The 461373-nt window shown below is 45.3% G+C and carries 398 protein-coding genes, 20 tRNA genes, 16 pseudogenes and 1 other annotated feature (2 of these 435 only partly in view); of the genes and pseudogenes, 136 read left to right on the forward strand and 298 right to left on the reverse strand.

From position 1 onward, the window contains the following. The 11 genes from pseB to AR383_RS04695 all read left to right on the forward strand — a co-directional run. Nucleotides 1–33, forward strand: the end of a protein-coding gene (gene pseB, locus AR383_RS04645; protein WP_055732081.1) for a UDP-N-acetylglucosamine 4,6-dehydratase (inverting). It extends 969 nt beyond the left edge of the window; the window shows 33 of its 1002 coding nt (coding positions 970–1002); the start codon falls outside the window, past its left edge; it ends in the stop codon at nt 31–33. Beyond that, nucleotides 30–1178: a UDP-4-amino-4,6-dideoxy-N-acetyl-beta-L-altrosamine transaminase gene (pseC, locus tag AR383_RS04650; protein ID WP_055732082.1), complete on the forward strand. Its 1149-nt coding sequence runs from the start codon at nt 30–32 to the stop codon at nt 1176–1178. The genes pseB and pseC overlap by 4 nt, the downstream gene beginning before the upstream one ends. Then, nucleotides 1171–1866: a pseudaminic acid cytidylyltransferase gene (pseF, locus tag AR383_RS04655; protein ID WP_055732083.1), complete on the forward strand. Its 696-nt coding sequence runs from the start codon at nt 1171–1173 to the stop codon at nt 1864–1866. Before pseC ends, pseF begins: the two co-directional genes overlap by 8 nt. 1 nt (nt 1867) lies before the next feature. Next, the gene (gene pseG, locus AR383_RS04660) at nt 1868–3406 is read left to right on the forward strand and encodes a UDP-2,4-diacetamido-2,4,6-trideoxy-beta-L-altropyranose hydrolase (RefSeq protein ID WP_083481495.1); all 1539 of its coding nucleotides are present in this window, start codon (nt 1868–1870) and stop codon (nt 3404–3406) included. Further along, on the forward strand, nt 3399–4460 hold the full coding sequence (gene pseI, locus AR383_RS04665) for a pseudaminic acid synthase (RefSeq protein ID WP_055732085.1): 1062 nt from the start codon (nt 3399–3401) through the stop codon (nt 4458–4460). Before pseG ends, pseI begins: the two co-directional genes overlap by 8 nt. Before the next feature lie 79 nt (nt 4461–4539). Next, complete coding sequence (locus AR383_RS04670) at nt 4540–4950, forward strand: hypothetical protein (RefSeq protein WP_055732086.1); 411 nt, start codon at nt 4540–4542, stop codon at nt 4948–4950. A gap of 40 nt (nt 4951–4990) precedes the next feature. Then, the gene (gene rfbA / locus AR383_RS04675) at nt 4991–5854 is read left to right on the forward strand and encodes a glucose-1-phosphate thymidylyltransferase RfbA (RefSeq protein ID WP_055732087.1); all 864 of its coding nucleotides are present in this window, start codon (nt 4991–4993) and stop codon (nt 5852–5854) included. 13 nt (nt 5855–5867) lie between these two features. After that, nucleotides 5868–6707, forward strand: a complete 840-nt coding sequence (locus AR383_RS04680; RefSeq protein WP_055732088.1) for a class I SAM-dependent methyltransferase — start codon at nt 5868–5870, stop codon at nt 6705–6707. A gap of 9 nt (nt 6708–6716) precedes the next feature. After that, nucleotides 6717–7469 (forward strand): phytanoyl-CoA dioxygenase family protein, encoded by a 753-nt coding sequence (locus AR383_RS04685; RefSeq protein ID WP_055732089.1) that lies wholly within the window; start codon nt 6717–6719, stop codon nt 7467–7469. A 1-nt stretch (nt 7470) separates the two neighbouring features. Beyond that, complete coding sequence (locus AR383_RS04690) at nt 7471–8124, forward strand: acetyltransferase (protein ID WP_055732090.1); 654 nt, start codon at nt 7471–7473, stop codon at nt 8122–8124. Then, nucleotides 8121–8798, forward strand: a complete 678-nt coding sequence (locus AR383_RS04695) for a WbqC family protein (protein WP_055732091.1) — start codon at nt 8121–8123, stop codon at nt 8796–8798. The genes AR383_RS04690 and AR383_RS04695 overlap by 4 nt, the downstream gene beginning before the upstream one ends. Here AR383_RS04695 and rffA read toward each other — a convergent pair. The 23 genes and pseudogenes from rffA to AR383_RS04810 form a co-directional block, all read right to left on the reverse strand. Continuing rightward, entirely contained in the window at nt 8777–9916 is a 1140-nt protein-coding gene (gene rffA, locus AR383_RS04700) for a dTDP-4-amino-4,6-dideoxygalactose transaminase (RefSeq protein ID WP_198150206.1), read from the reverse strand. The genes AR383_RS04695 and rffA overlap by 22 nt on opposite strands. Nucleotides 9917–9928: 12 nt before the next feature. Further along, a complete protein-coding gene (locus AR383_RS04705) occupies nt 9929–11575 on the reverse strand; it encodes a glycosyltransferase family protein (RefSeq protein ID WP_055732093.1) in 1647 nt (548 codons plus the stop codon). Between the two features lie 14 nt (nt 11576–11589). Continuing rightward, entirely contained in the window at nt 11590–14466 is a 2877-nt protein-coding gene (locus tag AR383_RS04710) for a motility associated factor glycosyltransferase family protein (RefSeq protein ID WP_055732094.1), read from the reverse strand. Between the two features lie 12 nt (nt 14467–14478). Continuing rightward, nucleotides 14479–14811 carry a hypothetical protein gene (locus tag AR383_RS04715; RefSeq protein ID WP_055732095.1) on the reverse strand — a complete coding sequence of 111 codons (333 nt, stop codon included), beginning with the start codon at nt 14809–14811 and terminating at the stop codon, nt 14479–14481. Beyond that, nucleotides 14808–15215: a flagellar export chaperone FliS gene (gene fliS / locus AR383_RS04720; RefSeq protein WP_055732096.1), complete on the reverse strand. Its 408-nt coding sequence runs from the start codon at nt 15213–15215 to the stop codon at nt 14808–14810. The genes AR383_RS04715 and fliS overlap by 4 nt, the downstream gene beginning before the upstream one ends. 22 nt (nt 15216–15237) lie before the next feature. Beyond that, entirely contained in the window at nt 15238–16701 is a 1464-nt protein-coding gene (gene fliD / locus AR383_RS04725) for a flagellar filament capping protein FliD (protein WP_055732097.1), read from the reverse strand. Between the two features lie 23 nt (nt 16702–16724). After that, a complete protein-coding gene (locus tag AR383_RS04730; protein ID WP_055732098.1) occupies nt 16725–17177 on the reverse strand; it encodes a flagellar protein FlaG in 453 nt (150 codons plus the stop codon). Between the two features lie 75 nt (nt 17178–17252). Then, entirely contained in the window at nt 17253–18068 is an 816-nt protein-coding gene (locus tag AR383_RS04735; RefSeq protein WP_055732099.1) for a flagellin N-terminal helical domain-containing protein, read from the reverse strand. A gap of 608 nt (nt 18069–18676) precedes the next feature. Further along, nucleotides 18677–19495 (reverse strand): flagellin N-terminal helical domain-containing protein, encoded by an 819-nt coding sequence (locus AR383_RS04740; protein ID WP_055732100.1) that lies wholly within the window; start codon nt 19493–19495, stop codon nt 18677–18679. A gap of 286 nt (nt 19496–19781) precedes the next feature. After that, a complete protein-coding gene (locus AR383_RS04745) occupies nt 19782–20195 on the reverse strand; it encodes a flagellin (RefSeq protein WP_055732101.1) in 414 nt (137 codons plus the stop codon). Nucleotides 20196–20236: 41 nt separating this feature from the next. After that, nucleotides 20237–20992 carry a flagellar hook-associated protein FlgL gene (flgL, locus tag AR383_RS04750; protein ID WP_055732102.1) on the reverse strand — a complete coding sequence of 252 codons (756 nt, stop codon included), beginning with the start codon at nt 20990–20992 and terminating at the stop codon, nt 20237–20239. A 7-nt stretch (nt 20993–20999) separates the two neighbouring features. Next, on the reverse strand, nt 21000–22976 hold the full coding sequence (flgK, locus tag AR383_RS04755; protein WP_055732103.1) for a flagellar hook-associated protein FlgK: 1977 nt from the start codon (nt 22974–22976) through the stop codon (nt 21000–21002). A 6-nt stretch (nt 22977–22982) separates the two neighbouring features. Beyond that, nucleotides 22983–23993 (reverse strand): flagellar assembly peptidoglycan hydrolase FlgJ, encoded by a 1011-nt coding sequence (flgJ, locus tag AR383_RS04760; RefSeq protein WP_055732104.1) that lies wholly within the window; start codon nt 23991–23993, stop codon nt 22983–22985. Nucleotide 23994: 1 nt separating this feature from the next. Beyond that, a complete protein-coding gene (locus AR383_RS04765) occupies nt 23995–25095 on the reverse strand; it encodes a flagellar basal body P-ring protein FlgI (RefSeq protein WP_055732105.1) in 1101 nt (366 codons plus the stop codon). 25 nt (nt 25096–25120) lie between these two features. Then, nucleotides 25121–25795, reverse strand: a complete 675-nt coding sequence (flgH, locus tag AR383_RS04770; RefSeq protein WP_055732106.1) for a flagellar basal body L-ring protein FlgH — start codon at nt 25793–25795, stop codon at nt 25121–25123. A gap of 24 nt (nt 25796–25819) precedes the next feature. Continuing rightward, on the reverse strand, nt 25820–26608 hold the full coding sequence (gene flgG, locus AR383_RS04775) for a flagellar basal-body rod protein FlgG (protein WP_055732107.1): 789 nt from the start codon (nt 26606–26608) through the stop codon (nt 25820–25822). A 16-nt stretch (nt 26609–26624) separates the two neighbouring features. Next, complete coding sequence (flgF, locus tag AR383_RS04780) at nt 26625–27371, reverse strand: flagellar basal-body rod protein FlgF (RefSeq protein WP_055732108.1); 747 nt, start codon at nt 27369–27371, stop codon at nt 26625–26627. Nucleotides 27372–27523: 152 nt separating this feature from the next. Next, the gene (gene flgE / locus AR383_RS04785) at nt 27524–28861 is read right to left on the reverse strand and encodes a flagellar hook protein FlgE (protein ID WP_055732109.1); all 1338 of its coding nucleotides are present in this window, start codon (nt 28859–28861) and stop codon (nt 27524–27526) included. Between the two features lie 32 nt (nt 28862–28893). Next, nucleotides 28894–29565 carry a flagellar hook assembly protein FlgD gene (locus AR383_RS04790; protein ID WP_055732110.1) on the reverse strand — a complete coding sequence of 224 codons (672 nt, stop codon included), beginning with the start codon at nt 29563–29565 and terminating at the stop codon, nt 28894–28896. A 10-nt stretch (nt 29566–29575) separates the two neighbouring features. After that, nucleotides 29576–29995, reverse strand: coding sequence for a flagellar basal body rod protein FlgC (flgC, locus tag AR383_RS04795; RefSeq protein ID WP_055732111.1), 420 nt, complete (start codon nt 29993–29995; stop codon nt 29576–29578). Next, the gene (flgB, locus tag AR383_RS04800) at nt 29995–30390 is read right to left on the reverse strand and encodes a flagellar basal body rod protein FlgB (protein WP_055732112.1); all 396 of its coding nucleotides are present in this window, start codon (nt 30388–30390) and stop codon (nt 29995–29997) included. Before flgB ends, flgC begins: the two co-directional genes overlap by 1 nt. Before the next feature lie 180 nt (nt 30391–30570). Beyond that, a complete protein-coding gene (locus tag AR383_RS04805) occupies nt 30571–31395 on the reverse strand; it encodes a CheR family methyltransferase (protein ID WP_055732113.1) in 825 nt (274 codons plus the stop codon). Between the two features lie 17 nt (nt 31396–31412). Next, a pseudogene (locus AR383_RS04810) lies at nt 31413–32323 on the reverse strand (chemotaxis protein CheV). A 157-nt stretch (nt 32324–32480) separates the two neighbouring features. On the opposite strand from AR383_RS04810, the gene flgA reads away from it, so the two are divergent. The 3 genes from flgA to flgN all read left to right on the forward strand — a co-directional run bounded on the left by flgA (nt 32481) and on the right by flgN (nt 33989). Then, a complete protein-coding gene (gene flgA, locus AR383_RS04815; protein WP_055732114.1) occupies nt 32481–33161 on the forward strand; it encodes a flagellar basal body P-ring formation chaperone FlgA in 681 nt (226 codons plus the stop codon). A gap of 77 nt (nt 33162–33238) precedes the next feature. Further along, nucleotides 33239–33562: a flagellar biosynthesis anti-sigma factor FlgM gene (flgM, locus tag AR383_RS04820; RefSeq protein ID WP_055732115.1), complete on the forward strand. Its 324-nt coding sequence runs from the start codon at nt 33239–33241 to the stop codon at nt 33560–33562. A gap of 7 nt (nt 33563–33569) precedes the next feature. Then, a complete protein-coding gene (flgN, locus tag AR383_RS04825) occupies nt 33570–33989 on the forward strand; it encodes a flagellar export chaperone FlgN (RefSeq protein ID WP_055732116.1) in 420 nt (139 codons plus the stop codon). A gap of 121 nt (nt 33990–34110) precedes the next feature. On the opposite strand, the gene AR383_RS04830 is transcribed toward flgN, so the two are convergent. The 3 genes from AR383_RS04830 to AR383_RS04840 are packed head-to-tail and all read right to left on the reverse strand — an operon-like array spanning nt 34111 to nt 35954. Continuing rightward, complete coding sequence (locus AR383_RS04830; RefSeq protein WP_055732117.1) at nt 34111–34854, reverse strand: FlgO family outer membrane protein; 744 nt, start codon at nt 34852–34854, stop codon at nt 34111–34113. 58 nt (nt 34855–34912) lie between these two features. Then, nucleotides 34913–35389, reverse strand: a complete 477-nt coding sequence (locus AR383_RS04835; RefSeq protein WP_055732118.1) for an LPP20 family lipoprotein — start codon at nt 35387–35389, stop codon at nt 34913–34915. Next, nucleotides 35370–35954: a FlgO family outer membrane protein gene (locus AR383_RS04840; RefSeq protein ID WP_055732119.1), complete on the reverse strand. Its 585-nt coding sequence runs from the start codon at nt 35952–35954 to the stop codon at nt 35370–35372. The genes AR383_RS04835 and AR383_RS04840 overlap by 20 nt, the downstream gene beginning before the upstream one ends. A gap of 106 nt (nt 35955–36060) precedes the next feature. Here AR383_RS04840 and AR383_RS04845 point away from each other — a divergent pair, with 106 nt between their 5' ends. Together AR383_RS04845 and AR383_RS04850 are read left to right on the forward strand one after the other, a co-directional pair. Continuing rightward, nucleotides 36061–37203, forward strand: a complete 1143-nt coding sequence (locus AR383_RS04845; protein WP_055732120.1) for a flagellar assembly protein T N-terminal domain-containing protein — start codon at nt 36061–36063, stop codon at nt 37201–37203. 448 nt (nt 37204–37651) lie between these two features. Then, a complete protein-coding gene (locus AR383_RS04850; protein ID WP_055732121.1) occupies nt 37652–39967 on the forward strand; it encodes a methyl-accepting chemotaxis protein in 2316 nt (771 codons plus the stop codon). Nucleotides 39968–40105: 138 nt separating this feature from the next. Here AR383_RS04850 and AR383_RS21470 read toward each other — a convergent pair whose 3' ends face one another. Continuing rightward, nucleotides 40106–40243: a UvrD-helicase domain-containing protein gene (locus AR383_RS21470; RefSeq protein WP_198150207.1), complete on the reverse strand. Its 138-nt coding sequence runs from the start codon at nt 40241–40243 to the stop codon at nt 40106–40108. A 509-nt stretch (nt 40244–40752) separates the two neighbouring features. Here AR383_RS21470 and AR383_RS04855 point away from each other — a divergent pair. The 6 genes and pseudogenes from AR383_RS04855 to AR383_RS21185 all read left to right on the forward strand — a co-directional run. Continuing rightward, nucleotides 40753–41052, forward strand: a complete 300-nt coding sequence (locus AR383_RS04855; RefSeq protein WP_055732122.1) for a hypothetical protein — start codon at nt 40753–40755, stop codon at nt 41050–41052. Between the two features lie 30 nt (nt 41053–41082). Further along, nucleotides 41083–42000 (forward strand): IS5 family transposase, encoded by a 918-nt coding sequence (locus tag AR383_RS04860; protein ID WP_055732123.1) that lies wholly within the window; start codon nt 41083–41085, stop codon nt 41998–42000. 133 nt (nt 42001–42133) lie between these two features. After that, complete coding sequence (locus tag AR383_RS04865) at nt 42134–42982, forward strand: hypothetical protein (protein ID WP_055732124.1); 849 nt, start codon at nt 42134–42136, stop codon at nt 42980–42982. Between the two features lie 82 nt (nt 42983–43064). Beyond that, a complete protein-coding gene (locus AR383_RS04870; RefSeq protein ID WP_055732125.1) occupies nt 43065–44270 on the forward strand; it encodes a hypothetical protein in 1206 nt (401 codons plus the stop codon). A gap of 1020 nt (nt 44271–45290) precedes the next feature. Beyond that, nucleotides 45291–45365, forward strand: a tRNA-Arg gene (locus AR383_RS04875). 108 nt (nt 45366–45473) lie between these two features. Beyond that, nucleotides 45474–45599 (forward strand): annotated as a pseudogene (locus AR383_RS21185) (transposase family protein); the annotation flags it as partial. Nucleotides 45600–45613: 14 nt separating this feature from the next. Here AR383_RS21185 and AR383_RS04880 read toward each other — a convergent pair. Continuing rightward, nucleotides 45614–46722, reverse strand: a protein-coding gene (locus AR383_RS04880; RefSeq protein WP_157051611.1) for an IS3 family transposase whose coding sequence is annotated in 2 segments (ribosomal slippage) — nt 45614–46473 and nt 46473–46722 — 1110 coding nt in all. Because the reading frame shifts where the segments join, the coding sequence is not laid out codon by codon here. Nucleotides 46723–46786: 64 nt separating this feature from the next. Here AR383_RS04880 and AR383_RS04890 point away from each other — a divergent pair. Continuing rightward, a pseudogene (locus tag AR383_RS04890) lies at nt 46787–47770 on the forward strand (ISAs1 family transposase); the annotation flags it as partial. Between the two features lie 306 nt (nt 47771–48076). On the opposite strand, the gene galK reads toward AR383_RS04890, so the two are convergent. Genes galK through galE form a run of 3 tightly spaced genes read right to left on the reverse strand, consistent with a single transcriptional unit; the run spans nt 48077 to nt 51387 of the window. Beyond that, the gene (gene galK, locus AR383_RS04895; protein ID WP_055732126.1) at nt 48077–49240 is read right to left on the reverse strand and encodes a galactokinase; all 1164 of its coding nucleotides are present in this window, start codon (nt 49238–49240) and stop codon (nt 48077–48079) included. Nucleotides 49241–49251: 11 nt separating this feature from the next. Further along, nucleotides 49252–50313 (reverse strand): UDP-glucose--hexose-1-phosphate uridylyltransferase, encoded by a 1062-nt coding sequence (locus tag AR383_RS04900; RefSeq protein ID WP_055732127.1) that lies wholly within the window; start codon nt 50311–50313, stop codon nt 49252–49254. A gap of 54 nt (nt 50314–50367) precedes the next feature. After that, complete coding sequence (gene galE, locus AR383_RS04905; RefSeq protein ID WP_055732128.1) at nt 50368–51387, reverse strand: UDP-glucose 4-epimerase GalE; 1020 nt, start codon at nt 51385–51387, stop codon at nt 50368–50370. Nucleotides 51388–51930: 543 nt separating this feature from the next. Between galE and AR383_RS04910 the strand changes: the two genes are divergently transcribed. After that, nucleotides 51931–53712, forward strand: a complete 1782-nt coding sequence (locus AR383_RS04910) for an AMP-dependent synthetase/ligase (RefSeq protein WP_055732129.1) — start codon at nt 51931–51933, stop codon at nt 53710–53712. A gap of 44 nt (nt 53713–53756) precedes the next feature. Here AR383_RS04910 and AR383_RS04915 read toward each other — a convergent pair whose 3' ends face one another. The 4 genes from AR383_RS04915 to AR383_RS04930 form a co-directional block, all read right to left on the reverse strand. Further along, the gene (locus tag AR383_RS04915) at nt 53757–54140 is read right to left on the reverse strand and encodes an AAA family ATPase (protein WP_055732130.1); all 384 of its coding nucleotides are present in this window, start codon (nt 54138–54140) and stop codon (nt 53757–53759) included. A gap of 51 nt (nt 54141–54191) precedes the next feature. Further along, nucleotides 54192–54719, reverse strand: a complete 528-nt coding sequence (locus AR383_RS04920; RefSeq protein WP_157051642.1) for a hypothetical protein — start codon at nt 54717–54719, stop codon at nt 54192–54194. A gap of 165 nt (nt 54720–54884) precedes the next feature. After that, nucleotides 54885–55901: a DUF2955 domain-containing protein gene (locus AR383_RS04925; RefSeq protein ID WP_055732132.1), complete on the reverse strand. Its 1017-nt coding sequence runs from the start codon at nt 55899–55901 to the stop codon at nt 54885–54887. Then, nucleotides 55891–56955, reverse strand: coding sequence for an HlyD family secretion protein (locus tag AR383_RS04930; RefSeq protein ID WP_055732133.1), 1065 nt, complete (start codon nt 56953–56955; stop codon nt 55891–55893). The genes AR383_RS04925 and AR383_RS04930 overlap by 11 nt, the downstream gene beginning before the upstream one ends. A 470-nt stretch (nt 56956–57425) precedes the next feature. On the opposite strand from AR383_RS04930, the gene AR383_RS04935 reads away from it, so the two are divergent. Further along, nucleotides 57426–59117, forward strand: coding sequence for a sensor domain-containing diguanylate cyclase (locus AR383_RS04935; RefSeq protein ID WP_055732134.1), 1692 nt, complete (start codon nt 57426–57428; stop codon nt 59115–59117). Between the two features lie 390 nt (nt 59118–59507). Here the strand turns inward: AR383_RS04935 and AR383_RS04945 are convergent, their stop codons facing one another. Continuing rightward, nucleotides 59508–59792, reverse strand: coding sequence for a hypothetical protein (locus AR383_RS04945; RefSeq protein WP_055732136.1), 285 nt, complete (start codon nt 59790–59792; stop codon nt 59508–59510). 401 nt (nt 59793–60193) lie between these two features. Continuing rightward, on the reverse strand, nt 60194–60472 hold the full coding sequence (ppiC, locus tag AR383_RS04950) for a peptidylprolyl isomerase PpiC (RefSeq protein ID WP_055732137.1): 279 nt from the start codon (nt 60470–60472) through the stop codon (nt 60194–60196). 288 nt (nt 60473–60760) lie between these two features. Here ppiC and AR383_RS04955 point away from each other — a divergent pair, with 288 nt between their 5' ends. Genes AR383_RS04955 through AR383_RS04965 form a run of 3 tightly spaced genes read left to right on the forward strand, consistent with a single transcriptional unit; the run spans nt 60761 to nt 64403 of the window. Beyond that, nucleotides 60761–61381, forward strand: coding sequence for a YjbF family lipoprotein (locus tag AR383_RS04955; protein WP_188407308.1), 621 nt, complete (start codon nt 60761–60763; stop codon nt 61379–61381). 33 nt (nt 61382–61414) lie between these two features. After that, nucleotides 61415–62269 carry a capsule biosynthesis GfcC family protein gene (locus AR383_RS04960; protein WP_055732139.1) on the forward strand — a complete coding sequence of 285 codons (855 nt, stop codon included), beginning with the start codon at nt 61415–61417 and terminating at the stop codon, nt 62267–62269. Then, a complete protein-coding gene (locus AR383_RS04965) occupies nt 62262–64403 on the forward strand; it encodes a YjbH domain-containing protein (RefSeq protein WP_055732140.1) in 2142 nt (713 codons plus the stop codon). Before AR383_RS04960 ends, AR383_RS04965 begins: the two co-directional genes overlap by 8 nt. Nucleotides 64404–64511: 108 nt before the next feature. Here the strand turns inward: AR383_RS04965 and AR383_RS04970 are convergent, their stop codons facing one another. The 80 genes and pseudogenes from AR383_RS04970 to gyrA form a co-directional block, all read right to left on the reverse strand. After that, on the reverse strand, nt 64512–65678 hold the full coding sequence (locus AR383_RS04970) for a nucleotide sugar dehydrogenase (RefSeq protein WP_055732141.1): 1167 nt from the start codon (nt 65676–65678) through the stop codon (nt 64512–64514). 304 nt (nt 65679–65982) lie between these two features. Continuing rightward, nucleotides 65983–67056, reverse strand: coding sequence for a dTDP-glucose 4,6-dehydratase (rfbB, locus tag AR383_RS04975; RefSeq protein WP_055732142.1), 1074 nt, complete (start codon nt 67054–67056; stop codon nt 65983–65985). A gap of 189 nt (nt 67057–67245) precedes the next feature. Next, nucleotides 67246–69162, reverse strand: coding sequence for an acyltransferase family protein (locus tag AR383_RS04980; protein WP_055732143.1), 1917 nt, complete (start codon nt 69160–69162; stop codon nt 67246–67248). Beyond that, nucleotides 69149–69883: a WecB/TagA/CpsF family glycosyltransferase gene (locus tag AR383_RS04985; RefSeq protein ID WP_188407307.1), complete on the reverse strand. Its 735-nt coding sequence runs from the start codon at nt 69881–69883 to the stop codon at nt 69149–69151. Before AR383_RS04985 ends, AR383_RS04980 begins: the two co-directional genes overlap by 14 nt. A gap of 1 nt (nt 69884) precedes the next feature. Continuing rightward, entirely contained in the window at nt 69885–70811 is a 927-nt protein-coding gene (locus AR383_RS04990; protein WP_055732145.1) for a glycosyltransferase family 2 protein, read from the reverse strand. Nucleotides 70812–70859: 48 nt separating this feature from the next. Beyond that, complete coding sequence (locus tag AR383_RS04995; RefSeq protein ID WP_198150208.1) at nt 70860–72101, reverse strand: O-antigen ligase family protein; 1242 nt, start codon at nt 72099–72101, stop codon at nt 70860–70862. Next, nucleotides 72031–73239 carry a glycosyltransferase family 4 protein gene (locus AR383_RS05000; RefSeq protein ID WP_055732147.1) on the reverse strand — a complete coding sequence of 403 codons (1209 nt, stop codon included), beginning with the start codon at nt 73237–73239 and terminating at the stop codon, nt 72031–72033. The genes AR383_RS04995 and AR383_RS05000 overlap by 71 nt, the downstream gene beginning before the upstream one ends. Next, the gene (locus tag AR383_RS05005; RefSeq protein WP_055732148.1) at nt 73236–74396 is read right to left on the reverse strand and encodes a polysaccharide pyruvyl transferase family protein; all 1161 of its coding nucleotides are present in this window, start codon (nt 74394–74396) and stop codon (nt 73236–73238) included. The genes AR383_RS05000 and AR383_RS05005 overlap by 4 nt, the downstream gene beginning before the upstream one ends. Further along, complete coding sequence (locus tag AR383_RS05010) at nt 74393–75196, reverse strand: nitroreductase family protein (protein ID WP_229711104.1); 804 nt, start codon at nt 75194–75196, stop codon at nt 74393–74395. The genes AR383_RS05005 and AR383_RS05010 overlap by 4 nt, the downstream gene beginning before the upstream one ends. A gap of 280 nt (nt 75197–75476) precedes the next feature. Next, nucleotides 75477–76772: a flippase gene (locus AR383_RS05015; RefSeq protein ID WP_055732150.1), complete on the reverse strand. Its 1296-nt coding sequence runs from the start codon at nt 76770–76772 to the stop codon at nt 75477–75479. 192 nt (nt 76773–76964) lie between these two features. Beyond that, on the reverse strand, nt 76965–78317 hold the full coding sequence (locus AR383_RS05020) for a hypothetical protein (protein WP_055732151.1): 1353 nt from the start codon (nt 78315–78317) through the stop codon (nt 76965–76967). Between the two features lie 666 nt (nt 78318–78983). Beyond that, nucleotides 78984–80855 (reverse strand): type II secretion system protein D, encoded by a 1872-nt coding sequence (locus AR383_RS05025; protein ID WP_198150209.1) that lies wholly within the window; start codon nt 80853–80855, stop codon nt 78984–78986. A 254-nt stretch (nt 80856–81109) separates the two neighbouring features. Next, a complete protein-coding gene (locus AR383_RS05030) occupies nt 81110–81658 on the reverse strand; it encodes a hypothetical protein (protein ID WP_157051643.1) in 549 nt (182 codons plus the stop codon). Next, on the reverse strand, nt 81648–82232 hold the full coding sequence (locus tag AR383_RS05035) for a GspMb/PilO family protein (RefSeq protein ID WP_055732154.1): 585 nt from the start codon (nt 82230–82232) through the stop codon (nt 81648–81650). Before AR383_RS05035 ends, AR383_RS05030 begins: the two co-directional genes overlap by 11 nt. Next, nucleotides 82219–83352, reverse strand: coding sequence for a hypothetical protein (locus AR383_RS05040; RefSeq protein WP_055732155.1), 1134 nt, complete (start codon nt 83350–83352; stop codon nt 82219–82221). Before AR383_RS05040 ends, AR383_RS05035 begins: the two co-directional genes overlap by 14 nt. Nucleotides 83353–83357: 5 nt before the next feature. After that, a complete protein-coding gene (locus AR383_RS05045; protein ID WP_055732156.1) occupies nt 83358–84266 on the reverse strand; it encodes a type II secretion system minor pseudopilin in 909 nt (302 codons plus the stop codon). Next, on the reverse strand, nt 84266–84934 hold the full coding sequence (locus tag AR383_RS05050) for a PulJ/GspJ family protein (protein WP_055732157.1): 669 nt from the start codon (nt 84932–84934) through the stop codon (nt 84266–84268). Before AR383_RS05050 ends, AR383_RS05045 begins: the two co-directional genes overlap by 1 nt. Then, on the reverse strand, nt 84931–85353 hold the full coding sequence (locus tag AR383_RS05055) for a prepilin-type N-terminal cleavage/methylation domain-containing protein (RefSeq protein ID WP_055732158.1): 423 nt from the start codon (nt 85351–85353) through the stop codon (nt 84931–84933). Before AR383_RS05055 ends, AR383_RS05050 begins: the two co-directional genes overlap by 4 nt. A gap of 25 nt (nt 85354–85378) precedes the next feature. Beyond that, nucleotides 85379–85774, reverse strand: a complete 396-nt coding sequence (locus tag AR383_RS05060; RefSeq protein ID WP_055732159.1) for a prepilin-type N-terminal cleavage/methylation domain-containing protein — start codon at nt 85772–85774, stop codon at nt 85379–85381. Between the two features lie 3 nt (nt 85775–85777). Then, nucleotides 85778–86971 carry a type II secretion system F family protein gene (locus AR383_RS05065; RefSeq protein ID WP_055732160.1) on the reverse strand — a complete coding sequence of 398 codons (1194 nt, stop codon included), beginning with the start codon at nt 86969–86971 and terminating at the stop codon, nt 85778–85780. Next, nucleotides 86972–88642 carry a GspE/PulE family protein gene (locus AR383_RS05070; protein ID WP_055732161.1) on the reverse strand — a complete coding sequence of 557 codons (1671 nt, stop codon included), beginning with the start codon at nt 88640–88642 and terminating at the stop codon, nt 86972–86974. Beyond that, nucleotides 88639–89043, reverse strand: a complete 405-nt coding sequence (gene gspG, locus AR383_RS05075; RefSeq protein WP_055732162.1) for a type II secretion system major pseudopilin GspG — start codon at nt 89041–89043, stop codon at nt 88639–88641. Before gspG ends, AR383_RS05070 begins: the two co-directional genes overlap by 4 nt. Continuing rightward, on the reverse strand, nt 89043–90137 hold the full coding sequence (wecA, locus tag AR383_RS05080; RefSeq protein WP_055732163.1) for a UDP-N-acetylglucosamine--undecaprenyl-phosphate N-acetylglucosaminephosphotransferase: 1095 nt from the start codon (nt 90135–90137) through the stop codon (nt 89043–89045). Before wecA ends, gspG begins: the two co-directional genes overlap by 1 nt. Then, a complete protein-coding gene (locus tag AR383_RS05085; protein ID WP_055732164.1) occupies nt 90137–91126 on the reverse strand; it encodes a Wzz/FepE/Etk N-terminal domain-containing protein in 990 nt (329 codons plus the stop codon). Before AR383_RS05085 ends, wecA begins: the two co-directional genes overlap by 1 nt. 20 nt (nt 91127–91146) lie before the next feature. After that, on the reverse strand, nt 91147–92004 hold the full coding sequence (locus AR383_RS05090; protein WP_157051644.1) for an SLBB domain-containing protein: 858 nt from the start codon (nt 92002–92004) through the stop codon (nt 91147–91149). A 44-nt stretch (nt 92005–92048) separates the two neighbouring features. Continuing rightward, a complete protein-coding gene (locus AR383_RS05095) occupies nt 92049–92969 on the reverse strand; it encodes an SLBB domain-containing protein (RefSeq protein ID WP_417858465.1) in 921 nt (306 codons plus the stop codon). Beyond that, nucleotides 92873–93835, reverse strand: coding sequence for a polysaccharide biosynthesis/export family protein (locus tag AR383_RS05100; RefSeq protein ID WP_055732167.1), 963 nt, complete (start codon nt 93833–93835; stop codon nt 92873–92875). Before AR383_RS05100 ends, AR383_RS05095 begins: the two co-directional genes overlap by 97 nt. A 71-nt stretch (nt 93836–93906) precedes the next feature. Continuing rightward, nucleotides 93907–94425, reverse strand: coding sequence for an outer membrane beta-barrel protein (locus tag AR383_RS05105; RefSeq protein WP_157051645.1), 519 nt, complete (start codon nt 94423–94425; stop codon nt 93907–93909). 239 nt (nt 94426–94664) lie between these two features. Then, complete coding sequence (locus AR383_RS05110; protein ID WP_335338389.1) at nt 94665–95561, reverse strand: DHH family phosphoesterase; 897 nt, start codon at nt 95559–95561, stop codon at nt 94665–94667. A gap of 29 nt (nt 95562–95590) precedes the next feature. Further along, nucleotides 95591–96205, reverse strand: coding sequence for an adenylyl-sulfate kinase (gene cysC / locus AR383_RS05115; protein ID WP_055732169.1), 615 nt, complete (start codon nt 96203–96205; stop codon nt 95591–95593). 49 nt (nt 96206–96254) lie between these two features. Continuing rightward, a complete protein-coding gene (locus AR383_RS05120) occupies nt 96255–97967 on the reverse strand; it encodes an SLC13 family permease (RefSeq protein WP_055732170.1) in 1713 nt (570 codons plus the stop codon). Further along, nucleotides 97967–99385, reverse strand: coding sequence for a sulfate adenylyltransferase subunit CysN (cysN, locus tag AR383_RS05125; RefSeq protein ID WP_055732171.1), 1419 nt, complete (start codon nt 99383–99385; stop codon nt 97967–97969). Before cysN ends, AR383_RS05120 begins: the two co-directional genes overlap by 1 nt. A gap of 104 nt (nt 99386–99489) precedes the next feature. Continuing rightward, nucleotides 99490–100395 (reverse strand): sulfate adenylyltransferase subunit CysD, encoded by a 906-nt coding sequence (gene cysD, locus AR383_RS05130; protein WP_055732172.1) that lies wholly within the window; start codon nt 100393–100395, stop codon nt 99490–99492. A 187-nt stretch (nt 100396–100582) separates the two neighbouring features. After that, a complete protein-coding gene (locus AR383_RS05135) occupies nt 100583–100954 on the reverse strand; it encodes a hypothetical protein (protein WP_055732173.1) in 372 nt (123 codons plus the stop codon). A gap of 31 nt (nt 100955–100985) precedes the next feature. Beyond that, complete coding sequence (locus AR383_RS05140) at nt 100986–101582, reverse strand: response regulator (protein WP_055732174.1); 597 nt, start codon at nt 101580–101582, stop codon at nt 100986–100988. A 220-nt stretch (nt 101583–101802) separates the two neighbouring features. Then, complete coding sequence (locus AR383_RS05145) at nt 101803–102576, reverse strand: MlaA family lipoprotein (RefSeq protein WP_157051646.1); 774 nt, start codon at nt 102574–102576, stop codon at nt 101803–101805. Between the two features lie 152 nt (nt 102577–102728). Next, nucleotides 102729–103976, reverse strand: coding sequence for a c-type cytochrome biogenesis protein CcmI (gene ccmI / locus AR383_RS05150; RefSeq protein WP_055732176.1), 1248 nt, complete (start codon nt 103974–103976; stop codon nt 102729–102731). Then, complete coding sequence (locus tag AR383_RS05155) at nt 103976–104446, reverse strand: cytochrome c-type biogenesis protein (protein WP_055732177.1); 471 nt, start codon at nt 104444–104446, stop codon at nt 103976–103978. Before AR383_RS05155 ends, ccmI begins: the two co-directional genes overlap by 1 nt. 2 nt (nt 104447–104448) lie before the next feature. Further along, nucleotides 104449–104982 (reverse strand): DsbE family thiol:disulfide interchange protein, encoded by a 534-nt coding sequence (locus tag AR383_RS05160; RefSeq protein WP_055732178.1) that lies wholly within the window; start codon nt 104980–104982, stop codon nt 104449–104451. Next, on the reverse strand, nt 104983–106974 hold the full coding sequence (locus AR383_RS05165) for a heme lyase CcmF/NrfE family subunit (protein ID WP_055732179.1): 1992 nt from the start codon (nt 106972–106974) through the stop codon (nt 104983–104985). Nucleotides 106975–106983: 9 nt separating this feature from the next. Next, nucleotides 106984–107478 carry a cytochrome c maturation protein CcmE gene (gene ccmE, locus AR383_RS05170; RefSeq protein ID WP_055732180.1) on the reverse strand — a complete coding sequence of 165 codons (495 nt, stop codon included), beginning with the start codon at nt 107476–107478 and terminating at the stop codon, nt 106984–106986. Next, entirely contained in the window at nt 107475–107681 is a 207-nt protein-coding gene (gene ccmD / locus AR383_RS05175; RefSeq protein WP_055732181.1) for a heme exporter protein CcmD, read from the reverse strand. The genes ccmE and ccmD overlap by 4 nt, the downstream gene beginning before the upstream one ends. Then, the gene (locus AR383_RS05180) at nt 107671–108438 is read right to left on the reverse strand and encodes a heme ABC transporter permease (protein WP_055732182.1); all 768 of its coding nucleotides are present in this window, start codon (nt 108436–108438) and stop codon (nt 107671–107673) included. The genes ccmD and AR383_RS05180 overlap by 11 nt, the downstream gene beginning before the upstream one ends. Before the next feature lie 32 nt (nt 108439–108470). Then, on the reverse strand, nt 108471–109136 hold the full coding sequence (ccmB, locus tag AR383_RS05185; RefSeq protein ID WP_157051647.1) for a heme exporter protein CcmB: 666 nt from the start codon (nt 109134–109136) through the stop codon (nt 108471–108473). Then, nucleotides 109136–109771: a cytochrome c biogenesis heme-transporting ATPase CcmA gene (ccmA, locus tag AR383_RS05190; protein ID WP_055732184.1), complete on the reverse strand. Its 636-nt coding sequence runs from the start codon at nt 109769–109771 to the stop codon at nt 109136–109138. The genes ccmB and ccmA overlap by 1 nt, the downstream gene beginning before the upstream one ends. 172 nt (nt 109772–109943) lie before the next feature. Then, a complete protein-coding gene (locus AR383_RS05195) occupies nt 109944–110369 on the reverse strand; it encodes a DUF2802 domain-containing protein (RefSeq protein WP_055732185.1) in 426 nt (141 codons plus the stop codon). After that, nucleotides 110370–110858, reverse strand: a complete 489-nt coding sequence (locus AR383_RS05200; protein WP_055732186.1) for a chemotaxis protein CheW — start codon at nt 110856–110858, stop codon at nt 110370–110372. Nucleotides 110859–110995: 137 nt separating this feature from the next. After that, nucleotides 110996–111655, reverse strand: coding sequence for a chemotaxis protein CheW (locus tag AR383_RS05205; protein WP_055732187.1), 660 nt, complete (start codon nt 111653–111655; stop codon nt 110996–110998). 142 nt (nt 111656–111797) lie between these two features. Continuing rightward, nucleotides 111798–112583 (reverse strand): ParA family protein, encoded by a 786-nt coding sequence (locus tag AR383_RS05210; RefSeq protein WP_055732188.1) that lies wholly within the window; start codon nt 112581–112583, stop codon nt 111798–111800. Further along, nucleotides 112583–113491 carry a flagellar motor protein MotB gene (locus AR383_RS05215; protein ID WP_055732189.1) on the reverse strand — a complete coding sequence of 303 codons (909 nt, stop codon included), beginning with the start codon at nt 113489–113491 and terminating at the stop codon, nt 112583–112585. Before AR383_RS05215 ends, AR383_RS05210 begins: the two co-directional genes overlap by 1 nt. A 1-nt stretch (nt 113492) precedes the next feature. After that, the gene (locus AR383_RS05220) at nt 113493–114239 is read right to left on the reverse strand and encodes a flagellar motor protein (protein ID WP_055732190.1); all 747 of its coding nucleotides are present in this window, start codon (nt 114237–114239) and stop codon (nt 113493–113495) included. Continuing rightward, nucleotides 114232–115374 (reverse strand): protein-glutamate methylesterase/protein-glutamine glutaminase, encoded by a 1143-nt coding sequence (locus tag AR383_RS05225; RefSeq protein ID WP_055732191.1) that lies wholly within the window; start codon nt 115372–115374, stop codon nt 114232–114234. The genes AR383_RS05220 and AR383_RS05225 overlap by 8 nt, the downstream gene beginning before the upstream one ends. 24 nt (nt 115375–115398) lie before the next feature. Beyond that, complete coding sequence (locus tag AR383_RS05230) at nt 115399–117516, reverse strand: chemotaxis protein CheA (RefSeq protein WP_055732192.1); 2118 nt, start codon at nt 117514–117516, stop codon at nt 115399–115401. Nucleotides 117517–117527: 11 nt separating this feature from the next. Then, entirely contained in the window at nt 117528–118268 is a 741-nt protein-coding gene (locus AR383_RS05235) for a protein phosphatase CheZ (RefSeq protein WP_055732193.1), read from the reverse strand. A gap of 13 nt (nt 118269–118281) precedes the next feature. Beyond that, the gene (gene cheY / locus AR383_RS05240; RefSeq protein WP_055734955.1) at nt 118282–118665 is read right to left on the reverse strand and encodes a chemotaxis response regulator CheY; all 384 of its coding nucleotides are present in this window, start codon (nt 118663–118665) and stop codon (nt 118282–118284) included. 127 nt (nt 118666–118792) lie between these two features. Continuing rightward, nucleotides 118793–119512: an RNA polymerase sigma factor FliA gene (locus tag AR383_RS05245; RefSeq protein WP_055732194.1), complete on the reverse strand. Its 720-nt coding sequence runs from the start codon at nt 119510–119512 to the stop codon at nt 118793–118795. Beyond that, nucleotides 119505–120398, reverse strand: a complete 894-nt coding sequence (locus AR383_RS05250) for a MinD/ParA family protein (RefSeq protein WP_055732195.1) — start codon at nt 120396–120398, stop codon at nt 119505–119507. Before AR383_RS05250 ends, AR383_RS05245 begins: the two co-directional genes overlap by 8 nt. Then, nucleotides 120388–121818, reverse strand: a complete 1431-nt coding sequence (gene flhF, locus AR383_RS05255; RefSeq protein ID WP_055732196.1) for a flagellar biosynthesis protein FlhF — start codon at nt 121816–121818, stop codon at nt 120388–120390. The genes AR383_RS05250 and flhF overlap by 11 nt, the downstream gene beginning before the upstream one ends. Nucleotides 121819–121846: 28 nt before the next feature. Next, nucleotides 121847–123958, reverse strand: coding sequence for a flagellar biosynthesis protein FlhA (gene flhA, locus AR383_RS05260; protein ID WP_055732197.1), 2112 nt, complete (start codon nt 123956–123958; stop codon nt 121847–121849). Between the two features lie 98 nt (nt 123959–124056). Continuing rightward, nucleotides 124057–125184, reverse strand: coding sequence for a flagellar biosynthesis protein FlhB (gene flhB / locus AR383_RS05265; RefSeq protein ID WP_055732198.1), 1128 nt, complete (start codon nt 125182–125184; stop codon nt 124057–124059). Between the two features lie 18 nt (nt 125185–125202). Further along, the gene (fliR, locus tag AR383_RS05270; RefSeq protein WP_055732199.1) at nt 125203–125982 is read right to left on the reverse strand and encodes a flagellar biosynthetic protein FliR; all 780 of its coding nucleotides are present in this window, start codon (nt 125980–125982) and stop codon (nt 125203–125205) included. Beyond that, the gene (fliQ, locus tag AR383_RS05275; protein WP_055732200.1) at nt 125982–126251 is read right to left on the reverse strand and encodes a flagellar biosynthesis protein FliQ; all 270 of its coding nucleotides are present in this window, start codon (nt 126249–126251) and stop codon (nt 125982–125984) included. The genes fliR and fliQ overlap by 1 nt, the downstream gene beginning before the upstream one ends. Nucleotides 126252–126269: 18 nt before the next feature. Then, nucleotides 126270–127013, reverse strand: a complete 744-nt coding sequence (gene fliP / locus AR383_RS05280) for a flagellar type III secretion system pore protein FliP (RefSeq protein WP_055732201.1) — start codon at nt 127011–127013, stop codon at nt 126270–126272. Beyond that, on the reverse strand, nt 127003–127407 hold the full coding sequence (gene fliO / locus AR383_RS05285; RefSeq protein WP_055732202.1) for a flagellar biosynthetic protein FliO: 405 nt from the start codon (nt 127405–127407) through the stop codon (nt 127003–127005). Before fliO ends, fliP begins: the two co-directional genes overlap by 11 nt. Continuing rightward, the gene (gene fliN / locus AR383_RS05290) at nt 127407–127778 is read right to left on the reverse strand and encodes a flagellar motor switch protein FliN (RefSeq protein ID WP_055732203.1); all 372 of its coding nucleotides are present in this window, start codon (nt 127776–127778) and stop codon (nt 127407–127409) included. The genes fliO and fliN overlap by 1 nt, the downstream gene beginning before the upstream one ends. Nucleotides 127779–127796: 18 nt before the next feature. After that, nucleotides 127797–128828, reverse strand: a complete 1032-nt coding sequence (gene fliM / locus AR383_RS05295) for a flagellar motor switch protein FliM (protein WP_055732204.1) — start codon at nt 128826–128828, stop codon at nt 127797–127799. 9 nt (nt 128829–128837) lie between these two features. Then, nucleotides 128838–129346 (reverse strand): annotated as a pseudogene (gene fliL / locus AR383_RS05300) (flagellar basal body-associated protein FliL). A gap of 82 nt (nt 129347–129428) precedes the next feature. Then, nucleotides 129429–131576 (reverse strand): flagellar hook-length control protein FliK, encoded by a 2148-nt coding sequence (locus AR383_RS05305; protein WP_055732205.1) that lies wholly within the window; start codon nt 131574–131576, stop codon nt 129429–129431. A gap of 93 nt (nt 131577–131669) precedes the next feature. Next, nucleotides 131670–132113 (reverse strand): flagellar export protein FliJ, encoded by a 444-nt coding sequence (fliJ, locus tag AR383_RS05310; RefSeq protein WP_055732206.1) that lies wholly within the window; start codon nt 132111–132113, stop codon nt 131670–131672. A 32-nt stretch (nt 132114–132145) separates the two neighbouring features. Next, nucleotides 132146–133492 carry a flagellar protein export ATPase FliI gene (gene fliI, locus AR383_RS05315; RefSeq protein ID WP_373869460.1) on the reverse strand — a complete coding sequence of 449 codons (1347 nt, stop codon included), beginning with the start codon at nt 133490–133492 and terminating at the stop codon, nt 132146–132148. Then, complete coding sequence (locus AR383_RS21690; protein WP_198150210.1) at nt 133470–133619, reverse strand: hypothetical protein; 150 nt, start codon at nt 133617–133619, stop codon at nt 133470–133472. The genes fliI and AR383_RS21690 overlap by 23 nt, the downstream gene beginning before the upstream one ends. Beyond that, a complete protein-coding gene (locus tag AR383_RS05320; protein WP_055732208.1) occupies nt 133601–134494 on the reverse strand; it encodes a flagellar assembly protein FliH in 894 nt (297 codons plus the stop codon). The genes AR383_RS21690 and AR383_RS05320 overlap by 19 nt, the downstream gene beginning before the upstream one ends. Nucleotides 134495–134496: 2 nt before the next feature. Next, nucleotides 134497–135531 carry a flagellar motor switch protein FliG gene (gene fliG / locus AR383_RS05325; protein ID WP_055732209.1) on the reverse strand — a complete coding sequence of 345 codons (1035 nt, stop codon included), beginning with the start codon at nt 135529–135531 and terminating at the stop codon, nt 134497–134499. Further along, nucleotides 135521–137215, reverse strand: a complete 1695-nt coding sequence (fliF, locus tag AR383_RS05330; protein ID WP_055732210.1) for a flagellar basal-body MS-ring/collar protein FliF — start codon at nt 137213–137215, stop codon at nt 135521–135523. Before fliF ends, fliG begins: the two co-directional genes overlap by 11 nt. Nucleotides 137216–137258: 43 nt before the next feature. Then, nucleotides 137259–137603: a flagellar hook-basal body complex protein FliE gene (gene fliE, locus AR383_RS05335; RefSeq protein ID WP_055732211.1), complete on the reverse strand. Its 345-nt coding sequence runs from the start codon at nt 137601–137603 to the stop codon at nt 137259–137261. A gap of 72 nt (nt 137604–137675) precedes the next feature. Then, complete coding sequence (locus AR383_RS05340) at nt 137676–139949, reverse strand: putative bifunctional diguanylate cyclase/phosphodiesterase (protein WP_055732212.1); 2274 nt, start codon at nt 139947–139949, stop codon at nt 137676–137678. A gap of 187 nt (nt 139950–140136) precedes the next feature. Further along, nucleotides 140137–141357 (reverse strand): EAL and HDOD domain-containing protein, encoded by a 1221-nt coding sequence (locus tag AR383_RS05345; RefSeq protein ID WP_055732213.1) that lies wholly within the window; start codon nt 141355–141357, stop codon nt 140137–140139. Between the two features lie 154 nt (nt 141358–141511). Further along, nucleotides 141512–142792, reverse strand: coding sequence for a 3-phosphoshikimate 1-carboxyvinyltransferase (gene aroA / locus AR383_RS05350; protein ID WP_055732214.1), 1281 nt, complete (start codon nt 142790–142792; stop codon nt 141512–141514). 121 nt (nt 142793–142913) lie between these two features. Further along, nucleotides 142914–144002: a 3-phosphoserine/phosphohydroxythreonine transaminase gene (gene serC / locus AR383_RS05355; protein WP_055732215.1), complete on the reverse strand. Its 1089-nt coding sequence runs from the start codon at nt 144000–144002 to the stop codon at nt 142914–142916. A 108-nt stretch (nt 144003–144110) separates the two neighbouring features. Next, nucleotides 144111–146801 carry a DNA topoisomerase (ATP-hydrolyzing) subunit A gene (gene gyrA, locus AR383_RS05360; protein WP_055732216.1) on the reverse strand — a complete coding sequence of 897 codons (2691 nt, stop codon included), beginning with the start codon at nt 146799–146801 and terminating at the stop codon, nt 144111–144113. A gap of 205 nt (nt 146802–147006) precedes the next feature. On the opposite strand from gyrA, the gene ubiG reads away from it, so the two are divergent. The 7 genes from ubiG to AR383_RS05395 all read left to right on the forward strand — a co-directional run bounded on the left by ubiG (nt 147007) and on the right by AR383_RS05395 (nt 153895). After that, on the forward strand, nt 147007–147729 hold the full coding sequence (ubiG, locus tag AR383_RS05365) for a bifunctional 2-polyprenyl-6-hydroxyphenol methylase/3-demethylubiquinol 3-O-methyltransferase UbiG (protein WP_055732217.1): 723 nt from the start codon (nt 147007–147009) through the stop codon (nt 147727–147729). Continuing rightward, the gene (locus tag AR383_RS05370) at nt 147729–148403 is read left to right on the forward strand and encodes an HAD family hydrolase (RefSeq protein WP_055732218.1); all 675 of its coding nucleotides are present in this window, start codon (nt 147729–147731) and stop codon (nt 148401–148403) included. The genes ubiG and AR383_RS05370 overlap by 1 nt, the downstream gene beginning before the upstream one ends. Nucleotides 148404–148693: 290 nt before the next feature. Then, entirely contained in the window at nt 148694–150988 is a 2295-nt protein-coding gene (nrdA, locus tag AR383_RS05375; protein ID WP_055732219.1) for a class 1a ribonucleoside-diphosphate reductase subunit alpha, read from the forward strand. Between the two features lie 49 nt (nt 150989–151037). Next, the gene (gene nrdB, locus AR383_RS05380) at nt 151038–152168 is read left to right on the forward strand and encodes a class Ia ribonucleoside-diphosphate reductase subunit beta (protein WP_055732220.1); all 1131 of its coding nucleotides are present in this window, start codon (nt 151038–151040) and stop codon (nt 152166–152168) included. Then, nucleotides 152168–152455, forward strand: a complete 288-nt coding sequence (gene yfaE / locus AR383_RS05385; RefSeq protein WP_055732221.1) for a class I ribonucleotide reductase maintenance protein YfaE — start codon at nt 152168–152170, stop codon at nt 152453–152455. The genes nrdB and yfaE overlap by 1 nt, the downstream gene beginning before the upstream one ends. Before the next feature lie 127 nt (nt 152456–152582). Beyond that, on the forward strand, nt 152583–153455 hold the full coding sequence (locus tag AR383_RS05390) for a hypothetical protein (RefSeq protein WP_055732222.1): 873 nt from the start codon (nt 152583–152585) through the stop codon (nt 153453–153455). Nucleotides 153456–153544: 89 nt separating this feature from the next. Next, complete coding sequence (locus AR383_RS05395; protein WP_055732223.1) at nt 153545–153895, forward strand: DUF3802 family protein; 351 nt, start codon at nt 153545–153547, stop codon at nt 153893–153895. Nucleotides 153896–153900: 5 nt separating this feature from the next. On the opposite strand, the gene AR383_RS05400 is transcribed toward AR383_RS05395, so the two are convergent. Then, nucleotides 153901–154821, reverse strand: coding sequence for a LysR substrate-binding domain-containing protein (locus tag AR383_RS05400; RefSeq protein ID WP_055732224.1), 921 nt, complete (start codon nt 154819–154821; stop codon nt 153901–153903). Nucleotides 154822–154988: 167 nt separating this feature from the next. On the opposite strand from AR383_RS05400, the gene AR383_RS05405 reads away from it, so the two are divergent. The 5 genes from AR383_RS05405 (at nt 154989) to AR383_RS05425 (ending at nt 160288) form a co-directional block, all read left to right on the forward strand. Beyond that, on the forward strand, nt 154989–156209 hold the full coding sequence (locus AR383_RS05405; RefSeq protein ID WP_055732225.1) for a pyridoxal phosphate-dependent aminotransferase: 1221 nt from the start codon (nt 154989–154991) through the stop codon (nt 156207–156209). 135 nt (nt 156210–156344) lie between these two features. Then, nucleotides 156345–157637, forward strand: a complete 1293-nt coding sequence (locus AR383_RS05410; protein WP_373869462.1) for an anti-phage deoxyguanosine triphosphatase — start codon at nt 156345–156347, stop codon at nt 157635–157637. Between the two features lie 217 nt (nt 157638–157854). Next, nucleotides 157855–158304 carry a CBS domain-containing protein gene (locus tag AR383_RS05415; RefSeq protein ID WP_083481501.1) on the forward strand — a complete coding sequence of 150 codons (450 nt, stop codon included), beginning with the start codon at nt 157855–157857 and terminating at the stop codon, nt 158302–158304. A 427-nt stretch (nt 158305–158731) separates the two neighbouring features. After that, nucleotides 158732–159658 carry a dienelactone hydrolase family protein gene (locus AR383_RS05420; RefSeq protein ID WP_229711100.1) on the forward strand — a complete coding sequence of 309 codons (927 nt, stop codon included), beginning with the start codon at nt 158732–158734 and terminating at the stop codon, nt 159656–159658. Between the two features lie 42 nt (nt 159659–159700). Further along, nucleotides 159701–160288: an acyl carrier protein phosphodiesterase gene (locus tag AR383_RS05425; RefSeq protein WP_055732228.1), complete on the forward strand. Its 588-nt coding sequence runs from the start codon at nt 159701–159703 to the stop codon at nt 160286–160288. 83 nt (nt 160289–160371) lie between these two features. On the opposite strand, the gene aceA is transcribed toward AR383_RS05425, so the two are convergent. The 5 genes from aceA to AR383_RS05450 form a co-directional block, all read right to left on the reverse strand. Further along, entirely contained in the window at nt 160372–161682 is a 1311-nt protein-coding gene (gene aceA / locus AR383_RS05430) for an isocitrate lyase (RefSeq protein ID WP_055732229.1), read from the reverse strand. 906 nt (nt 161683–162588) lie between these two features. Further along, nucleotides 162589–163293, reverse strand: a complete 705-nt coding sequence (gene phoU / locus AR383_RS05435) for a phosphate signaling complex protein PhoU (RefSeq protein ID WP_055732230.1) — start codon at nt 163291–163293, stop codon at nt 162589–162591. Between the two features lie 24 nt (nt 163294–163317). Further along, a complete protein-coding gene (gene pstB, locus AR383_RS05440) occupies nt 163318–164136 on the reverse strand; it encodes a phosphate ABC transporter ATP-binding protein PstB (protein WP_055732231.1) in 819 nt (272 codons plus the stop codon). A 27-nt stretch (nt 164137–164163) separates the two neighbouring features. Further along, nucleotides 164164–165819 (reverse strand): phosphate ABC transporter permease PstA, encoded by a 1656-nt coding sequence (pstA, locus tag AR383_RS05445; protein ID WP_055732232.1) that lies wholly within the window; start codon nt 165817–165819, stop codon nt 164164–164166. Nucleotides 165820–165839: 20 nt separating this feature from the next. Then, nucleotides 165840–168050 carry an ABC transporter permease subunit gene (locus AR383_RS05450; RefSeq protein ID WP_055732233.1) on the reverse strand — a complete coding sequence of 737 codons (2211 nt, stop codon included), beginning with the start codon at nt 168048–168050 and terminating at the stop codon, nt 165840–165842. Nucleotides 168051–168369: 319 nt separating this feature from the next. Here AR383_RS05450 and AR383_RS05455 point away from each other — a divergent pair, with 319 nt between their 5' ends. Then, on the forward strand, nt 168370–168873 hold the full coding sequence (locus AR383_RS05455; RefSeq protein ID WP_055732234.1) for a glycine cleavage system transcriptional repressor: 504 nt from the start codon (nt 168370–168372) through the stop codon (nt 168871–168873). 25 nt (nt 168874–168898) lie between these two features. Continuing rightward, nucleotides 168899–170989, forward strand: coding sequence for a polyphosphate kinase 1 (ppk1, locus tag AR383_RS05460; protein WP_157051648.1), 2091 nt, complete (start codon nt 168899–168901; stop codon nt 170987–170989). Nucleotides 170990–171017: 28 nt separating this feature from the next. On the opposite strand, the gene AR383_RS05465 is transcribed toward ppk1, so the two are convergent. Then, entirely contained in the window at nt 171018–171659 is a 642-nt protein-coding gene (locus tag AR383_RS05465) for an HD domain-containing protein (protein ID WP_055732236.1), read from the reverse strand. Nucleotides 171660–171828: 169 nt separating this feature from the next. Next, the gene (locus tag AR383_RS05470; RefSeq protein ID WP_055732237.1) at nt 171829–172746 is read right to left on the reverse strand and encodes a hypothetical protein; all 918 of its coding nucleotides are present in this window, start codon (nt 172744–172746) and stop codon (nt 171829–171831) included. A 266-nt stretch (nt 172747–173012) separates the two neighbouring features. Between AR383_RS05470 and AR383_RS05475 the strand changes: the two genes are divergently transcribed. After that, nucleotides 173013–173501, forward strand: a complete 489-nt coding sequence (locus tag AR383_RS05475) for a GNAT family N-acetyltransferase (RefSeq protein WP_055732238.1) — start codon at nt 173013–173015, stop codon at nt 173499–173501. Here AR383_RS05475 and AR383_RS05480 read toward each other — a convergent pair. From AR383_RS05480 to phoB, 5 genes are all read right to left on the reverse strand, one after another. Continuing rightward, entirely contained in the window at nt 173498–174373 is an 876-nt protein-coding gene (locus AR383_RS05480) for a Dyp-type peroxidase (RefSeq protein WP_055732239.1), read from the reverse strand. The genes AR383_RS05475 and AR383_RS05480 overlap by 4 nt on opposite strands. A gap of 1714 nt (nt 174374–176087) precedes the next feature. Beyond that, the gene (locus AR383_RS05485; protein ID WP_373869461.1) at nt 176088–177047 is read right to left on the reverse strand and encodes a PstS family phosphate ABC transporter substrate-binding protein; all 960 of its coding nucleotides are present in this window, start codon (nt 177045–177047) and stop codon (nt 176088–176090) included. 209 nt (nt 177048–177256) lie between these two features. Then, on the reverse strand, nt 177257–178705 hold the full coding sequence (locus tag AR383_RS05490; RefSeq protein ID WP_083481502.1) for an MltF family protein: 1449 nt from the start codon (nt 178703–178705) through the stop codon (nt 177257–177259). A gap of 104 nt (nt 178706–178809) precedes the next feature. Next, a complete protein-coding gene (gene phoR, locus AR383_RS05495; protein WP_055732241.1) occupies nt 178810–180123 on the reverse strand; it encodes a phosphate regulon sensor histidine kinase PhoR in 1314 nt (437 codons plus the stop codon). Between the two features lie 6 nt (nt 180124–180129). Further along, entirely contained in the window at nt 180130–180822 is a 693-nt protein-coding gene (phoB, locus tag AR383_RS05500) for a phosphate regulon transcriptional regulator PhoB (protein WP_055732242.1), read from the reverse strand. Nucleotides 180823–181137: 315 nt separating this feature from the next. On the opposite strand from phoB, the gene AR383_RS05505 reads away from it, so the two are divergent. The 3 genes from AR383_RS05505 to AR383_RS05520 all read left to right on the forward strand — a co-directional run bounded on the left by AR383_RS05505 (nt 181138) and on the right by AR383_RS05520 (nt 185627). Then, on the forward strand, nt 181138–182019 hold the full coding sequence (locus AR383_RS05505) for an HAD-IIB family hydrolase (protein WP_055732243.1): 882 nt from the start codon (nt 181138–181140) through the stop codon (nt 182017–182019). 2 nt (nt 182020–182021) lie between these two features. Continuing rightward, nucleotides 182022–183233: a glycosyltransferase family protein gene (locus tag AR383_RS05510; protein WP_055732244.1), complete on the forward strand. Its 1212-nt coding sequence runs from the start codon at nt 182022–182024 to the stop codon at nt 183231–183233. Between the two features lie 270 nt (nt 183234–183503). Further along, the gene (locus AR383_RS05520) at nt 183504–185627 is read left to right on the forward strand and encodes a methyl-accepting chemotaxis protein (protein WP_055732246.1); all 2124 of its coding nucleotides are present in this window, start codon (nt 183504–183506) and stop codon (nt 185625–185627) included. A gap of 153 nt (nt 185628–185780) precedes the next feature. Here the strand turns inward: AR383_RS05520 and AR383_RS22570 are convergent. Next, a pseudogene (locus AR383_RS22570) lies at nt 185781–186515 on the reverse strand (aldo/keto reductase family protein); the annotation flags it as partial. A 401-nt stretch (nt 186516–186916) separates the two neighbouring features. Further along, nucleotides 186917–187759, reverse strand: a complete 843-nt coding sequence (locus AR383_RS05535; RefSeq protein ID WP_055732249.1) for a hypothetical protein — start codon at nt 187757–187759, stop codon at nt 186917–186919. Between the two features lie 148 nt (nt 187760–187907). Here AR383_RS05535 and AR383_RS05540 point away from each other — a divergent pair, with 148 nt between their 5' ends. Next, nucleotides 187908–189032, forward strand: a complete 1125-nt coding sequence (locus AR383_RS05540; protein ID WP_055732250.1) for an IS110 family RNA-guided transposase — start codon at nt 187908–187910, stop codon at nt 189030–189032. A 331-nt stretch (nt 189033–189363) separates the two neighbouring features. Here AR383_RS05540 and AR383_RS05545 read toward each other — a convergent pair whose 3' ends face one another. Next, on the reverse strand, nt 189364–190227 hold the full coding sequence (locus AR383_RS05545) for a DUF2806 domain-containing protein (protein WP_055732251.1): 864 nt from the start codon (nt 190225–190227) through the stop codon (nt 189364–189366). A gap of 827 nt (nt 190228–191054) precedes the next feature. After that, complete coding sequence (locus tag AR383_RS05550; protein WP_055732252.1) at nt 191055–192782, reverse strand: sugar phosphorylase; 1728 nt, start codon at nt 192780–192782, stop codon at nt 191055–191057. A gap of 417 nt (nt 192783–193199) precedes the next feature. Between AR383_RS05550 and galU the strand changes: the two genes are divergently transcribed. Continuing rightward, nucleotides 193200–194024, forward strand: a complete 825-nt coding sequence (gene galU, locus AR383_RS05555; protein ID WP_055734958.1) for a UTP--glucose-1-phosphate uridylyltransferase GalU — start codon at nt 193200–193202, stop codon at nt 194022–194024. Between the two features lie 34 nt (nt 194025–194058). Here galU and AR383_RS05560 read toward each other — a convergent pair whose 3' ends face one another. After that, the gene (locus AR383_RS05560) at nt 194059–194568 is read right to left on the reverse strand and encodes a GNAT family N-acetyltransferase (protein WP_157051650.1); all 510 of its coding nucleotides are present in this window, start codon (nt 194566–194568) and stop codon (nt 194059–194061) included. Between the two features lie 266 nt (nt 194569–194834). On the opposite strand from AR383_RS05560, the gene rdgC reads away from it, so the two are divergent. The 4 genes from rdgC (at nt 194835) to AR383_RS05580 (ending at nt 198581) form a co-directional block, all read left to right on the forward strand. Next, nucleotides 194835–195743 (forward strand): recombination-associated protein RdgC, encoded by a 909-nt coding sequence (gene rdgC / locus AR383_RS05565; RefSeq protein WP_055732254.1) that lies wholly within the window; start codon nt 194835–194837, stop codon nt 195741–195743. Between the two features lie 177 nt (nt 195744–195920). Continuing rightward, on the forward strand, nt 195921–197288 hold the full coding sequence (trhP, locus tag AR383_RS05570; RefSeq protein WP_055734959.1) for a prephenate-dependent tRNA uridine(34) hydroxylase TrhP: 1368 nt from the start codon (nt 195921–195923) through the stop codon (nt 197286–197288). A 3-nt stretch (nt 197289–197291) separates the two neighbouring features. Next, the gene (locus tag AR383_RS05575; protein WP_055732255.1) at nt 197292–197564 is read left to right on the forward strand and encodes a YfhL family 4Fe-4S dicluster ferredoxin; all 273 of its coding nucleotides are present in this window, start codon (nt 197292–197294) and stop codon (nt 197562–197564) included. 144 nt (nt 197565–197708) lie between these two features. Further along, nucleotides 197709–198581 carry a mechanosensitive ion channel family protein gene (locus AR383_RS05580; protein ID WP_055732256.1) on the forward strand — a complete coding sequence of 291 codons (873 nt, stop codon included), beginning with the start codon at nt 197709–197711 and terminating at the stop codon, nt 198579–198581. On the opposite strand, the gene AR383_RS05585 is transcribed toward AR383_RS05580, so the two are convergent. Both AR383_RS05585 and AR383_RS05590 read right to left on the reverse strand, forming a co-directional pair. Then, complete coding sequence (locus AR383_RS05585; RefSeq protein ID WP_055732257.1) at nt 198578–199252, reverse strand: LrgB family protein; 675 nt, start codon at nt 199250–199252, stop codon at nt 198578–198580. The genes AR383_RS05580 and AR383_RS05585 overlap by 4 nt on opposite strands. Then, on the reverse strand, nt 199252–199665 hold the full coding sequence (locus AR383_RS05590) for a CidA/LrgA family protein (protein WP_055732258.1): 414 nt from the start codon (nt 199663–199665) through the stop codon (nt 199252–199254). The genes AR383_RS05585 and AR383_RS05590 overlap by 1 nt, the downstream gene beginning before the upstream one ends. Before the next feature lie 91 nt (nt 199666–199756). On the opposite strand from AR383_RS05590, the gene AR383_RS05595 reads away from it, so the two are divergent. Beyond that, nucleotides 199757–200767, forward strand: coding sequence for a 2-hydroxyacid dehydrogenase (locus AR383_RS05595; protein ID WP_055732259.1), 1011 nt, complete (start codon nt 199757–199759; stop codon nt 200765–200767). A 74-nt stretch (nt 200768–200841) separates the two neighbouring features. On the opposite strand, the gene ushA is transcribed toward AR383_RS05595, so the two are convergent. Beyond that, entirely contained in the window at nt 200842–202500 is a 1659-nt protein-coding gene (ushA, locus tag AR383_RS05600; RefSeq protein ID WP_055732260.1) for a bifunctional UDP-sugar hydrolase/5'-nucleotidase UshA, read from the reverse strand. A 143-nt stretch (nt 202501–202643) separates the two neighbouring features. On the opposite strand from ushA, the gene hutW reads away from it, so the two are divergent. Further along, nucleotides 202644–203990, forward strand: a complete 1347-nt coding sequence (hutW, locus tag AR383_RS05605) for a heme anaerobic degradation radical SAM methyltransferase ChuW/HutW (RefSeq protein WP_055734960.1) — start codon at nt 202644–202646, stop codon at nt 203988–203990. Between the two features lie 72 nt (nt 203991–204062). Here hutW and AR383_RS05610 read toward each other — a convergent pair. The 6 genes from AR383_RS05610 to AR383_RS05635 all read right to left on the reverse strand — a co-directional run bounded on the left by AR383_RS05610 (nt 204063) and on the right by AR383_RS05635 (nt 209650). Continuing rightward, a tRNA-Ser gene (locus AR383_RS05610) sits at nt 204063–204153 on the reverse strand. A 50-nt stretch (nt 204154–204203) separates the two neighbouring features. Next, nucleotides 204204–204294 (reverse strand) — tRNA-Ser (locus AR383_RS05615). A gap of 181 nt (nt 204295–204475) precedes the next feature. Next, nucleotides 204476–205468: a Gfo/Idh/MocA family protein gene (locus AR383_RS05620; RefSeq protein WP_055732261.1), complete on the reverse strand. Its 993-nt coding sequence runs from the start codon at nt 205466–205468 to the stop codon at nt 204476–204478. Nucleotides 205469–205634: 166 nt separating this feature from the next. Next, the gene (locus AR383_RS05625; protein ID WP_055732262.1) at nt 205635–207707 is read right to left on the reverse strand and encodes a TRAP transporter permease; all 2073 of its coding nucleotides are present in this window, start codon (nt 207705–207707) and stop codon (nt 205635–205637) included. A gap of 56 nt (nt 207708–207763) precedes the next feature. After that, nucleotides 207764–208768, reverse strand: coding sequence for a TAXI family TRAP transporter solute-binding subunit (locus AR383_RS05630; RefSeq protein WP_055732263.1), 1005 nt, complete (start codon nt 208766–208768; stop codon nt 207764–207766). 150 nt (nt 208769–208918) lie between these two features. Continuing rightward, on the reverse strand, nt 208919–209650 hold the full coding sequence (locus tag AR383_RS05635; protein WP_055732264.1) for a substrate-binding periplasmic protein: 732 nt from the start codon (nt 209648–209650) through the stop codon (nt 208919–208921). A 149-nt stretch (nt 209651–209799) separates the two neighbouring features. On the opposite strand from AR383_RS05635, the gene AR383_RS05640 reads away from it, so the two are divergent. After that, entirely contained in the window at nt 209800–210474 is a 675-nt protein-coding gene (locus tag AR383_RS05640; protein ID WP_229711098.1) for a L,D-transpeptidase family protein, read from the forward strand. Between the two features lie 44 nt (nt 210475–210518). Then, nucleotides 210519–210911 carry a hypothetical protein gene (locus AR383_RS05645; RefSeq protein WP_055732265.1) on the forward strand — a complete coding sequence of 131 codons (393 nt, stop codon included), beginning with the start codon at nt 210519–210521 and terminating at the stop codon, nt 210909–210911. Here AR383_RS05645 and AR383_RS05650 read toward each other — a convergent pair. The 3 genes from AR383_RS05650 to ubiT all read right to left on the reverse strand — a co-directional run bounded on the left by AR383_RS05650 (nt 210908) and on the right by ubiT (nt 214600). After that, entirely contained in the window at nt 210908–212821 is a 1914-nt protein-coding gene (locus tag AR383_RS05650) for an ATP-binding protein (RefSeq protein WP_055732266.1), read from the reverse strand. The genes AR383_RS05645 and AR383_RS05650 overlap by 4 nt on opposite strands. After that, entirely contained in the window at nt 212821–213987 is a 1167-nt protein-coding gene (locus AR383_RS05655) for a sugar ABC transporter substrate-binding protein (RefSeq protein WP_055732267.1), read from the reverse strand. Before AR383_RS05655 ends, AR383_RS05650 begins: the two co-directional genes overlap by 1 nt. A 124-nt stretch (nt 213988–214111) precedes the next feature. Then, nucleotides 214112–214600 carry a ubiquinone anaerobic biosynthesis accessory factor UbiT gene (ubiT, locus tag AR383_RS05660; RefSeq protein WP_055732268.1) on the reverse strand — a complete coding sequence of 163 codons (489 nt, stop codon included), beginning with the start codon at nt 214598–214600 and terminating at the stop codon, nt 214112–214114. A gap of 141 nt (nt 214601–214741) precedes the next feature. Between ubiT and ubiU the strand changes: the two genes are divergently transcribed. After that, a complete protein-coding gene (ubiU, locus tag AR383_RS05665) occupies nt 214742–215740 on the forward strand; it encodes a ubiquinone anaerobic biosynthesis protein UbiU (protein ID WP_055732269.1) in 999 nt (332 codons plus the stop codon). Between the two features lie 7 nt (nt 215741–215747). Next, complete coding sequence (locus AR383_RS05670; protein ID WP_055732270.1) at nt 215748–216620, forward strand: U32 family peptidase; 873 nt, start codon at nt 215748–215750, stop codon at nt 216618–216620. Between the two features lie 22 nt (nt 216621–216642). Here the strand turns inward: AR383_RS05670 and nlpI are convergent, their stop codons facing one another. From nlpI to hemA, 6 genes are all read right to left on the reverse strand, one after another. Then, nucleotides 216643–217509, reverse strand: coding sequence for a lipoprotein NlpI (gene nlpI / locus AR383_RS05675; protein ID WP_055732271.1), 867 nt, complete (start codon nt 217507–217509; stop codon nt 216643–216645). Between the two features lie 122 nt (nt 217510–217631). After that, nucleotides 217632–218483, reverse strand: coding sequence for a 3-deoxy-8-phosphooctulonate synthase (gene kdsA, locus AR383_RS05680; protein WP_055732272.1), 852 nt, complete (start codon nt 218481–218483; stop codon nt 217632–217634). Nucleotides 218484–218493: 10 nt separating this feature from the next. Further along, nucleotides 218494–219258, reverse strand: a complete 765-nt coding sequence (locus AR383_RS05685; protein ID WP_055732273.1) for a SirB1 family protein — start codon at nt 219256–219258, stop codon at nt 218494–218496. A gap of 25 nt (nt 219259–219283) precedes the next feature. Beyond that, on the reverse strand, nt 219284–220150 hold the full coding sequence (prmC, locus tag AR383_RS05690; protein WP_055732274.1) for a peptide chain release factor N(5)-glutamine methyltransferase: 867 nt from the start codon (nt 220148–220150) through the stop codon (nt 219284–219286). Beyond that, nucleotides 220140–221231 carry a peptide chain release factor 1 gene (gene prfA, locus AR383_RS05695; protein WP_055732275.1) on the reverse strand — a complete coding sequence of 364 codons (1092 nt, stop codon included), beginning with the start codon at nt 221229–221231 and terminating at the stop codon, nt 220140–220142. Before prfA ends, prmC begins: the two co-directional genes overlap by 11 nt. Nucleotides 221232–221301: 70 nt before the next feature. Further along, a complete protein-coding gene (gene hemA / locus AR383_RS05700) occupies nt 221302–222552 on the reverse strand; it encodes a glutamyl-tRNA reductase (RefSeq protein WP_055732276.1) in 1251 nt (416 codons plus the stop codon). Nucleotides 222553–222758: 206 nt separating this feature from the next. Between hemA and lolB the strand changes: the two genes are divergently transcribed. The 3 genes from lolB (at nt 222759) to AR383_RS05715 (ending at nt 225221) form a co-directional block, all read left to right on the forward strand. After that, nucleotides 222759–223352 (forward strand): lipoprotein insertase outer membrane protein LolB, encoded by a 594-nt coding sequence (lolB, locus tag AR383_RS05705; protein ID WP_055732277.1) that lies wholly within the window; start codon nt 222759–222761, stop codon nt 223350–223352. Then, a complete protein-coding gene (gene ispE / locus AR383_RS05710) occupies nt 223333–224196 on the forward strand; it encodes a 4-(cytidine 5'-diphospho)-2-C-methyl-D-erythritol kinase (protein ID WP_055732278.1) in 864 nt (287 codons plus the stop codon). Before lolB ends, ispE begins: the two co-directional genes overlap by 20 nt. Before the next feature lie 83 nt (nt 224197–224279). Beyond that, nucleotides 224280–225221, forward strand: coding sequence for a ribose-phosphate pyrophosphokinase (locus AR383_RS05715; protein ID WP_055732279.1), 942 nt, complete (start codon nt 224280–224282; stop codon nt 225219–225221). Nucleotides 225222–225958: 737 nt separating this feature from the next. Here the strand turns inward: AR383_RS05715 and AR383_RS05720 are convergent. Beyond that, nucleotides 225959–226915 carry an IS1595 family transposase gene (locus AR383_RS05720; RefSeq protein ID WP_157051651.1) on the reverse strand — a complete coding sequence of 319 codons (957 nt, stop codon included), beginning with the start codon at nt 226913–226915 and terminating at the stop codon, nt 225959–225961. Between the two features lie 532 nt (nt 226916–227447). Here AR383_RS05720 and AR383_RS05725 point away from each other — a divergent pair. The 11 genes from AR383_RS05725 to AR383_RS05775 all read left to right on the forward strand — a co-directional run bounded on the left by AR383_RS05725 (nt 227448) and on the right by AR383_RS05775 (nt 232790). Beyond that, nucleotides 227448–228737: a hypothetical protein gene (locus AR383_RS05725; RefSeq protein ID WP_055732280.1), complete on the forward strand. Its 1290-nt coding sequence runs from the start codon at nt 227448–227450 to the stop codon at nt 228735–228737. A gap of 433 nt (nt 228738–229170) precedes the next feature. Further along, the gene (locus tag AR383_RS05730) at nt 229171–229791 is read left to right on the forward strand and encodes a 50S ribosomal protein L25/general stress protein Ctc (RefSeq protein ID WP_055732281.1); all 621 of its coding nucleotides are present in this window, start codon (nt 229171–229173) and stop codon (nt 229789–229791) included. Beyond that, entirely contained in the window at nt 229791–230381 is a 591-nt protein-coding gene (gene pth, locus AR383_RS05735) for an aminoacyl-tRNA hydrolase (RefSeq protein WP_055732282.1), read from the forward strand. The genes AR383_RS05730 and pth overlap by 1 nt, the downstream gene beginning before the upstream one ends. A 29-nt stretch (nt 230382–230410) precedes the next feature. Beyond that, nucleotides 230411–231502: a redox-regulated ATPase YchF gene (ychF, locus tag AR383_RS05740; RefSeq protein ID WP_055732283.1), complete on the forward strand. Its 1092-nt coding sequence runs from the start codon at nt 230411–230413 to the stop codon at nt 231500–231502. Nucleotides 231503–231857: 355 nt separating this feature from the next. After that, nucleotides 231858–231934, forward strand: a tRNA-Met gene (locus tag AR383_RS05745). 35 nt (nt 231935–231969) lie between these two features. Continuing rightward, nucleotides 231970–232054 (forward strand) — tRNA-Leu (locus AR383_RS05750). Between the two features lie 37 nt (nt 232055–232091). After that, nucleotides 232092–232166 (forward strand) — tRNA-Gln (locus AR383_RS05755). A 114-nt stretch (nt 232167–232280) separates the two neighbouring features. Beyond that, nucleotides 232281–232355, forward strand: a tRNA-Gln gene (locus tag AR383_RS05760). A 140-nt stretch (nt 232356–232495) separates the two neighbouring features. Continuing rightward, a tRNA-Met gene (locus AR383_RS05765) sits at nt 232496–232572 on the forward strand. A 21-nt stretch (nt 232573–232593) separates the two neighbouring features. After that, nucleotides 232594–232678, forward strand: a tRNA-Leu gene (locus tag AR383_RS05770). A gap of 37 nt (nt 232679–232715) precedes the next feature. Beyond that, nucleotides 232716–232790: transfer RNA gene (locus AR383_RS05775), tRNA-Gln, on the forward strand. A gap of 227 nt (nt 232791–233017) precedes the next feature. On the opposite strand, the gene AR383_RS05780 is transcribed toward AR383_RS05775, so the two are convergent. After that, nucleotides 233018–234175, reverse strand: a complete 1158-nt coding sequence (locus AR383_RS05780) for an FAD-dependent oxidoreductase (RefSeq protein WP_055732284.1) — start codon at nt 234173–234175, stop codon at nt 233018–233020. Between the two features lie 206 nt (nt 234176–234381). Between AR383_RS05780 and miaB the strand changes: the two genes are divergently transcribed. The 5 genes and pseudogenes from miaB to lnt form a co-directional block, all read left to right on the forward strand. After that, nucleotides 234382–235809: a tRNA (N6-isopentenyl adenosine(37)-C2)-methylthiotransferase MiaB gene (gene miaB, locus AR383_RS05785; RefSeq protein WP_055732285.1), complete on the forward strand. Its 1428-nt coding sequence runs from the start codon at nt 234382–234384 to the stop codon at nt 235807–235809. Between the two features lie 61 nt (nt 235810–235870). Next, nucleotides 235871–236932, forward strand: a complete 1062-nt coding sequence (locus AR383_RS05790; RefSeq protein ID WP_055732286.1) for a PhoH family protein — start codon at nt 235871–235873, stop codon at nt 236930–236932. 2 nt (nt 236933–236934) lie between these two features. Further along, complete coding sequence (gene ybeY, locus AR383_RS05795; RefSeq protein WP_055732287.1) at nt 236935–237381, forward strand: rRNA maturation RNase YbeY; 447 nt, start codon at nt 236935–236937, stop codon at nt 237379–237381. A 35-nt stretch (nt 237382–237416) separates the two neighbouring features. Beyond that, the gene (gene corC / locus AR383_RS05800; RefSeq protein WP_055732288.1) at nt 237417–238301 is read left to right on the forward strand and encodes a CNNM family magnesium/cobalt transport protein CorC; all 885 of its coding nucleotides are present in this window, start codon (nt 237417–237419) and stop codon (nt 238299–238301) included. 79 nt (nt 238302–238380) lie between these two features. After that, a pseudogene (gene lnt, locus AR383_RS05805) lies at nt 238381–239850 on the forward strand (apolipoprotein N-acyltransferase); the annotation flags it as partial. On the opposite strand, the gene AR383_RS05810 reads toward lnt, so the two are convergent. Then, a complete protein-coding gene (locus AR383_RS05810; RefSeq protein ID WP_055732290.1) occupies nt 239831–240325 on the reverse strand; it encodes a zinc ribbon-containing protein in 495 nt (164 codons plus the stop codon). The pseudogene lnt and the gene AR383_RS05810 sit on opposite strands and share 20 nt — an antisense overlap. Nucleotides 240326–240497: 172 nt before the next feature. Between AR383_RS05810 and leuS the strand changes: the two are divergent. From leuS to lipA, 14 genes and pseudogenes are all read left to right on the forward strand, one after another. Beyond that, nucleotides 240498–243076: pseudogene (gene leuS, locus AR383_RS05815) on the forward strand (leucine--tRNA ligase). 44 nt (nt 243077–243120) lie between these two features. Then, nucleotides 243121–243615: an LPS-assembly lipoprotein LptE gene (locus AR383_RS05820; RefSeq protein WP_055732291.1), complete on the forward strand. Its 495-nt coding sequence runs from the start codon at nt 243121–243123 to the stop codon at nt 243613–243615. A 1-nt stretch (nt 243616) separates the two neighbouring features. Beyond that, nucleotides 243617–244615, forward strand: coding sequence for a DNA polymerase III subunit delta (holA, locus tag AR383_RS05825; RefSeq protein ID WP_055732292.1), 999 nt, complete (start codon nt 243617–243619; stop codon nt 244613–244615). Further along, a complete protein-coding gene (gene nadD, locus AR383_RS05830) occupies nt 244612–245259 on the forward strand; it encodes a nicotinate-nucleotide adenylyltransferase (protein ID WP_055732293.1) in 648 nt (215 codons plus the stop codon). The genes holA and nadD overlap by 4 nt, the downstream gene beginning before the upstream one ends. A gap of 57 nt (nt 245260–245316) precedes the next feature. Beyond that, on the forward strand, nt 245317–245661 hold the full coding sequence (gene rsfS, locus AR383_RS05835; protein ID WP_055734963.1) for a ribosome silencing factor: 345 nt from the start codon (nt 245317–245319) through the stop codon (nt 245659–245661). Next, nucleotides 245658–246128, forward strand: coding sequence for a 23S rRNA (pseudouridine(1915)-N(3))-methyltransferase RlmH (rlmH, locus tag AR383_RS05840; RefSeq protein ID WP_055732294.1), 471 nt, complete (start codon nt 245658–245660; stop codon nt 246126–246128). Before rsfS ends, rlmH begins: the two co-directional genes overlap by 4 nt. Nucleotides 246129–246137: 9 nt before the next feature. Then, a complete protein-coding gene (gene mrdA / locus AR383_RS05845) occupies nt 246138–248000 on the forward strand; it encodes a penicillin-binding protein 2 (protein ID WP_055732295.1) in 1863 nt (620 codons plus the stop codon). A 2-nt stretch (nt 248001–248002) separates the two neighbouring features. Beyond that, nucleotides 248003–249114, forward strand: a pseudogene (rodA, locus tag AR383_RS05850) (rod shape-determining protein RodA). A gap of 8 nt (nt 249115–249122) precedes the next feature. Beyond that, on the forward strand, nt 249123–250097 hold the full coding sequence (mltB, locus tag AR383_RS05855; RefSeq protein WP_055732296.1) for a lytic murein transglycosylase B: 975 nt from the start codon (nt 249123–249125) through the stop codon (nt 250095–250097). Beyond that, nucleotides 250087–250887: a septal ring lytic transglycosylase RlpA family protein gene (locus AR383_RS05860; RefSeq protein ID WP_055732297.1), complete on the forward strand. Its 801-nt coding sequence runs from the start codon at nt 250087–250089 to the stop codon at nt 250885–250887. Before mltB ends, AR383_RS05860 begins: the two co-directional genes overlap by 11 nt. A gap of 93 nt (nt 250888–250980) precedes the next feature. After that, nucleotides 250981–252162, forward strand: a complete 1182-nt coding sequence (locus AR383_RS05865) for a serine hydrolase (RefSeq protein WP_055732298.1) — start codon at nt 250981–250983, stop codon at nt 252160–252162. Nucleotides 252163–252286: 124 nt separating this feature from the next. Next, nucleotides 252287–252565 carry a DUF493 family protein YbeD gene (gene ybeD / locus AR383_RS05870; protein ID WP_055732299.1) on the forward strand — a complete coding sequence of 93 codons (279 nt, stop codon included), beginning with the start codon at nt 252287–252289 and terminating at the stop codon, nt 252563–252565. Beyond that, complete coding sequence (lipB, locus tag AR383_RS05875; RefSeq protein ID WP_055732300.1) at nt 252565–253221, forward strand: lipoyl(octanoyl) transferase LipB; 657 nt, start codon at nt 252565–252567, stop codon at nt 253219–253221. Before ybeD ends, lipB begins: the two co-directional genes overlap by 1 nt. Beyond that, on the forward strand, nt 253218–254186 hold the full coding sequence (gene lipA, locus AR383_RS05880; RefSeq protein ID WP_055732301.1) for a lipoyl synthase: 969 nt from the start codon (nt 253218–253220) through the stop codon (nt 254184–254186). Before lipB ends, lipA begins: the two co-directional genes overlap by 4 nt. A gap of 70 nt (nt 254187–254256) precedes the next feature. On the opposite strand, the gene AR383_RS05885 is transcribed toward lipA, so the two are convergent. Next, nucleotides 254257–256026, reverse strand: coding sequence for a sigma-54-dependent Fis family transcriptional regulator (locus AR383_RS05885; RefSeq protein ID WP_055732302.1), 1770 nt, complete (start codon nt 256024–256026; stop codon nt 254257–254259). Nucleotides 256027–256276: 250 nt separating this feature from the next. Between AR383_RS05885 and exaC the strand changes: the two genes are divergently transcribed. Beyond that, nucleotides 256277–257797: an acetaldehyde dehydrogenase ExaC gene (gene exaC / locus AR383_RS05890; RefSeq protein ID WP_055732303.1), complete on the forward strand. Its 1521-nt coding sequence runs from the start codon at nt 256277–256279 to the stop codon at nt 257795–257797. Between the two features lie 291 nt (nt 257798–258088). Next, nucleotides 258089–259429, forward strand: a complete 1341-nt coding sequence (locus tag AR383_RS05895; protein ID WP_055732304.1) for a family 8 glycosyl hydrolase — start codon at nt 258089–258091, stop codon at nt 259427–259429. A gap of 149 nt (nt 259430–259578) precedes the next feature. Here the strand turns inward: AR383_RS05895 and AR383_RS05900 are convergent, their stop codons facing one another. The 7 genes from AR383_RS05900 to AR383_RS05930 form a co-directional block, all read right to left on the reverse strand. Continuing rightward, on the reverse strand, nt 259579–261993 hold the full coding sequence (locus AR383_RS05900; RefSeq protein WP_055732305.1) for a beta-mannosidase: 2415 nt from the start codon (nt 261991–261993) through the stop codon (nt 259579–259581). A gap of 187 nt (nt 261994–262180) precedes the next feature. Beyond that, nucleotides 262181–262717, reverse strand: a complete 537-nt coding sequence (locus AR383_RS05905; RefSeq protein ID WP_055732306.1) for a SixA phosphatase family protein — start codon at nt 262715–262717, stop codon at nt 262181–262183. A gap of 64 nt (nt 262718–262781) precedes the next feature. Beyond that, on the reverse strand, nt 262782–264035 hold the full coding sequence (locus AR383_RS21480; protein ID WP_055732307.1) for a glutamate-5-semialdehyde dehydrogenase: 1254 nt from the start codon (nt 264033–264035) through the stop codon (nt 262782–262784). A gap of 9 nt (nt 264036–264044) precedes the next feature. After that, nucleotides 264045–265154, reverse strand: a complete 1110-nt coding sequence (gene proB, locus AR383_RS21485) for a glutamate 5-kinase (RefSeq protein ID WP_055732308.1) — start codon at nt 265152–265154, stop codon at nt 264045–264047. Between the two features lie 107 nt (nt 265155–265261). Next, a complete protein-coding gene (crl, locus tag AR383_RS05920; RefSeq protein ID WP_055732309.1) occupies nt 265262–265657 on the reverse strand; it encodes a sigma factor-binding protein Crl in 396 nt (131 codons plus the stop codon). A 74-nt stretch (nt 265658–265731) separates the two neighbouring features. After that, nucleotides 265732–266949 carry an alpha/beta hydrolase gene (locus AR383_RS05925; protein ID WP_055732310.1) on the reverse strand — a complete coding sequence of 406 codons (1218 nt, stop codon included), beginning with the start codon at nt 266947–266949 and terminating at the stop codon, nt 265732–265734. Between the two features lie 110 nt (nt 266950–267059). Next, entirely contained in the window at nt 267060–268349 is a 1290-nt protein-coding gene (locus tag AR383_RS05930) for an NCS2 family permease (protein ID WP_055732311.1), read from the reverse strand. A gap of 401 nt (nt 268350–268750) precedes the next feature. Between AR383_RS05930 and AR383_RS05935 the strand changes: the two genes are divergently transcribed. Then, the gene (locus AR383_RS05935) at nt 268751–270214 is read left to right on the forward strand and encodes an aminoacyl-histidine dipeptidase (protein WP_055732312.1); all 1464 of its coding nucleotides are present in this window, start codon (nt 268751–268753) and stop codon (nt 270212–270214) included. A gap of 7 nt (nt 270215–270221) precedes the next feature. Here AR383_RS05935 and dinB read toward each other — a convergent pair whose 3' ends face one another. After that, nucleotides 270222–271304, reverse strand: a complete 1083-nt coding sequence (gene dinB, locus AR383_RS05940; RefSeq protein ID WP_055732313.1) for a DNA polymerase IV — start codon at nt 271302–271304, stop codon at nt 270222–270224. A 177-nt stretch (nt 271305–271481) separates the two neighbouring features. Here dinB and AR383_RS05945 point away from each other — a divergent pair, with 177 nt between their 5' ends. From AR383_RS05945 to AR383_RS05960, 3 genes are all read left to right on the forward strand, one after another. Continuing rightward, on the forward strand, nt 271482–273356 hold the full coding sequence (locus AR383_RS05945; protein ID WP_055732314.1) for a hybrid-cluster NAD(P)-dependent oxidoreductase: 1875 nt from the start codon (nt 271482–271484) through the stop codon (nt 273354–273356). Nucleotides 273357–273402: 46 nt separating this feature from the next. Continuing rightward, nucleotides 273403–273858 (forward strand): lactoylglutathione lyase, encoded by a 456-nt coding sequence (gloA, locus tag AR383_RS05950; RefSeq protein ID WP_055732315.1) that lies wholly within the window; start codon nt 273403–273405, stop codon nt 273856–273858. A 178-nt stretch (nt 273859–274036) separates the two neighbouring features. Further along, nucleotides 274037–275145 (forward strand): IS3 family transposase gene (locus AR383_RS05960; RefSeq protein ID WP_157051611.1). Its coding sequence is split into 2 segments (ribosomal slippage): nt 274037–274286 and nt 274286–275145, totalling 1110 coding nucleotides; the frame shifts between segments, so codons are not numbered across the junction. 445 nt (nt 275146–275590) lie between these two features. Here AR383_RS05960 and AR383_RS05965 read toward each other — a convergent pair. The 8 genes and pseudogenes from AR383_RS05965 to AR383_RS06000 all read right to left on the reverse strand — a co-directional run bounded on the left by AR383_RS05965 (nt 275591) and on the right by AR383_RS06000 (nt 284799). Then, a complete protein-coding gene (locus tag AR383_RS05965) occupies nt 275591–276565 on the reverse strand; it encodes an alpha/beta hydrolase family protein (protein WP_055732316.1) in 975 nt (324 codons plus the stop codon). A 428-nt stretch (nt 276566–276993) separates the two neighbouring features. Next, nucleotides 276994–277854 carry a patatin-like phospholipase family protein gene (locus tag AR383_RS05970; protein ID WP_055732317.1) on the reverse strand — a complete coding sequence of 287 codons (861 nt, stop codon included), beginning with the start codon at nt 277852–277854 and terminating at the stop codon, nt 276994–276996. A 504-nt stretch (nt 277855–278358) separates the two neighbouring features. Beyond that, nucleotides 278359–278985, reverse strand: coding sequence for a protein-methionine-sulfoxide reductase heme-binding subunit MsrQ (locus AR383_RS05975; RefSeq protein ID WP_055732318.1), 627 nt, complete (start codon nt 278983–278985; stop codon nt 278359–278361). Between the two features lie 274 nt (nt 278986–279259). After that, a pseudogene (gene msrP / locus AR383_RS05980) lies at nt 279260–280266 on the reverse strand (protein-methionine-sulfoxide reductase catalytic subunit MsrP). Between the two features lie 91 nt (nt 280267–280357). Further along, nucleotides 280358–281629, reverse strand: coding sequence for a CinA family nicotinamide mononucleotide deamidase-related protein (locus AR383_RS05985; RefSeq protein ID WP_055732319.1), 1272 nt, complete (start codon nt 281627–281629; stop codon nt 280358–280360). Between the two features lie 9 nt (nt 281630–281638). Continuing rightward, nucleotides 281639–282652, reverse strand: coding sequence for a low-specificity L-threonine aldolase (ltaE, locus tag AR383_RS05990; protein ID WP_055732320.1), 1014 nt, complete (start codon nt 282650–282652; stop codon nt 281639–281641). Then, nucleotides 282652–283485, reverse strand: a complete 834-nt coding sequence (locus AR383_RS05995) for an SDR family oxidoreductase (protein ID WP_055732321.1) — start codon at nt 283483–283485, stop codon at nt 282652–282654. The genes ltaE and AR383_RS05995 overlap by 1 nt, the downstream gene beginning before the upstream one ends. A gap of 294 nt (nt 283486–283779) precedes the next feature. Then, nucleotides 283780–284799 (reverse strand): LacI family DNA-binding transcriptional regulator, encoded by a 1020-nt coding sequence (locus AR383_RS06000; RefSeq protein WP_055732322.1) that lies wholly within the window; start codon nt 284797–284799, stop codon nt 283780–283782. A gap of 197 nt (nt 284800–284996) precedes the next feature. Here AR383_RS06000 and pdxH point away from each other — a divergent pair. After that, nucleotides 284997–285649: pseudogene (gene pdxH / locus AR383_RS06005) on the forward strand (pyridoxamine 5'-phosphate oxidase). On the opposite strand, the gene AR383_RS06010 reads toward pdxH, so the two are convergent. The 7 genes from AR383_RS06010 to AR383_RS22515 form a co-directional block, all read right to left on the reverse strand. Further along, the gene (locus AR383_RS06010; RefSeq protein ID WP_083481511.1) at nt 285639–287582 is read right to left on the reverse strand and encodes a transglycosylase SLT domain-containing protein; all 1944 of its coding nucleotides are present in this window, start codon (nt 287580–287582) and stop codon (nt 285639–285641) included. The pseudogene pdxH and the gene AR383_RS06010 sit on opposite strands and share 11 nt — an antisense overlap. A 35-nt stretch (nt 287583–287617) precedes the next feature. Further along, the gene (locus AR383_RS06015; protein ID WP_055732324.1) at nt 287618–289189 is read right to left on the reverse strand and encodes an ABC transporter ATP-binding protein; all 1572 of its coding nucleotides are present in this window, start codon (nt 289187–289189) and stop codon (nt 287618–287620) included. Between the two features lie 11 nt (nt 289190–289200). Further along, nucleotides 289201–290253, reverse strand: a complete 1053-nt coding sequence (locus AR383_RS06020) for an ABC transporter permease (protein ID WP_055732325.1) — start codon at nt 290251–290253, stop codon at nt 289201–289203. Then, on the reverse strand, nt 290253–291347 hold the full coding sequence (locus AR383_RS06025) for a microcin C ABC transporter permease YejB (RefSeq protein WP_055732326.1): 1095 nt from the start codon (nt 291345–291347) through the stop codon (nt 290253–290255). Before AR383_RS06025 ends, AR383_RS06020 begins: the two co-directional genes overlap by 1 nt. Nucleotides 291348–291353: 6 nt before the next feature. Continuing rightward, nucleotides 291354–293126 carry an extracellular solute-binding protein gene (locus AR383_RS06030; RefSeq protein WP_229711114.1) on the reverse strand — a complete coding sequence of 591 codons (1773 nt, stop codon included), beginning with the start codon at nt 293124–293126 and terminating at the stop codon, nt 291354–291356. Nucleotides 293127–293216: 90 nt separating this feature from the next. After that, nucleotides 293217–294203: a putative bifunctional diguanylate cyclase/phosphodiesterase gene (locus AR383_RS21955; RefSeq protein WP_269465147.1), complete on the reverse strand. Its 987-nt coding sequence runs from the start codon at nt 294201–294203 to the stop codon at nt 293217–293219. Next, nucleotides 294092–295426, reverse strand: a complete 1335-nt coding sequence (locus AR383_RS22515; RefSeq protein ID WP_055732328.1) for a sensor domain-containing diguanylate cyclase — start codon at nt 295424–295426, stop codon at nt 294092–294094. Before AR383_RS22515 ends, AR383_RS21955 begins: the two co-directional genes overlap by 112 nt. 269 nt (nt 295427–295695) lie before the next feature. On the opposite strand from AR383_RS22515, the gene hpf reads away from it, so the two are divergent. Both hpf and aroF read left to right on the forward strand, forming a co-directional pair. Next, on the forward strand, nt 295696–296070 hold the full coding sequence (gene hpf, locus AR383_RS06045; protein ID WP_055732329.1) for a ribosome hibernation-promoting factor, HPF/YfiA family: 375 nt from the start codon (nt 295696–295698) through the stop codon (nt 296068–296070). An 86-nt stretch (nt 296071–296156) separates the two neighbouring features. Then, nucleotides 296157–296285, forward strand: a sequence feature (Phe leader region). Nucleotides 296286–296305: 20 nt separating this feature from the next. Beyond that, a complete protein-coding gene (gene aroF, locus AR383_RS06050; protein WP_055732330.1) occupies nt 296306–298309 on the forward strand; it encodes a 3-deoxy-7-phosphoheptulonate synthase in 2004 nt (667 codons plus the stop codon). A gap of 61 nt (nt 298310–298370) precedes the next feature. Here aroF and ffh read toward each other — a convergent pair whose 3' ends face one another. Then, nucleotides 298371–299759: a signal recognition particle protein gene (ffh, locus tag AR383_RS06055; protein ID WP_055732331.1), complete on the reverse strand. Its 1389-nt coding sequence runs from the start codon at nt 299757–299759 to the stop codon at nt 298371–298373. A gap of 137 nt (nt 299760–299896) precedes the next feature. On the opposite strand from ffh, the gene AR383_RS06060 reads away from it, so the two are divergent. Continuing rightward, nucleotides 299897–300691 carry a cytochrome C assembly family protein gene (locus AR383_RS06060; protein WP_157051654.1) on the forward strand — a complete coding sequence of 265 codons (795 nt, stop codon included), beginning with the start codon at nt 299897–299899 and terminating at the stop codon, nt 300689–300691. A gap of 71 nt (nt 300692–300762) precedes the next feature. Continuing rightward, a complete protein-coding gene (locus tag AR383_RS06065) occupies nt 300763–302049 on the forward strand; it encodes an HlyC/CorC family transporter (RefSeq protein WP_055732333.1) in 1287 nt (428 codons plus the stop codon). A 69-nt stretch (nt 302050–302118) separates the two neighbouring features. Here AR383_RS06065 and luxS read toward each other — a convergent pair whose 3' ends face one another. From luxS to recA, 22 genes and pseudogenes are all read right to left on the reverse strand, one after another. Beyond that, nucleotides 302119–302628 carry an S-ribosylhomocysteine lyase gene (gene luxS / locus AR383_RS06070; protein ID WP_055732334.1) on the reverse strand — a complete coding sequence of 170 codons (510 nt, stop codon included), beginning with the start codon at nt 302626–302628 and terminating at the stop codon, nt 302119–302121. A 54-nt stretch (nt 302629–302682) separates the two neighbouring features. Continuing rightward, complete coding sequence (locus tag AR383_RS06075) at nt 302683–303327, reverse strand: transglycosylase SLT domain-containing protein (protein ID WP_188407313.1); 645 nt, start codon at nt 303325–303327, stop codon at nt 302683–302685. Next, the gene (gshA, locus tag AR383_RS06080) at nt 303314–304891 is read right to left on the reverse strand and encodes a glutamate--cysteine ligase (protein ID WP_055732335.1); all 1578 of its coding nucleotides are present in this window, start codon (nt 304889–304891) and stop codon (nt 303314–303316) included. The genes AR383_RS06075 and gshA overlap by 14 nt, the downstream gene beginning before the upstream one ends. An 85-nt stretch (nt 304892–304976) precedes the next feature. After that, the gene (locus tag AR383_RS06085; RefSeq protein ID WP_083481742.1) at nt 304977–307826 is read right to left on the reverse strand and encodes a M16 family metallopeptidase; all 2850 of its coding nucleotides are present in this window, start codon (nt 307824–307826) and stop codon (nt 304977–304979) included. A gap of 17 nt (nt 307827–307843) precedes the next feature. Further along, nucleotides 307844–308260: a YqaA family protein gene (locus AR383_RS06090; protein ID WP_229711115.1), complete on the reverse strand. Its 417-nt coding sequence runs from the start codon at nt 308258–308260 to the stop codon at nt 307844–307846. 20 nt (nt 308261–308280) lie between these two features. Next, nucleotides 308281–308892: a beta-phosphoglucomutase family hydrolase gene (locus AR383_RS06095; RefSeq protein WP_055732337.1), complete on the reverse strand. Its 612-nt coding sequence runs from the start codon at nt 308890–308892 to the stop codon at nt 308281–308283. A 464-nt stretch (nt 308893–309356) separates the two neighbouring features. Continuing rightward, a pseudogene (locus AR383_RS06100) lies at nt 309357–310486 on the reverse strand (sodium ion-translocating decarboxylase subunit beta). An 11-nt stretch (nt 310487–310497) separates the two neighbouring features. Beyond that, nucleotides 310498–312285, reverse strand: coding sequence for a sodium-extruding oxaloacetate decarboxylase subunit alpha (oadA, locus tag AR383_RS06105; protein ID WP_055732338.1), 1788 nt, complete (start codon nt 312283–312285; stop codon nt 310498–310500). A 20-nt stretch (nt 312286–312305) separates the two neighbouring features. Next, the gene (locus AR383_RS06110; protein WP_055732339.1) at nt 312306–312548 is read right to left on the reverse strand and encodes an OadG family protein; all 243 of its coding nucleotides are present in this window, start codon (nt 312546–312548) and stop codon (nt 312306–312308) included. A 338-nt stretch (nt 312549–312886) separates the two neighbouring features. Continuing rightward, nucleotides 312887–312963, reverse strand: a tRNA-Arg gene (locus AR383_RS06115). A 54-nt stretch (nt 312964–313017) separates the two neighbouring features. Next, nucleotides 313018–313094, reverse strand: a tRNA-Arg gene (locus AR383_RS06120). Between the two features lie 11 nt (nt 313095–313105). Further along, nucleotides 313106–313198, reverse strand: a tRNA-Ser gene (locus AR383_RS06125). Between the two features lie 45 nt (nt 313199–313243). Then, a tRNA-Arg gene (locus tag AR383_RS06130) sits at nt 313244–313320 on the reverse strand. A 41-nt stretch (nt 313321–313361) separates the two neighbouring features. After that, nucleotides 313362–313438 (reverse strand) — tRNA-Arg (locus AR383_RS06135). Nucleotides 313439–313492: 54 nt separating this feature from the next. Then, nucleotides 313493–313569, reverse strand: a tRNA-Arg gene (locus AR383_RS06140). 40 nt (nt 313570–313609) lie between these two features. After that, nucleotides 313610–313686: transfer RNA gene (locus AR383_RS06145), tRNA-Arg, on the reverse strand. Between the two features lie 11 nt (nt 313687–313697). Beyond that, a tRNA-Ser gene (locus AR383_RS06150) sits at nt 313698–313790 on the reverse strand. A gap of 213 nt (nt 313791–314003) precedes the next feature. After that, on the reverse strand, nt 314004–314183 hold the full coding sequence (gene csrA / locus AR383_RS06155) for a carbon storage regulator CsrA (protein WP_016402827.1): 180 nt from the start codon (nt 314181–314183) through the stop codon (nt 314004–314006). A gap of 109 nt (nt 314184–314292) precedes the next feature. Continuing rightward, nucleotides 314293–315507, reverse strand: coding sequence for an aspartate kinase (locus AR383_RS06160; protein ID WP_055732340.1), 1215 nt, complete (start codon nt 315505–315507; stop codon nt 314293–314295). A 30-nt stretch (nt 315508–315537) separates the two neighbouring features. Beyond that, nucleotides 315538–318162, reverse strand: coding sequence for an alanine--tRNA ligase (alaS, locus tag AR383_RS06165; protein ID WP_055732341.1), 2625 nt, complete (start codon nt 318160–318162; stop codon nt 315538–315540). 142 nt (nt 318163–318304) lie between these two features. Continuing rightward, on the reverse strand, nt 318305–318754 hold the full coding sequence (locus tag AR383_RS06170; RefSeq protein WP_055732342.1) for a regulatory protein RecX: 450 nt from the start codon (nt 318752–318754) through the stop codon (nt 318305–318307). A gap of 38 nt (nt 318755–318792) precedes the next feature. Continuing rightward, nucleotides 318793–319839: a recombinase RecA gene (gene recA, locus AR383_RS06175; RefSeq protein ID WP_055732343.1), complete on the reverse strand. Its 1047-nt coding sequence runs from the start codon at nt 319837–319839 to the stop codon at nt 318793–318795. A gap of 168 nt (nt 319840–320007) precedes the next feature. On the opposite strand from recA, the gene mutS reads away from it, so the two are divergent. After that, entirely contained in the window at nt 320008–322569 is a 2562-nt protein-coding gene (gene mutS / locus AR383_RS06180) for a DNA mismatch repair protein MutS (RefSeq protein WP_055732344.1), read from the forward strand. Nucleotides 322570–322628: 59 nt separating this feature from the next. Here mutS and rpoS read toward each other — a convergent pair whose 3' ends face one another. From rpoS to rlmD, 14 genes and pseudogenes are all read right to left on the reverse strand, one after another. After that, complete coding sequence (gene rpoS / locus AR383_RS06185; RefSeq protein WP_055732345.1) at nt 322629–323579, reverse strand: RNA polymerase sigma factor RpoS; 951 nt, start codon at nt 323577–323579, stop codon at nt 322629–322631. A 55-nt stretch (nt 323580–323634) separates the two neighbouring features. Continuing rightward, complete coding sequence (locus tag AR383_RS21210) at nt 323635–324438, reverse strand: peptidoglycan DD-metalloendopeptidase family protein (protein WP_083481513.1); 804 nt, start codon at nt 324436–324438, stop codon at nt 323635–323637. A gap of 4 nt (nt 324439–324442) precedes the next feature. After that, nucleotides 324443–325020 (reverse strand): annotated as a pseudogene (locus tag AR383_RS06195) (YqaA family protein). Continuing rightward, nucleotides 325017–325657: pseudogene (locus AR383_RS06200) on the reverse strand (protein-L-isoaspartate(D-aspartate) O-methyltransferase). The pseudogenes AR383_RS06195 and AR383_RS06200 overlap by 4 nt, the downstream one beginning before the upstream one ends. Next, entirely contained in the window at nt 325657–326409 is a 753-nt protein-coding gene (surE, locus tag AR383_RS06205) for a 5'/3'-nucleotidase SurE (RefSeq protein WP_055734968.1), read from the reverse strand. The pseudogene AR383_RS06200 and the gene surE overlap by 1 nt, the downstream one beginning before the upstream one ends. Further along, a complete protein-coding gene (gene truD / locus AR383_RS06210; protein ID WP_055732346.1) occupies nt 326387–327442 on the reverse strand; it encodes a tRNA pseudouridine(13) synthase TruD in 1056 nt (351 codons plus the stop codon). Before truD ends, surE begins: the two co-directional genes overlap by 23 nt. Next, a complete protein-coding gene (gene ispF / locus AR383_RS06215; RefSeq protein ID WP_055732347.1) occupies nt 327443–327922 on the reverse strand; it encodes a 2-C-methyl-D-erythritol 2,4-cyclodiphosphate synthase in 480 nt (159 codons plus the stop codon). After that, a complete protein-coding gene (gene ispD / locus AR383_RS06220) occupies nt 327919–328626 on the reverse strand; it encodes a 2-C-methyl-D-erythritol 4-phosphate cytidylyltransferase (RefSeq protein WP_055732348.1) in 708 nt (235 codons plus the stop codon). Before ispD ends, ispF begins: the two co-directional genes overlap by 4 nt. Before the next feature lie 26 nt (nt 328627–328652). After that, complete coding sequence (gene ftsB / locus AR383_RS06225) at nt 328653–328937, reverse strand: cell division protein FtsB (protein ID WP_055732349.1); 285 nt, start codon at nt 328935–328937, stop codon at nt 328653–328655. Between the two features lie 320 nt (nt 328938–329257). Further along, the gene (eno, locus tag AR383_RS06230) at nt 329258–330559 is read right to left on the reverse strand and encodes a phosphopyruvate hydratase (protein ID WP_055732350.1); all 1302 of its coding nucleotides are present in this window, start codon (nt 330557–330559) and stop codon (nt 329258–329260) included. A 61-nt stretch (nt 330560–330620) separates the two neighbouring features. Beyond that, nucleotides 330621–332252, reverse strand: a complete 1632-nt coding sequence (locus tag AR383_RS06235; protein ID WP_055732351.1) for a CTP synthase — start codon at nt 332250–332252, stop codon at nt 330621–330623. A gap of 134 nt (nt 332253–332386) precedes the next feature. Beyond that, the gene (mazG, locus tag AR383_RS06240; protein WP_055732352.1) at nt 332387–333199 is read right to left on the reverse strand and encodes a nucleoside triphosphate pyrophosphohydrolase; all 813 of its coding nucleotides are present in this window, start codon (nt 333197–333199) and stop codon (nt 332387–332389) included. A gap of 17 nt (nt 333200–333216) precedes the next feature. Next, nucleotides 333217–335436, reverse strand: coding sequence for a GTP diphosphokinase (gene relA, locus AR383_RS06245; RefSeq protein ID WP_055732353.1), 2220 nt, complete (start codon nt 335434–335436; stop codon nt 333217–333219). A 49-nt stretch (nt 335437–335485) separates the two neighbouring features. Then, nucleotides 335486–336796 carry a 23S rRNA (uracil(1939)-C(5))-methyltransferase RlmD gene (gene rlmD / locus AR383_RS06250; RefSeq protein WP_055732354.1) on the reverse strand — a complete coding sequence of 437 codons (1311 nt, stop codon included), beginning with the start codon at nt 336794–336796 and terminating at the stop codon, nt 335486–335488. A gap of 94 nt (nt 336797–336890) precedes the next feature. On the opposite strand from rlmD, the gene barA reads away from it, so the two are divergent. After that, the gene (gene barA / locus AR383_RS06255) at nt 336891–339527 is read left to right on the forward strand and encodes a two-component sensor histidine kinase BarA (RefSeq protein WP_232304785.1); all 2637 of its coding nucleotides are present in this window, start codon (nt 336891–336893) and stop codon (nt 339525–339527) included. A gap of 203 nt (nt 339528–339730) precedes the next feature. Here barA and AR383_RS06260 read toward each other — a convergent pair whose 3' ends face one another. From AR383_RS06260 to lepA, 8 genes are read right to left on the reverse strand one after another with little or no spacing between them, the layout of a single operon-like run. Then, nucleotides 339731–340030 carry a hypothetical protein gene (locus AR383_RS06260; protein WP_055732355.1) on the reverse strand — a complete coding sequence of 100 codons (300 nt, stop codon included), beginning with the start codon at nt 340028–340030 and terminating at the stop codon, nt 339731–339733. A 14-nt stretch (nt 340031–340044) separates the two neighbouring features. Then, the gene (gene acpS / locus AR383_RS06265) at nt 340045–340419 is read right to left on the reverse strand and encodes a holo-ACP synthase (protein WP_055732356.1); all 375 of its coding nucleotides are present in this window, start codon (nt 340417–340419) and stop codon (nt 340045–340047) included. Between the two features lie 3 nt (nt 340420–340422). After that, a complete protein-coding gene (gene pdxJ / locus AR383_RS06270; protein ID WP_055732357.1) occupies nt 340423–341163 on the reverse strand; it encodes a pyridoxine 5'-phosphate synthase in 741 nt (246 codons plus the stop codon). 25 nt (nt 341164–341188) lie between these two features. Continuing rightward, nucleotides 341189–341893: a DNA repair protein RecO gene (recO, locus tag AR383_RS06275; protein WP_055732358.1), complete on the reverse strand. Its 705-nt coding sequence runs from the start codon at nt 341891–341893 to the stop codon at nt 341189–341191. A 2-nt stretch (nt 341894–341895) separates the two neighbouring features. After that, entirely contained in the window at nt 341896–342795 is a 900-nt protein-coding gene (gene era, locus AR383_RS06280; RefSeq protein WP_055732359.1) for a GTPase Era, read from the reverse strand. Beyond that, nucleotides 342792–343466, reverse strand: a complete 675-nt coding sequence (gene rnc, locus AR383_RS06285) for a ribonuclease III (RefSeq protein ID WP_055732360.1) — start codon at nt 343464–343466, stop codon at nt 342792–342794. Before rnc ends, era begins: the two co-directional genes overlap by 4 nt. Nucleotides 343467–343476: 10 nt before the next feature. Further along, nucleotides 343477–344391, reverse strand: coding sequence for a signal peptidase I (gene lepB / locus AR383_RS06290; protein ID WP_055732361.1), 915 nt, complete (start codon nt 344389–344391; stop codon nt 343477–343479). A 1-nt stretch (nt 344392) separates the two neighbouring features. Further along, nucleotides 344393–346192 (reverse strand): translation elongation factor 4, encoded by a 1800-nt coding sequence (lepA, locus tag AR383_RS06295; RefSeq protein ID WP_157051655.1) that lies wholly within the window; start codon nt 346190–346192, stop codon nt 344393–344395. A 447-nt stretch (nt 346193–346639) separates the two neighbouring features. Here lepA and AR383_RS06305 point away from each other — a divergent pair, with 447 nt between their 5' ends. From AR383_RS06305 to AR383_RS06325, 6 genes are read left to right on the forward strand one after another with little or no spacing between them, the layout of a single operon-like run. After that, nucleotides 346640–348193 carry a cytochrome ubiquinol oxidase subunit I gene (locus AR383_RS06305; protein ID WP_055732363.1) on the forward strand — a complete coding sequence of 518 codons (1554 nt, stop codon included), beginning with the start codon at nt 346640–346642 and terminating at the stop codon, nt 348191–348193. A gap of 4 nt (nt 348194–348197) precedes the next feature. Further along, nucleotides 348198–349334, forward strand: coding sequence for a cytochrome d ubiquinol oxidase subunit II (gene cydB, locus AR383_RS06310; RefSeq protein WP_055732364.1), 1137 nt, complete (start codon nt 348198–348200; stop codon nt 349332–349334). A 14-nt stretch (nt 349335–349348) separates the two neighbouring features. Then, the gene (gene cydX / locus AR383_RS21215; RefSeq protein WP_083481514.1) at nt 349349–349462 is read left to right on the forward strand and encodes a cytochrome bd-I oxidase subunit CydX; all 114 of its coding nucleotides are present in this window, start codon (nt 349349–349351) and stop codon (nt 349460–349462) included. Between the two features lie 25 nt (nt 349463–349487). Next, nucleotides 349488–351188, forward strand: coding sequence for a thiol reductant ABC exporter subunit CydD (cydD, locus tag AR383_RS06315; protein WP_055732365.1), 1701 nt, complete (start codon nt 349488–349490; stop codon nt 351186–351188). Further along, entirely contained in the window at nt 351185–352672 is a 1488-nt protein-coding gene (locus tag AR383_RS06320; protein WP_055732366.1) for an amino acid ABC transporter ATP-binding/permease protein, read from the forward strand. Before cydD ends, AR383_RS06320 begins: the two co-directional genes overlap by 4 nt. Further along, entirely contained in the window at nt 352669–352848 is a 180-nt protein-coding gene (locus AR383_RS06325; RefSeq protein WP_055732367.1) for a P-loop NTPase family protein, read from the forward strand. The genes AR383_RS06320 and AR383_RS06325 overlap by 4 nt, the downstream gene beginning before the upstream one ends. Here AR383_RS06325 and AR383_RS06330 read toward each other — a convergent pair. The 4 genes from AR383_RS06330 to rpoE are packed head-to-tail and all read right to left on the reverse strand — an operon-like array spanning nt 352845 to nt 355475. Next, nucleotides 352845–353315 (reverse strand): SoxR reducing system RseC family protein, encoded by a 471-nt coding sequence (locus tag AR383_RS06330; protein WP_055732368.1) that lies wholly within the window; start codon nt 353313–353315, stop codon nt 352845–352847. The two genes, AR383_RS06325 and AR383_RS06330, sit on opposite strands and share 4 nt — an antisense overlap. Next, nucleotides 353299–354297 carry a MucB/RseB C-terminal domain-containing protein gene (locus tag AR383_RS06335; RefSeq protein ID WP_055732369.1) on the reverse strand — a complete coding sequence of 333 codons (999 nt, stop codon included), beginning with the start codon at nt 354295–354297 and terminating at the stop codon, nt 353299–353301. Before AR383_RS06335 ends, AR383_RS06330 begins: the two co-directional genes overlap by 17 nt. A 41-nt stretch (nt 354298–354338) precedes the next feature. Then, nucleotides 354339–354875 (reverse strand): sigma-E factor negative regulatory protein, encoded by a 537-nt coding sequence (locus tag AR383_RS06340; protein ID WP_055734970.1) that lies wholly within the window; start codon nt 354873–354875, stop codon nt 354339–354341. A 21-nt stretch (nt 354876–354896) separates the two neighbouring features. Continuing rightward, nucleotides 354897–355475 carry an RNA polymerase sigma factor RpoE gene (gene rpoE / locus AR383_RS06345; protein WP_055732370.1) on the reverse strand — a complete coding sequence of 193 codons (579 nt, stop codon included), beginning with the start codon at nt 355473–355475 and terminating at the stop codon, nt 354897–354899. Between the two features lie 199 nt (nt 355476–355674). Between rpoE and nadB the strand changes: the two are divergent. After that, nucleotides 355675–357287: pseudogene (gene nadB / locus AR383_RS06350) on the forward strand (L-aspartate oxidase). A gap of 29 nt (nt 357288–357316) precedes the next feature. On the opposite strand, the gene AR383_RS06355 reads toward nadB, so the two are convergent. Together AR383_RS06355 and AR383_RS06360 are read right to left on the reverse strand one after the other, a co-directional pair. Next, complete coding sequence (locus tag AR383_RS06355; RefSeq protein WP_055732371.1) at nt 357317–357565, reverse strand: hypothetical protein; 249 nt, start codon at nt 357563–357565, stop codon at nt 357317–357319. A gap of 141 nt (nt 357566–357706) precedes the next feature. Continuing rightward, nucleotides 357707–357952, reverse strand: coding sequence for an FAD assembly factor SdhE (locus AR383_RS06360; RefSeq protein WP_083481517.1), 246 nt, complete (start codon nt 357950–357952; stop codon nt 357707–357709). A 154-nt stretch (nt 357953–358106) separates the two neighbouring features. Between AR383_RS06360 and ygfZ the strand changes: the two genes are divergently transcribed. Both ygfZ and AR383_RS06370 read left to right on the forward strand, forming a co-directional pair. Beyond that, nucleotides 358107–359051, forward strand: coding sequence for a tRNA-modifying protein YgfZ (ygfZ, locus tag AR383_RS06365; RefSeq protein WP_055732373.1), 945 nt, complete (start codon nt 358107–358109; stop codon nt 359049–359051). A 35-nt stretch (nt 359052–359086) separates the two neighbouring features. Beyond that, nucleotides 359087–359299, forward strand: coding sequence for a DUF1289 domain-containing protein (locus AR383_RS06370; protein WP_055732374.1), 213 nt, complete (start codon nt 359087–359089; stop codon nt 359297–359299). A gap of 233 nt (nt 359300–359532) precedes the next feature. Here the strand turns inward: AR383_RS06370 and AR383_RS06375 are convergent, their stop codons facing one another. From AR383_RS06375 to AR383_RS06395, 5 genes are all read right to left on the reverse strand, one after another. After that, entirely contained in the window at nt 359533–360072 is a 540-nt protein-coding gene (locus AR383_RS06375; RefSeq protein ID WP_232304786.1) for a peptidoglycan L,D-endopeptidase MepK, read from the reverse strand. Nucleotides 360073–360230: 158 nt separating this feature from the next. Next, the gene (locus tag AR383_RS06380) at nt 360231–361940 is read right to left on the reverse strand and encodes a L,D-transpeptidase family protein (protein ID WP_157051656.1); all 1710 of its coding nucleotides are present in this window, start codon (nt 361938–361940) and stop codon (nt 360231–360233) included. Between the two features lie 107 nt (nt 361941–362047). Next, on the reverse strand, nt 362048–362587 hold the full coding sequence (locus AR383_RS06385) for a DUF924 family protein (RefSeq protein ID WP_055732376.1): 540 nt from the start codon (nt 362585–362587) through the stop codon (nt 362048–362050). Between the two features lie 21 nt (nt 362588–362608). Next, nucleotides 362609–363046 (reverse strand): hypothetical protein, encoded by a 438-nt coding sequence (locus tag AR383_RS06390; RefSeq protein ID WP_055732377.1) that lies wholly within the window; start codon nt 363044–363046, stop codon nt 362609–362611. A gap of 2 nt (nt 363047–363048) precedes the next feature. Further along, nucleotides 363049–363672, reverse strand: a complete 624-nt coding sequence (locus AR383_RS06395) for a helix-turn-helix transcriptional regulator (protein WP_055732378.1) — start codon at nt 363670–363672, stop codon at nt 363049–363051. Nucleotides 363673–363923: 251 nt separating this feature from the next. On the opposite strand from AR383_RS06395, the gene AR383_RS06400 reads away from it, so the two are divergent. The 3 genes from AR383_RS06400 (at nt 363924) to AR383_RS06410 (ending at nt 367807) form a co-directional block, all read left to right on the forward strand. Beyond that, nucleotides 363924–365456 carry an alkaline phosphatase family protein gene (locus AR383_RS06400; RefSeq protein WP_055732379.1) on the forward strand — a complete coding sequence of 511 codons (1533 nt, stop codon included), beginning with the start codon at nt 363924–363926 and terminating at the stop codon, nt 365454–365456. A 4-nt stretch (nt 365457–365460) separates the two neighbouring features. Then, complete coding sequence (locus tag AR383_RS06405; RefSeq protein ID WP_055732380.1) at nt 365461–367029, forward strand: alkaline phosphatase; 1569 nt, start codon at nt 365461–365463, stop codon at nt 367027–367029. A 64-nt stretch (nt 367030–367093) separates the two neighbouring features. Next, complete coding sequence (locus AR383_RS06410; protein WP_055732381.1) at nt 367094–367807, forward strand: hypothetical protein; 714 nt, start codon at nt 367094–367096, stop codon at nt 367805–367807. 31 nt (nt 367808–367838) lie between these two features. Here the strand turns inward: AR383_RS06410 and AR383_RS06415 are convergent, their stop codons facing one another. Then, entirely contained in the window at nt 367839–368315 is a 477-nt protein-coding gene (locus tag AR383_RS06415; protein WP_055732382.1) for a hypothetical protein, read from the reverse strand. Nucleotides 368316–368546: 231 nt separating this feature from the next. Here AR383_RS06415 and AR383_RS06420 point away from each other — a divergent pair, with 231 nt between their 5' ends. From AR383_RS06420 to AR383_RS06430, 3 genes are all read left to right on the forward strand, one after another. Then, on the forward strand, nt 368547–370541 hold the full coding sequence (locus tag AR383_RS06420) for a methyl-accepting chemotaxis protein (protein ID WP_188407323.1): 1995 nt from the start codon (nt 368547–368549) through the stop codon (nt 370539–370541). 121 nt (nt 370542–370662) lie between these two features. Next, complete coding sequence (locus tag AR383_RS06425) at nt 370663–371319, forward strand: glutathione S-transferase (protein ID WP_055732384.1); 657 nt, start codon at nt 370663–370665, stop codon at nt 371317–371319. 118 nt (nt 371320–371437) lie between these two features. Further along, nucleotides 371438–372238, forward strand: coding sequence for a substrate-binding periplasmic protein (locus AR383_RS06430; RefSeq protein ID WP_188407324.1), 801 nt, complete (start codon nt 371438–371440; stop codon nt 372236–372238). A gap of 3 nt (nt 372239–372241) precedes the next feature. On the opposite strand, the gene AR383_RS06435 is transcribed toward AR383_RS06430, so the two are convergent. After that, on the reverse strand, nt 372242–374278 hold the full coding sequence (locus AR383_RS06435; RefSeq protein WP_055732386.1) for a methyl-accepting chemotaxis protein: 2037 nt from the start codon (nt 374276–374278) through the stop codon (nt 372242–372244). A 543-nt stretch (nt 374279–374821) separates the two neighbouring features. On the opposite strand from AR383_RS06435, the gene AR383_RS06440 reads away from it, so the two are divergent. Further along, complete coding sequence (locus AR383_RS06440; protein ID WP_055732387.1) at nt 374822–376366, forward strand: methyl-accepting chemotaxis protein; 1545 nt, start codon at nt 374822–374824, stop codon at nt 376364–376366. A 72-nt stretch (nt 376367–376438) separates the two neighbouring features. On the opposite strand, the gene AR383_RS06445 is transcribed toward AR383_RS06440, so the two are convergent. Next, nucleotides 376439–377434, reverse strand: a complete 996-nt coding sequence (locus AR383_RS06445) for a branched-chain amino acid aminotransferase (RefSeq protein WP_055732388.1) — start codon at nt 377432–377434, stop codon at nt 376439–376441. Between the two features lie 480 nt (nt 377435–377914). Here AR383_RS06445 and AR383_RS21705 point away from each other — a divergent pair, with 480 nt between their 5' ends. Then, a complete protein-coding gene (locus AR383_RS21705; RefSeq protein WP_198150211.1) occupies nt 377915–378136 on the forward strand; it encodes a putative periplasmic lipoprotein in 222 nt (73 codons plus the stop codon). A gap of 26 nt (nt 378137–378162) precedes the next feature. After that, nucleotides 378163–379101, forward strand: a complete 939-nt coding sequence (locus tag AR383_RS06450; RefSeq protein ID WP_198150212.1) for a patatin-like phospholipase family protein — start codon at nt 378163–378165, stop codon at nt 379099–379101. A gap of 12 nt (nt 379102–379113) precedes the next feature. Here the strand turns inward: AR383_RS06450 and AR383_RS06455 are convergent, their stop codons facing one another. Genes AR383_RS06455 through AR383_RS06465 form a run of 3 tightly spaced genes read right to left on the reverse strand, consistent with a single transcriptional unit; the run spans nt 379114 to nt 381166 of the window. Beyond that, nucleotides 379114–380046, reverse strand: a complete 933-nt coding sequence (locus tag AR383_RS06455) for a pyridoxamine 5'-phosphate oxidase family protein (protein ID WP_055732389.1) — start codon at nt 380044–380046, stop codon at nt 379114–379116. A gap of 19 nt (nt 380047–380065) precedes the next feature. Further along, nucleotides 380066–380533 carry a nuclear transport factor 2 family protein gene (locus AR383_RS06460; protein ID WP_055732390.1) on the reverse strand — a complete coding sequence of 156 codons (468 nt, stop codon included), beginning with the start codon at nt 380531–380533 and terminating at the stop codon, nt 380066–380068. A gap of 24 nt (nt 380534–380557) precedes the next feature. Continuing rightward, the gene (locus tag AR383_RS06465; RefSeq protein WP_229711117.1) at nt 380558–381166 is read right to left on the reverse strand and encodes a glutathione S-transferase family protein; all 609 of its coding nucleotides are present in this window, start codon (nt 381164–381166) and stop codon (nt 380558–380560) included. Between the two features lie 256 nt (nt 381167–381422). Here AR383_RS06465 and AR383_RS06470 point away from each other — a divergent pair, with 256 nt between their 5' ends. Then, nucleotides 381423–382001 (forward strand): TetR/AcrR family transcriptional regulator, encoded by a 579-nt coding sequence (locus AR383_RS06470; RefSeq protein WP_083481520.1) that lies wholly within the window; start codon nt 381423–381425, stop codon nt 381999–382001. Nucleotides 382002–382055: 54 nt separating this feature from the next. On the opposite strand, the gene AR383_RS06475 is transcribed toward AR383_RS06470, so the two are convergent. Further along, entirely contained in the window at nt 382056–383543 is a 1488-nt protein-coding gene (locus AR383_RS06475) for an L-fucose/L-arabinose isomerase family protein (RefSeq protein WP_055732393.1), read from the reverse strand. 276 nt (nt 383544–383819) lie between these two features. Next, complete coding sequence (locus AR383_RS06480) at nt 383820–384977, reverse strand: PQQ-dependent sugar dehydrogenase (RefSeq protein WP_055732394.1); 1158 nt, start codon at nt 384975–384977, stop codon at nt 383820–383822. A gap of 220 nt (nt 384978–385197) precedes the next feature. Between AR383_RS06480 and AR383_RS06485 the strand changes: the two genes are divergently transcribed. From AR383_RS06485 to AR383_RS06495, 3 genes are all read left to right on the forward strand, one after another. Beyond that, nucleotides 385198–385755, forward strand: a complete 558-nt coding sequence (locus AR383_RS06485; RefSeq protein ID WP_055732395.1) for a VC2662 family protein — start codon at nt 385198–385200, stop codon at nt 385753–385755. Nucleotides 385756–386138: 383 nt separating this feature from the next. Continuing rightward, the gene (locus AR383_RS06490) at nt 386139–386846 is read left to right on the forward strand and encodes a hypothetical protein (RefSeq protein WP_055732396.1); all 708 of its coding nucleotides are present in this window, start codon (nt 386139–386141) and stop codon (nt 386844–386846) included. 115 nt (nt 386847–386961) lie between these two features. Next, the gene (locus AR383_RS06495; protein WP_055732397.1) at nt 386962–387783 is read left to right on the forward strand and encodes an N-acetyl-ornithine deacetylase; all 822 of its coding nucleotides are present in this window, start codon (nt 386962–386964) and stop codon (nt 387781–387783) included. Between the two features lie 28 nt (nt 387784–387811). On the opposite strand, the gene AR383_RS06500 is transcribed toward AR383_RS06495, so the two are convergent. Next, complete coding sequence (locus AR383_RS06500; RefSeq protein WP_055732398.1) at nt 387812–390517, reverse strand: bifunctional acetate--CoA ligase family protein/GNAT family N-acetyltransferase; 2706 nt, start codon at nt 390515–390517, stop codon at nt 387812–387814. Nucleotides 390518–390818: 301 nt separating this feature from the next. On the opposite strand from AR383_RS06500, the gene AR383_RS06505 reads away from it, so the two are divergent. Further along, the gene (locus AR383_RS06505) at nt 390819–391223 is read left to right on the forward strand and encodes a CBS domain-containing protein (protein ID WP_055732399.1); all 405 of its coding nucleotides are present in this window, start codon (nt 390819–390821) and stop codon (nt 391221–391223) included. 52 nt (nt 391224–391275) lie between these two features. Here AR383_RS06505 and AR383_RS06510 read toward each other — a convergent pair whose 3' ends face one another. The 4 genes from AR383_RS06510 to pomA all read right to left on the reverse strand — a co-directional run bounded on the left by AR383_RS06510 (nt 391276) and on the right by pomA (nt 395265). Further along, nucleotides 391276–391776, reverse strand: coding sequence for a glycine cleavage system transcriptional repressor (locus AR383_RS06510; RefSeq protein WP_055732400.1), 501 nt, complete (start codon nt 391774–391776; stop codon nt 391276–391278). Nucleotides 391777–391974: 198 nt separating this feature from the next. Then, nucleotides 391975–393435 carry a tRNA uracil 4-sulfurtransferase ThiI gene (gene thiI, locus AR383_RS06515; protein ID WP_055732401.1) on the reverse strand — a complete coding sequence of 487 codons (1461 nt, stop codon included), beginning with the start codon at nt 393433–393435 and terminating at the stop codon, nt 391975–391977. A 136-nt stretch (nt 393436–393571) separates the two neighbouring features. After that, entirely contained in the window at nt 393572–394492 is a 921-nt protein-coding gene (locus AR383_RS06520; RefSeq protein WP_198150237.1) for a flagellar motor protein MotB, read from the reverse strand. 8 nt (nt 394493–394500) lie between these two features. Beyond that, a complete protein-coding gene (gene pomA / locus AR383_RS06525; RefSeq protein WP_055732403.1) occupies nt 394501–395265 on the reverse strand; it encodes a flagellar motor protein PomA in 765 nt (254 codons plus the stop codon). A gap of 222 nt (nt 395266–395487) precedes the next feature. Here pomA and AR383_RS06530 point away from each other — a divergent pair, with 222 nt between their 5' ends. The 3 genes and pseudogenes from AR383_RS06530 (at nt 395488) to dxs (ending at nt 398516) form a co-directional block, all read left to right on the forward strand. Beyond that, a complete protein-coding gene (locus tag AR383_RS06530) occupies nt 395488–395733 on the forward strand; it encodes an exodeoxyribonuclease VII small subunit (protein ID WP_055732404.1) in 246 nt (81 codons plus the stop codon). Beyond that, complete coding sequence (gene ispA, locus AR383_RS06535; RefSeq protein ID WP_055732405.1) at nt 395730–396614, forward strand: (2E,6E)-farnesyl diphosphate synthase; 885 nt, start codon at nt 395730–395732, stop codon at nt 396612–396614. The genes AR383_RS06530 and ispA overlap by 4 nt, the downstream gene beginning before the upstream one ends. A 34-nt stretch (nt 396615–396648) precedes the next feature. Beyond that, nucleotides 396649–398516 (forward strand): annotated as a pseudogene (dxs, locus tag AR383_RS06540) (1-deoxy-D-xylulose-5-phosphate synthase). Here dxs and AR383_RS06545 read toward each other — a convergent pair. From AR383_RS06545 to AR383_RS06620, 16 genes are all read right to left on the reverse strand, one after another. Continuing rightward, complete coding sequence (locus tag AR383_RS06545) at nt 398517–400160, reverse strand: ABC transporter substrate-binding protein (RefSeq protein ID WP_055732406.1); 1644 nt, start codon at nt 400158–400160, stop codon at nt 398517–398519. It abuts the pseudogene before it with no gap. Beyond that, nucleotides 400153–401181, reverse strand: a complete 1029-nt coding sequence (locus AR383_RS06550) for a peptide ABC transporter ATP-binding protein (RefSeq protein ID WP_055732407.1) — start codon at nt 401179–401181, stop codon at nt 400153–400155. Before AR383_RS06550 ends, AR383_RS06545 begins: the two co-directional genes overlap by 8 nt. Further along, nucleotides 401178–402158, reverse strand: a complete 981-nt coding sequence (gene dppD / locus AR383_RS06555) for a dipeptide ABC transporter ATP-binding protein (RefSeq protein ID WP_055732408.1) — start codon at nt 402156–402158, stop codon at nt 401178–401180. Before dppD ends, AR383_RS06550 begins: the two co-directional genes overlap by 4 nt. Nucleotides 402159–402168: 10 nt before the next feature. Beyond that, a complete protein-coding gene (gene dppC, locus AR383_RS06560) occupies nt 402169–403068 on the reverse strand; it encodes a dipeptide ABC transporter permease DppC (RefSeq protein ID WP_055732409.1) in 900 nt (299 codons plus the stop codon). A gap of 11 nt (nt 403069–403079) precedes the next feature. Further along, a complete protein-coding gene (locus AR383_RS06565; protein WP_055732410.1) occupies nt 403080–404090 on the reverse strand; it encodes an ABC transporter permease subunit in 1011 nt (336 codons plus the stop codon). 57 nt (nt 404091–404147) lie between these two features. Then, nucleotides 404148–405737, reverse strand: coding sequence for an ABC transporter substrate-binding protein (locus AR383_RS06570; protein ID WP_055732411.1), 1590 nt, complete (start codon nt 405735–405737; stop codon nt 404148–404150). A 389-nt stretch (nt 405738–406126) separates the two neighbouring features. Further along, nucleotides 406127–406606 carry a phosphatidylglycerophosphatase A family protein gene (locus AR383_RS06575; protein WP_055732412.1) on the reverse strand — a complete coding sequence of 160 codons (480 nt, stop codon included), beginning with the start codon at nt 406604–406606 and terminating at the stop codon, nt 406127–406129. Between the two features lie 21 nt (nt 406607–406627). Next, nucleotides 406628–407605 carry a thiamine-phosphate kinase gene (gene thiL / locus AR383_RS06580; protein WP_055732413.1) on the reverse strand — a complete coding sequence of 326 codons (978 nt, stop codon included), beginning with the start codon at nt 407603–407605 and terminating at the stop codon, nt 406628–406630. Nucleotides 407606–407608: 3 nt separating this feature from the next. Further along, nucleotides 407609–408025 (reverse strand): transcription antitermination factor NusB, encoded by a 417-nt coding sequence (gene nusB, locus AR383_RS06585; RefSeq protein WP_055732414.1) that lies wholly within the window; start codon nt 408023–408025, stop codon nt 407609–407611. 15 nt (nt 408026–408040) lie between these two features. Next, entirely contained in the window at nt 408041–408511 is a 471-nt protein-coding gene (gene ribH, locus AR383_RS06590; RefSeq protein WP_055732415.1) for a 6,7-dimethyl-8-ribityllumazine synthase, read from the reverse strand. A gap of 98 nt (nt 408512–408609) precedes the next feature. After that, nucleotides 408610–409722, reverse strand: a complete 1113-nt coding sequence (gene ribBA / locus AR383_RS06595) for a bifunctional 3,4-dihydroxy-2-butanone-4-phosphate synthase/GTP cyclohydrolase II (protein WP_055732416.1) — start codon at nt 409720–409722, stop codon at nt 408610–408612. Between the two features lie 56 nt (nt 409723–409778). After that, nucleotides 409779–410432, reverse strand: coding sequence for a riboflavin synthase (locus tag AR383_RS06600; RefSeq protein ID WP_055732417.1), 654 nt, complete (start codon nt 410430–410432; stop codon nt 409779–409781). A 14-nt stretch (nt 410433–410446) separates the two neighbouring features. Beyond that, the gene (gene ribD / locus AR383_RS06605; RefSeq protein WP_229711119.1) at nt 410447–411562 is read right to left on the reverse strand and encodes a bifunctional diaminohydroxyphosphoribosylaminopyrimidine deaminase/5-amino-6-(5-phosphoribosylamino)uracil reductase RibD; all 1116 of its coding nucleotides are present in this window, start codon (nt 411560–411562) and stop codon (nt 410447–410449) included. Further along, nucleotides 411559–412011, reverse strand: coding sequence for a transcriptional regulator NrdR (nrdR, locus tag AR383_RS06610; protein WP_055732418.1), 453 nt, complete (start codon nt 412009–412011; stop codon nt 411559–411561). The genes ribD and nrdR overlap by 4 nt, the downstream gene beginning before the upstream one ends. A 789-nt stretch (nt 412012–412800) precedes the next feature. Next, on the reverse strand, nt 412801–414054 hold the full coding sequence (gene glyA, locus AR383_RS06615; RefSeq protein ID WP_055732419.1) for a serine hydroxymethyltransferase: 1254 nt from the start codon (nt 414052–414054) through the stop codon (nt 412801–412803). After that, nucleotides 414041–414379 carry a hypothetical protein gene (locus AR383_RS06620; protein WP_157051657.1) on the reverse strand — a complete coding sequence of 113 codons (339 nt, stop codon included), beginning with the start codon at nt 414377–414379 and terminating at the stop codon, nt 414041–414043. Before AR383_RS06620 ends, glyA begins: the two co-directional genes overlap by 14 nt. An 88-nt stretch (nt 414380–414467) precedes the next feature. On the opposite strand from AR383_RS06620, the gene AR383_RS06625 reads away from it, so the two are divergent. After that, nucleotides 414468–415325 carry a ChaN family lipoprotein gene (locus AR383_RS06625; RefSeq protein ID WP_188407327.1) on the forward strand — a complete coding sequence of 286 codons (858 nt, stop codon included), beginning with the start codon at nt 414468–414470 and terminating at the stop codon, nt 415323–415325. A 251-nt stretch (nt 415326–415576) separates the two neighbouring features. Continuing rightward, nucleotides 415577–415840, forward strand: coding sequence for an Lpp/OprI family alanine-zipper lipoprotein (locus tag AR383_RS06630; protein WP_055732422.1), 264 nt, complete (start codon nt 415577–415579; stop codon nt 415838–415840). Between the two features lie 46 nt (nt 415841–415886). Here AR383_RS06630 and AR383_RS06635 read toward each other — a convergent pair whose 3' ends face one another. Continuing rightward, complete coding sequence (locus tag AR383_RS06635) at nt 415887–416798, reverse strand: L,D-transpeptidase family protein (RefSeq protein ID WP_198150213.1); 912 nt, start codon at nt 416796–416798, stop codon at nt 415887–415889. Nucleotides 416799–417066: 268 nt separating this feature from the next. Here AR383_RS06635 and ettA point away from each other — a divergent pair, with 268 nt between their 5' ends. Continuing rightward, the gene (ettA, locus tag AR383_RS06640) at nt 417067–418731 is read left to right on the forward strand and encodes an energy-dependent translational throttle protein EttA (RefSeq protein ID WP_055732424.1); all 1665 of its coding nucleotides are present in this window, start codon (nt 417067–417069) and stop codon (nt 418729–418731) included. A gap of 171 nt (nt 418732–418902) precedes the next feature. Here the strand turns inward: ettA and purL are convergent, their stop codons facing one another. Continuing rightward, nucleotides 418903–422796, reverse strand: coding sequence for a phosphoribosylformylglycinamidine synthase (purL, locus tag AR383_RS06645; RefSeq protein ID WP_055732425.1), 3894 nt, complete (start codon nt 422794–422796; stop codon nt 418903–418905). Nucleotides 422797–423158: 362 nt separating this feature from the next. Here purL and mltF point away from each other — a divergent pair, with 362 nt between their 5' ends. After that, nucleotides 423159–424445 carry a membrane-bound lytic murein transglycosylase MltF gene (mltF, locus tag AR383_RS06650; RefSeq protein ID WP_198150238.1) on the forward strand — a complete coding sequence of 429 codons (1287 nt, stop codon included), beginning with the start codon at nt 423159–423161 and terminating at the stop codon, nt 424443–424445. 106 nt (nt 424446–424551) lie between these two features. Beyond that, nucleotides 424552–424683, forward strand: coding sequence for a hypothetical protein (locus AR383_RS22435; protein ID WP_257720936.1), 132 nt, complete (start codon nt 424552–424554; stop codon nt 424681–424683). Here the strand turns inward: AR383_RS22435 and tadA are convergent. From tadA to rlmE, 15 genes and pseudogenes are all read right to left on the reverse strand, one after another. Further along, nucleotides 424663–425172: a tRNA adenosine(34) deaminase TadA gene (gene tadA / locus AR383_RS06655; RefSeq protein WP_083481522.1), complete on the reverse strand. Its 510-nt coding sequence runs from the start codon at nt 425170–425172 to the stop codon at nt 424663–424665. The genes AR383_RS22435 and tadA overlap by 21 nt on opposite strands. A gap of 140 nt (nt 425173–425312) precedes the next feature. Beyond that, nucleotides 425313–427427, reverse strand: a complete 2115-nt coding sequence (pnp, locus tag AR383_RS06660; RefSeq protein WP_055732428.1) for a polyribonucleotide nucleotidyltransferase — start codon at nt 427425–427427, stop codon at nt 425313–425315. Between the two features lie 184 nt (nt 427428–427611). Beyond that, nucleotides 427612–427881: a 30S ribosomal protein S15 gene (rpsO, locus tag AR383_RS06665; protein ID WP_055732429.1), complete on the reverse strand. Its 270-nt coding sequence runs from the start codon at nt 427879–427881 to the stop codon at nt 427612–427614. Nucleotides 427882–427983: 102 nt separating this feature from the next. Beyond that, the gene (truB, locus tag AR383_RS06670; RefSeq protein ID WP_055732430.1) at nt 427984–428931 is read right to left on the reverse strand and encodes a tRNA pseudouridine(55) synthase TruB; all 948 of its coding nucleotides are present in this window, start codon (nt 428929–428931) and stop codon (nt 427984–427986) included. Further along, entirely contained in the window at nt 428931–429344 is a 414-nt protein-coding gene (gene rbfA / locus AR383_RS06675) for a 30S ribosome-binding factor RbfA (RefSeq protein ID WP_055732431.1), read from the reverse strand. Before rbfA ends, truB begins: the two co-directional genes overlap by 1 nt. Before the next feature lie 89 nt (nt 429345–429433). Then, nucleotides 429434–432103 (reverse strand): translation initiation factor IF-2, encoded by a 2670-nt coding sequence (infB, locus tag AR383_RS06680; protein ID WP_055732432.1) that lies wholly within the window; start codon nt 432101–432103, stop codon nt 429434–429436. Between the two features lie 22 nt (nt 432104–432125). Further along, nucleotides 432126–433622, reverse strand: a complete 1497-nt coding sequence (nusA, locus tag AR383_RS06685; protein WP_055732433.1) for a transcription termination factor NusA — start codon at nt 433620–433622, stop codon at nt 432126–432128. Nucleotides 433623–433634: 12 nt separating this feature from the next. Continuing rightward, the gene (rimP, locus tag AR383_RS06690) at nt 433635–434063 is read right to left on the reverse strand and encodes a ribosome maturation factor RimP (protein WP_055732434.1); all 429 of its coding nucleotides are present in this window, start codon (nt 434061–434063) and stop codon (nt 433635–433637) included. A gap of 181 nt (nt 434064–434244) precedes the next feature. Continuing rightward, a tRNA-Met gene (locus AR383_RS06695) sits at nt 434245–434321 on the reverse strand. A 53-nt stretch (nt 434322–434374) separates the two neighbouring features. Then, a tRNA-Leu gene (locus AR383_RS06700) sits at nt 434375–434460 on the reverse strand. Nucleotides 434461–434479: 19 nt separating this feature from the next. Next, nucleotides 434480–434824: a preprotein translocase subunit SecG gene (secG, locus tag AR383_RS06705; RefSeq protein WP_055732435.1), complete on the reverse strand. Its 345-nt coding sequence runs from the start codon at nt 434822–434824 to the stop codon at nt 434480–434482. Nucleotides 434825–434983: 159 nt separating this feature from the next. Continuing rightward, nucleotides 434984–436321 (reverse strand): phosphoglucosamine mutase, encoded by a 1338-nt coding sequence (gene glmM / locus AR383_RS06710; protein ID WP_055732436.1) that lies wholly within the window; start codon nt 436319–436321, stop codon nt 434984–434986. Further along, nucleotides 436321–437151, reverse strand: a complete 831-nt coding sequence (folP, locus tag AR383_RS06715; RefSeq protein WP_055732437.1) for a dihydropteroate synthase — start codon at nt 437149–437151, stop codon at nt 436321–436323. Before folP ends, glmM begins: the two co-directional genes overlap by 1 nt. Before the next feature lie 65 nt (nt 437152–437216). Further along, nucleotides 437217–439138, reverse strand: a pseudogene (ftsH, locus tag AR383_RS06720) (ATP-dependent zinc metalloprotease FtsH). Between the two features lie 57 nt (nt 439139–439195). Next, nucleotides 439196–439825 carry a 23S rRNA (uridine(2552)-2'-O)-methyltransferase RlmE gene (gene rlmE, locus AR383_RS06725; protein ID WP_055732438.1) on the reverse strand — a complete coding sequence of 210 codons (630 nt, stop codon included), beginning with the start codon at nt 439823–439825 and terminating at the stop codon, nt 439196–439198. 114 nt (nt 439826–439939) lie between these two features. On the opposite strand from rlmE, the gene yhbY reads away from it, so the two are divergent. Next, on the forward strand, nt 439940–440236 hold the full coding sequence (yhbY, locus tag AR383_RS06730; protein ID WP_055732439.1) for a ribosome assembly RNA-binding protein YhbY: 297 nt from the start codon (nt 439940–439942) through the stop codon (nt 440234–440236). Nucleotides 440237–440265: 29 nt separating this feature from the next. Here yhbY and AR383_RS06735 read toward each other — a convergent pair whose 3' ends face one another. The 16 genes from AR383_RS06735 to dnaK all read right to left on the reverse strand — a co-directional run. Then, entirely contained in the window at nt 440266–440748 is a 483-nt protein-coding gene (locus AR383_RS06735; RefSeq protein WP_055732440.1) for a hypothetical protein, read from the reverse strand. Nucleotides 440749–440885: 137 nt separating this feature from the next. Beyond that, a complete protein-coding gene (locus AR383_RS06740) occupies nt 440886–441491 on the reverse strand; it encodes an HAD family hydrolase (RefSeq protein ID WP_157051659.1) in 606 nt (201 codons plus the stop codon). A gap of 55 nt (nt 441492–441546) precedes the next feature. Beyond that, nucleotides 441547–442023 (reverse strand): transcription elongation factor GreA, encoded by a 477-nt coding sequence (gene greA, locus AR383_RS06745; RefSeq protein ID WP_055732442.1) that lies wholly within the window; start codon nt 442021–442023, stop codon nt 441547–441549. Between the two features lie 146 nt (nt 442024–442169). Beyond that, nucleotides 442170–445388, reverse strand: coding sequence for a carbamoyl-phosphate synthase large subunit (gene carB / locus AR383_RS06750; RefSeq protein WP_055732443.1), 3219 nt, complete (start codon nt 445386–445388; stop codon nt 442170–442172). A gap of 19 nt (nt 445389–445407) precedes the next feature. Then, a complete protein-coding gene (gene carA / locus AR383_RS06755) occupies nt 445408–446550 on the reverse strand; it encodes a glutamine-hydrolyzing carbamoyl-phosphate synthase small subunit (RefSeq protein WP_055732444.1) in 1143 nt (380 codons plus the stop codon). A 320-nt stretch (nt 446551–446870) separates the two neighbouring features. Next, a complete protein-coding gene (gene pulA, locus AR383_RS06760) occupies nt 446871–450854 on the reverse strand; it encodes a pullulanase-type alpha-1,6-glucosidase (RefSeq protein ID WP_055732445.1) in 3984 nt (1327 codons plus the stop codon). Between the two features lie 348 nt (nt 450855–451202). After that, nucleotides 451203–452015, reverse strand: a complete 813-nt coding sequence (gene dapB / locus AR383_RS06765; protein WP_055732446.1) for a 4-hydroxy-tetrahydrodipicolinate reductase — start codon at nt 452013–452015, stop codon at nt 451203–451205. A gap of 180 nt (nt 452016–452195) precedes the next feature. Beyond that, entirely contained in the window at nt 452196–453035 is an 840-nt protein-coding gene (locus AR383_RS06770) for an ABC transporter ATP-binding protein (protein WP_055732447.1), read from the reverse strand. Nucleotides 453036–453050: 15 nt separating this feature from the next. Continuing rightward, nucleotides 453051–454073, reverse strand: a complete 1023-nt coding sequence (locus AR383_RS06775) for an ABC transporter permease (RefSeq protein ID WP_055732448.1) — start codon at nt 454071–454073, stop codon at nt 453051–453053. 63 nt (nt 454074–454136) lie between these two features. Beyond that, the gene (locus AR383_RS06780; RefSeq protein WP_055732449.1) at nt 454137–455522 is read right to left on the reverse strand and encodes a CmpA/NrtA family ABC transporter substrate-binding protein; all 1386 of its coding nucleotides are present in this window, start codon (nt 455520–455522) and stop codon (nt 454137–454139) included. Nucleotides 455523–455776: 254 nt separating this feature from the next. Then, nucleotides 455777–456397 carry an FKBP-type peptidyl-prolyl cis-trans isomerase gene (locus AR383_RS06785; protein ID WP_055732450.1) on the reverse strand — a complete coding sequence of 207 codons (621 nt, stop codon included), beginning with the start codon at nt 456395–456397 and terminating at the stop codon, nt 455777–455779. A 53-nt stretch (nt 456398–456450) separates the two neighbouring features. Continuing rightward, nucleotides 456451–456948 (reverse strand): GNAT family N-acetyltransferase, encoded by a 498-nt coding sequence (locus AR383_RS06790; protein ID WP_055732451.1) that lies wholly within the window; start codon nt 456946–456948, stop codon nt 456451–456453. Further along, on the reverse strand, nt 456941–457768 hold the full coding sequence (locus AR383_RS06795) for a M48 family metallopeptidase (RefSeq protein WP_055732452.1): 828 nt from the start codon (nt 457766–457768) through the stop codon (nt 456941–456943). The genes AR383_RS06790 and AR383_RS06795 overlap by 8 nt, the downstream gene beginning before the upstream one ends. Nucleotides 457769–457801: 33 nt before the next feature. After that, nucleotides 457802–458344: a bifunctional adenosylcobinamide kinase/adenosylcobinamide-phosphate guanylyltransferase gene (gene cobU / locus AR383_RS06800; protein ID WP_055732453.1), complete on the reverse strand. Its 543-nt coding sequence runs from the start codon at nt 458342–458344 to the stop codon at nt 457802–457804. Between the two features lie 121 nt (nt 458345–458465). After that, nucleotides 458466–459605 carry a molecular chaperone DnaJ gene (gene dnaJ / locus AR383_RS06805; RefSeq protein ID WP_055732454.1) on the reverse strand — a complete coding sequence of 380 codons (1140 nt, stop codon included), beginning with the start codon at nt 459603–459605 and terminating at the stop codon, nt 458466–458468. A 118-nt stretch (nt 459606–459723) separates the two neighbouring features. Next, nucleotides 459724–461373, reverse strand: the 3' portion of a protein-coding gene (gene dnaK / locus AR383_RS06810; RefSeq protein ID WP_055732455.1) for a molecular chaperone DnaK. Its footprint extends 267 nt past the window's final position; the window shows 1650 of its 1917 coding nt (coding positions 268–1917); its start codon lies off the right edge, out of view; its stop codon occupies nt 459724–459726.

Raw genomic sequence — 461373 nt, forward strand, 5'->3', positions numbered from 1 at the left:
ATATTAGAATTTGATAAGCACTCAGTACTATGATCCCTTATGGTAAACAACAAATCAGCCAGCAGGATATTGAGGCAGTTATCGCCACGCTGGAGTCTGATTTTTTAACTCAGGGACCACAAGTCCCTGCATTCGAACGGGCAATTGCAAAAGCACTTGGCGCCCAGCATGCAATAGCGGTGAATTCAGCAACCAGCGCCCTACACTTAGCCTGCCTAGCGCTAAACGTTGGCCCTGGCGATCATGTTTGGACTAGCCCGATTACTTTTGTTGCATCAGCTAATTGTGCCCGTTATTGTGGGGCTGAAGTGGACTTTGTCGATATCGACCCCGTTAGCTACAACATGTCGGTAGAGGCCTTATCAACTAAGCTTAAACAGGCTGCGGTAATCAATGCCTTACCCAAAGTAGTCATCCCTGTGCATCTTTGTGGGCAAGTGTGTGATATGCAAGCGATATACGCCCTATCACAGCAGTATGGTTTTAAAATCATTGAAGATGCCAGCCACGCAATTGGGGCTAACTACCAACAACAAGCCGTTGGCAACGGGCGTTATAGTGACATCACTATCTTTAGTTTTCATCCGGTGAAAATTATCACCACCGCAGAAGGCGGTATGGCTTGCTGTAACGATGCGGAACTCGCGGACAAAATGCGCTTGCTGCACTCACACGGCATTACTCGTGATCCTGAGCTAATGCTCGAAAACAGCCAAGGCCCATGGTATTACCAGCAACTAGAGCTGGGCTTTAACTATAGAATGACTGAAATGCAGGCGGCGCTGGGCCTGTCGCAATTAAACAATCTTAAGCGATGGATTGAACAACGCGAGCAATTGGCCCAAGCATACGATGACTTACTAAAAGACCTCCCAGTCAAGCTGCCAATACAAAGCCCCATGCAAAACTCGGCTAGGCATTTATATGTCATTCAAGTCGAAGCCAACAAGCGGCTATCACTATTCAAGTATTTACGAGCTCAGCAGATTGGAGTAAATGTTCACTACATCCCGGTTCATTTACAACCCTACTACCAACGACTCGGCTTTAAAGCAGGCGACTTTCCGCAAGCTGAAGACTATTACCAAGGCTGTTTAAGCCTGCCTCTCCACCCCGGCTTAACTGAGCAACAGCAACACTACGTGGTGGAAAAAATAAGCGAGTTTTTTAATGAGTAACATAGCGATTATTCCGGCACGCGGAGGCAGTAAGCGGATCCCCCACAAAAACGTCAAGTTGTTTTGCGGCAAACCGATCATTGCTTACAGTATCGAAGCAGCCCTCAATTCAGGCTGTTTTGACAAAGTCATAGTATCAACCGATGACCCCGAAATTGCCGATATCGCAGCTCACCATGGCGCAGAGATTCCATTTTTACGGCCACCAGAACTCAGTGATGACCACGCAACAACAACACCGGTGATTCAACACGCCCTGCAACATTTTTTGCCGCAGGAAAACTTCGATTTTGCCTGCTGTATCTATGCCACTGCCCCATTTATCACTCCAACGTGGCTTAAACAAAGCTATCAATTGCTACAGCAGCATGACACCGAATATAGCTATCCGGTGGTTGCATTTCCCGCACCAATACAACGCGCCTTAGAAATAGAGCCCGCGTCACAGACCATTAGAATGAGCCAGCCAGAAAATGTCTTGCTACGAAGTCAGGATTTACCACCTCGTTATTACGACAGTGGTCAGTTTTACTGGGGTAAAAGCAGCGCTTTTCTCAATGCCACGCCGATCTTAAGCGCAAAAGCTAAGGCCCTAGTGCTAGAAAAATCCAGTGTGGTAGATATTGATGACGCCCAAGATTGGCTAATCGCAGAAAACCTTTATCGTAGCCAATATTCACAGGCCTAGTATGAGAATCGCGATTAGAACAGATGCATCAGCAGAGATAGGGACTGGGCACCTCATGCGTTGTCTTTGTTTGGCAAAATGCTTAGCCGAGCGAGGACACCAGATACTCTTCATCTGTAACCCTTTACCTTTAAGCCTTAAGCAACAGCTAGCGGCCTACTCTTTGCCACTGTGTGAACTGGCTGAAGCCAAGCTCCCCATTCAGCAGCATGCCCCGCAAACTTGGTTGGGACGCAGCCAAGATCAAGATGCTCAACTGACCATTCAAGCCTTGGCTCACCATTCCAGTGAGTCATGGGACTGGCTGATTGTAGACCACTATGCCATCGACCAGCGCTGGCAAAGCCTACTGCAAAAGCAAGTAAAAGATATTCTGGTGATTGATGACCTAGCCAACCGCCAACACCATTGCAGCATGCTCATCGATCAAGGACTTAAGCGCAAGCTCTCTGATTATCAGCCGCTTCTTGCGCCTCCATCAAGTACCTTACTAGGACTTGACTACTGTTTATTACGTGAAGAATTTCAACACGCCAAACAGCAGCTACGACGCAAACCGCCTAATCAGAAACTAAAACTGCTAATCAACATGGGCGGAGCAGACTTAGGTAACATGAGCTTAAAAATATTGCACTTGCTTGAACAAAGCCGCTTTGCCGCATCATTAAGCCTTACTATTATCACTGGGGCCGCTTACCCCTACCAAGAGCAATTACAACAGCAATTATTGCACAGCCCCATCCCAAGCCAATACTTTCATGATGTTAGTAACATGGCACAACATTTACTTGCAGCCGATATCGCCATCGGGGCTTGCGGAGGAGCAGCTTGGGAGCGGGTAGCATTACAGCTCCCCAGTTTGTGCTTAGTCTTGGCTGAAAATCAACAAGCTAACGCAAGGGCTTTACAAGATATTAAGGTTGCACAGGCACTAGAAGAGTTAGAACTCAGCACGCCCCATGCACTGGATAAAGCCATTAGCCAGCTGCTCACTGACTACGCAAGTATCACTGCAAGTTGTGAGAAATTAATCGACCTAAACGGCAGTAGCCGAATCGCTGTTGCCATGGAAAGCCAGCAAATAAACCAACAAAGGCATGCCTACCTAAAACTAGCTAGCCCCAGTGACAGTGAGACACTGCTGCGTTGGCAGCAGCATCCGAATACCCGGAAATTTGCTTTAAACCCAGCCACTCCAGTACCCGATGAACACCATGCTTGGTTTAAGCAGGCCTTATCCAATCCGGCTGAACATATTTTTATTATTAGAGTCAATAATCAGGATGTGGGCTGTGTCAGAACAAGCCAAATGGCGCGCTTTGGCCATTATCTTGTATCTATCTATATTGCCCCTGAACACTATCAACAAGGCTTTGCCAGCATGGCCTTAACTCAAATCCGACAGCTATTACCTCAAGCCTTCTTTCATGCCACCATACTGCCTGTTAATATTCCTTCTAAAAAGCTATTTCAATCACAAGCTTATATCCAAGTGAATCAGCAATCGTGGTTACAACCACCGAGGCCAATACATGACTAACACGGTATACATCAACGGACGCGCCATCGGCCCACAACATCCGCCCTATATCATTGCAGAGCTCTCAGCCAACCATAATGGTAGCCTAGCTAATGCCCTGCTCTCCCTAGAGGTTTTTAAGTCTTGCGGTGCTGATGCAGTGAAAATTCAAAGTTACACAGCAGATACGATGACCATAGATTGTGACCGCCCTGAATTCAAAATCCAGGGAGGGCTATGGGATGGCTACACGCTATACGAACTCTATAAAGAAGCTCATACGCCCTTCGAATGGCACCAAGCCTTATTTGATAAAGCGGCAGAACTGGAGCTAACATTGTTTTCTAGCCCATTCGATGAGAGCGCGGTCGACTTACTGGAAAGCTTAAACGCCCCAGCCTACAAGGTTGCTTCTTTTGAGGCAACAGATCTTCCTCTAATTGCCTACATCGCCAAAACCGGTAAGCCTTTAATTATCTCTACCGGTATGGCCTCTCTTGAAGAAATTGAAGAAGCCGTAAGCTGTGCTAAAAATAACGGGTGCCGTGAGCTAGTACTACTCCACTGCATTAGTGCCTATCCTGCTCCTGTCGAGCAAGCCAATCTAGCCACTATACAAGATCTAGCAAAACGCTTCGGCTGTGTAGTGGGACTATCTGATCACAGCTTGGGAAACATCGTCGCAACCACAGCTGTCTCACTAGGTGCAGCTTTAATTGAAAAGCATGTCACTTTAGACCGAAATCAGCCGGGACCTGACTCTGCTTTTTCACTAGAGCCTCATGAACTCAAAGAATTATGTAATCAAACCAAACTCGCCTGGCAGGCCGTCGGACAAATCGACTATTCCCGTAAAAAGTCAGAAGAGGCCAATCTCCAGTTTCGTCGCTCAATTTACTTTGTAAAAGAGATGCGAGCCGGAGAAAAAATTAATAAAAAGCATATCCGAAGAATAAGGCCGGGCTTAGGTTTGGAGCCAAAGTTTTATGAACAACTGCTAGGCCGTGAAGTTGTACAAGATATAAAACCTGGCATGGCATGTGCTTGGAATTTACTAAAACCGATTGATAGTTAAAATAAAAACTGAGTTCGTGGTGCACCGTTGTTTCGGTGTACCCTGCGGACAATTCAAACAACTAATTTAGGTAATGAAGATGAGTGAATCAATCAACATCAGCGAACTAATGAAAGCCACGGCCAAAGATGCCATTGACTTTGCAGCCAATGAATTTAACGTAACGCTGGACTATTCTGAAGAAAGCGTTTCACTGGTTCAAGCTATCATTAGCAAAATCGATATACTTTCACTTGATGACAACCAGTTATTTACTCTTTCATTTATGTATGGTGCTTATCTTGGCGAAGTGTTTATTCAACATGTTGGAGGTAACTGGCTCCATATAGAAGAGAGTGAAGATGAGCCACCACAAACCTTTGTTGCTATAGGTGAAAACACCATTGCTTTTCCGGGCAAGGTCTACCAGGCATTAACTAGTAGCGATGATCAAAATTTAGATGAATATTATTGTGAACTAGTCCACAGCCATCAACCCCAAGCAAATTAAAGTACTTTCAACTAATCGTAAACCCGGTATGGAGCAATGCATGAAAGGAATTATTCTCGCGGGAGGATCTGGTACACGCCTTTACCCCATTACACGCGGCGTATCAAAGCAACTGCTACCGATTTACGATAAACCGATGATCTACTACCCTCTGTCAGTGCTGATGTTAGCAGGTATAAGAGATATTTTGCTTATCACAACTCCTGATGACCAGCGCCATTTTATCGACGTATTAGGCGATGGTAGTGACTTTGGTGTCAATTTATCATATCAAACTCAAGCGAATCCTGACGGTCTTGCTCAAGCGTTTATAATTGGTGAGTCCTTTATTGGCAAAGACAATGTTGCGCTTATTTTAGGTGACAACTTTTTCTATGGTCCCGGCTTTAGCCCAAAATTGATGAAAGCCCGCCAACGTAAAAATGGCGCTACAGTGTTCTGCTATCAGGTACAAGATCCCGAACGCTTTGGCGTAATTGAATTTGACAGTAAAAACCGTGCAACATCAATCGAAGAAAAACCTAGCTCTCCCAGATCGAACTCAGCCGTAACCGGTTTATATTTTTATGACAATGACGTCATAGAAATAGCAAAATCGGTACTGCCGTCTGAGCGAGGAGAACTTGAAATAACCAGTGTCAATCAAGTTTACTTAAGCCAAAAAAAGCTTCACGTTGAATTGTTAGGGCGAGGATTTTCTTGGCTTGACATGGGAACACATTCAACCATGCTCGAAGCAACTCAGTTTGTCGAAATGATAGAACGGAGGCAGGGCTATAAAATCGCCTGCTTAGAAGAAATAGCATACAATAAATCTTGGTTAAACAAAGAAGAGCTTAATAAGTCCATTCATAAAATGGAAAAAAGTAGTTACGGACAATATTTAAGTGCAATAATAAAATAATGGTATATTAAAAATGAACAAAGCTAATGAGAACGAAACACTTGAAGCAAACAAGATTATCCATACAGCCTTAGTAACTAGTGGCGCATACCAAAAAAGCCCACATTTTAAGCCAGAGAATCAGAAAAAAGTTAGGCAGATAATAAAATCACTATCTAAAGACTTAGGAAACGAAAGTAAACTAATAGATTTTGGATGCGGAACCGGCTTCATTCTCAATTTAAGCAAAGACCTATTTTCCGAGCTCCACGGTGTAGACATAACACCTGAAATGATAAATCGCGTTGATACCAGTTCAGGAAATATAATCTTAAATATATCTAAAGCAGAAAAAACTCCTTACAAAAACAACGAATTCGACATGGCAACTGCTTATTCATTTATGGATCATTTAAGTTCTCCTAATGTTTTTCTAAAAGAGGTACACCGAGTTTTAAAACCTGGTGGTATTTTCTATTCAGACTTAAACCCAAATCGACATTTCATCCAATCCTTAAAAATGGAAGATAAGAACAAAAAAACCAACAGCCCACTGATAAATCGTGAGATAAAAGCAGCAATACATAATGGCGAACATTACCATGAACTATATGGAGTAAGCCCTGAATCACTGGAAAAAGCAGAACCTATAAAAACAATTAACCATGGATTTTGCCCAGAAGAAATAAGAAAAACCGCTGAAAAGATCGGATTTAGTGAATGCAACATCACCTACGATTGGTTTATAGACCAAGGAAGAATACTAAACAATGAGCCAGAAGGAAATTCAGACATTATTGAAAACTACTTAAAAAGCGTTCTTCCTTTATCATCGCACCTTTTTAAGTATATAAGAATAATAATGAAAAAGTAATCATTAAACATGAAAGAAAATTTTAAAAAAAATGGTATAGTAATAATTCCAAATGTCTTTGACAGTGCAATGTTGTTCAGACTAAAAAAAGAGCTTCTTGCTGCTACAAAAAAAAATCTATCGGAGCAAAAAGCAGATATATTTGATAAGGGCATGGTACACAATTGTATGCTACATGGAGAAAGCATGCTGGCTCTTCTTGATAACCCCCAAATATACCACTACGTTACGTCTTTATTTGACACTAATGCAATATTATACGCTTATCAATCATCAACTTTAATGCCTCACCAAAGTAACTATGGTACACGTATACATGTAGATAGCCCTAGATTCATAAATAATTACTTAACGAATATTGGCCTAATAATTCCATTGGATGACTTCACTGAAGAAAATGGAGCAACCTATTACCTACCAGGGTCCCACTTAAACGAGAAATTACCTGATGAAGAATACTTTCGCAAGAATGCAAAACGGGCAATATGTAAAAAAGGTAACTTAATCATTTTTAACGCTCGCCTAGTGCATGCAGCAGGCACTAACAACAGCAATCAAGAACGCTGTGCTTTAACTATGAACTTTTGTCGCTCTTATATGAGACAGAGATTCGACTTTCCCAGACTAGTACCAAATGAAATAATTAACAAGCTTGGTAATAACGGACGCCAGTTTCTCGGTATGAATGTAAGGATGCCTACTTCTCTAGAAGAATTCTACCTTCCAGAAGAACAGAGATTATATAAGCCAAATCAAGGGTAATATGAAAAAGCTAATAATATTTGGAGCCGGCGATTTAGCACGACTAGTCAGCTTTTACATAGAAGAGTTAAATGAAACTAAAATTATTGCCTATAGCGTAGACGACAAATATTACACTAGCGAAACATACTTAGGTAAACCTTTAATCCCATACAGTAGGATTAAAAGGTATGCTGGCACACTAAACACTCCACCACTATTGGTTACAATAGGCTATGCAGATATGAAGGCTAGAGAAACTATTTTTAAAAGAATTAAAAATGATGGTTTCACAACCACCAATTTTATTGGATCTAAACTAGCAAAAACGTGTAAATTAGGCACAAACAACATTATCCTTCCGAATGTACAAATAGAGCCCTTCACAGAGATTGGGGATAACAACATATTTTGGAATGGGTCACATGTTTGTCATGACGCTAGTATAAATAGCCATAATTTTTTTGCGGCCAACTCACTTATAGGAGGAAATGTTATAATAAAGAACGGCTGCTTCATAGCATTCAATTCAACTGTAATTCAAAATGTAACAGTAGAAGATGATACCTTACTTGGAGCAGGAGCAGTACTAACCGAATCAAACAAAAAAAACAGAAAATATTTAGGCTGCCCAGCTAAAGAAGTTGGAAAAAACACGAGAGGTATTAAATTATGATTCGAGTATCTATTCTTCAAACCAATTACATACCATGGCTAGGGTATTTTTACCTAATATCTAGATCTAATATCTTTGTAACTTACGACATTGTGCAGTATACAAAAAATGACTGGAGAAATAGAAACATAATTCGTACAACTAACGGCCCTCAATGGTTGACCGTTCCTATACATAAAACCAAATTAAGTGATAATATAAATACAGTGACCATATCAAACTCTTATTGGATGAGAAAGCACTGGATGAGCATTGAACAAAATTATAGCAAGTCCCCTTTTTTTGAAGAAACTTATTCTAATTTCAAAAAAATCTACAATAAGAACTGGGAATTTCTGTCAGACTTAAACAATGCGTTAATAAGGGAAGTAATGAAATGTCTAGAAATAAAAACGAAAGTAGTGAACGCAGAGTCTTTAGCCCCTATAGGTGGCAAGAATGAGAGGATACTAGACATATGCAATAAATTAAATGCAACTACCTATATAACAGGCCCTGCAGCAAAATCATACCTAAACAAAGAAACATTCGAAGACAATGATATAAATATAGAGTGGATAGATTATTCAACAATACTCAGAAAATTTGAGGGTAGATACTCCGTTTTAGACACCATATTCAACAACCTTAATGATGCAAAGCTAATTATTAATCACCTAGAGCCATCAAAGTAGAGCCTAACTCTAGAAATAACTTTTTCTACATCCTGCTGCCGCATATTATAAAACAAAGGCAAACGAACCAACGTATCACTAATATTGGTTGTATTAATATCCTCTCCCCAAAAACTGCCATATTTTCTCCCAGCTATAGAAGAATGAAGAGGGACATAATGAAAAACAGCGCATATACCGACGACATCTAAAAAGTTTATAAAATCATCTCGTAATTCTTTACAACTTAATCGAATAAAATATATATGAGCATTATGTTTGCATTCACTAGGTACTTCAGGAAGAATAACATTCCATCGTTTTTTTTCTGGGCGAAAAGCTCGATCATAACTATTCCATATACTCATTCTCTTTGCAGTTATCGCATCTAATTTTTGCAATTGCCCCCATAGATACGCGGACTGCAACTCACACGGCAAATAGCTACTTCCGATATCTACCCATGTATACTTCCCTACATCACCTCTTAAATATTGAGAGCGATTAGTTCCTTTCTCCCTAATGATTTCTGCTCGGGATTTCAAAGAGGCATCATTTATAATCAACACCCCTCCTTCACCACCACTGGTAATATTTTTTGTTTCATGAAAACTATAGGCTGCCAAATGTCCGAAACTACCCAATGGCTTACTTCTATAATAGCTTCCTATTGCTTGGGCAGCATCTTCAAGAAGATATATTCCATGTTCATCAGCAATCATAGCTAATTTATTCATATTACAAGAAAGCCCAGCATAATGAACGGCTACAATTGCCTTTGTCTTTTTAGTTATTGCTTTTTCGAGATGGCGTATATCCAAATTTAGTGTATGTGGATCTACGTCAACAAAAATAATTTTTGCACCTCTCAATACAAAAGCATTAGCTGTCGATACAAAAGTATAAGAAGGTATTATTACTTCATCACCTGGGGATATATCGATCAATAAAGCCATCATTTCTAAAGCATGGGTACAGCTAGGGGTGAGTAGCGCTTTTTCACAAGACGTGCTCTGCTCAAACCATCCTTCACATTTTTTGGCGTACATCCCATCACCAGAAATCTTATCACTGGCTATAGCCTTGCTAATATAAGCAATCTCATTGCCGGTAACTGCGGGTCGATTAAATGGTATCAAAGTCATGTCCTTCTAACACAATCCACAATCCCACAGTATTTTTTCAAAAGAATTACCAGACAAGGTAACGTCATCATAAATACTTATAGCTTTATTTTTTTGTTGCTGAAAAAACTCCTTATCAAATATACATTTAAAAATGAAATCGAGCATAGAGTTATAATCAGAAAATGAAAATTCATCTTGAACCCACCACGAAACATCACTATATCTTTTAGCTAGAGTAGCAACAGGAACGCTCGCCCCTAATGCCATCACAGCACTAGTTCCACTACCTGTTCGGTCAGGATTGAGGTATAAGTCCATAATCTTTAAAAACGAAGCTAAATCTTGCTGATATGGAATAACAAATGATGCCCTTCTTAAGGGTAAATCAAAATTATTTAAAATGGACTCATCACAACCAACAAATACTATGCTAACGGACGGCGTTGAGCTTATAATACGCTCTAACAGTTCAACAAAATTATTATCAATCTCTTCCTCTAAGCGATTACCAACTATTGCGATAAGAAAGTTATTTTCAGGTAGAGAAAAGTCCCTTCTCGCTAAAGGTAAATAGTTAAAACGTTTTGGGTAATACCTCTCTAAAATTAAGTCATCGACAGATCTATTTTTTTCGCACTCTACCGGATGATTCAACAAAAGTGGATTAGAATATATAACCAATGGAAGTCCTGATGAAGTTGGATGCATAATAATAGGAATAGAGGAACCTGCATGTTTAGACAAATAATCACAAAATAAGTTACTATCTGAAACAGAAATAACCAAATCCACTTCATTATCTAGAATAGAAGATAAAGCGACACTATACTCATGAAGGCTATCTACCTGACAAAATGGTATTTTTACTCCATCGTGAATTACATTATTCTCACGACCTCCTGCTTTACTAATTTCGATGTTTCCCTCTGAAAACAGGCTTATATCAATGCCCACCCTTGAATATTCTGGAACATAATTGAACGTTGTTGAGCCAACATAAAAAACACTATACTTCCTAGGAAGACAAGCTGTATTTATGATACTAACATCAAAACCCAGTTCATTGTATTTCTTCGCCATTCTAACGGCTAGTATTGTTGGCGCATGTTTAAGCCCTAAAAACTGGTTAGTAACAATAACTATTTTTTTTCTTTCTCTTTCCTTGTTACAACCACTTACTCCAGAAATGGAATTTATCGAAAGCGTCTTTTCGAATAAAGGAGAGATAGATTTATCAAATAAATTAAAAACCTTCTTATACATAGAGATAAGACAAGCACCAACTTCTGAATAATCGAATAATTGCCGATTAACAAAAACCTCTCTCAAAACCTGCCAATAAATGAACCAAGCGCTATTAAAATCTACATCAGAAGATACAATATACTTTTCAATCTCCTTAACTGCCGCTACTTTATCACCATATTTCACATGAATAGAATAAAGGCAAATCAAAAATCGGCCATCATCGCTTGATAATCTTTCTAGTTCTGAAATAATCAAGTTGAATATTTCATTAGCTTTTGACTCATCCTGTTTTGAACTATCATCCAAATCAGCTAAAAACTTAGTTAAATATTGAGATGCAGATTCTGGTGTTATCGTACCTGTTGTTAAATTAAATATTTCACCAAATACTTTACTTTCTCTTAACCTTAAATCAAAAACCATTTTTCACCTTTGAATTAGCCAAATTCAGCACCTTCCAATGGCGCATTAGTTTTATCGAACTCACCATAATGCTCTAAATAAAACGCCTTCGCATCATCTAGATAATTTTTCCAGACATCAATTGCATCGGCCAAACGCTCCATGCATAAAGACTCATCTTCTGCTGAAAATGCCAACCTTGTCATATAGGTTAAACAAAAGGATCCACTACCTCGTAATAAGAAATAAAAAAGACTATGCAAATCTTGGGCAGACTCTTTGAAGAGTTTATCTTGCCTATCCATTTTTTCTAAAGCCTGTTCCCAACTCTCGCAAGGTTGCTCCCACAGAGAGCGAACCTTATCAAAATGGTAGTTAAACGCGTCTTGAGAGTAAAAGCTATCGAATGAGTCAATAATATCTTTACTAACAGATTTATACGCTTCATTTTTCAACCTAGCTTTAAACTTGTTTTTATCGACGACAGGATTTAAAAGTAACACCGAATCAAGAGTTAAAGGATGTGTATTTTCGATGAATGCCCCATCACTGGTGTTATAGCAATCTACATCAGGCGCTTCAGCTAATGATTCTGAAATAACTTCAGCTGAAAATTTAAATTCGTGCTTAGTAAACACATCGTCACCAAAATTTCCTTTTACTCTAAAGCCAATTCCGTGTCGATTGTAATCATATAAAGCTTCACCATCCTTTTTATAATATGCAGAGTGTTGACTATGATGGCGGCTCACATCTTTAAAGCCCAAATCCACTCCGAATAAATATAAATTTTTAAACCCTAACTTTATCAAAGATGATATAGCACAATTGGAAACTGTAGGATAAGAATAAAGAATACCTTGAAATTCATCGAAAACAGAATTCATTCGTCCGTATGCAACTGTAGAAGCCTCTCCTAATTTCATACCTAAATAACAGTCTTTAAACAAAGCGGCAACATTAGGGTGAACTCCACATACAGATACAAGAGAAATATCCTTGAGCCAATGCTTATCTGGAACCTGAGAAATCCACAAAGTTGTTGCATTAGTCTGCTCCACCTCTGCATGGAAGTCAGGTTTAATACCAAGTTCATATAAAGCCTTCAAGCTAGTGCCACATGAAACGATAACTGCCTTATCTATATTTTCTTTAATAACATCAATACTATGATCTAACGAAGGGCCATTACCAACAATAAATACAGGCGTGTTCTTTAACTCGTCTTTAATTAGAGCAGGCTTATCCTTTAGCATTACATAGCAATTGTCTTGCTTAAGTAAGTGGCTGGTATGAGCTAAGTTGAAGATAGAGTGATCAAAATATTCAATGATATTAGTTAATATTTGTAGCTTTTCACGAGTCGTTCTAATGCTCTTATCTAAATTCTCATTGAAGTAACTCGTAAAAAAGAAGGTGTATGGTAAAATATTTATCCCTCTATGTTTCAATAAGTTATGTATATCATTAAATAAGTTGCTACCATCATCACCAATACTTAAGTATAAGTGACGCTCTTCTTGCTCCGCTATATTAATTATTTTTTCCCAATTAATAACAAATAACGAAGCATAAAAGAAATCCCAGCTTGGCTCATAAAGGGTAAAATGATCCACCTTATGCTCTAAAAGCAAGGTTTCAATGTGGTGACCTAAGCTACATCCGTACATAATAAAGGAAGGTATTTTTTCTGGTAGCTGACGCCGTTCACTTGGTAACTTTTGAACCAATCGCCGCAACTCATCAGAATACTTGTAGTGTAAAAATGGACTTGGTTTTCTTAAAATATACCTAGCATCCAAATTCTCGATCCGTGGAGATTTTAAGTAATGTTGGTAATATTGACGAGATTCTTGCATTGGAGACTCAGAAAATAACATATCACCATTGATACGATGAAAAAGGTTGAGCTCTCCATTAGGCATAGTAAATAACTGCCAGAATGTTAAATCATAGCCATCGAAAGCGTGTGCTACGTCAGGAAAATGTTTACGTAAAGTGTCAAAGTTTCTTTTAAATCGACTGTGAGCAAGAGTTACTTGATGAGTATCTTCAACACTCTGGCTCGGAACAGCGTCAACCCAGCAATCCATGAGAGGGTTATTACATTCAAACTCCCTATCCCTAGACAAATCAATTGGCTGAAAACTATTAAAGTTGCCCAAGGCAACATCACCCGCAGCCAAGGCTAAATCTAATTGGTTAAACTCATTGTAATGATAGTGGCGCACTAAATAACTATCATTTAAAGAACAATGATCAACCCATTCGTCAATATGCTTAAAGTTATTTTTGCCATCAACTCCTGCCACCAAACTAAATTCACACTGTTGTTGACTGACATAGCGGAGGACCGACATCCAATTTGCAGTATATAAGGATATATGTAGCAACTCTAAAGATGGCTCAACCAGTAAAACTTTATTCCAAGATTTTGATGCCAATAACTTATCTAAATGTAACCCTAATCCACTCCCTAGTATAATTAGATTATCGCTAGCCTCACCCAGAGGCTGATAGTTTATACCTAAGTCAGGAAAATAGCTTTTTAAAGAACTGCCAGGCTTAACAGTACTTGGCGGCTCTGATGCTTTATTAGGTGTTCGCTTTGATATTAGTGAGAACTTAGAAAAAGACTGAAGCTGTTTATCTACCTGCTGGTAAGGGTTTAACTTATATAAAGCCCGCCCTTTTAGGTTATTACTTACATTTAAATATTTAGCTTTAGTGACAAAGGGGGCATAGGTTTTTAATTGGCACTTCCCCACCGAGTTAGCTAATTCTGGGAATAATTGACTAAAAGCCTTAAAGTTTTGATAAAAACGTCGTTTAGTAAATGCGCCCATACTTGCTTCAAGCTGCTGTTGAGTCTCTTCATCAGGATGAACTTGATAACTAACATTGAAAAGCATCTGTGCTCTCTTTTAAGTGTTTGAAATATATGCCGAACGAACTTTCTTACCACGCCTAATTGAACCCAACTTCTGTTCAATCAAGTTTTTTTGCTTAGCAGCATGCTCTAAAACACGCTGTATCTCTTGAAGGTAATCGCTAATTAGCGTTCGATAAGAATCAGGCATAGCAATATCTATGGAGAAAAAAGACTTTATAGCGCTGTTATGCAGTCGAATGAGAGTGTCAATTTTCTTCAAATCAACATTTTCGCGCTCTAATTCAAGGCCTATTTGATCTAATATTTTATGGGCTTTTGATATTTTAGCGTCTAATTCTAGCTTATCACTTATACCCGAACTCATCGTTGTGTATAAGCTTCTGCTTTAGCCGAATCAGGGATCTGATCCCAAGCGGTCTTGATTGGTAAAAAAACTTCGATCACCTCTTCAATTAACTTAGCGTCATTGTTTCGGCTTGCTTCAGACAAGCGTTCTAGCATAAAGGCATACAAGTCATCGAGGTTGGTCGAAATATCTCCCCCCCTCTCATGATCGAGAGTGTTTTTTAACGAAGTGATAATAGAGGTTGCTTTTGCCATAGGTTTGGCTTTATTAGTGAGGTCATTACGTTCGATACAACCTTTAGCAACAGAAAGGTTTTCTAATGCTGCTTGCATTAAAATTTGCGTGATTTTATGAGGATCGGCGGTGGCTATTTGATCTTTAATACCCACCTGACGATATTGATTAATTCCGTGCTTATACATATTTGATTACTTCCCATAATAACTAACCTAATTGCCCCATAATATAAGACATTTGGTTATTAAGCGCGCCCATTGTTTGGTCAAAGGCCGTATATTTTGCTCGAAGTGTAGATTCGTACTCGTCCATACGCTCTTTTAGCGCAAGGTCAGCATGGTCAAGATCTCGTAGTTGTGACCTGGTCGAATCTTCTCGAGTAGCCAATACACCACCCGATTGCTCAAAACTTTCAACAAAACCGTAGAAAGTATCGACTACACCATTTTCCCCTGCAAAAATTTCGCCAAGTTTATCTAAGTCACCTTCAACCCAATCATTTAACTTTGACTCATCTAAGCTAAGTTTCCCGTCATTATCCATTTCTATGCCAAGCGCATAGAAGGTAGTAATGCGAGTTGCATCATCAGGGTCAGTGTAACCCGTGGTGCTCATACGCCCTAAGCTGTATTTCATAGAACGAAACATCGCGTCACCACTGAGCTCTTTTCGGTTGTTCTCTTCCCCTTCTAATACCTCTGTAGGCTTACTATATTTATCAATCGCACTAATAATTTTGTTATATGCGTCAACAAAGCTTTTTACACTCTCTACTGCAGCGCTATCGTTTGGTTTAACTTCCAAACTCGCGCTGGAGGTTGTCAAAGAATTGGCGGTAATGGTAATTCCACTGACAACATCTTTAAAGGTATTCGTGTCACTGGTAGCCTCAATCCCGTTTATCGAGATTTTGGCGTTAGAAGCACTTTCGGTAACTTGAACATCGGCAACCAAAGCATCTAAATCAGCATTTACTGCACCAGTAGAAGTAATTCGTAAATCATTAGGATTACCATTACTGGGATCGGCATCATCATCCGCTCCTGTTTTTGCTGAATCAAAAACCAAACGAGTTCCGGTACCTGTATTTACAAGGTTGGCGGTAACCCCGTAATTACCAGTGGCATTATTAATAGCGTCTCTCAAGTCAGACAAGCGCATACCTGCTGTCACTTCAACAGTAAAGCTTTCTTCATCTGCCCCGCTGCCCGCGGAAAAAGTAAGTTCACCGGCGTCAGTTGCAATCACCGTATTCGAAGCAGCATACTCCGTTTGGCCAGCCGCTCTAGACCCTTGAGCAACCGACAATACTTCAACGTCGTAACGACCATTCACAGCATCATCAGCTAATGAAACATTAAATGCACCGCTTGCAGAGCTACTTGGGTCGCTCGATTCATCATCATCTGCAGAAACACTTGATACTAGTGTTCCGTCTACGTAGGCAGAACGAGGGAAAAAAGTACTAGGCTCTTTAGCTTTATCCAAGATATCTTTGAACGCGCTCATCGCCGACTTCACCGCCCCGACAGCTGATAGAGTAACATCCAAAGTATCTCGCCGCTCTTGCAAACGAGCTTCTTGAGGCACTCGCATCGCTTCAATAGAAACTTCAATCAATGCTTCGAGATCTAAGCCACTACCAATACCTGCTGCTGTAATTCCACTCATTACGCTCACCTACATAGTAAAAACTAAACCAATTGATCGACAAATAAGCCAGTGGTCTCACCAATCGCATCCTGGAACTTTCTTAAGCGCTCTTCCAGCTGACGATATTCTTCACTAGGGATCTCCCTAATTAACTCATCAGTAGAACGATTCAAAACCGAAGTAAAAAACTGACCATCTCGCTCATCAACTACAAACTTCACATCTCGGTCTTGCACTTCCAAAATTTGATTAATCGACTTAACCACATCTTCAACCGATGCTTTATCTTGATCTTTCTCTACGCGTTCTGCCGCTTGCTGTTTCGCAGCCTCATTTTCTTCTAGAAGCGATTTTCGGGCCAACTCTATATTACTAGCAGGAAAAATAGAGTCTTCCGCGCCCTTAACCGGCTCAATTTGTTTCAGTTCTGGGCGTTCCGTCGCCGCTGCAGTAGAAGCAGAAAACGCCGTAATACTATTTACATTGCCTTCCATATCTGACTCCTTAAACGAAGCAAGCCACACCTAAGTATAAGTGCGGCTGCGTCTTTCTACCTACTAAAATTTTAACTATACGAGAGCTAGCGCAGCCTGTGGGCGTTGGTTTGCTTGAGCTAGAATTGAAGTACTAGTTTGTTGTAAAATCTGATTTTTAGTTAATTCTGCCGTTTCTTTGGCAAAATCAGTATCTTTAATTCGCGAACGAGCACCAGATACGTTTTCAGAAATATTCGATAAGTTACGAATTGTTGACTGGAATCGATTTTGAATCGCACCTAAATCAGCACGTTCAGCATCAACTTGTTTCAATGCAGAGTCAATTTTCGCCATCGCTGCAGAAGCTCCGCCCGCAGATGTAACACTGATAGCATCCACATCTAGACCAGCAGCAGTAATGGTTGTTCCAATCGCTACAGTAATTTTTTCACCCGCATTTGCACCTACTAAAAAGCTTGCATTATAACTTCCATCAAGCAAATTAGTTCCCCCGAAATTGGTAGTATCACCAACACGAGTAATCTCAGCTTTTAATTGACTAACTTCAGATTGAAGCGCTAAGCGGTCATCTGTGTTATTCACCCCGTCTTGAGACTGAACTGCTAGTACGCGCATGCGTTGTAGCATGGTGGTAACTTCATCCATTGCCCCTTCAGCGGTTTGCGCTACAGAGATACCATCTTGAGCATTCATTACCGCGCGATCCAAGCCTTGGATCTGTGAGGTCATGCGGTTTGAAATTTGTAGACCTGCTGCATCATCCTTAGCACTATTGATACGAAAACCAGAACTTAAACGCTGATAAGCAGTATCAAGGCCATTGCCAGAATTGTACAGTTGACGTTGTGCGTTCAATGACGACACATTACTATTTACGACTAATGCCATAATTTGAGCCTCCTAAATTAAAATCATCCTGACTTTTCTGAACCCATCAAGACAATTGACACCATATCTAAGTTGTTGAACCCTCGGCTGAACCTAACCAAGACAACTTTAAAATGGACCAAAGTTTTATTAACTTCAGTTTCTGTAGCGGCAGTAGTAAAGAAAGCTTTAGGAATTTTTTAAAAAAAGAGGAAAAAACTTGCCACCCTAGCGGCAAAGCCCGTCACCATGGGCCTTTAGCAACACACAAAATATTTTTAGCTAAGCATAAAACTAGATGCTGTATTTACCGATTAAACAAAATGGCCAAGTAGCTCACTAACAATTGTTCAAAAAAAACACTATAATTAGCGCCATAAACACGAAGTCAAAAAAACATCGAAAAATTTGGCACATACATTGCTTTATTTACAATGCAGTCTGAACCGCTGCGAAAAAATGGCCAAGCGTGCTATCCACACACTTGACCATGTCGCTCGAAACGATAGGAGATGAGAGCGAAACTAGAGCGCATTTTTATAATAAAGGAATTGAGCCTCCTAAAATAATCATCGCGCTTACTGCAGTCTGAGGACGGTGGATTGAACCCCCACCGTCCTTTCTTTTTATTATCCAAGTAGAGATAGTGCAGCCTGAGGACGTTGATTTGCTTGAGCCAAAATCGTAGTCGAGGTTTGTTGCAAGATCTGGTTCTTGGTCAAATTTGCAGTTTCTTTTGCAAAATCGGTATCTTTAATACGTGAACGAGCTGCTGTTACATTCTCCGAGATATTCGATAGATTGCGAATGGTAGATTGGAAACGGTTTTGTACCGCACCTAAGTTCGCACGTTCTTCATCAATCGCCTTCAGTGCCGAGTCAATTGCAGCCATCGCTGTACTCGCTCCTGCAGCAGAGGTAACAGATACAGTATTAATACCTAAACCAGTTTGAGTAACCGAGGTTGCAATAGAGACTTGAATGTTCTCACCGGCATTTGCCCCTACCAAGAAATTCGCACTATAAGAACCGTTGAGCAACGAAATGCCCCCAAACTTAGTGGTAGTTCCAACTCGGCTAATTTCTGCTTTTAATTGGCTTACTTCAGATTGAAGGGCAACACGGTCATCAGTATTATTCACACCATCTTGCGACTGAATCGCCAATACTCGCATACGTTGCAACATATTGGTTACTTCATCCATTGCACCTTCAGCAGTTTGCGCCACAGAAATACCATCTTGGGCATTCATTACTGCACGGTCTAAACCTTGAATTTGAGTAGTAAAACGGTTAGAAATTTGTAGACCAGCAGCATCGTCTTTCGCACTGTTAATACGGAAGCCAGATGACAAACGTTGGAATGCGGTATCTAAACCATTACCTGAGTTATAAAGTTGACGCTGTGCATTTATTGATGACACATTAGTATTAACATATAAAGCCATGATATTTCTCCTATCTATATTTAACCATTAATAGGTTTTAATTCTTGTCAGTTATTATTTTGTTTCTGACTTACCCTATTTAACGGCCTTACCTCAATAATCTTTAGCAATTTTTTTAATTTGTTTTAATTCATCTAAACTAAAAAGGGTGCTTCATTATTGAAGCACCCTTTTTAACGACAAATGAGAGAAAATCTTTAGCTTTTTATTAAAAATTTATCGAAACAAACAAATTAAAATCCCAAACAAGATCAGTTTATCGGCAAGCTTCCGATAAACTTTAATACTAAATATAATTAAATAAAGATAACTGACTCACCCGACTATAGGCAGCGTAGGAGGTATTCAAGGCTAGCTCTGCTTTTTGTAGGTCACTCACTGCCTCAGCAAAGTCCACTTCACTTAAGCTGGCACGTGAAGATTTATTCACAATATCCATAGACTGAGCGGCAGACTTAACTGAATCTAAGGCGTTACCGCGTGCACCAATTGAGCCTAGTGTTAAGCCGATCTTTTCCATAGCATTATCTAAACCTACAATGAAATCGTTCTGAGCCTCAGAAAAATCAACACCTTGTACAGTAGGGTCTTCTAAGGCGCGAATAAAGTCGCCCATCATATTAAATACATTTTCTTTAGTCGGCGGTGCCAATTCAAAACTTTCAGTAGCACCGGCTGCTCCGGTAACAGTAATAGCCAAACCGTTAAAGTTAATTGCCTGGCCATCAACATAATCACCAGTTACAGGGGCACCAAAGAAGCACCACCACTGTCTAATATTTCATAGGTATCAGGTGCACCAGCTGTTGTTTGTACCTGAAAGGTATTATTAGCAGGAGTAATTGGATCATAGTTTTGATTGTAAAATGAATCATAACTCCGTTGACTCTCTACAACAGTTGAAATATTGGCACTGGTATCGTTGGTTTTAAAACGTTCAAACACATTATCAAATACTTCTTTACCTGTATCATTACTTTGAATATAAACTGAACCAGAAACTTTTAATTCGTTTTCACCAGAATCCCCCTGGTAGGTATACTTACTTCCGTCATAAGCATAGGTTTGTTTATGCGTTTGAAAACCTGAAAAAACGTAACTACCATCAGCATTTTGGCTATTGGCAAAGTCCAACAATTGAGCTTGGATTTGTCTTAGCTCCTTAGCTAGGGAATCTCGTTCCGACTGACCATTAATGCCATCACCACTTTGAATGCCAAGAACCCTTGCTCGTTGCATGGCTGTGGTCATCCCTCCAAGTACCGATTCTTCAAAATTAAGCGCACTTTCTAATAGCGTACCATTTTTTAAATGCTGCTCAGTCAAGGTGATTTCAGTGCTCAAAAACATGGTTTTACTCATGTCAGAAGGACCGTCTGCCGAGGTGAGTAAACGCTTGTTGGTCATTAAATGCAGATTAGTTTTCTGCACTTGTTCTTGGCCATTAAGTACACCTTGCAAGGAATTTCGATATAGATTAATACTAGATACTCGCATACCTTAATTACCTCACTGAGCTTAATAGTGTTTGAAAGGTTTCTTGAGCGGCACTAATCACCTGTGCCGAGGCTGCATAAGCTTGTTGAAAGCGAATTAAATTGGACGCTTCTTCATCAAGGTTTACCCCCGATATGGAATTATGTCGCAGAGTGCTTTGTTCCAACAAAGAGCTTGCGGCGGCCGTCGCCACACGAGCTTCACTGGTTTTGCCACCAATAAAGCTCACTACGCTGGCATAAGCATCGTTCATGGTCATCTTATTATCACCACCAGTGGCCAAACTCTTTCTCACTAAGTCTTGTTGCTGTAAATCAACGAAACGTAGTGCGTTGTAGTTATCGTTAAAGCCTTCGGTATTGTAGCCCATGGTAAAAACATCGCCTTCCTGCACATCACCATCAATGTTAATGTCATAACCAGGGCTTAAGGCAGGTACCGCATTAGCAAACAACTGCTGACCACCACTAGATGCCGGCGCAGTAGCCATTAAAGTGCCGCTGCCATCATAGATCTCAAAATCGCCGGCGGCGTTAACCCTAACCTCTGCTGGACCATTTACGTCATATCCACCGGGTAAGGTGAAATCAGATGTTGCGGGGTCGGTGTCGTAGATGGAATCAATAGAAATTGCTGCATTACCGCGGTTATTTAACTCTGACTCCACTCTTATGGGAGATGCTAAAGCCAAACGCTCGGGCTGACTCATACTCACCGCCATGGCGGCCGCAGCATCGCGAGTCGGTTGAATAAGATGACGGTCGCCTGCGGCGAAAGGCCCCGCAGAAAAATCTAAATCTAAGCCATCGAGTTGAAAATTACTCGGCGGAATACTGCCACTAACAGCGGCTTCGATAGGCTGATCTCCTTCGTAGCGCTGAATTTCAAAGGTGGTGGCCGAAGTGAAAGTGACTCGATAATCATAGGGCGTCACCTCGCTGCCACTGCCAGGAATAAAAGAACCGCTAATAGCGCCTGCAGCGGTATTAGTAGAAAACTCTTTACCGCTAAAAGTAGGCAGGGTAAAAATATCACCACCAAGGTCACCATTTAAGTCCATTCCCAAGTGGTTTTGGCTGTTGAAAGCATCACTCATGGCTATCGATAGCTGACCAAGCTGATTACGGCTAGTATCTAAAGTCGTTTTACGATATTCCATTAAACCGCCCACTGTAGAACCAATATCTTCGCGGCCAATAATGCGAGCAGAGCCAGACAAGGACAAAGTCATTTCTTTTTGAGTGGTATCGGGGTCACCGTCAGCTACTGCCAAAATAGCCTTATCATCTTGTAAAACCAAGGCTTGGCCAGAGCGCATAAATACCAAGGTGGAGCCGTCATCTTGGGCAATAGTGTTAATATCCACCAGTTCGGCTAACTCTTTAATCGCTTGGTCGCGTTTATCTGCCAGTGTCGCGACTTTACCATCTAAAGGATTAAGGCCACCGGCAGAGATGATTTCTTTATTAATTTCAGCGATATTGGTAATTAGCGCATTGGCCTCGTTCACTTTTTCAGTGATGTCTTGGCTGAGGTTTTTTTCTTGAATTTGATACTGTTCGTTCAGCGTACGGTAGCGCTCAGTTAAGGCATTGAATTGAGAAAGCGCCAATTCACGAGTAGATAGTGCAGTAGGGTTATCTGTAGTGGCGTGCAATTGAGTAAAGGTATCATCAAACTTGCTACTTAAGGCCAAGGCATCATCACTTAAAATCGTGTCGATGTAACTCACCGATTCTAAATAGGCATTACGGTTAGCTAAGGTTGAAGTATCACGGAACATCTGCGCTTGAGCGAAGCCATTGAGTACTCGCTCGGTATAACCTTCGCGTAAGCCGCCGAGCACATCAGCTGTATAAAAAGTGCGCTGTAAGCTGTAACCCGGTGTATTAACGTTGGCAATGTTATTACCGGTGGTCATCAATAAACGTTGATGTGCAGCAATACCAGAGGAGCCAATGGTTAATAAGTCATTCATTGCCATCTATTGTTACTCCCCTTCCACCAGTTCGTCACGAAATTCTGAAAAATGCTGGCTATCCAAAATTTGACCAATTTTATTGGCATACTGCGGATCGGTTGCATAACCCGCCGCTTGCAATTCTTTGGCGTATTGCTTGGCATCATGGCCTTGTGCGAGGGCTTGTTGATAACGAGGCCCCTCAACAAACGATAGGTAGTCTTTAACACTTTCTTCAAATGAAGAGTAAGAACGAAAAGCGGCCTGCTCTCGACGGGCTTGTCCATCTCGATACTCTAAAGTGCTTACCACAGCTTTATCTCCTTGCCAGCGACTATCTGCTTTAATGCCAAATAAATTGTAACTGCTAGAACCATCTCGATTGGCGATGACCTTTTTACCCCAGCCCGACTCTAGTGCTGCCTGAGCGACAATCGCTAAGGGTTCGATGCCTTTTTCTGCGGCCCATTTCTTAGCTACCGGTAAAATCGTCTCAATAAAGGCAGCAGGAGAGGCAAAACTTTGCCGTTTTTCTGTGGCACTATTTGCCTCTAATTCAGGGCTAGCTGATAATTTGGGCTTTTTCGCTAAAGTTTTACTTTCATCAGCCGTTACCCTAGTCGATAGAGCAATATTCTTGCCATTTTCACTTTCTGCCTGAGAAGAACGTTTTTGCAAATCAATGTTTTGCCCACCACGAAGCACCGAAGCCGGTGTAACGTTCGCAGCAGCAGGATTTAACTGAGCCACAATCAGGTCGGCTAGACCTAAAGCCCCCGACGATGACAACTCTAAGGCCATTTGATTGTCATGCATGTCACGATAAGTTTGGGTATGGCGGTTATTTAAAGGTGAATCACTCTCAAATAAGGCATTACTTTTACGCATCTGCTTCATTAGCATTTGCATAAACAAAGACTCAAATTGGCTAGCAACCTGCTTTAAAGCTTTGTTGGGATCCTTTTGCGCAGCACTTCGCAACTCATCCAGACTGGCTAAATCGTGATAATTTGCTGATTGTTTGACTGCATCCATCGCCATATTAAATCACCAATAACTCGCCTTGGATGGCGCCAGCTTGTTTCAGCGCCTCCAAAATAGAGACCAAGTCGCCCGGAGCCACCCCTACTCGGTTTACCGCACGCACAAGGTCATCCAAAGACGCACCGGGGTCAAAATTAAACATACGGGAGTCTTCTTGAGTCGCTTCAATGGTGCTTACAGTGGTTTGTACCGTCTCTCCATCTGAGAATGGATTAGGCTGAGAAATCACCGGGGTTTCTGAAATTTTCACGGTTAAACCACCGTGGGTAATGGCGGCAGGCAACAAGCGAACATCTTTGCCAATCACAATGGTACCGGTTCGTGAGTTAACAATAATCTTGGCCGATTCTGAAGCAGGCTCAAAACTCAAGTTTTCCAAAGTCGATAAATAAGCCACTCGCTGACCGGGATCTCGAGGAGCAAATACTTGTACCGAAGCGGCATCCATTGGCGTTGCTGTATTAGGGCCAACCAGATTGTTGATAGTATCGGCTAAACGTTTAGCGGTGGTAAAATCAGAACGTTTCAAATTGAAGGTAATGGTATCACCGCTCATAAAGGGCGAAGGCACCGCGCGTTCAACAATGGCACCATTGGGAATGCGCCCCACTGTAGGGGTATTAGAAATAACTTTAGAGCCATCGGCCCCTTCAGCGCCAAAACCGCCCACCACTAAACTGCCCTGTGCTAGCGCATAAACTTCACCATCAGCACCTTTTAAAAAGGTTTGAATTAAGCTGCCGCCGCGCAAGCTTTTGGCTTCACCAATGGCCGATACCGTGATGTCAATAGTTTGACCCGGCTTAACAAAGGCCGGAAGCTCAGCGTGTACCGCCACTGGCGCCACGTTTTTAATTTTTAGGTTAGTACCCGGAGGCACAGTAATGCCGAAGTTACGTAACATGGTGGCGAAAGACTGCTTAGCAAAATCACTGTTCTTTTCACCAGTGCCGGGTAAACCCACCACTAAACCGTAGCCCGTTAATTGGTTAGAGCGCACGCCAGCCACATTAGCCACATCTTTTACTCGTGCGGCACTAGCAGTATTCGCCAACACAGACAAACCGAAAATCAATACAAAAATGCTACGCTTCAACATGGCGCTACTCCTCAACGTTTAGGCTTCAAAAAGGCCAAACTGGGCCATTAAAGAATTTAGACAACCACCCCTGCTCGGTGGTATTAGCAAAGTCCCCGGTGCCACCGTACTGAATACGAGCATTGGCAATACGCAACGAGGTAATGGTGTTATCAGGTGACACGTCTTCTGGGCGAATAATACCGGTAAGCCGAATGTACTCGTTGCCGTTATTCAACATTAACCATTTCTCGCCACTGATGATTAGATTGCCGTTAGCCAATACGCGAATTACATTTACCGAAATATTGCCGTTCAAGCTGTTACTTTGAGCAGCATCGGCTGCACCAGCAAAGGCACTACTTTGGCCAAGACCTAATTCTATGGGGTTACCACCAATGGTAGCCACTCCGCCTGGAACGGTGATTTGATCGAGATTGAAATTCTTGTCTTTAGCTAAATCATTACTGGCTGACTTACTGGCTTGGGTTCGCTCAGCCAAGTTCACTACAATAATGTCACCCACTCGGTGGGCCTTTTTGTCAGAATACAAGTTGTTTGCCTGATCTTGGGCAAATAACGAACCGGTTATTTTCGCTTCAACGGGCACTTCTTCTGGATAAACTGGGGCAAACTCAGGGTCATCTGGCACCACTGCGGTATTCATACTGGCGCATCCGGCGATTGCCAAACAGCTTGCGATTACTAATAGTTTATTCATGAACTATCCCTCTCTACGTCTTATCTACAGTTGCTGCGTTGCGAAGTTCAACATTTGGTCTACTGTAGAAATCACTTTAGAGTTCATTTCGTAAACACGCTGTGCTTCAATCAAGTTAACCAACTCTTCGGTTACGTTAACGTTGGAGGTTTCCAGCGAGCCTTGACGAATCGCGCCCAAACCATTTTCAGCAGCAATACCATTTTGTGGGGCGCCACTGGCTCCCGTTTCCAAATAGAGGTTTTGACCGCGAGGCTCTAAACCCGATGGATTAACGAAATCGGTAATAGTGATTTGACCAATGACTTGGCTATCGGTTTGTCCCGGTAAGCGGACACTCACTTCACCATCTTCACCCACAGTAAAGCTTTGCGCATCTTCTGGCACTTGAATTTCAGGTTGCAAAGGGTAACCCGCACCAGGGGTAACAATGGTGCCTTCATCATTTAGACCAAATTGGCCATTGCGGGTATAAGCGGTGGTGCCATCAGGCATCAGTACTTCAAAAAAACCGCGCCCATCAATCATCAAATCAAAGGCATTGTCAGTGGTTTGCACATTGCCTTGCTCATGGTTTTTTTGAGTGGCGATCACCTTGGCACCGGCACCAATCATCAAACCCGAGGGCATGCGAGTATTCTGAGAAGAACGTCCGCCAGGTTGATTGATAGTTTGGTAAAGCAAATCTTCAAACACCGCTCGACTTTTCTTATACCCCACCGTACTGGCATTGGCTAAGTTGTTAGAAATAACCGATACGTTGGTTTGTTGGGCATCTAGGCCGGTTTTACTGATCCATAACGCGGGATGCATAATACGCTCCTTATTCCTAACTTAATCGCAACAGATTGTTGGTAGCTTTATCGTTGTCTTCAGCCGCTTTCATCATTTTGATTTGCATTTCAAATTGACGCTGCATGCTGATCATATGTGTCATCTCTTGCACTGGATTAACGTTACTGCTTTCCAGCGCGCCCTTTACCAACTCAACAGTGGCATCAGCTTGATAAGCTTGGCCGGAGGTTGAGCGAAACAGACCATCGTTACCTTTGGTTAAATCACCAGCAAAAGGCTTACTCAATTTAATTCGACCGATTTCTTCTAAGGCGTCCGCAGGTGCCCCTTCGGGACGAATTTCAATAGTGCCATCTTCATTTATTTCTAGCTTTTCGAGAGGAAGAGGAATAACGATCGGCCCACCTTGGTCACCCAGCACCGCCTGCCCTTGCATGGTTTGTAGTACCCCTGCAGCAGACACGGTAAAATTACCATTGCGGGTTAAGGCTTCTTGGCCGTCTTTATCCTGAACAGAAATCCAACCCTCACCTTTGATCGCAACATCTAAATCTCGGCCGGTAGTTTTAAGTAGGCCATCGCCAAAATTCTGAGTTGGGCGTTCAGTCATCGCAAATACTCGAGACGGCATGCCAGGGCCAAATGCCTGCATTGCACGCGCGTTCTCGATGTCGGCCTTAAAGCCAGTAGTATTAGCGTTTGCTAAGTTATTACCGCGAACCGCAAGAGAATTCATATTCTGCTTGGCGCCGGTCATCGATATATAAAGTAGTTGGTCCATTTCTTTTCCTTCGTCAATTAGCTGACTCAATAGATTTAACAGCAAATATAATGCCAAAGAAGAAAAACGGTTTTACGAAGAAGATAAACAGCAATAAAATAAATAAACTAAAAAGGCAGCCTAAGCTGCCTTTTTTAATTCAGAGCGCTTAATTAACGGATCTGAATAATGGTTTGCTGTAGCGTTGAGTTAACTTCTAAAGCACGGGAGTTAGCTTGGAAGTTACGCTGAGCACTAATCAAGTTAACTAGCTGTTCGGTCAAGTTAACGTTGGCCTGCTCTAACGAGGCAGAGTTAATCTTACCAAAGGTGCCTGAGTTAGCTTCCCCGGCAATCGCTTCACCACTCAATTGAGTTTGTTGCCACGAAGTATCGCCAATTTGCGACAGACCTTGGTTGTTGGCAAATTTGGCAATCGCCACCTTCGCAATATTGTCGGTTTGGCCATTACTGTATGACGCCACCACTAAACCATCGGGACCAATATCAATACCGGTCAATTTACCTACAGTAGAACCATCTTGCGACAAGCTAGATACTTCAAAGGCCGAGTTATATTGGGTTGGGCCATTTAAGTTAAAAGTAATGGTTTGAGTTGGGTCAACTGAGCCCGTTACTGGATCCCAAACACCACCGGGGCCGTTTGGTGGCGCAGTACCCAAAGCGACGGTTTCAATAATCAACGGCGTCGTTGAGGCCAAAGCACCAGAGTTGTCAAAGGTTAAGGTCGCCGATCTGGGGATACTTGGGTTGGCATTACCAGCATTAGGGGTATGTGCCGTACCGCCAGCCACATCTACCGGTTTGCCGTCGATGTAAATTAACTTATGCCAAGTATTGGCGTTCGTATCATCTTTAATAAAGAAAGTTTCAGCAACATGCGAACCACCTTGCGAATCGTATACTGTCACCGACGTCGCTGAGGTATAAGTATTACTATCTGTTGGGTCAAAATCTCCGATGTCATGAGTACTGCCGCTAGAAGGCAAATTAAAGCTCATATCTACCTTACCCGTCATCGTCGGATTACCCACTTCAGCGCTAATTTGAATGGCGTTAGTGGCCGCCATACTCACAGCTGATGGGGTGCCACTATTATTCACGGTGTAACCTTGTAAGTATTGGCCCTGAGAGTTAACAATGAAGTTATCAGCATTTAATTTAAACGCCCCAGCACGAGTAAACTCTCGAGTTTGGGTGGTTAAATCCGATGCAGTAACAAAGAAACCTTCTCCACTAATGGCCATATCTAAGGCATTCTGAGTAAAGTTCAAGCTTCCTTGGTGAAATTGTTGGGCAACATCCACGGTTTTCACCCCGTTACCCACTGCGGTACGAGCATTAGAGAAAATCGATGTGGCATAGACATCGGCAAACTCTGCTCGCGACTCTTTAAAACCAATGGTATTGACGTTAGCAATGTTGTTCGCTGTAACGTCAAGATCCTTTTGCGAGGCATTGATGCCGCTTAGCGCGATATTAAATGACATCTCTCAATCTCCTATCGTTTTACTATTCTTTGTTAGGCTTTGGATACTTCTAAGACATCGCTCATAGCAATGCCGCCCAAACCTTCTAAATTAACCACTACACCAGATGTTCCACCAGCAAGACTGACACTCCCAACGTTGGCATAAGTGGCGGTTGGTAGGCTAATTTCTTTGCCCCCTTGAACCCCATTTACTTTAATGTTGTAGGTGCCTTCTGGCAGAGGCTCCCCATTAGAATCAGTACCATCCCATGAGAAAGGCATATTGCCGCTCCCTTCCCCTAGTTCGATGACTTTCACCGTTTCTCCTGCGGCATTCTCAACAGTCACTTTGACATTAGTGGCAGCAGCATTAGTCACCGCTACACCATCAAAACCCTGGCCTGAGTTATATCCGTAATCTAGAGGAACCAAGACTTTTTGCCCCACTAAGGTCGACGCTTGCAGGGCTGCCGATGAATTCATAATGGAATTCATGGTGTCAAATTTAGTGCCTAGTTCAGCAATACCTTCAGAGGTTTGAAATGATGCCATCTGCGCAATCATTTCTGCATTATCAACCGGCTTACTTGGGTCTTGGTACTGCAACTGCGTGGTTAACAAGGCGAAAAAGTCTTCTTGTCCTAAGGACTGATTGTTGTTGCTTTCAGGAACAACCGACTCAGGCTGCCAGTAATTATTTTGTAGTGGATTAATCGTAGACACAGGCTATTCCTTAACTTTTACCCAAGTTGAGCGTGCTATTTAGCATTTGCTTGGCGGCTTCGGTGACTTGCACATTGGCTTGATAAGAACGTGAAGCACTCATCATGTCTGCCATTTCTTCAATCACATTCACATTAGGTTTGAAGATATAGCCTTCTTCATTCGCCAGCGGGTGTTCTGGGTAATATTCTTTACGTAAAGGAGCATCAGACTCCACAATTCCAGCCACTTTAACTTGTGCAGACTCTAGCTGCCCCTGGCTAGCTTTAGTTAATTCGGCGGCAAATACCGGTTTTCTGGCTCGATAAGTTTGATCAACACTCGAACTAATACTATCGGCATTAGCAAGGTTACTGGCCGTGGTATTCAAACGAACCGACTGTGCTTTCATGGCCGAGGCCGTAATATCAAAAACATTAAAAAAGCTCATTATTGCCCCTTAATTGCCTTGCGCAATCCACTAAATTTGCTCGACAAAAAGTTAATTCCCGCTTGGTACTCAAGGCCATTCTGCATGAAAGCTGTTTTCTCTTTTTGCACGTCAACGGTATTTCCGTCGCCAGTATCGGCCTGGTCTGGCACTCTAAAGCCCAACTCCGAAAACTGATTGCGCCCAGCTTGAATGTGACGTTGATTAGTCACTTGCATAGCGCCACTCTGTTTGCTTTTAGCAGCAGCAAAAGCCTTATTAAAATCAATATCTCGTGCTTTATAGTTGGGTGTGTCCGCATTGGCGATATTACTTGCTATGACTTCAGAGCGACGAGCTCTAACGCCAACGGTATGTTGATGAACGCCTAAAGCTTTATCGAAAGTAATTGCCATATACACCTCACTATAATTTTCACAAAAATTAATTTGCAAAAGCTATGCCAGTGTTTTTTTGACGCTTTAAATAACGGAAGAGAAAGGACTTATCAGCCGAACGGCTGAAACTGCTAGAGGCAAGAAGCCGGCTGGCGGCAAACAAAGCGGCAACAATTGTCCTTTGCTGCCGCCAATAGTTTATTTAAGTTGATACACGATGCCAGGATGACAGCGCAACATATTAAACCGGTCGGTCAAACCGGTAATCGACTCAGAAGCCCCCAACATTAAATAACCATTAGGATTGAGCGCCTGAGCGAACTGATTCAAAATTTTCGATTTCACCTCAGCATTAAAGTAAATAAGCACGTTACGACAAAAGATGATGTCAAACTTACCCATTAATGCATAACTATCAAGCAAATTTAGCGGACGAAAGCTCACGTTTTTACGCACCTTATCATTAACCTTAAAACGGCCATCGCTGGTTGGTTCAAAAAACTGTCTCTTACGTTCCGGCGATAAGCCCCTAGCCAAGGCTAAGGCATCATATTCAGCGCGTTTGCAGTGCTCTAACATCGACGGCGAAATATCGGTGCCAACAACTTGAACGCCCATTGGCAAAGTACCAGGACGTTTTGCTTGATACTCTAGTGCGGTCATCATAATAGAATACGGCTCTTGCCCCGATGAGCTCGCCGCAGACCATATTTTTACTGGGCGAGTAAGCTTACTGTATTCGGGCAATAGCTTATCGGCCAACAATTGAAAAGGATAAGTATCCCTAAACCACAAAGTTTCATTGGTGGTCATGGCATCAACCACCGCCGCACGCAATTCCCTCTCGCGCAAACTCATGGCTTTTTGAACCAATTCAGTCAGACTGGCTATAGAATATTGTGACATTAACGGTGACAGGCGACTCTTAACCAAATACTGCTTGTTATCACCTAAAACAATTCCACATTGCTTCTCTAAAAAGCCACAAAACTGTTTGTATACATCGTCGGTTATGGTTCTCACAAATGCATCCACACTCTCTATAAAGACTTACGAACAGCAGCCGCTAGTTCATCAGGATTAAATTTAGCGATAAAGTCGTTCGCGCCGACCTTATTTACCATGGCTTGGTTAAATACGCCACTTAAAGAAGTGTGCAAAATTATATGTAAATCTTTCAGGTCCGGATGGGCACGTACCTCTGCGGTAAGTGTATAGCCGTCCATTTCTGGCATTTCAATATCAGAAATAACTAAAGCAATTTGGTCGGTAATAGGCCCTTCTTTGGCCATAGAGCAGAGTAACTCATAAGCTTCTCTACCATCTTGGCACAGTAGGGTTTCAACGCCTAAAGAACTTACGGCGCGTTTTACTTGATTTCTGGCGACCGATGAATCATCCACCACCAAAATTTTCTTATCAATATGTACATTAGAAACCGCTTCATCAACGATCTCTTGACTTACAGTTGTATCAACTGGCGAAATTTCATCAAGAATTTTTTCTACATCCAAAATCGAAATGAGCTCATTCTCTACCTCTGTCACCGCGGTTAGATAGTTGAATTTACCCGCCCCTTTAGGGGAGGAAGAATATCTTCCCAGTTGGTATTCACGATGCGCTCAACTGAACCAACCAAAAAGCCCTGAACCGAGCGGTTATATTCAGAGATAATAATAAAACACTTAGACAAATCCTCTATTGGCCGCCCGCCGGTTGCAGAACTCAAATCTATTACCGAAATAGTTTGTCCTCGAATATGAGCAACACCACGGATCACAGGATTTAACTTAGGTAAAGCGGTTAATGGTGGGCACTGCAATACTTCTTTAACTTTAAAAACGTTGATGCCATAGCGCTGTGACCCATTTAACCGAAACAACAACAGCTCTAGGCGGTTTTGCCCTACTAGCTGGGTTCGCTGGTTTACTGAATCTAAAATACCCGCCATATACTCTCACTCCTTAGAAAAGGGGCACTAACCTTGCTTACCCCTATATACTATCGCTTTATTGTCGTTTTTTTGACACCTAACTGCCTAGCATCAACATGTTAAGCATAGACAAAAAAGCCAATTGTTACTTTGCTTTATCGGTATCATATAGGAAATGTTGATAAAAATTGCTTCATCGCTGCTAATATTTTGTTTTAGCCTTACAGCTCACACTAGCGAACTCCATCAACAGCTTGAAAAATCAGCCGAGGAATTTGTTCGCTCGCAAATCAGTAGCGACGCCAGTCAAAAAATTGAACTTACCGCTAACCAACTCGATGACCGGGTCGCCATTCCCCAATGCCCCAGTAATTATAGTTATAGCCTAGCTAACGATGAAGTAAGAAGAAACACCATCGTATTAGTTACCTGCGCCGAGCACATTAACTGGCGGCTGTATATTCCAGTACGCAAACAAGTGTTACTCGCGGCGGTGGTAGCCGCAGCCCCGCTGCAAGAAGGAGCTAGGCTAAACGACCAACAGTTAGAAACCAGCTTTATTCCACAGAATAGATTGCGCGGGAGTTATTTCACCGAGCTCCCTCCTCTATTAGGAGCCAAACTGACTAGAGCGATAAGGAAAGGCCAAATTATAACTGGGCGCGATATTTGCATTATTTGTAAAGGTGACGTTGTAACCATATCCGCTAATATGGGCGGTTTAAAAGTAACCACTCGAGGAACGGCTTTATCAAGTGGTAGCATCGGTGATACCATTAAAGTTAGAAATAGTCAGTCACAACGTTTGGTCACCGGCCGAGTCAAAGCCTTAGGCTTAGTTGAAGTAAAACTTTAAATATTTTCTAAAGTTTTATTAAGGCAAGCCGATAGCTTTATTGAATACGAAAAATTGATTAACTGTGGGGCGCCATTATGGCTTTAAACATTAACAACTTAGGTGGAAACCGTCCTAGTCAACTAGATGCCAATAGAGTATCTGACAAAGGTACGAAAACTAGCGCTGAACAAGGTTCAAACGCTACTTCTGCTGTAGCCCAGGATTCAGTTATGCTTACTAACGAAGCACAACAACTCAGCCGTATTCAGCAGAATTTGCTCAGTGACTCTGACAGCAGAAGTTCAAAACTAGAGTCAATCAAGCAAGCTGTGGCCGATGGAAGCTATCAAATAGATGCTAACCGAGTTGCCCAAAAAATGGGTGACTTTGAAAGCGAGTTTAATAAAGCGCTAGGATAGTTAGCCTATGATCGCCACCCTACTGAATACCCAAGAGCAGCAATTACAATTGCTGCTTTCTCTTTTGCAACAAGAAAAACGGGCGCTTGAGCAAGACGACAGCACCGGGCTACTGGCTATTGCGCAGCAAAAAGAGCAAATACTGTCGGCGATTATCGAGCTAGATAAGCAAATAGAAAACTCGGCCGATAAACACCAGCTCAGCAGTGATGCCAAACTAGCCAAACAAGTGGCCCATACGCAGCAGTTGCTAGAGCAGTGCCAAACACTGAATGCCGTTAATGGTGAAATCATTAAAACTAGCCAAGAAAAAGTGCGTCAGCTAAGCGCAGTTATCGATCAACTACAAAACCAAAATGCCTCTACCTACGATAAGCTAGGTAAAAAACACAGTTCGCAACGCATGGGCAAAGGCTTTAAAGCTTAAGCAAGCGTTTTACTAACTCTCCTATATTGTTATTTAATAAGCTCACTTTTTTAAAAATATAAAAAACCCCAAATCATATCGGATGATTTGGGGGAGTTACGAATAGACGATTAAACTAAAACTAGCCTCGCTCTCCTGCAGACATACGACTATTGGCTTGTTTACGCGCCTCAATAATCATCACGCCATCTCGCTTAACCGGCTCGGGAACCTTACTTTGATATACCTCGTTAGGAATGAGCTCCTGAGCGGAAGCCACCACCACCTTCGATTGTGCACCAACAATTCGTACATTCACTAAAACGCCGTTAGTGGATTTACTAAAGGTCCCTACCAGTAAATATTCGATCGGTAAACGCTTGGATAATTCGTTAACATTACGGCTATAAACAAAATCCCCTTCCGGAGTCACCCGTATAAAGCCCGTCGTTTTATAATCTATGACTGAAAAACCATTTTGCTGCATTTCATAGACAAAACTTTCTGCCAACTGCATACCAAACACGTCAGTGCTTTTAAAATCATCCAAAGGAACAAAGGACGCCACCCCTATCGGAGTGTCAGCATTAACATAGTGAGAACTAGAAACCAGTCGCTGCGACATGGCATTCACATAATCGGTGAGAGAATGTTCTACAGCCTTATCAGAGAGATCTACGCTGGAAGTATTAAGAGTTCGGCGCGGAGAGCTGCTTAGAAATAACTGGCCACTCTCATCAACGACGCCTTCAAGGTAATGTGCGTTATGAGCATGGGCAACATTGTGCGCCGAGCCATCATACACCATTACTTTTTGCATTGATGGTGTATTAGAGCAGCCCACCAATAATGAAGTGGCCAGAGCCACTAGAGTCATACCTTTCATATCCGGTCCTTAATCGTCTATTACGCCTTAATTATCGGCTTGAAAGGTAAAATCTTTACTAGAATTGAATGGTTTTTTGGCTCTCTAGATGGCGCGTTGGGGCCATAGACATAGTGACTCGGTACACATCTCTAAAATCGAGTTGTAGCTCAGTGACATACACATCATCTACCGAATAAGATTTCACTACCTTAGCACCACGAATCACCCCAGCAACAGAAGCAGCTAAACGCTCGTTACCCAATACTAAGTCGCTAACCGTAGAACTACTGTCAATGCGCTGACCATAAACTTGTTCAGATAGCTCTCGATAGGCATCTAGCTTAGACGCCTTCATGGCATGTAACTGCTTACTTGCTAAATCAGCGCCGCGTTGCTGGCTAATCGGAGCATACCCCACGGCATTAACAATAGTAAAATCACCTGGTGGTTGATAAGTCCACTCCACCTGTTGAATTTGGGTACGCGGAGAGCAAGCAATCAACAACAAAACAGCAAGGCTGCTAAACCAAAATTTAAAGTACAGATTGTTCATGACGCTGCAAGCTCCCATTCACACTAGTGACACGTGGCGAAGTGGCCCCCGCACTATTTGGAATAAATTGATAGGCCGCAGCCACCACATTTTGACTAGATAACTCAACTAATCGCAGGTTCACGTGGCGACCAGAGTCGGTTCGTTGAAAACTGCCCACCACCACGTAAGTAATTTGCATCTGCTCGCGCAGCAACTGCGCATCTCGCGACAAGGAAAATTCGCCGAAGCCTGGGTCCATTTGTAGCCGGCCAGTTAGCCGAGGCTCGATGGTATGAATACCCTTTTGCGACAAAGCGGCAAACATTGCCTCCGCCACTTGCCGCCCGAAGCTATCACTGCTTTGCAAATTATCTAAATCAACCACCGTGCTAATCGCCACCGTATCCTTTTCGCCCAGCTCCAAATCATCGGTTAACTGTTCCGAAAGCTCATCTACATGGGCGAATAACGCCGCCTCCTGTTGCTCACGAGGCTCAACATAGGGATAATTAGAAACATGATGCAAGCTAGTATTACAGCCTTGTAACACCAGCAACGCTGCCACTAATATTGTATATCGCATACCCTTCTCCTTCTACTAAGCCGACTAAAGCAAAAACCGTTCCAGTCAAAAAAATAACACTTTACTTCAGGTACGGTTATTGCTTAAGCCTGTGCAGGAGGAGCTTATGAAAATACTTATTTTGATGATAGGAATGCTACTTTGCAGTACCAGCCAAGCGGAGTGGTATGAAGCGAAGGGACAGGCAACTATTGTTAACAACCAGATTGACCAAGCACGCAGCACTGCCATGCAAGAAGCAGTTAAACAGTTGCTATTGTATTCTGGTGCCTCTGTCACCAGCATAAGCCAAGTCAACGGTGGTCGGCTTACGCTCGACCAGCTAGAGGTGGTATCTAAAGGTTCACTACACAACCTCACCGTATTAGATGAAGGGCAACAAGGGCAGCAGTTTTACGTGATCTTGCAAGCCGATGTCTTTCCCGAAGCCAGTCAATGTAAAGCCAGCGGTTATAGTAAAAACCTGTTGTTGCTGCCCCCTTACTTAAAGCAACAGCACCAAGCACGAGTCGGCCAGTTACAAGAACTGTCTCCGGCTGTAGAGCAACGAACCTACGACATAGCTAGACAAGTGGGTAAGCAATTTAATATCAAGCATCCACCTAAATTGCCACTCAACTATTACAAACCGGGTGAGCACAACTACAAAGGCATTAAAGATGTCGCCGATCGCTACGGTGCACAGTATTTATTAGGACTAGAAATAGAAAACATATCTTTAGACCGAGTCTATAAACCCAAGGTGATTAACTTTAGCTACCCGCAACGCTACTTTGTTATCAATGCGCGAGTTTATAACGCCATTGATCTAGAAGAAATCTACAACAAACGCTTCTCGGTGAACGCGCCTTGGGAGTTTGACGCTCGTGAGATCATCTCCCCCTACACTGCGGAATTTTGGTTATCAGCCTATGGCCAAACCGTGAATAACACTCTGCAACAGATCCTAGGGGAAGTGGATGCCTTACTTGCTTGCCAGCCATTACAAGGCAGCGTGGTTAAAGTATTAGGTCCTGATCGCTGGCAAATCAATCTCGGTAAGGCCAATCAATTAAATCGCGGCATGTTACTTACCCTAATCCAGCAAAACTACCACTGGGGAGAATGGGACATTCCCCGCCAAGAACAAAGCCTCACCGGCAGTGAGGTACGGATCGAACAGGTCTATCAGGACAGCGCCATTGTGGTGGCGCTAGACCCAAGCATGACCGCCAATATTCAATTAGGCGACCTCGTCAGTAAGCAATAAACCAACGGCTATCAGGCTAAAAAAGCATAAATGTAAAGCCGCTAATTTACCAAGCGGCTTTATGTTTTTTGCCAGACTAATGAGGCTCAACACGCCCTAGGTAAAATTTAGTCAGTGCTAACATCTCAAATCAATCACTTGCAATAAACCATTGGTAAAAAACCACCATTTAAATGGCTAAAAAACACACAAGCACTAGCAAACGCAATTAATGAAATACGCTACTGGCTAACGAAATCAACTATTTCACAGCGAGTATGAAACTCCCCCCTCACTAAGACCTCAAGTAATCTGCTAAGCCGTGATTTCCGTCACCTAAATAACAAGAAAAACAAAGGCATAATAGCCACACTTATTTTAGCAACAACAAATTAACAATGAATAAGCACAACAATAACTAAATGCAGTGTAACGGAGCACTCTCGACTATGAGCTCGGAGATTAATCAATGAAGATGTTTACCAAGACCCTGATCCTGTTTGTATCTATCGCAACCTTTGCCTCGGCAGTGGCTTCCCTATTTACTGCTAATGTCGCTATCAACCAGATGAAAACAGCGCTTTTTGAATCGAGGCAAGACCAGCTCGTATCACTACAAAATGTCACTGCCAGTGCGGTTAACAACTACTCGCAAACCCTCGCTACCCGCATCGTTGATTACTCTCAGCAACCGCAAATTAAGCAATCGGCGGAGCGTTTATATGGCGCATTTTTTCCTTATGCCTTTTTGCAAGGTAAAGAAAACATCATTACTCAGCGCCAAGAATTAAGCCAATACTACCAAACCACTATCGCTTCCTATCTAAAACAACAAGCTCTAGATAATACTTTTAGTCAGCTCGCCAAACCCCAAGAGCTAAACGACCACGCGGTGGCAGTGCAATATAAGTTTTTGCTTAAAACCGATGCCGACTTAAACCATAAAGACAGCGTATTAGATCCCGGCGACGGCACCTCTTTTGCCTTAGCGCATAAAAAGATGCATCAAAACTTGGCTACCTTAATGCAACGCTTTGGTCTGGCCGATGTGGCAATGGTCGCCATCGAAACCTCGCAAGTCTTTTACTCGGCCAAAAAAATGCTCGACTTCGGCACCAATATGCTGGACGGCCCTTACCAAAATACCGGTATGGCTCAAGCCTATAAAATGGCTAAAGACCTACCCCAGGGTGAATACAGTTTTGTAGACTTTCAGTTTTACCCGCCCGCTTATGGCGAGTACTCGGCTTTTTTATCCGCTCCAATATTTGTAGAAGATGAACCCTTCGCTGTTCTAGTGTTTCGAATTAACACTAAACGAATTAGCGAGTTAATGACCTTCAATGGTGAATGGGCCACCTCAGGCTTGGGTGAGCGAGGCGAAGCCTACCTAGTTGGCGACGATGAAATGATCCGTACCAACTCACGTTTATTAATAGAAAACCCTAGCGCGTTTAATAAGGTAGAGAATGCCGCCGAACTACAAGCCGTGCAAAACCTAGGCAGCAACGCCGGTTACACCAAACTATCTTATTCAGCCGTGAATGAAGCCTTAGCGGGTCAGTCTGGCGTGCAACAGTCAAACAACCTGTTTGATCAGCAAAGCATCTTTGCTTACGCCCCGATTAATTTTATTGGCAAGCCTTGGGCGATTATCGCTGAATACAATGTTGATGAAGCCTTAGCGGTCACCAATAGTGTCGCCCACTCTATTTTCATTATGTCGGTGGTGGTCACCTTGGTGATTATTGTTATCTCGTTGGCAGTGAGTATTGCTGTAGCACGCAGCCTAATTACTCCAATTAAACAAACCGGCTCGTCACTGCACGAAATGTCTAGCGGCAATGGCGACCTTACTCTACGCCTTGAGAAAAAAGCCGATAACGAAATTGGCTTCTTGGCAACGGGTTTTAACGCCTTCGTTGAGAAGGTACAAAACTTGGTAAATTCGGCAATGAAGAGTTTTACCGATGTAGAGAGTTCGGTCGACCGCATGACCAGCATTTCAGAGCAAAACCAAAAAGTGGTAGAAGACGAATTAGCCCAAACCGAACTCGTTGCCACTGCGGTGTCTGAGCTTAGCTCCTCAGCGCAAAGTGTTGACGACAGCGCCAAATATGCCGCAGGCGTCACTCAAGACGCTAAAGATAAAGGCGATTTGGCGATGCTCAGCCTTAAACAAACGCTGCACGGCTTTGACCAATTATTTGAACAAATTAAAGAGAGCAGCAGTTCAATTGAAACCCTCGAAAAAGACGTGGGTAACATCACCGCCATTTTAGATGTGATTAAAGGCGTAGCGGCACAAATTAATTTGCTCGCGCTTAATGCTGCCATTGAAGCAGCCCGCGCCGGCGAAGCGGGCCGCGGCTTTGCCGTGGTGGCCGATGAAGTGCGCTCACTAGCAGAGCAAACCCAAAAAAGTACGGTAGAGATTGAGTCCTTGATTGAAGTACTCACCAACTCCACCAGCCAGGCGGTGGGCTCTATCGAGCAAAGCCATGAACTTAGCCAGAAAGGCCGAGAAACCGTCAATGAAACGGCTGAAGCCTTGCAACAAATCGTCGCCTCTATTGATACAGTGAACGAAGTGAATGCACAAATCGCCACCGCCGCCAATGAGCAATCAGCAGTGGCGACCGATTTGTCGGAAAACATTGTGAACATTAAAAATGCCAGCGAACTTAACTCAAACCAAATCCATCAATTGGTTGAAGAGTTCCAGCGCTTAAAAGACCATGCTGCGGAAGTCAATAAACAGTTCTCATCTTTTAAAGTAAACTAAAACACCACAGTGCGAGTCAATCAGCCCAAGCCATGTTAGCTTGGGCTTTTTACTGGCTTAACTAAATAGTATCTATACCCTATGCTATTTAGTTAAGCTAGGGCTATCTGTATGAATTTCATGCAATTAATTAAGCCGCTATTGGCCAACAAGCTCTTTAAAGCGGGTGGTCAGCTCAAGCTTGCCTCCAGAGAAACGGTAAATGGATTGCCAATCATCGCCTACGACTGTGAGCGAGGGAGATGGGCCATGTGATATCAACGTTTGAATTGTCATTGATTGGTAATTCTTCTTACAAAGTCAGAAAACATTATCATCCATGTGCTGGTATTGTCGTTGAGTGCGTCCCTTTGCTTTCTAAATATTTGCGAGTTGTGTTGAATAAGTAGTTATTGATTTCTTGAAAAGGCTTCATATTTTCAACAAAACTTCCTGCATTTAAAATTGTTGTAAAACCATAAGATATTATTATTGATAAACAATAGCTTAGCGCTTACTATTGATAACTAAATCAGGTTTGTTATTAGGTCATTCATTGTTGAGCCGCAGCAATGTTCCAAGGAACGGAAGATTACTTGTTCTCTTCTCTCCTGGATTTATTTAAAAGTAAGTTGTTCTGAATTTGTTGGAGCGTTACTCCATAGATGCGTTGTTCTGGAATTTGCCAGCATGGATTGAGAATAAGGTCGCTCAGTGGCCAAATATGTGGACTTGGCTTCACTTTGAGAGCTTAGTTATTAGCAACAGCTTCTTTTGATGTGGTTTTTTAAGGATAAAAGTTCCATATGAAGAAATTTCTTTTGTCATTCGTGTTAATTGCGTTCTCCGGGCATAGTTTTGCGGCGAAGCCGATCCCTGATGATGTTTTGGTCCAAATAGATAAAACGACTTTTTTTAACTTCTTGAACGAGCGTGTACAACATGAAGTTAAAACGAACGTTTCATTGAAAGAGTTCCGCAAGTCTACCGAAGCGTTCAAAGTTGAGTTTAATAAAAAAACAAATAAAGACGCATTTTTTTGGTATAGCGCTGATCGGCGTTGTTTCCTAAATCAGATTGAACTAACTCAGCAGTCGCGGATCTGATCTGTATCTATATCTGTCGGGTCACCAAACATGGGTAAAGCGAAAGGCAACATCACCAACTGGAAGCTGTACAACAGTGCACTGAAGCAACGCGGCTCATTGACCTTCTGGATGGATGAGAAAGCCATAGAACTATGGAATAACACTGAGCGCAGTGGTCGTCGAGGGCGCAGCCAAACTTACAGTGACACCGCTATCGCAACTGCGCTGATGATTAAAGGCGTATTCAAGTTACCACTGCGTGCTCTTGAAGGCTTCATCAACTCATTGTTTCGCCTGCTCAAGGTCGACTTAAAATCTCCCGATTACAGTTGTATAAGCAAGCGAGCAAAGACTGTTGAAGTCAACTATCGCCTACCTAGCCAAGGTCAAGCGGCTCACCTCGTTATCGATGCTACAGGTCTTAAGGTGTTTGGCGAAGGAGAGTGGAAGGTGCGTAAACACGGCGCTGAAAAGCGTCGAGTCTGGCGAAAACTGCATATGGCAGTAGATGCCCAGAGCCATCAGATAGTGAGTGCTGAGGTCTCGATGGACTGGGTTCACGATAGTGAAGTGTTACCCACCTTGTTGAGACCGCTGCGGCGCAAAGTGAAAGCAGTAAGCGCTGATGGTGCCTATGACACACGGCAGAGCTATCAAGAAGTACAACGTAAGAAGGCTGTTGCACTAATCCCTCCACGCAAGAATGCAGGTATGTGGGAAGCGGGTCACCCACGGAACGTTGCAGTAAAAGCCTTGAAGCAAGGTGAGTTGGAAAACTGGAAACGGGACAATGCTTACCATCTTCGTTCACTATCGGAGACGGCGATGTATCGTTTCAAACAACTGCTTAGCGACAAGTTGAGTCTACGTTGTTACAACGCCCAAGTCGGCGAAATCATGGCCGGAGTGTGCGCGTTGAACAAAATGAGCAGGCTAGGTATGCCTGTTCGTCAGCTAGCTGAATAAAGAGGAAAACGCCTTGAGGTTACTGCGTTCGTTGCACTGAATTGATCAACAAGGCCGCGCTGATCATAAAATTCTTCCTGCCTGGCGAAAATCTCAAGCAGTAGGTTTTATTCCAAACAGTTTCGCTTTTGACATGATACTGAAAAATGGCTATGACATTTCTTACCAACCACAAGCGTTTTATACCGACAGTAAACAGAATTACAAGGACAGCTATTTTAAGTGTGAAGGTGATGCTGCTCGATATGTGAGTAGCATTGTTGATTATATAACGAACCCGATTGACTCATGGCGGGACAACGTTGAACTTAACAAGCAACAATGGGACAAACAAGCGAAGTATCAGGGAACTAATATTCGTCAAATGTGTTATCCCATTGCCTATCCGTTCGTTAAAGACTACGAACAATTCGTTTCTGAGTATTTGTCTCCCCTAGTTGCACAAAACACGGACTTTTTAGCTCGGGAAGCAGAGGCAGACCGACAAGCCCAAATTGCCCATCAGCAGCATGAGAAAGAAATGGCCCGGCAGCGAGAGCTGGAAGCTGAGGCTACTTATAAGGCCGACAAAGAGCGTGAAGCGCAGTTGGTGCGAGAAAGAGAAGCAAAAAAATTAGAGCAAGCGCAACGTCATGCCGCGCGTCTTGCCGCCGCTGTGAGTCGTTGGGAGCATCTTGCCCCACCTTCAGTGCTTAGACAGCATCTTTATTATCCTGATGGTTTGTTAACTGAACAATTATGGGAGATGGCAATTTTTCTCGACCGTTTAAACTCTAAGCCGTCAATTTCATTGAGCCGTGACAGCAAAACGCTTGTGATAAGAAATTCTCGATCAGGAGAGAACTTCAAATGGACTTTTGAAAAGGTGAACACCGGTATTACCGATATTTACTTATTAACCGCTTGGCAAATTGGATTTGACACAATTCGTCCTGAAGACCGGGCTTACGGTCATCTTTTGGCCTTGTATTTTGCGCCGTAAACACACTAATCGTATTTAGGGAAAATGGAATTTATTATTCATTTTGAATAGATAAAGTGAATAATAACAGTTAGGGACAACTATGGAAGTTAATGAATTAAGATTTAGCCGGGAAAAAGCCATTTTATGGGCTTTAATTAGTTTGGTTTTCGTAGCCATTTCCTTATGGGTCGGATTTAATACTTTGATCGGGAAACCAAATTTTTTTGTTATGCAACGCATGCAAAATATTTTAAAGCTTTTGGGTGATTTTTCCGAACTTTTCCCTTTGGTCAATTATTTTATTTCAACAATTGGGTTTTTCTTATTTTCTTGTAGCGCAGTAGTGTTTGGTCGCTGCATTTTTAAAACTAAACCGTTAGCAAGCTTTGACCAACATTCCCTTTTTTGGCTTACCAGAAATCACAAGTACTACGCACAAATCCCACTTGAATCCATTGAATCAGTTGAATTAAGAAATAAAAGAGTAGTGGTTACCTGTATTTCCACAACCAATGAGCTGATCAAGTTTGAATCTAGTGTAATGGTGCTTTCCGGTGTTGAAAATTTCATTGAGCGCCTGCAAGCAGCTGTCGCCGCAACCGGTCATGGTGACCTCAAAACTAGTATTTATTTGGATAAAAGAGAAATCAAAGGCAGAAGAGAAGTTTTGAAAGCTGCTATGTTGTCAGCGAAACTCAGTTTAGAGGAATTCAAAACACGATTAACCCAATCCAAAGTTCTATTATTTGAGAAAGTGCCTCAACACAAGTTAGGAGCCTATTTGAAAGTACTGAGCAGTCGTGGGATCCCCGTTTTCACGGAGACTGCTGAGAATCCCAGAAAACTGTATAAAGCAACAGATTTCAATTTCTTTATTCCTACATCAATTTTTGTGCTACTAGGTTTGACGTTTGAACATGGGGCATCAACTGTAGCTATCTCACTATATTGTCTGACGATCCTTTCTAATAAGGGTCATACGATCTCTTTCGATAAACTATGTATTGTACTCAGTTCATTCTTGTTATTTGCATTCCTTTGGAATAGTGCTCCGGAAGCTTTTGACGCTCTTGAGGCGCAAATAGCGTACTACCTGATGTTCTATAGCGTGTTTGTTTATACCGGTTTTACTTTCAAATGGCTACTGCAAGATAAATTACCCGATTGCCATTTAAATTGGAGATGGCTCTTTATCTTTGGTTCGTTTTACGTGATTTATGCACTTAACAAATATTGTATAGAAACATCGGAACTGAAGATCGAATATCCAAATAGTCAGAAGTCCAGTAGCAGCCTTAGTCGTTGAAACTCACAATATGGGTCAATTCATTATCTACAAAGAAAAACGCAAATTTAGTTTTGTCGTCTAATTGCGTTTTGAGAAACCGGTAGGTGGTCATGTGATCAATCGTCCCTTTAGTTCACTTGTCATAACTAAGGCTTGCACCACAATCAGCAACGATTACTTGATCGGCAGATACTTCCATTGAATCGACTAGTAATTATTATTAATCTGAAAAAACATCTTAGCGTGGTGGTCAAAAAAGAGTATAGGGTATCAAAATAGAGTGCCCTACTTGTATTGAATCAATACAAGCATTATATAGTCATTAGTTAAACTAGCCTAAATTGGAATGACCAGCGAATAAAACCTACTATACCTCAGAAGATATTCGACAACTTGCTAATAAGGTAGGCTTTACAGAATCTAGGTTTACTGGTTCTTCTAAACATAGGACAAGGCGTGTGATTTTGCAGGTACAAATATCAATAAATCCATCGTTAGCATTCAGCTAAAGCTACTACGAGTATTTCTAAAAACTGGCTTGTTTCTTGTCGCTTGCGACAAGGCCAAACTCAATTGTCGTAGAGGCCAGCTCGTACCTCGCTGAAAGAAACCAGTGTTTTGAATAACAGAAAAGGAAGATCCGATAGCAGTGCAGCCGTTAAAAAGTTACCCTTGTGGTACTACCGCAATTTTAATTGGTCTCAATAATAGTAAGAGGACACTTTTTAAGATTTTTACAGTAACTTTTTTCAAAAAAATCCAAATTTGGAACAAACACCAAACAACTGGCCCTTTTCCCTGCGAAGCAGGGCCTGCGTCAAAAAAGAAAGCAAGCCAAAATAGAAGCTTGAATTACGTCGACACCTCGCCGACCGGAAGCGCACTTTATCATAAATATTTATTGACGTCAAGCTATTTTTGTGATTGACCCGCTGCGCGGGATAGGAGTCAGTTGCTATATGATTGTTTTGTAGTCACTTATTCGTTTCGATATTGGCTAAAAATTGGAATTGGTATAAGATATTTAATCCTCTGAGTGTCCCCGTAGTTAAATGGATATAACAAGATCCTCCTAAGATTTAGTTGTAGGTTCGATTCCTACCGGGGACGCCATTTCACTTCTTCTCTTGTATACCAAAAGCTCAATCTAGCCCAGGGCGGGATCGTACTTTGTTAACTAATGTGATCTAATAGCGCCAAACCCTCTGAAATATAGTCACTTTGAACCTTATTGAACACTTATCTGTTGTAGAAGATACTCGATCGGACATCAACCAGAAACACGACCTTATCGATGTTATGTTCCTTGTGATCAGCGCTATCACATCGGGATGCGAAGGTTGGCAATGTCCACTTCCCCATTAATGAGACAGTTCTAAAGTAGAGTTTTCCAGTTTTGCTCGGTAAGCAGCCGGTGGCAAATTACCGAGACTTTCATGGGTTCGTTCTTCGTTGTAATCCAAACGCCAGAACCAAGCCATTTCTCGGACTTGTTCTAGCGATTCAAATAAATACGCATCCAAAAATTCTCGACGGAACGAGCCATTGAAACGTTCCACAAATCCGTTTTGCTGAGGCTTACCTGGCTGGATATAAACCAGTTGAATATGGTGCTGTTCACACCAATCTGTCAGCCTTGCCGAGATAAGCTCAGGCCCGTTATCGACTCGTAATTGAACCGGTAGACTACGCTCAGCTTTAATTTGCTCAAGTACGCGTACAACGCGCTCTGCTGGCAATGAACTATCTACCTCAATGGCAAGGCATTCCCGCGTACCTTCATCTACTACATTAAGTGTGCGGAAGCGTTTCCCGCAATAAAGTCCGTCATGCATAAAATCTAAGGCCCATTGATAGTTGGCTTTCGCTTCAACCTGTAATGGTTGCGCAATTCGCTTCGGTAATACTCGTTTAACCCGCCGTTTAAGGTTGAGTCCCATTTGGCAATACACGCGATAAACGCGCTTATGATTGAATGGATACCCTTTGTAACGCAGTCGGCCAAAGCACTTCCAAAAGCCCGCTCTGGGGGACTTCTTAAGCTCAGAATTCAACGCATCAATGACAGCAGCATCCCTTTGACGCCAATCGACTAATGGCCGGTAATAACTTGAACGGCTGATGTCAGCCAAGGTACAGGCTTTCAGAATGCTCAAGCCGGCACCGACCAATAATTGGGCACAGCTCCGTTTTTCTGCTGTCACCAGCCCTTTTTTGCGAAGAGTTCCTTCATCGCATGGTTTTCCAAACTGACTTCGGCAAATAACTTTTTCAGCTTCGAATTTTCCTCTTCCAACTCTTTGACTCGCTTGAGTTCAGAAGCATCCATGCCACCGTACTTAGATTTCCACTTATAGTACGTGGCGTTACTCATTCCGTGTTTACGACAGATATCTTCGACCTTCATCCCCGCGTCAGCTTCTTTGAGAATGTTGACGATCTGCGTTTCGGTAAAGCGTGATTTTTTCATGGCGTTCTCCTACGTTAATGAGTGTAGAAAACTCCATTTAAATTTGTGTCATTTTAGGGGAAGTGGACAGCAAGACATTGAATTTTATGGAGAAGAAAAGCTCGACTGGTTAAGAAAATATAGGCCTTTCGAGCATGGCATTCCTCGCAGACACACGATAGCTCGCATCTTGCGTTCCGTTGTTGCGGAATCTTTGCTCGAGGCTTTGGCTCTTTGGATAAACGAACAACGAACTACTCAGAACAAGCCCATTATCGCATTTGACGGAAAGGTACTGCGGGGCTCCTATCGTAACGACAAGAAAACAGCATTGCAGTTGGTAACGGCTTACGACACTGAGCGAGGTCTTGTTCTAAGCCAAAAGCCGACTGAGACTAAAAATGGCGAGATAAGCATTGTTCGCCAAATGCTTGATGTTATTAATGTAAAGGGCAGCATTGTCACGGTTGATGCACTGCATTGCCAGCGTGAAACACTAGAAAAAATCAAAGAAAAACAAGCGCATGTGGTTGTCCAGGTAAAAAATAATCAGCCTAAGCTTAGAGCGGCTGTTGTGGAGCAGTTCCAAGCGATTTTTGATGCTGGCAAAGAGAAAATAGTCACCGAAGTCAAAGAGAAAAAACATGGTCGCAGCGAAGAGCGATACGTGTTTCAGCTAAAGGCCAAGTTGCCCGACGACTTAGCGCAGAAATGGCCGACGGTAAGAAGTATCATAGCAGTGGAACGCCATCGTGTGATCAACGGCAAAGGCACAGTCGATACCTCTTACTACATAAGCTCTTTGTCGCCGAATCACAAACTTCTGGGTCACTATATTCGCCAGCATTGGCGGATTGAAAACAGCCAACATTATGTTTTAGATGTTGCTTTTAAAGAAGATAGCTCTCGTATCACTTTAGATGGTGCCGTTGAAAACATCGCGTTGTTTAGACGTTTTGTGATGAATATACTCAAGCAGTGCGAATGTGGTGCGCCGAGCCAAAAAGTGAAGCTGAAGAAAGCGGGCTGGAGCGATGATTATAGGGCAAGAGTCTTCTTTGGGTTATAAATCCATCAAAGTATGCTCCCGCCCTGCAATCTAGCCCACTATTCGCGACTGTTAATATTTCCAGCTATCATTTTGCGCTATAGAAAAAGATATGGTAAACGAGCCCCCAACTTATGTAATTGATATATATAAATATATTTTATTTGCAGACGTTAATAACGCTCCCCTCCTAAGTCTTAGACACAGGTTCGAATCCTGTAGGGGACGCCATTTTCTTCGCGTCATCACATCACTGCGGTTTATTCCCCATTCAGTAAGTACAAAAAAGCCCCGAACGAGTCGAGGCTAGCATCACAATGTAAGCGCTTAAATTTCGCCAGCGCCAGGCATGGCCTTACATACGTAAATGCTTTCTTTGAGGCCTGTTTTGGCTTGGTAATTATCGGCTACCGTCTGACAAACCTTGTCCACCAAACTTGGCGGCATGAGAGCGACCACGCAGCCACCAAAACCTCCACCGGTCATACGTACCCCACCCGCTTCGCCAATCACTTGCTTCACCATCTCAACCAAGCAATCCACTTCAGCAACGGTAATTTCAAAATCGTCACGCATCGATGCATGCGATTGCTCCATTAATACACTCAACTTAGCCATATCATTGGCTTTAAGCGCTGCTGCTGCCGCCAAGGTACGGGCATTTTCGGTAATCACATGACGAGCACGTTTAGCGACGATGGGCTCAAGGCTAGCGCCTTTTTCGGCAAATAAGCTCTCACTCACATCGCGCAAGGAAGCAACACCCAAACCTTTAGCCGCCGCTTCACATTGCTGACGGCGAGTATTGTATTCACTGTCCACCAAACCACGTTTCTTATTGGAGTTAATAATCACCACCGCCATGTCTTCAGGCATCGTTACCGCTTGGGTTTCTAGCGAGCGACAATCAATCAGCAGGGCATGATTTTGTTCACCTTCAGCTGAAATGAGCTGATCCATAATGCCGCAGTTACAACCAACAAATTCGTTTTCGGCCTGCTGGCCAATTAAAGCGAGTTGTTGCTGCGATACATTTAGCTGATATAAAGCTTTAAAGGTTTGGCCAATCACCACTTCTAAAGCGGCCGATGAGCTTAGCCCCGCACCTTGAGGTACATTACCACTCACCGCAATATCGGCCCCAGAAAACTCAAAGCCCTTAGCTTGTAGGCAAGCAATCACTCCACGAATGTAGTTAACCCACATAATCTCTGGCTCAAATTCCAAGGGCTTGCTGATATCAAATTCATTGACTTGGTTTTGATAGTCAACAGCTACCACCCGCACAATGCTGTCATTACGTGGTGAGGCCGCCACCATGGCTTGATAGTCAATGGCACAAGGCAATACAAAGCCGTCATTGTAATCGGTGTGCTCTCCAATTAAGTTCACCCGTCCGGGCGCTTGGATCAGCTTTTCAGGAGCCTTGCCGGTCATTTCGGTAAAGGCTGCAGAAACCTTATCAATAAGTTGTTGTTGGCGTTCTGACATTTCAGGCTCCCCTAGTTAGTTTGTTCTTTGTAATGCACATCGCTTAGCTCACGCAGCTTAGCTGCGGCTTGCTCAGCGGTTAAATCGCGTTGGCTTTCAGCCAGCATTTCATAACCCACCATAAACTTACGTACACTAGCCGAGCGTAATAAGGGTGGATAAAACAAGGCATGTAATTGCCAATGTTCGCTTGAAGTATCACCTTCTTTAAAGAAAGGCGCGTAGTGCCAACCCATTGAGTAAGGGAAAGAGCACTTGAATAAATTATCGTAACGGCTAGTCAGCTTTTTAATTGCTAACGCTAAGTCGTCACGTTGAGCATCACTTAATTCACTGAGACGGCGAATATGAGTTTTAGGCAGCAACATGGTTTCAAAGGGCCATGCTGCCCAATACGGCACTACCGCAAGCCAATGCTCAGTTTCCACTACCACACGCTCTTTTGCCGCCAGCTCTTTGGTCGCATAATCCACCAATAAGTTGCTACCATGCTGTTGATAGTAGTCACGTAGGTGTTGGTCTTTGCGCTCTATTTCGTTAGGCAAAAAGCTGTTAGCCCAAATTTGTCCGTGCGGATGTGGCTGTGAGCATCCCATGGTCTCACCTTTATTTTCAAAGGCTTGAACCCAAAGGTAATCTTTACCCAACTCTTCAATTTGTTCATTCCAGGTATCAATCACCCCGCGGATCGCTGGCAAGGATAATTCAGGCAAAGTTTTGCTGTGATCCGGTGAAAAACAAATCACTCGGCTAAGACCGCGCGCTTCCATACTGGTAAATAGTGGGTCATCGGACTTAGGTACATCCGGCGAATCGGTCATCAAGGCGGCAAAGTCATTAGTAAATACGTAAGTACCTTGATAATCCGGGTTTTTATCTCCAGAAATGCGGGTATTACCAGCACATAAAAAACATTTCTCATCGTAACTGGGCAACTGTTCGGTAGCAGGCGCCTCGTCTTGACCGCTCCAAGGGCGCTTGGCACGGTGCGGCGACACCAAAATCCATTGCCCAGTTAAGGGATTATAGCGGCGGTGCGGATGCTCAGTTGGGTCAAATACTGTGTTCAACATAGTCTTTCATCTCTCCATCAAAGTGTCGGTCAGCACTTTGTAAATATCATCTAATTATTGCTCATAACCCTGCGGGTTATTGGATTGCCAATGCCAAGTATCAGCGCTCATTTCTTCTAATGTTCTAGTCGCTTTCCAGCCTAATAAACGCTCGGCTTTATCGGTGGCCGCCCAACACTCTGCAATATCACCTTGGCGACGCGGACAGATTTGGTAAGCGATGTCTTTACCGCTAGCACTGCTAAACGCCTTTACTACGTCTAATACTGAGCTGCCTTTGCCGGTGCCCAAGTTAAAAATATGCAGACCCGCTTGTTGGCCCACTTTAGTTAAAGCCGCCACGTGCCCGTCGGCTAAATCCATTACATGAATGTAGTCCCGCACTCCGGTGCCATCGGGAGTTGGGTAGTCATCACCAAATACCGACAAGCTTTCACGACGCCCTACCGCTACCTGGGCGATAAATGGCATTAAGTTGTTGGGAATGCCTTGGGGATCTTCACCCATCAATCCACTGGGGTGAGCTCCCACCGGGTTAAAGTAGCGCAATAGCGTCACGCTTAATTCTGGCGCGGCCTTTTGAATATCGGCATAGCATTCTTCAATCATGTACTTACTGCGACCATAAGGGTTGGTAACGGCACCAGTAGGCATGCTTTCATCAATTGGCATTTTAGTTGGTTCACCGTATACCGTGGCAGATGAGCTAAACACCATGCTGTTCACCCCAGCCTTGCGCATCACATCTATCAGCACTAAGGAACCAGACACATTGTTATCGTAGTATTCAAAGGGCTTTTGCACCGACTCCCCTACTGCCTTTAGGCCAGCGAAGTGGATGACTGAATCAATTTTATGTTGCGCAAACACTGTCTCTAATACGGCGCGATCGCGCACATCGCCTTGATAAAAAACCGGGCGGTGTTGGGTTAAACTTTCGATGCGCTTGAGAACCTCTGACTTACTGTTACATAAGTTATCTAAAATAATCGGCTCTACACCTGCTTTGATTAGCTGCACACAGGTATGACTACCGATGTAACCCATACCGCCTGTTACCAACACCTTCTTCATGGTTCTCTCCCAATAAACGCCTGTTCAGGTTTTCAAGTAAGTACTGCTTAGCACAGCCTTGTTAAATTGAATTTAAGCACCAAAGGGAAAACGTTTCCACTATTTTTTTCAACTGCTAATTTTAATCTGTATTTTTTGCGATCAAGATCGCGACAACTGAAAAAATAGCCAGTAAATCATGCTAAAAAAGGCTTTGAATAAGGGTTACTAGAGTAATAACAGCGTATTTCCAGGCTAAACCGACCAACTAAGAGGCTTAACCCTAGACTCTATTTTTGTAAACGATTACCCAGCAGCAATAGTTTAAGAAAGATTAGCGCCCTAGTTCAAACTAGAGTCACTAATCCGCTGCTTTTTGTAGATAAAGCTTCTGCAAACTAGGGCAACAAAAGGATATTGATATGATAAATAATTATAGAAATGGAAACTGCGTGATATTAATCCACAAAATAGCTGAGCTTACACTTGTACGCCAAACTAAAAATAACTAAAATGGCGCGCTTATTGGGCTCCTCGCCTCTCCTCCTTATCAAAGGTAAAAACATGCAGCACATCGTTAGTTTGTTAGAGCGTCAAGCTAAACAACAACCGCAACAGGTCGCATTGAAAATTTGGCGCGATCAAGCCTGGCAATGTTTTTCATGGAAGGATTTTTCTCAGCAATGGACGCAAGTGGCCAAAGGCTTAATTAACTTAGGTCACCAACCGCAACAGGGGGTGGCAATTATGTCGCCGAATATGCCTGAGTGGACCATTGCCGATCTCGGGATATTAGCCGCACGTGGTTGTGTAGTACCTATCTATCCCACCAATACCGTTGAGCAAAGCCAGTACATAGCAGAGGATGCCAACTGCAAAATTTTATTTGTTGGCCAGCAAGAACAACTCGAAATTGGCGTGCAGTTACTCGAATCTGGTAGCATCGAAACCATCGTTTGTTTTGAAACTTGCCTGCGGCCAGCGAATACTAACATACTGAGCTGGAACGAGTTTTTAGCTCTAGGCCAGAACAGCGATAACACAGACTTAGCAACCCGTCGCCAACAAATAAAAATGGACGACCTCGCCACTCTAATTTACACCTCTGGCACCACTGGTGAGCCCAAAGGGGTAATGCTTGATCACGCCAATTTCGCCAGTGCATTTGCCATGCACGACCAACGATTATCCGTGGACAGCAGTGATGTATCGCTGAGCTTTTTACCCTTAAGCCATGTATTTGAGCGCGCTTGGACTTATTACGTCCTTTATCGGGGCGCTAGCAATATCTACTTAGAAGATCCGGCTAAAATCCAAGAAGCACTACCGCGTAGCCAAGCCACTTTGATGTGCAGCGTGCCGCGCCTGTACGAGAAAATTCATTCGGCCATCTTACAAAAAGTGAGCAAAGCCTCTACAGGAAAACAAGCCTTATTTAACTGGGCAATGGAAATTGCCGAGCAAGCCCTAACGCTAAAACAAACTCAGCAACAGCCGAACCTAGTTCACAAGCTGCAATATCGGCTCGCCAATAAGTTGGTGCTAAGTAAGCTACGTGCCATATTCGGCCCCGCTAAATTGCTTCCTTGCTCGGGAGCAAAGTTAGCCGACGACATCAACCACTTCTTCCAATGCCTGAACGTGCCCATTACCTATGGCTACGGCATGACCGAATCAACCGCTACGGTATCTTGTTATACCGAACAGCATAAGTGTCTTGGCAGTATTGGGCAGCCACTGGATGGCCTGCAAGTAAGAATTTCTGAGCAAGGTGAAATTCTGGTTAAAGGCCCAACGGTAATGCGCGGTTATTACAACAAACCCGAAGCCACCGCTGAAACTATGGTTGATGGTTGGCTACATACCGGGGATGCTGGCAATCTTGACGCCGAAGGCAACCTACAGCTTACCGAACGAATTAAAGAATTAATGAAAACCTCGGGCGGCAAATACATTGCACCACAACGGGTTGAAGGCGCATTAATCCGCGAACCATTAATCGAACAAGTGGCCATTATTGCCGATGCCCGTCATTTTGTGTCGGCGCTGATTGTACCGGCCTTTGAAGTCTTGGAGCAGCATGCGAAACAATTAGGCATTAAGTGGCAACACCGTGATGAACTGCTAGAAAACACTGAAATTAAAAACTTAATTCAGAGTCGTTTAAAGCAAGTACAGGCCAATTTGGCCCGCTTTGAACAGGTGAAAAAATTCACTCTGTTACCTAGAGAGTTTTGTATGAAGCAAGGCGAGCTCACCCCAACTTTGAAATTAAGACGAGCGGTAATTGAAAGCCGTTTTGCCGAGCAAATCAGCGCCATGTACGCCGATCCCACTCGCGCTTAAGCAGCACCACACAAAGCAGAATATTAAAGGCGCCTCAGGCGCCTTTATTCTTGCCAGCGTTGCCGCATATTAGCAATGGTTTGCCGACTCACCCCATGCTCGTTGCCATAATTGCCACGACAACAGCGGATAATCAATTTAGCCCCAGTTCGAGCGGCAATGTCTCGGTAAGCCTGCATTTCCCACAGCTCTACAAAAGTATTAGCGACAACTACACTCTTGCCCATCTTTAACTGCTGCTCGGTTTGCTGCTGACACCAAGCGTGCGCGTGGCTCAATTTTTGTGGCTGAAAATGATAATGGCCCTGTTTATCAACAAAAAACATATCCGCTTCTAGGTGCACACCGGGCAAGCTTTTAGCTAGAGTCGATTTGCCGCTGCCGGGTAAACCACGGATTAAGGTCAGCGTCAAAGCGGTTTTGCTCATCTCTGCCCCTCATCTAGAGATAGATTGTTCAAGTAAACAGTAAGGGCTTGCTTACTCACCAAGTCTGACCTCTGCTCTGGCCCAAGCTTCTACTTGCTCCAAAGACTCCAGCTGCTGTAGCTGCTGAAGCGATAGCCTAAGGTTAAGCGGTACACTTAGCTTTATACCGGTTCCTGTATCACCGTGGCCTTGATTTGCATGCGCCTCAACTAACACCTCCAGTTTAATGTCATCCGAGCTTAAACCCTTAAGCTCGGTGCGAGCAAAATAAGCAAACGGCGTGCGCCCTTGACGCTGAATATTATGCATACTAGAAAAGTTATACTGCCCGACAGGAAGCTGAGCGAAGGAAAAATCGGGCTGCAGACTAAGGGCCCATACACGAGCTAACTCTTGCACTGCAAGTTCTTGAATGAATAGCCCTAAATAATGGTCCTGCTGTAAGCGCTGCTCTTCGAACTTAGTCAATACCTCAGGCTGAACAAGATAGTGCGACCAATGATGTTGGGGCAGCTCAAACTCAGTAACGAGGCGATTAGCCAAAACAAGCGAACTAAACAAGCTAGAACCCAAAACCATAAAATATACCCAACAACGCGACCACATAAGACTCTCTTTTATTCTCAGTAAACTGCAAAATAGCAAAAGCATTCGCTTCAAAGAATGTTTGCTAGAAAAATGTGGGGATAGCGACTCAGCCCGCTTTATAAAATCTAAGGAACAGACTGATACCTTACGGAGCACTTAAACGGACTCACTTTCACTGTGCGACTCGACTGGACTGGGGTGACTGGTCAAGTTTAACAGCAAGACCGCAATCAGCACCGCAATGGATATAGAAACCAAACGCATGAACTGTGCAGAGAAAGAATCCGCCCCCTGATGAGAAATTACTTGGTAAGTTAATATGGTGAAGTTATTAAACAACAGCTGGTATACGTCCATACGACAACCACGGCGGATCCCATAACAGGCTAATTGCAAACCACAAAACAAGCTCACACCTAGCAATAACCAATGAGAAACGCCAAACACCACTAACAACATACAAGGTAAGGTGAATAAAATACCGACGGCCGTTGTCACCAAACGATTTCGACCAAAGGTTTGGTGGTCGCTCACCAAGGGACTTCTTATCATATTACCAATGGTGATCGCGATAAGCATGGTCTGAGAGCTACCAATGCCCATTAAAGCGACTAAGACCAGACACAGTGCCGTTGCCTTAAAGGCAATCAAACCAAGATGATGTTCTGGCGCCTTATCTGTTGATTCGGCGGGTAAAATATCCTTTTGCTCACCGGGGAACAGCATAAACGCCAAATAAGTGACCACAATGGCAATGATAAATTTATTGAACATTAACCAAGGTAAACCACTGGTGGATAGGCCCATCTGCTTGGTCATCACCACCATGATAATGATAACAACTAAGCTTAACGAAGAGAGGATATCTTTAGGGTTTCGATGGCTACGGTAATAACTCCAAAACAAAATAGACCAACAAAACAAGGCAAATCCACTTGGCGAGTCAACTAAAGCCTTACCCAAGGCCACAATGCCAAAACAAATAAACAGCAAAGTGACCAATACAATCAGTAATAAATTTAAAGGCGGCCGCGACGGCATAATGGTAAGAAAAATCACCACAAATACCGGCGCTAACATCTGTAGCGGAACACCACTATAGAGTTGATAAAACAACAATAATATTGGTGCAAAAACCAGCCGAATGACTGGATTAGCAGGGCTACGAAACATAAGTCCAAATACTTAAGATATACATCCAAAGTGAAGCTAAAAGCTCACCCAAAGTGCTTTGTTCGGTATAGAAGGCAACGGTAGCCTGAGAACCGTAACGGACGTTTTGCGGGACTTGGTCATTAGCAAAGGCGATATTCACCGCATAACGTTGCGCGCTCAAAGATTTATTGTCGGCCACCAAAAAGCCAGTATTTTGATCCATGTTATTACTACCACCAGTCCCCCAACCGATGCTTTCTACGTAGCCCAGCAATACACGTCCTGGCAAGGCATCCATCACCACTTTTACTTTTTGCCCCACTTTAATATGTTCGATGGAGTTTTCACGAACCATCGACGAGATCCACACCTCACGCGGATCAATAAAGGTCAGCATCGGCGAACCGGCGTTAGCTTTTTGCCCCACGGTGAGTTGCAGATTGGTGACTATGCCTTTGGATGGGGCCAATACCTGGGTTTTCTGCAGATCTAACTCGGCTTTTTCTAAGTTAGCCATTGCCGCCAATATTTGCGGGTTATCTTGCCCTTTGGGACCTAAGCTTTGTTTGGCTTGAGCCAATGAGGCTTCGGCAGCATCCAGCGCGGCTTCGGCTCGGTCTCGCCCTTCAATAGCATTATCCAACTCAGAGCGGCTCAATACCCCTTTTTTGGCTAACTCGCTGATTCGAGAAGCCTGTTCAACGGCATTATTACGTGCGGCTAAAGCTTCCACTACTTTGGCTTGTGCCACTTCCACTGCGGCAGTGCTGGCGCCAATATTTTGCCCGGCAATGGCTAAGTTTGCTTGGGCCGAACGCACTTGAATTTGATAATTTCGTGGGTCAATTTTGAATAGTACGTCGCCTGCTTCAACCACTTGGTTATTGCTTACATTCACTTCAGTGACGTTACCAGTAACCTCGGGAGCAATCCGCACCAGATAAGAATGTACCCGCGCATTGCCGGTCATTGGCGTCACTCGGTCGGCCCAAAGGCTATACAGCCAAACTACCAACACTATACCAATAACAATAAAACTTAACTTTCTAGAGGACTGCTCCGATTTAGACATCTTCTGTTTCTCTTCCTACTCGACAATTATCGGGCTGTTTAGTGTTTACTAACCAGCCATTCCCTAACTTTTCACTGAAGCGTCTATTCAGTACGCGATTAGGCAAACTCATCATCAGGCTAGCTAGGCTGCTGAATCCCTAATGTTAGTAAGGCAATTCTATTTAGCAATGAAACGCTTAGCAAGCCGCAATTAGCGCACTGCTTAAATGCTCAATCAGCCACATTCCAGCATAGCCTAACGATCCTAGGCTCAAACAGAAACATAGCTAAGATTAACCTAGACAAAACTTGTTTAGCCTTCGCTATAAGTTAGCCAGAGTTGATTTAAAAGTACATTTTTAGGAAAACTGCACCCAATTAATACCAATATGAACTTAAAAGCTCATGCCTAACTTTTATTTTCTCGCAGGCTATGGTTAATATTGACCTTTCTTAATACAAATTACTGATGTTTTGTTGAGGCCTTTTTTGAGTCATTTCCGTTTATTGATACTCAGCCTGCTGGTGATTGGCGAATTGGCTATTTCAGCTAGCTTCGCTCAAGAAACATTCACCTACCAGGTAGATTATTTACAAGAAGCTCCCCAGCAAGCTATATCTCTAACAACGGCAAGAGCCATGTTTGAACGCGGAGAAGCTAAAGGCTCTGATTCTGGCTTACTGTCATTTGGCGTAGGAAGCCCTGCTGTATGGGTCAGGATTAAGGTGAACAATCCAACAGATCAGTTAATTCACAAGCGCCTCACCACCAGTGTAACTTGGGTCAATTACCTAGACCTATATCAAGTGCAGGCTAACGGCCATGTAACACTGCGCTCTAGCGGGGATGCTTTAGCGCGAACCCAAGAATTATTACCCGGTATTGGCATCGTATTTAATGTGCAACTCCCAGTGGGCGAAAGCGAATTTTATATTCGCGCCCAAGCCCACGACCCCATCGTTTTGCCTCTTCAGTTTCTGTCGCTGGAAGACGTCGCCGATAGCGATATTTCAAGCGGCATGTTATACGGCATTCTTTACGGTATCTTGCTGACTTTATTAGGGTATAACTTAATTCTACATCGCTCTTTAAAACAAGCGAATTTCGTCTTTTATGCCATCTATATTGGTAGCTTTATCGTCTTGAATACCGGCTACAATGGTTATCTTTTTGCTTGGGTACATCCCAATTACCCACTGCTACAAAATTACTTTACCCTTAATATTATGGTGCTGCATAGCGTCTTGGGTCTGGTTTTCTCACTGAGCTTCTTAGATGTAAAACGCCATCGTCCTAAGTGTTTTAAGCTGGTCTTACTCTATATTGGGCTGGGTATCCTATCCATATTGGTTGCTACAGTATTGCAGTGGCATTTACTGGCCGCATTGGTTGCTTTTTCTTACCTCAGCTTGTCTACTGTAGTGATGGTTGCTCTAGGCCTGCTACATTTATCTCTAGTAGCAAAAGCACAGCATTTTGTACTGGCGGTGAGTGCGAGTATGTTAGGCTTATTTACGACGGCAGCCACCAGCGCGGGGCTTATTCCATTTACTTATGTTGGCTATCACGCGGCAGAGTTTGGCGTCTTGCTGGAGGCCATGGTGCTGGCCTATATTTTGTCAGTAGCTTTAAAAGTAAAGGAAAGTGCCAGATTAAAAGCGGAATATCTCGCCGCCTATGACCCTCTCACTAATTTATTAAACCGTCGCTCATTTTTTAGCTTGGCATCGCAAAAAATTGAACAACATAAGGCAGAGGGTGTGCCTTTATCCTTAGTGGTAATGGATCTGGATCATTTCAAAAAGGTAAATGATGCCTATGGCCATCATGTGGGTGATGAAGCACTGAAACATGTCGCAAACATATTGCAAAACAATACCCGCAAAGATGACTTAGTTGGCCGTTTTGGAGGCGAAGAAATCGTGATCCTGTTACCCAAAGATGATTGTCAACAAGCCAGTCTTTTCACCGAGCGCCTTCGAAAAAGCTTGGAAAAAACACCTTTTGCCAGCGGTGGTATGCAGGTATATATCACCGCCAGTTTCGGTGTCGTTGAGCTAGCAGGAAAAATGGCTTTGGATGAACTCATTAAAGAAGCCGACACCCTGCTCTATCAAGCTAAGAAAAATGGCAGGAACCAAGTGGCCAGCGCGACTTTCTCAGAAGTCTCTCTCGCTTAGCGTGAATCTTTCATACTAGCAATGGTTAGCTTATGGCGCGGGTAAATGCGGTTTACTATAAGGCGCTAAATGGTCAACCATAAAGCTAGCCAACAAACCTTCCTCATGTTAACAAGACACTTCGATTTAGCTAATGAAGCGGGTTGCTACATTTAGCCCTATTTGCTGCTCGGCAACAGGCGGAAATAAAAGGCCCAAGTGAGACGCCGTGTTGGGTAGTTTTAAACACGCGAAATATCGGGATATTTTATCATCTTGATTTCTAAGATATATAAACAAAATCAAAGTGCCGCCCCAAAGCGCCATGGTAAGAAAGTTGCTAATACCTATCATATTCAAGCCACTTTCCATGGCTTGTAATAGTACCAAAGCTAAGACATGCCAATAGTTTTACCAAAGCCACCATCGGTGGTTTAGCCCAGCTAACACCGATGCCAAAATGGTGACCAATAGAAACGACTCGCCGTAAGAAGACTTTGCCGAGTTAAATTTCGACATCATAATCAAAGCGGCAAAAACACATAACAAGGATGACAAGATATGAGTGACGACCAACACCTTGTGGAACTTAATCAGTTTTTCAGCTGTTCTCACCTCGGCATCACCGAAACCTTTAATGGTGTAACCGGGGCCAATATCAACCTTGTTGATTACATCAACAGCTGCGTTAATCACTGCATATCCGCCAGAGGCGGGGTCGTAGGTGATGCTACCGTTACCAATTAAGGAAGCCGCTTAAGATGGGATTATCATGCCAAATACACCCACTTTATTTTTGGCTCGACGCTCCTGAACCGCGCAGCCAGCACCAATGGGGCCTTGTGAGACAAATAAAATCACCGCTGTCGCTATGCACTCTCATTAATTCAAGCGTGGTGCGGCGCGAGTCATCAATGTTTTCCGCTACAGGCATACGTGAGATTAGCTTAATTAAGGCAATTAAAGATGGGGAGAGTTAGGCAACGCTTATGGCGAAGCAGCCTTCCCTGCTCACGCTATAGCCAGCAGAGATAAACTAAAACGAGGAGTGAGTGATGAGGAGTTCGAGAAGAGTGCTATAGCAAAAACGGTATGACTTAAGTTCTATACAGTACTTTCACCACATGCCAACCAAACTTGGTTTTGACCAGGTGGGGCACTAGCAATTCACCGCTAAAACATACCTTGTCAAATTGAGGCACCATTTGGCCGCGCCTAAACTCACCTAAATCGCCACCTTTCTTCCCCGATGGGCAGCTTGAATATTTCTTGGCTAAGGTTTGAAATTTAGCCCCTTTTTTAAGCTGCTTAATAATGTCTTCAGCTTGCTCTTTATGCTTTACCAATATGTGTAAAGCAGCTGCGGTTCTGGCCATAAGGGTCCTTAATAAAATTGAATAGCGTCCCAGCGAGCTTAAACAAATCTGGGTGCGCCCAATCCAACTATTATAAATAGTTAAACTAAGTCAGTCAGCCCTAAATAAGCCCATAGGCTCGGTTTACCAAGCTGGTAATGAGCAAAATATAAACATCCATCAAGTCACGTAACATCACAGACTTTTAGCCCTCGCCTTCTAATGCTAAGCTAGGGCAGATTATAGCTTTAGGCAACGGACATGCATTTGAGAAAACTGGTAATTTTAGCGAGCCTTTGTAGCTCGCTCATGGCTTGCACCCATGAATACAAAAGCGGTAAAGAGCTGCTTGATATCGCCATTAACGGGCTACCAGATGCCAACTTCACCGAAGAGCAGCGTTTGGCCTTTGACTACGCTGCCATCTATGTGAAATACGGCATTTACCCCAAAACTTATATGGCGCTGGCCAGAGCCGATGGTCAGCAGCGGATTTGGTCATCCACCGATGGCATCACCATCGTCACCCGTAACGGACAAATAATTCGCGCCGATGGCTTACCCTTTGTTAGCAGTGGTGTGCGGTTTGAAGGTGAAGATCCTTTCGAACTAGGACTGCTTTCTGTTAAACCTGAGCAAGTTTATTTCTCAAAGCGCGACTTTGCCTCAGTAGGCCTATTTGGTAGCCAAGCCCAGTCAAGCTTTTCTTTTGGTGAAGTCAGCGAACAGAGTATTGCTGGCAAGCAACGCAAATTACAGCAAGTCACTGAACGGCTATATGTGCCTGATTTAGATTTCAGCGTAGTAAATCACTACTGGGTAGAACAGAATAATAACAAACAATTGGTGTGGCGCAGCGAGCAACAGCTAGGTCCAGACCAACCGCTGATTCGTTTAGAAGGGCTAATGCCTTACTACGAAGATATTTAGTCAGCCATGCTAATTCAAAAGGAAGCTCTTATTATGCGCACGATGCGTAAACTCACCTTGCGCCAGCATGGCGCCTCGCAGTTGTACTCGCTCAAACAGCTGCTGAAATTAACCCCCAGCTTAAGTTTGTTGCTCATCGCCAGTTTAAGCCCAAGCCTTGCTCAAGCCAACACGCAGCCCAACTCAGCAAAACCGCTTAGCATTACATTAATTAAAGCCAATCAGCCAATTCAAACATTAAGCCTTCCCGCCACAGCGAGGCTGAGCGATGCCATCGACCAGTTACATATTGGCGACAAAGATTATTGGCCGGCGATAGCTTGGTTGCGTAAAGGAGTCAGTGAACAGTACCGTGAAAAACATGCAAAGCTGATCAGCCTGATTGATCAACAAATTAAGCAAGATCAGGATGAAGCCAAACAATGGTCTCAACTAAAACAACAGGTACTGAATATTGTGGTTAGCGACCGCATGGTCACCGCGCTGCATCCCGATAGAATTTATGCCAAGCCCACTGAAAATTTTCTGCTGCAAGATGGCGACCGAATAGTATTACCCGTTCGCCCCAATACCGTTGGCATAAAAGGCTTTGTGGAAAGTAAACAGCTGGCCCACCAAACACAAAACGACGTGCTTGATTACTTAAAACAAGTGACGAGCTATGAGCTAGCCGATAACAGCGAAGTTTGGCTAATTCACCCCGACACCCGTGCCGAGCTTATTCCAATTGCCTATTGGAACAAGCAAAGCCGACAATACCTAGCTCCAGGCAGCATCATCTTTGTTCCAGCTAAACAACAACTGTTGAGCGATGAATATCAACAAATTAACCAGCTCTACCTTGAGCTTTTGCAAAACCAATACATAGGATATCGCCAAGGTGAGTAATCAAATCAAAATGCTAAAACTGAAGCCGCTAATCCTTGCCTCGAGTACAATTTTGCCTATGGCCGGTATGGGACTAGCCACTGCGGCTCCTAGCCAGTCTGATTTTGGTGGCGTAGGGCTAATGCAAATGCCCACCGCCCGCATGAGCCCGGAAGGCGAATTTGCCTTTAACCTTAACTACGTGGACCCCTATATTCGCGGCGCAGTATCGGTCACGCCAGTACCTTGGTTTGAAGGGGTGATTCGTTATACTTCAGTAGAAAATCGCTTATATAGCAACTTTCCTGGCTACAGTGGTGACCAAAGTTATAAAGATAAGGGCTTCGATGCTAAATTTCGCCTCTGGCAAGAATCCTACTACATACCGGAAATAGCCCTAGGCTTTCGTGATATAGGTGGTACAGGGATATTTTCTAGCGAGTATTTGGTAGCCAGTAAACGCTGGGGAGAACTGGACTTTACCCTAGGAATGGGTTGGGGCTATATGGCCAATGGTAGCAGCATTAAAAATCCATTTTGTACAGTGACAGATGGAGCTTGTTACCGACCAGGCTGGACTCGAACCGACACCGACCAAGGAGGTAAAGTTGGTTATGAAAACTTCTTTAAAGGTGAACACGTTGGACTATTTGCTGGACTAGAATACCAAACACCTATTGAAGGCCTGCATATAAAACTAGAATACGATCCTAACAACTATCAAAATGAAGCCTTACGTAACAAATTTAATCAAAGTCTGCCGATTAATGTGGGTGCCGTTTATTCTTGGGGAGACTACATAAAACTCAACGTAGGTTACGAGCGCGGCAATACCCTTATGGCCGGTATAACGATTCGCACTAACTACCAAAGCGTACCCAATCAGCTCAAGCTGGATCCCAAGCCAGAAGCACTTCGCCAAGAACCTGCTCAAGCTAGCGATTATAATCCCGATGAGCTGATTGGCGCCTTATCGGAAAATGCTGGCTTAGAAGTTAAAAGTATTACTTTAAAAGAACAACAAATTAATATCGTGGGTGAACAAGTTATCTATCGTGATCGTAGCGAGTCTGACCAACGAATAGCTCGTATCTTACATAACCGTCTACCCGATGAAGTGAGAGAGTTTACTATTGTTGAAAACAAAGCTTCACTGCCGCTTTATCAAACTACGCTGAAACGAGACCCCTTTTTAAAAGAGGCTAGACACGAGCTAACGCCAGGAGAACAAATCGAGTTTGCTTATAGCGCTGCAATAACTAATGAAGACGATTCTAATACGCGCACCGTCAGCAAAACGGAAGTAAAACGTAAGCCCTATAATGTTTCCCTCTATCCTGGCTTAACTCAAAGTTTCGGCAGTCCAGAAACCTTCTATTTTTATGCTCTATCTCTACATTTAGCCGGTGAATACCAGCCCACCGAAAAGCTAAAACTGGACGGTATCCTCTCTTGGACGCTGTTAGATAACTACGATAGATTTAATTATAAGGTTGACCAAACCACTGGGGCGATTCCACGTTCACGTACCTATATTCGTGAATACCTCACCGAAAGTAAAGTGGGTATTTCTAACCTGCAACTTAGCTATTTCGATCACTATGGAAAAAGCCTTTATGCCCAATACTACGGAGGCTATCTAGAATTTATGTACGGCGGCGTGGGTGGAGAGGTGCTATATCGCCCTTTCAATAGTTCATGGGCCTTTGGTGTCGATCTTAACCGCGTAAAACAACGTGACTTTGACCGAAAATTTGGTTTTAGAGACTACGAAGTTACCACCGGTCACGGTTCGCTCTACTGGCAAACGCCTTGGTATAATATCAAGGGTGAAATATCTGTGGGTCAATACCTTTCTGGTGACCGTGGCTTTACCGTTGATTTATCCCGAGAGTTTGATAACGGCACCGTTGCTGGGTTCTTCTTTACCCGCACCAACGTTAGCGCCAAAGACTACGGCGAAGGCAGCTTTAACAAGGGCTTTTACATTAAGATCCCCTTCGACATGATGCTGACTCGCTCCAGTACTCAATATGCATCATTTAGCTGGATTCCCCTGACTCGAGATGGCGGACAAAAACTCAACCGAAAATACAGCTTATATGGCATAACCCACTCCAAGGGTAAAAACAGCGTGGCCAGCCATTATCGTTAAATTAGAGCATGTAACTACAACAATAAAGCCAAGCAAATGCTTGGCTTTATCAATTTAGATGTTTACATTATTACTATCACACAGAGCCCTAAAACCCTAAGGGGTATATTAGTCACTACCAAACAAGTCTCGTGTATACACCTTGTCGGCAACATCCTTGATTTCATCCACCATGCGGTTGGCGATAATCACGTCACAACTAGCTTTAAATTCATTTAGATCCCGTATAACTTGGGAGCGGAAAAACTCTTCTTCTTCCATTACCGGCTCATAAATAACCACTTCAATGCCCTTGGCCTTAATACGCTTCATAATGCCCTGAATACTGGAAGCCCTAAAGTTATCTGAACCCGACTTCATAATTAATCGGTAAACCCCTACCCGCTTAGGATTGCGTTTAACAATCGACTCAGCAATAAAGTCTTTGCGAGTAGTATTGGCATCTACAATCGCGCCAATAATGTTATTAGGCACGTCTTTGTAGTTAGCTAATAATTGCTTAGTATCTTTAGGCAAACAGTAACCGCCATAACCAAATGAGGGGTTGTTGTAGTGAGTACCAATTCGAGGGTCTAAGCCCACCCCTTGAATGATCTGCCGAGAATCTAAACCATGGGTTTCAGCGTAAGTGTCTAATTCATTGAAGTAGGCAACGCGCAGCGCCAAATAAGTGTTGGCGAACAACTTAATTGCTTCTGCTTCCGTTGACTTAGTCAGTAGAACGTCAATATTCTCTTTAACAGCACCTTCAACTAACAAGTTTGCAAAAATTTGAGCGCGTTCCGACTCTTCTCCCACCACTATACGAGAAGGATGAAGGTTGTCGTATAAAGCTCGTCCTTCTCGCAAAAACTCAGGAGAAAAAAGAATGTTATCCACCCCGAATTTTTCACAAACAGATTTGGTATAGCCCACCGGGACGGTGGATTTAATCACCATCACCGCTTCAGGGTTAATCGCCAATACATCCTGAATCACTGCCTCTACAGACTTTGTATTAAAATAATTCGTTTCAGGGTCATAATCGGTCGGCGTAGATATGATCACATAATCCGCCCCCAAATAAGCCTGTTGTTTATCCAGCGTTGCGGTGAAGTTCAGCGCCTTATTACTTAAGAAATCCTCAATTTCTGCATCGACAATTGGTGAACATTTATTGTTCAATAAGTTCACCTTCTCTGGAACAATATCAACAGCTACTACTTCATGATGTTGAGAGAGTAACATCGCGTTTGATAAACCTACGTAGCCAGTCCCGGCAACAGCAATCTTCATTCATATGTCCTTTTCACAATATTTAATCGGTTTTCACTACACTCAGCTGACGGTAGTGAGAAATTTTTATATCAATTCACCCGTATATTTACTGTGTATTTAACCACCATAAAACCAAGGTTTGAAATGCAAAAAAATATAAGAGAACTAAACCAGCGACACAAAGCTAAGCTATATTGTTCCTGAGTTTTCTCTCCCGAAAAGAGGCAATGACAATACCTACACACCAAATTATCAAGAATAAATATTTTTGTGAAGTAATTCACAATACAATTCAAGTTAGTCAATTTTTGGACAATCTACCCTAGCCTAAGCGTTCGAGTTGATAATCTCCACTTAATACATCTTTCCACCATTGTGGATTGGCTAAATACCACTGCACAGTCTTACGAATACCAGATTCGAAACTCTCCTCAGGCTTCCAACCAAGATCGCGTTCTATTTTAGAGGCATCGATAGCATAACGGGCATCATGACCAGGGCGATCTTTAACAAAGGTAATTAAATCAGCAAACTTTTGCTTGCCCAACGCATGCAAATTTGCCTTTGCCTCGGGCGCTAACTCCTCCAGTAATTCACAAATGGTACGAACAACTTCAATATTGGTTTTTTCATTATGCCCACCAATGTTATAAGTTTCGCCAACTACACCTGTTGTCGCTACTTTGTACAAAGCTCGGGCATGGTCTTCAACATACAACCAATCACGAATTTGCAAGCCGTCGCCGTAAACGGGCAAGGCCTTGCCATCAAGTGCATTGAGAATAATGTGCGGAATAAGCTTTTCAGGAAAATGATAAGGACCATAATTATTTGAGCAATTAGTGATAACCACCGGAAGGCCATAGGTACGATGCCATGCTCGAACCAAGTGATCACTAGACGCTTTAGAAGCTGAATATGGGGAACTAGGCGCATAAGGAGTGGACTCCGTGAATAAATCGTCAGTACCTTCCAAATCGCCATATACTTCATCGGTTGAGATATGATGAAACCGAAATACCTCTTTAGCCTCTCCCTCTAAGCCCATCCAATAGTCTCGAGCAGCCTCCAATAAGGAATAAGTGCCAACTATATTAGTCTGAATAAAATCTCTAGGGCCATCGATGGAACGATCCACATGACTCTCTGCTGCAAGGTGCATTACTACCGTAGGTTTAAACTCTGCAAGTGCGTTAGCCATTGCTGATTTGTCGCAGATATTAGCCTGCAAAAACCTATAACGAGCGCTTGAAGCAACACTCTCAACGGAGGCCAAATTACCGGCATAAGTGAGGACATCAACATTTAATACCGCATCATCAGTACTATTAATAATATGGCGCACAACTGCACTACCGATAAATCCGGCACCACCAGTAAGAAGAACTTTAAGCATAGCGAGATATCTCTTTTTTATTTTAGTTCTGTCTCAATTAAAGCTAACAGACAAGCACCTAGATTAATAATGTGCTCTTAGCACGTTCAAGTTGATATTCAAGCAGTTAAGCTTACATATTATCAAATATCCAATTGCTTCTAACAGAAAACTCGGTTCTTCTAGCTAAATATCTAGAATGTTAAACTCCTACCTATGCCTAATAAACAAGCCTTCAAATGCGCTCGTTAACGCCCTGTTGCCAAACTCACTAAGGTGATTATCGTCAAAGTACAAAGGGCGAGAAGACAGTTGAGCGTCACAGTATTCCTCTCCACATAAATAATCCTTGGTGTAAAGGACATCAACGCCGCATTGCTCATGCAATGCGTTTATTGAGTCAATAACCACTCTATTTCTATTTTGATAATCTTCTAAGCTAACAGATGGCATAACGCTGCCAAACGCTAGCGACTTAGCAACAGCCTTAGGAACATTACCGTCAAATTCAGGAGTAGGAGTGACAAAAATGACCCTCCTCTCATTTACTAATCCGCACCAAGTACTATGTAATCCGTTGGCCAATAGTTTCTCTTTAGCTAAAAACTGTTGTTTAGTAAGATTTAGCTTTCGCTCCCCGGCTTCGCCATATAGATAATAAGACCAGCGATTAATCACCATAATAGGAACCTTGGGATAATCGCGCTGAATACGTGAAAGCTCTCTATTAACAAAATCTAAACAAGCTTGGCTGTTTTTACGCCCCAAATCTCCCTGAGAAATGCTAGGACATCCGGCTTTAGCCACAAAAACTAAATGACTAGTATCAGGTAGCGACTGAGCAACAGCAGTAACCATAGCACTGGCGTGACTGTCACCAAACACAATTAAAGCCAACTCTCCTTCAGGGTCTCCGTATATGCAGTGTGGTGAAGCAGCAAGGTTATCAACTAAACATTCAGCCTTCCTAGGCTCTCTATTTAAAGCCTCACTATCAGCCAAGACAACAGCTTTAGAAAAATGAGAATAGGCAGGAAAACCATTTTTAATAAAAGCTAAAGCAGCAAAACCAACACCAAGCGCGCAAACTAGAGCTAAACCAGCTATGTTAATAAACCGAAAGCGTAATGTTCTAAAGTTATTTTCAACAAAATTATATGATACCCAACCTAAAACAATTGAAGCGAAAATACCATTCAATGTTTGCTGAATACTTAACTCACCATAATAGCGAAACATTAGTACATAAATAGGCCAATGCCACAAATAAATTGAATATGAAGACAAACCTAAGATAGAAAGCACTTTATTACTGGCCGGTGTAAAATTATAATTAGCCAATAAGATGACAAATGTAGCGAATGCAGGAATAATTGTAATATTGCTGGGCCATTGAGCGGCTTCACTGACTAGTAATACACTTAAGATCAAGCCAAAAAAACCAACAAAAAACAGTGCCTTTCGAGTTTTAACCGAAAGCTCGGGTTTATATAAAAAAGCGAGGCCCCCTAGGCACATTTCCCATGCTCGTGTGAACAATGAGTAATAGAACCAAGTTTGATAATCGCCCAAAAGCATAAGAAGAAGAGACGTAACCAAAAGAACAAAAACCACGGTGGTTAACATGCTCTTACCAAACAATTTGTTAGCGCTCCACAGCACCAGTGGATAAATCAAATAAAACTGCCATTCTACTGATAAAGACCAAGTATGGAGCAGAACTTTGTTTTTAGAATGAGGATCAAAGTAGCCACTTTCTGAAGAAAAAATTTCATTAGAAGTAAATGATAAAGCACCTACAGCATGCTTTCCTAATTGACGAATTTCAGTAGGAAACGATAGAAAAAAGCTAAATATAAACACAGCGACTATCATTACAAACAATGCAGGAATGATTCGCCTAGCTCTGAAAAATATAAACTCAATGTAGTTGAAGTTATTACTTTTCAACCGAGATACGATGATTTTAGTCATCAAAAATCCGGACACTAAAAAGAAAACATCAACGCCAATAAATCCGCCTTGAACCGAATCAATGCCAAAATGAAAAAAAACGACAGCAAGAACTGAAAAAGCGCGAAGAAAATTAATATCCGACCTAAAATTCTCAGCTTTAATTACGGCCATTGGCAAACCTATCTTTAACTACATAAAACAAAAACTTTGGATATTGGTTCAATAGTCTTTTTAAAACATAGTTTTCAACTGTAATCCGATAAGCCCATCGTAAATTATATTTATTAACCCAATGGGGATAGTAATTAATACTATCTGTAGATTGATAAAGAAAACCACCGCAAGTATATATTCTAGATACTGATTCACAGTTATCAATAACTTCGCGTGAAAAACTTTCTTGCAGCGGTGTACCTAACCCACAAACCACAAACTTAGCATTAGATTTTTTGATATTATCAATTACCGATTGTTTTGAATTTACATGATCAAAATACCCAGAGCTAAAACCGCAGATTTTAAGTTTTGGATAATTTTCTTTGAAGTTTAAAACTGCTTTTTCTATTTCATTTTGTTTTGCGCCAACAAAATAAACTGTATCTTCGGAATGGCTCAACTCGCCGAAAAATGTTTTAGCAAACGATCCGTAATCAAAACTTATTCTTGGCACTTTTATACTTAACAGCATAGAGAAAAAAAAGCTAGAAGTAATTGCATCACTATAAAAATGATCAACTAAATAACCTTCTTCCCTATTTCTAAGTAGCATATAAGAATAGGGATTTACAAAGCTAACGACTCTAGGCTGCCCCTTCTTTCGTTCACGCGTTATGGAAAAAAGGTCATTTTCAATACAAGGGGAGGATTTAATTTTATTTAAAATATAATGCATACTATTTATCATTTCGCGAAACAGAAAAAATTTTAGCCACAAAAAACCTAGGAAAAAACAAAAGCAAAAACCCCATAAGGCGATACTTATCAAACTTCAGGTAACCTTTACTCAACAAAATTGTTAACGCTTTTTTTCTATTCCCCACTAGGAGATTATTTTTAACACAACTCAATACTGTCAAATGGATTAAATGTATCAGGCTATTGACTAGCTCTCTAGGAACTTTATTTTCAGCTAATAATTTTTTATAGACATAAACCTGTGGGGCTGGACTATAAATATGATTCGTTTTACAGGCGCTATCTTGTACGTCTCTATCATAGTAAACGCTAATATGTGAATGGAAAGCAATTTTAGTGCGACAAGCTAATTCAGCCCAAACTATTTGATCTTCACCCATAGCAACCCCCTGAGGAAATCCTCCAATTTCTTCTTCAAGTAAGCTTTTGTTTATGCACACTGATGATGCTGTTATGGGCAAGTCAGCGTTGCAACATAAATCAAAATAATCATCTAAAATAGAAGTTATCTCATTTGAGCATTTCAATTTCGCAGGATATATGCACTCTTTTTCTTTAAAAGCATAATTCGTACAGAATGCTTGGGCATTTGGGTAGCGCTTAATCAAAAAGTTAATGTTATTTATAAAGTGTTCAGTCCAGTAGTCATCAGCATCTAGAAATGCTATATACTCGCCTTTTGAGTGTAAAATCCCTGTATTTCTAGCCGCAGAAACGCCGCTATTACTTTGACTAATCAACTTAACCATAGGGAAGCTAGCACTAACAATTTCTGCACTATTATCGGTAGATCCATCATCGATAACTATTATTTCGTGAACCGCCATCGTCTGATTTAACACTGAGTTGATAGCTCTAGATATATAGTTTGATTTATTGTAAAGCGGGATAACTACACTAATCACAGACTTTCCTTCGCGTAGATAGAATACATGCTAAAACTAAAGGGAACATTATTGCGGACGTACCATTGAATACAACATGTCCAGCAGTAATAGAATGAAAAAATATAAGAGACAATAAAATAAAATAGAAGTAGCACTTATATTTAATAGCGACAAAAGCCCCCAAGCATATACTAAAAAATATGAAAATGACGAAATAAATCCATAGGAAAAAAACAGCTCAAATATATCATTCTCTAGCAATTTTCTTGGGTTTACAAAAAAAGAATCAAAATTCATATAGGCATAAAAGCCACCCCCACCAAATATAAATCTTAGCGCATATGCCCCTAACCAATTAACTTGTTCGAAAGCGTCAAGTATAAATTTATCTCTCGAACTAGCGATTAAAACCCATTTATTATCAATATTATTAAATTTGTATATTATATTTTCAAAAACCAATAGCAACAGATCAACAATGGGAAACAAAAAGTAACAAAGAAAAGTCGAAACAAAAATAGTTGAAAGAATAGGAAATTTAAAACCAAGTCTAAATAAAAAATATATTAAAGCCAATAAAGAAAAGATCATGCTACCTTTCGTCCCTATCAATGTAGTAGTTACAAAAAGCAATGAAATATGCAATATCTTTATTAAGTTAAATGATTTTAGATTATGAATAAGAATTAAAAGACAACTTCCCATAACCACACCCAAACCATTACCAGATACAAATAACCCGCGGGTAGCAATACCTTTAGAGTAGTTACTAATATGAAAACCTGACAGGTAGGAAATTAGAACTAGAAATGAAATAAGAGTGCCGTAAGTTATCAACCAACTTTCAATAACCCCCATGTCAACTTTCTTTATCTCGGCTAAGTCTTTGACAAGAATGATAAACAGAAAAAAGAAAATAACCTTAGATGACATTACAACGCCATATAAAAAAGGAACCAGCTCACGATGGATTACAGCAACAGAGAATTCCACTAATAGAAAATAACTAAAAATTATAATGGATAGTATTTTTGAAGTATTCTTGCAATATTTAAAGATAAGATAAATGAGAAAAACTGTTGCTAACAATCTTCCTAATTGTGATGGGGAACCTATACTACCATCCCCCATAATACCTAGTTTAAAAAGCACCCCAGAAATATTGTCAAAAAAAGGCAACAGGACTATATTCAAAAAGAAAAAAATTTGAATGTACGTATACTTTAAACTAAACGTTTTATTCGTCATTTTCTGCGTTACTAACCAATTTACTTGCCAAATGGTTCCACGAAAATCGTTGTTTGGCAATTTCTCTACTCTGCATACCCATACTATTACGCATCGAGGTATTGTTGAACAGACTTTGAACACCTTTAGCTAAGGAAGTTGAACTCAAATCATCAACAAATATAGCTTCACTGTCATCTAATAATTCATTGGTAGCGGTAACTACATCACCGGTGCTACGAAAGGCCACTATGGGTAAACCACACGCTAAAGCTTCCAATATGGTCTGCCCTAATGGTTCATAAACCGATGTCATTAAGAAGGCATCTGAACATTGGTAAAATTTCAAAGTGTCTTGTTGAACACCAGTAAAAGTAACATCACTCTCTAAGTTGTTATTGAGCACAAAGTTTCTATATTGAGACTCTTCTTCGCCACCACCAACTATAACTAAATGATAATCTTTAAGAGTAAGCATGGCTTCAAGGGCATATTTAATGCCTTTAGCAGCAACGAAACGCCCTACACATAAAAGTACTGGCTTTCCTTGAGGTATATTTAGATCTTTTCTAATCTCTGCTTTATCGAGCTCCTTTACTGGGCGATAATAATCCGTGTCCACACCGGGCTTACACAAAAGAAGATCTCTTGGTGTAGTTAAGCAAGTTTGTACTTGTCTTTTCATATTTAAACTAAAAACAGCTAAATGATCAGCAGCCAATAAGGCTCGTTTTTGTACAAACGAGTGTATACGCAGCTGTATTAGCTTTTTTAACTTTTCTAAGCATCGACTATTGGTTGACAATAAAGACGGCGAATTTTGAAAGCGAACAACCCCTGGTAATAAATAAGTAATATTACTTAATCCGGAGAGCTTTGAGACCATTGTATTACTATGAAAACGACTAATAACAAGGTCTGGGGCTGATGCTTTTTTTATTCTTCTATAGAGGGTAAGCATACTAAAGAAGCAAAATAGACCTCTTAATGGTCTAAATAACTTTGGCATATTTTGAAAACACGAATACCTATAAACTTCTATACCTTCAAACATTTCATATTCAGGAAGCATAGTCGTATTTACGCTATTTACATCGCTAACTACAACGATCGCTTTATGCCCGGATTCCAAATAGCTTTTAGCCAAATAATATAGCGAATTTTCAATACCGCCAATATTTGGGTAAAAAGCATTACTAGTAATCAAAACTGTTTTCATTTTTTGACCGTATCAACTACTCGTTTAACTTCAAGCCAAAGCTGCTCTGTTTCTTTTTTGTATTGCTCTGCTTTTAGCTTTATGTCTTCATGTAGCGAACTATCCACATTCAGACTTAGCTCAATAAGGGCTTCTAACTGAGGTTTTGAAATATCGGGGCTAATGAGCAATTTTTTAGCTAAATAGTCTTCGTAAAGACTTTCATATTTGTGGCTCCAACTTGTAGAAAGGCACGCTATACCATTAGACAGAGCACTAATACAACCATGATACCTTGAACATAAAACAGCCTTAGATGAAGCTATAATAGATTTTACTTTTACCGGATCGGCCTCTTCAATAACAGGCAATGGTTGATCCAATTGCTCATTTAAAGATGATATCAACAGCCCGTCCTCATGCCCTTCATGATTTAAGAAAAACGGTGTTAAGCCTTTTGCTCTATAAATAGCTATAGCATTGAGTAAGGTTGATTCATAGCTATTAAGCCAGCGTTTATTACTGTTTCTAGGGTTTACCATATTCTTATTAGGGACGATGCAAGCCATCTTTCCATTAGACATGGGAAAGCAGTCATCAACCAAACTTACAGCATTAGTAAAGTCCCCATATTGCTTAAGAGAACTAAAATCACCTGTTATATCATGGATGTACTTATATGTTTCAGATTCTCTAGCGCACACCAAAGCAGCTTTAGGGAAATAACGCGCTATATTAGCCCTTACTCCTGGGTCAGAAAAAGGTCCCATTGCTTGAGGCATAAAAATATAAGGCTTACCATGAGCATTATTTCTTTTTATTTCACCACATAAATGGCGAATACTCATTTTAGGAGACCACTGATCCGAATAAGAGAAACCTGACGCATCAATCACAACATCAATATCAGCCTCTGTAACAACTCCCCATTTGCGAAAATAACGGCGAACAGTGGTAGGTAACCAGTAAGTTATACAGTTAAGATCAAGGTATAATTTTCTAAGAGAAAGCTTTTGCCAAGCACCAACGGAAGCTCGTTGTTTAAAGCTAGCTTTCTGACTAGGCGTTAAAGCAATTTCGGCCTCTGGCCAATACTCTTCAATTCGCTGAAGAATGGCGCGTAACATAAGCTCTGCACCCTTGTTTTCAAATTCAACGCCTTTTAACTCAATAATCACAAAGAGACTTCCTTCACTAATTCATTAACATCTTTCTTCTGAGAATAAGGGATCATTCCCTTGTCATCCGCATAACCAATAGACAACACCATAAGCGGGCGTTGGTTGGCTTTAAGCGAAAGCTTTTTACTCATTTCACGTTCTAAGTTTTCAACATCGGGCCAGTTAATCACACAAGAGCTAAGCCCCAAAGTTTCTAGGGCTAACATCAATTGCATCGACGCTAGCGATCCGTCTATATAGATAACGTGTCTATCTCGCTCATAGGGATACGCGGCTAAATCGCCTACTACAACCAAAACACACTGAAAGTTATGAGAAAACCCTGCTGTTCCCATTGGAATAGCACCAATTTCTCTTGCTTCTTCAACTTTATCAAACACAAAAAACTCAAAAGGCTGCCTGTTACAGGCACTCGGGGCTAAAGTGGCAGCACTCAAGGCTTGATTAATCAATTCTCTGGGTACAGGTTGGTCTTTAAACCATCGCACCGAACGGCGTTGCACGCACAATTGCTTGAACTGCTCAAAGCTTACCGAAGCTTTTTCTAAAGACTGATAGCTATAAGGTGAGAATTCTTTCTCAGTACTGTATTTGGCTGCTATATCATTAAACATAGCTCTAGCGCCGTCCACCACTTCAGATTTACCAGCCGCTACCGCCAAAAAATACTTAGAGAGCACATCGTGTGCCCACTTTAATTCTTGTTGGTTTACGTTGTCGCCATTTACGCAGCGTTTATAACAGGCTACGGTTTCTTGAATAAAGGCTAAACCGAAGACCTCGCGTCGAGGTTGCATAATCAAGCCTTTTTCAACTCGGTGCACATTACGCCTTAACATAACGCTTGAGTTACTCGGGTTCGCTAGCTGCTCCCAGTATGTTTTGCGCCCCGTAAGTACAGAGTAATGTTCGCGATCAAAACGGCGACTTAAAAAACAATAATAAAATGAGGCCAAATAACGGTGCTTAGAACACAGAACAACCAATAATTTGTCGAGCGCTTCAAGCTTGTCCCTAATCACACCAATAATATGGGGAGAGAGAATTTTCCTTAAAATAGAACGCATATTTACTCCGCTATTTATATAAACCTGTACGAAAAACAACCAACCTTAAAGGTAAAACTAAGGAACGCGTCATAATCAGTGCCATAGGCCACGTGTTTTTATGAAAAAATAAAGCCAAGTAAGACGCCGCGGCATAGCTTAACACAGTTGCAGCAGCTGCCCCAGTAGCGCCATACAAGGGAATCAACCAATAATTGAGTAATACATTAAGCAATGCGCCGGTAAACTGAGTGAGCATTGAAAAAAACAAGTAGTTTTCTACTAGTAGCCACTTACTCAATAATGCGCGCATAAATATGAATACTCCCGCCCATATATGAATAACCAATACCGGCGCAGACAAGGCATACTCAGCACCAAACAAAATGTTAATAGCCCATGGGGCAACAAATTGTACCAATATCGCTACCAAAAAAGCCCCTAAGAATAAAAAGTCATTCAGCTTTTGTAGTTGCAATTTATAGGTATTTGGGGCGTTTCTACGATGGTTAATTAACTGCGGAAAAAACGAAGTCACAATCGCGGTGGGGAAAAAGTACCATACTTCAGATAAACGTGCTGCGACAGCATAAATGCCTACTTGCTCGCTAGAGCTTAGCCACCCCAGCATCACCTGGTCCATTTTTAAATAAATAATTGCCGCAATACCCGACAGCATTAACAGCCAAGACTGAGACAACAAATATTTTGCCTCTTTTATACTGGCCGTTAAACGGCGCAAGCTTCCGCCACGGTAGCTATACAAGAAAGTAAAACCCAAGCCCATAAGCAGCATTTCTAAAGCCGCTAAATAAACAAACATACTTAGGCTTTGCTCGAAATAAACCGCTAAAAAACGCAAGCCTGCCATAAGGCTTAGTACCATTAAGCGCATTTTTGCCGCGTAGCGATTATCGACTCGCGCCTGTATCCAATAATCAATTACCGTAAAACTGGTGAACAAATTACCGAGCAACAGCAATGTAAACATAAAGCGCTGATGCTCTGGTAAATACAAAGGGGCAAGTAGCAGGCATAAACCGCCACACAGCAGCGCGCCGCATAGGCGTAAGGTGAGCGCGGTGCCCATAATTTGCTGCTCATCGGCAGGACGTTGCACCACTTCTCGGGTAATAATGGCATTTAAGCCTAAAGCTGAAAAAGGCACCAGCAAGGCCGCCAAGGCTAATAGATAACTCAAGGTACCAAATTGCTCGGGAGCCAAATGCCTCGCTATTGCTAAGGTTACAGCAAGCGATATAGCCATGCTTAACAGCTTTTCTACAATTAACCACAGTGAACTTCGCACTGCTGCATGGCGTAGCATAAATAACCTTTATTAGAATAATTGGGGGTATAAAAACGAGACGGTATATTACTAAAAGAAGGGCCTTTGTTGTACCGTTAGTTAGCGAGGACTCAACAAAAATTGATCTATTAAGGGGTTTCAAACATAAAGATCCAACATAAAAAAAGCGAGCCGAAGCTCGCTTTTTACCTACTACTTAAATCTTAGCGATTAAAGCTTTTTAGTAGGTAGAGTTAGACGGTCAGAGTCTGCAGTTACTTTGTAAGCTGCGTAAACTTGAACGTCGTCTGAAGGTACGTTAACAGTTACGTTAAGTTGTACACGTTCGCCAGTTAGGCCATCAGCTTCTAGAGCGTCTTTCACTTCATCAGCGATACGTACTAAAGAGTTAGCTTTAGAAGTGCCGATAGTGTAAGGACCGTATTGTACTGAGTTTTGGTCAAAGGCAGTTACTGTGATAACACCGTCTTGAGAACCCTTGTTAGTTACCCACAAGAATTGCTCTACCGCTTCACCGTAAGGTACGTAGATAACGTCGATGCTAGCACCGTTAAGTTTCCACTCACCCGCGTCTGCGATTGCATTGGTATCAGTGTGCTCAGAAACATTAGCACCAGCACCATCAGTACCAGCGTCATCGTACACTACAGCTGTATCAACAGAGAATTTCTGAGCTGGAATGATAACGTCTTCTTGAACATCAAGAGTTAAAATGATAGGAGCCGCTAAGGTGTGAGAAACAACAATCTTGTCAGCTTCAACTGAATCTACGTTACCAGCATCTACAACTACAGTGTTAGCACCTAGTTGAATACCGTCAGTATCAGCATCAGTATCTAAGAAACCAAAGTTACCGTTAATGGTGTAAGTAACACCAGTTAGACTAGCTGAAATGTCGGCTTGAGCAGCGTCGGTTAATTCAACTTCGATAGTGTCATCGTTAGCTAGAGCGTTAGCAGGAGTCACAAACAACTTACGGTCAGCTTCTACGTCGATAATACCGTCAAACTTAGTATTTACCATGGTAGCGAACTGTTGAGTCACAGCTAACAAGTCAGCAGTTGAGCTATTAGGAGCAATCGCTTTATCTAACTCTACGCCGTTATTGGTTTCAGCTTTGTAGCTAACAGCCACTTTTTTAGCTGAACGTACTGCATCACCTTCAAAAGACAAGCCAGCGAAAGATAAATCGGCACCAATGGTAGTAGTGTCGGCTGTGGTATCAATGTTAGTTACACGATATTTAAGCTCTGTATCACCAGCGCCACCAGTTAACAAACCAATGGTTACCTCGGCTACAGCAACGTTAGTACTGGTTACTGTAGTTGGAGGAGTGTAGCCTTCAGCTAAAGGTTGAGAGAAGGTTAGAGTGATAATATCGTCAGCTTTGTACTCAGCGCCAAGAACAACAGTGAAGTCGTCACCCACTACTGTAGCAGCAGTAGAGATACCTTCGATACTGTGTTGAAGAGTGCCGTTATCTGGCGTTACGTTAACCGCCATTGCACCACTAGAGATTACAGCCACTGCAGAGGCTAGTAAGGTCTTTTTAAAAAGATTCATTTTTTTATTTCTCCAATTTCATGAAATTGGAACATAGCCACTTGCCTTATGTTTTTTAGCGTTGGTCTAGTTCCGTTAGGGTTTTTTAATATTTACATGCCCTTCAATAGGCAACCCAAAGACGATATTAATAAACAAAACATCGTTGTTCAATACCCAATTGAACGATTTAATCGAGTTTGACGAACTTTCACCCAAATAATGTGCGGGAATTTACATTTTCACAAATAAAAATCGCTCGCCACCCAACCAAGCCATTGTAAAACAAAGACATTTAACTCACAAATGAGAAAATATGGCATTTAATACAAAATTTGAGTTTACTCAAAAATTTTCGATTAAATTTACCAAGTTACAGCTCAACAGACAACTTTTGGTGAATACCACTCCGCCCCGTTGTTTAAAAGGGGCAAACCTGTACATATCTTCATTTGCCAAACCGGCATAAAATAAGCTTTTCGATTTCTCTTGACAGATTGCGAGCGACAGCTTGCTAGGGTGTTGACAAAATCTTAGTTCGCTGTAAGCCAAAACATTTTCTAGGCTGATTGCGGCGGTTCAACTCAATTTCTTGCTAAGAAGCACAGTTAACCCCAAAGGCCACAAACAAAAACCAGATTTAGTAGGCAAATCTGGTTTAAGCTAAATGTTGGTAAAACCACCAATTTAAGGTTGAGCGAATTTTATATTATCGATGCCCCGCTGAAAATCTGAGGTAATTAGCTTCCACTGGTCAGTTCTATGAATCACTCTTGGCGTGACTAACATAACCAATTCGGTTTTAGAGTTAGACTTACTTTGCGATTTAAACAACCCACCTATACCCGGTATATCTTTAAGAACGGGCACCCCATTATCGTTAGTAGATACGTCAGACGATACCAAGCCCGCCAATATAATAGTTTGGCCGCTCTCTGCTACAACTTCGGTTTTTAAGGTACGCTCAAAAATATTTGGGTTACCTTCTGCCCCTGCCGCGCCTTTCACCTCGTTAGATATTTTCTCTTGGATTTCCATGATAACAATGCCTTGGGCATTAACCGTGGGGGTAACGCTAATTTCAACACCGGTTTTGCGATACTCAACATTGGTTTTGGATTTGTCACCAGAGCCAACATCATCGGTTACTGTGGAACCGACAACTGAAATTTGGGTACCTACAGACATATCTGCTGTAACACCGTCACGCACCAGCAAAGAGGGGTTAGACAATACGTTGACAAACTGGTTGGTTTGCAAGGCAGTAGCAATAAGCGCTCCGTCAGCCCCACTTATAGTAAAAGCGCCACCGGTAGCACCGCTGGTAATTAATCCCCCTGAAGCCCCAGGAAAGCCCGAGGGTAAACTTATGCTGCCACTTTTAAGGGCAAACTCTACCCCCAAACTAAACTCATCGGTTAAGCTCACCTCAGCAATTACCACGTCTAACATCACTTGCTTAGGCATAACGTCTAAGCGCTCGATTAGTGGGATTATCGCTTGATATTCTTTACCCGAGGTATAAAAAACAATGGCATTTGACCTTTCGTCGATGACAAAAGTGAGAAAATCCGATTGCGCCCCTATTTGAGCGCTTGCTTTAGCCGGCGCCTGACCTGTTGTTTCGCTGCTTTGTGTATTATTACTGGTATTACGAGCGCTCGACGTTCTGCTACTGGTTACTCCACCACTGCGGGCTGCGATTAACGGCGCAAGGCTGTCGCCAATATCAGACGCCCTAGCAAAGCGAGGGTGATAAATAAAATACTGCCGTGTCTCTACCATTGACGGTTTATCCAACAGCTTTGCCCAATAACGAACCCGGTCAACACCTTCGGCGTGAGACGAAAATATAGCCACCGCACCAATTTGGGCCAACGGAACCAAGACTAAGTTTTTGTTGTTATGCTCACCGACTGCGACTGATAAACCCTCATTGCCTAGCAAGGTCGCTACCTGTGCAGAAAAATCTTCTACAGTTATAAAGGTTAAATTTAACAAGCCAATATGTTTACCTCGATTTGCTGGCGAATCGAGGATCCTAACTATATCTAGCGCACGTAATACATTTTCTCGTTTACCACGGATAAACAGCGCGCTTTGTTCAAAATCAGCGGTAATTTTAGCGTCAACCAATTGCATTAAGGTTCGCTCTACACTGATTTTGATACCATATTTTAGCGGCACAACCTGAACAATTTCGTCGCTGGTATTGGGAACACTATCTGCGTTAACGCCCAAACCCAAGGTGACAGGTTTACTTTTATTCTCTTGCTTTAAGTGTAAAAAGAATACGTCATTATCGTATAAGTAACTCACGCCATTGGCATCTAATAGGCTAATAACCAGCTCAAAAAATTGCCGTTCAGTTAATGCGTTGGGTACATTTAAGGTGATAGGTTTATCAAAGGTATTTAGGCTTTGATCTATCACATAGCTAGACCCTAATACTTCACCAAAACTGTAGTGGATAAAATCGATAATTGGCATTTCTTGGGCCGCTACCGACACCACCTGCTCGTTACTATAATTAAGAGACAATTGTACGCTTTTAGACACTTGCTGCTCTTTTGCTGGCAGCGGTGTTAAAGAATTAAATTGACCCGGTTCGCTGGTTTCCAGCTGGGATTCATAACTATCACTTCCCACATTGTTGGAATTTGCCCCCGCTAAGTAAGACTGATTAACCTTAAAAGGTTCTCTCGCGGATTCCGCTTGGTCTTTGTTTGAGGTAGTTGCACAACTACTAAGAGCCAGCACAAAACAGCCGGCAGTGAGAGATCTAAGTTTTAGAATGTGAGCAGGTTTTGTTTTCATGATGATTGAAATAGCTTTATAGTTATCTCGCGCTGTTCGGCTGTAAACATCACAGAGTCAGCGGCGATAGATTTAAGGTTGTATTCTTCAATACTGCTAGATAATGACAACTTTATAGTTTCGGTTGTGCCATCTCTAGTATCTGTTTTTATAAATACAGCGAATGGTATATCTCGCATAAATACAGCTAAAAGACTGTAACGGTAGTCACCAATATATAAGTGCTCTACAAGACCATTTTGCTGTGCCTGAAGCTCTGCGCTCATAGACTCGGTTTCTATTACCGTACTGTTTTGCTCGTCTATCTGTTCAGTAGCCTGCTGTTTATCTACCATAAACGGTGCCATTTTCTCATTTAGCATTGATAAGTGTTTCGGCAAAAGTACGGCAAATGCTTCCGCTTCAGGCGCGAGTAAACGCTGCGCTTGTGTGTCAATATCTTGCTGCGAAGTTAAGCGCAAGTTAAAGTCGAGGAAGGCTAGGATTAATGTTAGAAGCACCGAGATAACAACAACATGGTCTTTATAAATAGTATTAAACATCATCGACTTCCTTGGTATTGCCGCTTTGCCTTGTCGGTGACACTAATATTTTAATGATGGCGCTACCTCTAGTTAATCTCCCCATTTCAGTCTCTGTCATTCCCTTAATATTCACCCTCCACTCTACAAAACGTCGCGGTAATGGCTGCGTTTCTAGATCTGAAATAAATTGAATAAAATGAATCAATTCACCCGTTATATTTATCTCTAGCCGAAGCTCTGTATAACTATCATGATCTAACTTTCCTAACCAACGAGAGCTTCTTAAGTTAAGCTCACGAGCCTTTAATAACTTTTCTACATTCTGTAATTGCTTTAGCTGTGATGCACTGTCTGCATCACCATGGAAGAAAACCTGCTGCTGATTGTTAAGTTGTTCATCTACTTGTTGCTTAACACTCTGGAGATAGTCTGATTGCGCAACCAGTGCTTTGCTTTTCTCCAAGCGACTTTTTAAACTTTCGATCTCTGAGGCTTTAGTATTTTGCCAATCAATAATAGGCACTACGACGAATCGCAATACTGCTAATACGGCAAGAATGCTGACTAACAGTTTACGGTTATTAAGCAGCGTCATCTACAAGATCCTGTAAGTAAAATGAAATAGCAAACCGCTCTTTATCACGCTGGCGACTAACGGCATTAATAAACTTTGCGTTAACAACGCCGGGTTGCAGCGAAATCTTCGATAGTACGTCACTTGCACTTTCACTTAAACCGCGAATAACGACCTGATTTTCTTCGAACTCAACCTGCGTTAGACTGGTTGAACTATCGACTATTGGCAGAAGTACCAACCAAACGCGCCAAGATAAATCCATATCGTTAAGTAGGGTTTGTCCTTGTTCGTACTGCTTTATTAGCCCCGCCACTTCTCGTTGCATAACAACGTATTTTGATACGCTACTAGACTGCTGGGCATATTGCTTAGTTAAGCTTTGATAGGTATAGCCTAAGTAGAGGCTTGATGCGGCTAAATAGCCCCCTGCTAAAACACTTGAGATTAAGGCAGCTTTAATAACGCTTTGCTTGTTAATAGCATTTTGTTTAGCTTTGTTAATACGAAAGTTAAGCGGCCAGATTGAGATCTTCTCATAGATTCGCTGAAGCAATAATGCTGGATATTGATCAATAGTAACGTCTACTAAGGGCACCTTGGCACTTAAGGATGACATCCATTTGAAGTGTTCGACACTGGTACAACCCAATTTGTCCATGGAAGAAGTAACACCACCAGCTTGGCTAGCAACATACAGCTGACCACTTAAGGTAGTAATTGAGACTAACTTTTGATTTGTAGCCAATAATAGCGACTCAGGAAGCACCCACCAGGCAGATTTAGACAACTCAGCCATTAAGGTAGCGGGCACCAACCAAAAATTCACTTTGTAACGGCTTTCTTCTATGCGATTGATGGTATTAAATACCACTGAATTTTTGTTTTTATCTAAGGATTCGTAACTCAGTAAAGCCTTGAGTTCTTTTATAGAAGGAACGGAATATTCTTTAGAAAGCTCTTGATAATGCTCACGACCTAAAATAACTATTTTAGGTTTAAAAGCTTCTAAGCTTGCTTTATGCCAAGTGACAGCCTGACCTTTACCACCATTAGCTTTGTATAAGGCTTCAGAATACAGGCCGATTTTACTCGTTAAAATTGCGCTTAAAGCATCAATGATTGGAACTGCAAACTTCACAGAATTTAAGACCGTTTTCGAATTAAAAACGGTATGTTACTACTTTCGGGCTGCAAGGTCACATCAAGCTTTAATCTTTGGCTTATATCTCCACTAGTAGCCTTGAATTCAATCAATACTGTTGAGCTACTAAGAAAACCGACGGACTCTTGGCTTTGCCATCCTGTTATACCTATAAACGAGGCCCTATCTAAGCTTCCCATTTCTCTTTCTGCCGATAACCGCTCTACGTAGTCTGGCCCCACTAACGCCCCCCAAATAGCTTCAGGTGCAGTAAGTAAATTTAAATCACCCGCAGAATACATGGAGAAACAACACTTTATACGAGATATCAAGTCGCTTTCATCTATGTTATCGGCTGCGAGTAAGGCCTTAATAATTTGTTCAAACTCACTGCTAAACTGCATTGGACCGTGCCTTGGACTTATGCCTAAATCATTAAGCTCTTGCTCCGTAACACCGCCAAATTGCCAATCCGATACAGGGGCTTGCCAGTTAAGAAAAGTAGCTGAAAAACGCTCTGCCGTACTTTCAGGCATCCCTAAATAAACTAACTGCTGAGCTAAACGTGAACTAGGAGAGGCAATGATAGAGTGCAATCCAGCAGCATCTTGCATCCTAACTTCGACTTGGTCGATAAAAAAAGGGGCATTGTAAAAATTCCATTTCCCAACAAGCCCATCGTCATTGATTTGTTTAGAATGATTTTGGGTAATCAGTGTATATAGCAGTTCAGATTTCGCGCTGTATATCTGAGCCTCAGCGTTCACTTTATGGGTATATCCTGTCGCTAATTTAAGCTGTGATTTGGTATCAAAACTAATTTGCAAAGCCAACATCATAACCAAAGCAGATATTAATAAAACTTGGATAAGAGCAACGCCGCGCTGCTTAGTGATTCGAGCTCTAAGCATTATTCCTCACCTTTGGTGAATCGCCCGAGTGAGATGTCGGGCTTAGTAAGCTCGAAATACCAGCCTTTTTCGATATCATTATCGGTCCATGTGATCGAAATTCTTTCCGGGGGGGTCATTCGAACGAGGGCATTATAGTCATTAAACCAGTCTAATTTTCGTTGCTCTAACTCACCAACATCTTCTTCAGTTACTCCGTAGTATTTGAATGCTACTGATTGTAAACCTTCATCAATAGTAATTTGGTAAGTAAAATCAACTTGCTCAGTTGTACTGGTTAAGTATGAGTTATACATTGGACTTTCTTGATATATGAGTTCATAAGTAAAGTCTGTGTTCTGCTCGCTGAATACTCTTATCACAGCCGGCTGCCCTGGGAAACTAAAAGAGTTTCGACTAATGCCAACAAAACCGGAGGCATGACCTTCAAAATAGTACCTTGATTGTTCGTTTTTATTATAAGCGACATAGGGTATAACCGAGCCAATAATATCTCGAACAATATTTTTTTGTCTTATTTCGTAAAACTCATCGTAAAACCGACCTACGCTGCCTTCCCAATAACGACTGAACTGACTATAGGCGAATGAGGCAACAGAAATAACCCCAGTAAGCAGCACCATAGCCACTAGCATTTCGACTAAACTAAAGCCTTTGTTGTTTTTCATGGCCAAGACAGTTCTTTATATCTAATTGTTCGTTTAGAGTTGACATTTATCAGCAGCAACTTCACGTCCCATAACTTATAAATATTCTTAGGCTGATCGTAATTTCCGGTTTCAGGATTAAACACTTTTTGCCTGGTACTGCTAGCAATGAGTTCAGCTTCAACCTCGTAAGTTATATCTCCCATTTGTCCACTAAACGCAATAGCATCGGAATTATGCCTACGTAAAATTTCGTTTTTAACTAGAATTCGGGCCTCTTCAAATTGGCCTGATAAAATGAGAGAAGCAGTAGCCTTTTGACTGGCAACCACAGAGCTGTGATATAGCTGTGTACTAACAGCTAAAACCATAAACATTATGAGTGCAGCAACTAAAGTTTCAATTAAGGTGAAGCCTTTGCTTACTGGAGACTTATACATAAAGCACACTTTAAATCACTAGAACTTAGGACTTAGGAAGTAACATATCAATAAGGTCAATTGACATATCTTTTCCATCTTTCTTTATATACAAAATTTGCTTGTCTGGCATACCGGTTGAGTAATAAGTAACAGCCTGCTCTGGAAACTCTAAGTTGTCAAAAGAATACTGCTTTGACGCCTCTTCATGGCTTTGAGTTACTATATTTTGATAAAAATAAAACTGGTAGGTACAACCGCATAAATATGATTGATAACTGGCTTCTTTTAACACGTTATTCAATCTCAACCAATCTCGATGAACGTTAACCTTGGCCATCATGTTAAGCCCAATCCCCCCCACTAAGCTCATTGCAAGCATGCCAATAGTAAGCACAATCAATAACTCGATCAGGGTAAAGCCTCTATTAATTGATTTCACGGACTAACCAAAGTCGTTAATAGATACAATGCTAAGTAGCATGATGACAACTACCGAACCGACGACTCCACCCATAAATAGTATTAAAACAGGTTCTAGTAAGCTGGTTAGCTTTGCAGTCCAAGATTCAAAATCAGTTTTAGAGCGACTAGCTATTTCTTCAAAAGCAATAGACATTTCGCCACTTTCTTCAGCAACTTCAAGCAACGAAACATAAAACTCTGGGTAGATTAAAGACTTTGAGAAATGCTCAGATAACTTCCCGCCCTCTTTGATACGCTTCTGAGCAGTTAACAGCTGCATTTTAAGAACACTATTCTTAACACTATCTAAGGCAAGTAAAATAGCTTTGTCTATTGAGATACCCGACTGTGTCATCATAGCCAAAGACGCATTAAAACGAATACGATCTAGTAATATAGTAACGCCAGAAGTCAACGGTAAGTAAACAAGAATACGATCTAATTTTACTCGGCCCGAAGCCTGTTTGAAGGTATATCTCAATATCATGATCAGAAAAATAATTCCTAGCAGTAAATACAACTGATAATTCACGAAAAAATCACTTAAGCCGAGTAAAGCCATAGTGTAACTAGGAATATTAGTGACATTGTCAAATAGAGTTGATAGCTGAGGGACAATAAAATTAAAAACAAATAAGATACACAAAACGCAAACACTAAAAATCACAGACGGGTATACCAATGCTTGTAGTGTCTTTCTTTTAAGGTCTTTTTTAAACTTTAAATCTTCAGCTAAGTTTTTAAATACTACAGATAAAGTACCTGTCGCCTCCCCCATTCGAACCAAATTAATATAAAGCGAGTCAAAGTATTCAGGGTACTTAGCTAACAAATCAGAAAGATTTTCTCCCTGTTTTAACCCCGTGCTTATTTGCTCTAAAAGATTACGGGTCGCTAAGCTGCCTTTACTTTTCCGTATAATATCCAAACCGCGGTCAATCTTTACTCCACTTTTTAATAGTAGAGAGAGTTCAGCAGTGAAAAACTCAATATCATTTGCTGTAAGGCGTTTTTTTTCAAATAAATTAATACTTTTGTCCAGCTCTGAGAGCTTTACAGGATTTAAACCAAGAGCTTTTAGTTCTTTTACTGCTTGTTCTGTGTCATTAGCATCTAGTTGGCTTTGGTGTAAATTCCCAGCTGAGTCGTAAGCTTTATATTTGAAAGTAGCCATTTAGCCTGCAACCCTTATCACTTCTTCTATACTCGTATAACCCTGAACAGCCTTATATAAACCATCCTCAAACAATGTACGAAAGCCCTTAGAAGAGTTATAGCTACGAGCGGCGTCAAGAAAAGTTTCATCTTTAGGCAAAGCGGCCAAATGACGGTCACATCTTAAATACTCGATAATTGCCATTCTTCCTTTATAGCCAGTATGGCCACAATCGTCACAGCCAACAGGAGTGCGTAAACGAATATCGGCTAATTCAAAACGACGGGCGATATCATGTAAGTTATATTTTTCGATCAATGATGACTGTTCTGCATCATCGACTAATGTCGCGCATGAACAAAGTTTTCTAGCTAAGCGTTGGGCGATAACAGATACAATAGCGGCGTTTAATAAAAACTCTTCAACACCAAGGTCTATCAGTCTAGTAAAAGCACTTGGCGCATCGTTGGTGTGAACAGTACTAAATACCAAGTGACCAGTAAGAGCTGATTGCATTGCAATTCTGGAGGTCTCTTTATCCCGAATTTCTCCGAGCATAATCACATCAGGGTCTTGTCGAACTATGCTTCTCAAACCAGCAGAAAAATCAAAGCCAATATCTGAATTAACTTGAACTTGATTAACACCATCGAGTTGGTACTCAACAGGGTCTTCAAGCGTAATTATTTTTACGCCCGGATCATTCAGTTCATTCAACAGCGTATACAGAGTGGTGGTTTTACCACTACCTGTTGGACCGGTTAAAAGTACTACGCCTGAAGTTTTAGACAGATCTTCTTGTATAGCATTCAAGACATCACTAGATACGCCCAAAGACTCAATTTCATAGCTTATGGAGGTTTTTTTAAGTAACCTTAAAACCATACTCTCGCCATCATTCAGTGGTAATGATGAGACCCGAATGTCCAAATCTACGCCTGAAACCTTTAGCTCAATTTTTCCATCTTGAGGCCTGCGTTTCTCAGCGATATCCATGCCGGAAAGGATTTTTATACGAGATATTAAAGGTAAGTTTAATCTTCTTGGAATTTTTTCTAACTCGTGCAATACCCCATCAACCCTTACCCTAGCTCTATATAGATCATTAACTGGCTCGAAATGAATATCTGACGCTCCAAGTTTCAATCCTTTGGAAATAATAGAGTTAAATAAGTTAACCGTTGGAGCTTCACTCGCCATTTCACGTAGCCGCTCTTCCTCTATGTTGTCTAAAGCTACGGCAACACTAGGTGACTCGTTATAGTTTTCATAATTTCTAGCCAAATCTTCTACTTGGCTTGGGGTAGCAATATAAACAGTCAATTTGTTTGACAGCTGATTTACATGCTGCAAAGGGCCAATAGCAAGAGGATTATCAGTTACTAGAGCCTGCTCTGAACCAAGATTTATTAAAAACCAACGTTCAGATGAAAGTAGCGTTGTATCCAAAACAGGGTCTGCAAATGTAACCTCGTAATTATTTGCTGCAAGATCGTCAAATAATGGAAGGCCAAGTGTAGCCGAGTATATAGGCGCTAAGGAATTTTCGTCCAAGGAACCTAAATTGACTAATATCGACTCAAGCCTTCCCCCAAACTTTTCTTGATAGGAAGTTGCTTTTGATAAGTCGTCCTCTGTTACACCATATTTTAGTAAGTTGTAACTCAATGAGTTAGAGGATGGATTCATTGAAATACAATATCCTCATCTTCACCTGTTCCACCTTCTTTACCATCTCTACCGAAGGTCTTAAGGGAATAAGGTAAACCATCCGGCCCCGGTGAGCTATAAATGTAATGATTTCCCCATGGGTCTAGTGGAATGTCTCTAGGTAAATAAGGACCATCCCATCCTGGCGCTGTTGAACTCCTAAGCTCTTCTAACTTTTCAGGGTAATAGCCCGTGTCTAAAAGATAGGTGTCAAGAGAGGTAGAAAGCATTTGCATTTGAGCTGATGCTGTTTTTTGTTTAGATGAACCGACTTTTGAAAACATAGCAGGAGCAACTAAAGACATTAACAAGCCCAAAATAACTATTACTATTAATAATTCAATTAGAGTAAAACCTTTTGAAAAAACCTTATTACTCATTAGAAATCGACTTCCTTTTTAAACTTGGAAAATTTTAGTTTAAACGCTCTAATCACTACTAAAACTCGCCAGATGTGAATTAATACAAAATTATATACTAAAAAAAGAATGATAAAACTAATAAACATAAACCATTCGGGTACATTTAACAGATCCATTCCTATACCGATTGCACTAAACACAAAACTAAGAGCTGTAATGATAGAAAGAGTTTGACGAGAGCTAAACTTTGCTCTCATAAAGATATGATGTAAATGATCTCGACCAGCTTTAAACGGAGATGTACCTTTACGAATTCTGCGAATCATAACACTTAACATATCCATTAACGGTATAGCTATCACCCACAACGCTGTCACCGGCTGAAAGGCCTTATTCTCGCCTTGACTGCCGATTGCAAGTAACCAGACTACTGTTAAGCCAATAAACATCGACCCAGCGTCTCCCATAAATATTTTGGTTCGCTTAGGGTTATCTGCTCGAGCCAAATTAAATAGAAGATAAGGAATTAAAGACATTAGCAAGGCTAAAGCAACCCAAGTATGGGCCGTATCACCATTCGCATAAAACAACACCGCTAAGGAAAACATAGAAGAAAAGGTTAAGCCACCAATTAGTCCATCAATACCATCGACCATATTAAATGCATTGATAGCACCAACTATTGCCAAATAAGTAAAAGGCGTAGCAAACCAATATAAATGAATATCACCAAATAATAATATATTTCCTAAGGAATCGATTTTTTGACCACTTGCAAACATCATCACACTTGCGGCCATAAGTTGGCAGAACATCCTTACTCTAACACTAAGATCACATTTATCATCAGCAATTCCAACCAACAATATGCCAGCAGAAGCCAACACAAAGTAATGTAACGAAAACTGATTTGCATAATTCATAACTTGGAGAGACAGTATAAAACCTATATAAACAGATATCCCTCCGATTAAAGGAACAGCTCCGACATGAACTTTACGCTCATTAGGCACATCAACTAATTGTAATTTAACTGCAAAGGGTTTAAGTAACTTAATTGAGGCATAACTACCTAAAAATGCAACAAGCATTGACACACAAAAAGTTGACATCAATTGCCCTCTTTCGATAACGATTTAAGGTAGCTAAATACGCCATGTAACAAAATAAGCACAATTCCTAAAACGATGCCTAATATTGCGCCCAATATACAGATTAATGCTCGATTAGGGCTGGACTTTATTTCAGGAATAACGGCTGGGTCAACAACACTAAAAACATAACTATCATTAGCCTCTGCTAACATCATCGTTTTCGTTTGCTCTTCAATAAGTTGATAAAAAACATTTTGCATTTGCGAGACAGCTGTTTTATCAAGTTGCGTCTGCAAATAATTAATATTATTTTGAGTTTCTTCAATGGTTCTTGATTTCATCGTAGAGTTAATATCAACCACTAACTCAGATACAATAAGCTGAGCGATAATGGGCGAAATATGCGAAATAGATAGTGTAATTAAGCCAGTGTCTTTATTTTTAGATACTTCCAGCATATTTTTAAGAAATACTTCGTGTATTTCTTGATTACTAGGTTCAGCCTTTAACGGAAAATCGACCTTTCTTACCCAGACACCATTTTTTTCATCGTATAGCTCTGCATTGTAGATTAACTCGCCATTATCGAAATCCCACAGGAGAGGAGCCATTATATCTGCTTTTAGACTATGCTTCTCAACGAAGCTAGATATAAACAACCTTGAACGTAGAACTTCTAAAGAAAGCGTGGTCTTGTCTATTGCATTTGAACCATTGAGATTTAAACCTGCAAATGAAGCTAACCCACCCAACTGTGATGCCATTCCACCGAGGTTATCACTTGCGTTTTCTGTGGGAGCTAATAACACGCTTGACCGGTATACATTAGGTAACTTAATTGCATAGAATGTTGCCGCCAAACTAAAGGCAAGTGCGGTTAACAAAATTACAATTTTTCCAGCCCATAACTTCTCAACGATTAACGATAAATCAAATACATCTTCATTATTAATGATTTGTTTTTGTTGATAAATTGTTGCGTCCGTATCTATGGATATATTCGTCATAATTTAACTATTACCAACCATTACTTAAACGCATTGGCAGCAACACCAATTTGATACATAATTTGAGTCACAGCTCCCCAAGTAGAAAGAGCATCGCGATAATCACTGTCTACAGGAACGATGATCGTATCCCCTGGTTCTAATGGATTTTTTTTGTTCCCAAACCAAAAACCTGACTCAGGTTTATATACCGAACCATTTGCTCTAACAATAAAAATTCGATCCTCATCGGCTTGCTTCTTAATACCACCCGCCTGATTGATATAATCTTTATAACTTAGCCCTTTATCTAACAAGTAAGAAGTCGCTAACTGAACTTCTCCCATTATCGTTATCGAGTTTCGGAATTGAGGAACAAAAAGAAGATCTTGATCCTCCAAAATGAAATCTTTACTGATGTCACCATCTAAAATTGCAGGAAGATCAATAACCATTCTACCCAAAGCAACGCTACCACTCATTTGCTCAATTAACTCAAGTTGCTCACTAGCAGAGGAGCCAAAATTACTCCCACTTTTACGTAAACTTTTTTTGGCCACTTCCTGCCGAATACTTTCTGCATAAGAGTCTATCTGCTCTTGTTCTCTGAGTCTGAGCGCCTCTCGAGTGAAGACAGCTCCATCAATGTGGGCATAAGTACTTAAGCCTCCAGCTCTTTTTAACAAATCACCAAGAGTTTCGCCTCGCTCTAATACATAGGTACCGGGAAATTTCACTTCACCTTGTAAGCTCACAGTGCGCTGCTTACGAATATTAGGTATTGCCAGTATATTCAACCTATCCATAGGCGCTATCTGGATATTCTGCGACGAAGAGTTATCCATCGCCTTAGCTAAATCAATGCGCAACATCTCTGTTTCAGCGTTATAGTTAGACACATTGGTACGAATCAGTTCACTGTGCAACAAATAAGCCGCGTCGTTTAATCCCCCGCAGCGATAATTAAATCCTTCACTGTTTCTCTGTCGGTTATGGGGTATATGCCAGGAAATCTAACCTCGCCTAAAACTTCAGCAGTCTGAACTCGTTTCCCTATTGCTGATTGTTCTTGAAGGAGCATCAGTAAAGGTGTAAGTAGTTTTTTTCTAGTAGAAGCAAGCGCTAATTCGATCTCTTCTTGTGTTAAGCCAGTCATAAGACTCGCTTTTTCAAAATCAATTTCTGGGTCTTTTTCTTTAACCTGTTCGCTATCACTTAACTCAACCCGTTCTAACTTTGCACGCTGACCAGCATCTAATATTGTAAGCAGTTCATCTTGTGTTTCTTTAATAGCGAAATCTTTTGTAAATGCTTCTAAATTATATCGGGTGAATACTAAAATTTCATCTTGTGGCTGAAGTTCGACATTATCGATAGAGTGTGGTTTTAAAATTGCGTTACCTAAGTCAAACTGCACTACGGAAATATCATTTCTATCATTGAAAGTTCTAACAATAATCGAATAATCTAAATCAGATGACTTATTTAACCTTCCTTTTACAGATGGGAAAATATCGGAAACTCTTAAACCTTCTCGCCACTGATACTTCCCGGGACGAGCAACATTTCCCTTTACGCTAACAAACCGTAAATCACTCTTTAAAATAGGGTTGATTACAATTGAGTCGCCATTATTAATCGGCTGAGCGGAGCTTTTACTATCTGAAAGATCAAGTGTCGTCAACGAAATAAAGCCTTCCTTAGTATATCGCTCTAAATTAACTGATCCTAAATAAGCTTTATCTGAAGTACCTCCAGCATAAAATATCAGGTTGCTGATTGTCTCGTTGCCTTTAATTTCATAAATAGCAGGCCGAACAACTTCCCCTTCAACTTTAGCTGTTGCCCCAAAGGAGAAACAAATACAACATCACCCGCTTGTAAGCGCACATCATTGGCACTATTTCCAAAAATCAGCAGATCATAAAGATCCAAGTGCTTAACGATTTTCCCATTTCTTAATAAACGAATGTCTCGTAGACTTCCCGATTCACTAACACCGCCACTAGCGTAGAGAGCATGTGTAATTGTTGCCAAAGAACTAACAAGGTACTTCCCAGGTTGATATGAATCTCCTGACACAAAAACTTCAATGCTTCTAAGTTCGCCCATTGAAACTGCAGCTCTGACTCCGATTTTTTGTTCTGCGATTCTTTCCGTAATGGCATTCTTTACACTCAAGAACGACTGACCAGCAACACTAATAGGCCCTAATTCAGGGAATAGAATGGTGCCCTGTCTGTTGACTTTAAACTGTAAACTTTGATTCTCCTTACCGAACAACTGAACTAAAATGGTGTCTCCAGGACCGAGTATATAATCACTAGTAACAGGCAAATTACTTATCGGAGCGAAAGTATTCGGCTTGGTAGAGAATACACCTAAGCCAAACCTTTTTAATTCATCTTCTTTAGCTTTTTCGTCTTCAAGTTTTTGCAATTCGAGTTGCTTTCGCAACTCCAAGTAGTCACTAGATAGAACTGTCTGTTGGTTTCTTTTTTCAGGTAATACGGCCTCTGGAAAGGTTCCACTTATTTCGCTTTGGTCTATCTGGTTTAAAGATATCCCATATTCAATCGCCAAAGCTTTCTGTTGTTCAGGTGGCAGTTTTTGCAACATTTGCATTTGTTCTGGTGAAATATCAGGAGCTGCTTGCGATGAAAGGCTGCCTATAAATGTTAAGGTAACAAAGGCTAACGTTCTAACCGTATAAAGTAATTTGAGCTTCATTTCGCCAATTATTCCAATATTATGTTTCTATTTGAGAGAGTAGAAAGCTTAAGTATTTTCAATAGAAATAGCTAAAACCGATATTGATAAGACAAATTAAAACCGCCAAGTTTAGCGGTATCGTCACTAAAGTAGTTGACATATTCAATTGTGACAGCGGTCTGCTTACCGAACGCATAATGTGCACCAAGGCCAAAGCTAATACCGCCTTCACTGGAACTGCCTGCTTGTTGCTGGTCAAGCTTAGCCGATGAATACCCGGTTAAAGCATATAGCGCCACCTGATTCGTTATCGGGAGGTTACCCTTAACAAAAGCAGAGAATAAATCTTCCGCTATTAATCCACCAGAACGTTTAATAGAGGTGCCATATCGACCTTCGACTGCAACATAATCGTTAAAAAAAAACCCGACTTGTCCTTGCAGTATAATAGGATGGCCTTGGACTGAGTCTGAAGTACTAGAGTGAGAATATTCGGCATTTGTATATAAGGCGCTAATCCCCCCATAGATAGAACTATGAGCAATAGAGACAGGCATAAAAAAAAGCAGAACTAGGATAGTTTTGCTCAATGGTCGTATTGCGATCACAAAATACCCCTAAGACTGGATAATTAGGCGCGAATTATAGCATACGCCATAAAACTTTCTAGCTTATTTTTTGGGGGTACAAACTGCTCAATAATAGCTCTTTTATTGAAATATAAGCGAAGATATGAGCTTTAATAGACCACATCGCACAGCCTAAAAAAACAATCAACAGTCTCAGAGTTTGTATCTATTTTCTACTTCTTGCACTAGTTTAGGCAACTGTTCTAAGCTCAGCACGTTTATTCCTGCCGCTCCTGCTCGCCCCCTCCTGTTTTATAAGTTGAGCAAATATCGACAGCACCTACAGGAGATAGAACTGGCGCACGGAGGCTAACTGAAGCTTCAGTATCTGTACTTATAGTTAACACTAATTGTGCTTGAGAAGGTGCTTCATTAGCTAGCTGATTACCAAAAACACCACTTATACGCCTAGCCCAAGGCAAATTGGGCAAAACTACAACTTTGACCGAAGACGACTCATAATAAGGTGTTATTCCACGAGCTAAGGTCAAATCGTTTTTGTAAGCTATTTTAAGTTCATGGTATGGGGAATTTAGGTCTTCAATAACCTCAAACGGAGATTTGTAACAAAGCAACTTTTTAAAAAGAATAGTAGGCTCAAAATGTAAATCTGATACATTCGTTCCATATCCATTGTAGTTAATCAATATGCCTAGTTCTTTCAATGCATTTCTACGCCCTATCGACAGTCTTGCTTCATTAGCTAAGGCATCAGCTGTTTTAACAAGATTATCCCCATAAGCAGCGGCTATCGCCCAATGGTGATAGCGCCCCTCTAGATGCTGGTCTACTAATAAAGCAGTACACACGTCGGGCGCAGTATCGATGGTTGCCTGTAAATTCGCATGTTGTGGGATATCACCGGCTTGATGATGGTCGAAATATTCAACACTTGCGCCGCACTCTAAGGCTCGCTGCAAGCCGGAGATATTTTTTAGCATGGAGATATCTAGCACGGTAATACAGTCTTCAGCTTGATACTCCAAGTTGTTCATTAATTGATTATCGCGCTTCACTCCAGTGACTAGCAGGCTTTCGCGTGGCTGGGCTAAACGTAATTGCAGTAAGGATAAAATGCCGTCGGCATCACCATTAAAAATATCGATATAGCGCATTTAACTTTTCATCCTTACTGCGTGGTAATTTAAATCGAAGCCTTAACAATGCCCGCATCAACCAAGGCCTGAACAATATACTCTGCGCACTGTTCCACGCTTTTACCCGCTGTTTGTAAATGAATGTCTGCGTTTTCAGGCGCTTCATAGGCAGAGCTTATGCCAGTAAAGTTTTTGATCTCGCCGTTACGCGCCTTTTTATAAAGACCTTTAGGGTCGCGCTGTTCACAAACGTCCAGCGGCGTATCGATGTACACCTCAAAAAATTGTCCCGGCTCAAGCTGATTACGCACCAAACTACGGTCATCTTTAAAGGGGGAAATAAATGCAGTAGACACCACTAAACCCGCATCAACAAATAACTTGGCCACTTCACCAATACGGCGAATATTCTCTACTCTGTCGCAATCAGAAAAACCCAGGTCACCATTCAAGCCATGGCGAACATTATCACCGTCTAGTACGTAACTGTGTACACCTTGCTGATAAAGTAAGTAGTCAACCGCATTGGCAATCGTCGATTTTCCTGAACCACTCAAACCGGTAAACCACAATACGCAAGGCTTATGGCCTTTCTTCGCCACGCGGGCCTCGTGAGTCACACTATGATTGTGCCATACTACATTTTCACTTTTCTTGTCCATGTTGTTCCTACTTCACTTCATCCGATACAAGTTTACTAAAGGGGGAATATTAGGGGACTAACGTTAACACCACAATAGCGTAGACGATGGCCACAGGTAAGCCCAGTTTTACAAAATCACTTAAGTTATAGCGCCCGGCATTGTAGACCATTAAGTTGGTTTGATAACCATAGGGGCTAACAAAGCTAGCGCTGGCGGCGAAGGCCACTGTCATAACGAAGCTCATTGGATTGACCCCTAAAGCATTGGCTAGGCCATAAGCCAGCGGAAACATCAGTGCGGCGGCCGCATTGTTGGTCACTAACTCGGTGAATATCCATGTCAGTAAGTAGATACTAACCAAACCTAATATTGCCCATTGCCCGCTTAAATTGCCGTTAACTAACTTGGCGATAAGCTCCACCAAGCCGGCATTGTGCATGGCTTGGGATAAAGCTAAAGCCGAGGCCACAATTAACCAGATTTCCTTAGGAAAACGCCTTACGATTTCCCCCGGACTTAAGCAGCGGAAGAACAACAACCCGCCCAATAACAGCACCATGGCTTTAAATAAGCTAATTAGGCCCAATGCTGCCGCGCCAACGGCAATGATAAAGCCACCAATCGCGATCCGCTCGGCCATGCCGCTTAAACGCGTATCGGGTTCAACACCGCTCACCAGAATAAAGTTTTTACTTAAGTTGCTTCTGGATTTGAAATCACTGCCCACAGCTAGCACCAAAAAGTCACCCGCTTGTAAGCCCACCTCACCTAATTTACCGGAGACGCGTTCACCATCACGTTTAATCGCCACCACTGCGGCATCGAAGCGAGCTCGAAAACCAGCGTCTTTTAGGCTTTTACCAACCAGCATGCTTTCTGGGCGAATCACCACCTCGGTCAAGTTAGAACCGAGCAAGCCATTGGAATCAGCAAAAGTTTGCAAACCGGAAAACTGATTTAACTGCATAACCTTAGTAACATCGCCACTAAAAATGAGTCGATCACTTTGCAGCAACACTTCGCTAGGAGCCACAGGGCTAATCAGTTTACCGTCTCGTACAATTTCAGCTAAAAACAAGGACTCCAAATGACGCAAGCCGTTTTCTTCGACACTTCTTCCAATTAAGGTGGAATCGGCCTGTATTTTCGCGTCAATAAAATAGTCTTGGTATTGATTTTCTTCGCGAGCGTGATCAGGCAAGAATCGAGAAAAACAAGCCATGGTTAGGCCACATAATACCACCGCTATTAGACCTATCAGGGTAAAATCGAAGAAACCTAAACTTTGGCCGGTATGCTCCAACAATAAGCTGTTTACGATAAGGTTGGTGGAAGTGCCAATTAAGGTGAGCGTTCCCCCCAATATTGCCGCATAAGACAGGGGTAATAACAAACGGCTGGCGCTGTGATACGGATTATTGCGGATCGGCGCTAATAAAGTAGCCACCACCGCAGTGTTATTTAACGCCGCCGACGACAACACCGTAAATGAAAATAAGCGCAGTCCAGTTGAGCGCAGCGAGGGCTTAATAATTGATGCCGCTAATAAACGTAGAATACGGGTTTTTTCTAGAGCAATAGAACACAGCATTAGCAATACCAAGGTCATCAAACCTTGGTTAGAAACACTGGCTAATAGTTGGTCTGTACTGACTAAATCAAGCACATACAATAGCAACACCACCGCGCCAAATACCTTAGCAGGTACTTGTTGATAGCGAATGAGGCACGCGATGGTGCCAACAAATATTGTCAGCACCAGTATGGCTTGAATAGTCATTACTTCAGTAGTTCGTTTAGGTCTTTAGCTTCCCAATGTGGGAAGTGCTTGCGCACCAAAGCATTCAGCTCGAGTTCAAATGCCGAAAACTCATGCTGAGTTGTTTCGTCAATATTGCCTTTAGCCTTAATAACACCAGCGCCTACTGTTACGTTGGAAATTCGGTCAATAATGATGAACGAACCCGTACCCTTAGCTCTTTCATACGTATCAAAGGCCACCTGCTGACTGAACTGCACTTGGCACAGACCAATTTCGTTCAGGCCTAGACGCACCGCTTCTTGTTCTTCAAGAGTATTCACATCGATCTGATGTTCAATTTTGGCAATAGAGCCAGAAGTGGTTTTAGCCGCCAATTTGAAATCGTATTGCTTGTGGGCAATCATCGGCTCTTCTGCCATCCAAACAATGATCGCTTCAGCACTGTTCGCCACCCAAGGTTGGTTATTGCTATGAACCAGCATATTGCCACGGCTAGCATCAATTTCATCTTCTAGGGTTAAGGTAACCGCCATTGGCGCATAGGCTTCTTCCAACTCACCATCGAAAGTGACAATGCTTTTCACTTTGGAGGTTTTTCCCGATGGTAGTGAAGTGACTTCGTCGCCTTTGCGCACCACACCCGAGCTAATGGTTCCGCAAAAGCCACGGAAATCTAAATTAGGACGATTTACATATTGCACAGGAAAACGAAAATCATCGAAGTTCTGCCCTGCGCTAATCGGCGCACTTTCCAACATGCCCATTAAGGTTTCGCCGTGATACCAGCCACTTTGCTGGCTACGTTCTACCACGTTATCGCCGTTGAGAGCCGAAATAGGCACAAACTTGATACTATCAATGTTAAGTTTCTGCGCAAACTTTTGATAATCGGCTTTAATTTCCTCAAAGCGTTGCTCAGAAAACTCCACTAAATCCATTTTATTAACAGCAACAATCACTTGCTTAATACCAAGCGTTGACACAATGAAGCTATGACGACGCGTTTGCACCTGTACACCATAACGGGCATCAATCATCACAATGGCTAAATCACAGTTCGATGCACCGGTCGCCATATTGCGAGTATATTGCTCATGCCCAGGAGTATCGGCGATAATAAATTTACGCTTATCGGTAGAAAAATAGCGGTAGGCTACGTCAATAGTAATACCTTGCTCGCGCTCTGATTGTAAACCGTCAACCAACAGCGCTAGGTCAAACTCGCCATCGGTGGTATTAAAGCGTTTGGAATCATTTTTAATGCTGGCCAATTGATCTTCAAAAATCATTTTTGAATCATGCAATAAGCGACCAATAAGGGTGCTTTTCCCATCATCAACACTGCCACAGGTGAGTAAACGTAGTAGCTGTTTCTGTTCGTGCTGATGTAAGTATTCTTCGATATCTGAAGCAATCAATGTAGATTGATGAGACATTGTTTCCTCGCTTGCTGGTATTTAACCAGGCTCTAAATTCTGTTTTAACTAAACCAAACTATTTGGTGAATATAGTGATGAGATCTGTACTGCTATGAAAATGGCTAGAAGTAACCTTCCATCTTCTTCTTCTCCATCGAGCCAGCACTATCATGATCGATCACCCGACCTTGGCGCTCCGAGGTTTTAGTTAACAACATTTCTTGAATCACCTCAGGCAAGGTAGTGGCTTCAGACTCCACCGCGCCAGTGAGTGGATAACAGCCCAGCGTGCGGAAACGCACCATCTTATGCTGGATCTCGCCCTCTTCTACTGGCATACGCTCGTCATCCACCATGATTAAGGTGCCGTCACGTTCTACCACAGGGCGAACTTTAGATAAGTACAGCGGAACAATGTCGATATTTTCGAGGTAGATATATTGCCAAATATCCAGTTCAGTCCAGTTTGATAGAGGGAATACTCGAATACTCTCACCCTTGTTTACTTTGGAGTTATAAGTATTCCACAACTCTGGGCGCTGAGATTTTGGATCCCAACGGTGGTTCTTATCACGAAACGAGTACACGCGCTCTTTAGCACGAGACTTCTCTTCGTCGCGGCGCGCACCGCCAAAGGCTGCATCAAACTGGTATTTATTTAAAGCTTGTTTCAAGGCTTGGGTTTTCATTACATCGGTGTGTACAGCACTACCGTGGGTGAAAGGGCCAATGCCCATTTCCAAACCTTCGGGGTTCTTATGAACTAACAGCTCGAAGCCGTATTTCTCCGCCATACGATCACGAAACTGGATCATTTCCTTAAATTTCCAGTCTGTATCTACATGCAATAAGGGAAACGGGATCTTTCCAGGATAAAAAGCCTTGCGCGCTAAATGAAGCATTACCGCAGAGTCTTTACCCACAGAATAGAGCATAACCGGGTTCTCAAATTCCGCCGCTACTTCGCGAATGATATGAATACTCTCGGCTTCTAATGCTTTAAGATGAGTTAAATTATAATTTTCCATTTAGTCTTCAGCTCTTAGTTCGTTATATCGTAATAGAATATAAAACAATGTCAGACTAACTGATTAAACTAACCGCGACTAGTAATAACGCTATAACATTATGCTACTTTTAATAACTTCAAATTCTAAGCTGGTAACACAGAGCAGATACAGATAAGCCTAAAAATGGCAGCAATGAACGACTTGTTTATGCCACCGGAAACAGCTTCAAGCTAATGCAGTCATCAACCAAATTCTTAAAGCGCAAACTAAAGCCTATTTCAGACAGCCTTACTAAACATTCCAAATAGTGGGCCGAGGCGTTTAAGCCTAAAGCTAAACCCGGTTGAGCTTGGTCGAAGGGGGCTGGTACATCTAGCAGGCCGGCGTTGGCAAAGCTAACGCAATCATCCTTTATCACCCCGTATAAGCATCCTACAGGGGCACGAAGATCAGCCGCGTTTAAAATTTTATTTAACGAGCTCAAAGCTTGGCTTGGCTGAAGCGAAGAAGGGTCGTTAATAGATAAGCGGTTCCACATATCTTGGAAGAAGCCATTAATAATCACCGCAGCAATCACCCCTTCATCCCCATTAAACAGATATCAACCACTAAAAATGCCACATGGTTAGCGTCGATTTGCTTAAGGATGGGAAACAAGCTTTGCCCTTAAGGCGGTAATGACAGAAATAGCCCATTAATTCTTGGGTAGGCTCGGGCATGATTTCTTGTAAAACTAGGCTAGCTTGCACATCGTTAGCTTTAAAATGCGCCTTATGCTCAGAAAACTCGCTAAACTCCATTTGCAAGTTATGCTCTTCCGCCATAGAGAGGTTGGTTAGAATCGTATTGGTGATTTCTTTAAAATCGGTAATCGGTTTGACCAAAAAGTCGCTCGCGCCTAGGGCCATCACTTGACGTAAATCCGCCATGGTACTTTTACCGGAAATAACCACCACAGTGCCGCTAAAATGAGCGAGATTTTCTAATAATTCCACGCCTCCCATTTTAGGCATGATTAAATCCATTAAGATAATGTCGTAATGTTGCTGGCCAATTGCCTCTAAGGCAGCTTCGCCATCACCCACGGCCCCAACCATAGCGCCTTGTTGAATTAAAAATGCAAGCAATTGCTGACGAAAAACCACTTCGTCTTCTACTACTAAAATGGAAACTCCATGTAATAAATGGTCGTCCCGCTGCTGCATTCCCGGCAAAATCCTTTATTTATTAACGAATTAATTAATGTCTAATGGTCCAATCTCTTGAATATATAAGTAAAACCAGCGGAACGCCAGTTTACTCAAATAAAATTGAACACACTAAAAGGTGAACAAAATAGCAACAACAAGATAATCAGAGAGGTGAAAATAACAAGGCTATGCATCAATATCTGCATAGCCTATCCAAAAGCATAGCTCAGCTTAGCTAATATGCTTCAATTTCGTCCAAATAATCTTCCAAGGCCGAGTCTATATCGTCTTGCGATTGAGTAGGAGGCTTACCGTTATAGAAGCGGTATAAACGGTATTGCATGTAGGCCTCTTTGATGAAAGTGTAGCTGTCTAAGGAGTTATCCAATAAGGGTTCTTGTTCAATAACCGAAGAGCGCTTATAGAGGCCATCTAAGCCCCATTTTACTACCTGTTCAGCAAAACTCAGATTGTTTAGTGGAGAAGCAAAAGCATCTACCCAATCCCCAACTTCCTTACGAACGGTACTCGGGCCAAGCACCGGTAACATAATGTAGGGGCCTTCAGGCACCCCATAAAATCCTAATACGTCGCCGAACTCTTCGATATCACGTTGAACTCCAGACTTGCCCATTAAGTCAAAAATCCCAAATAGACCAAAACTTGAGTTAAACACGAAACGCAACAAGTTGTTTGATGCACGTTCCACTTTGCCTTGCAGTAGATGATTGGCAAAGCTGGCGGGTTCTTCCAAATTACGAATCACATTATTTAGGGCTTCTCGAAGCCCAAAAGGCACATACTTGGCGTATCCATGAGTGGCAGGACGATAAATAGGTTTATCTAGATAATGGTAATTGAAGTTCCACATTCGACGGTTAAAACCTTCGAAGGGATCAGTGATATTTTGATAGGACTGAGCCTCAGCCTCTTGCGCAGTTGCTGTAGTCGAAAAAGCCGTTGAAATAATTGCAGCAAACACCATACAAGCTGTAACTATATTACGCACGCCCACTCCTTCCTTGGTTAAAACTTCATACCAAGCGCGCTTCAACTGCGCACCAAAAACAAATAAAGCTTGCTAGCAAGCTTTAATATTATGACACCGATATCCAAAGCTGAGTAGTCTTATTTATTGACAATTCAATAAGAAAGAACTTGCTATAAACGCGTATCTATGTGCAATTGAATGGTTTCTTGCTGCTCCGAATTGATCGGATCAGACTCTCCCTGCCAGTCTCCATCAGTGGTTTGCGCGTTATTATCATATGACAAACGAGCGGTGATATAGAAGGTGCCCTGTTGGGATAATTTCAAACCTTCCATCATGCTATCGCTGTCTGATAGGGTCAGCGTTAGCGGAAAACGGGGATGCGCAATTTTTTTAGCCGCCAATGGCATGGGCGGGCCATTTACCGCTTTAGCAAACACAAATAAGAAGCTTGAATCTGGCACTTCCACGCCCTCTTGCACGTCCACCGTAATCTGATAACTCGGCCCTGTTACCGCAGCCGGCTCACTGACTTGCTCTTGTTGTTGAGCTTGCTGCGCCAATTGGGCTTTAGCAAAGTCGATGCTTTGCTGCAGCATCTGATGACGCTCTGAGTCGGCATCAACTAAGCTAAGCATACTCTGCCAACGGTCGATGGCTAACTGAAATTGCTGCTGTTCTAAAGCCATAAAAGCATACAAAGACCACAGCTCTAACTGTGAAGAGTCTTGTTGTAATGCCCGTACAACAATACGTTCAGCCTTAGCTTGTTGATTTGCATCGCCACTGTAAAACAGCGATTGGGCATATACTGCAATAATACTGGCACTACTAGGGTCACGCCTATAAGCCTGCTCGGCAGCGTCTGTCATCATGTCGAGACGGTTTAGCGCTTGTCCGACTTTTGCTAACAAAAACCAGCCGCGGGTATCGTTCGGCTCGTTATACAACTTAGTCCGCAAGCCTAAAGCAAAGTCTTGCAGATCTTGGTCACTGACCTCTGCGCCTTCACCCAGCAAAATTCTATTACTTAACTCAGGCATTTTTGCGACCACGTTTTGCCAGTCTTGTACCTTGTCGGCACTCCCCAACTTAAAGTAAAAGGCCAGCGATAAGGCGATAACAATGGCGACACCAGGAAGCACTAACCAAATGGATACCGCCTGCTGTTGTTTACTGTCTTGCTCGGGAATATCGTCCAATAAGTTGTGTTGCAACTCGCTCACCAACAGCTGACGATCGTCGGCCAGACCTTGTTGGTCTTCTTGTTCTATTTCTTGCAAGCGGTCTTTGTATAAAGTTTTATTTAGTTCAGTCTGGGTAATCGAACGCCCATGTCGCTGGCGCATAAAAGGCATCACCAATGCAGCCACCGCCAATAGGGTTAACACGAAGGCCGCTAACCAAAATACTGCCATTACTTATCTTGCTCCGTCTGTTTGATTAAGGCCTCAAGGCGTTGCTGTTCATCGGCGTTTAACTCTGGCTTAGAGTCGGCCTTACGTTTGGCCATACGCAATACCACCAGCAAACCCAACACGATGATGGCTAAAGGCGCCGCCCACAGTAACATTACCGCAGGTGTTAATGGCGGATCATAACGAACAAAGTTACCGTAGCGAGCCACCATGTAGTCTAAAACTTGCTGCTTGGTACTGCCCTGCTTCACCATTTGGTAGGTTTTTTCACGTAAGTCCTGTGCTAAACCCGCATTAGAATCAGCAATATTGTTGTTCTGACACTTGGGGCAACGCAGCTCTCGAGTTAGCTCTCGAAAAAGTTGCTCCTGCTCGGGGCTGTCGAACTCGTGAACATCAATCGCTGCGCTTAACTGGCTAGACAGAAAAAGTACGAACAACAGAGTAACAGCCTTTAAATAATGATTCATAGTTACTCCAAGGCACTGAAGATAGGCGCAAGCGTATCTTGCCAATTGCGTGGATTAACATCGCCCACATGGCGATAACGAATAATCCCGTGACTATCTATGAAGTAAGTCTCTGGCGCGCCGTAAACGCCTAAATCAAGAGCAAGTAAGCCCTTACCATCGTAGAGGTTGATTTGATAAGGATTACCCAATTGCTCTAGCCATTGAATCGCTTTTTGTCGATCATCTTTATAATTTAAGCCAACTATCTTTATCCCTTGTTGCTCGGCAAGAGAATTAAGGAAAGCATGTTCAGCGCGACAGGTGGGGCACCAAGTAGCCCACACATTTAGCAGCAGTGGCTCACCCTTGAAAATATCCGCTGCATATTGCTTATCTTGCTGATAAATATCCTGCAAGGTAAATTCAGGAACCGGCCGGCCAATCAACACAGACTCCAGTTCAGTGGCATCACTGTATAAACCTCGGTATAAAAATACCGCCATCATTAAAAATGCCACTAAGGGCAATAAAAAGTACCAAAAACGCTTGCTCACTTAGCCCTCCTCTACAGGCGTACTGCTGCTTGCTGCGCGCGAATTAAGCTGGCTTTGTTTTACCTTAAAACGATAACGCTTATCACTAATAGCGAACACGCCACCTATAGCCATAATGATTGCCCCTAACCAAATCCACCGAATGAAAGGCTTGTAATACAAACGCACCGCCCAAGCACCACCAGGTAACTGCTCACCCATGGCGGCATATAAATCACGCCAAAAACCGGCATCAATAGCCGCTTCGGTCATCATATTACGCTGCACGCGGTAGAAACGTTTCTCCGCCCGTAACGAGCCCGCCAGCTTATCACCTTGATAAACGTCAATAATTCCAACATGGCCTTGGTAATTGGGGCCAACTAAAGGCTCGACCCGCATAAAATTAAACTGATAATCGGCAAAGCTTACCGAATCGCCAGCTTCCATGCGCAGGTCTTTTTCAATACTGTAATGGCTAGTTAAGGCAACGCCAATAATGGTCACAGCCAAGCCTAGGTGGCCTAATACCATCGCCCAGTGAGAGCGCCCCAACACAGTTAAACCTTTAACAAAGCTATGGCGATGAGTAGCGCGTAAGTACACTTCCAAAACCGTGCAAGCAATCACCCAACAAGCTAGTACCACCGCCATATAGGCTAAGCCATAAAACTGAGGTGCAAACACCGCAAACAGTGCTGCGGGAAGTAGCAAACTTAAACCCGCAATAATGATTAACTGAGATTTAAGTGGGCCAAGAGCCTGACGTTTCCAACGCAATAGAGGACCAATACCCAAGGCGATAGCAAAAGGGACTATCATCCAACTAAACATACGGTTAAAAAACGCTTCGCCAATGGAAATACTACCTAAACCAATCTCTTTATGGATTAGTGGCAATAAGGTACCCAGCAACACTACGACTAAAGCTGCCACCAACAAGATATTGTTAATGAGTAAAAAGGTTTCTCGTGAAAACAAGCTATAACTGCCACGGCTCGTCACCTGCGAACCGCGGATCGCAAATAGCAGTAAGGAACCACCAATCACCACCAACAAGAAGGCCAGAATAAACAGACCTCGTGCAGGGTCACTGGCAAAGGCGTGCACCGATACCAATACCCCAGAGCGAACCAAGAAGGTACCCAGCAAGCTCAGTGAAAAGGCGGAAATAGCCAATAGCACAGTCCACGACTTAAATACTCCGCGTTTTTCCGTTACCGCTAAAGAGTGCAGTAGCGCTGTACCCACCAACCACGGCATGAATGAGGCGTTTTCTACTGGATCCCAAAACCACCAGCCGCCCCAACCTAGTTCGTAATAGGCCCACCAACTGCCAAGAGCGATACCTAGGGTGAGAAATACCCATGCGGCCATAGTCCATGGTCGCGACCAGCGCGCCCAAGTGGAGTCAAGGCGCCCCGCCAATAAAGCAGCAATAGCAAAAGCAAAGGCGACAGAAAATCCCACATAACCCATATACAATAACGGTGGATGGAAAATCAGTCCCACATCTTGCAGTAAGGGGTTAAGATCCTGACCATCTATCGGAAAAAACGGCAAAGTTCGCTCAAAGGGGTTTGAGGTTAACAATATGAAAAGGTAAAAGCCAACGCATATCATTCCCATCACAGCCACAACCCGCGCTACCGCATCCAAAGGTAGGCCTCGGCTAAATAGAGCCACTGCTGCGCCCCAGCCAGACAAGATCATCGCCCATAATAACAATGAGCCTTCATGGGCGCCCCACACCGCCGACAAGCGAAAATAAAGTGGCATTTGACTGTTCGAATTATTCGCCACGTAAGCCACTGAAAAATCATTGACCGCGAAGCTGTAGCTGAGCACGGCAAACGAAAGGGCAACAAAGGCAAACTGAGCCAAGGCTAGAGGACGAGCCAAGCGCATTAACGTCAGGCTATTTTTGCTAGCTCCCCATAGCGGGTACACGCTTTGCAACATGGCTAACGTAACCGCGAGAATAAGTGCGTAATGTCCAAGTTCAGGGATCATAATAACTCTCTAGTGTCCTGAGCCTTTAAGTTGGGCTTCGGTGTATTCGGGTTTGAAATGTTCCATTCCTTCCAAGGCGTCAGCCACTTCAGGCGGCATGTATTCCTCGTCATGCTTAGCAAGCACTTCAAAGGCTTCTACTGTGTTGGCGTTTAGTAAATGACCTTGAGCCACAATACCCTGTCCTTCGCGAAATAGGTCAGGCAGTATGCCTTCGTAATTGATAGTAACCAAACCACCGCCAGCATCACTTAATTTAAAACTGACCTGCAAGCTGGTAGGCGAACGCTCAACCGTACCCGGTAATACTAAACCACCAATCCGTAAACGCTGGCCCACTTCAGGTTTAAGCTGATCTTTGCCTTTACCATTTACCAGCTCACTGGGGGTATAAAACAAATCGATATTTTGTTGTAAGGCAAACAGTAATAATCCAATTGAAGCCCCTAAGCCGAGTACAATGGCAAGTACTATGGTTAAGCGTTTTTTACGTCTTGGATTCATAGGCGTTCGGTTACCTCTTTAGCTGCTTGTCGTCGTTGCTGGCGCGCGGTTTGTCGCGCTACCGATTTAAAAATCGCGTTACGTTTAATTATGCTGTCTACGATGATAGCTAACATAGCCAAGGCACTTACGCCAAAAGCCAACCATACATAGAAGCCATACCCGCCCATGGCGAAGAACTCACTGATAGAATCAAATTGCATTCGGCTTCCCCTTCTCTTGCAGGTGGCGTGCTATCAATTGTTGAACCCACGGACGTCGCTGTTCTCGACGTAGTAATTCGGTTCTAAAACGAACTAGGCTCACCGCACCTAGGAAGAAGCCAAAAGCGAGAATGTTCACTAATAATGGCCACAACATACGAGAATCAATAGAAGGTTTGGCAAACTTGGTAATGGTGGCACCTTGATGCAGGGTGTTCCACCACTCAACGGAATAATGAATAATTGGTAAGTTAATCACCCCAACTATGCTGAGAATACCCGCCGCTCTTCCCGCCATAGTTTTATCGGAAAATGCGTTATACAACGCCATCACACCAAGGTATAAAAATAACAAGATAAGTTCTGAAGTCAGTCGAGCATCCCATACCCACCAAGCTCCCCACATAGGTTTGCCCCACGCAGCACCAGTGAACAAGGCCACAAAGGTGAATACAGCCCCCACTGGAGCCACCGCAGCAACGTACATGTCGGCCTGCTTAATCTGCCACACTAAACCAATAAATGCGGCCACCGCCATGGAGGCATAAGCGCCCATCGACAATATGGCTGAAGGCACATGAATATAGATAATTCTAAAACTATCACCTTGTTGGTAGTCGGCGGGCGCAAAGGCTAAGCCCCAAATCAAACCAACAACAAAACACACAATGGCAAATGCACTAAACCACGGAATAAACTTTCCTGCTAACTGGTAACTTGCTTCAGGTTTGGCATAAGGATGCAACCATTTCCACATTTGGCTTTCAACTCTCTCAGTTGTATTTAAAATTAATTAACGCTAACTCTTAGGGCTGCCGCCGTAGCGAAAGGCGCCAAGGTTAAGCTGACTAAACTAATCGCGCCCATGATCGCTAAATGTCCACTATAGGGCAAGCTCAAAGAGGCGGCTTCAATGGTTGAAGTCGCAAAAATTAACACCGGTATATACAAAGGCAGGATCAATAAACTCAATAATACTCCCCCTTTACGCAAGCCTACTGTTAGTGCCACCCCAACGGAACCAATTAAACTCAAAACTGGCGTGCCCAATAACAAAGTATAAAAAGTGGCCTGATAACTGTGCCACTCCAAGGACAGCAATACCGCCAGAAGCGGCGATAGTAATAAGATGGGAAGCCCGGTAATTAACCAATGAGCAATAATTTTGGCCAAGGCAATTAAACTCAAAGAACAACCACTCAGCATCATTTGTTCTAGTGAGCCATCGGCAAAATCATCACGAAACAAGCGCTCTAAAGACAGCAATGAAGACAGTAGTGCCGCCACCCATAAAATACCTGGGGCAATTTTGGCCAATAAAAGAGGCTCCGGCCCTACGGCAATAGGAAATAAAGTGATAACAATAACAATAAACCACAAGGGGTTTAATACATCTGACTTCTGCCTAAATGCCGCCAATAACTCACGTTTAATTACCGCAATAAATGGCTGCATTATGCTTGTTCCTCATAGGCAGGCGTAATTGTTAAGCATCGATACAAACTTGGCTCTAGAGAAAGCTCTTGATGGGTTGTAAGTAGTACCATGCCGCCGGCTTGCGCATGAGCGAGCATGACTTTTTCCAGATAAGCCACACCTTGTTTATCGATGGCGGTAAAAGGCTCGTCGAGGATCCACAGCTTACGCTTTACTAACCAAAGACGGGCCAGTGCCACTCGACGCTGTTGCCCTGCGGATAAATGCGCTACAGGCTCGTCTTCTAGGCCCGCTAAACCGACTTTAGCCAGCAAGCCATGTAACTCTGACGAAGTGACTTTTTCCCCGGCTAAACCTAGATAAAAATGGAGATTTTCGATGGCACTAAGCTCGGCCTTAACCCCAGCGTGGTGGCCCAAATAAAGACACTGGCGCTGATAACTATCGGTCACTTGACTAATGTTGCGCTCCTGCCAAGTAATACTGCCATGCTCGGGCCGAGATAAACCAGCCACTAACCTTAATAGGCTAGTTTTACCCACCCCGTTTGGTCCAGCGAGCTGAAGAATTTCTCCACTAGCAAGCGAAAAGGACAAGTTGTCGAAAAGCACCCGCTCTTCTCTTACGCAACACAGACCACTAACTTTGAGCATTAATAAATCTTTGAAAAAACCTTGGCAGGGATGGTATCACAGCTAAAGCTTAAATCTAGCCGCTATAGAGGATTAAAAACCGAGTTTGAGAAGCCTGCAAAGCCGTCAAACACCAGCAATAGAAAAACGAAACTCGCTGGCGAAATTCACAAGCGAGTCACTATTTACTGGCTCAACTGGCTTGGCCTTTCATCTTATTACGTAAGCTAAGCAACAGCTCAGCTTCAGCCTTAGGCAGTTCGCATTCACGCATCACTTCATCGAGATCAGCGCCTAATTCAACCAGTTTTACTGCGCGGGTATACAGCTTACTATCGGCATCTTGAGACTGGATTTGTGAGGTGCGCAAAAAGACTTGCTCAACTTGTTCACTCTGTCTTTCCAGCTCTTGCACAAAAGATACGTTAGCTTCGTGAAGTTCTTCCAACTGCCGCTCAACTAAGCGATGAGACTGAAGCAAGTTTTTGGTCAAAACTTCCAAGCTTTGTATTTTTTTCTGGCCTAGTTCAGACTGCTTTTTGGCCTGATGACTAAACCAAGCAGCCCCAGCCAAACAAACTAAGGCAAGCCCTAGGGCAATAACACTAATCCAGTCCATTTATAAGGAACTTAACTCATCCCACTCATCGTCGGAAAGTAGTTTGTTTAAATCAACAAGGATCAACAATTGTCCATCACGGTTACTCACGCCTTGAATGAACTTAGCACTTTCTTCGGTACCCACATTTGGCGCAGTATCTATTTCAGAAGAGCGTAGATATACCACTTCTGCAACACTATCCACCAAGATACCAATCACCTGAGATTCGGCTTCAATAATAACAATTCGAGAATTTTCAGTGATTTCTGCAGAAGGCAGACCAAAGCGTGAACGGGTATCAATAACGGTAACCACGTTGCCGCGCAAGTTGATAATCCCCAATACGTAATCAGGGGCACCGGGAACCGGAGCAATTTCGGTATAACGTAGCACTTCTTGTACTTGCATCACGTTAATACCATAAGTTTCATTTTCTAGCTGAAAAGTCACCCATTGAAGCACTTCGTCTTCGGCAATGTTTTCTGCGATGTTACGCTGCTCGCTCATCTGCATGTCCTTTTAGTGTTCTTGAGTCCAACCGGATCTCGCAACTGATACTCTTCAGTATATATCATATCTTATAAAACTAAATGGCGGATTTTCCTAGCCTTTCAAGACAAGAAGACTACCCACCTCCCACTATTTTAGCGCCCTTCGATATCTACGCCATTACTCAACATCGCTTGCAATTCTTCAACATGCAACAGAGCGCACATTTTTTGTTTTACCATGCCTGCTAACCAAGGCCTTTTACCTGGCTGACTACGCCATTTCACATCTTCTTTATTTAAACGCTCAGTACCTAATAATTTTTCACAGCTAAGCCCCCACGGGGTTTCACCTAACATTACTAGGTATTTATAACTAGGTTCGAAGGGCTGACCAGGCATGACCCATTTAGCCGTGTCAACTACCGATAACTTTTGCTCGCGCTCAATCATGATGCCAGAGAACCAAGCAGGCTTACCAAATAGAGGGCTCACCTCAGTAATGCGATGAATACCGCCTAAATTGGTGAGAGGCACCCCAAAGGTGACACCTGCTACTTCAAAGAATAGCACCTGAAACTCATTGTCTGTCTCAATATTTTGCCATTCACTTGCACTCTCTTGCACAAGCGCTTGCTGCTCGACTTGCGTCTCTAGTTCCGGCTCTGCCTGCTGCACTTGCGGTTCTGCGACTTCTATTTCCGGAGCTGGCTCTGGCTCGAGAGCTTGTTCGGGCAATTCCTTGATAGGTAGCAAGGCATTCTTGGCCTCAGCTTCGGCTACCGCCGCAACACGTTGCTCGGCTTCGGCGAACAAAGTGGCTAATGGTTTGGTTTGCGGTTTAGGCGCGGGTTCAGCTTTTTGCTCGGGCGGCTGACTCGGCGCTAAAGGCTCGCTGGATTCACTTAACAGTGAATCAAAATAGTCCCCAGCGCTTGTTCCATTAATTTGTCGCTATTCATAACAGCCCCTGGTCATCTCTCATCTGCATGAGGTGGGCCAATAAGGTTTGATAGGCAAACACTCCTCGGCAATTTTTTATATGGTAAGACGGTGGAGTATGGCGCAAGCTGGCATCACGAAATTTAGTATCAATGGGGATCACTGAATTCCAGATATTATTTGGATAAGTCTCTTGTAGCTCTTTTAGGGCAGCTAAAGAAGCACGAGTACGCTTGTCATACATAGTAGGCACAACAGTATAACGTAAACGCTCAGGACAAGAGCGCTGCATAATCGCCAGAGTTTTAACCATGCGCTCCAAGCCTTTGATCGCCAAAAACTCGGTTTGCACGGGAACCAGCACTCTGTCACTGGCAGCTAGGGCATTGACCATCATAACCCCCAACACCGGTGGGCAATCAATCAGTACGTAATCGTAACGTTGTTCCACGCGCGCCAGAATACGTTTAAGAATTAAGCCCATGCCTTCACGTTGCCCAAGCACCTTATCAAGAGTAGCTAAAGCCATACTGGCAGGAATTAAATCTAAATTATCAAATGCGGTAGACTGAATGCTGTGATTGACCATTGCATCATCTAATTGGCTATTTTGATATAACTCATACAGAGTGCCTTGCACACTATCCACGTCAAAACCTAAATAGCTGGTTAATGAAGCGTGAGGGTCGGTGTCGAGCAATAATACGCGCTTTCCTTGTTGCGCCAACAGTCCGGCTAAAGAAATAACGGTGGTCGTTTTACCCACTCCACCTTTTTGATTTGCCACTGTCCAAACTTTCACTATGGTTCCTGCCTTGTTGTAAAACGCACTCCGCCGCCTTCTAAGGGTACTGCTAACATTGTCTCACTGTCAGGTTTTCGACGTTGTTTAGGTGCTAAAAGCTCTGGTTCAGCCACCTGTTCCCTAGGTTTTTCTTGCCATAAGTTTTGCGACAGTGCTATCACAACCCTGCGCTTAGCATTATCGGTATCCTCATTGGCATATTCAGCATAAGCTTCTAAAGCCAGTTGTGCAGGGTTGACCCCCCTTGCTTGCAACTCTCTTAATACCCGCGTGGCTCTAGCCGCAGACAGCTCCCAGTTACTGGGATATAGTTCACTATCAATACTGTCTTCGTCGGTATAACCACGTACTCGAATATAGTTTTTTAACGGTCTTAACTGCTCGGCCAAGGTGTTAATTACTTGCTCTGCAGGCTTTAATAAATACGCACTGCCCTTAGCAAAAAACAAACGGCTATCTAGCTCTATGGTCAACCAATGTTGATCGTAACTTACGACTATATCGTCGGTTTTCAAAAAGTCTTTAAATTCCTCTGCCAAATGTTCAGCCAATTGACCAAACTTCTCCGCGGGAAGCGTTGCAGGTTGGTCAATAATGGCCGCCTTGGCCTGAGTATCAGGGTTTGCACCTTGCTGTAGAATAGATTCACCCCAAGCTTGCTCCGTAGGACGAAGCTCACTTTGATTAACATCGATAAGTGGCTCATCACTTAACTTAGCATCAAATAAACTAATGGCTTGCTGCCAACGTTGTTGCAATTCTGGATATTCCTGCTCGTTGGCCATCGCCATCGCATACAGCACGACAAACAGGGCAAACATCAGGGTCATATAATCGGCATAAGAGACTAGCCAACGCTCGGTACTGGCATTACGTTTAGCTTGGGTGGCATAACGGTGACGCATACTAGCCCCTCTCCCAAGTAAAGCTAGCCAGACGACGCTGCACCTCTAAACTCCCTGCACCTTCTGCAATACACACTAAACCGGTCAGTGTCATTTCTTGATAAATGGCTCGCTCCCCTGCCAATGCACGCAACTTATTGGCTAAAGGTAAGAATACGAAGTTAGCAAAGCCCACTCCATAAATGGTCGCCACGAAGGCCACCGCAATCCCTTGGCCTAATTGCTCGGGGCTAGTAAGAAATGCCATTGCTTGAATCAAACCTAACACCGCACCTAAAATGCCAACGGTAGGGCAATATCCGCCCATGGCCTCAAAGACCCCTGCTTGCTTTTCCAAGCGATTTTGCTCAAGATCCAATACATCTTCTAAAGATTGTTTTAAATGCTGTGGCTCAGCACCATCAATGAGCATTTCAAGCCCCAACAAACTAAAAGGATCGGCAGACTGGCGATGCTTTTGCAGCACCAGATAACCATCTTTGCGAACGGTATGAGACCAGCTTAAAATGAGTTTAGATTGCCTAGCAAAATCAAAATTAGATTTTTGCCAAACCTTGGGAATGGACTTAATCGCCAATACAAATTGTTCAGCAGGCGTTTGTAACATCACCGCGCCAATGGTACCGCCGACAACGATAATAAAGGCATGCAAATTGACTAAATCGCTAAGGCTACCGCCAGCCAAAGTATGGCCAAAGCCAACAGCAGAGAAGGCGAGTAATACGCCAGCTATGCTAAGTTTATCCATTCCCTATTTCCGCGACGATAGCTTCAGAAAAGCTATCTAAGGGCATCTGTTGCGATGCAAGACCCGCACTCGCGACCGCCTGCGGCATACCATAAACAACACATGAGGCTTCATCTTGTGCCCATATGGTCGAGCCTTGCTCTTTAAGTAAACGGCATCCGTCTCGTCCATCGGCTCCCATGCCAGTGAGTATCATCGCTAGTACATTTGATTGATGACTCTTAGCCAGTGAGGCAAAAGTAATATCCACACAGGGTTTATAGTTAACCTTGTCATTGCCATCGATCACTCTCAACCGGCCATATTGGCCTCGCCCTTCCACTAACATTTGTTTTCCGCCCGGCGCTAAATAAGCCCACCCAGGGCGCAACTCATCACCATCTTCCGCCTGCTTAACATTAATCCGCGACAGACTGTTTAAACGCTGAGCAAAAGCTGCAGTGAATGTAGCTGGCATGTGTTGAATCAACAATATAGGTTTGGAAAAGCCCGCGGGTATTTGAGTCAAAATAGTTTGCAGTGCCACCGGCCCGCCGGTAGAGGTACCAATTGCCACTAACTTATAACGCTTACCAGAAGGTTTAAACTTAGCCCGCGGGGCCAATTTATCCGCGTCTTGGGCAGCATTAGCAATCGGTGATTTCAGAGGCGTACAGCCACGCGAAGAGGTAAGCGTAGACGGACGGGAACTGCGAGCGCTAGTCAGTGGGCTAACCGGCGTGCGCCGCGCCATGACTCGACGCCTTGCAATCGCCTTAACACGCTGCTGTAGTAGGCTCACCGCCTCTTCTCTATCGCGAGCGATGTCTTCAAACTTTTTAGGAATAAAATCGAGAGCACCGGCTTCAAGTGCATCTAAGGTTGCCTTGGCGCCTTCATGAGTGAGCGAGGAAAACATCAGCACGGGTGTAGGATGCTTGGCCATAATTTGCTTTACGGCCGTTATCCCATCCATCACTGGCATTTCTATGTCCATTGTAATTACATCAGGCTTTAAGCGCCCAACCATTTCAATGGCTTCTTGACCATTTTTTGCAGTATCAATAACCTCGAGTGAAGGGTCAGCGTTAATAATTTCGCTGACTCTTCGCCGAAAAAAACTCGAGTCATCAACAACTAATACTTTTATTGCCATGCTAAATTCTTCTTAAGATAACGCTTACATTTTTCGAGCGTAGCGTTTCAGTAAGCTGGGAATATCGAGTATTAGTGCAATTCGACCATCACTGGTAATTGTTGCTCCCGCCATACCGGGGGTGCCTTGTAACAATTGATCGAGAGCCTTAATCACCACTTCTTCTTGGCCAATTAAGTTATCAACAACAAAACCCACTTGCTGAGGACCAATTTGCACAACTACAACGTGCCCTTGTGATACTCGCTCACCAACTCGACCGTTACGATTCAACCAATCTTGCAAATAGAACAAAGGAATAGCTTTGTCGCGAACGATGACCGTTTCTTGGCCATCAACCACATTGGTTTTAGTTAAATCTAAATTAAATATTTCGTTGACACTGGTTAGTGGTAAAGCAAAGGTTTGTTTACCCACATCTACCATTAAGGTCGGCAGAATAGCGAGAGTTAAAGGCACTTTAATTTGCAAAGTGGTGCCTTTACCCATAGCTGAGTCAATATCCACCGTACCATTTAATTGCGTAATGCTGGTTTTAACCACATCCATACCCACACCGCGGCCAGAAATATCCGAAATTTCTGTTTTGGTGGAAAAGCCAGGCGCAAAAATTAAACTGTAGGCATCTTTATCCGACATTCTCGCCGCCGCATCGGCATCTAATACACCGCGCGAAATAGCGATTGATTTTAACTTCTCGGCATTCATACCTGCGCCATCATCTTCAATCATTAGTAAGATGTGGTCACCTTCTTGAGAAGCCGATAAACGGATAACACCGGTTCTAGGTTTACCTGCTGCAACACGGTCGTCGGGCATTTCAATACCATGGTCAACAGAGTTACGTACCAAGTGAACCAAAGGATCGGCTAAGGCCTCTACCAAGTTTTTATCTAAATCGGTATCTTCACCCACTAACTCAAGGTTAATGTCCTTTTTCAAGCTACGTGCTAAATCACGTACCACACGAGGGAAGCGACCAAACACCTTCTTGATTGGCTGCATTCGCGTTTTCATTACCGCCCCTTGCAAATCGGCTGTCACGACATCCAAGTTTGCAGTGGCTTTAGACATTTCTTCATCGTTGCTATTTAAGCCAAGACTAACTAAACGGTTGCGCACCAATACCAACTCACCCACCATATTCATGATTTCATCAAGGGTGCGAGTGTCTACCCGTACCGTTGTTTCACCATGAGGAGCGGCTTGCTTCGCCTTAGCCGGTTCAGCCTTAGCCGCAACGGGCTCGGGTTTACTGGGAGCAGGTATAGCCACTGGCGCTGGGCTAGCGGGTTTAGCGTTTGAACTGGCAGCCGGTGCTGGTTTGGCTGCAGCAGGTTTAGCTTCTGGAGCTTTACCTGCTCCATGCAGTTGATCTAGCAGACGCTCAAATTCATCGTCGTCAATTTCATCGCTATTGTTAGCCGCTGCAGGTGTAGCAGGCGTATCAGCTTTTGCCGGTGCTTTAGGCGCAGCTCCAGGCGCTTTAGTGCCATGCAGCTCGTCGAGCAATTTCTCAAACTCTTCGTCGGAAATGTCACCACTATCCGTCGAGCTCGCGGCAGAGGTGTCACTGGGCTTAGCAGGAGCAACTGGCGCACTTGGCGACGCGGTTCCATGCAGTTCATCTAGTAAGCGCTCAAATTCGTCATCGGTAATTTCATCAATATTCGATGTATCTGAGACTTCATTAACGGGTTCTGGCTCAGGCTCAGGTTCTGGCTCTGGTTCTGGCTCTGTAGCATCGGCAGATGCTGGTTTAGCCAATTGATGTAGTCGTTCAATAATTTCTGGCGAGGCAGGAGTAAGCTCTTCACGAGCTTGAACCTGAGCAAACATATCGTTGACCGTGTCAAGAGCTTCGAGAATAACATCCATTAATTCAGAAGAAACACGCCTTCCACCATTACGCAGAGTGTCAAACACGTTCTCTGCGCCATGACAAACATCGACTAATTCAGTTAATGATAAAAATCCTGCGCCACCTTTTACCGTATGGAAACCACGGAAAATAGCATTAAGTAAATCACTATCATCTGGGCGCTTTTCCAAATCAACTAGCTGCTCAGATAGCTGCTCAAGGATCTCGGCCGCTTCAACGAGAAAGTCTTGTAAGATGTCTTCATCTACATCAAACGACATGCGCTACTCCCTTAAAATCCTAAACTAGACAATAAATCGTCAACGTCATCCTGACCGTTAACCACATCGTCTCTTTGCTCTTTATTGATAATTGGCCCTTCAGCTTCAATAGCCGATTTACTTGGCTTTTGGCTCGCTGTGGCTTCTACTTTTTCATTACCAAATAAAGTCAGCATTTCGACTAAGCTTTCTTCAACCTCTTGAACCAAAGTGATCACTTTACGAATCATTTGCCCGGTCAGGTCTTGGAAGTCTTGGGCCATCAGTATTTCAGTTAACATATGTCTTAGTTTATCGGCATTAACTGAAGAACTGTTGAGGAAAATATCGATTTGGTGACATAGCGCTTTAAACTGACCAATCTCAATTCGCCTTTCCATCAAACTTTGCCATATTGGCATAATATTATTGATTTCATTGGTTAATTGATCAGCAATTGGCAAACCTGATTCTACCGCATCCATGGTTTTATTTGCCGCTTGGTCGGTCATTTCAATCACATAATTCAAACGCTCTTTAGCGTCTGGGATTTCTTGATTGGCTAACTCATTAATTCGAATATCGAGCTTAAATTCATTTAATGAATCATGAAGTTGACGGGTGAGCTGCCCAACCTTATCAAATAATAAATTGGCTTTGGGAGCACAAAGCTCACTCACAAGTTGATTCGCCTCGGCGACATTTCCTTCTTCAAGTAGCCCCACCAAATTCTTGGCATCAGCTAATGAAATAATCGGAGTCTCTGTGCTCACGCAGCATCCTTTATTATTGTAATCTTTCGAAAATCTTATCTAACTTCTCTTTTAGAGTGGCAGCAGTAAACGGCTTAACAATGTAGCCATTTACACCAGCTTGCGCTGCTTCAATAATTTGTTCGCGCTTCGCTTCGGCAGTCACCATCAACACAGGAAGGTGAGCCAAACTTTCGTCTGCTCGAATATTTTTCAGCAGATCGATGCCTTCCATGCCCGGCATATTCCAGTCAGTGACAACAAACTCGAAGTCACCTCCTTTAAGCATGGGTAATGCAGTATTACCATCATCAGCTTCATGCGTATTGTTGAAACCAAGATCTCTTAGCAAGTTTTTAATAATCCTTCTCATTGTTGAAAAGTCATCAACAACCAGAATTTTCATATTTTTATCCAAGGTACTTCCCCAGCAGGATGTTTTTGCAAGCCTAAACATAGGCTAAAACTTTATGTAATAAATATATTATGCCTTAATAAACACAATTTTAGTCCATCTTTTATCATAATTGTAAGGATGAATTGCTCTATTGTGTCCAATCTCGCATTCGCGTTTTAACACGCGCTAAGGCCTGACTATGAATTTGACTCACTCTCGATTCGCTAACGCTCAAAACTTCACCAATTTCTTTCAGATTTAGTTCTTCGTCATAATACAGTGAAAGCACTAAGGCCTCTCGCTCGGGTAAACCTTTAATGCACTCAGCTAAAGATTGCTGAAAACGCTGATTGGCGAAGCCTTCAAAGGGACGATTTTGCTCGCGGCTCTCTTCATTAGATATAACATCTTCACTCACACCTAAGTCGTCAATACCTAAAATTCGTCCGCAGTTCACGTCAGCTAACATGGCGTGATATTCGCTTAAGCTCACGCCTAGCTTTTCAGCTACTTCGGCATCTTTTGCATCGCCGTTTTTCTGTTTTTCTACAGCGGCAATGGCATCGCTAATAGCGCGGCTATTCTTATGCACCGAACGCGGCACCCAATCGCCTCGACGAATTTCATCGAGCATTGCCCCACGAATTCTAATGCCCGCATAGGTTTCAAAGCTGGCGCCTTTAGAACCATCGAAATTACGAGCCGCTTCAATCAGCCCTATCATTCCCGATTGAATTAAATCATCTACAAGCACACTCGCCGGTAGCCGCGCCATCAGGTGATGGGCGATACGTTTAACCAAATTTGCGTGGCGCTCCACCAAAAGATTAGTGTCGTTCGCGCTGGCATAAGCGGCAACTTTATTCACTAAGCTGTTCTCTATTTTTGCGTTGTCCAAACTCGAGAAGATTCTCGATAAAAAATTCTAAATGACCACCCGCCTGATCGGGTATTGGCCAAGTACAGGCTTTACTCGCCAAAGAGCGAAACGCTAGCGAGGCTGGAGATTTAGGGTAGGCTTCTACCACAACCCGTTGCTTTCTCACCGCTAAACGTACGTTATTGTCATAAGGAATACACGACACCAACTCAAGTGTAGCATCTAGGAAACGGTCGGTGACTCGAGTCAATTTGGCAAATAGCTCTTGCCCTTCGCGCAAGCTGCGCACCATATTAGCGACCACTTTAAATTTATAAACACCGTGCTGGTTAGATAATAATTTAATTAAAGCGTAGGCATCGGTTATCGACGTAGGTTCATCGCACACTACTACCAAAATATCTTGCGAAGCTTTGGCAAAACTTAACACCATGTCAGAGATACCGGCTGCGGTATCCACTAACAACACATCGATGGGAGTTTTCATGCTACTAAATGCTCGAATCAGACCAACGTGTTCCGCTGGGCTTAATTCAACCATAGATTGAGTACCTGAGGTGGCAGGAGCAATTAAAACGCCGTTCGGCCCTTCTACCAATACTTCATCTAATGTGCATTCCCCAGAAAGCACATGTGACAGGTTTTTAGTTACCCGCAAACCCAATAATACGTCAACATTTGCCAAGCCCAAGTCGGCATCGAGCACCATCACTCGCTTACCCTGAGCGGCCATTGCTATACCCATATTCAAAGTGACATTGGTTTTACCAACGCCCCCTTTGCCGCCGGTTACGGCAATCACTTTTACATTATTTTTTTGTTGCATCATTCGTAAGCCGCTAGCCTGGTCAAAACCATTGTTTTTAGAATACATCAGAAACCTTTTGTTGTTCGGTTTCACTAAACCAAAAATGTTGCTGTGTTTGCTTATCCACTACTGATAAAGCTTGCTCGATAAGTTTCTGTGGCTCAGCTACAGCAATATCTTCTGGCACTTGCTGCCCGTGGGTAACGTAACTTATTGGCAAGGCATGACGCAAGGTCACATTTAACACTTCTCCCAATGCCAGACTTTCATCTAGTTTGGTAAGTATGGTACCAGCCAGAGGAATTCGCTGAAATTGATTGACCGTTTCTTCAATTACGCGACGTTGCGCATTAGCTGACATCACCAAATAATGGCGGATCTTTACACGACTATTTTTTACCAATTTGTCGAGCTGCTCATGTAAACGTAGATCGCGTTGACTCATCCCCGCGGTATCAATTAATACCAGCTTTTTGTCTTTAAACTGGTATAACAACTGCGATAATTCTTCTTCATCATTGGCGATGCGTACAGCACAGCCCATAATCTTTCCGTAAGTCGCAAGCTGTTCGTGAGCGCCAATTCGATAGGTATCAGTGGTAATCATGGCGACACTTTCTGCGCCGTGGCGCATGGCAAACTGCGCTGCCAACTTGGCGATGGTGGTGGTTTTGCCCACCCCAGTAGGACCTAAAAGAGCCACAGCTCCGCCTTGAGATAGAATTTCGTCTTGCCCTACTGGCAACTGGTGCGCCAAAAGCTCTTGAATGTGCTGCCAGCCTTCTTGAACACCCAGCTCTTCTGGAATATAGCCAGCCACTTGATCGGCCATGTCTTCATCAAAACCTAACAGCTGCAATTGTCTAATTAACATTGCACGCACCGGCTCTTGGCGTTCCACTTCTTGCCACATTAAACCTGATACTTGATGCTCTAATAACTTACGCATCGCCGCCATTTCTTTTTTAAGCTCTCCGAGCTCGTTATTAGCCGGAGCTTGAGCACTATGCAATTTATTTGAATTAATCGATTTATTGGCGCTAGACAAAGCGCCCTGTGGTTGCGACCACGCCTGCTGCTGGCCTAAGGAGCGAGGAGCCTGAACACTACGTGGGCGCTGCGCCTGCTGCTGAAACTGACTTTGCTGTAAATTTTCTTGCTGACGCTTTTGGTGGCGCTGCATGAAGTTAGTTAAGTTATCTTTTAAGCTGGCATTTTCGTCAAAATCATGACTTTTCTGCTGAGATATTGGCGCTTTAGAGCGAGGCTTGGCTTTATAAGACGATAAATTGACACTGTCTTCCGCCAACTCACGAGCACTTTCGGCTTGGGCTTGCTTAGCATTCGCAGGTTCAACAGCGGCAACAATCTCAATACCACCGGTCACCTTTTTGTTGGACATGATCACCGCATCACTGCCTAGAGTTTCTTTTACCTCGGCCAATGCTGTACGCATATCTTTTGCAAAAAAGCGTTTCATTTTCACGGTTCACCTTCCTTCAGCGCGCGCTCAACTACTGTCCTACCGAGCTCACAATACGTATTTGTTTATCTTCAGGTACTTCTTGATAAGAGAGAACCCGCAAGGCTGGCATTGCACTTTTAACAAATCGCGACATGCTTGAACGCAAGATCCCTGATGTTAATAAGATAGCGGGTTGGCCAGCCATTTCTTGATTCTGGCAAGCTTCGCTGAGCGATACTTGAAGTTTTTCCGCCAAGCCAGGTTCCATACCTGCGCCATCGTTGCCAGCCGCCTGCATAGACTGATGCAATATTTGCTCCAAGTCTGGAGAAAGCGTAATAACCGGCAATTCTGCTTCGCTGCCAATCAACTCTTGTACGATTAAGCGCTTCAAGGAAATTCGGCAAGCGGCAGTAAGTACATCGGGATCTTGGCTCTTCGGTCCGTATTCCACCAAGGTTTGCACAATACTGCGAACGTCTCGAATGGGCACCCCTTCGTTCAACAAATTCTGTAGTACTTTCACCACGGTAGATAAGCTCATGGTATCGGGCACTAAACCTTCAACTAGTTTAGGCAAGCTACCTGCAAGCATATCCAATAGGTTTTGCACTTCTTCGTGGCCGAGCAGACTCGCGGCATTATTGGTTAGCAACTGACTCAAATGAGTTGCCACTACAGTTGCAGAGTCAACCACGGTATAACCCAGCGTCTGTGCATGCTCTCGTTGTTCGGTGGCGATCCACGCGGCTTCTAAACCAAAGGCAGGATCGGTGGTAGGCTGGCCTTCAATTTTACCAAATACTTGACCGGGGTTAATCGCCATATCACGATCATGGAAAACTTCTGATTCCCCGTAAGTTACGCCCATAAGCGTAATTCGGTATTGGTTAGGCCCTAGATCTAAATTATCGCGAATATGCACCGCCGGCACTAAAAAGCCTAAGTCTTGAGAAAGCTTTTTACGAACCCCTTTAATTCGCGCCAACAACTCCCCGCCTTGACTCTTATCCACCAAAGGAATTAAGCGATAACCGACTTCTAAGCCAATCACATCCACCGGCTGAACATCATCCCAACCCAACTCTTTAGGTTCGGCGCTGCTTGCTGTACTTGGGTTACTCGGTTGTAAGGCTGTTTCGGCTGCCGCTTTAGCGTCATTTTTGTGGCGCAGCCAAGCAGTCACCAAACATACCGCCGCACAACTTAAAAAGGCCAGATGAGGCATGCCTGGAACAATGCCCATCACAAATAAAATAGAGCCACAAATAATCATCACCCGTGGATCTTTAAACATTTGCAGACTCACCTGCTCGCCCATATCGGCTTCAGTGTTTTGTCGCGTTACCACCAGCGCAGCAGCAATCGATAACAGCAAGGACGGGATCTGCGCCACGAGGCCATCACCAATGGTTAATAAGGTATAAACTTCAGCGGCTTCTGAGAAACTTAAATCATGTTGAGCAATACCAATAATGAAACCGCCCAAAATGTTGATAAACAGAATCAGGATGCCGGCAATGGCATCCCCTTTAACAAACTTACTAGCACCATCCATAGAGCCGTAAAAATCGGCTTCATTGGTAACATCATTACGTCGTGCGCGAGCTTGTTCTTGATCGATAATGCCGGCGTTTAAGTCCGCATCAATGGCCATTTGCTTGCCGGGCATAGCATCTAAGGTGAAGCGGGCACTTACTTCGGCGATCCTGCCAGCACCTTTGGTGACCACCACAAAGTTAATAATCATTAAGATCAGGAATACCACCAAGCCAACAGCATAGTTCCCGCCAATCACCACCGAGCCAAAGGCTTCAATTACATTACCTGCCGCGTTGCCGCCATTATGCCCTTCTAGCAATACCACCCGTGTGGAAGCCACGTTTAGGGCCAAGCGAAGCAAGGTGGCTATCAACAACACAGTGGGGAAGACTGCAAAATCTAAGGGACGTTTGGTATACACCGCCACCAGCAAGACCACCAAGGCCAGTGAGATGTTAAAGGCAAACAGTATATCCAGTAGCCATGCTGCCATCGGCAACACCACCATACCTAAAGTCGCCAACACCACTAAGGGCGTGCCAAAGCCTTTAATGAGCTTGGCATCAACTTTTTTTAAATCTTGAAACTTAAAGCTGCTGAGACGATTAATGATTTCCATAAGTGTCGAAATACTGACTGGCTAACTACTGATAGCTCGACAAAAGCAATAACTGAGCCAATCGGCTGTTAAGCTGAGAGAAAATAAGAAAATTGAGTTTAATATCGCAATTCTTCTGGGATCGGTAAGTCATCACTGACCGGCTTAGGTCGCTGACCTCTGCCCTTACGATATTGCTCAAGCTGAAAGACAAATGCCAGTACCTGAGCAACCGCGACATAAAGACCTTCTGGAATATCTTGGCCTAATTTTGTGGTGTGGTACAAAGAACGCGTTAAAGCAGGAGAGGCCATAATCGGCACATCATAATGGCGCGCAACTTCACGAATTTTCAAGGCCACTTCATCAACCCCTTTGGCCACAACCTTCGGAGCACCACTACCTTCGCTGTCATATTTCAAAGCCACCGAAAAGTGCGTTGGGTTGGTCACTACTACATCGGCTTGTGGCACATCGGCCATCATCCGTCGAGCCGCCATTTCCATTTGCAAACGGCGGATCCGCCCTTTCACCTCAGGGCTACCTTCCATATTTTTGTGCTCGTCTTTGACTTCCTGCTTAGACATTTTAAGCTGCTTATTGTGATTCCAGATTTGATAGGGAACATCAATTATCACAATAATTATGAGACTGCAGACTAAGGCTAACAGCATCCACTGCAGCATATCTAAGGCATTCACAATAGAGCCAGGTATGGATTGCATGCTCAGGGTGAGGATTTCGGAAAACTTCCAGCGCAATACAGCCCAAACCACGCCAGCAATCACCACCACCTTAGCCACACTCTTCACAAATTCGACAAAGGCCTGAACTCCAAGCATGCGTTTAACGCCCTGTATAGGCGACATTTTGCTGGCTTTTGGCCGCGCCGCTTCCCAGCTAAAAGAAATACCACCTAACAGGGTATTACCAATTAATGCTGCCACAGTAATAAAACCCATAATCCACAGCATTGGCTTAAACAACAGCCAGCCCATAACACCGATATTACGCAGCATCAGGTTAACATCGAACACCTGCTCTCGGCTCATGGTGAAAGCGGTTTGAAACACGTTCACCATGGACTCCGCTAGCATTCCGCCAAAAGCCATAATGGCTAGCGCAGCACTAATCAAAACAGCCGCAGTACCTAGTTCTTTTGAACGAGCTATCTGACCTTTTTCTCGAGCATCTTGGAGTTTTTTCCCCGTGGGGTCTTCCGTTTTTTCTTGTTCGTCGTCTGCCATCGTAAATAAACCTTAGCCTCAGCAGCCAATACGAAGCAGGCTACATGCCAAACTACGGCCCTGTTCCCACTGAGCTTCGAAGTGAGCCATGAATCCGCCAATGGTTAACCAAAGAATGAACAAACCAAATAACATGCTCACAGCGAAACCAATACTAAATATATTCAATTGCGGCGCGGCGCGAGTCATAATACCGAAAGAGAAGTTAACTAATAACATGGCCACCACCGACGAAATTGATAGCGCCAAGGCCGCTAAGAATAATTGCGTATACCAACCCGCCAATAATTGATAATCAAGGCTAGCTAAACCATTCATACCAATTGGCAAGGTCTCGAAACTCATGGCAATGAGAGTTATTAATTGCAAGTGACCATCAATAGCCAGAAATAACAAGGTGGCAAGTAGTAGATAAAACTGCCCCACTACAGGAGTACTTTGGCCGTTATTGGGGTCCACCATCGAAGCAAAACCCAAGCTAGTTTGCATGGCAATCACCTGCCCGCCAATCACAAAAGTTTGCATCACTAACTGCGACATAAAACCAACTGCCGCACCTATCAACACCTGCTGGGCTAATACAATAACCGCCTGAAAAGAAAATAGTTCAATACCGCTGACCGGCGGTAACACTGGCACCAACGCAAAGGTGATGGCCAAGGCTAATAATACCCGGATCCGAGTGGGTACCGACTTACCACCAAAGCTCGCCAAAGCCATTAGCATTGCTGCCACGCGAGTCAAAGACCACAAATACTGCGCTATCCATGCCATTACGACACTGGCGGGAAACTCCATTAACCGACAACCTGCGGAATCATATCCACCATGGTAAAAAACAACTCCATCAGCTTCTCGGTAAACCAATGGCCCGCAAAGATTAATGAGGCCAAGGTCACCAATAGGCGGGGTAGAAAACTCAAGGTTTGTTCGTTAATCGATGTAGCAGCCTGAAAAATAGACACCACCAAACCCACTAGCAGGCTAGGAATAATGGCAGCTGAAACCAATATCACTACTTGCCCTAAGGCTAAACGGAATACATCAACAAAGACTTCTGGTTCCATGCTTAGGCTTCCTTGGCGTTATATACCAAAACTGTTTGCGAGAGTTCCCATCACCAAGCTCCAACCATCCACTAATACAAATAACATCAGTTTAAATGGTAAGGATACAATCATCGGTGACAGCATCATCATCCCCATGGCCATCAAAATACTCGCTACCACTAAGTCGATAACCAAAAAGGGAATAAATAACATGAAGCCGATTTGGAAAGCGGTTTTTAACTCAGAAGTAATAAAAGCGGGGATCAATACGTTAAATGGGACTTCCTCTGGCTCTGCCACCTCGATTTTAGCAATTTTCACGAAGGTTTCTAAGTCGGTCAACCGAGTTTGCGCCAGCATAAACTCCTTCATTGGCTGTTTCGCCTGCTCAAAGGCCTGCATCGAAGTCAGCTCTTCATTTAGGTAGGGCTGAACCGCGTTCTGATTGACTTGATCAATCACCGGCGACATGATGAAAAAAGTTAAAAATAAGGCGATACCAATGATGACTTGGTTAGAAGGACTTTGCTGCAAGCCCATGGCCTGACGCAGAATAGACATCACCACCACAATTCGAGTGAATGAGGTCATCATAATCACTAAGGCAGGTAGGAATGATAGTGCGGTCATCAAGGCTAAAACTTGAAGCGTGACCGAGTATTCTTGCCCACCATCGGCGTTGGTGGTCATGGTTATAGCGGGCAAAATGCCGTCTTGAGCATAACTGGGTAAAACCATTAACCCGCTTAAAACCAAGCCATAAAGCAGCTTACTTTTCATTTTTAAACAACATTCCTTGTAGCTGTTTAGCGAACGGTGCATTCATTTTAGTATCGGCGTTGTTCGGCAATGGCGTGTCTAACTTATCCAGCAAATTAATTGAATGCTGAGTAATACCTAATAAGTACTGCTGACCACCAACTTCAACCACCGTAACACGCTCTCGAGCCCCCAGAGTGAGGTTGCTAACCACCTTTGCCTGACCAGCAGAAAACTGATTGAGACGGGTTTTCTTTAGGATCCAAGCACAAACAAAAATAGTCACCAGAACTAAGGCCAAAGACATTAACCAAGAAACAATCTCGATTTGACTAGAAGGGGGATTGGCGGCGGGCTCGGCGGCAGCTGGCAACACCGTGCCAGCTACGACTAATAGCATTAAGTAATAAGGCATTACTTGAGCTTTTTAATTCGTTCAGTTTGGCTAATTACGTCGGTTAAACGAATACCAAACTTGTCATTAACTACCACCACTTCACCATGGGCAATCAAAGTGCCGTTCACCAATACATCTAAAGGTTCACCAGCTACCCTATCTAACTCAACCACAGAACCTTGGTTTAATTGCAATAAATTGCGAATGCTAATGTTACTACGCCCGACTTCCATAGAAATAGTAACCGGAATATCCATAATAGCGTCGAGCTTGCGTTGTTCCTCTTCGCTAATCGGTTTTGATTCGTCTACAAACTCTTCAAGCGGAGCTGGCTCAGCCTCAGCCATTGCTGCTGCCCACTCATCAGCCATATCATCTTGATCACTCATACCTTTTCCTTATTTCTCTCACTCTTCGCTCTTAGCTGAGCGGCGGCTGTTTCTTACCACCAATTCAAGATCACTCTTAACCGTATCAGGGCGTTTCAATTTGGTATCGATTTTCAGCGCCATTTTTTCGTTTTTCTTACCCAGTTTCACTCGATAACTCGGTAGATCTTCAACATATAACATTGCCGTTTCTGGCATTTCTATCGGGATAATATCTCCGGCCTTAAGCTCCATTAATTGGCGTAGGGTGAGCTCTGTTTCCAACAATTTAGTATGCAAGCCCACCGGTACATCCATGATTTCGTCGGTTAAAGCCGAGCTCCAGCGTTGATCGGTATCTTGCTTATCGCTTTGAACCCCCGCATCGAGTAATTCACGAATAGGTTCCAACATCGAATAAGGCATGGCTATGTGAAAATCGCCGCCACCACCGTCAAGTTCAATGTGAAAAGAACTCACCACAATAACTTCTGTTGGGCTAACAATATTCGCCATGGCAGGGTTAACTTCTGAGTCTAAATAGTCAAAACCCACATCCATGACCGGAGCCCATGCTTCGACGTAATCTTCAAAAATGAGTTTCAACAACATTTGAATAATACGTCGCTCGGTAGGAGTAAATTCACGCCCTTCAATCTTGGCGTGATAACGCCCGTCTCCACCAAAGAAATTTTCTACCAAGATAAACACCAAACGTGCTTCCATGGTAATGAGGGCGGTGCCTTTTAAGGGACGAAAACGCACCATATTTAAACTGGTGGGTACAAACAAAGTATGAACGTACTCGCCAAATTTGATCATTTGTACGCCATTAATCGACACCTCTGCGGTGCGACGCATCATATTGAACAGGCTGATCCGCATATGCCGGGCAAAGCGCTCGTTAACCAACTCCAAGGTGGGCATTCGCCCGCGCACAATGCGATCTTGAGAAGAGAAGTCAAATTCAACCACACTGCCGGACATCTCCGGCTCAATGACATCCTCTTCTATATCGTCTACGCCGTGTAACAGCGCATCGATTTCGTCTTGGCTTAATAAATCGCTCACGTCAGTCCTTTATTGCATGACAAAGCCGGTAAACAGGATTTTCTCAACCACAACTTTACCAGTTATTTCTTTCAACGCCTTTTGTGTTTCTATTAGCGAGTTCTCGCGAATTCTATCTTTGCCTTCTTGAGTAGAAAGCTCTTCAACAGATGCAGAGCTGAATACACTGAGCAAAGTACCTTCGATTAGAGGAATATGTAATTTCGCTAATTCCTCATTCGCCGTCCCACGAACCAGCAATTGTACTTTGATTTGCACTAAGCGATCTCGGCTATCCCCACAATATTGAATACAAAAGGCCGAGGCATACCCACATACAAAGCCGTATGAGTCACTGTTTCTTGCACACTTTCAGTTTCAGAAGCAGCGGCAGGTGCTTGCTCTTCTCCACCACTCAACAGCAAAAAGCCGACTACCCCAGCAATAACTAATACCAATACCGCGGCAATAATGATGATCAGCTTTTTCTTACTTCCTTTGGAGCCATCTTCGACGGTTAATTCAGATTCTTCGGCCATTTAAATTTCCATGCATTATTAGCTAACTGTTTTTATTATTACATAGTTAAGAGTGGCTTCAACAGCGCCACTAGTAAATAAACTAGGCGTAATAATCAATCCCGTCACTATTTGTTTGTTTTGCCATCACTGCTGTTAAATCTTGCTCCGCTAAGTCTTCTGTCGCTTGAGTATTTTCAGCTCTAGCGGAAGAAAAAGATGCCTGGCCTTGGCCCTGCTGAGAAGCGCTACCAGAATGCTGCTGATTCACTTGGCTTTGTCCAAGTTCAATCCCTTGCTGCTGCAACATATCGCGCAAGCGCGGCATGGTTTGCTCTAGTGCTTCTTTTGCTTGTGGGTTTTGTACTTGAATATGTACCGATACCTGCTGGTCTTGATTCATTTGTAAGCGAACATGCATGCTACCTAGCTCGGCAGGATCAAGCCGTATTTCGGCTTTTTGCATCCCTTGACTCAACATATATTGTACTCGTTGGTTCAATTCGGCTGGCGCTTGATAGTGCGCAGGGTTTAAACGCTCAGCTACGACATTCGCCTTGTCATTAACCTGATTAGCTAACTGCGCTTGTTTTAGCCCCAATTCCTGATGATGAGACTCGGTTCTATTAAGCCCATCTAGGCCACTGGCCGCTCTAAACAAACTAGCCGCTTCTGGTTGACGAGCGGCCTCTGCGGCTTGCAGTCCGTGCTGGGTGTGTCCTTGAGTTTGTTGCTCAGGCTGCTCATGGTTATCCTGCTGATCACTTTGTTGACTCATCGCTTCGAAAGCCGCTTGATTCACCGCGCTTTTGTCAGTGGCCGAGGGAGCCTGAACACCTGTATTTTTAGCTGTGGTCGGGCTCGACTGAGGCGCGCTCGGTTTTGCTTCACTGGCCAGCCGCGCGGCATGCTCGTTGCTATTTGCCTGTTCACTAACCAGCTTCACACCGGCTTCGTTGCTCGCTTGCTGCTCCACTTGGGTTTTGGCTGCCGCAGCATCGTTTACGCCCCGAGTTGCAGAAGGTGCTGCCGTTTTAGCCTCCGCTAAGGTTGGCGTAGACTTAGGGCCACTTTTATCGGTTTCAGCTTCATTGCGGCTTAACTCAGAACCACTCACAGTGGCGCTTTGCGAGCCCTGCTCGCTATGTGCTTGCTTACTTGTAGCGCTCGCCTGAGCGGCTTTAGCTGGTTCAGTCGCAAGTGGCTTTTGCTCACTATTTACCGCAGTTTTAGCCGCTTGATGCGATTTCTCAGCTTCAGTTACTGTAGGCGCCGACGCGGACTTACTTCCATCCAGTTTGGCGCCAGCTTCGTTAGCCTTATCGGTGACTTGAATTTTGTCTGTTACTTGAGTTTTATCGCTAGCTTGAGCCTTGTCTGTTACTTGACTTTTCTCACTTAAAATTTGCGTAGCGGCTTTTTGTTTCGCGGCATCTTCTGGTTGAGCTGTTACATTTGCCCCAGACAAGCCTTTTTCTGCATTTACAGCTTCAGACTTTACTACCCGCTGCGCAGCTATTTGCTCAGACTGGTCATGTGTTTCAGCTTGCTTAGAAGAACCCACATTGTTTGCCAGCTCAAGCTCTGCTTGCTTAGACTTTGCCGTTTGCGCTGCCTGCACATCAGCCGACTTCGCAGCGTTGTTAGCCAAATCCTGCTGAGTATTTGTGGCTGTTGCTTTAGAAGTAGACTGCGCAGTCTCATGCTCAGCGTCTGACGGCGTTGATGAAGCATTTGAGGCAGATGAGGCGATGCCACCTTGCTTAGGCGGCAAGTCTCTGCCGCTTTGCTCCGCTTGTGGCTGAGAGCCCGTTTCGGGTGATTGACGAGCACTCTCAGACTTATCGTGCTTTGCTTCAGGCGCTAAGGCTTGCTCAGCATCTTGCTGCTGATCTTCGCCCACGTCTAAGGACTCTGGCGACGGCTCGGCAGTCGAATCATCAAGCTCGGCTTGCGCCGATTGAGCGTCCTCTTTAGACTTGCTTATCTCTTCGGCAATTTGCTTCGCATTATCTAATTGCTTCAGTAATTCCAATGGGTTAGCTGGCTCGCCAGGCTCTTCTGTGGCGGAGTCTGGGCGCAGCATTTGCTTCTCCACAGCTAAACCAACAGCTTTCGCTGCGCGAGGCATGGCCTGTAGATCTTTAACTAAATGAGCAAAATCCTCAGCCTTTGCAGAAGGCTTAACAGCAGCATTAGCCAAAGAACCTAATGGTGAGCTATTTGCTGAGTCAGTTAACAGGAATTCCATCTATGCCTATCCTTTAAGATAATTTGCTTCACGAGCAGGGTTAATACGGCAAATCACAATCAATATCGACAACAAAGCATAAACTATGCCGAATTAGCTAGCTTGACCTCTTAAGTGCGCATATAAGGCATATTCATCTAGCAACTTTTGCTCTTCACGCAATTGCTTTTGCTGCTGTTGCTTAAGCTGTTTGTCGATTAACAGCTCCATGGCTTTTCGTCTAGACTGCAGTTCCAGCCATTGCTGGCGCTTCAGCAATACGTTTTTTTTCAGTTGTTCAATAGACTTACGTTGTTGGACACTGGCTTGTTCCAGCTTTTGAATGAAGATTTGATATTGGTGAAAACTATTAGCATAAAAACCATCTACTCCCTTCGCCAAAGCCTGTTCTAAATAAGAACGGCGATAATCTTCAAGATGGGCTAACTGCGCTTCAAATTCGCTTAGCTGCTGCTGTGCCTCTGCCATTTGTTTGGCCGCGTCTTGCTCTTGCTCCTGCAAGCGCTCCACCATTAAATATAAGGCTCGTCTGGCCATCTTCCGCTCCTAATTACAGCCTAAATGCTTGCTTAGTTGATAGGGCTCTGAGCGTTGATATTGGCCATTTGCATGGTGCGTTCCATCCGCGTCAGACTTTCGTCATAAGCAACCACTTCTTTCATTCCTTGCTGCAAGAACTGATCCATATGTGGCTTCATCGCGATGGCTAAATCAATCCGTTTATCAGCACCTCGTTGATAAGCACCAATAGAGATAAGATCCTGATTTTGTTGATAAGAAGCATTGAGAGATTTCAACTGGCGAGCCAACTGTTGATGGCCTTCGCTGGTCACCGCTGGCATAACCCGACTAATCGACTTTTCAATATCAACCGCCGGATAGTGGCCAGAATCGGCCAATTCCCGCGACAACACGATATGTCCATCTAAGATGGCCCGCGCCGCGTCGGCAATAGGGTCTTGTAAATCATCACCTTCGGTGAGTACCGTAAAGAATGCGGTGATTGAACCTTGGTCTTCTCCGCCGTTACCGGCTCGCTCCACTAGCCGCGGCAACTTGGCAAATACCGAGGGCGGATAACCTTTGGTGGCTGGAGGCTCACCAATAGCTAAGGCGATTTCCCGTTGAGCTTGCGCATAACGAGTCAGCGAGTCCATTAACAACAACACATTCAAGCCCTGATCGCGGAAATATTCAGCAATGGTTAAGGTAGTATCACAGCCCTTTAAGCGCATTAGCGGCGAAGCATCAGCTGGCGCAGCAATCACCACGGCGCGCTGACGCCCTTCTTCGCCAAGGATTTCATCGATGAACTCTTTAACTTCTCGTCCCCGTTCACCAATCAACCCTACCACCACTACATCGGCAGTAGTGCCTCGGGTCATCATGCCCATTAAGACACTTTTACCGACCCCTGAGCCAGCAAACAAGCCCATCCGTTGACCTTGTCCCACGGTCAATACCGCATTAATCGACCGCACCCCAACATCTAAGGGCTGTTTAATGGGTTTACGAGCCATCGGGTTTAAACGTTCAGAATTTAACTTGGTGGTTTGCTTACAGTAAATATCTCCCAAGCCATCCAGCGGTTTACCAACACCGTCAATCACCCGCCCCAGCAGTTCCATACCCACCGGAATACCATGGCTTTCATGCATCGGAATGACTCGTGCGCCAGGAAGCACTCCAGTTAACTGTTCGCTGGGCATAAGAAACAATTTATCACCAGAAAAACCTACCACTTCGGCTTCTAAATATGCATCAAGGGTTTCCACCATACATAGTGAGCCCACCGGGGCTCGACAGCCCACGGCTTCTAGGGTTAAACCAACCACCCGTGTCAATTTTCCGGCTACTGTCGGTTTATTACGTAAGTGCTCGGTCTGGTACTGTTTAAGTCGTTGGCTCAGCGTCATCGTCTTGCCCATTTTGGCGAATAAAAGACTGTAAGCTCTGTTTAATCACTTCACTCATATCAACCGATACCGATGACAGCTCGTTTTCAATTAAACAGTCGCCTGGCGTTAAGCTTCCATCAGCCAATAACTGCCATTGCTTTTTCTGTTGGGTTTCGGGGGAAATACACTTTGCACGATGGCCATATCATCGGGATGTAGGTGGATCCGAATATGTTGGTTCTGTAAGGGTAACGCGGCTACCGCCTGCTTCACGGTATGAACGATGACCTTAGGGTTGGTGACCAATTCAACTTGAACAATTTCGGCGGCTAATTTCATGGCCAGCTCAACCACTTGTTGCTCAACTTCTTGATCTAATTGCTGACAAGGCTGGTGTAATTGGCCAATTAAGCCTGCCCAGCGGCCCGCTAACTCGTCAATCTGTTGTTGGCCTTCACTTAGGCCTTGAGCCAAACCTTCTTGGTGGCCTTGCTGCTTACCTTGCTCGAGGCCATCTTCTATTCCCTTGGCTAAGCCTTCTTCATGTCCCGCAGCAATCCCTTCAGCCTTGCCTTCTTCATAAGCCGATTGGCGCAGCGCCTCAAGCTCTTCGATGGTCATCGGCTCAAATTCTATTTCTGGCTCTTCTTCCTCAGGCGCTTCATAGAACCAGGCCGGCTTCATATTATAAGCGTTACTGGCTGGTTGCTGCTGTTTATCCTCAGGCTCAGTAAAATCGGGCAAAGGCCAACTAATATCTTGTGGATCTTGTTGGTTTTGCTCACCCATTGCAGCGTCTGTTGAAGATGACGACGGCTGCGCGTCGGCCAAAATATCGTCTATATCGCTTTGCTCTTGAGCTGGCGATGTTGCTTGAGTAGGCTCTGAAGCATCACTGGGCGTTGGCTGATTTTGCTCTAATAGTGCCGCAATATCGTCTTCGTCCATCAAGTCATTATCGGCCTTATCAGCCGCTTTCGCGGCTTTTTGCTGCTCAGTGGATTTATCGTGTTCACTCATGCTTATAAGAACTCATCTCCACCGCCGCCACCAATCATAATTTCGCCCGCTTCGGACAAGCGACGAGCAATTGATAGAATTTCTTTCTGTGCGGTTTCAACTTCACTGACTTTAATTGGGCCCATGGCTTCTAGGTCATCTTTGAGCATCTCGGCAGCACGTTTCGACATATTGTTGAAGATCTTATCTTTCAAGGTATCGTCGGCACCTTTGAGTGCTTTTTGTAGCAACTCGCCAGGGACATCACGCAGCAAGGTTTGAATACCACGGTCGTCGATATCGATAAGGTTCTCGAATACGAACATCAAATCTTGAATTTGCTGAGCCATTTCCTCGTCGCTTTCGCGGATAGAGTCCATCAACATGCCTTCCATGTTGGTATCGAGGAAGTTCATAATGTTGGCTGCCGCTTTCAGGCCGCCCATCTTGGCAGCTTGCGCTCCGGCTTGACCGGCAAACTGTTTTTCCATGATTTCGTTCAATTCGGTCAATGCCGCAGGCTGAACTTCTTCCAAATTGGCAATCCGCATCATCAAATCGAGACGAACTTTCTCGGCAAATTGAGACAAAATTTCGGCTGACTGCTCTGCTTCCAAATAAGACAAAACAATGGTTTGAATTTGCGGGTGCTCGTTTTGAATAATATTGGCCACTTGGCGTGCATCCATCCACTTCAATGAATCCAAGCCTTTCGCGCCGCTGCCCATAATAATTTGGTCAACCAAGCTAGAGGCGCGATCTTCACCTAAGGCCGCCGTCAATGCCTTACGCACGAAGTCCTCGCTACCAATACCAATATTGGTGTATTTCTGAATATCGTCGATAAATAGGCGATGTACAGCCACCACCCGCTCATGAGAAAAGTCTTCCAAAGAAGCCATCGCCATACCCAAACGTTGTACTTGTTTGGGCTCTAAGTGGCGAAAAATAGTCGCGGCGTCGTCTTCATTGAGGCTAAGCATTAGGATCGCTGCGCGCTCTATGCCGCTCATCTCCGCGAGGATTTCCTCTGGATTTACATTATCTTCATTTGGCATCGTTAATTACCCAATCTTTGATCACCATGGCTGCAAGGTCTGGTTCATTAGCCACCAAGGCTCTAACAGCTTTAAGCATGTCTTCGTCTTTATGTAAGTCTGGCAGTTTAAGCTGACCATCGCGAATGCCAAAATCTATTTCCGTATTATCGGCTGAAATGAGCTGTAGATCATCGTCATTTTCGTAAGCGGCTAAGGCTGCATCTAAATCGGTCTCGGCATGTTCACTCTCTTCACCCGAAGAAAGAATACGATTTAGCATGGGGCGTACTACCGCAACAATCAACACGATTAATACTAAGACACTGCCGGCAATTCGCATGGCACGCCAGAACCAAGCTTGTTCCCAAATAGGTAAATCAGCTTCACTCACCAACTCTGGGCGAGAAAACGGCACGCTCACCACTTCTAAAGTATCACCACGACTCAGATTAAAGCCCACACCACCTTGTAACAAGCGGCGAATGTTAGCCAACTCTTCGGCTGAACGAGGCTCACGGCTAGTTTCACCCGCGTCAGAAACTTGACTATTGTAATCAAGAGCCACCGATACGCTCAAACGTCTTACCACACCCACCTGCGAGCGGGTATGACTAATAGTGGTGTCTAATTCATAATTTCGAGTGGCTTCTTTGCGGCTGCTGCCCGATTGAGCCTGAGTCGTCGCGCCACCAGCTTGTTCTGGTATTTCAGCGGGTAATGGCGGCTGATTAGTTAACGCTCCCGGTATACCAATCGCACCTGCGCCCACATTGTTGTCTTCAATAGTGTATTCACTGCGCACGGCGGGTAGATCGGGGTTAAAACGCTTTTGGGTCTGCTCAACCGAAGTAAAATCAAGCGTCACATCCACTTCGGCAGTGTAATTGCCCACCCCAACAATGGGGATCATGATGGCATCAATCTTATCTTTGTACTCTTCTTCGCGCTTGCGCTCCATTTCAAATTCTTTACGAGTTCGCGAAGATAAGGGGTCTTGGCTGCCGGAGTTTAATAAACGGCCATGTTGGTCGGTAACAGTTACGCGAGTTGGTACCAAACCTTGAACGGCCGAGGCAACAATATCTACAATCGAGTCAATTTCTTCCTGCTGCAGACCATTAGCGGAGCGCAGTTGCACGACCACAGTGGCCGATGGCTGTTGTTCACGACGGGCAAACACATTACTTTTAGGAATAGCTAGTAGCACTTGAGCTTTACTAATGGATTTCATCTGCTCAATCGCGGTGGCCAATTGACGTTCCCGACTGAGCTTAAGGCGTTCGCCCTCTAAGCGCTGACTCACACCAAAGCCCATGTCATTGAGCAGGATTTGCTCACCTGCTGGAGGCGCATCAGTTAAACCTGAACGACGCAATTGTAACTTAATGTCTTGATAGCGCTCGGCATTTACCAGTACGGTATTGCCTTCTATGGTGTAGGGAATTTTTTGTGCGTCGAGGAAGTCCAAAGTTTCCACTAACTCAGGTGTCGTCATGGTTCCCAGTGGGCGCATTTCAGGCTCTTTGGCCCACATCAGCAAAAACACCGCCATTGCCAAGCAAATGGCCAGTGCCAAAATCATGATGATTTGACGAAGCACGTCACCATTGCTCAAGAACGAAAGCGCCGAGCTTTGTTGCTCTGTTGCTTCCAAGCTATCACCGTCATTGTTTGAACCTAGCAGTGCTTGTTCCTGACTCATTGTGTTACTTCCTTCGCTCGCCACAATCTTTCTCCTAGCCTACTTAAACAGGCATGGACATAATGTCTTTATAAGCTTCCACCAGCTTATTTCTTACTTCTACCGTTGCATCAAAGGCAACGCTAGATTTTTGCGCAGCAATCATCACATCACCGATTCCTACGCTGCGATCGCCCAAATCAAAGCGAGTGCGTAAGTCATTGGCATTGGATTGCAATCCATTGACGTTATTGATGGCATCTTTTAGTAAATTGCCGAAATCACTGCTAACGGAGGAAGTACCGAGTGGGTTATTGCTTGGCGCAATGTCATTGGCAATCCCGCCAGTTTTCATTTCACCGGCCATGGATTGCAGTTCGCTAAATAGTGGGCTCGAATCTACTCTCATGATTTTCCTCTGGCGCCAGATTAATGGCATTGTGTTTACGATATACGAGGAAAAGCAAAAGACGCGCCAAGATTAACTAACGACTAAACGTAACTTCTCTTTTGCCGGCGGTTTAAGCAAATGGCTGTTCACAAAATCTTCTTGTGGTAAGGGCCGTGAGAAGAAAAAGCCCTGCGCTTGCTCGCAGCCCATAACCGAGGCAAGGTTGGCCTGAGACTGTGTTTCAATGCCTTCAATAAGCACTTGGTACTTCATACTGCGGGCGATCATTACCATCGCTTTAACAATGTGTTGGTCTGACAGGTTATCTTCCATGCCACTGACAAATGCACGGTCAATTTTAAGCACTGTGACAGGAAGGTGCTTTAAGTAGGCCATGGATGAATATCCGGTACCAAAGTCATCAATGGCGATGCCAAAGCCGGCATCGCGTAAACGCTGAATACTGGCTTTAGCCTCTGCTGGCTGTTCCATCATTGCCGACTCGGTAATCTCAATACATACCCGCTGCGGGTTCACTTGCCACTGGCGAGCATAAGCAATGGCAATTTTTTCTGCATGCCCTAAGGAAACCGTCGTCGCAGAGAAGTTTACCGCCAATTTAAAATCTTTGGGCAACTGGCTGGCATGGCGAGCTAAAAAGCGCATGGCGCTTTGAAACACCCATTTGTCTAACTGCAGCACCAAACCGGTTTCTTCGGCTACCGGCACAAACTCTTCAGGAGAAATCGCTCCGTCTTTGGTGAACCAACGTAGCAGTACCTCTGCCCCCACAATTTTGTTGCTTTGCAGGCAAAACTGCGGCTGGAAGAACAGCTCTAATTCATTATTGCCAATCGCCTTACGCAACTTAGATTCAAGGGTCAGTTTCACTAAACCAGCCTGACTCAGCTCGGGACTATAACGGCAAATGTTCACCCCAGTTTTTACCGCATGATTAAGCGCAGTAAAGGTATTCGCCAATAAGGTATCGCTGTGGAGAGCTTCACGCTGAGGATGATAAGAGCAATAGCCTACATGGCAGCGAGTTAATAATTGTAACTGCTCCAAACGTAACCAACCACGGCAGCACTGAACAATTTGCTTGGCAATGTCCACCACGTCTTTATTGTTATTAATATTGGGCACGACCACCACGAAATAATGGTGGTACCAATAAGCCAGTTGGGCTTCGGGATAACGACTGCTCAAGCCTTTTTGCACTCGTTTGGCATAGGCTTCTTTCGTCACTTCGCCCAAGCGCTGACCAAAGTTTTCAAAAACCTCATTCTGCCTAGGGAAGTCAAACATTAACACCGATAGCGGTATTGCATCATCTAACCAACTGCTGAGCATACGCGTGATATGACGGCGATTGGGCAAGCCAGTTACCGGGTCATGATTTTTCCAATATTCTAGTTGTTCACGTAATTGCTGAGAGTGGGCTTTGGCTTTAGCAAATTTGTTTTTTACTAACACAGCAGCCGAGCCGGCAATCGCCACCAGCAATACCACCATCATTAACCACCAAGACGAAATAAAATAAGATGGCCCATTCGCCGCATAGCTTTGCCAACGACTATAACGCTGTTGGCTACGCTCTGCGTCAATAGAAACTAAACCGCGGTTCAATAGGTCCACTAAGGGTTGCCAATCTTCACGAATAGCAAACTGATGCTCGACACCTTCAGCTAACTGGAAGGCGGGTTGAAAATGCCACAAGGGTTGCGCTCTTAATACCGCGGCTGTCTCATCACTCCCCGCAAGAAAAGCAACGGCTTGTTGCTGATTAACCGCAGCCATGGCCTCGGCTAATTGAGGAAAGCTCAAGGCGGTGACGTTAGGGTAGTCAGCCAGTAAACGTTCATGCGCGCTACTGCCTGCAACAACGGCCACCTGCTTGCCCTGCAATTGTTGCATGTTTGTGTAGCGAGCATGATCTAAAGAGTAATACAGGGCCAGTGGCTGTACTCTACTAGCCAAGCTGTAATTAACAAAGGGAGTTAATCTATGATGGGTGGTGGCGCTGCTCAACATATCAACTTGCTTATTTTGCAGCGCTACTATTGCCTCGGAAACTGTGGCGTAGATGTGATAATCAAGAGTAATACGGGTTTGCAGTGCCAGTTGTTCTAGAGTCTCAATGGCATAACCGATGGGCGCGCCGCTGGCGTCAACAGCTTCCAAAGGCATGCGGTCGGCCACCACCGCCACTCGAATACGAGGGTGTTTCTCTAGCCATTGATATTCGCTTGCATTAACCACATAGGCATTTACGCCTAGCGACCAGCAATACGCAACCACTAGCAACGTTAAATATTTAACGACGCTTAACCACAAACTCTTTTTGCTCCCGACAACTTGCATAGACTTGTTTTACGACTTGACGTTCTATGCGCCAAGTTCATATTGTACCCACAGCATAGCAAAATCAGTCTTAAAATAATTGATACAAACACCACTTCACAAGGATTAAAACAGAGCAAATAGCCGCTTAAGTCACAAATTGCTATAAAGCTTATAAAACTCCATTCATCACGGGCTTGGCTAAGTCCTAAACCAATAATGACTGATATTGCTCACTCCACAGTAAGGCCTGCAAATTCAACTGTTCGACCTGGGTATAATCCATCCTCAATTGCTCGGCAAGGCGTTCAGTATTATACCAATGCCCCTGTTCATAAGACTCTATCGTTTGCAGAATCGAACGTAACATCGAAGGCTGCTCACTACATAAAGCATCGCGAATTTCTTGCTCTAGTGGCAGGCTATATAACAATGGCTCAAGAGGTTTGTCCAAGATGGCATCGAGCAAAGAAAACAAACCACAAAGAAAAGCCGTTTCTTTCATCGCAGGCGATGTTCTCAGCGCCACTAATTCACAAAAACGCGCTCGATGAACCGACATTCTCACTAATTCACGTGGCTTATGGCTCACCGTTATCGCACTGGCGAGTAAGGCAACTAACTTACGTAACTGCTGATTACCGATATACACTACCGCCTGCTTAATCGAGCTAATATCGTCAACTGTCGGCAAGTTGCCTGAATTCACGAAACGCAGCAGTTTATAAGTCAATGCCGTATCTCGCTCAAAGTACCTTACCACCTCGTTCACATTAACATCTTCCCGAGTGGCCGCGTAAAACAGCCGAGAAATCATCAAGTAACTGGCGTCTATATCCTTTACCTTTTGCATTTCTGGCTTACAGAAGTAAAAACCTTGGAAAAAATTAAAGCCTAACTCTTTTGCCTGCTGGTACTCTTCTTGAGTTTCAATCTTCTCTGCTAACAATTTAATATTTTTACGCTGCTTAAGCGCTTCAAATAGCGGGGCGAGCTGTTCAAATGGAGTCCGTTGTATGTCTACCTTAATCAGGCGAATAAACTTTAAGTAGGCTTGCCACTCGGGCTTATACACAAAATCATCAAAGGCTAAACGATAACCTCTATGAAACAGCGACTGGCATCGTTGATAGAGTTTTTCACTAGGCACAGTATCTTCTAATATTTCTATCACTACCTGCTTATTGGGCAGCAAATGTACCATATCAGAATATAAACTTTGTTCTGGGAAATTGATTAGCGCAGGCTTGCCCTGAGTAACCGCGTGAATGCCTTCATTTAATTGAGTGCGAATAATAAGTTTGGATGTGGCCTCATGAGGGTCAACATCGGGGTAGACATTTTCAGGCCCATCTCTAAATAGCAGCTCATAGGCCACTACCCGCTGACGACGATCTAAGATCGCCTGCCGTGCAGTATAAACATTCATAGTTCTATTACCGTTTGTCCGCACTTTATTGTATGGCTTTTCGCCTATTTATTTATCAACCTAGAGTTTCTAGGCCTAAAGTACGGGATGTAAAAAAGAGTCGTAAAAACGACTCTTTACAGACTAGCGAAGTTGTTAACAATTTTCGACAGTTTTATTCACTAAGTTGTTGCAAGCGCTCAAAATAATCGGGGAAAGTTTTTGAAGTACACTTAGGGTCATTAATGGTCACTGGCGTATCACTCAGCGCGACTAAAGAAAAACACATCGCCATACGGTGGTCATCATAGGTATCGATAGCAGCATGTTTAAGCTGAGCCGGTGGAGTCACTTCTATGAAGTCATGTCCCTCATTCACCGTAGCCCCCACTTTTCTTAGTTCAGTGGCCATCGCAGCTAAACGGTCGGTCTCTTTTACCCGCCAGTTATAAACATTGCGAATAGCCGTTGTGCCTTTGGCAAATAAAGCCGTGGTAGCAATGGTCATCGCCGCATCTGGAATATGGTTCATATCCATATCCACCGCGTTCAATTCACCACTGCGAGCAATAATATAGTCATCGCCCCACTCAATTTCTGCCCCCATCGCCGCCAATACATCGGCAAATAACACATCACCTTGCATGGATTTTTTACCCACACCGGTGACTTTTACTTCACCACCTTTTATCGCCCCAGCGGCAAGAAAGTAAGAAGCCGAAGAAGCATCGCCTTCCACCAAAAATTCTCCGGCCCCACGATAAACTTGCTGGCCTTTCACCACAAAGCGTTGGTAGTCATGGTTCTCCACCTCTACGCCAAAGGCGGCCATCATCTTCAAGGTGATATCAATATACGGTTTAGACACCAAATCACCAATAATGCTAATTTCAACATCCTGTTGTGCATAAGGTGCGGCCATTAAAAAGGCGGTTAAAAATTGGCTAGATACCGAACCGTCAATATCCACTTTTCCACCCTGCAAGCCTGTTCCCTTAATCACTAGTGGTGGATAACCTTCATTTTTCAAGTAGCTAACATCGGCGCCCACTTGACGAAGAGCATCAACCAAAGCGCCAATGGGACGCTCTTCCATGCGCGGTTCACCAGTTAAGGTAAACTCACCTTGGCTTAAACACAAAGCGGCACACAAGGGGCGCATAGCGGTTCCTGCGTTACCTAAAAATAGCTCTTCAGCCTGTTCGAGAACAAAGGCACGACCTAAACCATTAACGCGGCAGCGGCTTCGATCATCAGATAACTGATAATCTACACCCAGTTTTTTAAGTGCATTTAACATATGACGAATATCGTCACTGTCTAATAAGTTGCTTAATACCGTTTCACCTTCTGCTAGAGCGGCTAGCAACAAGGCTCGATTAGACACGCTTTTTGAGCCGGGTAAATTAATCTCGCCATTGATGCGTGAAATCGGCTGTAAAGTTAATTGTTCCATGGATCCAAATCTTTAATTGATGCTCGCTAGCACAAAGGCTAGCGGCTGAAATAACTGTTGTTTTTTGCGCTTAGCTACTACCACTAAAGCCACAAAGAAACCGCGGATAACTTTGCCTGAACTAACTGTTACGCTTGGCAAAATCAGCCATGAAATCAACCAGAGCTTGCACCCCTTCAATCGGCATCGCGTTATAGATGCTAGCGCGCATCCCGCCCACTAGACGATGACCTTTTAAGGTAAGTAGACCTGCAGCGGCCGACTCTTCAAGGAAGGCGGCATCGAGTTGATCATTCACCAACTGGAATGGCACGTTCATTTTAGAACGGTTCTGCGGCGCAACGTTGTTCTGATAGAAGTCACTGCCATCAATGAAGGAATACAACAGCTCTGCCTTAGCGGCATTTTTCTGCGCCATCGCGCTTAAACCGCCCTGCGCTTTAAGCCACTTAAATACCAGCCCAGCCAAATACCATGAATAAGTTGGAGGAGTATTAAACATCGAGTCACTGCCCGCCAATATCTCGTAGTTAAAGATATTAGGCGTTAAGGGGTGAGCCTTACCTAGCAAGTCTTCGCGGACAATAGCAATGGCCAAACCTGATGGACCAATGTTCTTTTGCGCACCAGCATAAATCACCCCAAACTTACTCACATCAATGGGCTGCGATAAAATGGTAGATGAAAAGTCCGCCACTAATACCATGTCACCTATTTCGGGGATCTCATCAATCGCAATACCTTCAATGGTTTCATTAGGGCAGTAATGCAAGTAGGCCGCATCTTGATCGATTTGCCATTGTTGGCTAGGTTTCACCAAAAACTGGCCTTGCTCGTTCTGTGTGATGGCGTCAAATACATGGGCCTTAGCATGTTTCTCACCTTCGGCTACCGCGCTTTTAGACCACTGACCGGTGGTGATATAGCTGATGGACTGCTTGTCGCCTAATAGGTTAAGCGGTGCTGCGGCAAATTGGCCACGGCCTCCCCCCTGACAAAACAACACTTTATAATTATCAGGGATCGCCAATAAATCACGTAAATCTTGCTCGGCTTGCGCCGCCATGGCGATGTATTCCTTGCCGCGATGGCTCACTTCCATCACCGACACACCTAAATCTTGCCAATTACAAAACTCGGCTTGAGCTTGTTGCATAACAGCTTCAGGTAGCATCGCCGGACCCGCACAAAAATTATAGACTTTATCCATCATAAATCTCTTACTACTATGTTGTGTTCGACCACTTTAGTGGTTCGCATCTTGTTTTGAAACTAAAACGAGCGGCTAAAAGCCGCCCGTTGTTTACTTTAAAGAAAACTACGCGTCTTGCTCACCATCAAGCTCACCGCCAGTTTCTGGCGCCTCTGGCTGAGCAGTACCCTCTGGGCTAGCAGTTTCGTCAATAGCTTCGAGCTCATCGTCTTCAATTTCTTCAATCCGTTGTAGCCCGACCACTTTTTCATCTTCAGCGGTACGAATTAACCTTACCCCTTGAGTATTACGCCCTACCAGTGAGACTTCATTCACACGAGTGCGCACCAAGGTTCCACCGTTGGTGATCAGCATCATCTCTTGTGCTTCAGTCACCTGAATGGCTCCCACCACAAGGCCGTTACGCTCGCTCACCTTAATCGAGACCACACCTTTAGTGGCACGGCTCTTCGCTGGGTATTCAGCCAAGCTAGTACGTTTACCGTAGCCGTTTTCAGTGGCGGTAAGAATATCGCCATCGCCTACTGGAACAATCAGCGATACGACTTTTTGTCCTTCTTCGAGAGAAATACCACGCACACCGGCCGCAGTTCGTCCCATTGGGCGCAATGCCAGTAGCTCTTCACCGGTCTCAGGGTCAAGCTTCACCGCACCGGTTTCGCTGTCACGTTGCTTCTCATTAAAGCGCACCACTTTACCAGCGTCTGAGAACAACATGATTTCGCTGTTGCCGTCGGTAATATCCACTCCAATCAGGCTATCGTCATCGTGCAGATTAATCGCGCGAATACCGCTAGACAATGGACGTTTAAAGGCCGTTAGCGGTGTTTTCTTCACCGTACCGTTAGCGGTGGCAAATAAAACATACTTATCTTCTTGGTACTCACGCACCGGTAAGATGGCGGTGATACGCTCATCATCGCTAAGCGGCAATAAGTTTACAATTGGCTTACCACGAGCTTGGCGACTGGCCAGCGGCAATTGATACACTTTCATCCAGTAAACTTTACCCACGGTTGAGAAGCACAACACGGTATCATGGGTATTGGCCACCAATAATTTCTCGATGAAGTCTTCATCTTTCATCTTGGTGGCGGCTTTACCTTTACCACCACGACGTTGCGATTCGTACTCAGTAAGCGGCTGGTACTTAGCGTAACCTTCGTGCGATAGGGTGACGACCACATCTTCTTCGTTGATTAGATCTTCTAGAGAAATATCGGCACTGTTAGCTGAAATTTCGGTACGACGCTCGTCACCAAACTGCTCACGCACTTCGATGAGTTCATCGCGGATCACTTCCATCAAACGTTCAGAATTATTTAAGATGTACAGTAACTCGGCAATAAGTTCCAATAGGTCCTTATATTCGCCAATGATTTTTTCGTGTTCTAAACCGGTTAATTTGTGTAAGCGTAAATCAAGAATGGCCTGCGCTTGAATTTCGGTTAAGAAATACTGTCCGTCACGCACACCGAATTCGGCTTCTAACCAATCTGGGCGAGCCGCATCATCACCGGCGCGTTCTAACATCGCAGAAACGGCACCTAAATCCCAACCTTTAGCTACCAAGGCAGCCTTAGCTTCACTAGGAGTCGGAGAGGTCTTAATTAATTCAATGATTTCATCAATGTTGGCTAGGGCGATCGCCAAACCTTCAAGGATGTGGGCACGATCGCGCGCTTTACGCAATTCGTAAACAGTACGACGAGTCACCACTTCGCGGCGGTGGCGAATAAAGCATTCCAGCATTTCTTGCAGGTTGAACACTTTAGGTTGGCCATTATCTAAGGCCACCATGTTCATACCAAAAGACACCTGCATTTGGGTTTGCGAATAAAGGTTATTTAGTACCACTTCACCCACAGCATCACGCTTCAGTTCGATAACAATGCGCATGCCTTCTTTATCAGACTCATCACGCAGTGCAGAAATACCTTCTAGTTTTTTGTCTTTTACTAACTCGGCCATCTTTTCAATTAGGCGAGCTTTGTTCACTTGATAAGGGATTTCGTGAACGATAATGGTTTCTCTACCATTACTTTCGGTCACCACTTCAGCTTTAGCGCGAATAGAAACCTTACCGCGACCAGTACGGTAAGCTTGAATCACTCCGGCGCGACCATTGATGATACCCGCAGTAGGGAAGTCAGGTGCGGGAATGTATTCCATTAACTCATCAATAGTAATATCTGGATTTTCCACCATGGCCAAACAGCCATTGATCACTTCATTTAAGTTATGTGGTGGAATGTTGGTTGCCATACCAACAGCAATACCTGAAGAACCGTTCACCAACAAGTTAGGAATGCGGGTCGGTAATACCTCTGGGATTTGTTCGGTATCATCGTAGTTAGGGACGAAATCAACGGTTTCTTTATCTAAATCGGCCAACAAAGAGTGAGCCAATTTATCCATGCGGATTTCGGTATAACGCATCGCCGCGGCAGAGTCACCGTCGACCGAACCAAAGTTACCCTGACCATCTACCAACATGTAACGCAGCGAAAACGGCTGCGCCATACGAACAATCGTATCGTAAACAGCACTATCACCATGGGGGTGATATTTACCAATTACGTCACCTACCACACGGGCAGATTTTTTATAGGGTTTATTCCAGTCATTACCTAATACGTTCATTGCGTAAAGCACCCGGCGATGCACTGGTTTTAAACCATCACGTACATCTGGCAAGGCACGCCCAACAATAACGCTCATGGCATAATCAAGATATGAGCTTTTTAACTCATCCTCGATATTGACCGGCGTAATCTCTTTTGCAAGATCGTTCATAGACGACAAAATCCTTCGTTTTTATTGCTTTTTACAATTACTCAGCGTAATCGCAAACTTTACCATAAAATCACGCCCTTAACAGGCTTGATGTCGCTCTTTTAAGTGAGAAAAATGAAAAAAACTGAGAATTGGATAAAAGCTAGTGACTGCATCTCTCAAGTTCTTATAATGCCTATAAATACTGAAGCGGATTAACTAGCCAATGCAAGCCACAACAACGACGCAAAATGTTGACCATAAAGAAATCGCCCATTTTGCCGGTTTAGCCTCTCGATGGTGGGATAAACAAGGTGAGTTTAAAACCCTGCACCAAATTAATCCCCTACGTTTAGACTATATTGAGCGTGGTGCCAACGGGCTGTTTGGCAAAAACGTACTCGATGTGGGTTGTGGTGGCGGGATCCTCGCAGAGAGCATGGCTCAACGCGGAGCAACAGTCAGCGCCATCGATATGGGCGAAGAGCAAATCCAAGTAGCTAAACTGCACGCCTTGGAAAGCGGTGCGCAATTAAGCTACCAGCAAACCACCGCCGAAGCTCACGCTCAACAACATCACCAAGCTTACGATGTGATTACTTGCATGGAAATGATAGAGCACGTGCCCGACCCCAGCTCGGTTATCGCTGCCTGTGCCAGCATGCTCAAACCCGGTGGAAAGCTGTTTGTATCCACCATCAACCGCACTGCCAAAGCCTACTTATATATGATTGTGGCTGCAGAAAAGCTGCTCAAAATTGTGCCTAATGGTACCCACCAGCACGATAAATTTATTCGCCCCTCAGAACTGCTTGCTTGGGCCGACCTGCATGGGCTACAAAGTGAAGCCATTAGCGGCGTACAATACACGCCAGTGATTGAGCATTTCCGCCTCAGCCGCAATGTTGATGTGAATTACATGGTGCAACTGGCAAAACCGGAGGCCTAATGGCTAAGCAAGCTGCCGTTCTATTTGATTTAGATGGAACTCTGCTAGATACCGCGCCTGACTTAGGCGCTGCGGCCAATTATGTATTGGCGCAACATCAACAAGCGCCACTTACCCTCGAGCAAGCTCGCCAGCTAAGCTCCCACGGTGCCATTGGCTTATTAAAAGCCGGTTTTGGCGAAACCTGGGAGCTTGCGCAACAAACTCAATTGCGCCAGCAGTTACTTGATTACTACCAACAACATATTTGCCAAGGTACCGACTTCTTCCCCGGCGTGCGCCAAGCACTACAGTGGCTAAACCAACAGGATATTCCATGGGGAGTGGTGACCAATAAACCCGAGTACTTAAGCAAGCTCTTGCTGGCTCATTTTATCGAATTTGAACAATCAGGCGTATTGATTGGTGGTGACACTTTGGTGCAGCGTAAACCCGACCCTGCCCCGATGTTGCTGGCTTGTAACAAGCTGGCGGTACAGCCGCAACATTGTTTATATGTGGGTGATGCCGAGCGCGACATTGAAGCAGGTAGAAACAGTCACATGACCACCATGTTAGCCGGATGGGGCTACTTATCAGAAAATGACCGCCCCGAGCTGTGGCAGGCTGATATAGAGTGTCCGAAAAGCGAACTCTTGACCCAAAGCATTCAAGCTTGGTTGAGTGAATTGTAAGCAAGCTCAAGTTTTAAAAAATAATTTATTCTTATTAATTTTTCTTTAAAAAAGTGCTTGCATTCATCTCAGTACTCTTGGTTAACACCAATGGAAAGTTAGTGAGTACTAACACGGATAACTTATCTTCAAGTTATACACAATTTTTCCTTTTTACTAGACCTTGCGAAAAAGCCAAAACCTCATTATCTTGTATCAATAGTTTTTTGAAACACTATATCTAGTGGGTGGAGAAAAACACCAACACTAGATACTTCGTCGCAGAATTAGGATAATAGGGCCCTCCCTTCATGAATAAAGATCTTCTGATAACCAAACGCAGCGGTAAGCAAGAAGCCATTAATTTGGATAAAATCCACCGCGTTATAACCTGGGCAGCAAAAGGCCTGAAAAATGTCTCGGTATCACAGGTGGAGTTAAAATCTCATATTCAGTTTTATAATGGGATGGCAACTAAAGACATTCATGAAACCATCATTAAATCTGCCGCCGATTTAATCTCGCAAGAGACGCCAGACTATCAATACTTGGCAGCACGACTAGCGGTTTTTCATCTGCGTAAAAAAGCCTATGGGCAATTTGAGCCGCCCAAACTTTATGACCATGTAGTTAAACAATGTGAGGCAGGCCGTTACGATATGCACTTATTGCGTGACTACAGCCCTGAAGAATTTGCCCAAATGGATGAATTTATCGACCATTGGCGAGATATGGATTTCTCCTACGCCGCGGTGAAACAGCTAGAAGGCAAATACCTAGTACAAAACCGTGTGACTGGCGAAATTTTTGAAAGTGCCCAGTTCTTATACATTCTGGTGGCCGCTTGTTTGTTTGCTCATTACGACAAATCGGTACGTTTGGAATACGTTCGCCGTTTTTACGATGCCACGTCTAAATTTAAAATATCTTTGCCTACGCCAATTATGTCGGGCGTGCGTACCCCAACTCGCCAATTCAGCTCATGTGTATTGATTGAATGTGGTGACAGCTTAGAGTCGATTAACGCGACCGCCTCATCCATTGTGACTTATGTATCACAACGCGCAGGTATTGGGATTAATGCCGGCCGAATTCGCGCCCTAGGTAGTGAAATTCGTGGTGGTGAAGCCTTCCACACAGGCTGTATTCCTTTCTATAAGTATTTTCAAACAGCAGTTAAGTGTTGTTCTCAAGGCGGCGTGCGTGGCGGTGCAGCGACCATTTTCTACCCTTTCTGGCATTTAGAGGTGGAATCGCTATTAGTATTAAAAAATAACCGTGGTGTTGATGACAACCGAGTTCGTCATATGGACTACGGTGTTCAACTAAATAAGCTGATGTACCAACGCCTAGTGAAAGGTGGCAACATTACTCTGTTCTCACCCAGTGATGTACCTGGGCTGTATGACGCCTTCTTTGAAGACCAAGAAACATTTGAACGCCTCTACGAACAATACGAGCAAGACCCTAGCATTCGTAAGCAAGCCATTAAGGCTGCTGACCTATTTTCAGTACTCATGCAAGAGCGTGCTTCAACCGGCCGAATTTACATTCAAAACGTGGACCACTGTAATACCCACAGCCCGTTTGACCCGGCTCAGGCACCGGTACGCCAATCTAATTTGTGTTTAGAAATTGCTCTACCAACTAAGCCGCTGCAGCACGTTCATGATGAAAACGGTGAAATTGCCCTATGTACGCTGTCAGCCTTTAACCTAGGCGCAATCGAAGATCTAAATGAACTCGAAGAACTATCTGACTTAGCAGTACGCGCCCTAGACAGCCTACTGGACTACCAAGATTATCCTATTAAAGCTGCTAAGAAAGGCTCTGATGGCCGCCGTACCTTAGGTATAGGCGTGATTAACTACGCCTACTACTTGGCCAAAAATGGTGTGAAATACAGTGATGGCAGCGCCAATAACCTTACTCACCGCACCTTTGAAGCGATTCAGTACTGGTTGTTAAAAGCGTCTATGCGTTTAGCCAAAGAACAAGGCGCTTGCCCTATGTTCAACGAGACCACCTACTCACAAGGTATCTTACCTATCGATACCTACAAGAAGGCCCTAGATCAACTGTCTGATGAGCCCTTGCATTACGACTGGGAAGAGCTACGCCAAGAAATTGTGACTCACGGTTTACGCAACTCGACCCTGTCTGCCTTAATGCCTTCAGAGACCTCTAGCCAGATCTCTAATGCCACTAATGGTATTGAACCACCACGTGGTTTCATTAGTGTTAAAGCCAGTAAAGACGGCATTCTGAAACAAGTGGTACCTGAGTTTGACCGCTTACAAGATAACTACGAGCTGTTGTGGGATATTCCTAGTAACACGGGTTACTTGCAAGTAGTGGGGCTAATGCAAAAATTTGTCGACCAAAGTATCTCGGCTAATACCAACTACGACCCAAGCCGTTTTCCGAATAACCGAGTGCCAATGAAGACGCTATTGGCCGATTTACTTACCGCCTACAAATACGGCGTAAAAACCCTGTACTATCACAATACCCGTGATGGAGCCAGCGATCAGTACAACGACAACAACAAAACCGTCGTCGTGGCAGAAGATGATGATTGCGCCGGCGGTGCTTGTAAGATTTAAGTCATGTTTACGCGCAACAGCGCACAATGAATTTTTAGGAAAAATGTAGATGAGCTACTCAATTTTTACTCAAAATGCCAACGACGCCACCAAAGAACCTATGTTCTTTGGTCAGCCGGTAAACGTGGCCCGATATGACCAGCAACGTCATGAAATTTTTGAAAAATTAATCGAAAAACAATTAAGCTTCTTCTGGCGTCCAGAAGAAGTGGACGTAAGCCGTGACCGTATTGATTACAATAAATTGCCGCCACATGAGCAGCACATCTTTATTAGTAATCTAAAGTATCAAACGCTATTGGACAGTATTCAAGGTCGTTCACCCAACGTGGCCCTATTACCATTGGTGAGCCTACCCGAGCTAGAAACCTGGATCGAAACTTGGTCCTTCAGCGAAACCATTCACTCGCGCTCTTATACCCATATTATTCGTAATGTAATGGGTAATCCTGCGGCGGTGTTTGACGATATTATGGAAAACCAAGAGATCATCAAACGCGCCAAAGACATTGCGGTTTATTACGACGACTTAATCGAGGCCACCTCTATTTACCATATTCATGGTGAAGGCCAACACGAAATCAACGGCAAGCTGCATAACATCACCGTGCGCGAACTAAAGAAGAAGCTCTACCTGTGTTTAATGTCAGTCAACGTATTAGAGGCTATTCGCTTCTATGTAAGCTTTGCCTGTTCATTCGCCTTTGCCGAGCGTGAGCTGATGGAAGGTAATGCTAAAATCATCAAGCTGATTGCGCGTGACGAAGCCCTACACCTTACCGGCACCCAGCATATGATTAACCTGATGCGTGAAGGCAAAGACGACCCAGAAATGGCCGAAGTCGCCGCCGAATGTGAAGTAGAAGCCTGGCGTATGTTTACCGATGCCGCAGAGCAAGAAAAAGAATGGGCTAAATACCTATTTAAAGATGGCTCCATGATTGGTCTAAACGAAGACATTCTTTGCCAATACGTTGAATACATCACCAATACCCGCATGCAAGCTGTAGGTTTACACCCTTGTTTTGAAGACCACAGTAACCCGATCCCATGGATTAACTCTTGGTTAGTCTCAGATAACGTGCAGGTGGCTCCACAAGAAGCAGAGATCAGCTCTTACTTAGTGGGACAAATTGATGCTAACATCGACATTGATGATTTCGAGGATTTCGAGCTGTAATGTCCAATAACGAAGGCCGGGTAATTGCTGGCGGGATTGAAGTGGTGGTGGATAGCCACCACAAAAGCATTCTAGAAGCCTATGAGCAAGCGGGATTTACGCCTGAATACCACTGCCGTGAAGGTGTTTGCGGCGCCTGCCGCACCACCTTGCTAAAAGGCGAAGTCGAATACCGGCATGCGCCTTTAGCTAACATCCCTAAGGGGCAAATTCTTAGTTGTTGTAGCAAACCCAAAGGCACCATAGAGCTAGCCGAGCAGCCCCCCTTCAAACGGCAAATTGCCTAAACTAGCTTTAGCATTGTTGCCTTAGTCAGCGATGCTTCAACTATACTTTTCAATAAATCCTTTAGTTTTTCCATCAACAACAGATAACTAAGTTACCTGTGTATTTGTTTGCCCTTATGGGATGGCAATGATTATTAGACGTCAACCATTAATAGCAATTAGCCTTAGCCTGCTGCTAGTTACCGCAGTATTGATTGGCTGGAGAATATTCACCCCACCGGAAATCAGCGAAACAGCTATTTGTAGGGCGGCCATTGCCACCCACCTAATGCAGCGTCAACTGGGCGAAATCCAAGCCCTTCCCGAGCAACCTCACCAATACATTAGCGCTAGCCATATCGGTGGAAGCCCCAAAGCACTAGGCTGCCAAGTTAGCGGCCAGCTAGTGAGTATTAGCCAGCAACAGCAAGCCATTGCCAACCTGTATTATCAGCAAAAGGGCCAGCAACTAGCGATTATTGAACCTCGCTCCGCTGCGCCCAACCGAGTCAGGCTATTCACCAATAAGCAACTCAGTTTCCCTAAAGTGCGCCTAGCCAAGCATGATCTGATAACCGGTATTCATGAAATGTACGGCGAAGGTTTTGATACCAATCAGGTAATTCAACAAACCGTTGCCTTAGTGAAAGCCAACCATATTTGTGGCCAATTAGAACGTCAGCAGCATTTAAATTTGTCACCGGTGCCGATGGAAGGTAGCTACCTGAAGCAAGCTCATATACTCACGCCCTATTTAATAAATTTGGTACAACGCTCGCCGCTAGATGTTGAGGAGATGCTTAGAACCAAACAACAGATTGCCGAATTAGAGCAGGCATTTAAACGAAATACGCCTAACTTAGTAAACTGGCTACAACAAAGCGAGAGCACTCGCCCCTTAGATAAACGATTGTTGGAGTATCACTTACGCGATCTTAAACGAGCAAATCCGCGTTTATATTTGCCATCAAACTGTAATCAGGCTTATTTACATTCAGCCGAACTCACACAAACCCTCTAAAGGCTTAACAAATCTACTGGAGGATTGTTGTAATCGGCTTTATTCGATATACACTAAGTATATGAAGACAAAGAGAGGAACATGGCACGATGGTGACTGACAGTGAAGGTTACATTCAACTGATCGGATTTCTAACTGATAATCTGGCGTTGTTTGAACATACTCAGACCCAACAAAATCCATTAACTATTTGTGATTATGTCTCTGAACAGTTATCAGAAAGCGTGATGCTGGTTTGTCGCCAACACGAACACCTTGATAGCGAACACCGCTTCACGGTGATCCGCGAAATTGATGCCATTGTAAACGACCTCGAACAAGTCTTATCTGGCGTGTGGATGTCCAGCCCTACTCAACAACAGCAGCAATTCATTGATGAGTTTGTCGGGCTAATAAAAAACATGTTTGATAACCAGCTATTGGCTGTGGATCCGCTTTAAGCTAATTATTCGTTAATCGCCCGTATACCCTCAAGATGGCTAAAGCAATGCTTGCGAGCGATATCTAAAAAGGCCTCAATGTAGGGGCTATCTTGCTGACTTTCGTGCCTTGCCGCATAGAGATTCTGCCACAAATTACCATCACCTAATTCACGAGTCACGATATAGCCCTTGTTCACATACTCAGTAAGAGCCCAATTAGGCAACACCGCCACACCGCGGCCACTGGATACCAACTGCATCATCATGATGGTCATATCCACTTTGCGAATCGCTAAGGGCTCAACTCCTGCGGGGTCTAACAACAAATTAAATAAATCTAAGCGGTGATTGTCCACCGGATAAGAAATGAGTACTTGTTTGGCAAAATCCTCAGCTTCAATCACCGGCTTATTCACTAGGGGATGATTGGGGCTCAGCGCCAAGGTGGGCTGATAAGAAAATAGTGGAGAATAAACGATACCTTCGGTGGGTTGAGGATCGGAAGTAATCACCAAGTCTAACTGCCCTTGAGCCAGCTCTGGCAAAGGCTCAAAGCTAAAGCCGCTGCTGAAGTCCAATTCCACATCAGGCCATAAGCCACGGTAATTATCGATGGCCGGCATCAACCAGTTAAAACAGCTGTGGCATTCTATAGCTAGATGCAAACGCCCCGCCTCGCCGCCCACCAAGCGGGCTAACTCGCGTTCGGTATGTTGAACTTGATCTAAGACTTGATCCGCCAGCTCCAATACCCGCAAGCCCGCCATGGTAAAACGGGCTGGTTTGGTTTTACGCACAAACAACTTGGCGCCGATGCGTTGTTCCAGCTCTTTAAGCTGATGAGATAAGGCCGACTGGGTCAAACACAAACGCTGCGCCGCCACCACTAAAGAGCCACTTTCTCTTAAAGCTTGCAGGGTTTTTAGGTGTTTGAGCTCTAACATTGTCTGTTTACCTTATCCTGTTCGGTCAATGCGGCTGAATAATGCCCCAGAGTCCTAGAGATGACCAAATAAAAAACCAGAAAAATCGTAAATACTCATCGCAAACACTTGCAAGCATTCACAAAAAGTAAGTTAATACGATTATTGTAAAGGGACCCCATATCATCATGTATCAAATAGAGAAGTCACATAAACTAGACAACGTGTGTTACGACATTCGTGGTCCAGTATTAAAACAAGCTAAACGTCTTGAAGAAGACGGTCATCGTGTACTTAAACTTAATATCGGTAATACTGCCGAATTTAACTTTGAAGCACCAGAAGAAATCTTGGTAGACGTTATTCATAACCTACCCACGGCCCAAGGTTACTGCGATTCTAAAGGCTTATTCTCTGCCCGCAAAGCGGTGATGCATCACTATCAATTACAGGGTCTACGTAGCACTACGCTAGAAGATATCTATCTAGGCAACGGTGTTAGCGAACTGATTGTAATGGCCATGCAAGCGCTATTAAACAATGGCGATGAAATGCTGGTGCCTGCCCCAGACTACCCTTTGTGGACTGCTGCCGTGACTCTTTCAGGGGGGAACCCCGTTCACTACGAGTGTGACGAGCAAGCCGGTTGGTTTCCTGATATCGAAGATATTCGCAGCAAAATCACCCCTCGCACTAAGGGCTTAGTGGTGATTAACCCAAATAACCCCACTGGCGCGGTTTACAGCAAAGAGCTATTACTTGAGCTAGTAGAGCTGGCACGCCAGCACAAGTTGATACTATTTGCCGACGAAATCTACTCCAAAGTCATTTACGATGAAGCTCAGCACATTCCGTTATCGACCCTGTCTGACGATGTGCTCACGCTAACTTTCAACGGCTTATCTAAAGCCTACCGAGTGTGTGGTTTCCGCTCAGGATGGATGTTAGTCAGCGGCCCCAAACACCGCGCCAAAGACTACATCGACGGCTTAGACATGCTGGCCTCGATGCGCCTGTGCGCTAATGTGCCAGTACAACATGCCATTCAAACTGCCTTAGGCGGTTATCAAAGTATTAACGAGTTGATTGTTCCCGGCGGCCGCCTTTACGAGCAACGTAATCTTGCCTGGCAATTACTGAATGATATTCCCGGCGTTAGCTGCGTGAAGCCACAAGGGGCGATGTACTTGTTCCCGAAATTGGATGTGAAAAAATTCAATATTAAAGACGACCAACAGTTTGCCTTAGACTTACTGCAGCAAGAGAAAATCTTAGTGGTACAAGGCACCGGCTTCAACTGGACTCGCCCAGACCACTTCCGCATTGTCTTCCTACCTCGGGTTGAAGACTTAAGCGAAGCCATTGGTCGTATTGGTAATTTCTTAGACGGTTACCGACAAGCCGACTAATACGCTATTCAGCAAAATCAGGGTGCCTAGCATCCTTTTTTTATTGGCTCAGCCCTGAACTACCCGCTATGCAAAGGCTAAAAATTTAGTGTAATGTATAACTTATACTCAGTTGATGGAGCATGAATGAAGCAATTGACTAGCCACGCAGGCACCGCTAGATATGCCGAAGAACAACCCCAACGTCGCAATGACCATCGTAATGGTTGGCAACGAGACCGAGCTAGGATCCTTCATTCTGCAGCGTTTCGCCGCCTGCAAAACAAAACTCAAGTATTAAGCATTGGTAATAACGACTTTTATCGTACTCGCCTCACCCATTCCTTAGAGGTGGCTCAAATAGGCACTGGCATTGTTGGCCATATTCAAGCTAACAATCATCAGCAAGCAGCCTATCTGCCCGAACTGCCTCTAATCGAAAGCTTATGCCTAGCCCATGATATTGGCCATCCACCCTTTGGCCACGGAGGAGAAGTAGCCCTAAACTACATGATGCGCGACGATGGCGGCTTTGAGGGTAATGCACAAACCTTTCGGATCCTCACCAAACTCGAGCCCTATACCCGTGACAATGGCATGAACCTGAGTCGTCGTACTTTACTTGGGGTAATGAAATATCCCTGCTTGCTTGATCAGCTACAACGCCAACCCATGCCGCCAGTAGCAAAAAGCTTTCGCCAGTTGAAAGTGGCAGACTGGACTCCAGCCAAAGGCATTTATAATGATGACCAAGTCTTATACGACTGGGTCTTACAGAGCTTGAGCGAACAAGATCGTGAACTATTCATCAGTCATCGTGATATGGGACAGTCCAAACACCGTAAATCCAATTTTAAGTCCTTAGACTGCTCGATTATGGAGCTGGCCGACGACATCGCCTACGGGGTGCACGACTTAGAAGACGCGATTGTAATGGGAATTGTCAATCGTCAAGATTGGCAAGAGCAAGTAGCTTCTGCCATAGCCGATATTAAAGAATGCTGGTTGGCTGATGAAATTGGTGAACTGTCTGTAAAATTATTCAGCCGTCATCATTACGATCAAAAGGATGCCATAGGCAGCTTGGTGAATGCCTTTATCACCGCGATTAGTCTCGAAGCTCAAGGCCTATTTAGTGACCCACAATTAGACTTGCAAGCCCGCATGGCTCCCCCCATGGCAAAAGCCTTAGAGATCCTCAAGCACTTTGTGCTGCACTATGTGATTCAAACGCCAGAGATTGAAATGGTGCGTTTTAAGGGACAACAAGTTGTCATGGAGCTATTTCAAGCCTTTGCCAGTGACCCTGAGCGGCTATTACCATTAAATACCCGAAGCCGTTGGTTACAAGCTGGCGAGCAAGCCGATAACCAAGCGCGCGTGATAGCCGACTACATTGCAGGCATGACCGATGACTACGCCAACCGTTTGTTTCAAACTCTATTCTAATATCTATTAGCCAATAGCAAGAATGCCTAGGTAACTGGGCTAAATGCAGCAGAAGATCTAGTATTTTGCAAAGAAATTTCGTTTTTTTTGCTCATTTTTATAAGCACGCTACAACTATCAACATCACTAAAAACTGCCGCCAATTAGCTTGATTTTTATCAAGCCTTTTTTGACTAAAAACACTAAATTTAAAGGAGCAAACATAGGAGGCACCGTTATGATTAAAGTAGCAGACATCATGACTACCAATCCCCATACCGCTTCAGCTAGTACCACCTTGGAACAGGCACTGATATTGTGTAAAGAACATAAAATTCGCCACCTCCCGATTGTCGATCAAGAACAGCACCTAATCGGTTTGGTCAGCGACCGTACCTTATTAGCCGCACAAGAGTCTATTCTTAGTGAATTAAATCAGCGACAGCGACGCGCCCATGAGCAGCAAGTCTTACTGCAAGATATTATGCTGACTAAGCTACACACCGTAGATGCCGAAGCAGGCGTTGGCCAAGCCGCCAAACACATAGAACAATATCGTATCGGCTGCTTACCCGTAGTAAAAAACAGAAAGCTGATTGGTATTATTACCGATACCGACTTCGTAGGTGTAGCCATTTCCCTATTAGATATTCTGGCTGAACAGGAGCCTTTTGGTTCTGATCTGTAAGTAATTTTACAACAACAGCTTAAATAACTAGCAATAAAAGCCAATTTAAGGTGAAAAATAACGCAGCCAAAGTAAAAAAATTACAAAAAGGGATTGTTTTGTGAGCGGTGTCACGTTAATATTAAGCCATAAATTGTTAGGCGCTTTCATCCTAGGTGCCGTATTCAGCCGATACTGAATTTGTCGATTTATGGGGCTACTAATCGCCCCTGCTATTCTTAGCAATAGCACGTATTAGTCATTCCTTATGTTTTTTTATCCAGCCTAGCGCTGGATTTTTTTTATCCTAAATCTGTTAAGCGCCGCTTTGGCAAAGCCTAAGTAAATCCGGTTTAACTCTGCTAACATCACGGCTAATAGGGATTTATTTTAGTTTTGGCTTGTTACCACTGAGCAGCGCTTGGTATTTCATTAAGCGCTTCCCCAGATGTATTTTCAACTTGGTATTAACGATGCGCAGTGGCATAACGTTAACCAATGGCCAAGCCCGCTCTATAGCGATAAGGACAATAACACTATGATAATTCGCGCAACGATCATATTCATTGCGTTGCTCAGCTCAGCAGCTCAAGCAAATGAGCAGGGCGAGAATATTAGCTTAACCATGACTGAATCAGGCCTGCTATGGGATAAGCAAATTCAGCTTCAAGCAACACTGTATAAACCCGATGGTAAGGGCCCATTTCCCCTAGTTATTTTCAACCACGGCTCTACCGGCCCTGGACAGATCCCCGCAAGCCTAACGATAAACCCATGGCAATTTGGGCGTTATTTAAAGCAACAGAATATTGCCTTACTGGTTCCGATGCGACGCGGCAGAGGAGGCTCACAAGGAAGCTATAAAGAATCATACAATTGCAGTGTCAACAGTGTTGAAGCGGGTATCAATTACGCTTCACAAAGCTTAGATGCAACCATGCATTATGTGCAGCAACAAACTTGGATAGACCAAGACCAGATTGTCATTGCTGGTCACTCTCGCGGGGGCTTGTTATCGGTGTTATACGCAGCCAAACACCCGCAATGGTTTAAAGGCGTGCTTAACTTTTCCGGCGGCTGGATGGCAGAACAATGCCAAATCACCTCGCCTACCGCTAGTAATCTAGGCTTATTCACTAAGGCAGCGCACAACAATCCGCTACCCCATCTATTTTTGTATGCCCACAATGACCCTTATTACTCGGATGCGACAATAACCAGCTACGTGCAAAGCTTCAAACAGGCTGGCGGCCAAGTGGATTTTCAATTTTATTCTTTAGGCTCATCGGCCGATGGCCACGCGCTATTTCATGAATATGGAGAGTTCTGGATTAATGATGTTAAGCGCTACCTACAGCAACTGGGTTTAATCTAATTGCACAGCACTAATTTTCGCAGCATAGGGTATGCTTAGTTAATGAACTATTTAGCCCACTTTCATATTGCCCAAGTTACAGGCACTTCCATCTCTGGAGCTCTGTTAGGAGACTTCGTCAAAGGCCATGCTTGGCAAAGCTTGAGTACTGACTGGCAAGTGGGGATCTTATTACACAGAAAAGTCGACAGTTTTACCGACCAACAGCTTGCTAAAATGAACGCCTCTGCCTATTTCAGTGCGCCATTACGCCGCTACTCAGGGATAGCTCTAGATGTTTATTTTGATTATTTGCTTAGCCGACACTGGGTGAAATTCAGCCAACAAGATAAGAGCGCATTTATCGAACATTGTTACCTACAATTACAGCAAGCGCCACTTAAAGGACGCCCCGCCTATACCATCGAACACATGTGTCAGCATGATTGGCTGAGCCAGTACGGAGAGTACAAACAGCTAAGCCATACCTTAAAGGCCATTAGTCGGCGGCTGCGTAGACCAGTAAAGCTGGAACTCATGTTCAATGATATAGAGCAACATGGCGCGGCACTTGAAGCCTGTTTTCTAGAGCTTTATCCGCAGCTGCTTCGCTACGCTGAGCAGCAAGTTGAGCACTTAATTAAGACTTAAGTTTTTACCATAAAAACAGCAGCCCGCAGGCTGCTTAAAGGTATCGATTTAGCTTATTATTATTGTACTAAGGGCGGAAAGGCCTAGCTAAATTGCTCTTCTTCGGTTGAACCGGTTAGCGCCGTTACCGAAGACTGACCGCCTTGGATAACATTGGTCACTTGGTCAAAATAGCCTGTTCCCACTTCTTGTTGGTGAGCCACAAAGGTATAACCTCGGTCGGCTGCGGCAAACTCCTTCTCCTGAACCATATTCACGTAATGCTTCATACCTTCGCCTTGAGCGTAGTTATGCGCCAAGTCAAACATGTTGTACCACATGTTGTGAATACCCGCTAAGGTGATGAACTGGTACTTATAACCCATGTCGCTAAGCTCTTGCTGAAATTTAGCTATTGTTTCGTCGTCTAGGTTCTTACGCCAGTTAAACGAAGGCGAACAGTTATAAGCCAGTAATTGATCAGGGTATTTAGCATGAATGGCTTCAGCAAACTTACGCGCTTCTTCCAAACATGGGGTTGCCGTTTCGCACCAAATCAAATCAGCATATTCGGCATAAGCCAAACCACGACTGATCGCCTGATCAATACCTGCACGAACTCTGTAGAAGCCTTCCGATGAACGTTCACCTTCGATAAATTCCGCATCGTAAGGGTCAACATCTGAAGTTAATAAGTCCGCAGCATTCGCATCGGTACGAGCAATCACCAAAGTAGGCACTCCCGCAACGTCAGCAGCGAAACGCGCTGCAACCAATTTTTGAACGGCTTCTTGAGTTGGCACTAATACCTTGCCACCCATGTGGCCACATTTCTTAACCGATGCTAACTGATCTTCAAAGTGCACCCCAGCAGCGCCGGCTTTGATCATATTTTTCATCAATTCAAAAGCATTAAGCACGCCACCAAAGCCCGCTTCAGCATCGGCTACGATAGGTAGAAAGTAATCAAGCCCGCCGTTGGCTGGAGACAAGCCATTTGCCCATTGAATTTGGTCAGCGCGCTGGAAAGAGTTGTTGATCCGCTCAACCACTTTTGGCACTGAATCTACTGGATATAAAGATTGGTCAGGATACATGCTAGATGCTGAGTTATTATCCGCCGCCACCTGCCAACCTGACAAGTAAATGGCCTCGATGCCAGCTTTAGCTTGTTGTACAGCTTGACCGCCAGTCAGCGCACCTAAGCAATTCACGTAACCTTTTTTAGCCTGGCCATTAACCAGTCCCCAAAGCTTTTCGGCACCACGACGAGCGATGGTATTTTCTGGAATGAATGAGCCTCGTAACTTGACTACATCTTCTGCAGAGTAAGGGCGCTTAACCCCTTTCCAACGAGGATTCTCTGCCCAATCTTTCTCTAATTCTTGAATTTGTTGTTCTCTAGTTAATGTCATGCTCAATCCCTCTTATACCCTATTCCTTGATACACCCTAGTTGTATCGCGTATTCACGTAGTTATTTATCCAGCTCTTTGGCTGCTTACCAAGCACAATGCTTGGAAAATATGGCTCAGCACCTTTGCTTACTTATTATTGTCAAAGTCTACTGAGCAAACGTAGGGGCGCCATATCAGCATTATTATTGTTATTGGCTGTGGCTACTGCCCCGTTCTAGCTACGCAGAGCCAGCTGAAATATGACTGACTCTACCGGTCGACAATTAATGGCTGTTTAGTCTGGTTTTATCACTGAACCCTTGGTTACAAAACACACACAATTTATGTAATTATTTTGTATCTGTAACAAGACTTTCAAAAACAAACACCAACAGCGTTAAATATTTTTCATACTGTTAAAGCAACATACTTTTAAACAAATGTTTTAAAAACCCTTCAACAGCCTGTTTTTTATAACACCACCAAAACTAAAAGCAAAGCTTTTTTTAAAGTAATAACTCTAAACTCGCTACATTTGCGCAACATTGGCTTTACGACATAAGTCTAAAAAAGAATAATAATTACGTAATAAAACTACACAATACCGCACAGGTAAACTAAGCGAGTATTTATATTTACCTTTACGTAAACGTAAATAGAATAACAGGGACATAAAAAGGAACAGGCCTGTGTTTTTTATGCCTTAATTAATAAGGCTTTAAAGACATTTTCAAACAATCGTTTAAATTAAAAAAGTAGATACTGAAAGGGCAAAAAATAGCAAGCTGGCGCAGCAGTGGTTATTAAACAAAACTCATTAAGCTCACTGCTCAGACCAGAAAAATTAGAAAAAATTTAATTTTATAAGCTAAAAATACAAAGGCTGGCGAAGCGCCAGCCTTTGTAACAGCGTGAGATTAACTCACTACAGCAATTTTTCTACCTCATCCCCCGCCAAATGACGAATGTCTTTGCCTCTTACAAAGTAAATAATGTATTCGGCTATATTTTGGCAACGGTCACCCACTCGCTCAATGGCTCGAGCTGCGGTTAAAGCATCTAGAACCTGTGGAATAGAACGAGGGTCTTCCATCATATACGTCATTAATTCACGTATTAAACGTTCGTATTCCTTATCAACTTTACGGTCTTCTTGGTGTACTTTCCAAGCGATATCTACGTCCATACGGGCAAAGGCATCTAATACATCATGCAACATTTTGGCTGTATGACGGCCAAGGTGCTCAAGGCTCACTAAAGATGCCTTAATTGGCTTATCCATATTTCGTTCAACCATTCGCGCGATGCTCTCTGCGGCGTCACCGATTCGCTCTAGGTCGGCAATGGTTTTAATCACCGCCATAACAATACGTAAGTCACTGGCGGCTGGCTGACGTTTAGCAATGATACGCGTACACTCTTCGTCGATATCAACCTCAAAGGAATTAACTTTGCCGTCGGTTTTAATCACTTTGTTAACCAACTCGGCATCGGGTCGGTTCAACAGGCTTAAAGCATCGATAAGCTGCTGCTCTACCAAGCCACCCATCGCCATAATTTGATTACGAACATGATCTAGTTCAGCGTTAAACTGACCAGATATGTGCTTATTTACGTTTAAATTATCCATATCTTTTCCTCAGCTACGCACTTATTAACCGTAGCGACCAGTAATATAATCTTCTGTTTGTTTTTTAGCCGGAGTGGTGAACAGCGTATTGGTATCTGCGTATTCCACCATATCCCCCATGTACATAAAGGCTGTTTGGTCTGACACTCGTGCAGCCTGTTGCATGTTATGGGTAACAATGACCACCGTATAACGGCTTTTCAAGTCGTTAATCAACTCTTCAATGGTGAGCGTAGAAATGGGGTCAAGTGCCGATGTTGGTTCATCTAATAATAGCACTTCAGGCTCAATCGCAATGGCTCGGGCAATCACCAAACGTTGCTGCTGACCACCAGATAGGCCAAAGGCGTTTTCCTGCAAGCGGTCTTTCACTTCATCCCACAAGGCCGCACCGCGTAATGAACGCTCTACCGCTTCATCTAATACTCGGCGATCTTTTACCCCTTGTAAACGTAAGCCATAAACTACGTTTTCGTAGATCGACTTAGGAAAGGGATTAGGACGTTGAAATACCATGCCCACATTGCGACGCAAGGCGGCAACATCGACACTCTTGTCGTAAATGTTTTGTCCGTGCAGCAAAATTTCGCCACTGATTTTACAAATATCCACTAAGTCATTCATGCGGTTAATACAACGCAATAAGGTCGACTTACCGCAACCTGAAGGGCCAATAAATGCGGTCACTTGGCCTTTTGGGATCTTCATTGAAACATCAAACAAGGCTTGCTTGCTGCCATAATAAAGATCCAAGTTTTTTACTTCTAATGCGGTTTGTTCTGCACTTAAGTTCGCCAAATCCAATTTCGTATCGCGACTCATTTCAGTATTCAAAGAAATCATGTTTTTTCCTACAAATTTGCCGTTAGCTTATTGGTCTAACGTTTTAAACTTTTCACGTAAACGGTTACGGATTTGAATGGCCGCTAAGTTCAAGCCAATGATTACCGTTACCAATAAAAATGCCGTGGCGTAAACCAAGGGGCGTGCCGCTTCTACGTTGGGGCTTTGAAAGCCAACATCATAAATATGGAAACCTAAGTGCATAAACTTACGTTCTAAGTGAACGAAAGGAAAGTTACCATCTAAAGGCAAGGTGGGAGCCAACTTTACTACCCCAACTAACATCAAGGGAGCGACTTCACCGGCAGCACGAGCCACAGCTAAGATTAAACCCGTCATAATCGCAGGGCTTGCCATTGGAATAACGATACGCCATAAGGTTTCAGCCTTGGTCGCCCCTAAGGCCAGTGAGCCTTGGCGCACGGCGCTGGGGATCCGTGACAAACCTTCTTCGGTGGAAACAATCACCACCGGTAAGGTTAAAATCGCTAAAGTTAAGGCTGCCCAAATCACCCCTGGAGAGCCAAAGGTGGGTGTAGGTAAAGACTCTTGGTAGAACAAAGAGTCAATGCTGCCACCCAGCATATAAACAAAGAAGCCTAAGCCGAATACCCCATATACAATTGACGGAACCCCGGCCAAGTTAATTACCGCAATACGGATCAGCCGAGTAAAGCTGTTGTTACCGGCATACTCATGCAGATAAATGGCGGCAACTACGCCTAGCGGAGTCACAATCACGGCCATCAGCATCACCATGAACACAGTACCAAAAATGGCCGGAAATACGCCCCCTTCGGTATTCGCTTCACGCGGCTCTGAAATCACAAACTTACTGGCTTGATGCACCCAATGGCCAAATTTTTGCAGTACGTTCATGTCGTTGGGAAAAAACACATCCAGCACATTATCCATGGGGATAGTGACTAACTCACCACGCATATCACGAATAATCAGTTGATCACGGCGCGCCTCATCGCGATAACCAAATAATTGCTTCTCTAATACTAAGTATTGCTGATGCAGCTGTTCGGTTTCAGCTTCAATTTCAGCCAAACGTTGCTCAGTCAATTCATTATTGAGCTCATACTTACGCTGCTTTAAGCGCAGGCGTTCAATGCTGTAGTTGATGCCACCAATATCATGACGCTGCAAAGAGTCTGCCTTGTCGATAATATCGTTAGAGCGATCTAACAACTCGAACAACAATTCATGCTGCGCGTCTTGAGAAGCGTCGATGGTTTCTCCATCACGAACAATGCCTTCTACATAACCATAAAAGTTACCGTTGGTGCGACGTTCTACTACCGCTATGCCCTTAGGTTGTTGCTTCGATAAAATTTCATTTTCGGTCAACCAACGGAAGTCTAAACTCACGTATTCACGGTTACCCGTTTTAATTAAGAAGCGCTCAACAAAATCATCATTTAGGCCCTCGATATTAGCGCCTGAGGCTTTCAAACGCTCAATCGGCACCAGCTCGGTTTCATACAACTCACCAATAACGGTTTGCTGTTCACCAAACTGATTCACTTCCATTTCTAGCACTGGGCTTGGCCAAAAATACACCAGTCCGCGTGCTGCAATTAATAGTAATAAGCCAATAACGGCCACCAAACTAATGCTAACTGCACCGGCGGTCATCCATATCCACGGGTTACCTGATTTAAACCACTTTTTCATCGCTTAATTCCCATATCCCTTTATAGCGAGCTGTATTTGTCGCGCAAACGTTGGCGAACAAATTCTGCAATCGTGTTAAATGCAAAGGTAAACACAAACAATACAAACGCTGCTAAGAACAGCACTCGGTAGTGTGAGCTTCCTACTTCTGATTCGGGCATCTCAACCGCGATATTGGCCGATAAGGTACGCATCCCTTGGAAGATACTCCAATCCATAACCGGCGTATTACCGGTGGCCATTAATACAATCATGGTCTCACCTACGGCACGCCCTAGGCCCATCATCACCGCCGAGAAAATACCGGGGCTAGCAGTTAAAATCACCACTTTAGTTAAGGTTTGCCATGGCGTCGCTCCTAAGGCCAAAGAGCCGTTACTCAAGTGCTTAGGCACCGAGAATATGGCATCTTCTGCAATCGAGAAAATCGTAGGAATGACCGCAAAGCCCATGGCTAAGCCCACCACCATCGAGTTACGCTGATCGAAGTTAACGCCCATTTCATTGGTCAAGAATAGCCGCGCATCACCATCAAACATCCATAGCTCTAATAACGGGCTAAGCTCTATACAAACCCAACCAATCAGCAATACCACAGGAATCAGTACAATGGCATCCCAGCCTTCAGGCACCCATTGACGTACCTTTTTCGGCATCTTCGACCAGCAGTAAGCACTTAATAGAAAACCTATGGGTAAAAACAACATAATGGCAATTACACCCGGTAGGTTGTCTTCAATTAAGGGAGCGAGCCATAAGCCGGCAAGAAAACCCAAAATTACCGTAGGTAGGGCTTCCATAATTTCAACGGTAGGTTTAACCACCTTACGCAGCGGCGCCGACATGAAATAAGCGGTATAAATGGCCCCAGCTAAAGCAATTGGTGCGGCAAATAACATGGCGTAAAACGCCGCTTTAATGGTACCAAAAGAGATCGGCACCAAACTTAGCTTCGGCTCAAAGTCATCACTGGCAGAAGTTGATTGCCATACAAATTGAGGCTCCGGGTAACCCTCGTACCACACTTTGTGCCACAAGGCGCTCCAAGTCACTTCTGGGTGCTCATTCTCTACATGATAAAACTCTAAGCCTTTATCAGTTTGGCTTAACAAACCACTGGCACGAGGAGAAAACGCTAAGGAGCTGCTTAAACCGTCAGTGGCTTGGCGAACCAAGTGACCACCACCAGTAGTATGGAACAAAGAAATTGAGCCATCTTGAGCACTCACAGCGAAGCCTTTTCGATAGTACTCTACGGCAATTTCATTCACTTTAGCGCCTGCGTCAAATTCACGGATTTGAGTCAACTTACGCACGCCGTCTTTAGCCACATCAAACCACTGGCTGATCTTGCCGTTATCATTTGCCACAATCAAAGAGCTAGCACCCGTTAACAGTGCTAAGTCTGTCACCTGAGCGCCTTTATTGTTCACAAAATCAACCGATCTCAATTGAATATCTTCAATATCAGAGATGTCATAGTTGGCCAGTTGATTACCGTTGCGAATATATAAACGGCGCAAATCCGGAGTAACCAGGATTTGGTCAATACGCTTAGGTAAACTAGGAATATCAGCCGTTTCCGGCAACCATTCTATAGATTCACTAAACATATCCTCTTCGGCTTCATAACGGACTAACAAGCCACGACCGTCTTCGGTAATTGCCGCCACTACCGCCGCATCTTCTTGGCGTTCAAAAGCCAATTTAGCAATGGCCTTTCCTTGTGGATCAATTTCCAGTGCTTGTTCACCCATGGGGAACTTCACTCCCGGAGTAATTAAGCGTTGGTCATTGGGGTAGCTCACACTGAATTTAGGAGCAATCACATAGGCCTTACCCTCACTAGTGCCATAAATAACCGAAGCTTGGTTAGGCACTGTGCGGTCTGACGCAGTAATATCAGCCTCAAGCTGATAATCTTCAAAACTACGATTTTCCGGGGTTAAGCTAAAAAAACGTAAACGGCCATCGGCGTTAAAGCGATAAGCGATTTCGTTTTGCTCCTCAACACCAATGGCTACCGTAGCGCTGCTCTCTTGCAGCGGAATCACCTTGGTTTTATCTAAACTAGCGCCATAGAAAATAGGCGCAACTACGTACAATAAATAGAAGAAGATTAAGATCAACGCTAAAAGCACAACAATCCCGCCAGCACTTACGCTGTAACGGGTTAGTCGATCCTTAATTAAGCGTTGAGCACTACTATTAAATGACACTGACTGCGTCATATATCCCTCACAATTTAATAGGTCTGGCGCAAGTATATGGCAGTTTTATGACAGTATTGTTACAGGGTGCAATACTAAAAAAAATGTCATCAAGATGAGGGATTAGAAACTGGCTTCGCCTATCATTAGCAAAGCCATATTACATTTTTATGTATCTAATATTACATTAAAATTATATTGTATCGAGGCACCTTAAGTGCTTCTAAAATAAGCCTAAAGCGCTTCCTTATTTGGCTAAAGCTATGCATACTTTAAAGTCTTAGTTTGAGCCTTTAACACGTATACAAACACGCTAAGCTATCGGTTAAGGAGTAACAAGATGAAACAACTAGTGATCAGTGTCATTGGCAAAGACCGCCCGGGCATTGTTGACCAATTATCGGCTATTGTTTTGCAACACCAAGGTAACTGGTTGGCGAGTAGCCTTACCGAATTAGCTGGACAGTTTGCTGGTATCCTTCATATTGAAGTTCCCCCGGAACAAATGGCAGCACTCAGTCATGAGTTAATGCACCAAGCAGATTTACTGGTCAATATAGCCGAAGGCGCAGACGCGGCAGCGCCACAAAATAAACAGGTGGCGATTACGGTTACCGCCAACGATAGAAATGGTATTGTACAAGAGGTTACCCAAGCTTTAAGTAACTTAGGCATTAGCCTAAGTAAAATCCAAACCCATGTAGATAGTGCTCCTAATTGGGGCGGGCTTATTTTTAGCGCCAAGTTGCTCGTTCCCTGCGACAGTGAGCAGCAACTCATCACCATTCAGGAAACCTTAGAATCTTTAGCCGACGATTTGATGGTCGATATTGAGCAAGATTAATTTATTTAGTTGTTACAGGTGAATAATGAGCGACAGTCTGTATATAGAAAAAGAGTTAAGTTGGCTTTCGTTTAATCAACGAGTTCTACAAGAAGCCCAAGACACCTCGGTTCCAATTATCGAAAGAGTCCGGTTTTTAGGTATTTTCTCCAACAACCAAGACGAATTTTATAAGGTTCGGGTTGCCGCCTTGAAGCGACGAGTCATCCTTAATGAAGTAAAAAACAAAGATGATGGTTCGATTAAGTTGCTCAATGATGTTCAAGCCAAACTCGCTGAATTGCAGGATGATTTTGATGCGACTTATCGGGATATTATTCTCACTCTTGCGCGTCGCAATATTTTCCTAATTAATGAGGACCAACTCAGCGATAACCACCAAATATGGGTAAGAAAATTCTTTAAAGATAAAGTATTGCGCCACATTACCCCCATCGTACTAACCAAGCGTACCGACCTAGTTAAATTCTTGAAAGATGAATACACCTATCTTGCGGTAGAAGTGTTAAAGGGTAGCAAAGAAGACCACTTATTGATTGAGATCCCCACAGACAGCCTGCCGCGCTTTGTGGTACTGCCCCCCGATGGTTCTAAAGCGCGCAAGACCATGATCATTTTGGACAATATCATTCGCTTTTGTCTAGATGATTTACTGCGCGGTTTCTACGAGTATGATTCGGTTGCAGCCTATTCGATTAAAATGACGCGAGACGCCGAATACGACCTCACCGATGAGGTTGACCAAAGCCTATTAGAAAAGATGTCTGAAGGCATTAAACAGCGGCTCACCGCCGAGCCGGTGCGCTTTGTTTACGACAGAGAAATGCCAGCGAGTATGGTAAAACGGCTGAGTAAGATGCTGCATATTTCAAAGCTTGACCATAGTATCAGCGGTAGCCGCTACCATAACTTTAAAGACTTTATCGCGTTTCCCAATGTGGGAAGAAAGTACCTAGAAAACAAAAAATTATCGGCGCTTAATTGCCGCGACTTTGATAGCTTTGATACCATTTTTGATGCCATTAGCGCTCGTGATATTTTACTCTACTACCCCTACCATAAATTTAGGTATATCTCGGAGTTTGTTCGCCAAGCCTCCTTTGACCCTAAAGTCATCAGCATTAAAATCAACATTTATCGTGTAGCCAAAAAGTCGCATTTGATGAATTCTCTGATCGATGCCGCCAACAATGGCAAACGAGTAACGGTAGTGATTGAGCTACGAGCCCGATTCGATGAAGGTGCTAATATTGAGTGGGCACAATTGCTCACCGACGCGGGCGTGAAAGTGGTATTTGGTGTCCCCACACTAAAAGTGCACTGTAAGCTACTTCTTATTACCCGTAGAGAAGGCGAGCAACGGGTCACCTATAGCCACATAGGTACTGGTAACTTTCATGAAAAAACCGCCAAAATCTACACTGACTTTGCTCTATTCACCAAGAATCAAGAAATTGGCCAAGAAATTGAAAACGTATTTCGTTTCATTCAACAGCCCTATCGGCGCTTTAAGTTTCAACATTTAATTGTCTCCCCCAACGATACGCGGCGTCGTTTGTTCAGCTTAATTGATTACGAAATTAACCAAGCTAATGCTGGGAACCCAGGGGCGATTACCATTAAAGTCAATAACTTGGTCGACAAAGGTATCATTACGCGGCTTTATGCGGCCAGTAAAGCTGGGGTGAAAATCCGCATGATTATTCGCGGTATGTGCTCACTAGTACCTGGCCTTGAAGGCATTAGCGACAACATCAAAATTATCAGCATTGTCGATCGCTTCCTCGAGCATCCACGAGTATTTCATTTCCATCATGGTGGTGAAGAACAAGTATATATCGCCTCTTTTGACTGGATGACGCGCAATATTGAGGAGCGCGTCGAAGTCGGCGTTCCCATTTACGACCAAGAATTGAAGCAACGAGTGATTGACTTGCTGGAACTACAATTCGCCGATACCACCAAGGCGCGCATCATCGATGCCAAACAGCAAAACCTTTATGTAAGCCGTGGTAATCGTCGTAAGATCCGCTCGCAAATTTGGACCCATGACTACTTAAAAGCCATAGAATCGAAACCTCGCCGCAAGATAGTAGTGGAAGGCGACAACGAGTAATAAATAAAAAGGCCGCAACTTTGCGGCCTTAATCGTTCATCGGTTCAAGCTCTGAGCCTAACTGGGCCAGATAACTGCGCATAAAATCACTGCGCCGCTTAGCTTCCCGTTTCGCCGCTTCAGTATGCAGACTATCGCCTATCAGTAGCAGCTTAGTGTAGAAGTGATCTAGCGAATAAGCTTGATCATCAGCCGCGCGCCGCTGACAAAATGGGTCTTGGCTATGATAAAATGGCCTACCGAGTTGGCTGCCAACTTGAATACAGCGAGTAATGCCTATCGCCCCCAAAGCGTCAAGGCGGTCAGCATCCTGTACCACCTTTGCTTCAAGCGTAGTTGCCACCACATTGCCACTGTAACTATGGGCGGATATCGCATGATGAATTGCGGAAAACAACCGAGGCTCGTATCCAATCTGCTTCAAGAAATCCACCGCCTTATCCGCGGCCCATTGTGCAGCCATATGCCGTTGCGGATGGCTTTTATCCAAACTCACACAATCGTGCAACCATGCGGCGGGTTCCACAACAGCCAAATTCGCCTGTTCTTGTTTAGCCAAAGACACCGCCAATTTAACCACCCTTTGAACATGATCTAGCTGATGAGCAGCATCAGCCTTGGTCTGATCTAACAAAAAACCTGAACAAGCCTGAGCTAAAGTCTGATCCATAATGACTCCTTTACAGCAGCACCTTGCTCTTAACAACAATAAGCTAGCGCTTCAATCTTTGGGATAATAAACAGGCTTAAAGCTTAGCTCAATCAAGCCTCAGTTCGAGAAAGGGTACAGCAACAAAAAAGCAGCCTCAATGGGCTGCTTTGCTCGTTTAAAGGTGCTACTACAAGCGGCGGCGCGACAAGCGAGAAATAACGCCACCGAATATAGCGAGAATAATAATGCCTAAAGTACTAGGCTCGCTAACAACCACACTTGAATCGGCTGGATCACGCGCCCATACACTCAGATGAGAAATACCTTGTGGATTGTTATTTCGATTTAGAAAATCACCTGTATATAAGCTACCAGACAACTGATAAGGGGTTAAAAAGTTTAAACCCGGTTCGGTGTCAAAAATATCTACAAAATCAAAATCATAGATAATAAAGCTATCACCCACCTTAATAGAGAAAGCCAAGTGGTCGAAGGTGGCTTCACCTAATAACTGCTGTACTTGTTCGATAATGTAAGGGTCAGTTTGAATCACCCACTCCACTTCAGTACAGTCACCTAAATTACCACCGACACAGGTAAATGACATGTCTAATAAAGCGTCGATATCTAGAAATAAGCCATCGGGAACCACTGGGCCAGATTGGTCGTAATTTACGTTTAAGTCTTGATCAACATCGGCTAATTGGATCCAACCAGGGTCATCAGCTACGCCGAAAGGCATGTCATCTAGGTTTTGTAATTCATCTGGTTCGATAAAGAATAAACTATCACCTGGACCATAGGAGGTGTTCAATAAACCATCGCCGTTCTGGCCAATATTAATCACCGGATCACTGGGGTCATCATTACCATCAAACACCAAACAACTGGTCGCATCGTAGGGTCCATTCACCAGTAGTTCACCAGATAACACAACACCGTCTGCAGGATTAGCAGCAGCGCTCACTTCTTTAATGGAAGTGAGCTGGGCATATTCAGGATTACAGCTAGAACTCACATAATATGCGATTGGTGTCGCCCAAACTTGGCCAAATATACCAACGGCGAGTACTGCCGTTATAATCCGAAAAAGTTTAGCAAACATAACAACCTTCTTAGTATGACTATGGCAATTAAATTTAATTACCAATTTTGTATTATATAAGAAAAATATGCACAAACTAAGCCAATGAAAAATTATTCTTTTATTTCAACAAATTAACCTTTAAATCAAATATATTTAGCTCGTCAATGTAAAAATTTTCGACAAAAAGAAAGAGAAGCGGTATGGCTACAAGTTGTGGTTTAAGCAGTAGAGCGGCTAACTATCACTTGCTAAACTACAGCAAACCTCTGCAAACATGAGCAAACATGTCTAATAAGATCTACTATTTACAACAATCAAACGTCGAGCAAATCAACAGTAAACCGCTACCAAGCACCATTCAAATAGAAGAAATTAAACAACATCAGGCCTCGGCAAGTAGACAATTCTACCTCGAAGTTGGCCAACATTGGCAATGGAATGATAAACGTCAGTGGTCTGAGCAAGATTGGAACAACTACACCCAGAGCAAAACATTAAGAACCTTTGCCGCCTATCAAGACCAGCAATTTGTGGGTTATTTTGAACTGGAAAAACACGCTGATGAGAGTGTTGAGATAGCTTACTTTGGCTTAGCTAAACACTTTCTAGGCCAAAGAATTGGTGGAGGATTACTTAGCCGCTGTTTGTATAGTGCCTGGCAGTGGCAAGCGAGTCGCGTCTGGGTACATACTTGTGATTTAGACCACCCCAGCGCCTTAGCCAACTACCAAGCGCGCGGGATGGAACTGTATAAAACCGAATGTGACAGTTAACTTAAACGCGATAAATCTAAGTTCTCACCGTCTATCGCTGGGCACCAGTAATAGCCGGTAGTTAAAGGACGACTAAATTGAAATAAGCCGTCCTCAATACCATCTTCAAGGCCCAGCATCCGTTTTAGCTGTACTTCAAAAGGATATAAGCTGCTGGCAAAACAAACGAAATTAAGACCACAGTCCTGACCTTTAATCCAAGGAAGACTACGACGCAACATAAAGGCTTCAGGACTAAAACTTTCCTGCGCAGTACGCCGTACATGGGCATAAGCCGGTGATTCAGGAAATTCAACGTTATCGCTTTTTCTGCGGCCAATAATATCATCTTGCTGCTGGTTAGAGAGACTATTGAAGTGATCTAGCTGATGTTGCCATTTTTGCACTGCCAACATCGTTGAGCCCGCAATGCCTTTATCTCCGGTCATCGCTACAACCTCTGGAGCCTCTGTTTCATCAGGGTTTTCGGTGCCATCTTCATAACCGGTTAAATCACGCCCTTTGCGATGACAAAAGCCTTCAAGTTGCTCATTTAAACTAAAGGTGGGTAACAATGTCGCTAACCATTGCTGTACGCGTAGCATCACCACACCGGGGTCGCTACCACTCACTCTTAACCACAAATCATCTTGATTGGCGGGACTAATACGGTTTATGCCCTGAATACTCGATGCAGCTTTAACACCTGGGATGTCTGCTTTCAGCTGAGCCAATAAGGGCTGGCCAAAGCCCACTACGCTGTCATCTATCTGATAAACCTTTGGCAGCTCAGCAAGACATGTCGCTAGAGAAGCGGGGTTAACCAGACTAAAGCGCAAAAAACTTGCATAGCCATGTTCTGCTTTAAGGATTAAAGGTTGGATTAAAGACATAAATTACTCTCATGTAACAAAGATTGTTAAGCAGTATAAGCAATTTATTGTTGAAATTATTTGATAAGAAGTAAATTAAAATGTAATCAAATCAACGAAAAATGCCTGATGCTATTCGCTATCAGGCATTCTAAAACATTTGACTCATAGTGTATTCTCGCTCAGTTTACTGTCGCTTTCCTCGAAAGCTAAGTGCTAAGCCCACATGTTCAAATGTGAGGATTAACGGTGAATGTTATTTGAATCAGTCGCCTTATTGTAGCCAGCTGCTTTAGTGAAATAATACGTGGTATATAACGAACCAAAGTAATCAAACATAGTCTTGCTCCTAAGTAACTTTATTGTGTGACCCAAGTCACAAAACAAATATTAATGTGATACAGATCACATTGCAAGCCTAATTTTGATATTTGTTTAAAAATCACTCAAATGCTTCGTCCTTATTCAGTAATACGCTTTAACTAGGCTCTCGCCAGAGCCGAAAAATCACCCGAACATTAAGAAAACAACAAAAAGCGCCTGAAAGAAGATTTCATTTCAGGCGCTGCTGGTAGATTGTTTCATCAATGGTGTCTCGAATACTATTTAAGACATGTTATACATAGCCATTTGGCTTAAAGCTACGGCCTCGGCTTTTGGCCCCTTAGCTTAACGGTGAATGTCTTTAGTTGGCTGGTTATTAAAGCGGTATTCATCCGCCTTGTTGATGTAGTAGGACATATATAGTGCACCGAAATAATCAAACATAGTCTTACTCCTAATTCTTTTAAACGTGACACAGGTCACATTTAAAATCTAACGTGACAAAGATCACATTGCAAGTTTTTTTACATAAAAATCAAAGATAAAGTTCTAGTAGGTTTGCGAGTAAAGATAGCTGGGAAGAAGACGAGGAAAAGAAAAGTGCCTGAAAGAGAGAACTCGTTTCAGGCACTGAGGTTAATTTGATCCATTACATTTATCTCTGTTGTCGTTTAGCCTGCTCTACGCATCCGAAACGAACAATAGTTGATAAAGCTGAACCAATGATCGGATGAAGAACCATATACCCACCTATAGTTAGTAAGTCTAGCGGTGGATATCTTTGCGTTTTTCGCAATAGAAGTTGTAATCATCAGCTTTCTTAAAGTAATACGACGAATAAAGTGCACCAAAGTAATCAAACATAGTCTTGCTCCTAGTTACTAATAGTAAATGTGCTTTGGAACTACCGTGATCCAAGTCACACTTACAATTTAGTGTGAGCGGCATCACATTTCAAGTGACAATTTGATTAAAATCAAAATTCGCCAGAATCTGTCGCTGAAAAGATTTTCAAACACTCAGCAATGTAATAACTCACTACTTTTATTGCACATCCAGCATAAATAACTAGTTTGATTAGCATGACCAGACAAGAAATAAAACACATTAAAATCAACAATATAGGAACCAAACCTCTAACAAGACCGTAGCCTTAGCTATTAGTAACTAGCCTGCGATAGTTAATCAAACTGCTGACATCTCATCAGCATTGGTAGAATTCGGCCTTCTGCTGCACTCGTTAGACCTTGGATCAAGCAAGCTTTATGTAGGCCATCGGCTAGCAAGCTTAAATAGTGAGAAGCCTAAGCGCTGCGCAGCTCAGTGGTTTAACTCTATGAAAGATTTACGGCTTGTAAATAAACAAAACCCCCGCCTAGGCGAGGGTTGGGTTAAAAGCAGGCAGAAGCAATTATAGAGAAATGCCAGCTTTTTCTAGGTCAGCCATTACCACTTTAGCAGGTAGTGGAACATAACCATCTTTAGCCACGATACCTTGACCTGTTTTAGACAGAATCATTTTGATGAACTCACGTTCCATTGGTGCTAAAGGCTTGTTTGGGTGCTTGTTAACGTAAACGTATAAGAAGCGAGATAGAGGGTATTTACCGGTAGCAGCGTTATCTAAGCTAGCTTCGATGTAATCATTACCTTTCTTAGCCAAAGCAACAGCTTTCACACCAGAAGTTTTGTAACCAATACCAGAGTAACCGATTGCGTTTAGCGAAGAAGAAACTGATTGAACAACAGAAGCAGAACCTGGTTGCTCGTTTACAGAGTTCTTAAAGTCACCCTTACATAAGGCTTTCTTCTTAAAGTATCCATAAGTACCCGATACTGAGTTACGACCGAATAATTGAATATCTTTGTCTGCCCATGAGCCGTCTAGGCCTACTTGACCCCAACGCTCTGCAGGAGCACTTTCACCACACTTAAGAGTTGAAGAGAAGATAGCATCTACTTGAGCTAGGCTTAAACCTTCAATTGGGTTGTCTTTATGCACGAATACTGCCAATGCGTCGATGGCAACACGAATAGCGGTTGGCTTGTAACCATAACGCTTTTCGAAAGCTTCAACTTCTTTGCTCTTCATTTGACGGCTCATTGGGCCAAACTGTGAAGTGCCTTCAGTCAAGGCTGGTGGAGCAGTAGAAGAGCCCGCCGCTTGAATTTGAACGTTTACGTTTGGATATTCACGTTTGAACTCTTCAGCCCACAAGGTCATCATGTTGGCTAAAGTATCAGAACCTACAGATGAAAGGTTACCTGAAATACCAGTGGTTTTTTGATATTCAGGAAGCTTGGCATCCAGGCCAGCAGCAAGCACGGTAGTTGTTACTAATGAAGCAGAAATCGCTACTGCACTAAGCATCTTTTTAAATGTCATCTTTATCTCCATAAATGACGCGTTGATTTATTTTCGTCATGTAGTATTGGTGAATTCGGTGACAATTATATTTCTACTATGTGACAGTTATATGTCAGGCTATTATTTTTCTAAAAAATCCCACTTTCAAGACATAACAAACTGATTTAAAAGTAAAATTAATTTTAAACAATAAAGCCATCTCGTGAATATGGCTATTGCTGAGTTTGCTGCTCTATATCTGAAGCAAGGGTGTAAGCGATGTAGTACTTGTACACATTAGATACGTAACGCACTGTTTCGCTACCAATAATCCGCCCCGCTGCGATTTCTACATGACCAAACCAACGATTAGGATCAAGCCCCATCTCTTCGGCCAAACGACGCATGCGCTTCATTTTAGTTGGCCCTGCATTATAGGCCGCCCAAATCAGCGCCATCCGTTCGCTATCGTCAATATCGTCTTGGTTAATATAATGAGTACGAAGCCAGTCTAGGTACTTTATTCCCGCCGCAATATTTTGTTCAGGATCGGATAAGTCCTTATAACCCATCTGTTTGGCTGTAGAAGGTAGCAATTGCATAATCCCGCGGGCTCCGCGATGGCTCACTTTGCTATTGTCTAAGCCCGACTCTTGGTAGCCTTGGGCCACAATGGCTAAATAATCAAATGCATATTCACTGGCGTATTTTTTAAAAAACGGAGCATAGAGATTAAAGCGCGCTCGGTCTTCAGAATTAGCCAAGCGTTTAACCCAAGCAGTATGCTCAAAGTAACGGTTAAGCAAAGTATTTCCCAGTAGACTGCCCTGCTTCACTTGTTGATCCACAAAAGCCTGTAAGTTTTTCTGCAACTTAGGGTTGTTTTGCCGCACCGCCCAACCTAGGTTTTGTCCTTCACTGGCACGAATGTGCTTATCAATCCGCAGTTCGGTAAATAACTTGGCCCATAAATGGGCTTTATAGTCATCCACTATGGTGTAATCCACCACCCCAGCATTTACCAACTCCAAAATATCTTCTGACAATAATTTGCTATCGCCCTCGATGATTTTAATGGCTTTAAGTTTATTACGCTTGAACAGCCGATTAATGGCTGCCAAATGCTCGGCATAACTACTACCCGCCATCACGTAGATTTTTTTGCCCGCCATGTCTCGCCAAGAGTTCGGCCGTTGAGTCTCTTTATGGCTAACTAATACTTCGTTTATATCTTGAGCGTTGCCTAAGGCAAAACGCAGTTGTTTTTTGCGCTCTGGAGTGGCAGTTAAAAAAGCCGCGGCAATGTCACCTCGGCCTTCTAGTAAGGCGGGAATAAGCTGGTCAAAGTGAACCGGAATAATCTTCACCTTGGTTTTATTAACGTCTCTGCGGATCCCTTTATTTAAAAATTTCTCGTAGAGATTGAGTAACTCCACTTGGATCCCCAAAGGCTGGCCATTGGCTAAATGAAAATCCGACTTACCATAGGTGACTAAAGCGCGAATGATTTTGCGTTGCTTGATCTCTGCTAAGTCGCCGGTGAAAGGCTCCTTAATATAGAAGGGAAAGTGCAATAAATCGTTACTATTAGGCTGATTTGAGCTTTCACTTGCAGCATAAGCAAACATTGAGCTACTTACCAGCAACCAGCCAAGCAGTAACAAGCGTCCAACAACATTCACTATATTCAACAGCAACAACCCTTTAAAAATCAGTCCTATAGCTAGTATAAGCAGGATCAAAAAAAAAGTAATTGCTTAAAAACAGAGGAAGCGGCTATAGCAAGCTAAGACGCCTGCTGCCTAGCTTCAACTAACAACTTCTTGGGAATGATGAAACTAAAAGTACTGCCCTTACCCTGCTTACTTTTTATCTGAAGCTGGCTGTCGTGGTGCTGCAAAGCATGTTTCACTATCGATAGTCCCAAACCGGCGCCTCCAGTGTCTCTTGAACGGGCCTTATCAACCCGATAGAAACGCTCGGTTAAACGCTGCAAGTGCTTGCGTGCAATACCCGGTCCAGAATCTTTCACGGCAAATACCACTCCGGTGGGAATCACCGATAAGGTCACTTCAATCTCACCGGGTTCATTGCAGTATTTGATGGCATTGCCCAGCAAATTGCCGCAGGCACTACGCAACTGTTCCTGTTCACCCTTTATCAGAATATTTTCTTCAATCTTAAATTTAAAACTCAGTTGCTTGTCCTTGGCCAAGCCAGCAACCTCAGCCTTGAGTTTGTGAACAATCGCTGAAAAATCAACCGGATCTGAGCTATCTTCAACTGAGGCTGATTCAATTTTGGCTAAAGTGAGTAACTGATTCACCAAATTTTCCATGCGACTACTTTGGTCAAGCATGGTGCTACGAGCCTTGCCCCATATCATTGGGTCGACTTCGTCTTGATCTAGCATTTCCAAATAGCCACGCATCACCGTGAGAGGGGTACGCAGTTCATGGCTTACATTTGAAACAAAACGCTTACGCATTTTCTCTAATTTACGCAGTTGGCTGACATCGCGAACCACTAATAACAGTTGTTTCTGACTGTAAGGCATTGCGCGAAATTCTAACCAGATGTCTTTTTCTACTGGGCTAATAATTTCTAAAGGTTGATTAAAACGACCTTTACTGAGGTAATGCACAAAGGCGGGAGTGCGGATTAAGTTGGTTAAATGTTGTCCGGCATCGGCTGGCCACTTTAGGCCTAACAAACTTTGCGCTAACTGATTACACCACAAGATGGCACCATCTTGATTGATCACCACAATCGCATCGGGCAAGGCTTCTGCCCCTAGGCGAAAATACTTCATCAATTGCGCCAATTCACGCTCACGACCTAAGCGACGCTTTAGCATGTTGTAAATACCGTGAAACACCGGCTCCCAACTACCCGCGCCGTGAGGAGGCGACAATTTACGCTGATTATATAACCAATCTAATAGTTTATGTTGTTGGCTATACATCCAAGCAATATGAATAACAGCGGCCAACAAGCAGGCCTCTAAAGCGTATCCGCTCAGCGCACCCAAAACGAATAAAGGCGAGTACGCTAGTGCGACTCGCCAAATTACCCGTTGCCATGAAAAAGGCACAAACATTGGTAATTATTTCATCCTAGTTGAAAAACGGTATCCTGAACCGCGAACAGTTTGTATAAGGCGATCATAACCTTGCAAGCCAATCGCCTTGCGCAGGCGACGAATATGAACATCTACCGTACGGTCTTCGACATACACATTAGTTCCCCACACATTATTAAGCAACTGCTCACGACTATATACTCGCTCGGGATGGGTCATGAAAAAATGCAATAGTTTAAATTCCGTAGGGCCCATATCTAAGGGTTCATTTTCGACGCTTACCCTATGTGATACTGGGTCTAGGCGCAAGCCCTGAACTTCAATCGTCTCTTCTAAAGAGGTGGGCGAAATACGACGGATGACCGCCTTAACTCTGGCCATTAATTCTTTTGGAGAAAAGGGTTTAGTTAAATAATCGTCCGCACCGGCTTCCAAACCTTGAACTTTATCTTCTTCTTCACCCTTGGCGGTCAACATAATCACCGGAATCTGTCGAGTCAGTTCGTGGCGGCGCATGTGCTTAATAATAGAAATTCCACTGCCACCCGGTAACATCCAGTCTAACAAGGCTAAATCAGGGTAAGGTTCGGTGAGCTTAGCTATGGCTTGCTCATAATCAGCCGCTTCAATTGGCTCATATCCATGCTGTTCTAGAACAAAGCATAACATCTCGCGGATCGGTGCTTCATCTTCTACAACAAGTATCTTCCTAGGCATCACTTTTATCTCAATCTAAGAAACTGTGGCAATTATGCGACGTATTAATGACAGATTTATGACAAGCACAGTGTAAATCAAAGGATTAGACAAATACAACGCGAACCAAGCTGGTGCAAAGTTGGGCAGAACCCTTGGGCTTGCACCATAATAGATCAAAACACTTTCATCGACTTAGTCAACTACTGAGTTTTTTGTAAGGTCTAAGCCCATGAAAACAATAACATTTAACCTAATTTAAAGAAAACATAACATGACTATGGCACTGCTCGTGCTTTGCTTTAGCCAAACATATTTCGTTATTTTAGGGGCAGCATGCAGTATTTCGCTCAGCAACTATCAACTACAAAAGGTTACCAAGGTGCTAGTAAGCTCTTGGTATTTACAGACTTAGACGGCACCTTATTAGACCATGATAGCTATAGCTATGAAGCAGCCTTACCTAGCCTCAACCAACTAAAACAGCTGAATGTTCCGATTATATTTAATACCAGTAAAACCTTTATGGAGGTTTTACAACTGCAGAAAAAAATGGGGCTTCAACAACCCTTTGCCATAGAAAACGGCTCTGCTTTATGTATTCCCGCAGAAGGCGAACTGCAAGCCGACGAGCTAAGCCCGCTAAATGTGGGCAAGCAGCGTTGGAAACTTAAAACCTTTGGCCCTAGCTACCCCGATATTTGCCAGCACCTAAGTGTATTGCGCCAACAATATCACTTCCGTTTTCAGGGCTTTAATGACATGAACGTCAGTGAAGTGCAACTAAACACCGGCTTACCTAAATATGATGCGCAGCTGGCTAAACAACGCATGGCCTCAGAGCCCTTATTATGGAATGACAGCGACGACCAGCTAAAAATATTTATTAGTAAATTAGAAGCGCACAACCTAGCGGTAGTAAAAGGAGGGCGTTTTTATCATGTTAAAGCCAAATTCGATAAAGCCGATGCCATGCAATGGTTAAAACAGCTTTATCAGCATCAATATCAGCGTGAGTTTACCACCATTGCCTTAGGCGACAGTGAAAATGATCGTAGCATGCTAGAGCGCGCTGATATTCCGGTGGTGATTCCTCGCAAGCACGATCCAGCGCTGATGATCGACCACCCTAATTCCAGCCTAGCGCCTCATCCAGGCCCTTATGGCTGGCACCAATCGATGCAACAAATTCTACATTCCTTACTAAACGGAGCATAACCATGGCTGATTTTTATCAAAACGGTATTGTGACTACCTTACATAACTTAACCGATCGACCGCTCGAAGAGTTAGAACAGGAGCTGATAGCGTTCTCGAAAGTCCGGCCAATGAGCTTAGTACTGCCGTCCTTATTTTCAGAACTCGAACGGCCAGCCTTAGCTACCATTGTCGCCGAGTTAGCGAAAGTCCCCTACCTCAGTGAAATTATCATTGGTTTAGACTGTGCAACCGAAGAGCAATTTGCCTTTGCCAAAGATTACTTCGCGGAACTACCGCAACACGTTCGTATTCTTTGGAACGACGGCCCTCGCCTACGCGCTTTAGATGCACAACTGGCCGAACACAACTTGGCACCGAAAGAGCCCGGTAAAGGCCGAAATGTTTGGTACTGCTTCGGCTATGCCTTGGCCTCGGGTAAAAGTCAGGCGGTAGGCCTACATGATTGCGACATTATCACCTATGACCGCAGCATGTTAGCCAGATTGATGTACCCGGTAGCAAACCCCTTGTTTAACTACGAGTTTTGTAAAGGTTTTTACGCCCGCCATGCTGATGGCAAACTGAACGGCAGAGTGGCACGACTATTAGTTACGCCGCTGCTAAAAGCCTTGAAAAAAATTGAAGGCTACGATGACTACCTGGAGTATTTAGACAGCTTCCGCTACTCACTAGCCGGCGAATTTTCTATGCAGTTAGACGTGATTAATGATCTACGCATTCCCTCTGACTGGGGATTAGAGATTGGCGTACTATCAGAAATTTACCGTAATCATTCCACCAACCGTATTTGTCAGGTCGACATCGCCGATGTTTACGATCATAAACACCAAGATCTCAGCCCCGACAACCTTGATGCCGGTTTAGCCAAAATGGCCACCGACATCAGTAAAGCGGTGATCCGCAAGTTGGCCACTCAAGGCCACACCTTTAGCCCTGGTAAATTGCGCTCATTAAAAGCCACCTACTTTAGAATGGCGCTGGATTTCATCGATAACTACCACAGCGATGCGCTGATCAACGGCTTGAGCTTAGACCGCCACGCCGAAGAGGATGCGGTTGAGTTGTTCGCCAAAGCAATTACCTCTGCAGGTGAAACGTTCTTGGAATACCCCTCGGCAACACCGTTTATTCCAAGCTGGAACCGAGTACAAAGCGCAGTACCCGATTTCTTAGAGCGCTTATACGAAGCAGTAGAAGCCGATAACTGTTAAAACTTAAATTCAATAAATAAAATGCTGAAGCTTGCCCTATTTAGGCAAGCTTTTTTTTTGCTGATAAATAACCAGCTTCGTACTAGCCCACGCCTACCCAAGCCGCGAAAGCACCATATTGATGCAAGCGCACCAATTAAGAACCAAACAAATCTAATAAATACAATAACAAAACAACAAAAGCCAATAAGCACCAATATAGAGCACCATTTAAATGCAAAGGCATCAATCTTGCTTAAAATCCCGAAAATTCTAAGGGAAATAGAAACCATGCAACTGACACAACAAGAAAAACACTGGCTCCCCATTTTCGGAAATAGTGGCAAACTAGCCATGCGCAAAGCCTGCTGGTTAAACCGCAAACGCCGCTCACAACTTCAACAAACCTTTGAAAGCATCTCCTCCACCCGCGTTAAGCTATTGCAAGGCTGGGCCAACACTCAATGGGACTTCCTACAAGACGCGATGTTTTATCTCGCCACCAAGCCTTTAGAACAACAACCAGAAGTGTTATCGCAGCTACTTAGCCGTAATAACGACTTTTCAGAACTATTTATCGTTAACTTAACTGGTGCAGTCAGTGCCAGCAGTTTTTCACAACACACTGGGCAAACTGTTGTTTGTTCTAAAGCCTTAGAGCAAGGATTAAAACAGCAGTTTTTGCACGGCCCTTATAAAGACCCTCGCACTCTTAGCGTTGGACCTTCTAGTTCCCATTTTCACGACCAAGTCACGCTGATGTTCTACCAACCCTTAGAGGTTGATGGTGAAGTCGTGGGCTGCTTATGCGGTCGAGTGCCAAACGACGTTCTAGGCGACTTAATTCAACGCGAAGCCGGTCATATCTATAGTGAATCCGGCGACAACTACATTTTCATGGTAGAAGCCAAATTTGACTCGAGTATCAAGCCCGGTACCGCCTTGTCGCGTTCTCGCTTTGAAGACAACACCTTCTCACATGGTGAAAATTTAAAATCGGGGATCCACACTAATTGGGGCTCGGTAAAAATCGCCCAGCATACCGAGTTTGAAATTCGCTTTACCGATCCCGCAACCCAAGAATTACACCCAGGTGTAAGAGAGACCATTAAAAACGGACACAACCTTTATATCGACTACCCTGGTTATTCCGATTACCGACATATTCCGGTGATTGGCAAAGGCATTACCTTTCAGCTTCGCGGTTCCTTGGACCGTTGGGGGATGATGTGTGAAGCCGATTTAGAAGAAGTCTACCGTCACCGCTCCTTAAGCCATAAATTAGGCAATAAGTATTTACTTAGCTCTGTTTTTAACATCCTTTTACCATTACTACTTGCCCACCAGCTAGAGCTAAATTTCGCGCAACTGGCCGGATTATTACTAGGATGTTCCGCACTGAGCTTTTTAGCATTTAAGAAATGGGTAACTAAGCCCCTAAGAGAAGGCATTGAAAACATGAGTGGCGTGCTGCAAACCCTTGCCGAAGGTGATGGTGACTTAAAACGCCGCTTAGATGCGAGCCAATTTAAAGCCGATGAAACTGGTGACTTAGGCCGCTGGATAAATAGTTTCATCGATAACCTTGAAGGTGTTATAGGCGGGATTATTTATGCTTCCAACGAAGTGCAACAAGTCAGTAGTTCAATGTTGCGCCGTTGTGGTGTAGTGGATAACTGTACTCAGCAAACCTCTTATTCTATTGATTCATTGCTAAATTTAGCAAAACATCAACAAGCTGAAATTGTTAAAGCCAGTCAATCAGCAGAACACCTGCAACAAGTGATGACAACAATGGTTGAAGATGCCCAAACTGAATACCAGCATGCAGTTAAAAACACCCAAGAAATCAAACAAATTGTTGAAGCATCGGCCAAAAGCGTTAATCAAGTAAACGATGAAATGAAGCAAATTGAAGCCATTGTGAAGCTCATTACCGAAATTACCGATCAAACCAACCTACTGGCACTTAACGCAGCCATTGAAGCAGCCAGAGCAGGAGACCATGGCCGTGGTTTCTCGGTGGTTGCAGACGAAGTGCGTAATCTTGCCACCAAAACTTCCGATGCAGCCAAACATATTGGCGATACCATGGGCAAATTGCGCGAACAAACCGAAACCGCCGTGAATTACATGGAGCAAGGGGTTAAAAACGTCGACCAAAGTTCAGCCTTACTCGATACCGGTAACCGCAGCGAAGCCTTACAACAGGCAGTGGAAAATATGTTTACTACCATCAACCAAATTGCCGGCAATAGTGAACAACACAGCGAAACGGCAGAGCAAGCTCAAGTCACCACTTCATCGCTTGAACTGTCTTCTCAACAATTAACCCGTAGAACCACCTTAGTGAAAAACTCCATCCTGCGTTTACACCAATTGGTAGAGCGTTTTGAGGTCAGTAAAGCGGCGTAACAGGCTAGTTTGTTACTCAACAAGCAACAAGTGATTTGAACACCACTTAAGTATCAGCGCTACACTCAGTAGCGCTTGTACTCCCAAGCCGAGCTAAATCAACCTACGGCTCGCTTAAGCGAGAAGGCGCAAGCGGCCTCCCATCGATGCTAATTAGTCTTGGCGGTACACCGGAAATACACTGGCATCACCGTAGTTTTCAATACGCTTCATATTATTTAAGGTGCTCATATCAGCATCAGAAATAACAAAATCTAAATCCGCATTGTTGGCCATATGTGCGGGGTTGGCGGTTTTAGGCAGTGACAATAAGCCCAGCAGCAAGGTGTAGCGGATGCACAACTGAGGTAATGACACGCCGTATTGTTCTGCCATGGCTAACAGTTGCTGATTTTTAAACAGCTCACCATGGCCCACTGGAGAATAGGCTTCAACCAACATGCCCTTACTTTGAGAGTATTCAATTAAATCACTGGGTACGTTAGTCACATGAGCCAGAATTTAATTCACCATCGGCTTAACTTTGCAGGCACTCAAAATATTATCGATGTCCACCTGTTGAAAGTTTGATAAACCAATAGCGCGGATTTGCCCAGCTTGATAGGCGTCTTCCAAGGCTTGCCATGCCGCTAGATTACCTTCAAAAAAGCGGTCTTCCACGCCGAACTGATCCCAGGGCTGAGGGCTGTGAATAATCAGCAAGTCAATGTAATCCAAGGCCATCCGCTGCAAAGAGCCCTCGATGGCCTGTTTCGCGCCCTCATAACTTTTAAAGTTGGCCGCCAATTTGGTAGTAAGAAACAGCTCTTCACGCGGCACACCACTGGCTCTAAGTCCATTCGCCACCTCAGCTTCATTACCGTAATCCTGCGCCGTATCGATATGCCGAAAACCTGCGGCGCATTCAGTTACTCCTGCGGGTGCCGCAACGCGTTAAGCTCGCCGCGCTCCAAATTGACAACCACAGCGCCACTCGACCATGCCCTTGTTGCCAACACCCCATGCACTGCACAGGCGTGAGTCGAACGAGCTAGCCGAAAGGCGAACAATATAAGGAGAATGGCAGGGCTTAACATGAGGATGAATACATAAAAAAATTAACAGCTTAGCACCACACAAGACGGGAAGGGTTTCGCGCCGTTCAACCTGTCTTAGCCAAACTCGCCTTGGGAAAACGAACAAGGCCTTGGCCCCGCCAGTATCAACACCGTTATTTACTATAGAAAGGAGCATCGGGCTTGTTCAACACCCGAATAAGGTGTCGGCTGCGCGACACTTATTCTTATTTGTTATATTTGTTCTTGATGAAGCATGAAGGTCTCATGTCTACTATCTTTAGTTATATCTGCATACATCAAAACGCTATCGGTTATAAAACTAGAGTTAGCCATGTGTTTTATATACTTCTCAGGTTCATTTCCAGTAAACTCCAAAATTGAGTTGGCAATGTTCCATAAGTTAGCTAGTGTACCCTGCAATTCGCCTGCATTTAGGATAATATCTTCGTTAACTCTATGTATAAAGTCATAATCCTGTTTAGGGCGCAAAACCCGAACATTAAGAAAATCTTGGATATAAGAAATGCTTTGAACTATTTTACGCCCCAAACTTGCACTACGAGTATCTGAGCTTAAATACTCAGCAAGTTTTCTCTGCGTATTTCGAGCTTCTACCAATGCATCAGAATCATCCTGTTCGTCAATATTCACTTTATACGTGCAAAAATCCAAAGTGTTTTTAGGGAAAATTTTCCTATACAGATCATATCTATCAACTATGTGAAAGCTAATGTTACCCTCGGATTCTAGCTCATCGAGAAGCTTATCAAATAGCATTCGATGCATTTGATATTTTTCAAAACTTATAAGCTCAATTTTGGACAGAGTCAGTTTATCTTGCACTGCCTTTTCAGAATAATTCTGGTAAATAAGAAATATCAATGTGCCCATTGAACCAAAGGAAGCAATTGCTGTATAGATACCCGCAAGAAAAGAACCAAAATTCGCCCAATCCTCTTGATTGGAAGAAACAACCTGACCTTTACCTATTTGAAACCAATAAATAACTAATGGTGCAGTTATCGCAATCAATGCAAGACAAACCGACAGTTTTAGACCCGTTTTTAAGTTCACTACGTCAAACTTCCTTATACTCTGGTAATTCGAAAAATATAGACATAATGATCCCCAGTGAAAGTGCCGACCTCCTGCGTTTATCGTGGGTTAGTCAAACTAGAGCCACACTGTTAGATGCACAGTCTTAACAGAACAGGAGATCGACATGTCTAAATCTAGCACGTTTTTTATTGGACTAGATGTTCACAAAGAAACCACTGATGTCGCTTATTGTGTTGATAATTCAAGAGATGAGCCTGTATTTCATGGCACCATTCCCACCAATATTCGTTCTATCAACAAACTTATCAAAAAATACAAAGACTTGGCTACTCATCTTTGCGTGGTTTATGAAGCTGGCCCTTGTGGATTTTGGTTATACCGTCATTTAGTGAAACACGGTATTGAATGTTGGGTAGTGGCTCCCGCCCTTATCCCTAAAGCGCCCAGTGATAAAGTAAAAACCGACAGGCGTGACGCCATCGCTTTAGCGAGAATGGCGCGAGCGGGATTAATTCGTTCTATTCATGTGCCCAACACCGATGATGAAGCGGTGCGGGATTTAATCCGTTGTCGTGAAGACGCCATGCTTGATTGTCGCCAAGCGCGGCAACGTTTAAAGTTGTTCTTATTACGCAATGGCCACCCTTGTTCCGGTCGCCAAGTTTGGAATGAGGCCTACAAGCGCCACTTGGCCGATATTCACTTCTTAGAGCCAGCCAAGAAACTCACCTTTCAGCATTACATCAACATTGTTACCGAGCGTTATGAGCGGCTGCAACACCTTGAACAAGAGCTACAAGTGATTGCTCAAGACTGGTCTTGGTATCCGCTAGTTCAATACCTAACAGTATTACGTGGCATACGCTTCTTATCGGCCATTACCTTAGTGGCAGAGCTGGGTGACATGCGCCGTTTTGCTAACCCGCGCTCATTGATGAATTTTGTGGGCTTAACTCCCTCAGAATATTCCAGTGGCAACCGACAAAAACAAGGCGGTATTACCAAGTGTGGCAATACCCATGCAAGGCGAATACTGATTGAGGCAGCTTGGGCGTATCGGTTTCCCCCTAAGGTCTCGCGCGAGTTACAGATACGCCAACAAGACCAATCGCTACACTTACAACAGCGTTCATGGCAAGCCCAACAACGCTTATGCCGACGCTTTGCCCAACTCAAACACCGTGGCAAAGAATACAACAAGGTGGTGACGGCAGTGGCCAGAGAGCTACTGGGTTACATCTGGGATATTGCGCAGCGTTTTGACCCACAAAGCCAACATATAGGATAGAGGTAGAAACAAGCGAGTAGTTTAAAACAACTTGAATGAGTAAGACTGACGGCAGTGGTGAGAGCAACCCTCGAGGGCGTTAAGCGATGTAAACTCGCGCACCTAGACTGAGGCAAGACTCCAATGGCGCAAACAAGTAATGCGAATAACCAAACTCGCGGATATCAGCAAGGTCAACCGCCGACACTTACTTGCTAACGGTCTCTCATTCAGGTTTTCTATGCTGGTGTTAATCGGTAGGAATAGACTTGTGCGCGTTGACAGAGGGGAGCATATCAACGCCTAGCTCACAGGAAAATTAGAAGCGCAGCGAGTAATTTTTCCAGTGCAGCTACTTGTTAAGTAGCCGGGTATGCACGATAAACCCACTTTTAAACCATTGTTCAATAACATACTCATAGAATTTTTCATTCCTTTTAGCACCGCATATCGGAGCAAGCTCTTGGCCAGCACGTGTCAGCATGACTTTGCCAATGTTTAGATCATTATTATTATCTTTAGGGAATTCAATAATGGTAGGTCGACCAAAGTAGAATATCTGTGCATATTTACCAAACCCCATGCGGCGATAACCTGTGGTTGACTCAAAGGATATTAGGCCTATTGCATCTAAATGTTTCAGAACTCCAAAGCTAATCCCTTCATTTTTATAAACATCATGGTTAGGTTCTAAGATGATTGGCATGACATCACCAAGAAACCAAGAAAACTGACAAAACTTGGTAAATATCTCTGCGTCCTTTTTGTCCATTGACGCCACAAAATCTATAGTTCGCTTAGAAAAAGTACCTGGCTTCGATGCCTCACCAGATAGCAGGCTAGACCATAGTAATTGCATCTCAGTATCTGAAACAGTGTCACAATTCTTAAAAAAGTGGGCTACCCAGTCTTCTTCAAGGTTTTGCACATCCGCATCTTCGGCTAATGAAGATGCGGCCTGTGCTGTAATAGCTTCAATATTTTCTTGCTTTCGACCTTCTTGCTGAACCATTCGATCAATAGCCCTTTGCTGGATATCACTTAGCTCTATTGATGCTAACGCCTTTATTTTTTCAGCTTCTGCCTCGGCTTCAGCTTTCTTTTTTATCCGCCTTGGTTCGTAGAGAACACCAACAGCATTCGAAACCTTTTCAATCAGCACTGTAGCTGGCTTTGAAATATCACCAAAATTTACTAGCGAGTTTCCTTCCGACACTATGGCTCCTCCATTGGCTAGCTACTTAACGCTAAGTAGGAAACACGTGGTTCCTATCCCATTCAATGAGCACGCTTCCTATCACAGAAAGTGTGACCTTGCGCAAGGTCACTAGACTGTTCGTGCTCTCTCTTTAACTTATTGTCTACTTTGATGTTTTCTTTTAATTTTATCAATAGCCAATGTTCAAATTCTATAGACGGTTTTGACAAAAGCAGCTTTAGAAATGTTGGGGCTGTGTATAATCACAGTGAAAATGTGCGCAAGCCCTAAACGTTCAGTTTTCTTCATGTATGTATTGCAGAAGCACTTGGTAAAACGATGAGTTTTGCTATGGGTGAAGGTGAGTGTTTAAGGTATTATTGAACCAATTGCCTAATAAACTATGAAGCAAAAACATTTCACACCCACAATAATCAAGGTGGCGCTTTTAAATCCCATCATCTTCGCCGAGTAGCGCAAGTGAACAAGGGAGCAAAGTTGAAGTCTGTTTGAGCAAAGCGAGTTACTTCAACGCCCTTGTTAATGGGGTGAAAGCTTGGCTTTAAACAAAGCATCGCTTTGTAAGCTTGAACACAGGATCTAAGAAGATGCAGGGTGGCCTTTCTTTTGTGTACTTTTCTTTGGCCACCAAAGAAAAGTACATCGCCGTCAGGGCGAAACCCTTACTAACAACCCGATGCAAAACGAAATGATAAAAACGGGACTAACAACTCCCCTAAACTAAAAATGCAAACACAGTTTGGGGCAAAAACCTTTCACACCCTCAATAGCCAAGATTACGCTGTTGCATCCCTCCAATAAGTAAGGCGCCATAAGCGCCTTTACTAAGCGATATCTGGCTTAGCAACCAACCACAACACCTGATAAGGCTTTAGTTTGTACTCTTGCAGTAATACATCCTCTTCGCTGAGTAAGTCCTTACATTGCTGTTGATAGGCTTGCGGAAGTTGCAAATGGTGATCTATCGACTGGGGATGTTTGGTTAAATTGAAGACCGCCAATAACGATTGATGATCCACTTCTTGATTAGCAGTCGGCGCGTCACCGCGCTGCAGAACAAACAAGGCGTCGCCGCAATCATAAACGCGCTGCGCTGATTCTGGGTGAAAAGCACTAATGTTTTTACGCAAGCTCAGCAAATCACGATAACGCTGAAACACTTGAGCCTGAGCACTGTGCTCTTGAGAAAGCAGCGTTTCAAATTCACTGCGCTGCCAACGATGGCGGTTAATTGAACGGGTACGCCCTGTCTGCTCAACCAAAGCCTGATCGTTAGCCGTAGCAGTTAAGCTGTGAATGTAAATCCCTGGGATCCCCTGCAAACTTAACAACAGCTTTTGGCTACACAAGAAACGCTCCACCTGCCATTGGTCTGAACCCGTCCGTGTACCTTGCAAAGCATCAAACAAAGAAATATTTAACTCATAAGGGTTTTGAGTGCCGTCACCATTAGATTTCATGCTAACAAAACCGCCAAAATTGTGCACCGACTCAGCTAAGTCCATGATTTCATGCTTAGGAATAATTTGTTCCACCGCCCTTACCCCAATGCCATCATGCGAAGCCACAAAGTTAAAGTAATTACAGCCCTTGGGCAGTGCCACTAAGTCTCGCGCCCAAGCGGTTAAGTAATGTCCATTCCCCCGGTTTAAGGCATGCAATAACAGTGGTGGCAGTGCGAACTGATACACCATGTGGGCTTCATCGCCTTGACCAAAATAACTGATATTTTCTTGGTGAGGCACGTTAGTTTCGGTAATCAATATCAGATTAGGATCGAGTTGCTCCATCACCCAGCGTAATAACTTCACAATCGCATGGGTTTGCTGCAAGTGAATACAATTACTACCCAATAGCTTCCACACAAAGGCCACCGCATCTAAACGAACAAAGCGTGCCCCCTGTTTTAAATAGAAAATAAAGATGTCGACAAACGCCATCAGTACCTTGGGGTTAGCAAAATTCAAATCAATTTGATCATCGCTAAAGGTGGCCCATACATGCTTCAAACCTTGCCTAGTATATACATCTACAATTAACGGGCTGGTGCGGGGGCGAGTAACTGCGCTGTAATCCAGTTTAGGATCTGATTCAATGAAGTAGTCCTGACCCTCTCCTGTACCGTTAACAAAATCATTAAACCACAAGCTTTGCCGAGAACAGTGGTTCATCACTAGATCAAACATCAACTCAAAGTCTTGATTGAGCTTTTTAATATCACTCCAGTCGCCCAATTTATAATTCACTTGGTAATAGTCGATAACCGAAAAGCCATCGTCGGAGCTGAAAGGGAAAAAAGGCAGAATATGTACTGCGCTCACTAAACCGCTGAGGTATTCACCAAGAAAGAGGTGCAAACTTTGTAAAGGGCTTAAGCCTTCCGTCTCCACACTGTCACCATAAGTGATGAGAATGACGTCTTTTTCTGACCAACATTGATAACGGGGAAACCCTTGCTTAGCTTCTGCTACTTTTTGTTGCAGCAAAGCATACAAACTCTCATCTAAGCTTTCGCCGTAGATTTCTTGTAACAACAGCTCTAGTTGATCCATACAGGGCCCTCAGTGGTGGTTAACTCAATAGCTACTCTAATAAATAGAACCAATTACTGTGCCAACCCCAAATAGAGGCTAATTTACTCGCCAGTAAAAGCTAAACCTCTGTTTTAATTTGCATAAAAATCAATGGCTAAGTTTTATTTAAAGGCCGTAAAGAGTCTGCAATTGAGGCTTAGCAGGGCATGTGCCATTTTAAAGCAGCATACTGAAGTATCGCACAAAATCGCACCAAAACCGTGCAAAGTCAGTTATAGTTAACTCAGTAGCAAATACAACTAAAACAACAAAATATTTAATTAACAATAGTTTATATAATTATTCAGCTTTAGCGGCATTGCTTTTGCTGGGTAAAGATTAGACATTTAATCAAGCTAGACCACGAGTCGATGCTGAAAAGGAGTTCCAATGACCATGATAAAGAAATGTTTGTTTCCCGTTGCTGGCTATGGCACCCGCTTCCTTCCCGCGACTAAATCCATGCCTAAAGAGATGCTTCCCATCGTTAACAAACCTTTAGTGCAATACGGTGTTGAAGAAGCAGTGGCAGCCAATATGACAGATATGGCTTTTATCACTGGCCGTGGTAAACGAGCCATTGCCGACCACTTCGACATAAGCTACGAGCTAGAAAACGAAATAGCAGGAACCAGCAAGGAAGCCTACCTCAAAGAAATTCGCCACCTTGTAGACAATGTTAATTGTACTTATACGCGGCAAAAGAAAATGATGGGCTTAGGCCATGCGGTATTGTGTGGTGAAACCCTGATTGGTCAAGAGCCCTTTGGGGTGGTGCTCGCCGATGACCTGTGTTTTGGTGATGATGGCGGGGTATTAGCCCAAATGGCCAAACTTTATCAGCAGTTCCGTTGTTCCATTATTGCAGTAATGGAAGTGCCTAAAGAAGAAGCCCACAAGTACGGGGTCATTGAGGGAGAAGCCCTTCGCGATGATTTATTCCGTGTCACCTCAATGGTAGAGAAACCGCCACAAGGTGAAGAACCATCTAACCTAGCGGTAATTGGTCGTTACATTCTCACTCCCGATATCTTCAGCCTGATCCGCGATACCAAGCCAGGTAAAAATGGCGAAATTCAGCTAACCGATGCGCTACTCACGCAAGCGCAAAATGGCTGTGTGATGGCCTATAAATTTAAAGGTAAGCGTTTCGATTGCGGTAGTGTAGAAGGCTTTGTTGAAGCCACTAACTACTGTTTTGAAAATCTTTACGGAAAATAAGCTTAATGCCGGCGCGAAAGCGTCGGCTATTTCATTATTCAACTAATACCGGGTAAGGATTAAAGCCCATATGCACCAAAGGATAACCGGTGTAGCGCTCGGGCCGCTTCCACAAAATTTCAAAGCGGTGGCGTAAATAAAAACTCAGTGCTGAGGTATTATCAGCAAATAGGTGTAACTCTAAACGCGGCCGCAAACTTTTCGCCAACTCTAACAACTGCGAACCAATGCCTTTGTTTTGCCAAGATGGCGCCACAAATAAAGCAATTAACTTATGATCCACCAAGGCTAGAAATCCACACACCTGCTGGTCGACTTCAGCCACCCACACCTCCGCCCTGTCTTGATACAAGCGCTGTAGTGCTTCTTGACGCTCCCACCAATATTTACTCGGCAGAAAGTCATGAGCACGTAAACTGGCTGCGAACCATATTTCACTAATATCGTCATAGTCGCAGGACTTAGCTTTACGTAAGGTTAAACCCAAAGCATTGGTGTAAGAATTCAATACATCTGCCATCCACTGGTACCGAAGAACTTTCATTATGGTTAGCCAGTTCAAAATCAGATGTGAAATAGATCCAATTTCACAGGCTGCAGCAAGACCAAGATCACAAGCATTAACAAAAGTATTAACTAAGCTGATTCTGCCAAACAGCAATAAATCTTACATAAATATAATTGGGCACAGGAACCATGCCACTGGCAAATACGCTCTAGGTGGCTCAAAAAAAGCATAATTGCTGCCTGACATGACAATCAGTTTTGTTAGAATAGCCGCCCGCTAATTTATCAAAGAGCTATTCCGTTATGTGGTTTAAAAATTTAATGTTATTTCGAATTACCAAGGAGCTTGAACTTGAGCCGGAAAAGCTAGACGCAACCTTAAGCGAATTAAGCTTTAGCCCCTGCGGAAGCCAAGATCTCAGCAAGTTTGGCTGGGTCGCGCCAATGGGCAAGTTTGGTCAAAGCATGGTGCATGTGGTGGGTAACGAATACCTACTATGCGCTAAAAAAGAAGAAAAAATGCTGCCAGCCTCGGTGATCCGTGATTCTTTACAAGAAAAAATCGAGCAGCTCGAACAGGAACAACAACGCCCGCTGAAAAAAGCCGAGAAAGACGCATTAAAAGAAGAAATCGTAATGAGTCTGCTACCTCGTGCCTTTTCTCGTAGTAGCTTAACCTACGCCTGGCTCAGCCCCGATAACAATTTAATTGCAGTTGATGCTGGTAGCGCGAAAAAAGCCGAAGAAGTCATTGCTCTGCTACGTAAATCGCTAGGTAGCTTACCAGTAAGCCCAATTAAACTGGCTAATCAAGCCGATGTCACCATGACCGATTGGCTGAATGAACAAGCCATTCCTGCGCAATTTGAACTGGGCGAAGAAGCCGAGCTACGCAGTGCCCTAGAAGGCGGCGGTATTATTCGCTGTAAAGAACAGGACTTGTTCAGCGACGAAATTAAAGTGCACCTAGAAAACGATAAATTCGTCACCAAGTTAGAACTTACCTGGGCCGACTCTATTCGCTTTGTGATTAGCGAAGACATGAGCATTAAAGGTGTCAAGTTCACCGATACCATCACCGAACAAAACGAAGACATCGATAAAAGTGACGTGGCCGCACGCTTTGACGCCGATTTCGCTCTCGCCAGTGGTGAACTCAGCAAGATGATCCCCGACCTTATCGCTGCGCTAGGCGGCGAACTGAGCAATTAAACACGCCTTTATTGCGCAGCATAATTCACCAAGCCAAGCGGCTATTTACCAGCGGTCTTTTGACTTGGTGAAATTTTAAGCAAAGCATTGCAAGCCTAGCCTGCTCGGCGTACAATGCGCGCCCTTATGGGCTGCTTGCAGCCTCCCTCAATGATTCGACTAAGACCCGGAGCTTTGATGTTTACACCTGAACTACTGTCACCCGCTGGCACCCTAAAGAACATGCGTTACGCATTTGCCTATGGCGCAGATGCGGTTTATGCGGGCCAACCCCGTTATTCTTTACGTGTACGTAATAACGAATTTAACCACGAGAACCTTGAACTGGCGATTAACGAAGCCCATGCTCAAGATAAAAAACTCTACGTGGTCAGCAATATTGCGCCCCATAACGCCAAGCTAAAAACCTACCTGCGCGATATTGAGCCAGTGATTGCGATGAAACCCGATGCCCTCATCATGTCCGATCCGGGAATGATTATGATGGTACGCGAAGCCTTTCCTGAGCAAAGTATTCACCTATCAGTACAAGCGAACGCGATTAACTGGGCCACCGTTAAGTTTTGGCAGCAACAAGGGGTAGACCGAGTGATTTTATCTCGCGAGCTATCACTGGATGAAATCGAAGAAATTCGTATGCAAGTGCCAGAAATGGAACTCGAAGTATTTGTGCATGGCGCACTATGCATGGCCTACTCTGGCCGTTGTTTGCTATCGGGCTACATTAACAAACGCGACCCTAACCAAGGGACTTGCACTAACTCTTGCCGTTGGAAATACAACGCCCACGAGGCCAAAGAAAACGAAGTGGGTGACATCATTGCTACCCAACCGCAAATTGTAGAACCGACTTTAGGCGCTGGCGCCCCTAGCGACCAAGTGTTCTTACTCCAAGAGCAAGGCCGCCCGAATGAATACATGCCTGCTTTTGAAGATGAGCACGGCACCTACATCATGAACTCAAAAGACCTACGGGCAATCCAACACGTAGAGCGCCTTACCAAAATGGGTGTACATTCGCTTAAAATTGAAGGCCGCACTAAATCGTTCTACTACTGTGCGCGTACCGCTCAGGTATACCGTCAGGCGATTAATGATGCGGTTGCAGGCAAGCCTTTTAATCCTAACCTAATGAGTACTTTGGAAAATCTGGCTCACCGCGGTTATACCGAAGGTTTCTTGCGTCGTCATACGCACGACGAGTACCAAAACTATGACTATGGTTATTCGGTCAGTGATACGCAACAATTTGTTGGTGAAGTGGCGGGGCGTAACGCCGCTGGCCTTGCTGAAGTCACCGTGAAAAACAAATTTGTCTTGGGTGACACCCTAGAGTTAATGACTCCACAGGGCAACTTGAACTTCAAACTAGAACACCTCGAAAACAAAAAAGGTGAGCTAATTGATGATGCCAAAGGCAGTGGCCATACGGTATATCTGCCAGTGCCAGAGAATGTCGAGCTAGACCACGCCTTGTTAATGCGTAATCTTAGCTCTGGTCAGAATACCCGTAACCCTCATCAAGCTAGTGAAGTAAAGGCTTAAGTAATGGCTTTACTGATAAGCAAGAAGTGCATCAACTGTGACATGTGCGAGCCCGAATGCCCCAATCAGGCCATCTCTTATGATGGCGTGATTACGGTGATCGACCCCGCTCGCTGCACCGAATGTAAGGGCCACTACGACCGCCCTACTTGCATAGATGTATGCCCCATTGATTGCATTTCAGTTGACCCCGCCCATGTAGAAACCGAAGAGCAACTTTACGACAAGTTTGTTGCACTACACGGTGACTTACTAATAGCCAAGGGCGCGGTATAAAGCGCCACTAAGGGAAGTGGCACACGCCCTTCCCTTGCTTTTCACTCACCCCTCGCAAGACCAACAACAAAACTACGCTATTTTTTCTCGCCAATAGTAAACTATAAGCAATAAAAAACGACGCCGACATAACAAGGAACGGTAATGAGTTTTGATAAAATTTTTGAATTGCTCGCCACCCCGGTATTTTCCATCCAAGAGAAAGCCGTTACTGTGGGCGATATTCTACTGCTCCCCTTGATTCTACTGATCAGCTACTTAGCGCTTAAAACCCTGATCAAAGTCATTGTTAAACGCATGACCAGTAAAGGGCTCACTCCCGATGTGGTGCATTTAGTCAGTCGAATCACCTACATCTTAGGCATAGTGGTCATGCTGGTGATGACCTTAGAGCTGATCAACATCCCCATCACCGCCTTTGCCTTCTTATCCGGTGCGGTGGCTATTGGCGTAGGTTTTGGCGCGCAAAACATTATCAATAACTTCATTAGTGGTTGGATCTTAATGTGGGAGCGCCCGATAAAAATCGGCGATTTTTTGGAAGTCGATGGCGTCAAAGGCAACGTAGAGGCGATCAATACCCGCTCCACCCGCATTCGCCGTACCGACGGCGTACACTTGCTGATCCCCAATAGCAAGTTGTTAGAAAACACCGTGATCAATTGGACCCTAATCGACAATAAGGCGCGTACTACCGTTAGCGTTGGCGTGGCGTATGGCTCACCCTGCCGCAAAGTAGCAACATTGATTGAGCAAGCGGTGAGTGAACAAGACGCAGTATTAAACAGCCCCGCTCCAGTGGTGATTTTTAACGACTTTGGCGACAACGCACTAGCCTTTGTCGCCTACTTTTGGGTGGAAGCCAATATGGAAGGGCAAATTCGCCAGGTGAGCAGCGAAATTCGCTACCGCATCGATGAATTATTTGCCGAAAACGACATTGTTATCGCCTTCCCACAACGCGATATTCACCTAGACGGCGAGCTCACCATTAAGCGTGGCAAAAATAAGGCTTAAGCCAGCAGCGGTACTAAAATCGGGCAAAGCATGGCACTGAAGGTAGCGCTTAATACCAAGGCCAAAGCACCATAGGCGCCCTGCTGGTGGCCTTCTTCGGCAATTCTAGCGGTACCTAAGGCGTGACAAGCAGTACCCATGGCAATGCCCTGCGCCTTGGTGGAGTGCACCCCGCAAAGCTTCAACACTGGGCTACCGATCACCGCGCCAACCAAACCAGTAAACAGTACAGCGATAGCGGTTAAGGCCGCTTCACCCGACACTTGGTCACTGATCAATACCGCGATCGGCGTAGTCACCGATTTTGGGGCTAATGAGGCAGCAATGGTTGAGCTTGCGCCAACCGCCAAAGCAACCAAAACAGTGCTAATAATCGCAATCAATGCAGATAATAAAATAATCACCATAATTTGCGGTAATTCACGTTTAATATCATTGAGTTGCTTATACAAAGGTACCCCTAAGGCCACCACTGCGGGCTCTAATAGTTGGGTTAACCAGCCGCTATATTGGTTGTAATCACTGAAGGAAATATCCAAACTGAGCAAAGCTGCGACGAGAATTACCAAAGTAATTAACACGGGGTTTAACCAAGAAATAGCCAAACGCTGCTGCAAAGCACGCGCAGCAACAAATAGTCCAATGGTAAGAGGAAGATAAAAGAAGTTCATTATTGCGCCCCTCCCTGATGCTGCTCGGCATCGTCCTTAAGTTGAACCCGTCGCTCCCAATACTGATAAAAGCGTCCCACAGCCACCAACAATATCAACGTGGCCAAGCCACAGGTGAGCAACATCGCCGGCAAAGCCTGTAATAAAGTTTCAATATTTTCCACTAAACCAATACTAATGGGTACAAATAGTAAGGACATCCAGCGTACAAACTGGTTCGCCGTTCGTTCGACCCAAGTCAGTTTTATCCAGCGCAGTTGCAAGGCCGCCGTTAACAGCAGCATCCCCATAATACTGGACGGAAGCAGCTCACCACTGGCTTTGCTTAACAATTTCCCAAGCCACAAGGCTGCGTAAATAATCAAAAGACCTGAAGGAATTTCCAGCAATAGTGATTTGTGAAACTTTCTCATGATTACCTGTCGATTTTATGACTTAACAAGGCTATTATGTAATAAAATTACAAAACAAGCTATAACTAGCTAATTGTTGTAGGAGCAAATTATGAAGATCAGTTTTTTCAGCGCCAAGCGCTATGACCGTGAGCACTTTGATGCTCAAAATACTGCTTCCACCTTTGATATAGAATACTTTGATACCGCCCTATCGGCAAAGACGGTTCGCCTTGCTCACGGCGCCGATGCGGTTTGCGCCTTTGTTAACGACGACCTCTCCGCCGAAACACTAGAAGCGCTACACCAACAAGACATCAAGCTAGTATTGCTACGCTGTGCCGGCTTTAATAACGTTGACCTTAGCGCCGCCGAACGCCTAGGCATTACCGTATCACGAGTGCCGGCTTATTCGCCAGAGTCTGTTGCCGAACACGCCATTGCCCTTATGATGACGCTAAACCGTCGCATTCATAAAGCCTACCAACGCACCCGCGACGCTAACTTCTCTTTAGAAGGCCTAACCGGAATCAACATTTTTGGTAAAACCGCTGGGGTGGTGGGTACCGGTAAAATCGGCTTGGCCACCGCGCGTATTCTTAAAGGTTTTGGCTGTAAAGTCATCGCCTACGACCCTTACCCAAATCAAGCGGCCATCGACCTAGGGGTAGAATATGTGAGCCTGCCGGAACTACTGGCGCAATCAAAAATCATCACCCTACACTGCCCACTCACCGCTGAAAACACCTATTTGATTGGCAAGTCGGCCTTTGCCCAAATGAACAAAGGAACGCTACTGATTAATACCAGCCGTGGCAAATTGGTCGATTCTAGCGCCTGTATTGAAGCCCTTAAAGATGGCACCCTTGGCGGCCTAGCTCTGGATGTATATGAGCATGAAAAAGAGCTATTTTTTGAGGACTTATCTTCTGAAGTGATTCAAGATGACGTATTCCGTCGCTTATCTGCCTGCCACAACGTTATCTTTACCGGCCATCAAGCCTTTTTAACGGAAGAAGCCCTGCGCAGTATTGCCGACACCACCCTCAGCAACGCTCAAGCTTTTAGTGAGGGCAAACGCAACGGCAACGAAGTGACCCACCAAGTGGTAGATAACAGCTAAGCGCTAGCCGCTGGTAACAATAATAAAGGCCTCAGATGAGGCCTTTAACCTTTTAAATGAGACCGACCAGCTAGCTAATGATAAGAAATCTCTCCCAAGTCTTGGTAGTCTGCGGCATTTAATGGGCTATGCTGCTGTAAATAGTCTTTCAAGACCTCAGCATCAACAAAGCCAGTATCAACAAAACCACTGTGTTCGGTAAGCTTCGGGTAACCATCCCCACCAGCGGCATTAAAACTAGGAACAGTGAAACGGTAGACCCGAGCTTCATCTAGCGCTTGGCCGGCTATTATTACCTCTGTCACTTTTCCTTTGCTAAGCCTAAAGCTGATACCTGAGAATTGTGCATAAGCGCCAGTATCAACCGGCATGCGAGCAACCACATTTAGGTAGTCAAGCAACTCCGCCCCATTCATATCCACATAGGTAAGAGTATTGGAGAAGGGCTGCACCGTGAGTACATCCTTATAGCTAATATCCCCTTCCTCGATTGAGGCTCGAATTCCACCGGAATTCATCACCGCAAAATCGGCGTTAACCCGTTCGCGGTGAGCGGTAGCAATTAAACGACCTAAACTAGTTTGGCGAAAACGCACCGCCTCTCTGTCGCCCACTAAGCGACCTTGGAGTTGTGCTATTTTCACCGCTAACTGCTCCTGACCGCGCTGTTGATAGGGTGCTAAAAAAGCTAAGACGTCGGGATCCTGAGCTATTTCAGCTTGCACCAAGACCCGTTGTGACTCGCCATTTAGCTTAACTTTTTTCGTTAAGTTCACCGGGATCAACTGATAGCGAACAAGGGTCAATTCACCATTTTGATAGCGATAATCGGCACGCCCCAAATATTTTCCCCATTCGTAGGCCTGAACTATCCAAGTGCCATTTTGTTGATCGGGTTTACACTCATCTCCCGGCTTAAAGCCTTGTTGATACTGATTAACTTCGCCCATGCACACCGGCTCTTGCGAGTGCCCGCCCACAATCAAATCTAAGTCACCGTAGTTTAAGGCGCGCGCTAGGCTTACATCACCGGGCGCATTAACGCCGTGCTTACCATCGGCGTAGTGCCCCATGTGCGTCACAGCAAAGATCAAATCGGGTGAGACTTGCTGTTTTAGCTCGGCCAATACTTGTTTGGCCTCTTGGCTAACGTCACGAAATTCAATGTCGGCTACTGTATCGGGGTGAACCAACTTATAGGTATCTTCAGTGGTAAAGCCTATTACTGCAACGCTAAGCCCTTGTAAGTCAAATAGCTGATAAGGCTGAAACATGCGCTTACCGGTCGACTTACGGTAAATATTGGCAGAGAGGAAAGGGAAATCCACCCAAGCTTGCTGCTTAGCCAATACCTCTAGGCTGTTATCAAACTCATGGTTACCAATCGCCATGGCATCGTAGCCCAGTAAGGCCATCCCCTTAAAATCGGGTTCGGCATCCAATAAATCGGATTCTGGAACACCGGTATTAATATCACCACCAGAAAGCAGTAATACACTGCCCCCCGCTGCGCTTACTTCGGCGCGAATGCTGTCGATGAGAGTTTTACGCGCAGCTAAACCATATTCCCCATAGTCATTTTGCCAAAAGCGGCCATGGTGATCGTTGCTATGCAAGACCGTGATCTGATAGCTTCGCTCGGCCTGCATATTTGGCGGAGAGCTTTGGCTGCAAGCCACCACGCTGCTTATAAGCAGTAGTGAAACCAAGCTATTCACACTAAAAACTCGCATTTTTCTTCCTTAAATTAACACGCCAGCCTCTAAGCATAGTCGCCAAATTGGCCGTTTATAGAACTCAGCTAAACTTGGACAAGATCAAAAACACGTAAATGATAATGATTTACATTTATATTAAATTATCATTCGAGTTAACTATGTCTATGATGAATTCCTCGCGACCACAGCTATTACCTACCAGCATAACTGGCGAGGCCAGTCCTTCGCCCTTGCAATTTGCCTTTGCCAAAAAAACCGGAGCCCATACCCACCGCGGCGAGCGAACTAGCCTAAGTGGTCAAGCTGCGCTAAGTACGCTAAACCAACAGCTGCAAATAAGCCAAGCCAGCCACAAACCCAGAGCCATTTATATTCATATTCCCTTCTGTCGAGTCCGCTGCAGCTTTTGTAACTTTTTTCAGTACGCTAGCAAACCGCAAATGATGGATGAGTATTTTCAATGTTTGGAAAAAGAGTTACTGGCCAAAGCGGCCTACCCATGGACTCAGGCAAAGGCCTTTGATGCGATCTATGTAGGTGGCGGCACCCCCACGGATTTAAATCCCCAACAACTATTTAAGTTAGGGCAACTAATTAATCACTATTTCCCGCTCACCGCCAATTGCGAAATCACTCTTGAGGGTCGTTTAAACCGTTTTAGCGATGAAAAGTTTGAGGCCGCTTTAGCCGGTGGATTTAGCCGTTTCTCCTTTGGGGTGCAAAGCTTCAATAGCAAAGTACGCCGCGCCGCTAAACGGCTCGATGAGCGAGACTATATACTAGAGCGCCTGCAGCAATTAACCGCCACAAATAAGGCCACCATCGCCATCGATTTGATCTACGGTTTACCCCACCAAACACCCGAAAATTGGCAGCAAGATCTGCAAGATGTGATTAGCAGCGGTGTAGACGGCGTCGACTTATATCAATTACTGACTTTTGGCGGTAGTGCTCTACAACGTAACATCGACGCTGGCCGCCTCGCCCAGCCTTTATCTACCAGTGAAAAAGCCCTGATGTACCAACAAGGCCACCAGTTTTTTCAACAACAAGGACTACGCCAACTAAGTTATTGCCACTGGACGAACGGGCCAAAAGAACAAAGCCGCTACAACAGCCTAGCCAAGCAAGGCGCAGAAATTTTGCCCGTAGGAGCCGGCGCGGGTGGCAACATAAATGGTTATGGTTTGATGCAACACCGTGATATTGGCCAGTGGCAAAGCGAAAGTGACAACCCTTGGCGTTTCCAGCATTTGAGCCTGCCAACAGAAAATGCCGAACTAAGTGCCGCTATTACCAGTAGCTGTGATAAGGGAGTGATTGAGCCAGCCGCACTAGGCCAACAATTGTTTGAACATTGCCAACCGCTGTTTAAGGCATGGCAAAATAATGGCTTGGTGAAGCTTTATCAAGATAAGGTGAAACTGAGCCTAGCGGGACAATTTTGGTCGGTCAATATGGCCAATGCCCTGAACCGTTACTTACAGCTCTATCTCGGCCATTAAGGCTTCAATATAGGCTGGGCTAAAAGCAAAGTCATAAACGAAAAAAGCCACGCTTAGCGTGGCTTTCAAAAATGGCGGAGGAGGAGAGATTTGAACTCTCGAGGCGCTATTAACGCCTGCCGGTTTTCAAGACCGGTGCATTCGACCACTCTGCCACCCCTCCGCAGGGGTGCTGCTGCGATTAAAAAAACCATGCGTTGCATGGCTAATTAATGGCGGAGGAGGAGAGATTTGAACTCTCGAGGCGCTATTAACGCCTGCCGGTTTTCAAGACCGGTGCATTCGACCACTCTGCCACCCCTCCGCAGCGGTGTGAATATTACGTTTTAGATTTTCGAATGTAAAGAGTGATTGCGTTTAACCGCTCGCAATTCAGCCAATTAAACGCAAGTTTTTTGCTTACACTTAAATATTTGGGCCTTGCCCAGACGGTTTTGCGCAAACAATCGGCAAGCCCCTCCCATAAAGCGCCATTAATTAGCGACTTATTCACCTAAGAAGGCATAACGTACACCAACCTGAGAGCGGATCTCATCCATGATTTGCATGGTAGTTAAGCTCTCTTGCCAACTTATAATGTCGCTCTGCAATTTGCCCGCCCGCACGCACTGCATCACCTCTTCAATTTGATACTCAAAACCGCTGGCTCGGAAAGGAGATTCAAAAACCTCGGCAGGCTGACCTTCAAGCTGTAAACACGTTTGGCTAGCCACCCAAAACATTCCCGGTATACGAATAAAGCCTTTGCTGCCATAAATGGTAAAGCTATTTTCGGTGTTACTCATGAAGTTACAGGTAAACTGGCTGGCCGCCTCGCCATAACTCATGGTAACCGAGCAACGCTCGTCTACTCCGGTTTCGCCAACCACCCCTTCAGCAAGGATTTTAACTGGACGCTGCTGCATCACATATTGCGACATCGATACGTTGTATACCCCCATGTCGAGCAATACCCCACCGGCCAACTCGGGATTCAATAAACGGTCGTCATTATTACGCGGAACATTAACGCCAAAGGTTGAGCTTAACAGCTTAATCTCACCAATCTTTTGTTGCTCGAGCCATTCGCGAACTTGGCGCCATGCAGGCTGAAAGCGACTCCACAAGGCTTCCATCAAGAACACCTTATTTTGTTCGGCCAGTGCAATTAACTCTTGGGTTTGAGCAGCATTAACTGTGAGCGGTTTTTCACACAGCACCGGCTTACCAGCGGCTAAACACATTTTGATGCAGTCATAATGAAAACGGTGAGGATTAGCAATATACACAGCATCTACGGCCGGATCGTTCACCAAGAGCTGGTAATCATCCAAGGCATGTTCACCGGAAAACTCCTCAGCAAAGGCTTGCGCCCGTGCCAAATTAGAACTGGCCACGGCATACAAGTGGGCATCGGGGATCACTGCTAGCGCTTCAGCAAAATTTCGCGCAATACGTCCAGGAGCAATTAGCCCCCAATTAAACTTAGCGTTTGTCATAGTGCTTTCTCTAAGAGATATAAGTACATTTATAGTACCGCCTTTAGCTCAGCTTGCTAGCATTCAAAAGGCTTGAATTAAATAGCAAAAATCAAACTGTGAGCGGTATCTATAAAGCGACTTTTAGGGTGGCAGCTTTCATCACTCCAAACTAAAAAAACATAAATTAAGCCACACATAACTTCGCCGTTCGCTGCCAATAAAAGATAAATCCAAGCAGCATCACTAGAGCTGCCAGCTGCCATGGCAAAGCCAAAGGATATAACAAGGCCATCGCCAACGCCCCCATAGCCGCGCGCTCCCATAAAGCTAATCGACGTTTCTGCCAGCCCTGCATCAACAAAGTGAAGGCATATAAACCCGGCACGGCAAAAATGAACACCAACAAAGCTTGGCTCCAATCACCTTTAACTAAAGGCGTGTAAGCAAATAGTAAAGGAATAATATATAAGCCTTTAGCCACCTTCCAAGAGGTAAACCCTGTCGCCATAGGCGGTGACTTGGCAATAGCAGCGGCAGTGAAGGTGCATAAACACACCGGCGGCGTCACATTGCTGTCTTGGGATAGCCAAAAAATAATCAAATGCGACGCTAACAATAACACCGCAATTTGGGACTCATCCAGCAACATCGGCCTCAACAGGCCCAACATTTCGTCGGGCGCATTACTCAGTAAACTTTGTGCCTGCGCAAGACCCATCGCCCCTTGCTCAGGTGAAACCCCAAGTAGCATTAACACCGCATTTACCTCGTCACTTAAGCCTCCAGCAGATAACACTTGAACAAACTCGGCATTGGCTAATAATTGCAATAAGGCTGGAGCCGATAAAGTGGCCAATACGATGTATGAAGCGGTAACCGGCAACCCCATGCCCAATACCAATGACGCCATCGCCACCAGTAATAACGCAAACAATAAGTTACCACCCGACCACTCGGTAATCATTAATGAGAAGGTATTACCAATACCGGCGGTGGCGATAACGTTAACAATTAAGCCCACCGAACACAGCAAAATAGCTGTGACCACCATATTTTTTGCGCCTAAGGCAAAGGCGTCGCCAATGGCGGAAAACCCCATTTTATTAGGCGTAAACCAAGAGCTAACAATCACCGCCAGTATCGCAATAACCGCCGCATAGGTAGGTGTGTAGCCCACCACCAGCAATACAATCAATAATGAAACCGGAATAATAAAACTCAAACCCTCACGCAACATCATCGGTAGCAGCGCAGGCCCCTTCTCCATGGTGCGAGTCAGTCCTAACTTATAAGACTCGGTGCGAACGTAAAATACCAAGGAAGCAAAATATAAAATGGCGGGCAGAATGCTCACCATCACAATGGTGCTATAAGGAATTTGGGTATAACTGGCCATAACAAACGCACCCGCCCCCATAATCGGCGGAACAATTTGTCCACCAGTAGAAGCAGAGGCCTCTACCGCGGCGCTAAAACGTGGGCTAAAACCGGCGTTTTTCATTAAGGGAATGGTGACCACCCCCGTTGATGCCGTGTTGGCCACCGCGCTCCCCGAAATCGTTCCGGTAAGGCCCGAGGCAATAATCGCCACAATGCCTGGCCCCCCTACCATTTTACTGGCAATGCCTTTGGATAAATGAATCACAAAGTCACCAGCGCCCGAGCGCAATAAAAAGGCCCCAAACAGAATAAACATGAAGACAAAACTGGCGGAGATACGTGCGATATTGCCAAAAATGGCGTCATCACCAAACAAGCTGCGAAATAGCAGGGTTTCAGCACTGAGTCCTTTAAATTGAAATACCCCGGGTATCAGGTTACCCCACCAAGCAAGATAAGAAATGGCCACCACAATCAAGATCGGAATCACCCAACCGGTGGTGCGCCGAGTCATGTCAATGGCACCCAACACCACAATGCTGCCGCATATCCAGTCAAGGGTAACTAAACGTAACCCGCGGGCATAAATCATATCTTCAGCAAACAATAAATACAGCGCCGAGCTGGCAATCGCAATCACCCAAGCCTTATCCACCAAGCCAAATATCCCTTGGCTAAATAACGGCTTAATTAGACCACACAATAAAACAAAGCCAGCAAAGTGTATGATGTTTTGTTGCAACACCGCAATGTCGGCAAAGATATTGAAATAAACATGAATCAGGCTAATTAACACACCTAATCCATAGATTAAGGGCACGGCGCGAGTCTCTTCAATCTCCTGACGAATACTGTCAGGTACGGCATTCCATTGCATAGTAAAACCCAAACAGAGCTAATGAGAACCTAGGCCCAACGGGCCTAGGATAAGACTTATTTCGCGATTAATCGCTCGGGGATGTCAAGACCAGCTTCGCGGTAATAACGCACAGCGCCGGGATGTAGCGGCGCAGGTAAACCTGCCAGAGCCTTATTTAAGGCCATTGCTGAGGTTGCTTTATGAATAGCTTGTAAAAAGCCTAAGTTTTCATAAATAGTTTTAGTCAGTAAATATACAAATTCTTCATCAACATCGGCATGCACCGCTAAGAAGTTCGGTTGGGCAATAGTGTTCCAATCTTGGTCTAAGTTAGGATAAGTTCCGGCGGGAATGACATAACGAGTCCACAAATCTAAGCCGCCATTTACCTGCTCAATTTGCTGGTCAGTTACATCAAGAGGGCTAATATCATCGGCGGCAGCGGCAAATAATTTGGTTACTGCTCCTGTGGGCGCCCCAGCGGGAGTGTTAATCGCCTCTACCTGGCCGTTTTGCAAGGCTTCGGCCGAAGGACCATAACCGGCCGAAAATAATGACATCTGCTTATCGATATCTAAGCCGAGGTTACCTAAAAGAAAACGGTTAGAACCAATGGTGCCAGAGTTTTTCTTACCAAAGGCGACCTTTTCCCCAGTCAACGCCAATAAGTCACTCAAATCGCCTTTTTTCGCGTGTTCTTTCTTCACCACAAACTGTTCGACGTTTTGCCATAACATAGTGATTGAGCGTAAATGGGTCTGTTTGCCTTCTTTCTCTAGCGGCCCGGTACCATTAGCAGCATAAGAGCCATACAAGCCCTGCAAAATCGCAAATTGGGCTTCTTTGTCTCGAAGCAGTTTAATATTTTCGGCAGAACCAGCTGAGTTAATCGCCGATACGCTCACTTGGTGCTGGGGTTGGATCTTCACCTTGGTTAAGGTGGCCAAGGCCACCCCTACGGGATAATAAGTACCGCCGGTACTGGCGGTGGCTAATAAATAATTGCTAGGATTTTCAGCTTGAGTAGAAAAAGACAATACACCTACAATTAACGCGACCTTTCTCAGCCAATGACGCATAGTTTTACTCTCCTTAGTAAACAGTCAGAACAGCCAGACACTAATAGAGTTAGCGTTCCGGCAAAATGGTCTATCGACTGATCCTAGTCAGATAACTCAGCATTAACAAGTTATTAACAACACACCTGCGACTAAAGTTGGATGAGAAAACTACTGACTGAAATACTTAAGATAGAGTTTTTGATATTCAGGAGAAGCTTGAACGGCTGCTAAAGCTTGACTAAATATAGCTACCTGAGCGGCCTCAACTGCCAAATTAAAGGCAAAACAATACTCGCTTTCAAACAAGCTATACAGCAACTTAAAACTTTGCATATCCACGCTGTTATGCTGCGATACCATGGCCAAAGCTTGCACTCGGCGCAAGGCTAACAAACGGCTCGCCTGCTCCAGCGACTTAACCCTCACCAAGCTATCCTCAAAACCCTTCTTAGATAAAAAACCATCAATGGCTTGACCGCGTAATACGGCAATTTTGATATTATTAAGGTCACTCAGCTGGGTGATATTTAACTGACTGTCGAGTAAACCAAACAACTGCGCACGACTAACATTGATGGGGCAAACCCAGCGAAACATAGACAGTCGATTGGTGGTTTTAATGGTGCTAAATAATACTGAATTTGGCTGATACTGAGCCATCACGTAGGCGCGGGGCCAAGGAAGGATTTTAACCTCGGGCACTGGCTGGCCTAAGTGATCATAAATCAACTCCAGCAGCTCAAAGGAAAATCCACTCAACTCGCCTTGATGGGAATAGTTATAAGGGAAAAACTCTTCGGTGTAATAATTTAAAGCCTTCAGACTCTCTGCCCTCACCGAGAGATTGAGCATAATAATGAAGCAGATCAACGACACCAAGGGCTTTAGCAAATTCACCATTCTCCAGTTTCGGCTGCCGCTTAGACTAAGCTCACGCTTTAAACAGTCAAGGCAGCTAGTAGTTCGGCTTCAGTACAAGTACACTGCTTTTGTTATTCATATTAGGGTAGTCCGCTTTGCGTTTTCAGCCACTTTTTTACATCGTTTTAGTGAGCGTCTTCAGTGTCTCTGTGGGGGCCAGCAACTGGCCGGAAACGAAACTCATTGGCCAAGACAAGCGCTCTGTTAAACAGGTAATTAAAACCTATCACAACGACAGTTTAAAGCGGCTATTGCCACTGTTTGTTGCCGCTAAAGTCGATTACCCCCCCCAGCAAATTACCCTACTGGCTAGCAAGCGCTCTCGTCGACTTGAACTATGGGCCGACAGCGGCGAAGGCTATAAATATATTCATACTTATTGGATCCGCCATGCCAGCGGGGAAGCCGGCCCCAAACTGCGAGAAGGCGACCATCAGGTGCCTGAAGGCATCTATCAAATAGAAGCACTTAACCCCAACAGCCGCTTTCATCTCTCGATGAAGCTCAACTATCCCAATAGTTTTGATTTAGCCATGGCGCGCCAGGATCAACGCTCGCAACCAGGCTCCAACATTTTTATTCATGGAAAAGCCTCGTCTGTGGGCTGCTTGGCCATAGGTGATCAAAACATTGAAGACTTATTTGTATTAGTGGAGCGGATCGGACCAGGTAATAGCCAAGTGATTATTGCCCCCCACGACCCTCGTTTATTACCATTATTCCCGGTTCCGGCTCACTTGCCAGAGTGGACCGCTCAGCTTTATAAACAGATTCAACAACAATTTGACCAATTTAAGCAATGAGTTAGGCTAAGAGATAGGTTGTCAGGATATAGGAGAAGCGCTTAATGCCGATTGTGCACATACGTTCGTTAGCACTGCCTAACACCGTAAATATGGTGGAGTTAATCGAGCAGTTAGCCCTTGCCTTTGCCAAGCAAGCCAATATTCAGTTAGAACATATCAGTATCGATTGGAGCTTCACTCCAGCCGGACACTACTTTGTAGATAAGAAAATCCAGCATCAACAAGAAGTGCATCAGCCACCCATTATGGTAGAACTACTGATCCCCGATATTCATAATGAAAAACGCCAGCAACAACTGTTAAACGTGCTAGCAGAAGTCATCCACCAACATAGCCACATCGCGTTAGATAATATTTTTATTTCCCTGCATATCGCCAAGTCGGGAAGCATATTCGACAATGGCAAAGTGGTTATTTGGCCGCAAAAAGGCTAACTCAAGCTAGCGTTGCAGCGAGGAAGGCAAATAGTAAAGCCTAGCCCCTGAGGCTCCACCTGAAAACTTTCTACGCTGCCCAAGAGGTGTTGATTCACTAAATTGTAAACTTGGTTTAAGCCTAGGCCCACGTTGCCAGAACTTCGCCCAGTGGTATAAAAAGGGTTAAAGATCATACCGATATGCTCTTCAGCAACACCACTGCCATTATCTTGATAATGGATCAGCACCTGTTCTGGCTGCGCTTCTATCTCCAGGTGAATATGCGGATAAAGATGTTGATGAAAACCATGTTGAACCGAATTTTCCACCAAACAGAATAGCACTAACTCTAACGCCCGCTGGTTAAAACGTAACGACGGGTTATGCCCGCTGACACTCAATTGCACATGCTGCTCACTGTAAGGCTGCAACAGCATTTGAATTTGCGGTTCTATCCACGTTTTTAAGTTAACTTGCTGCACGCGAGTATCAATGTCACTACCAGCCAGCGACTTAAAGCTATTAACCAAGGCTGCCGAACGCTGCAGGCTGCTTTCCAGCAATTGCGCCCCAGCCAAGCCCTGGCTTAACATTTGCTCCAAATCGGCGCGAGCCAAATTACCCTGCTGCACTTTTTGTTCAATTTGCTGATAGTTATTACTCAGTTGCGACGCGGCGGTAATACCCACACCAATGGGCGTATTTAGCTCGTGAGCCATTCCCGACACCAGCCCCCCCAATGCCGCCATTTTCTCTTTTTCAACCAATTGCAATTGGGTATCGTTTAACTTAGCCAAGGTTTGTTGCAGGGTTTGGTTGGCATACTCTAGCTCTTGAGTTCGCTCTGCCACTCGTTGTTCTAACTGCTCTTGGTCATGTGTGACCCGCGTAGCCATACTCTTAAGTAGACCGCCTACTTGGTTAAATTCTTCGTAGGCCAAATGAGGGACCTTACTGTTGTAACGGCCTTGCGAATAGTTCTCCACCACTCGGCTTAAGCCTTCTATAGGGTCAATAATCCGCCGAGTTAAAACCAGAGCAATCACCACCACAAACCCGATGATCAGTACCACCATAATCACCACGTTAAACTGACGCTCTACCAGCAAGCTCCATAGTGAGCGGCTTGGTGCACTTAAAGACACCAGCAAGGGGCCTGACATAGAGTTTACATTTAAGTCCACATCAATGGTTAAGCGTCGCTGTGCTTCTTTGCCGTTAACCCCTTTAAACAGCTGTTGCTCTGAGTGAAATAAAGCCAAAGCACCTTGTTGAGAAAGGCCCGGCGAAAAGGCGTTCCATAGTGATTGCATTGGCACAAATACCAGCAATGCTCCCACTTGTTGGCTGCTTTCTAAGGCATTGAGGTTTTTCTTCAACAACGGCTGCATAAACAACAAGCCATAATCACTCACACTGTCGCTTGGCTGCTCATTCAACTGGCTAAAACTAGCATCTTGATAAACTTCAATTAGCGCATCTTCAAAGCCGGCCTCCACCCGCTGATTTAAACGTGCGATAGCCTCTTGGTGGGGGCTCATATCGAGGATTTCTGCCATTAAAGGGGCACCTTCAATCACTTGCCCTTGAGTATCCACAATATAAATGGCCGAGGCCCAACTGTTTTGCTGCAGTACTTCAGTCATTAACTGATTAGCATGAAAGCCAAACATGGCCGAAGTGGGAGTAAAAATAATATCGTTTACCTGAGCCAAACTTTGCAGATCTAACAAAATTTGTCTGAACTGATAACGTATATCTTGGGCAATATTATTGGCGTGTAACCGCAAGGTTTGATTGACTGCTTGCTGATCTTGCTCAGAAATTTGCTTAAGTAGAAAGCCACCGATCAGGATGCTTGGTAACAATGCGCCGAGTAAAATACTCAGTGCTAATACGGTTCTAAGCTTATTCGCTTTTAAGCTCATTATTGTTGGCTCTGCTTATAGTCTCGCTCAGCGTAAGTTTGCATGTATCGACTGGCCCTAGCTGCATCGACCAGGCCCTTGTTAAATAGCTCAAAGCCCTTGCGCATCCCCAACCAAGCACTCGATTGCGCGCTTTCTGCAGACATTGGCACCGTATCGGCTAACTGCGCTAACATGGCTGACTCATTAGCACTAGCATGGGATTGGATCTGCTTTAACACAGGATCATTTACCGGAAGAAAGCGGGCTTCTTGATAAAGCCGTTGTTGCACCGCTTCACTCTGTAAATATTCAACTAACTGGTTTAAAGCCTTTGCTTTACTACCACTGAGGCTGTTATTCGGGAAAACTAATACTAGGCTAGACGAAAGTGGTTTAAAAGTCCGTTGGCCTATTTTTGGGATCAAGGCTATGCCCAAGTCGTCGCCTAAGCGCCGCTCAAAATCAGCAATGCTCCATTCGCCATTAATGGAATAAGCCACCTTGCCTTCAATAAACTCACGATAACCGCAGTCGTAAGTACAAGCCGCACTGACTAGACCTCGTGTACTGAGACTCTTGTAAAAATTTAAAGCGTCTTGCATCGCTGGTTCATTTAAGGTGACATCTTGACCATCGGTCATACGGCCCCCAAAGGTATTATAAAAACCGGCAAACCAATACATCTCGGTATAGTTCCAACCGATGGTAGCGATACCTTGTCGATCAAACTCGGCTTTTTGCGCTAACAAGTCTTGCCAAGTCTTAGCCGGTGCAGACACATAACGCCGGTTGTAAAACAACATTAAATGGTTTCCCTGCAATATAGGAATACCATAGAGCTTCTGTTTATTCAGCGCCGTATGCAGTAATTCTTTTGGAGTATTAGGGTCAACTAAATCTATCGCTACTTCAGAAAACTTTGCCTGCTCGGCAATGCCAATAATGTCAGAAGGGGCAAACACCACATCAGCAGCGGTGCCACGCATAACCGATTTTACTAAGGCAGGTTTTAGCGTTTCTGAAGTTATTTGGTGAAAAGAAACTTGATGATGATACTGCTGAGAAAACTGCTCCATTATCGCTTCAAAAACGGCTCGGCCCTGTTCCCGATAATAAATGAAACTCAATTGTTCAGCGTAGCTACTTCCCCACACCACGCCAAGCAGCAGTAACAAAATTCGCATCCACTCGCCCTTTCAATAATCGCACTCTTTTAGTGTAGTTCAAAAGCACTAGCCTGAAGCTTTAGTGGATGCCCAAACCGAGAGCTCACAAACAGTTAAGCTGTTGAATATCGCTGAATATCGTCTACGCAGCGTGGTAGAGAGAGACCATTGCTGCGCTGCGCTTTAAGGCCTCACTCACTAACTTAGGCAGCTCATCAATGTCCAAGTTATCTAAGAGGTTTTTTAACTCTAAACCGAGTTCGGTATCGCCTTCAATTTGTAAACGTCGCTGAAAAAACAAGGTATCGGGATCTTCTTGGCGCCCCATCATTAAAACAAAGTCATTTAACTTACCACTGAAGCTTACATCCACTTGCGGAGCACTGGCATGCACCGACAGCTTTTCATCGTTATAGCTAATGTACCAACTTGCGCCTAAATCGCTCACCGACAGTTTTAGCCAACGCTGAGTAAGAAAATCCAAATCGCCATCTTCAATGGCTTCGGCAAAGCTAAGCGCTAGCGCTTTCTCTAAGGCCATCCCCTGAATTGGGAAAGGACAAAATTTTGCGGGAATGCTTAACAAGCGCGGCATTTCCTTTACCAAGGACTGTTTGAAACGAGTCAGCACGAAGAACCTCTTAAAATAGATAAACAAAGCTGATAAGTAACTAAGTTTACTCAAATTTGGCTAATACAAAGCTGCGCTGAGTCAATATCCCCCTTAACTAAGCCCAGTAAAATAGCCAAAAAACACATCAATGAGGGACACATGGAGTTACTCTGTCCAGCAGGGTCTTTACCTGCCGTTAAAGCCGCTGTCGACCATGGCGCTGATGCCATTTACATCGGCTTTAAAGATGCCACCAATGCTCGCCATTTTGCAGGTTTAAACTTCGATGGAAAAAAACTCGATAAGGCGGTCGATTATTTAAAGCAACATCAACGACAACTGCACATTGCTATCAATACCTTTGCTCACCCAGAACAACACCAGCTTTGGTACCAAGCCATAGATAGAGCCGTAGACATTGGTGCCGATGTGGTGATATTGGCCGATATAGCCCTGTTGGAATACGCCAAGCAACACCACCCCCAACTTACAGTGCATTTGTCGGTGCAAGCCTCTGCCACCAATGCCTCGGCGATTGCCTTTTATCAACGCAACTTTAATGTAAAGCGTGTGGTGTTGCCGCGAGTGCTATCGATGCATCAAGTAAAACAGTTGGCGCGCAGTTGTCCCGATATTGAGCTAGAAGTGTTTGCCTTTGGTAGCCTTTGTGTGATGGCCGAAGGGCGCTGCTATCTTTCCTCCTACCTAACCGGCGAGTCACCTAATACTGTAGGCGCTTGTTCTCCGGCTTCATTTGTTCGCTGGCAAGAAACCGAGCAAGGTCTGGAATCACGCCTTAACGATATTTTAATCGACCGCTATGGACCCGCAGAAACGGCCGGCTACCCCACCTTGTGCAAAGGGCGCTTTGAGGTAGACCAGCGGGTTTATCATGCCTTAGAAGAGCCAACCAGTCTCAATACACTGGAGTTATTACCCGAGTTATTTGCCGCTAATATTGCTGCGGTAAAAATTGAAGGACGGCAACGCAGCCCGGCTTATGTTGCTCAAGTCACTCAAGTGTGGCGCGAAGCCATCGACAGCTACCAACGAGACCCAAGCCACTACGCCGCGAAAAGCGAGTGGATGAGTCGCTTAGCAAAACTATCGGAAGGCAGCCAAACTACTTTGGGTGCGTATCACAAGGCATGGCAATAGGTAAATTATGAAGTATTCTCTTGGACCGATTTTATATTACTGGCCCACACAACAAATCGAAGAGTTTTATCACTTAGCTAAAGCCAGCAGTGCCGACATTATTTATATTGGCGAAACCGTTTGTAGTAAACGCCGCAACATGAAGGCCAACGACTGGATAGAGCTTGGCAAGCAGTTGTCACAGGCGGGCAAAGAAGTGGTAATTTCTACCATGGCCTTACTAGAAGCCCCCTCAGAAATCCGTAATCTAAAAAAGCTCATCGATAACGGTGACTTTCTTATTGAAGCTAACGATGTGAGTGCTATTGAAGAGGCTCACCAAGCCAAACTGCCTTTTGTTTGTGGCCCTGCGGTCAATGTGTACAACGCTTATGCGCTTAAGGTCTTATTGGACCAAGGCATGCAGCGCTGGGTTATGCCGGTAGAGCTATCGCGCGACTGGCTGAGAAAACTCAGCGGCGAATGCCATGAAATGAATATTAGAGAGCGTTTTGAAATAGAAGTATTTGCTTATGGCCACCTACCTTTGGCTTATTCGGCGCGCTGTTTTACCGCTCAGTCGGAAGGCAAAAGCAAAGATAATTGCGAAACCTGCTGCATCAACTATCCCAACGGGCGTGAAGTAAAAAGCCAAGAAGGTCAGCCCTTGTTCACCTTAAATGGCATTCAAACCATGTCGGGTGACTGTTATGACCTGATTAATGACCAACAAAGCATGAAAGGCTTGGTGGATATCGTGCGGATTAGCCCCTTGGGTGAGGAAAGCATTGAACACTTAGAGGCATTTCGAAAGAGAGCCAGTAGTGCTGAGCACTATCCCACTCCTGACACGGTGAATGGTTACTGGCACCAAATTGCTGGCATTCGCCAGCAAGATTAAAGCACTAAACTATGAGGACCGCTTATTGGTCCTCGTAGCGTTTTAACTCAAGTAGCGCTAAACGGTGCTCGACAAAATCATACACGTTATTAGCTAAAGACAGCTTAAAGTAACTTCTGGCCCGCTGATGTTCACCGTTTTGCTGGGCCAATTTAGCCAAGTAGAAATAGGCTTCACATAGCTGCTCGGCCAAAGTTTGGTTATCACTTGGCTGATCCATGGTGCTATTAATTAAGTCTTGAGGACTCAACTCTCCGACATACAAACGCGCAATGTTCCAAGCCCAATCTTCATTCTGATAGCTAGCGATGGCCGCTTGTAATTGACTTTGCGCTTCCGCTGAATTTGCCTCAGTCTGAATCAAATAACGCCAAATCACTCGGTAAGGATCGTTAGGCGCTTCTGCCGCATACTTATCAACATCAATTACCGCCAGCTCGGGCTTATTGGCATAACTCAGGGCAATACCACGGTAAAAATAAGCAAAGCTATAATCTGGTGCTAGCTCTAGAGCCGAATCAAAGGCCTCAAAAGCACTGTCAAATTCTTCCGCTAATACGAAGTAAATACCCAAGAAATTATAAGCTTCAACAAAATCGGGTTTCATCTGAATCGCCCGATTAAAATCAAACCGCGCTAAGGCACGTAAACCGACTCGATCAAACACAATGCCTCGCTCGTAATAAAGCTGAGCCATTTGTTGCTGATTATATTCCCCTGAATTGAGCATTTGCCCTAGTCGGGCCAAAGCGACTTCTGATTGGTAATTGACTTGCAGAGGCTGGGCTAATACCACCGTTTGCGGGGCTTGATTTGAAGTGCTAGCACAAGCGCTAAGGTAAGCAACCGTTACCAACATGCATCCCGTGCGCAAGGCTTTTTTTAACATATCACTTCCACTTTAAAATTAGCTAAAGGCTGGAAAATTCAACCCATCCAGCCTGTTATCTGTTTACCCTAGCAAGAGAGCTCAACAAGGGAAACCCAAACTTTCTATTATTTACACATTTATTATTGTGTATCTAAGACCTCAAAAGACTTCACCAAATCATCCAGGGCTTTAATTTGGGCAAGGAAAGGTTCAAGTTTGGCTAAGGCCAAAGCGCTAGGGCCGTCACAACGCGCATTATCTGGGTCTGGATGAGCTTCTAGGAACAAGCCCGCCAAGCTGGTTGCCATACCCGCTTTAGCTAGTTCAGCCACTTGCTCACGGCGCCCACCTGAAGCTGCACCTAAAGGATCGCGACATTGCAGTGAGTGAGTCACATCAAAAATCACCGGCGCGCCATTACTGACTTTTTTCATGGTGCCAAAACCTAGGGTATCCACCACTAAGTTATCGTAGCCAAAGTTACTGCCACGCTCACATAAAATCACTTGAGTATTACCACACTCGGCAAACTTATCAACAATGTTGCCCATTTGCGAAGGACTTAAAAACTGCGGTTTTTTAACGTTAATGACCGCGCCAGTTTTGGCCATGGCTTCCACTAAATCGGTTTGACGAGCCAAGAAAGCCGGCAACTGGATAACGTCAGCGACTTCCGCCACCGGAGCGGCTTGCGCCACTTCGTGCACGTCGGTAATCACCGGAATAGAAAACTGCTGTTTTATTTCTTCCAATAAACGTAAGCCTTGTTCCATACCTGGACCACGGTAAGAATGGATAGAAGAACGGTTGGCTTTGTCGAAGGACGCCTTAAATACATAAGGAATACCCAGCTTATTGGTGACTTCAACAAAATGTTCCGCAATACGCATCGCCAAATCACGCGACTCTAATACGTTCATTCCGGCAAACAAGGTGAATGGCGCGTCGTTCGCGACCTTAATCGAGCCGATATTTACGGTTTTTTGCTGCATGCTATTCCTCTCAATGTAATATGGCAGGCTGCGAATCCATGGAATGGATTTGCACCTTCAGTATCTTCGATAAGGGGTCATCGGGACACTGCTCAATAAAATATTCAAAATCGTTGATTGCCACGTTAGTGCAATCTAACTGTTGATAGATAAACCCTCGGTCACGCATCTCATGCGGATCGCCCGGCTTTAAGCGTAGTAAGACTTGAGAAACACTCAAAGCCATCTCAAAATTATCTTCTCGTAGGCACATGCGTTTTAACTCACCTAACCAACGCTCGGTCACTTTAGCCGAGGCCAGCGGCGTTAAATCACGCTCATTCAGGCGCGCCAAATCGCCTTTAAAACCGCGGTGAATCACTTCAAGCTCTGCCACAGTTTTAGGCTCACCGGCAAAAGCATCAAAATAAACTGTTTGCTCAGCCAATTGAAAGGCCAACATAGTTTGTGCCGGAAAACGAAGAATCTGGCATTCAATATCAAGCTTACGAGCAAAATAATGTAATAACAGAGCTAAGCTGGTGGCATTGCCACTACGACGGTGTAAGACCTCGCCAATCAATAAGTTTTGACTGTGATAATAGGCTTGCCAATCACCACTAAAACTTAAGTCCTTATAAAATAAATTTTTTAACTGTTCGAAGCGCCCAGCAGGCGTTTCCTCTAGAGGATTCAGTTTAAGCCAATCCAACCATAGCCGATGCAAATCTTTACGTACCGCTAAGGTCGATTGCCCAGAGATTTCTTCTTCAAAACTTAAAATACGAAAAATCACTCTAGTCCTATCCTTTCGTCTTGTATTAATCACGCTCACCGTTGCTGACATAACGACCACCACTGACTCGGTCCAAGCCAGCGTAATCTTGCTCGGTAAATACTTCGCTATAACCGGCTGCGAGCAAACAGGCTTGCACCGCCTGCTTTTGATCATAACCATGTTCAAACATTAGCCAGCCACCGGGTTTTAAGTAATCTGGGGCTTGTTGAATAATCTCTTGTATGTCCGCTAAACCATGTTGCTCTGCGGTTAAAGCAGAGCTTGGTTCAAAACGCACATCGCCTTGTACCAAATGCGGATCTTCGGTATCGATATAAGGCGGGTTACTCAATATAAAATCAAAGCGCTCACCCATGAAGGGAGCAAACCATGAGCCTTGCTTAAAACAAACTTGCTCCAAACCGAGCTTTTGCGCGTTATGTTGTGCTAAAGCCAAGGCGTCTTCACGCAGCTCACTGGCGCTAATTTGCGCCAGGGGAAGCTCACTGGCTAAAGCTAAGGCGATGGCTCCGCTACCGGTTCCTAAATCCACTATTTTAGTATCGGCATGGTTCTTGGCTTTCTTTAGACAAAGCTCCACCAATACTTCGGTATCTGGGCGCGGGATCAAGGTAGCGGGAGATACACTTAGACTTAATGACCAAAACTCGCGCTCACCTACAATGTAGGCAACGGGCTCACCTTGCTCGCGTTGGTTTAACCACGTTTGGTATTGTTGCCATTGCTGCGGGCTTAGCTGGCGCTCAGGCCAAGTGAGCAAATAGGCGGTGTCGCAAGCCAACACGTATTGCAACATCACCCTCGCATCCAGCTTGGGTGATTCGCCACCGGCTAAGCGCTCGCTCGCCCATTGCAGTGCTTCACCAATGCTAGGCAATTTAGCCTTCACTCTCGGCTAGCGCGGCCAATTGGTCGGCCTGATATTCTTGTAAGATAGGATCGAGCAGTGCTAACAAATCACCTTCTAAAATATCGTTTAAACGATATAAGGTTAAATTGATACGGTGGTCGCTCACTCGCCCTTGTGGGTAGTTGTAAGTACGGATCCGCTCACTGCGATCACCACTGGCCACTAACTCGCGACGCATCGAGGTTTCTTCTGCGCGACGTTTTTCATCTTCTGCAGCTTGCAAACGAGCCGACAATACCGACATTGCCTTGGCACGGTTTTTATGTTGCGAACGCTCTTCTTGACATTCCACTACCACACCAGTTGGAATGTGGGTAATTCGGATCGCCGAATCAGTTTTGTTCACGTGCTGACCACCAGCACCAGAGGCACGGAAGGTATCTACCCGTAAATCGTTAGGATTAATCTCAATTTGCTCGGCTTCAGGGATCTCTGGCATCACCGCCACGGTGCAGGCCGAGGTATGAATACGCCCTTGTGATTCTGTTTCAGGTACTCGTTGTACACGGTGACCGCCTGACTCAAACTTCATTAAGCGGTACACATCTTCGCCATCAATTTTAGCAATCAGCTCTTTGTAGCCACCTTGCTCACTTTCGTTACACGACATAATCGTCATGCGCCAACCTTGGCTTTCAGAAAACTTGCTGTACATACGGAACAAGTTGCCGGCGAAAATTGCCGCTTCATCACCGCCAGCTCCAGCGCGAATTTCCAAGAATACGCTACGTGAGTCGTTAGGGTCACGGGGCAAAAGCAATAGCTGTAATTCTTCAGACAACTTTTCCATGCTGGCCTGAGCTTCTTCTACTTCTAGCTCGGCCATTTCGCGCATTTCAGGGTCGTCGTCTTGCAACATTTCGTTAGCCGACTCGAGATTTTCTTGCGCCTGCTGATAAGCGGTAAAACAGTTCACAACTTCTTCAAGCTGAGAATATTCTTTGGTTAGGCCGCGAAATTTATCTTGATCAGAAATAATTTCTGGTTCACCGAGTAACACTTGCACTTCTTGATAACGCTCTTGCAAGGTTTCAAGTTTGGATAAAATAGACGCTTTCATGCTTTCTCTCTTTAACTGCAATACTCCGTCGGCTTAACACTTAGCAACGAAACATTGACCTCAAATTTGCTTACTTTCTTAGGCCAATGGCCTCTCGTATTACCGCCAGCTCTTCCAGTCGACCATCACGGCCAGCCTTATTAATTGCCTCAGTTGGCGCATGGATAAGTTTATTGGTTAATTGAAACGCGGTTTCGCGAACAACCGTTGCGGGATCTTTGCCGTTGGCTAGGGCTTCCAAGGCTTTTTCTACTGCAGCATCACGCACTCGTTCACTATGGCTACGATAATCACGAATAGTAGTTACCGACTCCAAAGAGCGCAGCCAAGCCATAAAATCTTCACTATGTTGGTTAACAATAAATTCCGCTTGCTCTGCCGCCTCGCGGCGAGACGCCATATTTTGCTCAACAATGCCTTGTAAGTCATCAACACTGTATAAGTAGGCGTCACGCAATTCACCTACTTGCTCTTCAATATCTCGCGGCACCGCAATGTCCACCAAAAACATCGGTTGGAAACGACGTTTTTTCAAGGCGCTTTCCACCATGCCCTTACCAATAATAGGCAAAGGACTAGCTGTTGAACTAATCACAATATCGGATTGCGGCAAATGCTCAGGAATTTCATTCAGAGTTATAGCTTCAGCACCAAAGCGGCTAGCCAAGTTTTTTGCACGCGACACCGTGCGGTTAGCCACAGTCATTTTTTGCACGCCTTGATCGGCTAAATGCTTAGCCACCAAGTCGATGGTTTCGCCAGCACCAACCAGTAATACTGAGGATTGACGTAAATCATCAAAGATTTGTTTGGCCAAACTTACCGCCGCAAAGGCCACAGATACGGCATTCACTCCAATATCGGTATCGGTTCGTACTTGCTTGGCCACCGAAAAAGCCCGCTGGAAGAAACGTTCTAAAACACTGCCCACCGAGCCCGCTTCACGCGATTCGGTATAGGCCTGCTTAATTTGACCAAGAATTTGTGGCTCACCTAAAATCAGCGAGTCCAAGCCACTGGCCACCCGCATTAAATGCGCAACCGCTTGTTGCTGCTGATACTGATAAAGACTCGGCCTTAATTCCTGCTCAGGCAGATTTTTGTAGTCGACCAGCCATTGCACCACTTTCTCTACATCGGTATCACCCAAATTACAATACAGCTCGGTACGGTTACAGGTAGACACGATCACCATTTCCACGCCGAGCTTATTGCTGGCGTCAGTTAAGGCTTGGTTGACCTGCTCTGGACTAAACGCGACTTTTTCACGCAACCCAAGGGGAGCCGATTTATGATTAATACCTAGGACTTGCAGACTCATCTTAGTGGGGCTTTGTTGCGCCTTTTCCTACCAGTGGAGTAAAAACGCAAATTGTACGGGAATATCCGGCTAAATAAAAGAAACAGCACCGCTATGCAGCGCCTAATTAGCTAAAATTCAGCCAGCTAAACAACACATCTTTTCTTTTTAGCAATTTACACCCACTACCCTGAACTTTTATACTGCTGCAAAAAAGTGGAGGCCCTGTGCGCCAACTCCTTTGTTTATTGATTTTAATTGCAGGTCTTAGTGCTTGTAGTTCACAGCCGCCCATCACCACCGCAGATAGCGAATGGGAGCAGCATCTGAGCCAGTTACAGCAACTGGAGCATTGGCAGCTGAATGGGAAAATTGCCTTTATTAACCAGCAATCGCGTCAAGCTGCCAACTTATTTTGGCGCCAAGATGGTGAGAACAGCCTACTTCGCATTAATGGCCCGCTGGGTTTACAAGGCGTAGAGTTGCATTACCAACCCGGCCAAGTATGGGTAAAAACCAAAGACGAAGAATATCGCGGAAACGACGCCCAACAGCTTATCTATAGGCTTACCGGCTGGCAGGTTCCGGTAGAACAGTTACCCGCTTGGCTACTGGGCATACCTAGCCAAAATGATTATCAGCTAAATGCCCAGCACCGCTTAGCCAGCTTTACCAGCGCCGAGCAATGGCAAATTAACTATCTGAACTACGCACAATATGGCAACTACACGCTGCCACGCCAGCTAGAACTCAACTCCGCCGACAATCGTTTAAAACTTAATATTCACCAATGGCAAATCGATGACTCAAGCAACCCTTAGTGGCCCTTGGCTTGCTCCGGCTAAACTCAATCTATTTCTTTATGTCACAGGAAGACGCGCCGACGGCTACCATGACTTACAAACCTTGTTTCAATTTATCGACTGCTGCGACCAACTGTATTTTGCGCTAAACCCAACAGGCGCTATTCGTTTAAATAGTGATTTAGACTTTCCTGCCGAAGATAACCTAGTAGTAAAGGCCGCCCGTTTACTGCAGCAACATTGCGATATAAAACAAGGGGTAAGCATCACTCTAGACAAGCGATTACCGATGGGCGGAGGCATTGGTGGGGGCTCGTCTAATGCCGCTACTACCTTGCTGGTATTAAATCAGCTTTGGCAGTGTCAACTTAATCTCGAACAATTAGCCGCTCTGGGTTTGCAACTTGGCGCAGACCTGCCTATTTTTATCCATGGCCATAGTGCTTTCGCTGAAGGTGTGGGTGAGCAGTTGCAGAACGTTGACCCCGAAGAAAAGTGGTATCTAGTACTGCACCCTGACGTGCATGTTTCAACACCCAGCGTATTTCAGCATCCAAAACTACCGCGTAATACGCCAAAACGTAGTTGGAATGAGCTAAAAAGCAGTGACTGGCACAACGATTGCCAAGAAATTGTGGCGAAAGTTTATCCGGAGGTTGCACAAGCTCTTGGCTGGTTGTTAGAATACGCGCCGTCGAGAATGACCGGAACCGGAAGTTGTGTTTTTGCCGCTTTCGACACGGAGCGTGAAGCCCTTGCCGTGCTAAATAAACGCCCCAAAAATCTTACAGGTTTTGTGTGTAAATCCTGTAATCAGTCGCCGCTTCATCAGCAACTGAATCAAATCAAAAACATACAATAACACCGCTGGCAATTAGGCAATAAATGCTTAATTGCTTAACCAATGTAATGCTCTTTTGACCCGATAAATCTGAGGTTTCCATCGTGCCAGACATGAAACTCTTCGCCGGTAACGCCACGCCAGAACTTGCCCAGCGTATTGCTGACCGCCTATATACCACCCTTGGTGATATTTCAGTAGGTAGATTCAGCGATGGCGAAATTAGTGTACAAATCAACGAAAACGTTCGTGGTGGAGACATCTTTGTTGTCCAATCCACTTGTGCGCCAACTAATGATAATGTCATGGAACTTATCGTTATGGTTGATGCTCTACGTCGTGCCTCTGCGGGTCGTATTACTGCGGTAATCCCCTACTTTGGTTATGCGCGTCAAGACCGTCGTCCTCGTAGTGCTCGGGTGCCTATTACCGCTAAAGTTGTCGCCGACTTCTTATCTAGCGTAGGTGTAGACCGTGTGCTAACCGTTGACCTACACGCTGAACAAATTCAAGGTTTCTTCGATGTTCCAGTAGACAATGCCTTTGGTAGTCCAGTACTACTACAAGATATGTTGGACAAAAACCTAGAATCTCCAGTGGTAGTTTCACCCGACATTGGTGGTGTGGTTCGTGCTCGCGCAGTAGCTAAAATGCTTAACGACAGCGATTTAGCCATTATCGACAAACGTCGCCCTCGCGCTAACGTTGCTCAAGTCATGAATATTATTGGTGACGTAGATGGCCGTGACTGCATCATGGTTGATGACATGATCGATACCGGCGGTACTTTGTGTCAAGCAGCTGCCGCGTTAAAAGCCAAAGGCGCAAAACGTGTATTTGCCTACGCGACTCACCCAGTATTCTCGGGCAATGCGGCCAGCAACATCACTGAATCAGCACTAGACGAAGTGATTATTACCGACTCTATTCCACTAAGCGAAGAAATGGCCAAAGTAGAAAAAGTTCGCCAGCTTTCTTTAGCGCCAATGTTGGCCGAAGCCATTCGCCGCGTGAGCAACGAAGAGTCAATCTCTGCGATGTTCTAATATTGGCCGCTTGAGTCAATAACGCCAAAAAGCGAACCATCTGGTTCGCTTTTTGGCTTGCAAGGCTTGCCTAAAATGCCTTAAATTTGAGGCTTTTGGCACAATCGTTGAGCTAACAAACGTTTGCCCCCAAGAGTGTTTGGTTGTTTATTTTTGGGGCTGTTGGTGATGATTTTGTGCTGACGGTGGCGCTTTAGGTTTTATAGATCAAAAGCTTTCGCCTGCGGCGATATACTTTTCTTTGCTGGCCAAAGAAAAGTATACAAAAGAAAGGCCACCCGCATCTTCTTAGCTCCTCCGTTGCTCACTCACAAGGGCGTTGAAGTAACTCGCTACGCTCAAACAGACTTCAACTTTAATCCCTTGTTCACTTGCGCTACTCGGCGAAGATGATGGGGATAGATTCTGTTAGTTACTCAATCGATTTAGGCTTCTCAAGGCTCTGTTAGTTTAAAACTCAATGGCTTCACTGTAGGCAAAGACTCAAGGTTTGTGCTTTTTAATCCCTTCATTATCGCCGAGCAGCGCCGGTAACAAGCGGTGAAGCCGAGCACTGTTTGAGCGTAGCGAGTTGCGCAGGCGCGCTTGGAAACAAGTCGCGCAGGATGAAGATAATGCAGGGCGAGCTTTCTTTTTGCTTCGTTTTTCTTTTCTCGCAAAAGAAAAATGACGTCGCCGTAGGCGAAAGCTTTTCTTTGCTGCCTAAGGCTGGTGGTATAAAAGAAAAATCACAATGGCTATGTTCCCATTAACTGTTGTTGAATGTGGAACAGCCTGTTTTCGTTAAGGTTTTCTGGTGTATCCATATATCTAAACCAACCAAGGTAATGGTGGAGATATTTTGTGGCTACGCCATGAAATCGTTTTATCCAAAGTTTCAAACGGCTGTGGTACGCATTAACATTTTGAATGTGAAAGACTTTATCTATCACCTTAATGCCGCCAGCCATGTCTAACCGTTTGTGGATTAAGTCATTTTTTTCTGACAGCGCTATATAGGACTTATAGCCATCGCTACACAACACGCTGTCTTTTTCCAGCTTACCAACCAACTCTTTGTGTAGAGTTTCGGTTGTTACATCAGGCAAAATCGCTTCATAGGTGTTTTTGGCTCTGTCTCTGACAGTCAAAACAGGAACCCAATCTTCCTTAGAACGTCCCCGTTTTTGAGCCTTCATTCCTCGTTTATGAGGAGGACGACTCAACTTCTTTGCCCCTTTTTCTGAATACGGGAACAGGGTTTCGTCTGCTTCAATAATGCCTTCAAGCCTGCTGGCTTTTAGCGTTGAAGGTAAAGCCAGAAAACGATGTCGCCATCTGAATGATGTTTTCAGGTTAATCCCACACTCTTTGGCACATTCACGCAACACTTTGCTATCGAGCATACACCGTATGTAATCCAGCCAAAGCTCTTTGTATCTGAGCCTGGCTAGCGGAGTCGCCGTTGTTGCTACAAAGGTTTTACCGCAGTTTTTACAGCGATATCGCTGCATCTTATTTACTTTGCCGTGTCGATTAATCAATGAGCTATGACAGTGTGGACATTCTGGTTTTTCAACCATCCGTTCTTCTAACTCTGATATCAACTGTGAGGTACTATCCGTACCTTTCAGCCACTTCTCTATATAACGAACTTGGCTATCTGTTAGGTTCTCAAGTTCAGTCATCAACTTAGTAAATTGCGCAGGAATCATAAGTAACCCCTCGATAACTGGATCTATATACAGTTTAGCAACAATTTACGGGAACATAGCCATCACAATTAATCCTGCTGTGCTCAAACAGACTTCAACTTTAATCTCTTGTTCACTTGCGCTACTCAGCGAAGATGAAGGGGATTTAAAAGCGCAATCTTGATTATTGTGGGTGTGAAATGTTTTTGCTCCATTGTGTATTAGGCAGTTGGTCCAATAACACCCTGAATACCCGACTTCATGAGGAAAACTGAACGTTTAGGGCTTGCGCAGATTTTCACTGTGATTATACACAGCCACAACATTTCTCAAGCTGCCTTTGTCAAAACGGTCTATAGAATTTGAACATTGACTATTGATAAAATTAAAAGAAAACATCAAAGTAGACAATAAGTTAAAGAGAGAGCACGAACAGCCTGGTGACCTTGCGCAAGGTCACACTTTCTGTGATAGGACGCGTGCTCATTGAATGGGATAGGAAGCACGTGCTTCCTACTTAGCGTTAGTTTCTCACCATGCCATTGGAGACAAAATGGATTTAGATATTAGTGTAAGTGACTTTGCTCTATGGATTTCTGAGATTCTTAGGTTTGACCTAGAAGAAGCTGAAGATTCATTTATATATAAACCTAGGTTTGGATCGTTAGAAAACACAACGCTTACGTTAACAAAAGAAAAGCTAGAAGGTGAGATCGACTCTTTAAGATCCTACAATGAAACATCAGAGACAGTGTTATCTGACGACAAGTCCTATGAGATATTGGTTCGAGAGGAAGGTCATTTTCACAGATTCTTGCCTAGAAGCAGAGGAGACGACGTTGTTTTAGAAGTAAGTGACCCTGAGAATAAAATTACGTACACGTTAGGGCGACCTTCTAACCAATTCTCTCTCTACTTGATTAAAAATGCAGCGCAATACGGCGAACCTAGGGCGCTATCTCGACCAACAATGCCTGGTTCAATTATGAGAAGAGTTCTAGAGGAGCAACCTTGCGTACTAGAACTTGTAAAGAAATTTATAGCTGGTCGCCTTACTCTAAAGCTCGTTTCAGAAACTAAGAAAAGTGTATCTGAATTTGATAAGTTCTCATCAGCATTTCTTTTTAATATAACGTACAACACTGATACGTCTTTAGTGCAGCAGAGGGATTTTGATGAGCTGCTAAGAACTGGCCGAATTACTCGCTCTCGAAGGTCAAGCCTTGACGAAATAGACCCGCCAAGAAGAACTTATATCCCCGATTTAATCCACCATTACCAGCTAGCGGTTGGCACCGAAAATCCGATGCTGGAGTATATTTCGTATTACCACATCGTGGAGCACTTTTTCGAATCAATTTTCAATGAAGCTCTAGTGGAAAAAGTTAGGAATACGATTACTCACCCAGATTTTTCGTATAAGAGAAAAAAAGATATATCGTCTCTAATAAAAGATATTGGTAAGTCCATAAAAATGCGAGACGACAGCATGACCTTTAGTGAGCAAGAAGGCCTGAGACTGACGCTTGCTAAATATGTGGATTTAACTGATTTGAAACAAAAGCTTAACGATTATGACGACACTCTAGTTACATACTATAAAACATCACCTGTTTCCTTCTCCTCGGCGCCGGTCGTTGACTTGGTAGGAGATGATGAAGAGCTAATTTTTAAAAATTTAGCTGGTAGAATTTACAAGAACAGAAATTCTATAGTTCATAGTAAAGAGTCAGAAAAGTCCAAATATACACCGTTTCGTGACGATAAGACTTTAGTAAAAGACGTGCCTTTAATCAGATTTATTTCTGAGCAAGTTATTTTTGCAACGTCTAGTGTTTCATGAAACTAATCGGGTAGCCGGAGGTATCTAGCCTCCAGCCCCCACAACACCCTGCATGCGGCTCCGCACAGGCGTTTCACTTAGCATGGTGAAGCGCTATCCATCCATCTCGAAGTGCAAACAATCCCTGAAATTTTAGCTAAGCATTCGACAATACTTGTTGGCTCCCCGCTGTTTTTGAACATCGAAATGGACCTTTACTAGAGATACCACACGCAACTGCGTCTTAATCCAGTGATCTAGATCTACGCACAGTTGATAGCAGTAAAGTTAATAACCACGCTTTTTTATTGGCTTTCAAAAAACGTCAATGGTAGAATGCCGCGCCTTTTGAATTGCGCTGTGGCTATTTTAGTCAACAAACACAATCAATATGGTACTGGTTAGGGTTTGGTCGCGAAACCTTAGCCTCATTTTATTATTTGGAGAAATACAAATGTCTAACATTACCATCGACGCTGAACTGCGTAGCGATTTAGGGAAAGGTGCGAGCCGCCGCCTACGTCACGCAGAAAAAGTTCCTGCTATCGTTTACGGTGCTGGTGAAGCCCCTGTTTCAATCACTCTAGAGCAACGTCACGTGATGAAAGCTCAAGAAGCTGAAGCATTTTACTCAAGCATTATTACTTTAAATATTGCTGGTAAAGCAGTAGACGTACTAGTAAAAGACATGCAGCGTCATGCTTACAAGCCACGTGTTCAACACATTGACTTCCAACGTGTTGATAACTCAGCCACCATCACTAAAGCTGTACCTCTTCACTTCTTGAACGAAGATAGCGCAGAAGCGGTTAAGAATGGTGGTAAAGTACACCACTTGGCTACTGAGATCGAAGTTAGCTGTCTAGCTAAAGATCTTCCAGAATTCGTTGAAGTAGACGTAGCAAACCTTGAGCTTGGTGCATCTCTACACATTTCTGACATCGTTCTTCCTGCTGGCGTTAGCTCTGTTGAGTTAGCTAAAGGCGAAGCACACGACCAAGCGGTAGTATCTATTACTGCTCCTAAAGGTGCTGAAGAAGGCGATTCTGCTGAAGAAGAAGCAACTGAAGAATAGTGTCAAACGATATTCGTTTACTCGTGGGCCTGGGAAATCCAGGCCCCGAATATGCCGCTACCCGCCACAATGCAGGTGCATGGCTAGTCACACAACTAGCTAACAATCATCACGTCCAATTAAAGCCCGAAAGTAAACACTTTGGATTAACCGGCCGCATTCAGTTAGCTGGCCAAGAAATGCGTTTACTGATCCCCACAACTTATATGAACCTCAGCGGTAAAGCTGTTGCTTCATTAGCCAAATTCTACCGTATTGAGCTGGAACAAATCATGGTTGCCCATGATGAGCTTGATTTACCGCCGGGCGTTGCCCGTTTCAAAAAAGGCGGTGGGCATGGCGGACACAACGGGCTGCGCGATATCATTAGCAAATTTGGTAACAGCAAAGATTTTTATCGCTTACGAATTGGTATTGGCCACCCTGGTCATAAAGACCGGGTATCGGGTTATGTCTTAGGCAAAGCCCCTAAGAGCGACCAAGCGCTAATAGATGACGCCATTGATGAAGCGGTACGCAGTACCGATATTTTGCTTAAAGACGGTTTAAGCAAAGCAATGAATCGATTACATAGTTACAAAGCGGGCTAAGCCCCTTAAACACACAAATAGGTATTATTATGGGATTTAAATGTGGCATCGTTGGTTTGCCAAACGTAGGCAAGTCGACTCTATTTAACGCTCTGACTCAAGCCGGCATTGAAGCTGCTAACTTTCCATTTTGTACTATTGAGCCTAATACTGGCGTAGTACCCGTACCTGACGAGCGCTTAGATGCTCTCGCCGAAATTGTAAATCCGCAGCGTGTACTCCCCACCACCATGGAGTTTGTAGACATTGCAGGCTTAGTCGCTGGCGCATCTAAAGGTGAAGGTTTGGGTAACAAATTTTTGGCCAACATCCGCGAAACCGACGCCATTGGCCATGTGGTTCGCTGTTTTGAAAATGACAACATCGTGCATGTTGCCGGCAAAGTTGACCCCGCTAACGATATCGACACCATCAATACCGAGCTGGCCCTAGCCGATTTAGATAGCTGTGAAAAAGCCCAGATCCGCGTGGCTAAAAAAGCCAAGGGTGGCGATAAAGACGCAAAATTCGAATTAGAAGTATTAGCCAAGGTGCAAGCTCACCTAGAGGCTGACCACATGCTACGCAGTTTAGACCTAAGCAAGGAAGAAAAAGCCGCCATTGCTTACATGAACTTTTTAACTGCCAAGCCGACCATGTACATTGCTAACGTCAATGATGATGGTTTTGAGAACAACCCCTACTTAGATATCGTGAATGAAATTGCTGCAGCAGAAAACGCGGTGGTAGTAGCGGTTTGTGCTGAAATTGAAGGTGAAATTGCCGAACTAGACGCCGAAGAAAAAGCCGAGTTTATGGAAGAAATGGGCTTAGAAGAGCCTGGCCTAAACCGCGTAATTCGTGCCGGCTATGAACTATTAAACCTACAAACTTACTTTACCGCAGGGGTAAAAGAAGTTCGCGCTTGGACCATTCCAGTTGGTGCCACAGGGCCACAGGCTGCAGGTAAAATCCACACCGACTTTGAAAAAGGTTATATTCGCGCCGAAGTAGTGGGCTATGATGACTACATCCAATACCGAGGTGAAACTGGCGCTAAAGGTGCCGGTAAATGGCGCCAAGAAGGTAAAACTTATGTGGTGAACGATGGTGATGTGATTCACTTCTTATTCAACGTCTAAATTCAAAAAAAACCAACCTTCGGGTTGGTTTTTTTATAGCCAATTAAACTGCGCGCGATGTTTTTGTCTCGCTATAAACCAAATTCATTCTATTTATTCACCGCTTTGCCCTTCCTCGTTTGCCAAGGTCACACGTTCAACAGCAAGCGGCACTGCTTAAAATAGCAACAAGTTTTGCGCCAAATGTCGATATTGAACAGAAAGCAAACAGTTAAATTGAGCAAACAGACAGCATCACGTACACAAACTGCGCAAACAAACTTTTTTGCGGATTTTTGACAAAAAAACGGTTGACGCTGTTAGGTCTCATCAGCATAATACGCCCCGTTCTCGACACAAAGCGTCGGAAACACAAGGCTATGTAGCTCAGCTGGTTAGAGCACAGCACTCATAATGCTGGGGTCGCAGGTTCAAGTCCCGCCATAGCCACCATTACTGTATACTGCTAAAGTTACAGTAAGAAATTTGCGGAAGTGGCGGAATTGGTAGACGCGCTAGATTTAGGTTCTAGTATCGCAAGGTGTGAGAGTTCAAGTCTCTCCTTCCGCACCATTCTTCTTAAACGAAGAAACCAATAGTAAGACCCTGCAGGGATATCGCCAAGCGGTAAGGCAGCGGCTTTTGATGCCGCCATTCGTTGGTTCAAATCCAGCTATCCCTGCCATTTTCTAAGGCTTGAGTTTTTAACTTGAGTTAGCAACAAGAACCCAAGTTCTATGTTGCCAGTCTAAGTGAAAGCTTAGAGTCGCGAGACAAGGTTTCGCAGTAAAGTTTCTGCAGGGATATCGCCAAGCGGTAAGGCAGCGGCTTTTGATGCCGCCATTCGTTGGTTCAAATCCAGCTATCCCTGCCACTTTTATTGTGGCTAGTGACAACACTAGGCGACGGTAAATATTTAGGGCTTTGAGCCCAGGTAAGACAGTAGTACTATGTCGAAGACTAGCAACTGCTTCCACTGCCGATAAATTTGTAGGTTCGTGAGAATGTACAGATGGCTATGTAGCTCAGCTGGTTAGAGCACAGCACTCATAATGCTGGGGTCGCAGGTTCAAGTCCCGCCATAGCCACCATTAGTTTTACAGTAATTTCGTGCGGAAGTGGCGGAATTGGTAGACGCGCTAGATTTAGGTTCTAGTATCGCAAGGTGTGAGAGTTCAAGTCTCTCCTTCCGCACCATTCTTCTTTTGGAAGAATCCAATTCAAAAAGTTTTGTAGGGATATCGCCAAGCGGTAAGGCAGCGGCTTTTGATGCCGCCATTCGTTGGTTCAAATCCAGCTATCCCTGCCACATTAAAAGGCCTGCTTTTCAGCAGGCCTTTTTCTTTTGTTCACTCTACTTAACAACACCAACTAAGCTCAGCTAGTTTTAGCCTTCGTTAATTAGCTTACTACAGCCAATAGGCTCTCGCGCACTACACTGCCCTCTTGTTTATTGCCCTTATTGCGCAGCACAAACAAAAAAGCCAGCGCAAGATTAACACTGGCTAAGGAGTAGGCATCAACTTACAGAGGGCCTTATTGAAGCTCTCCCAGTGCATACTTAAGCGTCCAATCTTTTACCGGCCCACTGCTAGCCAAAGCTTTAATCGCTAGCTTACGTAAACCCGCCAAAGGAGCAAACGAATTAGAAAACAACAAATAAAACACATCCATGCCGGTTTGCATGGCTAAGTTATCGGGTTTGCGGCGCACTTCAAAACGGCGTAAGGCTTGGTCTAGGCGCTCAAAGTCGCAGGCTTCGAGCTGTTCAAGCAAACATTTCACGTCGCGATAACCAAGATTAACGCCCTGCCCCGCTAAGGGGTTAATGGTATGCGCCGCATCACCGATTACTACTGCACTGTGCTTGAGGTAGCGATTAACGTGGCGACGCGTGAGCGGAAAGCTAGCGCTCGATAAGATGTCAAAATCACCTGGCAGAACTGGAAATTCCGCGACAATGCGCTGTTTTAGTTGCACGGGATTTAACTGTTTTAATGCGCGGATTGTGGCTTTACTGTCGTACCAAATAAGCGCTGCATGCTGTCCAGCTAAAGGCAATAGAGCCCGAGGGCCAGTGGGATAAAACTGTTGCCAAGTGGTGGTTTGCTGGGGTGCATCAAGCTTAACATTTATTGCAAAACAATCTTGGCGATAATCCCAAGCACTGATACCCAAACCCAATTGCTGGCGCATCGAAGAATTAGCCCCATCGGCCACAACCATTAAACGCGCCTCGATCTGCTGCTCGTCTAACTGTAGTTGCACGCCTTGCGCATCGTTTTTCAGTAATTGAGTTTGGCTGACAATTCTGCGCACCACGCCCGCCTGCTGATTAGCCTGCCATAAACCTAGCTGAATCAGACGGTTTTCCACCATAAAGCCTAGCTGCGGTAAATCCAGCTGAGCGGCATCAAAAATTAATTTATCTTGAGGATCTTCCCACACCTGTAACTGCCGATAGGGACACAAGCGCATCGCCTCAATCGCTGGCCAAGCCTGTAAATCTGTTAATAAGTTAACACTGCTTTGACTGATCGCACTTACTCGTAAGTCTATCGGCTGGCTGGCATCATAAGCGGCGGGTTGCTGACTTTCTAGCATCAATACCGAGCGCCCCTGCAAAGCTAAACCTTGGGCGCAGGCCGCACCTATCATGCCTCCACCAATCACCACTACATCAAATTTTTCCATGCTGATTCAATTCATTGTTACCGTTTTGTGCAGTTTAACCCGAAGCCAATCATGCTGGCGAATCTTGTGCTAATTATTTGCGGCCAAAATCAACTGGATGTTTTTTGCTCTTTTTCCACCAAACCCGCCGATTGTTACTAGTCAGGCCTACGATAAACCAGTAAAATACGCGTCCTTTTTTAACGATGTAATTAATGAGTAAAACGATGGGAAATAAGCTGCATATCAAAACTTGGGGCTGCCAAATGAACGAGTACGACTCCTCGAAAATGGCCGACCTTCTCGATGCGACCCATGGTTTTCAGCTAACCGAAGAAGCTGAAGAAGCTGACGTATTGCTATTGAATACCTGTTCTATTCGCGAAAAAGCCCAAGAGAAGGTATTCCATCAACTAGGTCGCTGGAAAACACTCAAACAAAAGAACCCCAAATTGGTGATTGGGGTTGGCGGCTGCGTGGCGTCTCAAGAAGGTAAAGCCATTCGCGAACGCGCGCCCTACGTAGATATTGTGTTTGGTCCACAAACCCTACACCGTTTGCCAGAAATGATTAAACAGGTGAAAGGTGGTGACAAATCAGTGGTTGACGTGAGCTTCCCTGAAATTGAAAAATTCGACCGTCTACCTGAACCTCGCGCCGAAGGTGCCACTGCCTTTGTTTCCATCATGGAAGGCTGCAGTAAATACTGTACCTTCTGTGTGGTGCCTTATACACGTGGCGAAGAAGTGAGTCGTCCGCTGGATGACGTATTATATGAAATTGCCTCATTAGCCGAGCAAGGCGTGCGTGAAGTTAACCTACTTGGGCAAAACGTAAACGCCTACCGTGGTTTAACTCACGACGACAACATTTGTAGCTTTGCCGAGCTACTGCGCTATGTGGCCAGCATTAATGGCATCGATCGGATCCGCTTTACCACCAGCCATCCCATCGAATTTACCGACGACATTATCGAGGTATATGCCGATACGCCAGAGTTGGTCAGCTTTTTACACTTACCTGTGCAAAGTGGCGCCGACCGCATTCTTAACCTGATGAAGCGTGGCCATACCGCCATCGAATACAAATCGATCATCCGTAAGTTACGCAAGGCTCGCCCTGACATTGAGATTAGTTCAGATTTCATTGTCGGCTACCCCGGTGAGACCGAGCAAGATTTTGCCGATACCATGAAGCTTATCGAGCAAGTGAATTTTGATATGAGCTTTAGCTTTGTTTACAGCGCTCGTCCGGGTACACCAGCAGCCGATTTGCCCGATGACGTAAGCGAAGAGCAAAAGAAACAACGTTTATACATTCTACAAGAACGGATTAACCAGCAAGCCATGCAGGTAAGTCGTCGTATGCTCGACACAGAGCAACGCATCTTAGTAGAAGGTCCCTCGAAGAAGAACCCAATGGAGCTACGCGGTAGAACCGAAAACAACCGCGTTGTTAACTTTGAAGGCGGTCATGAGCTTATCGGTCAGTTTGTTGATGTTAAAATCGTTGATGTATTTGCTCACTCATTACGTGGTGACTTGGTGCGCACCGAACAACAAATGCAGTTGCGTAATGAAGTAGCCCCTGCCACTATTATCGACAAAACAGATGGGCAAGCTGACCACTTAGGCGTGGCGAGCTTTACGCCTTAGTCGTATCTAACCCTTTTAAGGAGTGAGGCTGGCTCACTGTAGCCAGCCCCTAAAATACAATTTGAGTAATAAAATCAATTCTATTGAAATTCATTTAGAACCTGCTTCTAGTCCTCGCCTAGCCCAGCTATGTGGCCCCTTTGACGACAATTTAAAACAGTTAGAACGCCGTTTAGGGGTAGAAATTAGCTACCGCAACAACCACTTTCAAATCACTGGTCGCCATGGCATCTGCTTGATCGCCGCTAGCATCTTGCGCTCACTCTACGTAGAAACTGCGCCCTTAAAAGGCGGAGCGATTCCCGAGCTCAGCCCCGAAACCGTGCACTTGGCGATTCAAGAAAGCCATGTATTAGAGCAAGACGAAGAGACGCCTCAGCACTACGGCAAAGAGCTTAATATTAAGACTAAGCGTGGAGTAATTAAACCTCGCACCCCCAATCAAGCCGCTTATATTAGCAACATGCTAGGTCACGATGTCACCTTTGGTATTGGCCCAGCGGGTACCGGTAAAACCTATTTAGCCGTGGCTTGTGCGGTAGATGCACTAGAGCGCCAAGAAGTGCGCCGTATTTTGCTCACCCGTCCGGCGGTGGAAGCCGGCGAAAAGCTAGGCTTTTTACCTGGTGATTTAAGCCAAAAAGTAGACCCTTACTTGCGCCCACTTTACGATGCCCTATTTGAAATGCTCGGCTTTGAAAAAGTGGAGCGCTTAATGGAGCGTAACGTAATTGAAGTCGCGCCACTGGCCTATATGCGCGGTCGTACCCTAAATGATGCTTACATCATCTTGGATGAAAGCCAAAATACCACCGTAGAACAAATGAAAATGTTCTTAACCCGCATTGGTTTTAATTCACGCGCAGTGATTACCGGTGACATCACCCAAATTGACTTACCACGCCATCAAAAATCTGGCCTGCGCCACGCCATCGAAGTATTAAGTGAAGTGCCTGCATTAAGCTTTAACTTCTTCCAAGCAGCAGATGTGGTGCGCCATCCGGTAGTAGCAGCCATTGTGCAAGCTTATGAGCAGCAAGATGAGCGTGACCGAATTGCCGAAGAGCAACAAAAGCTGCGCCGCGAGGCCGCTCAACAGCAAAAACAGAATAACGAGGATTAAACATGGCAATTGTTGACTTACAAATTGCCACTGGCGACCAACAAAATCTGCCCACCATTAGTGCTTTTGAAGCCTGGCTGCACGCCACCTTGGTTGAGCAAGACCAAGACACTGAAATCACGGTTCGCATTGTGGATGAAGCCGAAAGCCAAGCACTCAACTTGCAATACCGCGGCAAAGATAAACCCACCAATGTATTGTCTTTTCCCTTTCAAGCGCCTCCTGGAGTGGAACTGCCACTATTAGGCGACTTAGTTATTTGTCGCCAAGTGGTTGAAAGAGAAGCGGCAGAGCAAGGAAAAGCTGTTTTTGATCATTGGGCTCACATGGTTGTACATGGTAGTCTTCATCTGCTAGGTTATGATCACATCGACGAGCAGGAAGCGGAAGAAATGGAAGCGCTAGAAATCGCGGTGTTAACCAAACTGGGTATTGCTAACCCTTACTAATATATTCAGACATTAATTAGGTAAAAATAAAGAATATGAGCGACGATAATCCTCACTCGAGCAACGGCTCCGCTAAGAAGAGTTGGATAGCTAAAATTATCCAGTTGGTACAAGGGGAGCCGAAAAGCAAAGAGGAATTGGTAGAAGTTATTCAAGATGCCAATCAACGAGAACTAATCGATCAGAACACCCGAGAGATGATTGAGGGTGTGCTTGATGTATCAAGCCAACGCGTACGAGACATCATGATCCCCCGCTCGCAAATGGTCACTCTAGATGTGAATCAAACCATTGCCGAAATATTACCTACCCTAACCGAAGCCCGTCACTCACGTTTTCCGGTTATTCATGAAGATAAAGACCACATCGAAGGCATTCTATTAGCCAAAGACTTACTTAAGTATGCCTTCACCGAGGAATCCGCGACCACTCCATTAAGCGAAGTGATTCGCCCAGCGGTGGTAGTCCCCGAAAGTAAGCGCATCGACAAATTACTGAAAGAGTTTCGTAGTGAGCGCTACCACATGGCCATTGTGGTGGACGAGTTTGGTGGTGTATCCGGCTTAGTGACCATTGAAGACATCCTCGAAATCATTGTTGGCGACATCGAAGATGAGTTCGCTAACGAAGAAGATCTGCAAGACGACATTCGCCGTATCAACGATAAAACCTTTGCAGTGAATGCCCTCACCGACATTGAAGACTTTAACCGCTTCTTTGCCAGTAATTTTAGTGACGACGAAGTAGATACCATCGGTGGCTTAGTCACTCATGCCTTTGGTCACTTGCCTGGACGCGATGAACATATCGAAATAGAGGGTTTCCACTTTAAAGTCCGTACCGCTGACCGACGCCGCTTAGTTCAATTGCAAGTCAGTATTCCAGAAGACAAGGCTTTAGACTTAAACATTCAAGAGTAACAATGGCACTCATTTTAACTCCGCGGCTGCGCTTACTAGCCGCTTTTATTGGTGGCCTGAGTGCCCCTTTAGCCTTCGCCCCTATGGCATTTGGCCACTAATGCCGCTGTCTATTTTGACCCTACTATTATTACTCAAACCCCAGCAAAGCGGTTTTAAACTCGGCTTTTGCTACGGCTTAGGTTGGTTTGGTTATGGTATTCATTGGGTACATGTCAGCATGGCTGAATTTGGCGGCCTACCACTGTGGGCCAGCATCAGTTTAATGGCTTTGCTCAGCGGCTACCTTGCCCTATATCCGGCGCTAGCTTGTTGGCTAACTAATAAATGGCAAGCCCAGCGGGGTTTTCGCTTTTATCTGCTGTGGTTTCCAGCCTGTTGGTTATTCACTGAATGGTTACGCAGCTGGGTGTTAACCGGCTTTCCTTGGTTACAACCCGGTTATAGCCAAATTAATTCGCCACTGGCTAACATCGCGCCATTATTTGGCGTTTATGGCGTGACTTGGTTGGTACTACTAGCTGCCGGAGCTGGGCTATTAGTGCTTCGTAGCCAAGCCCCCAAAATGCGCGGGCTGGCAGGCTTATTGCTGCTTGGTCCTTTTATTTTGGGCAGCCTGTTCAGCCAGCATAGTTGGACCACTACCCAAGCACCAGTTAATGTAGCGCTGGTACAAGGCAACGTGCCACTCGACATAAAATGGCTACCGCAAAACCGCTCCGCCAGCCTCAGCCAGTATCAACAACAAACGCTAGCCCTTAACGAAGCCGACATTATCGTCTGGCCAGAATCAGCCATTGCCGCCTTAGAGTATGAAGTCATCGATTTTCTGCATCACATGGACTCGCAACTACTCTCTAAGCAACAAGCCTTGGTCGCTGGTGTTATCGCCCATAATCTGCAAACCAACCAATACTACAATGCCTTAGTGGCGCTAGGTCAGCAGTCCTCAGAGAGTGGTGCCGCATCCGCTTATTACTATGAAAGTCCGAACCGCTACTATAAAAATCATCTGTTACCCATAGGTGAGTTTGTTCCCTTTGAAGACTTGTTACGACCTTTGGCGCCCTACTTTAATCTACCTATGTCGTCTTTTGCTCGTGGTAGCGCCCAGCAGAACAATTTACAACTAAAAGGGCACCACTGGCTGGCCGCTATATGCTACGAAATTGCCTTTGGAGAATTATTACGCCCACAGCTGACAGAAGACACCGATACCATTGTGACAGTGAGTAACGATGCTTGGTTTGGTACTTCCATTGGCCCTCAGCAGCATCTAGAGATTGCGCAAATGCGCGCCCTTGAATTTGGCCGCCCTGTGGTGCGCGCCACCAATACCGGGGTCACCGCCTTCATCGACCGCTTTGGCCAAATAGAACAACGCGCACCAGAGTACCAAAAGCTTACGCTGAGTGCAGCCGTGACCCCCGCTACCGGCTTTACCCCTTACCAACGCTTAGGCTTGTGGCCGATTAGCCTCATTATTGTTATCGGTTTCGGCTGCGCGTTGTGGGCAAGAGTACGCCCATCTACTCGAAACTATCGCTAATTGGGTGGCGATAGAAGCGCTTACTTTTACAATCTTCGCAGGGCTCGATAATGGTAGGATGCCAAAGAGCGGTTTTACGACCGCATTCGGCGCACTCAAGCGTGCCTAAACCGAGCAATTCACCGCTATGGTAGACCCCCTGATGCTGCAGATCTCCCAGCAGCTCGTGCCACTCTAGCTGGCTTTGATCGCTTAACTTAGCTAACCAATACCAAATACTCTCTTTTAGCGCCATCTTCGAGGGGCTTTCTTCATAGGCCCGCTTATAATCATTACGCCAATCACTTAAATCGCGGCGCACATAATTGGCAATCAACTGCCATTCATCTTTACTCAAGTCACTGGCAGCTTGCAGATACTCCTGAGTGGTATCGATCATCTTGGAGAGTTCTTCTTGGCTCACTTCACCGCTTTCTTGGAGCCTTTTTTCTAAATCTTCCACAAACTCTTGATAGGCTTTTAATCGCTTCGGCATACATCCTCCACCGCTATATTGGCATTACCCTATTAAGCATAGTCGTTTTGTTTTCAGGCAAATGTGCGCTAGCTATTGTTGTCAGCAGGCGGACTCGGTATCCTATGCGGATCGAGTATGGTAGTCGTGTGCTACTAAGTCCAAATTTGGTTCATTCTGGAAGATTCCATCAATGCAAGAGCAATACAATCCGCGCGATATTGAAGCCAAAGTGCAACAGCACTGGGAACAAGCGCAAACCTTTAAAGTTGTTGAGCAGCCGGGTAAAGAAAAATTTTACTGCCTATCTATGTTCCCTTACCCAAGTGGACGTTTACACATGGGTCACGTGCGCAATTACACCATCGGTGATGTGGTTTCGCGCTATCAACGCATGCAGGGTAAAAATGTAATGCAACCAATGGGTTGGGATGCTTTTGGTTTACCAGCAGAAAACGCGGCAATCAATAACAATACCGCCCCAGCCAAATGGACTTACGAGAATATTGAATACATGAAAACGCAGCTTAAACAGCTGGGTTTTGGCTATGACTGGGACCGTGAGCTAGCCACGTGTAAACCAGATTACTACCGTTGGGAACAATGGTTCTTCACCAAGCTGTATGAAAAAGGTTTGGTTTACAAAAAAATGGCTACGGTTAACTGGGATCCAGTAGACCAAACTGTATTGGCCAACGAACAGGTCATCGATGGACGAGGCTGGCGCTCTGGCGCGTTGGTTGAACAAAAGGACATTCCACAGTGGTTTATTAAAATCACCGATTACGCGCAAGAGCTACTTGATGACTTAGACCAATTAGACGATTGGCCAGAACAAGTAAAAACCATGCAGCGCAACTGGATTGGTCGCTCCGAAGGCGTAGAGATGCAATTTGGTTTAGAGAATAGCGATGAGCAGTTCTCTATCTACACTACTCGTCCTGACACCGTTATGGGTGTGACTTACGTGGGCGTGGCTGCGCAACACCCCTTAGCGCTTGAAGCCGCTAAAACTAACCCAGAGTTAGCAGCCTTCATCGAAGAGTGTAAGAACAACAAAGTAGCCGAAGCCGACATGGCCACCATGGAGAAGAAAGGCATGGCCACTGGCCTTAATGCCGTTCACCCTCTTACTGGTAAATTAGTACCGATTTGGGTCGCCAACTTCGTATTAATGGGTTATGGCTCAGGTGCGGTAATGGCGGTTCCCGCTCACGACCAACGTGACTACGAGTTTGCTAAAGCCTATGGCTTAGACATTGTTGGCGTAATCAAGCCAAACGAGGGTGAACTAGACCTATCTGAGCAAGCTTACGTAGAAAAAGGCGTATTGTTTAACTCAGGCGAATTTGACGGCCTTGAGTTTCAAGCCGCCTTTGACGCAGTGGCCGATAAATTAGCCGCAATGGGTAAAGGTAATAAACAAGTTAACTTCCGCCTACGCGATTGGGGGGTAAGCCGCCAACGCTATTGGGGGCTCCTATTCCCATGCTAAACCTAGAGAATGGTGAAGTAGCGCCCGTTCCTGAAGACCAACTTCCAGTGGTGCTTCCAGAAGACGTGGTTATGAATGGCGTAACCTCACCGATTAAAGCCGATCCAGAATGGGCTAAGACTGAGTACCAAGGTCAAACCGCTTTCCATGAGACCGATACCTTCGATACCTTCATGGAGTCAAGCTGGTACTACGCTCGTTACTGTAGCGCCAATAACGATGAGATGATGTTAGATCCTGAGCAAGCTAACTACTGGCTGCCAGTGGATCAATACATCGGTGGTATTGAACACGCCATTCTGCACTTATTGTACGCTCGCTTCTTCCACAAGTTGCTACGTGACGCTGGTTTGGTTGAGTCTGACGAGCCCTTCAAGCGCTTATTAACTCAAGGCATGGTATTAGCCGACGCCTTCTACTACGAAGACGAAAAAGGCGGCAAGGTATGGGTATCACCCGTTGATGCTATAACAGAAAAAGATGACAAAGGCCGTATTACCAGCGCTAAAACCGAAGCAGGCCAAGAGCTGGTTTATGCTGGCATGAGCAAAATGTCTAAGTCGAAAAACAACGGCATCGACCCACAAGTAATGGTCGATAAATACGGCGCCGATACGGTTCGTTTATTCATGATGTTTGCTGCCCCTGCAGAACAAACCCTAGAATGGCAAGACAGTGCAGTTGAAGGCTCGTTACGCTTCTTACGCCGAGTATGGAAGTTCAGTTTCGACCACATCAATGCCGGTGAAGCTTCGCCAGTTGACGCCGCCGCTCTCGATGCCACAGCCAAAGACTTACGCCGTGATGTACATAAAACCATCGCTAAAGTGAGTGATGATATTGGTCGCCGCCAAACCTTTAATACGGCGATTGCTGCGATCATGGAGTTAATGAACAAACTCAGCAAAGCCGATCAGCAAGATGCCAACATTCGTGCGGTAACCCGTGAAGCGATTAACGCCATCGTACTGATGCTATCACCCATCACTCCACACATTTGTGCCGAGTTATGGGAACAGCTAGGCCACCAAGACGACATCAATACAGCGCCTTGGCCAGAAGCTGACGAAAAAGCCATGGTGGAAGACAGCAAACTGATTGTGGTGCAAGTGAATGGCAAGTTACGCGCTAAACTTACAGTGGCTGCTGATGCAAGCCAAGACGAAGTGCAAGCCCTTGCTATGGAAGATCCCAATGTCAGTAAATTTGTTGACGGCAAAACCATTCGTAAAGTCATTTACGTGGCGGGCAAGCTACTGAATATTGTAGCGAACTAACCCATACGGCGGGGTCATCCCCGCCGTTTTTAATACGAGACAGCATGAACTCAACACTCTACCGTTATGGCTTAATATTGCTTAGCCTACTATTACTTAGCGCTTGTGGTTTCGCCCCGCGTGGAAGCTATCTACTGGATGAAAAACTGCAACAAATCTATATCTCTTCTAGTGATGAATTCAGCCCCTTAGTACGCGAGTTAAAAAGACAGCTAGCTCAAAACAACGTCGAAGTATTTGAATATGCTCAAGAGGGGGTGCCAACCCTTAATTTAGGGACAGAACAAATTAACAAACGTACGCTGTCTTTATTCGAAAATGGCCAAGTCGCCGAGTACGAATTAAGTTACCGAGTGGGTGGCTACCTGCAAGTGGCGAATCAAGGAAACTTCCCGGTTCAAGTGCGCTTACACCGTGACTTCCAAGATAACCCCCTAGCCGCACTGGCCAAACAACGAGAACGAGAGTTGTTATACAACGAACTACGCACCATGGCCGCAGATCAAATCATGCGCCAACTGGCAACGGTAAGCTGGTAATATGCGGATTTATGCTGATCGCCTTGCTCAGCAATCGCTAGCCAATTTCCCCTGCTTTTTAATTGCCGGGGACGAGCCGCTAATTAAAGTAGAAAGCATCGACTACATTCGCCAACAGTTGCAGCAACAAGGCCTAGCGGAAGAGCGGCTTAGCTTTAGTTTTGACGCTGACTTTCAATGGTCGAACATTTTCGACGCCATGGCTGAGCTTTCCTTATTCAGCCAATACCGCTTAATAGAACTGCAGCTAGACCGCTCGCCCGATAAGGCCATACAAAACCAATTACAAGAGCTGCTTGCTTTACTCAATCCCGAAACCCGCTTAATAATTAGTCTGCCTAAATTAACCAAGGCCAACGAGAAGCAAAGCTGGTATCAGCAAATTGAGCAGCAAGGCTTGGTGGTGATGATCTACCCACCGGAAGGCGCCCAGCTGCAAACCTGGATAAGACAACGCTTACAGCAACATGGTTTGACCAATAGCCAAGAACTAATAGGCCTGCTGCTACACTATTACGAAGGCAACCTACTGGCACTCAACCAAGCGATTAACAACATTGTGTTGCGCTGGGGCAATCAGCTTCCCTCGCTCAAAGAAATTGAGTCGGGCTTATCTCACGCTAATCACTTCTCGAGTTTTCAGTTAGTGGATGCCATATTAGCCGCAGACTTTCCACGTAGCTTGTTAATCATCAAACAACTGCAGTTGGAAGGTGAAGAGCCCACCTTAATTAACTGGGGTTTAGACAAAGAGTTTAAGTTGCTGCAAGCCCTACAAGCTCAGCCAACTAACCACCATGCCAGCTTGTTCAAACAATATGCGGTATGGAGCAAGCGCCAAGGCTTAATCAGTGGAGCGGCTAAGCGCTATAGTGCAGAACAAATTCACCAAGCGCGGCTACAAGTGGCAGAAATAGACAAAGCGATAAAGCAATTCGCCAGCAACCATGCTTGGCATCAACTAGAACGTTTAATATTTATTCTTGCCAATCCACAATGAGTAAACTGAAACTATTTTTTGGCGGCTCTTTCGACCCCATCCATAATGGTCATATTCTAAGTGCTCGACAGCTAGTTGAAGCCACTCAAGCCATCGACATCACTCTGCTGCCCAATGCCCTATCACCACTAAAACAACAGCAACACTGCTCAAGCGAACACCGTCGTCAGCTTCTCGAACTGGCCTTAGCCGATTACCCAGAGCTGCGACTTGACTTGCGAGAAGTGGAGCGTGGTGGACGCTCTTATACTTGCGAAACCTTGCAAGAACTGGCCGCTCAATACCCTCAGCAGCATATCGGCTTTGTTATGGGGCTAGACTCTTTCAACCAACTCGACTGCTGGCGTGACTGGCAAAAGCTGTGTGAGCATGCGCATTTACTGGTGATTGCCCGTCCCGGCTATCAACTGGCCTTATCAGCTAAGCTAGAGGCTTGGTTAGCCGACAAGCAAAGCACTAACGTTGAGGAACTACACCGTTTCTCCAGAGGTAAGGTTTACTTTTGCCAATTACAGCCGCTGCCCATCTCTTCCACCGAGCTGCGCAAACAATTAGCTACGCATCCACAACCAGCAGAATTAAGCCGCCAGCTTCCCAGTGCGGCACTTGAGTATATAATTGAACATAAGCTGTATGGCGCTTAACCTCGCCTTACAGAGCGTGATATACTTACTTTTTAGTTGAAATTTGGGGTTCTTTTGATTCAAAACCAACAACTGATCGATTTTGTAGTAGATAAAGTCGAAGATATGAAAGGCCGAGATATTCAAAATCTCGACGTGAGTGAACTTTCCAGCGTGACCGATACCATGGTTATTTGTAGTGGTAACTCGAAACGACACGTAAAATCCATCGCCGACAACGTGATAAAAGAAGCCAAACATGCCGACTTAGATGTCATCGGCGTGGAAGGCATGGAAGAGTCTGAATGGGTTTTAGTAGACCTAGGCGATGTGGTATTGCATGTGATGCAAGATAGCGCTCGTGACTTCTACCAACTCGAAAAACTATGGGCACCAATAGCGGCAGAGTCTAAAGCCGGATGAAAATACAGCTAGTTGCCGTGGGCACCAAGATGCCAGCCTGGGTTGAAACCGCCTATCAAGAATACGCGCGACGTTTTCCCAAAGATATGCCCTTAGAGTTGATTGAAGTCAACGCGGGGAAACGCGGCAAAAATGCCGACATAAAACGTATTTTAGACAAAGAAGGTGAAGCCACCCTCGCAGTCATTCCTAAGGGGAATCGGGTTGTTACCTTAGAGGTCACCGGAAAATCTTGGACCACCCCACAACTAGCCCAACAACTGGAAGCTTGGAAAATGGACGGTCGTGACGTGAGCCTGCTGATTGGCGGGCCTGAAGGTCTTGCCCCTAGTTGTATTCAACTGGCAGAGCAGCGCTGGTCCTTGTCGGCTCTCACCTTGCCTCACCCGATGGTTAGGGTTATTGTCGCAGAAACGCTCTATCGTGCTTGGAGCATTACCGCCAACCACCCCTACCACAGAGAATAAACACAAGTAATGGCAAGAAAGCGCGTCGCCCTGCGAGATCATTCGGCTGAGTCACGGTTATTTAACCGTCGCGCCGTGGTGTCCATTGTTGGCACTTTTGCTCTGATCTGCGTATTACTAGGCAACCTTTACTACTTGCAATTTGAGCAGCACGAAACCTATACCACCCGCTCCAACGATAACCGAATTAAAGTGCTGCCCTTAGCGCCACCTCGCGGCCTTATCTACGATAGAAATGGAGTATTACTGGCCGAAAACCGCCCAAATTTTAGTTTGGAAATTATTCCCGAAAATGTCGAAGACCTAGACAATATGCTGCTAGAGCTGAGCCAACTGTTAGAGCTTAGCGAGGCCGACATCGAACGTTTCCAACAAAACCGTAAACATACTCGCCGCTTTAAACCGGTGGTGCTTAAGTCGCAACTCAGCGAAAAGCAAGTGGCCATGTTTAGCGTGCAACAACACAAGTTTCATGGAGCAAGCATCGACGCCAGCTTAATTCGTTACTATCCCTATGGCGACAGCTTGACCCACCTACTTGGCTATGTCGCCCGGATTAATGCCAAAGACTTACAGCGCCTGAATGAAGAGAACAAACTGGCAGAATACGAAGCCACTCGCACCATCGGTAAACAAGGCATCGAGCGTTATTATGAAGAAATTCTGCATGGCAACGTGGGCTACCAAGAAGTAGAAGTAAATAACCGCGGGCGGATCATTCGCACCATGAAAATTGTGCCACCTATTCCCGGTAAAGATCTTTATTTAAACGTGGATATTCGCCTTCAGCTTGAAGCCCAGCGGCTGCTAGATGGACGTCGTGGCTCGGTGGTATTGTTAGACGCTCAAACCAGTGGCGTGCTCGCCATGGTTTCTAGCCCTAGTTATGATCCCAACCTGTTCGTCAACGGCATTAGCAGTAAAAACTACAACAAGTTGCTTAACTCAAGTGACCGGCCACTGATTAACCGTGCCACTAAAGGGGTTTATCCGCCCGCTTCAACGGTTAAGCCGCAACTGGCGGTAATGGGTTTAGAGCTGGGTAAAATTACCACCCAACAACGCATTTGGGACCCAGGTTGGTTCCAAATTCCCAATACTAAACGCCGCTTCCGTGACTGGAAACGCTGGGGTCACGGCTGGGTCGATGTTTACAAAGCTATCGAGCAAAGTGTTGATACCTACTTCTACAAGTTGGCTTATGAAACCGGCATTGATGAAATTCATGCTTATATGAGCAAGTTTGGCTTTGGTAAATACACGGGTATCGACATTCATGAGGAAAGTCGCGCCAACATGCCTAGTCGCGAATGGAAACGCGCTCGCTACCGCCAGCCCTGGTGGCAAGGTGATACCATTTCGGTGGGCATTGGCCAAGGCTATTGGACTACCACTCCCTTGCAGCTCGCTCAAGCCACTAATATTTTAGCCAACCGGGGTAAAATTATTACGCCGCGGATCTTAAAAAGTGTTGGTGATGCTAACTCCTATATTGGTTTGCCACCGCAGGTCCAGCCCCCTATTGAGCTAAACAATGACAATAACTGGCAAGTCGCTTTAGATGGCATGTACGGGGTAATAAACAAAAGTAACGGTACCGCACGCAAAGCCTTTAAAGACACTCCCTATATTGCAGCGGGTAAATCAGGCACCGCGCAGGTGGTGAGCATTGCCGAAGATGAAGAGTACGACGCCGAAAGCCTAAAAGAAAAACACCGCGATAACGCGATGTTTGTCGCCTTCGCACCCTTTGAAAAACCCGAGGTAGTGGCCTCGGTAGTCGTAGAAAACGCCGGTGGTGGTAGCTCCAATGCCGCCCCAGTGTTACGCGAACTGTTTGATAGTTATTTTGCAACCAAAGGCATACAGTAATTATGGCTAACTACAGCCAAGAGCAGAAAAATTCACTATGGTGGCGGCTGCATATAGATTGGCCACTACTGCTAGGCTTGCTGGTTCTGATCGGCCTAGGGCTTTTTGTACTTTATAGTGCCAGCGGCGAAAGTATTGCCATGTTAAACCGCCAATTAATACGTTTAGCGCTGGCAGCCTTTGTGATGTTTGTACTGGCGCAAATACCGCCCGATGTCTATATGCGTTGGGCGCCATTTTTCTTCTTTAGCGGTTTAGCCATGCTGCTGGCGGTATTATTGGTGGGAGACGTGGGTAAAGGAGCCCAACGTTGGCTTGACCTAGGAGTAATTCGCTTTCAGCCCTCGGAAATTATGAAGCTCGCGGTGCCATTAATGGTAGCGCGCTATGTTAGCCAGCACCCATTACCCCTAGTTTTAAGCATCTGTTCATTGGTGCAACGATAGCGATTGCGCCCACTCTACTGATTGCCAAGCAACCCGATTTGGGAACCTCACTGCTAGTAGCCGCTTCAGGGATCTTCGCGTTATTTTTAGCGGGAATGAGCTGGCGTTTGGTAGCAGCTGCCGGTGGCTTATTAGCCGCTTTTGTGCCCTTGCTGTGGTTCTTTTTAATGCACGACTATCAACGGCAACGGGTGCTCACCTTACTCAACCCCGAGAGCGATCCGCTAGGCGCGGGCTATCATATTATTCAGTCAAAAATTGCCATAGGCTCGGGCGGTCTGTCGGGTAAAGGTTGGTTACACGGCACCCAATCACAGCTAGACTTCTTACCCGAGCGCCATACCGACTTTATCTTTGCGGTATTTGCCGAAGAGTTCGGTTTCATTGGCGTGGCGCTGTTGTTGTGTATTTATTTCTACATTATTGGCCGCGGCCTATTCATTGCCACCCAAGCACAAACTGCTTTTGGTCGCTTATTAGCGGGCTGCATCATTTTAACCTTCTTTGTTTATGTATTCGTAAACATTGGCATGGTGAGCGGTTTACTGCCCGTGGTAGGGGTACCTTTACCTTTAGTTAGCTATGGTGGCACATCAATAGTGACACTGATGGCAGGTTTTGGCATTCTGATGTCTGTTCATACTCATAAACGGCTTTATGCCCAATAAGGATTGCTATGCGCTTATGCTGCTTTTTACTGCTGCTTCTGTCTCAAATTTGGCCAAACTTAGCCTTTGCCGATAGTCAACAACAGCGTTTACAAGCCTTAAGCCAAGAACTCGATATTCCCTTAACTCAGCTACAACATGCTGCTCAGCAGGCTCAGTACCAACAAGCCGTCATCGATGCCATAACCCGCCCTTGGGAAGCTAAACCCTGGCATTTATATCGCGACTTGTTTCTCACTGAGGAGCGCTTAGCTGCCGGTTTAGCGTTTTGGCAAGAGCATCAGCAAACCATTGAGCGCGCCGCGCAAAGCTATCAAGTTCCAGCGCAAATCATTGTCGCCATTATTGGGGTAGAAACCTATTACGGCCGACATAAAGGCACTTACCCAGTGATTGACGCGCTTTATACCTTAGGCTTTCACTACCCCAAACGTGCTCAATTTTTCAGTAAAGAGTTTGCCTACTTTATCCGCCTAGCCGAACAACAAGGCTGGCAGCTCGACCAAGTGAAAGGCTCCTATGCTGGCGCCATGGGCTTTGGTCAGTTTATTCCTTCTAGCTACCTGCATTACGGCGTTGATTTTGACAACGACGGCAAGGTAGACATGCTAAATAACCCGGTAGATGCGATTGGCAGTGTAGCCAACTACTTCCACCAACATCGTTGGCAGCTTGGAGAAGCTGTTGTCCACCGTGCCAAGGCGCAGGCCAAACAAGCCGAGCCATGGTTACGCAACGAATTAGAATTACAAGACCATTGGCAACAACTGGCAGACGCTGGCATCACTAGTGATGCCCAACTAAGCCCCGATACCCCTGTTAAGTTACTCGCCCTAGAAGAAGCCGAAGGCCACAGCTATTGGCTGGCTGAGCATAACTTCTATGTGATTACTCGCTATAATCGCAGCCCGCTGTATGCCATGGCGGTGTATCAATTTAGTGAGCGCTTACGCCAAGCTAAGGAAGAGTTAGATGCTAAGTAAGCCCTTTCGCCTTTCGCTACTGTTAATTATTGGCCTAGTGCTGAGCGCTTGTAGCTCAGCGCCCAATCAGCAACGTTATGGCATGCACCAAGACCAAGCGCCAAATAGCGCCCCTGAATTAGCGCATTTAGAAAATCCCATACCGCGCTTTGAGCCATACAGCCGCCAAGGTAATCGCGATTACCAAGTGCGCGGTAAAAGCTATCAAGTTTGGCGTGATATTCAAGATTACGAAGTGGAAGGTGAAGCCTCTTGGTACGGTAAAAAATTTCATGGTCATCTCACATCCAATGGCGAAATCTACGACATGTACAGCATGTCGGCGGCGCATAAGAACTTACCCTTACCTAGCTATGTTGAAGTCAGTAACCTTAGCAACGGTAAAACCGTTATCGTGCGAGTTAATGATCGCGGCCCTTTTCACCAGCAACGGGTCATCGACCTTAGCTACGCGGCGGCATACAAATTGGATATGCTAAAATCAGGCACCGCCAAGGTGAAAATTAAGCTGCTACGCTTCGACCCACAAGCCCAGGCAAACAGCAGTGTCGAACCAAGCACAGAACAATACTTTGTGCAATTGTTCGCCAGTAAAAACCAGCAAGTTCTGGCTCAACACCAGAGTCAGCTAGAAGCCCAAGGGCTCACCACCCAAGTTGTGAGTGAGAACGGCTGGCAAAAGCTTCGACTTGGCCCCTACCGCGATGTACTCAGTGCTGAGAAATACTTAGCTAGCATGCGTAATGGCCATTACAAAGACGCCTACATCATTAATCTAAAAGCAAACTAGTCGGATTTCGTGCAGATACTAACAAACCACGCTTAAGTTTTGTTATAGTGTTTGCCGTTCCGTTTTATTGACTAACAAGCCAAAGAGCCAAACATGATCAAAAATGTATTTCAGCGAATTAGCTGCGCCTCTGCGCTTCTGATTGCAACTAACCTGAGCATGGCGCATGCAGCAACGCCTCAAGTCATCCCCAATGCCCCGATCATTGCTGCCAAAGCATACTATTTGGTTGATTTTGATTCCGGTCGAGTATTGGCTGCAGAAAATGAAGAAGACAGTCTAGCCCCAGCCAGCCTGACTAAAATCATGACCAGCTACATCATTGGTAAAGAAATTAAGTCAGGTAAACTTAATCCCAATGATATGGTGACCATCAGTGAAAAGGCGTGGTCAAAAAACTTTCCCGATTCTTCAAAAATGTTCATCGAAGTGGGCAAGCAAGTTAAGGTCTCCGATCTTAACCGCGGCATCATCATTCAATCGGGTAACGATGCCTGTGTAGCGATGGCCGAGCACATTGCCGGTAGTGAAGACTCCTTCGCCAGCCTGATGAACTCTTGGGCAGACCACCTTGGCATGGTAAATACCCACTACGTTAACAGCCACGGCTTAGACAGCACTGAGCAATACACCACGGCCAAAGACATGGCCATTTTGGCCACTGCAATGATCCGCGATATTCCTGACGAATACGCGATCTACAAAGAAAAATCATTTACTTTTAACGGCATTACCCAGCACAACCGCAATACCCTATTGTGGGATAAAAGCATGAATGTGGACGGCATGAAAACCGGCCATACTAGCAACGCAGGTTACAGCTTGGTCTCTTCGGCTACCGATAACGGCATGCGCTTAGTATCAGTGGTGATGGGGACTAATTCAGCCAAGGCCCGCGCAGCGGAAAGTAAAAAACTACTCAACTGGGGCTTTCGCTTCTTCGAAACCGTTAAACCCTACCAAGCGGGCGACAGCTTTGTTGAACAAACGGTATGGATGGCCGACCAAGAAACGGTTTCGTTGGGGGTAAATCAAAACATCGCACTGACTCTACCGCGTGGCCAAGCTAGCCAGTTAAAAGCCAGCTTTGAGCTTAAAGAAGAACTGAAAGCGCCGCTAGCTGCCGGTCAAACCGTAGGTTCGGTTTATTTCCAAGTGGGTGATGAAGATGTGGCTGAGTACCCACTAGTAGTACTGCAAGATGTAGAACAAGGTAGTATTTTCAAACGCTTATTCGACTACATCAAACTGTTTTTCGCCTCTTTGTTTAGCTAAATAAACGGATAACCGTCAATCCACCACAGGAATGTGCGGAAATCTTAGGCAAAGCTCACAAAAACGCGTTAGAATAACGCGTTTTTTATTTCTAGCTCGACCAACACTGGTGGCTTAAATCCGTATTCTTAGGTCAGATATGCAAACGAAATTTGATGAATATTTAGATTTTCCCTGTGACTTTACCTTTAAAATCATGGGGGTTAACAACCATACTCTAGAAGATGAAGTACTGAGCGTGATTCAAAACTTAGCGCCCGGCGACTACGCACCGAAAACCCGCCCAAGTAGTAAAGGCAACTACAAATCGATTACGCTAGTGGTCACCGTGACCAGTAAGCAGCATATCGAAACGCTTTACACTGAAATTGGCAGTATCGAAGACGTTCGCCACGTACTCTAATGACAGAGCAAAACCGTCTCATCATTCGCCATTTAGGGCGACAAGACTACAGTCCTATTCTGCAGGCTATGCGTGATTTTACCGATCAACGTAGCCCAGAACAGGCCGACGAATTATGGCTGGTTGAACATCAGCCAGTATTTACCCAAGGACAAGCCGGTAAACCCGAGCACTTGTTAGCAAGCAGCGATATCCCGGTGATTCAAGCCGATCGCGGCGGTCAGGTCACCTATCATGGTCCTGGACAATTAGTGGCCTACCCGCTACTGAATATTCGTCGACGTAAACTTGGCGTGCGCCAACTGGTGAGCGTTATCGAACAAACCATTATCGATACTTTGGCGCTTTATCAAATTAGCGCCTTTGCTAAACCCGATGCGCCCGGTGTTTACATCGAACACAAAAAAATCGCCTCTTTAGGTTTACGGATCCGCAAAGGCTGCTCGTTCCACGGTTTAGCCTTAAATATCGACATGGATCTCAGCCCATTTTTGCTGATTAATCCCTGCGGTTATGCTGGCTTAGAAATGGCACAATTAAGCGATTACGTCGATTCGCCCAACATTGAACAAGTGGCGGAGCAACTGAGCACGATCTTGGCTCAGCAACTGGACTATCGCAATATAGAACATCAACAAGGACTGCCCACGCTATGAGTGAAAAAAAAGTTCGTATGGAGCCCGGAGTAAAACTTCGTGATGCCGATAAAATGGCGTTTATTCCGGTAAAGGTGATCCCCTCAGAAAAAGAAACCATGTTACGCAAGCCAGAGTGGATGCGGATTAAGCTGCCTTCAGATAGCACTCGAATTAACGAAATTAAAAGTGCCATGCGTAAGCACAACTTACACTCGGTGTGTGAAGAAGCCTCTTGCCCCAACCTTGCCGAATGCTTCAACCACGGCACGGCAACCTTCATGATCATGGGTGATATCTGTACTCGTCGCTGTCCTTTCTGCGATGTTGGCCACGGTAAACCGCTGCCACTAGACCAGCAAGAGCCCGCGAAATTAGCCGCTACCATCGCCGACATGAAGCTTAAATACGTGGTGATCACCTCGGTTGACCGTGATGACCTGCGTGACGGGGGTGCCGGACACTTTGCCGAATGTGTCAGTGAAATTCGCAAGCAAAGCCCGCATATTCAAATCGAAACCCTCGTACCTGACTTTAAAGGCCGTATGGACCGAGCGCTGGAAATTTTAGACAAAAATCCGCCCGACGTATTTAACCATAACCTAGAAACCGCACCCGGTTTATATAAGCAAGTCCGTCCCGGCTCAGATTACCAGTGGTCACTCAACCTATTAAAACGCTTTAAAGAATTGCACCCAGAAGTGCCTACCAAGTCAGGTCTAATGATGGGCTTGGGAGAAACTAACGAAGAAATTCTACAAGTGATGCAAGATTTACGTGACCACGGCGTCACCATGTTAACCCTTGGCCAATACCTTCAGCCAAGTCGTCATCACCTGCCAGTAGCGCGCTACGTGCCACCAGCAGAGTTTGACGAGCTAAAAGCCAAGGCCGAAGCCATGGGCTTTACCCACGCCGCCTGTGGCCCACTGGTTCGCTCCAGCTACCACGCCGACTTACAAGCCAAAGGCGTAGAAGTGAAATAATTCACAGGTCTACAAAACGAACAAAGAGAGCTCGATGCTCTCTTTTTTTTATCTGAATGTTAAAGCCAGCCTAGTGCTTAAGCTTTAGTTGCCGCAGCTTACGGTAAAGGGTATTGCGGCTAATGCCTAGGCGTTTAGCTGCCTGGGTAATGTTGCCTTGGCAATGCTGGTAAACCTTAACAATGTTTTGTTCTATGGCCAATTGCAGCTCCACGGGGGCGTCGCCATCGTCACGCTCGACGGTTTGATCAGACTCTAGTTGTTGCTGTAAGGCCTCTGGCAAATCTGCATAATATAAGCACTCTTGTTGCTCACTCATTAAACAAGCCACACGCATGAAATTGTCCAACTCACGAAGGTTGCCCGGCCAAGCATAGCTTAGCATTTTACTCATTAGGCCTGAGTCTATTTGCTGCGAGTGTTCGCGATAACGTCGATGCAGCTTTTCGATAAGCTGAGTCATATCGCTACGCTCACGTAAGGCCGGTAAGCTAATTTGCAAACCCACCAAGCGATAATATAAATCCTCTCTAAATAGGCCCTCAGCCACCCGCTGCTGCAGATTCACATGGGTCGCCGCTACCACTTGTATATCCACCGGGTAACTTTGATTGGCTCCCACTGGCACTACCTCTCGCTCTTGCAATACCCTTAATAAACGGGTCTGTGCAGCCAAGGGCATTTCGCCAATTTCATCAAGAAACAAAAAGCCACCGTCGGCTTGGCGTATTTTTCCCAAATAACCTTTAGGGTTGGCTCCGGTGAATGCGCCAGCTTGGTAGCCAAATAGCTCGGCTTCTACTAACTCGTTAGGTAAGGCTGCACAATTTACTGCCTGCAAAGGCTGATTGGCCCGCGAACTCTGTTGATGCAGTCGCTTAACAAAACGCTCCTTACCCGCGCCAGTTTCTCCGAAAATTAATAAGGGAATCGACTTACCCACCACCTTGCAGGCTTGTTGCCATGCGACATTCACCCGCGCATCGCCAGTCGCATCCGATAATACGCGAGGCTTACTCTTAACTTGAGGTGCTTTTAAAGATTTGGTTTGCAGATGCAGTTGGCTGCACTCCGACAAGCTAGCCTGCTGCCAGTTCTCCCCCAAGTGACTGGATAGGGTTTGCCCTACATTCAACTGCTTGAGCAGTTGCCTAGCCATGGGGTTCAAACCCAAGATTTTACCTTCACTATCGGCCACCACTATGCCCTGCCAGCCAGAGTCGAGTAAGTTAGGCTGAGCGGCCAAGTCGATGCGGTAATGGCTCTCTGGTAGCTGGCATAACAGCGCGGTTTCAATCTGCTGGGCGAGGCTGGTACTTAATAACATGGTTTGTTGAGTATGCCGCTGCTGTTCACTACTAATATCTAGCACCGCTACGATTTCGCCCTGTGGAGAAAATATCGGACACGCACTGCAACTCATGAAGCGATGCTGTTGGATAAAATGTTGTTCGCCAATCACCGATACCGCTTGCCCGGTGGCAATAGCCGTGCCAATAGCATTCGTCCCCTTGTATTGTTCTAACCAATTAACCCCCTTCTCTAAGGCCACATTGGCTAACTTGTCGTTATAACGCTTAATCCCCCAATGCTGAATTAAGTAGCCATCTACATCAGCCAAAATTAGGCGGCTGGCAGTGTGCGCCATCACCTGCTCGAATAAGGGATAGGCGTAACGCTCTACTATCTGAATCAATACTCGGTGCTGCTGATGACGCTCAGCTAACTCAGCGTTGGCTAAACGCAGCACTTCTGGTGAATGTTGCTGTTTTAAGCCCGCATCTTGACTGCGTAACCAAGAAGCATTAATGGTACTGGGAAGTGGCAGTTTCGTGCTCATGCGCTTGTTCCATAAAGTAACAGTCCAGCTGTAACAAAATGGAACAGCGTGACAGTGCTAATGGGTTCGCCTTTGGGAGACCTTTCTCCACCAGACAATTTGTTTATGCCAACAATCATAGTGTTACATTTTATTAACAACAAGTTTATTCAAACTGGTTCAGCCCTTGCTATATCAATCTGTGACGTAGCGAGACCACGTAGAAAAATGAAACATATTAATAACAATTAACGAAACAAAGGATTTGACGATGGTATATGCACAACCTGGTACAGATGGTTCAGTAATCACCTTTAAAGAGCGCTACAACAACTTCATTGGTGGCGAATGGGTAGCACCAGTAAACGGACAATATTTGGATAATCCTTCACCGGTGAATGGCAAAGTCTATTGCCAAGTGGCCCGCTCAGATGCGCAAGACATCGGCCTCGCCTTAGACGCCGCCCATGCAGCCAAAGCCGCTTGGGGCGCAAGCTCGGTAACCGAGCGCTCTAACATGCTGCTGAAAATTGCCGATAGAATAGAGCAAAACCTCGAATATTTATCCGTGGCTGAAGCCTGGGAAAATGGCAAAGCCATTCGCGAAACCTTAAACGCCGATCTCCCCTTGGTTGTGGATCACTTTCGCTATTTCGCTGGCTGTATTCGCGCCCAAGAAGGCAGCGCAGCCGACTTAGATGCCTCCACCGTTAGCTATCACTTCCCCGAGCCACTCGGTGTGGTGGGGCAAATCATTCCTTGGAACTTTCCACTACTAATGGCGGCATGGAAGCTTGGTCCAGCACTGGCTGCTGGTAATTGTGTGGTGATCAAACCCGCCGAGCAGACCCCAGCCTCCATCATGGTGATGATGGAGCTGATTGAAGACTTAATCCCCAAAGGTGTGGTGAATGTGGTGAATGGCTTTGGTGAAGAAGCCGGACAAGCCTTGGCAATTAGCCCACGCATCGCCAAACTGGCCTTTACTGGCTCCACTGAAATTGGCCAACACATATTAAAATGCGCCGCCGATTCCTTAATCCCTTCAACCGTAGAGCTCGGCGGTAAATCACCCAATGTGATTTTTGCCGATGTAATGGACCACGAAGACGCCTATTTAGATAAGGTAATTGAGGGCTTATTACTAGCCTTTTTCAACCAAGGTGAAGTGTGTACTTGCCCATCTCGAGCCTTGATTCAAGAGTCCATCTACGAGCCCTTCATGCAACGCGTATTGGAGCGGGTAAAAACCATCAAGCAAGGTAATCCCTTGGATATTAACACCCAAGTTGGCGCGCAGGTTTCCCAGCAACAACTAGACCGCATCATGAGTTACTTAGAAATCGGCAAAAATGAAGGCGCCGAATTGCTGACCGGTGGGGTAAGACCCAGCATGGCCAGCGAAAATAGTCAGGGTTATTTCATCAGCCCCACTATTTTAAAAGGCACTAATGATATGCGGGTCTTCCAAGAAGAAATTTTTGGCCCAGTTATCTCGGTGACCACCTTTAAAGATGAGGCCGAAGCGCTGGCAATTGCCAACGATAGCCAATATGGCTTAGGTGCGGGAGTATGGACTCGTGACATGAACCTAGCCCAGCGTATGGGGCGCAGCATAGAAGCCGGACGGGTATGGATTAATTGCTACCATGCCTACCCCGCCCATGCCGCTTTTGGCGGTTACAAGCGCTCTGGCATTGGCCGAGAAACTCACAAAGTGGCAATTTCGCACTACCAAAATACTAAAAATATGTTAGTCAGTTACGATGTTAATCCTTTAGGTTTCTTTTAAGCTGTTATCTATATACAGATGAATATAAAGAGAGGGAAACCTCTCTTTATTCTCGCCCCTAAGCTTCAGCACTAGGCCCATCCACTCAACAAAAAATAATGAAAAAACGTAACAAGCATTATGCGACATGGCGCAAATTATCCATATTTAACAGTGAATTACCTAAAATCACAGTGTGAGTGCCAGCTCAGTTCATGTAGCCTAAAATAGTTATGTGAAGTCATATCATTTCAATGCTTCTCGTAGCCAGCTTCAAATTCAGCGTACAAGCTAATTAAGGTGATCATGACAATGAATATTTTCAATACTAACAGTAAAACACTGGTCAATGCGTTGAGAGCGCTTACCTTTTGTGTATTACCTTTAGGTTTAGCAGCATGTGCTAATTCGCCAAACAGCACCACACCCCACTCGCTAGACGCCCCCAAGTTATCCAAAACAACAAATACCACTTCGGGAGCTTTTTACAGCGGTAGATACCGCAATGCCTTTGTTGACCTAGGTATTGCTACCCCAGAGCAGGTTACTCAAAAAGTTAACGATACTTACCAGCAATTATTTTACTCTGACTCGCGCGGAGAAGGCGGCAAGGCGGTATTTTTCCCAGTAGGGGAAGACATGGGCTTTATTAAGGATATTGGCAGCAACGACATTCGCTCTGAGGGGATGTCTTACGGCATGATGATCGCGGTACAAATGGACGATCAGGCCATGTTCAATAAGTTGTGGAAGTTTTCTAAAACTTACATGCAACATGAAGATGGCTGGCATAAGGATTACTTTGCTTGGCATTTAAAACCACACGCTCCCTTCACTAAAATAGATAACAACGCCGCGCCCGATGGTGAGCTTTACTTTGCGATGGCGCTGATGTTTGCGGAACACCGCTGGGGTGCTGGCGAAGGTATTTTCCAATACAAAGATGAAGCCAATGTGATTCTTAACGCCATGGTAAATAAGCCAGAAACCGACTCACAGGCCCCCATGTTTAGCCGAAAACAAAAACAAATCCTCTTTGTAACCGAAAAAAAGACTGGCCTATATACTGACCCTTCTTACCATGTGGCTGCGTTTTATGAACTTTTTGCGCGCTGGGCAGAGCAAGACAATCAACTGTGGGCTGAAGCCGCCCAAGTTAGCCGCGACTACTTGTACAAGGCATCTCACCCAGAAACAGGTTTGTACTCTGAATACGCCACATTTGATGGAACACCGCAAAAAACCTCATTTAACGCAATTAGCCACAAATCTGGTTACGACGCTTTCCGGGTCATTGGCAATATGGCCATGGACCATCATTGGTTTAATGCGGACCCAAGACTGCAAGAGTTAGCCGAGCGAATGATCGGCTTCTACGCTGACGAATACACGCGTAAGGGGCAAAACTACGCAGTACATGAAATGGATGGAGAGATTGTTTCTGCTTGGGGGAGTTCTGGCCAAAATGCCATGAACGGCACCGCAGCGATGATCACCGATAGTCAAGAGGCCAAGCAATTCACCGAACGCTTATGGAAACAAGCAACACCAAGCGGTAAATGGCGCTACTATGACGGTTTATTGCATATGTTCGCTCTATTACAAATGTCCGGGGAATATCAAATCTACGGACCGACCGCTGCTAACAACTAACAATTAGTTAGCACTAAATGAGGCCTCAGCCAGCGTCTCAACTCATTTAATAATATAGTTCGCCCACCTCGGCCTTTAGGCAGAGGTGGGTTTAGAGCTGTTTCGCCAAGCTCTCGGCAAATTCACTTGGCGCTAATACAGCGGCCTCTTCAATAACTGTCGGTCAAATGGTAAACCCGTAAACTGGCTGCCATTTGCGGGTAGTCATCACCCAAATAGCGGATCTTACGAACCTCATTAGGCAACAGAGTAAAGCTTGAATCCTCAAACCGCCCCGGCGCATCGGCTTCTAGGTGCACAAAAAAAGCCGGTTTATCGCTAGTTAACAAAATACTTTGCTGCGCGGCGTCAAACTCAAAGCTCACTTTGGCTTTAGCCATAGCCAAGGCTTTCGGCGGCCCAGAAAACCAGCAGTTTTGCAGCTCTTGTGCTTCACTTTGCCACTGGGCAATAAAGAAACCCGCCTCTCTCTTTTTAGCAAGTTCTGCTGCTTCACAATGCCAGATAAGGGCATTTTCATCGGCACTTAACTGCCACTCTAATCGCTCATCACTCAGTTGCTGGCCTTGCCAATCGAACCATCTTAAGCGGCACTGCATCGAGATATCACGTCGACAGTCATTTAGCATATGCAATTGCAGCCCTTGCTCGGTTTCAACAAAACTAGCGTACTGTGGCGCAAAAAAACGTCTTGCATGATAATGCAGCTGCTTCCAGCGACCACTGTATTCAATACTCGACCACGAGCTTACCGGCCAATTATCATTAAGCTGCCAATACAGCATGCCTCTGCACCAAGGGCTATTAGCACGCCAATAGTCACAAGCGGTTTTTATCGCCAAGGCCTGCTGCACTTGGCTGAGATACAACATCTGCTCAAAATTTGCCGGGAAACGAAATAAGCGAGTAAACATTTCGGTAATGATGCTATTGCCGCTGGGGTTCTTTTGATGGTACTCAAAAGTAGGAGAGCTAATATTCCAATCTTCTTCGGCCACGAAGGTTTTCACTTCCGCTAAGGAAGGCCAAGATTGATAGCCGAACTCAGAACAAAAGCGGGGTTTAATTTGCTGATAAGCCGAGAATGACTTACCGGAATGCCACACATCCCAAAAGTGCATGTCTCCCTTGTTATCATCATGCCAAGCATCGCCATAATCTAACTCACCATTGCAGGGCGAACTCGGCCAGAATACCCGCGAAGGGTCACAGGCTTGCACCACTTTTTGAATAGCACGATTCAAACGGTCATAATTGACCACGTAGCGTTCGCGATTTTGCTTCGACTCTGGATACCAATTTATCGCCCCAATCACCTCATTATCACCACACCATAAAACAATGCAGCTATAATCTCGCAAGCGGCAAATTTGGTCGCGTAACTCAAGCTCCACGTTCGCCACGAAGTCATCGGTAGAGGGATAGAGCGAACACGCAAACATCATGTCTTGCCACACCATTAGGCCTAGCTCATCACACAGCTGATAAAACACATCGCTTTCATATTGACCGCCTCCCCATACCCGTAACATGTTCATACTAGCGGCCTTGGCATCCCCTAATAACTGCTGGTAGCGAGCCACACTTTGCCGCTGCGGCATAGCGTCCATGGGGATCCAGTTCGCCCCTTTGGCAGTAATGGCCACATCGTTGATCATCACCGTCATCGCCGAACCTAGAGAATCGGCTTGAGTATTGAGCTGCAATTTACGCAGCCCCACTTTTTTCTCAATGCGCTGCTCGCCCAGCGTCACGGCAAAACAATGTAAGACTTGCTCGCCATAACCTGCGGGCCACCACAATTGTGGATCGGCAATATGGATCGAGGCTTGGCTAATAGTGCTAGCAGGCTCCGCCGTAACTACGATACTGTGCTCGCCAAACTGAAACTGAATGTCTTGCTGGCAATTTAAATCATGTTCGGCTGTTAGCTGCAAGGTCACGCCAGTTTCTGACCAATGCTGCTCGACTTGAGTCGCCAACAAGCGCGCTTGCTGGTTAAAGCAGATTTGCGGCGTCTGGTACACGCCACTCACCATTAAACAAATACCCCAATCCCAACCTGCGTGGCATTGGGTTTTACGCAAGCTATTCATAAATGGTACTTGGTTGTTACCCATGGATGAGGGCACCACAAAGGGCAGTTTTTCAGCGCGCTGTTGAGCGGCCACATCGGCGCGATGAAAGTATAGCTGTAGTTGGTTTCGCCCCTCTTTTAGCCATGGCTTAATATCGAAGCGCCATAAGCGGAACATGTTGTCGCAGCTCGCCAGCTTATGTTGGTTAATATAAACATCAACCACCGTATCTAAACGGCTCAGTTTCAGTTCGATAAAATCGTTATCGAGCTGCGCCAGCTCTAATTCAAATTCATGGCTCAAGCACCAATCTGCTTTGGCCACCCACTGCACCTTACTCTCGTTACACTGCTGATAGGGGTCATCAATTAATCCAGCCTCAAGCAAAACGGAATAGTTATCCAGCGGCATCTTACAAGGTAAATTAAGCTGCGGGTGCTGAGGAGAACTTAAGCACCAATCTTCAGAAAGCGCCAATACGACCATTATCACCTCAAACAATCAGACTAAAAAAGACGAACAAGATAGATGAAAACTTTAAAATCAATAAATCCACAGAACAATCTTTCAAATCACTTAAGCAGAACCCTGTGCTCAGCATCACAAGCGCCGGCTTGGTATGAAAGAGTTTCAGAATTTTAATAGCAATATTTCAAGCATACTCCCCTTAAGTTCACAGTGAAGAATCTAGCCTAACGGCTAAACGTTTCGGGGTATCAAACAATTCTAGCTGAACGCAATGCTGGCCAAACGCCGACCAAGCCTTAGGGGAGCGAAGCACAGCAATGCTTGCGGTAGGAAATTTAACTAGGTCTTGGCCAGTTAAATATTCTACCAGCTCCAACAAGGCAGGATTATGCCCCACCAAGGCCACTTTGCTATAAGCCTCGGGAAGCCCCTGAATATGCAACAGTAAATCAGCCCAAGAAAAGCTATATAAGTTTTCTTCGCTTAGCACTTTTAGATCAAGTTCTAGCGCCGAATCTAAGTTGGCTTGGCGCTGCGCCAACCAATATTGCAGAGTTTGCTCACAACGAGCAGCCGGGGAGTAATGTACTAATTGCAGCCGGGCAAACTCTGGGGCATGGTGGCGCGCCATTAAGCTCGCCGCGGCTTGACCTCTTGGCGCTAAGCTGCGCTGCCTATCGTTCAGATGAGGCTGATCCCAACGCGATTTACCATGTCTAATTAAACACAAGGTTTTAGCCATAATGTCTCCGCAAATAAAAAAGCCTGCAATCGGTGCAGGCTTTTAGCATAAAGTGGATTAACACCTAAGGGCGAGACAACATATCGCCAATGCCAATCCACTTATATGAGGTTAGCTCAGTTAAGCCCATTGGGCCACGCGCATGCAGTTTTTGGGTTGATACGGCCACTTCCGCACCCAAACCAAATTGTGCTCCATCGGTAAAGCGAGTGGAAGCGTTCACATAAACCGCCGCCGAACCCGCCGCGTTAACGAAGCGCTCTACCGCTTGCAACCGGTTCGACAAAATAGCATCTGAGTGGCTAGCGTTGTGAGTGCGCATGTGGGCAATCGCCTCATCCACATCGGCCACTACTTTCACTCCTAGGGTGTAACTCAACCATTCGGTATCGAAGTCCCCTTCACCAGCAGGCTGTAAGTCTTTGGCGGCGCTAAGCCCAGCCATGGCATTGTCGGTGGCCACTAGCTTAACCGAGGCTTGGTTCATTCGCTCTGCCAGCATTGGCAATAATTCACCTGCAACTTTTTGATCCACCAATAGGCTATCCAAAGCATTACAAGCAGAAGGTCGCTGCACCTTAGCGTTTTCAATCACATCTAAGGCCGCGTTTAAATCAACCGAGTCATCCACATAAATATGGCTGATGCCAAAACCACCAATAATCACTGGAATGGTGCTGTTTTCCTGACACATCTTATGCAGACCCGCACCACCTCGAGGTATGATCATGTCAACGTATTCATCTAAGCGCAGCAGCTGCGCCACTAACTCACGGTCGGGTTTTTCAATATATTGCACCGACGCCGCTGGTAAGCCAGCTTGTTGCAAGGCCATTTGAATCACCTTAACCAGCGCCATATTGGAATGGAAAGTTTCTTTACCACCGCGCAAAATACTGGCGTTACCGGTTTTAAGGCACAGCGCTGCGATGTCGATGGTCACATTAGGTCGAGCTTCGTAAATTACCCCCACCACACCTAGCGGTACACGACGACGCGACAAACGTAGGCCGTTTTCCAATACTCGGCAATCCATTTCACTGCCAATCGGATCTTCTAGTGAAATGACGTTACGCACGTCATTAGCTATCGCCGCCAAGCGCTCACCATTTAACATCAAGCGGTCTAATAGTGCCGCAGATAAGCCCGCCTCATGAGCAGCATCTAAATCGATTTTATTAGCCGCTAAAATGGCCTCTTGTTGGGCCTCTAACTGCTCAGCTATCGCCGCTAGGGCTGCGTTTTTTTGGCGGGTTGTTAAGGTAGCCAAGTCAAAACTGGCTTGTTTTGCCTGTTGCCCAAGCTCTTGTAAACTCATGGAGTATTCCTATTTCAATACTAAATCGTCTCGATGGACCGCTACCGAGCCATAACCATAGCCCAATACCTTATCGATCTGTTCTGAATGTAAGCCTTTAATTTTATTCATATCTTTGGCTTGATAACGACAAATTCCGCGGGCAATTTCGCGTCCTTCCAAGTTCATTAAGCGCACCGCATCACCACGATTAAACTCCCCCTTAATGCCGCAAATCCCTTTTGGTAACAAACTTGAACCACGTTCAACCACCGCTTTGCAAGCGCCATCATCTAGCACTAGCTCACCATGTGGAGGGGGGCCAGCTAAGATCCACTGCTTGCGGTTTTCTAGGGGGGTGGAAGTGGGGCAAAAACGAGTACCTACGTTGTGTCCTTCGATTAAACGAGTTATAACATTTTCTTTATGGCCTGCTGCAATCACCACCTCAATTCCGGCTCTGCCGGCAATTTCAGCGGCCTGCAATTTAGTGGCCATACCGCCGGTACCCAAACCACTAATACTGTCACCAGCTAAGGCACGAATAGCAGGGCTGATTTCACTCACTTCTTCAATCAGTTTGGCTTCCGGGTTATTCCGCGGATCGGCAGTAAACAAGCCGGGTTGGTCGGTCAGCAGTAATAGTTTATTGGCTTCGCCTAAAATGGCCGCGAGTGCCGATAAGTTGTCATTATCGCCCACTTTGATTTCGGCGGTAGCCACCGCATCATTCTCGTTAATAATGGGAACAATGCCGTGTTTTAATAAGGCCTTAAGCATGTCTTTGGCATTTAAGAAACGCTCGCGGTCTTCTAGATCGGCGCGCGTTAATAACATTTGCCCTACGTGGATATCGTAAATATTAAATAAACGCTCCCAGGTTTGAATCAAACGACTCTGCCCTACCGCGGCCAGCATTTGTTTATTTGCAATGGTCGGAGCAATATTGCCATGGGTCAACGACAGGTGCTCTCGCCCTGCGGCAATCGCTCCCGATGTGACTACAATCAACTGATGACCAGCCTTGCGCAACAAGGCGCACTGGCGCACTAACTCAATCATATGTGCACGATCAAGTTTGGAAGTGCCGCTGGTTAGCACACTGGTGCCTAACTTAACGACAATGGTTTGCTTCGACATGCTTATTTACTATTCCAACTAGGCTAAAACGCAAAGCCTGTATTCTACCTGATAATCATCTGACGCACAGAGCCTGTGCGTCATTTTTTTGCGGAAGGCTACGCCAGCTAAGCTGCCGGCAGCGCCAAATTGGGGGATAAAGAGGGAGCGGCGTTAATTTCTAGACCCAAGGCTTGCAAAGTATCAAGCAACTTAGGATAAAACGCGTTGAGTGAGTCTTCTACCTCAGCTTGAAACTTACTAGGGATCTTATCTTCCTGCCACTCGCCTTGTTTGTCGTAAAGACCAAACCAATAGTGGTACTCAAAACGCTGTTGATTCACTCTTAATTCAAACCACCAGCCATAAAACTCACGTTTATCGGCGGCAGGTTTAGCACTCAGGCAAGAGGCAAGGCAATCAAAGAAGTACAACTCTGAGCTGCTGTGTTCCTTACGAAAATAAGGCCCCATTGCAGTGAATTTAGAACATAATTTTCCATGGCTTGGCCAAGTCACTTCCATGCGATTATTCTCTCCACAGTGATTGATGTATTAAGAACGTATCCTAGAACTATAATGACCACAATTAGCCTAAATCACAATTGCTTTTGTAGCCAATGCGTGACCTCGGTGAAGATTTGATCGTAATTTTCTAAAGAATCCTGTTCTTTTAATAGTTCCACTTTACAATCTCTTGATGCCGAGCTTAGCAAGGACAAATCCGCTTCTGGGCTAATTAAATCGTTTTTACGCCCAACTACAAACATGGGAGTGGAAGTACGTGCTCCGCCTAATAAACCTTGAGTTTTTAGCGATAGCGGCAAGCAACGATAAAATAAGCTTTCTTTATTGACCGAATTTACCCCACTGCGATTGGCCAAACAGTCTTGGTACATTTGCGGTAAACTTTGGAAGCGTTGTACATCGGTAAACAAACGATCCACCGGCGCACCAATGGTCACAATGGCGCGCAAACGCTCTGCCGCAATAAAGGCTAAACGCGCCGCCACATTACCCGCGAAACGATAACCCAACATGGCTACGCGTCCATGGTCAACCCATGGAATTTCCGGTAAATAATCTAAAATAGCCAAATGGATACGGCTGCTATCCTGTTGTAAGCGCCAATGGTTACAGTAGCCAGAACCGGGTAAGTCCACACACAACATAGCAAAACCAGCAGGCGCTAAGAAGCGTTCAAAAAATGGATATAGCTCAGTTTGAATAGTATCTAAACCGCCACTCACCAGTACCACCGGTTTCACCGAATCAGTGTCAGGTAGGTGCAAGTAGCAAGGAACTCGCTTATTGTCTACGGGGATCTCAATAACTTTGCAGTGATAAGGGCTATGCTCCATTGCCGCAACAAAATTGGTATGAGCCAGAGCCTGCGCGGTGGTGGCCAGATCGTCACCTTTAAAATGAGGGTAAGCCGCAATGGTGGCACTATAACTGGATAATAAATACTGTTGCTTGGCTTGTTCCTTTTGCTCTTGTTGACTGGCTTCTTTGGCGGCCACCTGAAACTTAACCGCCCGCTGCATCCATTCATAATTCCAGTTGCCGGGTTGATAACCGCCTACGGTATCGAGCAATTCACTGGTGCGAGGTTTGTCAGACATCGCAATGGTGGCAAAAATGCTCTCGGTTTCAATCGGGTCAAGGCCTAACCAAGCCCAATATTCACGGCGCAAAATGCGATACCACTTACGCGCTTCATCTTGCCCATGGGCGGTTAATTGTGCCGCCCCCGAGTTAGAAACTGTGGAAGTTTCCACCACATTAATTCGTGGTTTAAATAAAATTTCTGACAAATTTTCCTTCACAGCACACTCTCACTTAATAATTAGTCAACAAAATATACCACAAAAAAAAACCGCCACTAGGTGACGGCTTTCATAAGATCATACTCTAACTGATTAATTTAAAAGAAGGCAAACTTCAGTGCGAATACAACCGCCAGAACCCAAACGCTAAGAGGCACCTCTTTGTAGCGTCCGGCCAGCAACTTAATTACCGCGTAAGCAATAAAGCCTAGCGCAATACCATCGGCAATCGAGAAGGCCAAAGGCATTAAAATAGCCACAATGGCAGCGGGAGCGGCTTCGGTTAAGTCAGTCCAGTCAACGTTAACTAGGCCCGATAGCATTAAAGTACAAACATAGAACAGAGCACCTGCAGTCGCATAAGCGGGGATCATTCCGGCAAGAGGCGAGAACAACAAGGCCAAAATAAACATAATACCCACAACCACCGCGGTTAAGCCGGTACGACCGCCTTCTTCCACGCCTGCACCACTTTCAATGTAAGAAGTGGTGCTTGATGTACCTAATAACGAACCGGCAATGGTAGCGCTTGAGTCAGCTAACAAGGCTTTTTTAAGATTAGGTAGACGGCCTTTCTCATCCAGCAAATTACCGCGTTGAGCCACCGCGGTTAGGGTACCGGCAGTATCAAATAGGTCGACGAATAAGAAAGCAAAAACCACACTGATCATGCTCACATCTAAGGCGCCCATGATATCCAATTGCAAGAAAGTGGGAGCAGGGTTAGGTGGCATAGAGATAACACCGTGGTATTCGGTGTAACCTAAAGCAATAGACAGCACAGTGATGGCCAGAATTGAAATCAACACTCCGCCTTTAATTTTACGGTACTCAAGGCCAATGATCAGGAAGAAACCTAAGGCAGCTAAAATCATTTGATGAGGATTCTCATGACCTAAGCTCACTAAAGTTGCTTGGTTATCTACCACAATACCGGCATTTTTCAGTGCAATAAAACCAAGGAACAAGCCTATACCGGCGGCAATACCTACCCGTAAGGTTTGTGGAATCGAGTTGATGATCCACTCACGAACCTTAAAGAGGCTCAAGCTAATGAATACCACACCCGATAGGAATACAGCACCTAAGGCGACTTGCCAAGTATGGCCCATACCTAATACAACACCGTAGGTGAAGAAGGCATTTAAGCCCATGCCAGGCGCTAGTGCGATAGGGTAGTTTGCGTAAATCCCCATGATGAAACAACCAATGGCGGCGGCCAAACAGGTTGCAACAAACACGGCACCAGCATCCATTTGGGTTGCTGCTAACATGCTAGGGTTAACAAAAATAATGTAGGCCATGGTTAAAAAGGTGGTTAAACCTGCAATAACCTCGGTACGCACATCCGTGCCATGCGCCTTAAGTTTAAATAGTTTCTCTAACATAACGATGTATGTTCCTTGGACTGACAGTAGTTTATTTGGCTCACCAATAAGCTCCGTTATGCTACTGGTGAAAATCGCGTCGCATTATATTCATGCTACTGCCAAGAAGCCATAGCTGGTTGAAGTCTACCTGCGCTAGATCAGCAAAAAAACCCAAATTTACCAACTCATCTTGTTAATATCCCCTAGAAAAGCCTAGTAAATTGGTTTATCTGCTTGTAGTTAAGCTTTTTTCATAGAGCACAACGTGCTAATCCGCTGCGGCGTAATAGTTCAGCTGTGTGCTGTACAGTCTAAATCACGTAAATATTCTATGAAAAAGCGAAAAATCAGACTTATATTCACCATTCTTAGCTGATAAAGTCCTATTCATTCTATATTCACAGTTACAAGGTGATTTTGTGTCTTCATTATCTTCTCTACAGCCACAGGCCTTATGGCAACGCTTCGAAACAATCTGTTCGATTCCCCACCCCTCTAAACATGAACAAGCCATGATTGACTGGTTACTCGCTTTAGCTAACGAGCACCAACTAGAGCACTTTCAAGATTCGGTAGGTAATGTCATCATCAAAAAGCCCGCCACCCCAGGTATGGAAGATCGCCAAGGAGTGATTCTACAGGCTCACCTAGACATGGTGCCTCAGGCCAATAATGATACCCAACACGACTTCACTCAAGACCCTATTCGCCCCTACATTGACGGTGACTGGGTCACCGCACAAGGCACCACACTGGGCGCCGACAACGGCATTGGGCTGGCCTCGATAGTGGCAGTACTCACCAGCAAAGAGCTGGCTCACGGGCCAATTGAGGCACTACTTACCATTGACGAAGAAGCAGGCATGACTGGCGCTTTTGGCTTAGAAGCCGGTGTATTAGAAGGTAAACTACTCATCAACACCGACTCAGAGCAAGAAGGTGAAGTATATATGGGCTGTGCCGGTGGCGGCGATACCTGCATTAGTTTTGCCCTTGAACAACAAGCCAGCACGCCACAACAGGCGGCTATGAAGCTCAGCATCAAAGGCCTTAAAGGCGGCCACTCGGGCTGTGATATTCACACCGGCCGCGCCAACGCCAACAAATTACTAGTACGTATACTGGCAGCCATGCAACAACAAGGACTGGAGCCGGTATTAAGTACCATTCAAGGTGGTAGCCTACGCAACGCCATTCCTCGAGAAGCCAGCTGCTGCGTGCTTTACTCAGCCGACAAACAAGCCGAGTTAAACAACTTGCTAGAGCAACAGATTGCCCAGCTGCAAGACGAATACGGCCTGGTTGAAACCGGCCTTGAAGTGTTGGCGAAAAGCATTGATTGCCCCAGCCACAGTTTAAGCCCAGCCCTATCTCAACAAATAATCGCCAGCTTAAACGCCTGCAACAATGGCGTAGTAAGCATGAGCCAAACGGTGCCAGGCGTGGTAGAAACCTCCTTAAATATTGGGGTAATTAGCCAAAGCGCAGAGAGCATTGATATTAAAATCTTGGTGCGCTCGCTGATTGATTCAAGCCGCTTACAAGTTGAAGCCAGCTTAGCCTCATTATTTAGCCTGTGTAATGCCAAGGTTAGCCATAGCGGTGCTTACCCCGGTTGGAAGCCTGACAATAACTCCACCATGAAGAGTGTGGTTCAACAAAGCTACCAACAGCTGTTTGGCCAATGCCCAGAAGTGATGGTAATACATGCGGGTTTAGAGTGTGGGCTATTTAAAAGTGCTTACCCAGACTGGGACATGGCCTCGTTTGGCCCCACCATTAAATTCCCCCACAGCCCCGACGAAAAAGTAGAAATTGCCGCGGTTGAAAAATACTGGCAACTACTGCTAAGCGTATTGCAAAACATCCCCGCAAAGGCTTAGTTAAGTACTAAAGCTCAAACGGCAAAGCCAGTTGTGCAGACTGGTTTTGCTGCGGATGAGCCAAACCAATATGAACCCCAATGAGACGCACCGCCTTACCCTTGCCTCTTGCGAGGGCCTCGTCTAACAAACTCAACAATAGGGTTTCGTCTATCGCTTGGCATTGCTGCTCTTTAGTGGTTTGGCGAAAATCGGCAAACTTTACCTTCACGCCTAACTTGTTGATATTCGCCTCTTGTAAGTGTCGTTCACTGCGCCGCCGCAGCTCGGGCAATAAACCCATTAGCCGCTCGGCCAATAAGCTGGGGTCACCCTCATCTTGAGCAAAGGTGCGCTCTACCGCCACCGATTTACGCTGCCGTTCACTCGATACTTCACGCTCATCAATGCCTTGGCAACGCAGCCACAGCATATCGCCAAATTTACCAAAACGATGCTTTAACTCTGCCCGCTCGGCGCGGCGCACGTCGGCTCCGGTGTACAGCCCTTGCTGATGTAACTTCTCAATACTGACTTTACCCACACCAGAGATCTTTTCTAAGGCCAATTGTTCGATAAACTCGCTCACCTGCTCTGGGCAAATGACGAATAAACCATTGGGCTTGTTAATATCGGAGGCAATCTTGGCGAGAAACTTCACCGGCGCCACACCTGCTGAGGCTGTTAAGCCGGTTTCATTAAAAATATCTTGGCGGATCTGCTGAGCAATCAAAGTGGCCGAACCTTGGCATAATTCACTATTGCTCACGTCGAGGTAGGCTTCATCTAAAGACAGCGGCTCAACCGCTTCTGCATACCGATGAAAAATGGCTTGAATCTGCTGGCTCACTTGCTGATACACCGCCATACGCGGTGCTACCAGCTGTAAATGCGGGCAAAGTTGTAAGGCCTTATGCGTAGGCATGGCCGAGCGAATGCCGTATTCCCTTGCCAAATAATTGCAAGTAGTTAGCACGCCTCGGCCCCCGCGCATGCCTCCCACCGCTAAGGGAACATCGGCCAAGTGTGGCTGGTCACGCATTTCTACGGCAGCATAAAAACAGTCCATATCAACATGGATAATTTTTCGCGGGTGAACTGCCGATGCCATGAAAAAACGCCTAATACTGTATTTTTATACAGTATAACTATCAATACAATAAATGCCAGCAGAATAAATGCCACGCTTTAGCCCTACTCATCTAAGCTTAATTTTGCATTTGCTATGGTGTCATTATCACTGCTTCAGTAGTATTAAAATACTCTGCAAAACAAAGGAATTTAGCTAGTGAATCAGCCGCGTGTTAGCCAACTAAGTATTTATCCCATCAAATCCACCGCAGGGATCCACCTTAACCGTGTATTTGTTGAAGAGTACGGTTTAGCCTTTGATCGACGTTTTGTGGTCGCCGATTTGAGCGGCAAGCAAATCACTGCCAGAACCCACCCGAAACTGGCCCAAGTTCACAGTGCGCTAACCGCCAGAGGTTTGCAATTACGCGCCCCAGAAATGGCCAGTTTAAACATCATTTACGCCGATTTTTCTGATGATTACCGTTCGGTTAATATTTGGAAGGACGGGGTGCAAGGCCAGCACTGCCATGATGACTACGATACATGGTTTAGCCACTATCTTGGTGAACCCTGCCAATTGCTGTTTTTTGGCGAACAGTCTTCACGCTTGGTAAAACAGCGCGATACCCAGGTGGCCTTTGCCGATGGCTATCCCTTGTTGCTGATCTCAGAAGCCTCTTTGGAAGATCTCAACCTACGCTCAACACTTACTCACAGCATGACGCAATTTCGCCCCAACTTAGTGGTGAAAAATACCGAAGCCTTTGCCGAAGACGGCTGGAAGCGATTCCGCATTGGCGATGTAGAGTTTGAAGTACAAAACGGCTGTTCTCGCTGCATCTTCACCACCCTAGACCAAAGCAGCGGCGAGTTTCCCCCCACTAAAGAACCTTTAACAACCTTGGCGGAATATCGCAAAGGTGACGATGGCAATGTTTACTTCGGACAAAATGTGGTGGCCTTAAACAGCGGCACGATTAGCATTTATGACCCGGTGGAAGTACTGGAAACTAAAACACCCGAGCACTACCCAGAAAACATTAGTAAACGTAAACAAGCCGAGCCCACCAAATCTAGCTGGCAACAAGGCGAAACCATAAATTTACAATGCATTGCCAAAAAAGCCGAAACCCACGATTTAACCACCTATATTTTTGCCGCGCCACCGCATCGCCAGTGCGACTATCAAGCGGGGCAATACTTGGCTTTTGATTTTGAAATAGACGGCAAACCTGAGCACCGCAACTACACTCTGTCCAGTTCGCCCAGCCGCCCAGAGCGCTTGGCCATCACTGTGAAAAGCTTAGAACAAGGCTTGGTCTCTAATTGGCTACATCAGCACTTTACGCCGGGCATGAGTTTAGCGGTGCGCGCCCCCAGCGGCGATTTTCACCTACAACGCACCAACAACCAAAAACTGCTGCTACTCTCTGCGGGCAGTGGCATTACGCCAATACTGTCGATGCTGCGTTACTTAAGTGATATGAACATAGCGAAAGACATTGTGTTTTTACATAGTGCTCGCCGCGAGCAAGACTTAATGGCTCAAGCAGAAATCGCGCTACTCGCCAGTAGTTTCAAACACTGCCAAGTGCATTACACCCTCACCCAAGAGGCAACTAACTCTTGGCAGGGTTATCAAGGCCGGCTTAATCGTGGCATGTTAATGGATATTGCCGATTTAGAAGAGCGCAGCGTATTCATTTGTGGGCCTCAAGGTTTTATGCAAAGCGCCAAAGAACAACTACTGGCCTTAGGTGTGCACCAAGATGAGATTTTCGAAGAAAGCTTTGGCCACGCGGTAGAGCCCGTTAGCCAGTCTAAACCGGTTAATATTTTGTTTGATAGCTGGGATACCTATGTGCAGGGTAATAACCAACAAAATATACTAGAACAAGCTGAACAAGCAGGCCTACAATTACCCTACTCCTGCCGTGGTGGTTTTTGTGGCACTTGCAAAGTTAAACTGCAAAGTGGTGAGGTTAAGCAACTAGAAGACAGCGGCCTTAGCGATGCAGAGAAACAACAAGGCTACATTCTTAGCTGCAGTTGTATACCCGAGAATGATCTATGTATCACCCATGATTAAACTCATTCAATTCACCCTTACTTTAACCAATAGATAGGAAGACCCCATGAAGTTTCTTCACACTATGGTCCGCGTACGAGACCTTGACGAATCTATGCATTTTTATTGTGATCTGCTAGGCATGAGCGAAGTTCGTCGCTACGACAGCGAACAAGGCCGCTTTTCATTGATTTACTTGGCCGCCGACGAAGACATAGAACGGGTTAAAGCCGAACAAGCACCTTGTTTAGAGTTAACCTACAACTGGCCAGATGAAGACGGTAATCAAGAACAATATACTGGCGGGCGTAACTTCGGTCATATTGCGGTTTCAGTGGAAGACATCTACGCGCTGTGTGACAAACTTCAACAAGCAGGCGTTACTATTAATCGTCCTCCGCGTGACGGCCATATGGCCTTTGTAGTATCACCCGACGGCATTTCGGTAGAGCTACTACAACAAGGCGAATCCCTAGCTCCACAAGAGCCTTGGGCCTCTATGCCAAGTACCGGCAGCTGGTAACTCTAATCGCTAACGACAAGTGTAAATAGGGCGATACAGTTAGTTTCAACTGTTCGCCCTATTTTTGTTCTTCAAACAGTTAAACCAAGCTAGAAAAAATCAACTAAAGTGTCCACTTCCCCTAAAATGACACAAATTTAAATGGAGTTTTCTACACTCATTAACGTAGGAGAACGCCATGAAAAAATCACGCTTTACCGAAACGCAGATCGTCAACATTCTCAAAGAAGCTGACGCGGGGATGAAGGTCGAAGATATCTGTCGTAAACACGGAATGAGTAACGCCACGTACTATAAGTGGAAATCTAAGTACGGTGGCATGGATGCTTCTGAACTCAAGCGAGTCAAAGAGTTGGAAGAGGAAAATTCGAAGCTGAAAAAGTTATTTGCCGAAGTCAGTTTGGAAAACCATGCGATGAAGGAACTCTTCGCAAAAAAGGGCTGGTGACAGCAGAAAAACGGAGCTGTGCCCAATTATTGGTCGGTGCCGGCTTGAGCATTCTGAAAGCCTGTACCTTGGCTGACATCAGCCGTTCAAGTTATTACCGGCCATTAGTCGATTGGCGTCAAAGGGATGCTGCTGTCATTGATGCGTTGAATTCTGAGCTTAAGAAGTCCCCCAGAGCGGGCTTTTGGAAGTGCTTTGGCCGACTGCGTTACAAAGGGTATCCATTCAATCATAAGCGCGTTTATCGCGTGTATTGCCAAATGGGACTCAACCTTAAACGGCGGGTTAAACGAGTATTACCGAAGCGAATTGCGCAACCATTACAGGTTGAAGCGAAAGCCAACTATCAATGGGCCTTAGATTTTATGCATGACGGACTTTATTGCGGGAAACGCTTCCGCACACTTAATGTAGTAGATGAAGGTACGCGGGAATGCCTTGCCATTGAGGTAGATAGTTCATTGCCAGCAGAGCGCGTTGTACGCGTACTTGAGCAAATTAAAGCTGAGCGTAGTCTACCGGTTCAATTACGAGTCGATAACGGGCCTGAGCTTATCTCGGCAAGGCTGACAGATTGGTGTGAACAGCACCATATTCAACTGGTTTATATCCAGCCAGGTAAGCCTCAGCAAAACGGATTTGTGGAACGTTTCAATGGCTCGTTCCGTCGAGAATTTTTGGATGCGTATTTATTTGAATCGCTAGAACAAGTCCGAGAAATGGCTTGGTTCTGGCGTTTGGATTACAACGAAGAACGAACCCATGAAAGTCTCGGTAATTTGCCACCGGCTGCTTACCGAGCAAAACTGGAAAACTCTACTTTAGAACTGTCTCATTAATGGGGAAGTGGACAGCACCAATTGTGGCTCTAATGGGTATGCTCTTAGGATTAGCCCCTTCTAGACGATCGACTTTAATACCGAAATGTTCAGGAGCAACACGTTTACGATGAAATAAATATCACAGCTTTACAACAATAGTGGTGAGCTATTTTTGGTATGAAACTGCGACTCGCTCAACAAGCTTTCATCTTTTAGCGGTATACATTTCATGCACCTTAACCATAAGGGCATTCTTTTCGAGAAAAAACAACAATCACAGGTAGTTAGCTCAAGGGAATCTGTAAGTATTTTAAATTGGATTACCCACAATAACAGCTACCTAAAGGCTTATTATCCGTCATGCTTATTCCTAGCTCTTAAAAATAATCAGTCCCACAAGGCTTTATTCGCCGTATCTTTGGGAGTGAGCCCAAGCCAGCATCATAATTCATTAGCCAAATAGCTAAATGTTACGCTGTTCTAACCAAGCTAAAATTGTCGGTATAAATTCCACGGCAAAAGCATCTTGCTCTAACCACATGAGTTTAATCCATTGCAGAGCCCCAATAGTTTGACCGCTAAATGAATCTGCCTTTAGCATTGCATGACTAGCATTAGCTATTAGCATTGTAGTGACAAAACTATTGCTATTCTCTTTCCAAGAGGCAAACTCTTGCTTTGCATTTACATTGAGATCTTTATCACCCCATAGATATAAACTAGGCACTTTAATCTCTGAATAATCTTGTTTTGCATCCGATTTAAAGTTGTTTAAGACAAACTGAAAACGCTCTTTGGTCATAGCGTTCTTTCCAGCAAACTTTACATATTCACTATACGATGGAGCCTGTAGCAAAAATGAAATTTCTCTGGTGTAGTCAGCTAAAGCAGCGCTGATTTGCTTGTTATTTTTACCCGCCAATTGACTGTGAATTTTTGTGTAATACCGGCCCTGCTCAACCCAATTAGTAGCGAAGCCAATACCAATAACAAAACCCATTTTTGAGTTTTGATTTGATATGGCAGGTAAGACCCAGCCAGCTTGGCTAAAACCGATAAGCCCCGTAGTTTGAGCTGTAAAATTATATCTATGTTGAACAAAGTCTATTGCAGCTAAGACCTCAGATTGTCGATCAAACATGGTCTGCTCAAGCCAATCTCCTGAAGACCCCCCTACATTTGGCTTATCCCAGCTAAACACAGCATAGCCATTTTGTCTTAGTGGCTCCCAAATAAGATTGTAATAGCCTCCTGCATCATAGGTCATCGCCCCATCACCATGAACAAAAAGTAAAATCGCTTTAGCTGGTTTGCCATTGGTGCTTGCAAGGTAATGCCCAGATAAACGAGTATTTTTGTGCTTAAAGGTTACTTCTTCAGCGAAGCAATAGGTGAATGAAGATATGGCAAAAAATAATGACGCAATCAACCTAATCATCTCGCCTCCATCAAGTGATATCCACTAAAGAGAATTAAAATAGCCTACCTAAACTAAATCACTAAACAATGACAATTACAATTACACTAGGCTGCCGCTACTAAAACAAAACCAACATTAACATCTTTTAGTCATAACAAAGCTAAGACAAGACTAAAAAATAACTTAAAAACAACAACATTGGCTACTAAACAAGGCTTAACGAAACTTTAACCTAACGCTAAATAAGACAAAGCCGTGTAATTGTGGAATAACGCAGCCCTCTTTAATAATGATGAGATTGAGGGGAATAACACTACCCAAGAGATTACGATACCGGATAAGAGAATGCTTATCCGAGCCGACGGCTGCCAGAGAATAACACGAGGAATTTAATGTAGCTGGGCAGATATTGATTGCTCGACAAACCAGGCCGATCTCAGGTTAGATTAAAAACGGTGAGCGCTATTCCACGCCTTGATCGCTCCTTTACCGGCTTCGACACCGTTTTGATATGCCTGTTGTAGGGATTTGGTATCACGGCTCAACCTTTTGAGCTGGAAATTATCCGGCGGACATATCTGCACAATCTCAACACCATGAGGCGGACTTTCAATGAGATCCACGGCTTGGTTATAACGAATATCCCGTGTCAACATGGGTTCAATCAAAGCAGGAGTATGACGCAGTAAATGACGCATCAAACCGGGAGCTTTCACTGGAGACTTGCGATACGCCGACGGGCGACTGCGCAGCACCATAATCCGCTTGGCTCCCCGGCGAATGGCTTCAGCAACCGGAATCGCATCGGCAACGCCACCGTCAACATACGGCACGCCGCCGAGTAACACTCCGCGACGGTAGGCGATTGGCACGGCACTGCTGGCTTTCATCGTTTCCGTCAGCAACGCAAGCTTCGGCCTGTGGTACTCCGCAGCGCCCGTATCCTGTCGCGTCACTCCCAAAAAAAACGGCCGCGACTCCTGTTTGAGAGTGTGCATGTCTATCCCCAGCTCGGCCAGAGTCACAGTCCACATCCAGTCCAGATCCATTAAATCACCACCGCGCAGAAACTGGCCGGGACGGACGAATTCACGGCGACAACTATAGTCAGTATAAATTTTCAGATTTCTCCCTGGCATATTGGCCAGATAGGCCGCAAGATTACTGGCGCCAGCTGATACTCCCCAAAAGCTGTCAAACGGAGAAAAATCCTGCGCTAAAAAGCTATCCAGCACGCCACACGAGAAAACACCTCGCTTCGCGCCACCCTCCACGATGAGTGCATTTGGGCCAATTTGCTGTGTCATTTAAGTTCCGAATCCGTAGAGTCAAAATACTAGCCTACCGCAAATATCACGGCTAACCAATCTCGAGCACAGTTTCCAACGACAACCTACGTTGTAAACGTCTGATTTTTCTCCAATATTAATGATATCATCAGCAAACGGCACGGGGTATTCAAGTGCTATATTAAAATCGCAGTCACGCCCGAATTGCTCTAAACAGTGATCAGCTGCTCGACTAAGCATGAATTGTATTTTTCTACCCATTAAGAGTTAGCGCTAACTCGAAAGTTCCTATAGCCCAAACCTGCATCAGAGCTCTCAGGAACACCAAAGGTAAAAATCGCCGAATCTATACTGATCCCACATTGCATCCCTTTAAACTACAAGACTTAAAAACACTAAACAAGCCAACCCCCTTGCTCACAAATTATGGCTTAACTTAGTTTTAATAAAAGCGAGGTAAACGTTGAAAGAAGTAAGGTGAGTGAAGCGCTAAAACTTAGCGCCATCTTTTATAAGCGGACCTTAGCCTTTAGCGAAGCTTTTATACCAGCGGCTGATTTGCTTACGCCGTGGCCAGAACAGACCCAAAAATATCGCCGCGTAAATCAAAGGCTCTAAGTAGCCGGACTTAAGTGACCACCAAAAATGCACCACCACCAGCAAACTCAGCGGGTAAATAAAACCATGCAATTGCAGCCAGCGCTGCCCCATGCGCTGTTGCAGGGCTTTAAAGGAAGTGACGGCCATGGCCAGCAACACCATAAAGGCCAACATGCCTAGCCAGATATAAGGCCGTTTCACTAGCTCTTCTACAAATAGTGACCAGTCTAAGGCCAAATCAAACAGCCAATAGGCACTCAAGTGTAAGCAGGCATAGGCAAATACATACAGGCCAATTAAACGACGAAACGCCAGCAAGGCTGGAATTTTATAGCGCCGAGAAAGCGGCGCTAAGCACAAGGTCAGCAGCAAGATATTTAACGCGCTATTAGCCAGGTAATGAATGATTTGCTGCACTGGATCACCGCCCCACCACTGCATTAGCACAGCGCTCACGCAATAAGCTAAGGGGCTTAGCAGCGCTAGGTGGAGCAGCAGCTTTAGCTGCCATCGATAGCTTTGTAGCCAGCGGTTTAGCGATTTGCTCATTGGTATTCCTAGGGCCAGTTGACCTTTTGCGGTTAATTTTTGTTCGAGACAAAAGCGTTTTAATCGCGGAGAGAGTTTTGTAGCCTAGCATTCTAAGCAAAACAGCTCTCAACAAAGAGTAAAACGCTTTTGGCCGAACCCTTTGGGCAGCGTTTGTGGGGGCTTTCTACTACCTTATCGGTTTATCAGGTAGAGTAACTACATTTCAAAGCCTCTGCGTTGTTTAAAAATCCCACAAACTGCTGCAAAAAACATCTCGAAAGATCAACAGGCCCTAAAAGTAACGGCTTAGGTCCATGCCTTTATACAAATGCGCTACCTGCTTACCGTAGCCATTGAACAGCTCGGTGGGAATACGTTTGCGCCCCAGTAAGCCGGCATCATCAATTCTACGTTCGCTGGCTTGGCTCCAGCGCGGGTGGTCTACTTGCGGGTTCACATTGGCATAAAAGCCGTATTCATGGGGGCGAGTAGGTTCCAAGTGGTGGGTGGCATGTTTTCCACAAAGCGGATCCGCACTATCGACTTAATGCTCTTGAAGCCGTATTTCCACGGCACCACTAAGCGTAGCGGCGCGCCATTTTGCGCAGGCAAGGTTTTACCGTACATGCCCACCGCCATAAAGGTTAGTGGGTTCATCGCTTCGTCTAGGCGCAACCCTTCCACATAGGGGTAATCGATACCGCCGCCAATGAATGGGCTTTTCTGGCCGGGCATTTGCTGGGGATCGTAGAGCGTCTCAAAGGCCACATAACGAGCGGAAGACAGAGGCTTAACCTTTTTTAGCAACTCGCTCAAACTAAAGCCCACCCAAGGGATCACCATTGACCAAGCCTCTACACAGCGCAGCCGATAGATGCGCTGCTCCAGCGCCATATCTGCCATCACCTTGTCTAGGTCTAGCGTCAGCGGCTGCTCCACCAAACCGTCGATGGTGAACGTCCACGGGTGAGGATTAAATTCTCGGCTGTTTCTTAAGGGGTCGTTTTTACCAGTGCCAAACTCATAGAAATTATTATGGCTGGTCGCCTTTGACTCAGGGGTTAAGGCGTCCTTATGCAAGGGGGGAATATCGGTTTTAGTTAAGGCCTTGCGTACTAGGGCGGCTTTTTCCTCTTCGTCACTGCCAAACCAAGAGGCTGCCTGACCAACGCCAGGCAGCGCCGCAGCAGAACCGGCTAGCGCCAAACCTTTAATGATATTGCGGCGCTGTTTAAACAGCGCTTCTGGGGTTACCGCAGATTCAGGCTCTTCCCAGTCACGTTTAATTTTCAACCACATAGCATCTCCTTTTTAGAACAGACCACACCAGTGCCGAATAAATTTCACTTTGCTGCAAAAAAGACCGCAATATCACAACGCTGTGTATGACTTACATCTTACTGACAACCCGCTTAAGGTGCTGATAATCACCCATTACTGGCAAGCCTGTTAGATAACGGCGCAGCATGTCCATGGCAACCGCTGTAGACATAATACGTACCACCGAGCGACTTCGATTAAACATTTGTAGCTGCTGGCTAAAACACTGCTTGCCGTCGGCCAAGCTAAAACACACTGTGCCTACCGGTTTTTCTTCACTGCCGCCGCCCGGCCCAGCAATGCCGGTGATAGACAGCGCTATGTCGGCTTCACTATGGCGCAATGCACCTTCTGCCATGGCTTGGCTGGTTTGAATAGACACCGCGCCATATTCAGCTAGTAAGGACTCGGGCACGCCAATGCTTTGCTGCTTAGCTTGGTTGCTATAGGTCACAAAGCCACGTTCCACATAGGCAGAACTGCCTGCTACAGCCACCAGCTCACTGGCCAACATGCCGCCGGTGCAGGACTCGGCAAGCACCAGTTTTTTGTTTTGCGCTATCATCAGCTGTTGTAAGTGTAGCGCCCAGTCTGACTGGTCTTCGGAAAATACATGCTCAGCCAAGTGTTCACGTAGCGAATCAATTAACGCAGTAAACTGCGCTTCGGGGCGTGGATAAAAAACTTTCACCTCGATGCTAGGGCGCGCCGAGCGATAACCAAGGCGTGCTCCCTCGGGTAAGGCAAAGCCATCTAAACGATCGCTCAAGGATGATTCAGAAAGGCCAAAAGTATAAAAGCGTTTTACTTCGCCCTGCGCTTGTGGCTGCTGCTTGGCCAGCAGCGGAAACCATTGCTGTTGAAGCATTTGTTTAAACTCGCTGGGCACGCCAGGAGTAAAAATGAGCTGGGCACCGGCATATTCAATAATAAAACCACAGGCGGTACCGATGGGGTTATCCACCAAGGTCGCGCCTTTAGGTAGCATTGCTTGCTTAAGGTTACTGCTAGGCATTGGGGTATCTTGCGCCTGATACCAAGCTTGTAATTTAGCTAACCAATCTTGGTTAAGCTCTAGTTCCGTGCCCAGTAAACGGGCGGCCGCCTCAGCGCTTAAGTCATCAGACGTTGGGCCAAGCCCGCCATTGACCAGTACCCAATCACTACGTTTGGCAGCTTGCGCCATGGCATCCACGATGTCGTCCAAGTTGTCGGCAACAGTTTGTCGGCGACTAAAGCTTAGCCCCATGTCGCTTAAGGCTTGGCCGCACCAAGCCGCATTAGTATCGGCGATGTCACCTTGTAGTACTTCATCGCCGGTACTGAGCATTTCTATTTTCATACTGCTTCCTTAACGCCCGCGATAAAACTGCTTAATTGCCGCCACTAACTGTTGAACATCTTGCTCATTCACATTGAGGTGGGTCACAAAGCGCATCGGCGAGCCAGCCGACATCAAGATCCCCTGCTCGGCCAAGGCACCAGCAAGCGCGGCCGATTGTCCTTTGCGGCACTGGGCGTAAACGATATTGGTTTGCACCGCGCTCGGGTCACAGTCTAGCTCTTCAATGCTGGCTAGCTGCTCGGCCAGCAACAAGGCATTGGCATGGTCATCTGCCAAGCGAGCCACGTTGTTTTCTAAGGCATATAAACCCGCCGCCGCAATAATACCGGCTTGGCGCATACCGCCGCCCAGCATCTTACGAATACGGGTAGCACGAGCAATCAGTTCCTCGCTACCCAATAACAAGGAGCCCACTGGCGCACCCAAGCCTTTAGATAGACAAATGGTAAAGCTATCAAAGGGCGCAATCACTTGGCGCTCATCTTCGCCGCTTTTTACTACCGCATTGAACAAGCGCGCACCGTCGAGGTGAAGACTCAGCTTATGTTGTTCAACGAAGGGGCGTAAGCTCGCCAAATAGGCTTGAGGAAGCACTTTTCCGCCAATGGTATTTTCCAAAGACAATAAGCGCGTTTGCGCGAAATGAAAGTCGTCGGCTTTAATCGCGGCCGCCACCTTGGCTAAATCCAAGCTGCCGTCACTGCTGTTTTCTATTGGCTGTGGTTGTACGCTGCCTAATACCGCCGCACCGCCGCCTTCGTATTTGTAGTTATGTGCTTGTTGGCCACAAATATACTCATCACCACGCTGACAGTGCGCCATAATCGCCAATAGGTTGGCCTGAGTCCCAGAGCTGCAATATAAGGCGGCTTCGGTGCCCATGCGCTCGGCTGCGTAATCCTGCAGGCGATTCACCGTGGGATCATCACCATACACATCATCGCCCACTTCGGCTTGTGCCATTAGCTTGCGCATTGCCTCACTCGGCTGGGTTACGGTATCACTTCTAAAATCACTCATTACTCTGCCTCTTGTTTATTTGCCTGTAACCAAGCCATTGGATCGGGAAACTGAAATTGATAATTTAAACTGCTTTTAATTTTATGATTGCTAATGATTTTGTTGCTACCGCCTTGCTGATCAAACTGGGGAGGCGCCACACCGAGTTGTTGCGCCGCCAGATTATAAAACGCCTGTTTCTGTGGATGCTGATCGCTACAAGCGTTAAAACACTCTCCCCATTGATCGCGATGAATTAAGCGACTAATTAAAGCGATACAATCATCACGATGAATGATATTAACAGGACTACTGGCTCCGCTCACCGTTTTGCCGGATAAAAATCGTCCCGGTTTACGCTGCCCACCCACTAAGCCAGAAAAACGCAAGACACTCGCCTGAAAAGCCTGGCGACTAAGCAAGTCATCTTCAATCTGCTTGAGTGCTTTTCCCGAGTTCGTCTCTGGCTGGCGAGGCGTGGATTCGTCCACTAGACCTTGTTGGGCACCGTATACCGAGGTCGACGAGATAAACAATACACGTTTCACTTGATAGCGCTCGGCGGCATCCAACAAGTGCTGAATTTGCGCAATATGAAATTCAGCAGTATTGGTTTTTCTTCGCGGAGGAATGTTAATAATCAGCAAGTCACAATCGAGCAAGGCAGCGATATTATTTGAGTCAATCTCTGGATTAAGCTCTAGCTGATATGCCTCGATGCCGAGATGATGCAATTCTGCTAACTCTGCTAGTTGACGCCTCGAACCGAGAATGTGAAATCCTTGCTGCAATAGATTTTGTGCTAAGGGCAAGCCCAACCAACCACAGCCAACAATACTAATTCGCTTAATCACCACTTTTCCTTTATATCCCTTGATTTGGCTATTATGCAGTGAAACGCAGGCAAAAAAAAACGACCTAATGAATTAGGTCGTAACAGCAAGTTATTTAGAATTGTTGATACCTAGAAAAGCTAAGTAACTCAATCAACCCTATACAGCGGGAAAGTTTCAATTAAGTCATCTCAAACTCAATTTTTCAAATGCGGCTAACAGTTGCATTCGATGTGAAAACGATACCAGAAAACCTTTTCAACTCAAGCAAAAAAAAAGGCTGCAAGCAGCCTTATTTAGATTTATTGACTTAGATCACAATTTATCTGCAGCCGAGTCGCGCACGATTAATTCTGGGTGGAATTTTAAATCCATGATATTTGGGCCCATTTCATCCCCTTTTGACTCAAGAATATCAATCGCCAATTGCGCCGCACGCTTACCCATGTCTTCAATTGGGTAACGTACCGTGGTTAATTTGGGATGAACAAAACGCGCGTAGTGATTATCGTCGTAACCCACTACCGAAATTTGCCGTGGAATATCAAAACCACGGTCACGTAACGCCGACAAGGCACCTGCCACCATCGAATCGTTGTAACCCACAATGGCGCTAAACTCTACACCACGTTCTAGAAGTTTTTCCACCGCTAGGCTGCCGCCAACCTCATCGGGATAAGCGCGAGCGATCAACTGTTCATTCAAGGGACCGAAACGCTCTTCCATCGCATGACGGTAACCCGATAAACGCTCTACACCATCGGTAAACGATAAGTCGTCAGTAGTAATAAATGCGATGTCTTTATGGCCTTTGTCCAACAAGAAGGTGGTCGCTTTATAACAGCCCTGATGGTTATCTAGATAAACACAGCGATTTTCAAAACCCGGTACTAAACGGTTAATGAAAATGAATGGCGTATCGCAATCAGCAATCTCACGTAGCTCATCATCACTTAAGGCCATGGAGTGAACGATTACCGCGTCACACTGACGTTGTAATAGAATATCAATCGCATGACGTTCTTTTTCTGCGCTATGGTGACCAGACATCACAATGGTGTATTTGTCTGATTCATCCACCACTTCTTCGATGCCTTTCATCATTTGCACAAAGAAAGGACCACCACCTAAATCGCCCACAATCAAACCAATACAGTCTGAACGCTTACTCACAAGAGCCTGAGCAAAGCTATTAGGACGATAGTGCAACTCATCCATCGCTCGAAGCACAGCCTCTCGCTTCTCTGGTGCAACTTGGGCAGTATTGTTAATGACTCGGGATACTGTCGAAATAGACACGTTTGCCAACTGAGAAACGTCTTTAATAGTGGCCAAATTACTTACCCTCTCTTCATCTGCCTGAGCAGAATTAATTTGAAACTTTCACCAAGCAAAACTATACCAAGCCAAAGCAAAACTTGATAGTTAAACTGTGCTTCAGAGTGTAAACTAAGATCAATAAATAGCTATGTAGTTAGCTTCCTTTGCTGCAGAGTTTTATCTGTTTCATCAACTAATTAAGCAAATGAATTATGTCACTGTTAAGTAAAATACGCTGTGCACTTACCTTGGGCCAAGGAGTGTTGCTGTCACCACCGGAGCCCACAGGAACCGAAGACCCCTTCGAACTATTTGAAACATGGTTTAAACAGGCTGAGCAGTCCGGCATTGTGCTGCCTGAATCAATGACCGTATCCTCGGTGGGGGAAGATGGTCGCCCTTCTGCCCGTGTCGTGCTACTTAAAGAGTATGATGAAAAAGGTTTTGTCTTTTATACTAATTATGGCAGTCGCAAAGGCCAAGAATTAGACACTCACCCGCTGGCCTGTCTGACCTTTCATTGGAATATATTGCAGCGTCAAGTTCGCATTGAAGGTCGAGTAGAACGAGTTAGCCACCAGCAATCTGAAAACTACTTTCATAGCCGAGGCCGTGGCAGCCAAGTCGGCGCGTGGGCTAGCCACCAAAGTCAGGTGATTGCTAACCGCGAAGCGCTAGAGCAACAAGTCTCGATGTACAAAGACAAATTTGCCGGTGGCGAAGTGCCACTACCAGAATTTTGGGGGGCTACCGAGTGATCCCCGATTGCATCGAGTTTTGGCAAGGTAAGGCCGACCGCCTGCACGACCGCTTCCGTTACACCAGCGATGCTAAAGGTTGGAAGGTCGACCGTCTTAGCCCTTAGATTTTCCATAGGGATAAGCAAGCTCATTCGGCGTAAGAAACGGACTTAACTGTTGCTTACGCCGATATTGGTACACCAATTGGTAGGCCAGTACGCTTTGTACGTAATGCCGCGTTTCACGAAAGGGGATCGACTCCACCCACACGTCGGCCGGCACATCACCGCGCTCATCTAACCAACGATTCACTCGATGAGGCCCAGCATTGTAAGCTGCGGCAGCTAGAATACGATTCCCTTGATAGCGGTTCATTAAGCCATCGAAGTAGGCGCTGCCTAGGCGAATGTTATCTTCGGGTTCAAACAATTGCTGGCGAGAGCGATAGCTAAAGCCAATTTTTCGTGCCGTTTCTTTAGCAGTAGCGGGCATTAGCTGCATCAAACCGCGCGCCCCCACCGGGCTTTGCGCCAAGGGATACATGGCACTTTCTTGGCGCGCTAGCGCGTACAGCAAACTCGCTTCTAGATGACGTTTATTGGCAAAATACTCAAACTCTTTGCTAAAGCTTAACGGGAAGCGCATTTCTAATTGGTCCCACTGTTTAGCAACGATAGACGCTTGCACTGCCAAGTCCTGCCAGTCATTACTTAGGGCCAGTACCCCTAAATCTAACTGACGCAGTAAACTGGAGCGCCTTAACAGGCCACTCCACTCACTGCGCGCCGAGTAATATTCTTCCAAGGCCAGCAGCTCTTTCACTTTTAACACCGTGGGATGCTGGTTTAATTGCTGTAGTACATCTTGGCTGGTTTGATGACGCTGTTCGCCTAACTGATAGGGCTGCTGTAAAAACTGCGCCGCCAAAAAACCGTAATAACTACGCTCTTTAGCCAGTATCTGTAAGGTCGGCTCGGCTCGCTCTTGCTGGCCTAGAGCCACTAAAGAGCGAGCTTGCCAATAGGTCCAACGTTCGCTGCTTTGTTTAGCTTGCGGCAAACGAGCAATCCACACACCAATTTGCGGCCAATCTAGCTCGGCAATGGCAAGACGGATCCGCCGCTCTATAATGCTACTATCGGGATGCAAGCGCAGTTGCCTATCCGCCCACTTTAATAAGGACGGGCTTGGTTCATCGATCACTCGACGAATTAGGTAGGCTTCCACGTTACGGTAGAGCGCAGTAGATTTAGCGAGTTTTTTTTGCCACCGTTGTAAGTGTTCCACCGCGGCATCTAAGTCTTGGCGCGACAAGCGCTTAATGGCCATCAGGCTAATATCGCGATGGCGAGCAGAGTTGCCCAAGTTTAACTTGCCAGAGCTGATAACCGACATCGGTTTAGCATAGGCCTCTAACAGCAGTTTGGCATCGGCTTTATTGCTACCAGAGTACGGTTTTGCTAGGTATTTTAACAAGCCTAACTGCCTAGCTTGAAAGCTGAGCAAGATGCGTTGCCAACGCAAGTCATTGCTAATTTGTCCTGCTTGCTCCCAGCGCTCAAACAAAGCATCACAAGCCTTGGGGCGTGAACGGCCATACAACCATAACTGCTCCGCGCCCTGCCATGCTTGCTTGTTATTACCTACTTGCAGTTGGGCGTAAAAATGATGGCATTGTAAATCAACGCTATTGGGTTGCTGTGGATAAAAATTGAGATAGGCTTGCCATTGCTCGCGCCTGGCCAGCTCTAACATAAAGCGACGTTGTAGAGCAGAACTTAAATAAGACTGGGGGTTTTGCCTAATAAACTGTTCAACTTGCGCTTGAGTAGCCTGCTGTAACTGACCACGTAACTGGTAATATTGAAGATAATTAAGCAGGGGATAGTCGACCAATTGCGCCATTAAGCGCTCGGCATTTTGCCATTGCTGCTTACGCTGCAGCTCCCGCACATCTTTGTATGACTGCTGCTGGGAAGACAGTTGACTGGCCTGAGCTACACTCAAGCATACCATGCAGCTTACCCACACAACGACTCGCCAATACCGCTGAAACATGATTATGGCGCCCCATTAAACTAAACAACTCGTATTTAGATTAACGCAGCTTCGATTAATCGGCGAGTATATTCTTGCTTAGGCTGAGAAAAAATTTGTTCGGTTTCGCCCTGCTCTATCATCTGTCCATGCTGCATCACCAGCACTCGATGGCACAGTGCTCGCACTACGGCCAAATCATGGCTAATGAACAAGTAGCTAAGGTTATATTTTACTTGCAGTTTTTTTAGTAGCTCTAACAATTGTTTTTGAACCGTGCGGTCTAAAGCCGAGGTGGGTTCGTCCAAAATCAATACCTCAGGCTTTAATACCAAAGCGCGCGCCAAAGAAATACGCTGGCGCTGGCCGCCTGAGAATTCATGCGGATAGCGATGCATGCTGCTAGGCTCTAAGCCTACATCTTGTAAAGCCTGCGCCACCCGCTGCTCAAGTTGCTCTGGCTTAAGTTGAAAATGCAGTTGCAAACCTTCCCCAATGATTTGCAATACCGACATCCGCGGACTGAGACTAGAAAAAGGGTCTTGAAAAACAATTTGCAAATAACGCCGTAGCGGCCGCATTTGCTTCATTTTATATTGGCTAAGCGACTGGTCCTTAAAGTAGATCTCGCCTTCACTGTCGATTAAGCGCAGCACCGCCTGAGCCAAGGTGCTCTTACCCGAACCGCTTTCGCCCACTACGCCTAAGGTTTCCCCTCGATGTAACTTAAAATCAATACCGTCAACCGCTTTGATGTGATCAACCGTGCGTTGCAATAAGCCCCGCTTAATCGGGAACCACACCTTCAACTGCTGAGCTTGTAATAAACACTCTTGCTGAGCTTGCGGTAGTTCGCCGCGCACTGGTTCGGAGTCTAGCAACATTTGGGTATAGGCATGCTGCGGATTTGAGAACAGTTGTTCGGTATGCTCCACTTCCACTAGCTCACCATCTTTCATCACCGCCACTCGGTCAGCATAGTGACGAACTACGTTAAGATCATGGCTAATTAACAATACTGCCATGCCCAACTTTTGCTGCAGTGTTTTGATTAACTCAAGAATTTGCCGTTGAATGGTCACATCCAGTGCCGTGGTAGGTTCATCGGCAATCAGCAACTTAGGTTCCACCGCCAGTGCCATGGCTATCATTACTCGCTGGCGCTGCCCACCAGAAAGCTGATGAGGAAAACTGTTTAAACGCTTTTCCGGTTCACTAATGCCCACTAGGTCCAACAGTTCCAGTACCCGCTTACGCGCCTGTTGTTTACTCAAACCTCGATGAATAAACAACACCTCACTAATTTGCTTTTCCACGCTGTGTAGCGGGTTTAAAGAGCTTAAGGGCTCCTGAAAAATCATCGAGATTTGATCGCCTCGCAAGGCCTGTAGTAAGTGTTTGGCTTGGTTGAGGATCGGTTGCCCTTCTAGATAAACCTCTCCACTAAGCTGGGCGCTTTCACCCAGTAAAGACAAAATAGATAGGGCAGTAACAGACTTACCCGAGCCGCTTTCCCCCACCAAAGCAAACACTTCACCCTGATAGATATCAAAACTGAGCGGCTTCACTACAGTTTGCCCTTGCCCAAAGCTAAGCGATAACTGTTTAACTTCTAACAACTTATTCATTACTCAGCTACCTATATACGCTTTCTTGGATCAAAGGCATCGCGAGCGGCCTCACCAATAAATACCAACAACACCAAAATAACCGACATAGAGAAGAAGGCGGTAACCCCCAGCCACGGAGCTTGTAAGTTGTTTTTACCTTGCGCCACCATTTCCCCTAAGGAAGGAGAGCCCGGTGGCAAACCAAAGCCTAAATAATCCAAACCGGTTAAGGCGGTTAAACCGCCGATGAAAATAAACGGCATAAAGGTGAGCGTGGCGATCATCGCATTGGGCAAAATATGCCTAGCCATAATAGCTCTATCGCCCACCCCAAGAGCACGCGCCGCTTTCACATATTCAAGGTTTCGGCCACGTAAGAATTCGGCGCGCACCACATCCACTAAGCTCATCCAGCTAAACATCAATAAAATAGTTAGCAGCCACCAGAAGCTGGGTTGTACCAAGCTAGATAGTATGATTAACAAGAACATTTGTGGCATGCCAGACCAAATCTCAATAAAGCGTTGGCCAAACAAATCAACGCGTCCGCCAAAATAACCTTGCATTGCGCCCACCGCGACCCCTATCAGCGAACTACTAATCGCCAAGACCAGCGCAAATAAAACTGATAGGCGAAAGCCATATAACAAACGGGCAAATACGTCCCGCCCTTGGTCATCAGTACCCAGCCAATTTTCTGCCGTAGGCGGCGATGGTGAAGGAACGCTTAAGTTAAAATTAATGCTATCGTAAGAAAAACGCACTGGCGGCCATAACATCCAGCCCTGCTGCTGGGTAATCAGCTCTTGAATATAAGGATCGGCATAGTCGGCTTCGATATCTAAATCGCCACCAAAGTCCAGTTCACTGTATTGCTGAAAAATCGGCATCATCCACTGCTGCTGATAGCGGATCACAATCGGTTTGTCGTTCGCCACAAACTCAGCAAATAAGCTGATAAAAAACAACACCAGAAAGATCCAAAAACTCCAATAGCCACGACGGTTCGCCTTAAACTGCGACCAACGACGCTGATTAATTGGACTGGCTTTAATCCGCTGCCACTGTGCAAGTACCCCCATTATTGTCTCCCCTCAAAGTTAATTCGGGGATCAATCAGGGTGTAAGTGATGTCACTAATTAGCTTTAGAATCAGCCCAATTAAAGTCGACATATACAAGGTACCAAACACTACCGGATAATCACGATTCACCACCGCTTCAAAACCGAGTAAACCTAGGCCATCTAGAGAAAAGATCACTTCAATCATAAATGAGCCAGTGAGAAAAATACTGATTAAGGTCGCTGGCAAGCTGGAAATCACCAACAACATGGCATTACGAAATACGTGACCGTACAACACGCCTCGCTCGCTTAAGCCCTTGGCGCGAGCGGTTAATACGTATTGTTTATTAATTTCATCGAGAAAGGAGTTTTTAGTTAACATAGTCAGCGTAGCAAAACTACTGATCACCATCGCCGTGACAGGTAAGGCTAAGTGCCAAAAGTAATCGCCAACTTTACCCAGTAAGCTTAGTTCATCCCAATTGCTTGAAGTAAGGCCACGCAGTGGGAACCAGTCCCAGTAGCTGCCTCCAGCAAACAATACAATCAACATAATGGCAAACAAGAAATTAGGAATGGCAAAACCAATGGTGACTAGGGTTGAACTCCACACATCGAAGCGACTACCGTGCTTTACCGCTTTGCGGATCCCCAGAGGAATGGAAATACCGTAAACCAATAAGGTGGTCCATAAGCCTAGCGATATCGACACCGGCATTTTTTCCAGAATCAATTCCACTACCGAACTGTCTCGATAGAAACTATCACCAAAATCAAAACGTAGATAATTACCCAACATCTCAAAATAACGCTGATGCAAGGGTTTATCAAACCCATAAAGCTGCTCTAGTTCTTGCACCAACTCGGCTGGAAGCCCCTGTGCGCCACGATATTGACTGCTAGAACTTGAACCATTATTAGTTTGAATAATTTCGGTATCAATGCCCGAATCCACTCGTCGAGTAGCGGAGGTATCGATGCCCTGAATTTTAGCAATGGCTTGTTCAACAGGCCCACCAGGGGCCGACTGAATGATGATGAAATTAAGTGTCATAATCCCCAACAAAGTGGGGATCATTAACAATAAGCGACGCAGAATATAGCTAGTCATTGAGGCTTATTCTACCCACCAGCTATCAAGGCCAATACCATATTTAGGGTTGCGAGCAGGACGTTTCAACTTATCCCAATAGGCAACTCGCCAAGCATTTAAATGCCATTGAGGAACCACGTAGTAAGACCATAATAACACTCTATCCAAAGCCCGCGTGGCGGCGATTAACGCGTCTCTGTCGTCAGCCGCAATCACCGCTTCAATAAGCTGGTCGATAACCGGGTCTTTAATGCCGATGATATTTCGTGAACCCACATGATCGGCGGCTTTACTGCCCCAAAAATCGCGTTGCTCGTTCCCCGGAGAGGAGGATTGGCCAAAGCTACCTACCACCATATCAAAATCAAAACTCTGCACTCGATTCACGTATTGCGACACATCCACTAAGCGGATCTCGGTGCTAATGCCGATTTTTTGTAAATTGCGGGTATAGGGTAAAACGATGCGTTCGAAACTTTTTTGATACAGCAAAAACTCAATATGCATTTGCTGGCCTTGAGCGTTCACCAGCTTACCCTTGTCTAATTGCCACCCCGCGCCCTTCAACAAAGCCAAAGCTTCGCGCATTTGCGGACGCACGTTGCCATCACCGCGGGTTTTATCCAAGCTAAACGGAGTAGTAAACAGCTCCTTGGGCAATTGCTCTTTAAACGGACTTAATAAGGCTAACTCTGCCCCTTCAGGTAAACCGGTTGCGGCCAATTCCGAAGCAGCAAAATAACTTTCGGTGCGCTTATAAGCACCATAAAACAATTGCTCATTGGTCCATTCAAAGTCGAATAATAAACCAATGGCTTTACGAATATCCCGCGATTTAAACATCTCACGGCGAGTATTAAATACAAAGCCCTGCATGCCCTGTGGATTTTCGTTTTTCAGTACATCGGTATGCACCTTACCACTGTCAAACATTGGCCCCGTATAGGCAGTTGCCCAATCTTTAGCGCTAGTTTCTAAGCGATAATCAATACGCCCTGCCTTAAATGCTTCTAAAGCTACTGACGAGTCTCGGTAATATTCATAGTTGATTGTAGCGATGTTATAACGCCCGCGATTAATCGCGAGGTCTTTACCCCAGTAATCCTTGACTAGGCTATAACTAACCGAGCGGCCAGTATCGTATTCACTTATTTGATAAGGGCCAGAACCTAAAGGCAGGGTTAAATCGGCTTTAGCAAAATCATGTTGCTGCCAAAAATGTTTAGGCAATATCGGTAGCTGGCCCAAAATCAGCGGTAGCTCTCGGTTTGAACCATCCACAAAATCGAAGCGAACACTTAACTTAGATTCGGCTTTAACCGATTTAACGCTGCCATAATAAGCGCGATAAAATGGTGCACCCTGCTCCATCAATAAATTAAAGGTAAATACCACATCGTCGGCGGTGACCGGTTCACCGTCATGAAAACGCGCTTGTGGGCGCAGATTAAAACGCACCCAAGAGCGATCGGCGGGTAAGTCGATAGTCTCGGCTAATAAGCCGTAGAGGGCGAAGGCTTCATCTTGGTTAGCACTTAATAAGGTATCGTAGATTTGCCCCACTCCAGCGGCGGGATTACCTTTTACGATGAAAGGATTAAATGTATCGAAGGTTCCCTGCGCTTCATGGGTAATACTGCCTTGCTTAGGCGCATTAGGATTAACATAAGGGAGATGAGCGAAGTCTGCAGCTAAGGCGGGGGCTCCGTGCATCACTAAAGCGTGGGAACGCACGAATTGTTCGGCATGGGCAAGGTTAACCAGCAGTAATAAACAAGCCGAAAACAGCCATTTCATGATATGCGCTTCCTTTTGGGTTAATTGAATCATTAACTTAACTAAGATCGAACCCTAGTTATAACCGACTCGCAGCCAAAAGTTAACGGGCTATCGAGCAAATTTCCCTTGAAAGCGTTTAATGTAGCGTTCCATCGCGTCAACGGGAACCGCTTTACTCGATAAGAAGCCCTGATAGAAAGTGCAGCCCTGTTGCTTTAAGTATTCTAGTTGCTGGCGAGTTTCTACCCCTTCGGCAGTCACGGTAAAACCAAGGTGACTGGCCAAGTCAATCACCGCATCCACAATCGCCATGTCACGGCTATCGCGAGGAATGTCACGAATAAACGAGCGATCGATTTTCAATTCATCCACTGGCAAACGTTTTAAATAACTCAAAGACGAATAGCCCGCGCCAAAATCATCGATAGAAAAACGCAAGCCCAGTTCTCTTAACTGCTCCATCTTGCGAATCGTATCTTCAGCATGGCCCAGCACCACTGACTCGGTCACCTCTAAATTAAGCATCGCGCTATCAATATGGTAACGCGACATCAACTCTTCAACTCGTTCGGCAAATTCCGGATGATGGAACTGCTTAGCGCTGACATTGACTGACAGTTCCGGTAATAACAAGCCCATGTCTTGCCATTTGTCCATGTACATACAACTTTGCTCAAGCACCCACATGCCGATATCGATGATTAAATCCGACTCTTCGGCAATTGGAATAAACTCGGTTGGCGAGACTAAACTTTTACCTTCTGGCTGCCAACGTACCAGCGCCTCTGCGCCCACCAATTCGCCAGTGGCTACCATGTGTTGCGGCTGAAAATACAATAACAACTCTTGATTAGCCAAGGCGCCTCGCAGCGCGTTATGCATTTGCAAACGTTTATCGGCCTGGCGCTGCATCGCATCATCAAAAAAGATAACCGTACGTCGTCCCGCCGATTTTGCCTGATACATCGCGGTATCGGCTTGTTTTAATAAATCTTCTGCAGTTTGCCCCTTACCAGGAAACAGGGTAATCCCCACGCTGGCACCAATATGTAAAAACTGCTCATCAAAAGGATAAGGGCTGGAAATGGTCTCAATGAGGCGTTTACCCACAATATTAGCTTGCTGCTCGGCATGCGGGGGCTGTCGCCTAAATCGGCTAGCAATAAAACAAATTCGTCACCACCTAAACGCGCCAATAAATCGCCTTCGCGAATCAAGCCCTGTAAACGGCTTGCCACCTGCTGCAATATCCAATCACCAGCAGCATGGCCTAAAGAATCGTTAATATTCTTAAAATGATCGAGATCGATAAATAACAAGGCGCCAATCACATGCTGCTTTTTGGCCAAACTAAAACAACTGGCTAATTCTTCGCGTAACTTACGACGATTAGGCAAGCCTGTAAGCTCATCAAAGTAGGCTAAATGTTGAATTTGCTGCTCGCTGGCGATGGTGGCGGATATATCTTGCAAGTAAAGTACGTAATGCGACAGCTCTTGACTGGTATTGTATACCGCCGTCATGGTTTCTTGCTGGGTATAAGTTTGACCATTTTTGCGCAGTCGCTGAACTTCCGCTTGATAACGCAGGCTACCGTCGCTGGCCTTTTTCAGTTGCGGTGCAGGATCGGCAAATAAATCCCCTAATGACTGCCCTAAGACCTCGCTTTGTTGATAACCCGTGATTCGTGTAAAAGCCTTATTCACTTTAACAATCCGATAATTAGCATCGCTAATTACCATGCCTTCACTGCTCTCAAAGGCTACCGCGGCTAAGCTTAATGCTTCGGTTTGTTGACACTTTAACAGTTCACTATTTACACGGGCTAAAAATGGCGCCACCAGCGCATTGAGTGTTTGCTCCGCCACTTCCGGCTGAACAAAGCTCAAAGCCAAATAGGCTCGCACGCCGTCACTCTGCTGAATTTGATGCGCCCAAAAACCATGCAGCGGCTGGGCTATTTCAGGTTGAACGCTAGCGTAGTCGGGGTAATCTTCAGCTAAGTTATGACTACACAGTACCGTAGAGTGGCGCATATCAGCCAACAGGCGAGGAGAAACAGGACTTAACTTACCTTTAATAAATTGACCATTTCGCCAATAACGAATACAAGGTAAAGAAGGGGTGCGCGCATCTAAATGAGCGATATAAGCTTCACAAGCGCCTGAATACTCGGCCAACAATTCCAACAGTCGTTCAAAAAAACCATCGCTCGATTGCGTTGCTAAGGCGAGCGCAAGCTCTGATAAAACAGCAGAGAACTGAGCAGGCGTAAACTGAGAATCCAGGGCAGGTATTTGAGGTTTAGCGTCGTGCATAATAAAAAATGTTAAAGCAAGTCGTCCTTGAGCTTATTATTTAAACCTTTGTTATTAACACCAACCGCATGTTATTCATTCCAATGTGCCGAATATCCCTGCCAGTTTCAAGACATTTCAAGCATTTTATAATACTTTTTTCTGCGTCTTCACATTCGTTGATAGAAGCGCAAATTAGTCGTCAGAAATAGTGATCTAGCGCTGGTTTTTTATTTTTTAAAAACGTATTCTGAAATTGAAATAATTACTGAATAGTCTTTGGGAGGCTTATGATTATTGATATTACCAGCAAAACCGTTTCTATCACCCCAAGCATTCGTGAGCACATCGCCACGCGTTTTCAAAAACTAGAGAAAAACCAAATTCCGCTCATTTCGCCAAAAGTAATTATCACCACCGACAATAAGAAGGTAAAAGTCGAAGCCAAAATTAACTTGCCAAATGGTCAACTGTTTGCCAGCGACGAACATCAAGACTTAACAGTTGCGATTAACAATTTGGGGCAAAAGCTGGAACGCCAGCTACATCGCTTCCAGGAAAAGCCGAATGCCCATAGAGCTAGCCGCTCAGGAAAAGACTTCCTACGTCAACCCGAAGAAGCGGATGACAACGAAGTCAGTTCAGATGATGAACAAGCCGCATAAGCTTAACTAAATAAAGTAATACCAAGCCACTATTCGCTTGGTATTACTTGACTTTAGGATGATTGCTTTTTAGTCTGATGCCATGAAACTATTCCACTTCCGATTTTTGTTTGTTTTCTTTTTTACTCCACCCTTTTAGGGAGGCGGACGGAATAGGTGTAAAAACGAAAACACATAGAATCCATAAAGCCTCCTTCTTAGGGGGCTTTTTTGTTAAACAGGGAAAATACACAACATGGCAGATCTTGAGCAAATCCGAACAAAAATAACCGAGCTCGACCAATCGCTATTAACGCTACTTACTGAACGTCGCCAACTCAGTGTTGAAGTCGCTAAAAGTAAAATTGAAACCCCCAAAGCGATTCGTGACCAAGAACGCGAACAAGCCTTGCTGGTTAAGCTTATCACCAAGGGCCGTGAACTGGGCTTAGACGCCCACTATGTGACCCAGCTGTTCCATACCATCATCGAAGATTCAGTGCTTTCCCAGCAAGCCTTCTTACAAGGCATCACCAACCCCGATGAGCAAGCACAAGCGGTTCGCGTTGCCTTCCTAGGCAATAAAGGCTCTTACAGTAATATTGCCACTCACCAATATTTTTCTCGTTATAAAAAGCAAATTGTCGAGTTCGGCTGCAGTGGCTTTCAAGACATTGTAGATACAGTTGAATCCGGGCAAGCTGACTACGGTATGTTGCCCATTGAAAACACCAGCTCGGGCAGCATTAACGAGGTCTATGACGTACTGCAGCATACCAGTTTATCGATAGTGGGTGAGTTATCGATAGCCATCGACCACTGCATTCTGGCTCACCCCAAAGCCAAACTAGAAAATATCACCACCCTGTACGCTCATCCGCAACCCTACGCTCAATGTGGCTTATACCTGCGCACCTTAAACAATACGCGCTTTGATTTTGTTGATAGCTCGTCTAAAGCCATGGAAGTGGTTGCCAACAGTGACGACTTAACTATTGGTGCCATTGGCAGTAAGGTGGGTGGCGAAATGTATGGTTTACAAGCCTTGAAAACCGACATTGCCAACCAGCAACAAAACTTTACTCGCTTCATCGTAGTATCGAGAAAACCGGTTGAGGTGGCTGAGCAGGTTCCCGCCAGAACTACCTTTATTATGTCTACTGCACAACAGCCAGGCTCGCTGGTTGAAGCCCTATTGGTGCTGCGTGAACACGACATTAATATGAGCAAGTTGGAATCGCGCCCAGTACAAGGCAATCCTTGGGAAGAAATGTTTTACGTAGATGTCTCAGCCAATGTTAAGTCGGCACAAATGCAATCTGCTTTAGCCGAGCTGACTCGTCTCACTCGCTACATTAAGGTACTGGGTTGCTACCCTAGTGAAAATGTTGATCCAACCCAAATCCCAGTCGAAGCCTTAGCCCAACCCGCTGAAATCATTCAAGACACGCCTAGCTTAATCAATACCGTTCAAGCTGACGGAGCCTTATCTAGCCGCAGTCATAAAAACGCTGCAACCGTGGTCAGAGTGGCCGATGTGAAAATTGGTGACGGTAGCTTTGTAACTTTTGCCGGCCCCAGCGCGGTGGAATCACAGCAGCAAATCATGCAATCAGCGGCGGCCGCGAAAGAGAGTGGTGCATCAGTACTTGCAGCAGGATGTTATAAACCGCGTAGCTCGCCCTATAGCTTCCAAGGTTTGGGCGAAGAAGGCCTGGGCTATTTAAATGCTGCGGGTAAAAAATACCGCTTACCCACCATGACCGAAGTCAGCTCGGTAGAACAGGTGGCCAGCCTTGCGGCCAAAGTAGACATATTGCATGTTCGCTCGCAACACATGAAAAACTACAACCTGCTTAAAGAACTCGGTAAGTCTACTCGCCCGGTTTTACTTGAGCGCAACAACATGGCTTCGCTAGAAGAATGGTTAAAAGCGGCTGATTATATTCTTGCCCAAGGTAACCAGCAGGTGATTCTTTGTGAAGCGGGAGTAAGAACCCTAGATGGTAAAAACAAAACCACTTTGGATTTAGGCGCAATTAGCTTACTGCGTGAACGTACTCATTTACCGATTTTGGTAAACCCTGTGGAAGCGCTTGAGGAGTTAAGCTCGATTGCCCCCATGGCCAAAGCGGCGAAACAACTTGGCGCCGATGGGATCATTCTTTGCACTCACCCCTCGCCTAGCGATGCCAGAGTTGATGGGGATAAATCTCTGAGCTTCAAGCAGTTACAAAATCTCATGGCCGAGCTGTATTAAGCCATACTCAGAGAATAAAAAAAACCAGCAAATTTGCTGGTTTTTTTATTAATAACGTATCTTAGAAGCGCCCCCGGCCACCGCCGAAGCCTCCCATGCCACCTGGAGGCATCATGCCTTTCATTTGGCTCATCATCTTACGCATGCCGCCTTTACCCGACATTTTCTTCATCATTTTTTGCATCTGGGTAAACTGCTTAAGCAATTTATTCACATCTTGAATTTGCGTGCCTGAACCTGCCGCTATGCGGCGCTTGCGCGAACCCTTAATGATTTCAGGGCGCTGGCGCTCACCGGGTGTCATTGAGTTGATGATTGCTTCCATTTGATTGGTCAGCTTATCATTCATTTGATTTTTAACACTGTCGGGTACTTGTCCCATGCCAGGCAATTTATCCATCATGCCCATCATGCCGCCCATGTTTTTCATTTGCACCAATTGCTCACGAAAATCTTCTAAATCGAAACCTTTACCTTTTTGAACTTTCTTAGCCAGCTTTTGTGCTTGCTCTTTATCAACCTTACGTTCAACTTCTTCGATCAAGGAAAGCACATCGCCCATGCCCAAAATTCGTGAGGCGATACGATCTGGATGGAAAGGCTCTAGGGCGTCAGTTTTTTCGCCCACACCCATAAACTTAATTGGCTTACCGGTGATGTGACGAATCGATAAGGCGGCACCACCACGAGCGTCACCGTCGGTTTTGGTTAAAATCACCCCGGTTAATGGCAGCGCTTGATTAAATGCTTGAGCCGTATTGGCCGCATCTTGGCCGGTCATAGCATCAACCACAAATAAAGTCTCGACCGGATTAACCGCCTGATGCAGGGCTTTAATTTCGTCCATCATGTCTTCATCAACATGCAAACGACCGGCGGTATCCACCAACAGTACATCGGCAAACTGCTTCTTAGCTTCGCTAATCGCACCGTTTACGATATCCACTGGATTTTGCTGTTCTGAGCTAGGGAAGAAAATAACCCCAACCTCAGTAGCCAACGTTTCTAGCTGCTTAATCGCAGCAGGGCGGTAAACGTCAGCGCTCACCACCATTACTTTTTTCTTTTCACGCTCTTTTAAGAACTTGGCAAGTTTGGCCACAGAGGTGGTTTTACCCGCACCTTGCAGACCGGCCATCATTACTACAGCGGGAGGCTGAACGGCTAGGTTTAAGCTCTCGTTCGACTCGCCCATGGCAGCTTCCAGCTCTTGCTGGACAATTTTGACAAAGACCTGGCCTGGGCTAAGGCTTTTGTTAACCTCTTGACCCAGCGCACGCTCTTTTACTTTTTTAACAAACTCACGAACTACCGACAAAGCCACATCGGCTTCGAGTAAGGCCATGCGCACTTCACGCAGGGTATCTTTAATATTGTCTTCAGTTAGTCGGCCACGGCCACTGATGTTTTTTAAGGTTTTCGAGAGTCGATCAGATAAGTTTTCAAACATGCTTTTTCCTGTTGATCAATAGCGAGCAGTGTTTAGCCGCCACATTATACCGAAGCGCCGATATTCTAAAAGCTAATTCTAGCCCTGACTGTTTAGGGCTTGTATACTGAGTCCAAAGATTCAGTAAGTTAGCTCAAATGATGAATGTATTGGTATTCCCTACCACCGTTTTCTATCTGTTAGCCGCCTATGTCTGCATTAGTGGTTTACTCAACAAACAAAGCGCAGCCAATAAATGGTTATGGCTCAGTGCTGGCTGCGCCATGCTATTACATGCTATTTGGGAATTCGAACATCTATTTCTGGCTCAGGGACAAGATTTAAGTATTTTTAATGTTGCCGGCTTAGTCAGCTTGCTGATTGCGATTACCGTCACCAGCCTAACCAAACCCTTTAAACTGTGGTTTGTATTACCAGTGGTTTACCTGTTTGCCATTATTAGCATGCTGCTAGCGGTATTAATCCCTAGCGATTACATCATTCATCTAGAACTTAAACCTCAGGTACTGATCCACATTAGTGTGGCATTGGCGGCTTTTACTGTATTAATGATTGCCAGCCTTTATGCACTGCAAATGGCCTATTTAGATTGGACCTTGAAACGCCACAAGCCCGGCGCCATCCACCCTGCCATGCCTTCATTAATGGGCTTAGAAAAACAACTATTTACGCTGATTCGCGTGGGCTGGATCTTACTGACTATTTCGCTGTTCAGTGGTTTTATATTCTTAACCGACTTCTTCGCTCACGGGCGCGGCCATAAAGCCATCTTTAGTTTAATCGCTTGGGCCATCTACTCCAGCTTGTTATGGGGACACCATTATCGCGGCTGGCGTGGCAAAACAGTGGTGATAATGACGGTAATTGGTTCAATCTTGCTAAGTTTGGCCTATTTTGGCTCACGCTTTGTTAAGGAAATCCTACTCAGCTAAAATCATACCTTGACAGCCCTTCAAGGCTACATTTAAATTAGAGCCGTTATATTAATCAAGGATTCTCCTGCTTGGACGACATATCGACGAGTAGCTTGCTACTACTCTTATTGTTCCTCATTATTTGTTCTGCTTTTTTCTCTAGCTCCGAAACTGGGATGATGTCGCTTAATCGCTATCGTCTTCGTCATTTGGTTAATACCAAACATAAAGCGGCCCAACGTGTAGACAAATTACTTAACCGCCCCGACCGACTGATTGGGCTTATTCTTATTGGCAACAACCTAGTCAATATTTTTGCCTCAGCCATCGCCACCATTATTGGCTTACGCTTGTTTGGCGATGTAGGCGTTGCCATTGCCACCTTGGCACTGACTTTTGTGATCCTCATTTTTGCAGAAGTCACCCCAAAAACCATGGCGGCCTTATATCCAGAACGCATCGCTTTTCCTGCTTCTTTGTTATTAAGACCATTAATGAAGCTGCTGTTCCCCGCAATTTGGGCGACCAACGGCGTCACCAATGGCCTGCTGCGTATACTGGGCGTAAACCCTAACAATAAAGATGACGAAGCGCTTAACCCAGAAGAGCTACGCACGGTGGTGGATGAAGCAGGCGCGCTGATCCCCAAACGCCACCAAGACATGTTGCTAAGCATTCTTGACCTAGAAAAAGTCACGGTTGACGACATCATGATTCCGCGCAACGAAATCGCGGCCATCGACATTAATGATGACTGGGAAACCATACTTCGCCAGCTCACCCAAAGCACCCACACCAAAATCTTGCTGTATCGCGATAATATCGATGACTCAGTGGGCTTTGTTCATTCTCGTGATGCGCTGCGGCTGTTATCGCGTGAGCAGTTTGATAAAACCTCCATGCTACGCGCAGCCAAAGAGATCTACTTCATTCCAGAGGGAACGCCGCTTAACGTACAACTATTGAAGTTTCAGCGACGTAAAGAACGCATTGGTTTAATTGTTGATGAATACGGTGACATTCAAGGTTTGGTCACCCTGGAAGATATTCTAGAAGAAATTGTCGGTGATTTTACCACCAGCATGGCACCTGCGCCCAGTGAAGAAATCCACCCGCAAATCGACGGTAGCTACCTTATTGAAGGCGCAGTAAACATTCGCGACCTAAATAAGGAAATGAGTTGGAGCTTGCCTACCGATGGGCCGAAAACCCTTAACGGACTGATCATTGAATATTTGGAAGACATTCCCGATAGCAATTTATGCCTACGCTTAGCCGGCTATCCAATAGAAATCGTCGAAATCGAAAACAATACCGTGAGCTTAGCTAGAGTGATGCCCGCCTTCTACAGCAAGCCTAAAAGCAGAAATTTATAAGCGCTTAAGTCACCGAAAAGCAATAAAAAAGCCAGCATCGTGCTGGCTTTTTACTAATAAAGTCAAAACTTATAGCTTGCCTAAAATCTCTTCCGACAAACCTAAATCTTCGTTCTTATTGACGCTAATACCACGTTCAATAACGGTTTTAGCAATGCTCTTAGCTTCTTCTAAAGAGTGCATGGTGTAAGTGCCACACTGATATTCATTAAGCTCTGGAATATCATTTTGACTAGCTACGTCCAGTACGTCTTGCATAGAGGCCAACCAAGCGTCAGCTACCTGCTGCTCGCTAGGACTACCAATTAAGCTCATATAAAAACCAGTACGACAGCCCATTGGTGAGATATCGATAATTTCTACTGAGTCAGAGTTCAAGTGTTGACGCATAAAACCCGCATAGAGGTGCTCTAGGGTGTGGATCCCTTTCTCTGATAAGATCTCTTCATTGGGCACACAATAGCGTAAATCAAATACCGTAATCGTATCCTTGTTAGGCGTAGCCATGGTTTTAGCTACTCGAACTGCCGGTGCGTGCATACGGGTATGATCAACGGTAAAACTATCTAATAAGGGCATGCTGTTCTCTCTTTGTTTGCCTCTAGCAACAGAGGCTGAATTAATGGGCTATATTCAAGCAAAAAATAACCGCCATAGCCAGCTACTATCTAGATCATCTTTGCATTTATTATATTGCGCCGCGTAACGCTTAGCTCGCTGGTCAACCGTGCCAGCTACCTTAACCAACCACTGTTTATTACGGTAGGAGCCACGCTTATAGCCACCCCAGCCTTCGTGATAATTTAAGTACTGATTTCGCGCATCCCACTTAGAGACACCGTTAATTTTATGGGTTTTGTAAGTAAACCACCCCATGAAATCCATGGCATCATCGAAGTTAGAGCGCGAAGACCAAGAATTGCCGGTCTCTCTCACGTAATCATCCCACGTGAGGGTTTTGGCTTGGCTATAGCCATAAGCACTGCTAGCTCGCCCCACCGGAATAAAGCCGAACCAGTATTGCATCGGCGGTCGAGCGTTATGTTTGAAGCTAGATTCTTGGTACATCATCGCCATGGGCACGTGTACTGGGGTTCCCCACTTCTTATTCATGCGCTTGGCTGCTTTGTACCAGTCACGTTTCTCTTCAAAGATCCGGCATAGGTTTTCCGGCTCTTTTGGCGGCTTACTGCTGCAGCCGCTTAACCATAATAAACTGAAACAAACCAAGGCCAGCTTGGCAAGCTGAATAGTAACTGCATTGCTAGTTCTTCGCATTTTCAAAGTACTTCACTAAAAACCCATCAAAATCGATGTCATCACTGGCTTCAATCGCAGCTTGGTCTTTGAAGCTTTGTTCAGCCATCTCAGTAAAGTCTTGATTTTGCCAGTTAATTAGCTTGTGACCAAGCATCTCTTCACGATACTGTGCAGCCCATTGCAGGCCGAGACTACTATTGTCTTGCGCTTTCGATTTAAGGAGTTCTAAGATCCTAGCGGAATAGGTGGTGTTATTAGCCACACTATTGCTCGCCTCTTGTAAGGCAATACTGAAATCAGCTTGCGGGCGATGTAAGTCGAGTAATTCAGCCGCAGAGCGCATATATTCGAATAGCTGTGCAACATGTTCACTGAGAGGACGTGTTTGCCCGGCTATGTCTAGCGATAAATCAGGATTACGGCCTTCTATCGCCACCCGATTGAAGTTACTGCGACTAAGCTGCAGTTCGCTCTGACACATTTTCGGCGAATCCATCAACAAACAAGCCAATAACAGACTGTCGATGACTCGCACCTGTTGCTCGGTGACCCCTTCTGCACAAAACGGATTCACATCCAATGCGCGAATTTCAATATATTCAATGCCTTCGGCAGCTAAAGCTTGTGAGGGCGTTTGATTAGACTTAGCAACACGTTTGGCGCGAATAGGCGCATATAACTCATTCTCAATTTGCAAAATATTGGCATTAAGCTGGCGGTATTCACCGTCCACCTTCACGCCAATTTTGGCAAACTCTTCTGAGTAGCTATTTACCGCCGTACGCACGCTGTTTACGTATTCACTAACACTGTTGTAGTTAATTTGTAAGGCACTCTGCGCCGAGCTGGTATAACCTAAATCACTTAAGCGTAAGGAGGTAGCATAGGGCAAATACAAAGTGCCCTTGCCCATACGTTCAAAAGGTAACTGACTTTCTGCGGCATTTAAGAAAGAATGACATAAGGCGGGAGAAGCACCGAATAAATAAGCAACCAGCCAGCCATAGCGATAAAAGTTACGGATTAAGTCCATATAACGCTGTGAGATATAGTCGCTTAAGGGCTGTTGGTCGCCTTCTACTTGCTGCAACTGTTGCCAAAACGATTGCGGCAAAGAGAAGTTATAATGCACGCCTGAAATCACCTGCATGGCGCTACCATAACGATGACGCAAGCCCTGTCGATAGACATGCTTCATTTTGCCGATATTTGAATCGCCAAACTTTGCTAACACAATATCCTGCTCATTACCGATGTAACAAGGCATGCTCAAAGGCCATAGGCGCTGGCCGTCCAAGTGCTTTAATGTGGCATGATGAATATCTTTTAAGCGCGACAGTAACTGCTCCACGCTGTCTGATACCGGAGTAATAAACTCCAATAAGGTTTCAGCGTAATCAGTAGTGATAAGAGGGTGGGTTAACGCGGCTCCTAACGCCTTTGGGTGATCATTAGTGGCGAACTTTCCCTGCTCACAAATACGTAAAGCTTCACGTTCGATACCACGTTTAATACCAAGTACACCGGTATCTGCCAATGCTGCGCTGAGTTGCGTCAGCCGTGTCGTAATTTGTTGAGTCAATGTAAACTCACTATTTTAAAAATGAAGCGGAATGTGGCAAAGCATAACGAGTTAAGCCTGGTTTTGCCACCGTTCTAATAGCTAGTTATAAAGCTATTTCCTGTAGTGGCAGCGCTAAGCGCTGTAATTGCGGCAGCAAACTCTGTTTGTCCCCTACCACCACAATAATCATTTGCTCTGGTGACAAATATTTTGCCGCCAGTTGCGCCAGCTCAGACTGACTAATAGTAGCAATAATCTGATTCTGCTCAGCAACAAACTCTGGCGCCAAATCAAATTGTAACATTTGCATTAAAAACGAGGCCTTTTGCGCTGGCGTGGCATAGGCTAAAGCCTCTTGCTGAGATACTGCATTACGCATATAGGCCAGCTCATCTTGATTAGGGCCCGTTTTCGCATAGGTCTCTAGCTCACTCAGCAACTGCTTAATCGCATCGGCAGTGGCATCTTGGCGAACATCAGTGGAAATCATAAAACTGCCACTGTCTCTAAAACCGGAAAAACCGCTGTTTACGCCGTAGGTAAAACCTTTGTCTTCACGCAAATTCATATTTATTCGGCTGTTAAAGTTACCGCCAAAATTAAAGTTCATCAAATTCGCTTTAAAGTACTCACCACTGGCATCGTAGGGCATGGCTATACGCCCTATTCTTAATACCGACTGTACCGCACCAGGCTTATCCACCAAGTAAATGGTATGGCCCTTGGCTGAATCTCTAGGAACAAACTGCGGTCTGGCTTGCGCTTCGCCCCGCCACTGCTCTTGTAAAGGAGCCAAGGCCGCCAGCACTTCTGTTTGCTCTAGGTTGCTCACCACCACTAACTGGCTGCCTTGAGGCCGATAATGACTTTTCCAAAACTGTTTTACATCAGCTAAAGTGAGGCTGGCGACACTCTCGCGAGTACCATAGCTGGAGGTGGCTAAACGACTATTCTCCCCATAAATCAGCCGCTGACTGGCGATGCTGGCCAGCCAAGACGGTTGATTAAACTTCTGCTCAATACTCTGCAGTAAACGGGCTTTTTCACGCTCAAACTCCTGCTCATCAAAGGCAGGACTTAATAAGCGTTGCTGCAAAACAGCTAAGCTCTGGGCGAGATTTTCGCTCAGTGACGTCAAACTAATGGTTTGACTATACAGCCCTGCACTAAAGCTCATCGAAGTACCAAGCTCGGCCAACTGATCAGCCAAATCGGCAGCCTTGGTTTGCAAGCTACTTTGCATCAGTATTTGCCCTGTAAGCTTGGCCAGTCCTTCTTTACCAGGCGGCTCAGATAAGCTACCGCCAGGTAAGCTAAACTGTAGGGTCACCGTTGGTGTGGCCTGCTCTGAAGTCGCCAATATTTGCAAACCGTTGCTCAACTGAGCTTGCCATAAGGCAGGCAATTTAACCGTGGGAGGGGGTCCAGAAGGCGGTTCCACACTGCGGTCAAAATCATCCTCAATCTGAGGAATGGCTAGCTCAGCAGGCGAGACCGAACTCGCCTCGGGTAGCTGTCGAGGTGTTGGTTGGTAATTATCGTTCGCGGCTAATAACTGACGCTGCCCTTTGGGGACCACGCTCATCACCACTCTAGGCTTATTTAAAATGTAATGCCGATACGCCTGTTGCACCTGTTGTTCATTTACCTTGTCAAACTGAGCCAGCACTTGGCGAATGAATAAAGGGTCACCAAAAAAGGTTTCGCCGTAGGCCAACTGAGTGACCACGTCGGCGACGCTTTCCAAACTATAAATGGTTGAGGCCTTAAGAGAAGAACGTACCCGCTGCAGGTCCGCCTGGCTCACGCCCCGAGCCGCGAAGTCATCGATGGCTTGGTCGACGTCTTTCATCAGCTCAGCCAGCGTTAAGCCTGACTGAGGATTGGCTCGAACATAAATAGCCAAGGTACAGGCCATTTCTCGACAATAATGGGAGCTGCCAGCCGATAAGGCTTTACCGCTCTCCACTAAAGATTGATGCAATAAGGAGCTTTTTCCACCACCGAGAATTTCCGAAAACATATCTAAAGCCACTTCATCTTCGGCACCGGCATACACCGTAGGATAAGTAATATATAACAATGGAATATGCACCCGGTCCTCCAAGGAGATATAACGGGTTTGCGTGAGCTGAGCTGGCCTAGGCGTGACTTTGGGTACTTCGGGGCCGCTGGGAATAGTGCCGAAGTATTTGTTCACCCACTCAAGAGTTTGAGCTTGGTCGATATCACCACCAATGCTAAGCACAGCATTATTCGGGCCATACCAACGTAGGAAGAAAGCCTTCAAATCGTTTACATCAACTCGATTTAAGTCTTCAACATAACCGATGGGCTGCCAAGAGTAAGGGTGATCTCGAGGATATAGCGCCTCGCCCACCCGCTCAGACAACAAACCATAAGGCGCGTTATCAACTCGTTGGGCTCGCTCGTTTTTCACCGTATCGCGTTGTATTTCAAACTTCTTTTGACTTACCGCATCAAGTAAGAAACCCATTCTATCGGCTTCTAACCAAAGTACTTTTTCCAGCTGGTTGGCAGGCACGGTTTGGTAGTAGTTGGTACGGTCTTGAGTGGTGGAGCCATTCATGGTGCCACCGGCTTCGTTAATAATTCGAAAGTGCTCTTGGTCACCTACGTGCTTAGAGCCTTGGAACATCATGTGCTCAAAAAAATGAGCGAAACCTGATTTACCCTGTTGCTCTCGGCTAGAGCCAACATGATAGGTCACATCCACATGGACTAAGGGCGCACTCTGATCTTGATAGAGTAAAACGGTAAGGCCGTTAGCTAGGCGGTATTTTTTATAGCCTATCTGTAATTCACTGCCATTGGCCTCCACCTGCTCAACTAAGCGTATACCCGAAGGTAAGCTTGGTTCATTAGCTGGGGTAACATAAGCGCAAGCCGCTAAGGCAAGCACTCCTAATAGGCTAAACCACTTCAATCCCATGTTTACTCTTTTTAACATCAATTAACTCCAGCATAGGCATTGGCTAATACCACCAATATTGAATAACGCGCTAATTTCCCAATTAACATCAATAAGCTACTTTGCACTACTGGCAATTTAGCCGCGCCAGCCACAAAACATAACACATCGCCCACTAGCGGTAGCCAACTTAGTAACAATACCCATACACCAAACTTATTCACCCAAGGTCTCGCCTTAGCTTGTTGGGCTAAATCCGGTAGAAAGGCAAAGCGTCGATGGGCAAAGTCGAACAAGCCCCAGCCCATGGCAAAGGTAATTAAACCACCTAAGGTATTACCGATACTCGCCACCAATAACAAACTTAACCACTGCTCTGGATATTGGCTAAGCAGCCCTAACAATAACACTTCAGAACTACCGGGTAAGACAGTGGCCGACGACAGGGCACTCAAAAATAACGCTAACAGCACCGCTACAAGGGCTCGACAAAATAATTAGCGGGCCACAGTTCTCGAACATCTACGTAGGCCATCCCTGCAGCTTTTGCCGCCGCAATACCCGCATCGGCATCTTCAAAGACTAAGCAGCGCTGCGGCTCCACCTGCATCAGCTCGGCACACTTTAAAAAAGTATCGGGGGCGGGTTTATGCCGAGCCACTAGATCGGCTCCAACAATCGCCTGCAACTGCTCAGCAACACCTAACTTATTCAACAGCATCTCTGCTTGCTGCTGACTGGCCCCGGTACCTACCGCCATTAGCTTTTCGCCTAAGTAATGCTCGAACACTTTTATTAAAGGGGTAACCTGTACCTCTTGATTCACTAGCTGATGATAACGTTGCTCTTTAGTTTCTGAGATTAAAGCCACGTCAAGATCTTGAATATTGGCCTGCTCAGCTAAGATTTCAACCGTTTGCTCGGTAGGTTTACCACTCATAGCCAACATTTGCTGCGCAGTAAAAGGAATATTGAACTTGTTTAAAGCATACACCCAGGCTTTTTGGTGCTGCCCCATAGAATCAATTAAGGTGCCATCCATATCAAAAATGAAGGCATCATATTCAGCGTATTGCTCTAGTTCCATAAACACTCTTTGTTAACAATTTTGGAGGAATAACAATTATTATCAGCATCATAACAATAAGCCCCACCATCAAGCACGAGTTGTTTGTGGCTTATTTGGCTGTTACCAAGCCGTGATAAGCTGCTTAGCACCGCTATAGACTAAAATAATCTCTGTGAGGCGAGGCGAAGTTGCTAAGTAAAGCGCTTCTTTTATCGGTTAATACGAGTAAACTAAATATCATCAATCACTTACGTGAACAGGTAGCGCTATGGTTCGGTTTTTTTTAGTACCTTTAATTCTAACCATTTTATGGACACTGTTTTTGTTTCATTATGGTTTGAGCTTTAAACAGGGTTTAAAAGGTTATTATTGGATCATTGGCGTCAGTTGCGCTTTGATTGGCTTTTTTAGTCTGATGATATGGATAACTCATTAGCAAAAAAAAAGCTTGCCGAAGCAAGCTTTTGATTAATCTCTAAAGTTTATCCTACCCAAGAGAGTAGCACCCCGGCCGCTACCGCACTGCCTAATACACCAGCCACGTTGGGCCCCATTGCGTGCATCAATAAGAAGTTATGAGGGTTTGATTCTAAACCTACTTTGTTTACCACCCGCGCCGCCATTGGTACAGCAGACACCCCGGCAGCACCAATTAAGGGGTTAATTTTACCACCACTTAAGCGACTCATTAGCTTAGCCATCAATACCCCAGAAGCAGTACCAATAGCGAAGGCTACCGCGCCTAAAGCAAGAATGCCTAGGGTTTCTACGGTTAAGAACTTATCGGCAGAAAGCTTTGAGCCAACAGCAAGACCAAGGAAGATGGTCACGGCGTTAATTAACTCGTTTTGCGCAGTTTTACTCAGACGGTCTACTACGCCACTTTCACGCATTAAGTTACCTAGACAGAACATACCCACTAGAGGAGTTGCCGCAGGCAAGAACAAAATGGTTAAGCCAAGCACCGCTATCGGGAACAAGATTTTCTCGCGCTTACTCACCGGGCGCAATTGCTCCATTTGGATTTCACGCTCTTCTTTACTGGTTAGCGCTTTCATAATGGGCGGCTGAATAATCGGCACCAAGGCCATATAAGAGTAGGCCGCCACCGCGATAGCACCGAGTAGATCAGGAGCCAATTTAGAGGCCAAAAAAATCGCCGTAGGGCCGTCAGCTCCACCAATAATGGCAATCGCAGAAGCGTCAGCCAAGGTGAAATCAAAACCTGGAATAGTGTTTAGCAAAATAGCGCCAAATAAGGTGGCAAAAATACCAAACTGGGCTGCGGCTCCTAGTAACAACATCCGAGGGTTAGCAATCAAAGCGCCAAAATCGGTCAGCGCCCCACTCCCATGAAAATCAATAAGGGGAATACGCCGGTTTCAATACCCACATGATAAATGTAGTAAAGTAAGCCACCTTCCTCAGTGAATCCGGCATTGGGAATATTTGCCAGTACCGCACCAAAGCCAATCGGCAGCAGCAACAAAGGCTCGAATTTGCGTACAATTGCCAAATAAAGCAACAGCAAACCCACTGCCATCATCACCAATTGACCGGGCTCGAAATTAGCAATCCCGGTCTCAAGCCATAACTTTTGTAATCCTTCCACTTTATGGCTCCCTAAGCGATGCTCAGTAGGACTTCGCCCACTGCAACCGCATCACCTTCTTTAACTAATACCTGCTCAACCACACCGGTTTTTGCAGAACGGATTTCCGTTTCCATTTTCATCGCTTCCATAATCAGCAGCACGTCACCTTCTTGCACTTTCGCACCCGGTTGTACCACCACTTTAAAGATATTTCCGGCTAGCGGGGCTGGAAGCTCTTCAGCACTACCAGAAGCGGCACTGGCCACAGGGGCACTAGCAGCAGCTGCAGAACTTGAAACCGCCGCTACGCCGTCAATTGAGCCTTCAGGGCCCACATCAACGGTGTACAGTTGTCCGTCTACTCTCACCGAGTAAGTTTCTACACCGCCAGCTTTAACGGATTTTGCAGCGACCGCTTTAACATCGTCAGCACTAGGTACGGGTTCAAAGGCATCGGGGTTGCCACGATTTTCTAAAAACTTCAAACCAATCTGTGGGAATAAGGCATAAGTAAGCGCGTCATCAATTTTAGCCTCAGCCAAAGCAAAGCCTTTGTCTTTGGCAAGCTGCTCTACTTCAGCTTCTAAGCGCGCCATTTCTGCCTCAAGTAAATCAGCAGGGCGACAAGTAATGGCTTCTTCGCCATTTAATACTCGAGCTTGCAGCTCGCTGTTTAACTCACCCGGCGCTTTACCATATTGACCACTTAAGATACCGGCGGTTTCTTTGGTGATGGTTTTGTAACGTTCTCCAGTAAGCACGTTAATTACCGCCTGAGTACCCACAATTTGTGAAGTAGGTGTCACTAAAGGAATGTAGCCCAGATCTTTGCGCACTTTAGGGATTTCAGCTAACACTTCGTCAATCTTGTCTGCCGCGCCCTGCTCTTTTAACTGGCCTTCCATGTTGGTTAGCATACCGCCAGGTACTTGGGCGATGAGAATACGCGAATCAACACCTTTTAAGCTACCCTCGAACTTGGCGTATTTCTTACGCACTTCACGGAAGTAGGCAGCGATGGCTTCCAACTTAGTTAAATCTAAGCCGGTATCACGCTCAGTACCTTCGAGCATTGCCACAATAGTCTCTGTTGGGCTATGGCCGTAAGTACAGCTCATTGAAGAGATTGCCGTATCGATAATGTCGATACCCGCTTCAATCGCCTTCATATGGGTAGGTAAACTTAAACCGGTGGTGGCATGGCAGTGTAAGGCTAACTCTACATCGGTTTCGGCTTTCAAACGTTTGATCAGCGTTTCGGCTTCATAAGGCTTCAACAAGCCAGACATATCTTTAATCGCAATAGAATGACAGCCAATGTCTTCTAAACGCTTCGCTAGGTCTACCCAATTATCGATAGTATGGATGGGGCTAGTAGTATAGGAGATGGTTCCTTGAGCATGGGCTCCGCAATCTAGCGCAGCTTTAACCGCTGTTTGGAAGTTACGTGGGTCGTTCATCGCATCAAAAATACGAAAAACATCCATACCATTTTTAACTGCTCGCTCGACGAAACGCTCTACTACGTCATCGGCGTAGTGACGGTAACCCAATAAGTTCTGCCCACGTAACAACATTTGTTGCTTGGTATTAGGCATGGCTTTTTTCAGCTCACGCAGACGCTCCCAAGGATCTTCGCCTAAATAACGGATGCAAGCATCAAAAGTTGCTCCGCCCCAAGTCTCTAAAGACCAATAACCAATTTGGTCGAGTTGCTCAGCAATAGGTAACATATCTTCGATGCGAAGACGTGTTGCTAACAATGATTGATGCGCGTCGCGCAATACAACATCAGTTAATGCAAGTGGTTTAGACATTGCCTTAAATCCTCTTTAAGTTATTTGGCCTTCCGGTACTGTTGAACGGCAGCAGAAATTGCGGCTACCACGGCGGCGTTATTGGCAGGTTGGGTCGATTTTGGCGAGGCCGGTTTAGGCTCGGCAATATCTGCAATTGGAGGGGCGACTTTAGCCAAGCCCATTACCGCAACAATTAATAGCGATAAAAAGCAAAAAACGGCGATCATCCCGACCCCCATTAACGTTGCCGCTTCGACTAGCAGCTCGGTCAAATCCATCATAATTTACAATCCACGTCCTTTAAGATTGGCGTAAGAATTACACGCAAATCAATAAAAATCAAACCTGAAGGCTGAATAATTATTCAAATGTATATCATTGTTAACCGGATTATATCGATAAGATGCTCTACTGCCACTATCGATTTAACCTTACACCAGTTAAAAACACCAAACCTTAACATTTGCGCAACACACGATTAACGCTCATCAGGTGGCTTATAAGAAAGACTAATTTATCAGTTTGGGAGAACGAAAAGTAGTCTTCGTGATCACAAGTGGAAAAATTCAAGATGAATAAATGGTGAATAATAAACAAGCAGTGTAGCAATACACTAAAATGGCGCGCGTGGAAGGATTCGAACCTCCGACCGCCTGGTTCGTAGCCAGGTACTCTATCCAGCTGAGCTACACGCGCGTGGGGTATAACAAGCCTAGAAGAGATTTGCCCAAGCTTCAAATAAAAAAGAAATGGCGCGCGTGGAAGGATTCGAACCTCCGACCGCCTGGTTCGTAGCCAGGTACTCTATCCAGCTGAGCTACACGCGCGTTGAAATCGATGGCGGTGAGGGAGGGATTCGAACCCTCGATAGGGCTACAAACCCTATACTCCCTTAGCAGGGGAGCGCCTTCGGCCACTCGGCCACCTCACCTCGATTTCACTTCACCCGCTTGCTAAAAGCAAACCGGTAGAAGAATGGCGCGCGTGGAAGGATTCGAACCTCCGACCGCCTGGTTCGTAGCCAGGTACTCTATCCAGCTGAGCTACACGCGCGCAGATAACACGTTGTTACAATGCCTAAGCATTTTAAAATATGGCGCGCGTGGAAGGATTCGAACCTCCGACCGCCTGGTTCGTAGCCAGGTACTCTATCCAGCTGAGCTACACGCGCACAGATAACACTTCAATAAAAAAAGCCCACATCACTATGAGCTTTTAATAATAATGGCGCGCGTGGAAGGATTCGAACCTCCGACCGCCTGGTTCGTAGCCAGGTACTCTATCCAGCTGAGCTACACGCGCGCAGATAACACGTTGTTATAATGCCTAAGCATTTAAAATATGGCGCGCGTGGAAGGATTCGAACCTCCGACCGCCTGGTTCGTAGCCAGGTACTCTATCCAGCTGAGCTACACGCGCGTTGAAATCGATGGCGGTGAGGGAGGGATTCGAACCCTCGATAGGGCTACAAACCCTATACTCCCTTAGCAGGGGAGCGCCTTCGGCCACTCGGCCACCTCACCGCGATTTCGGATGCAGATATTACTGCTTCAAAAAATATAGTCAAACCTTTTTTGTTACTTTTCTCTCGTTCGTTCAGCTTTCGAACAGTTGACAAAGTTTTTGACTAATAACTGGCTAATATGCCATCGCTAAACAACTTAGCGCCGAGTAAAAAAACAAAAGGAAGCCAGAGGCTTCCTATAGTGCTATAGCATTAAATTGACGATACTGGCTTAAGCACCGGCGCTTTTTTCTGCTTGAATACGCATATAAATTTCTTCACGGTGAACCGATACTTCTTTCGGTGCATTCACGCCAATGCGCACCTGATTACCTTTTACACCGAGTACAGTAACGGTTACTTCATCCCCAATCATCAAGGTTTCGCCAACACGGCGAGTCAAAATTAGCATTAATATCTCCTCAAATTGATATTTTTTTGTTCTTTAGTGACCTGTCACTTAGCGACTATTCTATGGCAATTAACCCATAGACTAGCCTGTTTAAGCTCCAGAGTCATTATTATTGGTCTAGGTTATAGGCGGTATGTAGTGCGCGTACCGCCAGTTCCAAATACTTTTCGTCTACCACTACCGATACTTTGATTTCAGAAGTCGAGATTAGTTGCATATTAATGCCCTCGTCACCTAAGGTTTCAAACATGGTTTTGGCGACCCCAGGGTGGTTCATCATGCCAACGCCAACAATGGAGATTTTGGCTAGAGAATCTTTACCCTGAACGTCACGAGCGCCTAGCTCCTGCGCTGTTTGCTCTAAAAGCTGCTTAGCCCGGTTATAATCATTACGATGTACCGTGAAGGTAAAGTCTGCGGTATTGTCACCCATCGAGTTTTGAATGATCATATCCACATCGATATTCGCGTCGCCAATCGGCGCCAAAATAGATGCTGCTACCGAGGGTTTATCAGGCACGCCTAATATGGTTAAGCTTGCTTCATCTCGGTTAAACGCAATGCCTGAAATGACCGGTGACTCCATTTTATTTCCCTCGTAACTAATTAAGGTCCCCTGACCTTCGGTAAAACTAGATAATACTCGTAATGGTACGTTGTATTTACCGGCGAACTCTACCGCGCGGATTTGTAGTACTTTGGCCCCTAAACTGGCCATTTCTAGCATTTCTTCAAAAGTAATACTGTCTAACCTACGCGCTTTCGGCTCTACTCTTGGGTCTGTGGTATATACACCATCAACGTCAGTGTAGATTTGGCACTCATCGGCTTTTAGGGCGGCAGCAATAGCCACCGCGGTGGTATCCGAACCACCACGCCCTAAGGTGGTAATAGCATTATCAGGACTACGTCCTTGGAAACCAGCAATCACCACCACCTTATTTTGTTTTAAGTGGCCATGAATATTATGGTCATCAATATGAGTGATGCGAGCTTTACCATGAGCATCATCAGTATGCATGCGGATTTGGTCGCCAGTCATCGATATGGCATCACAACCTTTTTTCTGCAATGCAATACTAAGCAAAGCAATCGTAACCTGCTCGCCGGTTGAGACTAATACATCCTTCTCACGCTCACAGGCATTCTCGTCGATTTCTTTTGCTAAGCCTAATAAACGGTTGGTTTCTCCAGACATAGCAGAAAGCACAACTACGATATCATCGCCCGCTTCTTTACAACGAATAACTCTATCAGCCACCGCCTCTATGCGTTCAAGCGAGCCGACCGAGGTACCACCATACTTTTGAACAATTAGTGCCACTTGCTTTCCTTTTACTTAACACTTAGCCAATTACAGTTGCTCACTAAGCCACTGTTTAACGTTTTCCAATGCTTTAGGTAGGCCATCAGCCTGATTACCACCCGCTTGTGCCATATCAGGTCGGCCGCCACCCTTACCACCCACACATTGAGCGGCAATATTCACCATTTCACCGGCTTTAACACGACTAGTGAGATCTTTAGTTACCCCGGCCACCAAACTGACCTTGCCGTCATTCACCGCAGCAAGCAGAATAACGCCACTGTCTAACTTCACTTTTAGCTCATCTACACTACTGCGTAGCGCCTTACCTTCCACACCTTCTAGGTGGGCCAATAATACTTTCACACCGTTGATAGTTTGTATTTGATCTGTCGCATTGTTACTCGCTGCGCTAGCCAACTTGGCCTTTAATTGGCTAATGTCTTTTTCCAACATCTTGTTGCGATCAACCAATTGCATCACTTTTTCACCAATGTTGAATTGATCACCTTTTACCAAGTTAGCCGCTTTTTCGGTTTCTTCTGCTAAACGGTGAATCAAATCAATGGCAAATTGGCCTGTCACCGCTTCAATACGGCGCACGCCTGCTGCGATACCTGCTTCGCTGGTGATTTTAAAGAAGCCAATGTCGCCGGTATGGTTAACGTGAGTTCCGCCACAGAGTTCCGTTGAGAAATCGCCCATGCTCACTACGCGTACATCGTCGTCATATTTCTCACCAAACAAGGCCATTGCGCCGGCCTGTTTGGCTTCGTCTAAATTCATCACTTTAGTAATGACCGGCAAGTTACGACGAATTTGCTGGTTAACTAAGTGCTCAACCTGACGGATCGATTTCATCGATACCGCTTCAAAATGAGAGAAGTCAAAACGCAAGCGCGCCGCTTCAACCAGTGAACCTTTCTGCGTTACGTGCTCGCCCAATGTCTGGCGTAAAGCCGCATGCAATAAGTGAGTGACAGAGTGATTGAGTGCTGTGTTCCAACGACGACGAGAATCAACACTTGCTTTAACTTCAAGCGGCAGAGTTAAAGGAGCACCTTGTACATAACCTTTATGCACAAAGGCTTTGCCTATCTTAACGGTGTCTTGCACCACAAAGCTTCCGCCAGAGTAAATTAGTTCACCAGCATCCCCGGCTTGACCACCCGACTCAGCGTAAAATGGGGTTTTATCTAATACCACGATGGCGTGTTCGCCTTCGTTTAATTGGCTTTGTGATTGGCCATCACGGTAAATTTCAATGATCTTAGCCTGAGCCTCCAGGTGCTGGTAACCCAAAAATTCGGTTTCAGCATCGATCACTAGATTGTCGTTATAGTCGGTACCGAAATTACTCGCTTGTTTGGCCCGCTCGCGTTGCGCCTGCATCGCGGCTTCAAACTGTGCTTCATCAATAGTCAGCTCGCGCTCGCGGGCGATATCGCCGGTTAAGTCAGCCGGAAAACCATAGGTATCATAAAGCTTAAACACTAGCTCGCCTGGAATAACCGTACCTTCAAGCTCATTTAAGGCCTCGTCTAAGATCATTAAACCCCGATCTAAGGTTTTGGCAAACTGCTCTTCTTCAAGCTTCAGTACGCGCTCAATTACTGGCAATTGCTTTGGTAATTCGGGGTAGGCTTCGCCCATCTCTTTAATTAGCGCAGGCAATAACTTGTAAAAGAATGCCTCGCTTGCACCTAGCTTATTACCATGACGAACCGCACGGCGAATAATCCGGCGTAATACATAGCCGCGCCCTTCGTTAGCAGGCATAACACCATCAGCAATCAAGAAACCACAAGAACGAATGTGGTCGGCAATGACACGTAAGGATTTATTCTCTAAATCTTTAGTGCCAATAATCTCGGCTGCTGCTGCGATAAGATTTTGGAAAATATCGATTTCATAGTTTGAGTGAACGCCCTGCAAAATAGCAGAAATACGCTCCAAGCCCATGCCAGTATCCACTGAAGGATTAGGTAAAGGCTCCATGCGACCGTCGGCTTGACGGTTGAATTGCATGAAAACTACGTTCCATATTTCAATGAAGCGGTCGCCATCTTCCTCGGGACTTCCTGGAGGACCACCCCAGATATGCTCACCATGATCGTAGAAAATCTCGGTACAGGGACCACAAGGACCGGTATCCCCCATCTGCCAGAAGTTATCTGACTCAAACTTCTTCTCCGGTGATTTGTCACCGATGCGCACGATTCTATCTTTAGGCACACCAATTTTGTTTGCCCAAATATCGAAGGCTTCATCATCGCTTTGATAAACCGTTACCAATAGTTTTTCTTTTGGTAACTTAACGACTTCAGTTAAAAATTCCCAAGCGTAGCTAATCGCGTCTTCTTTAAAGTAATCACCAAAGCTAAAGTTACCAAGCATTTCAAAAAAGGTGTGATGACGCGCGGTATAACCAACGTTCTCTAGGTCGTTATGTTTACCACCCGCTCGAACACAACGCTGCGAGGTAGTCGCTCGGCTGTAGTTACGTTTATCGATGCCAAGGAAAACATCTTTAAATTGATTCATCCCCGCATTGGTAAACAATAAGGTGGGATCGTCATGGGGAACCAATGAACTACTGGCAACTATCTGGTGATTTTTGCTGTTAAAGAAGCTTAAAAAGGCCTCTCTCACTTCAGCTGAAGTCATCTTCATTAAACTCTATCCTGGGGGTTCATAACAACTCGAGTGCTTAGTCAATACCAAGACAACTCGTTGATTAACGCTATTAAAGGTGAAATCGTAATTAATCGCGACAATATATCACGCAGACCCTTGCAGGCAAAGTGTTCAGGGCTTATTGCTGAGCTTGTTCACTAAACAAGATATTGATTAAGTCGGCGTCAAAACCTCTACGAAACAGGTAGGCGCGACATTTTTGCTGTAGTGGACCGCGCTCTGGCAGCCCCTGCTTAAATTTACGAGAAAACCTGAGCTCTAAAGCCTGATACCAATCCCACTCAGGATCGCTCAGCACTTTTGCCGCTAGCTCGTTGCTAATGCCCTTTTGACGTAAATATTGACGAATATAATTAGGGCCGTAGCCCTTAGCAAGACGAGCCCGAGTTAATGAATAAGCGTAACTTTCATCATCTAGCCAGGCATTTTGCTGGGCGTAATCCAGCGCATCACTGATTTCGCTTTGGTCGAAACCTTTTTGCTGCAGTTTTTGTGACAATTGCTGTTGGCTATAAGAGCGTCTTGACAGCAAGTCAATAGTGACATGTAAAGCGCTTCTCGTGGTCATAATAAAAAGGAGCCTGACGGCTCCCCTGTTACTATCGCTTACGCTTCTTGATCAACCGGAGCATCAGCTGGTGCTGCTTGCTCTGGTTCAGCGCTATTACTGTTGAGCAAGTTATGACGAATAGTCATTTCGATTTCTTGCGCCACTTCTGGGTGCTCTTTTAAGTAATTAGAAGCATTGGCTTTACCTTGGCCAATTTTATTGCCTTTGTAAGAGAACCAAGCGCCGGCCTTATCTACCAGTTTTTCTTTAACACCTAAGTCGATTAACTCACCATAACGGTTAAAGCCTTCACCATACATAATTTGGAACTCGGCTTGCTTAAATGGAGGTGCAATTTTATTTTTCACCACTTTAACGCGGGTTTCGTTGCCCACCACTTCATCACCGTTTTTAACCGCACCAATACGACGAATATCTAAACGTACCGAAGCGTAGAATTTAAGCGCATTACCACCAGTGGTGGTTTCTGGGTTGCCAAACATCACACCAATTTTCATACGAATTTGGTTAATGAAAATACACATACAATTAGTTTGCTTAAGTGTGCCGGTCAACTTACGTAGCGCCTGCGACATTAAACGAGCTTGTAAACCTACGTGGCTGTCACCCATGTCGCCTTCAATTTCGGCTTTAGGGGTTAGTGCGGCTACTGAGTCGATAACGATCATGTCTACCGCACCAGAGCGGGCTAACATATCGGTGATTTCTAGCGCCTGCTCACCAGTATCTGGTTGCGACACTAATAAGTTATCTACGTCTACGCCCAACTTTTTAGCATAGATAGGGTCGAGAGCATGCTCGGCATCAACAAAAGCACAGACCTTGCCAGCCTTTTGCGCTTGAGCAATGGCTTCTAAGGTCAAGGTAGTTTTACCTGAGCTCTCTGGGCCATAAATCTCAATCACTCGGCCCATTGGTAAGCCACCTGCGCCCAAGGCGATATCGATAGATAAAGAACCTGTAGAAATAGTTTCTATATCCATGGTACGGTTGTCGCCGAGCTTCATGATTGAGCCTTTACCAAATTGCTTCTCAATTTGGCCTAGGGCCGCAGCTAATGCCTTTTGTTTATTCTGATCCATATCGCCCTCATAGGTGCTATAAACTATCTTAATGAATAGTAGTATACTGGGTATTCATACAGTATCAAGTTTATTCCATAAAATTCGTAAAAGAGTTTTGCCTAATTCACTAGCAGCTTTTATCCTAGCTGTTTCGTTTTGCCACAACCAATTCATACAACTAGCCTAATGACAGAAACAAATCTAGATAAACACACGCCTATGATGCGTCAATACCTTACTTTGAAGGCGCAGCATCCAGAAATTTTACTATTTTACCGCATGGGTGATTTTTACGAATTGTTTTACGATGATGCCAAACGCGCTTCAGAGCTAATGGATATCTCCCTCACCAAGCGAGGACAATCAGCAGGCACCCCGATCCCAATGGCGGGGATTCCTTACCATGCGGTTGAAAATTACCTTTCTAGGTTAGTACAGTTAGGTGAATCGGTAGCCATTTGCGAACAGGTGGGAGACCCAGCCACCAGCAAAGGCCCTGTAGAACGTAAAGTGGTTAGGATCATCACCCCAGGTACGGTGAGTGATGAGGCTTTGCTCCAAGAAAAACAAGAAAACTTTTTGGTGAGCGTGGTAAACCAGCAGCAAAACATTGGCTTAGCCTATTTGGATATTGCCAGCGGTCGCTTCGTGATTAACCAATTTGTTGGAGAGCAGCAACTTCAAGCTGAGCTACAACGCTTAAATCCTGCGGAACTACTTTATCCCGACAACTTTGAATTTTCGGCTTATTTGGCCAATTACAAGGGCCTACGCCGACGTGGAGAATGGGAATTTGACCTAGCAACGGCAGAAAAAGTACTGAACCAGCAATTTGCTACTCAACACTTAGACGGTTTTGGTGTCAGTGAATACCCCTTAGCGCTGGCCGCTGCTGGCTGTTTGATGCAGTACGTGCAAGATACGCAGCGCACCGCCCTACCGCACATCAACGCGATTATCGTAGAAAACCAAAGTCAGTTTATTCAACTTGATGCTGCGAGTCGTAAAAACTTGGAGCTCACTCGCAATCTTTCGGGTGGGGTTGATAATACCCTTAGTTCAGTACTCGACCGCAGCGCCACTGCAATGGGTAGCCGTTTACTTAACCGCTGGATCCATCAGCCGCTGAGAAACCAGCAGCAGGTAAGCCAACGCCAAGATTGTATTGCCGAAATTCTCAGCCAAGATCTCTACCCAGAGCTGCAAAGCCAACTTAAATCAATTGGCGACATCGAACGGATCCTCGCCCGGTTAGCGCTGCGTTCTGCAAGACCACGTGATTTAGCCCGCCTGCGTAATGCCTTTGCCTTACTTCCAGAGCTACAAACTAGCTTACAAGGCTGTCAGGCCCTAAGTCCTTTAGCCAACGCTATTAGTCAATTTCCAGAAATACTCGACTTATTGCAACGCGCCATTATCGATAATCCGCCAGTACTTATCCGCGACGGAGGGGTAATTGCTGAAGGTTACCACCAAGAGCTTGATGAATGGCGTAACTTAAATGAAGGTGCAACTCAGTTCCTAAGTGATATTGAACAACGAGAGCGTGAGCAGACTGGCATTGCTAATTTAAAAATTGGCTACAACAAAGTACATGGCTTTTATATTGAGGTAAGCAGAGCGCATTCAGAAGAGGTGCCCGCGCACTACATTCGTCGGCAAACGCTGAAAAACATGGAGCGCTACATCATTGCCGAACTAAAAGAGCATGAAGAGAAAGTGCTCGCCAGCCAAGGCAAAGCACTTGCCTTAGAAAAACAGCTTTATGAGCAATTACTCGACTTACTGCTTCCGCACATTAACGCCATGCAACAAAGTGCTCAGGCTATTGCTCAATTAGATGTGCTATGTTGCTTAGCCGAGCGGGCTGAAACCCTTAACTACGTGCGCCCTAGCTTTATCAACCAGCCCAATATTAACATTCAAGCAGGACGTCACCCAGTAGTAGAGCAAGTCAACGATACCCCGTTTATTGCCAATCCACTAGAGCTCAATGAACAGCGCAAGTTATTGATTGTGACGGGGCCCAACATGGGCGGTAAATCGACTTATATGCGCCAAACTGCCTTAATATGTTTAATGGCTTATATTGGCAGCTACGTGCCTGCAGATAGCGCAGAACTCGGCCCCATCGACAAAATTTTTACCCGTATTGGCGCTTCTGATGATTTAGCTAGTGGCCGTTCTACCTTCATGGTAGAAATGACCGAAACCGCCAACATATTGCACAATGCCACCGCTAACAGTCTGATTTTAATGGATGAAATTGGCCGAGGCACCAGCACTTATGACGGTATGTCACTGGCATGGGCGGTAGCTCAAGCATTAAGTAAACTGCAATCACCAACGCTATTTGCTACCCATTACTTTGAATTAACCCAATTACCAGAACTATTAAATGGCGTTGCCAATGTTCACCTTGATGCTGTTGAACACCAAGACACCATTGCCTTCATGCATCAAGTACAAGATGGGGCCGCCAGTAAAAGTTATGGTTTACAAGTTGCCGCTCTTGCCGGTATACCGAAACAGGTAATTCAACAAGCCAAAGCAAAACTAAAGCAATTGGAATCACTGCAACTGCACGAGCAGAAACCGAGCAGCGAAGTTGTCGCAGAGCAGTTAACTATTGAGCTAGACGAGGCTGTCCACCCGGTGATTGAGCAGCTGAAACAGCTCGACCCCAATGAGCTTTCCCCTAGAGCGGCCTTAGACCTGCTGTTTCAACTGCAGCAACAAATCGACTAATCAAGCCATAAAAAAAGGAAGCTTAATAAGCTTCCTTTTTAGTATTTTAAACTCACTTGTTAAACTTTGAACAATGAATCTATGGACAAGTTTTGTAGTGACAATATGTCACGTAGACGGCGTAATGCTTCCACTTGTATTTGTCTCACCCGCTCGCGAGTTAGACCTATTTCACGGCCCACATCTTCCAAGGTAGAAGCTTCGTAACCTAACAAACCAAAACGACGCGCTAACACTTCACGTTGCTTGCTGTTTAATTCACCAAGCCAACCAACGATGCTATTTTTCATATCATCATCTTGGGTTCGATGTTCTGGACCATGATCGTTCTCGTCGGAGATAATGTCTAATAAGGCTTTGTCGTTATCACCGCCAATAGGCGTATCAACTGAACTAATTCGCTCATTTAAGCGCAGCATTTTGGTGACATCTTCTACAGGACGATCAAGGGTTTCGGCGATCTCTTCTGCGGTTGGTTCATGATCTAGGCGATGAGCTAATTCTCGTGCTGTACGTAGATAAACATTAAGCTCTTTCACCACATGAATAGGTAAACGAATAGTACGGGTTTGATTCATTATTGCCCGTTCTATGGTTTGACGGATCCACCAAGTGGCGTAGGTTGAAAAGCGAAAACCACGTTCAGGATCAAACTTTTCTACCGCACGAATTAGACCGAGGTTTCCTTCCTCAATGAGGTCTAACAAAGCTAAACCACGGTTGTTATAGCGCCGTGCTATTTTCACCACTAAACGTAAGTTACTTTCGATCATCCTTTTACGCGCAGCTTCGTCGCCTCTTAATGCTCTGCGAGCATAGAGAACTTCTTCCTCTGCGGTAAGTAAGGGAGAGAATCCGATTTCGCCAAGATAGAGCTGAGTTGCATCTAAGCTCTTTGACGCATCGGCTTGCATCATGTCGTCTTTTTCAACAGCACTGCCCATATCGCTAGCTTTAGCGTCGTCCGTTGAAATACTTTTAAGTTTTACAGCAGTTTTTACTTGGGTCATAGCATAACCTCCCTGAACAATACCTGATCGCTATTATTATGATTTGCAATCTAGGCTAGAGTGCCGGTAGATACTTCTTTGGATCTACCGACTTTCCTTTGAAACGGATTTCAAAATGTAATCTCGTATCGGTTGTTCCTGTATCGCCCATATCGGCGATATGTTGCCCTACTACTACTTGCTGTTTTTCTTTTACACGTAATCGACTGTTATGTGCGTAGGCACTTAAGAAGTCATCGTTATGTTTTATTATTATAAGTTTACCGTAACCTCTTAACGCGCTACCAGCATAAACCACTCTACCGGGTGCCGAGGCAACAATTTTCTGCCCTTGTCTACCGCGAATATCCAAGCCCTTATTGCCGTTTTCCCTATCGGAAAACCCTCGGATAACTTTGCCTTTTGTAGGCCATATCCATGCTTTTACAGGTCCGCTTTGACTACTCGCTTTAGTCACGGGCGAGTTTTTAGCGTATGCCTTTGTTGACGTCGATTCAAGTTTTTTTGGTGAATTATTGCTCTTACTAACTTGCGGCTTCGCTGTTTTATGCTTATTGATTTTGACATTACGAGACTTAACTCCGTTACCCTTCAAATTAATGGTTTGTCCAACATAAATTGTATAGGGAGCCGAAATATTATTTCTTTTTGCCAGTTCTTCGGGGTCAAGCCCAGCTCGCCAAGCTATCGAATATAAGGTTTCGCCTTTTTTTACCTTATAAGAGGAACCGCTCAAAATTCCGCGGTTATCTGCGTTATAAGTGCCTGCATTTGCCACTGGCGCGGGACCGCCTTGCCGACTACATCCTTGAAGTAGGGCAAGTAACAGCAGAATGACAACGAAATACAGGCTTTTCATATCGTTATCTTAAGAGCAAGTAAGCTACCACAGCTAAAACCACCACTAACCAACCTAATACTTCAACATATTTACGCAGTTGCGCTTCCATTCTAGGCCCCCCCACATCATTAAGCCAGCCACTAGGTAAAATCTCAGCCCCCGCCCCACCAACGAGACTAATAAAAAAGGAAGGAAAGCCATATTTAGTACCCCTGCGGTGATGGTAAATACCTTGTAGGGAATAGGAGTGAAGCTGGCGACAAAGATAACCAATACACCCCAGCGTTCAAACCAGTCGAAAGCCACCTCCATCTTATGCTGGTAACCTACCGACTCAACCAATGGAACCACCAGCGGATCATAAAAAAACTGCCCTAGTCCATACCCTAATGCTGCACCTAAAACTGAAAACACCGTGGCTAACATGGCAAAATGTAGTGCTTTGTTAGGTCTTGATAAAGCCATTGGCGCTAACATTACATCTACCGGTATCGGCCAAAAGATAGACTCAATGAAACTCATGCCCGACAAGTAACGCTCAGCATGGCGGTGCTCAGACCAAGTCATCACTTTATCGTATAAGGTACTAAAAATTTTCACGCTAATTCACCATTGATTAGAGGTACAAACCGAACCGGTTCTAAATTGTGTTGGGTAAACCCTTGAGCTTGCTTTTCAATTAAAATTAGCGATTGTTGCTGCTGTTGCTCACCCACAGGAATGATCATTCGCCCCCTGTCGTTAGTTGCTCCACTAACGCTTCTGGAATAGCGCTCGCTGCGGCGGTAACAATAATGGCATCAAACGGGCCTTTATTTGCCCAGCCTTGCCAGCCATCACCATGTTTGGTGGCCACGTTATGTAAATCGAGTAGTTTCAATCTGCGTTTGGCCTGAAACTGCAGCGTTTTAATTCGTTCAACTGAAAACACCTGTTCCACTAAGGAGGCCAATACAGCGGTTTGGTAACCGGAGCCAGTGCCAATCTCTAAAACTTTACGCGGTGCCCCTTGCATTAGGTGCTCAGTCATCTTTGCCACGATATAGGGTTGAGATAATGTTTGTCCTTGCCCAATCGGCAAGGCAGTATTATCCCAAGCTTGATGAGCCAAGGCCTCATCAATAAAGTATTGTCTTGGCAATTTAGCCATCGCTGTCAATACGGCTTCATTACGAATGCCATGTTGGCGCAACTGCTCAACCAGTCGCAAACTGTTGGGGCTTTCGCCAAATTGCATTACTTTGTCTCCCAATCCTGTATCCAAGTATCTAGTTTGCCAATAAAGCCATGCGCTGTCATATCTATTGTCACTGGCGTTATCGAAACGTAAGCCTCTGCTATTGCTGCAAAATCAGTACCTTCTCCAGCATCTTGCATCTTACCTGGAGGGCCTAACCAGTAGATGTCATGACCACGGGGGTCTTGCTGCTTAACCATGACTTCGGCGCGATGACGACTACCCAAACGAGTAATTTTAAAGCCCTTGAGTTGCTCAAAAGGCAAGTCCGGTACATTCACATTCAAAATTTGATTACTAGGCAGCGCATGCTTGCGTAACTGCTCAACCAATTTTACCGTTACCTTCGCCGCACTTTGATAATGTTCTGAACCAACCAAAGACACCGCTATCGCCGGCAAGCCTAAGTTGCGCCCTTCCATTGCCGCGGCCACGGTGCCAGAATACAGCACGTCATCGCCTAGGTTGGCCCCAGCATTAATACCTGAAACCACTAATTCAGGCGGCTCAGCTACTAATTCATTAATGGCTAAATGAACACAGTCGGTAGGCGTACCTTTCACCGAGATTCTATTTTCATCTAGCTTTACAATGCGCAGAGGGTTTTCCAAGGTTAATGAATTACTTGCACCACTACAATTACGATCTGGGGCAACGGTTAGTACATTGGAAATTTCAGCGAGAGCCTCAGCTAAACAGCGGATCCCTGGAGCATGTACGCCATCATCATTACTCACCAATATGGTCATTATTAAGCCCTTCACAATCAACGATTTCACGTAAAATGCTGGTTGCGTAGTTGCCAGCACTAAGATAAAAGCTCAATAGTAAATCTTGTCCGTCTACCGCCACTTCAAACTGCAGCGGTTTAAGCGCTAAGGCGCGTCGTTCCATTTTCAAACCCGCATCACTTAAGCCGCTCACTAACTCAGGCAGCTCAGCAAGAATGCTATTTTCTAGTTCCGCAGCTTCGGCCACACTGGCTAAATCGCCTTTACCCACCATTGGTGCAGACAGCTCCAACTCGCCTTGCTTAAAGCGTTGCTGAATAGCCTCATCTATGAGCTCAGCGACGAAGTAGGCGTTGCTACTGGTAAACTTCATCACATCGCCACGCAGCAGTTCGGAAAAAAGCCCCTTTTTGATGCGTTGACTAACACTATGGTTAAATACCAAACTGCGTGCAGCCGACAAATACATACTGCGCTTTTCCCGACTCCGAATGCGTTTTCCGGCAAACAAACTTAGCGCTTGCTCAATATTACCGCCCTCTCGACCAAAGCGCTGCTGGCCGAAGTAGTTAGGCACCCCTAGCTTTGCGACTAAATCGGCACGCGCTCGCGCCTGCTCAATATCAGAGACATCACGTAAGCGGATAACAAAGTTATTGCCCGATAAGGCACCGCGTTTAAGCTTGCGATTATGCCGTTCAATGGCCAGCACCTTAACCCCTTCCGCGAGGGTTTCTGGTAAGTCTACGTTGGCTTTGCCAGGTAATTGAATGCTGAACCACTGAGTGGTGACGGCATGGCGGTCTTTAAGGCCAGCGTAGCTAATAACCTTGGGGGTAACTTGACAGTGTTCAGCTAATAGCTTGGCCACCCAAGCGGTGTTTTCCCCACGCTTTTCTATTTTTACCATCATGTGCTCGCCATCACCACTAAAGCTAAATGGCAGCACTTCATCGACTTGAAAATCTTCGGCTTGTTGTTTGAGTATGCCAGTCCATTGCGGTTGGCCGTGTAAATACTGCTGCTGGGCGAGTAGCTCTAAATAATGGCTCAACTAAAAGGCCTCCAGTAACACAACCGCGTGACAAGAGATGCCCTCTTTACGGCCTTCAAAACCCAACTTTTCAGTGGTGGTGGCTTTCACATTCACTTGGCTAAGTTGAGCGTGTAGGTCATCGGCAATGTGCTGGCGCATCGCAGCGATATGCGGTGCCATCTTAGGTGCTTGAGCAACAATGCTAACATCGAGATTACCCAGCTTATAGCCATGCTGTTGCACCAAGTCTTTTACATGACGCAACAATACGCGCGAGTCGATACCCGCATAGCTGGTATCGGTATCGGGAAAATGATGACCAATGTCACCCAAAGCCATAGCGCCTAACAAGGCATCACATATGGCATGCAAGACTACATCTCCATCGGAGTGGGCAATAAAACCTTGCTCATAAGGAATGCTGACGCCAGCAACCACTATGGGGCCGTCGCCACCAAAGCGGTGCACATCATAACCGTGGCCAATACGAATACTCATGTTGTTTCCTCATCTGTCTGTTGGCTTAAGAACCACTGTGCCAAGGCTAAATCTTCAGGATTGGTGACCTTAATATTATCACTACGCCCTTTTACCAGGTTTACTGTGTAACCGGCCCATTCCATGGCCGAAGCCTCATCTGTTACAGCCAGCCCTTGGCTTAAAGCAGCGCTGATATTATCGCGCAGCTCTCCGGCTTGAAACATCTGAGGGGTTAAGGCATGCCACAATTGTTCGCGCGGAACGGTATTGATGATTTGCTGCTGCGCATTGCCACGTTTCATCGTATCTTTCACCGGATAGGCCAAAATAGCGCCTTGTTGAGAAGCTTCAACCTGTGCGATCAGCGCGCTAATGTCTTGGTGACTAATACACGGCCTAGCCGCATCGTGCACCAATACCCATTCATCGGCTGCTAGCTTAGCTAAACCTGCTAGTACAGAGTCGGCACGCTGCTCTCCGCCGCTAAGGCATAACACCTTGTGGGGCTGCGAAACGCTGAGCTTTTGATACCAACAATCATCGGGATGAAGAACCAGCACCACCTGTTTAATTAATGGGTGATGAAGAAAAGATTCGAGGGTAGTTTGTAAAATTGTCTTAGCACCTAAAGACAAATATTGTTTGGGAATGCTAGCTTGCATTCGAGAGCCAATACCCGCTGCTGGCAGCAGCGCTGTATATTGTTTTTTAGGGAAACTCATTAATTATTTTTACTCAGAGCAAACCATTATTTAGTTGATGAGTTAGGAATCAGGCGATAGAAGGTTTCACCTTGTTTAATCATGCCTAACTCGTTTCGTGCCTGTTCTTCCACCGCATCTAAACCATTACGCAAATCGGCAATATCGGCGACCAATATGGCATTACGTTGTGCTAGTTCTTGATTGGCAATGGCTTGTTTGGCAACCTCATCGCGTAAGGCAAAATAGTCATTCAAAGAATTTTTGCCAAACCAAAGTTGGTATTGTAACAACATAACAATCAATATGAGTAAAATTTTAAACGAACGCATGGCCCTCCTGGAAATAGATAATCCCACAAAGCAGCTGCTGACTCCATAAGCGCTGGCGCATTTATCAGTATACGGACAAAAAATCTCCGATGAAGCGAAGATTTATCAGCTAACGTTTATTCCTAGGCCTTACTAGCTGCATAACCCACAAAATTAGCCCGTATAACTCAGGCAAAAAAATCCCCGCCGGAGCGAGGATTTATTATCAAATCATTAAGTCTTACAGCTTACGCTGTTAGCTAATTAGGCTTGACCTTTAAGTTCTTTAAGAACCTTGCATAAACGCAGCTTTATCGGCTAGCGCTTATGCTGCAAGCTAATTAGGCTTGACCTTTAACTTCTTTAAGACCGTTGTAAGGAGCTTTAGCACCTAAAGCTTCTTCGATACGGATAAGTTGGTTGTACTTAGCGATACGGTCAGAACGGCTCATAGAACCAGTTTTGATTTGGCCTGCAGCAGTACCAACAGCTAGGTCAGCAATAGTTGCATCTTCAGTTTCGCCTGAACGGTGAGAGATTACAGCTGTGTAGCCTGCGTCTTTCGCCATTTTGATTGCAGCTAGAGTTTCAGTTAAAGAACCAATTTGGTTGAACTTGATTAGGATAGAGTTAGCGATGCCTTTCTCGATACCTTCTTTCAAGATCTTAGTGTTAGTTACGAACAAATCGTCACCAACCAATTGGATTTTGTCACCTAGAAGTTCAGTTTGGTGCTTGAAGCCATCCCAGTCAGACTCGTCTAGACCATCTTCGATAGAAACGATTGGGTAATCAGCAACTAGACCTTCTAAGTAGTGGTTAAACTCTTCAGAAGTGAATACTTTACCTTCACCTTTCATGTTGTAGTTACCAGCTTCTTTGTCGTAGAACTCAGAAGCAGCACAGTCCATAGCTAGAGTTACGTCTTTACCTAATTCGTAACCAGCTAGTTCAACAGCTTCTTTAATCGCAGCAAGAGCAGCAGCGTTAGATTCTAGGTTAGGAGCGAAACCACCTTCGTCACCTACAGCAGTGCTCATGCCTTTAGACTTAAGAACTTTAGCTAGGTTGTGGAATACCTCAGCACCGATGCGTAGGCCTTCTTTAAGAGTAGGTGCGCCAACTGGCTGAATCATGAACTCTTGAATGTCTACGTTGTTATCAGCGTGCTCACCACCGTTGATGATGTTCATCATTGGAAGAGGCATAGAGTAAACACCAGGAGTGCCGTTTAGATCAGCAATGTGTTCGTATAATTTAACGCCTTTTGAAGCAGCAGCAGCTTTTGCAGCAGCCAAAGATACAGCTAGGATAGCGTTAGCACCAAAGTTAGCTTTGTTGTCAGTACCATCTAAGTCGATCATGATTTGGTCTAGTTCAGCTTGAGCAAGCGCATCTTTACCCACTAGCGCTTCAGCGATTGGACCGTTAACAGCGGCAACTGCTTTAAGTACACCTTTGCCTAGAAAACGTGCTTTATCTCCATCACGTAATTCTAGCGCTTCGCGAGAACCAGTTGATGCACCAGAAGGAGCAGCGGCAAGACCCACAGAACCATCAGCTAGGTGAACTTCAGCTTCAACAGTTGGGTTACCACGTGAATCAATGATTTCACGACCTAGTACTTTTACGATATTAGCCATTACTAATTTCCTCTATATTAATGAACTTATAACTCTCAAAAAACATACCCGCTAATTGATTTTAGCGAGCTTTATTAAATTCACCAGCCGCTTTCACAAAGCCCGCAAACAATGGGTGGCCATCACGCGGGGTAGATGTGAACTCGGGGTGGAATTGTGCCGCCACAAACCAAGGGTGGTCTGGGTTTTCAATAATTTCTACCAATTTTTTATCGGAGGAAAGACCGGTAACCTGCAAGCCTTTTGCAGTTATTTTAGGCAGTAAAGTATTATTTACTTCGTAACGGTGACGATGGCGCTCATAAATCTCCAAGCTACCGTATAGTTCAGCCACTTTAGAGCCTTCAGTTAAATGACATAACTGTGCTCCCAAACGCATAGTGCCGCCCAAATCAGAATCTTCACTACGGGTTTCTAACTTACCGTCTTCGTCAATCCATTCGGTGATCAAACCTACTACAGGGTATTTAGACTTCGCGTCAAACTCACTTGAGTGAGCGCCTTTTAGGCCAGCCACATTACGGGCGTATTCAATTAACGCCACTTGCATGCCTAAACAAATACCAAGGTAAGGAACCTTGTTTTCACGAGCATACTGAGCAGCCAAAATTTTGCCCTCTACACCGCGCTCGCCAAAACCACCAGGTACTAGAATAGCGTCTAGATCCTTAAGGATGTCCGTCCCCTTAAGCTCAAGATCTTGGGAATCCACATATTGAATCTTCACACTTAAGCGATTCTTTAAACCACCATGCTTAAGCGCTTCGTTGACCGACTTGTAAGCATCCGGTAATTCAACATATTTACCCACCATACCAATTACGATTTCGTTGGTTGGGTTGGCTTCTTCATAAATCACTTGTTCCCATTCACTTAGGTCAGCTTCAGGGCAATCAATAGCAAAACGCTCGGTCACTAGGGCGTCTAGGCCTTGTGAACGAAGCAACGCTGGAATTTTGTAAATACTGTCGACATCTTTAAGAGAAATAACCGCACGGTCAGGCACATTGGTAAACAAAGCAATTTTAGCGCGTTCGTTTGCTGGAATAGCACGGTCGCTACGACAGATAAGAATGTCAGGTTGAATACCAATAGAACGTAGCTCTTTCACCGAGTGCTGAGTCGGTTTAGTTTTCACTTCTCCGGCTGCGCCAAGGAAAGGCACCAAGGTAAGGTGCATATACATAGCGCGTTCGCGACCAATTTCAGTGCCGAGTTGGCGAATCGCTTCTAAAAAAGGTTGAGACTCGATATCACCCACGGTGCCGCCAATCTCTACGATGGCCACATCAACCCCCTCTCCACCGGCTACAATGCGCTCTTTAATGGCATTAGTGATATGAGGAATAACCTGAATCGTTGCACCTAAGTAATCACCACGACGCTCTTTACGTAATACATCTTCATAAACCCGACCCGTTGTGAAGTTGTTACGTTTAGTCATTTTGTTACGAATAAAACGCTCGTAGTGACCTAAATCGAGGTCTGTTTCAGCGCCATCTTCAGTTACAAATACTTCGCCGTGTTGGATCGGGCTCATGGTGCCTGGATCAACGTTGATATAAGGGTCTAGCTTCATAATGGTCACATTAAGACCACGAGCTTCAAGGATGGCGGCCAACGATGCTGCGGCAATACCTTTACCCAAAGAGGAGACTACGCCTCCAGTGACGAAAATGTACTTTGTTGTCATGTCTAACCTGAGAAGTTGGATGTGTTAAGGGCGTATCTGCGATACTTGGACGGGGGCATAGTATAGCAAAGCCTCTTTAACACCACAATCGATGTCACTGTAACAAGACTAAGATTTAGCGGTTTTGTTGTAAATCAATTTTTGTAATTTTCTTTCACTTTATCCCAAAGCAAATCCATTTCTTCTAAGCTCATTTGCTCAAGAGACTTACCGGAAAGTGCTGCTAACTGCTCCACAGCTTGAAAGCGCTGAGTGAATTTCTGATTAGCTTGGCGTAATAAATCTTCTGCATCAAACTGCGTGACTCGCGCTAAATTTACGCAAGAAAACAACAAATCACCAATTTCTTCAGCCAGATTTTGCCTATCCCCCGCAGCCAAGGCCTGCTGTACTTCTTCTAGCTCTTCTTGAATTTTGTCTAATACCGGTTCAACGCAGGGCCAGTCAAAGCCCACATGAGCACAACGCTTTTGTAGCTTTTGCGCACGACTAAGAGCAGGCAGCGCCAAGGGAACATCGGCCAATACGCTATTGCTAGTCAGTTTTTTACTGGCCCGCTCTTCAGCTTTTAACTGCTCCCAGTTTCGGCCTATAGCGGCTTCGTCGGCAAAGCTCTGTTCGGCAAACACATGAGGATGGCGCCGGATCAGCTTTTCACAAATCCCTTCGATAACATCACTAAATTCAAAGCGTGCTTGCTCCTTGGCAAACTGGGCATAAAACACCACTTGAAATAACAAATCCCCCAACTCTAGACGCACTTGCGAAAAGTCATCCTCGGCCAGCGCTTGCTCTATCGCATCGGCTAACTCGTAAGCCTCTTCAATGGTATGAGGAACAATACTTTGCCAATGTTGTTTTTGATCCCAAGGGCAACCTTGTTGTGGATCACGCAGTCTTTGCATTATCGCCAACAAGGTATCGATAGTATAAGGGCGGCTAAACATGAAGATCGGTTGTCCTATTAACGTAAGCGACGTGCTTCAATAATATGATTGAGCTGGTTAATTTTACTCAATACGCGGGTTAAGGTTTCTAAGTTATAGACTTCTACCTCCATATCGATGGTAGCAGTTTGGCTTTTCACATCGGAGTGGCTTTGCATCCCTAGTACATTCACTTTGTCATTGGCCAACACGGTGGTAATATCGCGTAATAATCCGCTACGATCATTGGCAATGATACGAATGGTCAGGTTATATCCACCGGCGAAATCCTCACCCCATACGGCATCAATAACCCGCTCTGGCGCGCGGCTCTCTAGCTCATTGAGTTGTTCACAATCAACACTATGAATGGAAATACCGCGCCCCTGAGTAATGAAACCTTTGATGTCATCACCCGGGATCGGCTGACAGCAACGGGCAATGTGCGTCATTAAGTTACCTACACCATCCACCACTATCGAGTCTTTAGCACGTTTCTTCTTCTGCCCATGATGTTCAGCTTTTTTGGTGATGGTTTCTAGCGCTTGACGGTCTTGCTCCTCTGCACTGGGCTTATGTAAGGTGGCTTGCAAGTGATGGATCAGCTGACTGAGTTTGACATCCCCTGCCCCTACTGCGGCAAGCAAATCATCAACATGTTTAACATTGAAGCGTTCAACGCACAGCTCAACATCACTAAGCTTAAAACCATGTCGATTCAGTTCAGCTTCCAACAAATCCTTACCGGCAGCTTGGTTCTTGTCTTTGTCTTGTTTCTTAAACCATGTGGCAATTTTGTTTCTAGCCCGCGAAGACTTCACATACCCCAAATTGGGGTTTAACCAATCTCGGCTGGGGCTAGACTCTTTTTGGGTAATAATTTCAACTTGTTCGCCAGTACGCAGCTGGTAAGTAAAGGGCACAATTCTGCCCCCCACTTTGGCCCCAATACAGCGGTGACCCACTTGGCTATGTACGTAATAAGCAAAGTCTAAAGGCGTAGAACCAGCAGGAAGGTCGATAACCTCACCACTGGGGGTAAATACATAAACTCGGTCATCAAATACTTGGGAACGCAGTTCTTCGAGCATAGCGCCGTTTTCGGCAATGTCATCTTGCCAAGCTAATAACTTGCGTAACCAAGCGATCTTATCTTCAAAATCGCTACGACCACTGCTGCCACCTTCTTTATATTTCCAGTGTGCCGCCACCCCCAGCTCAGATTCTTCATGCATCTGCTTGGTACGTATTTGCACTTCAATGGCCTTACCTTCTGGGCCTATCACCACGGTATGAATGGACTGATAGCCATTGGGCTTGGGGTTAGCTACGTAATCATCAAATTCGCTGGGGATGTGGTGCCAAGAGGTATGCACTATACCAAGAATGGCGTAGCAATCTTGCAGCTTTTCGGCCACGATACGAATAGCGCGCACATCAAATAGCTTATCGAAGGACAGATCCTTCTTCTGCATTTTTCGCCATATGCTATAGATATGCTTGGGTCGGCCATAAACTTCCGCTTTAATATTGGCGTCGGCAATATCTTGCTGAAGTTTACTCACGAAATCTTCAATGTACTGGGTGCGTGCTAAGCGCTTTTCATCTAATTGTTTGGCAATTTGCTTATAGGTTTCGGGATGCAGGTAGCGGAAGGTAAAATCTTCTAACTCCCACTTTAATTGCCCAATACCTAAACGGTTGGCTAAAGGTGCATAAATATCTTGGCTTTCTTTGGCCGCCAAGACTCTGATGTCTTCTTCTTCGTTTTTAACTTCGCGTAAGTAACAAATTCGCTCAGCCAGCTTAATGACAATGGCACGAACATCGCCAACCATTGCCAGTAACATACGTCTTACGTTGTCAATTTGCGCTGAAGATAAGGTTCTGTTTTTACCAGTACGCAGCGCTTTCATCGCATCCATTTGCGCGGCATCAAACTGCAACTTAATCACTTCATCGGAAAATTGTTGGCCTAACTTATCTTTAGTTAATAGGCCCTGCTCAACAAAGGGAAATAACAAAGCCGCTTCTAGGGTGGGTAAATCCATATTTAAAGTAACCAGGATTTCCACCATCTCCTTGCCTTTGCTTAAACAACGATGAATGCTTTGTTTATCCGCATCTAAGGCTCGGTAATAGTTACAGGCAGCAAACAGATGCTGTTGATCCTCTACAGCGATATCTAGGCTCGCGACCCACTGACTTTCATCGAATAGTAGTTGTTGATTAAGATGAGTTTCTCTAACCGAGACCATACAACTCTGTTCCTTTATATCTATGACAAGCGGTAAAGCAATGAATCATTTAGCGCTCAAACAAGGCCATGGTTTCAATGTGCTCAGTATGAGCAAACATATCCACCAGCGCTAATTTAGTGAAACGGTAACCCGCTTGTTTCATTTCTCTTGCATCTCGAGCAAGCGTAGCAGGATTGCATGAGACATATACTACGGTGCTTGGACTAAGCTTGGCAACCTGTGTAATCGCTTGTTTTGCACCTGCGCGAGCTGGGTCTAATAACACTTTATTGATCTTAAAGTCGTGCCAAAACTGAGCGGTTTCTGGCTGCTCTAGGTCACCACTAAATGCAGCAACATTAGTTAAACCATTACGCTTTGCATTGTAACTTAACTGCTGAGCCATTTCTTTCAATCCCTCAACGGCTACCACCTGTTTTACTTGCTGCGCAATCGCCAAACTAAAGTTTCCAATTCCAGAATACAGATCTAACACACAATCATCGGCTTGCAGGTCTAACCAATCCAGCGCTGTGCTAACTAAGCACTGATTCATTTGAGCATTCACTTGAATGAAATTACCTGGGCTAAAAGCAAGGCTTAGTTGCTGCTCGTTAAGCGAGTAATAACTCTCTTCCCCACACAACCATGTTTGCTGTTCCTGCTCGGCCAATACCATGGCGAGCGCATGAGCTTGGGAAAAATCTAGCAATTGCTGACGATATTTATCACTCAAGACTTGAGTCAGCCTAATTCGGCATACCGGCTGCGGCTGACAGGCGATTAACTCGATATGACCTAAGGCCACCTTTTTCGGCCAAGCTGAAACCAGCGCTTGCAAGGGCGCAATCAGCGCCGACAATTGAGCGTCCAACACTAAACAGCTATCTACCGCGACTAAACTTTTACTGGCTTTTTGGCGAAAGCCCAATTGCCAACCGGTGTTTTTATCAAACCAAGAACTTAAACGGCAGACTCGGCGGTAGGCCCACTCGCTGCCAGATAAGGTTTCTATTTCAGGAAGCTCCACATAGCCAGAAAGACGTGATAACAAGGCTGTTACCGCTTGTTGCTTATAGTGACGCTGAGCTTGTACTGATAAATGCTGAGCACTGCAGCCACCACAACGTTGATAAAAACCACAGGCTGGCTCAATCCGCTCTGGCGATGAGCTCAAACGTTTTAATAATTTTGCCGGGCCTGACTTGCCACTGGGCAAAACATCCACCCGCTCGCCGGGCAATACGCCATCAACAAAATAAGTTTGTCCTTGGCATTTCACCACTCCTTTTAAATGATGGTCTAAGTCGAGAACTTGCTGATCTCGCAAGGCCTTGATCGTGGTGGATTTAGCTTTAGCTTTAAAAAATTGCGCCATAGAAGAGACTTATTTAATCGTTGAATACAAAAAGGAACGGGCTTATGTCATCATAAGCGGTTGGAACCATGTCATTTTCCCATAAGAAACGTTTATGACCAAATATGGCTTACGCGCCCGCGTCTATATTCTCACTATTATACCTACTCTGGTCGTAGGTATCTTGTTAGCGAGCTATTTCACCTTTAATCGAAATCAACAGCTCGACAACTTTGTTATTGAACAAGGGGTTAACGTTATTGAGCCGCTAGCCATTGCCGCCGAAATTGGTCTTAGCCGTTACAATCGTGAAAAAGTGAAAGCACTAATTAGCGTGACCCATCGTAAGATGTCACCCTTAATTAAAAGTATTGCCGTATATGACAAACACAACCAATTGTTTGTTACCAGCAACTATCATCGTAATATTCGCTTATTGCAGAGCGACCCTAAACTGCCCTTGCCACAATCCACTCAAGTAGAGATCTATCCAGACAGAATCATCCTACGTGCGCCAATCTGGGCTGAAGCCGAAGGAAGCTTTGCCGCCTTTAGCGACGGCAAACCCGAGCTACTGGGTTACATCTCGATGCAGTACAACAAAGACCGAGCCTTATTACTGCAGTTTAGAGATACCACCGTAGCCCTATTTATTGTGTTGTTTGGGGTATTGATCAGCGTTTTGTTTGCATTTCAGTTGAGTAAGCACGTCACCCAACCGATTACCAACATGGTGAAAATTGTTGATAGGATCCGCCAAGGTCGCTTAGATGCGCGAGTGGAAGGCAGTTATACCGGGGAATTAGGCTTGCTCAAACATGGTATTAACTCCATGGCCAAATCTTTGGCCGAATATCATGAGGAAATGCACCAGAGTATTGACCAAGCCACCAGTGACTTGCGCGAAACCTTAGAGCAAATCGAAATCCAAAACATTGAATTAGATATTGCCAAAAAAGAAGCTCAGCAAGGCGCTAAAGCTAAATCGGAATTCTTAGCCAACATGAGCCACGAGCTACGTACACCGCTTAACGGTGTGATAGGTTTTGCTCGCCAACTATTAAAAACACCACTCAATAACAATCAGGCAGACTACCTGTTAACCATTGAAAAATCGGCCAATAACTTACTGGCCATCATCAATGACATCTTGGATTTTTCAAAGTTAGAAGCCGGTAAACTAAAATTAGAGCGGATTGAATTTAACTTTCGCGACACCATTAATGATGTGGTGACCCTACTCGCGCCTAGCGCTCAGGATAAGCACCTCGAGCTCAACCTGCTGATTGACCCAGACGTGCCAGAAGGCCTGCGCGGTGACCCACTCCGCTTACAGCAGATATTCACCAACTTGTTAGGTAATGCGATTAAATTCACCCATCAAGGTGAAATCACCGTTAGCATTACGCTAGTGAAAAAACAAGGCCAGCAAGTGGTACTGAATGCCAGCGTTCAAGATTCCGGCATTGGCATCTCTAAAGAACAACAAGCCCAGCTATTCCAAGCATTTAAACAAGCCGATACCAGTATCAACCGAGAGTACGGTGGCACCGGCCTTGGTCTGGTGATCACCCAAAAACTGGTTCAGCAAATGGGCGGCGACATTACGCTTGAGTCTGAGCCTGAACAAGGTTCTAGCTTTAGCTTCGATGTTCATTTAGAACTCGCCAACATGGTATTAGGCGCACCACTGCCGCTCAATGCGCTCCGTAAGCTCTCACTGCTGAGCTATGAGCCTCACCACCTGAGTCAAAAAGTGATTAACGGTCTGGCCCAACAGTGGCAGCTCAACTTACAAAGCGTGTCAGATCAGCAGCAATGGCAACAAGCCTTAGCTGAGTTTAATGGCACAGCAGTAATTGGCCACAGTGATTGGAACTCGTTAGAGCCGCTTTACCAAAAAATTACAGAAGCCAAACAAAAACAATTGGAAGTGATTGTATTAGTTAATTCTAGCGATCCAGACGTACATCAAGCCATTATTGATGCTGGAGCTAAATATTGCCTCAGCAAACCGCTTAACCATCGTAAATTCGCTCAGGCCTTAGTGGATGACTTACAAGAAGATGTACGAGTGATTTCTCCCATCTCGCGCGCCTCCAGAGTGAAATTACAACTTAAGGTGCTGGCTGTGGACGACAATGCGGCCAACCTTAAGCTAATTTCGGCCATGCTTAACGAGTTAGTGAGTCAGGTAGATACTTGCAGCAACGGCTTGGAAGCGATAACCAAGGCGGAAGAGCAACATTACGACTTAATCTTAATGGACATTCAAATGCCAATTTTGGATGGCATTAGTGCCACCCAAAAAATCCGTAAACAGAGTCGTAATCAGCAAACCCCGATTATAGCGGTCACCGCCCATGCCCTAGCCGGAGAAAAAGAACAGCTACTGGCACAAGGCGTAGACGACTATCTGGCTAAACCGATTGATGAATCCTCTTTAGAGAAGTTAATCCATCGCTGGCAACCCAACGCTAAGCAGCTCACAACTAACAACAAAGGGCTTACCGCAAAACCCAGCACAAGCCTTGAGTTTGAAAATAGCAGCCTGTCTTGGAAGCTCGCCATGCAACGCGCCAATAATAATCAAAGCCTAGCCTTGGATATGTTTGGCATGCTGCAAGAAAGCTTTGATGAAATTGAGCCGGCGATTCAACAGCTGTTGAATCAACAACTCGATGTGGATGAATTTGTATTGATAATTCATCGCTTTAGAGGGGCTGCGCCTATAGCGGCTGTCAGCGTCTAGAAGATTTATCAGCCACCATTGAAGATAGCTTGCGCCAAGCTCATCAGGTGACTGAGATAGAGCCAGAATTATTAGAGCTAAGCGACGAAATAGATAAAGTCAAACAGGCCGCCAAGCAACTCTATCAACAACTCGCTGAGAGTTAAGCCGCTAATTTAAATAAAAAAAGCCGCTATTGCGGCTTTTTTTGTATCACTTAAGGCTTATATGTCTTGCTGGGCCTGTTGTTCCTTTAAGAAACGACCGGTTAAGACTTGCCCGCGATTACGTTTACAATACCAATTGTAAAAAGGGTAGCTCACCAAACCAAACAAGGCGGTGACCAAAGCATTACTGAAGGGAGAAATAACCATTGGCAATAAGGCTTGAAAAATATTGCCCCCTTGCATCACGGTAAAAATCAATAAAGCAAAGCCGGCTATCACACCAACGCCAAACCCCACCAAAGCTAATAACTTCATTAAACCAAACAGGTCTAACTGAACTCGATACTGTTCAATCAATTTACTACTCCAAGTTAGCGTTCTAATATCACGGTCGCCACCGCATACTCACGCTCATCACTAATACTAATGAACTGGTTTTTCACGCCCAGTTGCTGCGCTAACGCTAAGGCCGCGCCGCTAAATACTAACTCTGGTTTACCTTGCTCATTATTGCCAATTTCAATTTGCTGAAAACCAATACCTTTAGCAATACCGGTACCCAGAGCCTTCGCCGCCGCTTCTTTAGCAGCAAAACGCTTTGCTAAAAAGCGGGCGGGTTCAGCCATGTTCTCAAAACGTTGCAGTTCAGCAACGGTTAATACTCGCTTAGCTAAAGCCTGCATTTGCCGGCTACTGCTGATCCGAGAGAGCTGAATAATGTCTGTTCCCAAGCCCACTATAGCCATGGTTTAAGCGCAGCCCTTGCGCGCTTGTACCATAAGGGTTTTCATTTCACTGACCGCTTTATCCATACCCACCATCACTGCTCGAGCAATAATTGAGTGTCCAATATTTAATTCGATAATTTCTGGCAACGCAGCAATCGGCGACACATTATGATAGTGCAAACCGTGGCCTGCATTCACTTTTAAGCCTTTGTCGGCGGCGTAACTCGCAGCAGCGGCAATTTTTTTCAGCTCAGACTGCTGCTCTGCCTCGTTTTCTGCATCGGCATAGTGGCCGGTATGCAACTCAATGAAAGGAGCACCAGCAGCAATCGAAGCATCGATTTGATCGTAATCAGGGTCAATAAATAGGGAAACTTGAATCCCAGCCTCACTCAGCTTCGTGACTGCTTGAGTGATTTTTTCCACATGAGTGACCACATCCAAGCCACCTTCGGTAGTCAGCTCTTCACGTTTTTCAGGCACTAGACAGACAAAATGCGGTTGATGCTGGCAAGCAATCTCTACCATTTCATCAGTCACCGCCATTTCCAAGTTTAAGCGCGTTTGCACTGTTTGGCTCATCACCGCTACATCTCGGTCGATGATATGGCGACGATCTTCGCGTAAATGAATGGTTATCCCATCCGCGCCTGACAGCTCGGCAACACCCGCGGCCAGCACAGGATCAGGATAGCTCGTTCCGCGCGCTTGGCGCAGAGTGGCGATATGATCAACATTAACGCCTAATAATATATCACTCACGTGTTTTCCTTCTTCAATGGGGTCATCAGTTACCCCGATTGGTCGTTTTAACTTGATTAAATAATTTTCGGCTCTTCAGCTCTTTGCCATTTAATAGCTGAGCGATGGCAATGCGACAAAAGCGTTTAGCACATAATAAGTGTTCTGGTTGCTGCGGGTCAAAGTCCATCAGCATCTGCAAATCCAGATGACTAAACTCAACCCTAGCAGCATTTGCGCTACTCGCAACAAAACCCTGGTCCAGTTGGTACAGATAAGGCTGATGTTCGACTAAGGGCTCAGGTAGCGTGATGGCAAAACCTAATTCAGCCAACAGCAATAATTCAAACTCGCGTAAACAGGCCTCTAATGGTTGTTGCTTAGCTAAGGCCATTAAACTGTTTTGATATTGCTCATATAACACCGGATAAGGGTTGTTGTCTTCCAGTAAGTAGTAGAGCAACTCATTAAGATACAGCGCACTGTACAAGTAGTTACCAAACAATGGTAAAGCTAAGTTGGCGGCCTCGGCTTGCTTAAAATTACGCAAGCTGCCTCTCCCAGAAAATTCCACTAATAAGGGCACCCCTGGTTGCAATATGCCTCGCCACTTTGAATGCTTGGCTCTTGCTCCCCTCGCTACGGCGCTCACCTTACCATGTTCAAGAGTAAATAAATAAACCAGTAGACTGGTTTCTCTATAGGGCCGCGTATGCAATACGAAGGCGGGGCTTAAGGCCGCTTGGGGCAAGTTTACTCGTCTCCGTAACCAAGGCTACGTAAGGCTCGCTCATCATCAGCCCAGCCCGACTTCACTTTCACCCACATCTCTAGGAACACTTTGTTATCAAACAAGCGCTCCATATCTAGACGAGCTTCTTTACCAATGGTTTTAAGTTTTTCACCTTTATTGCCAATAATCATTCGCTTTTGACTAGGGCGCTCAACCAAAATCAAGGCATTGATCTGATAAACACCGTTTTCCTGCATCTTAAATTGCTCTATCTCCACCGTGGTGGAATAAGGCAACTCTTGGCCGGTAAAACGCATCAGCTTTTCACGAACAATTTCTGCCGCCATGAAACGCGATGAACGGTCGGTAATGTAATCTTCGGGAAAGAAGTGCACATTTTCCGGCAAACTTTGTTGTGCCCACTCGCGTAGCTGCTCGACATTTTTTCCGTGCTTAGCCGAGATCGGTAAAATATGAGAAAAGTCGAACTTGTCCTGCATCATCTGCATATGCGGGAATAACACTTCTTTTTCTTGAACGTTATCCACCTTATTGATAGCCAATACCACCGGCACTTTTAAATGGCGTAATTTACCTAATACCAACTCATCATCGGCGGTCCACTTGGTACCTTCAACCACAAAAATCACCATCGACACATCGCCCAAAGAACTAGTGGCAGCACGGTTCATTAAGCGGTTAATCGCCCGTTGCTCCTCAATATGCAACCCCGGTGTATCAACAAAGATGGTTTGATAAATATCGTCGGTATCTATGCCTAGTATACGGTGGCGAGTGGTTTGTGGCTTCTTAGAGGTAATGCTGACCTTTTGCCCTAGAATGGCATTTAATAAGGTCGATTTACCCACGTTGGGCCGCCCAACAATGGCCACAAAACCACAACGAGTATCATAATTCATAGCAAACGCTCCAGTACCAATTCGGCCGCTACTTGTTCAGCCTTACGACGGCTGGTGCTGGTGCCAACCAAGGGCTCGTCCAAACCTTCAACGTAACAGCTCACGGTAAATTGCTGGTTATGCGCCTCACCTTTAATTGCCACCACCTGATAATCAGGCAGTGCTTGTTTACGCGCTTGAAGGATTTCCTGCAAACGTGTTTTGGGATCTTTTTGACTCAGCCCAGGCTTAATGGTGTCTAAGCGTTGTTGATACCAAGTCAACAACATGGCCTTAACAGTATCGTTGCCACTGTCTAAATATACCGCGCCAATAATCGCCTCTACGGCGTCAGCTAAAATAGACTCACGGCGAAAACCGCCGCTTTTAAGCTCACCGGGGCCCAACTTAATGTATTCACCTAGCTCAAAACTACGGGCTAACTCAGCCAAAGTTTTACCTTTCACCAAGGTTGAACGCATTGGGCTTAAATCACCTTCTGACACCTCGGGAAAACGCCGATATAGTTCATCGGCAATCACCCAGCTAAGCACCGCATCGCCAAGAAACTCTAGGCGCTCGTTATGCACCCCTCCGGCGCTGCGATGGGTTAGGGCTAAATTCAATAAACTCTCGTCTTTGAAGGTATAACCAATTGCGCGTTGCAGTCGTTGTGGATTTACACTATTCATTATCTACCTACTAGTTGATTGCACCGATGCGATTAAAGCGCACACCCGTTGGTACCCATCCTGGTAAAATTGAATCTTCCCCACGCTCAAATTCAAAGCTGATCCATATCGCCACGGCCTTGCCAACTAAATTCTCTTCAGGCACAAAACCCCAGTAGCGACTATCGGTACTATTATCTCGGTTATCACCAAAGGCTAAATAGTGGCCGGCAGGCACAATCCACTCGTCTCGCTCGGTGCCCGCTTGCTGGTAAAAGTACTGCACTCTGTCTGGTGCTGCTGGATTAATCAGCACTTCGTGTGTCACATCGCCCAATTGCTCACGATACGTTTCCAAGGGCATAGACCCCTGTTTGAAACGTCCAGAGACTTCAAAGTCTAGTGGTACAGCGGCTAATTCAGGGCAAGGTTCAGCCTCACATTTAGGCTGAATAAACAGCTGCTTACCACGATAAATGATGCGATCGCCGGGTAAACCTACAACCCGTTTAATGTAATCGATACGAGTATCTTGCGGATACTTAAATACCACTACATCTCCGCGCTTAGGCGAACCCGTTTCCAGCAATGTACTGCGCGTCACCGGGTCTTTTAAACCGTAAGCAAACTTCTCCACCAAAATAAAATCGCCCACCAGCAGCGTGGGCATCATTGAACCCGATGGAATTTGAAAAGGCTCATAGATAAACGAACGTAATACCAACACAATGGCAATCACCGGAAATACCGAACGGCCATTCTCTACCCAACTTGGCGCACTGGTAATTTTTTGCTCAGCATCGCTGGGTAACTCACCACCAGCAGCCACTCGCGCATCTTCTAGCTTAAGGGCGCGTTGCTTTTCCCAGCGGAACTTATCCAATACCCAAATCACACCCGTGATAAGCGTTGCAATAACCAGTATTAGTGGAAATAGAGTTGCCATGTTAATCCTTACCTATGTGTAGTACGGCTAAAAACGCAGACTGAGGCACTTCCACGTTACCTACTTGCTTCATCCGTTTCTTACCTTCTTTCTGTTTCGCTAACAGCTTCTTCTTACGGCTCACATCGCCGCCATAACACTTGGCGATAACGTTTTTACGTAATTGTTTAACCGTTGAGCGGGCAATAATGTGCATGCCGATAGATGCTTGAATAGCAATATCAAACATCTGACGAGGGATCAGCTCCTTCATCTTATCTACCACTTGGCGACCACGGGTTTCAGAATGATCTTTGTGAGTAATTAGGGCTAAGGCATCCACTCGGTCGCCGTTAATCATAATATCCACCCGCACCATGTTGGCCGCTTGGAAGTGCTTAAAGTTGTAATCCAAAGAAGCATAACCACGGCTGGTTGATTTAAGCTTGTCGAAGAAATCCAATACCACTTCGGCCATCGGGATTTCATAAGTTAAAGCGACCTGTTTACCGTGATAAGCCATGTTCTTTTGCAAACCACGTTTTTCCACACACAGAGTAATTACATTACCTAGGTATTCTTGTGGTACCAAAATATTCACTTCGGCGATGGGTTCGCGAATTTCGGCGATGTTGTTGGTGGGCGGCAGCTTAGCTGGGCTATCCACGTAAATCACCTCACCATTGTTCATTTCCACTTCATAAATTACCGTGGGTGCCGTGGTAATCAAATCCAGATCGTATTCACGCTCTAAACGCTCCTGAATGATTTCCATGTGTAACATACCAAGGAAGCCACAGCGGAAACCAAAACCTAAAGCGGTTGAGTTTTCTGGCTCATAAAACAATGAGGCATCGTTGAGACTCAATTTAGCCAGCGCGTCACGGAAGTTTTCATACTCATCAGAACTGGTAGGGAACAAACCGGCATATACCTGCGGCTTGACCTTTTGAAAACCTGGTAAGGCTTTAGTTGCACCATTTTTCTGGGTGGTTAAGGTATCCCCCACTGGCGCACCCAAAATTTCTTTAATACCAGCAATCACGTAACCCACTTCGCCAGTTTTTAGAATGCCGGTATTAGTTTGCTTAGGTGTAAATATACCCACCTCATTTACCACATAGGACTGACCGGTGGACATTACCATCATTCGTTCGCCGGCTTTTAATTGACCATTTTTGATTCGCACCAAAGACACCACGCCTTGGTAGTTATCGAACCACGAGTCGATAATTAAGGCCTGTAGGGGCTCCTCTGATTCACCTTCTGGCGGCGGCACATCACGTACAATGGTTTCTAATACATCTTCAATGCCTAAGCCAGTTTTGGCCGAACATACGGTGGCATCGGTGGCATCGATGCCTACGATGTCTTCGATTTCTTCCGCTACGCGGTCGGGATCGGCTTGGGGTAAGTCGATTTTATTCAAAACCGGAATAACTTCTAAGTCCATTTCCATGGCGGTATAGCAGTTTGCTAGTGTTTGCGCTTCTACCCCTTGGGCTGCGTCAACTACCAGTAAAGCACCTTCACAAGCCGCCAATGAGCGCGAGACTTCGTAAGTGAAATCCACATGCCCAGGGGTATCAATAAAGTTAAGCTGATAGGTCTCACCGTCTTTGGCGGTGTAATCCAAGGTGACACTTTGTGCTTTAATGGTAATTCCGCGTTCACGTTCTAGATCCATCGAGTCTAAAACTTGCGCTTCCATTTCTCGGTTGCTTAATCCGCCACAATGTTGAATTAGCCGATCTGACAGGGTCGATTTGCCATGGTCAATATGAGCAATAATCGAGAAGTTACGAATGTTCTTATTTATCAAGATATTACCTTTGTAAAATCATCAATGAGCGAAGCAAAGCTCAGCTTTCTAAAAAATGCAGCAATCGCGCATTATATCGTTGCTGCGGATACTAGCACAATCCATGCTGAACCAAAAAAAAAGCGTGATTATTTCAGCAAATATCAGCCTTGCCCAATTTCCACCAAAAGCCCATAAGGATAAGCCTTCAAGCGACCACGTACGCAACAATCCTTTTATGTTAGATTTATCAATTTTCACTACTGCTATAAGCCTGATTGGGCTAAACTGGTGAGGCGTTTTTTAGCTCATCAAATCAAAATAAACAGATTGAATTTTTTACAAAAAACGCAGCAAAAATGATCTAGATCAATTAATTCAATCGCAACACGATAGCTAATTTTCTAGCAAACCGATAAATTAGGTAACCCTAATACAAAGGACTCAATTCACCCTCGGAGTTGATTTATGGATATTGTTGAACTCTCGCGTTTGCAGTTTGCTTTTACTGCAATGTACCACTTCCTGTTTGTCCCACTCACCTTAGGCATGACCTTTCTGCTCGCCATTATGGAATCCGTTTACGTGATGACCGGCAAGCAAATTTACCGCGACATGACCAAGTTCTGGGGTAAATTATTTGGCATTAACTTCGCCTTAGGCGTGACCACCGGTTTGGCCATGGAGTTTCAATTTGGCACTAACTGGTCTTACTACTCCCATTATGTGGGTGATATCTTTGGTGCGCCCTTGGCCATTGAAGGTTTAATGGCGTTCTTCCTTGAGTCTACCTTGGTAGGCTTGTTCTTTTTTGGTTGGGACCGCCTCTCCAAAGTTCAGCACTTAGCCGTTACTTGGTTAGTCGCACTAGGCTCTAATCTATCGGCGCTATGGATCCTAATCGCTAATGGTTGGATGCAAAACCCAGTAGGTGCCGAGTTCAACTACGATACCATGCGCATGGAAATGACCAGCTTTGCCGAGGTGGTATTTAACCCTGTGGCGCAGGTGAAATTTGTCCATACCGTATCAGCGGGTTATGTCACCGGCTCAATGTTTGTATTAGCGATTTCCGCTTGGTACATGCTAAAAGGGCGTGACCTCGCCTTCGCCCGTCGCAGCTTCGCCATTGCGTCAGCCTTTGGCCTAGCATCGGCAGTGTCGGTGATAGTATTGGGTGACGAATCAGGCTACGAGTTGGGTGATGTACAACAAGTAAAACTGGCCGCAGTAGAAGCGGAATGGGACACTCACCCAGCCCCAGCGGCTTTCACTTTGTTTGGCTTACCCAATAGTGAAACCGAAACTACCGACTATGCAATTAAGATCCCTTATGCTCTCGGCTTAATTGCCACTCGCTCCATCGACGAAGAAGTGACTGGCTTGAAAGATCTAAAAGCCATTCACCGTGAGCGCATCGTGAATGGTCAAACCGCCTATGGCTTGTTACAAAAACTGCGTGCTGGCGATAAGAGTGACGCCACGGTAGCCGCCTTTGAACAAGTGAAACAGGACTTAGGCTACGGCTTATTGCTTACCGCCTATACCGACAACCCTGCCACCGCTACCGAACAGCAAGTCCAAATGGCGGTGGATAACAGCATTCCTAAAGTGGAGCCAATGTTTTGGGCATTCCGCTTGATGGTCGCTTCAGGCTTCCTGATGTTACTAATCTTTGCCTTGGCGTTCTGGTTCAGTGCCAAACGCATTCAGCATAAGCCGAAATGGTTACTTAAAATGGCCCTATTTGGCTTACCTTTACCATGGATTGCCTGTGAAGCAGGGTGGTTTGTTGCCGAATACGGTCGCCAACCTTGGGCGGTGGGTGAAGTGCTACCTACCCATCTATCGGCTTCGCTGCTCACTCCCGCAGAAATTTGGACCAGCTTAGGCCTAATCACCGCCTTGTATACCGTCTTCCTGATTGTGGAAGTATGGTTAATGCAGCGCTTCGCGCGCCAAGGACCTTCAGCCTTACATACCGGTAAATATGCTTTAGAAACCGATCAGCTTGGAGAATAGTGCAATGGATTATGAATTTTTAAGATTTATTTGGTGGCTGCTGATTGGCGTATTGTTGGTTGGCTTCGCCATTACCGATGGCTTCGATATGGGCGTAGGCGCACTACTAAAAGTAGTAGGCCAAAGCGATGATGAACGCCGCGTGATGATTAACAGTGTGGCCCCCCACTGGGACGGTAACCAAGTCTGGTTAATCACCGCCGGTGGCGCCCTGTTTGCGGCTTGGCCACCGGTTTATGCTGCCGCCTTTAGTGGTTTCTATTTGGCGATGATGCTCACCCTAGCGGCATTATTTTTACGCCCTATCGGCTTTGATTACCGTTCAAAACTGGACAGTCCCAAATGGCGCAGCAATTGGGACTGGGCCTTAACGGTAGGTTCTGCCGTACCGCCAATTATTTTTGGTGTCGCTTTTGGTAATTTGCTGCAAGGCGTACCGTTTCATTTCGACGAGCTATTGCGCCTGAACTACACCGGTTCGTTCTTTGCTCTACTCAACCCCTTTGCTCTGTTGGTTGGGGTGTTAAGCTTGAGCATGTTTGTTGGCCAAGGGGCTACCTATCTGCAAATGAAAACCGAAGGCAGCGTATTACAACGCAGTCAAAAAGTCGCCATGATTTGCGGGCTTGCAGCGGCGGCTATCTTTGTATTAGCTGGGGTTTGGCTACATTCTGGCATTGATGGCTATCAGCTCACCAGTAACATCGATACTAATGCGATTAACAATGCAGTATCTAAAACCGTGGTGAGTGCACCCGATGCTTGGTTGAATAACTTCAGCAACTATCCAGTGTTATGGATATTCCCCTGCTTAGGCGTAGCGGCTTTCTTGTTAAGTGCCTTATTCAGTAAATTGAGCAAAGCACCATTGGCCTTTATTTGCTCTTCACTGGCGCAAATTGGCGTGATATTCACCTGTGGCGTAGCAATGTTTCCCTTTGTTATGCCATCGAGCTCCATGCCGGATCACAGCTTAACCATGTGGGATGCTACCTCGAGTGAGCTAACACTGAAAATCATGTTCTTTGTGGCCTGTATCTTTGTGCCAATTGTTTTGGCCTATACCGCTTGGAGCTATTTTAAAATGTTTGGTCGTTTAAACGAACAGGCCATTCGTGATAACTCCCACTCAATGTATTAATTAAGGAGCACTCTATGTGGTATTTTACTTGGATTTTAGGCGTGCTACTGGCCTGTTCTTTTGGCATCATTAACGCCATGTGGTTAGAACTCAACGGCTATTCGGACGACGATACTGATTCAGAATAATTATCAACAACAGCTTAAGCACTGGTTGCGGCCAATTAGGCCGCAACTGCTATTTGCCACCTGCCTTGCCATCCTAAGCGTTCCCTTACTGCTACTGCAAATGTATTGTTTGGCAATGCTTTGCGCAGCTTTGCTACAACTAGAAGCACCTAAGCCCCTACTTTGGTATGGCTTACTAGCGAGCTTTTTGCTACGGCAATTGTTACTCAGCGCTAAAGACTTCCTTGCTCAACAAGCCAGCAGACAGCTTCGCCAAAACCTACGCAATACCCTATGGCAAGGACTAGCACAATTAGGTCCGGCGCGGCAAAAGTTTGGCAGCGACGGGCAACTCTCCAGCCTGCTCACCGAACATGTGGATGCTTTAGACGGTTATATTAGCCGCTATTGGTCCCAACAATACTTGGTAATGGTCACTCCACTGGCAATTGCAGTAGTGGTGAGCCAGCATAGCTTGCTGGCAGCGGGTTTGCTGCTTGGCACCGCGCCTTTAGTCCCAGTATTTATGATACTGGTAGGCAAAGAGGCCAGCAAAGCTAGCAGCGCGCAGCTGCAGCAACAAAGCCGAATGAGTGGCCGCCTCTATGATTTTTTAAGCGGCCTATCTTTACTGAAACGGTTAAACGCAGTACCTGTTGCCAGCCAACACCTTAGCCAAGCCGCTGAATACTATCGCCAATCGACTATGCAGGTACTGAAGTTGGCCTTTCTTTCCACCGCAGTGCTAGAACTATTTAGCTCCTTGGCAATAGCCTTGGTCGCCCTGTATTTAGGTTTAGGCCTATTAGGTGAACTGCCTTGGCTAAAGCAACAAATAGCGGTGAGTTACCCTTCGGCTTTATTTATTTTGTTATTGGCTCCCGAGTTCTACCAAGCGCTTCGGCAACTGGGCAACGACTATCATGCTAAGGCGCAAGCTCAGTCGGCTACCGTACAATTAATGCCGCTATGGCGTGCCATTGACCCTGCTACCCAACAAACCCAGCAACAGCAAGCGCTGCCCTCTCAACTTGCCAACACGGCTGCATTTTCATTGCAACTACAAGACATTCTAGTGGGCCAAGCTCAGCAGCCCCGTTTACAACTAGATAGGCTAACGATTGCTACAGGGCAACGCATCTTACTCAGTGGCCCCAGTGGCAGCGGCAAATCAACACTGCTACAGCTACTGGCAGGCTTCGTGCCTTTTCATGGGCAGCTCATGTTAAACGATGTCAGTATTGCTAAAGCTCAAATGCCCGCGCTACGCCAGCAAATAGCCTATTTAAACCAACACGCCGAGCTCATGCCCGGTAGCGTTGCCGAGAACTTAGCGCTAGCCAAAACCGATGCTCAGCCACAACAAATGATTGCCGTTCTGAAAGCGGTAGAACTATGGGATTATCTGGTGCAATACGGGGGCTTGAATTATTCAATTGGTGAACAAGGTTTAGGGCTATCAGGAGGCCAACAACAACGCTTAGCCTTTGCCCGCTTGCTGCTGCAACCGCGCGCCATTTGGCTGCTAGATGAACCCTTTGCTGAGTTAGATCAGGCCAGCATAAGCTCTTTATCCAAAGTACTTGAGCAAATCAGCCGTGGCAAAACCCTACTAATCGCTAGCCATCAATGGCAAGGCTTAGATTTTGTCGACGGCTGCTTGCTATTGGAGCAGGGCCACTTGCTTAAACAACAGCCCATCTCTCTAGCCGAGTTAAAACAACTCAGCAATCAGGACCAGCGATGAAACCATTGAAACTGCGCCAGTTACTGCTATGGCAATGGCCGGGTTGGAGTCTCAGTGGCTTGCTCGGACTAATCACTTTATTCAGTACTATTATGCTACTGGCTTATTCGGGTTGGTTCATTAGTGCCTCGGCCTTGGCGGGTATTGCGGCGATTCAAGCGGGCAGCTTTAATTATATGCGTCCCGGCGCGGTGATTCGCTTACTCGCCATACTGCGCACCGCTGGCCGCTATGCAGAACGCTTACAATCACATAATACGGTCTTAAAACTGCTGAAAAACTTACGCGTAGCCAGCTTTAATGGCATGAGCCAGCAAAGCATCGCAGCTGCGGCTAAGTGGTCTCGGCCGGAAAGCGGTGAAACCTTGCAGCGGCTTATCAGCGATATAGATTTACTCGACCAATTTCCCTTAAGACTGGCAGCGCCATGGCTTTGGGCCATTGCCATTGGCGGAATTTTTGCTGCAGCATTGAGCTTATGCTTACCCAGCAGTCTTAATTTTTTACTTGTGATACTCGCACTAAGACTGCTCGTTATTCCGTTATTATTCATTCCCATAGGGCTAGGTCTAAGCCGCCAAGAAGTGGCGCTTAGCGGGCAGCGTCGTCAAGTAAACTTAATTGGTTTACAACTTTTAACCACCCTACTCACTTTTGGTCGCTGGAGCGACTATGCCGCTAAATTAGCGGCCACAGATCAAGCCATTAGCCAACGCCAAAAGCAACTGCAACTGAGCGTATTAGCCAGTGAATTACTTGCCCAATGCTTACACCTTGTAGGCTTAATGCTATTAGCAATACAAGGCAGCCAATTGGTACTCGCTGACTCTTTAAACCCGGCCATTTTGGTGGGCTTGCTACTGGGTTGGCTGGGCCTTAACGAAGCCTTTCAAGTATTATCGCAATTGCACTTAGCCACCGGTTATAGCTTGGCTGCCCGCGATAGAACCAACCAATTACTCGCCAATAGTGCAGAGCCCAACCAACAGAGTCAACGCGGAGAAACACCTGCGCCGGATGCAAAAGTTACACTCAAAATCACTCAGCTGAGCTGCGGTTTTAAGCCGGAACAGCCAATATTGGCGCAACAAGATCAAACTTTTGAAGCTGGTGATGTGGTGTTACTAAAAGGCCGTTCAGGAGCCGGTAAAAGTTGCCTATTGCAAACTCTTGCAGCCGATCTTAGCCCCTTAAGCGGCAGCATTCTATTCAAAGGTGTCGAGCAACAACAACTAGCCGCCAACGATTGGCACCGCAACGTCGCTTACTTAACTCAGCGCCCCACAATCTTCCAGTTGAGCATAGCGGCAGACCTGCGCTTAGCCGCCCCTAAAGCCAGCGATAAAGAATTAGTGGAAGTACTGCAACTGGTTGGCTTAAAGCCATGGCTAGACAAACAAAGTCAGGGTTTACGTACGGTATTAGGTCAATACGGTGTCGGGCTATCTGGGGGGAACTGCGCCGCTTTGCTCTGGCTCGAATGATGCTTACTCGCGCTCCAGTACTACTACTCGATGAGCCCTTTTCAGGTTTAGATCAAGCCACTACCGAGCGCTTAATTCAAGCCTTAGTGGAGTGGCAACACGATGGTATCTTAATCATTGCCAGCCATCAGCAATTAGACCACCTCGCTTTTAACCGTCATTGGTCATTGGACTAAGATAAAGACTTTCGCCCTATCATTCGCGGGCGAAAGCGCTGGCTTTGGCCATGCCGTTTCGAGTACAGCTTGACTAAAATAAAGCCACAAGCTAAACCCACGCCCCCCAGTAAAATACTGGCTAACTCCTGCAGGTTTGAGTCAAACATGGCTTTACCTATGCCCGCCCCTGCAATTAATAACAACAGCGGCATCAGGTAGATCACTAAAGCACTGTGCAGCATGTTTTTTGCGTTCAGCGCTAACTCTATTTGCTCACCGGGCTCAACGCTCTCAGTCAGTTCAACTTGAAGCTGATGAGTGCGCTTCGGGAAAGCCTTGGCTAAAGAGCTATTGCCACAATGCTCGGCACTGCCACAGCTACCACAAGCACTTTTGCTCACACACTCAACCGTGGCCATCCCCTGGTCAACAGCAATCACCTTAGCAGTTTCGATAATCAAAGATGGCTTATTGAACTGGCTCAAGCGGAGTCTCCAAATATGGGCCAATTTTCACATCAGCGGCAATTTTAGACGCGGTTTCGGGTGGAATTTCCCCTACTACAGTAAATTCAATACCTTGTTTTACTAAGGTATGTAAACTGGTGGCACCTTGGCGCACTAACTGCTCTCGCAGCGGGTTTGTTTTACCAATGGCATTGGCGTAAACCGAAATATCAAATAAACCATCGCTTAACTTGACGTAATCAACCGATTCAGACAGCACGGCTAAAGCATGTTGTTCGTGCTGAACAACTTCCATGCCTTTAGGGTACCAGCCTAATTTCCAATTCAGTTGATGGGCTTTTTCATCAAGCATATCTTTGCCCACCACCGCATTAGGCATGTCCAAGCTAGCTAGCTCTTTCATCCACTCACTAGGGGTATCAAATTCAGCCAAGGTTACCGCCATGTGTTGCTCAACCAACTCACCACTTTGATCAACCACATCCAAGCGCAAGGGCAATTGAGAGCTAAAATCTACCCAAAAATACAGACCATATAAGTCCCCAGTTTTAGGCACGATTCGCATCACTTGGGCAGGCCTGCCAGCGACTCGGCTCTTTCCTGCGATCACTAAATCATAATTATCTTGTAAATGCTCAAGATCGACAGCCGCTAAGCTGCCAAACATGCCAGGCAAACGACTAGAAGCTAAGCTGTAAGGTTGCTGGCCGGGCTCGAAAAAAGCCACCGAGTTTTGGCGGTATACCGCCTCATTTGCCGGGCCATTTAAATACAGTCGATGAGCCACTTCTACACCATCAACCACACCATGAATAAAACGCACGGGTTCAATGTGGCCTTGGCGAACAATAATGTAAGAAATTTCGTATTGCCGCTGATGATAGGCTTGCTGATAATCTTGTAATAAAGAAAGGGCGGGACTGGCTTGGCTTTGCTCAACACTTTGGGTTGGGCTAAGGGCTGATTCTGCTAAAACAGAAAAGGATGCCAGCAATAACATTACTGGCATCCCTATAATTTTAAACCGCATAGGCTAATTCATTACTCTACAATGCGTTGTTGAAAACGATGATCCTGTAAATAGGCGCTAATTCGCTTACGTTGCTCGATGATTTCGGCCTCACTCAACTCACGAGGCTGTGGGCTAGACTGTAAGCTAACCGGTGCTACCGCTCCCCCTACTGGCACAGTATTAAACACAGGAAGAGGTTGGTCGCCTTGTTTGTTCTGATATGAATATTGTTGTACCCCGATAATCGCCGCCACCGCAACCGAAGCGGCTATTGCGTACTGTCCCGCATATTTGAAGAAGCGAAGCACCTTGGCTGAAGACTCGCTTTTTTCAACGGTTTGAGGTTTAGGCGCAACAATTGCGGGTTCAAGCTCTATAGCCGCAGCCACGTCGCTGGCAATATCAAGATCAATTTTCTTCGGTGTTTCGCCACGAAGTACATCACCGATTAAATGATAATTACTCCATTGCTCTGTATGTTCCGGCTCATTGGCTAACAGATCTAACAGCGCTGCGTCGGTCAACTCGTTATCAACCAGTGCGGATAACTGTTCTTTATTTGCCATATTAGTCATTAATCCCCAAAGTTACCTACTTAAAAGCGGTTGTATGCGCTTTTCTATTGCATCCCTTGCTCGGAATATTCGTGATCTCACGGTTCCGACAGGACAATCCATAACACTGGCGATTTCTTCGTAACTTAAGCCATCTATTTCACGAAGTGTAATCGCAGTGCGCAAATCATCAGGTAGTCCTTCCATTGTAGCAAAGACTACGTCTTTTATTTCATCAGATAATAACAAGGTTTCCGGTGTATCCGCCTCTTTAAGGGCTTCTGCACCGTCGTAAAACTCTGCTTCATCTGCGTCAACATCATTTGCGGGCGGTCTTCGCCCCTGGGCAACAATGTGATTTTTCGCCGTATTAACAGCGATGCGGTACAACCATGTATAAAACGCACTTTCGCCTCGAAAGTTTGGTAAGGCACGGTAGGCTTTAATAAACGCATCCTGCGTTACATCTGCCACATCACCATGATTTACCACATAGCGTGATATTAGGTTCGCCACCTTGTGCTGATACTTTTGTACCAACAAATTAAATGCCGCTTTATCGCCTCGCTGAGTCCTCTCGACTAGCGCTTTATCTGTCCACTGTTCTGACATTGCTGACTACCGTCCTCCTAATGCTTGAGTTTCGGTAGCTTTTTTGGCGGCACATCTCTTCAGACTGCTTGTTTTCAAAAAAGTTCTCTTCCAAACAAATAAATTTTTGCGCCTCTGTGAGACACTGCCAACTTGAGTTAGTTTCAGTTAAACTAACCTATACTCCAATTTTCTTCTAACCACGTATAAGAGCGCATCTATGGAATACACAAGTGATGTTCTAATAATAGGCAGTGGCGCTGCAGGCTTAACCATGGCCTTGAACTTAGCCGATTATGCCAAAGTCCACGTGTTGAGCAAAGGACCTCTCAAAGAAGGCTCGACTTATTACGCCCAAGGAGGCATTGCTGCTGTGTTCGATAAGAATGACAGCGTAGAAGAACATGTCAATGATACCTTAATTGCCGGTGATGGCTTATGTGACGAAGCCACCGTAAAATTTACTGCTGAAAACAGTAAAAAATGCATCGACTGGTTAATTAACCTAGGTGTGCCCTTTGATCAAGAAACCGCATCTAATGGAGAATCTAAGTACCACCTTACTCGCGAGGGGGCCACAGCCGCAGACGTATTCTACATGCCGCTGATGCCACCGGAAAGGCAGTGCAAAAAACCTTGGTCAGTGCGGTATTAAGCCATCCCAATATTAGCATTTTAGAACGTTTTAACGCCGTCGACCTGATTACCGAAACCATTGACGGTGAAAAACGAGCGGTAGGCGCCTATGTTTGGAACCGTAACCGCGAGCGGGTTGAAGTGGTTAAAGCAAAATTTGTAGCCTTAGCCACCGGTGGAGCCAGTAAAGTCTATCAATATACCAGCAATCCCGATGTCAGCAGTGGCGACGGCATTGCCATGGCGTGGCGTGCGGGCTGTAGAGTGGCCAATATGGAGTTCAACCAGTTTCATCCAACCTGTTTATATCACCCAGATGCGCGAAACTTCTTACTCACCGAAGCGCTACGCGGCGAAGGAGCCTTGCTAAAACGCCCCGATGGAACTCGCTTCATGCCAGACTTTGACTCCCGCGAAGAACTCGCACCGCGAGATGTGGTGGCCAGAGCCATCGATTTTGAGATGAAACGACTGGGTGCCGACTGCGTTTACCTAGACATTAGCCATCGAGATGACGAATTCATCGAACTCCACTTCCCCACTATCTTAAAACGCTGCTTAGAATTGGGCATTGATATTCGCAAACAGGCGATTCCAGTGGTGCCTGCCGCTCACTACACCTGTGGTGGAGTCGTGACTAATTTGGAAGGTAAAACTGACCTCAACAACCTGTACGCCATTGGCGAAGTCGCCTACACCGGCCTACATGGGGCGAACCGTATGGCCAGTAACTCTTTATTGGAATGCGTGGTATTTGCCCATTCAGCTAGCCAACACATTAAGCAGCACCTTAATGAAGTAACTCTGTGTGAACACATCAAACCTTGGGATGACAGCCAAGTGAGCAACTCAGATGAAGAAGTGATTATTAACCACAACTGGCATGAGTTACGGCTATTTATGTGGGACTACGTTGGCATTGTTCGAACCAATAAACGGCTACAGCGGGCGATGCGCCGCATTCATTTATTACAACAGGAAATCTTTGAGTACTACTCAAACTTCAAGGTGGGTAATAACTTGCTAGAGCTACGTAATTTGGTACAAGTGGCCGAGTTGATAGTGGGCTGTGCAATGCGCCGCCATGAAAGCCGTGGCCTACATTACAACCTCGATTACCCCGATAAATTAGATAAGATAAAACCCACCATTCTTGACCCCAATAGTTTCTATCAAGAACAAGATCGACAACTCTAAATATCAACAGGCTTGCCACGGCAAGCCTGTTATTTTTCTGGGTGCTCAACATGCTGCGGAAAGTTGACCACAAAGCACAACTTACGATAAACCTGATTTGGCAGGCTATCGGCAAAAATCACCTTAACTATAAGTTTTTGTTGTTGCCAGCAGATTAGACAACAAGCGCCTTTGGCCACCCGTGAATATCGAGACCACGAGCAACTCAAGGCTTGTTCAGCGGTAAAAAATTCAATACCACCCGCACCAAATACCCCCGAGGGCGATAGTGCCAGCAATGATATAGCAGCACTGCGTCGGCCAATACACAGGCAGGCAATAATGGAACAAGCTTAGAATAGAGCGTCAGTATCACTAGTTGCAGCAAACAACCAGCAATAATCAAACACAAATAATAACGCGAAGGAGAAGCGCAGAACTCACACTTTGACGCGTTTGAGGATAACATCGACCATATCTGCTAGTTCAGGATCTTGGCATGGTTTGTGCCCCATAAACCAAGAGAATAAGTCAGGGTCGTCACAGGCTAATAAGCGCTTAAATACTTGTTTCTGGTGTTCACTTAAAGCGTCATAGGCTTCGTCTACAAAAGGCATAAACAAAACATCTAACTCTAACATTCCACGACGACAAGCCCATTTTAAACGCGATTTATTTTCCTGCATGTTGTTCCTTGAATACATGAGTTACACTGTTCAGCAACTCTAAATCCACAACAATAGCGCTGAGCAGTAGCGGTAAAAGTATTGACGAAGATACCACTTCAGCAACAGAATTACACCTATATAAGCTTGACCTAGCTCTCAATGGAAGTCGATTATGTCCCAACAAACTTTATGTACTTTGCCTCCTTTATTAGTACAACCCTTAGACCAATGGCACTTAGTCAGAGTAAGCGGTGATGATGCTCAAAGTTACCTACAAGGCCAACTCAGCTGCGACGTAAACAACTTACAACCCGGCCAACATAGCCTTGCTGCACATTGCGACCCTACCGGTAAGATGTGGTCAGTATTACGACTATTTCGCTTAAGTGAAGATTTCCTGTACATGCAGCCCTTATCAATTGCCGAAAAGCAATTAGCCGAGCTGAAAAAATATGCGGTGTTCTCTAAAGTCACCATTGAAACTGAAACACAATTACACACCATCGCGGTGATGGGCAATCAAGCCCCCCACTACATTGCAGAAAAGTTTGGTGATGAAATAGCCAGTCACGGCGGGCTTATTGAGCAAGGCATCTGTGTTCATATCGATGGGCCGAAACGCCGTTATTTAGTTATCACTGAGCAACAAAATTGGGGGCAAGATGCGCCAAGCAGTGAGCTAGATGCCAATCAACTGTGGCGCGCTTTACAAATTGTATCGGGTTTGCCCACTATTGAGTCGGCGACTCAACAACAATTTATTCCGCAGGCCTTAAACCTACAGCATTTTGATGCCCTTTGCTTTTCTAAAGGTTGTTATACCGGTCAAGAAACCATTGCTCGAGCGAAGTATCGTGGAGCTAATAAACGCGCCACGCTGCGCCTAGCAGGGCATGGCTCGGTGTTACCCCAAGCCGGTGATCGCTTAGAGCAGCAAATGGGAGAAAATTGGCGTGGTAAAGGCACGGTTTTACAAGCAGTGCAATTAGAACCGGGCTACATTGAGCTATTGGCGGTGTTAAATAACGATACCGATGCCGATACTAAATTTCGCTTAGCAGGAGATGAGCAAAGCTTATTCACCATTGCTCAGCTACCCTATAGTATTGGCGACTAACACTCAAAAATTAGTAGACATTCAAGGGAACCGAGATGGACCTACAGCAGCAACTTGAATCGCCTTGTATTCGCCAATGCACACTAGATGGCGATGACATTTGCGTAGGTTGTTTTCGCCACATCGATGAAATTTGTGGCTGGACGAGCATGGACTTGGCAGCTAAAAGAAAGGTCTTACAGCATTGTGAAGAGCGTCGAAAGCTCGCGCCAATTTGGAAGTTTGCCTCCCTCACCCACAAAAACTAATTCAATCCAGAGCCGCGCAGCAGATGCTTTGCGGCTTTATTTTTCAGCTAACCAAAATCACCATTAACATATCCTTGGGTGCGTTGATCTAAAGGCTTAGTCAATACCTGCTCGGTATCTCAGTGTTCCATCAAGAAGGATTTCAAGTAATAAAAAACGCAGCTCGAAAGCTGCGTTTTAGTAAAACAAACTGCAAAGCTAAGCACCACGCCAACTTCGAACACGGCCGGTATCTAGGTGAATAAAACCGCTGCGAGGATAATAACCAACCCCCCCAGAGCTAAATCCAGCGCGGCTTGATGAACCTTCGCAAGTTCGACTCCTTTCACCCTAAGATCCACCGCTTGCCCGGTCATATGAAAGCTTTTTTTAGCTACGCCATTGGATTTGCTGCGCAGCATTTCATTAGTGGCTGGTGAGCGATAACCAGAAATGATTTCAAACTGCTGTTGTCCACCTAAACTCACCTGCAACAAATCCATTTGCATATATAAAGCACGATCCATATCGATGGCTTCATTACGCCTAAAATCTCGCAGTAATTCATCCAGCTGGCTTAGCTGAGAAGCTTGAAACTGACCATTTTTCCAAAAGCACACTTCACAACTTTCATTAGTGTGCAAGTTAGTTAAGTTAAGAAAGCGTTTATTTGTCTGCTCTGCGAACTGTCTGGCAATAGCAGAGCTGGCAAAACTTTTTGGTATACTAAGACCGACTAACCCAGCGCCTAAACCCACTAAAAATGACCGCCGTTTTATATTTCGGTCTAACATTTACTCTTACCCCAAATCAGTCAAAAAACTATCAACTTGGAGAAAAGTACCGAGAAAAAGGCAAAAAAGCAAACAATTCACTGGCTCTAAGCCCTAAGCTCGCCAATAGGCTGCTCGATATTTAAGCTAAATATTTGTTTGTTATATGTTTTACTAAGTTACACTTTTTTTTCATTAGAGAAGTTATAAATATCTTTTCGATAATGTAAGCCCCCACTATGATCAAACCACGAAGTGAAATACACCATGTATACGGGCACCTTGTGCCGTAGCGGTAACCACTTATGTTGCTGCTTGGCCAACAACGATTGCTTATAGGCGTGACTATAACCGGCCTGCTCAAGCAAAGTTTCGGCGAGAAAATCGGCCGCTTCAACTCGAATACATCCAGAGCTAAAAGCGCGCTCCGTTTCAGTGAACAGTTCTGGCGATGAAGTATCATGTAGATAAACCGCATACTGATTGTCAAAATGAAATTTATAGGCACCGAGGGCGTTGCCTGGTCCGGGGCGCTGACGCATTCGGTAAGGAAAATAGCCAGTATCTTTTAGCAAAGGCCAATCCACCTGTTCAGCACTGACTGCCTGCCCCTGATAATCAAATAACTCAAAGCCCTTACGCTCAACATAACTTGGGTCTCGGCGTAACATCGGCACTATGTCTTTGCGCACAATGGTTCGGGGCACATTCCAATAGGGATTCACCACCACACTACTGATCTCACTCACTAATAGCGGCGTTGCCCTTGAGGCCCTACCTACCACCACTCGGGACTGAAACACATCAACACCTTGGGCTTGATAAGTCATCTGGTAGGCCGGCAAATTAACGATGATCCGTTGTTGTTCAGTATTCATCACGAAACGGGTAAACAACTGTTTCCTTAACAGGTTACGCGCTAACATTTTAGCTCGCTGTAAAGGCTTATAATTCAGCCAATAAAGCGTTTCTTTCCCCACAATACCATCGGTTTTTAAGCCATGTAATTGTTGAAAATGCTTAATTGCCTGTTCCGTTTGCTGATCCATAACCAGTGATTGAGGAGCGGAAAATTGCTTGCTGGGGTCAAACTCGCTCAGCCGCAAGCGAATCGTCGGTAAACGAGGGTCTTCATCACCTAAGCGAATCAAACGACCCGCAACTATATCTTGGTTAAGTTGACGCTGCTGCCTAACATGCAGCCAATACAAAATTTGCTGACGATACTGCAAGCGCTCAATATTTAGCTCTCCTCTTAAATCGGCTAGATACTGATAGATTTGGCCACGATTAAGGCGAACCAACCAAAGCTCATCAAGCACTAAGGGTATGCCTAATTTACCTATCTCATTCAAGGCCATGCTTTGCGCATAATCTAAGGTTTGCAACTGCTGATAAAATGCTAATACACCGAGGAAAGCATCGGTAAATAAGCCTTCCCATTGGGCCTGCTCGCTGTCTATTGCATTAATTTGCTCTAACCAATAATCGAGCTGCTTAGGCCCTCCGGCTAAGCTGAATTCTAATAACAACCACTGTAGTTGATCACGAGCATTACGCGCTTGAGGATAGTCGTACCACAGTGATTCAGGGTGGAAGTGATAAATCGACTGTTGTAGCTGAGGGTAATACAAACGGTAATCGGCGCTATCACTAACCAGAGTCGTTCTCTGCTTAGTTGAAGCGAGCGAGCTCAAACGGCTCAACAAGCGCTCACCCACCGCCAATTCTTGACCACTAGCAGCAGAGGCTTGCTGTAATACGCTGTGTTCCGCTCCCTCCGTTTGCTGTGTTTCGAACGGCATGGAATCAGGACCAAGTAAGTCGACTTGCGCCACAGCGGAAAAACACATCACCGCCATAATAGAGTAAAACCAACACCTAATCACAGCCACCTCAATCCAGTTACTACCTATTAAGTTTAGTGTCTAACTGGGCCAGCAAGTTGAAAAATTTAGGTCTTTTTAAAGGGGAGAGTTTAACTGCTTGAGATCGCTTAAAAAGATGAATCGGGACCCGCCAAAAATGCTAATTCAGCCGGGCTAGAAGAACGTCCAAGTAGCTCATTGCGGTGTGGGTAACGACCAAAGCGCTCGATGATTTGCTTATGCTTTAACTCAAATTGATATTGCTGCTCGAGCCCTTCCTGAGCGAAATGACGCTCGGCCTGCTGATGAATAAGTAAGGATTCACTATGCATATAAGGCATGTAAATAAATGCCCTTTGGTGCATGGCCAGCTGTTTATCATAGCCCTTAGCTACCGCTTGCTGAGCCAAACATAGTGCTAAGGGATCGTTGGAGAAAGCTTTGGCTGAACCGCGGAAACAATTTCTGGAGAACTGATCTAATAAAATAATTTCAGCCAAACTAGAGAGCGCCGCTTGTCGCCAAGTAAATAATTCACCGGCGCGGGCTTGCTTAAGCAAAGGCAAGAATTGCTGTGTTATTTGCTGATCAAGCTGCTCATCAACAGCAAACCACTGCTTAGGTTCAAGCTGCTCAAACCAAAAATCTAACAGCTCTTGGTAATCCATAAGCACTCTCCTTAGCGAGGACTAGCAACCACAATCGGCTTGCAATACCCACTCACATTGTTGGTAGTTTTGATAACTAGAAATACGTGTCAGGTAAGTAAGTACTTCACAACCAGCTTTGCCAAATTCGCAAGCTGGACGCAAGCGGCTTTGTAATATTATGGCCTGATCCTGGTAGCGAAACTGCTGCGTCTTAACTAGGTTCTGATGGCTTAATAAGGCGCTGGGACGTGCTCCCCACAAGCTAACTAACTGACCTTGCCGCATCATAATGGGCTGCAAGCCCTGTAAGTCGGTTTGCAATACAATACGCGGAGGCAACGGTGCGGGCTGCGAAAAATAGTAACTGCACCCGCAGCCAAAACGCAGCTCTGAAGCCGGAATAGCCGCCAGCTCACAAGCCTTAAGCGGCATCGCACCGAATAATGCTAAACCAACCAGCCAACGCCATGGCCTCATCGCTAAACCAAAGCCTTAGGCCGCAACCGATAGGCGCAACGACGCGCACCAGCAACAATGTGCTCGGTTCGCTCTACTTCACACTCTACAAATAGCTGTTGCAGCATGTCTAACTCTGAACGACACAGGCCTTGGCACTCACTCGCAGCGACACAAATTGGGCAATGATCTTCAATAAAGAAGTAGTCTTGCTGGACCTGCTGCCAAGTTGCCATATAGCCTTCTTGGCTGCGCTTTTGGCTCAAACGCTCTAATTTATCGGCAATGCTAGTTTGCCCAGCCAAAGCCTGTTGGTAAGTATGAAGGCTTTGCTGTTCGCGGTGGCTAATCAGCTGTTCCATACCACCTTCGCCAAAGACCTGTTGTACCGCATGCAGCAGCTGCACACTTAGGTCGCTGTGACAATCAGGAAAGCGGCCATGTCCTTGCGTGGTCAGTTGCCAAAAACGAGTGGGTCTGCCGACCTTAGCCTTTTGGTCAAAATGCTCAATTAAACCGTCGGCTTCCAAGCTTTGTAAGTGCTGTCGAACGCCCATGCTAGTGATGCCCAACTGCTCGGCCAACATCTTAACCGTTAGCCCACCCTGGCTTTTAATCCGATATAAGATGTTATCCGTGGTTTTCATAAGCATTCCTGAAGTCAATATACGCTCATTATTGCCATCCCCTAAAACTTTGTAAAGTTTTAGCTTTATAAAGCTTGACGTGCTTAAGCTTATAAGCGCTGCTCAGTTTGCCTAAGCTCCTATTTTACAAGGCCTTAGCAAACACATTCCGTGTATTTTCATTTTTTTGTTATCTACTTGTCATAATTCGAGCTCATGCTTTTCCGCTGTCGCAACCCAACCTTCAACCATGACACTTAAAGGAATAACAAATGAAAAGGATGGTCTCTGCCAGTGCCGCCGCAGTTAGTATGCTGCTAGCTGGCACCACGCACGCTGCCGTGGTTCCCGATTACCAACTAAATAGTAGCTGGTATAGCAATGCACAAAATGCCATTAGCGCACGTAGCACAAGCCTAAGCGCCGATAGCAAAGCCAAGAATATCATCGTGTTTGTTGGCGACGGCATGGGCATTTCAACCCAAACCGCTGCGCGGATTTTGCAAGGGCAAAGCCAAGCCAACAACCAAGGTGGCGAAGAAAACTACCTGAGCTTCGAACACTTCCCTCATAGCGGGTTGGCAAAAACTTACAATACCAACCAACAAACTCCCGACTCAGCCGGTACCATGACAGCCATGATGAGCGGAGCAAAAACCAAAGCTGGAGTCATAGGCGTTTCAGACAACGTTAATCGCGGTGACTGCGATGTGAGTTCAGAGCGCTTAGTCAGTGCCTTGGAATTAGCCGCTAGCCAGCACAAAGCGACCGGAATCATCTCCACCGCACGCATCACCCACGCCACGCCTGCCGCCACTTATGCTCATGTTTCTGAGCGCAATTGGGAAGCCTCGGTACCGGAAGAATGTGTGGGCAAAGTCTCAGACATCGCCTATCAGTTGATCCATCAAGCAGCCGATATCGACGTAATTATGGGAGGAGGACGCCGTAACTTCTTACCAGAAGAAGTCACCGACCCAGAAGGAAGTACCGGCCGTCGCAGCGATGGCAACAACCTTATCGAAGATTGGCAAAACTTCCACCGTACTGGCCAATACGTATGGGACAGTGAAGGCTTTAACGCCATAGATACAAGCAGCACCAGTAAGGTTTTGGGCTTATTCAATAGCTCACATATGGAATATGAAGCAGACCGTGATGATGCCGATGAACCCTCTTTAAGCGCAATGACCGAAAAAGCCATCGACATTCTGCTCAACGATACTCACCAACAGCAGCAACAAGGCTTCTTTTTAATGGTCGAGTCAGGCCGTATCGACCACGCCCACCATGGTGGTAATGCCGCCCGCGCCCTGCAAGATACCATTGAATATTCAAATGCAGTGCAAGCTGCCATCGACAAGCTAGATGCAGCCGGTGAGCTCGATGATACCCTAATCATCGTGACCGCCGACCACTCCCATGTATTTACCATGGCAGGCTACCCTAAACGCGGTAACCCCATCTTAGGTTTGGTGGTTGGTGTGGGCAGCGAGCAACCCAGCTTAGCTGGTGATAACAAACCCTACACCACCCTTGGTTATGCCAATGGCCCCGGTGCAGCAGCCAGTTTCGATGCCGGAGTGCGAACCGATTTAAGCGCGCTAGACACCAAACAACTGGACTTTCAACAACAAGCCCTTATTCCCAGCGGTAGTGAAACTCACGCCGGTGAAGACGTCGCCGTATTTGCCCGAGGACCACAAGCCTACCTCATCCAGGGCGCAATTGAACAAAACGTCATTTTCCATGCCATCAACCAAGCTGCAGACTTAGGCGGCAATGCTTACGTGGCTGAGGAGTAATACCATGAAACTTAAATTTTTAGCCTTATCAATGGCCTTAAGCTCAAGCGTTCTAATCAGCGCCTGTAATAGTAATGATGACACCACTAGTGCTCCACAACGTGGCGAATGGAGTGTACCGAGTAATCAAAGCAGCAATCCAAGTGCCATTAATAGTTGGTATAACGCCGGCGTTGACGCTGTAGCCTCGGCCAAAAGTGCTTGGCAAGCAGAAACCAGTAGCGCCTTAAGCAATGGCCAAGGCCATGCAAAAAACATCATCTTATTTGTGGGTGATGGCATGGGCATGTCTACCGTCACTGCAGCGCGCATTCTTGAAGGACAGATGCTTAACCCCGAAGGTGGTGAAGAACACAAACTGAGCTTCGAGAATTTCCCGTTTACTGGTCTTGCCAAAACCTATAATACCGATGCGCAAACGCCAGACTCAGCCGGCACCATGACCGCCATGATGAGTGGAGTGAAGTCTTTTGCTGGCGGCATCAGCATTGCCGACACAGCCAGCCGCGGTGACTGTGCCAGTGCTAACGGCAAAGAGCTAATCACAGCGCTAGATCTAGCCAAAATGGCCGGTATGAAAGCCGGTATTGTGTCTACCGCTAGGCTCACTCACGCTACCCCAGCGGCTACCTATGCCAAGCTACCCGAGCGTAACTGGGAAAATGATACTCAAGTTGCCGCAGGCTGTGTTGATATCGCCAAACAAATGATCGACTACAGTGTCGGCGGCGGCATCGATGTCATGCTTGGCGGCGGCTGGCGTAACTTTGCTTCCAGTGAACACGGCGGACGCCGTCTTGACCAAGACTTAACCGAGGCGTGGCTTGCTGCCAACCCGAGCGGCAGTTACGTAAACAACCGCGACCAATTTATTACCGTTGACCCCAACAGCAGCGACAAATTGCTCGGCTTGTTTAATAGCTCGCACATGGACTATGAAGCCGACCGCGTTAAATATGGTGAAGACAGCGAACCATCACTGGCGGAAATGACTGAAAAAGCCATTGAAATGATGCAAAGCAATGAGCAAGGTTTCTTCCTAATGGTGGAAGCAGGGCGCATTGACCATGCTCACCATGGTGGTAACGCCCAGCGAGCGTTAAAAGATGCCTTGGCCCTATCCGATGCGGTGGCTAAAGCCGACCAACTCACCAACGACGAAGATACGCTGATTATAGTTACCGCCGACCATTCACATGTATTCACCATTGCTGGTTATCCACGCCGTGGTAACCCCATTTTAGGTTTAGTTGAAAACCAAGATGGCAGTTTACAAATGGCTGGCGATGATAAGCCCTACACCACGGTGGGTTACACCAACGGTCCGGGTGCAGCAAACACCTTCGTTAATGGCGAGCGAGTTAGCCTAAACTCAACCACCGTACAAGCGCTAGACTTCCAGCAACAAGCCAGTGTACCAATGAGCAGCGAAACCCACGCCGGCGAAGATGTTCCCGTCTATGCCAAAGGCCCAGCATCAAGCTTGGTTCGAGGCACCATGGAACAAAACGAAATATTCCACATCATGAATTTTGCCGGCAACTTAATGACTCGCGCAGATGCCATGCAATAGCAGCTTAGTCTAAGACTAACAAGATAGATATTTTAGGGGCTTAGCCCCTGCTTAAGGACCACCGATGTTATTCAAACAACTATTAATCAGCGCCATACTCGGCTTAGCTAGCTTCGCAAGCCTTGCCCTTCCCGATGTGGTGGCAGAATATAGCAATACTCAAAAAAAAGGATTTGAAAAACAAAGCTCAAGCTTTAGTTTTGCTCGTAACCAACAACAAGTCATCACCATCTACCCACAAAAGCAAACAGCTGAGTACTGGCAGAAACGCGCCAACGGACGCCATCACTTTTACCGCTTTTTTACTGCCGACCAGCGCTCGGTTTACTACCCGCCCAGCGACTTAAGTAGTTTAAATATCATTCGCTCTTGGGACAGCATAGAAAACCTCCATCCATTAAGCTGGCTAAGCAGCTTAGAGCGAGTAGATAGCCAAACACAGGCAGGCAAACAGGTCGATTTCTATCGAGGTACGCTAGCTGACATTTATGTCGAGCTAGACTGGTTGCCAGAATATCAATTGCCACAGCGGATACTGACCAAACAAGGTTTTAAAAGCCATGAAATTGTTTTGCAAAGTCTTAAACAAGACCCCGCTTTTATAGAGCAAGCGCTTGCCGAGTGGCTAAGCTATCCTTCTATTGACTATGCCGATGTGGGCGACAGCGAAAATGACCCCTTCTTAGCCAAAATGATCCGCCAAGGCTTTATCGAGCATGCCGCCTCGGGCGTGTATGACAGTAATGGCAAAGTGATTCAAGCAGCTCATAGCCACTAAGCCCTGAACATAAACCCACAGGCCAACACGATTATTTGCAATACTGCTTAATGTTGGCTTTCAGTTGTGGATAGCATTGCTGTTGGTACTGTTGCTCAACTACCGATATTAACTGTTGATAAGCACTAAAGCTTTTTTCGTAAGCTTGAAAGGCTTTTGCTGAATTTTCTCGTTTGCCCGCCTCTGCGCAGGCTTCATGCACCTGATACCAGGCCTCGGTAGCAGCATTAGCGCCAGCTAAAACAAGCTCTAGCTGGCGATTATTCACTTGCTCAAACTGCTTCTTCTTATCTTTAAACAACTGACAGCTTTGCTGCTTAGGCAGGCTAAATTGCCAAGAACATACCTCAACATATTGCTCACTCAATTGCTGCACCTTGGCATGGCTTTGGCGATTTAACGCCGAGGCCTCGGCAAAGCCCTCGCTTGAACACTCAAGCGCATGCGCCCATGGCGAAAGCAAGGCTAAAACACCCACACAGACTTGATTCTTAACTTTCCCTAACATCGTATTGGCTGTCCCTAGTTTTAAAAACTTAGTTATAATTCAATATATTAAACTATAAACCTAAATCATCAGAATTAACCAACTTATGCCACGTTTACCAACATATATCTGGTCAATATGGCTAAATTTATGGTAGTTATACTCATTGCTCTTGGACTAGCAAAGGCGCAAATCATAAGCATTAAAGCGCAGCTAAGCGGGGCAACTATTCGCTTTACAGGGACTTGTACTATGAAATTAAACGTTGTCACCAGAACGCTGTTGGGTTTTGCAGTGTTGTTAACACTACTGATAGTGGTGGCACTGATTGGCCAGTTCAACATGCGCCAACTTGAAAACCAACTCAATATCACCGTAAGTAAACTCGCCCCCATGGCAGAACGCACCAATCAACTATCGGGGATTTTACTGAATGCGGCTCGCCAAGTCGGCCTACATAGTGGCAGCGTTGACCTTGAGCAGTCCCAAGCTATAGAACAAAAGCTCAATAGCCTATTTGAGCAATATCAACAACGTATGCAAGCGCTTAGCGAACTTAGCCAAAGCTACCCCAAAATCCTCGAAGGCTTAAGCCAGTTAAATCAACAAGTCAGCCAAATAGAACAAACCAGCCAACAGCAGCTAACATTAAACAACCAAGGCCTACAGGCTCAGCAGAACATCACCGCCTCTAGCCAGCAATTCAGTAACCAATGGAAAAGTTTTCAAGATGACATGGCCTTTTTAATGGAAATGGTCGATGAAAACGCCGAGTGGTTGGTCACCGGTATGCAAGCCGATATTGCGGCTTTTTCCGCCAGTTTAGAGAAATTGCTATATGCCGCTAGTGAAGAGCAATTTAATTCTCAATTGAGTGTAATAGAAAGCTACCAGCAGTCGTTAAACAACAAGTACCAACAGCTGCTTAAGCTTGACCCTGATAGTGCCGAAGAACTCAGCAACTACTTCAAGCTATTACAACAAGCCTTCGCCGAGCAGGGCTTATTTGACCAGCTAAAACGTCAGCAACAACTCACTAGCATACAAAACGCTCAGCTATTACAGCTAAATCAGTTAACCGATCAGGCCCTGCTGTTACTTGACCAAAGTGCCGAGCAACTCAGCCAAATCATTATTGCCGCCCACCAGCAAGCCCAGCACAGCTCTCGTTCAGCCAGTGTTCAAACCATCGTGGTATTGCTCATCTCAATTGTAATTACAGTGCTAGTTGCATGGAGTGTAAGTCGGCAGATTAAACGCCCACTGGGACAAACCCTAGCGCAAATTAAAGCCATGGTTGAAGGTGATTTTAGCCGCGATATGAGTAGCAGCAGCGACGATGAGTTTGGTCAAATTGCCCATCAATTACAGCGCTTAAGCGAGCAAATGAATCTACTATTGAGCCAGATGAAGGATAATGCCAAACAGCTAGCCAACAGCGCCTCAAGTGGGTTAAGCACCAGTGAGCACTCCCATCAAGTCATGCAGAATCAGCAAGAACAAAGCCAAATTGTGGCCTCTGCGGTGAGCCAAATGGAAGCAGGAGTGAATGAAGTATCAGAGCAAGCGCAGCAAAGCCGTGATGACATCAACCAAGTCACGCAATTAACCCAGCGAAGTCATCAAGCGGCCCAATCTACGCTTAGCACCACCAGTCAATTGCAAAGCACCGTGCTCGATGCCAGCCAACAGGTGGCTGAGCTAAAACAACAAAGCGACGACATCAACAGCATCGTTGACGTGATTCAAGGCATTGCAGAGCAAACCAACCTATTGGCCCTTAATGCAGCCATTGAAGCGGCCCGCGCCGGGGAACAAGGCCGTGGTTTTGCCGTGGTAGCCGACGAAGTGCGCAGCCTCGCCACCCGCAGTCGCGAAGCCACCGAAGAAATACTTGCTATGATAGAGCTATTACAGTCTAGAGCTCAACAAACCACTGATATGATGTTACAGGGAGAAACCATGGTCGCCAGTTGTATTGACGAGGCCGAACAGAGCTCGCAGCAATTAGAACAGGTGGCTCAGTTACTCAACAACATTCAACAACGCAGTGAGCAAATCGCCCTAAATGCGCAAGATAAACACCAAGTTGCGCTACAGGTAGCCAACAATGTCACCACCATTGTTGAACTCAGTGAGCTAGCCAGCCACGATGCCAATAAAAACCAACAAATCAGTGAAGCCTTGCAACAGCAATCACAGCAGCAGCTTACCGAGTTATCACGATTTAAGCTCAACCAAGTTTAGTGCACAATTTAGGCGCTCAGCGCTATGTTCAGCGCCTAACACACGCTAATGAAAACCGCCTCTCTTGCTAATCTATTAGTGGGAGGCTAAGGTTTCAACTCAGCCAATAACTAAGCAAATCATGTCAGCCATTTTATATTCATTTCGTCGTTGTCCTTATGCCATGCGCGCTCGCCTAGCCATAGCTGCGAGCCACAGTCCAGTATTATTACGCGAGATAATTCTCAAACATAAGCCAGCGGAGATGTTAGCGCTGTCCCCCAAAGGCACCGTACCAGTATTACAACTAGAGTCAGGAGAAGTACTGGAAGAAAGCTTGGATATTATGCTGTGGGCCCTGCGCCAAGCCGACCCTCTAGGCTGGCTAAAAAGCGCACCACAAAACTGGCAACAATGGGTCACTCGCAATGATCAAGAGTTTAAACCCTACTTAGACAAATATAAGTACGCGGTGCGTTTTCCAGAACAAAGCCCCGAAAGCTACCGCCAGCAAGCCGAAATTTTTATTGCCGATATAGAGCAGCAGCTAAAGCAAACTCCCTACCTATTGGGGCAGCAACAGAGTTTAGCTGATATGGCTATTCTTCCCTTTGTTCGCCAATTTGCCTCGGTGGACCTAAATTGGTTTGAGCAAGCGCCTTATCCTAAAACTCAAGCTTGGTTAAAGCAGTTTATCGACTCAGCACTATTTCGTTCTATCATGAAAAAATACCCAACCTGGCTGGATAGCCAACAGCAGTTTAGGTTTCCAGAAAGTGCTCGGACTCCAGCCGAATAAGCAGGCGATTAGATAAAAAAACAGCAACTTAAACCAGTAATAACTAAAAAAACTTATCACTATTAAATAATTACTGCTTTAATTAAGCATAAACTCATTGGATCGAGGGCGCTGTTGTTTGTCTGCTTATTACCGACTGATTATCAGAACCTTGCTTACATTGCTTGTCATTGTAACGCCATTAAAAGTCTCTGCAGCAAACCAAGTAGTCACCCTTTCCAATGGCGAGTGGCCGCCATTCACTTCACAAGATCTTGCCCAGCAGGGCTTCATTTCTGAAATTGTTCGCCAAGCATTCGCCCTACAAGGCTATAACGTTCACTACCAGTTTCTACCATGGGCCCGAGCCTACCGCTACGCCGAAAGTGGCCGGGTGGATGGCTCTGTAATCTGGACTAAAACCCCACATCGTTTAAAAACCATGTTATTTAGTGAACCAGTATTTCAACATACTTATGTTTTCTTTTACCGTGCCGCAGACAATTTTAACTGGCGAGAGATGAGCGACTTACGGGGCTTTAGAATAGGAGGCAGCGAAGGCTACAGTTATGGTTATGAATTTGACCAAGCCGTTAAACGAGGCGAACTCAACATTGATTATGTGTCTTCAGATATCCTCAATTTAAAAAAACTACAAGCTAAACGCATCGACCTATTTCCTTCCGACATTCAAGTTGGCTACTATTTACTCAAGCAACTATTTCCAGAACTGCAAGCCGAACAGTTTAAGCATCACCCCAAACCCATTGTAGAGATCGAGACTCACGTATTATTTTCTAAGGTGGATCTCACTCGAGGTAAACTCTTGCAAGCAGCCTTTAATAAGGGCTTGCAAGAGCTGCGTGCCAATGGCACGTACCAGAAACTGGTAGAGCAAGCCTCGTTAAGCTATTACTCACAAACGCCTCACCGCAACTAAGTGCTAACGAAATTGCTCAACCTGATGATTAAGTTGTTGCGATAACCCCTGCAGCTCGGTAGCGCTACTCGCGGTTTGCGCGGCTGTATCGCGGCTATCACTGGTTAACTGGCTAATTTTAGACGCACTAGCCGCAATATCTTGCGATACCATGGCCTGCTGTTCGGTGGTGGCCGCAATGCTCTCAGATTGACTGGCGATGTTAGCCACCTGCTGACTAATATCCAATAAGGCCTGATTGGTTTGGCCCGCATGCTCGGTAAAATTAGCGCCGCGTTTTTGGCTTTCATTCATCATGTTCACCGCATTTCCCGTGCTCACTTGCAGCTTGGCAATAATGTTTTCTACTTCTTTCACCGATTCCTGAGTGCGTCGCGCGAGGGTTCTCACTTCATCAGCAACTACCGCAAAGCCGCGCCCTTGCTCGCCGGCTCGCGCTGCTTCAATGGCCGCATTTAAGGCCAGTAAGTTGGTTTGATCAGCAATATCGTTGATCATCTTCGTCACATCTTGAATGTTATTGCTTTGTTCACCGACTAACTCAATCGCCTCGGCAGAGGAATAAAGCTGCTGATTGAGTAAGTCAATTTCACTAATCATTCTCGAGACTAACTCCGTTCCTTGCCGGGACTGCTCATCTGCTGTCCGCACATTATCAGCAATCTGCTCTACCTGCTGAGCCACCGCTGTGGCCGAAGAAGACATTTCCTCAATCGCCGAAGCCACTTGCTCCACTTGGCTTTGCTGGTGATTGAGCTGGTTTAGGCTATGTTCAGCATCGGCGAATACACTGGCAGATTTTCCACTGAGTGAACGACTACAAGCTCTAATATTTTCCACCAATAAATTCAACTTAGCCGCCATTTCTTGAGCCCCTGCATTTAAACGCTCAATTTCATTACTAGAATCTGCTTTCCCGGCGGCCAACTGCACACTAATTTCACCCTCTCCCATACGCTGCATATTGCAACTAAGCGCATCCAACGGTTTCATCATTACGCGCAACAATAAAGCCAGACCGATTAACACGGCCACAGCCACTACCAAAGAAATCACTACAATTAATATCAATAGATGGTGGCTAGCTTGGATTACTTCGCTAATAAAAGTACCGCCGAGTAACTTCCAATTCCAACCTTTAACCTCGGTAAATACCAAATATTTATCCCCGGTTTTACCTTGATAACTATATGGGTAAATTATGCGTCCAGAAGTTTGCTCAAAAACGCCTTTTAATCGCTCATTCAGCTGTTGGTTACCGGTATGAAGTAGCGACTCTCCTGGCTTAAAAGTAGGATGAAGTAGCGCATCTCCTAGTAAATCAGCACGGCTATTGTCCAATACTATCGAATACCCTGTTTCACCCCACTCTATCTCCGACAAGCGGTCAAAAACTTCTTTAGTCGCTTGGCCGATGGGCACACCAATAAAACTTAAAGCACTCACTTTACCTTGCTGATCTTCAATGGGGTGGTAATAAGTAAGGTAGTCGTTGCCAAACAACTTCACTTTGGCATGAAATGACTGGCCGTTAATTAGGCTTTGATAGGCTGGATGATCGGTGCCTAAACGCGTAGCTAAGGCTGGCTGCTGCTTATTGTCTTTCAGCGAAGTGGCAATGCGCACAAAATCATCACCGGAAGCACTAAATAGCGTCGCGACTGCCCCCGTATCGGCAGTAAAACGGTCTACATAACGAGTATCGCCCAGTAAACTGGTGCCTCGAACGTGAATATCATGAACCCTAAACTCGGCAAAGTTGACTATTTGCTCAGCCACTTGCAAATCTTTGAGGTAGCCATTTCTAAAGGTGGCTTCTAAGTTTTTGGCCCGCTCCAAGTGCGAGCTAAACTGCCCTTCAGCCATAGCCGCAACCGCTTCGATCTTCGATTTATGGTCGGCCATGGTTTGCTCAAATAAGGCCTTAGCCGCTTGTTTATATACCAACTCCGCCATTAAGCCTAAGCCCAACACAATGATAAAACCAATAACCAACTGTAATTGAGTTGAAATACTGCGATGCCTTAACCCTAGCAACATGCAAGCGTCCCTTTAACAAAAACCGACAAATCAATAAAAAGTCAAACTAAAGCAAGAAAAATATTAAGTAAATATCATTCTTATTCTCATTAATATTTTATTGCTTCAAATCAACGGGGGAAAATGAGGACCATATCTTCAGGCTTAGTTCAACAAGCTTTACTCGCCCAAGTTCACAAAAAAGTAGGCGAGTAAGAGACAAACATCAGCGAAAACTGGCGTAAACAGCATTTACTTCGAATATCCAGCAAGGCCAAGCCATATTAATGATGTTTTGACTTGGATAACAAACAGGCTTCAGATGAATATTCGGCACTTTAGGTCATTTCCTCAAATAATCAAGTAATTTAAGCGCTATTTACCGCAATATTACTCACGATCAAATCTCGAGCATTTATAAAAATTTATCATTTACGTATAGACTTCGACCACTTCAGCAATGCAGACTAGATTGAGCATAAGTGAAGAAACCCCAAGTGCGCCAAACAACAAACAGAAAGCCAAATTAATACTTAGGATTGACGTTCAGGAGTAGTGTTTTCAATGACGGACCAACGAGTTAGATTTAAAGATAGTGATAACCTGATTTCCACCACCACTGCGGACAGTCATATCACCTACTGTAACGATGCCTTCTGTAAAGTAGCGGGCTATCAAGAACAAGAATTACTAGAGCAACCGCATAACGTGATTCGTCACGCCGACATGCCCAAACCCGCTTTTGCTCAACTTTGGCAACATATTCAGTCTGGCTCTAGCTGGATGGGACTGGTTAAAAACCGCTGTAAAGAATCCGGCCATTACTGGGTCTCGGCCTTTGTCACGCCCATTTTGGACAATAAAGGTGAAGTCTATGAGTATCAGTCTGTCCGCACTCAACCCAGCGACCAACAAATATCACGCGCCGCTAAACTGTACAAAAAACTGCAGCAAGGCAGTGTAAAAACACGTCGGCGCTCGGTACTAAACTGGCAGTTATATTGTGTATTCATCAGTATTATTGGCTTACTGCTGAACGCATTTTCAGTGATATCTAGCACTCAGGCTTTAGCTGTGGCGATTCCCTTGTTAGTTATAAGCTTAATTTGCGGTTTCACTTTTAAGAGCCGCTTAAGCGGCCTTGTACAAACCGCCCAAGACAACTACAACAATCCACTGATGGAAGTCCCCTATACCGGCTATTGCGATGACTTATCACCCATTGAATTAGCCATGCAAATGAAGAAGGCAGAACTACGAGCCGTTACCGCTCGCGCCGATGAAACCTCGGAAGGCATTTTAAGCTCAGCCAAACAAGAAGTGGCCAACAGTCAGGCCATCACCAATGAACTGAATGAGCAGAGTTTGGCCACCGATGCCATGGCGGTCTCGGCAGAAGAAATGCAGGCATCTATTGATGAAGTGGCCAAGCAAGCCAAGCAAAGTGCCGAATTTGCCCAAGACGCGAGCATCACAGCTAATCAAGGTGTAATCACCATCGAACAGACGGTGACCACAGTAAATGGTTTAAGCCAAACACTAGACCAATCACGTCAAGCCTTAGGCCAGTTGTATAACGATGTAGATAGCATTGAAACTATCTTAGGCATGATCCAAGGTATTGCCGAACAAACCAATCTCTTGGCATTAAACGCAGCCATTGAAGCGGCTCGTGCCGGTGAACACGGCCGAGGATTTGCCGTAGTAGCAGATGAAGTCCGCGCCTTATCAGCGAAAACCAGTAACTCGGTAGAAGACATTCGCAATAAGATTGAAATACTGCAAAATACTGTCAATACTACCGGCAAACTGATGGAACAAGGCATTGAAGCCTCTGATACCAGCGTCACCATGTCAGAACAAAGTAAACAGGCTTTTCAGGCGATAGTGAATGACTTAAATGCCATCGGCGAGCAAAGCGAGAATACGTCGCAGGCCATCATTGAGCAGGTACAAGTGACCCAAGGGATGAATCAGCATGTCTTTCGTATGAAGGAAGCTATCGACTCGACCCATCTATTATCGGAAAGCTCAGTGGAACGAACTCAGAAACTGGTAGGCAGTTTGGAAAGCCTACAACGCTTAGTCAAACAATTTAGCCATGCTTAGCGCAACTTACTAAGCCCATAAATACCAACGGCCCGCATTGAGCGGGCCGTTTCGCATTTCACAAGAGTAAAGTTACACTTTACTTAGCCAGCCATGAGGATCGGCACTATTTCCCCACTGGATATCATTTAGGGCCTGACGTAGTTTTAGGGTAGTCGCTCCCGCCTCACCATTACCCACAGTGTGTTCTTTACCTTGATGAATTAAGGTTCCAACTGGCGTCAGTACCGCAGCCGTGCCAGATAAGGCGGCTTCACAGCCCGGCTTAGCGGCTCGCTCTAATAACTCATCCACACTCAGCTGGCGCTCGCTCACGGTTAGCCCCAAATCTCTCGCCAGCGTTAAAATAGAGTCTCGTGTAACCCCATGCAGGAAGCTGCTATCTAAGGCCTTAGTAATCAGCTCGTCACCATCAATTAAAATGAAATTGGCCGCGCCAGTTTCTTGCACATCACCATTAGGACAGAACAACACTTGGTCGGCATCCACTTCGGTACGCGCTTGAGTAATCGGGCCTAAAGCACTGGCATAATTTCCGCCAGATTTCACCATGCCCATGTGCGGCGCACAGCGCATGCCATTTTCTTCTAGCAACAGGCGCAAGGTTTTAGAACCACCAGCAAAGTAATCTCCCACCGGAGATAACAATACGTATAACATCGCCGAATTGGTCGCGGCAGCTGCCTTACCAATAGCAGGTTCGGTACCAATAAAGGTAGGGCGAATATACATAGAGCCAGGGGCCTCGGGCACCTCTGCAGCAAACTTAGCAACAATATCTTTAATCATCTGCTCTAATAACGTGGGTTCAAACGCGGGCAAGCTCAGTAACTTAGCTGACTGAACCATTCGCTTAATATTGGCATCCATACGGAAGATGTGCACGCTGCCATCTTGATGACGAAATGCTTTTAGCCCTTCAAAACAGGTACTAGAGTAATGAAGTACGTGTGCACCCGGGTGCAAACTAATGCTATCGGAAGAGACTATTTCACTATCGCTCCACTGCTGGTCTTCGTATTTTGCTAATGCCATTTGTGGCATAAAAACCGTACCAAATGCTGCCATGTTGTATTCCTAAATATGCTGGGGCTGAGGCCCTTTATTGTTTTAACTATTTATAAGCGAAGTCGCAAACTGCTGGGGACAGAACGAGTTGATACCATCGAAGCCAGTAACTTGAACAACCGACGCCAATTCATCCGTAAATTGGATCTGCAGAATGGTCAATGAGTATGTAATTTTACGCTTCTGCAATCAAGCATAAGCCCCATTAAAAAGACAGATATTCTGCAATAAATCAAGGCAAATGTCGCCTAGCAAAAGGCTTTTACCGCTAGAAATCTCATAGAGAATTTAACTATTCTCCTGCTGCAATTAAAAAATCACCACAAATTCGCGTCAATTTATAAGCAACGAGGGTTAGATCCTACATAAGTGATTAATCGATTATTTATTCATCATCTATCATCGGCGCATAAATTCAATCGGGGCTGATGTCCCACTTAATTTTTTCGCCCAGAGCAACAGCTCTTTACAGGACATAACATGAAACGTTTAAGCATTGCATTAATTAGCTTAATTGTACTTAGCGCTTGTTCGACTACTCACCCTCTTGAAAAAAGGGTGAATAAAGACAACTTTCAAACGGTGACTGTAGCGCCTAGCGCCGAACTAGCCAGTAAAAACCAAGTGCAAGCTGAACCCTTACGCTTCTGGGCTAATCAGCAGCCAGAATTTTTACTGTCGAAAAACAATACTACCCCCTGAAGGTAAACGGTGAGCGCCTTAACTTCTTGGCCCTTTCAGGTGGTGGTGCCGATGGTGCTTACGGGGCTGGGGCCCTAGTGGGTTTACACGACCAACAACAATTACCTGAATTTACCATCATCACGGGTATTAGCGCGGGTGCCCTGATTGCTCCTTTCGTATTTGCCGGTGAAGAGCAAGATTTTGTGGCACTAAAAACAGCAATGTTGAGTATTACCGACGATAAAATTCTGGGTAAGAAAAACATTCTAAATGTGTTGTTTAAAGACGCCTTCGCTAAAAAAGAAAGTTTGCTAGCGTTAATTCAAGAAACCTACACTAGCGATATGATCGAGCGTATTGCGCAGCAGCATCAACAAGGGCGTCGCTTATTTATTGGTACTACCCACTTTGACTCGGGTGAGCAAATGACTTGGAATATCGGCGCCATTGCCGCCAGCGACTTAGTCAACAGACAGGCTTTGATTCATCAAGTACTGGCAGCCAGTGCCTCAATTCCAGGGGTATTTCCTCCGCAGTTTGTTGAGGTCTACCAGCAAGGCGAAAAATTTGAAGAGTTGCACGTCGATGGCGGTTTGAGTTACCAGATGTTCTTCGACCCTTCTGGCTATGACTACTCAAAAGTGAGCAAGGCATTAGGTTTAAGCGAAAAACCTAAGGTATATGTGATAAGAAATGGCGAGCTAAGCAACGACTACCAACCCGTTCCAGATAAGTCTGTGGGTTTAATTTCGCGCAGTGTACATTCGCTCATTTTACGCCAAGCTCGCGGCGACTATTACCGCATGATGTACATGAGCCAGAAAAACAACTTCGAAATTGCTTTAACCTACATCGATACAGACTTCGTATCTTACAAGAAACCTAAAGTGATGTTTGATACTCAGCACATTTACAACCTGTATCAACATGCTTACCGCAAAGCCCAACGCGGGGAGCTATGGGTAAGCGAACTACCAAACTAGTTTCACCTTTATTTAGTCACCGGTGTCTAGCAGCGCCGGTGACAATTGGCTTTGCCCACTTTGCAGCAAGCCCTGATTGGCTAACCGTAAGGCTTGTTCCAGCTGCACCAGCAAATAACGCTGCGCTCCCCGATAGCGATAAGCACGGGGGACTTGAGTTACAATCTTTGCTTGCCCCTTCAACCACAGCGAATTAGCCGAATTAAAATCGGGAAGGTATAAACCCACACGACTATCCAAGTAAATATTCCCCAAAGTGTTAAAAAAAGAGTTGCCGGAGAAATCTGGAATAACTAAACCCAAGACTTTCGAATAACGCGCAAACCCAGCTTTACCACCACGATGCGACACATCTACCCCACCATTGCTCGGTGCTAACGCCTTCGAACGAGAGGCAATAAACAGGGTATCGCAGCCCTCAATTAAGGACTGCACGTAAGCGTCATCAATCGCCAATTCGCTAAAATCTTCCGCTTTAGGCATGGCGCTACCGTTTCGCCAATGCACTTGGCGCTGCTGAATATACTTGGGGCAATTTCCAAAGCTTTGTTTTACCTCTAAACGTAGCATTGATGGGCTGCTATAACTCACCACTCTATTAAGGCGATTACGCCTACGACTGGCAAAATCCAAACCCAGTAAAGCCAAATGGTCGTGAAGGTCTACACTGAGTCGTCGTGAATATTCGAGCAAAACCCGAGCCTCGATCACGAGAGTCTGCGGGTTGGGAGACTGAATAAAACCTTGTTCAACAATAATAGGAGACGCCCAGGGGTGTCCTTGATCATCGGTTAAACCGGCAAACAGCACCTTCTGTTGGGTAAAGAACTGTTGGTGCTGCAAGGGCAGATAATCTCGAATATAGGCCTCACCAATAGGACCAAGCTTATCTTTTACCCCTGCCTTTTGTTGCAGAGCAAGTTCTCCTTGATGAAACACCGCCATAGGCTTCTCCTTACTACACTTATAAACCCAAGTCGCTTAAGCTAGGGTGTTCATCAGGCCGGCGACCTTGCGGCCAATGAAACAGCCGTTGCTCTGGGCTGATCGGCAAGTCATTAATGCTGGCATAACGGCTACGCATCAAACCATTTTCGTCAAACTCCCAGTTTTCGTTCCCGTAAGCGCGATACCATTGCCCAGCTTGGTCTTGCCATTCATAAGCAAAACGCACCGCGATACGATTATCGCTATAAGCCCATAGCTCTTTTATCAAACGGTATTGCTGCTCTTTGTCCCACTTGGCGCTTAAAAACGCGGTAATTTGCTCACGTCCATTAATAAAACTAGCGCGGTTACGCCATTGGCTGTCTGGGCTATAAGCCGCCGCCACCTTTTCCGCTTGGCGTGAGTTCCAAGCATCTTCAGCCAGACGAACCTTTTGCGCAGCAGTTTCAGCGTTAAATGGTGGTAAGGGGTGTCGTTGTTGCATAATTGTTCCTCATTCAATGTTAAGTTAAGCCGCGCGCAGGGGCGTTTTCTGCATCGCAACAAAGCCTGATAAAGCTTCAAGGCGCTCTAACCAAGCCAAAATATTGGCATATGAATCCAGCGCAACCTGACCTTCTGGGGCGTGCGCAATATACGAATAACAAGCCACATCGGCGATGCTAGGCTGAGCACCTACCATCCAGCGCTTACCCGCTAATAGCTGGTCAATTACCGCAAGTTGCTGATGACTGTTGGCAATAACAGATTCGGGATCATATGGAGCGTTAAACACGGTGATAAGGCGCGCCTTAGCCGGCCCATCCGCTAGGTTACGGGCTATCGCTAACCACTGCTGGATTTGCGCCTGTAGTTCACTAGATTTAGGGTTCCAAGCCGGCGCATAGTTATTAGCGAGGTGGGTAATAATCGCGATAGAGTCGCGGATTACCATCCCCTCGTCCTCTAAAACAGGCACCTGCATCAAAGGGTTAATTTGGCGAAATGCGGCTTGCTTATGCTCTCCTTTAGCCAAATTCACCGTGACTTTTTGGTAGGTTAAACCAAGCAGAGCCAGCATTAAGCGCACCCTGTGGGCGTGTCCAGATAATTCAAAATCATACAGTTTTAACATCATCGTTCCTCGTTCATTTGGATTAACAAAGATGAAACAGATCAGCTGGCCAAACGCCAAAGTATACAGCCCTGTCTCCTTTCTCATTTAAGATAGGAGACAGATCTGTCTAGGTCAACGTATTTTTTGATCTTTTTTTGAACACTAAAGTCAACTATTTGATTAATTGGGATAAATAGTGAAATCTGAGTGGCTAATGAAGGCCGTGCAAAAAAAGAGACAGAGCGGTATACTTGTTGTAATAAGACTGTAGGAAAGAATGATGACTAGCCGCAAACGAGATTTGCTTATCGATACCGCGCAGCTCTTGTTTTACCAACAAGGCTTTCGTGCCACCGGTATCGACACCATTTTGGCCAGCTCTGGGGTGGCTAAAAAAACCCTGTACAATCACTTTAAGTCTAAGGAAGAGTTAATTGTTGCCTGTTTAAGGCGCCGCGATCAGCAATTACTGGCTTTACTTAAAGACAAGATTGAACAGTTTACTCCGCAGCAACAGTGTGAGCTTGAGTTTGCCCCCATTATGGCGTTTTTCGATGGCTTAGATGAATGGATTAATTCCAGCGCGTTTTTTGGCTGCATGTTTATTAATGCCTCTGCCGAATACCACTCACAAGACCATCCGGTACACCTTGCTTGTAACGAACATAAAGAGGCAGTACGGCAACTGATTCAACAACAGCTAAATGGTTTAGCCCTTAAAGATCCATTAAACCTAGCCAAACAGCTAGCAATGCTGGCCGATGGTGCCATTGTAGCAGCCCATACTTGTAACGATGCAACAGCTGCCAAACGCGCCAAACAAATGGCTTATATCTTATTGAAGCAATCCCTATAAAACCAAAGCCGAGCTATTGCTCGGCTTAGTTAGGCATAGAATTATGTTTAGCGCTTACAGAAACACACTAGGGATCTCGTTAGGGTAGCGCTGCTGCGCAGGTTGATTGTAATCAATATCAGTGACTCCCAATAGATGCAGCACTTGATATAGCGTTTTAGCTACATGACCAAAAGCTATGCCGGCATGGTGAGGATAACGTTTCTCAATCAATACATGACGGTAGAAACGTTGCATTTCAGGAATAGCAAACGCCGCAATCGCACCAAATGACTGAGGGTCAATATCCAAAATATCGCCCTGAGCCACGTAGGCTCGCAATTGAGTATCGGCGGTAGACTGTAAGCGGAATAGTGTAACTTGGCCGGGTTTAATTTGCCCCTCTAAGGTGCCACGAGTAATGTTTGGCTCTTGGCCCGCTTCCATCAAGCTATGCATGATCTTTTGGAAACGCAGCTGCGAATTCTTCATGCAGCTTGGCGCGGTATTACCACAGTGAAAGCCCATGAATAAGTCTTTCGCCGTATAGTCGCCCAATACGCTGGCATTAGCCGCCACCATGTCTTGAGGCACGGTATTGTTGATATCCAGCAGCGTTGCCGGATGATTAGTAGCACAACTAATCATGTATTCTGATAGCGCCCCGTAAATATCCACCTCACAAGCCACCGGAATGCCACGCTGCGCCAAGCGCGCATTCACGTAACATGGTACAAAACCAAAGAACTTCTCAAATGAAGGCCAGCACTTATTGGCAAATACCGCAAACTTAGAAGCGCCTAAATTGGCCGCGTGAAAATCTAATAGGGCTGCTTCATATTGGGCCAACTTAGGTAATAAATCGGGATAAGGATTGTTAACCCCTAGCTCGGCTTGCATCTCTGCAACAATTTTAGGAATGTCAGCATGCCCTTCAGCGGCTTGGTAAAGGTCGAACAAATCCAGTTCGCTGTTTTCCATGATTTCAACACCAAGGTCAAACAAGGCCTTGATGGGAGCGTTACAAGCAACGAAATCTTGAGGACGAGGTCCAAAGGAGAAAATTTTAAGCCCTTGTAAACCCAAAATAGTGCGAGCCACTGGCACAAAATCAGCAATCATTGCGGCCACTTCAGGGGCAGTACCAACCGGATACTCAGGAATATGCACCGCTAGGTTACGTAAACCGGCGCTGTAAGACGCGTTCAATACGCCACAATAAGCATCACCACGCGCGTCTTTTAAGCCTGCGGTGGCCTCTTCGGCCGCGGCGGCAAACATGCATGGCCCAGAAAAACGCTGCGCCATTAAACTCAGCGGACCTTCAGGCCCGAAGTTACCTAAGTAGATAACCAAGGCGTTAATACCCGCCTGCTCAGCTTCGGCTAGGGCTTTAACTACATCATTTTCATTTTCAATAATGGTGTTTAATTGAACCAGCTCAACGTCCTGCTCAATGCAGGCTCCAGCTACCGCCTGACGACGTTGCTCAGATAATGAAATAGGAAAACAGTCACGGCTCACCGCAACAATACCTAATTTTACTTGTGGGATATTAATCATCACTCGCTCCACGGGTGTAGGGTCTTTTGACCTTGTTATTAGTCTCCCTACTGTGCGTGATAAGTGAGTCATAAATGAATTGATACTGATCAACAAAGCCCAAGCTTGTTAATTTGCGAAAAGCAGAAGTAAAAAAACGTTAGCAGGAAAAGCGATTTACAACATCCCACAAATAAATTTATGAATGGGAACAGCAGTCACTACAACGAGGAGATAAGCCGATTAATCGAGCGTAGTACCGCACGCCAGTCACCTTCGCTCAAGCAATAGCAAACCTCAATTCACAGGGCTTAATTGGTAGAGATTGCCGCTATCGGTAGTAAAATACAGCAAACCTTGCGGGCCAACACTTAAGGCCCGGATCCGCTGGTTCAGCTCACTTAGTAAACGTTCCTCTGCGATAGCATTTCCCTGTTCATCCAGCACAATACGATTAAGGTGCTGCAACTTTAAGGCGCCAGTGAATAAGTTACCCTGCCACTGGCTAAAAGCTTTAGCTTGATATAGCAGCAAAGAACCCGGCGCAATCGAAGGCACATACACTGTGCGGGGAGAATTAATTCCCTCCATGGTTTCTGCTTCACCTACCTTTAATGGCCCCCAATATTCCTTGCCATGGGAGGTGATAGGCCAGCCGTAGTTAGCACCGGCTTCAATTAAATTCAGTTCATCGCCGCCGCGCGGGCCATGTTCTATTGCCCACAAACGCTGCTTGAGTTCATCGTAGGCCAAACCTTGAGGATTGCGATGACCATAACTATAAATGGCGTCGGCAAATTGGCTATTGCCAACAAAAGGATTATCGCTAGGAATGCTGCCATCGAAATTTAAACGCACGATGCTCCCAGCATGATTAAGGGTATTTTGGCCATTCTCTCGCACCCCACGGTCACCAATTGAAAAATACAGATGCTGCTTATCAAAGGCGATACGACTGCCATAATGGCGATTAGTATCACTGGCCGAATCACTAACAAACAACTCTTGCCAAAACGCAATGCTCACTTTTCCTAGCTCATCTTGTAGTAACTGAGCCTTAGCTAAAGCGGTCACCCCTTGACCTTGCTGAGGTTTACTATAAGTAAAATAAAACCAGCCATCTGGCCCCTTCACCACGTCTAACAGGCCTCCTTGACCACGCGCCCAAACAGCGGGTAAACCAGTGATTTTTTGCCATGCAGGCTGCTGGGCAGATAGCTTATCGAGGCGAAGGCTCAACAACTCGCCGTGGCGTAAGCTAATTATTAAGGTGTGGCGGTTCAACCAAGCCATGCCCCAAGGTACACCGGGCAACTGTGCCAAGTGGCTCACTTGCAGCGTATAGTCTTGGCTGGTTACACGCTGCAATGCCAAAGCCGAGCGAGCCGCGAATACTGACATCACGGCCACGATTAAACCCACAATAATCCAGCGCGGTTTGTTTGCTACTTGCATCTTGTTTACTCCACCAGCTATCCCCTACACTTTAGCATTGCAGCCAAGCATCGTTGAAACCTTACAGCCTCACTCCATCCCTTAAGCAAAACAATGAACAGTTTAAAAAAACAAAATAAGTAACCGATTTGGTATATTCTAAGTATAAGAAATTTACCAAACAGCCAGTAATGGCTTATATATCACTGACACTTTCAACTACCACAGACTGGAATTTATCATGAAAAAAACGCTCTCAGCGCTTATCCTCACATCTTGCTTTTCACTGCCAGCCTTAGCCGAAACCCCTGTAATGTTTTCAAGCATTGATGGCTTCAATGCTCCCAACGCGAATGCAGTTAGTGGTGTGCGTCTATCGGTATTACACGGCAAAGTTGATGAAGTGAAAGGCGTCGACTTTTCGGTTTTAGGTATGTCTGAAACCAAACGCAGCACCGGCATTAACTTTGGCTTATTCTGGGGCGGTGCTAAAGTCACCGAAGAAATGAAAGGTGCGTCTTTAGGTTTATTTAACTGGAATACCGGCTTAACTACCGGGGTAAACCTTGGCGCGGTCAACTTCACCAATAACGTTAACGGCTTAAACTGGAGTGCGGTAAACTTTTCGCAGGGCTATACCAAGGCCGATGTAGGTTTGGCCAGTATTTCTAACAAATCTAACGTTCAAGTAGGTTTGTTCAATATGACTAAGCAAATCGACGGCATACAAATTGGTATCATCAATTGTGCCGATAACGGCTTCTTTAAATGTTTCCCAATATTTAACTTCGCCAAATAAGCTATAGCCAACATACAAGGGAAAGCTAGCCTTTCCCTTATTTCAATAACAAACACCGACTCATTTAATTCCATCCCCCTCATGGCACTCGCACCTATCGATGCGAATAATCTCTCTACAGGCGATTATTGTCACGCGGATTAACCGTTCGTCCCTTGTCTATCAGTTTAAACCTATACTGCCGGCATGGCCTACTCGAGGCATACCGAACCATGAGCTACATTTAAGACCGTGTCCTTACCCGCTTAACCACTACTATGCCTTTATTTGGTAGAAGACCCATAACTAAATAAGCAGAATTAGCTCACAACAAACTTGAAAAAACTCTCCAACAAATAGCGACATTCTATACTTGAATCAACCAACTGAAGGGTTTCGCTTAAATGATACGACTTCGAAGACTTTGCTGGACATTACTTTTATTAAGTAACGCAGCCTTAGGAGCTCAAACACTAAAAGTCGCCTTAATCGACCATGACCTCGATGCCGGGGAAGAAGCCAGTATAAAAAGCTTAAAGCTTGCTGCTAACAACTTAAACATCTCCCTTCAGCTGCTTCCGCTACCGGAAATTAGAGCCGAGCACCTAATGGAGTACGACGAACTCGATGGTGAAGCTTTTGCTTATGAAATCCCCGGCCGTCAAACGAAAAACATGTTTAAAATCGATGTTCCAATAGAAAGTTCAGCCTTATGGATATGGGTACACCAAAGCCAAAGCTGTATTGAAGAGCCAAGCGAGTTAGCTCACTTCAAGCCGGTTGGCATTACTGGCATCCCTTATTTTGAGATGTTTTATCAACTCTCAGAGCTGGGGTATGAAAAAGTATCCAACCCACATAAATTAGTCACCATGCTGCGGCTAGGCCGTGCTGACTATTTTGCTGCCACCAAACGTTCGATTAACAACCTGCTTGACGAGCTGGAGCAACAGCAAATAAAAAGTTGTTTTAAGCAGGCCTATACCACCATTACCAGCTACTTCTACCTCAACAATAAACATCAACATTTAGCTAAAGCCTTCACCCAAGAACTGAGTAAAGCCATCCTTATTTATCCTGATGACGATGCTAACAAAGACGATGTAGAGTAAGTCCAGCCGCCAAGCCGAACTTAACAATAACAACTAATAAAAGCACTAGAGCCTAGCTTCAAGTGCTGGTAGTGTAGGCAACTTAAGGATCACATGATTTATAGGAACCTAGGTTTTGAACCGCTCTTCTTTCCAACAGTTTCATTGGCATTCCCAGCAATTTGGCTGTGCCAGCAACGATATTGATTGTTTTTATCAGCAACTCCAACATCAGATGCAACGTTTAGCTATGGCTAAGCAAACACTGGGAGAAATCGCTGCTTACCCCTTAGATTTATACCAATCTGCCGAGCCTCAAGCCGACAAAGCCAATATCTTAATTAGCGCCGGTTTTCATGGAGAAGAAGCCGCTGGCCCCTGGGGAATGTTGAAGTTTTTAAGCCAACTAGAAAACGACATATTCTCGCAAATCAACCTCAGTGTACTGCCTTTAGTTAACCCCACCGGATTTAAAGCAGGCCATCGTTTTAATCAGTTTGGTGAAAATCCCAATCGAGGTTTTGCGGTTGAAGACGGCCAAGCCGTAGTGTCTGAAGAGAGCTCTGTAGAAGGAAAACTGTTAATAGCCCATCAAGACTTACTAAAAACGCTGAGTCGAGATGGTATTTTGACCTGCCATGAAGATGTATTGCAGCACAGCTGTTATGTTTACTCCTTTGAACCTGGACAAGCAGCAGGAGCCTTTAGCACGGGGCTAAGGGATAGCCTAGCCCACTACTTTACACTTGCCGCCGACAGCACTATCGACGGTTGGAATTTGGATAAAGGCTTGATCCATAACCACTACGATAGTTCATTTGAGTCGTGCTTAGTACAGTTAGGCGCTAAACGGGGCGCTTGCAGTGAAACCCCAGCACTAGAAGACTTCGATCAACGCATCAACGCCAATTGTGCGGTGATGCAGCAATTCTTAAACTTCAGCCTCAAGCAGAGTTAATACTCACTTAAGCCTTGGTGGAATTGAGCTAAGCCTGCGATTCCACCTTGTCTTGCAGATCTAAGTGCATCTCTATCACCCCATCCTCTAACTCAAATTTTACTCTAAAGCCAAGGTGTTTGGCCAAGCCCGCCATGCCGCGGTTTTGTATCATGGTCATACCCGTTAGGCTCTGAGTGCCCATGGCTTGATAATAACGAATTAACTTCTGTAGCAGATGTTTACCCAAGCCTAGCCCTTGTAAATCGCTCCTTACCGCCATGGCAAATTCGGCTTCAATATTGTCAGGGTCAATGGTGGCCCGCACCACACCCAAAATAGCGCGGTCATCCTCAGCCTTTTCATCAACGGCAATAAAAGCCATTTCTCGGGCATAGTCGATTTGCGTGAGTAAGGCCATTTCCTCATGGGTCATTTGGCCGCGTGCGCCAAAATAACGTTTATAGCGATCTTCCTCACTTAACGAAGAGTCAAAGGCCAAATGGTTGGGTTCATCCTCGGGAAGGATCGGTCTGAGTAATACTCGTGAGCCGTTTTTTATCTCACAATATTCTTCTAACTCCCTAGGGTAAGGGCGAATAGCCAGACGTTGCCCTAACTTGTCATCACTGTCTTGCAGCCGCATATTCACGTCTAACAAAATGATGTTATCTCCCGCCGCCAATACCGGATTAAGATCTAAACGTGCAATTTCTGGACAATCGATGATCAAACTCGATAAGCGGGTCAGCATTTTACACAGGGCGTCCATTTTTAAGCCGTTGGGCAGCCGCCGGTCTCTGATTTTTTCCGCTTTCAGCGCCGAAATCACTAAATAACGCGCTAGGCTCATGTTCAGCGGCGGCAGCGCCACCGCAGCATCCTGAGTCTCATCCCACTCTGAACCGCCCTCGCCTAAGAAAATCGCTGGGCCAAACACCGGGTCACTAATCACCGCCACCCGCAATTCCTGCGCGCCAGCAGTTAAGGCCATGCGTTGCAATATCATGCCCTCTACTCTGGCTTGAGGATAGGCCTGCTTCACCCTTTCTAGCATAGACTCCGCAGCAATTTCTAACTGATGGGCATTATTAATATTCAAACTGACGCCATGTACATCAGACTTATGCAAAATATCAGGAGACTGTATTTTTAGCGCCACCGGATAACCAATCTCTTCAGCGCATGCCAGCGCTTCACTCACATTGCGCACAAACCAAGTTTCAATGGTATTTAAACCGTAAGCTTGCAATAAGGGTTTAGCGTCATGAGTTTCTAGTACCCACACATCCTTGGCGATGGCTTGTTGCAAAATTTGCCTAGCCGCTTGGTCAACCATGGTTTTGTCGGTACTGCTGGGCGTCTCTGAGAGTAACTTCTGGTTACGGCGAAACTCTACCATATGCATGAACGCTCCTACCGCCCCCTCTGGGGTTCGATAAGTGGGGATCCCCGCCTTACTAAAAGCCAAACGCCCGGGATAGGCGGCTCGTTCACCCATCCAATTGGTTAAGATATTTAATCGACGGGCGCGACTATCTTGTTTAATCACATTGATCAGCGCTTGAGCGGTTTCTTCAGCGCCAGCTAGGGCCGAGGGGGCATGCATTAACAGTAAAGCATCGGCTTCACCACTGCCCGCCACAATATCTAAGGCCTGAGCATACCGGGCGGGATCGGCATCACCTACAATATCTAAAGGGTTTTGCCCAGACCAGGCGCTGGGCAGTACTTGAGACAACTTGTTTAGGGTTTGCTCTGAAAACTCAGCCAGCTTGCCGCCTCTCTCTAATAAGGCATCCACCGCCAACACCGCAGGACCACCACCATTACTAATGATGGCTAAGCGCTCACCCTGCAAGGGATTGGCATAGGTAAGGGTTTCTACCGCTGCAAATAACTCGTGTAAGTCTTTAACCCTTAACATACCTGCGCGCTTAAAGGCCGCATCATAAACCGCATCGTTGCCCACTTGCCCACCGGTATGCAAAGCCGCCGCCTGCGCCCCCAGCCGACTTCGTCCAGACTTAATCACCAAAATAGCCTTGTTACGAGATGCTGCGCGGGCCGCCGACATGAAACGCTGCGGATCCTTAACCGAGTCGATATACAACATAATCACCTGGGTTTTGGCATCTCTAGCGAGATAATCGAGTAACTCGCCAAAATCAATATCTAGAGCATCACCTAAGGAGATAAAAGAGGAAAAACCGATACCCTTATTATTTGCCCAATCTAGAACCGTGGTGCACACCGCCGCCGACTGAGACACAAAAGCAATTTTTCCAGGCTGGCTATTAGCATGTGCAAAGGAGGCATTTAAACCGATATTGGGTAACATAATCCCCAAGCTATTAGGCCCCAAAATTCGCATGCCATAACGCTGCGCCAGCAACAGAATCTCACTGGCAATGTCTTGCGTTTTGCCTTCGGCTTTAATGTCTAAGCCACCAGCGGTAATCACCGCAGCCTTGCAGCCAAATTGACCGAGCTTCTCAACAACCTCTGGTAAGCGTGCCGCGTTAACACAAATAATGGCCAAGTCTGGTCGTTGAGGTAACTCTTCTATACTGGCATAGGCCAGCACCCCCAATACCGCTTTGTATTTAGGCGTAACTGGCATGACTGGACCATTGAAGCCGGCACTCATCAAGTTTTTCATTACCACATTACCCGAGCGCAAGGCACGGTTCGATGCCCCGATAACCGCGATAGACTTCGGCGAAAATAGCTCATGCAGTTTACGTTGACTCATTCCATTTTTCTCATGTTTAGCAAGCGCAGCAATGTTATCCAGTGTAACGTGTATCTCCGCAAAGTGAGAGCCGAGGGCTCACAATATCCGGTCTGTACTACCAAGGTCGTAACGGCTTAAGCTTGGCTGCGAACATCAGCCAACTATAAGCAGCTAGCCAAAGCGCAACAGCATTACTACATATTACTCAAACTTACCCATTTTCTTTTAACTTACGCCAGTTTTTCATACAAACAACTGGACAAAATATACCTTTATCATTCATATCTAGATAAAACCCTGCCAAATAAAGGAATAAAACATGGCCCTAAGGTCCATTCGAGCAATTGATTACATGACCAAAAATCCCGTCACTGTAAAACCGTCAACCTCGCTGTTTGAAGCCATAGATATTATGCTGGCAGCTAAGGTATCGGGTGCCACCGTATTAAACGATAACAAAGAAGTGGTGGGTGTTATTTCAGAGATAGACTGCTTACAAGCCATCCTTAAGGGTACCTACCATGGGGAAATCGGCGGCACGGTAAAAGAATTTATGACCGAAGAAGTGGATAGTGTGGGCACCGACATGGACATCCTAGCCGTGGCCGAGTTACTGATAAAACAAAAACGCCGCAGAATGCCAGTGGTTGAGAACGGCAAATTCATCGGCCAGTACAGTATTCGAAGTATTTTGAATGCGGTTAAAGAATTCAACCTAAAATAAGCAGTAAAAAAGGGCTGTATTCACAGCCCTAAAGACCCAAATACCATCTAAATTAAACTTGTGATACCACCATCTGCTCTTGTAAACCCTCTATCTCAGCAATGATACTGGCGGTGTTTTCGTTATCGGGCACCATTAAATCAAATTCGGCGGTAAATACATTTTCTCCGGCATCAGGAACACTGACTCGGTGACACTCCAATTTGTTTACATTCACTCCATGTCCCACTAATAAGCGGGTAATATCGTTAATCAATCCGGGACGGTCTTCGGCATCAATGGAGAGGCGTATAGGCTCGGCTTCCAACAAATGAGCGGGTTTACACTGATGAATGGTCACTTGCAGCTCACCTAAGGCTAACAAGCGCTCTTGTAAAGCTTGGCTATTCTTTTGTGGAACTTGCACTTTAAAAATACAGGCGACATAGCCGTCTAAATTGACCACTCGACTGCTTAACCATTTGCCTTGATGGGAATGAGTAAGGTCAGCCAAATGATTTAATGTACCAGGCTTGTCCTCTCCAACGGCAGTAACTAAAAACAAAGCACTCATACATCTACCCCTTTTTTATAAAACCTAATTTAAGTCTATACCATATAAGGGCTAAGGGTGTGATAAGACTCTGAGTTTGAAGGAATCTTCAGCAAAACCCAATTAAAAAAATATATATGAACAAAATACCTTAGTTTTTAGTGACTTTTCGATATAAATAAAACAAAAAAGCCAGCTTTCGCTGGCTTTATTTAACGGCTATTGTTGACTATAAACCCCAACATTTTTAAAGCCTGCATCCTGCAAATATAAGGCTTGTAATTTACTCATCACGCCGCGGTCACAATACAGTAAATAATGCTTGCTCTGGTCTAAGTCGCCAAATTGAGTCGCCAATTTAAAAAACGGGATATACTGAACGGCCACGCCTTCTAATTCAAAGGGCTTACGTTCTTGCTCCTCTATCGAGCGAATATCCAATACCACCGCTTCTTTATCCTGAGCGATTTCATCGCTGTGTACTTCAATGACTTGCTGGTCGGCTTCTTTAGCTACATCACGAATATCGGAAATTCGGCACTCTTCAACCACCTGCTGCAAAATGGCGAAATCAAACTTCTCTTCTTCTGCTAAAAGCTTAGATTCAACCGCCTTAACCGTCGGTTTGTTAGAAATCACCCCACAATATTCAGGCATGGTCTCGGCAAAATCATTGGTGCCAATTTTCTTTGCGGTATCAATAATATCTTGTTTATCGGTAGCAATCAGTGGGCGTAAAATCAAGGTCTCTGAAACCTTATCAATCATGCCCAAATTAACCAGAGTCTGGCTAGATACTTGACCGACAGCTTCGCCTGTAACCAGCGCGGGGATATCCAAGCGCTGGGCAATTTTAGAGGCAGCACGCACCATCATCCGCTTCAACACCACGCCCATTTGGCCATTATCGACTTTCTCTAAAATCTCATTTACCACAGGGTCAAAGTCCACTGCCACAAACTTAACCCGATGTGATGAGCCAAAGCGTTTCCACAGATGATGTGCCACCTGCTTAACCCCCAGCTCATGCGCTCGGCCGCCCAGGTTAAAGAAGCAATAATGCACCTTGGCACCACGCTTAATCAGCTGATAACTCGATACCCCAGAATCAAAGCCACCTGAGAGTAAAGAGAGCACGCTTTCTTGAGTAGCAATTGGGAAGCCACCTAAGCCGGGATGCTTGGCTTGAACCAAATAAACCACATCATCAGCCACTTCTATATTCACCGTGACATCAGGATTTTTCAGGCGCACGCCATTGCTTTCACAATGTTGATTTAGACCGCCTCCAACATAACGCTCCACTTCAATCGACGAAAACTCTTGCTGACCGCTGCGCTTTACGCGAACACAAAAGGTTTTGCCTTTTAAGCGATCTTTCCAAACCTGGTAAGTCAGCTCATAAATGTGGTGTAAGTCGGTATAGTGATGCTGGCTAACTTCAAGGAAGTGAACAATGCCCGGCGTAGACGACAGTGCCTGAATCAAGGCCTGACGATTCTCTTCGCTGTCATTACGTGAAGTCACCACCATTCTGTCCCAATCTAAGCGCACCCGAATAGTGTCATCAAAGGCACTGATAACATTACGAATATTGCTTTGAAGAATCTTGCTAAAGCGCTTACGCACCGGCTTACTCTTCATGGCAATTTCTGGGAATAACTTAACGATGAACTTCATAACTCTGGGCCTTGATAAATTTGGGCGCGAATTATAACGCGACTTCAGTCAACGAGCCAATCTTGTTATTAATTGAAGCGGATAAACGACCTAGCCAACACCTCGGTGATACTGAGGTGTTGGCTAGGAGGGAGGGTTATTGCTCTTCAGAGACGGATATTTCACCCGACTGGCTGGCCTTACCTTGCATTATGCCGATCTCAACACGGCGATTACGGCGGCGATTATCCAAAGTATTATTCGGCACTAAAGGATGAGTATCAGCCAAGCCACTCACTACTAAGCGTTCCTCAGCAAAGCCATCGACTTTAATCAACTCATGGGCCACCGACACCGCACGCTGACTGGAGAGATCCCAGTTTGAGCGATACAGCTCTGATTCAGCTTGTTGATTATCGGTATGTCCCGAGACTGTCACAATGCCGGGTATGTCTTTAATCACTTCGCCCACCCGGCGGATCACCGGTCTAAATTTCGGTTGCAAAAAAGCCGAACCTGAAGGGAAAGCCCCTTTTTCGCGAACTCGAATAATGATTTGCTGGCCTAAAGACTCGACCTCGATGGCGCCATCTTCAATTTGGTCGCGCAACTGCTGGGCAATCCGTTTAGCGGTTTGGTTTTGCTCGGCCTGAGTTTGTGATTGACTCTGGGAAGACTGAGCCTGAGTCGCCGACGAGCGCCCCCCCGTTTGCTGACCAGCCGCTTTTTGTTGGCCACCCGCGTCGGCCTCTTCACCATCATGAAATTCCAGTTTAGCCTGAGTCATATCGATGGTTTGCTGCATGATGGTTTCAATTGGTGTGGGTTCAGGGCGACCCGGGCGAAATTCTTGAGCGATAACCGAGGTGCCTTTGGGAATATCTTTAACTTCAAGTAAGTTCTGCACCCCAAAGGCATACTTCATTGAGCCGGCAATTTGCTTAAATTTAAGCACGTCCATCTCAGAGAAGGCCAACAGCAATACGAAGAAGCACATCAACAAAGACATCAAATCGGCAAAGGTGCCCATCCAAGCGGGCAATCCTTCCGGGGGACATTTGCAAGGTTCTTCCATTATTGCCTCATCTAGTCGTCAGTGGTGCCCAAAGAGCGTTTGCCCTCTGGAAGATAGTTTTTCAGCACCCCTTCAATTACCCGCGGGTTTTGACCATCTTGGATCCCCAGCACCGCATCCAAAATCAAGCTTCGATTAAGCTTTTCTTCTCCAGAGCGCAGCATTAGTTTCTCACTAATGGGGATCGCCACCATGTTAGCCAAAATGGCACCATACAAGGTAGTTAACAAGGCCACCGCCATCGCAGGACCAATCGATTTAGGGTCGTCCATGTTAGACAGCATAGCCACCAAACCAATCAAGGTACCAATCATCCCCATCGCTGGGCCTACATCCCCCAAGGCTTTGAAGATACCGGCCCCCATTTCATGGCGCTCAGAGGTTAACAGGATGTCTTTTTCCATGGTGGAACGCACCACATCGGCGTCATGCCCATCTACTAGCATGTCGATGCCCTTCTGCATAAAGGGATTGCTAATTTCGGCTTCTTCTAAGGCTAAGAATCCGCCTTTACGCGCAGCGTCGGCCATTTCTACCGAACGCTCAATCAAGTCTTCAGGTTTATCAACCTTAAACATAAAGGCTTTGGCGGCGATTTTAACCGCGCCTAGAAATTGCCCTAGGTTGTATTTCATCAATACAACAAACAAGGAGCCACAAAAGACAATTAGTACCGAAGGAATATCGACAAAGATGCCTATCCCTCCCCCCATCACCATCGCCATTACTACGAATGCGAAGGCGCCGATAATCCCAATCAGCGTTGCTAAATCCACTGTGTTTTCCTTTTAACCTGTAGCCTAGAGATTTTTATTTTACTAATACTAGCCTACTCCAAAAACAGAATCGAAGATAATTTTGTGTTCTCATTTCAAGGTCTTGAAAGCTCAAGCACTATTATATTTATCGGCCAAAATGAAAATACTTGAGTTGCAAGTTTGACCTCCCACAGAGCCTAGGGTAAGTTTGCGCCAGCACTAGCTTGAGAGGGATTGACCATGGCCGTCAAAAAACCAGAAAACATGAAATTTGAAGAGACGCTCAATGAACTAGAAGATATTGTTCAGCAATTAGAGCAAGGCGAGTTAAGTTTAGAAGAATCTCTTAAACAATTTGAACGCGGCATCAGCTTAGCCAATGCAGGCCAAAGTAAATTGCAACAAGCCCAACAACAAGTGGATGTTCTTCGTCACCAAGCCAGTGGCGATACCCTAGAACCCTTAATTCAGGAGCCATCTGAGTGAATCAACAGCTAGCCAGCTGCATTGCTGACTACCAAAGCCGAATCAATCATCACCTTGAGCAAGTTCTGGCGGCACAAGGAGCAACCGAGCCTCAGCTGTTAGCCGCAATGCGCCATGGTTTACTGCTGGGTGGTAAGCGGATCCGCCCCTTATTGGTCTATTTGGTGGGGCAGCTCAATGACGCCGACAATCAAGCCCTAGATGCCGCTGCAGCAGCAGTGGAATGCATTCACGCCTATTCATTGATTCATGATGATTTACCCGCCATGGACGACGACGACCTGCGCCGCGGCCAGCCCACCTGTCACAAGGCCTTTGATGAAGCCACCGCAATACTTGCGGGTGATGCCTTACAAAGCTTGGCCTTTAGTCTGATTGCCGATGCGCCGGTAAGTGACCAACAAAAAGTGATGATGTTGAGGGTACTCAGCCAAGCTGCCGGTTATCAGGGCATGTGTGGTGGCCAAGCCATAGACATCGTATCAACCAATCAAAAAATATCGCTGCAGCAACTCGAACAGCTGCATCAGCATAAAACCGGCGCATTGATAAAAGCCGCCATTATGTTAGGTGCGATTTGTGGCAACATTGCCCAATCAGAGCAGCAAGCTTTAAGCGCCTACGCCGATGCTCTAGGCCTAGCCTTTCAGGTGAGAGACGATATTTTAGACATTATTAGTGATACTGATACTTTAGGAAAACCGCAGGGCTCTGATCAAGCCTTAAACAAAAGCACCTACCCAAGTTTATTGGGATTACAGGGCGCCATCGACAAAGCGGAAAGCTTAGGTAAAGAAGCGCTTCAAGCATTAGAGCGTTTGCCTTACAATAGCCAAATGCTAGCTTTGCTAGCCGATTACGTCGTGCATCGAAACAACTAGTCGTCAACAATAAAAATAATGATAAGCATTTTATATGACACTGAATATTAAAAATTACCCTACTCTCGCGCGAGCAAACTTGCCCGCCGACTTACGCCAATTAGAGGCGCAGCAACTACCTCAATTATGCGATGAGCTTCGTCAATATTTATTGAACAGTGTCAGTCAGTCCAGTGGTCACCTTGCCTCTGGTTTAGGCGCGGTGGAACTCACCGTTGCCTTACATTATGTTTACAATACCCCTTTGACAAATTGGTGTGGGATGTTGGCCACCAAGCCTACCCGCACAAGATCCTCACCGGTCGACGTGAACAAATGCCCACCATTCGCCAATTCAAAGGTTTACATCCCTTCCCTTGGCGAGAAGAGAGCGAATACGATGTACTTAGTGTTGGTCACTCTAGCACCTCTATTGGGGCCGCCTTGGGTATGGCTATCGCTGCCGAGAAAGAGCAACAAGGCCGTAAAGTAGTGGCGGTGATCGGCGACGGCGCGATGACTGCCGGTATGGCTTTTGAAGCGCTTAACCATGCTGGCGCAATTCACAACGATATGCTGGTGATTCTTAACGATAACGAAATGTCGATTTCTGAGAATGTTGGCGCACTGAATAACTCTTTAGCCAATATACTCTCGGGCTCACTGTATTCCTCGTTGCGCGAAGGCGGTAAGAAAGTACTAAGTGGCATGCCTCCGATTAAAGAGCTGGCTCGGCGCGCCGAAGAGCACCTGAAAGGCATGGTGGTACCAGGAACCTTATTTGAGGAGTTTGGTTTTAACTACATTGGCCCGATTGATGGCCACGATGTAAAAGGCTTAGTTCGCACCCTAAGTAACATGCGTGACTTAAAAGGCCCACAAATTCTGCATGTAATGACCAAAAAGGGCAAAGGCTACCTTCCAGCCGAGCAAGACCCGATTGGTTATCATGGTGTTCCTAAGTTTGATCCCAGCCAAAATAACTTACCTAAAAGTAGCGGCAGCGCCCCCACCTTTTCCAAGGTATTTGGCGACTGGCTATGCGACATGGCCGCTTTAGACCCCAAATTAATGGGAATTACTCCAGCCATGCGCGAAGGCTCTGGCATGGTTCGTTTTTCTAAAGAGTTCCCTGAGCAATATTTTGATGTAGCCATTGCCGAGCAACACGCGGTCACCTTCGCTGCTGGCTTAGCCATCTCGGGTTATCATCCAGTGGTGGCCATCTATAGCACCTTTTTACAACGTGCCTACGATCAAGTCATTCATGATGTTGCCATTCAAAATTTACCAGTACTGTTTGCCATAGACCGTGCTGGCATTGTTGGCGCCGATGGCCCGACCCACCAAGGGGCTTTTGACTTAAGCTACCTACGCGCGATACCTAATTTGGTGATTATGGCGCCCGCTAACGAAAATGAATGTCGGCAAATGCTCTATACCGGCCATCTACACCAAGGCCCTGCTGCAGTGCGTTACCCGCGTGGTGGAGCCGACAATACACCTATAGAAGCCCAGATGAGCGCGCTAGAAATAGGTAAGGCAAGAGTACTTCGAGAAGGCGCTAAAATTGCAATACTGAACTTTGGCAGCTTACTTTGCCAGTGCCAATCAGTCGCTGAACAACTCAACGCTAGCTTAGTGGATATGCGCTTTATTAAGCCTCTCGATGAGGACTGCATCAAAGCCTTGGCGAACAGCCATGAGCTGCTAGTGACACTGGAAGAAAATGCCATTCAAGGCGGTGCTGGCTCGGCTGTGAATGAATTTTTATTTGCCGAACAGCTAAACCAAGTCAAAGTACTTAACATTGGCCTTCCTGACGACTTTATCGAACAAGGTAGCCAACAAGAAATTTACCACTTGCTTGGCCTAGACAGCGCCGGTATCAAACAAAAAATCGAGCAGTTTATCGCCCGCTAGTTAGTCGAGGATCTGTAGGTGCTCGAACAAAGGAAACAGGCTGTTGCGATTTAAGCTATTAATATCAAGACGCCGATTAGTAGCCCAAATCTTACGTTGCCAGTAAAGCGGAACAAATGCCGCTTGCTGGTACATCACCTTCTCTAGTTCACGAATAATTACCGCCCTTTGCTCACCATCTAGCTCCTGCTCGGCGGCTAGAATCAATTCAGAAACCTCTTCATTTTGATATACCCGACAGCGTGTGGCCTGCTTCGGCTCATCCAGCTCATCGTTTAAGTACATAGCGCGCGCAATAGACAGTACATTGCCAGCATCCTTTTGCCGCCGAGTCAGTACTAAATCGCTTAAACACTGACTCACGTTAGCCTGGTAGTCGGCTTCATCCAGCCAACTAGGAACTAAGCGAATATTCACTCGATCCAACATCGACACTAACTGAGAGACCACTTTGGATTGCTCATCAAACAAGGAATTTGGGATCGCCATGCTTAAACTAAAGCCCTCTGCGTAGCCAGCTTGTTGCAATAGCTGATGCGCCAACAATAAGTTATAACGAGGCAATAACTCTTCGTTGTAACCAGCTTGCCCAGGAATACTGAGCTGAGTTGATGCCATGGCGTAAGGACCAAGCCCCTCGGCTAAACGGGCATTATCTATCGCTAAATTAATAGCCTGACGGACTCGACGCTTGGCTAAAGCCGGATGGTGCTGATTCAACTCAATGGCTAACCACTTCAAACCGCGGGTCTGAATCACCGATAGTTGTTTATCTTTATTCAGCAAGTCAACATAGCTATCGGGCACATGATCGATGATATCTACATCACGAGAAAACAGGCTAGCCATGCGCATTTCTACCTGCTTGATCGGCACCACCTTTATACTACTAACATTGCCCTCGCGCTTACGCCAATAATCTGGATTAACACTAAACTCGGTCACAATACCCGGAACGTAACGGCTCAATTTGTAAGCCCCCGTTCCCGATATTTGAACAACATGAGATCCATTTTCAGCTTGTTGTTGCGCTAAATAGAACTGTTTATCCACCGGAAAAACAAGACTAAGGCGTTGAATAAGTTGAGAGAACGGGCGAAAAGTTTGCACTTCGAACTGCAAGCGATTGATCGCTCGTAGGCTCTTAATTGGGGCAAACAAAGTATGTAAGTTAGCTTGTTGATTAATTTGCTGGAAGGTCCACTCGACATCTTCAGCGCTCAACAAATTACCAGAATGAAACTTTACGCCATCGCGCAGCTCAAATTGAACTTGGGTGGGCGAAATGATTTTCCACTTAGTCACCAGACCCAGACCAATGCGCCCCTGCTGGTCACTTAAAAACAAAGGGTCAAACAACAGATGGTTAACGAAATTTCGCGAAGTATCTAAATCATCCACGATCGGCTGAGGCTCGGTATGAAAAGCTGTTCCCCAGACCAACTCTTTAGCGTTAGCTTGGGCTACGCTTGCGCCAAACATAAATAATAATACCAGCCAAGTACCAAGCTGAGTCTTTGATTTTCTTGGCAATAGCAAGCTATTCACCCCATACGAACAGAATACCGCTACGTTACACCGAAAAAAGCGATAAAAAAAGCGGGAAAAACCCGCTTTTTTGGTCACGCTAAATAACTTAGGCAATTCGCCCTTCTTCTCGAGCGAAACAAGCCACTTGCGCGTTATCCTCTTTAACCAAGGCAGGTTGCGATTGATGACAACGTTCATTGGCAAAGCGACAGCGGGCGTGAAAAGCACAACCGGCAGGAGGATTAAGTGGTGAAGGTAATTCGCCCTCCAGCTTAATTTTCTCGCGACGATGTGCGGGATCTAGCCGCGGAGTACTCGATAACAGCGCCTGAGTATAAGGGTGCTTTGGATTACTAAACAATTCCTCACAAGAGGCGTATTCTACTGCCTTACCCAAATACATCACCATTACCTCATCGGCTATGTGTTCTACCACCGATAAATCGTGAGAAATGAAGATGTAACTTAAACCCATCTCTTGCTGCAAATCCATCATTAGATTGAGCACCTGAGCTTGCACCGATACATCCAACGCAGACACCGGTTCGTCAGCCACCACCACTTTCGGATCCAGCATCAAACCACGCGCAATTGCGATACGCTGGCGCTGACCACCAGAAAACATATGTGGATAGCGGTCATAGTGCTCTGGTCTTAAACCCACTTTGGCCAACATAGCCAAGGCTTTTTGCTTACGCTCAGCCTTCGTCATGTCACTGTTGATAACCAAAGGCTCTTCTAAAATCGTTCCCACTTTCTTCCGCGGGTTAAGCGAACCGTAAGGGTTTTGGAAGATAATTTGGATCTTTTGCCGCAACACCTTCGCGGCGTCTTTACCCAAACTTAAAATATCTTTGCCATCGAAACACAGTTCACCTGCGCTAGGTGTTTCAATCATGGTGAGCACACGGGCCAAAGTTGACTTACCACAACCCGACTCCCCCACCACCGCCAAGGTTTTGCCTTTCTCTAGGCTAAAGCTAACTCCATCCAAGGCCTTTACCGTTGCATCAGGTTTAAACATCCCGGCTTTAACTTGGTAATGCTTTTTCACCCCATTCACGGACAATACCGACTGTTGTTCGGTGCTTGCTTCGGCCTGCAGCGCGGCGGCTTTGATAATACTGTCACTCATGCGCTTGGTCTCCCGCTTTCATCTAGTGGAGTGAAACATCTTACTTGTCGCTTCCCTTCGCCTTGCAGAGGCGGTTGTTGTTGCTGACACCGCTCTGTTGCGTATGGGCAACGGGGGTTTAGCAAACATCCAACAGGACGGTCATAAGCCCCTGGAACCACCCCTGGCAGCGCATCTAAACGCTCTTTCCCGGCTGAAGACTCTGGCAGAGAACGCAGCAGAGCTTGGGTATAAGGGTGTTTCGGTTTAGAGAAAATCTCTTCGGCCGGTCCTGTTTCAACCACCTGTCCGGCATACATCACGATCACCCGATGCGCCGACTCGGCTACTAGCGCCAAATCATGGGTAATTAATACTAAACCCATATTTTTTTTCTTTTGCAGATCCAATAGCAAATCCACGATCTGCGCCTGAATAGTTACGTCCAAAGCGGTGGTCGGTTCATCAGCAATCAACAGTTTAGGGTCACAAGCAATAGCCATGGCAATCATCACCCGTTGGCTCATGCCACCAGACAACTGGTGAGGATAGCTCTTCAAGCGAGATTTAGGATCCGGAATGCCCACCTGTTCCAGCAGCTCAATCACCCGTTGACGACGCCACTTCTTATCACCGCTTTGGTGAATTTTTAGCGCTTCGCTAATTTGGTACTCAACGGTATAACAAGGGTTCAGACTCGACATCGGCTCTTGGAAAATCATCGCGATTTCAGCACCCGTAATGGCACGGCGTTTGTTTTCCGACATGGCCAATAAGTCTTGCCCTTCAAACTTGAGGGTTTCAGCCTTCACCTTTCCGGGGTATTCAATCAGGCCCATAATCGATAGCGAGCTAACACTCTTACCCGAACCCGATTCCCCAACAATACCAACAATTTCACCTTTCTCTACGCTATAGCCCACTTGGTCAACCGCACGAAATGGGTTATCGCCATCACCAAAGTCAACAGTAAGGTTATTTACTTCTAATAAAGACACAAGATTTCTCCTACTGTTTCAACTTGGGATCAAGCGCATCGCGCAAGCCATCGCCCATCAAGTTAAAGGCCAATACCGTTAACAAAATCACCAAACCGGGGAAGGTCACCACCCACCAGGCGCGTTGTACAAACTGCAAGGCGTCTGCCAGCATGCTGCCCCACTCCGGTTGTGGCGGCTGAGCACCTAGACCTAAGAAACCTAATGCGGCCATATCGAGAATGGCGTTAGAAAAGCCTAGGGTGGCTTGCACAATCAAAGGAGCAAGACAGTTAGGTAAAATAGTAATAAACATTAGACGCAGCGAGCCCGCCCCCGCCACGCGGGAGGAAATCACATAGTCTTTGTTTAGCTCGGCAATGGTCGAGGCCCGAGTTAAACGTACGTAGTGAGGCATCGATACAATGGCAATTGCCATTGCCGCATTAAAGATGCTTGGACCTAAGATAGCCACAATCGCAATCGCCAACAATAAGCTGGGCATCGCCAGCATAATGTCTACCGCGCGCATGATGATGGTTTCAACATAGCCGCGGAAGAAACCGGCAATCAAACCTAAAATTACCCCAATACCCAGCGATAGGGTTACCACTAAGCAGCCGATAAACAAGGAGAGTCGAGCACCGTGGATCAAACGTGACAAAATGTCACGACCCACATCATCAGTACCAAGCAAATAGCTAGTAGAGCCGCCCTCTACCCAAAACGGCGGTAGTAATAAGGCGTCACGGTACTGTTCGATAGGCGAATGCGGCGCAATCACGCTGGCGAACAAGGCCACCAAGATCATGGCGACAATAAATACTAAGCCAACCACGGCACCGGTATTTTTACTAAAATAGCTCCAAAACTCTTGCAGAGGAGTTTGAATTTGTGGCCCAGTCACTGGGCTAGAAGTTTGTTCAGACATAATACCTTTCCTTATTTGCCGTGACGGATCCGCGGATTAACCACGCCGTAAAGAATGTCGACAAGTAAGTTGACCACAATAATAATGGTAGCCACGATTAAAATGCCCCCTTGTACTACTGGATAATCTCGACGGCCAATGGATTCAATCAGCCATTTGCCAATCCCTGGCCAAGCGAAAATAGTTTCGGTAAGAATCGCTCCCGACAACAAAATACCCACTTGCAAGCCAATCACGGTGATCACCGGAATTAATGCATTGCGTAGCGCATGTACCACAATCACTCGCATTGGCGCCATGCCTTTAGAACGAGCGGTACGAATATAGTCTTCGCCTAACACTTCTAACATCGATGAACGGGTCATTCGCGCAATCACCGCCATCGGGATGGTGCCCAGTACAATGCTGGGCAAGACCAAGTGATGGAGGGCGGATAAAAACGCGCCTTCTTCACCGGATAACAAAGTATCAATCAACATAAAACCGGTGACTTCATCAATCCAATAAGTCACATCCAGTCGCCCGGAAACCGGGGTTATCCCCAGATTCACCGAGAATACCAGCATTAATAACAAGGCCCACCAGAATATGGGCATAGAATAGCCAGTGAGAGAAAATGTCATGACCGAGTGGTCAAATAAGGAGCCCCGTTTGACGGCGGCGATAATGCCACAGGGTAAGCCGACTAAAATGGCAAAAATGGCAGCACAAGTCGCGAGCTCAACGGTAGCGGGAAATAAAGTTAAGAATTCTTCGGTGACCGGTGTCTTGGTGATAAGTGAACGCCCAAGATCACCACTCGCAATGTTCTTCACATAATCAAAGTATTGAACCAACAAGGGTTGGTCTAAGCCCAATTCGGCACGCAAGGCAGCATGGCGTTCGGGGGACACCCCTCTTTCACCCGCCATCACTTCGATCGGGTCTCCGGGGATCAAACGAATCAAAGTAAAGGTTAAAAGAGTAATGCCTATGAAGGTGGGTATCACCAACATTAATTTTTTTATAATAAACTGGAACATAACTACAGCTCTGTGTCTGAAGGAAGGAAAGGGGCCGTTACCAGCCCCTAAGCATGTTTATTTTAACGACACGCCATAGAAGTAATGACCACCTAGAGGGTCAATTTTAAAGCCTTGAACTTCTTTACGAACTGGCTGGTAAGTAACAGAATGAGCAATAGTGATCCAAGGAGCTTGTTCCTTGAAGATCAACTGCGCTTCTTCATATAGCGGTGTACGATCAGCTTGATTAGAAATTTGTTTCGCTTTCATAATCACATCATTGAATGGCTTGTAACACCACATAGCACGGTTACCACCACCTACAGCGTCACAACTTAACAATACACTTAAGAAGTTATCTGGGTCACCATTATCTCCGGTCCAACCTAGTAATACGGTATCGTGCTCACCTTGTTTAGAACGCTTAAGGTATTCACCCCATTCGTAACTCACAATTTCCGCATCCACACCCACTTTCGCCCAATCGGCCTGAATGATTTCAGCCATACGACGCGCATTAGGGTTATACGGACGTTGAACAGGCATTGCCCAGATATTGGTTTTCAAATCGCTAACACCGGCTTCTTTCAGTAACGCTTTAGCTTTTACTGGATCGTAAGCGTAATCAACGGTGTCGTTATTGTAAGACCACATTGTTGGTGGAATGGGGTTCTTAGCGATTTTACCGCTACCTTGGAACACCGCATCGATAATTGCTTGCTTGTTAACCGCTAAGCTAAGCGCTTGACGCACTTTAACGTTATCAAAAGGTGCTTTTTGAGCATTAAACGCCAAGTAACCTACGTTTAAACCTTCTTGGCTCATTAGGTTGATCTCGGGGTCATCTTTCATTTGCTCTACGTCAGCCGGGTTTGGATAAGGCATAACGTGACACTCACCCGCTTTCAGCTTGGCATAACGGACTGACGCGTCAGGAGTGATTGAGAAAACTAAACGATCAATTTCAGGTGCACCACGCCAGTAATCTTTATTACCCACGTAACGAATAATTGAGTCTTTTTGATACTGCACTTTTTGGAAAGGGCCAGTACCTACAGGGTCAAGGTCCAACTTCTCAGGCGTACCCGCTTTAAGCATGGCATCAGCTTGTTCAGCAGAGAAGATAGAAGCAAAGTCCATCGCTAGGTTAGCAATGAAAGGCGCTTCAGGGCGGCTTAGTACAAATTTAACGGTGTAATCGTCAACCTTAACGATTTCTTTCACCAAATCGTTCATGCCCATGCCGCTATAGTACTCGTAAGAACCACCAGACACTTTGTGGTAAGGATGCTCAGGGTCATCCTGACGTTCGAAAGAAAATACCACGTCATCGGCGTTAAAGTCGCGAGTCGGTTTGAAGCCTTTTTTCTGGCTATGGAATTTTACACCCTTACGTAGGTGGAAAGTGTACTCTAGGCCATCTTCAGATACGTCCCAAGACTCCGCCAAGCCAGGAATAACGTTAGTGGTACCCACTTCAAACTCAACTAAGCGGTTAAACATATTTTTAGAAGAGGCATCAAACGTGGTACCCGCTGTGTACAAACTTGGATTAAAACCCTCTGGGCTGCCTTCTGAACAGAAGACAAATGTTTTAGCCTGTACACTGACGGCTACAGCGCTTGCTACGAGTGCTAAAGATAGCTTCGCTAATCCTTTTTTCATTATGATTCTCCGTGTGACATCTTGTCATATATGCAACCGGTATGGCCGCATTTCCGGTGTGTTTGCGAATAGACTAATAATTTTTATTCTTGATAAATCTAGTATCAGTTGTCTGATATGTCCTGTTAACAGTGACAAATATTGACAGTACGCGATTTAAGCAAGTCTGATCCGCTTTTTGCCCGTAATAAACTAGTATTTTTATCTGCCACTGTAAATAGCATCAACAGGATTTTATAAGCCAAAATAGACTTGGCGCAGTCGAAGTGATTAATGATTCGTTAGAAGATCATAATTATGCACATAGTAATAAGCATATACTTAATATTTATAAAAACAATCTACTAGATAACATCATACAAATATAAAAATGCAGATGGAATGCGTGACTAATTAAGGACGAGCAAAATTATTTGCATCGATATTGCCGCGAAAACGCCAGCTAATACGTCATCTATCATTATGCCGAAGCCACCGTGAACTTTTTTGTCCAAAACTTTTATCGGCCACGGCTTCACGATATCAAACAGCCTGAATAACAGAAAACCCAACAAAATATTAAGCGGCGAAACGGGCACCAGTAACATGGTGATCCAAAAACCTACAAACTCATCCCAAACAATCGCGCCATGATCATGCACGCCCATATCATCGCTGGCTTTTTGACAGCACCATACGCCAAATACAAAACTGACTACTAAGGCCAGCAAATAACCGCTAAGCGGTAACTGAGCCAACAATAAATATAAGGGGATAGCCGCCACAGTACCTGCGGTACCTGGAGCCTTGGGGCTTAAACCACTGCCTAAACCGAGGGCGCATAAATGCAAAGGATTACGCAAACTTAAACGGGCTAAAGCCTTATCCATAGTGCTGCTCTATAACGAAAACTAGTTAAAGTGATCCCAACCAGAGGGGTCGAATTGATAGGGTTTGCCTTGATACTGTAGCTTGATTTCTCCCTGGCCAGAAGCCAGCTGACCAATGCAGGTAAAAGGCACGCCACTATACGAAAGGGAAGTATTCACCGAGCCTTTATTTGACTCCGGTACAGTAAAGCAGAGTTCATAATCTTCTCCACCACAAAGCGCCAGTTGAAAGCTTTGATCTAAGCCTACCGCCTCGGTCATGGTTTCTGAAAGCGGTAGCTGCTCTAATTTTAGACTCGCGGAACAGCCACTTTGACGCAGAATATGCCTTAAATCATTGGCTAAGCCGTCTGAAATATCGATGGTTGCCGAAGCTATATCGCGTAAGCCATAACCCGCCAATACTCGGGGTTGAGGGAAATAGTGTTGTTTCAAACACAGCTCTAGCTGCTGAGGGGTTAAGCTCAGCTGTTGCTGTAAGTGAGCTAAGGCTAAACCCGAGTCACCTAAATTACCAGTAACGTAGATCCAATCGCCGGGTTTAGCTCCGTTGCGGCGTAGGGCCTTATCGCTAGGCACAACGCCATGAACCGTCACGGTAATGCTTAGCGGCCCTTTAGTAGTATCGCCACCAATCAGGCTAACATTAAAATATTCGGCTAAGTCGTAAAAGCCTTTACTAAATTGTGCCAACCAAGGTTCATTCACTTCGGGTAAGGTCAACGCTAAAGTAACCCAGCGTGGCTCTGCTCCCATCGCCGCCATATCGCTTAAATTGACCGCGAGAGCTTTATGCCCTAGGGCGCGAGGAGGGATATCAGGGAAGAAGTGAATGCCTTCAACCAGTGTATCGGTTGAAATAGCAATTTGACTATTTTCAGGTGCAGCAACCAGCGCAGCGTCATCACCCACGCCCAGTAAAACGTCTTGGCGTGGTGAGCTTTGCCGGAAGTACTTCTCAATAATGTCAAATTCACCCAAGGATGATTGAGAACGCATTATTTAAGACTTGAGCTGTTGCAGGCGAAGTACTTTATCTAGCACACCATTAACAAACTTATGACTATCTTCTGCGGCAAATGATTTAGCCAGCTCGATGGCTTCGTTAATCACCACTTTAGGTGGTACGTCACTTACCATTAATAGTTCATAGACACCAATCAACAAAATGGCGTGTTCAACAATGTCCAGTTCTTCTAGCTTACGTGACAATGAAGAGCTCATTGCCGCATCAAGTTTTTCGCTATTGCCAACTACACCAGTGAGCAAAGTAGAAAAGTACGGAACATCAGCTTTACTCATATCCTGTTCGCTTAAGAACTGATGTTCGATGTTAGCAACGCTGTCCTTGGTCACTTGCCATTGATAAATTGCTTGAGTAGCAAATTGCCTCGCTTTACGGCGTGCAGCTGGTTTCACAGAGAGATCCTCAAATTAAACTTCGATCTGACTAACTAAGTTAATCATTTCCAAAGCGCTTAGGGCGGCTTCGGTACCTTTATTACCCATTTTAGTGCCAGCGCGTTCAATCGCTTGCTCGATAGACTCAGTGGTTAATACGCCAAAGGTCACTGGAATATCGTATTCCAACATCACCTGCGCCAAACCTTTATGGCATTCATTAGCCACCAATTCGAAGTGATATGTACCACCACGAATTACCGTACCCAAAGCAATAATAGCATCGTATTTTTTACTAGCAGCAATACGCTTAACAGCTAAGGGAATTTCAACCGCACCAGGTACTCGAACTACCGTGATGTTGTCATCATTCACGCCACCTTGACGGGTTAAGGTATCAACGGCACCCGACAACAGGTTTTCGTTAATAAAGCTGTTAAAACGTGCTATCACAATGGCGACTTTCGCATTTGGCGCCGCTAAATTTGCTTCGATTACTTTCATACTTGATTCTGCCTTTTCTTTGAGTCCATCAAAAAAATCGCGCCATTCTAGCACAACTAATTCAATTGACCCTTATTAAAATTATTAAACGCCTAGGCTTATTCTTGGTCGATATATTCAATCACTTCTAAACCAAAACCGGAAAGCGCATGATAGCGTTTTGGTGAGCTCAGCAGACGCATTTTACTTACGCCTAAATCAGCCAAGATTTGCGAGCCCACCCCCACGGTGCGCGAGGCAACTTGCTGCTGTTTTTTATTGGGTGTTTGACCGCGGTCTTCCAAAGCAAAAGCTTTCACCTGCTCAAGCAGATTATCGGCATCATCATCGGTGCTTAATAACACCATCACACCATTTTCCTGTGCAATTTTTTCCAAGGCCTTATCAATCGGCCAGCTCATTCGCCCGGCTCGATCGCTGCCTAGTAAGTCACTGAATGGGTTATGCAAGTGCACTCTCACCAAGGTCGCCTGATTGGCGTCAACCTCCCCAGCCTGCATCACAAAATGCACTTTTTGATCGATGGTATCGCGATAAGTAATCAACTTAAAGTCACCGTAACGGCTTGGCATGTGACATTCAGAAACCCGCTCGATGGTGGTTTCGTTATTGTTACGGTATTCAATCAAGTCGGCAATGGTGCCCATTTTTAAGTCATGCTTTTGACAAAACTTTTCCAAATCGGGGCGGCGCGCCATGGTGCCGTCTTCATTTAAAATCTCAACAATCACGGCGGCTGGTTCGCGCCCCGCTAAACGAGCCAAATCGGTACCTGCCTCAGTATGGCCAGCGCGAGTTAATACCCCACCCTCTTGTGCCATCAAAGGAAAAATATGTCCCGGCATCACAATATCACTGGGTTTAGCATCACGTGCTACCGCGGCCTGCACGGTTCTAGCGCGGTCGGCAGCCGATATGCCGGTTGTCACTCCCTGCGCCGCCTCAATCGATACGGTGAAATTGGTGGCGAACTGTTCGGTATTAACGTCTACCATTAAGGGTAATTTCAATTGCTGACAACGCTGTTTGGTCATCGGCAAGCAAATTAAACCTCGGCCGTAAGTTGCCATAAAATTGATGGCCTCTGGCGTTACCATGTCGGCCGCCATAATCAAGTCACCTTCATTCTCACGATCTTCATCATCCATGAGAACCACCATTTTACCATGACGTAAATCTTCAATAATTTCTTCGATACTGCTTAATGACATAGCAACCTTACTTACCTTTGAGGCGTATTTTTTGTTGTTTCAACATTTTAAGCCAGCTACTTAATAAAGCCATGCTGTGCTAGGAATGCACTGTTAATTTTAGAAGTTTGAGGCTGTTCAGCGTAACCAATAAGCCGTTCAACATAACGGGCGATAACATCCACTTCTAGGTTAATTTTTTGGCCCACCACCCAACTGGCAATGGTGGTTTGCTCCGCTGTATGTGGAATAATCGTTAGACGCAACTGCTGCTGCTCCACCTGATTCACCGTTAAGCTGATACCATCTACCGTAACCGAGCCCTTGTGGGCGATGTAGCGAGCTAATTCATTTGGCACTGTTAGCCAAATATTAACGGCGCGCGCGCTGGGGCTAATACTGGTGACTTCAGCTAGGCCATCAACATGACCGCTAACAATGTGTCCACCAAAACGACTGGTGGCTAACATGGCTTTTTCAAGATTAACGCCATCGCCCTGCTTACACTTGGCCAGTGAAGTTAAACTTAGCGTTTCTGTGGAAACATCGGCGCAAAAATAATCTTGGCCAAACTCAACCACGGTTAAACAAATACCACTTACCGCAATGCTGTCACCCAGATGCACATCTGACATATCCAAAGTGGGACAAGCGATTTTCAAGCGAACGTCGCCACTGCGTTTATCAACACTTTTTATGGTGCCGAGAGCTTCTACTATTCCTGTAAACATCTTGCTGTGCTCGATTATTGTGGGATCCAGATAGTCTTTATGTCGGGGCCAATACGCCGCGTTTCAAGACAACTCCAAGAATTTAGCTGAGACATTTGAGTATAACCGCCTACATCAACCAAGCTCTGCGCATCGGCTCCCATCAGTAAACCCGCTTGATAACAAATCAGCTGGTCTACCAAGTTTTGTTCAATTAAAGCGGCGGCAAATTTACCTCCTGCTTCAACCCAAAGATCATTTATTTCCGCTTCAGCTAATTGCCACATCAATGCGCTCAAATCATCATCTGCGCGAACTTGCAATTGTTTAGCCGCCGGCAAGCCAATTTGATGCTGAGCGCTAGCCAACCACAAATTTTGCGGTTGTTTAAAAATATTTAACTGTTTTGACGCTTTCGACAAACGCTGCTGGCGGTCTACAACAATGCGAATCGGCTGACGCAGCTCGGTTTCCGGCAGCAGCTCCGCTAGGCTACCGAGCTCAGCATAACGCACATTTAGGCTGGCATTATCGCGGATCACCGTAGCCGAGGTGGATAAAATCGCATGGCTAAGCGCACGCTCACGTTGTACATCACTGCGAGCATAGGCCGAAGTAATCCACTTACTCTCTCCATTAGCCAAGGCGGTTTTCGCATCGATGGAGCCAGCCAATTTAAGCCGAATAAAGGGGCGTTTACGCTCAACTCGGCTTAAAAATCCTGGGTTAAGCTCGCGTGCGGCTTGCTCCATTAAGCCACTACGTACGGTTATGCCTGCTTGCTGTAAACGAGCGATACCTCGGCCAGCCACCTGAGGGTTAGGGTCAACCATGGCCACCACCACTTCAGCGACTCCTTGCTCTACTAGCATATCTGCGCAAGCCGGAGTGCGACCAACATGACTACAAGGTTCTAAGGTCACATAACAAGTGGCGCCTCGAAGGCTAAACCCGCGAGCCTTGGCATCGGCTGCTGCGTTAACTTCAGCATGACCTTCACCCGCTTTACGGTGGTAGCCTTCGCCAATAACTTGGCCATCTTTTACTAATACACAACCCACGTTGGGGTTTGGAGCGGTAGTATAACGTCCTCGTTTAGCCAAGCTGATGGCACGGGCCATATAATGGCAGTCATCAATACTAAAACTCACTTCTTTTCCAACTTGGCGATTTCTTCGCTGAATTCTTTAATGTCTTCAAAAGAATGGTAAACCGAGGCAAAACGAACATAAGCCACTTTATCTAAGCTAATTAAGGCTTCCATTACGATATTACCAATAAACTTAGTTTCCACCTCTCGCTCACCGGTGGCGCGTAATTGCGATTTGATTTTGTTCACCGCTTGCTCAACCTGGTCTACGCTCACCGGACGCTTTTCCAAAGCCCGCATCATACCGGCGCGCAATTTATCTTCGTCAAAGGGTTCTCTCACGCCATTGCCTTTAATGACTCTGGGCATGACCAACTCAGCAATTTCAAATGAGGTGAAACGCTCATGACATTCCAAACATTCACGACGACGTCGCACCTGATGCCCATCGGCAACCAGCCGAGAATCGATAACTTTAGTTTCATGAGCAGAGCAAAATGGACAATACATAGCTAAATCCTTAAACGAATATGCGGCGATTTTAGCCGCTAAGCCGCTTCAGGTACAGGCTGGGCAAGCTTTAATGCTTGAATAATCTGATTAGAGTCATTTTTTGAGTTTGTCACTAAAGGCCTTAATTGTAAGGATGCCTTACAATCCATCAGGGAACATAAACAGTCAATTGCCAAATATTAATCGACTGAATTATAAACATTTTATATGAAGTAAATAGCGGCCGGAAAACAACAGCGAATAATCAGCCAGAGCGGGAATAACACTAGAGAGTAGAAATGCTCAGATGAGTCACTAGGTAGTGGCTATTGAGACAGAGTCAGGCAAACACTAAATCAAGTGAAGGGTCTAACGGGACAACGAAGTAAACAAGCCCATAAGGTCTGCAATCAGAGGCCAGAACCTTGGCAATTCCATTGCCAGGAAGTACCTGTAATAAACACTAAAGTAAGACTAAAACAATAAAGCCTCCCCATATAAGGAACTGCACAATCACTTGTCGTTTTGCATTAGCAATAGGATTCAAATCCATCTTTATTCTCTCTTTGTTTATTCAAATTGCCAGCAATGCCGAAAATTTGACTCGTAAATTAATTAGTTCGTTGTTGCAAATTCAATACCAAGTATTGACCTAACCATCAACAAACCAGTCTACTCCCTCCTTAGCAAGTTGCTAGTCTTAACAAACTTGTATATCCAAAAAAGCTACAATAAAAACACAAAAAGGAGGCCTAAGCCTCCTTTCTTATTCAATTAGCGCCTAGTCCCTAGGCTAACTACTAATACTTATCCGTAAACAGGGAAACGCTTACAAAGTGCCAGTACTTGGCCTTTCACACGCTCAATTACCGCTTCATCCTGTAAATTATCTAATACGTCACAGATCCAACCCGCTAGCTCTTTAGAGGCCGCCACATCTAAGCCGCGACGAGTGATAGCAGGAGTACCAATACGTAAACCACTGGTCACAAATGGTGAACGTGGATCATTAGGTACCGAGTTTTTATTAACGGTAATGTTAGCGCGCCCTAGAGCCGCATCCGCATCTTTACCAGTAATGTCTTTGTCGATTAAATCAACCAAGAACAGGTGGTTCTGTGTGCCATTTGAAACAATTTTGTAGCCTCGTTGCTGTAGCACTTCTACCATCGCTTTGGCGTTGTCTAAGACATTTTGTTGGTATTGCTTAAACTCAGGCTCCATTGCCTCTTTAAAGGCCACCGCTTTAGCCGCAATGACATGCATTAAAGGACCACCTTGGCCGCCAGGGAATACTGCAGAGTTAAGTTTCTTCTCAATTTCTTCGTTAGCACGCGCTAAGATCAAACCACCGCGTGGACCAGCCAACGTTTTATGAGTAGTGGTAGTCACTACATCAGCAATCGGTACTGGGTTTGGATATAAACCGGCAGCCACTAGACCGGCAATGTGTGCCATATCAACAAACAAATAAGCGCCAACTTGATCCGCGATATCACGGAAACGCTGCCAATCAACAATGCCAGAGTAAGCTGAGAAACCAGCAATAATCATTTTAGGCTTGTGCTCTTGAGCCAAGCGCTCAACTTCGGCGTAATCAATCTCACCGGTTTCAGGGTTAATACCGTACTGAACCGAGTTATAAATTTTACCCGAAAAACTAACACTCGCACCGTGTGTCAAGTGGCCACCGTGGGCTAGACTCATGCCTAATACGGTATCGCCTGCATTAAGTAGTGCCATAAATACGGCAGAGTTAGCTTGAGAACCAGCATGCGGTTGTACGTTGGCATAATCCGCACCAAATAGCTGCTTAGCACGCTCAATAGCCAGCACTTCAGCTTTATCTACATACTCACAGCCACCGTAGTAACGTTTGCCAGGGTAACCTTCTGCATACTTATTAGTAAGGTAAGAGCCTTGCGCTTCCATTACTCGTGGGCTGGCGTAGTTCTCAGAAGCGATCAGCTCAATGTGCTCTTCTTGACGAACTTCTTCGTTGGTAATGGCTTGCCATAATTCGGCATCGTAATCGGCGATATTCATATCACGCTTTAACATCAGTATCTCCTGACTCTTTTGTTACATGTTGGTGGGTGATTTTGCGAAGGCGCATTCTAACCTGACTCCCTGTTAGATCACAGTAATATTTTCCGCCATCTCTAGGCTTCTCTAGCAAGGCTACAATCTTACTAACGCGTTCCCTGTGCAGTGTGCCCAGCCCATCAGCTGTTTGCAATTTTCTCGAAGACCGCTTTAAACAATATGAAATTAATTCACGTTCAATAAAAGGTGACTTTTCAAACCACATAACCATAAAATGATAATAATTATCATTTAACCAAAGAGTATTCGCTATGGCTTTTCGCTTTTTCATACTAATCATAAGTTTAACCTTAAGTGCCTGTAGTGCAGTCCCTTCCCCAGCAAACATTCCCAAGAAAACAACACTCAACACTTATTATGACTTTCAATTGTACGACCCAAGCAATCAACAAGAAATTGACAACATCAAGCAGCTAGCCCAGCAACTAGCCGACTCACAAGTCGTCTTATTTGGGGAATTCCATACTCATCCGGCGATTCACTTAGCACAATTGCGCCTGTTTGCCGCGCTTTATCAGCAAAACCACCAGCTCAGCTTATCCATGGAACAATTTGATCGCAGCCAACAAGCTGTATTAAACCAATACCTCGATGAACAAATTGGCGAAGAATGGTTAGTCAAACAAACTAAGGCTTGGGATAACTATCGCTCTGACTATCGTCCCTTGGTTGAATTTGCCAAACAACAGCAACTCGAGATTATTGCAGCCAATGCGCCGAGAAAGCATGTTCGCTGTTTAGGCCGACAAGGGCTCGACTATTTACAGCAACTTCCAAGTAATCAACGCCAGCAGCTTGCTGAGACTTTTACCATAGAGGACCCAGCCTACCGGCAACGACTATTTGGCAATGCCCACCACGGCGATGAACAGCAAACTCAAAACCACTTTATTGCAATGTTAGCTTGGGATGACACCATGGCAGAATCCATTGCTAAGCATGCCTTAAACAGTGGCCAACAAATCATGCATACCGTAGGTAACTTTCATATAGAACAAAGACAAGGCACCTACTCACGCGTTAAACAACGTTTACACGGGCAGAAAGTCAGTTCGGTGGTGGCGCTAAGCGAGCGGGAATTTACGAGTTTGAGTGCAGCAGAGAAACAACAAAAAGGCGACTATTTAATTATTGTTCGGGCCCTACCGCTACGCTATAAAAATGAGCAACATCGCCGCGCCGAATTTGCCCAAATAAACCAGCAAGCCCAAATTAGCTGCCAGTAAGCTTAATCATCAAAAATCTGCAAAACTGTCTCTAATGTGAGACAGGGTTTGTTAATATAATGTTATCAGTAGCGCTTAAATATTTGTAAATGCCTAATTTTTCCTTTAGTTTAACTAACTAAGACTTGCAGCTTGTATAGATTGAGCCATAATCAATACCAGCGGTTCACTAATTGCAGTGGCCAGCTTTGCTTAAAATGAATTGACGATTTTTACTATCGTTAGAATTGAATAAAAAGGACGGACTTATCATGAATAAGGTTTTAGTTGCAGGCGCTATTGCTTCTACCATTTTACTAGCGGGTTGTTCAAACACTACCGCTCTAGAAAACAACGTACAATCATTAAGCGACAAAGTTGACGCTCTTTCAAATGAAGTAGCAGCACTTCGCGCAGAGCAAAGCTCTTTAAGCAGCGATGTAAAATCTGCTCAAATGAGCGCTGATGAAGCAAAAGCTGAAGCGATGCGCGCTAACGAGCGTATCGACAACATCGCATCTTCTTACACCAAGTAATAGATATTTGCGATGAAAAAAGGTGATGCTGAGCATCACCTTTTTTTTATCCTTGCTTAAGCCCAACCCGCAAAGCTATTCCCTGCTGACTCTTCAAGGCTTGATTAACAATGCTCGAATCAACGCCGGCTTGAGTAATAAATTTAATATTATCTCGACTCAATCTTAAAGTCGTTGCCTGCTGTACTTCCTGCTGGCTACGGTTTAAGGGCTGGTGCACTTCTAACAAATACTCACCACTAGGCTCAACCGAGTGTTTGATAGCTTGATCAATAATCCGCACCGGCGTCTTAACATCCACTTGCGAGAACAGATATTCGATATCATTAGGGAACAGGCGAATACAGCCAGAGCTCACTCGTAGGCCTACCCCAAAATCTTTATTAGTGCCATGAATTAAATATTCACCACTACCGTAAGCTAAGCGCAAAGCATATTCACCAAGCGGATTTTCTGGCCCGGCCTGAATCACCTGCGGCAAAATAATTCCCTTGGCTGCATATTCGTTACGGATATTCTGAGTGGGTGTCCAAGTCGGGTTTTCCCGTTTTTGGCTAATATAAGTGGACATCTCCGGTGTTTCTCGGCCAATTCTACCAATGCCTATCGGCAATACATCAACTTGTGTGCCATTGGGTCGAAAGTAATAAAGACGTAACTCAGCTAGGTTAACCACAACACCTTTACGCTCTACATCGGGCAAGAGGATTTGAGTAGGGATCAACAGCTGCCTACCCACTTCTGGTAAAAATGGGTCAACACCCTTGTTTGCCGCCATAAGAGCCAAGAACCCTACACCATAATGCTCGGCAATCAGCGCTATGGTTTCCCCCTGTTGCACTTGATGAACTTGGTTTTCACCGAGCAGACGACTGCCGTCATCAGGAAGATCGTAGGTAATGGCCGATGCCCTAAAGGCTAAACTGAAAGCAAAGCAGATAAACAATAGTGGTTTCATTTTTTCCATGGCGTTAAAAGTGATGACAGCAACATACCATTAAGCTATTTAAAATTCGACTAATTAAGCTGTGGACACCACTTAGCGAACAAGCCAAATAGCAATGCCTGACAATTCACTATTTAACATCAAAAAACAAACAGATAAACTCTGCTGCAAAGCTAGCTTCCCTGAACGAAGCCAGTATCATTACAAACTATAATTTTTGGTATTTAGCATCCCAGCTTGCTAAAGCCACATTACTTATTTGCAATTTGAGGAAAGGCGCATGGCCCAATTTATTTACACGATGAACCGCGTAGGCAAAATCGTGCCCCCGAAAAAGCACATCCTTAAAGACATTTCTCTGAGCTTTTTTCCGGGCGCCAAAATTGGTGTATTAGGTTTAAACGGCGCAGGTAAGTCTACCTTACTACGTATTATGGCAGGCATTGATACCGAAATTGAAGGGGAAGCGCGTGCTAACCCTGGCACTAAAATCGGTTACTTGCCTCAAGAACCGCAAATGGATTTAGACAAAACCGTTCGCGAAGTAGTAGAAGAAGCCGTAGCAGTAGTAAAAAATGCCCAAACTCGACTCGATGAAGTGTATGCAGCCTATGCCGAGCCCGATGCCGACTTTGATGCCCTCGCGCAAGAGCAAGGTGAATTAGAAGCGATTTTGGCGACTCACGATTCGCATAGTTTGGACAACCAGTTAGAACGCGCCGCCGATGCCTTACGCCTGCCGGATTGGGAGCAAACCATCGACAAACTATCAGGGGGTGAGCGTCGCCGTGTAGCGCTATGTCGCCTATTGCTAGAAAAGCCCGATATGTTATTACTCGACGAACCCACCAACCACTTAGACGCCGAATCGGTGGCCTGGTTAGAACGCTTCCTTCACGATTACGAAGGTACCGTAGTCGCGGTTACCCACGACCGTTACTTCTTGGACAACGTAGCCGGCTGGATCCTCGAACTAGACCGTGGCGAAGGGATCCCATGGGAAGGTAACTACTCATCTTGGCTAGAGCAAAAAGAAGCGCGCTTAACTCAAGAAGCTTCGCAAGAAAAAGCCCGCATGAAATCGATTCAAAAAGAACTCGAGTGGGTACGTTCTAACGCTAAAGGCCGTCAAAGCAAAAGCAAAGCTCGGATGGCGCGTTTTGAAGAGCTGAATAATCAGAGCTTCCAAAGCCGTAACGAAACCAACGAGCTATTTATTCCTGCCGCTCAGCGCCTAGGCGACAAAGTGATCGACGTGAATCACTTAAGTAAATCTTACGATGGCCGAGTGCTGATCAACGACTTGTCGTTTAGTATTCCCAAAGGCGCCATTGTAGGCATTATTGGCCCTAACGGTGCTGGCAAATCCACCCTATTCCGTATGCTAACTGGCGCCGAACAGCCTGACTCGGGTAGCATCGAAATCGGCGAGACCGTGCAAATTGCTAGTGTTGACCAGTTCCGTGACAACATGGATAACAACGCCACGGTATGGCAGGAAGTTTCCGGCGGCTCCGACATCCTAAAAATTGGCAATGTGGATATTCCTAGCCGCGCCTATGTGGGGCGTTTTAACTTCAAAGGTACCGATCAGCAAAAACGAGTGGGTGAGTTATCGGGTGGTGAGCGCGGTCGCTTACACCTAGCGAAACTACTTCAGGCTGGTGGCAACGTATTGCTGCTTGATGAGCCCACCAACGACCTTGATGTGGAAACCCTACGCGCGCTTGAAAATGCCCTGCTAGAGTTCGCTGGCTGTGCCATGGTTATCTCACACGACCGTTGGTTCTTAGACCGTATCGCTACCCATATTCTGGATTATCGCGATGAAGGCCAAGTCAACTTCCACGCAGGTAACTTCACCGAATATGAAGCTTGGCTAAAAGAGACCTTAGGTGACGAAGCTGCACAACCCCACCGGATTAAATACAAGCGCATTAACTAAACTTATCGCGCTAAGTTAAGTTTAACTACACAAATAAAAACACCGCTCTTTAAAAGGCGGTGTTTTTTTATTTGAATGATAGCTCCGCTTTCACTCAGATAAAAAAATCCCCACGCGCTAAGGCGTAGGGATCCAATTTTAAGTTTGTGTTAACTAAGCGCGAGTCTTAACTTAACCCACATTCACTCGTGCATTACGGAACATCCGCATCCACGGGCTATCTTCACGCCAATCATCTGGATGCCAAGAGTTAGCCACGGTGCGGAATACCCGCTCTGGGTGCGGCATCATTATGGTAACACGACCATCTTTAGACGACAGACCGGTGATCCCTAGCGGCGAACCATTCGGGTTAGCTGGGTATTGCGTAGTCGCATCACCGTAGTTATCTACATAACGCAGCGCCACAGTGCCACTATTGGCCAACGCATCTAAATGATCTTGGTCGCGCACTTCGACTCGGCCTTCGCCATGGGAAACCGCAATCGGCATCTGCGAGCCAGCCATGCCATTTAAGAAGATAGAAGGAGAAGCTTGCACTTCCACTAAGCTAAAGCGCGCCTCAAAACGCTCAGACTCATTGCGCACGAAACGTGGCCATAAGTCGGCGCCTGGGATAAGTTCACTGAGGTTAGATAACATCTGACAACCGTTACACACACCTAAGGCAAACGAATCACTACGCTCAAAGAAGGCACTAAATTGCTCACGAGCACGGCTATTAAACAAAATCGATTTTGCCCAACCTTCACCCGCACCTAGCACGTCACCATAAGAGAAGCCTCCACAGGCCACAAGGCCGGCAAACTTATCTAAACTCACGCGACCCGCCAAGATGTCACTCATGTGCACGTCTACCGCAGCAAAGCCAGCTCGGTCAAAGGCTGCCGCCATCTCGTGATGTGAGTTAACCCCTTGTTCACGCAAAATGGCCATTTCTGGCTTAATGCCTTTAACAATGTAAGGCGCCGCCACATCATCATTAATATCAAAACTTAAGCCAATATTTAAGCCTGGGTCTGCAGCGTCAAATTTGGCTTCAAATTCTTGTTTAGCACACTCCGGATTATCACGTAGCGCTTGCATTTGGTAAGTGGTTTCCGCCCAAATACCACGGTAATGAGTGCGAGTATTGGCCAATACCACTTTGCCATGACGAGTAAAACGAATACTGTCATCACTATTTAAGGCACCAATCACATGACTACAAGAGGCTAAACCGTGGCCAGCTAACAGGTTTAATACCGCTTCTTTATCTTCGGTTTTCACCTGAATCACGGCACCTAACTCTTCATTAAATAGCACTTCAAGATCGTCACCCGCCAGTAAGTCGAGAGCGATATCCACACCACAATGTCCGGCAAAGGCCATTTCAGCCACGGTAGTGAACAAACCACCATCACTACGGTCGTGATAAGCCAGTAGTTTTTGTTCTGCGGTTAATGCTTGCATCGCATCAAAGAAGCTTTTTAGCAACTCTGGTGAATCCACATCGGGCACTTTATTGCCTAGCTGTTTGTATACCTGCGCTAAGCTAGATGCACCCATACGATTCTTAGCTTGGCCAAGGTCAATCAAAATAAGATCGGTATCACCCACATCGTTACGCAGCTGAGGCGTCACGGTGAGGCGAATATCTTCGACTTTGGCAAAGGCGCTAATGATCAATGACAATGGCGAGGTAACCGACTTGTCTTGGCCGTCATCTTGCCACGCGGTTTTCATCGACATAGAGTCTTTGCCCACCGGGATAGTTAAACCCAAGGCTGGACACAACTCTTCACCCACCGCTTTAACCGCTGCATATAAACCAGCGTCTTCACCGGGGTGGCCAGCTGCCGACATCCAATTGGCCGATAGTTTAATGTGGTTAAGACTACCGATGTTGGTGGCTGCGATATTAGTCAGCGCTTCGGCTACAGCTAAACGCGCTGACGCTGCGTGGTCAATCAAGGCCACCGGGGTGCGCTCACCCACCGACATCGCTTCACCATGATAGGTATCATAGCTGGCCGCTGTTACCGCACAGTTAGCGACGGGAACCTGCCAAGGCCCCACCATTTGGTCACGGGCGACTAAGCCAGTTACGCTGCGGTCACCAATGGTAATTAAGAAGGTTTTTTCTGCAATTGTAGGTAAGCGGAATAAACGCTCAGCCGCTTCGGCTAGGTCTATATCGTCCGCCTTAAACGCTGGTCCATTAAAGACTGCACTTTTAACGTCACGGTGCATCTTCGGCGCTTTACCCAACAACACCTCTAGCGGCATGCGAATAGGGTCATTGTTAAAGTGCGAATCATGTAAGATTAAATCGCGCTCTTCGGTGGCCACACCAATCACCGCATAAAGTGCGCGCTCACGTTTACAGATGGCATCAAATACCTCAAGATGCTCTGGCGCTACCGCTAACATGTAGCGCTCTTGCGATTCATTACACCAAATCTCTAGCGGCGACATGCCAGGTTCATCGTTAGGAACGCTGCGCAAATCAAAAATACCACCACGGCCACCATCATCCACTAACTCGGGGCAAGCATTAGACAAGCCGCCAGCACCAATATCATGAATAAACGCGATAGGGTTGGCGTCACCTAATTGCCAACAGCGGTCGATAACCTCTTGACAGCGACGCTCCATTTCTGGGTTTTCACGCTGAACGGAAGCAAAATCCAAATCTTCACTTGATTGACCAGAAGCCATAGAAGAAGCCGCCCCACCGCCTAAACCGATGTTCATGGCTGGGCCACCCAATACGATGATTTTAGCACCAACTGGAATTTCGCCTTTCTCAACATGAGACTCACGAATATTACCTAAACCACCCGCCAACATAATTGGTTTGTGATAACCACGCACTTCGGTGCCATTAAAGCTTTCCACTTGTTCTTCGTAAGTACGGAAGTAACCAAGAATATTAGGTCGACCGAATTCGTTGTTAAAAGCCGCACCACCGAGTGGCGCTTCAACCATAATTTCTAGCGCATCAACAATTCGACTAGGCTTACCGAAAGCACTTTCCCAAGGCTGCTCGAAACCAGGAATGCGCAAGTTACTTACAGTAAAACCCACCATACCGGCTTTAGGTTTAGAACCACGACCGGTAGCGCCTTCATCGCGAATTTCACCACCAGATCCAGTTGCCGCACCAGGGTAAGGTGAAATAGCAGTAGGATGGTTATGGGTTTCCACTTTCATCAAGATGTGAATATCTTCTTGATGATAGTGGTATTGTTTAGATTCTGGGTTCGGGAAGAAACGTCCAGCCACCGAACCAGTCATTACCGCAGCATTATCTTTGTAGGCTGACAGTACGTAATCACTGTTGTTTTCGTAAGTATTTTTAATCATCTTAAACAGCGACTTGGGCTGTTTAACACCATCAATGGTCCAATCAGCGTTAAAAATCTTATGACGACAGTGCTCTGAGTTCGCCTGAGCGAACATCATCAGCTCTACGTCGTTAGGATTACGCTGCATTTTGTTGAAATTATCCACCAAGTAGTCAATTTCATCATCGGCTAAAGCAAGGCCTAACTCTAAGTTAGCTTGCTCTAGCGCTTGTCGGCCGCCGGAGAGAATATCAACTGACTCAAACGGTGTAGGGCTAGCGTGCTCAAACAAGGCTTGCGCTTGCTGCAGGTCGCTAAATACCACTTCCATCATGCGGTCATGGATAAGTGCTTTTAAACTTTGGTTTTGCTGCTCGCTTAAGGGTTCACTGCTATCCACGTAATAAGCAATACCACGCTCTAAACGTTGCACCGTTGCTAAACCACAGTTATGAGCAATATCACTGGCCTTTGAAGACCAAGGTGAAATTGTACCGGGACGTGGGGTCACCAATAACAACTGACCACTTGGCTGATGCTCGGCAATGGTAGGGCCATAGGTTAACAACTTGTCTAATACCTGCTGCTCTGCATCACTCAAGTCATTTGAGATATCAGCAAAATGCATAAATTCAGCATAGATAGAAGTAACGGGAAGGTCTTGCTCTGCGCAACGCTTTAACAATTGCGCAATTCGAAACTCAGACAGTGCAGGTGCACCTCGTAGTACCAACATATTTATGTGCTCGCTTTTCCAGATGGAGGTGGGAGGGGGAAAATTGCGCGTATTATAGATAAAAACTGCGACAATGGTAAACAAAACGTTAGCTTAGTGAGGAAAACGCAGCTTAATGCTAGACAGCCCGGCGTATATCCATAAAATCGAATAAAAATAATAGCGTGGAAACTCACTGTAATGATAAACAAGCAACGCATCACCCTCCTTCTTACGTTGCTCGTTATGTTCATCTTGCAAGGCTGTGAACCCAATCCCTTTATTTCCCAACTAGAGCAAATCCGCCAACGAGGCACGCTTCGGGTGGGCACACTATATAGCCCCAAGTATTTTATTACGACCAACACGAACAACCCACCGGGCTGGAATATGAGCTCTTAGAAGATTTTGCTCAGTACTTGGGTGTTGAATTACAAATGGTGCCGCTTTATAACCCAACGGAATTATACCGAGGCTTACACAAACAACAGGTTGACTTGTTGGCTGCCGCGCTCTCACCCACCAAGGCACTGCGAGAAAACTTTCGTTTTTCTCCTGAGATTTATCAGGTCAACGCAAAATTGGTCTATAAAAAGAATACCCTTAGACCTCGCGATATGAGTCAAGTTGATGCACCTATTTGGATTACTTCAGGCAGTTACCATAAACCCTTGCTGCAACCTTATATTAAAGAAAACCCGCAACTCAGCATCGAAGAAACTGATCGCTTAGATAGCAGCGAATTATTAAAAAGCATCGTTGATGAAGATATTCGTTTCGCCTTAGTCGACAATACCACCCTCGCCTTACATCAGCGTTTTTATCCTGATTTAGCCGAAGCTTTTACCCTGGAAAATGATACCCCGGTGGTATGGTTGTTAAATCGTTTTCGCGACGACAGCTTATATAGTGCAGTGATCGAATTTATTGGTGACAAACATAGCAGCGGCGCAATTGCCCGCTTATATGAACGCTATTTCGGACATATTCAACGCTTTGACTACGTAGATACTCGCGCCTTCCTACGCGCCACCGAAAGTCGCCTGCCTAAGTATCAAGATTGGTTTGAACAATATGCCGGACAACTCGATTGGCGATTGTTAGCCGCTGTGTCTTATCAGGAATCACATTGGCGGCCTCGCGCTAAGTCTTTCACCGGAGTGCGTGGCATGATGATGCTCACCTTACCCACCGCTAAATCGGTCGGCGTGAATAATCGCCTCGATCCCGAGCAAAGCATTCGTGGCGGAGCCGAGTACCTGCAGAAGCTCATTGCTCGGGTGCCCGATAGCGTACGCGAAAACGATAAAATTTGGTTTGCCTTAGTCGCATATAACATCGGCTTTGGTCACATGTTAGATGCTCGAAGAATTACCCGCATGTTAGGCGGCGATCCAGACGCTTGGGTGGATGTTAAAGAAAACCTGCCACTACTAATGCAGAAGAAATGGTATCAGCAAACCCGTTACGGCTATGCTAGAGGCCAAGAAGCCTATAATTATGTGAATAATATTCGTCAGTACTATCAAAGTCTACAATGGTTGGATGCACAGAAGAAAGAAGCTGAGCGCCGTGAAGCACTGATCAAAAACAGGCCGCCTTATCCAGAGGATAATTCCCTAGAAGAAGCAGTAGAGTCAGAAGATCTAGAAGTCAGCACCAATAATTGAAGAATAATATTGATTTTTTGTCACATTACTGTCATGTTTTATGCTTAATCTGAAATGGAGATTAATAATAGTAAAGCGTCCTGCCTAACATAATGGAGAGGATAGTATGATAAGAAAGAAACGCACCCTTCAATCGCCACGTCGCCGTATTCAATTGGCACGCCAGCATCGTAAGGTTCTATTAAGACAACGTTCCTATATTTTGTCTGAAATGGGCTTAATCAGCAGCGCTGAATAAGTCTCCCCGTTGTTGTTTTTTTCGCAGCTTGTGTTGTTCACGACGCTTGCGAAAAAAACGACTAATATGCTCACTGCACACTGCTTCTAAAACACCGGCTTCTATAGCGACTCGATGATTTAAGTTATCGTTATCAACGATATTAAATACGCTACCAGCGGCTCCTGTTTTTAAGTCGCTAGCACCAAATACCAAACGTTTAACTCGAGCATGAACCATCGCCCCTGCACACATAGAACAAGGCTCTAAAGTGACATATAAAGTGGTATCTAATAAGCGATAGTTACCCAACTTTTCACCCGCTTGACGCAGCGCTAAGACCTCGGCATGGGCGGTCGCATCATTTAAACTAATAGTTTGATTCCAGCCCTCTCCCACCACTTCACCTTGATAAACTACAATCGCGCCCACCGGCACTTCACCTTGGGCTTCAGCTTTTTCTGCTAGGCGCAAAGCATAATTCATCCAATCTATATCGGTATTTTCCAAATCACTGACCTAGTTACTACATGTTGAACTATTGTACCCAGCGACCCTCTTCCAAGAAAGAGGGCTTAGCTGATTGTTTCCTAACTCAAAGGCATAAAAAAACCGGCGATACGCCGGTTTTTACTTACCACAAGTCAGGCTTATTCAGCAGGTTGTTCTGCTGGCGCTTCGCTAGGCTCGGCGGCTTCTTTAATACTTAGACGTACACGGCCTTGGCGGTCTACTTCTAGTACTTTCACCTTAACAAGGTCACCAACGGTTAAGTGGTCAGAAACATTCGCTACACGCTCTTGCGAGATTTGTGAAATATGAACTAAGCCATCTTTACCTGGTAAGATCTCAACGAAGGCACCAAAGTCAGCTAAACGTACAACTTTACCTTGGTAGAATTGACCCGCTTCAACTTCTGCAGTTAATTGCTCGATGCGCTTAATCGCTTCTTGAGCTTGAGCATTATCAGTTGCCGCTACCTTAACTGTGCCATCGTCTTCGATTTCGATAGTGGTACCAGTTTCTTCGGTTAGGGCACGAATAGTAGCCCCACCTTTACCGATCACGTCTTTGATCTTCTCTGGATTAATTTTCAGAGTATGAATGCGTGGAGCAAACTCTGAAATCTCTTCACGAGAAGTACCAATGGCTTGATCCATTACACCAAGAATATGTAAACGAGCACCTTGCGCTTGGCGAAGGGCAATTTCCATAATTTCTTTAGTGATACCTTCAATCTTAATATCCATCTGCAATGCAGAGATACCTTCTGAAGAACCGGCTACTTTAAAGTCCATGTCACCTAGGTGATCTTCATCACCCAAAATGTCAGAAAGCACAACAAACTTGTCGCCTTCTTTCACTAGGCCCATGGCGATACCGGCAACAGAGGCTTTAATGGGAACACCCGCATCCATCAATGCCAATGAGCTACCACAAACAGAAGCCATTGAGCTTGAACCGTTAGATTCAGTGATTTCAGATACTACACGCACGGTGTATGGGAATTCATCACTAGTTGGCATTACCGCTGCCACACCACGTTTTGCCAAGCGGCCATGACCAATTTCACGACGCTTAGGCGAACCGATGAAGCCAGTTTCACCCACACAGTATGGAGGGAAGTTGTAGTGCAACATGAAGCGAGAAGTTTCAACACCGGTGAGTGAATCAATCATCTGTGCATCACGCTCAGTACCTAAGGTACAAGTCACTAAAGCCTGAGTTTCACCACGCGTAAATACCGCACTACCGTGGGTACGTGGCAATACGCCAGTCATTACGTCTAACGCACGAATCATGTCTGGTTCACGGCCATCAATACGTGGCTCACCAGCAATAATGCGTGAACGTACTACGTTTTTCTCAAGTTTACCTAGTTCATCACTCACATCTTGTGGGTCAAGACTTTCATCTTCAGCCGTTAATGCTTCGACAACCGCTTGTTTAATTTCACCAACTTTAGTGTAACGCTCTGCTTTGTCAGTGATTTGGTAAGCTTCAGTAAATTTAGCTTCAGCTAGCGCTGCTACTTTATCTTTTAGCTCAAGGTTGGCAACAGGTGCTTCCCATTCCCAAGCAGGCTTAGCCGCTTCTTCACATAATTCTTTAATGGCAGTGATCACCGCATTTGACTGCTCATGACCATACATTACCGCGCCCAACATCACTTCTTCAGACAACAGTTCGGCTTCAGATTCAACCATCAATACGGCACTTTCAGTACCCGCAACCACTAGGTCTAGTTTGCTCTCTGGAAGCTCTTCTGTTGTTGGGTTAAGAATGTAATTACCATCGATGTAACCAACACGTGCAGCACCAATTGGACCATTAAATGGAATGCCAGAAAGGCTTAATGCCGCAGAGGTACCAATCAGCGCAACAATATCAGGTTGAACTTGTGGGTTAACTGATACTACGGTGGCAATAACCTGTACTTCGTTGACAAAACCATCGGGGAACAATGGACGAATAGGACGGTCAATCAAACGTGCGATTAAGGTTTCTTCTTCAGAAGGACGACCTTCGCGCTTGAAGAAACCACCAGGAATTTTACCTGCTGCGTAAGTACGTTCTTGGTAGTTAACAGTCAACGGGAAGAAATCTTGGCCAGGTGTAGCGGTTTTCTTGCCCACTACAGATACAAATACACTTGTATCGTCCATAGTAACCATTACAGCAGCTGTGGCTTGACGAGCAAGCGCGCCAGTTTCAATGGTGACTGTATTCTCACCGTATTTAAACGTTTTTACGATAGGATTCACGTGAATTTCCTTTAATTTATGTTCTCTTTTCAATTCGTGCCAAAGTATAAAGCAATGGCTGGCTAAAAGATAACTTTATCCTTACGAAAAACCTTGTTATGTCGTCTGTTTATGCGTTTTTTTTAAGCAACAAAAAAGGGAGCCACTAGGCTCCCTTTCGGTATTCTTCTTGGCGACGTTAAAATTAACGGCGTAGACCCAATTTTGCGATAAGCTCAGCGTAGCTGGCTTGGTCTTTACGCTTCAAGTAGTCTAAAAGGTTACGACGTTGGCTAACCATACGTAGTAGACCACGACGGCTGTGGTGATCGTGAATGTGCTTCTTGAAGTGACCTTGCAAGTGGTTGATTTGTGCGGTTAACAAAGCAATCTGAACTTCAGAAGAACCAGTGTCTCCCTCGGCACGTGCGTATTCTGCTACGATTGCTGCTTTTTCTGCGCTACTTAGTGACATTACTAACTCCTAAAAATGTGAATTTACTCATCGCCAATCACTAACTCAGCGATGAAGGACGCGCATTATATAGCGCGTACCTAGTACATGCAAGCAAGACGCTTAACTATCGTTACTTTGAATCAATCGTTTGGGCGCGACTAAGCCATCATCATTAACTTGGCCAATACCCACGAAGCGTCGCTGCTCACCAATGGTCAAGCGAAACACTTGATCTAATGGTGCGCCGGCGATTTGTAGTGGCTGCCCATGTAACAAGTAATCACCTAAGGCTTGCGGAATATTCACTTCAGCTAAGTGAGCTACTGCGCTATCCATGGGTAATAATAAAGGATCTAATAAGTCTTTAGGAGCGATCTCTTGCTGCTGCGCTTGCTCCAGCAAGGTCTCAAGCAGCTCCAAGCTTACCATTCGCTCACTTGGGTAAGTGGCAACTTGGGAGCGGTGCAATTTCACCACATGGGCACCACAGCCAAGAGCTTCACCAAGATCGTCAATAATGGTGCGAATATAGGTACCTTTGCTGCAATGCACATCTAGCGTCAACATATCGCCTTCCAGAGAAATAAAGTTATTCTCATACACGGTAATCGGCCGAGCTTCACGCTCAATGGTAATGCCCTCACGAGCATAAGCATATAAGGGTTTACCTTGATGCTTTAGTGCTGAAAACATCGACGGCACCTGATTAATCGGCCCTCGAAAGGCCTGCAAGGCGGCTTCGATGTCTTGGGCATTCACTCGTACTTCACGCTGCTCTACGATTTCGCCATCGGAATCAGAAGTATTGGTTCGCACGCCCAGTTGCGCGGTCACCTGATAACGTTTATCGGAATCCAACAAAAACTGGGAAAACTTCGTGGCCTCACCTAAACAGATTGGCAGCATACCGGTCGCAAGGGGGTCTAAAGCACCAGTGTGACCGGCTTTTTGCGCAAAATAAATTCGCTTTACTCGTTGCAAAATACCGTTGGAAGAGACCCCAGTTGGCTTGTTGAGCAGCAGCACGCCATCAATAGCGCGCCCCTTTTTTCTGCGGCCCTGTCCCATTATTCGCCCTCTTGCTCAGGCTTGTCGATATCACGACCAGATTGCTCAGCTTTGCGCTGATCATCTTTTACCGCTTGGCTAGCAAGTTCAGTCATACGCAAACCTTCACGTAGCGAACCATCATATTGAAAACGCAGCTCGGGTACCGCACGCAAGCGCATCGCTTTAGCCAGCAAGTGACGCACATAACCCACATGTTCTTCTAAGGCTTCTAGACTGGTTTTTACTGCCTCATCACTATCATCTAGAAAAGTGACGAAAACTTTTGCGTAGGCAAGGTCTCGAGTAACTTCAACGGCCGATACGGTCACCAAGCCCAAACGAGAATCGCGCACTTCGCGTTGCAATATCACCGCGACTTCTTTTTGTATTTGTTGGGCCACCCTATCTGGGCGGCTAAATTCTCTAGGCATCACACTTCTCCTGATACCACTCCCAAAGGAGTATTGAAAACACAAATGGGGGCGCATGCCCCCATCTTAAAGATTGCTTAGCGCAGCGTTTATAAGCTACGTTTTACTTCAACAATCTCAAATACTTCGATTTGGTCACCAGCACGAACATCATTATAGTTCTTCACGCCGATACCACATTCCATACCATTACGTACTTCGTTAACGTCATCTTTAAAGCGGCGAAGTGACTCTAATTCACCTTCATAAATCACCACGTTATCACGTAATACGCGAATCGGATTAGAACGCTTAACTTGACCTTCAAGTACCATACAACCAGCAATAGCGCCCAGTTTAGGTGACTTAAATACGTCACGTACTTCAGCAAGACCCATAATTTGTTGTTTAAACTCTGGTGCCAATAGGCCGGTCATGGCGCTTTTCACTTCGTCGATTAAGTCATAAATCACACTGTAGTAGTGTAAATCTACGCTTTCCGATTCAATGATGCGTCGAGCAGAAGCATCTGCACGAACGTTAAAGCCAAGCACAATCGCGTTAGAGGCCGCAGCCAAGGTAGCATCGGTTTCGGTAATACCACCCACACCACGACCAATGATGTTCACTTTCACTTCGTCGGTAGACAACTTGGTCAATGAGTCGGCAATCGCTTCCAAAGAACCTTGTACATCAGATTTCAGTACAATGTTTAGCTCTTGAACCTCACCTTCTGCCATATTGGCGAACATGTTCTCAAGTTTAGATTTCTGCTGACGGGCCAGTTTCACATCGCGGAACTTACCTTGACGGTACAAGGCAACTTCACGCGCTTTCTTCTCGTCGCGCACAACAGTGGCTTCATCACCAGCTTGTGGTACCCCAGAAAGACCGAGGATTTCAACAGGAATGGATGGGCCTGCAGTTTCGATGTCTTTACCATTCTCATCTTTCATTGCACGGATACGTCCGTACTCTAAACCACAAAGAATGATATCACCGCGCGTCAGCTGACCGTGTTGAACCAAAATAGAAGCAATTGGACCACGTCCTTTATCTAGGCGAGACTCAATCACTACGCCCGAAGCTGCGCCAGCATGACTAGCCGTTAGCTCAAGTACGTCAGATTGCAAAATAATGGCTTCTAATAGGTCATCAATACCTTCACCGCTTTTCGCGGATACATGAACGAACTGTACGTCGCCGCCCCAATCTTCAGGGATAACTTCGTGCTGGGCCAATTCATTTTTAACGCGATCTGGATCGGCGGCTTCTTTATCGATTTTGTTTACAGCCACAACCAAAGGCACTTCAGCGGCACGGGCGTGCTGAATCGCTTCGATAGTCTGAGGCATAACACCATCATCGGCGGCCACCACCAACACAACGATGTCAGTCGCTTTAGCACCACGAGCACGCATAGAAGTAAACGCGGCGTGTCCAGGCGTATCCAAGAAGGTAATCATATTACCGTTGGTTTCAACGTGATATGCACCAATATGCTGAGTAATACCACCCGCTTCGCCATCAGCCACTTTGGCACGGCGAATATAGTCAAGCAATGATGTTTTACCGTGGTCAACGTGACCCATGATGGTCACTACCGGAGCACGAGTAGTTTGCTCACCAGTAGACTCGGCTTCTTGCATCACTTGCTCTTCAAGCGCATTCTCTTTAACAAGGATGACTTTGTGGCCCAATTCTTCTGCCACTAGAGTGGCAGTTTCTTGGTCAATGACTTGGTTAATGGTCGCCATTGCGCCCATCTTCATCATCGTTTTAATCACTTCAGTAGCTTTAACCGCCATCTTGTTAGCTAGTTCGCCAACAGAAATGGTTTCACCAATACGAACTTCACGCTCTACTGGTTGAGCAGGCTTGTTAAAGCCATGCTGCATAGTAGTAGGGGTAGCCACTTGGCGTTTATTCGCTTTACGGCTGCCACGGCGACCACCACTGTTGTTATTGTCTTCATTTTGCTTAGCTTTACGCTTTTTACGGCGTGGGGCTTCGGCTTTTTGCTCTTGTTCGTCTTCTGCAGCACGTGCATAAGTAGAAGTCGTTGTATGGTAATCAGCCGACTCTTCACGCTTTTTACGCAATTTTTCTTCTTCTGCCCAACGAGCGGCGTTTTCGATAGCCAGTTTCTTCGCTTCCTCAGCTTTACGTTCAGCTTCGGCTTCGGCTTTAGCAAGAGCGGCTTCTTCTTTTTTACGCAAGATTTCGGCAGCTTCTTTTTCCGCTTCTAGTTGAGCAGGCGTTTTATCTTCTGCAGGTTGTGCGCTTTCTTTAGCTTTTGCAGCGGCGGCAGCTTTTTGCTCACGCTTGGCTTTTTCTTCGGCTTCACGTTTAGCTTTTTCTTCAGCTTCACGTTTAGCCTTTTCTTCGGCCGCTTGTTTAGCTGCTTCAGCTTCTAGACGGGCTTGCTCTTCGGCTTCAAGGCGCGCTTTTTCTTCTGCTTCTTGCTTAGCTTGTTCTTCGACTGCACTACGCTTCACGTAAGTACGCTTTTTACGTACCTCCACTTGAACCGCGCGCGACTTACCACCGCTACCAGATACACTTAAGGTACTTTTAGTGGTGCGCTTTAAGGTCATACGGCTAGGCGAAGCTTGTTCGCCATGCTGTGACTTTAAGTGCTCAAGCAATTTTGCTTTTTCTTCTTGGCTCACTTTATCAGTCAGCGTTTTGTTAATCCCGGCATCGGCAAACTGTTGGATCAGTTTGTCTTCGCTGGTTCCCACGTCGGTCGCGAGTTGTTGTATTGAAACTTCTGTCATCGGCTAATATCCTCCGTCGACCTTATTCTTCGTCGCCGAACCAGCAAATCTGTCTGGCGGCCATAATCAATTCGCCGGCTTTCTCATCCGACAATTCTTCGATATCTTCTAGATCATCTATACCTTGTTCCGCAAGGTCTTCTAAAGTAATAATCCCTTTACTGGCTAATACAAAGGCTAGGTGACGCTCCATACCTTCAAGAGCAAGTAACTCTTCGCTTGGCTCTGCGTTGTCTAAAGACTCTTCTTTCGCCAGTGCTTCGGTTACCAAGGCGGCTTTCGCTCGCTCACGCAGTTCATTAACGATATCTTCGTCTAAGCCTTCAATGCTTAGTAATTCGTTAACTGGAACGTAGGCGATTTCTTCAAGCGTAGTGAAACCTTCTTCTGCCAATACCGTCGAAAACTCTTCATCAATATCAAGATACTGAACAAAGGTGTCGATGGCTTTCTGTGCTTCAGCCTGATGCTTCTTATTGGCATCCTCAACCGTCATCACATTTAGCTCCCAACCGGTAAGTTGCGAGGCTAAGCGTACGTTCTGACCATTACGGCCAATCGCTTGCGCCAAATTATCTGCTTCAACCGCGATATCCATAGAGTGGCTATCTTCATCCACTACAATAGATGCCACTTCGGCTGGCGCCATAGCGTTAATTGCAAACTGAGCTGGGTTGTCATCCCATAAAACAATATCAACACGCTCGTTATCTAACTCACCTGATACGGCTTGTACACGTGCACCACGCATACCCACACAAGCACCTACAGGGTCGATACGACGGTCGTTACTCTTCACGGCAATTTTAGCGCGAGAACCAGGATCACGAGCGGCGGCCTTAAGGTCGATCATCTCTTCGGCGATTTCTGGCACTTCGATGCGGAACAGTTCAATCAACATTTCCGGACGAGTACGACTCATAAATAACTGAGCACCACGCGCTTCAGGCTTAACTTCGTACAATAAACCACGAACACGGTCACCAGGACGGAAAGCTTCGCGTGGAAGTGATTCTTCACGGTGAATAACCGCTTCAGCGTTATTGCCTAAATCAACGATGATATTTTCGCGGCTCACCTTTTTCACAACACCTGTTACCAATTCGTTAACTTGGTCGAAGTATTGCTCAACAACTTGAGCGCGCTCAGCTTCTCTTACCTTTTGTACAATCACTTGCTTAGCAGTTTGAGTGGTAATCCGGTCAAAAATAACCGACTCAATTTGCTCTTCTACATAGTCACCCAGCTCAATGCTCGGATCTTCAAACTGAGCGGCTTCTAAAGTGATTTCACGGTAAGGGTTTTCGATAGCTTCTTGGTTCTCTACCACTTTCCAGCGGCGGAAAGTATCAAAACTACCGTCTTTACGATCGATATCGACACGTACTTCAATATCGCCTTCGTATTTTTTCTTAGTCGCAGTTGCTAAAGCAATTTCCATTGCTTCAAAGATTTTTTCACGCGGCAATGCTTTTTCATTTGATACCGCATCAACAACCAACAAGACTTCTTTGTTCATTCCTGACCCTCTTTAGTCAAACTGGGGAACTAGATGCGCTTTCTGAACGTTACCCAGCGCGATCCGATGTTGTTCTTGATCTACTGCTAAAACGAGAGTGTCGTCTTCAACAGCTATAATTTCACCCTGCCATTTACGGCGATTATTCACTGGCATACGCACCTGTACAAAGGCTATCTCGCCAATAAAACGCTGATAATGTTCCGCTTTAAAAAGAGGGCGTTCTAAACCCGGAGAAGAAACCTCGAGGTTATATTCAGTGCTGATTGGATCTTCAACATCCAAAATAGCACTGGCTTGCCGACTAACGTCTGCACAGTTATCTACATTGATGCCATCTTCATGATCGATATAAAGACGGACAATAGAGTGCTTACCAGCGCTCACATATTCGATACCTAATAACTCGAAACCCAGCGCTTCTACGGCAGGTGTCAGCATTTCAGTTAATCGTTGTTCTATAGTTGCCAAGGTTCCCCTCCAGAAACAAAAAAAGGGCGTAAAGCCCAGTTCTAGCACCTAAGGTGGTGCGGCGCGAAAATAACAAAAAGCCCCGGTGAAGCGGGGCTTTAAAATTTCTGAGCCTTTAACACTATCTAATACTCGTTAAGTACTTGATAGTTGGTTGCGGGAGCCGGATTTGAACCGACGACCTTCGGGTTATGAGCCCGACGAGCTACCAGACTGCTCCATCCCGCGTCCGAATGCCGAGGATTATAACAATCACTCTGACAGGATGCAAAAATAACTATTGGTACCGAGAGCGGGACTTGAACCCGCACGTCCATAGGACACTACCCCCTCAAGATAGCGTGTCTACCAATTCCACCACCTCGGCAAATTTAGTACTAGGGATTCTAGTTTGGTACGTCGCTAGCTGGATTCGCAGGAGATGCTGGTACATCACCTTGTGGCGCAGTCTGCTCAGCCACTGGCTGTGACAAATCACTCCACTCATCAACTTGCTGATGTTGTTGGGTTGAAAGGTTACCCAAGACCAAGCTGATAACGATAAACAAAGTTGCGCAGATAGCTGTTGCTCTAGTTAAAAAGTTACCAGAACCACTAGAGCCAAATACCGTGTTTGATGCGCCAGAGCCGAATGAAGCGCCCATGTCAGCGCCCTTGCCTTGTTGGATTAAGACTAATCCAATTAAAGCCAACGCTACGATTAAATAAACTACTAATAAAATTTCGTACATTCTTTTTCACCTAAGTGTGGGTCGGTCTTTTTTCCGACCGTCAATTAGTGAAGCACTAGTCACCAAAGCGGGCGAATATTAACGAACCTCTGTCGCTAATACAAGCATCTACTTAAAAAATCTTTTGCCTAGTGTTCAACCGTTTAATTATTGTTCGCTTTAGTCGCAAGCGGCTCTTACTGCCTCTGCTATATCGTTAGCACATTGCTCAACTAAAGCTGAGTCTGCCCCCTCAACCATTACACGTAGTAGCGGCTCAGTTCCTGACTTTCTTAGCAGTACACGGCCACTATCGCCTAACTTGTTTTCGGCCTTCGCTTGAGCCTGTTTAACTAGCTCGCTACTTAGCGGATCTGAATTGCCCTTAAAGCGAACATTAACCAATAACTGAGGATACAGGGTTAAATCTTTCAGTAGGCCTCGTAGGCTTTGCTTTTGTGCCAACATAGCAGCGAGAACTTGCAAGGCAGCCACAATACCATCACCGGTAGTGGTATGGCCTAAACAAATAATATGGCCGGAATTTTCTCCGCCATAAGTCCACGCATTTTCAACCAACTGCTCCATTACATAACGGTCACCGACCTTAGCACGCACAAATGGAATGTCCATTGCGGCAAACGCTTGCTCAAGAGCAAGGTTACTCATTAAGGTTCCGACAACCCCGCCAGTAAGGTGCTTACTCAGTTTGGCGTCCTTGGCTAAAATATACAGGATCTCATCACCATCAACTTGCACACCGTGTTGATCAATCATCATCACACGGTCACCATCACCATCTAGGGCAATTCCTAGATCGGCTTGATGTTCAAGCACCGTTTCAGCGAGCAAGGCGGTATCAGTGGCACCACATTTTTCGTTGATGTTTAAGCCATCTGGCTGATTACCAATGGCAATAACTTCTGCACCCAATTCAGCAAATACTTTAGGAGCAATGTGATAGGTCGCACCGTGAGCACAATCCACCACAATTTTCAGCCCCGCTAAATTAAATTTATTGGGAAAAGTACTTTTACAGAATTCGATATAACGCCCAGCGGCATCTTCAATTCTGCGCGCTTTACCTAAGGCAGCTGAGTCCACACAAGTCATCGCTTGATCAAGCTGAGCTTCAATGGCTAATTCCACCTCATCGGGTAGCTTAGTGCCAAAAGCCGAGAAAAACTTAATACCATTATCGTAATAAGGGTTATGCGAAGCACTAATTACAATACCGGCTTCAGCGCGAAAAGTTCGGGTTAAATAAGCGACAGCAGGGGTGGGCATTGGTCCAACAAAACTGGCTTGAACCCCGGCAGCTGACAGCCCTGCTTCGAGTGCAGATTCCAACATATAACCAGAGATCCGCGTGTCTTTACCAATTAACACCTTACGCGTGCCGCTACTAGACAAGACCTTCCCTGCAGCCCATCCTAGCTTTAATGCAAACTCTGGAGTAATCGGGTACTCCCCTACTTTCCCTCGCACGCCATCGGTGCCAAAATATCTTCTTGTCATTATTTACTCATCTGTACTTTTGAATAGACCCGTAAAGCATCTGCGGTCGCGGCGACATCGTGAACCCTAAAAATATGGGCCCCTTGCTGCACCGCGATCAAAGCGCCAGCAATACTAGCGGCCTCCAACTCAGTTGGTTTTTTATCTAGCAACTTGCCAAACATGCTTTTACGTGACATCCCTGCAAGAATAGGTAGACCCAGCTGATTAAATTCGCTTAAATGCGCTAACAGCTTAAAATTGTGGTCCAAAGTTTTACCAAAACCAAAACCAGGGTCAACTATTATATTCTCTCGCTGAATTCCTGCTGCAACACAGCTCTCAACTCGTTGCTTTAAGTAAGTCATCACTTCGCTGAGCACATCCTCATAATGAGGATTAGACTGCATACTGCGCGGCTCACCTTGCATGTGCATAATACACACAGGAACGCCACACTCTGCTGCCATTTGCAGCGCACCGGGCCGCTCTAAAGCACAAACATCATTAATGATATCGGCACCGGCAGCGACGGTTTGCTGCATCACCTCTGGTTTACTGGTATCTATCGATACCAAGCAGGAAAAACGTTGTTTTATCTCAGCCACCACATCCACGGTACGCGCCAATTCTTCTTCAACCGACACAGCGGCAGCACCAGGACGGGTAGATTCACCGCCCACGTCAATAATATCTGCCCCCTGCTCTAGCATTTGTTCAACCCGTAACAAAGCTTGCTGCGGACTCAGGTAACTTCCGCCATCAGAGAACGAATCTGGTGTTAAATTTAAGATGCCCATGACAACCGGGCGCTGAAACTGGTGAGAACCAATATTAAATGAAATAGTCATATCTGTTACTTATAAAAATAAAAAAGCCCTGCAAGTAACTTACAGGGCTAGTTCATTATTGTGGATTATTGCGCAGGGTCTTCACCCATATCCTTAGGTTGCTCCGCTGCGGGCTCGCTACTCGCTTCCACTTTATTACCAGAATCAGCGGGAGGAGGAGTCGAGTTAGAATCATCCCAATCAGCAGGTGGACGAGGCGTTTTACGCTCCATCAAATCATCGATCTGCTTGGCGTCAATGGTCTCGTACTTCATTAATGCATCTTTCATCGAGTGTAGAATATCGATGTTTTCTTTAAGCAATCTTTCAGCACGCTGATAGTTACGATCAATCACCGAGCGAATTTCAACATCAATGGCTTTAGCCGTATCATCAGACATATGCTTAGTTTTTGCTGCGCTACGGCCAAGGAACACTTCACCTTCTTCGTCAGCATACAGTAGTGGCCCCATCGATTCAGATAGACCCCACTGAGTCACCATCTTACGGGCAATTTCAGTAGCACGTTCAATATCATTGCTTGCACCAGTAGAAACCTTTTCATCTCCGTAGATTATCGACTCAGCTAAACGTCCACCATAAAGGCTGGAAATCATGCTTTCTAAATGCTGCTTACTGTGACTTACGCGATCTTGCTCAGGCAAGTACATGGTAACGCCAAGCGCACGCCCGCGAGGAATAATACTCACCTTGTAAACAGGATCGTGTTCAGGGACTAAACGGCCAACAATGGCATGACCCGCTTCGTGATAAGCGGTCATTTCCTTCTCACTTTCGGTCATCACCATAGACTTGCGCTCTGCGCCCATCATGATCTTGTCTTTGGCTTTCTCGAACTCTTCCATAGAAACAGTGCGTTTACTGCCGCGAGCGGCAAATAACGCAGCTTCGTTTACTAGGTTAGCCAAGTCAGCGCCAGAGAAGCCCGGGGTACCACGAGCAATCACAGCTGCATCTACGCCTTCACCAAGAGGCACTTTACGCATATGTACTTTTAGAATTTGTTCGCGGCCACGGATATCAGGCAAACCAACGGTCACTTGGCGGTCAAAACGACCAGGACGTAATAGCGCTGGGTCTAATACATCTGGGCGGTTAGTCGCGGCAATAACGATAATGCCTTCATTACCTTCGAAACCGTCCATCTCAACTAGCATTTGGTTCAAGGTTTGTTCACGTTCATCGTGTCCGCCCCAAGACCTGCGCCACGCTGGCGGCCTACCGCATCGATTTCATCGATAAAGATGATACATGGAGCTGATTTTTTCGCTTGCTCAAACATATCACGAACCCGCGAAGCACCAACACCAACAAACATTTCTACGAAATCAGAACCTGAAATAGTAAAGAATGGCACTTTAGCTTCACCAGCAATGGCTTTGGCTAATAAGGTTTTACCCGTACCTGGAGGACCAACCATTAACACACCAGTGGGGATTTTACCGCCCAACTTCTGGAATCTCGTAGGGTCACGTAAGTAATCAACTAGCTCTGCTACTTCTTCTTTGGCTTCATCACAACCCGCTACGTCAGCAAAAGTGGTTTTGATTTGGTCTTCGCTCATTAAACGCGCTTTGCTTTTACCAAAAGACATCGCACCTTTACCGCCACCGCCTTGCATTTGACGCATGAAGAAGATCCATACACCGATTAGCAATAACATTGGGAACCAAGAGATGAAAATAGAGGTTAATAAACCCTGCTCTTCTGGCTTTTTGCCCAATACTTTAACGTTATGGTTAAGCAGATCATTCATTAGATCTCTGTCGTGCAAAGGAATGGTTGTACTAAATTTTTCACCAGTGCGTTTAATACCATTAATTTCTTGGCCACTAATGACCACTTCTCGAATCTGCTCTTGGTTAACTTCCTTTACAAAGGAAGAGTAATCCATTTGCCGCCCACTGGTAGTATCAGTATTAAAGCTTTGAAATACAGACATCAATACTACAGCTATGACCAGCCACAGAATTAGATTTTTTGCCATGTCACTCAAGACGAAAACCTCACCGGTTACTTTTAATAAAAATTACATGCTAGCGTACTATAGTTTAAAGCCGCTAGCTACTATATAGACTTCACGCGATCGTGCGCGAGATGAATTGGGCTTACGAGTTTTTACACTAGTAAACATAGAACGTACTTCCTGCAAATATTGATCAAAGCCTTCACCTTGAAAAACCTTCACCACAAAACTGCCTTTCGCTGCTAACACTTCACGACACATATCTAAGGCTAGCTCAACTAAATACATAGCACGTGATTGATCCACATTATTGTTACCACTCATGTTGGGTGCCATATCAGACAGTACGACATCCACCTTGCTTTCACCTACGCGCTCTAAAAGAGCGTTGAGCACTGCTTCTTCGCGAAAATCACCACATAAAAAATCGACCCCGGCGATGGGGTCCATAGGTAAAATGTCACAGGCGATGACATGCCCGTCTATGCCTACCTGTTCAACGCAGTACTGCGACCAGCCACCAGGGGCAGCGCCTAAGTCAACTACGGTCATACCGGGCTTAAGTAATTTATCTTTATTTTGAATCTCTTCAATTTTAAAAACAGCGCGCGAACGCAGCCCTAATTTTTGTGCCTTCTGTACATAGTGGTCATCAAAATGTTCGGTTAACCAGCGTTTAGAGCTAGCAGTATGTTTTTTATTAGTCACAAATAGTATCCACTATAGTTACAAAACCACTCGGTATAATGATTATAAAATAGTATTAGTCTTTAGATGGCGCTAGAATATGCCTTTTTCAACCCCGAGTAAGCAGAAAGTTTCATGCAACTGACCAACAAACAAAAACAGCACCTGAAAGCCTTGGCTCATAATTTAAAGCCAGTGGTAATGCTTGGCTCCAATGGGCTGACCGAAGGGATTTTGGCAGAGATAGAACTGGCCTTAGCCCATCACGAGTTAATTAAAGTAAAAATTGCTACTGACGATAGAGAAATGAAGCAACTGATTGCCGATACTATCGTAAGTAAAGTGAATGCGGTAAAAGTTCAGGTAATTGGCCACATTTTGGTCATCTACCGCCCCAGTGAAGAGCAAAAAATCGAGTTACCTCGAAAGTAAAAAAAGCGGCTTTAGCCGCTTTTTTATAATTAAACTTCCAGCCTAATCGTTTGATAAAGCTCCGGCTTTGGCTCGGAACTTGACTCGCCATATTTTACATATAACTCGGCTAAAGCAAGCTTTTGATTAACTTGCTTTTGCTGCTGTAAATTGTCGTTAATCCCTTCTAAAGTTTGATAGCTAATCGCTTGACTACCTTCGCCCGGCTTATTCTCTCCGCTGGCTCCAGCATAATAAGCATCGAGTAGCTTTTGCTGGTGATTAACTTCCGATACCCCCAGCACCAAATTACGTTTAACGCTACGCTCTGTCTGCTGATTCTGTTGGTAGTGATTAACTTGTTCACCTAGGTACAGTTGCGCATTGCGCTGCTGCTCTGGAGTAAGCTGCTGATATTCTTCTTTTATTTCATCAACAACATCGCCCAAACTAGCTGTAGTACTTGCCTGACTATGACGAATAGAAGGATTTGAAAGGCTGTAGATTGAGTTGGTGCTAGAGGTAATTTGCATTGAGAGGTTCACCTTAAAACAGTTAAGTAACAACCGCTCCTTGGCGAATTTCTGTACTATAACAAATCACCCTTAGGCAGACAAACATTTTGCATCAATAGCAATAGCTCCCGCAATTACCATCGTTCTCTATCACTTTAGGGGCGCGGTAAAAACTCAGCTAATTGAAAGTCCTTTACTAATACGCAATCCATACCCGCGTTATGACCGGCCTGGATACCAAAAGGCGTATCTTCAAAAACCAAACACTGTTGCGGCTCAACAGCTAAACGCTTAGCGACTTCCAAAAAAGTATCAGGTTCGGGTTTATGGGCTGCCACATCGTCAGCACAGACCATAGCTTGAAATGGACTAACTAAATCTAGGTTTTCAGTAATCCGTTGCATATTAACTCGCTCGGCCCCTGTACCTAAACCGAGCTTTTTAGTATCAGCAAACTCACTTAATAACTGGCAAGTCACAGCAATACGTTCCACCTTGTGCCATAAAGCATCAAAGCCGGCTCGTTTATCCTTAAGCAAACGTGCCGCGTCAATGTCTACCTTATAGTGCTGCTGATATTGCTCCGCAATCTTAAGGGTTGGCATGCCTCCACGTTGAGCGACAAAGTCGATATGCACCGGTAGGTTTTGGTTGGCTAGAGCCTGCTCCCAAGCGGCCAAATGGGCAGGCATAGAATCTACAAGGGTACCGTCCATATCGAAAATTAGCGCCTTATATTTCGAGAAATCGATAGCTAACAACTTTCACCTCCAAACAAAAACGCAGCCTCGGCTGCGTTTTTGAAATAACATTGGTTTAGATATATTCAACACTGACAATTTCGTATTCAACTTCGCCGCCAGGAGTCACCACCATCACTTCATCTTCCACCTGCTTGCCGATTAAACCACGAGCAATAGGAGAGTTAACCGAAATGCGGTTTTGCTTAATATCGGCTTCATCATCGCCCACAATACAATAAGTCACTTCTTTGTCGGTATCTAGGTTCAACAAGGTCACTGTAGAGCCAAAAATCACCTTGCCGTTATTAGTCATCTTAGTTACATCGATCACCTGAACATTGCTCAGCTTAGACTCGATGTCCTGAATGCGACCTTCACAAAAGGCTTGTTGCTCACGGGCAGCATGATATTCAGCATTTTCTTTTAAATCACCGTGTTCACGAGCCACTGCGATGTCTTCGATAATCTTAGGTCGGCGAACATTTTTTAAATGATCTAACTCTTCACGCAATTGGGTTTCGCCACGCACCGTCATAGGAACTGGTTTCATAGTTTTTAACTCAACAAAATTAAGAAATAGAAAAAAATTTGGCTGTCTAAGACAGCCAAATTTACTGGTACTAATATCTGCAGTGTACCGTTATTTTAAGCTGTGGTGAAGATCTTCACCACATTGCCACTGTCGATAAGCGGTGGCTAAACGATACGTTTATGTAAATCTTGAACTGAAGTCACAGTACCACGATCATCCGCATTATGTGCCTGACACGTTGCAAAAGCACCATTTAAGGTAGTGGTATAATTTACCTTTTGCACTAGTGCTTCACGACGCAATTGACGAGAATCTTCAATTGATTGACGCCCTTCAGTGGTGTTAATCACATAGCTGTATTCGCCATTTTTTAAACGGTCAAGAATATGTGGGCGACCTTCATGAACCTTGTTGACTAGGCGCGGGTTAATGCCTGCTTCACCTAGTGCCACGGCTGTACCATGAGTGGCATCCAACTGGTAACCTAGCTCAAGCAGCTTAGCTGCCAACTCGGCAACCCGTTTCTTGTCTGAGTTACGTACCGATAGCAATACGCGCCCACTCTTAGGACCATCGTTACCGATCCCCAGTTCAGCTTTAGCATAAGCTTCAGCAAAGCTATCACCTACTCCCATTACCTCACCGGTAGAACGCATTTCTGGGCCTAAGATAGGATCTACACCATGGAACTTGTTAAATGGCAGCACTACTTCTTTCACTGAATAGAAAGGTGGGATCACTTCTTTAGTGATGCCCTGCTCGGCTAGTGAAATGCCAGCCATAACCCGCGCAGCCACTTTAGCAATCGGTACACCGGTAGCTTTAGATACAAATGGAACGGTACGTGCTGCGCGAGGGTTCACTTCAATTAAGTAAATCTCGTCGTCTTTCACCGCAAACTGAGTATTCATTAAGCCAACTACACCTAGCTCAAGCGCGAGGGCTTTCACTTGCTCACGCATTCTATCTTGAACTTGTGGGCTAAGCGTATAAGCAGGTAGTGAACAAGCTGAGTCACCAGAGTGAACCCCCGCTTGCTCAATGTGCTCCATGATGCCGCCAATCACTACATCCTTACCATCACAAATGGCATCGATGTCAATTTCAACTGCATCGTTGAGGAAGCTATCTAACAACACCGGAGAATCGTTAGACACACTTACGGCTTCATTAAAGTAACGACGCAAGTCTTGCTCGTCATAGACGATTTCCATGGCACGACCACCCAATACATAAGAAGGACGAACCACCAATGGGTAACCGATACGTTCAGCGGCAATCACCGCATCTTCGGTAGTGGTCACCGTGTCATTTTCAGGCTGCTTTAACTTCAAACGCTCTACAGCTAGTTGGAAGCGTTCACGGTCTTCGGCGCGGTCAATCGCATCTGGCGAAGTACCAATAATAGGTACGCCAGCGGCTTCTAACTCACGCGCTAATTTCAATGGTGTTTGACCACCATATTGAACAATAACCCCTGTAGGTTGTTCTACACGAACAATCTCTAATACATCTTCTAAGGTCACCGGTTCAAAGTATAAGCGGTCTGAAGTATCGTAATCGGTAGATACGGTTTCAGGGTTACAGTTCACCATAATGGTTTCGTAACCATCTTCACGCATGGCTAAAGCCGCGTGAACACAACAATAATCGAATTCAATACCCTGGCCAATACGGTTTGGCCCACCACCTAACACCATGATTTTCTTCTTATCAGAAGGTTGTGCTTCACACTCTTCATCATAAGTTGAGTACATGTAGGCAGTATCAGTTGCAAACTCAGCAGCACAAGTATCTACCCGTTTATACACAGGCAATACTTCTAAGCGATGGCGTAACTTACGAATTTCTTTTTCCGACACACCGGTTAACTTAGCGAGACGGGCATCGGAGAAGCCTTTGCGTTTTAGTTTACGCAAAGCCACTTCATCTAAGCTGGCCACACCATCTTTAGCCACTTGTTGTTCATGCAATACGATGTCTTCGATTTGCACCAAGAACCAACGATCGATATTGGTTAGGCCAAATACATCGTCAACACTCATACCAGCTCGGAAAGCATCGGCAATATACCAAATCCGCTCAGCGCCTACATTTTGCAACTCGTGGCGAATAATCTCCATTGCATCAGGGGCGTTTAGATCCACAATGGGGTCAAAACCATCAACACCCACTTCTAGGCCACGCAGCGCTTTTTGCAAAGACTCTTGCTGGTTACGACCAATCGCCATCACCTCACCCACAGACTTCATCTGCGTGGTTAAGCGGTCGTTAGCTCCAGCAAATTTTTCGAAGTTAAAGCGAGGTATTTTAGTAACAACATAATCAATTGATGGTTCAAAAGAGGCTGGGGTTTGACCACCGGTAATGTCGTTTTGCAACTCGTCTAGCGTAAAGCCAACCGCCAATTTCGCAGCGATTTTAGCAATCGGGAAGCCAGTTGCTTTAGAAGCTAATGCAGATGAACGAGATACCCGCGGGTTCATCTCGATAATCACCATGCGGCCAGTATTGGGGCAAATACCAAACTGAACGTTAGAGCCGCCGGTTTCTACACCAATTTCACGTAATACCGCCAATGAGGCATTTCGCATTAACTGGTATTCTTTATCGGATAGGGTTTGTGCTGGCGCAACGGTAATAGAGTCACCGGTGTGCACGCCCATGGGGTCGAAGTTTTCAATGGCACAAACGATAATACAGTTGTCGTTTTTATCGCGCACCACTTCCATTTCGTATTCTTTCCAACCAATTAAGCTCTCATCAATCAATAGCTCACTGGTAGGCGATAGGTCTAAACCACGGGCACAAATTTCATCAAACTCTTGCTTGTTATAAGCAATACCGCCCCCGGTGCCACCCATGGTAAAGGAAGGACGAATAATACAAGGAAAGCCGACTTTTTCTAGCACTAGGTAAGCTTCATCCATAGAGTGGGCAATCCCCGCCTCTGGGCAAGCTAAACCAATGCTTTTCATGGCTTGGTCAAAACGATTACGGTCTTCTGCCTTATCAATCGCATCAGCAGTAGCCCCAATCATTTCAACATTGTATTTTTCCAGTACCCCTTTGCTTTCTAGCTCCAAGGCACAGTTCAACGCTGTTTGGCCACCCATGGTAGGTAGCACTGCATCGGGACGCTCTTTCTCAATGATGCGTTCAACCACTTCCCAATGAATCGGCTCGATGTAGGTGGCATCGGCCATTTCAGGGTCAGTCATAATGGTGGCGGGGTTAGAGTTTACCAAGATTACTCGGTAACCTTCTTCTCGCAAGGCCTTACAAGCCTGAGCACCTGAGTAGTCAAACTCACAAGCTTGACCGATGACAATTGGGCCTGCGCCCAGTATTAGGATACTTTTTATATCAGTACGTTTTGGCATAAGTTCTGCTGCTCTCTACCTACGCTTGGCCGTTAAGGCGCTGCTCAATTAATTCGATGAAATGGTCAAATAATGGCGCCGCATCATGCGGACCAGGGCTTGCCTCTGGGTGACCTTGGAAACTGAACGCGGGTTTATCGGTGCGATGAATGCCTTGCAAGCTTTGGTCAAACAATGAGAAATGGGTCATTGTTAGATTGTCAGGTAAGGTTTTTTCATCAACCGCAAAACCGTGGTTTTGCGCAGTAATCATCACGCGATTTTTTTCGATATCTTTCACCGGGTGGTTACCACCGTGGTGCCCGAACTTCATCTTGATGGTTTTAGCGCCACTAGCTAAAGCCAGAATTTGGTGCCCTAAACAAATACCAAATACTGGAATATCAGTTTCAAGGAAAGCCTTAACCGCAGCGATGGCGTAATCACAAGGCTCTGGGTCCCCCGGTCCGTTAGATAAGAAAATACCGTCGGGATTAAGTGCCAGTACATCCTCAGCAGAAGTTTGCGCCGGGACCACAGTTAAACGGCAGCCTCGGTCAACTAACATACGTAAAATATTACGTTTAACGCCAAAATCGTAAGCCACTACATGGAACTTGCTGTCTTCGCTATCACTAGGAAGACCTTGTTTCAAATCCCAAGAACCCTGTGCCCAAGGGTAAACCTCGGCGGTCGTCACTTCTTTAGCTAAGTCCATCCCTTTAAGACCCGGAAAAGCTTTAGCATCGGCCAGAGCTTGGGTTTCATCAAGGTTATCTCCGGCCACGATACAGCCAGCTTGAGCCCCTTTTTCTCGAAGAATACGAGTCAACTTACGCGTATCGATATCGGCGATGCCGATAACATTACGCGCTTCTAAGTATTCACTTAAACTTTGCTGACTACGGAAGTTACTAGCGATTAAAGGCAAATCACGAATCACCAAACCACAAGCGTGGATAGCATTCGATTCTTCATCTTCTGGGGTAGTTCCGTAGTTTCCAATATGGGGGTAAGTGAGGGTGACAATTTGGCGAGCATATGAGGGGTCAGTTAAAATTTCTTGGTATCCAGTCATCGAAGTATTGAAAACCACTTCTCCAACGGCGGATCCATTGGCTCCGATTGCGGTTCCACGGAACACGGTACCGTCTTCTAATACCAGCAGTGCTGATTTGCTCAAGGCAACCTCCTAACAAAGAACTGTCGACGCGACAAAACTGAACTAAAGCTTAAACTTTAGCCCAATACGATAAAAATTTGGCAAATTCCGCGGATTATAGAGGAGATATGATTGAAGGTCTATCAGTTTTTGTACAAACTTAGGAAAATAGGGTTTATTGTACGTTTGCTACCTGTAAGGCTTAAAAAAGCACATTAACTTAGTTTAATCACACCTCTCACGTGTTTCTTAAACCAGCCCTAACTATTTAAATGGTGGGTACAAAAAGCAGATAAAAAAAAGCCGACACTAGGTCGGCATTTTTCTTACAGCATATTTACTTATTGGCTAACAGTTAGCACCGGTGCGCTCTCGTCTGAAGTATCCAATGTAAAGATATAGGTTCCATCAGCAGGAATATCGAAGGTCATATTCGCGCTTGCTGAACCCGCATCTAAAGTGACAGGCGTATCTAGCGTTACTGCAGCATCAGCACCGAAGTTAATAGTATCAGTCCAAGCTGCATCAGCCACTTTCATTTCCACGCTACCTGCAGTTAAATCCAAACTTAAGGTGTAAGTATTTGCAGCAGAGTAAGTAAACTTAGCATTAGAGTCCTCTGCAGGAGTATCCCATGTAGTTACCGTACCACGTAAATAGATATCAGCAGTGTATGTTGGAGTTAAAGCTTCGTCTACTTTAGTTACCGACAATACAGCTCGGTCAGTATCATCTTCAGTGAACACGTAGCTTGCATCCAATACAAATTTGTATTTACCCGCTTCTGTTACAGGTAACAGACAGTTGTTTTCAGTTCCTAAGTCAATTGAACCTTCAGCTTGAGTAGCCCAGTCACAACCGAAATTAGGACCTGACCAATCTGCATTGCCATTGGCAAATTTAAACTGATGATCAGAACTGTCTTCTGTAGGTTCTACGTTAATAATGGCTTCATAAACACCGTTACCAACGAAAGTCATGGCATAAGCAGAGTCCAGAGGAGCATCCCAAGAGCTAATTGTTCCTCGAATATATAAGGTTTCGTTAAATGGAGGAATGCTACTTACATCCTTGTTAGACATATCTACAGGAAGACCAGTACCTTGTGCTTCACCTTGTGGCTGAACAAATACCGCTGTAGTACGTGCTGGTACGGTAAAGCTACCATCGGCAAAGCTTGCGCCTTGCACTACACTGTCGGCAGAGGTTTGTTGAACTTCATGCAGTTCAAAGCCAGTGGCTCCTTCGATTGGGAATACCTGTTCTTCGCTAGTTGCGTTGAGAATAACTACAATAGCATCATTGTTTGCATCTAAATCAGCTCCAGCACTAGTACCGTCATCAATAGACATAACAATTAAGCCTTGAACTTGCTCAGTTCCTACGTTGCGGAAGTCAACACGGGCTTGAACATCGTCAGCTGTTGCTAAACGGAATAATGGGCTGCTAGAACGCATGGTTAGCAACTCTAGGAACTGCTCTTTAGTCAAATCAATATCTGCGGCGGCAGGCTTAGCCGTTTCATCGCCTATGATTTGCTGAATTAGCTCCCAGTTTGCCGCATCTTTGTCTTCGCGAGGTAAGCCAACATTCCAGTTATTATCGCTACCGTCAAAGCGAACGCGGTTAAACCAATCGCCAGAATCGTAGCTGTCACGTTGCATAGATTTAGAGCGAAGCAGCTCAGAACCCATGTGAATAAATGGAATACCTTGACCTAGCATAACCGTAGACAAGCTTACTGTTTGCATACGCGCACGGTCTGCAGCAGAAGTTCCAGTAGCAAGTTTATAGGCGTTGTTGTCCCACAAGGTTTGGTTATCGTGCTTAGATACATAAGAAATGTTTTCTGATGGACTTAAGGTATAACCGGCTTTCGCTCCATTGTAATCAACATCTTCACCACGCTTAGTATTACCTTCGGCATCAAGCAAAACAAATTTCTGCAAATTACCTGCCATACCTAGGCGAACAAGATCTTGATTGTGAAGCGCATCTTCACGGAAACCTTCTTCATCATCAGCATTCAACTCATTTAAAGTATCGGCATTGCCAAAACCTTGAGTTTCACGAATACCAGTTCCACTATCAAACGGGCTACCACCACGTACTGCATCACGTAAACGGTCAGAGAAGGTACCAATTCCCGTACCAGCCATGTTCCACTGAGTTGATTGGGTAAAGCGAGCGTCACCAGTTACTTCACCAAAGTCCCAGCCTTCACCGTAGAATAGAGTGTTGTCATCGACTTCGCGAACAGCTGCTAAGGCGTCTACCATCAAATCTTTAGGCTGGTGACCCATTAAGTCGAAACGGAAACCGTCAACGTTGTACTCTTCTGCCCAAGTCACTAATGAATCAGTCATTAGTTTACCCATCATTAGGTTTTCTGTGGCCGTATTGTCACAACATGTTGAAGTTTCTACGCCACCAGTATTCACGTTACGACGGTGGTAATATCCAGGGACGATTTTATCCAATACTGATTTGTCGTTAACACCCGAAGCGTTGGTATGGTTGTACACCACATCCATAACAATCTTCAAGCCCATATCATGAGTGGCTTTCACCATTTGGCGGAACTCTTTGATACGAGTAGTACCTTCAGCATCAGTAGCGTAGCTACCTTCTGGTACAGTGTAATGGTAAGGGTCGTAACCCCAGTTGAAGCTATCCAAGGCGCGTAAATCGCCCATTAGCGCTTGCGCATCTCCCGTTGTAGGGTCAAAGCTGGCCAATTTAGCTTCAATAGTGCCTGAAGCATCAGCACAGTAACCATCAGTTTTTTGCAGCTCAGTACATAGGTCTGCCAATGGCGCATCAATATCAATGGCATTTTCTTCGTCTACTGTTGCAATATCAAAAGCAGGAAGAATGTGTAAGGTAGTTAAACCTGCTTCTTTTAGCTCTTGTAGGTGAGATACAGACTCACGCTCGGCTTCAGTAAGCGCTAGGTATTTACCATTGTACGCAGGTGTTCCAAGCTGATCACTAAAGCTGAAATCACGTAGATGAGACTCATACAATACGTGGTCAACATCGTTTTCTAATACTGGGCGAACATCTTCATCCCAACCTGCAGGTTTAGTGTCAGCGGCATCTAGATCCACAACCAGTGAATAAAGTGAGTTAGTTGAAAGCGCCAACGAGTATGGGTCTGTCACCATACGGGTTTCAATCTGTTTGGTAGTTGGATGATAAACCGTTACTTCGTAGCGGTAGTATTTACCCACAGCACCAGCTTGCTCAGCTGACCAAACACCATTGGCCGCTTCAGTCATGGTTACGGCTTCACCAGCAGAACTCATGTCTTCATTGTATAAGTACAATTTAACGCTTTGTGCGGTAGGTGCCCATACTTTGAAGGTTACATCATCACCAGAAACAATAGCGCCCAGCTTTTCGTTAAGGGCACCTGTTTCACCTTCCACGAATACCGCGTCAATGACACCAGGTTTTTGTACTTGAGTAGCTGCAGTCGCTACGCCCTCAGCGTCTTTTGCTACAACAACAATTTGGCTTTTCAGAATTTGTTTTAGCGTTGCTTCATCTACATTAATCTTAGCTGCCGCTAAACCAGCTAAGTGAGGGAAACGAGCTTTTAGGGTATCACCTATCTCGCCCGCGTTTAACTCAACGGCCGTACCACCTTTCACAATTTTGCTATCCGGATCCATAGCGATGCCGTTATTTGGATCATAACGTAGCTCTAAAGCAGTGGCATTGGCTGCGCCTTCCCAAGCGATGGTAGTGGCATCTAGCCAATGAGCTTTGGCACCATCAATAGCGACAGGACGCTCAGCTATAGGGGTATAAAATAATTCACTGCTACCATCAAAACCAAATACGCCACGAGCATCATCAAGCTGGGCCAACTCAATTTTGGAATCAGCGCTACCGAAGGCTTTATCATCTCCGTTATGAAGAATGAAGTTCATACATTCATAAGGGTCATTCGCTTCAGTATCAATCTGAAGCACGTAGTAAGCACCGTAGGTCTCACTAATACCAGTAGCAGGGAAGGGTGAATTCCAAGAGGTCTCACCATCGATGCCCATTCCGTCTAAATCAATACTGGCACAAGCGGCATTGTTCCAAAGGTGTAAGCCCCAGCCGTCATAAGCAGACTCATCTACACGTTCGTGCGCTTCATCGCGTTTGTAATAGAGAACGACTTCGTTATCAGCCGCAGTGTATAGACCTTCGATGACGTTGCCGCCACCACCACCACTAGTATTATCATCACTACTTCCACAAGCCGCTAGCAATGCCGTCGCTAGAACGGGCATGGTAAGCCTTGCTAGCCTACTAATTTTTATATCCATGTCAGCCTTTCCTTTCCTTTTACTGAGCCAATACTCAGTAAGTGAATGTTTTTATGTATGGGTTTGATTGACTCTCGCCTTCCATAGAGCGAGATGCCCAATAAGGTAGAAGTTCACGAAAAAAAGGACTGTGACGACAGCGTAACTTTGGGTAACAGAGCGTTACATTAGTGTGTTTTTTATGGGCTTTGTGAGGCCGTTCAAAGAACAATAAACTTGAAAACGATTTCAGAAAAGCTTCTGATAACGTTTTCAAAGAGGTATTTAGAATAAAATACTGTGATTTATTTTTGAGTATAAAAAAACGCCACTCAGTGGCGTTTAAAAAACAGACAAAAATACAGCAGCTTACTCATTTAAGCCGAGTACATCTCGCATATTAAACAAGCCATTCGGCTTATCTTTTAACCAAATTGCAGCTCTCACTGCACCATTAGCAAAAGTCATTCGACTTGAGGCCTTATGGGTAATTTCCACTCGCTCGCCAATATCGGCAAACATGGCTGTATGTTCGCCAACTAAATCGCCTGCTCGAATAGTAGCAAAGCCAATGGTATCGCGATCTCGTTCGCCGGTGATTCCCTCGCGCCCATAAACAGCCACTTTTTTAAGATCTCGTCCAAGAGTATCGGCAATCACTTCGCCCATACCCAATGCGGTACCCGAGGGCGCATCTACTTTATGGCGGTGGTGGCCTTCGATAATTTCGATATCGGTATAATCGCCCATCACCTTAGCGGCCACTTCCAACAGTTTAAAGACCAAGTTAACCCCTACGCTCATATTTGGAGCAAACATAATGGCGATATCTTCGGCGGCGTTTTGTAATTGCTGTTTTTGCTCATCACTGAAGCCGGTGGTACCGATCACCATTTTTTTACCATTGGCTCTAGCCCACTCGACATGGCTCAAAGTGACCGCTGGAGCAGTAAAGTCGATGATCACATCAATATCATCTTTCGCTTGCTCGATATTATCAACAATGGCAATGTCTAACTTGCCTAACCCAGCGAGTTCTCCCGCGTCAACGCCAATTAAGCTAGAACCGGGTCGCTCGGTAGCAGCCCCTAAACAGGTATCTGGGCTTTGATTTACTGCTTCCAATAAATTTTTACCCATACGTCCATTACAGCCAACAATCGCCACACGTACCTGCGACATAGTTACTCTCCTTTTAAGCAAGCCTTCACGCCAAATTTTGTGGCTCGACTATAACAAAGCAACAACTATAAAACGAGACTAAGCCACAGATCTATTGCCGTGAAAGCTAAGGTGTTTCCCTCGCTTACGCCCCAAGCTAAAAACGGTAGTAGTTATTGTTAACGATACTCCGCTACGCCCTTAAGCCGCTTGGCTAGATTTCACTAACTTGGGCTTAGTCTTTTTTTCAGTTTGGGCTGGATTACGCTGGCGTTCATATAAGAACTTCAAGACCTGAGAACGGTAATGGTTGTATTCACTATCGTCGGCCAAGGCAACTCGGTCGCGAGGCCGAGCCAACTTAACTTCTAATACTTCACCCACGGTGGCCGCTGGGCCATTGGTCATCATCACAATCTTGTCTGACAACAGCACCGCTTCATCCACGTCATGAGTAATCATAATCACGGTATTATTTAACTCTTGCTGGATCTCCATCAGCGAGTCTTGCAAATGCGCCCGTGTCAGCGCATCCAAAGCGCCGAAAGGCTCATCCATTAACAGTACTTTGGGCTGCATCGCCAAGGCCCGCGCTATGCCTACCCGCTGCTTCATGCCCCCAGATATTTCGTCTGGGCGCTTATGCATGGCATGGCTCATGTGTACCAATTCCAAGTTATGTTCTATCCACTGCTTCATTTCAGCCTTAGACTTTTGCCCCTTAAACACTTCTTTTACCGCTAATTCCACATTTTGATATGCAGTTAACCATGGTAATAAAGAATGGTTTTGAAACACCACGGCGCGATCAGGCCCTGGTTGGTATACTTCTTTGCCTTCCAATACCACGCCGCCTTCGCTGGCGTTATATAATCCGGCAACAATATTAAGCACCGTTGATTTACCGCAGCCGGAGTGGCCAATCAATGACACAAACTCCCCTTTGGCGATATTTAGATCAACCCCATCCAAGGCTCGGAAAGGGCCATTTTTAGTAGGAAAATCAATACTAACGTGGTCTATTTCTAAATACTGAGACATAACTATTTCCTCTTCCTAGCGGGCACTTTCCGGTGTCGAGTGAGAAATCACTTTTTGTAAACTCACCATCAACCAATCCAATACATAACCAATTAAACCTATCACCACCACGGCTACCATGATCCGCCCCAATGAATCCGAACTACCATTTTGGAATTCATCCCAAACAAACTTACCTAGGCCAGGGTTTTGCGCTAACATTTCCGCCGCAATCAACACCATCCAACCAATGCCCAAAGAAATACGTAAGCCGGTAAAAATCATCGGCAGTGAAGCTGGTATCGCGATTTTGAAAACTTGTTTACTCCAATGAAGTTGAATCACTCGACCAACATTCAACCAATCTTTATCAATAGAGGCCACGCCAGTAGCCGTGTTGATTAAAGTGGGCCACAGTGAACACAGGGTCACGGTGATCGCCGAGGTCACAAAAGACTTAGAAAACATCGGCTCATCGCTGATATATACGGCACTTACCACCATGGTGACAATAGGCAACCAGGCCAGCGGAGATACCGGCTTTAACACCTGAATTAAGGGGCTAATCGCGGCATATAGCTTTTTGTTTAAACCACAAGCCACGCCTATGGGAATAGCAATCAAACTGGCTAAAATAAACCCGGTAAACACCGTATACAAACTGGTAATAATTTGATCAAAAAAGGTTTCTTTGCCGGTATAGGGTCTAATTTTCACCTCGGCATCGGGGTTCTTCGCCAACTTTTTAGCGTTGCGCTCTTCTTGGCGTTGATAAAACGCTTCTGCTTTGGCCCGTTCTTCTTTGTGCTCCAGCACTAAACCCTGATATTGCTGCCATACTTCAGCAGGCCCCGGCAAAGTACCTAAACTGGTTTGCACCTTGGCGGCCGATACACTCCACAGCAGCAAAAATACTACAATGGCCAATATCGGTAAGCCAAGGCGCTCAAAGATGTCACTCAATTGCTGCTTGGGGTTTTCACCGCTAGCAAGACGAACCAACGGAACCATTGGGCTTAAACCCACCGTTTCTAATGAATGAATTAATTTATCTTTCATCACTACCACTCCTATTGCGCTTGGTGAGCATACACGCCACCAAGCGCTCACTTAACCGATAACTTAAAGGGTGTCGTCTTGTTTTAGGCCAATGGCAAATTTATCTAAATAAGCATTGGGCTGTGTTCCATCGTAAACAATGTTGTCAATGAAATGCTTTTGCGGTGGCTTGAAGCCGGTTTCAGTGGCAAAGTCTGGAAACGCACTGGCCTCAATGACACCTTCTGCAATTAACTCTTTAGCGGCTAGCGCATAGATATCTGGGCGATACACCTTCTTAGCGATATCCATGTACCACGAGTCGGGCTTGCTATCAGAAATTTGTCCCCAGCGGCGCATTTGGGTTAAGTACCAAATAGCGTCACTGTAGTAGGGGTAAGTCGCGTTATAACGAAAGAATACGTTGAAATCCGGCACCTCTCGCTTATCACCTTTTTCATATTCAAAGGTTCCCGTCATGCTGTTAGCAATAACCTCGTAGTCGGCCCCAACATATTGGCTTTTTGACAAGATTTTAACCGCTTCGGGGCGATTCTTATTGTTCTCATCGTCCAACCACTTGGCAGCACGGATCATCGCCTTAACCACTCGAATATGGGTATTTGGGTATTCATCGGCCCAAGCTTTGCTTACACCAAATACTTTCTCTGGATTGTCTTTCCAAATTTCGTAATCGGTTACTACCGGTACGCCAATACCTTTAAATACCGCTTGTTGGTTCCAAGGTTCACCTACGCAATAGCCGTAAATGGTGCCCGCTTCCATGGTGGATGGCATTTGTGGTGGTGGAGTGACCGAAAGTAGCGCTTGGGCATCAATTTTTCCTGAGGTATCACCCTTGTGTGGCGCATAGTAGCCAGGATGAATGCCACCGGCAGCCAGCCAGTAACGCAGTTCATAATTGTGAGTCGAGACTGGGAACACCATTCCCATGTTGAAGGGCTTGCCCTGTTTAATATAGCTATCAACAACTGGCTTAAGCGCATCGGCCTTAATCGGGTGAACAGGCTTGCCATCTTCATGCGGAACGTGGGGCTTCATTTGCGCCCAAATGTCATTAGACACGGTAATCGCATTACCGTTTAAATCCATACTAAAGGCAGTAATAATGTCAGCCTTAGTACCAAAACCAATAGTGGCACCTAGCGGTTGCCCTGCTAGCATGTGGGCACCATCTAATTCACCGGTGATAACGCGGTCAAGCAGCACCTTCCAGTTGGCTTGAGCCTCTAACTGAACGTACAATCCTTCGTCTTCGAAATAGCCCTTTTCATAGGCGATCGCCAAAGGTGCCATATCGGTTAATTTAATAAAGCCAAACTTAAGATCTTCTTTTTCCGGCTCGCCTATTTCGGCGTGACTATAAGCCACCACACTACTACTGATTAAGGCAGCGCTGATGCTGGCTTTAATGATGTGACTAAAACGCTTAGGGCTAAATTTGTGCATTCCTTGCTCCTGCTACTGCAAAACTACCAATCGAGGTAGAACCAAAATGTTGCTACACACTCAGGGTTGCCAAGGTCGTGCCAAGATCCAGATCACATTTTTTTAACACTACAAATCATTAACTTATAAAAATCTTTACCTCTAAAGGAGTATTCGTATTTTTTTAATAAATTCACTAACTTAGAACAAAAGCGCACAAACTTGGCGCATAAAAAAACCGGCGATTTTCGCCGGTTTTTTCTGACAGTTGATGTCTAAGCTAATACAGCTAGCAACTCAACTTCAAATACTAGAGCCGCAAAAGGAGGGATGGCCGCACCAGCACCTTGTGAACCATAGGCTAGCTCATGAGGTACGTAAAGCTTCCACTTGTCACCCACTTTCATGCGCTGTAGTGCTTCTGTCCAACCTTTAATTACACCATTTACAGGGAATTCGGCAGGTTGACCACGTTGTACAGAGCTGTCGAATACTTCACCAGAAATCAAAGTACCTTCATAGTGAACTTGTACCTTGCTGGTTGCGCTAGGGCTTTCACCGTCACCTTCAACCAATACTTCGTACTGTAGGCCAGTCTCAGTTTTGTTGATCTCAGGGCGCTTAGCATTTTCAGCCAAGAAGTTCTCGCCTTCAGCCATGGCTTCTTTATGCTGCTCTGCTTTTTTAGCTTCGATTTGCTTAGTGATTTCTTGAAATGCTGCACCGATAACCGCTTCATCTAGTTGCGGTTGCTCGCCTTGCATAACATCACGAATGCCATCAAGCATGGCATTAACTTCTAGTCCGTCGAATGCGGCACGTTCAATTTGTTCACCAATTTGAAGACCGTAACCGTAACTCGCCTGCGCTGCTGCGCCTTGATATTTATCGCTCATTTGAACTCTTAAATCTAATCAATAAATGAAGCTAAAAGGTTAACATAAAGCGATCAAAAATGCCCTTGACGAAGCGTTAAATGGGCTTTTTTTTGTGAATAAGCTTGCCCGGCAAAATAGAGCTGCTGTTGCTCACCAGTAAAATCAAAGCCCAAATGGCGATAGAAACCTTGAGCGTGCTGGTTATCTTGCATTACCCAGCAATATAAGTGCTGCGCCTTGGTTTGCTCACAAGCATGTTTTAATAAAGCTTTGCCGAAGCCTTGGCCAATCCACTCTGGTAACAGATATAGGGCACTGAGTTCTTGGCATTGCGCTTGTTGTTGCAGGCAGATAAATCCCATCAATTCCGCTTGTTCGACAACCCAGGTTTGATAAGCGGCGCTGTCAAGCCGCTGTTGCCAAGCCAGAAAATGCTCAGCAACCGGCAAGGCTTCCAACATATGTACAGTTAATGAATCACTGTGTAAATGCTGCCAGCTTAAGCGCTGCACGCGACATATCGCGAGCGCATCACCAGCATTAGCCAAACGAATAGACACCTTAGTCATTAAAACTGGCTGGGCGCAGGCACTGCGGCGATTTACCCTGAGCAATGGCTTGTTTTTGCAATTGGGTAGCTCGTGCCATTCGCTGTTCCAAGTCACTGATTCGAGTTTGGTTAGAAGGGTGAGTAGACAAAAACTCTGGTACCGAACCGCCGCCGGCTTTGGCCATATTTTGCCACAGGCTAACACTCGCTTTTGGGTCGAAACCGGCACTGGCCATTAAGTCCAGCCCCATTAGATCGGCTTCACTTTCTTGGGTACGTCCGTAAGGTAGCAGTACACCATACTGAACCCCTAAACCTAGTGCAGCCATGGCTAAGCCTTTGTGCTCTATGTTATCGCTAACCCCAATGGCTATTGCCGCCACCGTAGTACCAATACCTGCAATTTGATTTTGCGATAGTCGCTCGTTACTGTGTTCTGCCAAGACATGGGAAATTTCATGGCCGATCACCGTTGCTAGCTGGTCGGGTGTTTCAGCCACTTTAATCAAACCCGTATACACACCAATATGCGCACCAGGTAAGGCGAAGGCGTTCACTTGTTCTGAGTCAAACACCACCACTTCCCAGTCTGCTTCACCATAATGGCCGGGAATTTCGGCGGTCACCGCATTGGCAACACAGGCCACATAGTCATTAGTCGCTTGGTCACTATAAATCTTTTCTTGTTGTTTGATTTCTTCAAAAGATTGGGCGCCCAATGCGCTCATTTTTGCATCATCATAGAGCAATACCCGTTTGCGTCCAGTTGGAGAAGCCGAACAGCTAAGTAATACGGCTAATGAGCCCGCAAGGAGTAGAGTTTTACCTAGTTTATTCATGGTGATAATCCGTTTCTTGGCAACCGTTTACGATTACGGCTCCTTTAATATTAATGGTAATCCGGCGCTAATAAAAACCACTCTATCGGCTTTTGCTGCCAAGGCTTGATTCAAACGCCCCAGTTCATCTGCAAACAAACGTGCCATGGCGTTATCGGATACTAAGCCCAGCCCTACCTCATTGCTCACAATAACTATTTCACTATCTAAGCGCTCTAGGCACTCCAGCAAGGCTGTGCTTTGCTGTTGTATATCGGTAACTTGTTGCTCTGGCGAAGTAGAACGACACAACCACCAGCCCAGCCACGTTGACATACATTCTAATAAAATGCGCCGCCCCTGCCCCGCATAGCACTCTAATACTTCGCCTAAGTTTTCATTTTCAAAGTCAAACTCATGAGTCTCAAAACGCGACTGCCGAGTCTGTTGATGATGAGCAATCCGCTGCGCCATTTCCTGATCGCTAGCCAAGGCTGTAGCAATATAAACCGGCTTAGGCTCTGTAAGGTCAGCAAACTGTTGTTCTGCCCAGCGGCTTTTACCACTGCGAATTCCGCCTAAAACGAGGCTAATCATCAATTGCCCTTATTGGTTGTAATACGATGTTGACTGACATACTAAAACAAGATCGGCCCTAATCACTATTTAGACATAAAAAAAGCGGCCAATGCCGCTTTTTAAACTATGTAAGTTTTGATTAACTGGTTAGGTCGTCAAAAAACTTTTTCACTCCATCGAAGAAACCTTCGGCTTTCGGCTTGTGCTTGCTGCCAGCTGAACCACCACAACTTTCTTCAAAGTCTTTAAGCAGTTGTTTTTGTTTCTCATTCAACTTAACTGGCGTTTCCACAATCACTTTGCAGATCAAGTCACCCACAGGGCCACCGCGTACCGACTTCACCCCTTTACCACGCATTCTAAACATGCGACCGGTTTGGGTTTCGCTAGGTACTTTTAGATTGACGCGGCCATCAAGGGTGGGCACTTCAATCTCACCGCCCAAGGCAGCCAAGGTAAAGCTAATTGGCACTTCGCAATAAAGGTTGCTTTCTTCACGCTTGAAGATCGGGTGCTCTTTAACATGAACTTGCACATACAAGTCACCGGCAGGAGCGCCACTTTCACCGGCTTCGCCTTCACCAGATAAACGAACCCGGTCACCGGTATCAACCCCGGCAGGAATGCTAACCGATAAAGTTTTAGCACGTTCGTAACGACCTTCACCATGACATTTATGACAAGGGTCTGAAATGATAGTCCCCTTACCCTTACAGGTAGGACAAGCTTGCTGCACAGCAAAGAAGCCTTGGCGCATCTGTACTTGGCCTTGACCATGACAGGTGCCACAAGTTTTTGGCGTTGAGCCCTTCTTAGCGCCACTACCATTACATTGCTCACAATGAACCAGTGTAGGTACGCGAATTTCTTTCTTAATGCCTTTAACCGCTTGCTCTAAAGTTAGCTCTAGGTTGTAGCGCAAGTCTGAGCCACGCTGCGGTTGGCGACGACCGCCACCAGCACGACCACCACCGAAAATGTCACCGAAGATGTCACCAAACGCATCACCGAAGTCAGCATGTCCGCCACCAAAGCCACCTGCGCCACGGTTAGGATCAACCCCAGCATGACCGTAATGGTCATAGGATTCTTTCTTGTGCGGATTACTGAGCACTTCATAGGCTTCTTTAACTTCTTTAAATTTCTCTTCAGAAGCTTTATCACCCTTGGTGCGGTCTGGGTGAAATTTCATCGCCAAACGTTTGTAGGCTTTTTTAATATCTCGTTCACTGGCATCTTTGGCGAGGCCAAGAACTTCATAATAATCGCGTTTTGACATAATGGGGTTCTACATTCTCACAACTAAACTAGCTGAAAGTATTGGCGTTAATAGACACACGGGCGTTGCTTTAAGACAACGCCCGTTCTTTTACTTTATTAAGTGTTGTCGACAAGGTTTACTTTTTGTCGTCTTTCACTTCTTCAAACTCGGCGTCAACTACGTCGTCTTGAGCACCAGCAGCTTGCTCGGCATCAGCGGCACCCGCTTCGGCTTGGGCTTTTTGCTGAGCCACTTCCATTAGTTTTTGAGAAGCTTCGATAAGGGCTTGAGTTTTCGCTTCAATTTCCGCTTTATCTTCGCCTTTGCTGGCCGTTTCTAATTCAGTTACAGCCGCTTCGATTTTCTCTTTATCTTCTTCAGAAAGTGCATCGCCAGCTTCGGTAATTTGCTTACGAGTACCGTGAACTAAAGCATCAGCTTGGTTACGTGCCTGAACTAACTCTTCAAATTTCTTATCATCTTCAGCGTGAGCTTCAGCGTCGTTTACCATCTTGTTGATTTCATCATCAGACAAACCAGAAGAAGCTTGAATGGTAATTTTTTGCTCTTTACCGGTGTCTTTATCTTTGGCAGATACGTGTAAGATACCATCAGCATCCAAATCGAAGGTCACTTCAATTTGTGGCACGCCGCGCTGTGCAGGACGAATACCTTCTAGGTTAAATTGACCCAAAGATTTGTTATCAGCAGCACGCTTACGCTCACCTTGAATTACATGAACGGTTACCGCGCTTTGATTATCTTCAGCGGTTGAGAATACCTGTGAACCCTTAGTTGGGATGGTGGTGTTTTTCTCAACAACGCGAGTCATTACCCCACCCATGGTTTCAATACCAAGAGACAGTGGAGTTACGTCTAGTAGCAATACGTCAGTTTTATCGCCAGACAATACCGCACCTTGAATTGCAGCTCCCATGGCTACTGCTTCATCAGGGTTAACGTCTTTACGAGGCTCTTTACCGAAGAACTCAGTTACGGCACTTTGTACTAAAGGCATACGAGTTTGGCCACCCACTAGAATCACATCGTTGATGTCGCCTACAGATAGGTCAGCATCTTGCAGTGCAATGCGTAGCGGCTCTAAAGAACGTTGTACTAAATCTTCAACCAAAGACTCTAACTTAGCACGAGTCACTTTAATGTTTAGGTGTTTAGGACCACTTGCATCAGCAGTGATGTAAGGTAGGTTTACATCTGTTTGTTGTGCTGAAGATAGCTCACACTTAGCTTTTTCAGCGGCTTCTTTTAGACGCTGCATCGCTAGTGGATCAGTTTTAAGGTCAAAACCTTGGTCTTTCTTGAACTGCTCAACTAAGTAGTTAATTAAGCGGTTATCGAAGTCTTCACCACCTAAGTGAGTATCACCGTTGGTTGCCAATACTTCGAAGGTTTTTTCGCCATCAACTTCATCGATTTCAATGATTGAGATATCGAAAGTACCACCACCTAAGTCGTATACTGCTACTACATTGTCACCCTTGGTATTGTTAACACCGTAAGCGAAGGCTGCAGCGGTAGGCTCGTTGATAATACGTTTTACTTCTAGACCAGCGATACGGCCAGCATCTTTAGTGGCTTGACGTTGCGAATCGTTAAAGTAAGCAGGAACGGTAATAACCGCTTCAGTCACTTTCTCACCAAGATAGTCCTCGGCAGTCTTTTTCATTTTTTTCAATACTTCAGCTGAAATTTGAGGTGGCGCTTTTTTGTCACCTTTTACTTCAACCCAAGCATCACCGTTATCAGCATTAACGATGCTGAAAGG

The sequence above is a fragment of the Agarivorans gilvus genome, assembly GCF_001420915.1.
In the GTDB taxonomy this organism is placed as follows: Bacteria; Pseudomonadota; Gammaproteobacteria; order Enterobacterales; family Celerinatantimonadaceae; genus Agarivorans; species Agarivorans gilvus.

Excerpts from the sequence above, each read along its gene's own strand:
- ubiG (WP_055732217.1), top strand. The coding sequence starts at position 147,007 with ATGCAAGCCACAACAACGACGCAAAATGTTGACCATAAAGAAATCGCC.
- AR383_RS06485 (WP_055732395.1), top strand. The coding sequence starts at position 385,198 with ATGAAAAAAACGCTCTCAGCGCTTATCCTCACATCTTGCTTTTCACTG.
- AR383_RS04845 (WP_055732120.1), top strand. The coding sequence starts at position 36,061 with ATGAAAATACTTATTTTGATGATAGGAATGCTACTTTGCAGTACCAGC.
- nlpI (WP_055732271.1), bottom strand. The coding sequence starts at position 217,509 with ATGTTAAAAAAAGCCTTGCGCACGGGATGCATGTTGGTAACGGTTGCT.
- cydX (WP_083481514.1), top strand. The coding sequence starts at position 349,349 with ATGTGGTATTTTACTTGGATTTTAGGCGTGCTACTGGCCTGTTCTTTT.
- hemA (WP_055732276.1), bottom strand. The coding sequence starts at position 222,552 with ATGAGTCTGCAAGTCCTAGGTATTAATCATAAATCGGCTCCCCTTGGG.
- AR383_RS05520 (WP_055732246.1), top strand. The coding sequence starts at position 183,504 with ATGCAACTGACACAACAAGAAAAACACTGGCTCCCCATTTTCGGAAAT.
- ribH (WP_055732415.1), bottom strand. The coding sequence starts at position 408,511 with ATGAAAGTAATCGAAGCAAATTTAGCGGCGCCAAATGCGAAAGTCGCC.
- pseC (WP_055732082.1), top strand. The coding sequence starts at position 30 with ATGATCCCTTATGGTAAACAACAAATCAGCCAGCAGGATATTGAGGCA.
- AR383_RS04985 (WP_188407307.1), bottom strand. The coding sequence starts at position 69,883 with ATGCATTATATTTTAAATAAAATTAAATCCTCCCCTTGTATTGAAAAT.
- AR383_RS05635 (WP_055732264.1), bottom strand. The coding sequence starts at position 209,650 with ATGGTGAATTTGCTAAAGCCCTTGGTGTCGTTGATCTGCTTCATTATT.
- fliI (WP_373869460.1), bottom strand. The coding sequence starts at position 133,492 with ATGACGCTGAGCCAACGACTTAAACAGTACCAGACCGAGCACTTACGT.
- AR383_RS05370 (WP_055732218.1), top strand. The coding sequence starts at position 147,729 with ATGGCTAAGCAAGCTGCCGTTCTATTTGATTTAGATGGAACTCTGCTA.
- AR383_RS22515 (WP_055732328.1), bottom strand. The coding sequence starts at position 295,426 with ATGCACGACGCTAAACCTCAAATACCTGCCCTGGATTCTCAGTTTACG.
- AR383_RS04730 (WP_055732098.1), bottom strand. The coding sequence starts at position 17,177 with ATGGAAGGCAATGTAAATAGTATTACGGCGTTTTCTGCTTCTACTGCA.
- AR383_RS05055 (WP_055732158.1), bottom strand. The coding sequence starts at position 85,353 with ATGTATAAGTCTCCAGTAAGCAAAGGCTTCACCTTAATTGAAACTTTA.
- AR383_RS04925 (WP_055732132.1), bottom strand. The coding sequence starts at position 55,901 with ATGTTTCGTAGCCCTGCTAATCCAGTCATTCGGCTGGTTTTTGCACCA.
- luxS (WP_055732334.1), bottom strand. The coding sequence starts at position 302,628 with ATGCCCTTATTAGATAGTTTTACCGTTGATCATACCCGTATGCACGCA.
- AR383_RS05200 (WP_055732186.1), bottom strand. The coding sequence starts at position 110,858 with ATGAGCGAGCAGCGTAACATCGCAGAAAACATTGCCGAAGACGAAGTG.
- AR383_RS06340 (WP_055734970.1), bottom strand. The coding sequence starts at position 354,875 with ATGGCAAATAAAGAACAGTTATCCGCACTGGTTGATAACGAGTTGACC.
- AR383_RS06790 (WP_055732451.1), bottom strand. The coding sequence starts at position 456,948 with ATGACTAAGGTGTCTATTCGTTTGGCTAATGCTGGTGATGCGCTCGCG.
- AR383_RS05480 (WP_055732239.1), bottom strand. The coding sequence starts at position 174,373 with ATGTCTTTAATCCAACCTTTAATCCTTAAAGCAGAACATGGCTATGCA.
- fliS (WP_055732096.1), bottom strand. The coding sequence starts at position 15,215 with ATGTATAAGCACGGAATTAATCAATATCGTCAGGTGGGTATTAAAGAT.
- flhB (WP_055732198.1), bottom strand. The coding sequence starts at position 125,184 with ATGGCAGACGACGAACAAGAAAAAACGGAAGACCCCACGGGGAAAAAA.
- AR383_RS05580 (WP_055732256.1), top strand. The coding sequence starts at position 197,709 with ATGAGTTTTGATAAAATTTTTGAATTGCTCGCCACCCCGGTATTTTCC.
- AR383_RS06170 (WP_055732342.1), bottom strand. The coding sequence starts at position 318,754 with ATGACCACGAGAAGCGCTTTACATGTCACTATTGACTTGCTGTCAAGA.
- ccmA (WP_055732184.1), bottom strand. The coding sequence starts at position 109,771 with ATGCTCAAAGTTAGTGGTCTGTGTTGCGTAAGAGAAGAGCGGGTGCTT.
- AR383_RS04930 (WP_055732133.1), bottom strand. The coding sequence starts at position 56,955 with ATGTCTAAATCGGAGCAGTCCTCTAGAAAGTTAAGTTTTATTGTTATT.
- fliR (WP_055732199.1), bottom strand. The coding sequence starts at position 125,982 with ATGGAGTTTCCCGCCAGTGTCGTAATGGCATGGATAGCGCAGTATTTG.
- AR383_RS06455 (WP_055732389.1), bottom strand. The coding sequence starts at position 380,046 with ATGGCGGTGTTTCATCAAGGAGAACTTGCTCTGCAACAAAAGGCAGGG.
- AR383_RS04740 (WP_055732100.1), bottom strand. The coding sequence starts at position 19,495 with ATGGCTTTATATGTTAATACTAATGTGTCATCAATAAATGCACAGCGT.
- AR383_RS05195 (WP_055732185.1), bottom strand. The coding sequence starts at position 110,369 with ATGGACTGGATTAGTGTTATTGCCCTAGGGCTTGCCTTAGTTTGTTTG.
- AR383_RS06735 (WP_055732440.1), bottom strand. The coding sequence starts at position 440,748 with ATGCAAATTACCTCTAGCACCAACTCAATCTACAGCCTTTCAAATCCT.
- flhA (WP_055732197.1), bottom strand. The coding sequence starts at position 123,958 with ATGGAAATCATTAATCGTCTCAGCAGCTTTAAGTTTCAAGATTTAAAA.
- flgL (WP_055732102.1), bottom strand. The coding sequence starts at position 20,992 with ATGCGAGTATCTAGTATTAATCTATATCGAAATTCCTTGCAAGGTGTA.
- ygfZ (WP_055732373.1), top strand. The coding sequence starts at position 358,107 with ATGTCCCAACAAACTTTATGTACTTTGCCTCCTTTATTAGTACAACCC.
- ccmB (WP_157051647.1), bottom strand. The coding sequence starts at position 109,136 with ATGCAGCCATTTATTGCGGTAATTAAACGTGAGTTATTGGCGGCATTT.
- flgE (WP_055732109.1), bottom strand. The coding sequence starts at position 28,861 with ATGTCATTTAATATCGCGCTAAGCGGCATCAATGCCTCGCAAAAGGAT.
- serC (WP_055732215.1), bottom strand. The coding sequence starts at position 144,002 with ATGGATAAAGTCTATAATTTTTGTGCGGGTCCGGCGATGCTACCTGAA.
- AR383_RS06075 (WP_188407313.1), bottom strand. The coding sequence starts at position 303,327 with ATGCGAAGAACTAGCAATGCAGTTACTATTCAGCTTGCCAAGCTGGCC.
- AR383_RS05415 (WP_083481501.1), top strand. The coding sequence starts at position 157,855 with ATGATTAAAGTAGCAGACATCATGACTACCAATCCCCATACCGCTTCA.
- AR383_RS05475 (WP_055732238.1), top strand. The coding sequence starts at position 173,013 with ATGTCTAATAAGATCTACTATTTACAACAATCAAACGTCGAGCAAATC.
- rpoS (WP_055732345.1), bottom strand. The coding sequence starts at position 323,579 with ATGACCCAAGTAAAAACTGCTGTAAAACTTAAAAGTATTTCAACGGAC.
- AR383_RS05000 (WP_055732147.1), bottom strand. The coding sequence starts at position 73,239 with ATGAAAACAGTTTTGATTACTAGTAATGCTTTTTACCCAAATATTGGC.
- AR383_RS06470 (WP_083481520.1), top strand. The coding sequence starts at position 381,423 with ATGATGACTAGCCGCAAACGAGATTTGCTTATCGATACCGCGCAGCTC.
- AR383_RS04705 (WP_055732093.1), bottom strand. The coding sequence starts at position 11,575 with ATGGTTTTTGATTTAAGGTTAAGAGAAAGTAAAGTATTTGGTGAAATA.
- AR383_RS06390 (WP_055732377.1), bottom strand. The coding sequence starts at position 363,046 with ATGAGGCCATGGCGTTGGCTGGTTGGTTTAGCATTATTCGGTGCGATG.
- ffh (WP_055732331.1), bottom strand. The coding sequence starts at position 299,759 with ATGTTTGAAAACTTATCTGATCGACTCTCGAAAACCTTAAAAAACATC.
- hpf (WP_055732329.1), top strand. The coding sequence starts at position 295,696 with ATGATTATTGATATTACCAGCAAAACCGTTTCTATCACCCCAAGCATT.
- rfbA (WP_055732087.1), top strand. The coding sequence starts at position 4,991 with ATGAAAGGAATTATTCTCGCGGGAGGATCTGGTACACGCCTTTACCCC.
- AR383_RS04765 (WP_055732105.1), bottom strand. The coding sequence starts at position 25,095 with ATGTTGAAGCGTAGCATTTTTGTATTGATTTTCGGTTTGTCTGTGTTG.
- ybeY (WP_055732287.1), top strand. The coding sequence starts at position 236,935 with ATGGCAATTGTTGACTTACAAATTGCCACTGGCGACCAACAAAATCTG.
- AR383_RS04670 (WP_055732086.1), top strand. The coding sequence starts at position 4,540 with ATGAGTGAATCAATCAACATCAGCGAACTAATGAAAGCCACGGCCAAA.
- AR383_RS05585 (WP_055732257.1), bottom strand. The coding sequence starts at position 199,252 with ATGAACTTCTTTTATCTTCCTCTTACCATTGGACTATTTGTTGCTGCG.
- phoB (WP_055732242.1), bottom strand. The coding sequence starts at position 180,822 with ATGCCTAGGAAGATACTTGTTGTAGAAGATGAAGCACCGATCCGCGAG.
- AR383_RS05820 (WP_055732291.1), top strand. The coding sequence starts at position 243,121 with ATGAACTCAACACTCTACCGTTATGGCTTAATATTGCTTAGCCTACTA.
- AR383_RS04840 (WP_055732119.1), bottom strand. The coding sequence starts at position 35,954 with ATGCGATATACAATATTAGTGGCAGCGTTGCTGGTGTTACAAGGCTGT.
- dapB (WP_055732446.1), bottom strand. The coding sequence starts at position 452,015 with ATGTCGCAGGTACGTGTGGCGATTGTTGGCTGTAATGGACGTATGGGT.
- folP (WP_055732437.1), bottom strand. The coding sequence starts at position 437,151 with ATGACTATTTCATTTAATATTGGTTCTCACCAGTTTCAGCGCCCGGTT.
- fliO (WP_055732202.1), bottom strand. The coding sequence starts at position 127,407 with ATGCCTTATTACTTAATGCTATTAGTCGTAGCTGGCACGGTGTTGCCA.
- AR383_RS06095 (WP_055732337.1), bottom strand. The coding sequence starts at position 308,892 with ATGGAACTAGAGCAATACGCTGAATATGATGCCTTCATTTTTGATATG.
- truB (WP_055732430.1), bottom strand. The coding sequence starts at position 428,931 with ATGGGACAGGGCCGCAGAAAAAAGGGGCGCGCTATTGATGGCGTGCTG.
- fliG (WP_055732209.1), bottom strand. The coding sequence starts at position 135,531 with ATGCCAAATGAAGATAATGTAAATCCAGAGGAAATCCTCGCGGAGATG.
- fliE (WP_055732211.1), bottom strand. The coding sequence starts at position 137,603 with ATGAGAGTAGATTCGAGCCCACTATTTAGCGAACTGCAATCCATGGCC.
- AR383_RS06360 (WP_083481517.1), bottom strand. The coding sequence starts at position 357,952 with ATGCAGGAAAATAAATCGCGTTTAAAATGGGCTTGTCGTCGTGGAATG.
- AR383_RS05895 (WP_055732304.1), top strand. The coding sequence starts at position 258,089 with ATGAATATTTTCAATACTAACAGTAAAACACTGGTCAATGCGTTGAGA.
- AR383_RS05085 (WP_055732164.1), bottom strand. The coding sequence starts at position 91,126 with ATGACGAATATATCCATAGATACGGACGCAACAATTTATCAACAAAAA.
- AR383_RS06465 (WP_229711117.1), bottom strand. The coding sequence starts at position 381,166 with ATGATGTTAAAACTGTATGATTTTGAATTATCTGGACACGCCCACAGG.
- rlmD (WP_055732354.1), bottom strand. The coding sequence starts at position 336,796 with ATGGCGCAATTTTTTAAAGCTAAAGCTAAATCCACCACGATCAAGGCC.
- rpoE (WP_055732370.1), bottom strand. The coding sequence starts at position 355,475 with ATGTCAGAACAGTGGACAGATAAAGCGCTAGTCGAGAGGACTCAGCGA.
- AR383_RS05180 (WP_055732182.1), bottom strand. The coding sequence starts at position 108,438 with ATGTGGAAATGGTTGCATCCTTATGCCAAACCTGAAGCAAGTTACCAG.
- AR383_RS06480 (WP_055732394.1), bottom strand. The coding sequence starts at position 384,977 with ATGCAAGTAGCAAACAAACCGCGCTGGATTATTGTGGGTTTAATCGTG.
- galU (WP_055734958.1), top strand. The coding sequence starts at position 193,200 with ATGATAAAGAAATGTTTGTTTCCCGTTGCTGGCTATGGCACCCGCTTC.
- csrA (WP_016402827.1), bottom strand. The coding sequence starts at position 314,183 with ATGCTAATTTTGACTCGCCGTGTTGGCGAAACCTTGATGATTGGGGAT.
- AR383_RS06795 (WP_055732452.1), bottom strand. The coding sequence starts at position 457,768 with ATGAATAAACTAGGTAAAACTCTACTCCTTGCGGGCTCATTAGCCGTA.
- AR383_RS05485 (WP_373869461.1), bottom strand. The coding sequence starts at position 177,047 with ATGCTTAGTGCAGTAGCGATTTCTGCTTCATTAGTAACAACTACCGTG.
- AR383_RS04920 (WP_157051642.1), bottom strand. The coding sequence starts at position 54,719 with ATGGTTTTGGGTTCTAGCTTGTTTAGTTCGCTTGTTTTGGCTAATCGC.
- AR383_RS04735 (WP_055732099.1), bottom strand. The coding sequence starts at position 18,068 with ATGGCATTAGTCGTAAATAGTAATGTGTCGTCATTGAACGCACAACGT.
- AR383_RS05540 (WP_055732250.1), top strand. The coding sequence starts at position 187,908 with ATGTCTAAATCTAGCACGTTTTTTATTGGACTAGATGTTCACAAAGAA.
- AR383_RS06410 (WP_055732381.1), top strand. The coding sequence starts at position 367,094 with ATGTTATTCAAACAACTATTAATCAGCGCCATACTCGGCTTAGCTAGC.
- AR383_RS05730 (WP_055732281.1), top strand. The coding sequence starts at position 229,171 with ATGTCTAACATTACCATCGACGCTGAACTGCGTAGCGATTTAGGGAAA.
- AR383_RS06505 (WP_055732399.1), top strand. The coding sequence starts at position 390,819 with ATGGCCCTAAGGTCCATTCGAGCAATTGATTACATGACCAAAAATCCC.
- greA (WP_055732442.1), bottom strand. The coding sequence starts at position 442,023 with ATGAAACCAGTTCCTATGACGGTGCGTGGCGAAACCCAATTGCGTGAA.
- AR383_RS05230 (WP_055732192.1), bottom strand. The coding sequence starts at position 117,516 with ATGTCGTTTGATGTAGATGAAGACATCTTACAAGACTTTCTCGTTGAA.
- flgK (WP_055732103.1), bottom strand. The coding sequence starts at position 22,976 with ATGGCAATGAATGACTTATTAACCATTGGCTCCTCTGGTATTGCTGCA.
- AR383_RS05650 (WP_055732266.1), bottom strand. The coding sequence starts at position 212,821 with ATGAGCTTAAAAGCGAATAAGCTTAGAACCGTATTAGCACTGAGTATT.
- AR383_RS05550 (WP_055732252.1), bottom strand. The coding sequence starts at position 192,782 with ATGGATCAACTAGAGCTGTTGTTACAAGAAATCTACGGCGAAAGCTTA.
- AR383_RS05975 (WP_055732318.1), bottom strand. The coding sequence starts at position 278,985 with ATGAGCAAATCGCTAAACCGCTGGCTACAAAGCTATCGATGGCAGCTA.
- AR383_RS05395 (WP_055732223.1), top strand. The coding sequence starts at position 153,545 with ATGGTGACTGACAGTGAAGGTTACATTCAACTGATCGGATTTCTAACT.
- barA (WP_232304785.1), top strand. The coding sequence starts at position 336,891 with ATGACCAAATATGGCTTACGCGCCCGCGTCTATATTCTCACTATTATA.
- AR383_RS21210 (WP_083481513.1), bottom strand. The coding sequence starts at position 324,438 with ATGAAAAGCCTGTATTTCGTTGTCATTCTGCTGTTACTTGCCCTACTT.
- AR383_RS04900 (WP_055732127.1), bottom strand. The coding sequence starts at position 50,313 with ATGTTGAACACAGTATTTGACCCAACTGAGCATCCGCACCGCCGCTAT.
- mazG (WP_055732352.1), bottom strand. The coding sequence starts at position 333,199 with ATGTTTAGCCGCCCTTATACTATCGATACCTTGTTGGCGATAATGCAA.
- rimP (WP_055732434.1), bottom strand. The coding sequence starts at position 434,063 with ATGCTGACACCTGCCGTAGAAGCGCTGGGTTTCGAGTTATTAGGTATC.
- AR383_RS05425 (WP_055732228.1), top strand. The coding sequence starts at position 159,701 with ATGAACTATTTAGCCCACTTTCATATTGCCCAAGTTACAGGCACTTCC.
- AR383_RS06460 (WP_055732390.1), bottom strand. The coding sequence starts at position 380,533 with ATGCAACAACGACACCCCTTACCACCATTTAACGCTGAAACTGCTGCG.
- AR383_RS06565 (WP_055732410.1), bottom strand. The coding sequence starts at position 404,090 with ATGTTCCAGTTTATTATAAAAAAATTAATGTTGGTGATACCCACCTTC.
- AR383_RS06575 (WP_055732412.1), bottom strand. The coding sequence starts at position 406,606 with ATGGATAAGGCTTTAGCCCGTTTAAGTTTGCGTAATCCTTTGCATTTA.
- ubiU (WP_055732269.1), top strand. The coding sequence starts at position 214,742 with ATGGAGTTACTCTGTCCAGCAGGGTCTTTACCTGCCGTTAAAGCCGCT.
- AR383_RS06630 (WP_055732422.1), top strand. The coding sequence starts at position 415,577 with ATGAATAAGGTTTTAGTTGCAGGCGCTATTGCTTCTACCATTTTACTA.
- AR383_RS05965 (WP_055732316.1), bottom strand. The coding sequence starts at position 276,565 with ATGATTAGGTTGATTGCGTCATTATTTTTTGCCATATCTTCATTCACC.
- infB (WP_055732432.1), bottom strand. The coding sequence starts at position 432,103 with ATGACAGAAGTTTCAATACAACAACTCGCGACCGACGTGGGAACCAGC.
- AR383_RS04855 (WP_055732122.1), top strand. The coding sequence starts at position 40,753 with ATGAAGAAATTTCTTTTGTCATTCGTGTTAATTGCGTTCTCCGGGCAT.
- AR383_RS05215 (WP_055732189.1), bottom strand. The coding sequence starts at position 113,491 with ATGCGTCACCGTTATGCCACCCAAGCTAAACGTAATGCCAGTACCGAG.
- AR383_RS06530 (WP_055732404.1), top strand. The coding sequence starts at position 395,488 with ATGGCCGTCAAAAAACCAGAAAACATGAAATTTGAAGAGACGCTCAAT.
- AR383_RS06060 (WP_157051654.1), top strand. The coding sequence starts at position 299,897 with ATGATGAATGTATTGGTATTCCCTACCACCGTTTTCTATCTGTTAGCC.
- AR383_RS06550 (WP_055732407.1), bottom strand. The coding sequence starts at position 401,181 with ATGAGTGACAGTATTATCAAAGCCGCCGCGCTGCAGGCCGAAGCAAGC.
- ribBA (WP_055732416.1), bottom strand. The coding sequence starts at position 409,722 with ATGTCATTAAGCAGTATCGAAGAAATTATTGAAGATTTACGTCATGGT.
- nrdB (WP_055732220.1), top strand. The coding sequence starts at position 151,038 with ATGAGCTACTCAATTTTTACTCAAAATGCCAACGACGCCACCAAAGAA.
- AR383_RS06435 (WP_055732386.1), bottom strand. The coding sequence starts at position 374,278 with ATGTTGCTAGGGTTAAGGCATCGCAGTATTTCAACTCAATTACAGTTG.
- AR383_RS06570 (WP_055732411.1), bottom strand. The coding sequence starts at position 405,737 with ATGAAAAAAGGATTAGCGAAGCTATCTTTAGCACTCGTAGCAAGCGCT.
- alaS (WP_055732341.1), bottom strand. The coding sequence starts at position 318,162 with ATGAAGATGACTTCAGCTGAAGTGAGAGAGGCCTTTTTAAGCTTCTTT.
- AR383_RS06475 (WP_055732393.1), bottom strand. The coding sequence starts at position 383,543 with ATGATTAATATCCCACAAGTAAAATTAGGTATTGTTGCGGTGAGCCGT.
- prfA (WP_055732275.1), bottom strand. The coding sequence starts at position 221,231 with ATGAAAGCGTCTATTTTATCCAAACTTGAAACCTTGCAAGAGCGTTAT.
- flgB (WP_055732112.1), bottom strand. The coding sequence starts at position 30,390 with ATGGCAATTACTTTCGATAAAGCTTTAGGCGTTCATCAACATACCGTT.
- nusA (WP_055732433.1), bottom strand. The coding sequence starts at position 433,622 with ATGAACAAAGAAGTCTTGTTGGTTGTTGATGCGGTATCAAATGAAAAA.
- AR383_RS06500 (WP_055732398.1), bottom strand. The coding sequence starts at position 390,517 with ATGAGTCAACGTAAACTGCATGAGCTATTTTCGCCGAAGTCTATCGCG.
- AR383_RS06400 (WP_055732379.1), top strand. The coding sequence starts at position 363,924 with ATGAAAAGGATGGTCTCTGCCAGTGCCGCCGCAGTTAGTATGCTGCTA.
- AR383_RS04695 (WP_055732091.1), top strand. The coding sequence starts at position 8,121 with ATGATTCGAGTATCTATTCTTCAAACCAATTACATACCATGGCTAGGG.
- mltB (WP_055732296.1), top strand. The coding sequence starts at position 249,123 with ATGCGCTTATGCTGCTTTTTACTGCTGCTTCTGTCTCAAATTTGGCCA.
- AR383_RS05860 (WP_055732297.1), top strand. The coding sequence starts at position 250,087 with ATGCTAAGTAAGCCCTTTCGCCTTTCGCTACTGTTAATTATTGGCCTA.
- AR383_RS06415 (WP_055732382.1), bottom strand. The coding sequence starts at position 368,315 with ATGTTAGGGAAAGTTAAGAATCAAGTCTGTGTGGGTGTTTTAGCCTTG.
- yhbY (WP_055732439.1), top strand. The coding sequence starts at position 439,940 with ATGCAACTGACCAACAAACAAAAACAGCACCTGAAAGCCTTGGCTCAT.
- AR383_RS05865 (WP_055732298.1), top strand. The coding sequence starts at position 250,981 with ATGATCAAAAATGTATTTCAGCGAATTAGCTGCGCCTCTGCGCTTCTG.
- AR383_RS21705 (WP_198150211.1), top strand. The coding sequence starts at position 377,915 with ATGAAACGTTTAAGCATTGCATTAATTAGCTTAATTGTACTTAGCGCT.
- AR383_RS05780 (WP_055732284.1), bottom strand. The coding sequence starts at position 234,175 with ATGGAAAAATTTGATGTAGTGGTGATTGGTGGAGGCATGATAGGTGCG.
- AR383_RS06785 (WP_055732450.1), bottom strand. The coding sequence starts at position 456,397 with ATGAGCGATAAATATCAAGGCGCAGCAGCGCAGGCGAGTTACGGTTAC.
- lepB (WP_055732361.1), bottom strand. The coding sequence starts at position 344,391 with ATGGCAACTCTATTTCCACTAATACTGGTTATTGCAACGCTTATCACG.
- AR383_RS05590 (WP_055732258.1), bottom strand. The coding sequence starts at position 199,665 with ATGAGAAAGTTTCACAAATCACTATTGCTGGAAATTCCTTCAGGTCTT.
- AR383_RS05220 (WP_055732190.1), bottom strand. The coding sequence starts at position 114,239 with ATGGATAAACTTAGCATAGCTGGCGTATTACTCGCCTTCTCTGCTGTT.
- ccmD (WP_055732181.1), bottom strand. The coding sequence starts at position 107,681 with ATGCAATTTGATTCTATCAGTGAGTTCTTCGCCATGGGCGGGTATGGC.
- AR383_RS05020 (WP_055732151.1), bottom strand. The coding sequence starts at position 78,317 with ATGAATCTTTTTAAAAAGACCTTACTAGCCTCTGCAGTGGCTGTAATC.
- AR383_RS05595 (WP_055732259.1), top strand. The coding sequence starts at position 199,757 with ATGAAGATCAGTTTTTTCAGCGCCAAGCGCTATGACCGTGAGCACTTT.
- crl (WP_055732309.1), bottom strand. The coding sequence starts at position 265,657 with ATGGAAGTGACTTGGCCAAGCCATGGAAAATTATGTTCTAAATTCACT.
- AR383_RS06780 (WP_055732449.1), bottom strand. The coding sequence starts at position 455,522 with ATGCACAAATTTAGCCCTAAGCGTTTTAGTCACATCATTAAAGCCAGC.
- fliD (WP_055732097.1), bottom strand. The coding sequence starts at position 16,701 with ATGAGTGGAATTACAGCAGCAGGTATTGGTAGTGGCTTAGATCTCGAA.
- lipA (WP_055732301.1), top strand. The coding sequence starts at position 253,218 with ATGAGTGAAAAAAAAGTTCGTATGGAGCCCGGAGTAAAACTTCGTGAT.
- flgC (WP_055732111.1), bottom strand. The coding sequence starts at position 29,995 with ATGAGCTTTTTTAATGTTTTTGATATTACGGCCTCGGCCATGAAAGCA.
- AR383_RS05505 (WP_055732243.1), top strand. The coding sequence starts at position 181,138 with ATGCAGTATTTCGCTCAGCAACTATCAACTACAAAAGGTTACCAAGGT.
- cydB (WP_055732364.1), top strand. The coding sequence starts at position 348,198 with ATGGATTATGAATTTTTAAGATTTATTTGGTGGCTGCTGATTGGCGTA.
- AR383_RS05885 (WP_055732302.1), bottom strand. The coding sequence starts at position 256,026 with ATGAGCACGAAACTGCCACTTCCCAGTACCATTAATGCTTCTTGGTTA.
- AR383_RS05985 (WP_055732319.1), bottom strand. The coding sequence starts at position 281,629 with ATGAAAATAGAAATGCTCAGTACCGGCGATGAAGTACTACAAGGTGAC.
- AR383_RS05900 (WP_055732305.1), bottom strand. The coding sequence starts at position 261,993 with ATGGTCGTATTGGCGCTTTCTGAAGATTGGTGCTTAAGTTCTCCTCAG.
- dinB (WP_055732313.1), bottom strand. The coding sequence starts at position 271,304 with ATGGCATCGGCAGTTCACCCGCGAAAAATTATCCATGTTGATATGGAC.
- AR383_RS06375 (WP_232304786.1), bottom strand. The coding sequence starts at position 360,072 with ATGTTAGACCGAAATATAAAACGGCGGTCATTTTTAGTGGGTTTAGGC.
- nrdA (WP_055732219.1), top strand. The coding sequence starts at position 148,694 with ATGAATAAAGATCTTCTGATAACCAAACGCAGCGGTAAGCAAGAAGCC.
- pulA (WP_055732445.1), bottom strand. The coding sequence starts at position 450,854 with ATGGATATAAAAATTAGTAGGCTAGCAAGGCTTACCATGCCCGTTCTA.
- AR383_RS05120 (WP_055732170.1), bottom strand. The coding sequence starts at position 97,967 with ATGACTATTCAAGCCATACTGGTGCTGACAATATTTGTTGGCACCATC.
- AR383_RS05155 (WP_055732177.1), bottom strand. The coding sequence starts at position 104,446 with ATGAATCATTATTTAAAGGCTGTTACTCTGTTGTTCGTACTTTTTCTG.
- AR383_RS04865 (WP_055732124.1), top strand. The coding sequence starts at position 42,134 with ATGATACTGAAAAATGGCTATGACATTTCTTACCAACCACAAGCGTTT.
- AR383_RS05030 (WP_157051643.1), bottom strand. The coding sequence starts at position 81,658 with ATGATGTTTAATACTATTTATAAAGACCATGTTGTTGTTATCTCGGTG.
- AR383_RS05070 (WP_055732161.1), bottom strand. The coding sequence starts at position 88,642 with ATGAATCCATCCTCTAACTCATTGAGTTACAACTTACTAAAATATGGT.
- AR383_RS05165 (WP_055732179.1), bottom strand. The coding sequence starts at position 106,974 with ATGATCCCTGAACTTGGACATTACGCACTTATTCTCGCGGTTACGTTA.
- mrdA (WP_055732295.1), top strand. The coding sequence starts at position 246,138 with ATGGCAAGAAAGCGCGTCGCCCTGCGAGATCATTCGGCTGAGTCACGG.
- purL (WP_055732425.1), bottom strand. The coding sequence starts at position 422,796 with ATGTTGGTACTACGAGGTGCACCTGCACTGTCTGAGTTTCGAATTGCG.
- AR383_RS06405 (WP_055732380.1), top strand. The coding sequence starts at position 365,461 with ATGAAACTTAAATTTTTAGCCTTATCAATGGCCTTAAGCTCAAGCGTT.
- gspG (WP_055732162.1), bottom strand. The coding sequence starts at position 89,043 with ATGAGTAATAAGGTTTTTTCAAAAGGTTTTACTCTAATTGAATTATTA.
- AR383_RS06775 (WP_055732448.1), bottom strand. The coding sequence starts at position 454,073 with ATGAAAGATAAATTAATTCATTCATTAGAAACGGTGGGTTTAAGCCCA.
- ispD (WP_055732348.1), bottom strand. The coding sequence starts at position 328,626 with ATGAGTTTCCCTAAAAAACAATATACAGCGCTGCTGCCAGCAGCGGGT.
- thiI (WP_055732401.1), bottom strand. The coding sequence starts at position 393,435 with ATGAAGTTCATCGTTAAGTTATTCCCAGAAATTGCCATGAAGAGTAAG.
- AR383_RS05225 (WP_055732191.1), bottom strand. The coding sequence starts at position 115,374 with ATGGCAATAAAAGTATTAGTTGTTGATGACTCGAGTTTTTTTCGGCGA.
- gloA (WP_055732315.1), top strand. The coding sequence starts at position 273,403 with ATGAAGTTTCTTCACACTATGGTCCGCGTACGAGACCTTGACGAATCT.
- ccmE (WP_055732180.1), bottom strand. The coding sequence starts at position 107,478 with ATGAATCCAAGACGTAAAAAACGCTTAACCATAGTACTTGCCATTGTA.
- AR383_RS05345 (WP_055732213.1), bottom strand. The coding sequence starts at position 141,357 with ATGAATGTTTATACTGCACGGCAGGCGATCTTAGATCGTCGTCAGCGG.
- AR383_RS05630 (WP_055732263.1), bottom strand. The coding sequence starts at position 208,768 with ATGCGTCATTGGCTGAGAAAGGTCGCGTTAATTGTAGGTGTATTGTCT.
- AR383_RS04915 (WP_055732130.1), bottom strand. The coding sequence starts at position 54,140 with ATGAGCAAAACCGCTTTGACGCTGACCTTAATCCGTGGTTTACCCGGC.
- AR383_RS21480 (WP_055732307.1), bottom strand. The coding sequence starts at position 264,035 with ATGAGTTTACAAGAGCTTGGGCAACAGGCAAAACAAGCCAGTTTTGAC.
- secG (WP_055732435.1), bottom strand. The coding sequence starts at position 434,824 with ATGTACGAAATTTTATTAGTAGTTTATTTAATCGTAGCGTTGGCTTTA.
- AR383_RS06320 (WP_055732366.1), top strand. The coding sequence starts at position 351,185 with ATGAAACCATTGAAACTGCGCCAGTTACTGCTATGGCAATGGCCGGGT.
- holA (WP_055732292.1), top strand. The coding sequence starts at position 243,617 with ATGCGGATTTATGCTGATCGCCTTGCTCAGCAATCGCTAGCCAATTTC.
- rbfA (WP_055732431.1), bottom strand. The coding sequence starts at position 429,344 with ATGCCTAGAGAATTTAGCCGCCCAGATAGGGTGGCCCAACAAATACAA.
- AR383_RS06085 (WP_083481742.1), bottom strand. The coding sequence starts at position 307,826 with ATGGGATTGAAGTGGTTTAGCCTATTAGGAGTGCTTGCCTTAGCGGCT.
- AR383_RS05100 (WP_055732167.1), bottom strand. The coding sequence starts at position 93,835 with ATGAAGCTCAAATTACTTTATACGGTTAGAACGTTAGCCTTTGTTACC.
- AR383_RS05050 (WP_055732157.1), bottom strand. The coding sequence starts at position 84,934 with ATGAAAAACAACAAAGGCTTTAGTTTAGTCGAAATGCTAGTGGCTATG.
- yfaE (WP_055732221.1), top strand. The coding sequence starts at position 152,168 with ATGTCCAATAACGAAGGCCGGGTAATTGCTGGCGGGATTGAAGTGGTG.
- AR383_RS04960 (WP_055732139.1), top strand. The coding sequence starts at position 61,415 with ATGCGCACGATGCGTAAACTCACCTTGCGCCAGCATGGCGCCTCGCAG.
- AR383_RS06325 (WP_055732367.1), top strand. The coding sequence starts at position 352,669 with ATGATGCTTACTCGCGCTCCAGTACTACTACTCGATGAGCCCTTTTCA.
- flgF (WP_055732108.1), bottom strand. The coding sequence starts at position 27,371 with ATGGACCAACTACTTTATATATCGATGACCGGCGCCAAGCAGAATATG.
- AR383_RS05110 (WP_335338389.1), bottom strand. The coding sequence starts at position 95,561 with ATGCGCTATATCGATATTTTTAATGGTGATGCCGACGGCATTTTATCC.
- AR383_RS06385 (WP_055732376.1), bottom strand. The coding sequence starts at position 362,587 with ATGGATTACCAAGAGCTGTTAGATTTTTGGTTTGAGCAGCTTGAACCT.
- glmM (WP_055732436.1), bottom strand. The coding sequence starts at position 436,321 with ATGACAAGAAGATATTTTGGCACCGATGGCGTGCGAGGGAAAGTAGGG.
- flgG (WP_055732107.1), bottom strand. The coding sequence starts at position 26,608 with ATGCATCCCGCGTTATGGATCAGTAAAACCGGCCTAGATGCCCAACAA.
- wecA (WP_055732163.1), bottom strand. The coding sequence starts at position 90,137 with ATGTCAACTTTTTGTGTGTCAATGCTTGTTGCATTTTTAGGTAGTTAT.
- ychF (WP_055732283.1), top strand. The coding sequence starts at position 230,411 with ATGGGATTTAAATGTGGCATCGTTGGTTTGCCAAACGTAGGCAAGTCG.
- AR383_RS05340 (WP_055732212.1), bottom strand. The coding sequence starts at position 139,949 with ATGCAAGTTGTCGGGAGCAAAAAGAGTTTGTGGTTAAGCGTCGTTAAA.
- AR383_RS06235 (WP_055732351.1), bottom strand. The coding sequence starts at position 332,252 with ATGACAACAAAGTACATTTTCGTCACTGGAGGCGTAGTCTCCTCTTTG.
- hutW (WP_055734960.1), top strand. The coding sequence starts at position 202,644 with ATGTCTATGATGAATTCCTCGCGACCACAGCTATTACCTACCAGCATA.
- recA (WP_055732343.1), bottom strand. The coding sequence starts at position 319,839 with ATGGATCAGAATAAACAAAAGGCATTAGCTGCGGCCCTAGGCCAAATT.
- AR383_RS05575 (WP_055732255.1), top strand. The coding sequence starts at position 197,292 with ATGGCTTTACTGATAAGCAAGAAGTGCATCAACTGTGACATGTGCGAG.
- AR383_RS05465 (WP_055732236.1), bottom strand. The coding sequence starts at position 171,659 with ATGGATCAGACTTTAGCTCAGGCTTGTTCAGGTTTTTTGTTAGATCAG.
- AR383_RS04970 (WP_055732141.1), bottom strand. The coding sequence starts at position 65,678 with ATGAAGATTGCTGTTGCCGGGACTGGCTACGTAGGTTTATCAAACGCG.
- galE (WP_055732128.1), bottom strand. The coding sequence starts at position 51,387 with ATGAAGAAGGTGTTGGTAACAGGCGGTATGGGTTACATCGGTAGTCAT.
- rpsO (WP_055732429.1), bottom strand. The coding sequence starts at position 427,881 with ATGTCACTAAGTAGCGCAGAAAAAGCAGCAATCGTAGCAGAATACGCA.
- flgM (WP_055732115.1), top strand. The coding sequence starts at position 33,239 with ATGGCTTTAAACATTAACAACTTAGGTGGAAACCGTCCTAGTCAACTA.
- AR383_RS05390 (WP_055732222.1), top strand. The coding sequence starts at position 152,583 with ATGATTATTAGACGTCAACCATTAATAGCAATTAGCCTTAGCCTGCTG.
- cysN (WP_055732171.1), bottom strand. The coding sequence starts at position 99,385 with ATGTCTCATCAATCTACATTGATTGCTTCAGATATCGAAGAATACTTA.
- ispE (WP_055732278.1), top strand. The coding sequence starts at position 223,333 with ATGACTCAAGCAACCCTTAGTGGCCCTTGGCTTGCTCCGGCTAAACTC.
- trhP (WP_055734959.1), top strand. The coding sequence starts at position 195,921 with ATGTTTACACCTGAACTACTGTCACCCGCTGGCACCCTAAAGAACATG.
- AR383_RS06110 (WP_055732339.1), bottom strand. The coding sequence starts at position 312,548 with ATGATGGATTTGACCGAGCTGCTAGTCGAAGCGGCAACGTTAATGGGG.
- AR383_RS06600 (WP_055732417.1), bottom strand. The coding sequence starts at position 410,432 with ATGTTTACAGGAATAGTAGAAGCTCTCGGCACCATAAAAAGTGTTGAT.
- AR383_RS04850 (WP_055732121.1), top strand. The coding sequence starts at position 37,652 with ATGAAGATGTTTACCAAGACCCTGATCCTGTTTGTATCTATCGCAACC.
- phoR (WP_055732241.1), bottom strand. The coding sequence starts at position 180,123 with ATGTTTGTGCCTTTTTCATGGCAACGGGTAATTTGGCGAGTCGCACTA.
- AR383_RS06440 (WP_055732387.1), top strand. The coding sequence starts at position 374,822 with ATGACGGACCAACGAGTTAGATTTAAAGATAGTGATAACCTGATTTCC.
- ispF (WP_055732347.1), bottom strand. The coding sequence starts at position 327,922 with ATGAGTATTCGTATTGGCCACGGTTATGATGTGCACCGCTTTGGTGGC.
- AR383_RS04690 (WP_055732090.1), top strand. The coding sequence starts at position 7,471 with ATGAAAAAGCTAATAATATTTGGAGCCGGCGATTTAGCACGACTAGTC.
- rlmH (WP_055732294.1), top strand. The coding sequence starts at position 245,658 with ATGAAAATACAGCTAGTTGCCGTGGGCACCAAGATGCCAGCCTGGGTT.
- aroA (WP_055732214.1), bottom strand. The coding sequence starts at position 142,792 with ATGGAACAATTAACTTTACAGCCGATTTCACGCATCAATGGCGAGATT.
- proB (WP_055732308.1), bottom strand. The coding sequence starts at position 265,154 with ATGTCGAAGCAAACCATTGTCGTTAAGTTAGGCACCAGTGTGCTAACC.
- AR383_RS04710 (WP_055732094.1), bottom strand. The coding sequence starts at position 14,466 with ATGCTTTTCAATGTTAGTTATCAAGTTCATCCTGATGAAGAGACTCAA.
- nrdR (WP_055732418.1), bottom strand. The coding sequence starts at position 412,011 with ATGTATTGTCCATTTTGCTCTGCTCATGAAACTAAAGTTATCGATTCT.
- AR383_RS05905 (WP_055732306.1), bottom strand. The coding sequence starts at position 262,717 with ATGGCTAAAACCTTGTGTTTAATTAGACATGGTAAATCGCGTTGGGAT.
- AR383_RS06490 (WP_055732396.1), top strand. The coding sequence starts at position 386,139 with ATGATACGACTTCGAAGACTTTGCTGGACATTACTTTTATTAAGTAAC.
- AR383_RS04870 (WP_055732125.1), top strand. The coding sequence starts at position 43,065 with ATGGAAGTTAATGAATTAAGATTTAGCCGGGAAAAAGCCATTTTATGG.
- AR383_RS05065 (WP_055732160.1), bottom strand. The coding sequence starts at position 86,971 with ATGGCTACTTTCAAATATAAAGCTTACGACTCAGCTGGGAATTTACAC.
- AR383_RS05140 (WP_055732174.1), bottom strand. The coding sequence starts at position 101,582 with ATGCAGCAGCGGGACGACCATTTATTACATGGAGTTTCCATTTTAGTA.
- aroF (WP_055732330.1), top strand. The coding sequence starts at position 296,306 with ATGGCAGATCTTGAGCAAATCCGAACAAAAATAACCGAGCTCGACCAA.
- era (WP_055732359.1), bottom strand. The coding sequence starts at position 342,795 with ATGAATTATGATACTCGTTGTGGTTTTGTGGCCATTGTTGGGCGGCCC.
- AR383_RS04830 (WP_055732117.1), bottom strand. The coding sequence starts at position 34,854 with ATGAAAGGTATGACTCTAGTGGCTCTGGCCACTTCATTATTGGTGGGC.
- aceA (WP_055732229.1), bottom strand. The coding sequence starts at position 161,682 with ATGACATTAACTAGAGAACAACAAATTCAAGAATTAGAGAAAGATTGG.
- AR383_RS05625 (WP_055732262.1), bottom strand. The coding sequence starts at position 207,707 with ATGCAATGGAATGCCGTACCTGACAGTATTCGTCAGGAGATTGAAGAG.
- carB (WP_055732443.1), bottom strand. The coding sequence starts at position 445,388 with ATGCCAAAACGTACTGATATAAAAAGTATCCTAATACTGGGCGCAGGC.
- gyrA (WP_055732216.1), bottom strand. The coding sequence starts at position 146,801 with ATGAACGATCTTGCAAAAGAGATTACGCCGGTCAATATCGAGGATGAG.
- fliN (WP_055732203.1), bottom strand. The coding sequence starts at position 127,778 with ATGAGTGATCAAGATGATATGGCTGATGAGTGGGCAGCAGCAATGGCT.
- cobU (WP_055732453.1), bottom strand. The coding sequence starts at position 458,344 with ATGATTAGCCTCGTTTTAGGCGGAATTCGCAGTGGTAAAAGCCGCTGG.
- AR383_RS05470 (WP_055732237.1), bottom strand. The coding sequence starts at position 172,746 with ATGTTTGCTAAACTTTTTCGGATTATAACGGCAGTACTCGCCGTTGGT.
- AR383_RS05320 (WP_055732208.1), bottom strand. The coding sequence starts at position 134,494 with ATGAGTGAACACGATAAATCCACTGAGCAGCAAAAAGCCGCGAAAGCG.
- AR383_RS05620 (WP_055732261.1), bottom strand. The coding sequence starts at position 205,468 with ATGACAAACGCTAAGTTTAATTGGGGGCTAATTGCTCCTGGACGTATT.
- AR383_RS06510 (WP_055732400.1), bottom strand. The coding sequence starts at position 391,776 with ATGAGTGCTTTGTTTTTAGTTACTGCCGTTGGAGAGGACAAGCCTGGT.
- ushA (WP_055732260.1), bottom strand. The coding sequence starts at position 202,500 with ATGCGAGTTTTTAGTGTGAATAGCTTGGTTTCACTACTGCTTATAAGC.
- cysD (WP_055732172.1), bottom strand. The coding sequence starts at position 100,395 with ATGGAAAATTATAATTTAACTCATCTTAAAGCATTAGAAGCCGAGAGT.
- pstB (WP_055732231.1), bottom strand. The coding sequence starts at position 164,136 with ATGATTTCTTTGAATACTGAAATGAGTCGCGATACGAAATTGGATTTG.
- acpS (WP_055732356.1), bottom strand. The coding sequence starts at position 340,419 with ATGGCTATAGTGGGCTTGGGAACAGACATTATTCAGCTCTCTCGGATC.
- rfbB (WP_055732142.1), bottom strand. The coding sequence starts at position 67,056 with ATGCTTAAAGTTCTTCTTACTGGTGGTGCCGGATTTATCGGTAGTGCA.
- AR383_RS06305 (WP_055732363.1), top strand. The coding sequence starts at position 346,640 with ATGGATATTGTTGAACTCTCGCGTTTGCAGTTTGCTTTTACTGCAATG.
- AR383_RS05725 (WP_055732280.1), top strand. The coding sequence starts at position 227,448 with ATGGATTTAGATATTAGTGTAAGTGACTTTGCTCTATGGATTTCTGAG.
- AR383_RS05010 (WP_229711104.1), bottom strand. The coding sequence starts at position 75,196 with ATGCAACCTCGACGCGAGGTCTTCGGTTTAGCCTTTATTCAAGAAACC.
- AR383_RS05035 (WP_055732154.1), bottom strand. The coding sequence starts at position 82,232 with ATGACGCTGCTTAATAACCGTAAACTGTTAGTCAGCATTCTTGCCGTA.
- AR383_RS05645 (WP_055732265.1), top strand. The coding sequence starts at position 210,519 with ATGCCGATTGTGCACATACGTTCGTTAGCACTGCCTAACACCGTAAAT.
- pseF (WP_055732083.1), top strand. The coding sequence starts at position 1,171 with ATGAGTAACATAGCGATTATTCCGGCACGCGGAGGCAGTAAGCGGATC.
- fliF (WP_055732210.1), bottom strand. The coding sequence starts at position 137,215 with ATGAGTCAGGAACAAGCACTGCTAGGTTCAAACAATGACGGTGATAGC.
- AR383_RS06335 (WP_055732369.1), bottom strand. The coding sequence starts at position 354,297 with ATGTTATTGCTGGCATCCTTTTCTGTTTTAGCAGAATCAGCCCTTAGC.
- AR383_RS05405 (WP_055732225.1), top strand. The coding sequence starts at position 154,989 with ATGTATCAAATAGAGAAGTCACATAAACTAGACAACGTGTGTTACGAC.
- AR383_RS06635 (WP_198150213.1), bottom strand. The coding sequence starts at position 416,798 with ATGAAACCACTATTGTTTATCTGCTTTGCTTTCAGTTTAGCCTTTAGG.
- AR383_RS05400 (WP_055732224.1), bottom strand. The coding sequence starts at position 154,821 with ATGTTAGAGCTCAAACACCTAAAAACCCTGCAAGCTTTAAGAGAAAGT.
- AR383_RS06395 (WP_055732378.1), bottom strand. The coding sequence starts at position 363,672 with ATGAAAACCACGGATAACATCTTATATCGGATTAAAAGCCAGGGTGGG.
- kdsA (WP_055732272.1), bottom strand. The coding sequence starts at position 218,483 with ATGCAGCAAAAAACCGTAAATATCGGCTCGATTAAGGTCGCGAACGAC.
- AR383_RS06620 (WP_157051657.1), bottom strand. The coding sequence starts at position 414,379 with ATGATTAGTATGAAAAAGCGAAAAGCCATAGCGAATACTCTTTGGTTA.
- AR383_RS05450 (WP_055732233.1), bottom strand. The coding sequence starts at position 168,050 with ATGACGCAGTCAGTGTCATTTAATAGTAGTGCTCAACGCTTAATTAAG.
- AR383_RS05305 (WP_055732205.1), bottom strand. The coding sequence starts at position 131,576 with ATGGAATTCCTGTTAACTGACTCAGCAAATAGCTCACCATTAGGTTCT.
- AR383_RS05670 (WP_055732270.1), top strand. The coding sequence starts at position 215,748 with ATGAAGTATTCTCTTGGACCGATTTTATATTACTGGCCCACACAACAA.
- AR383_RS04980 (WP_055732143.1), bottom strand. The coding sequence starts at position 69,162 with ATGGCCGTAATTAAAGCTGAGAATTTTAGGTCGGATATTAATTTTCTT.
- AR383_RS05250 (WP_055732195.1), bottom strand. The coding sequence starts at position 120,398 with ATGTATTCTAAAAACAATGGTTTTGACCAGGCTAGCGGCTTACGAATG.
- AR383_RS06445 (WP_055732388.1), bottom strand. The coding sequence starts at position 377,434 with ATGGCAGCATTTGGTACGGTTTTTATGCCACAAATGGCATTAGCAAAA.
- ccmI (WP_055732176.1), bottom strand. The coding sequence starts at position 103,976 with ATGGCAGTATTTTGGTTAGCGGCCTTCGTGTTAACCCTATTGGCGGTG.
- dnaJ (WP_055732454.1), bottom strand. The coding sequence starts at position 459,605 with ATGTCAAAACGCGATTATTATGAAGTTCTTGGCCTCGCCAAAGATGCC.
- AR383_RS05015 (WP_055732150.1), bottom strand. The coding sequence starts at position 76,772 with ATGCTACGCCATGCAGCAGTGCGAAGTTCACTGTGGTTAATTGTAGAA.
- AR383_RS22435 (WP_257720936.1), top strand. The coding sequence starts at position 424,552 with ATGATAAGAAAGAAACGCACCCTTCAATCGCCACGTCGCCGTATTCAA.
- ftsB (WP_055732349.1), bottom strand. The coding sequence starts at position 328,937 with ATGCGTTCGTTTAAAATTTTACTCATATTGATTGTTATGTTGTTACAA.
- AR383_RS04910 (WP_055732129.1), top strand. The coding sequence starts at position 51,931 with ATGCAGCACATCGTTAGTTTGTTAGAGCGTCAAGCTAAACAACAACCG.
- AR383_RS06425 (WP_055732384.1), top strand. The coding sequence starts at position 370,663 with ATGTCAGCCATTTTATATTCATTTCGTCGTTGTCCTTATGCCATGCGC.
- glyA (WP_055732419.1), bottom strand. The coding sequence starts at position 414,054 with ATGTTAAAGCGTGATATGAATATCGCCGATTACGATGCCGAATTATGG.
- thiL (WP_055732413.1), bottom strand. The coding sequence starts at position 407,605 with ATGCGTTCTCAATCATCCTTGGGTGAATTTGACATTATTGAGAAGTAC.
- AR383_RS06370 (WP_055732374.1), top strand. The coding sequence starts at position 359,087 with ATGGACCTACAGCAGCAACTTGAATCGCCTTGTATTCGCCAATGCACA.
- lipB (WP_055732300.1), top strand. The coding sequence starts at position 252,565 with ATGACAGAGCAAAACCGTCTCATCATTCGCCATTTAGGGCGACAAGAC.
- pstA (WP_055732232.1), bottom strand. The coding sequence starts at position 165,819 with ATGAAAAAGTGGTTTAAATCAGGTAACCCGTGGATATGGATGACCGCC.
- flgN (WP_055732116.1), top strand. The coding sequence starts at position 33,570 with ATGATCGCCACCCTACTGAATACCCAAGAGCAGCAATTACAATTGCTG.
- AR383_RS05420 (WP_229711100.1), top strand. The coding sequence starts at position 158,732 with ATGTATTTTCAACTTGGTATTAACGATGCGCAGTGGCATAACGTTAAC.
- AR383_RS05510 (WP_055732244.1), top strand. The coding sequence starts at position 182,022 with ATGGCTGATTTTTATCAAAACGGTATTGTGACTACCTTACATAACTTA.
- rdgC (WP_055732254.1), top strand. The coding sequence starts at position 194,835 with ATGTGGTTTAAAAATTTAATGTTATTTCGAATTACCAAGGAGCTTGAA.
- pseG (WP_083481495.1), top strand. The coding sequence starts at position 1,868 with ATGAGAATCGCGATTAGAACAGATGCATCAGCAGAGATAGGGACTGGG.
- AR383_RS21470 (WP_198150207.1), bottom strand. The coding sequence starts at position 40,243 with ATGACAATTCAAACGTTGATATCACATGGCCCATCTCCCTCGCTCACA.
- AR383_RS06420 (WP_188407323.1), top strand. The coding sequence starts at position 368,547 with ATGAAATTAAACGTTGTCACCAGAACGCTGTTGGGTTTTGCAGTGTTG.
- AR383_RS05045 (WP_055732156.1), bottom strand. The coding sequence starts at position 84,266 with ATGCTTAGAGCTCGAATCACTAAGCAGCGCGGCGTTGCTCTTATCCAA.
- AR383_RS04860 (WP_055732123.1), top strand. The coding sequence starts at position 41,083 with ATGGGTAAAGCGAAAGGCAACATCACCAACTGGAAGCTGTACAACAGT.
- AR383_RS05455 (WP_055732234.1), top strand. The coding sequence starts at position 168,370 with ATGAAACAACTAGTGATCAGTGTCATTGGCAAAGACCGCCCGGGCATT.
- rnc (WP_055732360.1), bottom strand. The coding sequence starts at position 343,466 with ATGAATAGTGTAAATCCACAACGACTGCAACGCGCAATTGGTTATACC.
- ettA (WP_055732424.1), top strand. The coding sequence starts at position 417,067 with ATGGCCCAATTTATTTACACGATGAACCGCGTAGGCAAAATCGTGCCC.
- flgJ (WP_055732104.1), bottom strand. The coding sequence starts at position 23,993 with ATGGCGATGGATGCAGTCAAACAATCAGCAAATTATCACGATTTAGCC.
- AR383_RS05970 (WP_055732317.1), bottom strand. The coding sequence starts at position 277,854 with ATGACACAGCAAATTGGCCCAAATGCACTCATCGTGGAGGGTGGCGCG.
- oadA (WP_055732338.1), bottom strand. The coding sequence starts at position 312,285 with ATGTCTAAACCACTTGCATTAACTGATGTTGTATTGCGCGACGCGCAT.
- fliQ (WP_055732200.1), bottom strand. The coding sequence starts at position 126,251 with ATGGAACCAGAAGTCTTTGTTGATGTATTCCGTTTAGCCTTAGGGCAA.
- flgH (WP_055732106.1), bottom strand. The coding sequence starts at position 25,795 with ATGAATAAACTATTAGTAATCGCAAGCTGTTTGGCAATCGCCGGATGC.
- AR383_RS06025 (WP_055732326.1), bottom strand. The coding sequence starts at position 291,347 with ATGACTAGCTATATTCTGCGTCGCTTATTGTTAATGATCCCCACTTTG.
- AR383_RS05560 (WP_157051650.1), bottom strand. The coding sequence starts at position 194,568 with ATGAAAGTTCTTCGGTACCAGTGGATGGCAGATGTATTGAATTCTTAC.
- exaC (WP_055732303.1), top strand. The coding sequence starts at position 256,277 with ATGGTATATGCACAACCTGGTACAGATGGTTCAGTAATCACCTTTAAA.
- fliJ (WP_055732206.1), bottom strand. The coding sequence starts at position 132,113 with ATGGCCAGACGAGCCTTATATTTAATGGTGGAGCGCTTGCAGGAGCAA.
- AR383_RS06770 (WP_055732447.1), bottom strand. The coding sequence starts at position 453,035 with ATGTCTCAGTATTTAGAAATAGACCACGTTAGTATTGATTTTCCTACT.
- AR383_RS04715 (WP_055732095.1), bottom strand. The coding sequence starts at position 14,811 with ATGAGTTCGGGTATAAGTGATAAGCTAGAATTAGACGCTAAAATATCA.
- cysC (WP_055732169.1), bottom strand. The coding sequence starts at position 96,205 with ATGGACAAGAAAAGTGAAAATGTAGTATGGCACAATCATAGTGTGACT.
- AR383_RS05930 (WP_055732311.1), bottom strand. The coding sequence starts at position 268,349 with ATGTTAGAGAAACTATTTAAACTTAAGGCGCATGGCACGGATGTGCGT.
- corC (WP_055732288.1), top strand. The coding sequence starts at position 237,417 with ATGAGCGACGATAATCCTCACTCGAGCAACGGCTCCGCTAAGAAGAGT.
- fliP (WP_055732201.1), bottom strand. The coding sequence starts at position 127,013 with ATGAAAAGTAAGCTGCTTTATGGCTTGGTTTTAAGCGGGTTAATGGTT.
- nadD (WP_055732293.1), top strand. The coding sequence starts at position 244,612 with ATGAGTAAACTGAAACTATTTTTTGGCGGCTCTTTCGACCCCATCCAT.
- AR383_RS04680 (WP_055732088.1), top strand. The coding sequence starts at position 5,868 with ATGAACAAAGCTAATGAGAACGAAACACTTGAAGCAAACAAGATTATC.
- AR383_RS05655 (WP_055732267.1), bottom strand. The coding sequence starts at position 213,987 with ATGCGAATTTTGTTACTGCTGCTTGGCGTGGTGTGGGGAAGTAGCTAC.
- ppk1 (WP_157051648.1), top strand. The coding sequence starts at position 168,899 with ATGAGCGACAGTCTGTATATAGAAAAAGAGTTAAGTTGGCTTTCGTTT.
- AR383_RS06020 (WP_055732325.1), bottom strand. The coding sequence starts at position 290,253 with ATGGGGGTACTTGCACAGTGGCAGCGGATTAAAGCCAGTCCAATTAAT.
- dppC (WP_055732409.1), bottom strand. The coding sequence starts at position 403,068 with ATGTCTGAACAAACTTCTAGCCCAGTGACTGGGCCACAAATTCAAACT.
- AR383_RS05810 (WP_055732290.1), bottom strand. The coding sequence starts at position 240,325 with ATGCCGAAGCGATTAAAAGCCTATCAAGAGTTTGTGGAAGATTTAGAA.
- AR383_RS04955 (WP_188407308.1), top strand. The coding sequence starts at position 60,761 with ATGGCTTGCACCCATGAATACAAAAGCGGTAAAGAGCTGCTTGATATC.
- AR383_RS04835 (WP_055732118.1), bottom strand. The coding sequence starts at position 35,389 with ATGAACAATCTGTACTTTAAATTTTGGTTTAGCAGCCTTGCTGTTTTG.
- mutS (WP_055732344.1), top strand. The coding sequence starts at position 320,008 with ATGACAGAAACAAATCTAGATAAACACACGCCTATGATGCGTCAATAC.
- pseI (WP_055732085.1), top strand. The coding sequence starts at position 3,399 with ATGACTAACACGGTATACATCAACGGACGCGCCATCGGCCCACAACAT.
- ppiC (WP_055732137.1), bottom strand. The coding sequence starts at position 60,472 with ATGGCCAGAACCGCAGCTGCTTTACACATATTGGTAAAGCATAAAGAG.
- AR383_RS06030 (WP_229711114.1), bottom strand. The coding sequence starts at position 293,126 with ATGAAATGGCTGTTTTCGGCTTGTTTATTACTGCTGGTTAACCTTGCC.
- galK (WP_055732126.1), bottom strand. The coding sequence starts at position 49,240 with ATGTCAGAACGCCAACAACAACTTATTGATAAGGTTTCTGCAGCCTTT.
- AR383_RS05720 (WP_157051651.1), bottom strand. The coding sequence starts at position 226,915 with ATGATTCCTGCGCAATTTACTAAGTTGATGACTGAACTTGAGAACCTA.
- phoU (WP_055732230.1), bottom strand. The coding sequence starts at position 163,293 with ATGGATAATTTAAACGTAAATAAGCACATATCTGGTCAGTTTAACGCT.
- AR383_RS06015 (WP_055732324.1), bottom strand. The coding sequence starts at position 289,189 with ATGAATAAGTTGTTAGAAGTTAAACAGTTATCGCTTAGCTTTGGGCAA.
- AR383_RS04685 (WP_055732089.1), top strand. The coding sequence starts at position 6,717 with ATGAAAGAAAATTTTAAAAAAAATGGTATAGTAATAATTCCAAATGTC.
- ltaE (WP_055732320.1), bottom strand. The coding sequence starts at position 282,652 with ATGAGTGATTTTAGAAGTGATACCGTAACCCAGCCGAGTGAGGCAATG.
- flgA (WP_055732114.1), top strand. The coding sequence starts at position 32,481 with ATGTTGATAAAAATTGCTTCATCGCTGCTAATATTTTGTTTTAGCCTT.
- eno (WP_055732350.1), bottom strand. The coding sequence starts at position 330,559 with ATGGCTAATATCGTAAAAGTACTAGGTCGTGAAATCATTGATTCACGT.
- miaB (WP_055732285.1), top strand. The coding sequence starts at position 234,382 with ATGGGAAATAAGCTGCATATCAAAACTTGGGGCTGCCAAATGAACGAG.
- relA (WP_055732353.1), bottom strand. The coding sequence starts at position 335,436 with ATGGTCTCGGTTAGAGAAACTCATCTTAATCAACAACTACTATTCGAT.
- AR383_RS06010 (WP_083481511.1), bottom strand. The coding sequence starts at position 287,582 with ATGTTTCAGCGGTATTGGCGAGTCGTTGTGTGGGTAAGCTGCATGGTA.